The organism is Caproiciproducens sp. LBM24188 (assembly GCF_054130445.1).
On the sequence record NZ_CP196862.1, the window covers coordinates 2,595,219 to 2,992,167 of the forward strand.

A 396,949-nucleotide genomic window follows, 5' to 3' on the forward strand; every position below is an offset into this window, starting at 1 on the left:
TCCAAAGCAGGGTGCGCGGGTCATGTCGCTTCAGGACCCGTCTAAAAAGATGAGCAAATCCGATGAAAACACCAACGCTTATGTCGCCGTGCTGGATAAGCCGGAAGACATTCTACGTAAATTCAAACGTGCGGTAACGGACAGTGATTCCCACGTATGCCGTGCTGAAGGCAAGGACGGAATTAACAACCTGATCGGCATTTACTCCTGCATCACCGGCAAAACCGACGAGCAGATCGAAGCGGAATTCGAGGGCAAAGGCTACGGCGATTTCAAAACCGCCGTGGGCGAAGCGGTCATCGAGCATCTGCGCCCGATTCAGGAACGCTATGCAGACTACATTAAAAACAAAGATTTCCTTGAAAAGTGCTATACAGAAGGTGCGCAGAAAGCGCTTGCCATTTCCACAAGGACCCTGAACAAAGTTATGAAAAAAATCGGGTTCATTCCAAAGGCGTTTTAATTCAACCAGAACCACAAAAGGGAGTAAGGTCAAATGAATTTTCATTCATTTGACCTTACTCCCTTTATTTGTATCACCGCGTAGGGTGCGGCAGTGCTTTTTCGGTAACTTAAGGTTCTTCCCAGTGGATGTCGATGACATCGCCTTCCTGCAGCTTTTGCAGATAGGCGGCATCTGCTCCGTTAATCTGAATCACAATTCTTCGGCCCTCCGGTTTGGTCAAGTCCATGTGCACCAGGTTCAGCATATCCACCAGGTAATACGGAGTGCCCCCCTCCTTCTGCGGAAGGGACAGATACTCATTATTCAGCACCACATGTAGGACCGCCGTTTGGGGAACTTCCTCTTCCGGTTCCGCAGCAGCTTCCCCGGGAACGTCCTCCGGGGAAACCGACTCCAAGGAATGGGTTTCCATAGGGGCCGCCTCCTGCTGCACCGAAGGAACAGGCGCCGGCTGCACTTCTTCGGGCTTTTCTTCTTTTTCCGGTTCCGCGGTAATCACATCCCCGTCGGACAAAACCATGCCGGCCTGCGCAGACTTGCCGTTGATCCAGTATTCTGCATCCTCCGGAGCTTCCAGAGAACGAAGCAAATCCCCCAGCGTGACAATCTGGGTGTATTCGACTGTGTCATGATGCTGAAGAACCGTGTCCGGTGCGGACAGAACACCGTTGACGAGCGCCCGGGTTCCGATGGAATAGGACTTTCCAAGGAACGTGACGGTGCCCGGGTCGGTAAATGGCACCGCTTCGTACAGGAACGGGCGGGCATCCTTCCCCGGAACGGCAGCTTGAAAGGTAATGTCATCCCCGGCCTTTACCAGGGAAGAAACCGTTGCTTCCGCCCCGTTGATAAGGATTTTCGCCACTTCCGGCACACCGCCCCGGAAAACCCGTTTCTCCCCGTTTACTTCCACCAGCACGCTGCGGCCGGAACGGCTGATCAGCTGATTGTAGCCGTACCCGTTCATCATGAGCACATCCAGCACCGTCAGCTTTTTGCTGCGGAACAGCTTCGCCTTGTTCCCGTTCAGGGTTATGGAAAAGCTGTCGCTAATCAGGTTCAGCGCAGCGGAAACCGCAATGCCGAGCGGAGTGGCAAATTCCGGCCCGGAAACGTCATAATCCGGCGAATCCACATGCAGCATAAAATTGTTGCCGCCAATCGCAACACGATTCTGCGGCAAATCGAGGTATTCCGCCACGTAGCCGCACATTCCCGGCAGCTTGCTGCCGCCGCCCACCAGGAACACGGCAGAGGGCTTTCCCCCATTCACCTTTTCAATGTCTTCGCTGATTTCCTGACAGAGCGAGCGGATATCCGGTTCCAGTGTCTGCCGCAGCTCGTCGGCGGAAACGGTCTGCTCAAATCCGAGAATATCCGTATAAGTAAAGCTTTCACTGCTGCTGATTCGGTGCTTGATTTCCTCCGCGTGGTTAAACTCTACCAAATAGTGTTTCATGATGGCTTCCGTAATTTCATCCCCGGCCACCGTAGCCATAGTATACGCCACCACGCTGCCGTCTTTGGAAATGGCAATGTCGGAAGTGCCGGCGCCAATATCCACCAGTGCCAAATTCAGCAGACGCAGCTTTTCCGGAATTGCGGCGTTCATCGCTGCAATTGGTTCCAGCGTCAGGCTGGCAACATCCAGCCCGATTTTATGCATGGTGGTATAAAGGCTGTCCACCACTTCACGCGGCAGAAAAGTCGCGATGACGTCTACGGCAATACACTTTCCCCGGTGATCCAAAAGGGTGGAAATCGGGTAATCGTCCAGCCGGTATTCCATTACGGAGTATCCAACCAAATAAAAGACATGATCCGCTCCCACCTGCGGCTCAAACTGCCGTTCGGCGACTTCAATGGCGCCAGCTTCCAGCCGGCAAATCAAATCCTGCTGAATCGGCTGGTTGTCGTCAAGCTCCATTTCAAAAGTTGCTTTCTCGGTGCGCAGGGCACGCCCTGCCGCGGCGACACAAACATGCTTCAGCTGGTACCCCAGCCGTTTTTCCAGTCGTTCCTTTACATGGCCCGCCACGCGGCTGACCTGTTCAATATCTTCAATCTGCCCGTCAATCATGGCGCGCTTTTTATGTTCTTCCGATTCCACGGCGACAATGCGGAGCTTTTCCCCATCCGGTACGCCTACAATTCCAATTACACTGCGCGTGCCGATATCCAGGGCAAATATGTAGTCCTCCGGAGTTTGCGCCGTTCTGTTTTCCTGTTCCGTCTTTTGCTTCGTTTTCATAACCCGCAGCCTCCGCTTGGGCGGAATCCGTTCTCAGGCCTTGTTCCGCGGCCTGTTCCGCCAATTTCCGCTAATTTTAGTTTAATTCTACTATATATCGGCACAAATTGCAATCAATCCAGAAGCTGCGCATAGGCGAATTTGCAGGCAAAACCGCGTTTTTCTCCGGCAGAACAGGGCAAGTTTTCTATAGAAAACAGCCGCCCCGGAATCACCGGAACGGCTGTGAAACGCTCGGGCAGAAATGCCCGGTGGTATTGGAAATGTATTTCGATTGGTTTATTCGTAACGCAGGGCTTCGATCGGGTCCAGCTTTGCTGCCTTGTTCGCCGGGTAATAGCCAAAGAAAATACCAATGGCCATAGAAAATCCGACGCTAATAAAGATAATGGGAATCGAAACGGTGAGCTCCGCCCCGAGCAAATGCACCCCGATTGCCGCAAGCAATATGCCGAACAGAATTCCGATTGCCCCGCCGACCACGCAAATGATGATGGACTCCACGATAAACTGGGTACGGATAAAACTGTTGCGCGCTCCAAGCGCCTTTCGCGTGCCGATTTCGCGGGTTCGCTCCGTGACGGAAACCAACATGATATTCATAACGCCGATTCCGCCGACCAGCAGCGCGATAGCAGCAATGGCCGCAACGGCGATAGAGATAGTTCCCATCATCGAATTTACTTCGGTCATCATATCTTCCATATTCCGAACATCACACCGGTATCTTTCATTTCCCGCATAAAGCTTATCAAAGTATTTTTGAATCGTTTTGGTAAAAGCGGTGGAATCCACCGTAGACTTTGCTTTTACAGCAAAATCCGAATAGTTTTGATTGTCCAGATGTTCGGTTGCCACGGTAATGGGGACATACATTGCGGTGGAAATGTCCTCGTCCGCCGTTCCACCCATTCCCATCATGGCGGTCTGCTCATATTTATATACGCCGACCACCATGTAGGTGCTCACGTCGTCCCCGCTGTATAACGTAATTTCTTTTCCCAACGGGTCAACGCCGCTTTTAAACATCTTTCCGATTAGTTTATCGGAAACCACTGCAACACGACGGGATTGGTCGATGTCCCGGTCTTTCAGAAACCGGCCGCTGCTAATTTTAATATTTTTAAAAGCCTGGTAGCCTTCGTTCACACCCTGCACGGATACGTTTGCGTAAAGCCGGCCGTCCTTTACCTGCCCGCTTCCCCCGCCGGCGGCAAGGGTCACGTTTTCAATCTCATTCGCGTATTTCTGCTGGAATTTTTCGATTTGTTCACGGGAAAGCAGATCGCTGTCGTCGACTTTGTCCCAGCTACTCTGGCTGTCCCTGGGTACAACGGAAACAACAATGTTGTTGGCACCCAAAGAGGACATGGTGTCGTTCACTTTATTGGTCAGCGCGTCACCGATGGACACAATGGCGATGACCGATCCAATTCCGATGATAATCCCGAGCATGGTCAGCAGGGCACGCACCTTGTTGGATTTCAGCCCTGCGACTGCAAGCAGGACATTTTCTTTCAGGAACATAGCTGCGCCGCCTTTCCCGCTCCCGGCTCATCCGACACAATGCGTCCATCGCGAATCGTTACAATGCGGTCGGTTTCTGCAGCCAGCTCGTTGTTATGGGTAATCAGAACAATGGTTTTCCCATCCTCCCGGTGAACCTTGTGGAACAAATCCATCACCATGCGTCCGGTGGTGGAATCCAGCGCGCCGGTTGGTTCATCTGCCAAAATCATGGCCGGGTCGTTGGCCAGCGCGCGGGCAATAGCAACGCGCTGCTTCTGCCCGCCGGAAAGCTCGTTCGGCAGGTGATACATGCGGTCACCCATACCCACCATTTCCAGAAGCTCTTTGGCGCGCGCCACTCTTTTCCTTCCGTCCACACCGGCATACAGCATGGGCAGCTCCACATTCTTCAGCGCGCTGCTGCGCGGAATCAAGTTAAAGGTCTGGAACACGAACCCGATTTTCCGGTTGCGTACATCGGACATTTCGTTGTCACTCATTTTAGAAATCGGAATGCCGTCCAGAAGATATTCTCCCTCGGTGGGGCGGTCCAGCACGCCAATCATATTCATCAGCGTACTTTTGCCGGAGCCGGACGCGCCCACGATGGAAACAAAATCCCCTTCGTTCACCTGCAGGTTGATCCCCTTGATAATTTCCAGTTCGTTCGGAGTGCCGATATAAAAGCGTTTGTAAATATCGTGCATCTCAATAATCACTCTGCTCATAGCCGCCCCCGTTACATCTTCAGCTTAGAGCCGTCTGAGATATTCTCCGGGTTATTGACAATCTGAACGCCATCCTTGATGCCGCTGCCGGAAACTTCAATGGAAATATCGTTTTCCAGCCCGGTTTGAACCGGCAATTTCTTTGCCTTGTAGCCGTTCTGGTCCTTCACTGCCTCAAACACATAAGCGCTGCCGTCCGCGTCGTGCAGAACCGCGTCGTAGGGTACGGTGTAAATATCTGCTTTTTGGTTGAGGATGATATTCAGTCTGGCCTTCATGCCAATTCGGATTTGCGGATTATTCTGGGTGATTTTCACTTCCGCCGCAAACGTGACGGTGCCGTTGTCTTGCGAGGTTGTGGTCGTCTGCGTTCCCTGAACGGTATTTACGGTTGCCGCCGGTGCCACCTTTGTGACAACGCCCGCGATTTCCTTATCCCCGCTGGCATCGGTTTTAATCACCACTTTTTTGCCCACAGTAACCTGGTCAACATCGTATTCCTTAATCTGCGTTTTTACAATCAGATCGTTCGTGTCCTCCACGGTAAACAGAACACCGTTCGGCACAGCCCCCACCACTGCGTTGGAAACGGTAACCGTTCCGTCAATCGGCGCAGTAATGACACCGTCCCGCAGGTTTTCCTGCTGTTTTGCCAGCGTAACATCCTGGCTTTTGTCGTTCATCTTGGCCTGAGCCGCATCATAAGCGTTTTTCAGGGCTTTCAAATTCTGCTGTGCCTGATTCTGCGCAACGGTCAGCGAAGTGGACGCTTTATCATAGGCATTCTGCGCCGCCGTCAGTTTCGCCTTTGCCTGATCCAGCGCCAGCTTGGAAATCTCCCCGTTGTCATACTGGTATTTCGCATAGTTGTAATTGGATTTTTCCGTGTTTAAATCCTGCTGCGCCGCCGTTAGCGCCGCTTTGGCGGAAACGATATCCGCGTTTTGATTGTTATTGTACAGGGACAGCGCGTTTTCATAATCGGCTTTTGCCTTTTCCAACGCGAGTCTGGCGCTTTTCTGTGCATATTCGTTGCTGTACTTCGCGCTCTCTACGTCTTTGGAAAGGGAGTCCGTATCCAGAATTGCCAACGTCTGGCCGGCTTTTACCACGTCGCCGACCTTAGCGTACACTTCTTTCACCGGATATGTCAGTGTGGTGTAAACATTTTTGGAGTTGTTGCTCTGTACGGTACCCGTCACGCTGACACTATCCTGAATACTTGTTTTTTTCAGCGAAGTCGTTTGTACCTGTGGAATCAGGTTTTCTTTTGCAGCCGCCGCAGAACGAGAACACGCGTAAAACAGTACGGCGACAATCACCAACAGAACCGCGAAAATAATAATTTTCTTTTTGCTGAGGTGGAACCTGTGCGTTTTCATATTGTCTACTCCTAATAACAATTAATAATATTGAACTGCGTCGGGGCTTTCGCCATTATGGTCGCGTGCATAGTCATACTTAAGGTACGCCATATAAAGGCTGTTCTTATTCTGTGCCACGGTATTGGCCAGAACCTGAACCTCCTGATTCAAATCGTCCAGTTCCTTCTGGGAAGCATACCCTGCAGCCACTTTCTGCTTTGTTGTCTGCAAGTCGTTTTGTTTTTTCTGGTAAGTATCGTTATTCTGATGATATTGATCTCCTGCGGATTTCAGCGCATTGTACAGAGTGTGGAACGCTTCCACTCCGCCGGTCATCTCGGAATCCGACGCATCGGAACCGGACAAATCATTCCATCCTAATTTTTTAAGGTCCGATTTGTAATTAATATTGTTGATCTTCGCTTCCAAATCCAGTTTGCTGTAATCCATGGGCTTTACGACCAGCTTATCCACGTCGTCCAGTTCCAGCATATGCCGGAGCACCAAGGAGTCCTGGGAACGTTTCATGGAATGCTGCTGTTGGCTGTTCAGTTGGTCCGTCACTGCCTGAACCGCGTCGTCATAAGCCTTTTTCGAGCCGTACCCCTGCTCATACTTCTTTTTTGCGTTGTCCCGTTCCTGCACCTTGCTGTTGTAGGTGTAGGTGTCCGAGTCGGTTATCAGCATGTCGTTGCAGTATGTAAGATATTGAATCTGCGCGGAAAGCAGCTGCTGATCGTAGGTTCCGCTTTGTGAATTCCCCGGGAGCAGGTCTTCCAGGTTCTCCATGGAAAGCGTAACGGTATCGCCCTTCCGCGTCGCAGCAAAAGCAGGAATGCCCGCCGTTACCGTGATAAGAACTGCAAGGAACAGGCTAAAAATCTTTTTCAAAATGTATTCCTCCTTAGTGATGATGATAAGCGACTAATTTTAAATCTAATTAAATGTGATTATACCAACTTTTCCCTTGAAATTGTGAATAAAACGTGAAGATACGGTCAAACGAAAACGTTCATAAAACTTCTAGGGGACTGCTCATAAAGTCGGTAAAACAGCAATTCAAAGCCGCGAATATTCTGGCTGAAGCGGCTTTAGAATTGCTGTAACGAATCTGTTTCACCGTGCTCTTCTACGTTATAATCGGTTTCATTCGGGGTCGATGTGCTGCGTTTGGATTTACGCTTTCGAATACTGGCTGAAATTTTTCGATAAACCAGCAGCCCGGCAAGGCTGATCGCACCCGTCACAGCATAGACGATAATAGCGGTCTTATAATCCTGTGAACCCAATGCGTTCCCCGTAATTGTGGAAGTAAGAACGGACGGAATGCGAGCAATGCTGGTAAGAATCAGGAACGTTGTCAGCTTTACCGGTGTGAAGCCGATTACATAGGTAATGACATCTTTCGGTGTACCCGGTATAAAAAACAGGAGAAAGATCAGCAGATTCAGATTTCTGCTGTTTTTCAAAAATAGCATAGACCGAAGTTTTTGCCTGCCGACCAGTGCTTCTATCAGACGGATGCCAAGCAGTTTGGTAAACAGGAAGATCACGGACGTTCCAACGGCAGCTCCGGTCAGACACAGGATGGTTCCCTCGAAAGTGCCAAAGGCATAACCTGCTCCAAGTTCCACCGGTTCGCCTGGAATGATGGCAAAAATCACTTGCAGCACGACCATCCCGATAAAAGCCAATCGGCCCCATATTCCATTGGAATTGACCCACATGCGGAACTGCTCCGGCTTTTGAACGGTGCTAATCAGTGGGTTCCACAGGATTACGGTTGCTGCCGTGAAAAAAGCAATTAAAACGACTACGGAAAGTAAAGTTAAAATCTTTCTTCTTTGTTTGTATCCTAAATGTCGAATATTCCCATCTCCCTGTTCTATTTCCTTTGTTCCTATCCTTTCTTGTAAAGGATAAAGGTCACCAAAAGATCTCAATCGTACCATGAAACATCACAGTATTGAAACTTTTTAGGTAAGCACTGGTTTAATCGTAAGACTGAACCGCGAATATTCTGGCCTGAGTGGCTATCAAATTGCTTTCATCCTTGGTTACTTAGGAAATATAACCTATTTTAAGCAGGAAAATAAATATTAATTAGTATTATTGTATTAATGTAATAATACAATAAGATTATAGGATAAAAATTCACGCCTGTCAATAAAGAACGCAAAGATAAATTCGTTAAATTTTAGTGAACAAACGGTGATGCCATGCGTCTGTACTACATGCACCCAGCCCTTTCTGCAGGTAAAAATCCCCGTTTTCGCTGAAACAATGTGAACGCAAACTAGGAGTAATTGGACCGAAAATACCAAAAAGGACTCTGTACGGAAGTTCCGCCAGAGTCCTTTATTTTATTTCTTTTCAAACGATTCACAGTCCGTGCACTGCATAACAGTCGGGTCTGCTTCGTGGGTACCGACCTTAATTTTATTCAAAGCACAGTATTCCTGATCGGTGTTATGGTATTTGCACTGCCAAACAGAACACTCAATGCTGGGGTTGGTATTACTATTATCCATTATAAAAGCCTCCTTTCCGAAACCTATTTTGTCCACCGGGCGGAAAATTATCAAAATCAATTTCCGGTAAATTGAAAAAACGAAACCGAACCTTTGAATAAAATCAGAGGGTACGGCGACTATAAGAATTATAAAATAAAAAGCATTTTTTTGAAAAAGGAGCCGATGAGATGTACCCAAATTATCCTCCCCTTGGTACGGAGACCGTATGCAGCGAACGCGCGATTGCGTTTCCCCCGCAGCGCCAGAATGTGCAGCCCGGAGTAGAAGCGGAAATGACGCCGCGCCCGATTTTTGACAATCCGGACGTCCATGGTTCCGGTAAACTGAATGGGCGGGCGGCAATCATTACCGGAGGTGACAGCGGTATCGGCCGGGCGGTAGCGGTGGCGTTTGCCAAGGAAGGCGCTGACCTTGCCATCATTTACCGGAATGAAACGCAGGACGCGCAGGAAACACAGGCTTATCTGGCAAAGCTCGGCCGGAAATGCGTCCTTTTGGAAGGAGATATTACCGATCCCCAGTTCTGTAAACAATCCGTGGAAAATGCCGTTTCTTCCCTGGGGCATCTGGATATTCTGGTGAACAACGCGGCCGTACAGTACCCGCAGGACTGCCTGAGCAAAATCAGCGACGAACAGCTGGAACTGACGTTCCGCACAAATGTTTTTTCCATGTTTTATTTGACCCGGGCTGCTCTGCCGCATCTGCAGCAAGGAGCTTCCATTATTAATACCGCGTCTGTCACCGCCTATGAAGGCAACAAAACCCTGATTGACTACTCCGCCACCAAGGGAGCGATTGTGTCCTTTACACGCGCACTCGCGGCAAATCTGGCGGAGAAAAAAATACGGGTCAACGCGGTCGCGCCCGGCCCGGTTTGGACACCGCTGATTGTAGCAAGCTTTCCGCCGGAGCAAGTCAAATCATTTGGGTCGGATGTTCCGCTGAAGCGTGCTTCCCAGCCGTTTGAAATCGCACCGGCCTACGTTTACCTGGCTTCTGACGATTCGGTGTGCGTAACGGGCCAAGTGCTGCACGTCAACGGCGGCACACCGGTAGAATCCTGAATTTGCAGAAAGGGGTCTTCCATAGCATCCCTCATAAAAAATGCGCCCTGATGTATCAGGGCGCATTTTTGCTGTATGTTTGCCGTGGCACCGCAGCGGCCTCGTAATTCCTCCTCAGCAGATAAAAATCTGAAACAATTCCCCCGTTTCTAATATTATGGAAGTAAGAATACGGTTTCTTTCAGCCTTAAATATTCTCTTTTTTCATCGAGGAAACCGCGAAAAAGAAAAGGCGGAATTGGTATGAATTACAATTATTCCTGCCCGGTGAACGAGTTGGACTCCATTCGTCGGGCCAGGGGAACCCGAAGCTGCCGGTCGGCCTTTTACCGGCTGGCACAGAACCGCAGCGAAACCGCGCTGCGGCTCATCAACGACGACGCTCTTCAGTTTGCATCCCTTTACATTCTTTGGCCAGCGATAGAAGAACTGGGGTTCCGCGGCTCCCTGTGCGAGCGGAACCAAATCGCACTGCATCTTTGCGAGCGGATGACGCGCGAGAAAAAAGCGGGAAACGACCAAGAACCGGCTCTTTCCCTGGACAGTGAAGAGGTACACAACGTCCTGCTGTGGATGTTTGAAACAGGAACGGCGGACGATGGGCTAAACGAAGAATTTGACCTGATTTTAGACACCACCGCTTCTATATTAATTAAAACCCACCATGAAAAAAGAATTCTCCCACAAGTGGCAGACCTGATTTTTAGGCGAAACCGCAAAGATTCTTACCTGCACGACCTAACATGGGCTTACTTTCAGTCGCGGGAACCCGACTCCCTGCGCTACATTGCCAAACGCCTGCTGTCCCACGACCGCAGGGATGCCGAACTGGCTGCGACACTGCTGCACATAGAGCCGTCCGAACTGCGTACGGTGCGCGGATGCCACAACAAATATCGGGAACTGAACCGTTGGATTGATGAAAACAAACCCTATCTATATTTTACCGGCGAAAGCTTAAACCTGACCAACAGCCCCGCCGTGTGCCACGTGGACCTTGGAGCAAAATACCTGAATAAAGCGATTTCCCCGCGCAGCCGAAAACCGCTTTCCCCGCTTACCGAAGAGGAAGACAGTTGCCTGAAGCATTTCCGGGAAAGGCAGGACGACGAAAAAGAAGTGCTGGCCGATTATTCCCGCCGCCTGCATGAATCGGACCTAAACAGCTGGCAGCAGTGGCTTCATAACCCCGTTGGGGAGCAAATCCGTATTGCGAAAAACGGTGGGAGGGATGCGTCATGATTCGTGTTGCAGGGAAAACGCTCCAGGCGGAGGACGCTTCGGCCTACGCTTCGGGCGCACTGGAAAAGGCAATGTTCCACACGCTGCTGAACAGCAGAACACAATACCAATACGATTCCCCCGAACGCCTGAAATTTGAGCTGAGGCTGCGCAGGGAAATCATCAACGCAGCACGCGAACAATACCGCAGCGGGCTGAACTTCGCGGTTTTCCGCAAGTCCAAATGCAACCCAGCTTACTGGGAGCGCACGCGGGAGGGCGGCTTCCGGATGAAGCCAGGGGTGAAAGCCAGCGACGCCATCCGAGATATTTTTGAAAACGGCTCCCAGTATGCGACGGAATGTGCCACGGCACTTTTAATATTATATTATAAGGCGCTTCTCAACATGATGCCTGAAGACGCTTTCAACAAAACCTTTCCCAGCATATACCTGATGAACTGGCATCGAATCGACCGCATTCTTCAGGAAGTGGGCAACATTAACCGGGCTAGCGATTATCTTCCCGGTGACCGCAGATATTTTATGAACCCTGATGTGGACCCTCTTACTCCCGAATGGCAGGGGGAAAACGTCATTGACCTTGGGGATGGTACCTACTACGGCCATGGCATTGGAATTGGGTCAGCAGACAACATTATAAAAGTGCTGAATCAGAATCGGATGGAACGAGCCGATGATTCCGCCTACCTGATGGATTCAGCCGGCCGGCCGGATTTTGACAAACTTTACAATATCTACCGCCGCAGCGCGGCGTAACAATTTCAGCAATTCCATATTCCGTTTCTACACGGCAGTTTCAGCTGCCGTGTATTTTTGTGAAATTGATTCAAATACTAAACTGATTAATTTGCATTTTACTACTTGATTTTTCCAATCTTTAATGCTATAATAAGGCCAAAATTAAGAATAGTTATTATTATTTATATATTTTTAAGGAGGTTGAAAAACATGCCAGCTTTTGCGAATCCGTTTCAAGCAAATGTAGAGCGAAAATTAACAGATGAGGAACTGATTCAGGCAATTCGGTTGGATCTTGCGGGCGAATTGGAAGCAATCTATCTTTACGACGCGCATGTGCAGGCAACCGATAATGAAATCGCGAAAAAAGTCATTGCGGACATTCGCGACGAAGAAAAGGCGCATGTTGGGGAACTGATGGCCCTTCTGAAAAAGCTAGATCCTCAAGAGGCTGAATGGTTTGCCTCCGGGGAATCGGAGGTGCACGAAATGCTTGAGGACCAAGGTTTTCTCGAAGAAGACGAAGCGCTTCCCCCGTCGCCCAAAGCCACCGTCGGCAGCTTATTGGAAAGGAGCGGCAAAATATGAGTTATTTATCCCGTGAAAATTCGAATCTTTCCCAAGAATTCTGGAAAGAACTCGATTCGGTGGTGGTTTCCGCCGCCGCTGAAGCCTTGACCGGAAGAAGGTTTCTTCATCTTATGGGGCCGCTGGGACCCGGTGCGGAAAGCATTCCAGTGGATACGGCAAACCAGACACAAGAGGTATCGGAAGACGGACTGATTACAATTCAAGGCAGAAAATATGAGGAAATCCCCGGTATTTATGAAGACTTCACCATCATAGCAAGAGATTTGGAATACAGTAAGGATCAGGGGTTCCCATTTGATTTCTCCGCAGCAAAACGAGCCGCACAAGCCTGCGCCCTGAAGGAAGACCGTTTCATTTATTTCGGCGAGGAAGCGCACGGTTTCAAAGGAATGCTCACCGCCCCCGGGAGCCGTAAAATCAAGCGCAGCGACTGGTCCTCCGGTGAAAACGCTTTTTCCGACATTGCCGCCGGGGTAGCCACCTTGGTACAGAATGGAATTCACGGTTCTCTGGTGCTGATTGTCAGCCCAGACGTTTACTACCAGCTTCAGCGGATTCAGCCCGGAACCGGGCTGCTGGAACTGGACCGGATTGAAAAGCTGCTGGGCCGCAAGGTTTTGAACGCGCCGGCGCTGGGCAGCTCCAAAGCGATTCTGGCATGCCCCGAACCGGAAAATATGGATTTGGTAATCGGTCAGGATCTGGCTACGGCGTATCTGGAGCAAAAGGACCTGAACCACGTATTCCGGATTCTGGAAACCCTTCTTCTGCGCATCAAGCGGGAAGATGCCATCATCGTATTCGAATAATCGGTTCATTTTATCAATAGAGAAGAATATAAATTCAAGAAATAAAACACCGAAATGGTGTAATAAAGGAGTAATGTAAAATGCCAAATGTAACTTTTTATCGTTGTAAGATATGCGGCAATGTTGTTGCCCTGCTGAAAAACGGCGGCGGAACCCTGACCTGCTGCGGACAACCCATGACGAAGCTGGAAGCCAACACAACCGAAGCTGTTCAGGAAAAACATATTCCCGCAATTACAAGGGAAAACGGTAAGCTGAAGGTAACCATTGGTTCCATCCTGCATCCTATGGAGGTAGAACATCATATTGAATGGATCGCCCTTGTAACGGAAGACAAGGTACAGTTTGTTTTCCTGAAACCCGGTATGCAACCGATTGCCGAATTTGAAGACGTTCCTTCCGGTGCCGTCTATGAATATTGCAATCTGCACGGGCTGTGGAAAGCCGAGTTCTAATCCGCACCTTTTCCCTTCCTTTTACGCATTCTTCAGGTATTTCTATCAGTAATATAAATTATTAAATGTTTTAGGGGGTAATCAATATGGCAGTAAAAAATGCAATGACTTCCGATTTTCTTCATTCCGCTTACGGTGGAGAAAGCATGGCGCACATGCGTTACCTGATTTGGGCAGATATGGCCAAAAAAGAAGGCTTCCCCAATATTGCAAGACTGTTTGAGGCCATTTCCTTCGCGGAGCGCGTGCATGCCGGAAACCATTTCCGTGAAATCGGTGGTGATACAGCCGATGCCACCGTACCGGCGGGTGCTGTTTTCGGCGTTGGAAAAACCGTTGACAATCTGCAGGGTGCCATCAACGGGGAACTCCACGAAGTGGAGCAGATGTACCCAGTTTATCTGAACGCAGCGAAATTCCAGGAAGAAGCAGGTGCACAGCGTTCGTTCCACTTTGCCTTGGAAGCGGAAAAAACCCATGCCGCGTTATTCAAGATGGCTCAGGACGCCGCCCGGCAAGGAAAGGACATTGAACTGGAAGCCATTTATGTCTGCCCGGTCTGCGGCCACACCATTTTGAACCAGGCACCGGACAACTGCCCGATTTGCGGAGCAAAAAAGGAATTCTATGTTAAATTCTAAAGAATCTTTGATTCTATGGAATCCAGGATTCCTAGGGATCACTGACTCCGTCGTCCGGCAGCAATGAAAGCCGCTGCATTCCTGACCTGAGCGGCTTGCGAATTGCATTCATCCGTGGTTCCTGACGATTGCGAGAGGGAGGCTCTGCCCTGCGGCAGGCCTCCCTCCCGCGTTTGTTTGACATTTCAGTACGGATATCGTATGATTCATGTAAAGATTGGATTTTGGCAGGAAGGGCCATGAAAGGACTGGCGCAACATGGATCAGGAAATCATGCGAAAGCTTATGGAAATCACGGAGGAAGAACAGGGATACCTGCAAAAGCGGCGGGAAGTAGACAAAAGCATTTATTCCGAAGCAAAGGACTTTGTGGTGGACAGCCGAAAGCTGCTGCGCCGCGGCAAGCTGATTGACGTACGCCCGAACGCAAGGTTCGTCCATTTTCCAAAGCACCGGCACAATTATATTGAAATCGTTTACATGTGCTCCGGCAAAACGACCCACATCATCAATTCTACTTCCAAAGTGGAACTGCGGCAGGGTGATCTTCTGTTCTTCAACCAGCACACCTTTCATGAAATCCTGCCTGCTTCCCAAAACGATATTGCCATTAATTTTATTGTACTCCCCGAATTTTTCGACGTTGCGTTCCAGATGATTGAAAAGGACAACGTCATCGGAAAATTTTTGGTCAGCACCCTCTGTCAAGAGGAAAACGAAGGCCAGTATCTTTACTTCAGCGCAGCTTCTGTGATTCCGGTCCAAAATCTGGTGGAGAACTTGGTCTGGTCCATTCTAAACCGCCAGAACAACAACGACAAGGTCAACCAGTACACAATGGGGCTTTTGTTCATGCATCTGCTCAACCGCGCCGATTTGATCGACAGCGGCAGCATTGAGCATTACGAAAACCGTCTTGTTTTTACCGCGCTGAAATACATTGAGGACCATTACCGCAGCGGTACTTTGACCGACCTTGCAGCACAGGTGAACCAGTCGGTATATAAACTGAGCCGGCTGCTTCAAGCAGCAACCGGCAGCAGCTTTAAGGAGCTACTGCAGCAGAAACGCCTGAACAAGGCAGTACAGCTTTTAAACGACACCAACCTTTCCGTTTCGGACATCATCAACGCAGTGGGTTATGACAACACCAGTTATTTTTATCGGATTTTCCGCTCCACCTATGGGGTAAGCCCCAAAGAATACCGCAGACGTTAATTCAAAATATTGCAAATAAGGACGTAGTTTTTTTCAAACTACGTCCTTATTTTTTCCATTTCTCTTCGGTAAAATGAATGCAGAAAGCAGTTTTTGAGTGGAGGATGTATTATGAGCAAATATTATCTGGCGGTGGATATCGGCGCTTCCAGCGGCAGACATATTCTGGGCAGTCTGGAAAATGGAAAAATCGTTCTGGAAGAGGTATACCGCTTCGAAAATGGTCTTCATTCCAAGAACGGCCACCTTTGCTGGGATTTCGACCGTTTGTTTACGGAAATTAAAAACGGCCTGAAGCGCTGCAAAGAGCTTGGAAAAATCCCGTCCAGCACGGGAATCGACACTTGGGGTGTGGATTTTGTGCTACTGGATGAAAACGACCGCATCATCGGCGACACGGTAGCCTACCGCGATTTACGCACCAACGGCATGGATGAGGAAGTTGCAAAAATCGTCCCACCGGATGAACTGTACGCACGCACCGGAATTCAGAAGATGGCAATTAATACGATCTATCAGCTGATGGCCATCAAAAAGGAAACTCCGGAGTATCTGGAACGGGCCAAAAGCTTTTTGATGGTTCCGGAATATTTCAATTTTCTCCTGTCCGGCGTAAAGAAAAACGAGTATACCAACGCGACCACCACCCAGCTGGTCAACGCGAAGAACAAAACCTGGGACACTGAACTGCTGCAAAAGCTCGGCATCAACCCATCCATCTTCGGCGAAATTTTTATGCCGAAAACCGTGGTAGGGAACTTCCTGCCGGAAATTCAGAAGGAAGTCGGCTTCGACTGCGAAGTGGTTCTGCCTGCAACGCACGACACCGGTTCTGCCGTCATGGCAGTTCCTGCGAACGACGGCATTTACTTAAGCTCCGGCACCTGGTCGCTGATGGGTGTGGAGCGCATGGAACCCGACTGCAGCATGCGCAGCCAGCGCCTGAACTTCACCAACGAAGGCGGCTACAATTACCGCTTCCGCTTCTTGAAAAACATTATGGGGCTCTGGATTATTCAGTCTGCACGCCGTGAATTGGAACATAAACTCAGCTTTGACGAACTGTGCGACATGGCACGGCAAAACGAAACGTTCCCGTCCCGTATTAATGTAAACGACGCTTCGTTCCTGTCCCCCGCCAACATGACACAGGCCATTCGGGACTACTGCGTGCGCACCCATCAGCAGGTGCCGGAAAGCACTGGCCAGTTGTTCGCCTGTATTTATCACAGCCTTGCCAAAAGCTACGGCGACACCGTACGCGAAATTGAGGAAGTTTCGGGTGTGCAGTATCCGGCGGTCCACATTGTGGGCGGCGGCACCAAAGACGATTTTCTCAACGCATTAACCGCGCAGTACACACATAAAACGGTGCTGGCCGGCCCGGTAGAGGCCACGGCAATCGGCAATTTGCTGGCGCAGATGCTGAAGGACGGCGTGTTTGCCGACCTGACCGCTGCGCGCGCGGCAGTCGCCGAATCCTTCGAAATTAAAGAATTTCATTGAATATAGAAATAAGGAGATGTAAGCATGCCCAATCAGAGATATGAAGAAGCAAAAAAGGCTTATGCAAAAATCGGTGTGGATACCGACGCGGCCCTTGAAAAACTCGCTAACGTAAAAATTTCCATCCACTGCTGGCAGGGCGACGACGTGAACGGATTTGAGGATTTCGGCGGTGCGTCGGACGGCATTGCCACTACGGGCAACTACCCCGGAAAAGCACGCACCCCGGAAGAACTGATGGCAGACATCGACAAAGCACTCAGCCTGATTCCCGGTAAAAACAAAATCAACCTGCATGCAATTTACGCCATTACCAACGGCGAAAAAGTGGACCGCAGCGAATTAAAGCCCGAACACTTTGCCAAATGGGTGGAATTTGCTAAAGAACGTGGACTGGGCCTTGATTTTAATCCCACCCTATTTTCCAGCCCCATGGTCAAGAACGGCCTTACCCTTTCTTCCCCCGACCCCGTCGTGCGGAATTACTGGATTAAGCACTGCAAAGCCTGCCGCACCATTGCCGAATACTTTGGCAAAGAGCTTGGCCAGCCCTGCCTGTGCAACATCTGGATTCCGGACGGCATGAAGGACATTCCAGGGGACCGCCTCGGCCCCCGCATGCGCTTAAAGGAATCTCTGGATGAAATCTTCTCCCAGAAGGTTGACGAGCGCTATGTCATTGACACCATTGAATCCAAGGTATTCGCAATCGGCGTGGAATCTTACACCGTCGGTTCCAGCGAATTCTATATGAATTACGCAGCCAAAAACAACAAGCTCTGCTTGCTGGACACTGGTCACTACCACCCCACAGAAGTTGTTTCCGACAAAATTTCCTCCATGCTGGTGTTCGCTGATAAGGTAGCGCTCCACGTTTCCCGCCCGGTCCGCTGGGACAGCGACCATGTGGTAATTCTGGATGATGAGCTGAAGGAAATTGCGAAGGAAATTGTCCGCAATGATGCGCTGGACCGTGTGCTCATCGCACTGGACTTCTTCGATGCCAGCATTAACCGCGTTGCTGCCTGGGTTATTGGCACCCGCAATATGCAGAAAGCGCTTCTGTACGCCATGCTGATGCCGAACAAGGCCATGAAAGAGATGCAGGACAACGCGGACTTTACGCAGCTACTCGTGATGAACGAGGAAATGAAGACCTTCCCGTTTGGCGACGTATGGGATGCCTACTGTGAAAAGAGCGGCGTGCCGCAGGGCGACTGGTTCCAGTCAATCAAACAGTATGAAACCGACGTTCTTTCCAAGCGAAATTAAGTAAGCGTACAAAACTATTTTATTCAGAAAGTCCCCCTTTCTGGAAAAATTCCTTCTTGTTAGCAGGGGACCGCAACCGCGGTCCCCTGTATTTTTTATGGTTTCTCTTTTGATTATCAACGGCGGTCCGCATTTGCGGACCGCCGTTGCTTTTCTTTTTGTGTGTCCTCAGAAATTCTCTCGGTATTCGCTTGGCGTCATGCGGGTATATTTTTCAAAATTGCGGATAAAAGTGACCGGATTCTTAAATCCCACGGTCGCCCCTACGTCGTTGACGCTAAGCTTAGAATACGACAGCAGTTCCTTCGCTTTATTCACACGACACTGGTTAATGTACTGGTACAGCGAACTGCCGGTATGTTCCCTAAAAATTTTACAGAAGTAATATTTGGATAGGCAAACCTTATTGCAGATAATATCAACCGAAAGCGGCTCATGATAATGCGTATTAATATAGTTAATCGCGATGTTGACATCCGTATCCTGAGCTGGAATCATGTGTTTGCATGCCACAATGTCACAGGAAGCGCTGTACAGTTCGTAAAGCAGACTGTGAATCAGCATGCTCTGGTGCATACTGGAAAGAAGGGAACCATCGTATTTCACTTCCGTCAGATCAATAAACAAATCGATGATGCTCGAAAACGGATTAATTCTCATGATATTGTTCGTCGGACGAATCAGATTGTAAAAATATTTTGCCTGTGCCCCGTCAAAGATGACATAAAAGAAACTCCATTTTTCACGGCCAACCGCATTAAACCGGAGCGGTGCATGGCAGGCTGAAATCACAAGATCATACGGATTCAAATATCGGACGTCCCGATGGTGAAAAAATTCGACGACACTGGTCAATGAAAGCAAGATCAAAATATCATTGATATTTTCTTCGTCTCCCACAGAGAACTTTCGATCTAAGCAATAGCCGAAGCGTTTAATCGAAAAGGGAAATTTCTCCGAATGGTCTGGATTGAAGTTGTTGATTTCCATATACTTTGACTGTATTAATCTTTTTTTAACTTTCATATGTAACTCTCCCGTCTAAACTGACAAAAACATACACCTTATTTATCAAAAATGAGTAATCAAGCATCATAAAGCAATTATTGCATATCAAAAAGCAAGAATTGATATTGTTTTTGCAAAAAACTTTGCGTATGATTCTGGTACAAGGTCCGAAAAAACTGTGAAAATGTACTGAAATATTTAAACCGGAAAGGGGATTAATATGAATGATTACATACTTGAGTTAAAGGACATTGTAAAAACCTTTGACGGCGTTACTGCATTGAACGGAGTGCAGTTTCAGCTGAAAAAAGGAGAGGTTCACGCCCTAATGGGGGAAAACGGAGCCGGAAAATCAACCTTCATTAAGGTCATAACCGGCGTGCATCAGCCCGACAGCGGCATTATGATGCTGGATGGCGAAAAAGTTTCTTTTCATTCCACCGTTGATTCCCAAAATCTCGGCATTGCGGCAATTTACCAGCACGTCACTTCCTTTCCGGACCTTTCCGTTACGGAAAATATTTTTATGGGGCAGGAATTGAAAACCAAGCTTGGATTTTATCGCTGGGCGGATATGAGAAAAAAGGCAAAAGAAATCATTTCTAACCTCAGCGATGAAATCGACGTAACAAAACCGATGCGGTCCCTGAGCGTCGCACAGCAGCAGCTTGTTGAAATTGCCAAGGCCCTTTCCCGGGATGCGCGGATCCTCATTATGGATGAACCGACCGCCTCCCTGACCAAGCACGAATGCGAAGAGCTGTACAAAATTGTAGACCGGCTGCGTGATGACGGTGTTTCCATCATTCTCATTACCCACAAATTCGAGGATATGTACCGCTGTGCCAGCCGTGTTACCGTATTCCGCGACTCGGAATACATTGGCTCCTGGGATGTTGATAAAATATCCAACGCAAAACTGATTCAGGCCATGGTCGGTCGTGAATTGGATCAGCTGTATCCAAAGAAAACAGCCGTCATCGGCGACGTTGTGCTAAAGGTAGAGCATCTTTCCAAGGAAGGATATTTTAAAGATGTTTCGTTTGAAGCGCGCAAGGGGGAAATTCTGGCTCTGACCGGCTTAGTCGGCGCGGGCAGAACTGAAGTCTGCCAAACCATTTTCGGGATCATGCAGCCGGACAGCGGCAGCGTTTATCTGGATGGCCAAAAAGTCAATATCAAAAGCCCGATCGACGCGCTAAACCACGGGATTGGACTGCTTCCGGAGGACCGTCAGATTCAGGGTCTGGTTTACCAGCTGCCAATTTTTCAGAATGTTTCCGCAGCGGTACTAGACAATTTCGTACAAAAAGGGCTGCTGGATAATAATCAGGAGATGAATAAGGCAATTCAGCTTTGCGAAAAAATCCAGCTGAAAGCAAAGAATATCGCCGCTCCGCCTTCGGCTCTTTCCGGCGGCAACCAGCAGAAGGTCGTCTTTGCCAAACTGCTGAACTGCGATTTGAAAGTCTTGATTCTGGATGAACCGACAAAAGGAATCGACGTCGGTGCGAAAAACTCAATTTATGAAATCATGAACCAACTCGCCACCAGCGGCTACACCATCATTATGGTTTCTTCGGAAATGCCTGAAGTTCTTGGCATGGCTGACCGCATTGTCGTGATGAAGTCCGGTCGTGTATCCGGAGAATTCAATGTAAAGGATGCGACACAGGAAAGAATTATGGAAGCCATGGTAATGAAGCATGAAGAACAGGTAGAACTGAAAAAGGAGGCATAAAAGAATGGCCGCATTTCCAAAAACAAGAACTTCCGCACAGAAGCAAGAGTCCATATTTGAGCGGATTCTGAATTATAAGCAGTTCGGCCTAATTGTCGCACTGATCCTGCTCGGGCTCCTTGCAAAATTTATTACACCCGCAATGTATCAACCCGCGTCGCTGGTTGCAATGCTCCGCAACAACTCCATCTATGCAATTCTTGCGATTGGCGAAATGGTTGTTATTCTGACCGGCGGCATCGATATTTCAATTGCCTCCACATTGAGCCTGTCCGGCGTAATTTCTACCACGTTAATGACGAAAAACCCTTCGGTTCCCGCAATCGTATGGGTCATCGTATCGCTTGCCATAGGTGCGCTCTGCGGACTGTTCAACGGATTTCTGATCGGCAAATTAAAAATGACCCCCATGATTGCTACACTGGCTACCATGTACATATACCGCGGCCTTGCCTTCCTGATCAGCGGCGGCGTATGGCTGTTCCCGAATAAATTTACCGAAGACTTTACAGTAATGTCCCAAGGCAGTATCCTTGGCATTTACAACATTACCTGGATTACAATCATCCTGTTCCTCGTTGCCGGGGTCTTTCTGTCCTACACTCAGCCGGGCAGAAGAATTTATGCGGTTGGCACCAATGTGGAATCCGCCCATGTTTCGGGCATTAAAATTGGCAACGTCACCGTAATGTCCTATGTGCTGTGCGGCGCTCTGAGCGGCCTTGCAGGGGTTCTTTACACTGCCAACTATTCGATCTGCTACTACGGCATTGCAGACGGCTTTGAAATGCAGGCCATCGCAATCTGTGTGCTGGGCGGCGTCAGCCTGATCGGCGGCACCGGACGGATTGACGGCGTTGTAATCGGTGCCGTGTTGATGAGCGTGATTTCCTACTTTATCGGTTTGCTGCCTGGGCTCAGCGTATGGCAGGATGCGATTCAAGGCGCTATCATCATCGTCGCGGTCGCAATCAACATCTTTACGGAAAGAATGACCATTAAACGGATTCTGAAAGAAAGGGGCGCGATGATATGAGCTCTGTGAATACTCCCTCCCATAGCCTCACCGTAAAAAAAGAATTTAAGCTCAGCAGTTTTCTTGTGAAGTGGGAAATGATTCTGGTTTACATTTTAGTACTCATTAATGTCATTTTGATGATTGCAAAGCCAAATTACTATTTCGCGGCAAACACCATTCCGTCCATCATACAGTCCGGCATGGATTTGTCCTGTATGGTGCTGGGGATGATCTTCATCCTGCTGCTTGGCGATATTGACGTTTCCGTTGCTTCCATCATGGTGGTCTGCGGAATGGTCATGGGTCTTTTAAAAGACGCAGGCATGAATGACCTAATTGTCGTCTTGTGCGGGCTGCTGGCCGGCGTGCTCTGCGGGCTGTTTAACGGCGTACTGGTTGCTAAAATAGGGATGCCTGCCGTCATTGTGACCATCGCAACCTCTTCTCTGTTCCGCGGCATTGTCAAAATCCGGCTGGATGTAAATGTTCTGAAAAACTTTCCGAAATGGTTTCAGGATCTGGCCTGGGACAACATATTGGGAATTCCCGTCGCTTTGCTGATCTTTTTAGCCCTTGCTGCCGTGTTTGCGATTGTGCTCCATAAAGGGAAATTCGGGCGCACGCTCTATATGATCGGCAACAACCCGGTGGCCTCCCTGTATTCCGGAATCAATGTTACCCGTACCAAAATCCTGGTATTTGTAATCATGGGATTTATGGCCGGCGTTTCCTCCATCTTCTTTGTCGGCCGTATGGGCGGCGGCTTAAGTTCTACCATGGGAAAAGGCTATGAAATGAACGTTATTGCCATCGCCGTTTTGGGCGGTGTATCCACAAGCGGAGGCAAAGGCAAGGTTTACGGCCCGGTAATTGCAACCCTGATTATGGCCTTTCTTTCCTACACCATGGGTTTGCTCGGCGTGGATACAAACACCAGACAAATTTTTACCGGCATTATCCTGATTGTCGCGGTTTTGATTCCTTACTTTAACAAACAGCTGATTGATGAAATCAAATTAAAGCTCTTCTATGCGAACAATAAAAACATTGAAGCGGTGAATATCCGCTGCCACGAAGAAGTCACCGAAATCCGCCATAAGATGAAAGCGCTCAAACATGACACATCGCTTTCTGAAGCGGACAAAGCAGCGAAACGAAAGGCATATGAGGATAAAATTGCCGCGTTAACCAAAAAGTGCGCACAAACAACAAAAGCCATGAAGGATGAATTAAAGCAGCAGAATATGAAAACAAACAGAGCTTTTTCAAAATAATTGAAAATGCAGTAGTCCGGACTGAACCCACATTCTTCTTGCGATAAAATCCGAAGGATTATTGCATTTACAAAAACGTATCGGAAAGGAGGGAAAAACCGTTTCCAGCACTTTCCCTGTACCCCAGTTTACTTTGTCAAATTAAATGTGGCTCACCATCTTTCGCGCGGTATTTCACTTAAGATACCAGCCATGCCATTGCCGCATTTAAATTTTTAAAGGAGGATTTGAAAATGAAAAAAGGTTTAGCTCTCGTACTGTCGGCAACAATCGCCCTGTCATCCCTGTTCGGATGTACCAGCACTCAGCCCACCACCGGTCCGGCCGCGGACAACGGCGCCGCGCAGGGCGGCGGAGGAGACCTTCAAGGTGCCAACATATTCATGTTCAAGAGCACCGGCAACTCTTTCGGTGACAAGATGTACGAAGGGTTCCAGGAAGTAATTACAAAGAACGGCGGAAAGCCTGCTTACAAGAGCCCCGCTGAAACAACAGTTGCCGCTCAGGTAAAACTGATCGATGAACTGATTACACAAAAGGTTGCCAGCATTACCATCTCTACCAACGGCGATACCGGTTATGATGAGGTTTTCAAAAAGGCAAAGGACGCGGGAATCAAAATTATATCGGTTGACTCCAAGGCAAGCCCGGATTACCGCATTACGCATGTTGACCCGACCAGCCAAGAGGGAATTGGGCAGTCTTTGGTGCAAGCCGCTACCCTGATCGCCATGAAAAAGGATTATCCCTCCGACGGCGACCTAAAATCCGCTTGTGAAGAGGCCCTGAAGAGCTACTCCGGCAAAGAAATTAAGTTTGGCGTTCTGTCCGCCTCCATTGATACTCCGGTTCAAAATGGTTGGATTGCACGAATGGAAGAGGAACTGAAACGCGACGTGTACAAGGGCAAGGTCAGCGCAACACTAACCAAGAAGTATGGCAACGATGACCCGACTGCAAGCACTACCCAGGCGAACGCATTCATTTCTGAAAACAATGTGGACGTGATTATTTCCCCAACAACCGTCGGCATGGTCGCAGCCGGCCAGGCTCTGAAATCCAACCCGAGCTGCAAGATTAAACTGACCGGTCTTGGACTTCCAAGCGAAATGTCCAACTTTATGCCTGCGAAATCATCCGACAACGCATTTGACTTTATTTGCCCGTATATGTTCCTGTGGGATGTATATGACCTTGGCCGCGTTGCAGCTGGTGCAACATGGGCAGCTTTGAATGATGGTTATACCGGTGCAGTGGGTTCCACATTCAAACTAGCCGAATTCGGCAGTTACCCGTCGAGAACTTTTGAAACCATTCAGCATCCGGCGGACAAAGGCACGGAAGTTGTTGTGGGCAAACCGTATTCCTTCTATAAGGACAACATGGAAGAGTGGGTTAAGAAGCTGTAATATCTCGTTCCCTCTGAAGTCCTGATAATACATAAATCCTGGGGTTATTGCGAAATAAAAGTTTCGCAATAACCCTCTATTTTTGTCAAAAGCGGCAGCGCCTGTGAGTAGTATTACAAAGAAAGCAGGGACTTATCGGCAAGTTCCTGCTTTCTTTACGGTAAACGGATTCCAAACGGAAATAAAAGTCTGACACCGTATCGGATTGGAAGCCGTGCAATAAAAAATAAAATTTAACCCGTTAAATGAAATTCCACAGCTCCTCATGCGGCGAACCGATAACGGTGCTGGCCACAAATACCCCCTGCTCTTTGGCGTAGCGGGAACCGTTTTCCACGGCCGCCGTAACGTCGGCGATTTCACCGGACAGGAATACAATTCCCTTCCCGCCCACGCCGCGGGCGGTCCTCAATTCCACAATTTCCACATTGGAGGATTTTACAGCGGTATCTGCCGCCTGAATGGCGCTGGCTATCGAGTAGGTCTCGATGGTGCCGATTGCGCCCTTTTTCGATTCGGGCTGGGCACCCAGAAGCGCCCTAACCACACTGGGCTCAATACGGCCGATCAGCGTGGAATCCACCAGGTATGTTTCATAAGAAGTGCGGATTTTCTCCATTGCTGCGTTCACCTGCGCAAGCTCGCCGGTAATAATCAGCTCAAACTTGCCGGGGCAGATCGGCTGTGCGGATATCAGGCGTATGCCCGCCGCCTTCAGTGCGTCATCGGAAGCCTGAACACCCATGGCGATGCTTTTCAGTTCGAGTACCCCTACAGAATATTCCATCTTACTTCACTCCTTCCGATGCGATTTGAATTGCGGTTTCCGTTACGCTCCGCACGGTTCCGGCAACCGGGGTATGCAGCGCTGCGGAGATTCCTTCGTCCGCCCGTGCAATCATCTGCCCGGCCTGCACCGTATCCCCTGCCTTTACCACCGGCACAGACGGCCTGCCGACGTGCTGGGAAAGTGGAAGCGTAAACACATCCTGCGAAATTTTAAAATTCTCCCGGTACTGCGCGACCCGGTCAAATTCAGCCACGCCAATGCGGCTTTTAAAGCGGCTGACCGGAATCATGCGGTTATCACGGTTTGGATCGGGCGTCGTTGGCTCTGTACTCCGGTAGCCAATCCGGTTTTTGCCAAGGTTCTTTTTCACTTCAAACATGGTGACCGAAGGGGAAATTCCCTGGCAACAGGCCATCAGCGTGCAGACGCTGCAGCCGCAGCAAAGCGACGCGGTCAAAAGGTCATCCGGGTGGCTAATCACTTCAGAGCCGACGGCCCGGAGGGTTTTATGCGGCTGAATCGGGTAGCCGATCAGGTGGCGCGGGCACATATCCGTGCAGTAAGAACACTGGCAGCAGGCGGAAGATGTCCGCCTGACCGCGCGCTGCGCGGAAAGTGATTTAAAAGCAATCGCCGGAATCTCGCTTGGGAGAATCAGCAGCGATTTTGTTTTCTTCGTTATTCTTGCGGTGGCGGGGTTTATCGGCATGCCCATCGCAGGGCCTCCGTCGACTACGGTGCAGTCCTGCGGGACCGTAACCCCGGCCGCCTTCAGCACGGTTTTCACATCACAGTTAATGGGAACCTTTACCACCATCGGATTTGGAACCTTCCCGCCGATGGTAATCCACTTTTCCGTTACCGGAATTCCGCTGAGGCTATGGTATACGTTATAAGCGGTTTCCACATTAATGACGACAACCCCCACCTTGGACGGGAGCTGGCCGGGCGGCACAATTCTTCCCAGTGCCTGATAAATCAAAATAATTTCATCCCCGATGGGATAAACGTCCGGCAGAGTTTTTATCTTTGCGCTAACACCCGCGGTGTCGCCTTCCCGGCAGCCCAGCCGTGCGGCGGTGTGCGCTTTCATGGCAATCAGCACCTGCTTTGCGCCAAGCGCTTGTGCCATCGCCTCTGCACCAGCTGCCACACGGTCCATGTGCTGCTGCAAAATCACATAATCCGTGTAAAGCAGCGGTTCGCACTCCGACGCGTTGACCAGCACCGTATCGATACCGGGCGCAAGCTTCATATGGGTTGGGAACCCGGCTCCGCCTGCTCCGATTACGCCGGCCGCTTTAATCTTTTCCCTGAGTTCTTCTAAGTTCATCGGACGCTTCCCTTCCTGCATTCTATCGCGTTCTTTCCCAAGCGGGAAAACCAGAACGCATTTGCTCAGTCAATAATTCCTACAATCACCGCATCTGTCGGGGTATCCGGACGGTCCAGGGCAAGCCTTGCGCCGCTTCCGGTGGTAATTAAAACCTTTTCCCCGATTCCTGCGCCGACCGTATCAATGGCAATGATGTATTCGTTTGTGTCTTTCCCGTCCCGGAAAAGCTGTACTTCCAGAAATTTTGAGCCGACAAGAGATTCCACCTTACGGGTGGATACAATGGTACCAATCACTTTTCCGCTTAACATAAGCTACCGTTTCCTTTCATCGGATAAAGGCAGGAGTTCCTACCTTTTAAACATGGTTACTTCGGTTTTATCTTTAAACCCGATGGCGTTTGCGTCATCCGTGTCAATATGCATTTCAAGGGTATATTCCGGGCTGACGCGAATTTGAACCCCGTACAGCATGGTTCTGCGTTCGCCCTCCGCCAGCGTGTTCACATAATCCCCGTCCTTCACGCCAAAGCGTTTCGCATCTTCGGGGGACATGTGGATGTGCCGGTTCGCAATGATGCAGCCTTCCTCCAGCTTCACCACGCCTTTCGGGCCGACGATTGTAATTCCCGCAGAACCCTTCAGGTCGCCGGATGGCCGAACTGGAGGCTTCACCTTTAAAACAAAGCTATCGGTGGCGGAAATTTCCACCTGAGACTGTTTTCTGAGTGGGCCAAGCACGCGCACCCTTTCAATGGAACGCAGCGAGGGACCGATGATGGTTACCTGTTCTTTAGCGGCGTACTGCCCGCCCATCAGCGGTTTGATTGGCGTCAGCTCGCTGCCCGGCCCGAACAGGGTATCCATATCCTTTCTGGAAAGATGCACATGGCGTGCAGATACGCCCACCGGAATAATCGGAAATTCGTCAGATGCCTGCGGTGCTTCCTTCTTTGGCTCTGCCGGAGCGGACTGCAAACCTTTGGCAGCCAAAATCTGCCGGACAATTTCTTGAATTACTTTTTCGTCCACTGCCATAAAAATCCTCCTCCGCTGCCGCTACCAAAGCGTTCCGACGCTTGGGGCGTTTTCCCGCTTATAAATTGGTACCGGCATGATTTAAAAGGGCGGCGGAACCGTCGTCCCGCCGCCGAACGGTCAGGTGCTTTGCAAAAAACCTGTGGAACACAACAATCTTACTTTACACTGGGAAGGATTTTTTCAACGTCCGAATGCGGTCTCGGAATGACGTGAGTTGCAATGACTTCTCCCAGTCTTGCCGCGGCTGCGCCGCCCGCCTCAACGGCTGCTTTCACTGCGCCGACATCGCCGCGCACCATAACGGTTACCAAACCGGAACCGATTTTTTCCGTGCCGATGAGTGTAACGTTTGCAGCTTTCGTCATAGCATCTGCCGCCTCAATGGATGCGACCAAACCTCTGGTTTCCACCATGCCTAATGCTTCCATTTCATAACGCTCCTTTTTTGTATTTTGATGTGCCGTATTCGAAACGGCTCTCGTTTTTCTCTTCGCCGGTTCCGGTGCGGGCTGCTGTTTTGCGGCCAGCGATTTTTCCACCATGTTTAGAACCTGGGGGTCCGTTGCGGCGATGACAGATTGCTTTACCTGCGGGGTTTGCGGTTTCTTCCCCGTGCCTTCGTTTTTTTCTAGCGGTTCATTTTTTTCATTCTTGGCTGCCATAACGATGACCATCCTTTCGCTGAGAACGTTTGAAAATCCGGATCTTCACGCTTACAGTTTCGAGTCTGTGTAGATGAATTTCTGAATTTCAGGATGAGGACGGGCAATGACCTCACAGAGCTTTACCTTGCCGACTTTTTCGGCAGCTACTTTCCCCGCGAGGGCCGCCGCCTGAACATCCGAAACGCTGCCGTCCACGACGACGGTGACCAAACGGCCGCCAAGCCTGCGTTCAATATGTACCAGGCGAACATCCGCTGCTTTCAGCATGGCGTCCAGGCCGGTAATGGCCGCAACAAGCGCTTGCACCTCAAGCAGTGCGATTGCCTTTTCCAACAAAAATCACCCCACTATTATTTCAGGGAAGGAAGAATTTTCTCTACGTCGCTATGCGGTCTGGGGATGACGTGTGTGGCAACGACTTCGCCCAGTCTTGCCGCGGCTGCGCCGCCTGCTTCAACCGCTGCCTTTACTGCGCCGACATCGCCACGCACCATGACACTTACCAAACCGGAACCGATTTTTTCTGTGCCGATGAGGGTGACGTTTGCTGCCTTTACCATGGCATCCGCGGCTTCAACGGATGCGACCAAACCTCTGGTTTCCACCATACCTAATGCTTCCAACATAATTAAGCTCTCCTTTTCTTCATTTCAAAGTGAACGGAATTAAATGGACCTTTTTCCCGCCAGTCCGGCAATTATTTTACGGAAGGGAGAATCTTTTCTACATCGGTGTGCGGTCTCGGAATGACGTGTGTGGCAATGACTTCGCCCAGTCTTGCTGCGGCTGCACCGCCGGCCTCAACGGCTGCCTTCACTGCGCCGACATCGCCGCGCACCATAACGCTCACCAAACCGGAACCGATTTTTTCCGTGCCGATTAAAGTGACATTTGCTGCCTTTACCATAGCATCTGCTGCTTCAATGGATGCGACCAAACCTCTGGTTTCTACCATACCTAATGCTTCCAACATAACTGTAATCTCCTTTTTCTTCTTTTCAGTTAATATTCCAGGATATTGAATTTATCATGACCGACCGCGTTGATTTTCGCCATTTTCTTGGTGTCATCCGCTTCGTTGGAAATGATGTGGGACAAAATAAACTGACCTTTTTCCTTTGCAATCCGTTCCCCGGCCTCCACGGCCTGTTCCACGTCGGAAACAGCGCCCTGAATCTTTACGGACATAATCAGCGGAACTTCCGCCGCGTCACCTGCCGCGGGTTTGTTTTTATCCAGCGCGACTATGGTTACATTCCCGGCTTTTGCAGCCGCGTCCGCAACAACAATCGACGTGGCAAAGCCGAAAACTTCTATCATGCCTAACGCCATAATCTCACCTCATTCCGGATCCGGTTTTACTTCGCAATATAGCAGATTTTAATGCCCTTCTGAGAAATGTTGGTTTCCATCGCTTCGTTCATCTGGTCCAGCGGGTACCGATGGGTAATCAGTTCTTCCAGCGGCAGACCCAGTGCCTTCGCGCGCTTCATGAAGGCAATGGTGTTCGGGTATTCGTCCGCGCCGTAATCCCAGGAACCAACCAACATGATTTCTTTGTTGCAGATATCGAAATGCGGGTTGATGGTGCATTCGCCGTTATTGACGAAGAAGCCCATTTCGCACAGGCCGCCGCCGCGGCGGACATATTTGTAAGCGTCGGATGCAGCGTTCGGGTTGCCGGTGCACTGGTACACAAAGTCCGCACCGACGCCGTCCGTCATGGCCTTTACCGCTTCCACGCGCTGCTCCAGTGTGGTGAGCTCCTTAAAGTTGATGACTGCGTCCGCACCGAGCCTGCGGGCGAATTCCAAACGTTTTTCGTTGCCGTCCAACGCGATGATGTAGTTGACGCCCATGGTGCGCAGGGTGGCAATCATCATCAGGCCGATCGGGCCGCAGCCCTGCACCAGCACCTTGCTGTTAAACTTAAGGCGTCCGGTTTTCTTGCCCTGTTCCAGCGCGTGGGTAGTAACAGCAGCGGGTTCCAACAGCATTCTCTGGTCCAGAGAAAGCTCGTTGACCACAAAGAAGGTGGAACCTTTCTTAATGTGCAGGTGGGTGGCAAACCAGCCTGCCAGATGATGATCCGGGCTGTCGGGAATCAGGCCGTGAATGCCCTGATTTTCGCACAGATTCTGTGCTTCCGGGTGATTCAGGCAGTTCCAGCAGTGGTTGCAGCAAATCACGGAGGTCACGATTTTGTCGCCGATCTTTACCGGGTGGCCCTGCGTGTCGTGTGTTACATTCTTACCCAGCGCAATAATTTCACCGGTTCCTTCGTGGCCGAGCACCAGTGGAATATAGCCAAAGGGGTCGCCCTTCCATTCGTGCACGTCGGTGCCGCAAACGCCGCAGCCTTCTACCTTAACCAAAATTTCATCATCGCCGATTTCCGGAATGGGAAATTCTTTGACTTCGAAATGCTTTGCCGCAGTCAGCATAGCAACCCTTGCCATGCCGGACGGTGCAGCCGTAGTTACGTTACCCATGTTGGAAAGCACGGAACGGACAATGCTCTCAATCTGGCTTGCATTAATATCCATGATGATAACCTCCCATAAAAATGATTTATACGATATGAAGCGAATCGACCATAACGCATCTTCTGCGGCGGGTGAAGCTTCTGGCGGAGGTCAGGCCCTCGCCGGTCGGCCCCGCAATGGTGAACGTGCAGTGGCCCTCACCGCCCACGCCGATGCCTGCATAGGAAGGAGCGTTTTTCACGAAGATGGTGGTTTCCACTGCCTTGGCGAATTTCGTCAGGTTCTCAATATTCTTGGAATGCATATGCGCAGTATGACGGTTGCCGTGTTCAGCGCGAACCGCCATGTCAATTGCGGTGTCTACATCCGGCACGCGCACAATGGCCAAAATCGGCATCATCAGCTCAATTTGGACAAAGTGGTCTTGTTCCTGCGCTTCGCAGATGACGCAGCGGATTTCGTCGCCCACATCGATGCCAATCTGCTTCAGAATCAGCTTTGCGTCTTTGCCCACCCATGCTTTGTTGATGACCTTTTCGCCATTCTTGCCGTCCTTCAGTACAACCTTCTCCAACTGGAGCATCTGGTCACGGTTGATGAGGTAAGCACCGTTCTGCTGCATGTAGTAAATCAGCTCGTCGGCAATCGACTGCAGGGCAAATACTTCTTTTTCCGCGATGCAGGGTAGATTGTTATCGAATGTGCAGCCGTCGATAATGTCTTTGCCGGCCTTTGGAATATCGGCGGTATCATCCACAATCACCGGGGGATTGCCAGCGCCAGCGCCGATGGCCTTTTTGCCGGAGGACAAAAGCATTTTTACAACGCCCGGGCCGCCGGTGCAGCACAGCATCTTAATGTACGGGTGTTTTACCATGATGTCGCTGGTTGCCAGCGTCGGCTTCGCAACGGAAACCGCCAGATTCAGCGGAGCACCCGATTCCTTTGCCGCGCGGTTGACCAGGTCGACCGCGTAAAGGGAAGTTTTCACTGCGCCCGGATGAGGATTAAACACCACCGTATTGCCTGCAGCAATCATGCCGATGGAGTTGCACAGCACGGTTTCGCTCGGGTTGGTGCTGGGGGTAATGGCTCCAATGACACCATAAGGCGCCATTTCATGGAGCGTCAGGCCCTTGTCGCCCGAAATAGCTTCGGTGTGAAGGTCCTCCGTACCAGGGGTCTTCATCGCCACATAGCGGTGCTTCAGAATTTTGTGCTCCACGCGGCCCATGCCCGTTTCCTCCACGCCGAGCTTTGCCATAATGGGGGCTTCCTCCATAATGAGACGGCGAATGCAGGAAATCATTTTTTCCCTCTGTTCGTATGACATGTCGCGCAGTACCTTCTGCGCCTGATACGCCGCCTCGATGGCATCGTTCATATCGTTGAATACGCCGAGATACGTTTTGCCGTCAATCACAACACCCTGATCGGCCGGCGCAGCGGAAACGCCGCCCATGCCTTCCAGAACCTTGCGAACAATTTCCGCGATCTCTTTTTCCTGTATATTCAAGGCATATTCCTCCTTTTCCATGCGTTTTTACCGTTTTATCGTACAAACCTGTAAAAACACGGATAATTTAATTAATTGATGAAGACTTCATTTCATTTCGCCGTTCAAACTGTTCCTGCGCATAATGTGCCAGGGAAGTATCCTGCTCGGCTGAACCGCCGCTTACCCCGAATCCGCCCAGCAGACGGCCGTTTTCAAACAGCGGAATGCCGCCGCCGAAAATCACGATGCGTCCGCCGTTCGTATTCTGTATCCCGTAAAGCGGGCCGTTCGGCTGACTGAGCGTGCCGAGCTGTTCGGTGGACATTTTCAGCGAGCAGCTGGTAAACGCCTTGTTCTGCGCAATGTCTACGCTGGCGATGTATGCGCCGTCCGCGCGGAGCAGTACAACCGGATTTGCGCCTGCGTCGCAGACCGCCGTGACCACCGGAAGATTCCATTCCTTCGCTTTGTTCAGCACCTGCCGGCACAGCCAGAGTGCCAAATCTAGGAATTCTTCCCCTGCCGGGGCTGGAACGGAAGCCACTGCCTGCGGCGCTGCGGAAACTGGAACAGCCGCCGGAATGCCGGCCGCTTTCGCGTCCATCATACGCGCCAAGGCGTAAAGTAAATCGGATAAACGGTTGCCCCACATCATAGCCTCCCGCGTTACGCCGCCGGTCAGCTTGCTGGCGACCAGTTCACGTTCCGCGCGCCGCGCGATGGTGCGCGCAAGGTCCAGCGCCGCGCCGGCCGGACTATCGCCCGGCGTGATAAACGCCGTGATTTCCGGAACGGACTCCATAATCAGGTCGATGGATTTTTCCATAGCGGACACTTTTTCTTTGGTCGCAAACCGTTCCCCGCCCGCCAGTTCCGTACTGAAGGAAATTACGTCCTGCTGAATGGAGCGGACAATTTCACCGGGCTCGGGGGGCATTTTGCTGCGTGCCACGCCGAGCGCCGAATTCAGCTCGTCCAGCGTGCCCAGCAAGGAAAAAATCGGGCTGTTTTTCGGAATCATCCGGCGCGTAATCGTGCTGGCAAATCCGTTATCTCCGTTTTTGGTGTAAAGATTGCTCATGTTTGGGTTTTCCTCCTTTGGAGGTTGAATGCGTGAACGATGCAGCTCACTCCGAAAGCGCCAGACCCAGGGCTACTGCGCTGTGCGGCGGCAGGAATCCTAGAAGATTGGCACGCCCCGCCGCAATGCGGTAGGTGCTGAGATATTCAGAAAGAATATCCGCAATTTCAAAATCCTGCGAACTGCCGCCGACCAGAACTACAGAACCGATGCGCCGGATTTCCCCTTCGGGAGCGACCGCTTTTAGTGCGCGCTGCGCGTTGGTAAGGAACACCTTTTTCTTTGCCGCGCGGCGGACCGAAGCGATTTTATCCATAGTCAGCTTTTTGTCCGACCGGATAGGCACCAGCCCATCATCCGTAACAACCACCACCCGCGAAAAGTACTGCGGCGGCAGCGGCTCGGTTACAAACCGAACGCTGGAATCCTCGAACCGAAGGTACAAAAGCCCATCCACCTTGGCCAGCGGAAACTTTTTAATCAGCTCCGCTGTATCACGGTCATTGAGGTTTAATTCCAGATTAATCATCCGGGTGACCATTTCCCCCGCGCCCGCGTGATGGATGGAAACCACTTTTCCGGTTTCATCGATCAGCGCCGCGTCGGTGGAACCGCCGCCCAAGTCCAGGATAGCGAGCGGTGTTTCGCAGCCGGGCGTAGTCAGCGCGCCTTTCAGCGCCATTTCCGCTTCCTTGCCGGAAACGGTCACGCTTACACCGGTCTGCCGTTCCAACGCCTGCGCAATGCGGTTCATGTGCAGTGCGGAGGTCTGCACCATGGCGGCGAGCATCACCACGTTTTCCATGGCATGTTCTTCCGCCAACGCCCCGCCGACCTTAACAGCCGCAAAGGTATCCGCCGCCAGCAAGTCAGAGATTTTCATCTCTTGTACCGGCTGTTCCGTCAGCTCCGCCATGGTCTGCTTAATGCCGCGGATCAGCCCGCCGACGTTGGTGCCTTCCTCCCCGGAAGCATCTTTCAGGCGGCCCGCCTGTTCCAGCGCCGCCATAATCGCATCGGAACCTCGGTTCACGTCCAACTCCACGGTTTTGCGTTCACCCTCCATACGGAGTGTACCCGCCGGAATCCGGCGCGACTTTACCTGAGCGCCCTTTGCCCGGATGACCACGCCGGAACGGCAGCCGGTCAGACTGCGCGCCACCGGAATGCTGTCTTTGGTCTGCTGGGCGTCCAGATGGAACAGCCCCGCGATTCCGTAGGGGTTGGAAAGCGTTCGGATGCTTTCTCCGTTCCGGGCAACTTCGACGGCGGCCGGAACATGAAGCTCCACCTGATCGATGCGCTTCACTTCGTCCACAATGGGAATGGTCCGGGTCAGGCGGTTGGCAATCAGCACGCCGTCGTCCTGCCGCACAATCGCGGCCACCACATTGATTCCGCGCTCAAACGCCCGGTTCAGCAGATTGGCGGCTTCATAATAGGGGCAGTCATCCACAATGGCCACCAGATTTTCCTTTTGGCCAGCCTGTGCTTCCAGTTCACGAACCGGTGTCGTCAACCCCATAGCAAGACCTTCGCCGCCCGGGGTGTCCGGGTTATGGCCAATCATAGCCGAACCGATAACCACCGTTTCGCTGACGGTATCCATGGAAAGGTCGCTGATAACCGGAGCTGCCTGATTAATCCGGATGGAACACACGTCCCTGCGGTTCAATCCTGCCGCGGAAAGCGCTTCGTCCAAAGCGGCAATACAGCCCTCCACGTTGCGCAGCGTTCCTTTCACACCGGTGGTTGGCTTCATGGCAGAGGAAAGGTACACAGGCTTTTCCGCGGTTTTGTCCAGAACCACCGCTTCCGTGGTGGAATTTCCAATATCAATTCCAACCACAATTTTTTTATTTTCCCGGTAGGAAAACCGGTTTTCGGATGCTTCGCTCATAGTTCGCAGCCTCCTTTCGGTTACGGATGAAGGATGCCGCGTTTTTCGTAGACTTCCGCCGCCTCGTGCACCAGCTGCGCACACAGGGGAGCGTGGTAGCTGTTCTGTAAGGTTTGCTCCAGTTCCTGCAGCTGCGCTTTGGTGGAACGGTTCGGGCGGAGCATATCGTACATTTTAATAATGGTATCGTCCGGCACACGCGTCAGTTCCGCAGCACGCCGCAGGTTTTGTCCCAACTGGGCTTTGCCTGCGCTTTCTGCCACCTGCGCCTGTGCCAGAAGCATTTCGTCGGAAATTCTTACGTCCTTAATGTCGACCTTGCCGGAAAGAACATGGTCCAAGGTGATGTCCGAAATGCTTTTGCCGGTCGGTGTTTTGACGGAATCGGCGTGCTTTTGCAGAATGGGGTAATCCGCCGCCGTATATCCGGTTGTTTTTTTCGGAGAAGCGCTTGCTGCCGATTTTTCCGGCTTTGACTGCTGTGCTTCTCCTGCTTTCAGCTCCCGGGCAAGCAGCGCGACAAGATTTTCAACCGTATGCTCCGTTGCGTTATCCATTGCGCCACTTCACCTCCAGCTGCACCGGCTTTTGGCCGGGGCGAATCTGCTGTGTTTCCTTAATATGTAAAACAGCCGCCTTGGTTTGGTAAGTCGGACGAACCATGGGGTCATTTTCCGTTTCAATCGGAACCGGCGACTGGCCTTTTGCGTACCGCGCCGCGTTTTTGCCGATTTTACGGTAGATTTCCAGTGTAATCAGCGGCGCCTGCGGGAACAATTCCAGGTTGGACAGCGGGAACAAATCTTTCTGATGAATAACCGTCGTGCCCTTGGACTGAATGCCGATGCCGATGCCGGAGCCGCTGTAACCAGCGGCACGTCGGGCGATAAACGAAACGTCGGAAATATCCACCACGCGGATAAAGCGCGGCCGCAGCCCCTCTTCCTCAATTCCGGCGGCAATTTCGCGCAGAACCTCGGAATGCGGAATTCCGCAGATGGTTTTCGTCTGGGTATCACCGAATGCGGGGGCCAGACCGATGACCACCTCATCCGGGCTTGTGCCGACTTTGGCCTCGCCCACTTCGGTGATGGTAAAGTCGGAATCCGGCTCGGCACCTGCCGGAGCGGAAGCCGGCGATGCGGTGTACCGGGAGAGCTCTTCCATGACCTTGCGGGTCACTTCCGCAACAAGCTGTTCATCCAATGCCATGTTATCCTCTCTCCTTTACATTTCATCCGGGTCGAGCGCCTGCGGGATGTTTTTGACCTTTTCCCACTCGGCGCCCTCCAGGCGGTATCCGGTTCCGGGGCCCTGGTAAACGTTTTTATTATTAATCGAGCTGTGCACATTAAAATCGCGATCCAAAATTGCTGCGGTCTGAAGATAATCCCCCGAAACGCGCTGTTTGAGCATGTTCAAAATTGAACGCGCCACATCCTCGTGGCCGGTCTGCGACAGCGCGCAGACAATGTCCAGCCCGTTGACTTCGCCGTCCATTACGCGTTTTGCAGCTTTTAGGTCTTCTTCTACATTACGCTTCGCCGTAATATCCTTGCTGCCGTGTGCATAAACGCATTGTTCCACCTGTTCATCGGTCACGGGCGGAAAGCCCAGCCGGTCAAACAACGACTGCATGGCACGGGCGGCTTTATAGCGAACCGCCACGGTTTCTTCCTCCGTTACCGGACGAAGGCCGCCGTCCACCTTCAGGTCGCGCTGAAGCACGTTGTAATCGTCAAAATCGTCGGCGTCAAAATTGGAACCGGCGAACATGTTGTCATAGTTCGGTGTGCAGCTGTAGCCGGAAAAGATGAAGTCCGTCCCCGGAAGCATCTGCATCAGCATACGGGCTGTGCGGCGAATATCCGAATGAGAAAACGTCTGGTCATTACTGGAGGCACATTCCAGGCCGAGCATGGCGGCGATCAGGTTTTCGGAAAGCACCGCACGGATTCCGGAAGGAACCGAGCTGGCAAGTCCAATGCAGCTGACCGAACCGTTCTGCGTTCCCTGAACCCCCGCGCCCTTAATTAGGAGCAGGCAGCGGGCTTCCAAGTACAGCATGGATTTCTTTTCCGCGTTTCCCATCAGCGCCTCCGATGCGGTACCGGAGGTGCAGCGCACCTTGATTCCGCGGGAGGCATAAGCGGATGCGAGGAATGCCTTGGAATACGGCGTGTCGTCGCCGTCCACAAAGACCTTCTCCGTACCGTAAACGGAAAGCGTTTCCGCATACGTGGTAATGCCGAGCATTCCCAGCATCAATTCGGTTGCTTCTTCCACAGCGCACTGGGAAAGCACGCCGGGGCGGCCGCACTGGGAACCGACCAGAAGTCCGATGGCACAAAGCGGAGCGTAGCGGGCGACCCCGACCGTGGTTTCGGTCTCCGCAAAACCGCGCAGGGCAGCTTCCGCCGCGTCGCAGGCAATTTGAATCGGATTGTCATCCTTGTTGGTTACATGGGTCTGGTTAGCCGGGAACAGGCGTTCCCGCACCTTCTGCATAGCCATCATCATTTCCACCACGTTCAGGTGGCTCATCACCTCGCAGAGCTTTGCCGGGGTCATGCCGCCTGCAAGGCGGGTAATTTCCTCCTTGCTTATGGAAATATCCACCAGCATGCGGGCAAACTGAAGCGAGTCCATTGCCATCGCTTCCTCTGCGATGGAACGGTCAATTGCGTGGTCGGCAATGAAGCAGTCTTCAAAATCGAAATCTTCGCGGCGCTTCTGATCCATCTCGACAATCACGCCGTTTTCTATTCGAAGCGAAGGCTTTGGGTCATAGGGGGAATCCATCGCCACAAACCCAAATTCAGGGCACTCTTTAATAAAGCTGTCCTGATTTACCGGACGGTCATGCAGAACTTGAAATCGTTTGCTTTGCGGCATTGTTGCGACCATCCTTTCGTTGAGCACTTTTTTCTAAACCGGTACGGCACTGCTTATTTGCCCAGCTGTGCGAGAACCTTCTTGGTGATTTCACGAACAAGATCATCGGTGGAAGTAGAAGACGCTGCGGCCGGTTTTGCCTGAGCAGCGGCTTTCTGTTCGGGGGTCAGGCAGTGGCAGTTCGATGTGCCGCGGTTTGCGCATTTGCTGCAGCCCGGATGACGGCCCGGCAGGCCCATTCTTTTGCGGACTTCCAGCAGCTTCTCAATTTCCTCGCAGGTAAACTCTCTGCCGCCGCCAAGCTGGTTGGCATAGAAGCTGACCTTTGCGAAGAATTCCAGGGATTCCATCTTAAAGTAAGCAGTCATAAGGTCAGGTCCCATGGAAAGAGCACCGTGGTTTTCCAACAGAACTGCGTCATGTGTTTGAATTTCTTCTGAAATTGCGTCCGGAATTTCCATGGTGGAAGGAGTGCCATATTTGGTCAGAGGAACATTGCCGAGGGCGATGACAGCTTCCGGCATTATGTAGGAATCCAGACCGAGGCCCGCAACAGCGTGCGCGGTAGCAATCGGAGGATGTGCGTGAACAACCGCTCGAACGTCGGGGCGCTCCTGATACACTCTCAGATGCATTTTGAATTCGGAGGACGGACGGTACTTGGCGTTGGGTTCCAGCATATTTCCCTTTCCGTCTACCTTTAAGATCATATCCGGGGTCATAAAGCCCTTCGATACGCCGGTTGGTGTGCAATAGAACTCGTTGTCGTTTATTTTAACGGAAAAGTTGCCGTCGTTTGCAGCGACGAATCCGTTTTGATAAATTCTGCGGCCTATTTCGCACAATTCCTTTTTAATTTCGTAAGCTGAAGATGCCATACTGATTTCTCCTTTTCAATCATTTTTCACTATTGATTTTATTCCGGTTTCTTGGTATGATTTTATCACAAATAAGCAAATTGAACTATATTTGGCGTTATAATTGAGAAAAAGGCACCGAAAATTTAAATAATCGTCAGAAATAATCAAAATTAATCACAAAGAGAGGAACCCGAAAAATGATTGCTTACGAGCGCAAAAAACAGATTCTTGAGCTGATGCGGCAGAACAATCGGGTGGTAACGGTCGACCAGCTCTGCGAAAGCCTGTTTGCAAGCGGCGCGACCATCCGAAGGGATTTAAAGGACCTGGAGGAAAGCAAGCTCATCCACCGCACGCATGGCGGCGCAGTACTGGTGGAAGGAAGCACCAGTGAAGACCCGCTTGCCTTCCGAGAAACCCAGAACTCCGTAAAAAAGCAGGTGATTGCCGACCTTGCCATCCGCCATGTGCGCGACGGAATGACGATTTTTCTGGATTCCAGCAGCACGGTGAACACACTAGCAAAAGGGCTGGAAAAGTTCAATAACCTGAAAGTAATTACAAACGGCCTAAAATCCGCCCTGCTTCTTTCGGAATTCAAAAATGTAAAAGTCCTGTGCACGGGCGGTTCCCTTCGGGAAAACTCCAAATCGCTCGTCGGCCTGGCGGCAAAGGAGTTCATCAGCCGCTACAATGCCGACCTTGCGTTTCTTTCCTGCCGCGGGTTCAGCGTGGAAAACGGCGCCTCGGAAGCAAGTGAAGACGAATGCTATGTGAAAACGCAATATTTGGCGAACAGCAAAAAAGCGATTTTAATGTGCGACACATCCAAAATGAACCTGGACTTTATGTGTCGGCTTGCGCCGCTCAGCGAATTTTATGAAGTCATCACAGAGAAAAAGGAAATCAACGACCTGTGCAACCAGTACACGCATCTGCACACACGCCCGGGCATGAATTCCTGACGCTATGAAAAAAGAACACCATCAGAAAAACAGCACCCCATTTGTCAGGCCGTACCAAGGTACGGAACGACAAATGAGGTGCTGTTTCTTCCATTTCGATTGCGGCCCTGTAATCAAAATGACAGGAACCGGCAGTTTTATATTGGAAACTCTTAATAGGTAAAATGGAACAAATCGTTCAGCCAAGTTTCGCACAGGCGGAACCAGCTGGCGCAGTGGGGATTCGGAGTATTCACCTCGTCAGAGCACATGGAAAGGCCGTGCCCGCCGTTGGGATAAATATGGCATTCAAAGGGAACTTTATGCTTCTGCAGCGCCGAAATAAACAGCATGGTGTTTTCCACCGGCACCGTGCCGTCCTCCACGGTATGCCATAGAAAAGCCGGCGGAGTCTGGCTGCTGACCTGCTTTTCCAAAGAGAAAAGTTCCAGCAGTTCCGGGTCGTCTTTTCCTCCCGTAATCTGGCAAATGGAGCCCCGGTGGGCATACGGGCCGCTGGAAATGACCGGATAGCATAAAATCATGGCGTCCGGCCGGTTTGCCCCGTTGCCGGTGTCCGTTTTTTCCTTCAGCGCCGGATGGTTCCACAAAGTTCCCAGGGATGCCGCCAGATGCGCGCCCGCGGAAAAACCGCATACGGCAATCTGGTCTGCATTAATTCCCCATTCTGCGCTGTTGCGCCGAATCAGCCGCACGGAATCGGAAATTTCCACAAGCGGGCGCATCTGCGCGGCCTGCTCCTTAACAGAGTAATATAGGATAAACACATTGTACCCTCTGGCAAAAAAGGCAAACGCGGGCGGGTCCGATTCCCGCTCGGATAAAAATTCATATCCGCCGCCGGGGCAAATCAAAACGCAGGGCCGTGTTAGACGGGTTGGCATTTCATTTTCCACCCGGTCATGCAGGTATCCAATCAGTCTTGCCTTACTGTTTTCACTCGGCTTCATGTCCAGCTTAATCAATTCAATCACATCTCCTCATATTCAGGTGAACTGCCGTTACTATATCACTTTAACTGAATAAAAGCAACCGTTCCCTAAGCTGAAAAATCCAATTTTCCGGGGGCTGTTCTCCGCCTTTTCGCGGGTACATTCACATCGGAAATTGCTTAATAAACAGCTGTGTGCAAATTTAATAGGATCAGGTCGCGTTTTTTCTTGGCAACCAGTTCTTCAGCGAGCTGCGCTTAACAAATAGTACGGCGCATAACAAAGTTGCTGTGGTCACACCGCAGAACACGAATCCGCTTCCCCCGCCGAAGTATCCCATTCCCAGGCCGGAAAGGAAATTTCCGATTGGTGTTGAGCCCTGATTTAAAAAGGAGTACACGCTCATGACCCGCCCTCGGTAATCGTTGGAAGAGTTGATTTGGAAAATCGAATTGGCCATGTTCATAAAAACAAGATTGTTAAAGCCGATTCCGGCAATCAACACAGCACTCATCCAGTACTGATGGGAAAAGATCGTCAAAACCTGCAGCAAAGCGCTCACCGCCCCGCTGAAAATCAGCAAACTCTTCTTTACGCCGAATTTGCTGCGGTAAGCCATGGTAACCGCACCAACAAACGCACCGAACCCGGCCGCAGCCATCAGCGAAGAGTAGCCGTCCGCGCCCCGTCCAAGTACCTCACGCGCAAAAATGGGGATGATGACATCGTTATTCATGGCGAAAGTGCAGACCACGGCAGTAATCAACACGTTCAAAATTAGCGTGTCATTGCGGCCAATGTAACGGATTCCGTCCACGATTTCCGGCAGTATATGCGCATTTGCACGGTGCACCGGCGTTTTCTCCACGCGAATCAAAAGGATTCCGGCGATGACCGGAAGAAAACTGACCGCATTAATGAAAAAGCAGACGGTCATTCCGCACTGAACCATCACGAAACCGGAGACCGCCGGTCCCACAATTTTTGCGAGGTTAACAATGGTGGAATTCAGGGAAATGGCGTTGGTCAGGTTCTCGGGACCAACCAGTTCAATAAAAAAAGACTGCCGGGCGGGCATATCAAGGGTTTGCGTAAAACCAAACAGCATACTGAGCAAAAGGATGTGCCAGTATTGAATCCGGCCGCTGAAGGTCAGAAGCGTCATGATGACGGCCTGCAGCATGAAGACGGTCTGTGTTAAAATCAACAGCCTTTTCTTCGGAATCCGATCCGCCAAAACCCCCGCAAACAGGGAAAACAACAGCATGGGGGTAAATTGAAACACCCCAACCAGTCCAACCTTAATTGGCGAATTGGTTACGGTGTAAACCAGCCACGTCTGCGCCGTGCGCTGCATCCAGGTTCCAGTCAGGGAAATACACTGGCCGAACCAGAACAGCCTAAAATTCCGGTATTGCAGGGCGCGAAACGTCGTATGAAAAAAATCAGAAAATTTGGATAAAACGCGATTCAATCGAATCCCTTCCACATTAAAACGAGCATTATTGCACATCATCAATGCATTTAATTATAGCACAGACTGCCAAATGGATACCATCAATGTACTATATAATAAGAAAAAATCGACGGTTTGATTCCAATATTCAAACCATCGATTATTTCTTTGATCAGACTATTCTCATAAAAAGAAGCCACCAGCCGGGGGAAAAGCAGTCCCGACCGAATGAGGCAAACTGCTGTGATATGGAAAAAACCCACCCACGGCTGTCCGAAATATTTTACGTTATTTGCTGCTGACGGAAGCCTGTGAGCTTGTAGTACCCGAAGATGGATTGGAAGGACTTGCAGCACCGTTCGTATTGGCAGAGGAAACTGTAGAGGTCGTTGTCTTGGCCTTCGGTGTTTTATAAATCGTAATTTCCACGCGGCGGTTCTTGGCACGCCCTTCTTCTGTATTGTTATTGGCAACCGGAGAAAAATGGGCATAGCCTTCAATAGAAACTTTATCCTGATCCAACCCGTATTCAATCATCTTATTCAGCACCGTCACAGCACGCTCGGTAGAAAGCTTCCACGAAACCTGGTCGCCGGCCTGCGTATGGGGGCCAACGTCGGCGGTATGGCCGCTGAACGTAACATGATCCACTTGGTCGTAAACCTTGGAAATCGCGTCTTCAATTTCCTTCAAAACCGGCTCGCTGCCCGGCAGCATCGTCGCGCTGTCCGGCCTAAACATCAGTTGATCTTTCAAGTGAATTTTTACATAAGTATTGGTGTTCACCAGGCCAACCTGATTCTCCAGATGATTCTGGTCCACATACGACTGTAAAATATTATAAATCTGATCCAGTGCATCGACCTGAACGCCCGTGATGCCACTTCCCTTTCCGAGCCCGCCTGTGCCATTTCCGGTCCCATTTCCGGTCCCTGTACCTGTACCCGTTCCCGTTCCAGCAGAAATCGAAGTACTGGTACCAAGCGCTTCGCCCATGCTCTGCGCAATCTGAGCGAATTTTTTTGCATCAACATTGCTGGTCGCATACAAAATAATAAACAGCGCCAGCAACAGTGTGATCATATCGGAATAGGTAAGCAGCCATCTTTCACTGTTTTCGGGCGTTTCCGACATCTTTTTCTTCTTTTTAGCCATAATCTATAATCCCCGAATCTTCGAACGTTAGTTATTAATGCCATCCTTATATTTCTTCTCTCCACCCGGGAAAACATGATAATACAGGGAAAGCTGGTTCTCCACATCCCGCGAAGATTTTCCGCTGGCAATCAAGCAAATTCCTTCCACCATCATCTCACGGAATACGGTCTGCCGCTTCAATATCGTTTTCAGTCGGTTGGCCGCCGGGAAGTACAGCAAGTTAGCAAAACAAATACCGTACAGGGTGGCGATAAATGCCGACGAGATTGCCTTGGTCAATTCCGAAGCGTCCGTCATGTTGCCCAGGACCTGAACCAGGCCCATAACCGTACCAATAATGCCGAGCGTAGGGGAAAAGCCACCGGCGCTTTGGAAAATTTCAATTTCCATCTGCTTTTTCATGGTGTATGTATCCAGGTCGGACTGCATTGCCGCTTCAATTTCTTCTGCCGGCTTCATATCAAGTGTTAAAATCATACCTTCTTTCAGCGGAAGATAGTTATCATCGTTGATATCGGAGTCATTCAGCATTGTCTGCAGCTTCAAAAGACCTTCCTTACGGCAGGCGTCCGCCATTTCCGAAATCTTTTTCACCAGTTTTTCCGGGTCCGGCTGATTCTTGTTGAAATAACTGTTAAACAGCGCTTTGAATGCAGCAATCAAATCATGGAACCCGAAGGAAGCGATAATTGCGCCCCAAGTGCCACCGAACACAATAAAAAGGGAACTCAGGATAAATAACGAGGTAATTGTCCCTTTTTCCATAATGAAACCTGCAATTACACTACCGAAAGCAATAATAAGTCCAATTAAAGTTGAAAAGTCCACGCCATTTCCTCCTTGAATGGGATACCAGCCATTAAATATTGAAGTGCTACAATGATATATCGGCAGTTGTTGGATATAATTTGACAGGAAAATAAAAAATTTATTAAATTCTTCTATTTTTTTAATTTTCGCCATTTGTAAAATATTTAAGATTTATTCAAGTATTGAAAGCCGAATTTCGATACAATAGAGGAAATCAGAACAATGGAGGCGTATCGTGCAGAATTTTATTATCGATATAATGAATCAACATGGCTACTGGGGGATTGCTTTACTGATTGCCATTGAAAATATTTTTCCTCCCATTCCATCGGAAGTGATTCTGACCTTCGGCGGATTTATGACCACCTTTACGCAAATGTCGGTTTGGGGCGTGGTATTGGCCGCCACAATCGGTTCGGTTGCCGGGGCGGTAGTGCTGTACGGAATTGGCCGGTGGTTTAACAAGGAACGGCTGGAACGGATGATCACAGGGAAAATCGGTCATATGCTTCGTCTGAAGCCCGGGGACATCAGCCGTGCTGGAAAGTGGTTTGCCCGGCGTGGAAAATGGACGGTCTTTTTCTGCCGCTTTATTCCCGTTGTGCGCAGTCTGATTTCCATTCCCGCCGGGATGGCGCAGATGAACCTTGGCCTGTTTCTATTTTTAACGGTGCTCGGCACCACCATCTGGAATATCGTATTGGTCACCCTCGGCGCTTTCTTCGGTTCTTCGTGGCAGACGATTGCGGAATACGCAGGGATTTATTCCGCCGTTGGAATTACCGCTCTCGCCGTGCTGACCGTGGGCGCGGGGATTTGGTACTATAAAAAACGAATCAAGTCCAAAGCTGTTCCTGTGGACCGTTCGGAGAACAAAAGGGAAACAAAATAAGAACCATTTTGGGGGAGCAGGAATCAAAGAGGGCGCTGCAAAATGAGTGAAAACTCATTCGCAGCGCCCTCTTTTAACAGACTGATTCAGACGAAAGGGATGCTGATTTTTTGATTACGCGACAGTAACAATGCACTGACGAACCGCCTGCTGGCCCGGCAGCGTGGTGTAAACACCGGTGCAGCCGCTGCCAACGCCCTTCACTTTCACGAAGAAGCTGTTCCCGGACCGCACGCTCGACGAAACCTGCAGTACGGAACCGTTTCCTGTAGAAAATACCGGTGTCCCGCTGGTACCGCCTACCAAGGTGAACTTGAACTGATAGGTTCCGTCTTTCTGCATCGTGAACGGATCGGTGGTATCGGACGAAACGCTGGTCGCAGCAGGTCCGCTGTTCGAATTTGTACTGCTGCTGCCATCCACCGTTACCATACACTGGCGGATTGCGCTCTGCCCCGGCATTGTGGTGTAAACACTGGTGCAGCCTGCGCTGAGCGCTTGGATTTTTACATAAAAGCTGTTCCCGCTCTTCACAGTGGACAGCACTTTAAGGACTTGCCCGTTTCCGGTGGAAACATACGGCGTTGCGGTTGCGCCGCCAACCAGGGTCAGTTTCATTTGATAGGTTGCGCCCGGCTTCATGGTAAACGGCGCGGTCGTATCGCTGACTACGCCTTTCAGCCTTCCAATCGCTGTAAAGCTGGTGTAGCTGCCATCCGAACCGGTGGTCGTAATTTGCGCAACCCCCTGATTCACATTTGTTATTTTATAGAGATACCCGCCGCTAATTTTTTGGTAAAACGCTACGCTGACTGCATTTGGATTGCTGGAATAGGCTTTCGGTGGCGTCGTCAGCCGTGTTGTAATTTTATAAATATAGGTGCTGTTTGTTCCGAATGTATAAGTAGCCACCGTGTCGCTCTGCAGGGTGCTCGCGTAATTGACAAACGCATAGTTTCCATCCACGGCGCCGTTGATTCCAGGAACCGTAGTGGTGCTGCTGTACTGCCAGATATCCACACCGTCATAGCCCGGTTCATGGTTGTAGCGCGCGAACCAGAGCTCATAATCGCTCAGGCGGGACATATCAACATAGTTCCTCGCCCAGTTTAAATTCAGATAAATCATCGGACGGTACCCGGCGGCACGCACGGTTTCGCAGAACGCAATGACCATATCGGTGAGCTTGTCCTTGCCCATGGAGATCAGTTCATCCTTTTCGACGTCGCAGGCCAGCGGATAATCTACGGAATACGGTTTCACTGCGGCAATAAATTCCTTTGCCTGCTGCACCGCATCCCCTGCACGCAGAAAATGGTATGCGCCCACGTGAAGTCCCGCGGCGATCGCCCCCGAAACATTCTGTTTAAAGCCTGGGTCTACATAATTCACCCCTTCGGTCGCCTTGACAAAAACAAAATCAACGCCCGAAGATTTTACGCTGTTCCAATCGATTGCGCCTCTGTCACTTTGATAATGAGAAACATCGATTCCCTTGATTCCTACATAAATAGCACAGGTAGCAGTTAAGCCGTCCGCACTTGCGGTCAGCGTAGTAAGACCGATCTTTTTTCCGGTCACAACACCGTTTGCGTTCACCGTTGCCACGCTGGGGTCTGCAATAGACCAGTTGACCGGAGCCGGAGAAAAACCGTACAAGGTTGCCGTTACCTGAATGGTGCCCCCTACCTTGACAATCGCGGTGCTCTGATCCAGCGTCAAATCGGTTGAGGAAGCGCTGTCGGCAAAAGCCGTTGTGTATGTACATGATACTGCTATAATCAATACGAGAATTAGGGAGACTATTTTTTTAGTCAAACTTCTTCTACCTCCGTTTTTACTTCGTCCACATTTCACTCACGAAGGGCAAAATTCCGCCCCTGAAGTCTTGCTCGGTGCGAATTCCACCAGCCAAGGGGCAAGCAGATTCCGCGCTTCATTTCTGCATTCGTTTCCAAAATAAAGTTCTTCAAAATCTCCCCCTCTGTTCCGAACCAGTCACAATTACACAACGATTTCGGCAAAACTTACTCTCATTATATGGGTTCTACTGTTATGTGTCAAGATACATATTATAATAACAAAAAGTATAATTTTTTGCAAAAAAACAGGAAGGAAACGCCCCCTGAAAACCAGAAGCGTTTCCCTTTTTACAGTTTCCTACACTATTTTGCAATGTAATTCAATTCCGCAATTTCTTTGCCATTTTTAAAGTAAATACGCGGAACACGCTTGGAAATCATACTGACAATTTCATAGTTGATGGTGTTATTGTGTGCAGCTAGTTCGTCGGCCGTAATGCTGTTCTGTCCGTCGCGGCCGATTACCGTGACCGTGTCGCCTTCCTGCACACCTTTCACGGAAGAAACGTTCAGCATCAGCTGATCCATACAGACGCGCCCGATAATTTTAGCTTTCTGACCGCGCACCAGCATGCTTCCGCGCACATAAAGATGCCGCGGATAACCGTCCGCATAACCGATGGGAACCGTTGCAATTACAGTTTTGCGCTTGGTTACAAAGCGTCTGCCATAGCTGACGCTAGTTTGTGGCTCCACTGTTTTCACCATGGAAATGATGCTCTTCAGTTCCATAACCGGCACCAGCGCAATTTTATTGCTCACCTGCTGCGAGGGAAGAAGACCGTAAAGGATAATTCCCGGGCGGACCATATCCAGCTGCATTTCTGGATAATCCAGTATTGCGGCGGAATTGCAGCAATGCCGGATTCGGAACGTAATCCCCTGCTGCTCCAGCAGATGAATCGCTTTGGTAAAGTTTTCGTACTGTGAAAGGGTATACTCCTTTCCGTCCTCTCCTTCATCTGCCACGGAAAAATGAGTAAAGATCCCCTCCGGGTCCAAACCGGGCAGCGCACAGGCCGCAGCCACTTCGTCAATGACGCGGCTGTCGCGTTCCGGCTTCTGATAAAGGAACCCAATCCGGCCCATGCCGGTATCCAGCTTCATATGAACACGCACGGTAACCCCGGCTGCCACCGCTTCTTCCGACAGCTTACAGGCATACTCCGTAGAGAGAACCGCCTGGGCAATCCCCAGCTTGCTCAGCCTTTCCGCGCAACAGGGTGGGGTGTAACCCAAAATCAGAATCGGCAGGTGGATTCCAGCCGCGCGCAGCTGCTCCGCCTCCTCCAGATTAGACACAGCAAACCAATCCGCACCAAGCCGTTCGTATTCCTTTGCCAAAACTTCCGCGCCGTGGCCGTAAGCATCTGCTTTCACCACACAGCAAAAAAGCGTATTGGGATTCAACTGAGCCCGAATCATACGATAATTCTGTTCCACCGCATCAAGGTTAATTTCAGCCCAGGTCCGCTTTAAAAAATCATGCATTATTCTAATTCATCCTTTCGCTACGGCTGCCCGTACCGGGCTTTCGGAAAACGGAAAAACCAGATTAAACCGTACGTTTCGTTCTTCGGCCGTTATTTAAAATAGTTCACACCCGATTCAAAAATCTTCTGATCCTTTTCACCGGGAACATTTTTATAAAGATTTGAACCCATTCGCTCGGAATGGCCCATTTTACCCAGGATTCTTCCGTCGGGGCTGGTAATGCCCTCCACCGCACAGACGGAACCGTTGGGGTTCCACACAATGCTGCCGTCCGGTTTTCCGTCCGGTGTAACATACTGTGTGGCGATTTGTCCATTTTCCATCAGTTTGCGCAGCGTTTCATCCTCCGCTACAAACCGCCCTTCGCCGTGGGAAACGGGCACAGCAAACACATCGCCTGCGTTCACCCCGGCAAACCACGGTGATTTTACCGAAGTCACGCGCGTGTATACCATGCGCGAAACATGGCGGCCCAGGGTGTTAAAGGTCAGAGTTGGCGCGTTGGCGGACGGCTTGCGGATTTCCCCATAGGGAACCAGTCCCAGCTTAATCAGCGCCTGGAATCCGTTGCAGATGCCAAGCATCAGGCCGTCGCGGTGCTGCAGCAGGTCGGTAACCGCTTCCGCAATCTTGGGGTTGCGGAAGGTGGTTGCAATAAACTTGCCGGAACCGTCCGGCTCATCCCCGCCGGAAAAGCCGCCGGGAAGCATAATAATCTGCGCTCTGCGGATTGCCTTTTCCATGGCTTCAATGGTTTCCTCAATATCGGAGGAAGTCAGGTTTTTCACCACAAGAATTTCCGGCTCCGCACCTGCGCGTTCAAACGCCCGTGCACTGTCGTATTCACAGTTGGTACCGGGGAACACAGGGATAAACACGCGCGGCTTCGCCGTTTTGACTGCGGGAGCCATCCGGCTGTGCTCGGCACAGAGCGGGACATCATATTTTACCGGCTGCTCCGGCGCGCCGCTTGGGAAAACGGATTCCAGCGTGCCACTCCACACGGCTGCCAGCCGGTCGAGCGCAAGCCGGTCGCCGCCCAAATAAACAGCGTCCTCCGCAATGGTTTCTCCCAGTGCAATGTGCGCAATGCCGGGATTTGCAGAATCATTTAGTTCTACAAGGATTGCGCCGGAAACCGGAGCAAACAGAAGGCGGCTGTCCAACACACCCGGTTCAAACCGAAACCCGATTTGATTACCGAAACACATTTTGGCAACCGCGGCGGCCACACCGCCCTCCTTCACAACGGAAGCGGAACGGATCACACCGGAGCAGGCCATTTCATAAACTGATTGATAATACGCACGAAGTGCCGGCCAGTTGGGCAGCATAGCCGCAGAATCCTCCGGCAGAGGAAGCAGAACCACCTTGGAGCCCGCCTGACGGAACGCGGCGGAAATGGTTGCGCTTGCCTTCGTCATGGCAACCGCAAAGCTCACCAGGGTCGGCGGCACATCGAGCTGCTCGAAACTGCCGCTCATGCTGTCCTTTCCGCCGATGGCCGGGATGACCAGCCCCAGCTGCGCCGTCAGCGCACCCAAAAGTGCAGCCGTCGGTTTACCCCAGCGCTTCGGGTCGGTATTAAGCCGTTCAAAATATTCCTGAAAAGTCAGCCGCGCAGTCAGCGGATTTGCACCCACGGCGGCCAGTTTGGAAAGGCTTTCCACCACCGCGTAAGCAGCTCCGTGGAACGGGCTGAATTTTGAAATGCCCGGAATAAAGCCGTAGGCCATTGCCGTTGCGTCATCTGTTTCCCCGTGAATAACCGGGAGCTTGGCGACCATGGCTTCTTCCGGGGTCAGCTGATAAGTACCCGCGTAGGGCATTAGTACCGTCGCCGCGCCGATACTGCCATCAAACTGTTCGCCCAGCCCTTTCTGGGAGCAAACTTCCAGCCGGGCGAGGTTTTCCTCAAACGCCTGCGCCAGCGGTTTGCCCCGCAGGCATTCGGGAACCTGCACACGGTAATTTTCCTCCGGGTTTACGGCGCTGATGACAACGTCCGCATTCTGGGTCACGCCATTGGTATTTAAAAATGCGCGGCTGATATTGACAATGGTATCCCCGCGCCATTGCATTTTTAAGCGGGGCTCGCGGGTAACAACGGCAACCGCCTTCGCATTCAAGTTTTCCTGCTTTGCTGCCGCAAGAAAAGTTTCCACATCCTTCGGTGACAGAACAACCGCCATCCGTTCCTGCGATTCAGAAATAGCCAGCTCGGTGCCGTCCAGCCCTTCGTACTTTTTCGGAACCTGATTCAGGTCGATGTCCAGGCCGTCTGCCAGCTCGCCGATGGCCACGCAGACACCGCCTGCGCCGAAGTCGTTGCAGCGCTTAATCAGCCGCGCCACGCTCGGCTTGCGGAACAGCCGCTGGATTTTCCGTTCGGTGGGCGGATTGCCCTTCTGAACCTCCGCGCCGCACACTTCAATCGATTGCTCCGTGTGTGCCTTGCTGGAGCCGGTCGCACCACCGCAGCCGTCACGCCCGGTGCAGCCGCCCAAAAGCACAATTACGTCGCCTTCCTCCGGCACACCCCGCACCACGTTTTCCTTCGGGGAAGCGCCGATAACCGCACCGATTTCCATGCGTTTTGCCACATAACCGGCATCGTACAGTTCAGTCACCTGGCCGGTTGCCAGGCCGATTTGGTTGCCGTAAGAACTGTAACCGTGTGCTGCACCCGTTGTGATTTTCCGGGTGGGCAGCTTGCCGTGCAGCGTTTTTTCAAACGGGGTGCGCGGGTCACCCGAACCGGTTACGCGCATGGCCTGATAAACGTAAGCACGCCCGGAAAGCGGGTCCCGGATTGCGCCGCCCAGGCAGGTCGCTGCGCCGCCGAACGGTTCGATTTCCGTCGGATGATTGTGTGTTTCATTTTTAAACTGTACCAGCCACTGCTGCGTCACCCCGTCAATGGTAACGGGAACCTGAATGGAACAGGCGTTGATTTCTTCGCTCAGGTCAAGGTCCGGAATCATTCCGCGCTTGCGCAGAAGTTTCATTCCAATGACGGCCATATCCATCAGCGTAACCGGGCGATCGGTTTTTCCGTACACCTCATCCCGTGCCTCATAATACGCGCGCAGCGCATCCTCAATGACTCCGCTCACCGCGGACCGCTCAATGTCAATCCGGTTCAGCCGCGTGGAAAACGTGGTGTGGCGGCAGTGGTCACTCCAATAGGTATCAATGACCCGCAGCTCCGTTACCGTGGGGTCACGGTGTTCCTCATCGCGGAAATAAGTTTGGCAGAACGCGAGGTCTTCCAAGCTCATGGCAAAACCCATGGACTGATAATAAGCCTTCCGTTCTTCCGCATTCCAATGGATAAAGCCCGTGACACGCGCAACATCCGGCGGCACATCTGCAGTCAGGTCAAGCGTTTCGGGCTTTGAAAGAGAGGCCAGCCGGCTTTCCACCGGATTGACCAGATAGTTCTTAATTGCTTCCAACTGTTCATCGCTCACATTGCCTTTCAGTGCAATCATCCGGGCCGTTGCCACCTGCGGGCGTTCCCCCTGAGTAAGCAGCTGCACGCACTGGGCGGCGGAATCGGCACGCTGGTCGTACTGGCCGGGCAGGTACTCCATGGCAAAAGCAACGTACCCTTTCGGGAGCGGATAGGTTTCTTCATATACCTGGTCCACATTGGGTTCAGAGAAAACTGTATCCCGCGCGGCCACAAATTCCTCCCTAGTCAAACCGGAAATGTCGTACCGGTTAATTAACCGGAGGTCCTCAATTGTGCGAATTCCAAGGTTGCCGGTCAGGTCGGTTTTTATGTGCTGTGCTTCCACATCAAAGCCGGGCTTTTTTTCGACAAAAACTCTGATTACGTCAGACATATTTCCTCCGTTCCGCCGTTTAACGGCCGCTTCCTATTTCCTTGCTAATGAAGAGCCAACAAAATAATATTAGCACATGTAATATGCATTATAAAGGGCGGAACTCAACATTTCTGTTTTCCATAAAATTTTCGCCGGCAATCCTGCCCGGGCTATGAGTATTGCGGAATTTTTGTGCGCATATCTGTTCATATATTCAAATATAAACATAATTGTAAAATAATAAGTAGATCTCGCTTCCATATATTCATTTTAACGCACAGAATCAATCGTCATTTCATAAAAATCATTCATTCTCAATCATGCAAGTCGGGCGGTGAGTTTCCTCACCGCCCAGTTGTTTTTTATTTGATTTTCCGGCACTCCATGTAAAACCGTTTGTCACAGGCATGCCCCATGGAAAACGTCTTCCGGGGCAGGGCCCCGTCGAGGGCGACCGTTTCAAACAGGCTGCTTTTTTCCATATTCGGCAGAAGGAACCCGACCGCGTCGGAATTTTCGGCGCAAAGGCGTTCCACCACTTCTTCCCCGTGGATATAGTCTACCTTGCCGCCGACCGCGGAAAGCCGTTCATCCAAAAACCGCTGCAATGTTCCGACCGCAAGGTTGGACGGCGGATTTTTTACCCATACGGTTTTCTTTTGCTGCCCCACAACGCAGACCAGCGGATGCCCTTTACAGGGAGTATCTGATACGTCGTAATAATCCCGCAATTCCCGCAAAAGCTTTTCTGCATCGGTGTGGAACACAACGCGATGAATCGGCTCGAACTGCAGGGAATCGTCGTACAGGTTCACGACTTCCACCAGCGCCCAGCGGGCCGGGTGCATCGCCGCCTGTTCCGGGGAAAGCGTCTGCTTCAGCTCCTCGTAGCAGGCCTTCGCAGTTGCGAGGGAGTGATTCCCGTCGCCCACGGCAAACAGCAGATTGTCGCGAACCGGCAGTGCGTCTATCGCGCTTTCCAGCCGACGGGCCGCCGCGTTATTCAGGCTGAACCCGCGCAGATGCCCGCTTTCCTGCATTAAGTCCCCTTCATATTCCAGCGTAAGGTCACCGGATTCAATCGGCTCAATCACGGTACGTTGCGGGTCGTCAATCAAAATCATGATATGGGGCAGTTCCAGCGGCGCGCCGCGGCGGATTTTCACTCGCGGCGGGATGCGCTCCAACACCGTTCCCTCCGTAGCGCGAATCGGGGATTTGCTCCCTTTTTCGTAGCAGTAGGCTTCCAGGTCCAGCGCCATCATAATGCCGCGGCGCACCGCGCCATTTGCCAGCGTGCGCTCCACATAGAGATATGTTCCGTTCAGTTCACGGAATACGCCTTGCTCCAAATACCGCTCCATGGTTCGATTGATGTTCTGCGCATATTCTTCCGGATTGGTCTGCTCCAAATAGCATTCCGGGTAAATCATATGGTAGGTGGACGGGGAATCCCCCGCCGTTTTGCGGACTTTTTCCCAATACTCCGGTTCGGAAGTGTACTGGTCGCAGGCAACGGTGCACCAGCGGGAAACCGGCACCTCCTTCGGCAAAAGAAGGTCGGCTGCTTTATAAATACGCTTCATGGGGATTCCCTCCAAAAGTCGGAATAAACTACGCGGAATTTCATCCAGCGCTCAGCCTTTTCATCATACCACAGCGTTCCAACCCGCGCAATACTTTTACAATTTACAGCAAAAAATACCGCAAAATGAAGGATTTCTCATTCTGCAGTATTTTCATGATATCATTATATATAGGATATAGTAGGAACGTCAGCGGGGGACAACCCGTACGACAGCTCACAGGGAGTGGTTTTGCATCCCCCGGAAACGGTTGACAAAAAAGCTGAGGAAGAACAGTACCGCCGCCACCAACACAATGGTACCTCCCGCCGCAGTACCCCAATAGTAGGAAAAAATCAAGCCGCTCACACCAGAAAACAGGGAAATTAAAATGGCGGTAATGTGGTAAGAACGCATGCTTTTCGCCAAATTGCGTGCGGCTGCAGCGGGGAGTACCAGCAGCGAATTAATAATCAGAATTCCAACCCATTTAATCGTTACGGTAACGATGACCGCCACAATAACCACAAAAATCTTTTCCATCAGGCGCACCCGGATTCCCTTGCTGGCAGCGAGGTCGGCGTTGATGCTGGTCAAAAGGTAGCGGTTGAAAAACAGTACCCAAATGATGACGACAGCCGCCAGAATGATGAGGAGCAGGCCAATTTCTTCCGGCTGAACGGTCAGAATATCGCCGATTAAATAGCCGGAATATTTAGCGAATCCGCCCGAAGCGGACAGAAGAACCACCCCCAGCGCCAGCCCGGTGGAGGAAAACACGCCGATAATCGTATCGGCGGAGGAAGCACCCGAATCCATAACGGCGGAAATGCACAGCGCAAACAGCAGCGCAAATCCCATCATAGAGATTACGTAATTGTCAATTCCCATCAGCACGCCGATGGCAATGCCGGTCAGCGCAGAGTGACCCAGCGCGTCGGAAAAGAACGACATTTTATTATTCACAATCATGGTGCCGACCAGCCCGAACAAGGGGGTAATAATCAGAACCGCAATCAGCGCATTTTTCATATACCCGAATTCCGTCCATTCAAACGGCAGCAGGGTATCAATTAAGGAATAAACCGCGCTCATTCTTGGAACCATCCTTTCTGCGAAAGCCGTTTTTCAGGCTGCTCAAACTTTCCCGCCTCCGGTCAGCTTCAGCCCGAAGGCTTCCCGCACCTGCGGCGTTTTCATCACTTCCGCCACGCTGCCGCTGACCAAAACAGTGCGGTCCAACAGCACTGCGCGCGTCGCGTACTTTTCCACATGGGACAAATCGTGCGAAACCAGGATGATGGGCATCTGATGTTCCCTGCGCATTGAAGTGACCAGGTCGTAAAAAACCTCTATTCCCTTGCGGTCCACCGCGGAAACGGGCTCATCCAGCAGCAGCAAGTCCGGCTTTGGTTCCAAGGCAAACGCGAGCAGCACCCGCTGCATTTCGCCGCCGGAAAGGCTCCCGAGTTTTTTATTCAGCAGGGAAGCATTCGCGCCGACCATGGTCAACATTTTTTCGGCATGGGCCCGCTTTTCCTTTTTATGCCCCAGCCACACCGGAAAGTCGCTGGTGTTCGCGCACAGCATATCGGCCACGGTCACGGGGGTGGTGCGGTCAAACACCAGGTTCTGGGGCACATATCCAATGCGCGGTTGCTCCACCGGTTTCCCAGCGGAATCAATGAAGGTGACTGTTCCGGTGTAAGGAATCCGGCCCAGAAGCGCCTTGAGAAGCGTCGTCTTCCCTGCGCCGTTGCGCCCAATGAGCGCCAGAATCTCACCGTGGTGAACATCGAACGATACGTTATGCAGGAGAATGCCATCGTGTTTTTTCACGGTCAGATTTCGTATTTTTGTACTGCATTTACAGCTTTCCATAGAATCTCCTTCTGCCGGCAGGGTCTTCCCCGCCCAAAGCTTATGACAGCGCGCGTTTCAGCACGCTCAGATTCTGCTCCATTGCGTTCAAATACGCATTTTTGTCGTTTTCCCCGGTTACGCCCGGGTCAAGCGTATAAACGGTGGCGCCGCTTTCCTGCGCGACGATGTTTGCCGCGGACTTAGGATACTGCGGCTCCGCGAACACGGCGGAAATTCCTACGCTGCGAATCAGGCGGATGGTTTCCGCCAGTTCCTTTGCGCTAGGTTGGCTGTCCGGTTCCCGGTTCACCACCGCCGCAATATTCAGGCCGAATTCCTGCGCAAAATAAGGGAACGCCTCGTGGAACGTAATGATATTCTTCTGCGGAACATGGTCCAGTTCAGAATGCATTTTTTCGCTTAAGGCACTCAGCTTTTCCAGATACACCTGCGTATTTTTGCGGAACGCAGGGGCGTCCTGTGGGTCGGCTTCACATAAGCCCTCAGACATATTTTTCAGCTGTATCATATAATTGGAAATGGAGACCCACAGATGCGGATTCGGCGTGCCCTGCTCATCTTCCAGCAGTTCCACGCCGGCGCTGGTGTCCACCACCTTCAGCGATGGAAGCCGGGACGTCACCTTATCCATAAAGCTTTCCATGCCCGCCCCGTTAATGACAAACACATTTGCCTGCTCAATATTTTTCATATCCTTGGACTGCAGCTGATAATCGTGCAGGCAGCCTGCCTGCTGACCGGCCATGTTGTCTACCTGAACACCGGCCACGCCGTCGGTAATATTCAGGGCCATAATATAGAGCGGATAGAACGAAGTAACCACGCGGAACCGTACGACCGTTTCTGTTCTGCGCGTGCACCCCGCCGATGAAAGCGCTATAAGCGCCGCCAAAATTAAGGCGATCCACTTTTTCAAGGGCATCCCTTCTTTCTTTCCCCTGCAGTGGTTTCCTTTTCCGTAGTAAATGGAGGACACAAACCGCATGCAATCTTTCCGTAGGGACTTCGTAAATGCTAATGACTTGCAATTTAATATAATAAGGGCTTTTTTTACATCTGTCAAGAAAAAAATCAGGGCGGATTCCTCCGCCCTGTAAATAAGATTCCATCATTCAGTCTATTCTCAAGCTTTTTTCAGAACTTCCAAAACCTCCGGCAGCTGTTTCATCGCATCGGAAACACCCATTTCATAAATGGATTTCAGCCGTTCCGGATCCTTTTCGTAGCGCCCGGTCACAATCGGGCTGCTCGGCCGAATGACAACTGCCTTGCCATCCTTCTCCTGGCGGCGGCATACTTCCAGCTCACTGTTATAAATTTCCGAACGGTTCATCATGGTGTTGATAAAGTTCGGGTAATCGCCATATTTGGCACGAAGAACCGAACGTGGAAATTCCGGGCGGTTTTTCTTGCGGTAAGAACGGTCACGGGTCAGCACTACTACATTGTATTCGTTTCCGTCAAAAATAGAACGTTCCAGCGGAATTGGCATGGCGCAGCCGCCGTCCAGCAGTTCATATCCCTGGTAAATGACGATATTAGAAATAAACGGAAGCGAGCTGGAGGCCCGGACCGCTGTGAACGCTTCATCCATTTCAGACTTTTCAAAAAACACCGCTTTTCCGGTTTTTAAATCCGTGGCACCCACCTTTAAATTCGTCTCGGACTGAAAGAACGTATCGTAATCAAATGGTAAAAGCTCATGGGCGAGTTCCCCGAAAATAAAGTCAAAACCGAACAGGGAGCCGCTGTTCTGCAGATTTTCCACGCTGATGTAACGCTTGTCGGCAACATATTGATAAAAAATATCAAAATTGCGGTTTTTCTGTTTGGAAATATAGCTGAGCGCGTTGCACGCGCCTGCAGAAATGCCGTAAACACACGGAAATTCGACGCCGTTTTGCAAAAAAACATCCAAAACACCGCTTGTATAAGCACCGCGCATTCCTCCGCCTTCCAGAACAAGACCAACCGACATTGCCAGCACCTCGTTTTATTCTATAATCTTATTAAATATTATAGAAGATAGGTCGACAAAATACAAGCGTACAAATTAAATTCAAACTTTTTAAAATTTAATCTTGATTTTTTATGGAAGATACGATATAATAATCGAGCACTCCGAAAAATATGGACGTTTAGCTCAGCTGGCTAGAGCGTTCGCTTGACGTGCGAAAGGTCATAGGTTCGAGTCCTATAACGTCCACCACATAATAAGGGTAAGAGCATATGCTTTTACCCCTGTTATCAAATAATTATATATTTAGTTATTCTAAGTACATAATTATTTGATAACACAAGTGGAGGCTTGTGCTACCAAATAATTATTATGTTTCACAAAGGATTGTTGGCACAATCGCATAGGAATAAAGATTCCTCTTCCAGGTTCTCTGGAAGCTGCCCCCAATACAGTGACGTTGGCCGGACAGAAGTATCATTATAACTTTGCCGGGATTATCGCACATCCAATTGCCAGTTGGATATCAGCATGCAGATGATCGCAAATGCGGCTGTGCCGGCTTTGCGGTGTCCAATGTTTCCGCTCCGACAAAGAAAGTCTTTGTGTTACACTATGATTTCATCAATCGCTGGTACCGATTGATTGAAATATTTTTCAAAGTGCGCCAACCTCACGCCGCGAATAATATAATTCGCATATGAGGTACACAATGCACAAAGCATTATGGGCTTTTTGTGGAAAAACAAAAGTCTGCACCCTCACCAGCCAATAAGGGTACAGACCTTGACATGTATCCGAAATGCGTGTTAAAATAACAGCGCAAAAACGGCATTCACAAGTCATAACGGGTCTTGTCCACCCTTATGGCGGATGGGAATCAATCGTTTTGCACACGATTGATTCCCTGTGGATGCTTTTTGCTTTATCCACAAAGAGAATTATAATACAGAAAAACAAAAATTGCAAGAAAAATTTAGCAATATGTTGTTTTATATTCCGGCCTTTTTTATTTTATCAAGTGAAGAGCGAGAATACAGCAGTTAAAGGCAGAGAATCCAAACCACATGGTATTCCGGTAGAGATTTATGATCGAGAACATTACCCAAGGGAAAGCATGGTGCTTGCACAGTCCGAGAAGGCTAATTTTTGAAAAATTCATACGAAAATTATCGCGTGATCGAGACTAAGAAACAGGATAGTAACGCTTCTGCATTAGACACTTGTGATGCAATTCTACATAGTGATACCTGTTCCTTATGATAGTATTATAATCAGGAGAACAAAATGAAATTGAAACTTGCGGGGAGCGATCCAGCTAGATTGCCTTACGGCGAAAATAGGAGGTCATGCTACAACAGCATGACCTCCTATCTGTGTCTTCCAAACTTGTATGAATATATTAGTGTTTTAGACAAGTTAGGTTGGCCCAGTTTGGTCCGAAACCCATTTGATTCATCACTGCATCAATCGATATTGTATGCAATTGCTTCTGCAGCTTGCCAAATGCAACTTTCATTGAGCTAATAAACTCATTTAATTCTGTTTTACTTATAAATAGTGCAAAAATGATGGCAATGGCATATGCATCATTCGTACCATATGTGTATGACCCATCAGCTCCCCGCGTGATTCCCAAAGTGTTAAAGTTTTTAATGCTCTTTGTATGGAGACTACGCCGAAATGAAATATCAAAGAAACGTTCATCATGAGCACACTTATTTCGCGCTAAACCTAACATTTCCATGATTTTATGAAGTTCGTCTGGAGCAACATTAAATTGTTTGGCAACCACTGCTTTGTCCGCAGGCATCATATTGAAATAGAAATATGTAATTTTTCCAAACGTAAGAACATTTACAAGAACCCATAGCGGTATGTAACCGTGATGAGTCATGTAATGCGTAACCACTTGATGATACTTGCCCATCTGTCGAGCAATTTCCTGCTGAATATCACCGATTAACTTTATAACGGATTGTGTATTTTCCTCAGCACTAATTTGCTGCACCTTTGCCAAATCAGATGCTTGGCACTGGAAGTTATCTAACTTTAAATAATTATCATATCCGTACTTAGATGAGAATTCGTGCGAAATGACTGTTTTTAATCTGTTCTCAACTTTCAGTAGGTATTTAAGGTAAATACTTCTGACCTCTCGGTCAAAGGAATAGAGAGAATATATTTCATCAAAAGTTGTGCCTGTCTTATATGTTTCATCGGTTGTTGTAGTAGCATGGGTTGCCAAAAACAAATCTTTATAACCGTTAATGACATTATAGTAGTTTTCTTCTTCCAAAATCCGCATAACACGCGAACCTTGAGAGCCCTTTTCAATAATCATACCACGGCTGCGAAGGATGGTTAGTAATTGATGATATGTTTTATATTCTTTCTCTCTCATAATGCCTCCAACAAAAAAGCCCCCGGGCCCGAAGGACACCGGAGGACAAACTGGCAATATTTCTATATCTATTATAGCACATATGTGAGCTTTGTCAACACACCTTTTGTGGCAATAGGCTAGAATATGCCACTATTATCCTATGCAATAGGTGTACCGTTTATACCAATTAATTTTGATTATATATCAAAAAGATGTAATTGACAAGAGAAAAACACCTTTTCTTAAGGAGGTGAACCAATGCCATATAAACCAAAATCCAAAAGGAAACGGTGAGTACTTGTTTTTGTCCTGTACGGTTGAAGCATTTTCACATATTCTGACCTGAACCAGATAAATAACCCATAGGTAACGTGGAGCAGAAAAAACTGCTCCACGTTTTGGTTGTTCCCTATTTTGTAAGAACCAGTATTCCCTCTGTTGTTCCCAGCAAGAACAGGATATCCCCATGTTTCAGCCGGTGTTCTCTAACCCACGAAATAGGTAAAGTAACCAGTCCCCCAATAATGGAGCAAGACTTGTATGGATGTGCTTCTTTTCTGCAAAGATAAGATGGCTGATAAAACAGTTGTCGATCTGATGTTTTAAAGAACAACTCATCATTGATTTCCGATATTCCATAAAAGTGTAAATATTCTTTAGGAATGTAGATGCGGTTGTTAACGAACAACTTTGTTGGGTAGCCAATAATTTTGCCAATGTATTTCATGATTATCAAACCTCTCTATAAAAAGGCGGAGCAGGAAATCCTGCTCCGCTTCGTTCTGTTATTTTTATTCGATCTTCTGTGTAAAATTCTCAGTTTCCTCCTGCTCGAAGCCTTGTAAAAGATACTCATATTTCTTTTGCAACTCATCGCGTTCCATTTGGAGAATGAGGTAGTTATGCTCTAGATCTTTATGTTCTTTTAGAAGAGCTTCGTATTTTTCGGTAATCTGCTGCTTTTCAAGTTGCAGGATAGGTAATTGCTCATTTAATGCATAAATAGCGTTAATTTGATCATGCAGATTACGCTGGTTGGAAGTCATGGAATTTATTAGTTCCTCTCTTCTGGCTTCTTCTACAGCTAATTGTTTATCAATTGACGAAACTGCCGCATGTATTTCAGATGTTGTCTGCGAAATGCGTCCTTGTCCCTCTCTGATGAGAGTTTGGCTCGCGTCGATTTTATCACTTAGTCGCTCATGGTCCTTAATAAGCAGATCCCTATTCTTGTCGTCATTATCCTGAATCCTTGTGTGTTCTGACTGAGAATCATTTCTATCCTTAAAGGTTCTCCAGATCTCGAAACCCAATTCTAACGCTACAATAATTAGGGAGCCTAGTACTGCATAATCCAAAGAATTACCCCATTTTATGCCCTTGTTTTCATATTCTATTTTAGCAAAATAGAGTAGTAAAATCAACATGGTAATTATCCCACTATAATTCATAATTGGCCCTCCTGAGAAAAAGTTGAAAATTTGACGGACGGACAGATGAGAATACAATCCTCCGCTGCAATCAAAAAGACGTAGTCACCAACCTCTACTCCGTTTGCCCGAACCCACTCCATCGGCAGATTAAACCTGCCTGCACTAATATCTTTTCGGACTCCTCCCTTTAGTTCAACGACGTCGGGAAATACCTGCAAACGGTTCCGGTTAATGATAACCTGTACGGACCCGGTTTCTGGAATATTCAGCAAATCCCGAAAGCTCCGGTTGATCACAATCCGGTGCCGCTCCGAAACAAGAACCGGAAGTCCAATAATTTCGTTCATGTTGTCCTCTCCAATCTCATTTTTCGCAAAGATGTTCTAAAGCAGGGAAAAAAGAATTGCCCAGCTGTGATATTATCCGGAGTCACTGAATTTTCGTTGCCTTCCGGTTAACTGGCTTTTCCATGACGATTTCGGATAAATATTCGCTGTATAGCACTTAGCTAATAGAGAGATAAAATACTCTTTTCTCTGCTTTAACGTAACCTTTGTTCTGGATATAGTTCTATGGGGTGTCACCGGTGACATGGGGGAGGGTGTCAAACGGATGAAAAAAAGATAAAACAGCACTTTCCAAAGGCTTGGGAAGTGCTTTCTGGAATGTTTTTTCCGATCCGTTGAAGCATTTAGTATGTACAGATTTACACTGGTTCCATTGTTTCCATAACGTTCCATCCGCGTCTGCGGGACAATGGATATTAAGCCTGCGCTTTTCAGTTTCCGAATAGCCCTGGTAACCGTGGCCACACTCATACTGCAGTCGGAGGCGATCCGTTTCTTCGATGGTTTGCATTGACCGGACCGGCCGGCATGAAAAAACAGACAGGAATACACTTTCATTTCAGATGGCGATAGCTTTACCTGAAATCCGGCAGGGCTACATTTGAATAGGCAAAGTTTTGTCTGAACGCCGTTATGAGCCTTTTTTGTGTAATTATCGCAGTTAAATTTAGGCTGCGTTTGATTGGCCTGAGAAGCCACAATATCGTTTGTTGTGAGCTGGGGATTGTCGATCAGAATATAGTCATTGGAAGTCTGCTGACCTTTTTCTAAAAATCTGCGTTTCACTTCCAACAATCCTTTCCCACACAGTTCCCGAACCGCACGGTTCACCGTTGATACGCTCATATGGCAATGCATCGCGATGCTGCTCCGTTTGTAGAAGCTGGAACGGGTGCGATTGTTTGCACTCATGGCAAGAAAAGAGTAAACCTTAAACGCTGATTTTGAGAGGTTGGCCTGCAGGGCGGCACTGTTGCACAGGTAAAAGTTTTCCACGGCATATTCTCCTTATATAAAATTAGAGGGAACCGGTTCAGTCGGTTCCCTCTTTTATCAATTCAGGTTATATCAATTCATCCGAAATGTGCGTCTTCCGCACAACGGGAGGTTCCTCTGGAAGCGGAATTTCTTCCGGCTCCGGTTCTCGTTTCTGCGGATATTGGGCAAGTACTGCGGCCCATAGTTCATCTTTGCTGGCGTAGCGCACAGGGTGTGCCGCGAATTCCGGCATTTCATAGGGACAGTTTAGTTCAATTCCCCATTCGTTATAGCGCTTTAGAGTCGTTATAAACGGGTGGTTATGTGTTTTCATTAATACCCATTGATTTTTAGGCAGTGTTTTAAGTTTGTTTGCGCTAATCAATGGTTTTGATACCATATGATAATTTTGGGATGAACTTGTCTGAAGCAGCCCGTTTCCGTTGTAGGAAACGCCTCCCGCCTGAACCGTCATCTTTCCCAGCATATCGGAAAAATCGCTTGCACTTTTTGATAGTGGAGCCTGTCCGCCAACTAAGGCATTCTGGCAGGCTTCCAAAATGATGTTTGTTCCGTCGCGGCCGTATTTTTTATCAAACTGCGCGACCGATTGCAGCATAGGAAAGAAAAGAATGTTTCTGGACCGCCCGGCCGTAAACATCTGATCCAGATTATCAAATTTCGGCATGGTCCCAATTTCGTCCAGATAAAAAAGGATACGCCGGTCCAATTTATTTTTTCCATCCTGGTTCGCGATGGTCAGACATTCGTTGTAAAGTTCAGAAACAAACAAATTGACGAGAAAAAACTTCGTGGGGTCTTCTTCCGGAAATACAATGAAAACAGCCACTTTATCGTTGCAGAACTGCTCTGCATCCACGTAGGAATCAAAGCAAAGGATTTGCTCTAATTCGCTGTCAATGAAGGAAAGCAACCGACTCATTGCCGTACTCATGACACTATGCATACTGGATTCCGCGGTGTTCAGAGCAGCTCCGGCCAACCATTTTGCTTTATGCTCCGGAGGAAGCAGCTCCATGAGTTTTTGATACTCATTCTTGGGCTTAACACTTTTATCTGCCTTTGACTTTACTGCCTTCGTCTGCAGCAACTCCTGAATGATTTTGAATACGCTGACAATATGGCGCTCGCCTTTTGCACAAAATTCGGAAACGAGCAGTATGGTGGACGCAATCAGCCCTTCGGCGGCTTCGTAGAAAAAGGCATTCTGTCCGCCGCCGTCGAACCCGTCCATATGTACAATGGTGTGCGCGGTAATCTTCGCATAGCGCTCCGCGCGCGCCTTGTCTTTTAAAGAGCCGGATGCTTTGTATTTGTCCATGTACTTGTTGAGTAAATGCAGCAGATTAAAGCCGTTGCTGCGGGTTGGATTCCGCAGATCAATGACATAGGGGCGATAGTGATAATATTTCTGAGCGATTCCGGCGTAATCGCGAAAAGCGTCCCCTTTCGTATCCGTTACCAAAAAACTCATCCCGGAAGCACAAGCCAACTCCAAATTTGGATAAAGGATGCAGGTTGTTTTTCCTGCGCCCGGCGGACTGATAAGAATGGTGTTGCTGTCCGATGTATCTATTCTTGCACTGGTATGTTTTCTGGTTCCAAGATACCCCAAAACGGCACAAAACTCCACCGAAGTAGGAAGATTCATACCCATGCGCCACTTTTCCGGCTCGAATGGGATAACTCGGTAGGTGTCATTGATTTCTTTCTGTGTCGCTAGCCGCGCGTCACCATACTGGCCGTCGCCAACGGTCTTAGATTTGATATTTAGTGAACCTTGTTTCGCTTGCAAAATCATAATAATAACGATAAAAATTACCGCCACCATGGAAATAATGAAAGCGATGTTCCTTGGCATATCGATTCCTCCTCGATTTGATTCATATCTCACTGTTGACTCCTGCTTTTCTGGACTTCATTCCAATCTTTCAGATCTGGAACCATTACGCAGGTGTCATATCCTTTTTGTCCATAATCATGACAAAATTGCCTTGCAGCCACCTGTCCGTGATTTGGGGCAGGAGAACCGTCCTTGTTTTTCGCGTTTGCGTCGTTGTCCAAACAGAATACAATCTTTCGGATATTAGAATATTCAGACAAAAAGCGGGCCAGAGCACGGTCGCTCAGCCCGCCTAAAGCTAGGTAGTTGTGTTTTTTCCAGTTCTTATCCTTATGCAGACAGATAAAAGACATCAGATCAATCGGCGCTTCAAAAACGAACAGCCATTCCGAACCGCCGGAATAGTTGAAAAAATAGTCCTTCGATGAACCTGGTACGTCACGCCGATACGGTCGGTCAGAAAGTGTCCCCTTTTCGTGTGCCGACCGGGCCTTTCCAATCCTGTCATACCCGACGAATACGGCATTGTGAGTATTGCTGCTTTCATACAGGCTTCGCTGGTGGACAAAGAAGGAAATGATATCTGGGTCGATTTTTCGTTCCTGCATCAGATACGCATAGAGCCGTTTCATATTCCGGCTTTTCTGCGGCAGTTTGAACGGTTTCCGCTCCGGTGGCGGAGCCGTGTTTCGGCGTAACCTTACTCCGTTATAATCTTCCCCCAGCAGGGTTAGGACCGCGTCCGGAAACCGGCAGTTGTAGAAGGTACAGAGAAAATCAATGGCGGTTCCGCCTTCACCGGTGGCGTGTTCACAAAAAACATGGCCGCGAATCTTCACACTTGGATTCGCGGCCCACATCCACTCACTTCCGCTCCGCAGAACCTTTTCGCCCTTTGCTTCCAGAAATGACTTGATATCCGTGTGGGCAGCGCGGTCAATTTCCTCCTGGGTAAACTCCACATACTTTGACATTTCAATCCTCCTCTACATAGCCTGCTCCTGGTCATCGTATTTGTGTCCATGTTCTATCTTCCGCTCACGCTGTTTTTGCAGCAGCTTGCGGTCCTGCCGATACTTGTGTGTTGTGCTGTCTTTAATGCTGTCACCCATGCTTTGGCTGAGTGCCCGAAACAGACTCAGCACAGAGTTGACCGCCATGCCGGTTTCCATGGCATGGATCTGATTCAACCGCTCCGCTGCGGATTCATTTCCTGAATCCGCAGCCATTCGATACCACTCTTTGGCTGCGGTAACGTCGCGTTTTACACCCAGCCCGAATTCCAGCATGATTCCGATTTTATACTGTAACGCGTCATCCGGTTCTTCGTGATTAAGTTTTACAAAGGCTTGAAAAGCCTTAGTGTAAAATTCACCGGCTCGGTTTTCGTTCTTCATGACGCCATCGCCGGTTTGCAACATCCGAGCAAGCTGATACTGTGCGTGCGGGTCTTCCTTTTCCGCGCACAGCTCCAGCCATTTCGCCGCTTCCTTGGGATTAACATCTACACCTAACCCATGCAGATACATCCCAGCAATTTGTAATTCATCAGCGGCATTCGGCTGCCGCTTCTCCTGCTCTAAAAATTCTTCCAGTGCTTTGCGGTAGAGAATACCGGATAACTCCGTATCTTGTTCCATGCCCTGTCCGGCCGCACACATCTGCGCCAAACGGTAATCGGCATAGGGAACATTTTCTTTTGACGCCAATGTAAACCAGCTTGCAGCTGCAGAGCGGTTCTGTTCCACGCCGGTGCCGGTGTCAAACATTCTTCCGAGCGCATAATAGGCGTACCGGTCTTTACCTTCTGCGGCTGCTTTGTAGCAGTGCAGCGCTTCAGAGTAATCCTGTGGAACGCCCTCACCACCGTAATACATTTGTGCCATACAGTAATTGGAATGGATATGACCACCCTGTGCTGCCAACCGGTACCACCGGAATGCCTTCTCGTAATTCCGGTCGATACCCTCCCCGGAGTGTTCCATCCGACCCAAACAGTACAGAAGGTAGGCTGCGTCCTTACAACCGGAGTAACCTTCCTCAAACACTGTTCCATCTTCCACGTATTGTCCAATATCCAGCCCGTATGCCTTTTCCACGGAGTGCCGGAAATCCCAGTAAGCCTCCAGACAGTATTCCTTGCCGAGTTCCATGTCCATGTCAATACCGATTCCATAAAGATACATTTTCCCAAGCTCATATTTTGCAAAGGAATGACCGCTTTCGGCAGCAAGGCCGTACCACATCATGGCCTGTCCATAGTCCTGTTCTACGCCTTTTCCATAAAAGTACATCCGGGCCAGCTCATACCGGGCTTTCGCCAGTTCATATCCGGATTTTGCTGCACCATTCACTGCTTTGTTCCAACAATCGCGGAATCGTTGCTCGGCAGAGCTGCATTGTTCTACCGGTTCAAAGTCGTCCTGGACGTCCCAGTTTGCTGACTGTTCATAATCCGCCGGCAAACAATCCAGTTTTTCAGATGGCAGGGGGGCACAGAGAGATTCGTAAGAAAGCGGGGAAGAAAGGGACGATTCGTGCGCTCGGGCCAAGTTCACAGCTTCACGAATAATCTTGTTTCGAATAACCTGAAATTCGGATTGTCTTTCAAGAGGACCAATATCCTTTGGATTATTTCGATACATTCCCTGCAGCTCTTTGTGGTCCTCGCAGTAAAGACGGTAAAGTTCCTGAATCGCCGGTGTCTTTCCTAAATCAGCCATGATGTCATTAATCTGGCGGCGGAGCTGAAAATCTTTGATCCAGCCGTATTGTAGTTTCCCAGGGCGGTTCTTCAGAACATTCCCCAACTGCAACAGCTTATTACAGAGCGTGTCCATTTCTTTGTCACTGAACTGCCTTTCGGCATTTCGCGTAATCTCGGAAAGAATTTCATCCACTTGTTTTTTAATTCCCTCGCGCATTTCATCTTTATGTTCATAGATGTGATGGCGCTCATCCGCGAAGATCACTTCGGAAAATTCGGATTTCATTTGATTGATTCCCTCCCGGGTAAGTTTCCCGGATTTGGGATTGTCTGAAAATACAAGCAGATGAATGTGGGGATGGTGTGTAGTGTTGTGCATCCCGGCGTACCAGTGCAGTTCCGATACCGGAATGTTGGAAGCCTTTGCGATGATGTCAATCTTTTGCATTATGAGATCGCGCCACGGCTTCTGAGTATCATACCCAAGTGCATCTGCATCTTCTCGTCGCAGGGAAATGACATGCGTCCAGATGTTTCCCTTGCAGTTTGCAATTTCTTCTTGAGCCTTTTTAATATCCACTTCCGGAGCAGAAGAAAAAAGACCGTGTTCCCCAACACGGTCTACTCCGGGTCGCTTCCCGACATACTCAACTAAATTTTTTGCCCTGCCTAAATCCACTGCAAACCCCAATCCAAACTCTGCAGCGTGGGAGATTAGTTCCGTCGCGTTGCCGATGGTTGGGTTTGCTTTGAAGTCCTGATATTCCAAACTCTGTTTTGCTTCTGGAAACTCATGGAGAAGTTCAGCCAGCAATTTCATCTGCTTATGCGTAGCCGGTCGCGCAGCAACCTCAGTTTTCAGATTCAGCGGGTCCAAATTCAGAGCAGTAATATTTTCGTCATCCATAGAATGCTGCTTCGGCATGTTCAACACCACGCTTTCCCGCGTGCCAACATAATTGACCAGGCCCATCGCTGCGTCCTTTGTCATGACATGTTTTCCGTCTGCCTTTTCTCCCACTTTGGCAATATGGAAATACCGGGAATTTAGTACAATTCTTGCGCCAGGCAATTTGATTCCTCCTAACTATAAAATAGAGCACAAATGGAATCCATTTGTGCTCGGAATCATATTTACTCTTTTGCTTATTTTCAACAAGTTTCTTGCTCATTCTGTCTTAACTTCAAGTGAACCAATTGAAAAAGTTCGTACAAGAGACAACTTCTACTATTTATGATGCATCAATTGTTTTTTCCCAGGTTGAATTACCCTCAAGCTGATGAAACAAATCGGTGATTTTACTATAAAACGCTTTCGTCTTTTCGGTTCCAAATCGTCCGATTCCACTAGGGTGAAGATGTTCTCCAGAATCTGATGTTTGCATGTATCCATACTCATATATAAGATAGTTATATATTCCGGGCTTGCCGTTCCCGTTTTTATACCCCAATGAAATCCATATCATATGTGTGTCTGAATAATGGGAAGAATTTGATGGCGAAGTAGCGAAAAGTCTTCTGCTGTATGGATATTGATTCATTAAATTAATCACTTTTTTTATTTCGGTTACATTCTGTGTTTGAATAGTCGTTGCAGCAATTCCATCTTTTGTAATAGTTTTGTATGAAATTACGGCATTTGTTACTTTCCTGTCCTGCATTGCTCTGTCCACTGTTACTGGTTCTGTAAACCACGCCCATGCTGCTGTGACTATAGCCAAAATCAATGAAATACATAATATAATTATTTTTTTTCGTTTTATTCTCAATTGGTGATCATCCCCTCTTAAGTTGGCCATCAGCATTGAAAAGCTAAGAGAGCGCCATATTACTATAACGGCGCTCATGTATAACTTAGGAAGCCACTGAGTTAATTAAAATTGTCGCTTGGTGATATCAGGAGGAATATGCAGAGTTAAAAGTCGCTTGACCATACTGGTAAGATTCAATTCTTTCAACCCAACCACCGCTTACATAGCCATAATAGGCTCTTTTATCGGCAGATGAATAGTTTTGGGTTTGAATATTTGAAATTTTAGAGTCCGATCCTCGTTTGTTTCCACCGGACACACCCGGGATTGAAATAAAGTTTTCGAACTTTCCCGAAGCTTTTTCTGTCAATGATCCAAAATAGTATTGACCATCCTCCACAACATAAGTGTGCTTTGTGGTCTTTGTTTCAAATAGTTGAGCATAATGAGTTACTTCAGTAGTGCCTGATACCGAACTCGGTACAGCTGAAGCAAAAATACTCGCTATAGAATATGAGCCAAATGTCACTTTATCAGCTACCTCACCTACAATATATTCTGCGATTCCTTTAATGACACTATTTTTATAAGTACCCCAAGGGGATTGATTTACATCTGCTGGGTCGCTATGATAATTGGTTGTAACTGTTTCTTCAAAATACGTTTTATTTCCATATCCCTTATAAGTCCTTCTGGAACTTGTTGCTTGTGGCAAATATACCTGAATACTGTCTATATGAATTTGATTTTTTTTAGAGTTAGCTATAACATCAAGAATATAATTAGTAGTTTCCTTTTGAATGTTTTGTTGCTTAATCACAGCATTAGTGGTTTCGATATTTTCCAACGGAATATCTACCTTTTTCACAGGAATGAATAAATCATCTTTCACTTTAGAGAACAGCTTTCCATTCTCATCTTGATACATGCCATCCTTGTTTATCGTTACCTTGACTCCTTCCGAAGTTCCAAGATTATTTACCTTGTAATTACCGTCACTTTGCTTAATGATAATCCTTTCAGGATCATGTATAGTCGCGGCAAGCCCAGGCACAGAAATGGTGGTGGATATTCCAATCACAAGAACTAAACTGATAGCCTTTTTAATAGTATTTCTCATTTCACACACTCCTTTAGCATTTTTATAATTGTAATTACCGAAATGGAACAAACCTGATTTGCAATTAGTTCAATAGACTTACTCCTATTTAATTGTAATTTAGAATTATTTTGCTTTTACTATAATACCATTTTTTACCATTGTCAATATGTAAATTTTAATTGGAGCTTATATTTCACATTCTGATTCATTAGCCGCTTCTAAGATATCAATAGATCCGTTTGTTGCTTTTACATCATGAATGGACTTAGTACGTAGTTTCTCATAATCATCTTTACCAAGTTGTACCACGGTAGCCAACATACGTGTTAACATATCCATTTCAACTGCTGTTCGAAAATTCCCTTTTGAAATTCGCGTAGCTAGGTTATTAACCAGTCCTTCCATCTTTGAACCAAAAGCGCCGCATAAATAATCTTGATTTAGTTGAGAAGTGATGTATCCAAAATAAAAATCAACAGCTTTTTCGATTACATCATTTCTCGAAGTGCAGCCAGCAAGATTAATAAGGCTATCCACTTTTGCGTAGCATCCTCTTTTTAGATAGACTGTGCATTTAAACTTCTTATCTGAATCAATTGAACTGTCTTTTACAATCTCTGTATTTATAAAGTCAGGCATGATTTTCCTCCCAAATGTTGGTGGCAAAACTGGTGGTAATAAAAAAGTAAGTGCTTTAGCGCCTTTATAAACACAATTTCAATATTTTGATTCCTGTTTTGCCACCAAATAAAAAATTTTGCCACCAATGTCATATTTCTTAACGCCCAGCACCGCTGGGCGTTGCGTAACTAAGCGCCACCGTTTTGGTGGCGCTTCTTTATCCTGCAAAGTTGCTCCACAGGTTTTCCTTCCATAGATATCTCTTTGAGAAAACCTAAAAAAACCGCATAGCAGGGCCAAAAACAAGCAATTTAGCCATCGCAGGAGCGACTAGAACCCACATTACTTAAATCCATACCAAAATCCGGTTCTTCAGAACCGGATCCTGACGGCCCTGAGGGAGCAGAACGGGAAGATTTTTCAGCGTTGGTATGGGAGGCAGCAGTCGATTTTTCAATGTATTTTCGCACCGGAGAAGGCACGAATTTTTTGTAAAAAGTCTCTGCTGTTTTGCTCAACTCATCACTAATATCCAATCCTTTTTCTTCCATAAACTGCTGTGCGGCGTTGAATTTTTGCGGTTCAATTTTTAGTTTTACGGTGATTGTTTTCATCGAAATTACCTCTTTCCTCTTAATGTAAATTGTGTTCTGCCAGTGGTTTAGCGCGCCTAAAGCAGAGAAAAAACATTTGATTTTTATTCTGCTGGCATGAAAAAAGCCATCAGAGTTTTCCTTTCTGATGGCATTACTTGTGTATTGAGTTTTATTCAAGTGTCATTCCCGGTTCTTCTTCCAGTTCCTGTTCACATACCGAAATTTTCTGAAATAATTCAAGAAGTTTTCCACCTTTCGGATTGACAAGCCGGATGTATTGCTCCTGCTCTTCAAGAGAAATCGGTGTTGTAATCCTCTCAAAGGTTTCCGTCATTTTTCGATAATCGCAGCCAAAGGCAAGTGCGCTGGCTTCGATCATATCCGCTGCGGATACGTTCGAAAAATCGACTTTATAGCCGGCAACTTGAGCAAGACTTTCAATAAACACTCTCTGTGTACGTCCATTTCCTTCTCGAAACGGATGGATAACATTGATTTCCCCTAAATAATAGGCCAGCTTCTCACAAATATCATCCTGGGATGTGCCAATCAGATAATTCTCTTTTTTAAGCTTATCAAAGGTTAGCTTTGCCCGGACTCGATATATATGCAGTTGCAAAATTGATTGCCTTTTGCAATGTTAACTGTCCGAAGCTGCCCGGCCCAGGAATAAATATCGCGGAAAAAAAATCGATGAATCGCCTGCAAATGTTTCAGATCAAAGTTTCCTTTGATTGGATTTTCCGTGATTTGTGAAATGCGTATAGTTGTAATTTCACGTTCTGCCTCGTTCAGCGCCTTGCCATTTTTTATGCCTAGCTTATTGATCAGGATAAAAGAATTGGGATAACAATAATTGCTATCCCATTCTTAATCATATTGATATTCGTTTTTCATATAGTCATAATCACCTTTCAGACGGGATGGTGTGCTTCTTTACAAGCCTCTTGACCATTTCATCATATGAGGTTTTTCCTGTAAGACAATCGCGTAACCTCTCTTTGTCATCATCCGTTAAGGGCATACCTTCCATAGCCATGGTACCGTTAATTTCATCGATAATCTTTTCCACGTCTTTCATTGAATAGCCCCCTTTTGTATATCAATATTATACTCCTTCCAGAAGAAAATAACAAAGAATTTTGGCAGGCAGGCGTGCCTAAAGCAGAGAAAAACAATACTATTTTAGATATAGCATCGGGTCGACTGCTTTTCCATTCTTCCGAATTTCAAAGTGGCAGTGGTTGCCGGTAGAATCTCCGGTGCTGCCGACCAGCGCAATGGTTTGTCCCTTTTGTACTTTCTGACCATTGCTGACGAGCAGCTGCGCGCAGTGGCCATACATCGATACCAGATAGGATGAATGCTGAATTACTACCAAATTTCCGTACCCGGTGTAAGGGGTTGAACCGAACTGTGCATAAATCACGGTGCCTGATTCGCTGGCATGTATCGGTGTGCAGTAAGGTGCGGCGAAGTCGACGCCTTTGTGGAATTGTGTCCCTTTTCCGGTAGGATTAGAGCGGCTTCCAAACAGAGAAGTGATCGTATACTTACCAGTTTGAATTGGGTAAGCAAACAATCCGCCGTTAGGATTTTCCTCACCGGTTGTGCTGTAGTACCGCAGCACATGGCTCACGTAATTAATGTCGCCGTAGCTTTGCCACCCAAGTTTGGATGCTTCCATTTGGGAGAATTCTGCGGCATTTTCCTGTGTGTAACCGCCTTTTTTCAGCGCCCAAGTTATGTAACCGTTGCCAAAATTGTAGCCCTGCAGAGCAAGACTGATGCCTTGAATATCCTGGGGAGATTTGCATTTTGCTGCCTTCAGACAGCTTGCCAAGTACTGAACACCGATTTGGATGGAGTAGTCAGGATCGGTAATGCTGTTAGGACTGTGAGCATATTTGGTGTTGTATGGGCTTTCGGAGCATTGCATCGGGTCGGTTCCGGAGCCCCCGGATTCCTGCTGCATGACGGCCATCACCAGGGAAACATAATCCGGAATACCGTATTGTGAGCAGTATTTGCTGATCAGGGGAACAAAAGAGGATACACTGCTTGAAATCGAACCGCCGGAATAGGGTAGGAGCAATTCTGAAAGATTTTGAATATATGCACGTTCGTTGTCGTTAATCTGGATATGGAAAGAATCCTCTACTTCGTTAAATATTTTGGTTGTGTCACTAATCGGTAGTGCAATCATATGTATGAGGTACTTTGGTTTTCCTTGCTCATCCAGAACCGCATTCCCATTTTCATCAACAACTGCTACTTTTTTGCTGGATTCTGTATAAAAGCAGCGAAGCAGCTGTCCCCGAATGGTATCTTTGTCCGGGTATTTGGAATTGTCAAAAACCGTAATATAAACCGCGTAAAGAAGTGGCGTGTTCAGTTCTCCTTCCTCAATTTCCGCATTTACCTTGGCAATCAATGGCGCATAGTCCTTGGCAATTTGATCTGATGTGTAGACCTGAAGGTTATGTGCAGTACAGCTCGTTCCTACCGCAGTAACGATCAAGGCGATGATGATAAAAGCACTCCCGATGATCTTCCATGTGCGCTTATCGGAGGCCAGCTTTAAAAACACTTTAATAGCAGCGGCACTCATTATTGACCACCGGCATTCCCAAACAGCGCGCTTTTATAAGGTGGCGCAATGACATGAAGATGATACCGTTCATTTCCACATTTAAATAGGCAAAACCCTTGATTGGGTTCGCGAATCAAATCATACTCGCATTCCGGAAGAGACAGGAAACGTTGAAACTCCTTCTCATCGCAGTTATCACCGGGGTTAAACAGAAAGCTGTGCGTTGGAATACTAAGAAGCGGCTTGGTGTATTCCTTGATTCCTGGGAGCATTAAATCTTCTACATTCTGACTCGCAAGAATAACGTCGGAGTTTTTTTTGCGTCCTCGCTTTACAAAGCTGCGCAGATAGTTGACCGCGATTGGGTTTGATACAAACAAATAAAGCTCATCTACCGCCAGGACCGCATCGCCTTCGGTCAGGTATTTGTGGCTCATGTAAGAGAAAATATTCATAAACATGGCGTTCTTCAGGTTTTCGTTTGTTTCGAGCATTCCTTTTACGGAAAAATCAATAAAATCCGCATTTGTGATGTTTGTGTACCCATTAAAGAATGTACTCTCGGAACCGACACAAATAGAGCGAAGACCAAGCGTCAGGCTGCGTAAAACATTTTTGGTATAAAGCTGACCGCCTGCCTCATCGTATTCCTCCAGCTCTTTTTTGCACAACTCAAACAGATCGGACAAAATCGGATAGTCATTCGGCTGGAATTTATCAAAATCAGAATCGTCGGAAATGTCAAACTGCTGATACAGCTTTTCCAACAGGATTTCCAGCGTGTCCAGCTGCTCCATTGAAAATTCTTTGTAGCAACGGAACCAGTCCCGTAAATAAGCAATATGCTGGCTCAGTATGGTTCCTTTCTTAAAAGCCACCGGAATATAATCCTCATTATAGTCTTCATCCTGCTCATCGGTTATTGGATTATCCGTTAACCTATGGGGTTCCAGCACATTAATAAAGTACTTGCCCGCCATCATATTCAAATAGCATGCGCCTAGATTTATGGTCAATTCCCGATACTCATCTTCCGGGTCCAGAATAAAAATCCGCTTATGAGCCTGACGGAAATTTGTGGCCAGAAGCTTTATCAAATGAGATTTTCCCTGACCGGAATTTCCCAAAATCACAATGTGTCCATTCGTCTTATCTTGTGTTCGCCGGTCAAAGTTTACGATGATGTTGCTACCACGTACATTCTGCCCGATATACATCCCATTCGGGTCCGTTTTACCGGAATAAGAAAAGGGATATAGATTTGCAACGCTGCCGGCCGGTATGGCCCTCTGAAACTGCGATTTGAACTGGTCTTGCCCGGTCAGCATGACGGACAAAAATCCTTCTTTTTGAAGAAGCCAAAGGCTGTCGTAAACGATTTTTTGCTCTGAACAGAAAATCATTACTTTTTGCTGCAGGTCCTTCAGCTTTTGGAGGGATACGGCTACCATCTCGATAAAAACAGAGCAGTGCAGCAGCTTTTCTTTGGTGTTGTGCCTTTGTCGCAACATTTTATCAATGTCATTCAGATCTTCTTCTGCCTCAATTTTTTCATTTGCTTTTGTAGTGGTGTTTTTTCGATTGTTATTCCGCTTATTGGAATTGTCAATGATTTTATTTTCTTCCGCCGGGGAGAGAGGACTTATGAAAATTTTCAGCGTGACACCGTCCATCTCGCCTAACTCTTTTAATATTGCACACTGATCTGTTTTGGCTGGATACTCGCGTATCGCCCAAACGCACCGGAATGTGTTGCCGATCACATAATAATCTGGATGACCGAAATCAGCGGTCGACGGGGAAACCATGTCCATAAAACTTTTGAGCGAATCAGAAACTTGTGAATCCGCCGGTGTTTTGGTTACTTTCAGCGGCGTTTTCTCTTTTCTTTTTTTCTGCCGCACCGGTTTTGGTTTCGGTTCAGGTACATTTTGTCTTTCATCCGGAGCAACGCTGACCGGTTGCAAATCTGGTTCGGATTCCTGCTTTTCTTCCTGATGTTCTGCCGGAACAGGCGTTTCCTCCACCAACTCCTTATTACTACCGCTTGCTAAATTCCGCCAATACTGTGCCAGGCTCAAATCTGTTTCCCCCGCCAGACCGTTTTCATAAATTATGGCCAGCTTGTATTCAATATTTGAGTTGGGGCAGCGCTTCTCTTGTTTCACAAATTCCGTGAACGCTTTGATGTATAACTGATCGGCCGCGTCCTGGTCCTTATCCAACCCTTGACCGGCTGCGCACATTTTTGCCAGCTCGTAGTCAGCAAAGGAAATATCCGCACTGGAGGCTTTTGCGTACCACATGGCAGCCTTTGTATAATTCTGCTGCACAAGCACCCCCCAGTAATACATTTTCCCCAGCACATAGCATGCGTACTTATCGCCGCGGTTTGCCGCAGAAATATACCACTCCGGTTCGCCGTTGGGGTTATACAGTTTAAGCATGGATACCACACTGTCGTTTCCATCTGAGGTCGCTGCCAGCTCATACCAGGATTGGAGCTGCTCCTGTGGTGTCAGCTGCCGTTCCTCTGGCAGCTCGTCTGAAAGGACCTTCGATTGTTGCATAATTCGGTTCATAACTTCATCTCCAATAGCTTCACATACCTTTCTCCATCAAAATCCGGATAATCGGTATCAAAAATGTTTTGTTCCAGGTAAATTGCCAAAAGTCGTTTTATATCTGTTTCCTCGGCCTGACGCACAATCATTCCGTTATCCTTGAATACTCCATAAGCCGTGCGCAAAACCTCGTTTACATGTTCGAAAGATTCTTTTGCAGAAAAGCGAAATACTGCGACAAATTCACGGCTGGTTGCCATGGTTACTTGAATGCGGTCAAAAAAACGAATGTCCTCCTCATCCAACTTTCGCAGGGTGTCATTTGTTTCTTGTTCCTTGAGTTTTGACAAGTAGTGCTTGTTACTGTCATAACTCTGTGCAGAATTCAGACAGCAAAAAGTAATCGTGCCAAGTGTTTCCAGAACGGTTGTCAGCTTTGTAATACGGCTCTTGATATTCACTTTTGAGAGTACATTGAGATTTACCGGTGTTATCAGTAAGAATCCCAATTTCTCGCCTGTATTTAAAGAAAGACAGCTGCCCTCAAAGGCAGCTGTTCCTAACAAATCCTGAACACTGATTTTCTTTTTCCCAATAAGGTCAAAAAGACTTTTCATGCTTTGATTCCTCCCAGTAATAAATAAGCTGTGAAAATAGTACGTATCTGCAAACCTTTATGATGTATTGGTAAATATGTATTCTGCCAATGATCGCGGTCATAAAGGCATAGATAAAGAGAATCAGGAAGGGAATAAGTGAGCGAAGCACCGGGATGGAAAGTGTGGAAAATAGAAATATCAAGGAAATAATGATAAGATCGTGATGCGTCCACAAGCCTAACACCGGTGGCGCTTCCAAATCTTTCGGATAATAAAACATAACTTCTTGCCTCCTTAATGCATCAGGGTTTTCCCAAGAGAAATGAGAGAGCTTGTAGTATGAACGACACTGGTTAAATTACCCCTTACGGAGGTATCCAAACCAAACATCTGCGCGATGCGCGGAACCTCGGCACCGGCCAGCATTAAGCCGGTGCCGATCAACATCTGGTCCTTAAAAACATATAAACCGGCCACCAGCATGATATTTTGAAGAAACGCGGTAAAACAAAGGCCGATGACTTGTTTACACCAGGAAATAAATCCGTCGAGGTATCCGCGTGGAATACTGAACATATACAGAGAGCCAACACAAATCTGTATAAATAAGATTCCACCGCGCTTTAAGTTACCAAAGAGAATTTTTAAAAACGCATATGCAAACGCCAGAATAAAAAGCAGTTCCGTGATTTGAGGTACGTGCTGCTGCTGGCCGGAAATCGAACTGGCGGCACTGCCTGCAATGGAGCCAATGACATTAGCTAGTGGATTTCCAGACACCAAGTTCACAAAAAAGGCGATAGCACCCGCAATCATTTGACCGGAGGACATGGGAACATTTGCTTGCGTGTTTGTGGAGGCCGCAGTGGTGTTAACCACAGCAGCAATGGCAGACTCAACGTTCACGCTCAACTGAAACAGTTGAATTGGGACGGTCGTAAACAGCACGGAAGCGAACATTCCGATACCAATATTTTTCGCGGTATCCATGAAATCCGCTTTCCCATTATCAAAAGAGATAAAGAACTCCAAGATTGCCAGGACAATCCCAACTAGGACTAACGCATAACCAAATAGCTGAAACAGATAAATAATCGCTTTGATAAATTCATTGCTAAATAAATCTGCTCCCAAGTTGCCAATGTATTTGTTAAACTGGTTCATGAGATCTAAAGTCGTGTAATAGAGCCATGTTTCAAGCTGCTCAATGGAATTTCCAACAGTAAACATTGCTCAATCACCAGCCGATCGCGCTCCAAGCCCAAAATGGGGCAGATACGGCAAGAATCAGCCCTGCGCCTAATCCTGCCGGTTCGATCCATTCAATGCGCCCACCGTTTCTTTTGTACTCAGCAACTGCGGTCGCTAATTTGATGACAAAAAGGATTCCTAGGACTGCGTCGGCAAGCCCGAATACCGTTATATTTACAATCAGTTTGATCTGTGGTTTTAAGTATGAATTGTATGCGTTATTTACTGCATTAGCCACATTGGCCTCCCCAGCTGCGAACGCTGTTGCTGAAAAGAGAGTAATAAAGACAGTAACAAAAATAAAAATCAAAAGACTTTTACGCCAAGTTGTAAAATTTAATCGTTTCAAAATTTTTCACTCCTATTTATCAAGTTTTGGTTGCCTAAAGCAGAAAAAAATAATTACATACACAACTCCTGTTCTTCTTCCGGCTCGAAAATTTCCGGGTCCGGCTGGTCATCGTCAGATTCCTGTCTGAGAACCACTTCTTCGGCCAGTTCCAATTCCTCCGGGGTCAGATAGTCGTTCGCTTCTTCTGGAATACTGACCATTGCTGGAGTATTAGAATCCCCTCCGGAGAAGACAAACATCCGGGCACCGGTTTCCTGAAAAACCCTGTCCAGCTTTTGCATCACGATATGTTCCTGATATTCTTGAACGGCAACCGGTTCGATCTCTTTCAATAAATTGAGAGAATTTTGAACATCCAGCCTCGCATCTTGGAAAGGAAGCTCACGAAGCTCATCCGAATAAGTCCCGGAAAAGCGGTTATCGATATCGAAAAACGGCCGGCCGAAATCATTGAGAATCAACAGAGCAAATTTATCATGTTTCGCCACTGGGCAGTACGTGAATGTCACCAAATCATTCTGGTCAATCACCAAGTAAGGTAGGGCAGTGTCCTTCATTGGGAAAAGCTGACTGTATTTTTCTAAGCCTAATTGCTGAAATAATTTATTCCACTCTGATAAAATTAATGGTTTCAGAATGTCAGCAACCGCTTTTTGCAGTTCACCGGATTCCATTTTCAAAAAATCAAGAGCATGTTTCGCACCATCCACCGTCACTTTGTTCCCATTGTCAAAAAGGACTTGTGCAAAATTGCCAAGATTTTTGTCGACCGTAACAGTGTAGTAAGCCGTATAAATTGGCTGATACTGCTGCAGAATCATAGATTTTTGCGTATGAAGCTTTTTTAAATCCGGTTTCATATTCAATTCCAACACTTCTTTCATGTGTTTTATGGGAATCCCATGTGTTTTTGCATACTCAATCTCACCACGCATTCCGGGTGAGATTACATTACCGCAGACCCAAAGTTCGTCGCAGCGGGAAAGAAGAGCAAGGCCCATCGCAAGCGCACGCTCTCGTTGCTGTGGAACATTGTCATTGAGATACTTTGTGAAGATGGTATGCGGAGCCAGAGGAACAACGTCCATTCGTGCGGCTGATGCGCAATATTGATTCGCCATCTCAATGTTTTTTTCCATATCCCCGTGCAGGGGAGAACAGATATAGACCAGTTTCATGTCATCTCACTCCTTTCAGAATGGTAAATCTTCATCCGACACGTCCGGCGGGAAATCGTCAGAAGGCGGTGGAGCGTCATTTTGTGGCTCTGCTGCGTTATTGCGTTTTGATTCTGCAAAGTGTACGCTGTCTGCCACTACTTCAAATGCTTTGCGCTTGTGGCCATCTTTGTCCGTATAAGACCGTGTTTGGATGGAACCCTGTACCGCCACCAGTTGGCCTTTGTGGAAGTATTTGCATACAAAATCCGCCGTACTGCGCCAGGCAACCACATCGATGAAGTCTGACTGGCGTTCCGCGCCAGGCTTCACATACAAACGGTCGACCGCCAGCGTAAAGGTGGTAACAGCCAAATCATTTGCTGTGTGACGCAATTCCGGATCGGCAACCAGCCGACCCATTAGTACTGCAACATTTAGCAATATACTTACTCCTTTCTAAAAAATTAGGACAACCGGTCAATCCGGTTGTCCTAAAAGGCTGCTTTTACATTTCTAAGTCCATTTCATTATTGTGTTCCTCCTCGATTTCTTCTGTTTGAAATGAATTGCAATCGGAAGTAATAATTTGTTCATTATCATTATCTAAGTTAGACGAAAGTTCGATGTTGAGCTTATCCAGCCTTTTCGTCTTTTCATCTAACTCGGATTGATATTCCCACGGAATTTTTAATTGCTCGTTCAGCGCTGAAATTTTCTCTTTGGCATCCACAATTTCTTGTTGGCAGAAATGGAGACGCTCATCTAAGTCCTTTAAAACATTATCCAAACGCATTGTGCAGCCAACAGAGTCCTCTCCGAGTGCACATTCATACCTTCCAGAACCACATAACATGATTTTATGGATTCGTGAAAAAGAACTATACGTCAGCTCCATTCGGAATCCGCGGTATCTACCGATAGGCAAATACTCACCGTCTGTCCGGTACGCGTTTACTTTCTGGAGAATTACTTGTCCCGCAGCTTCACGCTTTTTATAGATTTTGCCGAATAACTCCATCTCAAAATCTGATTTTGCATTTTCCTTTAAAAGAGCAATATCCTTTTCAAGGTTTTGAATTGCCTGTTCGTTTCGGGCAATACGCTGAGGAAGGCGAGTCAAGCAATCATCCTCCATGTTATATCTTTCAAAATTGAATTGTGCTTTTAGTGCGTTAAGCTCTGCAACACGAACGCGCAGTTCTTCGCGCTCTTTGATGCGCGGGTCGTTGGTGGAAAGCATTTTTACGGTAGCATAATCCAATACGGTTTCGTCAATATCCTGCGCATGACGCTCTGCACATCTGCCGGAGGAAATTTGGCTGATGAAGCGCTGTTTTTGCTCAAGTATCTGCCAACTGTAGGCGTCAAATGTTCCTTCTGTGACGTACCGGTACTCGGTGACTTCAGAATTTTCATTTCCGCGGCGGAAGGCTCTGCCGTTTCGCTGCTCCAAATCACCCGGTCGCCAAGGGCAATCTAGATGATGAATTGCAACAATTTTATTCTGAGCATTTGTTCCGGCGCCCATTTTTGATGTGGATCCAAAGAGAATTCGTACTTTTCCGGAGCGCATGTCAGCAAAAAGCTGTTCTTTTTGCTTTTCACTGTTGGCATCATGAATGAATTTTATCTGTTCTTCAGGAATACCTAACTGAATCAGTTTCTGCTTCATGTCATCATATACATTGAATTTTCCATCATAGTGTGGGGTAGAAAGGTCGCAGAAAACCATTTGTGTACCGAGTTTCGGCGTGCTTTCCTGCCATTCCTTAAAAATCGTCTTGACAGCCAAATTCACCTTGCTGCCTTCAAAATCTTCATAGGAAGGGTCAAGGATACGCATATCCAACGCACCACATCGGCCTCTGTGAGTTTCTTTTAAGGCGTTGTCTTCCCACGGCTCCACAACCCCACTATGAATTCGTTCAAAACACTCAATAATGTCCTTAACTAAGTCCTTTTGATCCTGACTTGGTTTTGCCACAATTATCTGTGGTTTACCATATTTCATGGCAGGAACAGGAAGCTTCAGCTGGTCGGCTGTCTTGATATCTGCCACTAAAGAATAAAGATTCATAAGTTCCGGAAGATTTACAAATTCTGCGAACCGAGTCTTATAGCGGTATTGCGTACCATCCGGCGTGAGTTCCAACGAAGATACTTTTCGACCGTATTGAGCGGCCCAAGCATCAAAATGCTGGAATCCCATTTTGGAAAGCGTGTCGCTCTCCAGATACTTCATCATGACATACAGCTCGGACATACTGTTGGTGACCGGTGTGCCGGTAGCGAATACCACACCACGCTGGCCATGATTTATCTCTTGGATATAGTCGCATTTCATGAGCATATCAGTGGATTTTAACGCATGACTGGAGGAAATGCCCGCCACATTGGTCATTTTTGTTGGGATAAATAAGTTCTTATAGTAATGCGCTTCATCCACAAAGATTTGGTCTACACCGAGTTCTTCAAAGGTCAGAAGGTCGTCTTTGCGGGATTGATTTGAGAGTTTTTCCAACTGTTCCTCAAGCGACTTTTTCGTACGCTCCATCTGCTTGATTGTCCAATCCTCACCGTTTTCCTCTGCGGCCAGTTCCATAGCTTCTGTTACGGCTTTAATTTGCTGGCGAATAATTTTCTCACGACGTTCCGGGCTGATAGGGATTTTTTCAAAGCTGGTACTTGCAATGACGATAGCGTCATAATCGCCGGTTGCGATACGGCTGATAAGGCGCTGCCTTTTGGATTTCTCAAAATCGCTCTTTGTCGCCAACAGAACATTGGCTCCGGGATAGAGTTTGAGAATATCACTTCCCCATTGGTCAATAAGGTGTCCCGGAACGACATACATATTTTTGTTGCACAATCCAAGTCGCTTGGATTCCATCCCTGCGGCAATCATCTCATAGGTTTTTCCTGCGCCTACGCAGTGTGCCAGCAAAGTGTTTCCATTGCTTAATATTCTTGCCACCGCGTTTTTCTGGTGAGGTTGTAGAGTGATTTCAGGATTCATGCCGGGAAAAGTCAAATGACTTCCATCGTACTGCCGAAGCCGGATATTGTTGTAAATATCGTTGTATTTTCGAACTAGGCGTTGCCTGCGTTCAGGATCATTGAATACCCAGCTTTGGAATTTATTTTCGATTGCTTTTTGTTTTTCCCGTGCAGCTGCCGTTTCAGTTGGGTTTACCTCATAGGTGTCATCCGGCTTTCGGTCACGAATTGTCGGCGTCTTCTGATTTAGGGACAACTCCAGCAACGAATATGCATCAATCCGATGAGTACCAAAGGTTTTAGTGGCCGGAATGTCAGATTGAATCAAGGAATGAGGAATGCCATTGATTCTCCATAGCGCTTCAGACGGGAGATAGATCACCTTCAGTTTTTTCACATAATAAGGCGGATCGAACTGGTCGTAAATAAACTGCTCAATATCCTCCGGCTCCAATAGAGGGGAGCCTAATCGAATATCTATCTGAGATGCGTCCAAATCTTCCGGTTGAACCTGTTTCAGAGCTTCGACATTAATTTTATACTGCTCATCCTCTGCTGCGGCATTTTCTGCAATGGACAGTTTTTCTCGTACATTCCCGGATAAGTATTCTTCTGCGGTAAGATAAGTACCGTCGATAGGGTCTTTATAGATAATGCCGGACAAGTCTTTAACAATCTGTTCTTCAGATTTGTCTGTCAGTTGAGCTATGTACGAAATATCCACACGTCCTTTTTGATTCAGGCAGACAGGTAACGCTTCCATCGCTGTATCAACATGGGTGATTACCTGCGGCGGGCGAATAGTGCGCCTTGTAAAAATTGCAGCCTTGGTAACATTATTATCTTCATCGATGTTTTCAAGGCTACAGAGTAACGGATAATCGGAATCGGCCGAAAATGCTATGCGGTTGCCGGGCGAATTCAAATAACCGTATTTCTTTACATAGGCATCGTAAAGTTGATTCAGCTTTGCTTGTGCTTCATGAACAGCTTCATCCGGGCAATCATTGCTTTGCACTCGGATAACTTCGCGTGTGGCATCACGAATTTCAATCATTCCACGAATGCGGCGTTCCCGCATATCCGGGAAATTCTTTTGAGTCATCTGGCTGTTTTCACGGTAATATAGCTTACCGTCCTCTGCAACGGTGTAGCTGAAATTCTTAACATTTGGATCTGCTGGTATCGTTACGGTGCTTTCGTTTTCTTCTAAATCGAATTCAGGAACAGAATACTCTGCCTGTATCAGGGAGATTACTTTCGGAAGCTCCTCACGCCAATCAGAACCTTCGCGCGGAATGAGAGAGGTGTCTTTTGCACTGCCGTACATACTGTCGTCAAATACCATTTTGCCGAGCAGCATTTCGGGATGGTCGGCATAATACGCATTGATGGGAACACCATCGTCGATGTAAGTGAGATTTACCCATTCCGGCTCTACATCTACCATGCGTTCCCGTTTTTTCAGGAAGATAATATCCGCAGTAACTTGAGTGTTGGCTTCTGCTTTCATCATGGTGTTTGGCAGGCGTACTGCTCCAATAAGTTCCGCGCGCTGGGCTATGTATTTACGCACAGCGTTGTTGGATTTGTCCATTGTCCCCTTTGAGGTAACATAGATGATAAGTCCTCCGGGACGCACTTTATCCAGTGAACGGGCAAAGAAATAATCATGAATCAGAAAATTATGCTTTTCATAGCGTTTATCCGGAACCTTGAACTCGCCAAATGGGACATTGCCGATTGCCACATCGAAGAAATCGTCAGGAAAAGCTACTTTTTCAAAGCCTTTAATCTGAATGTTTGCTTTCGGGTACAGCTGCTTCGCAATCCGTCCGGTCAGGCTGTCCAACTCAACACCGAACAAGCGGCTTTTCTGTTCAATATCCGGCGGCAAATAACCAAAAAACCGCCCTGTGCCACAGGACGGTTCTAAAATGTTTCCTCCGGTAAAACCAAAATTTTGAAGAGCAGTATGTATAGCGTTGATTACTGCCGGAGGAGTGTAAAATGCCGTAAGAGTGGATGCTCTGGCTGCTTCATATTCCTCCGGAGTAAGCAGTTCTTTCAACTCCTGATATTCTTTCTGCCAGTTAGCGTTCGATTTGTCAAACGCCTGAGGGATACCGCCCCAGCCAACATATTTTGAGAGGATGAGTTGTTCTTCCGGGGTTGCAAGGCGATTCTCAGTTTCAATTTGTTTCAACAGGCGAATTGCTTCCACATTGAGCTTATAATGTGTTTTCTGGCCGCCTGTGCCTTCAGACATATCCGGGTAATGAAAGTTTATAAGACTCTCATTGGAAAGCCTTTGCTGTTTTATATTTTGCTTTGGTAGACTATCAGAATCCACAGACAGAGATGGTTCTGGAACTGCTTGTTCTTTTAACAGGCTTTCTACTGCTTCATCGGGCTGTCTTTCAACTTGCGGAGCTGACGATAGCTCACCAAATAAAGAGAGCTGCTCCGGTCGTCTGGCTGGTGTCTTTGAAAGAAAGCGCCCGTCTGCGACTAAATCCCGGATTTCTTTCTGAATCATAGTCCACGAAACCGACCGGGAATAATCGCCCTCGGAAAGCTTAACGGAAATACGAAGCCCTTTCCCGTCAAAATCGAAAAAGCCGCTCTTTCCGTTTTCAAAATTGATAGTGCCACCATAAATACCGTAATGATGCTTCAGAAACGCGATGGCATCCTTTGCAGACGGGTTTGTCTGATAAAAATTTGAAATGGCCTGTCGACTTTCATCGCTCAGGCGTACCAAAGCAGAGAAAAGATAGATATCGCGGAATTCGTCCTCGCTTATAAAGGCATTGTATGCCGGTTCACCGTTCAGGGTATCGGCATTATCATCGGAATATAAAAAGGCAGCTTCTTTTGAAGCTGTCTGAATGTCTATTTCTGATAAATCACGTCGTTCAGAACGATTTCCTCCGCCGTTTTTAGAAGCCAGTTGTTGTACTGAATCATTTCCATGGTGTCCTCCGTTTGCGGCGGCGGGTTCTTTTTGCGTAGCTGGTTCAGTATGGTCGTTTCGTACTGGTTCGCTTCGGCTTCCTTCTTGTGGCACACTTCCATCAGCTTCAGCGAGGACACCAGAATGGCGTACCTGCCCGGTTGTGTCTCCTCCAGATACTTTTTGTAAATCGTCCCGTATTTCGACAGGTCTTTGTCGTATTGCGGCTCGGTTACTGCCAGACTCGGATATTTCAGGCCGTCGCGTTCTTCGTACTTGATTGTCATGCTGTTGTCTCCTTTGTTCTATTTTCTGTTCATGCTCCATCTGCTTGACGGAGCTTTCAATTTGCCGCAATAACAGTCCTGCGTGTTTTATGCACGCAGTACCCAATATTATGGCATGATAGTAATCTGTAAAAAGGGGTAAATCGTTGAAAATCAGAGAATCCGGAATTTTACTTTCCGGAGCAATTCTATTATATACCATTTGTGTGATGCTGTCAGAGAAAATTTCTTGGATGATGGCATCAATCTCAGAAACATCAACGCTTGCCAGTTGAGTACCGTCTGCATTTTCAACAATCTCATAGCAGTATTGACCGTAACATTCCTGCACGACGGCCTCTATTACGTTCTGAATACGCCGGTCGAAACCAGCCCCACCTTGTGTAATTCCATACCGGTCTTCAAGGTCAATAAGGACGGCGTCCTGATATTCGGATTTCAGTTTCCATGGAACTGGAAAAGTGTTTGGCGCTCCGTTGGTATCACTGACGTCAAATACATAAGAAAGCTGAACACGGCTCTCAGTGTCCACAAGAATTGGAATCCCGTGCGCACCGGCGTTTACGCGCCGGCCGACACGGTTCCATGTTTCGAACGGTGCCAGCGCCGTTGCATCCGGGCGCTGGGCATAAATGAGAAGCGCAGAAGTAAAATCGTATTTATAGATTCGCGATGCAAACCTTAAAAACGCTTTCCACTCCTGCACAGAAGAAGTCACTTTTTGCAAAGTTTGATTTAATAACTTTTTGCATTCGCTAAGTTTGTCCATGAGTTTCCTCCATTCATAAATAAGCAGCCGGAGAACTCCGGTTGCCAGCTGATACTCCAATTAATCAAGTAATTCAAGAGCAAATACTTCCATGCGCTGTGTATGTCCCGAGAGTCATTGTATGCCCATCCTTATAGTAAATTGTGACAGGCACAGAAACGCTTTCATAATAATTAGTTACTCTAATTTGTAGATCCATTACATTATCCCAATCCTTAAAAATATTGCTTGAATTGAATGTTGCGCTTTCTGAACTGCTATGAGTTTTGACTTCTCCAAACGCTACGTCTGCGCTATGGATGTCTTGTATTCCCATATTGTATATGGATTCGTAAGAACTGGATTCCCCAACCACAATATGGTCAATAGCTTGAGGGTGTAAGAAATGGGCATATATATATCGAAATTTTGGTTTAGTAGCACAAATCTTAGAAAAGATTATTTGGTCTCCAAAATAAGATACATAAGTACTATTATCGTTATTGTTTGTCGGAACATCCATGTAATACCAACTTGTGCAATCCTGACCGGCCGATGTACCCGAGTTATTGAGCACAAATGTTTTTTCTCCGGGTGGTGTAATCCATAGTGCCGTATTTGCATAAGGTTTGCTGGTTGCGCTTGTTGACGTTTGAATTTCTATTGTTGTAACGTAGGTGTCTACAGGTAATACATATTGTCCTAGACGCGTTCCATGATCATGGCTTGGTGCTGAGTTTTCCAAAGTGTCTACAGACATAACGTCTACACCGTTTAAAAGGACCTTAGTATCAGTGACAAAATGAAATGACTGAATTGCTTTAAATATAGTTCCAGCTCGTAATAGTGTAGGCGAATTGAATGTATAAACTGCATGAGCCGTGCCGGAACCTGTAGCCTTACTGAAACTAGCTATACAACCATATAGCTCAGAATTTGAAATATAGGTTTCTTGTCGGTCAACGTTACTAACAGATAATGATGCAGTCCATTTGTAGTCTAAATCACAGAAGGATGCTGACAGCGCCATATTTCCTGTTACGGTTATTGACCGATTGGCCGTTGTAACTCCATCAGACCATGAAAGGAATTTATATTGATTATACGGAGTGGCCGAAAGAGTTACGACGGAGCCATAAGGATAAATACCGCCGCCGCTCACTGATCCGTGCTCTCCAGCACTGACAGATACAGTATAAGTATCAATGACGAAGTTAGCTATCAAACTGATATTTTGCGTCGCCGTCACAGTTCGACTTGCCGTTGTAACCCCATCATTCCATGAAACGAAATGAAAATGAGGGTTTGGAACAGCTGTCAAAGTAACGGATGTGCCATATGAATAGGTTCCTCCGCCAGTTATTGTTCCATTAGCACCACTAGCCATGACAGTGAACGTGTCCACCTCAAATTGGGCAGAAACCGATACATTCGAATTAAGCCGGTTGATGACATAGGTCGAATTTGTTCCTGCTGTCGACCCATCCTCGTTAATCCACTTGACAAAGTGATAGTGGGGTGACGGTGTAGCTGTCAAAGTAACCGAGCTGTTTTCATCATAAATTCCGGCTCCGGTTACGGATCCATTTGTAGTTGGCTTGACTGTTACCGTATATTGAATGGGGGTAACAGTAACCTGACATTCTGCTGAAATATTTCCATCATGAGTGATAGCGCGAATCGTTGCACAACCAGCACCAACACCCTTAACATTGCCGAAATTATCCACTGTGGCAATGGATTCATCGGAAGATTCCCAAATCACAGCCTGATCAGTGGCGTCGGCCGGAGTAATTGTCGGAGTCAGCTTATCTCCGGAAAGCCGAATAAGCGTGAGAGAAGTTTTGTCCAGTGATATTCCTGTAACAGGAATGATCACTGTAACTGTACAGAACGCGGTGAACCCACCGTCATGGGTAGTTGCCGTAATGATAGCGGTGCCAGGCTTGACTGCTAGTATTTTTCCGAAACTGTCTACCGTGGCCACTGATTCGTCCGATGAGGTCCACTGCACCGCCTTGTCGCTGGTATCCTCCGGGAACACGGTTGCAGTCAGGGCTTCATCCTTTCCCATTGCTAATGTAATGGCCGATTTATTTACGGCTATTCCAGTCGCAGGTACGGTAACCGTAACTTTGCATTCTGCAACATGGGAACCAGCCTTTGCCGTAATGGTGGTTACGCCGCCCTCCACGGCGGTAATGACTCCGGAATCGTCCACAGTCGCTACGACGGGGTTGCTCGAAGTCCATTCCATAGTTGGTTTCTCCGTGGTGTCCGGTGGATTAATCGTAGCTGTTAAGGCGGTCTGTGTACCCTTGATCATATTCAGTTCCGTCTGGTCAAGCGTAAGGGAAGAAATAGAGATAACCACTGTCACGTTACAGGATGACGTATACTTCTGATCTTCCGTGGTTGCGGTAATGACCGCTTTTCCTGGGCTTATGCCAGTAATTTTTCCGTTTGAATCGACGGAAACCACATCATTGTTGCTGGTTGCCCAAATCACTGTTTTATTTGTACAATCAGACGGAGTAACGGTTGCGGTCAAGGTTCGAGCCACGCCCTTGTCAAGGCTGAAATCCTCAGCGTTTATTTTAATGCCGTCCGGCGGCACTAAAACAGTAACGGTGCAGGATGCTGTTTTGCCGTTTGCCGTTGCCGCAACCACTTGGGTGGTTCCAGCACCTACAGCAGTAACCTTTCCGGATTGATCCACCGTGGCGATTTCCGGGTTATTGGTTTTCCATGTAATTGTCTTATTTCCAGTTGCGTTGGATGGGGAAATTGATGCTTTCAGTAGTTCTGAGGTTTCCCCCTTGTTTAGTGTAAGTGTTTCCTTATCCAAAGCAACTCCGGTAATCGCTTTAGACCTGTGCCCGCCGGAACCGGAATGTCCTAGCACTGGTGTGCTGGGAACCGTTTGTTTCGGGAAACTGGATGTTTGGGAACTAGAAGTCGGCTCACTAGGAGATGAGTTTGAAGAAGATGTTGACGATGGAGCCGGTTTAGAAGAGGTGGAAGAGGCCGACGATGCAATATCTGAAGATACTTTACCCGGCGTAACGGATATTGGACTTGGTGTTACATTTGGCTTTGAATGTTCACCCGATACTTCGTCCTCTTTTGCGTCAGGATCGGAGGATTCCGTCTGTGAAGATGTTTCGTGCGAAATAGAATTAGATGGATTAATTTTCTCCGGATTGATGTAGGAATTTTTAGGGACGTTGCTCGTTATCTGAAGTTGTGCGGTATGTGGATTTCCAGTCATACATGCAGAAGTATTGAATACTCCGGTCACGGCCTGCAGCACTGCGGGCATTTGACCGGTTGCTACGGCATAGCTGGACACCCCTGCGCCAGCGACCACAAATCCTATAAGCAGAGAAAAGAGGAACTTACGATGTTTCCTCTTGCTTTCATCTTTCATGTAAATACCTCCTTACAAACAAAAAAGCGGAACTAATTCCGCTTTTTTAGAACTTTGCGGTATAACCCGCTTTTACTTGCATAGGAATAACAAGCGGCGGCAGTTTCTGCCAGCCGAAGGATAAAGGCACTGTCAACGTATAGGTTGCCGTGCCGGTGAATTTAGGCTCATTTCCAAAGCTATCCGGTGCGAATGGAGTATTTGTCATCTGGATGGATAAATCTGAAATACGATATTCCATTGTGCTGCCGTTGTATTTTGCGTGTCCGGAGCCATCAGATTTTGTCCCCAGCTGCTTATCCATGATGGAGTAGGCAAAGTCGGCATTGATGTCCTCCGTCCACTTTCCGTTATTCAGTTTATATCCGCCGCTATACCCTTCGCGCAGACCATTGTATAGTCTGTCGTAGTTTTCTGTACAGGTCTGTGTAATGACGGTTTCCATACCGTTACGCGTACCTTGGACAATCACATTCAAACGCAGGTATTCCAGTCCACAGGCTACAAGGATGATTAAAAGCATGGCGACGACTACGGTGCTGATATTACTGCTGCCTTTACTGTTCCGTAAGACTCTTTTGAGCTTTTTTATCATCATTTCCAGTAAACCTCCGAACGCCCCGTTTGTTTTGAAGTTAAAGGCACTGGAAATGAGCCAAACCAGCCGAACCCAATGTCTTTGGTTATTCTGCAGGTCACGGTAAATTCATCGTCCAGCTGAATTTTACCGGTTTTTGACCAGCTGATATCGGGATGCAAACCAGTTTCTTCAGACAATTTTCGTGCTTTTTCCGTAGTCTGCGTGCCTACCATGCCGGTTAATTCAGCGGTGCGTTTCAGCTCTGTCGCGTAAGTGTCGAGCTGTTGTTTAGCGATAATGGCAGGAAAAGAGTATAGCGCGATGGCAATAATCATAACAGAGATAATCAGCATGACCGGAGCTTCAAATACAATGCTTCCGTTTCGTGATTTCAGAATCCTGTTTATTTTCTTCATGATGATGACCTCACATCAGTTGTCTTAGCAGGTTTACGAAATAAATTGCGATTGGCGTAAGAAACGTAAGAAAAAAAGCGGCCAGAATCAGGTAGTTGAATACTTTTACTTTGTCCGGCCGTTTCTGCGCAATCATTTTGAGTTGTTGCAGTTCCTGCTGTTTAAAGTCGTTAGCCAGCATGGCAAAATGCATGATGCCGTTATCACCGCGAATGACCGCCAGCAAACCGCGCACAGTCTGGCTCATCATGACGGTATTCACACGGGATTCCAGATGGATTAATGCCTGCTCCTGTGAGCCGGTTTTCATCTCAGCGATTGTTATTTCCAGCTCATACCGAAATGCATCGCCAGCGCTTGCTTTGTACCCCTCTAAAATTTCCAAGATATTAGAGGTACTGTTCAGCTCCTGCTCCACAGTGGAAACAAAACGCGGCAGTTCTCGGTTAATTTCTTCATGGCGCTGCTTTACCTTCGTCCGTGCTTCATTTATATCTCGAAATATACCCCATACTGACCATATGATGATGATAACATCCATCAACGGAGCCAATAGGGAAAACGGAATTAGGAATAGCAGCTTTAGCAGCGCCTTGACAATACAACGTGCGAAATATGTTTCCGGCTGCATTGGAATTTCCGCGACGGCCAGCGTTGACCTCCACTCTTTTTTTCGGGATTCGCTGAGTCGGATTATTTTGCTGAGTCTCGAAGCTAAAGATATTTCAATAGCTTCAATATTTAAAATGGGATGTTTTTTCGGCTGCGTTATGCTCATCACAGCCTTTGTCGCTGCAAGCGTAGGAATGTGACACAAGTCGCAGGAAATCAAGTATATACCAAACGACAGGAATAAAACAAATATTAATTCCATAATTACCTCCTGTATTCGACAGGCCGGGTATTCTGAACGACTGCGACCAGCGAAACAATTAATATCACCGCGTCAATCGTAATAATGATTTTTCCCGCCATCGAGTACATCAAGATGTTATACCAGTCTGCGTTCATCATCCGGAGCATGGGAATCTCACCAATCAGCAAAAGCGCCATAATGACAAACTCTTGCATTGGCTTGTACATCAGGTTGTTTAATTCTCCCGATACATAACGCATATCTGACAGCTTGTTTACAATAGGCAAGAGGGTGCTTTTTAAATTTCGATCATCCTGACATAGTTTCATGGCGTCGATCCACTCACAGAACACATCACTGTCAATTTGATCTTTCATTTGATCCAGCAAAGCCGGAATATCCGGGCTAATCATCTCAGCTTGCACCAAAAAGCGCTGAAACGTCGGTTTTATCTGAGGGTCAAGATACTGAATATTTTCCGCGACCGCCGTAATGATGGAATCTGTGCGAACATACGTCGACGTAATCGTGGATAAAGCGGTTTCCAGTGCGTTATTGAAGTTCTTTCGATTTTTAGCTGCCATCAGCAACACATATAAAAACGGAAGCAGAGCAAATCCAATCGCCAAAACTGGTGTAAGGAACAGATTGCTCACAGCGCTGGACAGTAAGATACCGACTATGGCAAGGATAAACGACATCATAACCAACTGTGAAAAACGGCCGATTTGATTCTCTTGCCGCAGGGTATCCTGTGTTTCTTTCACAATTCTCTGAGGACCGCGCAATTTTCGCGGTCTGGTGCTTTTTTGTATGGCATGTTTCAATTTTATTTTTCTGTTTGATTTAATCTGAGAAAGTTGGTTTATCAACTCGAGAGGGGAAATATCGAGTAAAATATACATACCGCCTATCATTAGGAAAAAGGCGGTGGTATAAAAAAAAGTCAAGCTGCTTCAACTCCAATCATCTTTTCAAGCGTCCGTTCGTCCAGTCCTTTTCTTCTCAGCTTTGCCTGAAGCTGAGAAGAAATCGGGTTGACTTTTTCGAAATTGCCTATTACTTCTGTTTTCCCGGTTCTAGAATTCTTTTGGTTATTGTAAACGTGGTACCGGTACAACGTGCGAACACGGTACTTTCCATTGCCTAGGATCTCACCTTCTGCAATTTCCACGATGCGGCGCACGCCATCTTCCATCTTATCTACGTAAAAAACGACCGGAAACGCTTTAATGATGAGATCCATCAGTTTGAGCTCACTCAGGTTGGTAGATTTCTGCACACATAGCGTCAGAATGCGGTCATAAATATCGTTACAAGAATCGGCGTGAATGGTACTCAGGTCAGCATGGCCGGTTAAAGATGCTTCCACCGTTTCATAGGCTTCGGAGCCTTTCATTTCCGCCATGCAAATGTATTTCGGGTGGAAGGTCAGCGCCTGTTCCAAAAGCATCTGCGCGGTCACAACCTGTTTCGGATCATTGGATTCTTTGGTAACCGTACTTATGACACTGTTTATAACCTGTCCTTGTTGATTTCTCATAACCAGATCAAATTCACGGTTACCAACTTCAATGGTAAACAACCGATTTCTTTTATTATTTGCAACCGCCCTTAATATGTAGCTCATAAGTGTAGTCTTTCCGACACCGGTCGGACCGGCAAGACACATAGAAACTCCATGACGGTACAATGTCACGAGAAAATCCAGCATTTCTTCCGTGGCAAGCCCATTTTCAAGAAATGCATCTTTGCCTAAATTCTGCGGATTCACGAACCGAATTGACGCCTGAACACCGATATCATCATCAATAACACCGGGTCCGTTTACAGTGATACGGATATTTTTATTCAAATGCCCACGGACACAAGGATGCGCACCGTCCAATACGATTCCTGATTTTGAAAGAATGCGTTTGACTACGTTAATTGCGTGGAGAGGAGAATAAAATTGACCGTCTGCCGGTTCCACTCTCCCATTGCTGAACCAAACCTCAACATCATCCCAGGCATTGATGTTGACTTCCTCCACACCGGGAACGCGCATATCAATGTACTGGGAAAGGAAAGAAAATCCGGCCATTTCGTAATACAGCTTGTTTACCAGCTGATCCGTTGTCATTCCTTCCACACCATACTCTTTTTCAGCTAGGTACTGTTCAATATACGACCGGAACTGCGTGCTGTTTTTGCTGTCTAGGTTGGACGTCAATTCTCGATATTTCTCGGACATATACTGTTGGATTTCATCAAGCAACACTGGAAAAGGCAGAGCCTTTTTTTGAGATGTAAACATTGCCGTGTTTCTAGCCATTCAAAAATACCTCTTTTACTAGTTGTTTCATGACCGGCTCAAAACGCCGCGCATCTTTTCCAAACATGGAATCAAGCAGCCTCTGTTCGTTGAATTCCTGTTCCAAAGATGGACAATGCGGAAATACATAGGGTACTCCTCCCAATGACTCCTGGAATGGATAGATATCCTCATCAGGAAGTACGTTATTCAGAACATTGATATGTCTATCATAATGAAACCGCTCTTCACGCAATAATCCTTTCTGCGACTCTAAATACGCAGAACTTCTCAGGTTCGCATTTGCAACCTTGATTACTGCATCTGCCGTTTCCAAAGCAACCGCAGTGAGCAAGTTATCCACCGTATGGCTGGAACAGTCCACTAAAATGTATTCCACATTGGCAAGGCGCCGACAAAGCTGGAAGAGATTCCGTACATCTTTTTCATCGTATTGCCGATAGGAAATCGCATTCTCGGCGTTCTGATAGCCTAACAGGCTAATACGATCACTGTATACGGTAAAGTGTTTCAAAACGTCAATTTGGGATGGGTTTGGCAGGGACAGCAAGTGCCCTAAAGATTGAGTACATTGTGCTGTGGGCATGAGCAACGGCAATACTGGCGTTTCGTCGTCACAGTGAATGACCAGCACATTCTTTTTATTTTCTTCCAAAACCTTTGCGATTTTTATGGACAAGGTTGTTTTTCCGCTTCCTCCACTGCCCCACAATGCTACAAACCGATTATTTTCCAACTTTGGTTCCTCCTTGTGCCTGTTGGTTCAGATATTGTGCCTGGATATCTAGAAACTTCTGTGCGTTTTCCTGCGTGCCACGGTAAACGAGCGCAGCATGAAGAACGCCATTATTTTCGTAATCCACCAGTTTCTGCATCTGCGCTGGTGTTGCCAACACGGTCAAAGTAGAAGGCATGTCTTCCTCTTTGGTGTCCTTTGTTCTTTCATCCTCAGAGTTATCCGTGCCAGTATCGTTGGTGGCTGCCAGCAGTTTAACATAGCGCAGTTCTTCTGGCGCAAGCGTTTGTTTCATGTCACCATAATTTGCAACATCAAAAGAGATAATATCGCCCGATTCCAGCTTTCCGGAAAGGCCAGCCGCAAAGTTCTTTATGCTGACAGAAACAGCGACTTGTTTCCCATCTAGCTGCGACAGATATGCATTCGGGGCCTGCGTTGAAATTTTTGTATCCAGTATGTTATCCCCCGGTTGCAGTGTTGCCGTCGCGTACTTTCCAATGACTTTGTCAGGGTCGGTAATAATATTGGCAGGCAGGTTATATCCACCTACTTTGACCGTCTGTACCATGTCCTTGGTAATCAAAGCACTTTCAGGTATCTTTTTGGTTACGCGCACGATAGAAACCTGCTTAGAGTTGGATGTACTCAAAGCCGGTGCAATTACAAGACAGATCAGGATAGCAATCACAATGCTGCCAATCCCCAAGAAAGTTCGGTTTCGAAATAACTTCTTCATGTGGTAATTCATTCCTCCTAAAGCAGCATGTATGCAAAAAAGCACCCAAGGCTTAAGCTGGGTGCTAACGCATACGTATCTTTCTTTCTCATTAAGCGCGGGTATAGGTATCTGACGATAAAAATGCAAGAGCCAAATAAAACACCCATAACCGCAGCACGACCTAATACAAAGCCATAGGCGGCAATGAGCTTAATATCCCCGCCGCCAATGACTTCCGTTTTTGCGATCAGCGCAACGATTAAGAACGGAACGGCGATGGCCGCACCGGCCAGTGATTCCCAACTGACTCGAATGAACCCAATTGGTATTAATGGAATAAGCAGCAAGTCGGGAATTGTTTTTGTTTTTGCATCACAGTAGCTGATTGCAAGCATAAAAAGAGTAAATAAAAAGCCTTTGATAATCATCAGTGGATCAACAAAAGCAGAGAAAAAGATGAAAAATGTGCTGAGCAGTATGAGCGACATTGCGATAAGCTCAGCAGGGCTTATGTTTTTAAAAATCTCCGTTAACTGTTTCATATCAAGACACAGAGAAGATGTTTTTTATCTTGTCCCTAATGCCAGGAATGACGGTATCGGAAAAAATTCCGGTAAAGGCATTTAAGATGATAAGCCCCAATACAACCGCAATAACGGCGGCGATAGCAATTTCTACCGCCGATGCACCGGAAGTATCCTCGAGTTTGATTTTTGCACGAATCAGTTTCTTCCTTAAAGCTTCTTTGAACATTTTCATTCCTCCTGATATTATTAATTTTGAGTAAGTGATGTTGAGTTCACAACTAGCTGGAATCCAACGTGACGTCAATCGGTTTATTTCGTGTCCTCATTTAATTTCACTCCTTAAAGAATCCGGTGAACTTTATTCACCGGCTTAAAAATTTATCATTGATATTGCGGAGAAACGACATGGAATTATCCTCGCGAAAAATCAGCTGGCCAAAAAATACAATATCAAAACCACCGAAGAGACTGTTTGGTTGGCACCAGATTTGGTCTGTACGGTAGAGTGGATGCCGCGGCAAAACGGTGCATTAAATCAACCGGTGTTCAAAGGGGTTGCGGGATGACAAGAGCCCGGAGGATTGCTTAGAAAACTGAGAAAGGGCCTTATAGAAAATAATCCGCATTTAACCGATAGGCTTTCAAAATCAGTCGCTGCATGTAATCTCTGGTATCCTGGTTAAGCGGAGCTACCAACGCTTTTCCATACTTGTCTTTGGGAAAATCCACACACATGCCATGCGGTGTTTGGATAATTTTAATATCATTCAGAGCAAGCCCGTTATCAAGAGCAACAGACGCAATTCCTTTCAACCGAGTGTATCCGTTAGTATTGCGAACTGTGATGTTTGTAATTTTCATAGATTCTGCCTCCTTTCTGATTACACTGTCATTTTTTGTGCTTCCCGGTCGCGCAAAAAGTTGATTAGACAGCTGCGCCAGTAGGCCGACACGTTTTTGACGTTCTTAAAACTTTTCCCACGCATGTGTTCCATAAATTCCATAATTGTCGTACTATCAACCCGTGCTATGTACGGTTCAAGAGCTTCGCGCGTCTGTGTTACCCCGTTGATTTTGGTTGCTCGAACAGTCTGCATCTCCACCAGATAGTCAATGATGGCATCCACTGTGGAAAGATCATCTGGTTTGTTCTCCTCAAAATAATCGTACTCAATTTGTATTTTTATTTTTTCGCGTAAAAAATCTGTCAATCCGTCTTCGTAAGACTGACTGACAGAAGTATTACTAGAGAGAGTATTATTCGATAGAGTATTACTGGATGGAGTATTATTTATATACCCTACATTTCGCATAGGATGCATGGAGCATGGTATGCATTCAGCATTGGGTGCAAAATGTAGGGTATGGTTATTTAAACTTCCTTGTTCCTGACCATACCCTACAAAATGTGGGGTATGGTCAACAGAAGAATCGGTCTGCTGATCTGAGCAGTCATCCGGTTTATCATTAGGGTCGGACGCTAAAGGCCCATTTGGTTCACCATTACCTACAAAATGTAGGGTATGGTCAGCTTCTTCATTGTCTTTTTGAGGTAAAATATCTTCACCGTATTTGTTCCGGTTGATAAGGGCGGGTTGAACAGTATCCGGAGTATCCAATAATTCATACTCATATTTGAACGCTCCATTTTTGCCGCCAGGCATCCGATACATTTTCAGATAACCAGCGTCCTTCAATTCTTTCCAAGCGCTGTCAAACGCACGATCTTTTTCCTTGCACATTTTTTTCAACCTATAAACTTTCAGGTTTATACCGGGAATAGTGATAAGACTTTGAATAACGGAATAGAGTCCTTTGGCCTTAAGAGACAGCTTTGCATCCTGCAAAGCAGCATTTGAGATTTGTGCGAACTTTGCTTTCTTTGGACGAAATTCACCAGATAAATTTTCAGACATAGTTGGACACTCCTTTATCATAATTGTTAGCTGTGCGTTGTACCGGGCTTACTACCGTTCGGCTTTGCACACCGAGCCGCAGTCACAGAGCTGATCAGCTCCACGTTTATATGTTGAAAAAGAATTTACCTTAATTTAGGCTATCTCGAAAAAAGACCGGCAGGCATGGATGAACCAGCTTGCCGTTGTCAATCAAACAAGAATGCAGGTAGTAGCTCATATACTTAGCATAATGCCTTTTCTTGATTTGTGCGAAACTGTAATTTTGTATAATTAGTCACCGCTCCGGTCAGGACGAAAAGTCAAGTCCGAAAAAACGGCAAATTTTTAATTTAGCTGTTTTTGGAACGGAAAATTGAATGTCATACAACCACAAAATATTGTGGTTGCATAAAACAAGAAAGAACTCACGTTTTCTCAAGTTTTCTCAGTTTTTCTCAGTAGGATTTCGAAGGCCTCAGATCAATACAAAGATCTGAAAAATAAGTAAGGAAACTTTACCTCCAATATAAAAGGCTTCCCTGACAATTAATAGGGAAGCCTTTTGTATTGTTTAATCCACCAGCTGCGGCCCAATATGCCAATCGTCGTAAACAGAGCCGTTGATTGTCACGTAGTCGTCAAGATTAAGGCAGAGCATTCCGGCTGGTGTCCAAGCATCTTCCAGATAGGTGTATGCGGTATACTTTCCATCAGGATACCACAAAGGCGTGAAATGAACCCGCCGGTTATAGGTGGAGTATTCATTGTTTTTAAACTGTAGCACCGCGGATTCGCCAGCCTGTGTCAAATCCAGCAGCCGCCAATAGTTTTTATATTGAAATTCCGGGAAATAGGTAATTGCCGTTTGTGCACCAGTAATGTGAGAAGATGGAGCTGACGACCGAATCTGAGCATTGACGGACTCCTTGACACCGTAACCGGAACGCATGCATTTTCCCCGCGCAGTCGGAACCTTATTATCCGGTAAAAGGGACATATTTGCCGTAAGGGTCGCGTGATAGCTGGTAAAGCTGTACTGCCAGTATCCGTTGTCGACCCATTTACCGTGATCTGCCCAATGACCGGTTTTGTCATCTCCAACCCATACCCAATTTTCTTTCCATTCCCATACGGGAATCCATGTGGCATTCCAAACTCCCCAGGAACTTGCTGATCGCTCGGTGTTCTTAGGTACGGTGGGTACTACAAAGTTATCGTTCCGATCTTTTGCGGTTGGATTTGGCGGATTGTGTTCGGCTAATGATTCAATCTTTGCGGTAATCCGATTGTTGTCTAATGAACCTTTTGAAGCAGATACCGTTATGTTTACAGTCTGTGGGGTGCTGGGCGTATGCCATTTTACCCAAACAAGCTGTGATTCACCCTGCGGAATTACAATGTTCTTCACGGTGTATGTTCCACCCAAAATGTGAAAAGTAACGGATGCAGGTTTGTCCGGATTAATTTCAGAACCGGCTGATAATGTGACGGAAGTTATAACATCTGTATTAACCCGGTAAGTGGCACTCTGGCTACCTGAGCCGCCACCGGTATTACCGCCACCGTTGTCATCGTCTCCTGGCTTAAACTTTACAATGCCTAGTCCCAGCGAAGAGATAATCGTATTATCGGATTGTGGTTTGGAAGTAGACCCCTTATATGCAGGATACCCTAAGTCTGACTTTTCAAGAAATAGCGAAAGCGGCAGGTTTTGATGCGTCAAAGAAACCATCTTTGAGCGTAACCCGCCGCTTATCTTTTGGTCATATAGTGCTGCTTCTGTAGCTGTCATCGCGTATTTGTATCCCTGAAAGGTAAAATAGGCTATTGGTTCAATGAGTAATTTATAATTACCGTTTATCAGAGTATCATAGGATGCACCAATTATAGAGCATATGTTGCGTAAAGTTCCTTCTGAACAGAAATAGTGTTTAATCGCTGTAATATTAGCATTTCCACTATCACTGATAATCTTAGGTAATAAGGCTGTGGGGTTTTTATATGTATATGGGCTTGTGGATGGGAATAAGACAACACCATTTCGATACTGCAATTTACACACTTTACCGAAATGATAACCAGGTAAGATTCCACTCTCATTTTTATTTGTTAGATCTATTGGTGTACTTACAGGCTTATTATCGCTGGCACGAACAACAGTAACCCTAACACCATCCTCCCCGTCGTGCCAAATGTTTTGTGATGTCCCATTACCCATACCGCCGCCGCCACCGTTCATATTTCCATCACCCGTGTCGGCAAAGGCATTACAAGGCGACAATCCAATAAATGTAATGCATAAGATAATGACTAAAATACGTTTCATGTTACCTCCGAAAAAAAGGAGCGTGGACAAAGCCACGCTCCAATAAACTGAGTATTCTCTTAGTCCATGATTCCAACTTGAGAACCGCCACCCCAATCACCTGAAACAACAGTACCTTGTCCCGGAGTTTTATCTGCATAGATCCATCCGAATCCGGGCACATATACTTGCCCCGGCTTCCCGCCAGAAGGTTTACTGCTTGTGGAAGTGGAAGGTTTGCTTGGCTTCTTCTGAGACGGCTGGCTGGAAGAGGTTTTGTCCGACTTCGATTTGCTCGGCACTGTTGGCGGAGTCTTGTAAGTTGGTTTGTGATTCTTATCTGTTAATGCCGGATTGGTCGTTTGCGTTTTCGTTCCGCTGCTAGTGGCATTACCATCGATCACCGGAGTTGGCGGCGCTGAAGGTTTTTCAATTTTGGTAAGTTCAGAGCTTTGACTGACCCCGCTCGAAGGGGTAAAAATCTCTTCAGCACTGCTTGTACTATCAATAGCCTTTATATCATTAACAGAAACTTCCGTGGATGTTGGAGCTACAGAGCTGGATGATTCAACCGAATTGCTTTCCGGTACTTTAGCCGCGGTGTTAAAGGCCAATACCGTAATAACTAAGGTGACACCAACCAGAACGGAACCACCGGCGATCAGCTTTCTTTTTGATATTGCGTTAAGATTAATCTTTTTCATATAAAAAACCTCCAATCTCGGGATGCTTATCTCAATTCAAGAGTTTCTTCCTCAGTTTCTTCTAACTCAGAAGTACTTTCCTGCATCAGAACTTCGAATTGTCCGATAATTTCGGAGCAATAGCTTTTCAGTTTTGGAATATCTTCTGTTATAGTTTCCCAAAGGCTCTGGCTATCAATTTTGCCGTAATTATGTGCGACCACGTTTCGTAGGGCTTTAATCTGTGTCCATGGCATTTCAGTGTACGTATTTTTAAAATCTTCGGTCAAGTGAGTGGTAAGTTCTCCAATTTGTAAGACACATAAAGCTGTGGCGTTTTTATATACCATATCATTTTCAAATGTCATGTAATTAGCTCCGAATCGCTTTATTGTTAAATCAATTTGATCACAATAGTTTATAATGTGCCTTAAAACATCCGCATTGCGGTTATTACTCTGCATAAAGAAGAACCTCCTCGTCCTTAATCTTATTAAGAAAATCCTCATCCAGACTTCCGGTTGTCAGCATATCAACTTTCATATTCAAAGCTTCTTCCAGCTCGGTATAAAGTCTGCATAGGGCAAACATGCCGCGGAGCTTACCTTTATCAATACGCAGATCAATATCACTGTCTTGATTTGCATCTCCACGGGCGTAAGAGCCAAACAAATAGACACGCTCCACACCATACTTTTTAGCAATTGGTTGAACTGTATTTTTAATTTCTTCAACGGTCATATTGTATTGGCCTCCTTACGCAATAAACAGCGTTATTTTTCTTAATTACAACATACTATTAAAAAGTTAAATCGTCAAGCCCCTACACGGTATACCGTCTTTTCCTCTGCTTCTTCACGATCTGCTTCGGCTTCGATTTCGTCTTGCATCATACCGCCGAAGAATGCCATGTCGGTCATAAAACAATTTTCCGGTTCCGGCACGTCAATACCATCCAAACCATTTTCGCCATAACAAAGTCTTTTCATACAAATCAAGTCCTTTCAAAGATATGTTTTACACCAGCTGTTTTCGATTGAAAACCTGCGTAGTTGTAAAATTAAATGGCTGATAGGGGAACCAGCAGCCACCTACCCATTCGTAAATTGTCCATCCGGCAATGTCACCGTGTGCTTCAGCATATGCTCTAGCTTCATGTATCTTTTGCTTAATGGAACCGTTTTGAAACGGTTCCATATCAAGAGTATACTTATTACTTTTATTGTAAAATCTAATCTTCAGCAAGGTAAAAACTCCCTTTCGCTCTAAGATTTCAACGACCCACGCTCCATTGTCTGAGTAAATCCAGTATAACGCTTTCCATCTGTGCTGGAGAGAATTCCGCAGGAAAGTATTGCTGAATCTTTTTTGCCGAAATGGTTAGGTTTTTCGGTTCGGGCTTTTCCTCTGTCATGATTGCAAGAATAGCTCCTCGGTTTAATTCACCGGATTGACTGAACTCTTTTAACCGCCGAGCTTGCTTGATGGATGGAGAAGATTCTTCCTGATTCATTACTTCCAGTAGCACGGTTTGCTCTTCAGGTTTAAGATAGGAAACCTCCACCGCAGGGTTTAAGGGTAACTTTTTATCATCTACCATTTGAAGAAGTGGAGAAATCAACTCGGTCAGGCGGACAAAGCGTTGGATTTGATTACGACTTTCTCCAACTTGTTCTGCGAGTATTTGATCTGCCCGTTGTTTGTTTAACTTTGTCCCAACTTGGGACGAAGTTAAATCGGTACGCTTTCCTTGCCGTTTCATGGCATCCAACTTCATCTTATAGGCAAAGGCCCTTTCGCTTGGCAACAGGGTTTCACGTTGCAAATTGCTGTCTACCATCAGGATGGTAGCTACATCATCATCCATTTCCCGTATGAGGACCGGCATGGTTTGCATACCAGCCAATTCGCTGGCGTGTTTGCGCCGGTGACCCGCAATCAGTTCGTATCCTCCTTCGGGGCGGGGGCGTGCGATGGCAGGATTTAGAACTCCGTACTGGCGGATGCTCTCCACTAGCTTTGTCATGTCTCCATCATCGCGTACTTGAAATGGATGATCCTTAAAAGGGAAAAGTTCAGAGAGACGAATCTCCTGAACTTTTTCTTTGGAATCCTCTGTTCGCTCATTACTTGTTTTAAACAAATCATCAAACGGGGTAAGCGTGATTTTACTTGCACTGTTACTCATCCGGCCGCAACCTCCAGTGTGAGGGATTCATACGCTTTGGCTACCTTGCCGTGCGGGTCGTGAGCATAAATGCTTTTGCCTTCCGCGCTGATTTCCGCCGCCCGAACGGAAAGGGGAATATTATTTTTGTAGATTTTCAGCTTACCGTCGTAGTTTTCATGAAGCTTATGTAGAAGCTCCTTTGTAAATTTCGGCCTCGTGTCAACCATGGTCATCAGAATGCCGTCAATCGACAATCCTGGATTAATTTGACGCTTTACTTTTGCAATGGTTTTGATTAGTTGCTCAAGTCCTTTAATTGGTAAGTACTGAGCCTGTACCGGGATAATCACGCTATCAGCAGCTGCCAAAGCATTGATGGTTAACATTCCAAGGGACGGCATACAGTCGATCAGGATGTAGTCGTACTGGCTGCGTACCGTGTCGATGTATTGCTTTAGAATGGCTTCCCGGCACATAGCGTTTACCAGGGTGTTTTCTACACTGGCCAGGACAATGTTGCCTGGAATCAGGTCAACACCTTCGGCGTGATGCAGAACTGCGAATCGGTCCGGGATGGCAACGTCGCTTAAAATCATACCCATAACAGTAGCGAGCGTGTCTTCAAGTTCGTCCGGTTGCTGCCATCCTAAGCTGGCAGTCAAGCTGCCCTGGGAATCAGCGTCAATTAGCAGCACTTTGTTCCCAAGATTAGCAAGGCCAATGCCTAAGTTTGCACATGTGGTCGTTTTTCCAACGCCACCCTTTTGGTTCACGATAGCGATCACTTTGCAGGAATTTTCATTCATACTCATAATTGTCAAGACCTTTCATTCAACATCATTACTTTTGGGCTTCTCAATGTCTGCGTATTTTCGGACAAATCGACTCCGACTGTTTTTATATTGCTTTGATTCGTCAGAAATAAGAAACAGCTCTCTGAGTTCATTCAGAAAGCTGTCAATTTCCTCCGGTAAGCCGGTTATTCTGATTTTAATCATCATATTACTCCTATAAATAAAGTGTTTCTTTCGGATTTTAATTTCTGATCACATAAACCTGCTTACTTATCCGTGTTTCATTCTGCGCATCTACCATAGGATGCTACAATGCGGACTCTGGGGATACTGGGCTGTCACAAGAGGGTAAGTCTTTTTTGTCATTGTTATATGCTCCTTTCGCAATAAAGTATATAAAAATGGCCAACTAATGTCGGCTCTAATTAAGCATTATTTTAATGATTTATTAAGTTTTCGGCACGAAGCTTATATTAAAATGTTGAATAGTAATTATTATTTGAAAACATTATCCATTTACGTAAACAAGTCACGGCTGTATAATTATGCCAAATTATAATTTTGTTCGCGAACGAATGGATTTGTGGAGGTTAAAATAATGAATACTCAATTCAATACTTTAACAGATCATGATACATTTCATCAGTGGGGCGAATTTTTTATTCAAAGAAAGAAAGGGAAAGTATCGCCCTCACAAATAAGAAGTCTTCAATGCTACCTAAAACATGCTTATAATTTTTTTGGCGATATGCCACTAAACAAAATAAAGACCGATCATATAGACTATATGCTCGATTCTCTCACTGAATGTAACCCAAATACTAAAAAGCCAGCTTCTCACCAATTATTGATCGATGTTCGTGGTGCAATATCCTCAGTTTTTGAACTTGCTATTGATAAGGATGCAGTTATTAAAAACCCTGCTAGAAAACGAGAGATTTCCAAGTTTGCACCAAAAAGTGAAAGACGTGCATTAACCTTAACAGAGCAAAAACTTATAGTAAGTACTCCTCATCGTGCGAGAATCGGAGCATTAATAATGATGTTGGCAGGTTTAAGAAAGGGTGAATTGATCCCCCTTACATGGGATGATATTAATTTAGACGACTTTTATATCAGCATTACTAAGAGTGTTGAGGAAAAAACCGCCAATCATTACATAGTCAAAAACGGAACTAAAAATGGCAAGTGGGGTAGAAATGTAGGTATCACTGTAGATCTTGCATTAGAAATACAAAAAGCGAAAGAAACCGCAAAAAGCAAATATGTTTGCTGTAAAACTGATGGAACTATGCATACTGCAACATCATGGCGACGTATGTGGTCAAATTACATAAAAACAATTATTGATCTTAATCCCTCTGCAAAGCAAACAGGAATTAATGAGATAACTGCCCATTATTTGAGACATACTTATGCAACTCTACTATATATTTCTGACGTAGATCTTGAAACAGCTTGTAAATTATTGGGGCACTCAAATATTAAAACCACTTTAGCAATTTATACACATTTACAAGAAACGATGGTTATAAAATCAGTTGATAAACTCGATTCATATATTTCTAAAACAATTTTTGATTCAAGCATATAATTTCCTTTTGGGGTCATTAAATTGACGTGCGAAAGATCATAGGTTCGAGTCCTATAACGTCCACCACATAATAAGGGTAAAAGCATTTGCTTTTACCCTTTCTTCTTTATTATGATTATCAACATTGAAAACCTTGTACGCCAGACCTTATTTTTATATTCCTACCGGTGCCCGGTGAAACGGAAGGCCGGGCTGAATTACGGTTTATTCCATAATGTACTCTTATTTTTGTCCAAAATTCTGAATAAACAAGCAAAATAAGTAGGAAGACAAGACAACAAGCGAAAGTGGGTTCTGGGTAATAATGGATGGCCACCGAGCGCAGTGGGTCCCGGATGTAGCGGAGCTCAACGTCTGACGGGAAAACAGCAAGCAGTTTGTTGAAACGCTGAAACGGAATTAACCGGCCGTTTTTTCAACCGTGAGTCTATACAAAGTGGATAAGTTTACAAAGCGGCAGGAGCCGGGGATGGGCAATCTCCCCGGCTCCTGCCGCTTTCGCGAAAGATTTTGTGACAGCACCGTTACTGCAGTTCTTTCGGAACAAACCACAGGCCTTTGTTGTTCTTTTTCATATAGTCCTTAAATTCATCGGAGTGATAAGCTGCAACAAGGTCCTTCGCCCACTGGGTGTCTTTATTTTCCGCCTTAACCACGACCTGAAGAATCAGGTGGTCCAGAATATCTTCGGTCAAAAGCGCGGTAGACGCGTCAATCTTCGCGTTGTAAACAATGCTGCCGGTGATCACCGCGTAATCAAAATCGCCCAACGAACGGGGAATGTTCAGGGATTTCATTTCCACAAAGGAAAGGTTGTATTTATTTTCGGCAATATCATTCTGCGTTACTTTGGAAAGGTCCACCGAATCCTTCAGCTTAATCCAGCCGGCTTTTTGAAGAAGCACATAAGCTCTGGCGGTATTGGAGGCATCGTTTGGAACGGCGATGACCGCGCCCTTTGCAATTTCATTTAGAGATTTATGTTTGGAAGAATAAATTCCCGCCGGTACTGTTGGAATCGGGCTGATCGGGGTCAAGTCTCCCTTCTGGGCGCTGTTGAAGCTCTGTACATAAGCGGTATGCTGCTCCACATTAAAATCAATTTCGCCGTTGTTCAGGGCGGTATCGTTTAACAGCAAGTCGGAAAATTCAACCGCCTGCAGCTGATACCCTTTTTTCTCCAAAATGGGCTTCACAGCGTCTTCAAACAAAACCGTGTATGGACCCTGCGATTTTCCATATTTCAAAACCTTTTTTTCGTTCGCATCCGACGACGCGGAACCGGAAACGGCAGACAGCTGGCCTGCACCCGAAGACGACTGGGCCGCGGTGTTTTCCCCGGGCGCGGCGCAGCCGGTAAATAGAATGGAAGCCGCCGCAAGCAGGCTGAATGTAAGTAATCTCTTTTTCATAAATAGAACCTCTTCTCTCTGCAAAATAATTGGTTGTATTAATTAACTGTGTGTACGCAGTTTTCTGGAAAGATAATTCCCAAGGGACTGAATCAGCTGAACAAACAAAATAAGAACAATGACCGTGGCCGTCATGAGCGGTGTATTGAAGCGTTCATAACCGTAGGTTAAAGCCAAATCGCCGACACCGCCGGCGCCAATTGCACCGGCCATGGCGGTTACGCCCAAAAGGCCGATGGTTCCCGTGGTGAGGGAAAGGATGAGGGAGGGCAGCGCTTCCGGCAGAAGAAAGTGCCAGATAATCTGCAGGGTGGAAGCCCCCATGGCCTCCGCCGCCTCCATAATACCCGAATCCACCTCCAGCATGGAGCTTTCCACCAGCCGCGCCAGATACGGGCTGATGTAAAACACCAGCGGAACCAGCGCCGCCCGGGTACCGATTGTCGAGCCCACCAATGCCTTTGTCACCGGCATCATAAAGACCAGCAGAATGATGAAGGGAACCGAGCGGATAATGTTAATAACATAATTTAAAATTTGAAACGCGGTCCGATTATGAAGAACGCCGTTTTTGCGCGTCAGCACCAGAAGAATGCCAAGTGGGATTCCAATCAGTGCGCCGACCAGCAGCGCCCAAAAGATCATGTAAAGCGTCTGTTCCGCGGCCAAAATCAGTTTTGCCGAAGGAACGTCTAAATACCTTTGAACCCATTCTTCCATTACTCCAAATTCACCCTTTCTGAATCCACACCGGACTCCCGGATGTGATTTTCCGCTTTTTGAATCTCGCTTTTCTGCCCGGTCAGCCGGACTACCAGCAAGCTGTACACGGTTCCCTGCAGTTCGCTGACAATCGCAAACAAAATCGTCGTATCGACGCTATAATTCTTACTGATGCGGGAAAGCAACGAATCCTGCGCGCTGTCCCCAACAAATTTCAGGCGCAGAATGTCACCCGCCCTGCCGTCGTTCCGAATAGCTTCCCGTATGCTCTGCGGAATCGTATCGTTAATCACCGTTTTTACAAAGTCCTTTGTAATTTCATGGCGTGGATTTCCGAAGACGTTCAGAACATTCCCCTGTTCCACAATCTCTCCGTTTTCCATTACGGCCACGCGATTACAAATATCCTTAATAACGTTCATCTGGTGGGTAATCAACAGAATGGTTACGCCCAATTCCCGGTTTACCTTTTTCAGCAGTTCCAAAATGGATTCCGTGGTTTTAGGGTCCAGCGCACTGGTTGCCTCGTCGCACAGCAGGATGGACGGATTTGTGGCAAGCGCCCTGGCAATGCCCACGCGCTGTTTCTGGCCGCCGGAAAGATTTTCAACGTATGTATCTTTTTTGTCCTCCAGTTCCACGAACTTCAGCAGTTCATCGACGCGCTTTTCAATTTCCGGGTTCTTCTTTTTTTCCAGAATCAGCGGAATCGCGATATTCTGGCGGACGGTCTTGGAATTCAGCAGATTGAACTGCTGGAACACCATGCCGATGTCCTTGCGAACCTCACGCAGCTTGCTTTTCCGAAGCGAGGTGACATCGGTGCCGTTGATGATCACCTTGCCGGAGTCCGGCCTTTCCAGCAGGTTAACTGTGCGGATCAGCGTGGACTTGCCCGCGCCGCTGAAGCCGATGACACCGAAAATATCGCCGTCATTAATTTCAAGGGATACGTTTTTCAGCGCCACCACGTTCCCGGATTTACCGGGAAAGGTTTTGCTCACATTTTGAATCTGAATCATACGTGTGCCCCGCTTTTCTGCTCGTTCAATCGGCCCAGCGCCTTTTCAGCCAGCGTTGCAAAATAAACGGACGCGGTCGGCAGTGCCGCGGGGTCCACACGGAACTTCGGATGATGGTTCGGCTCCGATTCGCCCGTTCCGATCTGAATATACACCCCGCGCAGGTCCTTCTGGTAAAATGCGAAGTCCTCCCCGCCGAGCGAAGGGATGGCGGAAACCACTTTCAGGCCGACCCGTTGCGCGACATTCGCGGCGAACTCCGTCCACGCAGGGTCGTTATCCGTGGCGGGCGGCCCTGCAATCCAGCGAAAATCCGCCCTGGCGCGGAAGGCCCCGGCGATTTGTTCCGCAAGCTCCTGCAGTCTTTGGGGAATCATTTTTCGGTCTTCCGGCTGCAGCGTGCGGACGGTGCCCTCCAAATAAGCCGTACTCGGAATCACGTTCCAGGTGCTGCCGGCAGAAATATGCGTAATGCTCACCAAACTTTGGTGGAACGGGTTGGCATTGCGGCTGACAACCGTCTGGGCGGCAGAAATAAACTGGGCGGCTGTCACCACCGGGTCGATGCCTTCATGCGGATGCGCAGCATGGCCGCCTTTCCCGGTAAACGTAATTTCAAACCGGTCTACCGCAGCGGTCACCGCTCCCGGAGAAACCACAGCCGACCCAACCGGAATATTGGGAATGACATGAATTCCGAAGATTGCCTCCACATCATCCAGAACGCCGCTTTCAGTCAGTTTCAGTGCGCCGAGTGAGGATTCTTCCCCGGGCTGAAACAGCAGCTTTACCGTGCCGTGCAGTTCGTTTTCCTTTTGCTTCAACAGAAAGGCAGCGCCTAAAATGGCGGCTATGTGAAAATCGTGCCCGCAGGCGTGCATAGCGCCGTCGTTTTCGGAACGGTAAGACAGGTCGGTTTGTTCCCGAACCGGCAGCGCGTCGATGTCGCACCGAAGTGCGACCACGGGGCCCGGCCGTGCACCGGTCACCTTTGCCACCAGTCCGGTTTCGAGCGGCAAATCCAGAATTTCAATTTTCGCTTCGGTTAACAGCTCCCGGATTTTCCGGGTGGTTTCAAATTCCTGGAACGAAACTTCCGGGTTCTTATGGAACCACTCAAATATTTGTCTTAATTTTTCTTCATCCACCGTCACATCTCTGGTACTCATAGATGATAATCCTCCAAAATAAAAAGTAAGAAAAGGAGCCGATGATACAGTACGGCCCTCACATTTTCTGAAAAAAGGGCATAAAAAGGACCGGCGGTCATGGAACCTGCCGGCTTACTGCTTTTTTCCGTAAACTTACAGAATTGCATCAGCAGAAAGGTTCGGCGCAAAGTTCCATTTTTGGGCATACAGCAGCACATGTTCTCTTTACAGGTCATGCAAATGGTGATGGTCATGGATGGCGCCCCTTTCTGTATCATATTAATTATATATGTTTTATTAATTATATACTATACTTATATTTTATGTATGTCAAGCGTTTTTGCTAAAATATTCATTTGAATCCTGTATTACAAGGTTGAATGCATTCTGGGAAAAGCAAAAGGGTTTGACGCCTGCCACGGCAGACGTCAAACCCTTTTGGTAAATCTATGATTTGTTGAGGTGCGTCCCAGCTATTCCAAACCTTTTCACACATTTGCTGGGGAATTATAGGTCCTTTCCCTGCGTTGCCCGAATCGCATTTAAAATCGCGATGATTGTAACGCCCACATCGCCGAAAACGGCTTCCCACATATTGGCGAGGCCGAACGCGGCCAGAACCAGAATGAGTACTTTCACGCCGAGTGCAAACACAATATTCTGCCAAACAATGGATTTGGTCTTCTTGGCAATTCGAATTGCCGAAACCAGCTTGGCAGGTTCATCCGTCATCAGCACAACATCTGCTGCTTCAATCGCCGCGTCCGAACCGACCCCACCCATCGCTACGCCGACATCCGCCCGGGCGAGAACGGGCGCGTCATTGATGCCATCCCCAACAAAGACCAATTTTCCTCCCTTGGCAATCTGCTTGCTCAACACTTCCATCTGCTCCACCTTTTGCTGCGGGAGCAATTCGGTATAAACCTCATCCAGGCCGAGCTCACCGGCAACCGCTTCGCCGGTCTTCCGGTTATCGCCCGTCAGCATTACGGTTTTTCGAACGCCGGCGGCCTTCAGGTCCCGAATGGCCTGTCGGCTGTCCGGTTTAATTTCATCCGAAATTACAATCGACCCGGCATAGACTCCGTCCACCGCCAGATAAACCGTGGTTCCCGAGGAAGAAGACGCCTGATACGAAATCTTTTCCGACTCCATCAGCTTTCCACTGCCCGCGAGCACCGTTCGGCCCTGTACTTTTACGCGAACCCCTTTTCCGGAAATCTCTTCATAATCCGCCACCTGTGCCGCATCCGGTTCACTTTTGTACGCTTCCCGGATGGATACCGCAATCGGATGGCTGGAGTACAGTTCCGCGTGCGCGGCATAGCGCAGGAGTGCTTCCTCACTCCATCCGTTTTCGGCAGCAATCCGAGTCACACGGAAGTTTCCCTTCGTCAGCGTACCGGTTTTGTCAAATACAATGGTATCCACGTTATTCAGCGCTTCCAGGTAATTACTGCCCTTGACCAAAATTCCTTTTTTAGAGGCTCCGCCGATTCCGCCGAAAAAGCTGAGCGGGATGGAAATAACCAGAGCGCAGGGGCAGGAAACAACCAAAAAGGTCAGCGCGCGGTTAATCCAGTCGACAAACGCCGCACCGGGAAGCAGCAGGGGCGGCAAAACCGCCAGCGCAAGGGCGGCAAACACCACGGTAGGGGTGTAATACCGTGCGAACTTCGTGATAAAGTTTTCCGTCGGTGCTTTCCGGCCGCTGGCATTCTGCACCAAATCCAGAATCTTTGTAACCGTGGAATCACCGAACTCCCTCGTGACCTCCACCGTTAAAAGTCCGTTGATGTTAACGGAGCCCGACAATAAACGGCTGCCCGGCTCAACATCACGGGGAAGGGATTCTCCGGTCAGGGCGGCGGTATCCACGGAAGAAACTCCTTCCACAACGGTTCCGTCCAGCGGCACCTTTTCCCCCGGACGAACCAGAATCAAATCCCCGATTCCGACTTCTTCCGGAGAAACCTTGGTCACGCTCTCCCCCACTTTCAGGTTGGCGTAATCCGGGCGGATATCCATCAGCGCGGATATGGACTTGCGGGAACGTTCAACAGCAAGGTCCTGAAAAAACTCCCCGACCTGATAGAACAGCATCACAGCGACGCCTTCCGCGTAATCCCCAATGCAGAACGCGCCGATGGTTGCAACGCCCATCAGGAAGTTTTCATCAAAGATCTGCCCCTTGGTGATGTTCCGGACCGCCCGCAGTATCACGTCCCCGCCGACCAGCAGATAGCTGACCAGGAACAGAATCAGATGATAAGGCTGTGGGAGTGGAAAGACCATGCCGGCCACAAACAATACGGCTCCGGCAATCAATTCAGCTCGGCGAAGCCAGCGTTTGTTCCCGTTTTCTTCCGCCTCCGCCGCGGCCTTCTGAGAATACGAAATTTCCACATCAGGCTCTATTTCGCGGATGATTTGCGCAGCTTGTCTGAGAACGGAAGGCATTTTCTGGGGGTCTAAAGTTTCGATGGTAAGCTTCTGCGCGACAAAATCGAGCCCGGCCGCATGGACACCATCCAGCCGGGCAACGGCGGCCTCGATTTTTTGGGCACAGTCCGCACAACCAAGGCCGCTTAGATACAGAACCTTTCTACCGATCTGGACCGCTTCCCGCTCCTTCAGCTGAATTCCGGAATCGTGCCGCCGGGCAATTTTTCCTGCCTGATCAGCAAATCTTTCCGCAAAGTCCGCACCCGTCAGTTCAACGGTCAGCAGTTTGGACGGAAAGTCCACGCTTGCCGAAAGAACGCCGTCCAAACCACCTACTTCGCGTTCAATATTTGCCGCGCAGTTGCCGCAGCAAAGGCCTTCGAGTTCATATTGCTTTTTAATCGACGCCATGTTGTCCCCAGCCTTTCGTTGTTAGTGTGATTAGTTGAGCAATCAATCAACTATATAGGTAAAAAATAGCGGTTGCTGCAAATAATTTATATCGACTATTCCGACACGTGCGCAAGACCTTGATCAAAGATGTTCTTTACATGTTCATCATCCAGCGAATAATAAACCACTTTCCCGTCCCGGCGGTTTTTCACCAGTTTGGACTGCTTTAAAACGCGCAGTTGATGAGAAATGGCCGATTTGGTCATACCCAGAAGGGCGGCAATGTCGCAAACACACATTTCGGATTGAAACAAAGCGCAAACAATCTTCACCCGGGTAGAATCCCCGAACACCTTGAATAAATCCGCAAGGTCCAGCAGATTTTCTTCCTCCGGCATATGCTGACGCACCTCTGCCACAATATCTTCGTGTATAATCGTGCAGTCGCATTTATCAATATCCGGTGTATTGGAATTCATTTTGGACCCTCCCTTACGGTTTTTTTATTGAACAGTTGATTACTTGTTCAACTGTATTATACCGCTTTCCCCGGCAAAGTCAAGTCCAGATTCTATCTTTTCCCCAAATTTATCCCGACACTTTCCCTTGCTGGGTAATACAAAATATGCCGCTGGTACCGAATTGGTTTTTCCAGAAGGAAAGTGCCGCAAAATGAGTTTTCACCCATTTTGCGGCGCTCCAACTGCTAATCTTCGTAAGAATTATTTAACCTCTTTCATCACTTTTTCTGCATAGGAGGTATTTACAATTTTATCATAAGGGGCCGTCTGCTTCAGTTCGCCGGCCTCTGTCATAACTTTCTGCAGCATATCGAAAGCAGAAGACTTCAGAATCGGATTCGGGCTCCACGCCTCAATATCCTTGTAACGCTGGGCGACCGTCGTCAAAATGGATACGTCGGTGTCCGGGAACGAGGTCGCCACGGCCTTTGCAATCTCCTCTGCACTGTGACTCGACACCCAGAGTTGGCCGCGGTAAATCGCACGCGTAAAGCGTTCGATGATATCCGAGTTCTTCTCCAAAAAACTCTTTTTTGCAAAATAAGCGGTATAGGGGATTTCTCCGCTTTCCTTGCCGATGGAAGCGACAATATAGCCTTTCTTCTGTGCCTCAATAATAGAAGCCGTTGGTTCGAAAATGGTGACATAATTGCCGGTCCCGTTGGTAAACGCGGTCGCCATTAAAGCATACTGGATGCTGTCATCCAACTTAGTATCTTTGTTTGGGTCAACCCCGTTTTTGCGCATGACATATTCCAGTGTCATATAAGGTACGCCGCCTTTGCGGCCGGGCAGAACCACTTTTCCCTTTACCTTATCCCAGGTGAAATTCGGGTCGGGCTGACGACCAACCAGGAAGGAGCCGTCCCGCTGTGTTAAAAGAGCAAAAACCTGTGTATAATCCGTTTTTCCTTCATTATAAACGTAAATGGAGGCTTCCGGCCCGGCGAATCCAATGTCTGCACTGTTCGACAGTACCGCCGTCATTACTTTATCCGCACCCTGTCCGTTGGTGAGCTCCAGCTCGATGCCCTCCTGTTTGAAATACCCCAGATTCATCGCCACATACTGCGGCGCGTAAAAAATAGAATGCGTCACTTCGCACAGACGCACTTTTACGGTTTCCTGTGATTGTTTCTTTCCGCACCCCGCAAACAGGGTCAAAACCGTCGCAAGGCACAGCGCAAGCGCTAAAAATCTTATCCGCTTCTTCATAAGCATACCTCCCTCATCAGATTCATCAGCCGCCCGGACAAAATTGTTTTACCTCAATGCCCATACCACTTCATGACCAGTTTTTGAAGCAGCACCACCGCTTCGTACATCAGCGCCGCGACCACTGCAAGAATAATCACACTTGTCATAACCAAATCGAGCTGGAATACCTGACCACCGTAAACAATCAAATACCCGAGCCCCGCTTTGGAAACCAAAAATTCCCCTGCAATCACGCCGACCAGCGACAGGCCGATATTGATTTTTAGGGAATTGAACAACGTTGCGATATTGTACGGAAACACAACTTTCGTAAAAATCTGCCTTTTGTTCGCACCAAACGACATTGCCATGCGGATATACTCCGGGTCGGTGCGGCGAAACCCGTTGAGCATTTCCAGCACCGTAACGACGAGTGAAATAGCCAGCGCCATAAAAATAATCGCCTGGGTGCCCGCCCCGGCAATCACAATAATGACAGGGCCCAGCGCAATTTTCGGCAGACTGTTCAACACAACCAGATAAGGTTCGCTAACCTTGGATATAAAGTCGCTCCACCACAGAATGATGGCAAGCAGGGTACCGAAAACCACCCCCAGCAGGAACCCGACCAACGTTTCGTAAACCGTCACGCCCAGATGCATCAGCAAATCGTTCTGCGCCATGTTCAGGAATGTGTTGCCGATTCGCGAAGGCTGGCTTAGAATGAAACTGTCAATCCAGCCCAGTCTGGCGGTAATTTCCCACTGCGCGAGAAACAGCAAAAGGATTCCCCACTGGCTGATGCGGATCCACATTTTTCTGCGCTGCTTTTTCTGCAGGTAAACCTCCCGCTCTTTTGAAATTTCCGGCGGAAATTTTTCCGTATTTCGAACTGATTGTTTATTCATTTGCCGACAGCTCCCTCCAAATGTGGTCAAAATAACGGCTGAATTTGGGATTGTTCCTGCAGCTAATCGGCGTACGGTCCGGGTCCTCAAAGTCAATTTCCAGCACTTCCTTGATTTCGGCCGGCCGCTGGCTGAAAATCAGGACTTTGTCGCCCATGCTGATGCTTTCCGGTATATCATGGGTAACCATAATGGTGGTTACCTGCTCCTGCTTTAAAATGCGGTATACGTCATCGGTTACCGTCAGCCTGGTCTGGTAATCCAGCGCGGAAAACGCTTCGTCCAGAAGCAGAATGTCCGGGTTGATTGCCAGCGTGCGGATGAGCGCCACCCTTTGGCGCATTCCGCCCGACAGCTGGGACGGATATTTATCCTTAAACTCATACAGTCCATACGTTTTCAGAAGCTTTTCCGCGCGCTCCCGGTACTCCGGCTGCATCATGCCCCGTACCTCCAGGCCGAACATTACATTTTTATAAATGTTGCGCCAGTCCAGCAGGCTGTCTTTCTGCATCATATAGCCGATATGGGGAGACACCCCGTTCACCTTTTCTCCTTTTACATAAACTTCTCCGCCGGTCGGCTTCAGCAGTCCGGCCAGAATGGAAAGCAAGGTGGATTTTCCGCAGCCACTTGGTCCAACGATGCTGATCAGTTCTCCTTTTTGTGCGGTAAAACTAATATTTTTCAGGGCGGAAATTTCTCCGTTTTCCGCCTGATAAATTTCCTGAATATTTTTTACGTTCAGTACTTCCATCGATCTCACCTCGTTTTTCCGATTGAATCTGAATTGTTTTTTACTTCGAAGGCCTCTGCAGCATTTCACTTTCGGCGGCACAGCCGGCAATCTTCTGTTTTCAGCCTGAAGTCCCGCCAAAAATTGCATTGCTGCGGCTTTACCGCTCCGGCTGCACGGCCATAGTGCGCTGCTATAAAATATGTTCCGTTTCTTCTTTTGGTGAGAAATGGGACGGGCAAATCCGAAGCTCCCGCTCAGTCAAATAGCGTTTTGGTATTAGCACTGCCTAGGTAACCGCTGAGAAAAGCAATTTGAAATCCGCTCAGGTCAGAATATTTGCAGCTTTAAACTTCTGTCCTGCACAGTGGTTAGATATCATCATTTGCTATTACACCAAAAGGGCCGGAACCGGGCAAAACCCGGTTCCGGCCCTTTTGGGAGAACCATTAAGGAAAAACAACGACCAAAAACATTTTAAAACGTTCTTTTGCATATACCGCATGAGGCGCATTGGCTGGCATGACAATGGTTTCGCCCTGCTTCAGTTCATGCTTTTCCCCATTGATAGTAATTTCTCCTTCTCCATCCAGCGCAAGCACAAGCGCATCGCCGGTAGAAGAGTGGGTACTAATCTCTTCCCCGCGGTCAAAAGCAAACAGGGTCAAGCTGACCGCGGGATTCTGAGCCAGTGTTTTACTGACTACCTGGCCGGGCTGGTACGAAACCAGATCGGCCATTTTGAGGGCGGTGGAAAAATCAATATTTTTAATATAGTTCTGGCCCATTGTTATCACTCCTGATGCATCATTTCAGCCAAATCCATTTCCGGCGTTGAAATCGGATGTACGTTAAACTTATCCACAAGGATTTTCAGCACATTCGGCGATACAAACGCCGGAAGGGTCGGGCCGAGGCGGATATTCTGAATCCCAAGCGCAAACAGCGTCAGCAAAATGCAGACAGCTTTCTGTTCGTACCACGAAAGCACAATGTGAAGCGGAAGATCGTTTACACCGCACCCAAACGCATCGGCAAGCGCAACCGCCACACGGATGGCGGAATAAGCATCGTTGCACTGCCCCATGTCCATCAGACGCGGCAGGCCGCCCAAGGTACCGAGATCAAGGTCGTTAAAGCGGTACTTGCCGCAGGCGACGGTCAACACAACGGAATCCGCCGGGGTCTGCTTTACAAACTCGGTGTAATAGTTGCGGCCCGGCTTTGCTCCGTCGCATCCGCCCACCAGGAAGATATGCTTCAGTGCGCCGGACTTTACGGCGTCCACCACCTTGTCAGCCACGCCCAACACGGTGCCGTGGGCAAATCCGGTCAGCAGTTTCTTTCCCCCGTTAATGCCCGGGAGTTCACGGTCTGCTTCATAGCCGCCCAACTCCAGTGCCTTTGCAATTACTTCGGAAAAGTCCTTTTTGCCATCCTGTTCTTCAATGTGGACCAGTTCCGGGTAGGCCACCACGCCAGTGGTGAAGACACGGTCCGCATAAGAAGCACGAGGACGCATCAGGCAATTCGTGGTAAACAAAATCGGAGCGGGAACCCCGTCAAACTCCTTCTGCTGATTTTGCCAGGCTGTTCCGAAGTTGCCCTTCAGGTGCGCATACTTTTTCAATTCCGGATAACCATGCGCGGGCAGCATTTCACCGTGGGTATAAATGTTCACGCCCTTGCCTTCTGTCTGCTCCAGAAGCTGCTTCAGGTCGTGAAGGTCATGGCCGGAAATAATGATGAACGGGCCTTTTTCAATCGTATTCGGCACTTCGGTCGGAACAGGGTCGCCGTAAGTTCCGGTGTTGGCACGATCCAGCAGCGCCATGCACTTCAGGTTGACCTGACCAAACTCCATCAGCAGGGAAAGCAGCGTATCCGCATCCAGGTCGGTTCCGATCGCCGCCAGCCCCTTGTAGAACCATTCGGTTACCTCGTCATCCTCATAGCCAAGCGCATGCGCGTGGTACGCATAGGCAGCCATGCCGCGCAAGCCAAGCAGCAGCAGGGATTTCAGGGAGCGAATATCTTCATCCGCGCTCCATAAGGCCGCCATATCCATATTATCTGCATTTCCGCAGCGGGAAATACACGCTGCACAGCCAGGAACAATCGAATTTTTCGCCTGATTGACTTCAGCAATCTTGCGCTGAATCGAAGCGTCATCAAAATTCACATTGGTAATGCAGGTAAAAAGGCCCTCCAGCATAAGGCGGTCGGTTTCTTTGGTACGTCCGCCGTTTCCTGCGGCTTTTGCAAGGCCAACCAACGCGCCGGTCAGCTCATCCTGTAAAATTGCGGTGTCCGCACTTTTTCCGCAAACACCAGCCTGAGTGCATCCGGTTCCATTTGCGGTCTGTTCGCACTGAAAACAAAACATTTTATCCATTTTACTTCCTCCAATCAAATCTCGTTCAATTTGTTGGTTTCAGTATAATAGAGAAAAGAGAGCCTGTAAGTAGCCACAGCTACAAAACCGACTCTCTTTTTATTTTCTATTGATTATTTTTATTCATTAATAATATAGGGAACGGAAATTACCGCAACATCGCGCCGCTTCAGCAGAGCGCTCTTCAAGCGAAGGGAAGTCTGGTTGTGCAGTAAATAGTGCCAGCTCTTTGGAATGATAAACTGCGGCAGAACCACCGTCAGCATTTGGTGCGGCTCCAGCCTTGCCAGCCTTGCATCCACATGGGCAATCAGCATTTCATTAACATTACGGTAAGGGGCTTCCTCAATCACCAGCGGAAAATCTACCTTCAGCTGCCGGTACTGGTTGATCAGCTTTTCCGTGGCAGCCTGATCGGTGCTGACATGATAAATCTCAATTTTTCCGCCAAGTGTCATCGCGTAGTTGAGCGCTTTGACAAAGGATTTATTCACCGACTGAATCGGCAGGATAATGCAATTTTCCGTGGGGACTTTATGAATCAGCTCGTTTCCGCTCTTTTCAATCACCAGATTATCGCGCACCTTGTCGTAATGGCGGCGAATCACCAGCATCAGACAGATCAGTGCAGGAATGCAGATTAAAACCACCCAAGCCCCCAGCAGGAACTTTGTGACGGACAGCACAATGCAGGTTATGGCAGAAACAATCGCTCCGCAGCCGTTAATCACTGCCTTGTGGCGCCATTTCCCTTCCTTGCGGGTAATCCATCTTCGAAACATTCCGGTCTGGGACAAAGTAAAGGACAGGAATACCCCGACTGCGTAAAGCGGAAGAAGATGATGCTGGTCTGCTTTGAAAACGATCACCAACGTGGAGGAAAGAATAAACAGCAGCATAATGCCGTTGGAAAAGCTTAATCTCGTGCCGCGGGTTGCAAAGCTTCTGGCGACAAAGCCGTCCTTTGCAAGAAGCGACAGCAGTAGAGGCAGATCGGCAAAAGCAGTATTGGCGGCCATGACCAGAATCAGCGCCGTTGTGGCCTGCACCAAATAGAACATCATGCTGTCACGCCCGAATACCCCGGTCGCAATCTGCGCAACCACCGTAATATCCGACTTTGGGGTAACATGATACATGGACGCAAGATAACAGACGCCGATAAAAATAACGAATACCAGCGAAGCCAGCATGACCAAAACGCGCTTGGCGTTTTTCTGGGACGGCGCCTTAAAATTCGGAACCCCGTCGCTGATTGCTTCTACGCCGGTCAAGGCTGTGCATCCCGACGCGAAAGCCCGCAGAATCAAAAATACGGAAATATCCTGTATTGACTGCTGCGGAACCGGCACATTCTGGGGAACCTGTCCCAAAACCAGCACGCGCACGATTCCGGTCACAATCATAGCGAGAATGGAAAATACAAACAGATACGTCGGAACGCCGAAAAGAATAGAGGACTCCCGAATTCCTCTCAGGTTCCCAAGGGTAAGAACCAGGATTAGGAACAGTGTAATACCTACTCGGTAGGGAAGCAGCTCAGGAAAAGCGGAGGTAATTGCCGCCGTACCCGCACAGGTGCTGACCGCAACCGTCAACACATAATCGGTAGACAGTGAAGCCGCCGCCACAAGGCCGGGAATCCTGCCGATGTTTTCGCTGGCGACCCGATAAGAGCCGCCGCCCTGCGGGTAACAGTCAATGGTCTGTCGGTAAGAAAACACCAGAATTACAAGCAGGCACACGATGGCAGCTGCAATGGCCATCATCGGTTTGTAGGAAGCCATTCCAATCACGGGGACGAGAACCATCAGGATTTCCTCAGAGGCATAGGAAACAGAAGAAATCGCGTCGCTGGACAAAATGGGAAGGCCCCAGATAACGCTGAATTTTTGATGTTCGCTTTCGGTCGATTTAATCGCCTTGCCGATAAGAATGGATTTTATTTTTTTGAACACACTAACACATCCTTAAGTTGTGCTAAATTTTTACTGCTGAGCGTTCCTCCGCTTATTTACAAAAGATTGCTGAATCACCTTGTAAATGAACTGAATACTGCAATCTGGTAAATTTACCTATTATTTAAAAGCAGTATGGCCAGAATAGCTTTTTATTAAAAGCATATTATACAATAGTTCATAAGAATAAGAAAGTAAATCGGCATAAAGAAAGTGATAAGAAATCGAGCTGTTATTTCTATATGAGAAATAAATTTCAATAAAAATTTGGGCTTATGACTGTGGTGCATAGAAAAAAGTGGTTGCATCTACGGCTTTACACCACGGCGCCTGCTCCAGAATTTTCAGCAGGTCTGAACGCTTTACTTTTCTGCCCAATGATTTTGAAATATCTGAAATCCGAACCAAACGGTCGGCGTTGCTTTGAAAATAAACCTCCAGCTCCGCCTCCAGTTCCGCCTGCGGGGTAGGGGAAGAAACCGGTTTGCGCACCGACGGCTTTTTGGCAGCCGAAAATTCCGAACTGTGCATTTTAGAATACATTACAAATATAGTTTTGATTTTGCTTAATAGTCTGGGGGGAATATCCGAGTCCCCTCTCAGTTCATGAAAGGGAAATTTCATCAGATCTGCCATTTCCTCGTACCCATGCTCCTCGCAGTAGGAAACAAAGGGATAGTACTCGTCGTTCGTGAAAACTTCTTTGATTTTTGCCATTTTGCAAGTCCTTTCGCTATAGAGATAAAATGCGCACGAATTATTATTATACCTGATTTACCCTAAGGTAACAAGCGTAACAAATATATTTTCCCCTAAAGCGACGGAAACCGACATTCCAAAACATAGCACAATAGGTGGCTGCCGCATAATAGCTTCTCCACCAAATAAGACATAAAAATGCACCGGAAGCGGGCGTTTAAAACCCATTTGCAGGTGCATTTTTTTGCGAGGAAAGCGGTGTCTTGCACCGCTCTCCTTTTATATAAATAAAATTTTCGGTGCACCGCCGGACGAAACAACTTCGAAACAACTTATTATTAATACACGGCTTCATCCAATCGGTTTGCTGATGGCTTTCCCCTGGTTGGCAACCTTTTGCATTTTTGCCTCAATCAGCTTGGGGTCGCCAAGATAGTAGTGCTTGATTGGCCGAAACGCTTCATCAAATTCATACACAAGCGGAACTCCGGTTGGAATGTTGACTTCCATAATCTCCTGCGGAGAAAGATGGTCAAAATATTGAACCAACGCACGGAGGGAATTGCCATGTGCGGCAATCAGCACCCTTCGGCCATTCTGCATGTCTTTTTTAATGACGGATTCAAAGTAGGGAATGACACGGTCAATCGTATCCTTCAGGCTTTCACAGAGCGGAAGCTCCGCCGGGTTTTCCATTCGATACTGCTCCTGCGTGCGGGGGCTGCGCGCGTCATCCTGCTCCAGTTCGGGGGGACGCACGTCAAACGACCGGCGCCAGATTTTCACCTGTTCTTCCCCGTATTTCTGCGCGGTTTCCGCCTTGTTCAGGCCCTGCAATGCCCCGTAGTGGCGTTCGTTCAGCTTCCATGTCTTCACAACCGGGAGCCATTCGCGGTCAAGCTGCTGCAAAACCAGGTTCAGCGTATGGATGGCGCGCTTCAAATAGGAGGTGTAACACACATCAAAATCATAGCCGCCTTCTTTCAACAAAAGACCGGCGTTTTTCGCTTCCTCCCGGCCCGTTTCCGAAAGGTCAACATCCGTCCAGCCGGTAAACAGATTTTCCCGATTCCATTCGCTTTCCCCATGCCGGATTAATACTAGCTTCATCAGACTTGCCTCCTTTATTTTTTCGTATTTTCCAAATTTGCAGAAATACGATGATGTGGTTCGGTTCTTTGTTCTGGCTATAGTATACGAAATCAGTATGGTTTTTTCAAGCGTAAAAATGCAAATAATTATCGTTTTTTAAAAATATATCTGTTTCAGTTTCCTACTATTTTTTTATCTAAATCCACCTTGTATTCTGATTCGCCGAGAATGGGAAAAAACGACAAATTCCAAGAAAAATTCCGCTCAATATTCTCATGGGACACCAGCTTCTTAAGATTGCAAATTATACAGAATCATGTTATATTATAGTTTCATGAGATAGAAAGCGGGTTGCCAGTGAAACTTAATTTTTTACACCAAAGCACAGAACAGCGACGTGATTTAATTTTACACAGCAGTATTCTAAAAACACTCATTCTGTTGTCCGTTCCGACTTTGATGATGAGCGTAATTCAGTCCCTAATGCCGCTGTCGGACGGTCTTTTTATCAATAACTCAGCAGGAACGCTTGTGGCCAGCGCCGTTACTTACAGCGAACCAATTGTAAACATGATGACCGCCCTAGCGCAGGGATTGAGCGTGGCCGCCATGGCGATTATTGGGCAGGCCAATGGGCAGGGTGACCTGATAAAGGTGAAACGGATTTCCACACAGGTGGTAGTATTCGCCTTTACCATGGGATTCTGTTTTGCGCCGCTGCTTGCGCTGCTTGCAATGCCAATTTCTCACAGCGTGGATGCGCAGATTTCGCACAATGTGTTTCTTTATATTAGTTTATATGCAACCGTACTTCCCTTTTCGTTTATGGAAAGCATTTACAACGCCATCAAAAACGCGACCGGCAAACCGGAAGCCTCGTTCATTCGAATGGTGCTGATGCTGTTTCTGAAAATCATTTTCAACTTTGTGTTCATCGTATGGCTGCGTTTAGAAGTTGTGGGGTGCGTGCTTTCTTCCCTGTGCGCCAACGTGTTAATCTGCATCTGGATGTTCTACGAATTGTTCGTGGCGAAAAGTGAAGACCAGCTGACCTTGAAGGGCTTCCGCTATGACAAGGGCCTGATTGCGCAGATGATCCGCGTAGGAATTCCCGCCATGATCACCAGCCTGCTGCTGAATTTCGGTTTCTTTTTAATTAACCATGAAACGCAGAAATACGGACCGGTCATTTTAAACGGACAGGGAATCGCAGGTAACATTACCGCAGTTTGTTTTAACCTGCCATCCTCCTTCGGCTCCGCCGTTACCACCATGGTCAGCCTGAACATCGGCGCCAATCAGCCGGAAAAGGCCAAGCGCTCCTGTTTGGTGGGCTGTCTTGCCAGCGCCATCACGGCGGTCGCGGTCATTGCCATTGTGGTACCGCTTTCCCCCTACCTCACTGTACTGTTTACCCATCAGCCGGACGTTTTATCGGTTGCAAACAACGCCCTGCATATCTACACGTATTCGGTTGTCGGCTTTGGTGTGTGCATGGCGGTTCAGGGAGCATTTATCGGCCTGGGGAAAACCGTTGTACCCATGATTCTCGGTCTGCTGCGCATCTGGCTGCTTCGTTTCATTTTTATTTTGATGACCGAGCCAATGCTGCAATACTATTCCGTTTTCTGGGGAAACCTTTTCTCCAACTACATGGCCGCCGTAATTTCCATTATTCTGATTCTTCGCGTGCGGTGGGTATCCTCACTCAATACATAACCTAATATAGTACTTTTGAAAAATCCCCCGGAAGGAAACTTCCGGGGGATTTTTACCGGATATCCGGCAGAATTAAAAATACTTGTCCAAAATGGATTTGAGCGACTGATTCCAAAAATGCCAGTCATGGCCGCCGCTCCAACTTTCAAAGGTAAAGTCCAGCGGCAGCTCCTTCAGGGAATCACTGAACTGTATGTTGGCTTCGTAGAGAAAGTCATTGGCGCCAATCGTCATATATATGGATGGATTTAAGGGGTTTTGCGCAGCCTTCTCCGCAAGCTTCAGCAGGTCGTCGCTGTCTTCACACGCCAGCTCAGGACCGAATACTGAGCGCATATTCGGGTTTTCAATGGCATCTTTCTGCTGCCTTAGTTCCGCCAAATACTCGCGGATTCCCACACACGCGGTGGAAAACGCCCCGCAGAGCCAGTACTGGTCCGGACGGGCAAGCGCGCATTTCAACGCACCGTAGGCGCCCATGGAGTTGCCCATGATGGCGACATTCTCCCGCTCCAGAGAAACGCGGAACATTTTGTAAACCAGCTCGGGCAGCTCGTCCGCAATATAGGTAAAATAGCTGCCGCGGTCCTTAATGTTCCGATACCAGGTGTTGCCTACCTCGGGCATAATGAATACTACGTTGTACTCCTGCGCATACAGCGGCAGAAGCGTGTTCTGCACCCAGTTCGTGCTGTTCCCTGTGGAACCGTGCAGCATATAGGCCACCTTAGGCGGGCCGCTTTTGTTGCTCCGGTCGGGATAAACCACGGAAAGCCAGGTGTCAACATCGATTGATTTGGAATAAACACTGCCAGTTAGTACCATGAATTACACATCCTTCCCCGCCACCCATCAGCTGATTTGCGAATGAGTGGGTAAGCAATACTACTGACAGATTTTACCATATGTTCATATAATTATCAATAAGAAAAATTGAGGGTTTCAACCATTGGTAACGGTGGCCAAACTATGTAAAACGGGCGTATCATACGCAGCCAGTCAGTCTGCAGCCTTGCGCCGGCTGCGCATTCACCCGAAAATTCAAGCCTCCACCATGATTTGTGCGGAAACGTCGGAACGAAGGGCGATAACCGCCCCGCGAATCAGATAAGCCACCGGATTCCCTGAGGGGCTTTTATAAAGCGGTTCGATTTTCGTACCGCCGACAACGCCGAGGTCAAGCATACGACGTCTAGTTGCTCCGTCCGCTGTCAATGATGAAACGCTTGCAACCTTACCAACCGGAATTTCATTCAATGGGATTTCCTTTCGCTGCAACTGCGTTCACCTCAACTTTTTCTAAATTTGTAGCTCTGTATGAAATGTTTTCCTGTGACTAATCTATGTTACTAAACGGAAAATGTTCCGAATATAATGTAATATCGCACAAGATTTGATGAAAAGCGATGGATATTCCATCGAAAGAGGGTCGGATTTTATGGATAACAACCGCCAGTTTCATACCGTAAGGGGATACCAAATGCTCAGCCAGCAGGGCGGACAGCTTACCCCAGCAATGGAGGATTACCTGGAAATGATTTACCGCCTGTGCAGTAAAGAGGGTTATACCCGGGTTGGGCGGCTGTCCGAAGTGCTGCATGTCAAGCCCTCTTCCACCTCAAAAATGATTTATAAGCTCTCCGAGCTTGGGTATGTTAAATACGACCGCTACGACATTATTTTTTTGACGGATAAGGGCAAAGACATCGGAGCATTTTTACTGCAGCGCCATAATATCATTGAGAATTTTCTTCACTTAATCGGCATTACCGACACGCTGAAGGAAACAGAGCTGATTGAACATTCCGTCAATCACGATACCGTCCTGCGGCTGGACGCGCTTCTCTCTTTCTTTCAGGAAGACAGCGAAGCCCGCAGCCGCTACCGAGATTTCCTTAAAGCACGGGAAAATCCGGCAGACGGTGCGGGCAATACATAGCAGGGGATTCATTCCGGCAAACCGGGGCGTGGACCGGCCCGGTTCACGCGATTATTTATTACGGATCGGAATCCAAATTTCGCTGTAATAGTTTTCATCCTCATTGCCTTTCGGATAATCCGCGACGTTGGTGTACCGTTCAATGTTGTACCCCGCCGCGATTTCATAATCTCTGCAGTTGGGCAGCCATTCCGAGTAAATTTTTTCATTTACCTCCTGCAGTGCCTTAGGCATTGGACCCTTGCAGGCAAAAACGGCCCAGGTGTGCTTTGGAATCACCTTTGTGATGAATCCGTCCGGCACTTCCTCGGACGGATTATAATCGTCTGCAATCAAATATTCAAACGTATCGGAGCCCTTGCTTTCCTCCATGCACACGCCGTACATGCCGCAAACAAATTTTCCTTTGCCTGTTTGATAATGTTCCGTCCAAAACTGCGGAATCTTCGTTTTTGCGTCGTCATACGAAAATGTTTTGGACACGCCCATAACCGTAAACGATTCTTTCTCCACAATCTTGTAATCCATGATATAACCGCCTTCCAAAGAAAATTTGATTTTGAGCGGGGCGAACGACCGGATCATTGCCCCGTCCTTTCGGACAGCCGTGGGGGTTACGCCATGGAATCGAGTAAACGCCTTAGTAAAGCTGTCCGGTGAATCGTAGCCGTACTTCAGCGCAATATCGATGATTTTTGCATCCGTGGACACCAGTTCACTGCCGGCAAGGGTGAGCCTGCGCCGCCGGATATATTCCGCGACCGTAAAGCCGCAGAGCATGGCAAAGCCTTTTTGAAAATAAAACGGAGACACCATCGCCCTTTTTGCAATCTCCTCTACGGTAAGGTCCTCCGTGATATTTTCTTCGATATAGCGGATTGCGTCGCCGATTCCTTCAATCCAACCCATAGCCACCACTCCTGTCGTGTCTTTATCTTATCTCTTTTCAAACGGTTCCGCCCGATTTTTTGTGTTCACTTTTGTCGGCATTCTATCCAAAGGACCTTCGGTTTTGTTCCTTTGAATGCCGCTGCCTTCCCTTTTTATTCTATCATGTTCGTTTGGAATCGTCGAACGGTGAAATTTACGGTGTGGATTAAGTAAAACAAATATCTTTCTGCTAAGAAAGCGCCGCGTCAATCCGCCTAATTCGGGGAACTGACGCGGCGCTTTTGCAGCCGCTTTTCTTCACATTGATTTAATCCGCATCCGGACTTCCGATGCGGCGAAAGCGCTCGTAACGCTTCTGCAGCAGCAGAGCAGGCTCCATTTCCTTTTCCCGCCGGAGCGTTTCCAACAGGTCGCTGCGAAGGCCGTCGCAGATTTGGCTGAAGCTGCGTTCGGCTTCGGGAATAATCCGTTCCACCACATTCATCTGCAGCAGGTCCTGCGCGGTCATTTTCAGGCAGCGTGCGGCTTCCCGCGCTTTGGATTTATCTTTCCAAAGGATGCTGGCACAGCCCTCTGGGGAAATCACCGAGTACACCGCGTTTTCCATCATCCAGACTTCGTCGGCCACCGCAAGTGCCAGCGCACCGCCGCTGCCGCCTTCCCCAATCAGGATAGAAATCACCGGGGTATTCAGGGTCATCATCTCCATCAGATTTTCCGCAATCGCCTGACCCTGCCCGCGTTCCTCCGCGCCGATGCCGCAGTAGGCGCCGGCAGTGTCTACAAAGCAGACCACCGGACGGCCGAATTTTTCCGCCAGCTTCATTTGGCGAAGTGCCTTGCGGTAGCCTTCCGGATGCGCCATGCCAAAATTGCGGCGCACCTTTTCCCTGGTGTCCCCTCCGCGTTCATGGGCAATCACCGTGACCGGCATTCCGCACAGCTGCGCCACACCGGCCACAATCGCCGGGTCATCGCCAAACCGGCGGTCCCCATGCAGCTCGATAAAATCCGAAAAAATCGTCTGAATATACTGCAAACCGGTGGGCCTGCCCTTGGCCCTGGCGGCCGTTACTCTGTCGTATGCTTCCATGGGTCCCCCTTCCCGTGAAGCGCGAGAAGCTTTGCGAGGTAAGCCTTCTGGTCGGGGCGCTTCACAATATCATCCAAAAATCCTTTTTCAAATACGAATTCTGCTCGCTGGAATCCCGCCGGAAGCCGCTGGCGAAGGGTCTGCTCAATGACGCGCGGGCCGGCAAACCCAATGAGCGCCTTGGGTTCGGACAGCGTAATATCCGCTTCCATCGCAAAGCTGGCGGTCACACCGCCGGTGGTCGGGTCGGTTAATACTGCTATATAAAGATTGCCCGCGTCGCTGTGGCGTTTGACAGCTCCGCTGGTTTTCGCCATCTGCATCAGAGATAAAATCCCCTCCTGCATGCGTGCCCCGCCGGATACCGTATACCCCACAACCGGGAGGCTGTGCTCGGTCGCATACTCAAACAGCCGTGTAATCTTTTCCCCCACCACGGTGCCCATGCTGCCCATCATGTAATATGGCTCCATCACAAACAGGCCGCACGGATTGCCGCCAATCTTCGCCGTACCGCATACCACGCCCTCGTTTTCCGCACTTTCCAGACGCGCGTGCCAGAGTTTTTTTTCATAATTCGGAAATCCCAGTAGATTCGAGGAACGCATCTGCGCATCCATTTCCTGAAAGGAACCGGCGTCCGCAATCAAATCAATGCGCTGCCGGGCATTCATGCGGAAATGATACCCGCACTTCGGGCAAACGCTGAAGTTCTCACTTAAATCCTCGGTCAGCAAAATAGATTTGCAGTCCGGGCAGGAAACGCACATCTGATCCGGCGCGTCCGGCGAAGGGATTTTCACATGACGGTCATAGGATTCCAAGGCGTTTTTCGGTTGTTTAAACAGATTGCGATTCAACATATTCAAGACCATCCTTTCGCAGAAAGCCGGAGGCTTCGGCCGGTTCGGCCGAACGCCGAAAGCGAAGCTTCCAGTTTAAAAAGTCTGTTTTGAAACTTTACCCGCCTTCTCCAGCTTTTCCAGAAAACCGGTGTCGTAATTTCCGGACTGAAAATCCGGTTCGCATAAAAGATTCCGATACAAATCGGCATTGTGGTCCACGCCCTCCACAACCAGTTCGCAGAGCGCCGCCTTCATTTTGCGAATCGCTTCTTCCCGGGTCTGCGCGTGAACAATCAGCTTGCCAATGAGGGAATCGTAAAAAGGAGGAACCATATAGTCCTGATACAGCGCGGTGTCGAACCGGACCCAGGGGCCGCCCGGCGTGTGCAGCAGCGTGATTTTCCCGCTGCTTGGCCGGAAGTTCAGCGCCGGATTTTCGGCATTGATGCGACATTCAATCGCGCAGCCCTCCACCTGGACGTCTTTCTGGTCGAAAGAGATGGGAACCCCCGCGGCAATACGGATCTGCCACTTTACAAGGTCAATGCCCGTTACCATTTCCGTAACGGGATGTTCCACCTGAATTCGGGTGTTCATCTCCATAAAATAAAAATTCTGATCCCGGTCCAGCAAAAATTCAATGGTCCCGGCGTTTACATAATGCGCTGCACGAGCCGCCTGTTCCGCTGCCCGCGCCATTTCCTCGCGCGTTTTTTCGCTCAGCAAGGCACAGGGGCTTTCTTCTATCAGCTTCTGATGTTTCCGCTGAACCGAACATTCGCGCTCCCCCAGAACAACGACCTTTCCCTGGTGGTCGCATAAAATCTGCATTTCAATATGTTTTGCGGGGAACAGGTATTTTTCCAGATAAACAGCACCGTCCCCAAAAGCGGTCTGCGCTTCGGAGGAAGCCAGACGAAACGCCTGTTCAAATTCTTCCGCGCAGTTTACCATGCGGATTCCGCGACCGCCGCCGCCGCTGCGGGCCTTAATTAACAGCGGGTAGCCGATGCGTTCCGCTTCCTGTGCAGCCTGGGCCGCGTCGGTTACCATGGCGCTGCCCGGAATGACGGGCACGCCGGCGGCCTGCATGGTTTTACGCGCCATATCCTTGTCGCCCATTTTCGAGATGACTTCCGCAGGCGGGCCGATAAAGGCAATATGACACTGCGCACAAAGCTCGGCAAATTTCGCGTTTTCCGAAAGCAGGCCGTACCCCGGGTGAATCGCCTCGGCACCGGTCGCTATAGCGGCGGAAAGAATCGCCGTGCAGTTCAAATAGCTGTCCTTTACCGGTGCAGGCCCAATGCAGACGCTTTCATCCGCCAGGCAGACGTGCAGCGCTTCCCGGTCCGCTTCGGAAAACACGGCAACTGTGGAAATTCCCATTTCTTTGCAGGCGCGGATGACGCGCACGGCAATTTCCCCGCGGTTGGCTATCAGAATTTTTGAAAACAAGGTTTCCACCCCTTTTCTCTCACTGTGATGTAAGGGCAAAGGAAAGTTCCGCGCTGACCGCCAGTTTTCCATTCACCGTCCCCTTCGCCTGGATAAAATAAAAGGGTGGCCGGCTTCTAAGCAGGCTGCATTCCACCATCAGCGTGTCGCCCGGAACCACCGGGTGCTTAAAACGCACTTTATCCAAACCGGTAAAAAGCGGAAGTTTGCCGCGTACCTGCTCTGCAAGCAGCACGCTGGAAATCTGCCCCATCATTTCGCACAGAACCACGCCGGGCACAATGGGCCGCTGGGGGAAATGCCCCTGCAGGAACCATTCGTCCCCCTTTACGGTATAGCTTCCAACCGCTAAATTTTCCTCTTTTAATTCCGCTTCATCTACAAGCAGCATCGGCTCGCGGTGCGGAAGGATCGTTTTCAGTTCTTCCCGGTTCATAAAAAATCCTCCGTATCTCCGCGCATTTATTTATGTAAGCAAAGGTCGTTCCGCGCGGAAAAACGCCCACAGCCTTTCAGCGCAATTTAAATAAGGTCTGACCGTATTCCACAACCTGCCCGTTTTGCGCACAGATTTCTACAATTTCGCCGTCCGTGTCTGCATTCAGCTCGTTCAACAGTTTCATAGCTTCAATCACGCAAAGAACGTCGCCCTTGCTCACTTTAGAGCCCACCTGCACATAGGGTTCACTTTCCGGAGACGGCGCGGCGTAGAACACGCCGACCATCGGGCTTTTCACTTCCCGGTAAGCGGAAACGGGCGCCGCCGGCTGATCCACACACTCTGAAATCGCGGTCGGAACCGCAGCCGGCACGGCAGAAACCGCAGCTGCCGCTGCGGTTTGCTTTTCCAATCGTATTTTGGTTTCTCCCTCGGTGACTTCCACACAGGTCAAGCCGCCTTCGTTCATAACCTGAATCAGAGAGCGAACGGTTTTCAGGTTCATAAAGCGGCGCCCCCTTCCAGCTTTTTAAAGATCAGGCAGGCATTATGGCCGCCAAAACCCAGATTGGTGGAAAGCGCATAATCCAACTCTGCTTTACGCGCCGTATTCGGCACGTAATCCAGGTCGCAGTCCGGGTCGGGCTCCTGATAATTAATAGTAGGCGGCACGATGCTGTCTTTCATGGCAAGCACACAGGCAATGCATTCTACTGCGCCCGTTGCGCCCAGCATATGCCCCGTCATCGATTTCGTGGAGCTGATCAGTGCATGTTTCGCCTGTTCGCCCAGCGCGTTCTTGAACGCCAGCGTTTCCGTTTTGTCATTCAGCGGCGTACCCGTGCCGTGTGCGTTAATATACAGCCGTGCGTCGCGCGGCATCCCGGCTTCCTGCACGGCCAGCTCAATGGCTTTGGTCGCACCGATGGCATCCGGCTGGGGCGCAGTCATATGGTATGCGTCGTTGGTGTTGCCGTAACCCACCAGTTCTGCGTAAATTTTCGCGCCGCGTTTCACCGCGTGCTCATATTCTTCCAGAATTAGAATACCACCGCCTTCTCCCAGAACAAATCCGGCACGGCGTTTATCAAACGGAAGCGAAGCACAGGACGGGTCGTTCACAGTGGTCAGGGCCATACAGTTGGCAAATCCGCCGATGGTCAGCGCATTGACGGTTGCTTCCGAGCCGCCCGCAATCATGGCATCGGCATAGCCGTGGCGAATCGCGCGGTACGCTTCTCCAATCGCGTTTGCGGAAGTGGCGCACGCTGTGGTAACACACATGGACGGACCCTGCGCGTGAAAGCGGATGGCCACATTTCCCGCCGCGATATTCGCAATCATCTTCGGAATGAAAAACGGAGAAATGTGCTTTGGTCCTTTTTCGAGCAGAGTAGTGCATTCCTCAATAAAAGTTTTCATTCCGCCGACACCCGAGCCAATATAAACACCCAGGCGTTCCGGGGCAACCTTGCCGTCAAGCCCGCTGTCTTCCATGGCCTGCACGGCGGCGGCCATCGCATACTGCGCGTAAAGGTCGGTTTTCCGCACAGAGGCTTTTTCCATATAATCCGCCGGGTTGAAATCCTTCACTTCGGCGGCAATCGTCACTTTACTGTCAGAGGGGTCGAACTTGGTAATATAGTCGATGCCGTTGGTCCCAGCCAACAGGTTTTTCCAGAACGATTTCACGTCATTGCCGACGGGGGTAACGGCACCCAAACCGGTTACAACTACTCGCTTCATTTTAAGCCTCCCTGTAAATACCTATTCATTAAATGCAAAGACCGCCATCCACACGGATGACTTCCCCTGTAATATACTGCGCACCGTCCCCGGCAAGAAAAGCTACCAGTTCCGCAACTTCCTCCGGCTTTCCGGCGCGTTTCATCGGCACAGCGGTAAGAATGGCCTCCCGCGCCTTCTCGTTTACCGCTGCAGTCATATCCGTTTCAATAAATCCCGGCGCAATGGCATTGCAGGTAACACCGCGCCCGGCCAGTTCCTTCGCCACGGTTTTGGTCAAGCCAATCAGGCCCGCCTTCGCCGCGGAATAGTTTGCCTGCCCTGCGTTGCCGGTCAGCCCCGCAACGGAGCTGATATTAATAATCCGCCCGGAGCGCTTGCGCATGAAGTGGGAATAGCAGTGCTTAATCATGTGGAACGCGCCTTTCAGGTTTGTTGCCACCACTGCATCAAAATCCTCTTCTTTCATGGAAAGAACCAGTCCGTCGCGTGTAATGCCTGCATTATTTACCAAAATGTCGATTCTTCCGAAATCGGCAAGAATTTGTTCCACCAAATTTTTGGTCGCGTCAAAATCGGAAACATCACAGCGGTATGCCCGCGCCGTAACGGAGCCGGACGATGCCTGCGCGCAAACCTCCTGCGCCGCCTGCTCGTTTCCCGCGTAAACAACCGCCACATTCGCGCCGTTTTCCGCCAGCTTTAATGCAGTCGCCCGGCCGATTCCGCGGGAACCTCCGGTAACCACTGCCACCTGACCCTGCAGCAAAATGAATTCCTCCTTTATCGTGGCCAGCTTCTTCCGGATCTTTACCGAATCCGATTGGAAGCACCTTTTAAAATTTGTTCCGCTTCTAGGAACATCTCTTGAATCATTTCTTTTGCCGTTTGCTCTTTATTCACTAACCCGGAACATTCCCCTGCGAGAAAGCATCCGTTGGCCTCGTCCCCCTCCCGCGCGGCAAGGCGCAGCGCGCCGGTTCCAAGGCGTTCCAGCTCTTCTTTGGTAATGGAAGGATCGTTTTCCTTCTTCGCAAATGTACGGGAAAAATTGCTTTTCAGGGAACGCACGGTATCACCCGTGCGAATTCCGGTTACAATGGTATCAATGTCCTTTGCCTTCAGCACCTTGTCTTTGTACACCTGACTGATGGTGCATTCCTTTGCCACCAGAAAGCGCGTGCCTACCTGAACGCCATCCGCGCCGAGCATCAGCGCCGCAGCAATTCCTCTGCCGTCGGCAATGCCGCCCGCGGCCAGCACAGGAATCTTCACGGAGTCGCATACCTGAGGCACCAGCGCCATGGTATGCAGTTCGCCGATATGCCCGCCGCTTTCCGCACCTTCCGCAATAACCGCGCAGGCGCCGCGTTTTTCCACCAGGCGTGCAAAGCCAGTGGAAGCGACCACCGGAAGTACCTTTATCCCTGCTTCCAGCCAGGCCGCCATATATTTTCCAGGGTTTCCGGCGCCGGTCGTCAGCACGGGGACATGCTCCTCAATTACCGTGCGCGCCACTTCCTCCACAAAGGGGCTCATCAGCATCACGTTCACGCCGAAGGGACGGTCTGTCATTTCCCTGCATTTGCGGATTTCCGCACGGAGCTGTTCCGCGTTGGAATTCATTCCCGCAATTACGCCGAGCCCGCCCGCGTTGGAAACCGCAGACGCGAGGGAAGCGTCTGCCACCCATGCCATTCCACCCTGTATAATCGGGTATTCAATGCCCAGCAGTTCACAGATTGGTGTACGAATCATTTTCGCATCCTCTTTTCCAGTTTCTTGGTGGGTTAACCCCAACGAATCACGCATGCCCCGGTGGTCAGTCCGCCGCCGAACGCGGAAAGCGCCAGGTATTCCCCGCTGTGGAACACGCCTGCGCGGTTCAGTTCGTCCATCAGGGTTGGTATTGCGGCGGAAGATATGTTCCCGTGTGTTTCAATATTGGTATGATAGCGGTCTTCCGGAATATTCAGATGTTTGATTGCCGTATTGATGATCCGGATATTGGCCTGATGCGGCAGAACATGGTGAATGTCCTTTTGTTCCAGACCGGCTTCCTCAATAACCAGTTTCAGGTCATGGGCCATCGCGTTCACTGCGAATTTATAGACGTCCTGGCCGTGCATGGTCAGTGCAATCGCAGGTTTTGGCGTACGGTTGAACGGGGAATTTCCGCTGACATTCGGAATAAACATCACGTCCGGATCGCCCTGCGCAGAAAGATGAATGGAAAGAAGGTTGTCGCCCTCCCCCAGCACTACCGCGCCGGCCCCGTCGCCGAACAGCACGCAGGTGCTCCGGTCCGTCCAGTCCAGCAGCTTCGACATGTTGCAACTGGAAACCACCAAAACCTTTTTAACACGTTTGCGCGCAAAAAAGCCCGCTGCCACGTCCAGCGCATAAATAAAGCCGGAACAGGCGCCGTTCAGGTCGAAAGCAGGGCAGTGCGCACCCAGTCTTTTTTGCAGCACGCAGGCCATGGAAGGCGTAATGTAGTCCCCGCGGACGGTGGTGCAGATGATCAAATCCAGATCATCTCCCGTAATTCCGGCATTTTCAAGGGCGGCCTGTCCGGCCTGCTCCGCAATATCCAGAATCGTTTCCGTCGTGCAGATATAACGGCTTTTGATTCCCGAGCGGGAATAAATCCACTCGTCGGACGTATCCAGAAAGACGGCCAGTTCGTCGTTTGTAACGGAACGGGCCGGGTGGGCACTTCCGGTGCCGATAATTTTAAAGCTCATTTCTACCTCCGTAATTGTTTTTTCACGCAGTTCAGTGACTATAGACTTTTCCGGTTTAAACCGTCAAAACGGGACGGCTTTATTATATCACTTTTTTATTCTGCTTTTTAGAGAATTTTTAAGCTTTACAGCAGGTGCCTTTGTGGAAAACGCATTAGAACGACAAGATTTTACCTTTTTTCGTATTTCTTTTTCGACATTTTCCAAAATCTCGGAGCGTTTCAAAATTTCCTGCTTCGCCATTTCACGAAGCTTGTATTTCTGCACCTTACCGCTCGCAGTAACCGGAAATTCTTTCATAAACCACACATAAGCCGGCACTTTATGGCGTGCCATGTGGGTGCGAACATAATCCCGGATTTCCTCATCCGTCAAGCTGGCACCCTTTTTTACGATGATGCAGGCCATGATTTCTTCCCCGTACTGTTCACTAGGCACGCCAATGACCTGTACATCCTCCACCGACGGGTGAGTATAAATAAATTCTTCAATTTCTTTTGGATAAATATTTTCTCCCCCGCGGATAATCATATCTTTAATCCTTCCGGTAATCCGGAAGTACCCGTGTTCGTCCACCGTGGCAAGGTCCCCGGAATGCAGCCACCCATCCTCATCCACTGCCTGCTTGGTTTCCTCCGGCATTTTATAGTAGCCCTTCATGGTGTTGTAGCCGCGCGAACAAAACTCGCCCGGAACGTTAGGCGGCTGAATTTTGCCGGTGGCGGGGTCAATAATCTTCGCCTCCACTCCCGGCAGGACCCGGCCGACGGTGCAGACGCGCGCTTCCAGGGAATCGTCGGTCGTCGTCATGGTGCAGGCCGGGGATGCTTCCGTTTCCCCGTAAGTGATCGTAATTTCCTTCATGCCCATTTCCTCAATGACCTGGCGCATTACCTTTTCCGGGCAGGGCGAACCGGCCATGATGCCGGTACGGAGCCTTGGAAAATGGAATTTTTTGAAGTCCGGGTGGCCAAGCTCGGCAATGAACATGGTGGGAACCCCATGCACCGCAGTACATTCCTCATTCTGCAGGGCCTGAAGCACCCAAATGGGGCGGAAATATTCAAGCGGAACCATGGAGGCAGCATGCGTCAGGCAGGCCATAACGCCCAGCACCAGCCCGAAGCAGTGAAACAGCGGTACGGGGATGCAGAGCTTATCCTCGTGCGTAAACTTTAGGCAGTCGCCGATTCCCTTTCCGTTGTTGACAATATTGTAATGCGTCAGCATGACGCCCTTGGGGAACCCGGTCGTACCGGAGGTGTACTGCATATTCACAATATCGTGCGGGTCAAGGGAAGCGCGCACTTTGTCGTATTCCGAATCGCTGACCTGATCCGCAAATTGGTATAATTCCTTGAAATTATAGGTTCCCGGAACCTGTTTTTCGCCCACGTAAATCACAGACTTTAAAAATGGAAGTTTGGGTTCCTTCAGTTCACCAGGTTTGCTGTTCTTCAGTGTGGGGCAAAGCTGGTTGAGCGTTGCAATGTAGTCCGCGTCCTTAAAGCCATCCATATAAACCAACGCTTTGGCGTCCGACTGCCTCATCAGGTATTCCAGTTCATAAATTTTATAATTGGTGTTGACCGTAACCAGCACGGCGCCGATTTTCGCTGTGGCAAACAGAGTAATCAGCCATTCTGGAATATTTGTTGCCCACACGGCAACATGGTCCCCCTTGCCAATTCCGATGGCCAGGAAGCCTTTGGCGACACGGTCGCACTCCTCGCGGAATTCTTTCCAGGTTCTGCGGTAAGGGCGGTCAATGTACTTAATCGCTTCGCGGTCCGGATAGGTGGCGGCGACGCGGTCTAAAAGCCCTCCCACGGTGTCGTCCAGTGCATTCTCTAGTATTTTCTGCATGTCGGTTCCCTCTCTTCCAGATGATTTATGATAGGCGGATAATCCGTCGCATAAAAAAACCTGCGCCCTGAATGGGATGCTGGAATCAACCAATCGTTTTTATATTAAACGATATTATATTACGTAGTTTTAATTATTATATTATATCATTGATGTTTTTAAATAACAAGTTTTGTTAGAATACCTGTAAATAAAATCGTCTAATTTCGTATAAATCAATAAATACTTATTGTATTTTAGGCACTTTTCATGTCAGTTTTACAAATGTAACATTTTTACAGAACGATTCGCCCAAACAGAACCGTAACAGAAAATTTTCATTTTTTACCTTACTTCTCTACGCAAATGTTGTATAATAGGCAATAGCTTAAAATGACAATAAATAAATTGCATAGGGAAATCAGCTGCGCAGTTTTTTACCAAGGCGGTGCCCGCCCATCCGGGCAAGCCTGCGCCGTGCCGCCGCGCGGAGAAATAAAATTACCTCAGCTGTTCTCTTATGAGGATGTTTATGCAAACAAAGAAATCAAACCGTGGAAAAAATATTTTCGCGGCTATTACTATTGCGTTTTCCATAGGGTTTCTAACTTTTCTGTTGCAAACGGAAAGCGGCATAAAAAGCCTTCGTCATATTTTCTTTCACCTAAAACCGGTCTGGCTTTGCTGGATTGCTGCCGGCGTTCTGGCGGGGTGGTTTTTGGAAGTCTATGTGATTCACCTGTTCTGCAAGCATTTAAAAGCGGATTGGACGTTCCGCCAGTCTTTTTACATTGCCATGGTTGGATTTTTTTACAGTTCCATCACCCCCTTTTCTGCAGGGGAACCCATGGAAGTATACTGCATGGTCAAGCAGGGTATGGATACCGGAACTGCGTCTTCGGTCATCGCTGTAAAGTCTCTGGTTCACCATGCAGTCACTTTTGTTTATGCCTTTGTGCTGGTGGCGTTTGAACTGAGCTACTTCCAGACAAGAGTTTCCAACTTCTCGTTTGTTGCGCTGTTCGGGCTGTTTACCAACAGCATTTTTATTTTCTCTGTCATCTTGTTCCTTATCAATGAAAGGCTCACCAATTCCATTTTAAATGCGCTTGTCCGCCTGCTGAAACGGTTGAAGATGAACAAGTGGGCAGAAAAATGCTATACCATCGTACACAGTGATTTGGAAAACTTCCACGGCAGTTTTAAAAAAATGGGGAAAAGCCTTCCGCTCTACACCTTCGCCATTTCTCTGACTCTGGTGCAGATTACGATTGCGAGCCTGATTTCCTATTTTGTATACCGCAGTTTTAACCTGCGCGGCGAACCCGTTTATATCATGGTTGCGGCGGATACGTTTGTTACCATGGCCGCTTCGTTCATCCCCCTGCCTGGTTCCACCGGGGGTGCGGAAGGCGGATTCTACCTCTTCTTCCGGGAGTTTTTCGGGAACACCATCGTTCCCGCCATCGCGCTGTGGCGCATTGCAACATTTTATGTGAATATTCTCTTCGGCGCAATCATAACCTTCGTCGGGGCAAAAAAACTGAAACCGCGGGAGGCGGAAAACCCGGAAACGGAAAACATCGATTGAATTAACAAAGAACTGTGAGGGATCAGCTTGGTAATTATTGAATTTTTAAAGGCTGTTGTACTGGGCATTATTGAAGGGTTGACGGAATGGCTTCCCATCAGCAGCACAGGGCACATGATTCTGGCGGATGAATTCATCAAATTGGACCTGTCGCCTGCGTTTAAGGAAATGTTTTTGGTGGTCATCCAACTTGGCGCAATTATGGCCGTTGTGGTATTATATTTCCACAAACTCAACCCGTTTTCCTCCCGCAAGACGGCAATTCAAAAAAAAGAAACCTTTACCCTTTGGGGTAAGGTTCTGGTGGCCTGCATTCCGGCCGGAATCATCGGTGTTTTGTTTGATGATGAAATTGACCGGCTGTTTTATAATTACGTTACCGTTGCCATCACACTGATTGTCTACGGCATTCTGTTCCTGTGGATTGAAAACCGCAACCGGGGAAAATCCCCACTCATCCGAAGCGAATCCGCCCTTTCGTACCGCACTGCGGCGCTGATCGGCGTGTTCCAGGTTCTTGCGCTGATTCCGGGCACCTCACGTTCCGGCGCAACAATCATCGGTGCAATGCTGCTGGGTACCTCCCGAAGTGTTGCCGCAGAATTTACCTTTTTCCTGGCGATTCCGGTCATGTTCGGTGCCAGCCTGGTTAAGCTGCTTAAATTCGGCTTTGCGTTCAGTTCCTTAGAGCTTGGCGTTCTGCTGACCGGTTCGGTGGTAGCCTTTGTAGTTTCTATTTTTGCCATCCGCTTCCTGATGGGCTATATTAAAAAGCACAACTTCAAAGTGTTTGGGTATTACCGAATCGTACTCGGCGCGATTGTGCTGCTGTACTTTATGCTTCGCACGCCGGCATAATACGAACGACTCAGCTGTCATGCAGGCTCGCGAAAAACTTCTTAGTAAAAAGGGTATTGCAAAATGAATTTACATTCATTTTGCAATACCCTTTCATTGTTGACGCGGCACAAGCAGCATTTCATCGTAGGCGCTTCTTTATTCGTCCCGCCAGATTTCTTCGCCGAATGAACGGATAAATTCGCTGAGTTCGTCGGACATTTCCTCTGCTTCCGAAATCCGAATATGGCCCGGCGTTCCGCAGCCGTTTTTACGGTACAAAAAGTGCACGATTTTCGGATCGTTCAGGCTTCGGCAGACCTCCTCAATGGAACGGTCCCAGCTTTCGTCATGGCTTAGGATGGTGGTGGAAAGGATAATTAGTGCGCGGGGGTAAAGCTCTCTCAGCCGGCGGACAAAGGCTGCATAGTGTGCCCGCCAGTTCTGCGACCGTGCGGAAGAATAATCTTCCTTCATATAATCCTCCGGATGGCTGTCGTTCTGCCCCAAAGCCACAATCACAACATGCGGCGTATAGCGGCGGAAATTCCATGGCTTCAGCGTGCCAAGTTCCGGATTATATTCGATTTTATCGTAGGTTTCCTCCATGCCCACATAATCCGGGCCACAAAACCACCCGGTTCCGTGCAGCAGAGCGATTCCACCCTGGGCGATGTCGTGCAGCTGAGCATTCAGCTTGCGCGCCGTCATGGCAGAATAGGAATACCAAGCATTGGAGTACTCGCCGTGATGTTCGGGGTCCGGCTGCCCGGTGTACTGCACTGCTTCGGACAGTTCCCCTGCGGAAACGGAATCGCCATACACCTCAATTCTTCGCTGTGGCAGCGGAGCGGGGGCGGAAATCAGCGCCCCTTTGTCCACAACAAATCCCTGAAGCGTAAAGATATGGCAGGAATCCATACATTTAAAGAAGAAAATTTCATGTTCTTCGTCTTTCAGGTTCTCCCCCAGTGTAAGGCATACGGTCGTGCCGTGCTCGGGTATCTGCAGCTTTATCAGCTTGCCGTCCAAAAGGGCCCCTACGTAGTTGTCCCAGCACTGCCTGCGGTTCAGCAGCAGAACTTTGACCCGTGTTCCGGTAAAGCGGAATTTTACCGACGTATAGGGGTAAACAAACACCGGGGCGTCAGGAACATCGAAATCGATGCGCCCGCAGTACTGCAGCGCAGGGTGATTGGGAAAAACAATTTGTTCTTTTTCGGTAATGAATTTTGTAAGCTGCAAGAATAGCACCCTCTTTTAACGTTTTCGAAACGCCTGAATCCAGTCGCGGTAGGCATAAAAGCTGTCTTTCGGGATGCGCTTCAGTGTTTTGTAATCCACATAAACTAAACCGAACCGTTTGGAATACCCATTGGCCCATTCAAAGTTATCCAGAAACGACCAGCTGAAATAGCCCTGAATTCCAAGCCCCATCTGATTCAGGTGATCCACTTCTTCCAAATGGCGGCGCAGGTAATCCACCCGCTCCTGGTCGTGCACGCACCCGTTTTCCACTCGGTCATCCCACGCGGAACCGTTTTCTGTAATATAAATTGGTATAGAGGTATATTCACGCGTGTCGCGCACCAATCTTTCCAGCGCCTCCGGATGGATATCCCAGCCAATGTCGGTCTTCGGATAGTCCGTTTCCGGGTGCCCGATGAGAATCGGAGAGGCCGGGTCATAATTCACATAGCAGTGGGAATAAAAATTCAGCCCGATAAAATCAATCGGTTCGGCAATGCATTCCAAATCCCCGGGTTGAAGAAAAGCAAACCGAGTCCCGCACTGCGCCGCGAACAGTGCCGCCATATCAGTGGGATAGCTTTTGCGGAACAGCGGGTCAAGGAACCAGCGGTTCTGGTAGCCTTCCTGCATGGAACGAGCCAACTGGTCAGGAAAAGTGTCGGTTGCGGCGTAAACCGGGGTAGAATTCAGCGTGATTCCGATGGGATGTTTCCCGCCCATCGCGCGGTACACCCGCACCGCACGTCCATGCGAAAGCATCATGTGGTGCGCGGCAATCATCGCCTGTTCCAGGCCATGCTTTCCGGGCGCATGTGCCCCAATATAATAGGAGAGGAACGAGGCACACCACGGCTCATTGTGGGTAATCCACATGGAAACGTCCGCGTCCAGCTTTTCAAAGCATTTACGAGCAAATTCTTCGAACCAGTCCACGCATTCCCGGTTCAGCCAGCCTCCCAAATCCTCCGCCCACTGTGGAAGATCCCAGTGGTAAAGCGTAACGGCGGCGGTTATTCCGTATTTCTTCAGTTCTGCAATGACATTCTGATAAAACCGCATTCCGTCAGGGTTGTAGCGCCCTTTTTCCGGAAAAATGCGCGGCCAGGAAATCGAAAACCGGTAGCTGTCGATTCCCAGTTCACTCATCAGCCGGATATCTTCCTTGTAATGGTGGTAATGGTCACAGGCAATTTCCCCGGTGTCCCCGTGGTCAATTTTGCCCGGTTGTGCGCAGAATGTATCCCAAATACTCGGTGTTCTTCCGTCTTCGCGGACGGCTCCTTCCACCTGATACGCCGATGTGGCGACGCCCCATACAAACTTTTTCTTCATAAAGGCCTTGAACCCCTCTTTCCGTTCCCTCAAATTGCACAAATTAAGCTCATTATAGCACGACGAAAAAGTGGTGTAAATAATGCAAAAAAGAATTTTGCCGTTGGAAAAAACCAAAAATTCGATTGAAAAATCGTGAATTTTAACCGATTTCGCATCTAACCATCACAAAGCGAAAATTCCTAGGACGGATGAATTTTCAAAGTTGAACATTTTCAAATATAAAAAATATCCCGCGGAATTTCATCACGCGGGGTATCTTTTGCAAAGCATTTCTATTGTTCAGGAAAGACAATGTTCCGGTCGAAATTTTTCGGTGGACAAAGCTTGATTTTGCTGCGCCGATGCGTTAAGTTAAAGAAGGTAAAAAAAGCCGGCCCGCCGGTTTTGGCTACACGAGGTACTTGCAACATGAATGGAATATGCGGGGAGATATAGAATGGACAAAAATGAAGTGTTAAAACGCATTCAGCATGGTTTGATTGTGTCCTGTCAGGCGCTGGAAAACGAACCGCTTCACAGCTCATTTATTATGAGCAGAATGGCGCTCGCGGCATTTCAGGGTGGGGCCGTTGGAATCCGTGCAAACACGCCATCTGATATTATCGAAATCAAAAAGACAGTAAACCTGCCGGTCATTGGCCTGTACAAGGTAAACTATAATGACAGTGAGGTTTACATTACGCCTACCATGCAGGAAATCGATGCCCTTGTGCAAGCCGGTCCGGAAATTATCGCGATGGACGCAACCAAAAGAATGCGCCCCGGCCACCGCACGTTATCCGAATTTTTTAAAGAGGTCCGTCAAAAGTACCCTGACCAGCTTTTCATGGCAGATACCTCCTGCTATGAGGAAGGGGTTCAGGCACAAGAGCTGGGCTTTGATTTGGTCGGCACGACCCTGTGCAGCTATACCGAATATACCAAAGGCACAAAAATCCCGGACTATACACTGATGAAGCAATACGTGGATACGCTGAGCATTCCGATAATCGCCGAGGGCGGCATATGGACCCCGGAACAGCTGAAAAGCGCACTGGATACCGGCGTTTGGGCTGCCGTGGTCGGTACCGCCATTACAAGGCCCCAAAGCATTACGGAGCGCTTTGTAAATTACATTCAATGCGGTTAAGTAAAATTCCCAGCCAGCAAGTGGAAAGGAAAGAAATCACAAATATCAATCTTAGTCAGCCAGATAACTCCAAACAATAAACTAAGGGCAGTCTATAATTCCAAGTGGTAATTATAGGCTGCCCTGTTTGATTGGGTAAAAATAATCGGCTTACGCCATTTCGCGGTACTTTTTCAGCAGATAGTCGGCAAGTTGTTCTGCGCCCGTTGCCGGAGCGCCTTTTTTCAGGCTCACTTCAAATACCGGTGCCTGAGAAACCGCGTGAAGTCCCTTTAAGAAGTTCTCACTGTCAAATCCGACCGCATCTTTCAGGTCGCATTTTGTAAGCGCGACCGCGTCCACATAGCTGAACATAGGAACGTACTTAAACGGCTTGTCGTCGCCTTCCGGCACGCTGGCCGCAAGCAGGCGAACCGCCTCGCCAAGGTCGAACTCGGCAGGGCAAATCAGGTTGCCAACGTTTTCAATAAAAACGACTGCGTCCTTTAAATCGATCTGCTCCGCACCATCGCGGATAACGCGTGCGTCCAAATGGCATTCCCCGCAGGTATTAATCTGGGACGAACGAATGCCCTGTTTTTCCAGGTTGTCCGCGTCAATGGAGGACGCGATGTCGCCTTCGATGACACCCACCTGCACACCGGCTTTGCGCAGCTCCTGCGCAACCGCGGAGATAAGCGTCGTTTTTCCCGCGCCGGGGGCACCCATCAAATTGACTGCCAGAATATGCCGGGAAGCAAAATAAGAGCGGTTTTCCTCTGCCAGCTTGTCGTTTGCTTCCAGCAGCTCTTTCATAATAATAACTTCCATACCTTAATCCCCTTAACTTTTTAACCTTTTCTGTTTTTCCCGAACCGATTCCTTCCCACCGGGCTGCACAAAACATTGCAAATGCCGCGGTTTTAATGGATGGCCGGGCCTTTAAGTTCCGTCAAATGACCGGATGTAGAATTCGCGTCCGGTATCTCTCATCAGCACGGAATCCCCGCCGCAGTCGGGGCATTGAAAGCTGCTTCCCTTGTGCGGGAATACCTTGCCGCAGGTTCCGCATTTCAGCGAAGCGGGCACGTACTCAAACACCAGTTTCGCATCGGAGCAAACCGTATCTTTTGAAACAATCTCAAAATACATCTGCACCGATTCGTCCACGACGGAGGAAAGCTCGCCAAGCACCAGGTAAATCTTCGTTACCCGGCTGAGGCCGCGCGCTTTCGCTTCTTCTTCCACGACACGCACGACATCCAGAACAATCGGCAGTTCATGCACGTTTTTTCACCCCATGTCCGATTTCGTACCGGAAATCAAATAGAATTCATCGTTATCTGCAAGCAGGTCGATGGAAAACCACCGCTTCCAAACCGCCGCTTCTTCCCGTGCCGGGCGCAGCGGCCAGGAAAGTCCGCTTACTTCTCTGCCTTGATGGCGAAGATTGATGCGTTCTCGGCTTTCACTGTGGGCAATCAGGAACCTTCCCCTGGGTTTCAGCATCTGGGAAACCTGCTGCGCAAGCGCAGGCTTGTCCGGAAAATGCGGATATGCGCTGTACAAAAAAGCCGCGTCAAAACCGGTTTCCGCAACGTCGAAAAGGTCGCCCGCATAAAGCCGGATGTTTGGCTGCGCAAATTTTTCGCGCGCCTTTTTCAGCATTTCATCAGAAAGGTCGATTCCCAGAAGAAGCTCCGGCTCCCGTTTCAAAATCTCCGGAAACAGTACCCCCGTGCCACAGGCAATATCCGCCACACGAAAGCCCTTCCGAATTCCCGCCAGCGTAACGATGGCCGCAAGTTTGTCACTGTTATGGCTGCACTTATTATCCCAGTTTTCTGCGCAATTGTCAAAAAATTGTTTCATTTTTCGATTGTGTTCCCGACCGTTTTCCATCTCAGACCCTTTCTCCCGCAAAAATTTTAGCTTTTTCCAAAGACAGCACGATAATTGGAATCAGGATAATCTGAATCACAATGCCGGGAAGCGCCGTAACAAATGCAGCGGCAAGAAATGCGGCAAATCCGTAGGGCTTTTGCGCCATGCTGAAAAAGACCGCATTGGCAAGCCCGGAAACAATCCGCCCGCCCACCATGGCGGCCAGCAGCGCCGGATACACATTCCAGCGCAGTCTGCGGTAAAAGAAGCCGGTCAGGGCACCGTATGCACAAAGCTCCAGCATCATAGCGGGGGCAACCGGGAACAGCGCCGGCATGCCGGTCAGCACGGAAGACAACAGCGGAACGATAAATCCGCAGACTGCGCCGTACTGCCAGCCAAACAGCAGGCCGCAAAGCAGAACCGGAATATGCATGGGTAAAAACGTGGAACCGGCTCCCACCAAATGGAACAACGGCGGCAGGATAAGGCCCAGCGCCAGACAAAGCGCCGTACCGGTCAGGTTGACGGTGAAAGATTTTTTCATCATTATAGTTACCTCATTCGTATTCAAATATAGAATCAAAAAATGTAAAAAACCACGAAATGATCCGTATTCATACGGTTCCCTTCGTGGTTAAGTTGGTATTATTAAAATGGAGTAAAAACAAAAGAAAAAGCCTTCATGGCTTTGTTTACATTTATTTTAGCTCATTCGCCGCGTCTTGTCAAGCGCCGTTCCCGCCAGTTCATTGCGCGGACGAGTCCTCGTCCTCCATTAAGCCATATTTCACCCGGATGCGGATCAGCTTTTCGGTCATCGGCTTGGCAATAAAAAACAGGAAAATGACGGTGGAAGCGGCGTGAACCAGGTCGAACGGAATCCCCGCCAAAAAGGTTGCCAGAACCACATCGCGGCCGAATCCGGACGATACCGTCAGCGCGGAACTAAGGTTCATCAGCCCGCCGTAAATCACAAAGGTGGAAAATCCGCCGAAAATGCATAAAACGGCACGGTTTTCGTTCAAAATTCCCTTTTGGCGCAAAAAGCCCGCCAAAAAGCCAATGACCCCAAAGCTGAACATCTGCCACGGTGTCCATGCGCCCTGCCCGAAAAAGAAATTGGAAACAAACCCGGACAGCGCCCCCACCAGGAATCCCGACTCCGGCCCAAGGCAGATGCCCGCGATAATCACAATGGCGGCCACCGGCTTAAACTCGGGAATCATAAAAAATGCGGCTCGCCCGATGACCGCGATGGCGGACAGGGAACAAATCAGAATGACTTCCCGCGCCTTCGGCCTGCGGTGTTCAAACGACAGAAGAAAGGGCAGCATGGTGTAAATCAGAATCGCCACACTGACAAAGTAATACCGACGGTCGTGCAGAACCGACATGCCGAACGCAATGGTCAGCGGAATGGCAAGAAAAATCAGCACGACAGAAAAAATCAGCCGCCGATCCGGTTTTTTCGACATTGCTCAATCACATCCTCGCTGGTCAGCCCGCCCGGAAAAATTCCGCGGGCAATTCGGTTTGCAGCAGTCGTATAAAAACTGTTTCCCATAAAGAATTTACGGGTCTCGTTTTCCGATATAATCTCCCCGTTGAACATCAGCGCACAAAAGTCCATGTAATGCGCGCAGAAGTCAATATCGTGGGATACCAGAATCACCGTTTTTCCCTGCTCTTTCAGCGTATAAAACAGCTTGGAAAGGCGTTTTTTGAAAACGGCGTCAATTCCTTTGGTGGGCTCGTCCAAAAGAATGATTCGGGGATCGGTCAGCAGCACCTTCGCAAGCGCCGCACACTGCTGTTCCCCGCCGCTCAGGTCGTACGGGTGGCGGCCCAGCAACGGCTTCAGATGAAAGAAATCGATGACGCGCTCCATGCGCTTTTGGGCAGTCTGCCGGTCGGAAAAGGCAGCGTACGCCATGTCCTCCAGGTCCCTCCCCACGGTATTGCGCACAAACAGGCTGCATGGGTCCTGCGGCAGGTAGCCTATCAGCCCGCGGTAGCGTTCCCCATTCGGTATTTTCGGCAAGGCAACGCCCATCAGTTTCACTTTTCCACGGTACGGTTGGTTTACGCCGCCAATCACGGACAGCAGCGTGGATTTTCCTACGCCGTTCCCGCCCACAATGCCGTAAAGGCACCCCTGCGGAATCTCCATCGAGACCCCTTTTACAATATCTTCCGCTTTTTTTTCGTAGCGGTACCAGATTTCTTCCAGTCGGACCGCCGGCTCCTGCACATTTCGCCGTGGGAATAATGGCTTGTCTTCCGGCGAGGCCGGGCTTTCCGGTGCAGGGGAAATCTGTGTGCTGAGCCACTGCTTCGCTTCGCGCACGGTAATGGGGGTTTCCCCCTCGCTAAACGCCGCATAGATTTTCACGCAGGCCGGAAGCGCCTCTGTCATTTCACTTTTCAGCCGTTTCATACAGCTGCCCAGTTCGCGCGGCGTTACGTCCAGCAGCAGCCGACCGCCTTCCATGAACAGCACTCTGCTGCATATGGGCAGAACCTCTTCCAAATGGTGTTCGGAAAGCAAAATGGTAACGCCAAGCTCCTCGTTAATTCTTCGCAGCATGGCCAGAAAGCCCGAAACCGCAATCGGGTCCAATTGAGAGGTCGGCTCGTCCAACAAAAGGACTTCCGGCTGCATCACCATGACGGACGCCAGATTCAGAATCTGCCGCTGCCCGCCGGAAAGCTCGTTCACAGGTTTTAAGAACCAGTCCTGTATTCCGAAAAAGGAAGCCATTTCCGCCACCCGCAGCCGGATAGTCCGGTTGTCATACCCCAGGCTTTCCAGTCCGAAGGCCAGTTCGTGCCAAACCTTATCGGTGACAATCTGATTTTCCGGGTTTTGCGAAACAAACCCGATTTTGGAGCTTTGGTCCCGTTCGGACAGTTCGGTGATCTCCGTGCCGTCGTATTCAATACGGCCGCTGCGCCTCCCATAGGGTGCAATGGCTGGTTTCAGCTGTTTTAAAAAGGTGCTTTTTCCACAGCCTGACCTGCCGAACAGCAGAATAAAATCGCCTTTCTGAACCGTCAGGCTAATGTCGGACAAATCCTTGCCGTCTCTGCCGGGGTAGGTAAAATTCAACCCGCTGATTTTAAGCTGTTCCATACGAAGTACTCCTTCCCATCCACAATAGCCGGCAGCAGGCAGAACAAGGCGTACGCGGCAAAAAATGCCACGGATTTCCCGCTCAGTCCCGCAATCCGAACAAAGGGAAAACAGGCCGTTTCGAAAGCGCCCATTCCCATTCCGGCAAAAACCACAGCCAGCAGTGCCAGCTGCACCGCAAGCAGCGTTTTATCCCGTCTTTTCCAGGAGTAAATGGAAAAGGTGGTCCGACCCTTTAGACCGAACCCGCGCGCTTTCATGGAATCAGCGGTTTCCACCGCGTTTTCCAACGCCCAGGTAATTAGGATCGAAACAATGTGAACCCCGTTGCGAATGCGCTGAAAAATTCCGCCCTGCGAAACATCGCATCCGATGCATTTCTGTGCTTCCGAAATCTTGCGGATTTGAGCCTTATACCTTGGTACCAGCCGCAGGGTCATAGAAAACATCAGGGATAAAACCGGGATCATCCGTCCGAACAGATACATCAGCTTATCGCTTGTCATAACCACATTGAAACAGGAAAACCCTATCACGACCGAAACAAAGGCCGCCGCAGACAGCAGCCCGAACACTGTGGATTCCAGCGTAATCGGGTTGTCGTTCACATAAAGCAGTATGGTTGCGCCCGAATGATTGAGCAGCGGGTTGACCAGCGCAATCAGCAGTGTTACCGGCAGCATCCAGAGCAAATTGAACCGGACCGCCTTCCTGCCGCTGAGCAGCACGGAATAGAGAAAAACAGAAGCAAGGGAAATGGCGAGCAGAACCGGGTGCAAAAAAAACATGCTGAAAAACAGCACAGTGCAGAAATAAAGGAATAATGTCACGGGATGATACGCGGAAAACGCATCCCGTCCGTTGTTCTCTGTCGTCATATTCTCACCTCTGCTTCCGTAAAACCGCATAAACAGAACCGGTGCTTTTACAAAGCACCGGTTTTAAAACCGATACTATCTTCCCGGGTAGTCCATACTCCGGTTTTTAATATCTTAATCGTTGAATGGCGTTTTATAATGATATTTTAGAATATTACTGTGAAATCCACGGAATCAGATTACCCGATCGTCCGGATTTGGAAAGTCAGTTCCAACGGTTTCTCGGACGGAATCCGGAATTCTTCGTGAACCGGAGCGCCCCAGCTGTCGTCCCCGCCGACCCCCATTTGTTTGGCGAGGATGCGGACCGACGTCAACGCTGGTTCCGGCAGTTCCTGCAGGTGGGCAGCATGTTCCAGCTCATACGCGGTATAGGGGAGCACCCCCAATTCAAACGGAGCGCCGACGGATTCAAACAAAAGGCCTTTGCCGCTGTCCGACGTTATTTCCGCCCAGCGCACACCAGTGCGGTTCCCACATTCCTGCGGCACAAGGTACTGGGACAAATTACCCTCCGCCGTACCTTCAAAAATTCCCAGGTGGGCACCGTACATACGGTCTATATAATTTTCCTCTGGCCCCATGCCGTAATAGCGGAAGCGGTGATAAGCTTTCCTAAGCTGGAAGCCCAGCCCGAACAGCGGCAGCTCCGGCAGGTTTTTGGCACCCGGGTAAACCACGTGAACCAAAATCGTCCCATCCGGGCTCACTGTATAAGCAGTCGTAACCTTTACCGTTCCCGGAACCGGCAGCTCATACTCATAGGTTACCGTTGCAGTTCCGTTTTGCTCGGTAACATGCACGCCCGCGCAGCGCTGGCCCTGCCCCGCCGCATACCACGGTGCGCAGCGGAACGGGTAGCCGTTCCCCCGGTCGTTGTCCGTTGCAGCGCGCCAGTAGACCGGCCGCGGCGGCAGGTTGACATACTCTTCTCCGTTTCGGCGCAGGGAAACAATGCCGCCGTAAGGAATCGAGAAAAGTACAGATAAGTTCTGCCCATGCACGCCGATATTTTCATCGCCGGACACCACGGTCAGCGGACGGAAGGCTTCTGTGTTCCGTTTCTGCTCTGGTTCTTCGCATTGCCAGATAAATTGGCCGAACGCCTGCTCATCGCCCGCCTGTGCCCACCGGCAGGGGGATTTATGAACAAGCGAGCAGTTCAGGGCATATTCCCCGCTTTGATGCGGCCGCGGATACGTGAGGGGAAAATACCGTTCTTCCCCTGCCGGTACGGAACATTTCGTAACGGCGGAAAACACCGGTTCGCCGTTATGAAGCAGCCGGTATTCCAGTACATAATCATCGGTGGAAACAAACAGATTTTCGTTTTTCACCAAAACTCCGCCGCGGTCCGGAATCAGCTTTATATTTTGATACAAAAACCGCACTTCCTGCACCTTGGGGGAAGATTCCCTGTTCGCATACACAATTCCGTTAGTGCAAAAATTAAAGTTTGTAGCGCGATCCTGAAAATCCCCGCCATAAGCCATAACTTCCCGGCCGGAAGCATCCTTTGTCAGAATCGCCTGATCAATATAATCCCAGATAAAGCCGCCCTGATATTTCGGATATTGTTCCAGTTCCGTATAAAGATGCATTCCGCCGCAGGAGTTGCCCATGGCGTGCATATATTCGCAGCTGATATAAGGCTTTTCCGGGTTGGACTCCAGGTATTCCCTGATTTCTGCCGGCTTCGCGTACATGCGGCTCTCCATGTCGCTCGTTTCGTTGTACCGGCGGTCTTGGAACACTCCCTCATAGTGCACCAGACGGGTCGGGTCATTCTTGTGGAAATAGCGCGACATTTCATAAATATCCCGGCCGCCGTAGCTTTCGTTGCCGCAGGACCAGATTAAAACAGAGGGATGGTTTTTGTCGCGCTGCAACATGGAGTTCGCACGGTCCAGCACCGCATCAAGCCACTCCTCCCGGTCACCGGGCACCACATAATCGTATCCTCTCTTTTTCAGGTACTGCCAAGTGCCGTGGCTTTCCAGATTGGTTTCGTCAATCAAGTAGATTCCGTATTCGTCACAAAGGCGGTACCATTCGCTCTGGTTGGGGTAATGGCAGGTGCGCACCGCGTTGATATTGTTCTGCTTCAAGAAACGGATATCCCAGAGCATATCCTCTTTTGTAATGGCACGCCCGCGGCGGCAGTTGAACTCGTGCCGGTTTACGCCTTTGAACACGATTCGTTTCCCGTTCAGGCACATAATCCCGTCCTTCATGCAGAACTCGCGCACGCCGACGCGCTGCGGAACCGCTTCCAGCGTATTCCCCTGCTCGTCATGCAGATGTATCAGCAACCGGTAAAGATAGGGATCCTCTGCGCTCCAAAGGTGCGGGGCGGAAACGGACAGCGTAAATTCCGTAACGACTTTGCAGGGAATATCCGAACGGGATGCGACAACCTCCCCGCGGTCATTTTGAAGAACGGCATCGGCGAACACCGCACCCGATTCCAACTGCAATTTCATCTTCGCACGAATTTCCGCAGAAGCACCGCCGTCGCGCAAGGCCGTGGTCACAAACAGGTCTCGCACATGCGCGCGCGGCACGGCATACAGGAAAACGTCACGGAAAATGCCGGAAAAGCGCCAGAAATCCTGATCCTGTATCCAGCTTGCGGTGCTGAACCGATACACCTCAACGGCAATCCGGTTCGTGCCCTCCCGCAGGTACGGTGTAATTTCAAACTCCGCCGGTGTAAACGAATCCTCGCTGTACCCGACAAACGCACCGTTCAGCCAGACGTAGAACGCGGTTTCTACGCCCTGAAAGGAAAGATATACCTTTTTTCCGTGCAAATCCGGATCCAAGGAAAATTCTCTGGTGTAACTTCCTACCGGGTTGTATTCCTTCGGAATTTGCGGCGGGTAAAGGTCTTCCCGCCCGTCCCACGGATAAATGGTATTGACATACTGGGGCTTTCCCCAGCCCTGCAGCTGAATGTGGCCTGGGATCTCAATGCTCGGCCAACTGCTGCAGTCGTAGCCTTCCTGATAAAAATCGGACGGCCGAAGCGCCGGATTTTCGGTGTAACAGAATTTCCACCGCCCATTTAGGCTTTGCCGCAGCGGCATTTCCCGCTCCTGCTCTGCCTGCTCCAAACTGGTATAAAACAGATGATCAGAATGGGATTCTTCCCGGTTCACCGCAAATACGCGCGGGTCGCACAGCCAGTCCAACTCCGGATGATCGCTTTTCATATATACAGTCCTCCCTGCTGCTTTCAAGTATCATCTTTTTCCTTACGTAAAAATCCAATCCTCTTTTTTCTTTATCATATACTGGAAAATCAATTTGAGCAAGTCCCGCAAGGCATTTGTGTTCTATTTCTCATACAAACCAATCGTTACACGCCCCACGGCAGTAAAAAAGTGCAAATGCGCCCGCACTTGCACTTTTGCAAGAAACAACAGATTAAGCACGCGCCGCGCTGCGGTATTCTTTGGGCAGCATGCCGGTGCATTTTTTAAAGGTTTGTGAAAAATAAGAAGGATTGTTGCTGAAGCCGGTCATCGCGGCAATTTTTTGAATCGTATCGTCCGTATCCCGCAATAGCTGCTTCGCCCGGTCCATCCGCATGGTCAGCAGATAGCTGGAAAACTTAATGCCGCATTCCTTTTTAAATAGCTTGCCAAGGTAATCCGCGTTGATAAACAAAACATTTCCGGCTACCTGACTGAGCGAAAGTTCCCCGTCATCCAGATGGCTTTGAATATAGTCCATCGTAATCTGAACCGGTTTGCTCAAAGCCGAATACATGCCCTGGCGCCGCAAAACCGCCACCTGGTTAATTTCCTGCGTCAAAATATCGTACAGGCTCTGAACATTTTCTGCAAAACTGATGAGGGAGATGTTTTTGAAAGAATCCTGCTCACAGGATTCTTTTTCCCGCGCGGTAATTAGGGAAAGGCGCAGGCAGATTTTCTGAACAGCGGCAAATCCGTACCGTTCCCGGCGGAACAGCTGGAACAGTTCGTTCACCAGCTCCGTTGCCTGTTCCGGCCGAGCCTTTTTCATGGCTTCCGTAAAGGGCGGGAAGAACCCTTGCACCGAATTCATGTCCGGATTTTCCTGTATGTCAACACTATCCATATAAATTAGATTGTTGTTGTCAAAGTAGAAAAAGAGGTGCGAAAGAGCGGCTGCTTTCTGGTAGCATTGATAAAGCTGTGAAAGCTTTCGTGGCGTGGAAAGCAGGACCGTTTGGCCGGTAAAGCCGTTTTCCCGCGCGGTTTGCCGCAGAAATCCCGCCAATTTTAAGCTGTTTTCTTTACTAGTTTCTCCCGATACCACCATCAGGTTGTTTTTTTCCACACAGCACACCGTATCGGGGAACGTACGCTCCACCGCTTCCATCATCGAATTCGTTCCAGGCATTTTTTCCCCGTGCCATTCCAACGGATAAAAGAGGAAGCAGTACCGTTCGGATTTCAGGTGCAGCAGCTTTTGCAGCGATTGAGCCCTGAGTTCATCCGGCTGCTGTGCATGCAGCAGTTCCTCTAGAATCTGAACCTTCGCATGGGGCAGCATGGTTTTCACATCATTAAGCGCTTTTTCCGAGGTTTTCATCTGCTGCTCGGAACTGTCGATTTTTTCAAGCAAGCGAACCAGCGTTTTTTTCAGTTCAATCGGATTGCACGGCTTAAGGACATATTCACAGACACCGCTGCGGATGGCTTCCTGCGCATACTGAAAATCATCGTAACTGGAAAGAATGACAAACTGTACGGGAAGGCCCTCCTGCGCACAGCGTTTAATCAGGCTGATTCCGTCCATTTCCGGCATGACAATGTCCGTAACCACAATGTCCACTGGGGTTTTCCGAATAATATCATACGCTTTCTGCCCGTCGGAAGCGGTTTCCACCGAACCGATGCCAATGCTGTGCCAGTCCAGCGACCTTGCCAGACCATCCCGAATAATTCTCTCATCATCTACAATCAGCAGTCTTCTCATAAGCTCGTCATCTCCTTACAATTTGCAGTTATGGCCGCCGTTTCTGATCTGGTTCTCCTTCCCGGTCATTCGAATTCAGACTGATATTGTCCGCAAGGCAGTAAGGAAGGCGAACCTCTACGCAGGTTCCGTTTTCGTCTCCCGTAATATTCAGCCCATACTGCTCCCCAAAACAGATTTGCAGCCGTTCCTCAATGTTTTTCAGTCCCAGGCCATGGCTGCCGGAGGATTCCTCTCCATTCATGACCCTCTCCAGATGCTCAGCGTCAAAATGCGTTCCATTGTCCCACACTGTAATGGAAAAGTCCTTCTCACGACCCTCAAACGCCACCTGAATGACGCAAACCCCGGCGTATTTTTCCAAATTATGGCGGATGCAGTTTTCTACAATGGGCTGGAGCGTCATTTTCGGAATTTTATACTTCCCGAATTCCTGTGGCGATTCCAGGTACACCTCCAGCCGTTCCTCAAACCGGATTTTCTGGATTGCCACATAATCCGAAACCAGTTTCATATCCTCTTTTACCGAAATCACGTCGGGCTTTTTAAGGGTGGCTCGCAACAGCTCACTCAGGGTAAGCGCCATGGTAGAGCTGTCATGGTCGCCGGACTCCACCGCCTTCCAGTGGATGGTTTCCAGCGTGTTGTACAGAAAATGGGGATTAATCTGCTGCTGGAGCATTTTATAGCGCATGTCGGAAATTGTTAGCTGCCTGCGGTAAACCTCGTTAATCAGGTAATCGATTTTTTGAATCATCTTATTATAGCTGTGAACCAGCTCCATGCCCTCTTTGATTTTCAGAACACCCGATATTTCCGGCGAGATCTTTTCAAATTTTTCATCCTTTACACGACCCATGGACTCCGTTACCTGTGCCAATGGCCTGCAGATTCTTCTGGCCAGCATATATAACAGGAAAAGGACCCCTATCGCCAAAATCAGGAAAGAAATCAGGTAAGTTTCCCGCGATTTTTCCACCCCGGACAGCACACTGTCAAACCGCATCACATTAACAAACTGCCAGCCCTTGGTTGCACCGGTAGAAGAATTCTTAATGATGTAAAAATAATTCGTTCCGTTCAGGTTCACGGTTCCGCTGCCGGATTTCTTCCTGAAAAACTGTTCAATGCTCTGCAGCGGAATACGGCTGTTCGGGGAAGACAACATGCTGCCGTTCACCGAACAAAACAGATTAGATTCGTATTTCTGCTGGGCGGAAGAAGTATAATTCAAAAGCTTCGGAGTGTTCAGCACCAGAATCAGCACGCCGCGTTCCTTAAACTTGTCGTTGGTGCTAATCGCGTTAATCTGGCGGGCGGAAACGAGCATCGACGGGTTGGAGGGGTCGGTCATCCAGATATTGGAGCCCTGCGCTTGCACCGCCGCGGAACGGACAGACTCGATAAATTTCTTATTTAGTGCGGTGCCGGTCTGCACCCGAAAGGAAATCTGATAATTATTGCTGAAAATAAAATAACCGCAATCGATAAAAGGCTCGTCCAATATATCTGCAAAAAGCTGGTTATAAATAGATGTCAAAGCAGCGTAACCGTCCCCGCTGTTGGGATTGTTGGTATAAACCGACAGGTTGTTCTGAAAGGCCTGGTCGCTCAGAATTTCGTACGAAACTTTAGAAATTTGATCGAGATTATTTTCCACACGCTCCGTATACAGGGACAAAATATCGGAAGTTTCGGCCGCCATAAAATCCGTATAGCTTTTGGTCAAGCCCGTAAAAATCAAAATGGCCACCAGGCTCAGACTGATGGTCTGAATTAAAATTATAACAAAAATCCCCTTGGTCAGCGGCACATAAATTCCATGTTTCCTCAGCCTGTTCATTTTCGATTCCTCATGATGTAAAATAATTCGGTTGGTTTTTCCAAAGAATCCGTACTATGTTCCCTACAAGAACCATGTTAAAAATGCACAAAATCATCTTTATATGTAAGGATTATACGCCACATTTATGAAAAATCAAGTCTTGGGCAAAAAAGCAGGCCGGTAGAAACAACCTTTAAAAATTGGAGCTTCTGTTATAAAAATCACTGATAATTAACATTATATGTCGGAAATTTCTATATAATTAAGCCTTTCAATCGTGTATATTAAATACAAATTTAGAAATGAAAAGGAGTATGTTGTATGAAAAGACTAGTCGCAGGAATTCTTGCAGCGACCATGCTCGCTTCCACAGCTGCGTGCTCTTCCGGTAACACCAACACCGAAAGCACCGCGCCTGCCAGCAGCACCGCCGCAGCAACATCTGATGTAACGCTGCGTATCGCTTGGTGGGGTTCCCAAACACGCCACGATGCAACCCTGAAGGTTCTGGATATGTACACGAAAAAAACCGGTGTAAAATTCCAGACGGAATACATGCCTTTTGACGGTTATTTTACAAAACTGAACACATTGGTTGCGTCCAACGATATGTATGACATTTTCCAACTGGGCGGAAACTTCCCGACCTACATCGATCAAATTGAACCTTTGGACAGCTACGTGGCGGACGGTACCATTGATACCACTGACACGAACAAAGGCTATCTGGAATCCACCCAGTACAACGGCAAGCAGTACGGCATTTCCCTTGGCATCAACTCCTACGGCATTGCCTACGACCCGGAAATGTTCCAGAAAGCCGGCCTGAAAGAGCCAAGCACCAACTGGACTTGGGAAGAGTTTGAAAAAGACTGCATGACCATTCACGAGAAACTGAACATCTACGGCAGCTCTAAGATAGAAGATTTCTTCGCAGGCGGCACCATGGCAGCTCCCCAGTTCAACCTGAAAGAAACCTTCTTCAAGGCGGACGGCACCGGCCTGAATTACACTGACGATTCACCGATTGCCAGCTACCTTGCCATGAAGCAGCGCTTGGTAAAAGCGGGCGCTTACCCCGACCCGGGCGCAATTTCCGAAATCAAAGATATTGAGGGCGATTACCTTGCCACCGGCGACGCCGCCATGACCTGGGTCGCCAGCAACCAGTTTGTTGCCTTGAGCAAAGCAGCAGGCCGTCCCCTGAAGCTTGCGACCGTTCCGAGAATCAAAGCAGACGGTCCTTCCGGCATTTCCCTGCAGTCCTCTCAGATGTTTGCCATTTCTAAGAGCTGCAAAGAGAAAACGGAAGCAGCAAAATTCCTGAACTACTTTGTCAATGATATTCAGGCCAACGAAGTTCTGTTGGGCGAACGTGGAATCCCGATTATGTCCAAAGTACGTGACGATGTAAAATCCAAGATTTCCGATAATGACAAGCAGGTTTATGACTTTATCGACACCGTAGGCGAAATTGCTGACTCCCCGGTGATTCTGGACCCGAAAGCCCAGCCCGAAATCAAAGACCTTTATATGAGACTGGAAAATCAGGTTGTCAGCGGAAAGCTTTCCCCGGAAGACGCTGCGAAACAGCTGCGCAGTGGCGCTGAGGATATCTTCAAAAAGGGTGCTTCCGCATCTTCTTCAAACTAATTTGAGGGAATCGGGGTTCCTCCCGATTCCCTCCCGTTTATCCCCGGAATACGCGGATGAAGCCCCGCACGGCAAGGCACAGTCTGAAACGTTTGCATTTTCTTCATCCGCGCTGCTTTAGTAAATTAAGGAGTGAAGCACATGGCAAAAAACACAGGCGGAAATTCGCTGAAGCTCAAAAAGTTTCTGAACCGTGACAACACAGTAGGGTATGTGTTTGCCCTTCCCTTTATCATAGGGTTTTTAGGATTCACAATTGTCCCAATGATTGTATCCCTCTATTTTTCCTTTACAAATTATAATATGATCTCCGCCCCGCAATGGGTTGGTTTAAAAAACTACGTCCGTATGTTTACGGAGGATAACCGGTTCGTAAACTCTGTGGGTGTCACACTGAAATATGTCTTTATTTCCGTGCCTCTGAAGCTGATTTTTGCCCTCATTGTGGCTTTTCTCCTGACCAGAAAAAGCAAAGCAGTCAGCGTTTACCGTTCCGTTTACTACATTCCTTCCCTCATCGGTGGAAGCGTGGCTGTTTCCCTCGTTTGGAAGCAGCTATTCTCTACCAAGGGCTTAATCAACAATATCCTGCACAGCCTTGGCATGGCGCGCATTTCCTGGTTTGGCGATGAACATGCAGCTGTTTGGCCGTTAATCCTGATGGCTATCTGGCAGTTCGGCTCCTCCATGATTATCTTCGCGGCGGGCCTGACACAGATTCCCGCTTCCTACTACGAAGCGGCAAGAATCGACGGTGCGGGAATCGTGAAGCAGTTCTTTTTCATAACACTGCCTTCACTGTCCCCGGTTATCCTGTTCAACCTGGTGATGCAGATGATCACCGGATTCATGTCCTTTACCCAAACCTATGTTATTTCCAACGGCACAGGCGACCCGAACGACGCCACAAACTTCTTTGCACTCTATATTTACAATCAGGCGTTCAAATATTTTGATATGGGTTACGCCAGCGCTATGGCATGGATTCTGCTGATTTTGATTTCCTTGATTACCTTTATTATCTTTAAGACCTCGAGCACCTGGGTGTTCTATGAAAATGAATAAGGAAGGAGATGCATTTCATGGCCAAATCAAAAAAAATTGTAACAAAAACGTTGTTTCACGTTCTGATCATTCTGTTCGGATTAGTTATGATCTATCCGGTTCTGTGGATGATTTTCGGTTCGTTTAAAAACAATCGTGAAATTCTCAACAATTCCATGCAGCTTCTTCCGAACATCTGGCGGCCGGAAAACTATTCAACCGGCTGGAAGGGCTTTGGCGAGATTACCTTCAGCACATTTTTTGCAAATTCCTTTTTTGTAACCGCAATCGCCACACTGGCCTGCACCATTTCTTCCGCCCTGATTGCCTACGCGCTGGCGCGCGTTAAATTCAAGGGGCGCAAGTTCTGGTTTGTATGCATGATCAGCACCCTGATGCTTCCCTCCCAGGTTGTGATGATTCCCCAATACATCATCTTCCAGAAGCTGAACCTAGTAAACACCTATGTTCCGCTGATTCTTCCATTTTTCTTCGGCCAGGCGTTCTTTATTTACATGATGATGCAGTTTATCGCCGGCCTGCCAAAAGAGCTGGATGAGGCGGCCATTATTGACGGCTGCTCAAAATATACCATTTTTACCCGTATTATCTTCCCACTGATCAGCCCCGCGCTCATAACGACCGTCATCATCCAGTTCTATTGGAAATGGGACGACTTCCTTGGGCCGCTGATTTACCTCAGCCGACCGGAAAAATATACGGCTTCCCTGGCAATCAAGATGTTTGCCGATGCCTCTTCCACAACGGACTATGGCGCCATGTTCGCTATGTCCACCCTTTCCCTGGTTCCGGTATTCCTGATTTTCCTCTTCTTTAACCGGTACCTCATGGAAGGCATCAGCACAACCGGAATGAAAGACTAAAAACTGAATTTGGAGAGCAATTCTGCGAAAGGATGGTCATACCCATGAAAATTGACCGAAAGAAACTGGTTGCTCGCCATAACCCTGTGCTGAAAGCGGTGGAGTTATCTTCACCGCTTTCGGTGGGTAATGGTGAATTTGCGTTTACCGCGGACCCAACCGGCCTGCAGACTCTGTATGAGAAGTATTGCGAGGCAAAGGTGCCGCTGTGTACCATGGCCCAATGGGGCTGGCACCGTACCCCTGCAGATGGAAAAAACAAATACTACCGGCCGGAAGACGTGACTATGACGGAATATGACTTTGAAGGCCGCACCGTTACTTACGCGGTGGAGAAAAAGCCGGGGAACGAAGCGGTTTACGACTGGCTGCGTCAAAACCCCCACCGGCTGAATCTGGCACGCATCGGCTTTCAGCTCTATGAGCAAAATATTTTGCCTTCCGAATTGAGCGGGATTCATCAGGAGCTGAAGCTTTACGACGGATTTCTGGACAGCCGCTTTCTTTTGGCGGGGGAATCCTGCCGCGTGAAAACGGCCTGCGACCCAAAAGAGGACACGCTTGCGGTTTCGGCTGCCGGAATGCAGATTGCGAACGGAAGCCTGACCGTGGTGTTTGAGTTTCCCTATGGGGACCCCGGCATCTCCGCATCCAACTGGGACTACCCGGAACGCCACACTACCCGCGTAGTCGAACAGAATGTACACAGCATCGTGCTCCAGCGCACGCTGGACCGGACCGTTTATTATGTTAAAATCAACGCGCAGACCCCAGTTCGATTTTCCATGGAGGAGCCTCATCGTGTGCGCCTGACGGCGGAATCCGGATGCGATACACTGGAATTTACCGCACAGTTTTCTGCCGAGCTGCCTGCCGGTGAAACGGCGGCTTCCACGGTCTTTACCCGGTCTTCCGAGTGGTGGAATGCCTTCTGGGAACAAGGCGGCGCCGTGGACTTTTCCGGCAGCACCGACCCGCGCGCCAATGAATTGGAACGGCGGGTCGTGCTCTCCCAGTATCTTCTGGCCATCCACTGCAGCGGTTCCATGCCGCCGCAGGAAACCGGGCTTTTCTGCAACAGCTGGTATGGAAAATTCCATTTAGAAATGACCTTCTGGCACTGTGCAAATTTTGCCCTTTGGAACCGCACCGAGCTGCTGGAACGCTGTCTGCCCTGGTACCTCGAACACCTGGACGACGCCCGGCGCAACGCGGCGCGCAACGGCTACCCTGGCGCACGCTGGCCGAAAATGGTCGCTTACGATGCTATTGACAGCCCCTCCCCCATTGCAACGCTCCTCATCTGGCAGCAGCCGCACATTCTGTTTCTGCTGGAGCTTGTGTACCGCAGTAAAAAGAGTGAACAACTGTTGAAACAGTATTGGGACGTAGTGCGCGAAACCGCCGACTTTATGGCCGGATTTGCAGTACGGCACGAAAACGGCGCAGCAGGTGAACAATACGACCTAATGGCACCGGTCATCCCCGTACAGGAGGAATATGACCCCCACACCGTGAAAAACCCTGCATTTGAAACGGAATATTGGGGATATGGTCTGAACATCGCACTTCAGTGGGCAAAACGGCTTGGAAAGCCCGCCCCGGAAAACTGGGCAAAAGTTGCGAAAGCCATGGCGCCTGTCCCGCAGTACGGCGGTCTCTACCTTGCGCATGACAATTGCCCGGATACTTTTGAGCATTTTCACCGCGACCACCCGTCCATGCTGGGCGCCTTCGGCTTGCTGCCGGGCAAACGGCTGAACCAGGAAACCATGCTGCACACGTTGGATAAAGTAACTGCCTGTTGGGACTACAACACCCTTTGGGGCTGGGATTTCGCCATGATGGCGATGACCGCCGTACGGCTGGGCGACCCCGAAAAAGCGGTGGAACTGCTGCTGTGCGACACGGCGAAAAATCAGTATGAAGTGAATGGACACAATTTCCAAATGCTGCGGGACGATCTGCCTGCCTATCTGCCCGGCAACGGTGGTCTGCTGCTAGCCATTGCCATGATGACCGCCGGATACGACGGCTGCAAAAAGCAGCTGCCTGGTTTCCCCGAAGACGGCAAATGGGTGGTTCGCTACGAGTCCATTGCCCCGCTTCCATAAAGGGAGGAACTGAAATGATACAAAATCCGATTTTAAGGGGCTTTTGCCCGGACCCCAGTATTATCCGTGTTAACAATGATTATTATATTGCCACTTCCACCTTCGAATGGTGGCCCGGCGTGCGGCTCTGGCATTCCAGGGATCTGAAGCATTGGGAACAGCTTCCATCCCCCCTGCGCCGCCAAAGCCAGCTGAACATGATCGGCAACCCCGTGAACGGAGGTATCTGGGCGCCGTGCCTTTCCTACTGCGACGGCAGGTTTTACCTGGTTTATACCGATGTAAAAACGCAGAAGCGGCCATATTACAATACACACAATTATTTGGTTTGGTCGGATAACATTACCGGCGAATGGTCCGACCCGGTATACTTGAACAGCACCGGGTTTGACCCCTCCCTGTTTCACGTAAAGAACGGAAAGAAATATATCATCAATATGCGCAACGGGTTTAAAGGGATTTTGCTGCAGGAATACGACCCGGAAAAACAAAAGCTGGTGGGACCGGTCTTCAACATCTTCCCCGGCACCGATTTGGGGTATACGGAAGGCCCGCGCCTGTATGAGCATAACGGATGGTATTACCTGATTACGGCGGAGGGCGGCACCAGCTACAACCACTGCGTCACCGTGGCCCGCTCAAAAAATCTTACCGGCCCCTACGAAGTAGACCCCGCCAACCCCATTCTAACCTCTATGGATACTCCGGACGCCTACCTTCAGCGCGCGGGCCATGCCGATCTTGTAGAAACGCAGAACGGAGAATGGTACATGGTCCATCTGTGCGGGCGTCCGCTGCAGGAAATGCGAGCCTGCATTTTAGGGCGTGAAACTGCCATTCAGAAGATGGAATGGACCGAAGACGGCTGGATTCGCCCCGTGGACGGACGGGTTCCAGCACGGAGCGTGGCAGAGCCCGCCGGCATTCCGGATTACCCTCTTTCAACGGAACCGGAGCGCGATGATTTCAGCTCGGTGGAGCTGCCCGTTTGGTATAGCACGCTGCGCGCCTACCCGGAAGGATGTCTGTCCCTGACGGAACGCCCCGGCTGGCTGCGTCTGCGCGGGCAGGATTCCATCACATCGCTCCACCACGTCAGCCTTGTGGCCAGACGGCAGACTGCCTCCTCCTGCACCGTAGAAACCGGCATGGAGTTCCACGCCGATGTTCCTGAGCAGGTGGCAGGGCTTGCCTACATATATAATAATGAAAATTTTTACATGCTTTTGCAGACGACAAATGAAGCCGGCAAACCGATGCTGACCTTCCTGAAAAGCGACCGGAACGTCATTACCGAAACCGATTCTCCCATTGCGCTTGTAACCCCCGGGATGCTGCGTATTCGGTTGGAAGTCAATGGAAAGGACGCTCAATTCTTCTACGCCTGCGGAAAAGAGGACTGGAAGCCTGCGTTTGAGCCGTTTGACTGCTCCATTCTTTCGGATGAGCACTGCCCCGGCTTTACCGGCGCGCAGTTCGCCTTGTATTGCCACGACATGACCGGTTCCCGAAAAAACGCGGATTTCGACTATTTTTCCGTGCAGCAGCGGACGCATTGATTTTATTTATATTCCTGAAAAAAGTAAAAGGCAACGGGAAGCAAATGGCTGCCCGCTGCCTTTTTTGTGTCCATCAAACGTCGGGGATGCACGACAATGAATTAATAATCTGAGTTGATTGTGTGGCATGGGGCAAACTTTTCAGAGGAGAAAACGGCAATCTGCAGCCTCGGTTAGATGATCGGAAAAAGCTGAAGTTTGCAATAAAGTGTCGTTGCATTCAGCAACATATAATGATATAATCGAAATAACAAAAAGGAAATCAAGGGTTCCTTTTAAGCAAATCAAAGCAGGACAGATAAAAGTGTTGTAGAAGAGCTCTACAGTCAATACAGTAACGCCATAATACACACAGTAAAATGGGAAGGAATTAAAAAAATGAGATTTGAAAAAAGGAACAGGCGAATTTACCCTATCCGTTTCAGCAGGGTTGCTGCAGTGGCGGGCATATTTGCAGTGGTGGTATTGGTTCTAAATGTTATGAGTCTTTTTCGGGAACCAAGTTTCCGCGCAAACAGGGGCCCTTTTGCAATAAGTCAGGCAAAAGCCGATGCCAATGATACTGTCTCCACGGAAACCATACAATCATTAGAGGCTATGGCGTTAACAACCCCAAAAGTAAAACCAATTTTACAAAACCCCAGTCAATATCCCGCACGGCTTCTGGAATCGTTGGCACGAAATCCGGAGCTTCTTGATTTTGCACTGGATTACCCTGATAAAAAAGGGACTTCGAACAATAGCATCGATCTTTCCGATCAATATAAGGCCGGCCAAATTCCGTTGCTGATGCAATGGGATAAGAATTGGGGGTATGCACCTTACGGAAACGGCTGCATTGCGCTGGATGGCTGCGGGCCTACTTGCCTTTCGATGGTCGCCGTGGGACTAACGGGAAATACTGCATTAAACCCGAAAGCAGTTGCGGAGTTCAGCGAAAAGAACGGTTATTTGGACACGAAAACAAACAGTACGCTTTGGACATTGATGTCCGAAGGGGCACAAAAGCTCGGCTTAAATTCATATGAACTTCCATTAGTTGAAAACCGAATGATCCAGGAACTTTCCCTGGGACATCCGATCATATGCAGCCTGCGCCCGGGCGATTTTACAACAGTGGGACATTTTATTGTCGTGTATCATTACCAAAACGGGAAATTTCTAGTCAGGGACCCAAACAGCAGAATTCGGAGTGAAAAGGCTTGGAGCTACAAAAAGCTGGAACCGCAAATCAGGAATCTTTGGGCTTTTTCTGCATAGTCAGGAAAAAGGCATACATAGTACGAGACTCCCTTTCTGACTTTCCGTGAAAAACAAAGGCACACTGCCGAATCTGCCGGATCAGCCGTTCCAGCTGTTTATCCTGCTTGGCACAATGGATAATGATTTCCGTTTCCGTCAGCGCCGGGTCAGTTTCCACCGTCAGCTTCACGGGCCTGCCTCCTTTCTCCGCATTTTCTGTGCTCTTGCTACGATTATATGCCGAAGCATTTGGCAGCACAAGGCAAAACCCTTAAGCTGCATTTTTCATGCGGCAAGATGCACTGGAAAGGTGGTTCTAGGGGGCCTCCATTGGTACTCGCCGGATTTTTCTCATAAAAAATGCCGAAATAGGCAACAAAAATCCTCCGCCGGTTTCATACAATCGCCGCGGAGGATTTTGTTCTGTTGTTTACCTTATGTTTATACTCTCAGTAATATTTGGTCTAGCTTTCCTTTTCGGTTTCCTGCATCAGCTGCTTTCCCTTTGAAATCCGGACCACCTCACCCTCAAACTTATGGATGGTATAGACATTTGTGGTGATAACGATTACCGAAATGCCTCTTTCCAAATACATTTGGATCATTTCCATCGTTTTTTCCCTCATGTAGATATCTATATCCAGAAATGGGTTAATGCAGACAACGACCTTCGGAAAATATAAAAGCCACTTGTAATAGATCGTCTGCTGCAGCAGAGAGGATTTCAGGTTTTTCGTCGAGCCTTTCAAGGTTTTTTTGCCGAATTTACTTTTCAGCTGCTTAATAATGCTGTCGGAATACCGTGGAAACAGCCAAAAATGTTTGATCTTTTCATTACAGGGAATACTCAAGTTTTCGACTATGCTCATATTGTGGAACAGCATGCTGTCATAAGCAGATTGCTCAATAAAACAGACACCTTGATGAATGGCCGAATAAACATCCCTGACTTTATAACTAGCACCCTGGTATAATATTTCGCCGGAAACCGGCTTTAACTCGCCTTTCAGCAAAGCCACCATTTGGGTGCAGCTTAAATCATCGAAGCAGTGAATTTTTAAAAGGGTCCCCTTTCTGGCCGAAAAACTGATATGCTCCAGATAGGAAGTGGACACGTCTTCAAAGCGCAGAATGGTCTCCCGCTTGAATTTTGGGCTGACCTTACTTTTCTTCCAATCCAGCCTTACCGTGTTTTCATCGAAAAACAGCCGCTTTGTAAACGCCGGAACATCCTGTGTTGCCGGGTTTAACTCCGCCATAGTTTTATTTCCCTTAATTGCCGTCACCCGGTTGATTTCCTGCAGGTGTCCATCCTCAAAGCCAATGCGAACCAAAAAGGTCATATCAAGTTTCTGAAGTCGGTGCAGCAGGGAAAAGATCTGCTCTACCTCTTCTTTCTGCAGGTACTCCGACAAATCATCCAAAACAATTAACTTTTTCTGTTCAACAAATGCCTTCATTAATTCCACAACAATTCGGTCTTTTGTGGAAAGATCGAACAGGCGCTGGTTTGCCGGGAAAGAGATTCCAAATTTGTTCTGCAGCGCGGAAAACTGCTCTTTATATCTGTGCTGATTGACAAACAGGGAGGAATCCGTAAACAGGAATATATTGTCCTCTATGGTAATGGTTTCAATCAACTTGCTCTTTTTATCAATCAAAGCCGCCTGGCCGGACAGAAACCTTTGGACCTCCAAACTGGCGGCGCGCATTTCATTCAGATAGGCACGGCCGGATTCCAGCTTAAGTTCTCCCTTTAAAAATTCATTCAGGTATTTTTGAGTTTGTATGTCATCGCAGATGACTCCCGCAATTTCATCCATATAAATATGGATGTTCAGCCCATTGAAAATTACGTTTCCGTTTTTAATAATGACTCCGTCCTCGACAGCAAGCAATTCTTTCTTCATGGCAGCCTCACAATGCGTTGTTGCAATTTTCGGGGTTAGTCAATAATCGGAATTTTAATCTTCACATCCGTACCCAGTCCACTGATGCTGTAAAGATAGAACCCATAGTCTTCCCCGAAAAGCAACTTGATTCTTCTGGCCACGTTCAAAAGGGCAATCCCTCCCTTTTTTTCCGAGGGCTCGTTGGTTCGATGCAAAGAAACATGTTTTACCTTATAATTGATTTCTTCCAGTTTATCTTCAGGAATTCCAATCCCATTATCCTGAATGCTGATCAGCAGATTCTGGCTGGCCAGGTCAAAACTGATGTGAATGCTGCCCCCCTGCGTTTTCGACTCCAGACCATGGAAAATGGCATTTTCAATAAACGGCTGAAGCGTTAATTTGGGAAGTTTTAAGGAAAGCAGCCGGTTCACGTCCTCATTGTCCGCAAAGTCCACATTCATGGTAAATTTCTCGCCGAATCGATACTGCTGAATTTTAAAGTAATTTTCAATATTATTCAGTTCGTCCTGTATGGTCACAAGATTTCCAGTTTCGGTAATGGTGTAACGAAAAAAGGTGGCAAGCGCTTCCGTCGCGTTGGCAACACTGTCCAGCCCGGCACACAGCGCGTCGCCGCGAATAGCCTCCAGCGTATTGTACAGAAAATGCGGATTAATCTGGTTTTGGAGCGCCAAAAGCTCCGCCTGTTTGGTAGAAAGCTGAATCATATTTTTCTGATCCAGCAGGGAATCAAAATGCCTCAGCACCATGTGCTGCTCTTCAAAAATCCGGTAAGGATCATTCAGCAGCTCCTGATAAATTTCGTCCTGGGCAAATTTGCGAAAAAGGGATCTGCTTTTTTCATAAGGAAAAATCAGATATTTCCGGACCAAAAAGACGGCCGCATAAACCACCGCCGCGTCACACAGCAAAAGGACCAGCAAAATTTCGCCTGTAATGTCGCGCTGCAAATGCTCCAACACTGCAACCCCGCCGATAACCGCGGCAAGCACGGCAATCAGAATCCAGATGATGCGGATCGCCAGTGTTCCGAACACCTTTTGTTCCTCTTTTAATTGTTTCATCTTTTTATCCATACAATTTCCGGTACTCGGTCGGGTTGATTCCGGTCGATTTTTTAAACAGCTTCGAAAAATACTTCAGGTCGTTATATCCTACCTCCGCCGCAATATCTGCAATGTCCATATCCGTTGAAACAATATAGTTTTTCGCATTTTTCATTCTCAGCTCCGTAAGATATTCGGAGAAGTTTTTCCCGGTTTCTTTTTTAAAGAATACGGAAAAATAGGTTGGATTAAAGCCCGTATACTCACTAACGCTTTCCAGGGTCAGGTTCCGGTTGTAATTGTCGTAGATATATTGTTTTGCCACGCGGATCGGCTTCTTTTCTGCAACCTTTTTTTGGTTGGTAAAGTCACGGTATTTGGCGACAAGGTCACTGCAAATCCAATCGAACAGCTCGTCAAAGGTCAAAATTGATTTGTATTTTCTTTTATACTCATCCAAATCATACTGCCGGAAAAAGACGCCGTAATTTTTGGAACCGAACTGCAGCGTTTCAATCAGTTCCAAAAAGCACTGGTAAACCAGCATGGAATCCGTTTTATACGCAGCCAGCTGCTGCCGGAGCGCATCAATGTAGCGAAGAATGGCGTTGACATCCATCCGTTCCTGAGCGGCAATGATATCGTTCCGAACCTTCATATCAATAAAGTCCGAAACCGTTTTGTTAAAGGTATTTAGCTGGGAATATTCTATGACATATTCGTTCGAATAACCAATCCGGTTCAGCAGGGAGATTTCCGCTTCCTGATAGCTTTGGACCGCTTCGGCCAGATTGGAATAACTGTTGCCAACCCCAACAATCAGAACCGTATTAGCATATATTTCATTTGAGATATTGTATTTGATTTTGTGAAACTGTTTTTTGACTTTGGAAAAACCGTCCCCCACCGTGTTGGCCAGACAGACAACCGTTCCATCCAACGAAACAGAGAGGAACTCCGCGCAGAGCCCTTTCAGCTCCTCTTCCACGGTTTTCTGCAGTTTGCCGGCTAAAAAATCCAGCGACTCCTTCAGAATCGCTTCCTTTTTCTGATAAAGGCGAAAAAGAATTACGGTAAAAAGACCCGGCTGAAACCATGTCTGATAGCGGCCGTTAAGCTCCTCCAGCGTGCCGCGAAACTCCTGATTCGCTTCGCCGGCCCGAATCAGATTGGTCAGCAGGCTTTGATGGACCTTTTCCCGCGCTGTGCTTGCAAGGGTGCGCAGCTGACTTTTCTCCTGTTCCTCCGAAAATTCCGCCGCATACTTTTCCCTAATTTTGAGCAACGTGTCTTCCAGTTCTTTTTTCTTAATCGGCTTCAGAAGGTAATCCTCTACACCGTATTTAATAGCATTTTTTGCGTAATTAAATTCCCCATAACCGCTGATAATAATAAAATAAATATCCGGAAACTGCTCCTTGCAAAGACGGATCAGTTCCAGTCCATCAAAATTCGGCATCCGAATATCGGTTATTACAATATTCGGATGATTTGTACAAATGGATTCAAACGCTGTTTTTCCATCGTTTACGATATCCACAACATCCATATCCATCGCTTTCCAATCGATCAGGTGGCTGATTAACTGGCAGATTTTCATCTCGTCATCTGCTATTAGAACCTTCATCCTATAACCATCCTTTCCTGAGTTCTCCCGCCAAACAAAATGGTGGTCTTTGAAGTAACGACGTATTTTCTCCATAATTTCAATAATGGAAGTATTTTGGACAGATTGTAATATATTTTAATTTTTTTATTGAATTTTTTATATATTTCATCAATATTTTAACATACGCATCGAATAAGGTCAACAAACAAATTTTTGCCTGCAATTGAGCAAAACATTCGTGCCTGATTCCGCCGGAACCAAGCACGAATGTCTTAATGTTTTCTAAGGTGAAAATTAAAATGATTTCTTCCAAATTAAAACCGCTACATCATACGGCTTTAATGTAACTGTGTCCTTTTCCTCGTCGTTTGTCAGAGCGTTTTCATAAATGCGGTCCAGCGGTACGACCGCCGGATAGGGGTTGTGGTTCATAACAAAAAGTGCGGTATGTTCGCCATCTTGTGCCTCCACCTGTTCTACCCCTTCAATCGGGTAAGTAACAGGGGAAAGGCCATGGCGCGTGCAGAGGTATTTCATTAACCGGTTCATGGCATCCCCGTCCAGGTCGCATCCAAGGTAATAAACCGTTCCCTTTCCGAACGCATTCACCGTCAGGCAGGATTCTCCGGAATAGTAATCCTGCGTGTAAACACCCAGCGTTTCGGCAGAAACCGGCTCCACCACGTCGCACCACAGTTTGGACTGCGCCTTGCCGAACACGCCGGACGAGCCGGTTTCCTTTTGGAACTGCGGGTCATACTCTTTTACCCGCACACCCGCCAGTTCGGAAAATGCGCCGGGAACCGTTTCTTTGCGCATGTTGTTGTCCTCATCCCGGATTCCGCTGCGGAAAGTCAGCAGCAGGGTACCGCCGCCGCGGACATAGCGTTCCAGATTTTCTTTCTCTTCTTCGGTCACTATCAAAAGCGCCGGGGCAAGAACCAGAGCATACGAGGAAATGTCATCGTGCGGGGTGACAAAATCAACGGACAGGCCCATTTGATAAAACGGCCGGTAAAAATCAAGGAGGAACGAATCGTACTGGAAGTTTTCGACATGCTTATGAATCGAATGGCTCCACTCACTGTCGAACGATTTTACAATGGCGATTTTGGCCTGCGGCTTTAACGTGCCGAACACCCGGTTCAAACGCTCCATTTCCGAACCGACCTGAGCAATTTCCTCATAACGGCGGTTCGGCTTTCCGTCGTGGTCCAAAATGCCGTGCCAATACTGCTCCGTTCCAAACGGGCAGGCGCGCCAGCGGAAATACACCACCGTGTCCGCTCCGTTTGCCACCGCCTGGTACGTCCACAGCCGCAGCTTGCCCGGCGTGGGTGCTGGCCCCATTTTGCTCCATCCGCACGGGCCGCTTTGCTGTTCCATAACCCAGAACGGCTGCTTTTTGTAGCTTCTCAGCAGGGCATGGTCGCGCGACACGGTGGCGGCCTGTGCAATTCCCCACTGGAATTCAATATAGTTGTCCCATGAAACAAAATCCAGCTGTTCGGAAAGTTTGAAATAATCAATTCCCGTACCGGAATTGACTGCAGCGTCCAGCAGGTTGCTGGTCACCGGACGGTCGCTGTACCGCCGGATAATTTCTGCGGACTCCTTTGCGAAACGGATGACCGAGTCACTGGAAAAGCGGTAGTAATCCAGCAGAAGCGCGGGATTCTGCCCCTGTGTGTCGTGGCAGGTGTCGTAGCAGGCGCCCGCGCGGGGAATGATGACCTCTTCAAAGCTGTTGTAAATTTGGCTCCAGAACACCGTTCCGTACCGCCGGTTCAGTTCCTCAATGGTCCCATATTTTTTCTTCAGCCACTGCTGAAACTCCGCGCGGCACTTTTCGCAGTAACACCGGGTGGTGTTGGCCCAGCCCAGCTCATTGTCAATCTGCCAGGCCTCCACAGCAGGGTGCCTGCCATAGCGCTCTGCAATTTTTGTCACCAGTTCCCGGGTAAACGCGCGGTAGGTCTTGCTGTTAAAACAGTAATGCTTTCGGGTTCCGAATATTTTAGGATTGCCATGAATATCGTCCTGAAAGATATCCGGATATTTGTCCGTCATCCACTTTGGCGGGGTGGCGGAGGGTGTGCATAGCACTACGCTGATCTGATGATCCCGGAAAAAGTCCAGAATTTCATCCATCCATTCGAAGCAAAAGCGATTTTCTTCCGGCTGGTACAGGCTCCATGCAAACTCCCCAATTCGCACCACTTTAATATTTGCTTTCGCCATTAATTCGGCGTCCGTTTTCCAGCGCTCTTTCTCCCAGTGCTCCGGGTAATAGTCAACTCCGATTCTCATGTCGGCTAACCTCCTGTTCTACTGTAACGCAATAAGGGGGAGGTCGTTTCTTTTACGGGCATCCCCGGCAAAAGCGGCCTTTTGCCGCTTTGCCGGAAAACCACCCAAAGTTAGGAACGTGCTGTCATTTTCTTAAAAGGTAAATTTCACCGTGTTCCGGGAGGCGTCTGCACTGCTGTTCCCGACATACGCAATGTAGGGGATATCTTCCGTTACAAACTCGTTTTTCTCTTCGTTGAAATAGGCCATATCTTCTTGTGAAACGGTCAGGCAGACCTCTTTTTCCTCGCCGGGCTCCAGTTCCACGCGCACAAAGTCCTTCAGCAGCTTCACCGGGCGGTCTACCGCGCTGTTTTCGCAGCCCACGTAAAGCTGAACTACCTCAGCGCCCTTCCGGTCACCGGTATTTTTAACCGATACGGTAAGCTTCGCCGTTCCGTCGAAGACCTGGACACGCGGGCTGCCAATTTGGAAAGAAGTGTAGGAAAGGCCGTATCCAAACGGATACAGGACTGGAATCTGCTCTTTTTCCATCTTGCAGTAGCCGTGGTAATATTCGTATTCCACATAGGTGCAGTCGGGGTCGAAGTCCGGGTAACTGTCTTCCGAAAGCGCCACGGTGTACGGCAGCTTGCCGCTCGGGCAAACGTCGCCGAATAGGATATCCGCTAGCGCGTTTCCACCCTCCATACCGCTGTAGAAAGAGAACAACACCGCAGGGACGTCGTCCACCCATTCATCAATTAAGATAGCGCTGCTTCCCACCAGAGAAACAACCGTGTTTTTGTTAACGCCCTTCAGTCCGTGAATCAGTTCAATGTCGCGCGGGTGCAGGCGCATGGAGGCGCGGTCGCCGCCCATATCGGGAATATCACTCCGGTCGGCGAGGAACTCGCCTTCGTCACTATGAATATAACCGGCCACAATCACCACGGCGTCCGCATCAGCCGCCAATTCACGGGCTTTGGCCAAATCGGAACCGTCATTGTAAAGAACCTGCGCACCGGGCATTTTTTTCATCAGGCCGCGCAGCGGGGTTACGGTATAGTACGGATGCACTTTGCTGGAACCGTGGTCGCCGATGTTTTCGGTATCCCCCAGAACGCCGAGAACGACGATTTTCTCCGTCTTTTCCTTGCTGAACGGGAGCACATTCCCCTCGTTTTTCAGCAAAACCATGGACTCTTCCGCCGCTCTTCTGGCTACCGCAATATGCTCCGGGCAGGCCACTACACTCAGCGGGTAATCCTGCGGGTCCTTTCTGGTTTCGAAATAGAGGATAGTTCTTAAAATATAACCGACCGCCTCGTCGAATGACTCCATGTCGATTGCTCCGCTTTCCACCGCTTCGGGCAATTCCCTGTTGTAGTGGCAGAAGCAGGGCATTTCGATGTTCATACCGTTCTTTACTGCCTTGACGGCATCCTTAACCGCCCACAGGAAGTCCGAAAGGGTAAAGCCCTCAAATTTCCACTGGTCGCGAAGGATGTCCTTCAGCAGATATTTGCTTTCCGAAGCCTGCTCACCCAGGACCTTATTGTAAGCGCCCATGACTGACGCGGCGCCTTCCTCAATGCACTTTTTGAAGTGGGGCAGATAAACTTCGTGCAGGGTTCTTTTGTCGATATGTACGTCTGCCTTGAAGCGCGCATTTTCAATGCTGTTCAAAGCAAAGTGCTTAATGCAGGCCATTACGTTCTGGCTCTGCACACCGCGGGTCAGCGCTGCGCCCATTTCGCCCAGCAGGTACTGGTCTTCGCCGTAGCACTCCTGTGCGCGCCCCCAGCGCGGGTTGCGCGGCAGGTTGATGCACACCCCGCCGAAATAATTGCCGCCCTGCGCCCGGACCTCTGCACCGATGACTCTTCCGATTTCCTCTTCCAGTTCGCGGTCAAAGGTGGCGCCGCGCGCCATAGATACCGGGAAACAGGTGGAGGAGCCTGCCACAACACCGCGCGGGCCGTCGACAAAACGGACATTTGGAAGTCCCAGCCGTTTTACCTCCATTGTGGGATACGGCTTCACATTGTAATGCCCGATAACAAATAAATCATCCAGCAGTTTTTCTTCGGTAATCTGTCCGGACATAATGCCGATTTTTTCTTCCAAAGTCAGCTGAGGAATTACTTCCTCGACAAACGCCCGAATGGTTTCTTTGGAACAATTCTCCGTCAGCTTTGTTTCCTGTACCACTTTTCTCATTACAACTACCTCCAATGTTTTTGCGCTTATTTGCGTTTTATATTCTTTCTCATATCAATGATAACCGCCAGCATAATAATCAAGCCTTTTACTACATACTGCCAGTACATGTTGACTCCGATAAAAGCCAGGCCATAGTTGATAACCGTAAAGATCAGAACGCCAATGACAATTCCGCCAACGCTGCCGGTGCCGCCGGAAAGGGAAACCCCGCCGACCACACAGGCCGCAACCGCGTCCATTTCGTATCCGTTGCCGGTTGTGTTGGAAGCGCTTCCGATGCGCGCCACTTCCAAAACGGCGGCCAGCGCGTACAGAACAGCAGCCAGCGCATAAATCTTAATTTGTGTGCTCACCACGTTTACACCGGACACCTTTGCCGCTTCCGGATTGCCGCCGACTGCAAACATATATTTGCCGAATTTGGTTTTGTTCCAGATAACCCACATAATCACGCAGACTGCAAGCGCAATCAAAATCAGGTAAGGAATCTGGAAGCTACCGATTCCAATGGACCCGGTGGCAATGCTTGTCACACTTCTTTTGATTCCGCCGATCGGCTGCGCACCGTAGGGAGGACGGTCAAAGTAAATGGAAGACATACCATATAGAATCAGCGACATACCCAGCGTGGCAATAAATGGGGGCACCTTAAAAATAGAGACCACAATGCCGCTGATTACGCCCAGAATTCCGCAAAGAAGCATAACGACCAGAATGGGGACAATAATGGGAAGGTCCACCAAATTGGGGTACATGCGGTATGCGTAGTCTACCTGCTGCATCAGGGAGGCGCTGACCACCGCGGCCAGGCCGATCATACGTCCGGTTGAAAGGTCGACACCCTGAATCACCAGAATCATGCCTGCCGCCAGCGCGATGATAATTCGGGTTGCAGACTGTGCGAATATGTTCTTAAAGTTGCCGAACGAAAGGAACTTCGGCTGGATGACGACGATTACAACCAGCAGTGCGAACAGCACAACGTAAATTGCCTTGTCGACCATCAGGGTCTTCAGGGATATTTTTTTGAAACGATTTAAAACTTTATCCACCTTGTTTTCCTCCATTTTTAAACGCATTTGGCCGACGCCTGCATGATTTGCTCCTGTGTTACATCCTTCGCGTCAAAGATTCCGGTCTGATGACCGTTGCTCATAACCAGGATTCGGTCGCAGATTCCGAGCAGCTCCGGCATTTCAGAGCTGACAATGATGATTCCTTTTCCTTCCGCCACCAGTTGGTTGATTAACTGATAAATTTCGTATTTGGCGCCAACGTCGATTCCTCGGGTCGGCTCGTCCAACAGAAGAATCGTCGGCCGTGTCAAAAGCCACCGGCCCAGGATCACCTTTTGCTGGTTGCCGCCGGAAAGATTGCCGATTTTCTGGCTGCCGGACGGAGTTTTAATTTTGAACTCCTGAATCATTTTATCCACGTCCGCCTTCATCAGCTTATCGTTGAGCAGCCCGTGCCTGGTGTAGCAGTCCAGATTATCAATCGCCATATTAAAGGACACGCTCAGCCCGGCAAAGATGCCGTCTTTGCGGCGTTCCTCCGTCAACATGGCAAACCCGTTTTTCATCGCCTCCCGCGGCGACTTGTTGTGTATTTCCTTTCCTTCGACTAAAATCTGGCCGCTGCCCTTCGCGCGAAGGCCGAATATGGTTTCCAGCAATTCCGTACGTTTGGAACCGACCAGACCAGCTACGCCGAGAATTTCACCCTTGTGCAGTTCAAAGTTGACCCCGGAAAAGTCCTTCGATGCGGATGACAGATCCCGTACCTCCATTAAAACTTCACCCGGTTTTGTTTCCTTCTGCGGGTAGCGTTCCGTCATTTCGCGCCCAACCATCATTTTAATAATTTCGTCAATGGTCAGTTCGCTGGCGGGCCGGGTGGAAATCCACTTTCCGTCGCGCATGACGGTTACATCGTCGGAAATTCTTAATATTTCCTCCATTTTATGCGAGATGTAAATCACGCTGGATTTTTTCTCAATCAGCTTATGTATAATTCGGAAAAGATGCTCTACCTCTTTTTCCGTTAAGGAAGAAGTCGGTTCGTCCATGACGATGATTTTGGCATTGTAGGAAACTGCCTTCCCGATTTCGATCATCTGCTTCTGGGAAACAGACAGCGACCCCACCTTGGCCCGTGGATCCACGTCGATATCCAGATCACGGAAGATCTTCATCGTATCCTCATACATTTTCTTATTATCTATCAGGCCGCCCTTCATTGGGTAACGGCCCAGCCATAAATTTTCCATGACATTCTGCTCCGGAACCTGGTTCAGTTCCTGGTGTACCATGGAAACATAATTTTCCAAAGCTTCTGCAGGGCTTGAAAACAGGACCTTGCGGCCGTCCAAAATAATTTCGCCCTCATCAATGGAATAGATACCGAACAGGCATTTCATCAGCGTTGACTTTCCCGCACCGTTTTCCCCCATTAGGGAGTGAACCGTGCCGGGCCTGACCTGCAGCTTTACATCATCCAACGCTTTCACGCCGGGAAACACCTTCGAAATGTGCTTCATTTCCAGAATATATTCCTTCTCCATATCTCAACCTCTTCTCTGCCTTCATCACTGGAATATCCTTTCAGAAGAGCTTTATCTGCATTTATCACAAGCGACCGAAAGCGTTAAAAACCATCATTCTGACTGATTCTATAGATTGCTATCCGTGCGTCACTTAGACGCACGGACAGCCTGAAAGGGATTTGCGCTTCGGATATTCTGCGGCTTTTTATAAAAGCCTGCTGCTATGGTCAGTTGCCATAAGCTGCTTTTGCCTCATCCAGATTCTCCAGAGTAATCGCTTTGTAAGGAATGCGCAGTGCTTTCGAACCATCTTCCAGTTCATAGCTGATTCCATCCAGAACGTCTTTTCCGTTTACAAGATTACTTGCCATTTTTACAATGCACTCGCCCTGTGTTTTCGAGTCCTGCAGAACCGAACCGGCAATTTCGCCACTCTCTATCTTGCTCAGGATTTCCGGCAATGCGTCAATGCCGAAAATGGGGATGTACTGCTTGGATTTAGCGCCTTCCTTGTTGAAGCCGGCTGCTTCAACGGAGCTTAACGCGCCCAGCGCCATTGCATCGTTTGCGCCGACAATGCATTCAATCTGGTCGCCAAATTTGGAAACAAAGGCGTCCATCTTGTCTTTTGCTGTTGCAGTTACCCACATGCCGGTATCTTCGGCCAGAAGGTCTACCTTGATTCCCGCATCTTCAATGGTCTTTTTCACTGCGTCGGATCTCGGCTTGGTTGCCGTATGGCCCGGGTCACCGATCAGGTTGACCAGCTGCAGTTTGCCATCCTTGTTCTTATCCATTTCAGGGTGGGCTTTCCAGTATTTTATAATTTCTTCACCCTGAACGTTTGCGCCGTAATCTCCGCCCGTTGAAGTAACCTGATAAACCTTGTCGTAGGAAGCCAGAAGCTGCTTGTCCAGAATTTCCTTGTTGAAGAAAATAATCGGAATGTTTCCGGCGCTCTTGCACTTTTCAATCAGCGTCGGCGCTGCGGTGACATCCACGACGGACAGTGCGATGGCGGAAGCACCCTTTGCAATCATGGTATCCACCTGATTGTTCTGTGTGGACTGATCATTCTGGCCATCCTCAATGTTGGTCTGGAAAACCCCGTTGCTTGCGTTGCTAATTGCCTTGCCGATATAGGAGTTGAAGTTATCCGATGCAGAATAAATTCCAGCTCCCAAAATCGGAATGTCTTTTTTGTCGTTGTTTGCGGGCTCAGATGCGCTGGCTTCACCGGAACTGCCGGAAGCTGGGGCGGAACCGGAATCCGACGAGGTGCAGCCGGTAAACGCGGCCGTAATCATTGCCATGCATAAAACCATGCTGATTAACTTTCTTTTCATACTTTTCTCCTCCTGTTTAATACAGTTTGTACAAATTATTATACTGATAAAAGGTTTTTTTACAACATTTGATATTTTGATTAGGGGGTAATATCTTTTGAAGTTGCGAAATTTATCATAATTTATAAAATTGTGTGGCATGATTGTGTATGGTTTTTCTACCCCGTTCGGCCATTCTCCTGACCCTGCAATTACACAAAGGCTGTCAAACGGGCGGTTGAAGAACCAGGGGAAGCTTTGTATAATAAAGATAATAAATAATATAATCAAAAAACAGAAGTGAGGATTGAAATGCTGGAATCATACCATTTGTCAACGAACCGAGAGGGATTTACCAATATTACCAGTACCGTGGAACAAGTGCTGGAAAAGAGCGGTGTTTCCGACGGCCTCTGCGTAGTATTCTGCCCGCACACCACCGCTGGGATTACCATTAATGAAAACGCTGACCCGGATGTGGTCCGGGATATGCTGCTCGGCCTTGCAAAGGCGTTTCCGGACCGCGCGGAGTTCCGGCACGTCGAAGGGAACTCCACCGCCCACCTGAAAGCGAGTTGCGTAGGTTCCAGCGTGACGGTTCCTGTACAGGGCGGGCGTTTGGTACTCGGAACCTGGCAGGGAATCTATTTCTGCGAATTTGACGGGCCAAGAAACCGAACCTTTTATGTAAAGGTCATCAATGGATGATATTCCTCAAATCAGGGCTGGGCAAGATTGAACTTTTCCTGGTAATTTGATACAATGATGGGAAGGAACTTTAATTTGTGCTATGCAGGGAATTCTATCTTTCAGAAAGAAAATCCTGCACAGAAATAGGTGAAAATTATGAATGAAAAATTTATTACGTTTACCATTGGAAAACAAAAGACGATTGCATTGATTGCTCATGATGGAAAAAAGCAGGAATTGATTGACTGGTGTGCTGAAAATCAGGATATCCTGAAAAATCATTTTCTGTGTGGAACCGGCACCACGGCGCGCCTTGTCGCGGAAAAAACCGGGCTCCCGGTAAAGGGTTACAACAGCGGCCCCTTGGGCGGCGACCAGCAAATCGGCGCGAAAATCGTGGAAGGCAACATCAACTTTGTCATTTTCTTTTCCGACCCGCTGGAGGCCCAGCCGCACGACCCCGATGTAAAGGCTCTGCTGCGAATTGCCCAGGTGTACGACATTCCGATCGCGAACAACAAGGCAACCGCTGACTTTATGATTCATTCCACGCTGATGAATCAGGAGTATGAGCACCAGGTGATTAACTTTAAGCAGCAGGTCATTGACCGGGTACACGACAAAAGCCAGCAAATGAAATAAACCGTATGCTTTACGATCGGTGAAAGGACGGGTGCAAGTATGATTACGGTAAAGGTACTGATTGACAGCGTTGAAAAGGTAAAAAAGTTTTCCTCCATTATTTCTCAGCAGGGGGCAGACTGCGAACTGATTGAAGGCGTGCATATTATGGATGCAAAATCCATTATGGGTATTTTCAGTCTGGACATAAAACAGCCGATCCGGCTGGACATTCATTCCGACAATCGGGAGATTTTGGATAAGCTGAAGGAATTCATTGTAGAAGAATCCTGAGGAAACCAAAAAAATCCGCCCTGACTGCGGTGAACGGAATCCGTTCATCCGTCGGGGCGGATTTTTTATTTCATCGTAGAATCGGCCATCGTCAGTCCGTGTTTCACGCGGTCACGCTCTTCCGCGCGCTTCGCGTCGTTCCACCGGTCAATCGTTCCGACCAGATATCCGGTAATCCGGCGTATCCGCTCAAACGGCACAGGCGTCAGCTCATAGGTAAGGTTGACATAGTCACCATCCACTTCAATATTGACATACTGTAATGCTCTGCCCGCATTTTTATCCTGCAGGTACTCTACGTAGCGGTCAATCTCAGCCTGCGGCAATTCTCCGCCGGTAACGTTTATTGGACACATGGTATCAGCTCCCAACTTTTTCAATTCACGTCCAATATACAATATATTGTAGGTAAAGTCAATATGTTGAACAATCTGTTGAAAAGGTGGAAAACTAGAGCAGGTTCTTCTTGCGTACTATTCTGAACGCCGGTGCTTCGCTTTTTGATGGTCTGATTCTCACCAGAATGCCCGATGCTGCGGTGCAGAAGAAACCTCTCGGTCGCTGAGCATTTTTCCGCTAAGCAGAATACTTGCATTGAATTGACAAAAGGAAACGGCCGCGTTATGCTTGGTTGAGGAACCCAGTCTCCTCCGATTCTCCGAAGCGGAGGAAATTTTCGTACCATCGCAGCCCGAGTGGAAAAACAGGATTTCAGCCAGATGCTATAAGGAGAATGTTGCATGTTTGATGTTGTTGCTTTAGGGGAATCGCTCATTGATTTTACCCCTTGCGGAAAAAACGATATGGGAATGCAGCTGTTTGCCTGCAATCCCGGAGGCGCACCGGCTAACGTACTGGCCATGGTATCCAAACTGGGTGGAAAAACTGCATTTATCGGCAAAGTCGGAAAAGACGATTTCGGTGTGTTCTTAAAGAATACCATGGAGAACACCGGGATTGACGTTTCCGGTTTAGCCATGACGGAGGATGTTCATACGACGCTTGCCTTTGTCCAGTTGAATGAACACGGGGAACGTTCTTTCAGCTTTTATCGGAAACCAGGTGCCGATATTACTTTAACCGTTGAGGAAGTGGACGAATCCCTATTACGGAACTGCAAAATCTTCCACTTCGGTTCCGTTTCCCTGACGGATGAACCATGCCGAAGCGCGACGCTGCAGGCGGTAGAAAAAGCAAAGTCCGCTGGTGCCATCATCAGCTATGACCCAAATTACCGCCCGCTTTTGTGGGACAGCCCGGAACATGCGAAATCAGAAATTCGAAGCGCTCTTTCAGAGGCCGATCTGGTAAAAGTATCGGAGGAGGAAATGACCCTAATCACCGGGGAAACCGATTATTTGGCAGGCGCAAAAAAGCTGGCTCAGTACGGGGCGACCTTAATCATGATTACCCTTGGGCCAAAAGGCGCTTTTTACTTCACCCACCGTGCGAATGGGAAATTGCCGACCTATCCGGTAAAAACCGTGGACACTACCGGAGCGGGCGACACCTTTTGGGGTGCGCTGCTTCACTGTGTATGTAAAAAATCACTGGAAGAACTTCGTTTGCTGTCTGACCGGGAATGGCAGCACATCACCGCATTTGGCAACGCCGCAGGAAGCCTGACCACCACGCGGAAAGGCGCGATTCCCGCCATGCCTTCCCTGGAACAAATTCAGGATTGTATGGCAAAATCAAAACTTTTAGAAAGGCCATAAAAACCTTGCATAGACATAAACCGCCGCGGCAGGTAAACGGTTCGGGTTACCTGCCGCGGCGGTTTTGGTTATGTTGGTTCTTCTACCGTGATTTATTTTTTGAAAATTGCAAAAGACTGTCCACGCATCAGCAGGCGGCCGTTTTCCAGGGAACTCTTCCCAATCTGAAATACCGGTTCGCCGGTCTCGTCCAGCGGAATATTCGTTTCCCTGCAAGACGGGTTGACCGCTATCACAAAGCTGCCGCGCCGGAACACAAAGGGATATTGGTCCTTTTCTGCATAAACGACCTCAAAGTTCGGCACGGCCTGCAAATCCGAATTTGCATGGCGCAGAGCCAGCACTTTACGAATGGTATTCAGCAAGGAAGAGTCGTCCTTTTCCTGCTGTTCCACTGTTGGGGCAACGTCCCTTTCGTCCACCGGCAGATACAGTTTTTCTTTTTCGGCGGTGGAAAAACCGAGATTTTTCCCATGGTTCCATTGCATGGGAGTACGCGACCCGGTGCGGTTGTAACCGCCTTCCACGCTGGTAAGGTTGAAATACTGCATGCCAATCTCATCACCATAGTAAATAAAGGGAACGCCCGGCATGGTCAGTAAGAACGAATAGGCAATCTTGCGTTCCAGCTCGTCATAGCCCAGCGTCATGCGGGGCGTGTCGTGATTGCAGGTAATCAGGCTGATATAGCCGTAATCTTTCGAAGCTTCGTATTGCGGCAGGTAGTCATCCAAAAACTTCATGATATTGCCCCTGCCCTGTTTGCTGAAAAAGCTGCGCTGGCTTCCGTCCGGCCCCGTTTCCCGGAACAGAGAATAGTAGCCCTTGCCCAGATGATTGAGCAAAAAGTCCATATGAAAGCCTGCCTTGGTAATTGCCCGGCGGGGGTCGGACCATTCGGATACCATTGCGGCCTCCGGGTATTCCTGGTCGAGCATTTTGCGTACGTTTCTCCAGATTTCCGCGGTTGCAGAACGATCGTCGTCATTTTTGACCAGAGAATCCGCCATATCCACGCGGAATCCGTCGCAGCCCATATCGAGCCAAAAGCGCATCACGTCTTTCATCGCCTCGCGTGTCGCAACACAATCCGGGTCCGTGTAATGCTTCTGCCACGGGGCGGTAATCCGGTTAAACCCGTAATTCAAAGCCGGCTGGGAAGAGAAAAAGTTCAGTAAATAGCAGCCATCGCGTTCACTAACGCCGCACATGCACCCAAACCCGTCCGGCCGGTTCCAGACGGAATCCGTCCAGATATAGCGGCCGCTGTATTCATTCTTCTGGGCTTTCTGGCTTTCCCGGAACCACGCGTGCTGGTCGGAAGTATGACCCGGCACAAGGTCCAGTAGAATATGCATTCCTCTTTTATGGGCCTCGGCAAAGCACCGTTTCAGGTCCTCGTTCGTACCGTAACGCGCAGCAACCTTTTTGTAGTCGCGCACATCGTAACCTGCATCCATAAAAGGAGAATCGTAGCAGGGATTCAGCCAAATCGCGTTGCAGCCGATGGATTTAACATAATCCAGCTTTTCTGTAATCCCGTTGATGTCCCCGATTCCGTCGCCATTGGAATCATAAAAACTTTGTGGATAGATTTCATAAAATACTGCGTCGTTTAACCAACTGGGCATAAAATTCCTCCATGATATTTTAATATTTTTTGAACCGGCGAGATGGAAAGACGCCGATTTTGAACTGAACCTATGAACATTCTTACCGGTCCGCTTTTCGTAACCGGATGACGTAGATTTGATACAAACAAGCTGATACCCTGGCTGGACGGAAAGCCTGTATTTGGAATCGATTTCGCCATAGTTACCGATAGGTAAACTTATTAGGTAATCGTTTATGTAACGGGCAAAAGTAGACCTTTTCCCTTTTTAAACTTGCCGGACTGATTTCCGCTCCACAATTTCGAACGGCATAATTTCCGATTCCGGCCGGATTCCATTTTCCAGTAACCCGGTAAGCATTTGGAACGCCCGTTTCCCCATCTCATACAGGGGCTGGGAAACAGTGGTCAAAGGAGGAATTGCCATCTCTGCCGTTCTGGTGTTGTCATAACCGATAATCGAAAAGTCCTCCGGCACGGAAAGCCCGGACTCATATGCGGCCATAATAGCGGCCACCGCAACCTCATCGCAGCAAGCCACAATTCCAGTAAATTTCTTCTGTGATTTCAGCAGTTTTCTTGCCGCCTGCAAGCCCGTTTCGTAGCTGAATCCTGTGTATTCAATTAACTCCTCATCCATCGGAAGTCGATGATCCGCAAGCGCTTTTTGATATCCTTCCAGGCGCAGCTTGCCCGCCACTACATCATCCTTGGTACCCGCCAGCATGGCAATGCTTTTATGACCCTTTGCAATTAAATAGGACGTCGCGGCGTAGGCTGCCTCACAATCATCTACTCGGATATAAGGGATGGAATAGCGGGTCGAAAGGGTAGAAACCAACACGCAGGGGACTCCGGATTCCGCTATCAGCTTGTCAATTCCTTCATCCGGCGGCAAACTGCATCCGATAATTCCGTCGACCTGCCTTTCCGTCAGCATTTTAATATACTCCCGCGTTCTGCCTCCGGAAATTCCCACATGGCACACCATCATGCTGTAATTCTGATCATTCGCGGCGTCTTCAATGCCATTTAAAATATTCAAATAGAACGTTGTTTCAACCCGCGGAATCAGAACCGCGATAGTGTTCGTCTTTTTCATTTTCAAGTTTCTGGCAATGGCATTGTATTGATAGCCCAGCGAGGCCATTGCCTCCCGAACCTTTTTCTCTGTTTCAACCGAAAAGCCGGATAAACCATTGAGTACCCGCGATACGGTTGCCACGGAAACGTTCGCCTTTGCAGCAACATCCTTAATGGTAGGACTGTTTGACATTCGTTTGAATCTCCCTGCAACGTAATCGTTTACTGTAATTAATAATAATTATTTATGATAGAAAAGTCAAATACAAAACACAAAATGCTGTACAAATTTTATATCAATTATTTGGAGCTATTGCAGTACAGGCCTCGGCCGTCAAAAGAAGAGAACAGTTGTCGGATGGCGTCCGATGCTTTGCCAGGCGTTTCCTGCTTTCGATTTTGATTACAGGCAGCAGGAATCGCGGATATGCGGATATATTGTTATATTCCGATTATAAGTTTTATGCAACATCAGTACCCTGCAACATACAATGAAGTTGAGAAGTTATAACAGAATGGGTGATTTTCCTATGTCTAACAGCAACTACGACGCACAGGACGTTGACGAACAAAACCCAATTAATCCTGAAATGAGACTTTATCACTGCCAGAATCAGCAAATATGCTGTTGCTGCCAGAACTGCTGTCCGAGCTGTATCATTGGTCCTACCGGACCGACTGGGCCCACAGGACCCACCGGAGCGACAGGCGCAACGGGGCCAACCGGACCTACTGGAGCGACAGGCGCAACGGGGCCGACCGGGCCCACTGGAGCAACCGGTCCCACCGGAGCGACAGGCGCAACGGGGCCGACTGGGCCCACGGGAGCAACTGGTGCAACGGGGCCGACCGGACCCACGGGAGCAACGGGCGCGACCGGGCCGACTGGGCCCACAGGAGCAACGGGTGCAACGGGGCCGACTGGGCCCACGGGAGCAACGGGCGCAACGGGGCCGACCGGGCCCACTGGAGCAACAGGTGCAACGGGGCCGACCGGACCCACAGGAGCAACGGGGCCAACCGGACCCACCGGAGCAACGGGTGCGACCGGGCCGACTGGACCCACGGGAGCAACAGGTGCAACGGGGCCAACCGGACCCACCGGAGCGACGGGTGCTACCGGGCCTACCGGGCCCACTGGAGCAACAGGCGTAACGGGGCCAACCGGGCCCACCGGAGCAACGGGTGCGACCGGGCCGACTGGACCAACAGGACCCACAGGCGCGACCGGAACATTGATATTAGGAAAACCAACAGCCTTTTAAAATGCGGTCCTGCTAAACCGCGTCTTCCTGGGTGCTGCCTTCTTGGTACTGTGCCGCTCTGCGATACTCGTTGGCAAATTTGAATTTAATGCTGATATTGCCGTTCTCATACACTTGGATTGTGTCAACCAGCTCAATCATAATATCCCTTGTCAGTCTGTTAATGTTTTCATACTTTTGAAAGGCAGTTAAAAATGGATTTTCACTCCCCACACCATGTTCCAGTTCTGCCTTTTCTGCTTGCAGATTTCCAATAATTTTACGGAGCGCTTCTATTTGCCGCTCGTAATCTTCTTTCATTCGGCGGTAATCCGTGTAGGTTATTTCCCCATCCTTCCAGTCCTGATAGAGGCTTTGTTTATAGCGTGATATTCTGGAAAGCTCTTTTTCCTTGGACGCAATGAATGCATTCAGCCGGACGGACCGGCTCTTTTGAAGCGGAGCGGTGTGAATGCGTGCAGCCATTTCCGAATAGCAAACCGCAAGATAAATCTGTTCTTGAATGGCATATAATACTGCTTGTTCTAACGGATGATGTTTTATTGTATGTTTGGTACAAGCTATTTTGGATTGGTCTTTGTAAGTACGGCAATAGTAATATACATTTCCTCTGACCTGACTTCTTGTCATGGCCTTGCCGCAATCCGCACAACGCAAGAAGCCGCTGAACAGGTATAAGCTTTTTTGCTTTGGTGCGGTGCGGGTATCCCTTTGCAAAAGCTCCTGAACCTTTGCAAAGTCCTCCCGGCTAATAATCGGCGCATGGGTATTTTCAACGACAAACCATTCCTCCTCGGGGACTGCTTCCTGTACATGGATTTTATAGCTCTTCATCCGGTAACGCCCCTGCACCATGTCGCCCACATAAATACGGTTTTTCAGAATATTCGTGACGCTCATGGCACACCAAAGAGGGGGTGTATCGGTCACATTCGGATTTTTGTACTTCATTCCCTTGCTCTTTTTATAGGCTGTCGGGCATAAAATTCCGCTTTCATTCAATTTGCGGACAATGGCATTTTTACTCATACCCTCTAAATACCAGGCGAAAATGCTTTTGACATTTTCGGCGGCCTCTTCATCAATGATAAGAGCGTTTTTATTCTTCGGGTCTTTCTGATAACCATACGCGGCAAAAGAGCCGATATGCAAGCCTTTTTCCCGCTTTTTGTCAAAGGTTCTGCGGACACTTTCGGAGGTTCCCCTTGCATGTTCCTCATTCAGAACGCCCTGAACCGGAACCGCTATGTTCTGCGCATTCTGCGGGTCTTTATACGTATCGACCGGCTGTTGGTACAGCGAAATAAACCGCACATTGTGTCGTGGAAACCAATCGCCAAGATAATAGCTTTGGTCGCCGTTGTTGCGAAAACTTCGGGCAAGGTTCTTGACGATAACACAGTTGATTTTCCCTTTTTCAATATCGGCTAGCAGCCTTTGAAAGTTTTCCCGCTCTTCGTCTGTCGTACCGCTCACGCCGTCATCTACATATTCGTCAACGAAAATGTACTCGTCGCCATCGTCCTGTTGTTCCAAAAAATCGGTCAAAATTAGTCTTTGGTTGGTAATGCTTTCCGATTCCTCCTTTCCACGCTTATCTTCACGGGAAAGCCGGATATAAAAAGCTACATACCATACCTTATTCTTTGCTTCTGCCTTAGTGATGCTCTGCCGATTGGCTGTTCTCGCCATATGTCCTTCTTCCCATCCCAATAATCATCATGCAAAGGCACAAATCCGGTTTATAAGCCGCTTTTCTTGCGGATCAAAAAGTTAGTAAGCACGTCTTGAAGCGGCGGTGCAGAATCGTCAAATTCCAGTTTAATGCCCACTTCACCGCAGCGAAAGCAAAATGGATTTTGTAATTTTTCCAAAACATAAACAGGACGTTTTTCTTTCGGCAGGGTATTGTCAAATTCGAGTGTACGAATATCGATTAGCTTTGACCGATCCACAGTGTTCATGTTCACGTTCATAAAACGGTCAATCCATGCGGAAGTTGTCATGCATCATGCCTCCTTACTCTGCATAATGCAATATATGCATTTTTCCGTTTGTCCTATGAGGAAACACAAAACTGCTCATCGCCACCCTGCACAAAGGAAAAAACGATTGTTGGAACATTTGAACAAGAAAACGCGCATAGAAAATCCCCCCAAAACTCGCAAGTCTGGAGGGAAGAAAAATCAATTCTCTTAACAGAGGAATATTATCTTACGATTATAAAAGTCTTGAATGACATGCTGTTGCAGGGACCCAATGGTTTCAGAAATCCCTTTGGATTGTATTTTTTTCAGTGGACCGATTACGGAGAGCAGAACAAACAAAATCAGTATAAAGATGAGAATGGCCTGCATCGTTGGGATCTGCCACGTCATATGCGCGCCGGCGAGCAGCTTTGTAATCAAGAATCGCTGCAAGGCAACCCCCAACAGCACCCCGGCAAAGCCACCGGTCACCCCATAGGTTCCTGCTTCCGAAAGAATCATTTTATGAAGCTGTTTGTCCAACATACCGACTGCGCGCATCACACCGATATACCTCGTTTTGGCGGACACGCTCGTCTGCATGGTATTGATAATGTTTAAAATACTGATGAGCGCAATAACCAGGACAAAGCCGTACACAAAGACGGCCACGGTCAGGAAAGCCTGTGTGGTTTGGGCAATCATTTGGCGGGAGTCAAAAAAGGTGACGTCATTCCCTGCCAAGCGGAGTGCCGTCTTTCAGCACCCGATTTTCCTCCAGCTTTACCGTAATCCCGTTTGACTGAAGCTCCGCAGGCGGTGTTTTGGCCATCCCCGCACGGCGCAGCAGCGCGTTGATTCTGGAAATCAGTTCATTGAGTTTGAACGGCTTGGTAATATAGTCATCCCCGCCCATGTCAAGCCCCATCACAACGTTTACTTCTTCATCGGAAGCGGTCAAAAAGAGGATCGGTACATTGGAGGTTAATCGGGCCTTTTTACAAACCTCAAAGCCGCTGCCATCCGAAAGCGTCAGGTCCAGCAGAAGCAAGTCGAACGTCTGCTCCGAAAGCGCGGTTATGGCGTCCCGAGCCGTACGCGCTACAACAATTTCAAAATTATTTTTGTGAAGCGTAAAGGCAAGCCCGTCAATCAGGCTGATATCATCTTCCAGCAGTAAAATTCGGTTCATTCCTATTCGGCCCCCTTGTTTCGCCCATCTGCAACCTTTTTGTTGGAAAAATCCCCCAACCATTTTCACAATTATATACGCATCTCCGCATCTTATCAACTCTGCTGTGTTCACGTGATGACTATTTTTGCTTTTGCCCGTATGCAGGAACGTCTTGGAATGAAACCCAAATTTTATTCGATTTCTGCTGATAGAAACAGCGGAGCTACCTTTTCAAGTTGCCCCGCTGTTCGTTTTATATTACGCAAAGACAATTTCCCTGACTGACGTTTTCTGCGTGTTCATTCAGCCAACCAATTTTATAGAATTGCTAACCTTTGGCCGTCCGGTTCCGCCCATGGATTTCACCAGTTTCGTTTGCGTTGAAAATTGCAGTAACATTCAATCTGCTATTTGTCCCGCAGATGCAATACGAATTCTTTCAGTTCCTTTGCTTCTTTGGTAATATCTTTTGCCGAAATCAGGGCCGACACAACCGCAATGCCGTCAATCCCCATGCCATCAAACAGGGGTATGGTCTTTCGATTAATGCCGCCAATCACGACGATTGGCAATGTTACGGCTTCTCGTATTTTTTTCAGCTCTTCCATCGGAACAAGCTTCGCGTCGGTTTTTGTTCCCGTGGCGAACATGGCTCCAACGCCGAGGTAATCCGCCCCATCCTCCTGTGCCCGGATTGCTTCCTCCCGTGTGGAAGCAGAAACGCCCAGAACTTTATCCTTGCCGAGAATTGCCCGCACCCGTTGCACGGGCAGATCGCTCTGACCGATATGTACGCCCGCAGCGTCAACTGCCAGCGCGATGTCCACACGGTCGTTGATGATGAGAGGAACATGATACTGGTCGGTAACCTGCTTGATTTTTACCGCTGTGCGATAAAATTCAAGGGTCGATACGTCCTTTTCCCGGAGCTGCACAAGTGTTGTGCCGCCGAGGATTGCCTGCTCCACTGCCTCCTCGAGCGTGGCGGTGGACATCAGCTCACGATCTGTTACAAGATAAAGGCTGTAATCCAGTTCAGACTTCTTCAATTTTCGCCCTTCTTTCCATCGTCGCAGCAGTCATTTTGCTTACGGCATCGAAGATTGCCATATGAAAACTGCCGTTGCCTGTTTCCCCTGCTTGTTCCGCCGCAAGTTCCCCTGCAAGGCTCATACAGAGTACCCCGCCAGCTGCCGCGGCCAGGAAATCCTTCGATGCGCCGCAAAAAGAGCCAACCAGTGAAGTGCACATACACCCCGTACCCGTTACATTGGAAAGCAGTTTCGTGCCGTTCTGGAGCAAGATGGTCCGCCGTCCATCCGACAGAATATCCGTGGGACCTGTAATAGCAACCACACAGCCGTATTTTTTCGCAGTCGTTTCGGCAATGGAACGGCCGATTTCCAGCCCACCCTGTAAATCCGCGTCTGAAGCGTCAACCCCTTTGGTCGTGGCATGAAGCCCCGCCAGAAAGCGGATTTCCGACATATTGCCCCGCAGCACGCTGACCTTTACCTCACGCAAAATTCGCTCCACCGTTTTGTTGCGCAGTTCCGAGGCGCCTGCCCCCACGGGGTCGAATACCACAGGAATCTTAATTGCATTGGCCTGTTTCCCTGCGGCGAGCATGGATTCGATGGTCCTTTCATTCAAGGTTCCCATATTCAGTACCAGCGCGGAGGAAATTGAAGTGATGTCTGCCGCTTCCCCAAGGTCATCTGCCATGATGGGGGACGCCCCAACGGCAAGCGTGATGTTGGCACAATCGTTGACCGTAACATAATTCGTAATGTGATAAATCAACGGCTTAGTGGCGCGGATGGATTTCAGAATATCGCCGATTTGTTTCACCAATTCCTGTTTCATTTCTTTTCACTCCTTGTTACTTAGCGTTCAGGGTGACATCCAGCCCATCCAGAATCCGGTTCATGGTGCGTACCGCACACATTTTGCCGCACATGGAACAGCTGTGCCGGTCTTCCGGGGGAACGCTTTCGTAATATGCCCTTGCTTTTTCCCCATCCAGGGAAAGCCGGAAGGTTTCCTCCCAATCGAGCTTTCTGCGGGCTTTGCTGATCTGGTAATCCGGCTTGCGGGCTCCTTTCACCCCTTTCGCAATATCCGCCGCGTGCGCCGCAATTTTGGAGGCAATAATTCCTTCCTTGACGTCCTCCAAATTCGGCAGCCGTAAATGTTCAGCCGGTGTTACATAGCAGAGAAAGTCCGCACCGTGGGCCGCCGCGATGGCCCCGCCAATGGCGGCCGTAATATGGTCGTAACCGGGCGCAATGTCCGTAACAAGCGGTCCCAGCACATAAAACGGCGCATTATGGCACAGCTTTTTTTCCAGCTTCATGTTCGCTGCAATTTCATCCATCGCCATGTGGCCTGGACCTTCCACCAGTACCTGCACGCCCCGTTCCCAAGCCCGTTTTGTCAAATTCCCGATTTCCATAAGCTCGGCGATCTGCGAAGCATCCGTGGAATCCGCAATGCTGCCCGGGCGAAGCGCATCCCCCAGGCTGATGGTCACATCGTATTCCCGCAGAATATCAAGCAACTCGTCATAATGTTCATAAAAGGGATTTTCGTTGCCCGTCATTTTCATCCACGCAAATAACAGGGAACCACCGCGCGACACAATATTCATCTGCCGCTTTTCCCGCAGGAAAACCTCCACCGCTCTGCGGTTAAGGCCGGCATGAATCGTCATAAAATCTACGCCTTCTTCGGCGTGGGAACGCACCACCTGCAAAAAATCCTGTGCGGTAATCTCTTTTAAATCTTTTTCCAGATATCCGATCGCGTCATATACCGGAACGGTGCCAATCATGGCCGGGGAGGTTTCAATGAGCTTCTGGCGGAACTCCCGTGTCTTCCCGTAGTTACTCAAATCCATAATTGCTTCTGCGCCGAACTTTTCCGCCAACCGGACCTTTTCCATCTCGGAATGGTAGTCGATACAATCGCCGGAAACACCCAGGTTAACATTGATTTTTGTCCGCAGTCCGCCGCCGATTCCATAAGGATGCAGCGATTTGTGGCGGGTATTTGCCGGGATGGCAACCTGGCCTGACGCCACAAGCGCCATCAGTTCAGGCTCTGCCAGTTCTTCCTCCTTGGCAACCTGGGCCAATTCTTTGGTTACGATGCCGCTCCGGGCAGCCTCCATCTGTGTCATATCATTCATTTTGCAGAACCTCCTTTGGTAATCCATTTCGATAAAGGTCATAAAAATGGTTGGTTGGGCCGCAGCCTTTCCCTAGGGGCAGTGAATGCCGAATTGCCGTGGTAACATAGTTCTTCGCTCTTCGGACCGCTTCCTCCAAATCAAAGCCCAAAGCAAGGTTGGAAGCGATTGCAGAGGAATAGGTACATCCTGTACCATGCGTGTTTTTGGTATCAATTCGCTCCGCGCTGAAACGGTAAAACTTTGCTCCGTCAAAGAGAATATCCACAGCATCTCCTACCGCATGGCCGCCCTTCACCAGCACATTTTTGGCTCCCAGCTCGGTAATCTTCCTTGCAGCGTGTTCCATATCGGCAGTTGAGTGGATGGATATTCCAGCTATCTTTTCCGCTTCCGGTATGTTCGGAGTAAGCAGGTCGGCAAGCGGAAGAATCTCCCGGATTAAAGTATCCATGGCATCAGGCTGCATCAGGGGGCAGCCGTTTTTTGCCACCATAACCGGGTCGATTACAACATTTTTGGGTTTGTATTCCTTGAGCTTACGCGCAACTGCCAGCATGCAGGTGGATTGCGACAACATACCGATTTTAACGGCATCTGTTCCAATGTCCTCAAAAACGGCATCAATTTGTTTTTCAATTAATTCAGGCGCAATGTCCTGCACGTCAATCACACGGAATGTATTTTCCGCGACCACAGAAACAATCACGCTCATACCGTAGACTCCGTGTGCGGCAAAGGCTTTTAGGTCGGCCTGAATGCCCGCCCCGCCGCTGCAATCGGACCCGGCAATGGATAACACTTTTTTCATGTTTCTCACCTTTCTTCCAAATAACAAAAAAGACGCTCGCTGAACCCGGCAAGCATCTTTTTCCTCTAGTTTTGCTTCCCTACACCAGTGTTAGCTGACAGGTTCTAAGGGTCAGGTTTTACCTTCTCAACTCATATGAGTCCCCCCGCAACATATTCAGTTTCATAACAAAAAAGTGCTTTCTTTGGATAAAGAAAGCACTTCCTCACGATTTGTGATAATGGATTGCTTCCCTACGCCAGTATTAACTGACAGGTTCTAAGGGTCAGGTTTTACCTTCTCAACTCACAAGAGTTCCCCCGCAACATATTCAGTTTCATAACAAAAAAGTGCTTTCTTCGGATAAAGAAAGCACTTCCTCACGATTTGTGATAATGGATTGCTTCCCTACGCCAGTGTTAACTGACAGGTTCTAAGGGTCAGGTTTTACCTTCTCAACTCACAAGAGTTCCCCCGCAAATTATTTCATTAGAAATACCGTATCATTTAATTAACATTCTGTCAATATCGAAAACCGTTTTTTTGAACAATACCATATGTCCTGGACCGGTTCATCCGGTAAAATAGAACCATGCTGGCCCGAAAGACATAAAAGGGCCAAACGTGTAATGGAAAGCTCATCCCTTACCTGCAGACCTTTTATCGGCCTACTATGCAGTTTCCTATTATAAAAGGCGCCACCGGACCTACCGGGCCTACGGGACCCACGGGTGCTACCGGTCCCACCGGGCCGACAGGACCCACAGGCGCCACCGGTCCCACTGGGCCGACAGGACCCACGGGCGCTACCGGTCCCACCGGGCCGACAGGACCCACAGGCGCCACCGGTCCCACCGGGCCGACAGGACCCACGGGCGCTACCGGTCCCACCGGGCCGACAGGACCCACAGGCGCCACCGGTCCCACCGGGCCGACAGGACCTACGGGCACGACCGGTCCCACCGGACCAACAGGACCCACAGGCGCCACCGGTCCCACCGGACCAACCGGCTCCGGAAGCATCATCCCCTTTGCATCAGGCAGTACAGTTGCACCCACAACCCTGGCTCTTGGCCTGGTTGGCCTGCCGGCACTCATTGGCTTCGGCAATTCTGCAACCGGTCTTACCGCCCTTAGTGGAACCATCGACCTAACCGGTGCAAGCGGCCAGCTGCTGAATTTCGCATTCTCTGTCCCACGTGATGGCATCATAACATCCATCTCGGCTTTTTACAGTGTGACAGAAGCACTCTCTTTAACCGGCTCCTCCATTACACTGACCGCTCAGCTTTACGGTTCGGCCACTCCAGACAACGTATTCGTACCCATTCCAGGTGTTCTGGTCACATTACCCGCGTTGTCAGGGAACGTTAGTGTTGGAACCTCTGTCAATGGAATCACGACTGGTCTGGCAATTCCGGTTACGGCGCAAACCCGCCTGCTCATGGTCTTCTCTGCCTCGGCTACCGGTTCATCCCTAATTAATACCGTCACAGGCTATGCAAGCGCGGGTATTACCATCGTATAATTGTCTTAATTCTGCAGGCGGATGTTGTCATACAACAGACAGCACCCGCCTTTCAAAATTATTTTTATAAGCGGGTGCTAGCTTGAACAAATATAAAGTATGTGTTTATGCCATTTGTAAAAACGAGGAAGCCTTTGTGGACCGATGGATGGATGCGGTGAGTGAAGCGGATCTGGTTGTGGTAACAGACACCGGCTCATCGGATAAAACGGTAGAAAAACTGCGGGCACGGGGCGCGACGGTATATGAGGAAACAATTCATCCATGGCGCTTTGACACGGCAAGGAATATTGCAATGAACCATATTCCCGAAGATGTGGACATTTGCGTGTCAAATGACCTGGATGAAATCTTTGAACCCGGATGGCGCCAGAAGCTGGAAAACGCATGGCAGCCGTTTTATACCCGCGCCCGATATCTTTTCACATGGAGCCGCAACAGCGACGGAACATACGAAAAACAATTTCCCATGGAGAAGATACATCGTCGTCATGGATTTCGTTGGGTGCATCCCGTACATGAAATATTGGAATATTACGGTGAAGACCCCGACCGTACTGTTTGGGTAGAGGGCCTTGTGCTAAACCATTTTCCGGATACGTCAAAACCCCGAAGCCAGTATCTTCCCCTGCTGGAACTGTCCGCAAAAGAAAACCCGGCGGATAACCGGGTCATTTTCTGGCTTGGGCGGGAGTATATGTATTACTCCCGGTTTGATGAGTGTATTCATACACTCACTCGTTATCTTAACATGCCGACCGCCCTTTGGGACGAAGAACGATGCGCGGCCATGCGTTTTATTTCGCATTGCTATTTTGAGAAAGGCGACCATTCCAACGCGAAAAGCTGGCTGTTCCGGGCCATCGCGGAATGCCCCACGATACGGGAACCCTATTTGCAGTTTGCGCGCATCGGATATTTGGAAAACGACTGGCCGCTGGTGTACTTCATGGTCACCAAGGGCCTGAACATCACACAAAAATCCGGCAGTTACCTGCTGGAACCGGAAGCCTGGGGATACGCCTTGTACGATTACGGAGCAATCAGCTGCTACCATCTAGGGCTTTACCAAACCTCGCTGGAATACGCCCGCAAGGCCTGCACCATGCAGCCGAATGACCCCCGGCTCAAGCGGAATTTGGAATTAATCCAGCAAAAAGCCGCGGAATCCACGGTCAGCAAAGAGGGCAGCCGTACCTGAATCGCTGAAAGCCGGGAGCACAATTATATCCGGCTCTTTTTAAGAGTCCACTTGCAGTTTTTTATGAGAGAAGGACAGCTTCAACAACAGCGGCGTTACCACGGTGGTAAGCAGAACGACCAGTATGGTCGGAATAAAAACTTCCTGCGTGATAATGCCGTTCTGTAGCCCGATATTGGCTGTAATAATCGCCACCTCGCCGCGTGAAATCATTCCGACGCCAATTTGCAGCGACTCTCTCCGGCTCATTTTGAACAGACGTGCGGCTACCCCGCATCCAACAACCTTTCCGATGACCGCAACCACAAACATAACCATTGTGATTGCAATGACCCTGATGCTAATGCCATCAAGTTTTGCTTCCAACCCAACGCTTGCAAAAAAAATGGGAGAAAGAAATCCGGATGAAATTGCCTTCACATTTTTTTCAATGTATTCCTTGTGCTGGAACTGTGAAAACAGCAGGCCGCAAAGATAGGCACCGGTAATTGCCGCAATACCCAGGTTTTCTGCAGCAAATGCAACCAACAAAGCAGCAGCCAGCGAAAAGGTAAGCATTGTCCGGCTCGGTTCCAGTTTTTGTGTCATTCGGTTGATAGGCTTAGGCAAAAACAAAATCGCCAGCACCCCCAACAGGCAGAAGAGCACAATTTTGAGCATTACCCAAACCAGAGAGGCGTTTCCGGTATCGCTGTTCACTGTAAGAAGCACCGAAATCAAGATGAGTCCTAATATGTCGTCCACCACAGCAGCCCCAAGGATGTTAATTCCTGCCTTTGTGCGGAGCTTTCCAAGTTCAATCAGCGTTTCAACGGTAATACTGACACTGGTTGCGGTTAAAATTACGCCGATAAAAATGTTTTCGATTGTATTCTGATAGAAAAGGAAAGCACACAGCGAACCGAAAACAAGCGGCAGCACAATGCCAAGTGACCCAATGACAAGGGATGATTTCCCCGCCTGTTTCAGCTGCTCCAAATCGGTTTCCAATCCCGCCAAAAACATGAGCAAAATTACGCCCAGGTTGGAAAGCAGTTTTATGTTGCTATCATAATGCACAACATTGAGTATAATCGGCCCAAGGATAATTCCGGCAAATAGTGCTCCCAGCACTTCCGGCATTTTAAGTTTGCGGCTGACAAGGCCGCCAATTTTTGTAGAGGCTAAGATCAATGCAATGTCAAGCAGCGTTTTATCCACGTGTACCACTCCAATCATCCGCTTGCAAAATAAAAATGAGAAGCCCTAATAAGGACTTCCCACCCAAGAAGCTCATTCTTGAAAACGGCATAAGCCGTCCAACCGAAAAATATGCTGAATTTTGTTTATTATAACAGATCAGGGACAAGGTGTCAAACCATCAACGGGCTTCGGGTTAAGTTGTCCGTAAATGCTCAAAAGGTGCTCGGGCTCCATTCGTCACTTCCATGGTAGGTTACCCAAAACAATGAATATTGAGTCATAAAAATAAATTTAAGCCCTGTAAAAAAGCACAAACAGAGAAACTTCAGCAACTCTTCGCCATGAATGTATTGCAGCAAACGAGTTTTTGGCACACGTTGAAAATGGCAGTTGCAAACTGCCGTAAAGATAAAATAACAAGCCATGATGTTCGGGGGACATCATGGCTTGTTATTCATTTACTATTAATTAAAATGTTTCAATGATTGGTTTTTCTGTGAAAGATGAAATCGTTGATGTAGCGTCTTTTAAGTACCAGACTTCCGTATTGCCATCTCCCGCCTGGTACATTCCTTGAAGTGACGGATACGCGTCTAACATACTCTGTTGAGCCTCAATTCGAGGGTCTTCTACCACAGTGGCGGAAACTCGAATCCATTTTCCGTCCATAAATGCACAGATTTCAACTTTTGGATTTCTGTGCATTTGCTTTGATACGTCTTTTAATTTGCCAGTTTGAATATAGAGTTTTCCATCAAAAAGATGTATCGTGCCGAAAGGACGTACTCTTGGCTGATCCCCATCCATGGTTGCAAGATAGTAAGTACCGCATTTCTTTAAGAATTCAAAAGTCTTATCCATGATAACTTCCTCCTAATAAATAATTTATTCATACGGTTTATGTACCGCACAATCGACATTTGTATCCGAATCGGCTAAACTGCCTCGAACTGAAAGTGCAGTCCATTTTGGCTTAGTTGTTATTTGTAATTGTACTCTGACACTTTTTTGATTTTATATGTTCCCTGAACATGAGGAAAGCAGCCACCCACAAAATCATACACGAACCAATAAATACATAGCGTAGTCCGTAAATAAAGAAAGCCGGCTGGTCATTCGGAAAACTTTTCACTGGGAAGCTTGCTTTATAGGACATCATGGCATAAAGAATACAAGTAGAAAGCGTCAGCCCAATCGATACGCCCAGATAACGCACCAGCGACCCCAGACTTCCTGCAAACCCATAATCTTCAGGAGACACACTGGACATGAGCAGCGCATTATTGGGTGCTTGAGAAAGAGCATTGCCTGCTGCAAAAATTACAATACCTAATAAAATAAAGAAAAGACCGGTATCCAGATGATACAGCAGGCCTTGAAACAAAGCACCTGCACCAAAGAGAAACATACCGAAAGCAGAAACCGGACGGTATCCATATTTATCCGCAAGAGTCCCGGCGATTGGTGCGACAAGTGCAATAATAATCGGCTGCGTAATCATAATAAGACTTGCTTTTGCCGGTGTATACCCAAGTGCATCCTGCAGGTAAAACGGCATCATGATACCGTAGGTTCCAATACTGATAAAAGTCATTGTAATCGCCAAAAGATTAATAACAAATGCCTTATTGGTAAACAGAGAAATCTTAATCAGCGGAACATCTGATTTGTTTTCAAAACAAACAAAGAAAAAAAGAAATACAAATCCTAAGAGCAAAAGCAGATATAGATAAATATTATTGTAGGTCTGCAGCATAGTCAAAGACGAAATCACCGTGGTAATCGCCAATACAATAAAAATACTGCCGCCAATATCAAAATGATTCACTGCTTTTCTGCCTTTGTTTTTGGGAAGGAAAACAAAACCAAGAATAAAAGCAGCCACACCAACCGGCAGGTTAATCAGGAAGATGACTGGCCAGCTGAAATAATTTAAAATAACACCGCCTGCAATAGGCCCGACCAACGTTCCCAGTGCAACCGCCGAAGAAACGCCGCTGAGCGCTTTTGCCCGATTCTCAGCAGAATAAGTCTCCGTGATGATGCCAAGATTGCTGCTCATCGCTGCGCTGGCGCCAATGCCCTGAATGAGCCTGCTGATAATTAGAAAAACAAAGCTTCCGGATATGCTGCACAGCATGGACCCAACTGTAAAGATAACCGTTCCTGCTTGAAAAACCCTCGTTTTTCCGATGATATCGGCAATTTTTCCAAAAATAAGTGCAAACGCACACATACTAATCAAGTATGCAGTGCAGGCCCAGTCAATCAGACTGGTTGGCACATTCAGGGCTTTTGCCAATGTCGGCAGGGCAACATTCAAAATGCTGCTGTCAACTGTCATCATAAAAGTCATAATCAATACAGAAATCAAGATCATCCTTAATCTTGTGCTGCTCATGGTACGATTCTCTGTATTTTCTATTTCCTTGCTTTCTACATCATTTGTTATACTATCCATATGTAACCCAAGCTTCCTATTTTTGTTTTAATACAAAATTTTTGTTATCCTTTACACGCTGTCTAACTTTAGAGTTTATAAATCACCTTACTTACGCTGCACCATTTAAACAAGCTGCGAAGATTGATCATCAAGCAGTGCTGCCAGTAAAAAACAGCTTAATTGCCTATAATCTGATATTACACGTCGTCATTATTGCGATTACACATACTTCCTCAGCTTTTTATTATAGTCCCAATTGTACAAAAATGAAAACCTAGTTTTTGGATTCCCTTCTTAGAACAAATTCTGCAAAAGAGTATTTCAATATTTTCTTTATAATAATACAAAGAAATTAAAAGTTCTATATAAAATCGGTCTGAATCCATATAATTCAGACCGACTTCTTTATATTCTCGACTTATAGCCGTTATATTCTTTTCGCTTTCATGGGTTTTTAACCGTGAGATTTACGACGATTCATTCGGTTTAAATCATTTTAAGAAGATAATATTGCTACGCCGTTGCTGCAACCATACAAAAAAATATCCGCATGAATCCTGAAGCTCAGTGTTCATGCGGATTTTTGGTGAACCATCGGGGATTCGAACCCCGGACACCTTGATTAAAAGTCAAGTGCTCTACCGACTGAGCTAATGATTCACAACAACCTTTATATTATAGCAGCTTTTGCTGCGCTTGTCAACTAAAAAAGTGCCTGTCCGCGAACGGAGCCCGAAGACAGGCTCTGGCTGGGCTGGCAGGATTTGAACCTACGGAATGACGGAGTCAAAGTCCGTTGCCTTACCCCTTGGCTACAGCCCAATATCAAGCACGAAACAAAACGCTCTGCTTCGTGCCGGTTTTTTAAGTGGGGTGGAAGATGGGACTCGAACCCACGGTCTCCAGTGCCACAAACTGGCGCTTTAACCAGCTAAGCTACATCCACCATATATATGGCGCGCCAAAAGGGATTCGAACCCCTGACCTACTGCTTAGAAGGCAGTTGCTCTATCCAGCTGAGCTATTGGCGCATTCCATGGAGCGAGTGATGGGAATCGAACCCACACGACCAGCTTGGAAGGCTGGAGTTCTACCACTGAACTACACTCGCATTTTAGCGACGGCTATCATTATAGCATAGTCCAGTGGCAGATGTCAATCATAAATCCAGCGATTTTTTAAATTATTTTAGAATGTCCAACCGAATCCCGCTGTCATCGGCGGTAACGGCAATACCAGTAATAACTTCCTCATTATTGTCCACAATGGCGGATGCAATTTTATCCTCCACCTGGCGGCGAATCAGGTTGCGCAGGTCGCGCGCACCGCTCTTTCCGCCAATGGCGTGCTGCGCCAGCCAATGGGTTGCTTTTTCGTCGTATTTCAGCTGAATTCCGCGTTCCTTCAGCGAATCAACATACTCATCCAGCATCAGGTGCGAAATTGCCTCAAAATCGTCTGCATTCAGCGGGCGGAATACGATCACCTCATCTACACGGCTGAGAAATTCGGGGCGCAGAAAGTCCGACAGAGCCTTCATGGCCTTTTCACGGGACATATCTGTTTCGGTCTTAGCAAAGCCAAGCGCGCCTTCCTTTTTCTCGCTTCCCGCGTTGGAAGTCATGACAATCACGGTATTTTCAAAATTCACCGTGCGGCCGTGCGCGTCGGTAATCCGGCCCTCATCCAGAATCTGAAGCAGAATGTTCATCACATCCGGGTGCGCTTTTTCAATCTCATCAAACAGAAGGACCGAATACGGGCGGCGGCGAACCTTTTCCGTCACTTGGCCGGCTTCATCGTAACCCACATAGCCCGGAGGAGAACCGATAATGCGGGAAACCGAATGCTTCTCCATAAATTCGGACATATCCAGCCGAATCAATGTTTCGGGCGTGTCAAACAGTTCGCGCGACAGAACTTTGACCAGTTCGGTCTTTCCTACGCCCGTGGGGCCAACAAAGATAAAGGAAGCGGGTCTGCGGCGGGGGCTGATCTGCACCCTGCTGCGGCGAATGGCCGATGCGATAGCCGCGACCGCTTCTTTCTGTCCAATAATTTTTCGGTTGAGCGTATTTTCCAGGTCTGCCAGCTTTTTCAGCTCATTTTCCTGAATTCGGCTGGCGGGGATTCCGGTCCACAGTTCAATCACGCGAGCCAAATCCTTTTCCTCGACTTCAGAACCCAGGGCAGCCGGAGCCAAGGCTTTCGCCTTTTCCTCCAAGCGGGAAATTTCCGTTCGAACCTCGGCAAGCTTCTCGTAATCCGGTTCAATTCCGTCCGCGGTCAGTTCTTCCTCCTGTGCGCGGAGGGTTTCCAGCTGCGCGTTGGCGGCATCGTAATCGGCCATGGAGCCGTTACGCAGAGCGGCGCAGGCGCACGCTTCATCCAGAAGGTCAATGGCCTTATCCGGCAGAAAACGGTCGGTAATATAACGCTCGGCAAGCACAACTGCCCTGCGGATCACCGGCTCCGGCACACGAACACGGTGGTAGGTCTCGTAATAGGACTTAATGCCCATCAGGACATCCGTGGTTTCCTGCACCGAAGGCTCCGCAATGGTTACGGGCTGGAAGCGGCGCTCCAGTGCGGCATCCTTTTCAATATACTTGCGGTATTCGGAGAATGTGGTTGCGCCGATTACCTGAATCTCCCCACGGGACAGGGCAGGCTTCAAAATATTGGCGGCGTTCATGGAACCCTCTGCATCGCCGGTACCAACCAGATTATGCACTTCGTCGATGAACAGGATGATATTGCCTTCCGCCTTCACCTCGTCCACAAGGCCCTTAATGCGGCTTTCAAACTGCCCGCGGAACTGCGTTCCGGCGACCAGGGCCGTAAGGTCCAGCAGATGGATTTCTTTCTTTTTCAGCCTTGCAGGGACCGTCCCTGCAGCAATGCGAAGGGCAAGGCCTTCCGCGACTGCAGTTTTGCCCACGCCCGGTTCACCGATTAGGCATGGATTATTTTTCGTACGGCGGCTCAGAATTTGAACCACGCGGGAAATTTCTTTTTCCCTGCCGATGATGGCGTCGATTTCACCTTTCTTTGCCTTGGCAGTCAGGTTGGTACAATACGAATCCAGATGTTTGCGTTTGGTTTTATGTTTTTCTTTTTTCTCTTTTTCCGCATTTTTCCCGTTCTGCACCTGTTCGGCGCTGTTGCTGGGACCGGAAAAAATATTCTGAAGAAACGGAAACGTGGCGGCACCGCCGGGAATAAAGCCGTCTTCACTGTCCGAATCCCCGTCGTCATCCGAATTCGGGGCCATCAGTTCATTCAGCTCCGCTTCCATCGCTTCCATTTGTTCTTCTGTTATCCCCATCTTCTCCATCAGGTCATTGACGGGTTTTATACCCAACTCTTTTGCACAAGCCAGGCAAAGCCCACGGCTTTCTTTCGAATCAACCGTCGGGGAAATAAATACGACCGCCGGTCTTTTATGGCATCTTGAACATAGCATTGGTAAAACTCACTTCTTCTCTTCTTGAAATATCTATCCAAAACAAAGGCATTGTCGCAGATAAATTCATATGCCGCCTCCGGCCGGTCCTATGCGGGGCCGGAACGCGTTAGCTTATCTTAACTTGAATATATGAATGGAATCGACGCAAAGTGTAAAATTATTATGAATTTCGAGCGTTCCCCTCATTGGCATAGCTCAAAATCCTCATTCATCTGATTTATCCCTTTTATCCATAACCTCATGAATATCAATTCGATAGCTCGGGTCGTCCGAGTGCAGAATAACAAAGTAAATTTTCGCGTATTGTACAAACGCGTAGATCATAAATGCTGCCGTAATGGAAAGAAGGGTAATGGTCAGCACCATATTTTCAATATTCCAGATTCCTTTCAGAACAACAATAATTCCAAAGGAAATATAAAACAAGGTTGTCGCGACTTTGCCATACCATTTGGAACCACCCGGGCGTTTCCCCGTTTTGAGCAAAAAGCAGCCGGCGACCAGCATTAAGGCTTCCTTCACGATAAAAATGGCAAGCAGCGGAATTAGAATTGGCTGCTCGACTGCAAGACAAACCGCGACCGCGCCCTGGGTCAGTTTATCGGAAACCGGGTCAAGCATCTGCCCCAACTCGGTGAACTGGTTAAACTTGCGTGCGATCATACCGTCCAGCATATCGGAAAGACCCGATACCGCCAAGACAATGCCCGCTTCTAAAATGCGGTTGTGAATGAAATAGTAAACAAACGGAACAATTAGAATGATGCGCAACACGGAAAGAGAATTCGGCACATTAATGTTCTTGTTTCTTTGCTTCATATTTGACAATCCATCCTTACTCCATTCTAAATTTCCGTTTCATACAGGCTGCAAATAGGATTATTTGCATTCGTAAACTGATAAATGCATGACTGGGCAATTTCCTTCTGTGTAAATTCAGGATATTTTTGCACCAGCAGCGGCAGCGCCAATTGCAGCACTGCGCAAAACAGAAAAATAACCAAAATGCCTTTCAACAAACCGAACACGCCGCCAAGCAGCGCGTTAACCTGATGCAGAACTGGCAACCGGAACACGGTGTCGACCGCACCGATTATCATACGGAGCAATAATTGGAGAAGCGCGAAAAAAATAACTGTCGCAGCAATTTTTGTTAGCGCGATCTGCAGCACGTTATCCGTGCGTCCATGAAAAAACCACGCTCCAATCAGGCCAGAAAAGCGGTTTACAAGAGCCACGGAAGCAACAATCGCAAAAAGATAGCCGACCAAACCAAGCAGCGAGCGTACCAGACCGGCCTTTAAACCGGTAATTATAAACCCAAGCAGGACCACAAGCAGGATAATATCCAGTATCGTTGCCATGTTCATGACCATCCTTTCGCCGCAGTAGGAAGCCTTCCCGATTCCGTCTCAGCCTGATTCTGGTGAAAACTTTGGAAACCTTCTCCTGCCGTTTCAGACTATCATTATAATATATCATAAAAGAACGATTTACACAAGAGTTCACTGTGCTGAGGCGCAGCGCACCTCCGACACGCCCAGTATGTAAACGGTGTTTTCGCTGTCAAGCGCAATTGCTTTGGCATCGCTGCCGGCGTCGCAGGTTCCCTGTGCCGCGCCCGTGTCCGCGGAGTAAAAATAAACCTTCCCGTTTGCCAGCGCCGCAACCGTATTCCCGTACAGGGAAACGGACTTTACGCTTTGTTTCAGCGTAATCGTCACATCCGATGCGCCCATGCTGTTCAATACCACCAGTTTGGAATCCGCCGCGTTCTGGTAGGGGGATAGGCTCAGCACTGTTTTTCCGCTATTGATATCATATGCAGTTAACTGCCGTCCTTCATAATTATAATCTACTTTTTTCCCAATATCGGTCTGAATGACCGCCGTCAACCGGTCGCCGACGGCAACCACCGTCCCGTTGCCAAAATAGGCGGCGTCCAGCATCATATTTTCCTCATACTGGGCCACCGGGGTTGCCGGCTTGCTGTCACTGAAATTGAGAAGATATACGGCGGAAGTCAGCGCACCGTTTTTGGAGGAAACTCCGGTCACAACCGCCTTTGTTCCACTGTCGTTCAGCGCCGCTGCGGACGGGTAATATTCGGAAAACCAGTAGTGGAACAGTTCCTGCTGCTCCGTATTATAAGCGGTCAGACGGCCGCAGTAACCGTCCTGCTCGGTGATTAGGGCATAACGCCCATTGGCTGCAAGCGCACCGCATAGAATATTGTTGTCCGTATTATTCCGCACAATGGTACGACTCGGACCTTCCAACTGATATCCCTTTCCGCCGAGATTATAAATCAGCGTTCGCGTACCATTCAGGCGCATAATTGGCTTGGAAAAGCTGTGCTGGCGGCTTAGAACCTCTTTCGCAGTACCGTTCAGAACGGTAAGCTCCGTATCGCGCACCATTACAAGCTCATGGTTCACCGATTTGAAGTTTCCAGGCGATACCACATTTCCGGTGATTTTGTAGGGGTATCCGTCCCCCACCCCCATACCGATAAACTGCGTCTGCACCCAATCCAGCACATTTTCCGGCGTCAGGTTGGTACGGTTGAACCACAGCAGCATTCCGACAAAGGTAAGAAGCAAAATCAGAATCACGCGGTACATCCAACGTGGAATCCGGCGCGGCCGCGGTTCTTTTCTTCTTCGGGAGGAACGCTCCTGCCGGGCATGATGTTTGCCCAGTTCGATTTCGGTGGTGTTGTAACGCTCGCCTCTGCCCATGGCTGTCACCATCCTTTCGCCGCATGTTCCGCGGTTTTAATCATCCGAATGCTTGCTTTCCAGATTCTCGTAAAAGACACGGTTCAAATACAACCCGCAAGGCGGCGCAGTCGGCCCCGCTTCCTTGCGGTCTTTCGCTTCGAGGATGCGAGGAATATCCTCCGGCTCCAGCTTTCCCTGCGCTACACGCAGCAGGGTGCCGACCATAATCCTTACCATATTATAAAGAAATCCGTCGGCCGCCACCGTGTAAAGTACCAAATTCCCCTCGCGCCGCAGTTCCGCTTTCGTTACGGTGCGGGTCATGTCCCCCCGGTCACGCGCGTCCAGCGTGCAGAACGAAGTAAAGTCGTGCGCACCCATAAACCCGGCTGCCGCCCGATTCATTCGTTCCAAGTCCAGTGGATACCAGTAGTGCAGCGCGCGCCGGTTTAAAAAGGGGTCGCGCACCGGGTGGTTCCAAATTTGGTAAACATATTCCTTTCCCGTGCAGGAATATCGTGCATGAAAATCCAACGGCACTTCCCGGCAGCTTTGCACGGCAATATCTTCCGGCAAAAAATGATTCAGAGCACCCACAAGCCGTTCACACGGGATTGTGTGCTCTGTTTTCAAACTGATGCAGAACTGCCGCGCATGAACAAACGAATCCGTGCGGCTGCAGCCTTTAATATCGGGCCGCTCCCCAAGGACTCGGAACAGCGATTCCTGAAAAACCTGCTGCACAGAAATGGCATTCTGCTGTATCTGCCAGCCGTGGTAATTCGCACCGTCATAACAAATTGTCAAGAGCAAATTGCGCATGTTTCGTCTCCTTGCAGAGCATTCCTATAAAATCGGATTAAAACGCAGGAGGAAAATAAATGCCGCACAGCACCACGCCGATGCAGAACACGGCGGAAAAGGCCACCGCCGCCACATCGCGCGGGCCCGCGTGCAGCACCTTCATCTTCGTGCGTCCTTCGCCGCCGTGGTAGCAGCGGCATTCCATCGCCATGGCTAAGTCGTAGGCGCGGCGGAAGGACGAAACAAAAAGCGGAATCAGAATGGGAATCAGCGCCTTTACCCGCTGGGTCAAGCCGCCGCTTTCCATGTCGGCGCCGCGTGCTTTCTGTGCGCTCATGATTTTATCCGTTTCCTCCAGCAAAGTGGGAACAAAACGCAGCGCAATGGTCATCATCATTGCAATTTCATGCACCTTCACATGGAGCACCTTCAACGGCTTCATTAGGCGTTCCAGTGCATCGGTCAGTTCGGTGGGCGATGTGGTGAACGTCAATACAGAGCTGAATAAAATCAGGCTGATAATACGAATTGTAATAAAAATAGCATTGGAAATACCGCCGGTTGTAATCTGCATAAAGCCAAAGCCCTTCCAGACCACTTCGCCGGTACCATAAAATAAATTTAAGATTGATGTGAACAGCACGACAAACAAAATTGCTTTCAGACTTTTAAAATACTGCTTCAGCGGAACACCAGACAGCAGAAGAACGGCAAGAATCATCACCGCCATCAACAGCAAGCTTTCAAAATTGGAAGCAACAAATATAAAGATAATATAGACAAACGTCAGCGCAATTTTTATGCGGGGGTCCAATCGATGAATCAGAGAATTCCCCGGAAAGTACTGCCCGAGCGTAATATCCCGAACCATGGCTCAGCCTCCCTTCCGTAACAGCGGCAGCAGCTGCCGCACCGCCTGTTCCACTGTGAGCACGGTGGTAACGGGGTAGCCTTTGCTTTGCAGAATTGCCATAATCTTGGTGATTTCCGGCACGCGCAGGCCGATTTCTTCCAATTCCGCGCTGCGGGCAAACACCGCGCCCGTAGCATCGAACATCGCTTTCCGGCTGGAGTTCATAACCAGCACCCGGTCCGCCGTGCGGGCAATATCCTCCATGCTGTGGGAAACCAAAATGACCGTATTGCCACGCTTCCGATGGTAAGTCATAATCTGGCTGAGCAACACGTCCCTGCCGTGCGGGTCAAGCCCCGCCGTGGGTTCGTCCAGAATCAGCACATCCGGGTCCATGGCGATAACGCCCGCAATTGCCGCGCGGCGCTTTTCCCCACCGGAAAGCTCAAACGGGCTTTTTTCCAGCAGCTCCGGCTTCAAGCCGACAAACTCCGCCGCCTGGCGTGCACGTGCTTCCGTTTCTTCCGCGCTCAGGCCCATATTGGTTGGGCCAAACTCAATATCCTTCAGAACGGTTTCCTCGAACAGCTGATGCTCCGGGTACTGGAACACCATTCCCACCTGAAAACGCACCGAACGGATTTTTTTCGGTTCCGCCCAAATATCCTTGCCGTTCAGCAGCACGGTTCCGCTTGTGGGGCGCAAAAGCCCGTTCAGCATTTGAATCAGCGTGGATTTTCCCGAACCGGTATGGCCGATTAGGCCGATGAACTCCCCTGGTTCAATGGAAAAGCTCACATGATCCACGGCGGTTTTTTCAAACGGAGTTCCCGCGCCGTAAGTATAAGTCAAATCTTTTGTTTCAATTACAGGTATTACAGGCATAAGTTTCTCCCAAATTAAATGCGGAGGAACCACATTCCGCCGCTCCGCGCTTATTGTTGGTTTCCGGTTCGCCGTACGTGTTTTTGCAGCAGCGGTTCCAGTGCTGCAACGCACTCCTCAATGTTCAGCACACCGTCCGGCAGGTCGCAGCCGCTGGATTTCAGCTGGTCGATCAGGTCGGTGGACTGGGGCACGTCGAGCGCGTGCTTTTTCAGCAGTTCCACCTGCGAAAATACCTCGTGCGGCGTTCCCTGCGTCAGAATTTTCCCGCTGTCCATCACAATCACACGGTCGGCCTGCACGGCCTCGTCCATATAGTGCGTAATCAGAACAATGGTAATGCCCTTCTCACGGTTCAGCTTATGAATGGTATTCATAACCTCGGTGCGCCCACGCGGGTCCAGCATAGCGGTGGGTTCGTCCAGCACGATGCAGTCCGGCTGCATGGCGATAATGCCCGCAATAGCGATGCGCTGCTTCTGCCCGCCGGACAGTTTGTACGGCGCATTCAGGCGGAAATCGTACATTTCCACGGCTTTCAGCGCGTCGTCCACCCGTTTCCGGATTTCTTCGGGTGGTACACCCAAATTTTCGGGCCCAAACGCAACGTCCTCTTCCACGATGCTGGCGACCAATTGGTTGTCCGGATTCTGAAGAACCAGCCCAACCCGTCGGCGGATTTCGTAAAGCACGCTTTCGTCCACCGTATCCATGCCGTCTACAAACACTTTGCCGCCACCCGGTAGAAGCATGGCGTTGAACAGCTTGGCCATGGTGGACTTACCGGAGCCGTTGTGGCCCAACAAAGCCACGAACTCTCCCTTTTGAATTCCGAGCGAAACGCCGTGAAGCACTTCCCTCACATCGCCTGTTTCCTCATCGCCGTAAGAAAATGCGACGTTTTCCGCTGTGATGTAATCCATTCTAAAACTGCCCTTTCACCGCCCGTTTTTCCTGCCCGGCCGCCCGTGCAAGGAAAAATCGGAGCAACTATATGTGTCAATACACGTATCTATACACATACTTATAATAATACCATAGCGCATTGGAAGATGCAAACGGAATTCCTCCCACGCTTAATCCGTGGCTTCCCAAATGGCGGTGCTGCCGCAGGGGAGAACCAGCCCGGTTTCGGTGACCGGCAGGCCGATTTCATCTGAAGAAACCCGGCCGCCGAATTTTTTGCCGAGCAGCACGCCCAGCAGGTATTCCATCACCGCCGGGGACAACCCGGTGGTATAAGAGTTCAGAATAAAAAACAGAGGATTTTCCGAAAGGACGGGAAGGCACAGCTCTACCAGCGAGTACAGCTGCTCTTCCAGCTTCCAGACCTCGCCGTTTGGCCCGCGCCCGTAGGACGGCGGGTCCATAATGATGCCGTCATAGGTGTTGCCGCGCCGCTGTTCCCGCTGCACAAATTTTACGCAATCGTCCACCAGCCACCGTACCGGCCGGTCGGCCAGCCCGGAAGCCGCGGCATTTTCCCTTGCCCACGTAACCATGCCTTTGGAGGCATCCACATGGCACACCTGCGCACCCGCCTTCATGCAGGCCAAAGTAGCCGCACCAGTGTAACCGAACAGGTTCAGCACCTTCACCGGGCGGTTCGCACGGCGAATCTTCTCCATGGCAAAGTCCCAGTTGACCGCCTGTTCGGGGAAAATTCCGGTGTGCTTAAAGCCCATGGTTTTCAGCTGGAACGTCAGCCCGTGATAACCGATTTTCCACACGGACGGAACCCCTTTCAGCTCTTCCCATCGACCGCCGCCCGTCTGCGAGCGGTGGTAGCGCGCGTTCGCCCGGTGCCAAAGCGGGTTTGTTTTCGGCGTGTTCCAGATAATCTGCGGGTCGGGCCGGATGAGGATTACGTTCCCCCACCGTTCCAGCCGCTCCCCGCTGCTTGTATCAATTAATTCGTAGTCCTTCCAGTTTGCAGCTCTCAATTCGGTTCCTCTTTATCGGTCAAAATTTATGAAAAACAGTTACGCCAAACGTTCCCGCAGCACATCCGCAACAGAATTCGCCAGTACGTTGATGTATTCGGGATCCTCGCCCTCAATCATCACACGCAGCAAAGGCTCCGTGCCGGAGGGGCGCACCACAATGCGGCCGTTTGAACCCAACTTTTCCTTTGCACGTTCCACCGCTTCCTTTACCTCGGAATCGGTGTAGAAGCGGAGCTTGCCCTCCGGCCCAACCTGCACATTCACCATCACCTGCGGGTAACGGGTCATCAGGGTGGCAAGGCTGGAAAGCTTCGCGTTGCGGCGGTGCACAATGCTCAAAAGCTGCGCGGCGGTCAGCTGGCCATCACCGGTTGTTGCAAAATCGTGGAAAATAATATGTCCGCTCTGCTCGCCGCCGAAGTTATAGCCCTCCTGCAGCATTTCCTCCAGAACATAACGGTCGCCTACCTTCGTTGCGGCGAATTTCATGCCGTTTTCGTCGCAGAAGCGGGTAAAGCCCATATTGGTCATAATGGTGCCGACCACTGCGTTCTTTTCCAGCTTGCCGCGGCTTTTCAAATCCGCCGCGCAAATTGCCATCAGATAGTCGCCGTCCACCAACTGACCCTTTTCGTCCACCGCAAGGCAGCGGTCTGCGTCGCCGTCAAATGCCACACCTGCATCCAGATGGTTTTCACGGACGAAAGCCATCAGGTTTTCAATATGGGTGGAACCGCAGTTGTCGTTCACATTCACGCCGTTCGGCTGGTTGGAAAGCATATGGCATTCAGCGCCAAGTTCGGTAAATAGAAGCTCCGCTGTGCGGGAAGCCGAACCGTTTGCGCAGTCGATCCCGATCCGCATGCCATCCAGTGAAAAAGCGACCGTACTTTTAATATGATCTACGTAATCGCGTACCACGTTCGGCATGGTGGAAACGCTGCCCACGTCGCCGGCAATGGGGCACGCCGGTTTTTCTGCGTGGTCCAGCACAATTGCCTCAATTTGTTCTTCCAGCGCATCGGGCAGTTTGTAGCCGTCGCCGCTGAAAATTTTAATGCCGTTAAATTCACAGGGGTTGTGGCTTGCAGTCAGCATTACGCCCGCGTCTGCCTTGTATTTGCCCACCAGAAACGCGACGGCCGGGGTTGGGACAACGCCCAGCTGCACCACGTTCGCACCGACGGAGCAAAGCCCGGCGGTAATTGCGTTTTCCAACATATCGGAGGAAATACGCGTATCTTTGCCGATCAGAAATTTGGGGTGGCGGTGATTCGCGTCCGTCAGCACCATAGCCGCAGCACGGCCGATATTCATTGCCATTTCGCAGGTCAGTTCGCTGTTTGCGACGCCTCTCACGCCGTCGGTACCAAATAATCTGCCCATAATATTCCACAACTCCTAAATGATATGATTAAGATGATTCAACTCATGGTGACCAAAGTGATTCAAGGCCTTTTCCCAGAAGACTTGTGACAGCCTCAGGAAAAAACACAACCTTATTATGTGCGGTTTGTACCCGGTTTCTACTCGGTTTTCTGAATTCCGGCTGAAACAACCAGGCAACGCCGCAAAAAATGCAGTTAGTGAACGCCAAAAAGATGATTTGCCAGCGGTACAATATTGATGACCGGTTCCTCATAAGGATGAATTTTACGAATCACCCTTACGGCCTCCGGGATCAATTCCCTGCGGCATCGGACTTCTACTTTGCACTCTGTGCCCTCGCAGACCTGCCCCAATTCGCCAAGGAACGGTTTTGCGTCTTCCAACGGGCGCCAGTAGCCGCTCACCTGCGTGATAGACACGCAGTGGTCATACGCTCCAATGTGCCCCGCACCGACTTCGCTGAGCGCGTCGCGCAGCGGGACAACATAATCCGGAGGAATGTAAATTTCAATTTTTGCCTGTTCAAATTCCATCATGACACACTCCTTTGTCTGCACCTAAAACAGCCGCTGCTGGCCGCTGTCCACCGCGTCCGGCGGGGTCAGGCCCAAATGCAGGTAAGCGTTGCGGGTCGCGCAGCGGCCCCGCGGGGTCCGACTTAAAAAGCCAATCTGCATCAGGTAGGGTTCGTAAACGTCCTCGATCGTAACCGCTTCCTCCCCGATGGCGGCGGCCAGCGTTTCCAGCCCAACCGGCCCGCCGTTGTAATACTGAATCAGGGTGGAAAGCATTCTGCGGTCGTTCGCATCCAGTCCGATTTCATCAATTTCCAGCCGGTCCAGTCCGATTTTCGCTGCCTGATAATTGATGACACCCTCGCTGATGACCTGCGCAAAATCGCGCACCCGCTTTAAAAGGCGGTTGGCAATACGCGGCGTACCGCGCGAACGGGAAGCGATTTCCAGCGCGCCGTCCACTTCAATGGGGATATCCAAAATCTTCGCGCTTCGCGTGACGATGCGGGCCAGCTCCTGCGGGGTGTAAAGTTCCAGCCGGAGCACCACGCCGAAACGATCGCGCAGCGGTGCGCTGAGCTGCCCCGCGCGGGTGGTGGCGCCCACCAGCGTAAACCGGGGCAACGGAAGGTGGTACGAAGCCGCCATCTGCCCCTTGCCGGTGATAATATCGAGCGCAAAGTCCTCCATCGCAGGGTAAAGGATTTCCTCCACACTGCGGGAAAGGCGGTGCACTTCATCGATAAACAGCACGTCGCCCGGGTTTAGGTTCGTCAGCAACGCGGCAAGATCGCCGGGCTTTTCAATCGCAGGGCCTGACGTAATGCGGATGTTGACATTCAGCTCGTTCGCAATAATTCCGGCCAATGTGGTTTTGCCCAGACCCGGCGGTCCGTAAAGCAGTACGTGGTCCAGCGACTCGCGGCGCTGCTTTGCCGCCTCAATAAAAACAGAAAGATTTTCCTTCACCTTTTCCTGGCCGATATATTCTGAAAGCGCCTTTGGACGAAGGGGATTTTCTACCTCCGCATCCTCCGGAACATACTCGGGCGCAACCATGCGGTTTTCAAAATCATATTCGTTTTCGCCGGTATAATCCATTCGCTCCACCGTCCTTTCCGGTTTGAAACATCCGTTTTCATACCGTTAATTTATTTTTCAAACAGTTTTATATAATTCTTTTGATCTTTTCGGCTGATATAGCCCTGTGCTTCGTAAAACCGGTGCGCACCCGTACGTTGACACCCGGAAACGAGCCTTACCCCGCTCGCTCCGGTCCGCCTTGCCCAATCCTCAACCGCGCAGAGGAGCCGGCCGCCGATTCCCTGCCGCCGGGCATCCTCCGCCACGGCAATTCCCAGGATATTCTTCAGCGGTTCACTGTAAATCAGTTCGTAATCCTCCGCGTGAACATAGCCGACCACCGTACCGTTTTGTTCCGCTACAAAAATTTTGTGGCCGTTTTTTTGCAGGACAAAATCAAGGCGCCTGCGGGTGCGGTCCAAATCGAAGTCATACCCCATGGCGTCGCGGTTCAGGCGAAAAAACGCCTCTGCATCCCTGCTTTCGGCTTCCCGAATCAGAATGGAATCCATCTTCGTTTCCTCCCGGTGGAAGCGGCGTACGGCACCGTGTTTCGGTTATTTTATCCCGCTGGCCATCGCTTTCAGGGAAAGGCGAATCAGTTCCTCCACGGTCAGTGAGGAGTCAAACTGCGCGACCACCGCCGAAGCTTCCGATGGCGAATAGCCGAGCACGGTCAGCGCACTGACCGCCGAAGCCGCATTGGACGAGGCGGAAACCACGCCCGCGAAGGGAACCGGCTGGCCGCCCGTCTGCATTCCCTTTACTTTATCCTTCAACTCCAGCGTAATGCGCTGGGCTAGTTTAGCACCCACGCCGCTGGCGCGGGTCAGCGTTTTGCTGTCGCCCGTGGCAACCGCCATGGCAACCTGCTCCGGGGCAAGCTCCGAAAGAATGGCAAGGCCCACCTTCGGGCCAACCCCGCTGACACCGGTCAACATCTTAAAGCAGTTCAACTCGCTCAACGTAGCAAAGCCGAACAAATCCAGTGCGTCCTCACGCACATTCAGGTGCGTGTAAAGCGTCACCTGCTCGCCCAGCTTTGGCAGCGCGCGCTGCGTGCTGAGCGTGGTCAGGCATTTAAAGCCGACGCCGCCGCATTCCACCACGGCAAACCCCGGTTCCACATGGGTTAACGTTCCTTTCACATGATAAAACATGGCTTCTCCTGCTTTTTCATTCTTTTCTATTATCTATTCCATTCTATATAACCCGCGATTTATTCTGCGTGGAGCGCAGCATGGTCCGGCGCAGGCCGGAGCCCGCCGCCTGCCCATGGCAGATCGCCATGGCCAGTGCGTCGGCGGTATCGTCGGGCTTGGGGACTTCTTTCAGACAGAGCAGCCGCCGCGTCATTTCCATAACCTGCGGCTTTTGCGCCTGCCCGTAGCCGGTCACTGCCAGCTTCACCTGAAGGGGCGTGTACTCAAACACTTCCAGACCGTGCTTCTGCGCCGCCAGAAGGATGACCCCGCGCGCTTCTGCAACGCCAATGGCCGTTTTCTGGTTGTTCTGGAAATACAGCTTTTCAATGGCCACTGCCTCCGGCTTCCAGTGCTCCATCACCTTGGAAAGCGAGTCGTAAATCACTTCCAAACGACGGTTAAACTCCTGCCCCGCCTGTGTGACCACCGCGCCGTGTTCCAGTGGCTGATACCGCCCGCTGCTTGCGCGGATTACCCCGTAGCCAACAATGGCGTAGCCAGGGTCGATTCCCAGAATGATCATATCGTTTCTTATGCTCCTGTCGCGCCGCATGAATTTTAAGCCAAAATAATATTCGTTTTATTATAGCACAAACCGCCCGAATAGGGAATAGCGAACCGAACCACACTGCGCCCCCGCAGCGGGGCAGTTTTTAAACCGTATTTTTCTATCAAAATAAAATGGGAATTACAAAACCGGATATGATAGAAACAAAATCAGCGGCTCATACAGGGCAAGTAAACCGTGGAAAACACACCGCTCCATACATCCTTATAAAATACACGCTTCTCTTTTTCCTGTCAACGTTCTCGTATGATATGGGACAAAGCCATACTGAAAATGAAAATGGAGGAATTGCATGAATTTAATACAATGCAACACACTGAACCAGGAGCAGGAACAAGCCGTACGCGCTTTGGAGCAGGCCTGCCAGGCACACGACGGACTCAAAGGAACCGTCTTTTTGTCCAATGAGCTGAATTTCAATCCCAACCTGAATTGCTATTATTTTCTTTACGAAGACGGGCAGGCAGCTGCCTTTCTGTCCCTGTTCATGCCCATGCAGAAGGAAGCGGAGGTTTCCGCATTTACCCTGCCGGGCTTGCGCAGGAAAGGCTGTTTCCGCGCCCTGCTTCAGCAGGCCCAGGCCGAGCTTTTGCCGCACGGCATAGAGCGGTTTCTGTTTGTCACTGAACCGCAAAGTGCGGCGGCAGAAGTTCTGCACCATTACGGGGCAAAGTACGAATATTCGGAATACCTGATGTCCTATGACCGCAGTGCAAATCCACAAAATCGCTCCCCCAAACCCCCGCTTCGGTTGGAACCCGCCAGCGTAAAAGTTCTGGATGACATGGTCGAGCTAAACGTTCTGGCCTTTCATGACGAGGAAAAGGAAGCACGCTCCCTGGTGGAAAAGTCACTGCAGTCGCCGGAGCGGGAATGCTGGTGCGCATATTTGGAAGACCGGATGGTAGGCGTGTGCAGCATCAATCTGGAAGAAGGATCCATCTCCATTTACGGGCTCGCAATCCGCCCCCAAGAACAGGGGAAGGGGTACGGCAGGCAGCTGCTCCGCCTGCTGCTCGACCGCCTGACCGCACGGGAAAACAGAGAAATCACGTTGGAGGTCAGCAGCACCAACGCACCCGCGTATCACCTGTATCTGACCTCGGGCTTCCGGCTTAAAACACAGTTTGACTATTCCTCCCGCCCGCTTTCAGAACCGCTGGATTCACGCGGCACAAAGGGCTCCGGCTGCATATTATAATACAGGATGGCAAGTCTTGTTTTCGCTTTCACCATTGTCGACATTGTCACCGCGCACCATTCCTTGTGATCATACCGCCGAAAATCAGCCGTAATCGACTTTACAGAAGAGGGAATCTATATGAAATGCAAACAAGCCGACGCGCTGATGGATGTCATCTGCTGGGATGAGTATCGACCTTTCCCGGGGTGCCGCATTACCCTGATCGACCGCTGTGGAAAAGAACTGTGCTGCGCACTTACCAACTGCCGCGGCCGCGCCAGACTGCCGGTTTACGACCCGGGAGAATACCAGCTGCGTGTCGAGTCCAGCCCATGCCATTCCCCGAAGGCGCAAAATAGATGGTTCCACATCTCCTGCCCGGAAAGGCTCTGCTTCAGTTTTATTTTTCATCGTACACTGTGTTACTGAAGAAATATCCGCCACACCTTCCTTTGCGAGCCTTCCACTGAAAATCAACCGGCTATAACAAGAATGCCTCCGTAACGGGCGAAAAGCCACGGTTCCCACCTAGGGTGGGGACCGTGGCTTTGATTATGCCTTGTCTTCGGTTGTGGTAATAATATGCCAAAGGCGGACGAACGAAGACACCAGCAGAATTCCCATTGCCAGCGCGCCCGCAATTCCGAGCGTGTGCAGGCCGGTTTCCAGGAACTGGTCGGTATTTCCGATGATGCAGTACTCCATCGTGTAATAAATTCCACCGCCGGGCACCATGGGCAGAAGGGCCACCAGCAAATAGCCGGTTACCGGGGTTTTCCGCAGGCGCGCCATAATTTCGGAATAAATCGATATGACGATGGTTGCGATAAAAAACTGGAAGATGTCATTGCCGAGCGGATTGCACAGCAAATAAACCATCCAGCCCAGCGCACCGCCCAATGAAGTGAGGATTAGTTCTTTCCCGCGCAGGTTAAACCCGATGGAAAACGCAGCGCAGGAGGCAAACGCATAAATGCACGGCATAATATACTGCATCCTTCGTTCCTTCCTTTCATCCTTTTTTTGCTCCAACCCGACGGAGGCATTTTCATACCCCCCACAGCAGGCGCGTCGCGGTCAGCACAAGGCCGGAGCCAATGGCAATGGCGGCAGCCACCAACAGGCTTTCCGTCAGGCGGATTAGCCCCGCGACCAGGTCGCCCGCCATCAGGTCGCGCATAAAGCTAGTAATGGCTATGCCGGGCACCATGTTCATCAGCGCGCCAATAATGATTTTATCGGGATTCAGGTAAACGTTGTAATGCGCCGCCGTCAGGGCAATTGCCGCAGAAACGGCGCTGGCCAGAATATTCACGAAAAAGCTGTTCGCGTGAAACCGCTCCATCTGCTCGCTGACAATTTTAATTGCAGCGCCGCAAAAAACCGCGACAAACGCATCCGCAAAGGTTCCCCCGTAAAAAAGGGTGAACGCAAACGCCACCATAGAAAACGCCAACACCTGCTGTGTTCCCGTATAATTGGGGCGCGCATCAATGCCGCGCAGCTCGCGGCGGATCGTTTTAAAATCCGGGGTATCGCGGCAGATACGACGGCACAGGTCATTCACCCGGTCGACCTTATCCAGATTGGTCGTGCGGGAATAACACCGGCGGATTTTCGTCACGGGGCGGTCGTCTCCCGTATGGATGGTAACAAAAATACAGGTTGGTATGGCGAAGATTTCACCGTCCACCGAGTAAGCACGAAAAATCCGCTGCATGGATTCTTCCACGCGGTATATTTCGGCGCCGTTGGACAGCAGCATATAGCCAACATCCGTCGCCGTATTAATCAGCTCTTCGTAATTGATCATGATTTCGCCGCAACACCTTTTCAGGAAGTTCATTCAAGCTTGTAATCGTATGCCGGCCGCCGGGCATCGTTTCCGATTCCGGCCCCGATTCGGTATGTAAGCACTTGCTATTATACTATATTTTCATTCGTTCAACATCCAAAAAATTCAAATTTTTCTGTACGCCGCGCGCTTTTTTACGCAGGTATATTTTGGTTCTCAGTGCAAACAATGAAGCTGACGACTGAGGGATTGGTAGAATTCGATTTCGCTTAAGAAAATTCTTGATTCCGAACTACTTTTTCGGTATAATCGTCTTAATAAATATACGGATTGAATCATTGCTTCATACCGTTTTCAAGCAAACCAAGGCGAAAGGATGGTATTAAACATGGGAAAAGCGTTAATTATCGGTGCCGGCGGAGTAGCCAGCGTGGTCGTTCATAAATGCTGCCAAAACCCCGAGGTGTTCGAGGAAATCTGCATTGCCAGCCGCACACTTTCCAAATGCGACGCACTGAAGGCCAAGCTGGAGGGCGGCCGCACCAAAATTCAAACCGCGCAGGTCGACGCCGACCATACGGATGAACTGATTGCACTCATCCGAAAATTCCAGCCGGACATCGTCATCAACGTGGCACTTCCGTATCAGGACCTTACCATTATGGACGCCTGCCTGGCAACCCGCGTGGACTATGTGGATACCGCCAATTACGAACCGAAGGACACCGCAAAATTCGAATATAAATGGCAGTGGGCATACCGCGAAAAATACCGCGAAGCGGGCATCACGGCGCTGCTGGGCAGCGGCTTTGACCCCGGCGTAACCGGCGTTTTTTCCGCTTACGCGCAGAAGCATTATTTTGATGAAATCCATTACATTGATATTCTGGATGCGAACGCGGGCGACCATGGCTATCCGTTCGCCACAAACTTTAATCCGGAAATCAACATTCGTGAAGTCACCGCAAAAGGCAGCTATATTGAAAACGGAAAATGGGTGGAAACCGAACCGATGGAAATTAAGCGGGTTTACAATTTTCCGGAACTGGGTAAAAAAGACATGTACCTGCTGCACCATGAAGAGTTGGAGTCCCTCGCCCTCAACATCAAAGGCGTCAAGCGTATCCGCTTTTTCATGACCTTCTCCCAGAGCTACCTGACACACCTGAAGGTACTGGAAGACGTCGGCATGACCTCCATTCACCCGATTAATTATGAAGGAAAACAGATTGTGCCGCTCCAATTTTTAAAGGCGGTTCTGCCGGACCCGGCCTCCCTTGGCCCGCGCACCAAAGGAAAAACGAACATTGGCTGCATCTTTCAGGGCATAAAAGACGGCAAGCCGCGCAATTATTATCTTTATAATGTCTGCGACCATCAGGAATGCTACCGGGAAGTCGGTTCCCAAGCGATTTCGTACACCACCGGCGTACCGGCCATGATCGGCGCGATGCTGGTGATGACCGGCAAATGGAAACGTCCCGGCGTGTTCAACGTGGAGGAATTCGACCCCGACCCGTTTATGGAGGCGCTCAACAAATTCGGCCTACCGTGGCAGGAAAGCTTCTCCCCCGAGCTGGTGGACTGAGGGCACGAAATGGAACTGGATTTTCGTAGAACCCCCTCCCCTTGCTATGTGGTGGATGAACGGCTTCTAATCAAAAATCTGGAACTTCTCCGTTCCATACAGGAACGGACAGGCTGTCACATTCTTCTGGCACAGAAAGGCTTTTCCATGTTTGCCGTTTACCCGCTGATTGGCCGGTACCTGAGCGGCACAACCGCCAGCTCGCTGTTTGAAGCGCGGCTTGGCCGGGAGGAAATGGGCAAAGAAGTTCACATTTATTCGCCTGCTTATTCAGACCGGGAATTCGAGGAAATTCTGGGGTACTGCGACCATATTGTATTCAATTCGTTCGCTCAGTGGAAACGGTTCCGCGGGCGGGCGCTGGGCGCCGGAAAAAGCTGCGGCATCCGCATTAACCCGGAATATTCCGAAATTGAAACCGACCTTTACAACCCGTGTTTCCAGTATTCCCGGCTTGGGGTAACACAGCAAAATTTTGAGCCGAATGAACTGGATGGGTTGGAGGGAATCCACTTTCACACCCTGTGCGAACAGAACTCCGATACGCTGGAGCGCACGGTAAAGGTCGTGGATGAAAAATTTGGGCCGTACCTAAAAAAAATGAAATGGGTTAATTTCGGCGGCGGCCACCATATTACCCGCCCCGATTACGATTTGGAAACGTTGATTCGTTCTATTTTATTCATCCAAGACAAATACGGTGTGGATGTTTACCTGGAACCGGGCGAAGCGGTCGCACTGAATACCGGGTATTTGGTCGCGACAGTGCTAGACACCCTGGAAAACGGAATGCCCATCGCAATTCTGGATGCCTCTGCCGCATGCCACATGCCGGATGTGCTGGAAATGCCCTACCGTCCCAATATTTTAGGTGCGGGTGAGCCTGGGGAATTCCCGTACACCTTCCGTCTTGGCGGCCCGACCTGCCTGGCGGGGGATGTAATTGGGGATTACTCCTTTCCAGCTCCGCTTCAGCCCGGCGACCGGCTGGTATTTACGGACATGGCGCATTACACCATGGTGAAAAACAATACCTTCAACGGAATAGGTCTGCCTGCCATCGCGCTTTACAACGACACCGAAGGGCTGCGGGTTCTGCACCGGTTCGGCTATGAAGATTTTAAAAATCGTCTTTCCTAAAAGACAAAAAAGGGGCGCCGCAGCGCCCCCTTTTTTATTATGTAACTTACCAGTCACGGGCCGCCCGGCAAATGCCGGGCGCCGAACGCATAAGCAGTCAAATTACTGCTGCTGGCCCTTGTTTTGTCTTGACTGGGCGTTCAGCTTCTTGGCTTCTTCAAGGTCGTCCTGATAAGAACTGGACGAACTTCCGCTGGAAGACGAAGAAGTAGAGTTCGAATATTTCTGGTTCAGTTCACGGGCTTCTTTTACAGATTCACTGTTGGCACTTGTCGTATCAATTGAACCGGAGCCGCCCTGACGGGACTGCTGATTCAGTTTTTTCGCTTCTTCCAAATTCTGATCCATGGTTTCTTACTCCCTTTCATACATGAACTGTCAAATCATTTCGATTTGACAATTTTATTCTGCCACGCATCTCGGAACTTATAACAAGAAATCATTTCAAAATATCATGACAGGATATTGCACGATTTTTTAAATCCATTTAAAATAATCATTTTTACTTTTTCGCTGTCTTCCGTAGTTTGGCGTATCCTCGGGAGCACATAGATACAAGTTTACATCTTGGGAAACACAGGAACAAGAACTTCGTCTGCGAAACATAGCTTGTAATATATGGTTTTGATGGATGCGATTATTTTGCTCGTCTGCGGGTAGCAAAGAAGTACACCGGAAATGCCACAAAGGAAAGTGCCGCGGCCACGTAATACATTGTGTGATAGCCCGAAGCGGTAATAATCGCGCCAAGCAGCACCGGTCCAACCCCTACGCCGAAATCGCAGCAGGCCCAGTAAGTGGTGGTTGCAAACGGTCTTCTTTCGTTCGTGATGCTGCGATTTAAAATTGCATTCAGACACGAATTCATGGTTCCATACCCCAGCGCACCCGCCGCTGCGCAGATAATCACCGTTGCAAGGCACGGCTTAAATGCCAGCAGGATCAACCCGATTGTTTGGATGACGAAGCTGGGATAACAAACCACATCATCGCCGAATTTATCCTGAATTTTCCCGGATACCAGCCGTGAAGCCAGCAGCACAGCCGCATAAATTAAGAAGAAAGGCGAAAACTCTTTCGTCAGATTCTCCGAAGCTGCGTACAGCCGATAGAACGACAACAGCGATGCATACCCAAACGACAGAAATAATATGCAAAGCGAGAGCGGCACAGCCTTGGGCTCAATCACAGCATAAATTCCATGCGGAGCGCTGTGCGGGTTTTCCTCTGAAACCTCTTCTGCTGATTGCGGATTTGTCTTTTGCTGCTCAACTTCTTTCGTGTCTGCAAACGCCATAAATACTAGGCAAAGCAGGGAAAGGATACAGGCAGAGATGAAACTGCCCGTTCCACCGAAGTGATCGTAGACAAGTCCCCCCAAAAAAGGTCCAAGGGCAACTTCCAGAGAAGTGGACAGCATGAAGTACCCCGTTGCTTCCCCGTATCTGCTCTTAGGCAAGGATGACATGCCCACCACCATAATGGCGTTCGCTGCCGCGCCAAATCCAAGGCCATGCACGAATCGAATGATGATTAAAAGCACGATATTCTTTGCCAAAAAATATCCACAGGCTGCAACAAAGTGCAAGCCAAGAAATGCCAGTGCTACCTTTTTCCAGCTAAAGCGGTTCAGCAGCTTTCCCGAACAGATTCTGGAAATCAGGCCGCCAAATACATAAATACCAGAAACAACACCGGCAATGGTTGTCGTCGCGCCGAACGCTGTCACGTATTCGCCAATTGTTGTAATAAGCATATACATGACAAGTGCGCAGCAAAGCTGCGCCCAGCCTGTCGAAAAAGTTCAGCGAAAGCTGGGCTTTTTGGTTGTAAAATGGTAAAATAGAAGCAGGTGATGAAAGATGTTGGAACGAGAAAAACTGCGCAGAGATGCAGTTGAATTTGTGAATACAGATCTATTGGTGCCACAGGATCATCTGCTGCGAAAGATTGACGGAGCAGTAGATTTTAACCATATTTATGACTTTGTAGAAGCATTGTATTGTGAGTGCAACGGCCGTCCCAGTGTGGACCCGGTTGTCCTGTTTAAGATTGTTCTGATCCAGCATCTGTACGGAATTCCCTCTTTACGCCGGACAATGCAGGAAATCAATATGAATATCGCTTACCGGTGGTTTCTAGGATATACACTGAACGAGGAACTGCCGCATTTCTCCACTGTGAGTTACAATTTTAAGCACCGGTTCACAGAGGAAACTGTGGAACAGGTATTTTCGTGGATTTTGCAGGAGGCAAACTGCGCCGGATATTTGGAGCCGGAAGCAGTATTTGTAGATGGAACACATATCAAAGCAAACGCCAACATCAATAAGAAGATCAAAAAGGCAGTCCCTCAGGCTGCAAAGCGATATGCCTCAGAATTAATGGAAGAGGTTAACGCTGATCGGGAAGATCATGGGAAGAAGCCATTCGACAGTACTCCGAAACCGCCGAAGGAAAAAGAAATCACGGAGTCCAAAACAGACCCGGAAAGCGGGCTGTTTCAAAAGGGCGAACACAAGAAGTGCTTTGCCTACGAAGCGCATACTGCCTGCGACAAACATAATTTTATCCTTGGCGTTGAGGTGACTCCGGGAAACGTACACGACAGCGTGGCGTTTGATGCGGTCTATGACAAAGTGACGGAACGGTTTCCTGAAATTGAAACAGTGGTGGCGGACGCCGCATACAAAACGCCGCATATCTGCAAACGGGTGTTTGACGACGGGCGAGTACTTTCCACAGCATACAAGCGGCCAATGACCAAAGCGGGAAATCTGGAATGGTGGAAGTATGTATACGACGAATATTATGACTGTGTGATCTGCCCTGAATATCAGGTTCTGCATTATGCAACAACCAACCGTGAGGGATACCGGGAATACAAAAGCCGGAGTTACATCTGCGAAAAATGTCCATTCCGTTCTCGCTGCACCGAAAGTAAAAGCTGTACGAAAACCGTAACGCGGCATGTGTGGCAGGATTATGTGGAGCTTGCGGAAGATATCAGGCACACACCGAAATACAAAGAGCTTTACAAAAAACGAAAAGAAACCATTGAGCGTGTCTTCGCCGATGCAAAAGTGAAATATGGGATGCGGTACACGCTCTACCGGGGCTTAACTCAAGTGACGAATTGGGTTAAGCTTAAGTTTGCTGCCATGAATCTCAAAAAGCTGGCAATGTGGAAATGGAGGGATGGCCATCCCTCCGGGTTTTTATTGATTTTACTTTGCTTATTTTCCTATCCTGCATATTATCAAGAGAACCCATCCTTCGTTTAACCGCGTTGGATGGGTTCTTCGACAATCTGAGCCGATAAGTTTATAAACTTATCGGCTATTTGCTTCTTTAATCAGGTCAATCGGTGAAAGAGCATGTACAACCGTAATTCCCGCAAGTATTTCGGTAATCCGCGGTGTATCTTTGCTTTCTAAGCTTAGATACAGTGTAGGAATATCTGATTTCAGTTGTTTGGCTCTTTCCTTTAAATTCATTTTTAAACCTCAATCCATTACAATGTGCACCTTACTTTTTAAATGAAACAGTTATTGTCGTTCCTCGGCTTTCTTTACTTTCAAGAGCAATTTCAGCATTATGGAGCATAGCGGCATGCTTTACTATTGCAAGGCCCAACCCCGTACCACCGGTATCTTTTGAATGACTTTTATCAACTCGGTAAAACCGTTCAAATATGCGATCACGGTGTTCGGGTGCAATACCTATCCCTGTGTCAGCAACCGACAGGATGATTTTCTCGCTTTCATTCTGCAGCTTTACAGTGACGCTGCCGTTATGTTTATTATAGTTAATGGCATTATCGCAAAGATTATAAACCATCTCATACAGGATTGGTTTTATACCGTAAACCAATGACGTATCGCCACGGTAGTCTATCTTTATGTTTTTGGATTGTGCTTTATCAGATAAGGTATTTATAACAGATACACACAGCTCGGATAGGTCTACTTCTGCAAATTCTTGATTGATATCTCCCTCGTCCATTCTGGACAATTTGATAATATCCTCAATCAAAGCGAGCAAGCGGGCGGCCTCGGTATGAATATCATGGGCAAAGCGCGGAATATCCTCTTTCTTAGCTATCCCGTTTTCTATGATTTCGGCACAACCCATGATGGAGGTGAGCGGTGTTTTAAGCTCGTGGGACACATTGGCTGAAAACTCACGGCGCATTTTCTCCGCTTGTTCCTTATCAGTAATATCAACGACAAATAAAATTGCGGCATAGGAATTAGAGTTGCTTTCAACGGGATTTGCAGAAAGCTGATAGATTTTCCCATGTTTATTTAGCTTAACACTTAAGGGTTTTCCGGAAATAGCGGAATCAATGGCTTTTATATAATCAACATCCCTACAAAGTTCGAGATATGACTTTCCTACGGCATCACCTAAGATCCGTTTTGCACTGTTGTTTTCAAAAAGGATATTGCCTTTTTCTCCGTATATCACAAGACCTTCATCCATAGCACCTGTGATGTCTTCAAATTCCTTTTGTCTTGCGGTCAGCTCTTTAATCTGACTGGATATCTTTTGGTTTTGCTTTGCGAGTCTTGTTAAAAGAGGTGACAGCTCCTCATAGGTGCTGTTTGAAAGGGGCTCTTCTAAATTGAGATTGTTTATTGGCTTTATGATCAGAACAGTAAGAAATCTGGCACTGATCACAGCCAAAACAAGAATAACTACTGCGATTAACACAATCCAAATCATAGCGCCGCTTATAATGCCAAAAGCGCTTTTGCTGGTTGCGGCAACCCTTAGAATATCGCCATTATTCAGCTTAACAGCATAGTAATATGTTTTTTCACCTAAAGTATCAGATAAGCGAGTTGCATCACCACTGCCGTTTGAAATTGCAGATTTGATTTCAGGCCTGTCTAAATGGTTTTCCAGGGTGTCGGCCTGTACGAAGCTGTCGTATATGACAGTGCCATCGGGTGCGATCAGGGAGATACGGTTTTTGCTCTCTTTCCCGATTGCAGCGATATACGCCATATCAGCATCTGCATCAGACTCTATGGCTTTGCTGATAAAAATAGATTGGTTTACAACTTCTTTTCTCAGCTCTTCCGCCGAGTTGTTGTAAATTACACTGATAACCAATGTTGCTGTTAACAGGAGGGTAATAAAACAGGCAAGACATATGCTTCGAAAAACTCTTTTCCGCATGTTTATCCCCCTCCTATTCTGTAACCAACTCCGCGTATGGTTTCAATGAAGTCTCCTGCCTCACCGAGTTTTTGCCTTAAGGTGCGTATGTGTACATCGACCGTTCTGGTTTCACCATCAAAATCATATCCCCATATTTTCTCAAGCAGCACGTCTCTGGTTAAAACAATCCCCACATTTTTCATTAAGAGCTTAAGTAATTCGAACTCTTTGTATGTCAAATCAACAGGCGCACCATTCACAAGCACGCTGTGTTTACTCGTATTGAGCACAATAGAGTTGTAGATGTATTCTTCGGAATCCTCGATATTTTCGGTGCGACGAAGCACTGCTTTGATTCGGGAGACAAGCTCCATCATACCAAAGGGCTTTGAGATATAGTCGTCTGCCCCCGAATCGAGCCCGATTACTTTATCATATTCGGAGCCTTTGGCTGTTACCATGATGATGGGTATCTTTCTTGTAGAAATGTCTGAACGCAAACGTTTCATAATTTTCATGCCATCCTCTCCGGGCAGCATGATATCAAGCAAAATCAGATTTGGCTTTGTGTTTTGTAAAGCGTTAAAAAACTTCTCGCCGTTTTCAAATCCAAGTGCCTCAAAGCCGGTATTCTGCAAGGTATAAACAACCAGTTCACGAATACTCCTGTCGTCTTCAACATAATAAATCATAACCTTACTCCCTGTGCTTGCCGTTTATGGAAAACACCACCCACTCGGCAATATTGGTTGCATGATCTCCTATCCGCTCAAGATATTTTGCAATCATAATAATATCTACAAACTGCTCGCCGTTTTGTGGATTGCTCGTTATAAGGGATACAACATCCGTCTTTATTTTGCAAAACAGCTCATCCACAACATCATCATATTGAACGACTTGTTCAGCAAGCTTTAAATCATGTTTCACAAACGCGTCTATGCTGTCGGTTACCATTTTTATTGTAGCTTCTGCCATATCGGAAATATGCACTTTGTGTATGCTGGATGAGAGGTCGATGTAGGAAACGATTTCAGCAATATCCGCTGCCTGGTCTCCGATTCGCTCCATATCGGTAATCATTTTCAAAGCGGCTGAGATAAGGCGCAAATCTTTCGCCACCGGCTGCTGCTGCAAAATCAGATTCAAACAAAGGTTTTCTATCTCTTTTTCCTTCTGGTCGATTTCAATCTCAACGGTTTTTACAGATTTCGCTAATACAATATCGTTATTCATCAAAGCCTTGACTGCAATCGCAATGGCGTTTTCACAAAGTGCGCCCATTGAAATCAACTGATTATTTAATTGATCAAGCAGGGTATCCAGTCTGTTTCTCATTATCCAAACCTCCCCGTAATATAATCCTCTGTGCGTTTATCACCCGGATATGAAAAGAGTTTCTCCGTCTCATCCATTTCTACGACTTCGCCGAGAAGAAAAAAGGCTGTTTTATCAGAAATACGGGTGGCTTGCTGCATATTATGTGTCACGATAACTATAGTATATTTCTTTTTGAGCTCCAGTGCAAGGTCTTCTATCTTGCTCGTCGAAATCGGATCAAGTGCGCTTGTGGGTTCATCCATCAATAAAACCTCAGGTTCCACGGCCAATGCCCTGGCGATACAAAGTCTTTGCTGCTGCCCGCCCGAAAGACTGAGCGCACTTTTCTTTAATCTGTCTTTCAGTTCATCCCAAATGGCGGCGTCTGTCAGGGAGCGCTCAACAATATCATCAAGCTTGGCTTTTGACTTTATCCCGTGTGTTCTGGGTCCATACGCTATATTATCATAAACACTCATCGGAAAAGGATTTGGCTTTTGAAATACCATACCCACGCGTTTACGGAGTGAATTCACATCCATGTTTTCGTATATATTCGTGTTGTCGAGAAGAACAGTTCCTTCAATCCTGCACCCTTCCACAAGGTCATTCATTCTGTTTAGCGTTTTCAGCAGTGTAGACTTGCCGCAGCCTGACGGCCCGATAAATGCAGTAATTTCATTTGACGGTATGTTTAAATTAATACTTTTCAGTGCGTGGAAGTTGCCATAAAACAAGTTCAGATCCTGTATCTCAAATTTATTCATTAAGCTTTTCCTCTCCCTAATCGTTTCGCAACAAAAGCCGAAAGCGTATTTAGCCCAATTACCATGATAAGCAACACAACCGCCGTAGCATAGGACTGCTCGGTATTTAACCCTTCTGTCCACAGCGCATATAAATGCACCGACAGCGTTCTGCCTGAGCCCATCAGATTATCCGGTATTTGAGCGACCGATCCGGCTGTATATATCAGTGCAGCCGTTTCGCCGACAATTCTTCCTACCGACAATATCACGCCTGCAAGAATGCCGGGAATAGCTGACGGCAAAATAATTTTAAATATTGTACGCAGTTTTCCGGCCCCCAAACCTAAGCTGCCCTCCCGGTATGAATCGGGAACGCTGATGAGTGCTTCCTCCGTCGTTCGCATAATTACCGGCAATATCATAATTGACAGAGTCAATGCGCCCGCAAGCAGTGAATAGCCAAAGCCGAGCGTCGTAACAAAGAGCAGAAATCCAAATAATCCATACACAATGGACGGTATGCCGGATAATGTTTCAGCCGTTATTCTCACTACCGAGACCAGCTTATTTCCGCGCTTTGCATATTCCACAAGATAGATAGCCGAAAATATCCCGAGCGGAACTGCAATCAGCAGGGATAAAAGCGTCATAGTTACTGTATTGATAAGTGCCGGAAACAGGGATACATTTTCAGAAGTATACTTGAGGCTGAACAAATCAAGAGACAGGTGCGGAACGCCTTTTATCAATATGTAAACGACAAGACAGAGCAGTACTCCTACAGTTAATAACCCCGAAGCGTATACGGCAATTCTTAGCGCAATTGACTGAATTTTTGATTTACTAAAAGTTCTCAAGATTTCGACCTCCTTTTGATGAAGGAGAAGGTAAGGTTGATAATCAAAATGAATACAAATAATACAGCTGCGGTTGCAATCAGAGCCCCTCTGTGCAGATCGGCGGCATATCCCATTTCAAGTACGATGTTTGCAGTCAGCGTTCTAAGTCCTTTTAATACCCCTGACGGAATGACAGCTTGATTGCCGGCAACCATCACCACCGCCATCGTTTCTCCAATGGCGCGGCCAACCCCTAAAATAACTCCCGCCATGATTCCGGATTTTGCCGCAGGTACCACTGTAAAAAACACGCTTCTTTCATGTGTGGCACCTAAAGCAAGAGAACCTTCATAATAGCTTTCAGGAACTGCCCGTATTGCTGCTTCGGAAACGTTCACTATTGTAGGCAGTATCATGATCCCGAGAATGACAGAAGCGGCCAACATACTTGATCCGCTGCCTCCAAGAAAGTCACGGATAAAAGGAACAATCACCATCAACCCGAAAAAACCGTATACAACAGATGGAATCCCTGCGAGTAAATCAACTGCCGGCTTAATAATCCTATATAATTTTTTGGGGCAGAAACGGGCCATAAATACCGCTGTAAGTATTCCTATAGGCACTCCGATTATAATAGCACCGGCTGTAACGTACAGGCTGCCGAGTATCATGGGAAATATGCCGTAAATATCGTTTGACGGTTCCCACTGGGAGCCTGATAAAAACCGAAATACACCCACTTCAGCCATTGCCGGAATTCCGTTAATAAATATGAATATACAGATAAGAGCAACAGCAAGTATGGAAATGCAGGCTGAAATTAAGAATACAATTTGCATCATTTGCTCTTTTAACTTTGCCTTTTTCATTTGTAGACCTCCGTTATGCCGGGTCCGTATTGTAAAGTTAAATGAAAGTTGAGGACTCGTCAGCCCTTCTGGTACAATGGTTTTGACACAAAACAATGTACTCCCGAAAGGAGACGAGTCCTCATGACAAAATCATACCAGATTTGCTGTCCGAAATGCAACAACCATCAAAACTTTTATCGTTATGGCAAAGATAAATATGGAAACCAGAAATATCTTTGCCGTGTATGCGGGCATCAATTTGCGCCGGATGCCCATGCGGCTGACAAACCCGGAAGGCCGCGCGTGCGTCCTTATCCGACTTGCCCTGTCTGCGGAAAAGCCATGTTCCTTCACCATGACCACAAATACTACTCAAACTACCAATGCTGCGACAAGAAGTGCGGCCATTCCATTTTTGTGCCGAAACCGGCTGCCGTTACGGCACCTTCCATGTCGAAGCTGTCGGGGAAAACAGATTTCAAGCGGATGCGTTATCCAGTGCATGTTATCCTGACGGCACTGTCGATGTTTTATCTGGGAAAAAACTCTTTCCGTAATATTGCTTTGATTCTGCGTACTGTCATGAATATTCAGGTTTCCCACACTACTATCAGTAACTGGTGTACGAAATTCGCGCCTTTGTTTCAAAACATCGCGCTTGAACTGATGCCAACGCTCAATTTCAACTCCGACGAATGGCACGCGGACGAAACTGTAGTAAAAATCCGAGGCATGAAGTATTACCTCTGGTTAATTGTGGACAGCGAAACCCGCTTTGTTCTCAGCTTCCACCTTTCCAGGCACAGGGACAGCCCTCAGGCGTTTTCCTTACTAAATTCCGTTAAACATCTCGGTAAACCCGGAGCCATCGTCACCGACCGCTACAGTGCTTACAAAGTTCCTGTAAAAGCAGTGCTTGGCGTGAAACATATCCGGGTCCAGAGCTTCAGCGATGATATTACCAACAACCTGATCGAATGCTTTAACAAGCAATTCAAGGCGTGGTACAAAACCAAACAGGGATTTGCCTCGTTCGATTCCGCCAACAATCTTATCGCGGTTTTTCTCTTCTTTTACAATTTTGTCCGCCCTCATTCCGCTCTTGACGGTCTGACCCCGGCACAAGTTGCGGGCCTAAACCTTTCTGCCAGAAGCAAACGCAAGCTTTTCCTCGTCGCTTGAAGCAATTGGCTGATTTCCCTTCTTAATCTTTCATGTTTACTTTACAAAGCCGCCGGGTCGGTTCACTGCTTGCTTTACTGGGCAACATCAGACCACCTTACGGCTTCACCGGTATATATCTTCTTTACTTGCTCGGCTGAGAGACTATCTACAGTATTCTTTTTATTCACGATTACCGCAATCCCATCAATTGCAATTGTGGTGGAGGTAATACCGTTTGCGATTTCGCTTTCTTTCAGTTCACGGCTTGACATTCCGATATCACAAATATTGTTAATAACACTGTTTACGCCGGTGGTGGAGTCACTTTGATTGATTTCAATGTTAGCGTTTGTGTTGATAGCCAGATACGCTTCCTTCAGCTTTTCCATCACGGGGGTAACCGATGACGAGCCTGCAATTGTTATTTTACCCGACGGTTTCTTTCCGCTAAAAGCTGCTGCATCCGATGCGGCGATATATCCGTTTTGTTCCACAATTTTTTGTCCATCTTCGGATAATATAAAGTCAACAAAATCCTTTGCTACTTCGGATAAGTTCTCTTTTGTGACAATGTTGAAGGGGCGAGAAATTTTATAACTGCCATTTTTGATGTTTTCGACAGTTGCCTTGGCGCCATCGATTTTTAGCGCCTTAACACTATCATTTAACGAACCGAGCGAAATATATCCGATTGCATGAGCGTTTTGCGAGACACTTGTAATCATAACTCCGGTGCTTTGTGTGATGTCTGCGGTCGAAACGGTATGATCCACTTTTTCACCATTTGCATTCTTTTGTTCAATGCCGAACAATTCAACAAACGCTCCTCGTGTTCCCGAACCGTCTTCACGAGATATGACGGTTATTTTACTGCTCATATCAAATCCGCTTTTTGTGGCACAACCCGCAAAGGAAGTGAAAACTGTCATGCAGGTTAGAATGGCTGCTAATAATTTCATATACCTCATCTAAATAATCTCCTTTTTCATTTATTTGATTACATATTAAAAGATTATTGTAAAGTGGATACTTATTTTATTGTAAAATCGAGGTTAAATTTATACAAATGCATGTGCGCTTTTGGGGGTATATGGTGAAACTATTTTTAATTGTAACTTCTAATATTAGAAAAAGGGGATGTTATCAGTTTGAAACATCCCCAAACAGTTATTTGGCTATTGATACTTTTTTCATTAGTCTATATATTAACTGACAAACCAGACGATAGAGTACAATAAAGTTCGCAATTTCGAGAAGGTATAGAAAAGCCATTGGGACTCCTTTAAAATGAATGGTGTCAAGACATTCAAAAAGGAGTTGGTCCCAATGACTCAAGGAAAGAATAACACAGATCTTACGGAATTGCTACTGAAATGTATGGCGGAGCCCGACCCGATGCTCAGTATGCTGGAATGGCTCTGCGCTCAACTGATGGAGGCGGAGGTTTCCGGCCTTGTGGGGGCGGAAAAGAATGCGCACAATCCGTCTCGAAGTGACTACCGCTGCGGATATCGTCCCCGGCGGCTGGATACTCGCGTAGGGACGATGTATCTCATGGTGCCAAAGCTGCGCAGTCAGGGATACATCCCTTTCTTTGTCACGGAACGCAAACGCAGCGAGGCGGCGCTGATACAGGTTATTCAGGAGGCGTTCGTGCAGGGCGTGTCTACACGGAAGATGGAAAAGCTGGCTCACAGTCTGGGGATAGAGAACCTCTCTCGCAGTCAGGTCAGTGAGATGACAAAAGGACTCAATGAACAGGTACAGGAATTTCGCAACCGTTCTCTGACGGATACTCGTTATCCTGTCATTTGGACGGATGCCCTGTACGAAAAAGTCCGTATGGATGGCCGTGTCGTCAGCATGGCGGTGATGGTTGTCTGCGGCGTCAACGAGCAAGGGCACAGGGACATTCTCGCCGTGGAGCCGATGCTGGACGAATCCAAAGAGAGCTATTCCCAGTTGTTTCAAAGTCTTTTGGATCGCGGCTTGAAAACACCGCTGCTGGTGGTTTCCGATGCGAACAAAGGGCTGATTGCCGCCATCCGAGAAAGTTTTCCCGGCGCATCCTGGCAGCGCTGCAAAGTGCATTTCATGCGAAATATTCTGGCTCATATACCGCAGAAAGAAAAAGAATCCTTTGCAGCCCAACTAAAAGAAATCTGGCTGGCACCTTCTCTCCAATTAGCCCAACAGCGCGCAAAGCAGTTGTCGGAGCAATATGGGAAGCGGTTTCCCAAGGCAATCGAGCTTCTGGAAGATGGGCTGGAGGACTCACTGGCTTTCTATGCATTCCCCGAGCTTGATGCCCGTAAAATCTCATCGACCAATATGCTGGAACGGCTGAACAAGGAAATCCGGCGCAGAACCAACGTCGTTGGGATATTTCCAAACAACGATTCCTACTTGCGGCTGGTAACAACATATCTCATGGAATACGCTGAAGATTGGTCTGTTTCCAGAGCATATTTGAATCCTAAATCGATTCAGACACTTCTGCTAAGCGCAGCTTAATTTATTTCGTGGAGCCCCTAAATTGCGAACTTCTCTTGACACAGCCCCGCCGAGCAGGTGTCCAACGCAATTCTCTGCGTGACGGCTGCCTGCGACGAGCCGGCGATTGCTGCGCCGAAGAACGGCGCTTCCACCTACAACCCGAATCCCCGCGTGCTGATGACCACCGGCGCGCAGCCGGACGAGCAGGTGGCGCAGGTGAAAATCGGCGTGGGAGACTGGCAGGACGGCGTAAACAATCCGTCTCTGTTCTCTCCCAGCGGCACGGTCGGGGGCAGTGCGGCGGTAATGTTCAAGGCAGAAACGCAGACGGCGGGAGCAAAGACACTCACGGTACAGTGCGTCAATTCTGATTTTGAAGCGCCCAGCGCGGAGATTCCCCGCTCGTTTACGGTGCTGGCGTCTCCGTTTGAGGAGATTGCGGCCAATGAAACCAAGGTCAAAGCATGCCATATCTCGGCGCTTCGCATCGCCGTCAACACTGTGCGAAACTACTATGGCCTTGCGCCTGTTTCGTGGAGCGAGGAAATCACGGCGGGAAAAACGGAAGTGAAGAACTGGCCGCTTCACATTCTGGAAATCCGCGCCGCCGTGGAGCCGGTCATTACACTCATCAATCAGTACAGCACCGATTCCGGTTTTGCCGTGCCGGAACCGGACTGGGAGGAACTCGGCACGGGCAGACCCCGTGCGGCGGTGATGAACCAGCTTGCCGAACTGATTCTGTCGCTGTAAAGAGCAAAAATTCAAGCGTTTCCGCTTTGCGCGGGAGCGCTTTTTTCATACAAAAAAATGAAACAGGAGGTATCGATATGAAGGAAATCTGGGTCTGGATTCAAGCCGCGCTGGCGGCTGTGGGCGGTTTTCTCGGCTGGTTCCTCGGCGGGTGGGACGGCTTTCTCTACGCGCTGCTGGCGTTTGTCGTTCTCGACTATCTGACAGGCGTGCTGTGCGCGGTTGCCGATAAAAAGCTCTCCAGCGAAATCGGCTTTAAGGGCATCTCCCGCAAGGTGCTGATCTTTGCGCTGGTGGGCGTTGGAAACATCATCGACAGCCAGGTGCTGGGAGACGGCGGCGCGGTGCGCACGGCAGTCATCTTTTTCTATCTTTCCAACGAAGGTGTGTCCATTCTGGAAAACGCGGGGCGTCTGGGGCTTCCCATCCCCGAAAAACTGAAGGCGGTTCTGGAACAGCTCCATGACCGCAATGATGAGGAGGAACAATAACTATGGCAGGAATCAAAGGAATTGACGTATCCCACTGGCAGGGAACGATTGACTGGGACAAGGTCAAAGCGGCAGGCATCAAGTTTGCCATCATCAAAGCCGGAGGCTCTGACGCAGGCTTCTACACCGACAGCAAATGGGAAGCGAACTATACGGGAGCCAAGGCAGCCGGTATTCCTATCGGCGCATACTACTTCGTCGGCAAGGACTGCGTTGCTGCCGCTGCAGGAAAAGCTGATGCAGAACGGTTCATTAAAATCCTGAAAGGCAAACAGCTGGAGTATCCTGTCTACATGGATAACGAAGCGCAGCCTGCTTCTGCCAAAGCCGGTATTACGGAAGCCGCCATCGCTTTCTGTGAGACAATGGAGGCCGCCGGATACTTTGTCGGTATCTACGGCTCTGTTGTCTCCGGTTTTCAGGAGCGCATGGACGACAGCAAGCTCAAGGCCTATTCCCACTGGGTGGCGCAGTATGCCAGTAAATGCACCTACTCCGGCGAATACGGTATCTGGCAGTATTCTTCCACTGGCAAGGTTGATGGCATCAAGGGTAATGTGGATATGGACTATGGATATATCGATTATCCGTCTATCATCAAGAACGGCGGCTTTAACGGCTATGAAAAGACTACTGCAGATAAGAATAAATCTGGTGAAGACAAACGCACTTCAAAGAAAAGCGTTGATGAACTTGCCGCTGAGGTCATCCGCGGTAAGTGGGGCAACGGCACTGATCGTAAAAACCGCCTGACCGCCGCCGGATATGACTACGCCGCCGTGCAGGCACGAGTCAATGAGATTCTCTCTGGCAAAAGCACTTCAACCACGGTAACCTATGAAACCTACACCGTGATCAATGGCGACACGCTCTGGGGCATCGCAGCCAAAAAGCTTGGAAGCGGCACGAGGTACAAGGAAATTAAGACGCTGAACGGGCTGAACTCGGACACGATTTATGCCGGGCAGAAGCTGAAGATTCCAAAAAAGTGAATATGTCTACAATATGGCCCCTCGCTGTCCGCTTTCGGACGGTGAGGGGCTGTTTTTTTGTCTAAGTTCTCGGCCAAACTCAGTCCTTTTGTCCAGATGGGTTATTGAGGAAATTCCTCGGATGGGAGGTAAGCGTATATGGCTGCTATTACTGGCGTAATACCAGAAATCAATGATGAAAAGGAACCTGTTCCGCAGGAACAATTGCAGCGCGAAGCGGATTATACAAGGGCGCAGAAAATACTCGAATTCATGCTGAATCAAGGGCTGATTTCCTTGTCGGAATTCAACAAGATCACCGCCCTAAACCGCGAATCTTTCTCTCCAGCGCTGGCGGAGATTATGCGTTGAAACCGTTGATATAACTCGGATTCAGAGGTAATATGTCACACTGACCAAGGAGGTGAAAACGTGAAGAAGGTCACGAAAATTGATTCCCGTGCTGTCAACCCGATTGGGGAAAATGAAGCGCCGAAGCTGCGTGTCGCGGCCTACTGCCGTGTTTCCACCGACAGCGACGAGCAGAATGAAAGTCTGGAAACGCAGATTCGGCACTATGAATCCTACATCAAGGCGAATCCTGCGTGGACGTTTGCCGGCGTGTATTTTGACAAAGGCATTACCGGCACCAAGAAGGAAAAGCGTCCGGAGCTTCTCCGGATGATTGCTGACTGCGAGGACGGGCGGATTGACTACATCGTCACCAAGTCCATCAGCCGGTTTGCGAGAAACACCGCCGACTGTCTGGAACTGGTGCGGAAGCTGCAGAAACGCGGCATTTTTATCTATTTCGAGAAGGAAAATCTGGACACCGGCACTATGGAAAGCGAATTCATGCTGTCCATCCTGAGCGGCCTTGCCGCGGAGGAGTCGGCTTCCATTTCTCAGAATAATAAATGGTCGATTCAGCGCCGGTTCCAAAACGGCACCTATAAAATCACCTGCCCGCCCTACGGCTACGATTCCGTTGACGGAATGCTGGTCATAAACGAGCGGGAGGCGAAAGTCGTTCGCTTTATCTTTTCGGAAATTCTGTCCGGAAAAGGAACGCCCCAAATAGCCAAAGAATTAAACCGCCGCGGACAAAAGGGAAAGACGGGCGGGCAGTGGACATCAACGACCATTCGCGGAATGGTGATGAACGAAAAATATACCGGCGACGCCGTTTTTCAAAAAACCTATACCGACTCGAATTTCAACCACCGCCGCAACGATGGGGAAAAAGAGAAATATCTGATTTCTAACCATCACGAACCAATTGTCAGCCGCGAGGACTTTGAAGCCGCGCAGGCCGTTATCGCTCAGCACCGCAGGGAAAAAGGCATAAAACCGAAGCAGCCGAAGTATGTGAACCGATACCCGTTTTCGGGGAAAATTGTGTGCGGACACTGCGGCGGCACGTTCAAGCGCCGTACCCACGCATACGGACGGCACAAAATCGCGTGGTGCTGCGGTACGCATATTACGGATATCGCCAAATGCCCAGTGAAATACATCCCCGAGTCCACCCTCGAATGCGCCTTCGTTACAATGATGAACAAGCTCATCTTTGCCAATCAGACCGTTCTCAAGCCCCTGCTGTTCAGTCTGCGTGGGGTAAACGCCGATGACGGCATGGAGCGCATCGGACAGCTCGAAACAAGTCTGGAGGAAAACCGGCGACAGCAGGAGATGCTGGTCAGTTTGCTGAGCAAGGGGTATCTGGAACCCGCCGTCTACAAGAAAAGCAATAACGAGCTGCTTCGGGAAGCCGAGCGGATTCAGCATCAAAAGGATTCCTTTTCCCGTCTTTTGAACTGTGACAGTCAATATCTGACGGAGGTCAGCGAGCTTCTGCAGTACTGCACGAAAGCAAAAATGATGAGGGCGTTTGACGGAGAACTGTTCTCCCGCTTTGTGGAGCGGATTCACGTGTATGAACGCGAGAAAATCGGCTTTGAAATGAAATGCGGCATAACGCTGAAAGAAAGGCTGGTGATTTGAATGAGCCACATCCCCTACGGATACCGGATTGAAAACGGGAAAGCCGTCATTGATGAGAAAGCCGCCGAACAGGTGAGGACGCTCTTTGAGTCCTACCTGTCCGGTGATTCGATGAGTACCGCCGCAGGCAAGGCGGGAATTAAAAGTTTCCACGCCGGAATCGGCAGGATGCTTACAAATGCCCGCTACCTGGGCGACGGGTTTTATCCTGCCATTATCGACATGGAGATCTTTGCGGCTGCAGAAGCGGAGCGCGCGAATCGGGCGGAAAAGCTGGGCCGTATTCAGAAGCCGGAAGAACCGGAAAAGGCGGTCTTTCCCACATCTTTTTGCATACGCGAAAGAACGGAGCAGTTAGACGACCCGTTCGAGCAGGCGGAATACGCCTACAGTCTGATAGAAATGGAGGTAAAAACAGATGGAAGTCAGTAAAAATATCACGGTCATTCCGGCGCGAAAACACAGGCGCACCGAACCCGGCGAGGAGAAGCCGAAGCTGCGTGTCGCCGCCTACTGCCGGGTTTCCACCGATACGGAGGAGCAGGCCACAAGCTATGAAACGCAGATTGACCATTACACCGCCTACATCAACGGTCACCCAGACTGGACGCTGGCGGGCGTTTTCGCGGATGACGGAATCAGTGGGACCAACACCAAAAAGCGCGACGAGTTCAACCGCATGGTTGACGAGTGCATGGCGGGTAAAATCGACATGATTGTCACCAAGTCCATCAGCCGATTTGCACGCAACACGCTGGACTGCCTGAAATACATCCGTCAGCTGAAAGAGAAAAATATTCCCGTTTATTTTGAAAAAGAGAACATCAACACGATGGATTCCAAGGGCGAAGTGCTCTTAACAATCATGGCGTCCCTCGCCCAGCAGGAAAGCCAGAGCCTTTCTCAGAACGTGAAGCTGGGTCTGCAGTATCGCTACCAGCAGGGACAAATTCAAGTCAACTGCACCCGCTTCCTCGGTTATACCAAGGACGAGAACAAGCATCTGGTGGTCGTTCCGGAGGAAGCAGAAATCGTCAAGCGCATCTACCGGGAATACCTTGAGGGTGCCAGTATGCTAAAAATCGCCCGCGGGCTGGAAGCTGACGGCATTTTAAACGGCGCGGGCAATGTACACTGGCACACCAGCAACATCAGCCAGATTTTACGAAACGAAAAATACATCGGCGACGCCCTTCTGCAGAAAACCTATACCACGGATTTTCTCACGAAAACGCGCGTCAAAAACCAAGGCATCGTCCCGCAATATTACGTAGAAAACAGCCACGAAGCCATTATCCCGCGTGAGATTTTCATGCAGGTGCAGGAGGAGCTTGTGCGCCGGCGGCTGGTGCATAAAAGCCCGAACGGGAAAAACCGGGTGTTCAGCAGCTGCCACTGCCTGTCGAACATCGTCTACTGCGGCGGCTGCGGGGAGTTTTACCGCCGGATTCACTGGTACAACCGGGGCAAAAAATCGATTGTCTGGCGGTGCATCAGCCGGCTGGAGAACACCGGCCTGTACTGCGACGCCCGCACCGTGCCGGAGAGCCAGCTGGAGCAGGTGCTGGTCAAAGCCATCAATCGGACGCTCTGCGACAAGGACGATTTTCTCGAAATCCTGCAGAAAAACATTGAAACCGTCCTTAGCCAAGGGAACGACCAGGCGCTCGCCGACATCGAAAAGCGCTTGAAGGAACTTCAGGCGGAGCTTTTGAAGCTGGCCGCGTCCAACGCGGATTACGAGAAAGTGGGCAATGAAATCTACCGTCTGCGTGACGAAAAGCAGAAAGCCCTGATGGAAAGCGCCAACCGCGACGAGGTCAAGAAACGTATCGCCGACATGGGCGTTTTCCTGCGGGAACAGCCTACAAAAATCACGGAATACGATGAATCGCTGGTGCGTCGTCTGATTGAAAAAGTCACAGTCTACGAAGGTAAATTCACTGTGGAATTTAAGTCCGGCGTGACGGTGGATGTGGATGAATAAGGACACAAATGAGCATGCCCGCCAATCTGTCAGCAAACTTTTGACCAAAACCAATTTATTTTGAAATATGCTGCAGCATGTTATTGAATATCTCGATGTGTCGTTCTTCATCCATAACAATGCGTCTTAAGATGCTTGCAATGTTGGAATTCTGTATCGTGTTGGCTTGCCGGTTATACTTTTGAATGGCCGCTTCCTCTCCTTTGATGGAGTTAATGATGACATCGCGAACATTTCTCGGGTATTGATTGTATGCCGGCGTCCAATAGGATTTTCTTCGATTTTGTACCGTCCACAAGCGTGGGTCGGCCCCCATCTTGTAGGCAAGCTCTGCGAATATATCCAAGTGATGCATTTCCACGATGCTGATTTCATGAAAGCACTTGGCAAAACCAGTGTAGCTTGGTTCGAGTATGACGCTGTTATAAAAGTACAGGCTTACAGCGGTCATTTCAGAGTTGCTACTGCCTATATTACTTAACATAGCGAGAGCATATTCGGGGTTTTGGCTTTCGGGCTGGGTCGGGGGGTATGGCAGATTGACAGAGACATCGCAGGTAAAATCATTATTCATCATCATAAGCCTCCATTGAAAATACTTAGCATTATGATATATATATATGAAACGCCCGGCAGCAAAAGACCTGTAAAACAAAAAATCGAAAAATAAGAGAAACGGTCTTTGTCATCCTGAAATTTTTTAAGGAAATGCCCTCCCTGATTACAGTATTTTCAGTTTGCATCATATATCCAAACTTTCAAAAAAGGTCTGGCCGTAATGGAGGCGTAGGTTTCAAAGAAAAGCACATTGCTTTGCCCCGTCCGTCGTTCCAATTCCGCTACAAGAAGGGGGGATTGATAAACAAATCCACGTTTTTCAAATGATCTCTATGTTATCATCACCCATCGATGGCTGATTAACAGCAAAATGACGAGTAATATTGCCAATATGGTGAATACCGCGGCAAGTACATTGATCACCTTATTTGTCCTGCCTTTCAGGGCCTTGGCGAGCAAGGCGTAAATGCCAATTCCGATAATTCCTCCGAGCGTGTTGCTAAGCACGTCGGTAATATCAGCTCTGCCGATCGCGAAAATAAACTGTATGATTTCAAAGGCAAAAGCCAAGCCGGCAATCGCGAGAAGCTTTTTCACAAAAGGCCACGGGGTTTTCAACATACAAAGATAGATTCCAAAAGGGATGAAAACGAGAATGTTATTTCTGATTTCGCTGAACTGAATCATGCCGCTGTCACAGAAAGACCCCAGAAACGGAATCGGGTTAATGACTCGCTCCCCATGCATATCCGGGATGGAAAACTGCAATTTGAAGAGAATCAGCCATGTTAATGCCAGTAAATAAATTGCGAACAACACGAGTGTAAGCGTGTTTTGTTTTTTTGATTTTAAATTTTTCATAGAGTGATCTCTTCTCCGTTTCAGACGGTATTAATTCCCCGAGGCCGTCTTTGCCATTCTGAAATTTGTCAGGGAAACGCCTCCTCTGATTACGATGTTTTCGGCTTGCACAGTGTATCCAAGCTTTTCAAAAAAGGGCCTGGCCGTAATGGATGCGTACGTTTCAAAACAAACGACATTTTCATCTATGGCGCGGCGCTCCAATTCTTTTACCAGCGCTGTTGCAAGCCCTTCACCTTGATAATCTTTGTGGACATAGAGCCTGTCCAGATAGCCATTCCTGTCCATATCGGCAAAACCCGCAATCACACCGCTTTGCACAGCCACCAAAGTGGTGTGCTCTAAGAAGGAGCGATTCCATTCGTCCAAATCGACATCCCCAGTGGCCCAAGCGTCAAGCTGCTCTTTTGTGTAGTCCTTCGTATTGACTGTATGAACGGTATCGTAAAATAATTGTGCCAGCAAAGGGCAATCGTCAGGCTTGTATTCTCTGATTATCATAGTACCCGCCTCATGATCCGAAATCTCCTTTAACTTTAATAGCCATAATTTCCATCAATGAATATGACCTTAATTCGTTCCTTCTCAAATTGACCGGTTATCAGTACGAAATCATTGCAAATCCGCTGGGAATGATGACAATCAATACACCGGCCCAATGTTGTACACGGTGTTTCTTTTCCAAGCCGTTTTGCATCCAGCGGTGCGGCAATCTGGCGGGTACGCAGAATGGCATCATCTACTGATTTTACGATCTTATTCGTTCCTATAACAGCAATCACCTGTCTTGGCCCATAGATAATCGGCGCAACACGACTGCCGTTTCCATCAATATTAAACAGTTTGCCGTCCGCTGTTACTGCATTGATTCCCGTTAGAAAGGTATCCGCGCGGAAGTTCTTAAGATAAAGCTCCCGTTTTTCCTCGTGGCCCAAACCTTCCTGGTGCTTATCTAGAAAATTGTAATAATGATTCCTGACATATTCGTACACGCCGGTCTGCTCCAGCGTGACGGAATCACCGCAGCCCACGGTCTGCCCTTCGGGCATCAATTTCCGAATCAACTCATGTAACTGAAAGATGGATTCCACATAGTATCCGGCTATGTGATTTTTTCCTAAATTGTCTATTGTCTCTTTGATGGTATCCTGCATATTTCTCTCCCCAAGCGCTTATCGACACACGAATATCCCGACCTGTTCCCATGTACACGCCAAAACTCAAAAAACATCAATCCTGTACTCTCGCCAAGTCCCAAAAACGCGAAACATCTATCCTGTCCTATCACGAAAGCCCAGTATCAATCCTGTTCTCTCGCGAACGGAATCCGACCCGATAGACTGATTCCCATGAACGGGTAAAATCACGTTCTGAGTGTACAGTATAAAAACGCAAAATCACAGAAATGGCTTATATACTGGGGTTTCTGTACACTCAGTCTTTTACCCTTGACATCAATACCACGCACTCAACATGGCTCGTACGGGGGAACATGTCAACCGGGGTCAGTTCTTTTGGAACATAGCCTTGCTGGGCAAAAATTTTCAGGTCACGGGCAAGGGTGGCGGGGTCGCAGGAAACATAAACCACGCGCTCCGGTCCCATCTTCACAACGGTTTCAATCAGGGAAGAATCGCAACCCTTGCGGGGCGGGTCCAGCACCACCACATCCGGGCGGACGCCGCGGTTTTTCAGCATGTCGGCCGCTTTTGCCGCATCGGCACAAAGGAATTCCGCATTGGCAATCCCGTTTCGCTCCGCATTGCGTTTGGCGTCCTCCACCGCCTGCTCCACGATTTCCACACCAATGACTTTTCCCGCCTTTTTTGCCATGGAAAGGCCGATGGTTCCCGTGCCGCAGTACAAATCGAGCAGGGTTTCTCCTCCGGTAAGCCCCGCGTATTCGCCGGCAATGGTATAAAGGCGTTCCGCCTGATCACGGTTCACCTGATAAAACGACAGGGGAGAAATGTGGAACTTCAGGCCGCACAGCATGTCCGTAATCGTGTCCTCTCCCCAAACGGTGCGGCACTTTTTCCCCAGAACGACGTTGGTCCTTTCCCGGTTTACATTGATGATAACGCTTTTCAGGCCGGGCACATTCTTCCGCAGAAGCTCCACCAGTTCCGGTTCCTGATGCACCCCGTTGCCGTTGACCACAACGCAAACCATAATTTCCCCGGTTGCCCCGGCTTGTCTTAAATAAAGATGGCGCAGCCGCCCTTTTCCGGTGGCTTCGTTGTAAACATCTTCTCCTGTTTTTAATGCCCATTCCTGAAATGCACGCATTGCTGCCGTAAAGGCTGCCGGCTGCAAAAAACATTCCTCACAGGGAATCAGCCGGTGGCTGTGAGAGGCGTAAAAACCAAGGGTAATCCCTTTTCCCGCTGCTTTCCCGATTGGAAGCTGTGCCTTGTTCCGGTAATGGTCCGGGTTTGCCGAACCGACAATCGACCGTATGGGAAGATCCCGGAATCCCCCGATGCGTTCAACGGCATCGCGAACCCTCTGCTCTTTGGCGCGGAGCTCCGCCGCATAATCAATATGCCGGTAAACACATCCCCCGCACTTTGCAAACTGACTGCAGTCCTGACGTACGCGGTCGGGCGAAGGGGAAAGAATCTGCTCCAGTTTTCCAAAGGCATAGGTTTTTGCGGTTTTCAGAATTTTAACCCGAAGCCGGTCCCCCACCGCCGCAAGCGGCACAAAAACCGCGATATTTTCATAGCGGCCTACACCGCTGCCCTCTGCGGTATATCCTGTAATTTCCAGTTCGATGCTGTCATTCTTTTTTAGCTGCATAATATCCTCTTTTGGGGCGGACCTGTGCCCGGCACCCTGTTACTTTCCAGTTTATCTTATAAATATTGTTCCAAGTAAAGGCGGATTTCTTCGATCATTCTAACATTCCGCGGAAAATAATACAAGCAAGCAAAGGTCCATTTTCAAATACCTAGAAACCGGCTGTCTTATGGCTCGTGATTCTGTGCCGTAACCAACAAGAGAAAATTAGCCCCGCAGAGTGTTCTTTAGAATACTTGTGGTTTTTTCATATTTTTTAGCCAAGTCGGAATATTTTTCCAAATTTGTGGCAGAATGATATTGACACCGAAATGTACAGACAGCCTTTTAGCAGTTTAAATAGTATGCTGTACAGAGCAAAATTTCAAAAAATATATGACAGACAGCCTACGATTTTTTTTGAAAATATGTAGTCAATAATGACTAAATGATTCAAACAAAAAACTGCGTTTTATACAAAAAAGAGATTGTTTCGCAATTGCTTTGGAAAGCGTTGACACTGCGGAATGCGGGTATTATAATGGAGTCACAAGATCAGATAAAGTAAAATTAAAGCTCATAAAACTTATGATTACAAGACGCGTGGCAAGGATTTGTCACAACCTTTTCAATACAACTCCTCCCCATAAAGCAAAAACCGGCAAATGCCGGTTTTTGCTTTTTTGCGCACTTGTACACATCTTTTCCGAAAATTTCTCTTTTGAAATATTTTCACCTGTTTGGAAAGAAAAGAATTTTATGTGCTAATATCGAAGTATAATGTTGTGGAGTGTCGAATTATGGTTAAAGGCAGAAAACTTATACTTCTTTTGTCTGCACTAATCTTTACAGCCGCTGTGGTAGGGGTGGCTTCCCTTTATGGGCATGCCCAAACCACACCAGACCTGTCGCATCTGGACAGCGACCATCTGCTAAACGACAACCGGCAGGTGTTCCCGGTGCCAAACGGAAACTACGCCGTTTTAAGCACCGATTCCGAGAATCTTACTTATCTTGTTTTTGTGGATACAAACGGAAATCTTCTGGATGATTCCAACCCGAAAACATTTTTGTTTGTGTACCAAACGGCCTGCGTCTGCGGAAACAATTTATATCTTTGCGGACCTTCGGTATTCAGCGGAAATACGCTGGAAATTTACCGCGTCCGTCTGGACAACCGCGCTTCCGTAAAAAATCTGATTTCCGACGCTGGGTGTGATTTCTCCCGCGGACTATACGCAAAGCCGGAAGGCGATGTTTATCTTGTCACCGGAGCGCCCGGCAGTACGTTTTCTTCGGATGCACCCTTTTCCTGTTACCGCTTTTCGGATACTCCAAACGCGGTGCTGACGGGTTCCCCTGCGCCCGGCTTTTCCCCGAACTCTCCCGAAACTTCCGAAAGCTCGGAAAGTTCCGAAAGTTTCATTTCCTCGGAGCCGTCCTCTTCGGAAAGCATTTCCTCCTCGGAAGCGCCACAACCGTCTTCTTCCGGTAGTTCTTCTTCCTCCATCGAACCATTTGCACCGGCGGAATACCGTTTTGCGTCGCCCATTACGGTCACTGCTCTGCAGGAACAGCTGAAGGCGGAGGGGCGCGGTGCCATGGTGCGCGTGACCTCCATGGACGGAAAGCCGGTCACGTCCGGTCCGGTGGGCACAGGCTGCCTGGTCGAGGTACTGCTGAACGGACAGGTTGACAGCCGGATTACCGCCATTATTCCGGGAGATTTAACCGGCTCCGGCGATGTTACACTGCAGGACGCCGCCATGCTCTGGGAATACTGCGTGGGGCGGCGCAGTCTGAGCGGACTTTATTTGAAAGCCGCGGATTTGAATGGGGACGGAGCTGTAAACACCAGCGACATTCTGAAACTGAGAAATCTGATTTCCGACCAGGAAAGTTCCTGATTTCGTCGGAAAAGAACATGCAAACCGAGTCATGGCTTGTTTGCACCACGTTTTCAGTTTAGACCAGAACTTTTCAAAATTTGTGATTGACCTTCCTTTGAAATCAAAATATAATGGGGAGGTACGAGAAAGGAAGGATCCTGTCATGACAACTAAAAATGAGGAATTACTGATTCAAAATCTTTTTGATTTATCCCATTCCGCGGCCGCACCGCTGCTGGAAACGCTGGATTATCCGTGGGAAGCACTTCCTCTGATCAAAGACTTTATTTTAAAGCTGGGGCAAACGCTTTCCCCGGAAGAATATGAACGCCGCGGAGAAGCCGTGTGGGTAGCAAAATCCGCTAAGGTGTTTGACACCGCCTACCTTGGCGGGCCGACCATTATCGGGCCGGAATCCGAAGTACGCCACTGCGCGTTCATCCGTGGAAGTGCACTGGTTGGCGCGGGATGCGTGGTAGGCAATTCCACGGAGTTGAAAAACGTAATTCTGTTTGACAACGTTCAGGTGCCGCACTACAACTATGTGGGCGATTCCATCCTTGGTTACAAATCCCACATGGGTGCGGGCTCCATTACGTCCAATGTGAAATCCGATAAAACCCTTGTCGTGGTCCACACACCGGAAAACGACGTAGAAACCGGATTAAAGAAATTTGGTGCCATGCTGGGTGACCATGTTGAAGTAGGGTGCAATTCCGTTTTGAACCCCGGAACCATCATCGGCCGCAACAGCAATATTTACCCGCTTAGCAGAGTGCGCGGATATGTTCCCGCCGGCAGTATCTACAAGGCGCACGGCGAAGTGGTTGCAAAACGCTGAAACACCAAGAGCGGATTTTACATTTTTCGCCTTGACCGGATCCTCCGAAATGCGTATCATGAGAATTTGCCGAGGCTGAAACCCGGCGTATTTTACGCCTGAGCGTATGTCCGCTGCGCGGACCTGGAGGTTAAAATGATGCGACAAAAACGAGTTGCCGCCATTCACGACCTTTCCGGATTCGGAAAGTGCTCGCTTACGGTGGCGCTTCCAATTTTATCCGCAGCGGGAATTGAAACCTGCGCGGTTCCCACCGCTGTGCTTTCATCCCACACCGGCGGGCTGGCCGGCTACACATACCGCGACCTAACGGAAGACCTTCCTGGTTTTCAAAAACAATGGAAGCAACTGGGGCTGCGGTTCGACGCGCTGTACAGTGGTTTTTTAGGTTCCTATGAGCAAATTGCAATGGTGTCTGAGCTGATTGAAGCGTTCCGCACAGACGATACGCTGGTTCTGGTTGACCCAGTCTTTGCCGACAACGGCAAACTCTACTCCACCATTACGCCTGCAATGGCATCCGATATGAAAAAGCTCTGCGAAAAGGCCGACATTATTGTGCCAAACTTGACGGAGGCTGCCTTTCTTCTGGGCGAGGAATTTTATGACGGGCCCTATGACCGCGTATACATAGAAGGGATTCTCCGGCGGCTGAGCGACCTGGGCCCAAGCCGAGTGATTTTGACCGGCGTGTGGTTCCGTTCCGAGCTGCTGGGCGCTGCCGGTTATGACCGGGAATCCGACTTTGTCAGCTACGCCTTTTCCCCGCGCATAAGCGGGGTTTACCACGGAACGGGGGATATTTTTGCCAGCGCACTGCTGGCGGGGCTGCTGAATGGAATGAAGCTTGCGAATGCTATGCAGCTGGCGGTTGATTTTACAGTGGGCAGCATTCAGCGCACGAAAGAAGCAGGAACCGACCCCCGCTATGGAGTGAATTTTGAAGCGGGAATTCCACAATTCATTCGGGAGCTCGGGATTAGCGAATGACCGAAAAACGCGGAGGTTTTTCCTCCGCGTTTTTGCGTATTTTTGCCTGCCCCCCGCCTTCTTCCAACAGCCTTCGCGTTTACTTCAAGAAAAAATGTTGATATAATAGTTTTATATTCGTTTTCATAATCAAGTTCCATCCGGCGGTGCAAAGCGCAAAGTTGCCGCAGGACGGACAAGCTTATGACCGAAAGGGGGGGCGCATTTTGCCGTCTTTGGACTTACTGTTCCATAGCGGAATCACTTTTATTTTTTTCCTTTTCCGCATCATGATACCGCTCATTTCGATACTCATCGTTATCAAATGTGCGCTGTCCCTAAAGCGTGGGCGCCGCCGGGAAGATCCGGTTGTTCTGTTGTATAACCGTACCACGCACCAAAGCATTCCCGTTCTGTACTGGGAAAATTCGCTTGGCCGCAGCAGGAGCTGCGACATTGTGCTGCATGACCCGACCGTAAGCCGCAGCCACGCTGTGCTGATGCGCCGGGAAAGCGGCTGGCTGATTACGGACACCGGCTCCAAATCCGGAACGTACCTGAACGGAACTAAACTAAAGGCGCCTAAGCAGATTTTACCCGGCGACAGCATCGCGATTGGGTCTACCGTGCTACAATTTCGCCGGGTCGCAGACCCAACCCAAAGCCGCAGCGTGCGGCGCGTTCACCGGGCACCCTCGCCATTCCGGCTGCTGGTTGCCGTTACCCTGGTTCAGCTTCTGCTGTGTGTGCAGTCCGCTTTCGTGGGCGGCACCTTTCATCTGGAACCGTGGATTCCTATGGGGGTTCTGTTCGTGCTGGAATGGGCCCTGTACGCCTTTGCCTTAAAAGGGCTGGGGCACGTCAGCTTTGAACTAGAGACCGTCGGGTTTCTGCTCAGTGGAATCGGTATCATGCTGCTTTCCGGTGTGGGCGGAAAAACCGTTTATGTACAGACCGGGGCGCTGGCGCTCGGCGTTGTTTTGTTCTGCGTAATGATCTGGTTTTTGGGCGACCTGGACCGGGTAATGCGCTTTCGTCTGGCGATTGGCGGGCTCGCCGTTCTGCTGTTCGCGGCCAATCTGGTGCTGGCCCGCTCCACCAATGGAGCGCGCAACTGGATTAGCATCGGCGGTATCAGCATACAGCCTTCTGAGTTTATTAAAATTGCGTTTGTATTCGTCGGTGCTTCCACCCTGGACCGACTGCAGACGGCGAAAAACCTGACAGGGTTCATCGCCTTTTCGGCCGCCTGCATGGGCGCACTGTTTTTAATGCGCGACTTCGGCACCGCAAGCATCTTTTTTGTCGCTTTCCTGATTATCGCGTTCATGCGCTCCGGCAGCGTGCGCACCATCGCGTTGGCCTGCGCGGTGGCGGTGTTCGGCGCGTTCTTAATTCTGAAAATCAAGCCCTACATTGCGCAGCGGTTCGAGTCCTGGCGGCATGTTTGGGAAAACGTGAACAACTCCGGGGGATACCAGCAGACGCGCGTGATGACCTATACGGCCAGCGGGGGATGCTTTGGAACCGGCATTGGAAACGGAAAACTAAAGGATGTTTTTGCTTCCACCAGCGACCTGGTTTTCGGTATGCTCTGCGAAGAGCTCGGATTGGTTCTTGCCATTGTGGTTGTCATTTCGATTGCGCTCCTGATGTTCTTCGCGCGCTCCGATGTGACGCGCAGCCGCTCCACCTTTTATTCCATATCCGCGTGCGCTGCGGCAGGCATGATGCTGTTTCAGGCCAGCCTGAACGTGTTTGGCGCAACGGACGTGCTTCCGCTGACCGGCGTTACCCTGCCGTTCATCAGCGCGGGCGGTTCCAGCATGGTTGCCGTCTGGGGCCTTCTGGCATTTATTAAGGCCAGCGACGAGCGTACTTACGCGGCAAGGAGGAAAAGCCGTTGAAAACAACCGGAACACGTTCTTTGATTCTCTATATTCTCGGCCTTGGTTTCCTGTTCGGACTAGGCGTTTTTCTTTACGGATTCGTCACCGACGGAGGCACCTGGGCCATGCAGCCCTATAATAAGCATTTAACCAGCGGGAACCAACGTTCCAACGGTGGAACCATTCTTGACCGCAACGGTGATATTCTGGCGCAAAGCAAGGATGGTAAGCGCGTGTACAACAGCGATGCCCTGGTGCGTCGCGCCATGCTGCACACCGTTGGCGACACAAAAGGCTATATTTCCACTGGAATCCAGTACAACTATCGTTCGGAGCTTTCCGGGTACAACCCCATCACCGGTCTGACTTCGCCGACCGGAAAAAGCTACGGGTGCAGCATCAAACTGACGCTGGACAGCAGCCTGAGCAAACTTGCGCTGCAAAAACTCGGCAGCCGCAGCGGCGCAGCCATCGTCTGCAATTACAAAACCGGCGAAATCCTCTGCATGGTAAGTGCACCCGGATTTGACCCGCAAAACCCGCCCGCCGATTTGGATTCGGATAAAACCGGCAAGTACGAAGGCGTTTATTTAAACCGGGTGCTGTCCTCTTCCTACACACCGGGATCCATTTTCAAGCTGGTCACCTCCGCGGCCGCCATTGAGTCAATTCCAGACCTGGACAGCCGCACATGGGATACCAAAGGCAGCATCATTATCAGCGGAAACCGGATTACCGATGTGGCATCTTTCGGGAAACTCAGCTTTAAAAACGCACTGGCCAAATCCTCCAACGTGGTGTTTGCGCAGATTGCCATTGAACTCGGTGCAGACAAAATGACCGCTATGGCAAATCAAATGGGCTTTAACCGCAGCTTTGATTTGGACGGGATTGCCACCAGCAAGAGCATTTACAACGTACAGGGCACACAGCCCAACGAGCTTGGCTGGTCGGGCGTGGGGCAGTACAAAGACTTAACCAACCCGTACCACATGCTTCTGCTGATGAATGCCATTGCAAACGGCGGAACACCCACCCAGCCCTATGTCATCCAGCAAATTACCACCAGCTACGGAATGCCTTCCCGCATCGGGCAGACCAAGAACGCAGAACAGCTGCTGAGCGCCGCCACCGCCGAACGGCTGAAAACCTATATGCGGTACAACGTGACAAATGAATACGGCGACGGCATGTTTCCCGGCCTTGCGGTCTGCGCCAAAACCGGTACCGCCGAAGTTGGGGGCGGGAAAAATCCGAACGGTTGGATGGTAGGCTTTTCCTCCAACCCGGATACGCCGCTTGCGTTCGCGGTCGTGGTGGAAAATTCCAAAAGCGGAATCGGTTCTGCCGGCCAGGTTGCTTCTGCCCTAATGAACGCCGCGGCAAAGATTGTAAAATAAGAAAACCCGGAATCACTTCGATTCCGGGTTTGTTTTTGGATCAACCGCAGCATTAGGGTCCGCAATGCTTTCAAACAGCTTTCGCATCCGCCCCATATGGTAACGGTACACGGCTTCCATCTCCGGGGAAAGCTCCCCATCCTTCTTTTCCAGCTCCATAACCTGTACCGCCTTCAGTTCATCCAGAACCATTTGATAGGTGGATATCTGGCAGGAAATCTGGAATACCTCTTGATCGTTCCAGCGGAGGAATTTTGCCTCTGCAACATACAGGCTGACATTGTAGTTCAGCCGTTCAATGGCTGCTTTCGCGCCGCGGATATCCAGCGGCCGGCGCTCCGCCGCGTCTTCCATTGCATTCTGGATTTGGCAGCGCAGCTGGGCGGACGCCTTTTTCACCTCTTCTACATAATTCGGAGGCATAATCAATAGATTTACCAGAACGGCAATCACTATGCCGATGACGCTGCCTTCCACACAGGTGAGCGCAAATCTCCATGTAACCGGATGCACGGTGAAGCTGGAGGGGAGCATCATCGCCGCAAAGGCAAAACAGGAAAGCGTTGCCGCGCCGTTCAGCTTGAGCAGATGGCAGAGGTAAAGCGTAAGCATCACCCCGATGCCAAGCAGCCCCGCGTTTGCGGGCGCCAAAAGTGCAAATCCATACCCGATGGCGGTCCCAATGAGGACACCGAAAATTTTGTTTCTTCCCGCTTTCACGGAAATATCAATCGATTTTCCAAGCGACATAACCGTTGCCACAACGGCGAAAAAAGGATGATCGATTTTTAGTAAAACCGTAATTACAACGCATACTGTAACCGCAATCCCCGTTTTGACAATCCTGAGACCCATTCGGTGCTTGGCGAATAAAGCTTTCAGCCAGTTCATAATTCACCTCTTACTGTTATCAACCAGTTTCAGTATTTCCTGCGGGTGCTGCGCAATATACTTCGCGTGGTTTTCTTCCAGCTCCCTGCGGGTGCGAAATCCCCACAGAACGCCTACTGTGTCCATTCCTGCGGCGTTTCCGGTCTGCATATCCGTATCGGTGTCCCCAATATACAAGCATTCCCGGGGCGCCGCGCCGAGCTTGTCCGCAATCAGGAGCGCGCCATCCGGCGCGGGCTTGCGCGGAATTTCCGGCATCTGGCCGTAGCATAGATCAAAAAGGCCCGGAAAACCGGAATTTATAATAGCAGAAGTGCAAAAATGCGGTTTATTGGAAAGTACCGCCAGCTTGGTTCCCTGCCGGTGAAGTGTTTCCACCGTTTCTTTCATGCCATCAATCGGTTGGATTCCATAAGTTGGGTTTGCATCATAAAGCGCGTTGTACCGGTCCTTCAGCCGGTCCACATCTGCTTCACTGTAACGGCCCGCGCCAAGAACACGTTCCATCATTCGGTGCGTCAGCCGGTTCACACCGTTCCCCACAAGGTAGCGGTAATCATCAACCGGAATGGTTTCATAGCCGCACTGTTTGAGCGCTTCATTCGCAAAATGGGCAATCGAATCCAACGTGTTTAGCAGCGTACCATCTAAATCAAAAATGCAAATTTTGTACAAAATATCACCTTGTCTGTTAAAACTGCCAAATTACATACAGTATGATAATAATCACTTTCTCCTTAATTTGCAAGCTTTTCCCGGAAAAACAGGACATTGCACTGTGACTATATTTCCTTTATGTATATAATGCCTAATTTTTCTTCGATTTTTGAAAAATAAAACACTGTGGTTTTCGTTAGAATTCATATGAAAAACGGCGCCGAACACCTTGCCCGACGCCGTATTTTTATGTATCTGTACTGCAGTGCGCATTTGTTTTCTGTTTTTTAGGAACGACCGGGCAGATATTATATACCACCCCGTCCTTTGCTACCATCGAAATTGGTATTTCAGGTAAAAGTTTATGCATTATTTCAACAAATCCGTTCACCGGAGCTTCCGCCATTCCTGTTACAATATGCGTAGCACCGATCTGTTTTGCGAAGCCAACCGCAATCAACGTTGTTTCATTTTCAAAATAAATGGTCATTTCCGCCTTGGCATCACGCGCTGTCTGCCGAAGATACTCCAACTCCTCGCAGTTTGTTTCATACCCAGAGGAAGTCGGCTGCACACACAGCACATGCAAAGGAATTGAACGCTCCTGCGCGATTTTCTTTCCCGCATGAATTAAACGGTCACAGTCATGCTGCCCTGTGACACAAACAAGGACTGCTGCCTTCTTTGTCACTTCTCTACCTCCCTTCATGCAAAGGCCAAATTTAGTGTACCGAATTTATGGTAACAAGAATTGTATAAATTATGAACATATTGTAAAATAAAACTCTTTTAATTTTTGTGTGATATATCTTAACGCCTCGTTCAGTATAACATACTTTCGCTTTCATTTCAAACCGCAGTATTTACAATATATGAGAAAACCGCAGGACGTATGCCGTCCTGCGGAGAAAATTTTTGCCCCTAAGCGAAAATTTGCCGGGGGCAGGTATCGACTGTGCCACGCAAAATTATTTTTTCAGCATCGTTGCAGGGTCGATATATTTTCCATTGCGCTTCATAGCGAGATGAAGATGCGGTTCGTCCTGGCTTTCGCAGGGAACTACCCCAAGTGTTCCAATTTCTTGTCCCTGCTTGACCGTTTCGCCTTTTTTTACGGTGGTTTGTCCCATACCGCAGTAATAAGTTTCCACATCGCCGTGCATAATAACAACCATGTTGCCCAGCGTATCATCGGCAATTACGTCTTTTACCGTACCGTAAGCAGCTGCCTTAATGGTGTCGCCCTCTTTTGCGGCAATATCAACACCAGTATGCGCGCGCCAGTCCTTCATGGTTTTGTTATAAACCGGGTTTTCCCCACTGAACGGCTGGGTAACCGCATTGCCTACGGGATACTGGAACGACGTAACCGACGCGTTGGCAGGCTTCGCCGTTGGCTTGGAAGACTTCGGCTTTGGAGAAGAAACCGCAGGCTTAGAAGGTACCGGTTCGGAAGACGGAGTGGAAGAAGACGGTTCCGGTTCCGAAGAAACAACGGAAGACGGCTCTGGCTCCTTAACGGTGACCCCGCTCAGGGTCTGGTTGGTCTTCTGCGCTTCGCTGCTGGATGACACCGTGTTTGGGGATGCATAATTGACCACACTGTCGTAAGTGGTCCACGCCGCCACACCTATGGCTATCAGGCATACACCAAGGGCAATATAAAATCCTTTGGAGTTATTTTTCTTGGGTTTGTTGCTGAGCAGATGTAAATTACTCAATCGTGCCACCTCCAAGCATATTTTGACCACTCTGGAGCGCGTATATGCGGAGGTTGGGAAATTTTATCTGATTTTTTCACTGCTTTTTTATGGATGAAAAAAGCGTTCCCTAAAAACAGGAGAAAAATCGCTTTCATTCTGAACGGCCCTGCCGCAGAATGCCCACAACACAGAAAAAGAGCCTGATCCCGATGACCAGGCTCTTTTTCATTAGCTTGAGGGGTATATTGAGGAGGGTAGAACATGTATCAAGCGGTGGTGCGGCTCCATCTTCTTGATTACAACCATATTATATCCGCTTTACATAATCCAGTTGTTACACAGCTATGAATTTCTTATGAATTTTTCGATATTTTCAAACATTTGTTTGTTATTTCGGCAAAATTATGTTATAATAGAGTCATCCAATAGACGGATGACCCCTTAAAAAATTGCTGTGCAGCACACAGTGCCTCCCCGCCTTGCCGCGGCCGCAATTTTTTGCACCTAGGTCACTTTATTCGTTCCATCTACTATAGCTGAGAACTCTATTTCTGTCAACTAAGACTGATAATCTTTTTAATATATTTATATTGAAATCCAGCGCCGGTCATTAAGCTAAACCCGGCAAGCAATATGAAAACAGGGGGCTTGGGCTATGTTAACCGAAAGCCAACAAAAAGTATACGATTATTTGAAGAGCAGAACTCAAAACGGACTTCCGCCGACCGTACGGGAAATTTGTGCGGCAACGGGGCTTCGTTCCACTTCCAGCGTTCACGCGCATCTGCGCACTCTGGAGCGGGAAGGATATATTAAGCGCGACGCCGGGCTGAACCGTGCGATCCATCTGGTTGGGGAACAACCGACCGTGCAGGTTCCCGTTGTGGGGCAGGTCGCGGCCGGCCAGCCGATTCTTGCAGTGGAAAATATTGAAGGCTATGTTCCGTTTTGCCCACCGCGTCAGAACGGAGACGAATACTTTGCCCTGAATGTGCACGGCGACAGCATGAAAGACGCTGGGATTCTGAACGGCGATATTGTCATTGCCGTAAAAACGCCAACCGCGCTGGACGGGGAAATCGTGGTTGCCATGATTGAGGAAGAAGCGACGGTAAAGCGCCTGTATCGTGAACCGGACCGCATTCGCCTGCAACCGGAAAACGACGCCTATCAGCCGATTTATGCAACAGATGTTACGATTTTAGGCAGAGTTGTCGCGGTTTTCCGCTATTACCGGTAATGTTTCGCAGGGAACCGAAAACGTAGTGGCCATTCCAGTGAATGGACTGTTGCAAAAGAGCTTTATAAAATATGTATACGCAAAAATGCGTCTTGATTGGGCTTTGCAGCCGTTTCAAGACGCATTTCTTTTTTGGGGGGATTTTTTGTGCGCTATCTGCTCTCACAAATTTATTACAACAGCCCTTTTATACCTCATCCAAATACTTCTGGAGCAGCTCCACGTAACGCCCGACATGATATCCATCCATTAGCGCATGATTCGCCTGAATGGAAAACGGAAGCAACACCTTGTCATCCTGGGTGTAATATTTTCCCCATGAAATCCGGGGAATGGAATCATCGCGGTTTATAGAAACCGGATGCATAATCTGGGTAAATGAAATCCACGGCACACAGGTAATATAAATCAGGTCATCGCGCTGCTGCTCCGTCCGATCCAGAAAGCAGGTCTGTGCGGCGGAACGTTTTGCTGCATCCTGGACAAATTCCTTCAAATCACCCCCAATGTCCATTGTAATAATGCGAAACAACTCGTCCCCCTTTTTCAGATCGGTAAAAGAGGGATGCACCCGGTCATACAGAACCACCTTGTCCCCTTGAATGCGCAGGCGGAACGCTTCCATCCGGTTCGCCACCGAAACCGAAGCAAAACACATGGCATAGTAAAAGGAAAGCTTTTGTTCCCGCACAAAAGCAAGAAAATGTGTCACATCGATCGGAAAGCTCACATTAAACTGCGGGCAATCCATCCCGTGGTACAGCATGAAATGCTCTTTTCGCGGCCATGTATTCAGATTAATTTCTTTCATGTTCACTTGCTAACTCAATCCTTCGATAATAAAATTGCCCTTACCGGCGAAGCCTCTGCACCACCTATACAAAGCGGAAGCGCGATGAGGTCATAATTTCCCGGCTCTGCTTCGGACAGATCAATTCCTTCCAGAATGACAATTTCCGCACCGAGCAGCTGCTTATGCGCAGGGAAAGTATCATCCCCGGTTTCAATGGACGGTGCATCCGTCCCCACTAGACGGATTCCTGCTTCGGAAACAGCAAACGCAGCGCTTTCGGAAAAGAAAGCTTCTCCGTTGCCCTTAAACAGGATCATTTTCTCACAATCCGGAAGAATGCGGTCCATATCGGCTCCGGTTATGATTCCTTTTGCCTCCACAACCGTGCACCGCCCCATAAAAGCAGACAAATCCATCTGGTCGATACTTTTCCCGTCCTCAAAAAAATGGAGCGGAGCGTCCACGTGGGTTGCCTGATGGCAGCCGGTGTAAAACCCAGAAAGGTTATAGGCATCGCCGGCGCTGATTCTGCGAACGATATCCCTTTTGGGCACCGGGTCACCCGGGTAGGTAGGCGCAGAAAACAGTTCCCTTGAAATATCAATGATCCTCATATCTTTCGCTTCCTCCAATCAGGAAAGCTTCTGAACCAGTTGGTCGATCAGTTCCGCGGTTTTGTGCGCGGATTCCACGGAAAAGGTGGCATAATCCACACTGGCGTCTTCATTGGCATTGTCCGATATGGCACGGATGACGACAAACTCAACCTGATTCATATAACAGACCTGGGCAATGCTTCCGCCTTCCATTTCACAGGCCTTTGCCTCATAATCCCGCGCCAGCTGGTTCAGTTTTTCCTTCCCGCTGATAAACTGGTCGCCGGAAGCAATCACACCAATATGCACGCCGCCGTCATAAGACTCCGCCCCCACCTGCTCTACCAAACGCACCAAACGCTCTGAAGCGGGGATAGTCACAAGATTCAACCCGCTGATCAACGCCATCGGATCACCCAGTGCGGTCGTGTCGATGTCGTGCTGCACGAGTCCACTGGAAACCACCAGATCACCAATATGAATTCCTTCTCCGATTCCCCCCGCGACTCCAACATTAATGACCGCAACGGGGCTATACTTTAAAATCATCGTCTGTGCGCAAACCGCTGCGGCGACCTTGCCGATTCCGCACTGCGCCACCACACAGTCGCGGTTCTCAATTTTTCCCATATAATAGGTAATTCCGCTAATTTTTTCCTGTTTTGTCCCCGTCATTTTCTTTAGGATATTCTCCACTTCGACCGCCATGGCCCCAATTATTCCAACCATTCCGCGCACTCCAATCATTTCTTATCAAGATAATTAAATTATAATTCATTCCCCTTGTGAAATCAATGTTTTCCACAAGAACGCGCATTTTGGTGGAAAACAAACGCAGCGGAACAAAAAATTCCGCTGCGTTTTGTAAATGTTCGTATGAAAATCTTTTGATTAAGCAGAAACCGGAAGAATCTTTTCCGTTTCTCCTTCGGTCAATACCAGAATGGCAAGGCTGACAGACAGCACCAACTCCGCGCAGGCACGAATCGCACAGAACAGTTCTGCCGAGTAATCCCCCTGTTCACTGGGGCGTTCCTGTATCCGTAGCCGCATAAGCCGGTTAATCTCCCCGGCGCCATGAGGCACACTGACTTCCGGAATATAATCAATTCCGAGATAAAACTCCATATTTTGCTCCATAAAGCAGAGAAGTTCGTCCTCATAACGGATATGGTCTTTTAGGTTTCCCCCGAAATGCGGATTGTGCGCGCGACAGAAGAAGTCGGAATAATAATGACACAAAATTCCGATTTTTTTGGAGGCCTTTCGCCCAACAAGCCCCCAGTTTCCCCGGCACAGGCGGATGGTTTTCTTTCGGACCGCACGGCTGCAGAAAAACAGCCGGTGGGGACGCAAAAAAGCAATGGAGTGATCCGGGCAGGTATTGCCCTTCAAAAAGCTTTCCCGGTCCAGCTCGATTCCATATTTCTCTTTTATGTACTCATAAACGACCGTTCCAATCAGAACGTGGTTGAAACTATTCATCATGCCCTCCCTAAGAAGAACCTTGAGTAAAAATTAATAGCTTTACTATATCATGTAACGTCGCTGTTTTAATCAGCTAAAAGGATAACCATTAATTTCTTAGAATAGTTTCGAGTACTTAAAATGGATATGAATAGTTGGGACTTTCGCCTTTTTTCTCTGCTCCTTATTCACCATACCCTGCTTTTCAAATCGGAAGTCATTCAGATTTATTTTTCACTTTTCGAAGACGAACCACCATAATAACTGGGATTTCCGCATCCTCAAATTCTTCCTCGCAGCTTTCTTCTGTCGTTTCCCGACACATGCTGTTGCCCCTCTTTTGTTTTAGCATATTAGCATAGGTACAAAATAACCGCTTGCCCAAAGCAAGCGGTTATTTTAACTCCCCATTTTTCAATCCGACCGAAGAAACAAAACGGCTGCTTATCTTGCGATAAGCAGCTTATTTTGGCTCCCCAAGTTGGACTCGAACCAACGACCCTGCGGTTAACAGCCGCATGCTCTACCGACTGAGCTATTGAGGAATATTTGTGTTGGCACCTTCCTATTGTCCCGGGCCGTCGCCAGCCAAGTATCTTCGGCATCGATGAGCTTAACTTCCGTGTTCGGAATGGGAACGGGTGGACCCTCATCATCATCAGCACCAACTCTATATTTATCACATTGCTGTGTAAATACCTTGGTTATTCTTTTTTAAAATTTGGTGACCCGTGGGAGAATCGAACTCCCGTTATCGGCGTGAGAGGCCGGTGTCTTAACCGCTTGACCAACGGGCCACATATCGCACTTTTTAGCCAGATTCAGAGGTCAGAGGTGCCTGGCCCCTGTTCCGACTTCCTTTGGTGCACCATCAGGGACTCGAACCCGGGACACCCTGATTAAGAGTCAGGTGCTCTACCAACTGAGCTAATGGTGCAGCTCCGCGGTCTTTTCCCGCCGTTACCATCAGTGTTGTGCTTCGTCAGAAGCTCATTGTGTACACTGAAAACTGAATAAAGATGCGAAACAGAAAGCGTCATGCAGTGTGCACTGCATATTGGGCAAACCAAAAAATATGGTCAAGCCCTCGGCCTATTAGTACTGCCAAGCTGAACACGTTACCGTGCTTACACACGCAGCCTATCAACCTTGTAGTCTTCAAGGGGCCTTACCAGCTTACGCTGTGGGATATCTTATCTTGGAGCCGGCTTCACGCTTAGATGCTTTCAGCGTTTATCCGATCCGCACATAGTTGCCCAGCTGTGCCATTGGCATGACAACTGGTGCGCCAGAGGTGCGTCCATCCCGGTCCTCTCGTACTAAGGACAGTTCTCCGCAAATATCCTGCGCCCACGACAGATAGGGACCGAACTGTCTCACGACGTTCTGAACCCAGCTCGCGTACCACTTTAATCGGCGAACAGCCGAACCCTTGGGACCGAATACAGCCCCAGGATGTGATGAGCCGACATCGAGGTGCCAAACCTCCCCGTCGATGTGGACTCTTGGGGGAGATCAGCCTGTTATCCCCAGGGTAGCTTTTATCCGTTGAGCGACGGCAATTCCACTCTCATACCGCCGGATCACTAACTCCAACTTTCGTTACTGCTCGGGCCGTCACCCTCGCAGTTAGGCCAGCTTGTGCGTTTACACTCTAAGGCACGGTTTCCGTCCGTGCTGAGCTGACCTTTGAGCGCCTCCGTTACTCTTTTGGAGGCGACCGCCCCAGTCAAACTGCCCGTCTAACAATGTCCCCCGGCCGGATTCACGGCCGCAGGTTAGAATTTCAGCAACTTAAGAGTGGTATCCCAAGGACGACTCCGCCGCGGCTGGCGCCACGGTTTCCCAGTCTCCCACCTATCCTGTACATAAGCTACCGAAACCCAATATTAAACTGCAGTAAAGCTCCATGGGGTCTTTCCGTCTTGTCGCGGGTAACCGGCATCTTCACCGGTACTACAATTTCGCCGGGCGGGTAGTTGAGACAGTGCCCAGATCATTACACCATTCGTGCGGGTCGGAACTTACCCGACAAGGAATTTCGCTACCTTAGGACCGTTATAGTTACGGCCGCCGTTTACTGGGGCTTCAATTCGATGCTTGCACATCTCCTCTTAACCTTCCAGCACCGGGCAGGTGTCAGCCCCTATACGTCATCTTACGATTTGGCAGAGACCTGTGTTTTTGCTAAACAGTTGCCTGGGCCTATTCTCTGCGGCCACATTGCTGTGGCACCCCTTATCCCGAAGTTACGGGGTCAATTTGCCGAGTTCCTTAACTACCCTTCTCCCGTTGGCCTTAGAATTCTCTTCCTGTCTACCTGTGTCGGTTTGCGGTACGGGCGCCTCAGATATACATAAGACTTTTCTCGCCCTGATTCATGCATACTTCCCTACTCTAATTTCGGTCCCTTACGCCCGGGGCAACCATCGCCCGGGTTATGCACTTCTCAGGTGTCCTCTTACTTAAATCTTTTGGCGGCTACGGAATTTCAACCGTATGTGCATCGGCTACGCTTCTCAGCCTCACCTTAGCTCCCGGCTTACTTGGAGCGGACGAACCTTCCTCCAAAAACCTTAGACTTTCGGCCAATATGATTCTCACACATTTCGCGCTACTCATTCCGGCATTCTCACTTGAATAAAGTCCACCAGCGCTTCCGCTCTGACTTCACCCCTTATTCAACGCTCTCCTACCATTCCTTACGGAATCCCAAGCTTCGGTATATGATTTAGCCCCGTTAAATTTTCGGCGCAGGGTCACTCGACCAGTGAGCTATTACGCACTCTTTTAATGAGTGGCTGCTTCTAAGCCAACATCCTGGTTGTCTGTGCAACCCCACATCCTTTTCCACTTAACCATATTTTGGGACCTTAGCTGTGGGTCTGGGCTGTTTCCCTTTTGACAACGAAACTTATCTCACGCTGTCTGACTCCTGTACATCAATTCTCCGGCATTCTTAGTTTGATAGGCTTCAGTAACCTTTCGGCCCCTAGACCATTCAGTGCTTTACCTCCGGGAATCTAATACAAGGCTAGCCCTAAAGCTATTTCGGAGAGAACCAGCTATCTCCGGGTTCGATTGGAATTTCTCCGCTACCCACACCTCATCCGCTACCATTTCAACGGGAGTCGGTTCGGTCCTCCATGGGGTTTTACCCCCACTTCAACCTGGACATGGGTAGGTCACCCGGTTTCGGGTCGAATACATCTGACTTCATACGCCCTATTCAGACTTGGTTTCCCTGCGGCTCCAGACCTGAAGTCCTTAACCTTGCCAGATACATTCACTCGCCGGACCATTCTACAAAAGGTACCCGATCACCCTTTGACGGGCTCTCGGTGCTTGTAAGCACAAGGTTTCAGGTTCTTTTTCACTCCCCTTCCGGGGTCCTTTTCACCTTTCCTTCACAGTACTCTTCTCTATCGGTCACTGGGTAGTATTTAGGCTTGGAGGGTGGTCCCCCCATCTTCCCACCGGGTTTCACGTGTCCGGCGGTACTTTGGATACGGCTAGGCGCTTTCCTTTTTCGCATACGTGACTCTCACACTGTTTCGTTGGCCTTCCCATGCCATTCTGCTAAATTCCAGCATCCACATTGCCGTCCGAACCCCGGGGATATTGCTATCCCCGGTTTAGCCTCTTCCGCTTTCGCTCGCCACTACTCGCAGAATCTCGTTTGATTTCTCTTCCTCGCCCTACTTAGATGTTTCAGTTCAGGCGGTTCCCTCCGTATACCTATGAATTCAGTATACGGTGACTGGACATGACTCCAGCCGGATTGCTCCATTCGGATATCTATGGATCAATGCCCACTTACGGCTCCCCATAGCTTTTCGCAGTTTGTCGCGTCCTTCATCGGCTCCCAGTGCCAAGGCATTCCCCTTGCGCTCTTTGTAGCTTGACCATGTGTTTTCTTGGTTCTTTGAAATTGTAGATTTAATTATTTCTAATTAAAAATAACATCTTTCTCGCTTTATCTGCTTCTTCTTTATTCAGTTTTCAATGTACACGTGCAAACAACATCGTTGTTTGCTTTGGTGGGCTTAAGTGGACTCGAACCACCGACCTCACGCTTATCAGGCGTGCGCTCTAACCGGCTGAGCTATAAGCCCATATTTCTGGCTAGAGGCTATCCGGTTTAATTCTTGTGCCCATATAGCCACATTTGTCTTTCGGGCTGTGCCCGTGGTGGAGATTAACGGGATCGAACCGTTGACCTCCTGCTTGCAAAGCAGGCGCTCTCCCAGCTGAGCTAAACCCCCATTATGAAAGGCAGCGTCACTCAGGTTGTTCTACCCTTGTTTCCACTTCTTGAAAGCTCTTTTCAGGGCCTTCAAAATTAAACAACGTTTTCAAATTAGGCTTCCGTAACCGACCTTGGATGTTAGACCAGTTTCTTTCAACTGGTCAGTTCTCCATAGAAAGGAGGTGATCCAGCCGCACCTTCCGATACGGCTACCTTGTTACGACTTCACCCCAGTCGCCAATCCTACCTTCGGCAGCGTCCCCCTTGCGGTTAGACTACTGACTTCGGGTATTACCGGCTCCCATGGTGTGACGGGCGGTGTGTACAAGGCCCGGGAACGTATTCACCGCGGCATTCTGATCCGCGATTACTAGCAATTCCAACTTCACGCAGGCGGGTTGCAGCCTGCGATCCGAACTGGGACCATTTTTAGGGTTTTGCTCCACCTCGCGGTCTTGCTTCCCTCTGTTAATGGCCATTGTAGTACGTGTGTGGCCCAGGTCATAAAGGGCATGATGATTTGACGTCGTCCCCACCTTCCTCCGTTTTGTCAACGGCAGTCTGATTAGAGTGCTCTTGCGTAGCAACTAATCACAAGGGTTGCGCTCGTTGCGGGACTTAACCCAACATCTCACGACACGAGCTGACGACAACCATGCACCACCTGTCTCAACTTTCCCCGAAGGGCACCTAACGCATCTCTGCCTCGTTAGTTGGATGTCAAGACCTGGTAAGGTTCTTCGCGTTGCTTCGAATTAAACCACATACTCCACTGCTTGTGCGGGCCCCCGTCAATTCCTTTGAGTTTCAACCTTGCGGCCGTACTCCCCAGGTGGATTACTTATTGTGTTAACTCCGGCACGGATGGGGTCAGACCACCCACACCTAGTAATCATCGTTTACGGCATGGACTACCAGGGTATCTAATCCTGTTTGCTACCCATGCTTTCGTGCTTCAGCGTCAGTTAAAGCCCAGTAGGCCGCCTTCGCCACTGGTGTTCCTCCCGATCTCTACGCATTTCACCGCTACACCGGGAATTCCGCCTACCTCTACTTCACTCAAGCCCCACAGTTTCAAACGCAGTCTATGGGTTAAGCCCATAGTTTTCACGCCTGACTTGCAGAGCCGCCTACGCACCCTTTACACCCAGTAAATCCGGACAACGCTTGCTCCCTACGTATTACCGCGGCTGCTGGCACGTAGTTAGCCGGAGCTTCCTCCTTGGCTACCGTCATTTGTTTCGTCACCAAGGACAAAGGTTTACAATCCGAAGACCTTCTTCCCTCACGCGGCGTTGCTGCATCAGAGTTTCCTCCATTGTGCAATATCCCCCACTGCTGCCTCCCGTAGGAGTCTGGGCCGTGTCTCAGTCCCAATGTGGCCGTTCAACCTCTCAGTCCGGCTACCGATCGTCGCTTTGGTGGGCCGTTACCCCGCCAACTGGCTAATCGGACGCGAGTCCATCTCTCAGCGGATTGCTCCTTTGATACCAAGACCATGCGGCCTCGATATGTTATGCGGTATTAGCATCCTTTTCAGGATGTTATCCCCCTCTGAAAGGCAGGTTACTCACGCGTTACTCACCCGTCCGCCACTAAGTGATTCAAAAGCAAGCTTTCGAATCACTCCGTTCGACTTGCATGTGTTAGGCACGCCGCCAGCGTTCGTCCTGAGCCAGGATCAAACTCTCTAAAATATTGTATATAAATCACTCTTTCGAGTGTTTACATCGAATATTCAGAGCTTGAATCGCTCGAAATACGATACACTAACGTGTATTCTGCTGTCTTTTTTCTTAAGTGACAGCCAACTTCGTAAATCCTCAAAGTCTTTCAACTTTTCCGGAATCTTTACGGGTTCCTAATTCGTTACGTTGTTTAATTTTCAAGGTCCTGCCCGGCTTCGCTTAACTTCCGTTTCGCTCTTGCCGTTCGCCTTTCGTAAGGCGCTTGACTATAATACCAAATACACCCCCATAAGTCAACCCCTTTTTTTAATTTTTTTTAGATTTTTTTTAAAAAACCTTGATTTTGGACCGATCGACCCGCTTTAAAGCGGCTGAAAAGTCCAGTCCCAGTGCGTTCCCGGAAGGATAAAGATCACTGAGCGGCAACAGCACAAACGGGCGTTTCAGAATGCCGGGGTGCGGCAAGGTAAGCTCCGCATCTTTGCTGGTCGCATTTTCGTAAATCAGCAGGTCGATGTCAATCACCCGCGATCCATGGCGCTTTTCCCGCACACGGCCCAAGGCTGCCTCAATCCCGAGGCAGGCACCCAGAAGCGCACGCGGCGACAACGCGGTTAAAATCACAATACATTCATTTAAGTAATCATTCTGTTCGTCCGGAACGTTATATGGTTTTGTTTCGTACCGGCTGGATTCCGCCAAAACGGTCGTTTCCGGAAGCTGTTCAATCGCCCGCACGGCGCTGCTTAAAAAAGCGGTGCGGTTGCCAAGGTTGGAACCAATGCCGAGTATCGCTTTATTCATAGAAGTCGCTCCTTTTCCGGGTAATCATTGCCGCCCTATCATCAAAGTCGGCATGTACCGGAGCATGGGGCTTTTTTAAAGCACCTCAACCTGCTCCACTTTATGATATTCCGCAAGCGGCTGTTCTGCGACACGCCGCGCGGCTTTTTCTAAAAGATGATAGCTTGATAGCTTGCCACCATAGAGCCCAAAGCGCCGTCTTCACCGCCCCGGCATAGGGGACGGTATTGTTCCGGGCATCGGTCGCACCGGTGCAACCAATCTCCTCTATTTTATGAAAAAAATAAAGCATAATATCCATTATTATATTCGATTCGGAGTTCTGTTGCGTAGCATCCCGTGATTATCAGTTCAGTCGTCCACCAATCCGAAGAAAACACCTTCATACTTATTGGCTCCGTGATCCAGCATTTCCAAAGGTCTTCCCCAGCCTGGAACCGGAGCCCCCGCACGGAAGCTTCCACGCTCCTTTTATCCACCGCTTCGGTCCTCAGGAATCTCGTACTCTGTTGTCCGTTTCATATAATATATAACATAACCAATTCCGCATGAGACATTCCATAGAAAAAGGGACACAGCTAAATGAAAATGTTCATTTTACCGTGTCCCATTGTATTGTGTTTCCTTTTTCTCGTTTAGGAATAAGTTAGAAAGACCGTCAGCCCGCGGTTGTCCGGGTCCTGCAGGTAGCGGATGCTTCTCAGCGAAATTTTGTTCTTCAAGCTTTTCGAAGCGTTCGCCTGATTTAGGTAATCCGACAGCCGGTACGGTGACGTTTTCAGCATTCCGTTCATCACCTGAGTATAATCCGCATCGTCGGTGACATAAAACGAAATGGATTCCTTCTTCGCGTTCGCCGCAGAAATAATGGCGCTGACCACCGCGCTGCTGTCAGTGTTGCTTTCCGTGCTCACCGGAATGCCTTTTGCCCTGAAATAATTCGCCGCTGTGGCCGTACAGGTGGGAATGACCAGGTTAAACCCTGCGGGGGTACCTGTTGCGGTACCGTTAATCTGCGCTTCCGACAAAGAATAGGCGCTTGGGAAAATAGAATGCGTTTTCCGAATCACCGCATCCGTTACATTAAAATAATTGTATATCGTCGGGTTGTTGTCGTCCCAGGTATTGTCCAAGTGATACCAGCTGCCGTTAATGCGCATGACATTCCACATATGGTTAACGCCGTCGCTCTGACCGGTTATTAAAATGCACGTAAGCCCCGCATAGCTGCTTAGCAGCTGCATGGAGCGGGAATATCCTTCGCAGACCACACTGCCTTCCACCAACGCACCGTAGGCGTTAAACGCCTTCCAAAGGCTGGTATCCGCGGCAGCCGCCGTGTTGTAGGTAAGATGCTGTTCCAAATAATCGGAAAGATAAAGCTCGCGGTCAAGTTCGTTCAAGCCGGAAGGCATCGAGTTGATAATGGAGGACACCTTTTGGTTCAACTGACTAATCATCGTATTGCAAGCGGACGGGGATACCATCGAGTAAAGCTGCACAAAGGTATCGGAGCCGCCGTAACCGTAGGAATAGGCGTTTGCCAGCCAGAACACCTGCGGGTTGTCGTTCAGGGCCGCCATTAGCGCAATGCGGATCTGCGTTTCTGACAGATGTACCTTTCCAAGCTGAATGCGCGCAGTCGGGTAATACCCCTGTTCGTTGGCCTGTGTGGAAATTTCATAGGCACTCGCCAAAATCATTTTATACAGGTTCTGGCTTGGAGTATCTTTCAGGGCATTGTAGCCGCTGCGCTGGTCCACATACGAATAGGAGGATACCGAAGGCTTGCTCTGCGAAATCGACAGCTGCTTGCCGGTTTGGGCGTTCGGGTCAATGGCAATTTTTTTCAGGTTCTGATTGCCCGTTTCCACCTTCGTGGAAGAGGATTTTTTAACCGGTGTTTTCGGCTTCTGCTGTACCGTAGCAACGGAAGAAGCCTTGGACGCCGCGGACTTCAGTGTGGATGCCGCGGACACCGCTTTCGACGCGGCCGATACGGCGGCGCTTGCGGCGGAGGTTACCTTAGAAGCTGCCTGACTGGCCACCGCCTGCCCAATGGAGGAGGTTGCCCCCGAAGACGGCATAGCGGAAGAAATCAACCCGGAAAGAGGATTGCCTTGGCAGCCGGACAGCGGAAGCGAAACCACCACCGCGGCCAGCAGGCCGACCGCTGTTGTACGCATCGATTTTTTATGATAAAACAATTTCATTTTCATTCCCCTTTTTTATGTAAGGTTGAATGCACGCATTGCCCTTATGATACAATGGATATTGTTATGATAGGGCATTCGTGTGAAGAAAGTATGAATAAGCGCAGCTTCAACAGCAACTTCCACAGTTTGACTAGGGACATAGGTACTTGTCTTGTAAATTTCCGCCGCACATGATAAAATATTTTTATACTATAATACGAATGATATTTTGTATGTTTGAACCCGCGGCTTTCCGCGTGAAGCCGGCGGCGGTATGAATTTGCGCGCGGAGAACTGGTGACGACATGAAACGAAATGCCTTCGCGGGGATTGTTCTCTCCGTTTTCATAATCGGTTCGTTTTCCGGCTGCGGAAAACAGACGGACCCCGACGTACTGATGCGGGAAGCCAAGGCAAACGCCGGGGAACTGACCAGCTGCACGGCTTCCATTGAAAATACGCTGGAATTTACGGTAGATGGGCAGCAAAAGCACTATCAGACGGAAAACAACGTTACATACCAGGCAAAGCCCTTTGCCTTGAAATCCGTTCAGGCCGCAAAACTGGATCAGACGGATTCCAACAGCACGACCTATAACCTGTCCGATACGCAGGGAATCTGGTTTTATTCCCAGTCCGACGGCGTGTGGCAGAAAACCTCTGCCGGCAGCATAGACACCACCCCGTTCCACCAGATTGATATTCTGCGGCTGCTGGAGCACGTAAAAGGCCAGAAATATGTACGGGAAGTAAATCTGGGTGCCGGAAAAGCACACAAGCTGGAGTTAACATTCAAAAGCGAAGTCCTTCGGAGCACCGTGGAGAATATTGTAACCGCAACCGGAATTGGAAATGGCTCCTCCACCATCGTCCAGGCACTTCTGGACAGTGCGGACGATATTTACGGCTATTGCTACATTGATGAAAAAACCGGTCAAATCGCACAGCTGGAACTGGATGCCACCCAGGCACTCAACAAGGTGTTTCAGAACATTGACGGAAGCAGCGTAAAAATCATTGTTACCAAATGCATGATCAGCGGAAAGATTGACAATATCGGCATGGCGCCTGCGGTGAAGCTTCCTGCGGAAGCCGCCAACGCCCAGACCGTTGAAGCACATGGATAAATTCAAACATTTTATCTCGGCTTCGTAAGACTGCCGCGATTGATACAGTAAAGGGACTTTCCGAACTGGAAAGTCCCTTCAGCCTGTCGAAAAAGTCCAGTGAAAGCTGGGCTTTTTCGTTGTAAAATGGTAAAATATAGACAGGTGATGAAAGATGCTGGAACGGGAAAAACTACGCAGAGATGCAGTGGAATTTGTGAATACAGACCTATTGGTGCCGGGAAATCATCTGCTGCGAAAGATTGACGGAGCAGTAGATTTTAGCCATATTTATGATTTTGTAGAAGATTTGTATTGTGAGGGCAACGGTCGTCCCAGTGTGGACCCGGTCGTCCTGTTTAAGATTGTTCTGATCCAGCATCTGTACGGAATTCCCTCTTTACGCCGGACAATGCAGGAAATCAATATGAATATCGCTTACCGGTGGTTTCTAGGATATACACTGAACGAGGAACTGCCGCATTTCTCCACTGTGAGTTACAATTTTAAGCACCGGTTCACAGAGGAAACTGTGGAACAGGTATTTTCGTGGATTTTGCAGGAGGCAAACTGCGCCGGATATTTGGAGCCGGAAGCAGTATTTGTAGATGGAACACATATCAAAGCAAACGCCAACATCAATAAGAAGATCAAAAAGGCAGTCCCTCAGGCTGCAAAGCGGTATGCCTCAGAATTAATGGAAGAGGTTAACGCTGATCGGGAAGATCATGGGAAGAAGCCATTCGACAGTACGCCGAAACCGCCGAAGGAAAAAGAAATCACGGAGTCCAAAACAGACCCGGAAAGCGGGCTGTTTCAAAAGGGCGAACACAAGAAGTGCTTTGCCTACGAAGCGCATACTGCCTGCGACAAACATAATTTTATCCTTGGCGTTGAGGTGACTCCGGGAAACGTACACGACAGCGTGGCGTTTGATGCGGTCTATGACAAAGTGACGGAACGGTTTCCTGAAATTGAAACAGTGGTGGCGGACGCCGCATACAAAACGCCGCATATCTGCAAACGGGTGTTTGACAACGGGCGAGTACTTTCCACAGCATACAAGCGGCCAATGACCAAAGCGGGAAATCTGGAATGGTGGAAGTATGTATACGACGAATATTATGACTGTGTGATCTGCCCTGAATATCAGGTTCTGCATTATGCAACAACCAACCGTGAGGGATACCGGGAATACAAAAGCCGGAGTTACATCTGCGAAAAATGTCCATTCCGTTCTCGCTGCACCGAGAGTAAAAGCTGTACGAAAACCGTAACGCGGCATGTGTGGCAGGATTATGTGGAGCTTGCGGAAGATATCCGACACACACCGAAATACAAAGAGCTTTACAAAAAACGAAAAGAAACCATTGAGCGTGTCTTCGCCGATGCAAAAGTGAAATATGGGATGCGGTACACGCTCTACCGGGGCTTAACTCAAGTGACGAATTGGGTTAAGCTTAAGTTTGCTGCCATGAATCTCAAAAAGCTGGCAATGTGGAAATGGAGGGATGGCCATCCCTCCGGGTTTTTATTGATTTTACTTTGCTTATTTTCCTATCCTGCATATTATCAAGAGAACCCATCCTTCGTTTAACCGCGTTGGATGGGTTCTTCGACAATCTGAAGGGACTTTCCGAACTGGAAAGTCCCTTTTTGATTACGCGGTATTTGATTTGCACATCAATAATAAAATTGAACAAACTTAATATTGTAGAAGTCGCAGGCTACAATGTCGTCGGTTTCCGCTTCGTTAATCAAAATATAGTTTGCTCCAACGCCCAGCAGGATGCCGGTGCGGTCTACCAGGGTATTGGTTCCAATCAGGAATTCCACCTTGACCGCGCGGCCGATTTGGGTCCGCAGAAATCCGTTCAAATATTGCAGGCTTTCCCCAGTAATAGGGGCCGGCTGTGTAAGGGGAGTAATGGGAGCAGGCTGGCCAGGTATCATCGGTGCGGAGGTCGTTCCCTCTATGGTCTGGGTCTGCGCTGCCGGAGCAGTCTGCATTCCCTGCGCCCCCGCAGTACCTCCGGAAGTGGTCTGCATTCCCGGACTTGTGCCTGGACTGGTTCCCAAAGTGCCGGGAACTGCCGGTGTGCCGGGAACTGCCTGCTTTTTCGAGGGAGAAGCCGCCGAAAGCAGCCCGGCCTGCTGTGCGTTGCTGTTGTTTGCAGCCCGATAAGACGCGGACCATGGCATTCCGGAAAATGCCTCCTGGTTTGTTTGATACAGCTGCTGCCTTATCTGGTCCTTTTGCTGCTGTGTCATTGTGTTGTAGCCTGCAATTTCTTCCAGGGTCGGTACGCTCCCTGCCGCTGGGGAATCATAACCTCCAACACAGCCGCCCATGCAGGAATGCTGTGTATATCCGGCTGTTGGAGTGGTGTTGGTATCCATCCTTGTTCCTCCTTTATGTGTTATGTGGACGCATATTTTTCCGTGGGGCCATAAAAGCAATGCTGATGAATTCGATTATAAAAGAGCCCCATTTGATTCGCCGGAAAATAATCCGGGCACTGCGGTTTAAACGGATTAAAATAGAACAGCGCGTCGCCTACCGCGCCCAGCGTATTGTTGGCGATCGCCCAATCCGCAATCGCATAATGAATTTCTTCCGGATCCATATTATAAATATTTTGCGAGTTGTACTGGCCGGCAACCGTTTCCATCAGGCAGGTGAACTGCCCCGGCTGCTCCATAATGGCGCGCATATTCCCGCCTTGACTGATGCGTGCAAATTCCCCATAAGGAACATTGGTGCGGTTGGTAATCACCGAGGAAACGGCGCGCATTCCGGTGTCGCCCTCTCCCCCGGCTTCGCACTTAATCAGCCGGGCAAGCATTTCCCTTGTTGTCATTGGCATTGTTATCACCTTTTAAAGTGTTTTCTTCCAGCATAATATGTTTCTTTCCAATGCGGCGGCACAAAAATTAGCGTTTTCTGAAATATTTCTAACGCAAATCCCGCACCCAAACAAAAAGCTTGACATTTTCGTGTTTACTCATTACAATAATTAAGCATGTATGGAGGCGTATCGAAGTGGTCATAACGAGCCTGACTCGAAATCCACTCGGTCAGTTGCCTTGAAAATGCGGGAAACCCTTGAGTTTCTGCGGGTTTGCGGGATTTTGAAAATTTAGCTTTTTACCGATTTCTACGGTTTTTCTACACTTTGCCTTGACTTCTACGAAAGGCTCGGTGTATTAAAATAGAATATGGAGGCGTATCGAAGTGGTCATAACGAGCCTGACTCGAAATCCACTCGGTCAGTTACTTTGAAAATGCGGGAAACCCTTGAGTTTTCGCGGGTTTGCGGGATTTTGAAAATTTAGCTTTTTACCGATTTCTACGGTTTTTCTACACTTTGCCTTGACTTTTTCGAAAGGCTCGGTGTATTAAAATAGAATATGGAGGCGTATCGAAGTGGTCATAACGAGCCTGACTCGAAATCAGGTTGTCGAGCAATCGGCACGTGAGTTCGAATCTCACCGCCTCCGCCATGAGCCTGTTTGCGGTCAATGCCCGCAACAGGCTCTTCCTTTTTTGGTTCTTTTCTACGCCCTCTTTCGAGGGCATTTTTTCTGCTTTTGTAGAAAACGGATGCTTATAAAATCCTTATTTTACAAGGCTTTGCCGTGTTCCGACTCAGCAGTCCGTAGAAAATCACTCAGCCATTTCAAGTCCGATAGGTTCTTCCCGCTTGGATTTTTCAAACATGCCATCCATGACAAGCCCGGATTCGATCTGCGCATGGAAGTCCAGATGCGAGTAAATATCCGCCGTGGTCGAGAACGTGCTGTGCCCAAGCCATATCTGGATTTGCTTCATGGATATCCCGTTTGCGAGCAGTAAGCTGGCGCATGAATGCCTTAAATCGTGGAACCTGATTTTCTTCAGGTTGTTTTTTTCGAGTATCCAGCTAAAATGCTCCGTTACATAGTTGGGACGCATCAGCTTTCCGGTTTGGTCGATGCAGATATAATCCAGATAGTCCCGGCAGTAAGAACGCTTGAACATTCTGCGGTACATTTCCTGCTTCTCTTTTTCCGCCCACAGAATTTTTTCAACGGATGGCAGCAGCGGAAGGGTTCGGAAGCTGGATTTGGTTTTGAGCACATCCTCGCCGACAGCCACTGCTTTGCCATCGACCGTGTCCTCAATGACCTTGTGCTTGATGGAGATGGTCTTTTGTTCAAGGTTGATCGCATCCCATTTCAAACCAAGGACTTCACTTCTCCGTAGCCCATAGTAAGCGGCCAGTTTTACACAGACTTCCAAGGGATCATCCGCTACCGCATCGAACAAAGCCATCATTTCTTCCGCCGAATAAAACTGTGCCTGATACACATTCTTTTTCGGCCTGTCCACCCTGTCGGCAGGATTGCTGCTGATAATTCCCTTTTTGACAGCGTTCTGCAGCGCCCTGCGAAGCACCGCATGATAGTGAATCACCGTATTTGCCGTATACCCTTCATCAAAAATGGATTGATGAAAATCCTGAATATGCTGCGGCGTAACTTCCGCTAAGGTGATGTTCAGTTCTTTAAAGTACCGGCTGATTCGGCCGTCCAGCATGGTGCGGTAGCCTTTAAACGTGGTCTTGGATATGGTGGGTTTTGCCTGAATCAGCCATTTTTGAAGGTAATCCATAAAGGGAACATCCGCCTGCGGGTTCCTTTTTCCTTCAATCAGTTCCCTGGCCCGTTCTTCCGCTGCCCGACGCTCCTTTTCCTCCTGCTCCCGTTCATATTCCAAACGGATTTGGTCAAAGGCTTTTTTTGCTTTTCTTTCACTGGTTTGGACTTGTCAATATTCATTGACTCAATAAATTGGTGGAAATTTAAAATTGATATCACAATCGATATTTCAAGATTCTCCGAGCCGGAGGCAATTAAGGCAGCAACCGCCGGGACGGCGGCTTGATCTTGACTGCGTTAGCGATTAAAAGTGCTATAATTTTTTGTCCGGCAGCTGTGCAGAGCGCGATATTTCTGAGTTCCCCTTCGCCGTCGGCAATGCTTTGCGAGCGCTTTTAATTGCGCAGTCAAGATTTGCGGACGGGTTTATGCCGCCTGCCTTGAGGCGTAATACATTTGCCTTTTAACGCAGGGCGGATATCCTCCCTCGTTGCCGGTATAAACCCTTTTCCGGTTATAATAGGCGAATATCCAACGGAAAATAATGCTCTTGACGGTTTCCATCGGCAGCAGCTCGGTCTTGATTTTGTACAGCTTTTCCTTCTTCAATGTCGCGAAAAAGCTTTCCATCCTCGCGTTGTCATAGCATCTGCCGGTGCCGGACATGCTTTGCGACGCTCCATATTCCCGAAGGGTTTCACGGAATTTACGGCTGGTATACTGGGAGCCGCGGTCGGAATGAATTATCATACCTTTTGCGCTATGCCGCCTGCAAGCCTGCTCAAATGCGTTGATGCACAGCTCTTTTTTCATGCTGTTATCCACAGCAAGACCCACGATCTGTCCGTCGAAGCAATCCAGAACCGGAGAAACATAAAGCTTTCCGTCTGCGGTCGGCACCTCGGTAATGTCCGTAAGCCATTTTGTATTAGGGATATCGGCTGAAAAGTCCTGCTTTATCAGATTCTCGCTCTTCTGCGCTTCGGCATCCTCTTTTGTCAGGCTGTTCGGATTTTTCTTCGGCTTATGCAGCATATTATTTGCTTTCATTACACGATAAACTGTCGAATAGCTTCCGGTATAGTTATATGCAGTCTGGGATAGTCTCAGGTATACCCGGCTTGCACCGTAGTTCTCTTTGTTTTCCGGATCTTCATCAAGCACGGCCTTTATCTGAACCAAAAGATCGGCGTGCCTGTACGGTTTATTCATGTTTTGCTTCCATTTGTAATAGCCCTGCTTGCAAACTCCCAGAGCTCTGCACTTTTCGGATATTTTGCATCCCTTAAGCCGGGTGTGAACAAATCCGTACAGCTTTACTGGTTCTACTTCTTTTGGCTCTTTGCGAAAAAACCGAGAGCCTCCCTCAATATTTCATTGGCGCGCTTCAATTCCCGGCATTCCTTGAGCAAGGCGCTTTCTCAGCGTCCTGCGGCGATACATATTTATGTCCGCTGCCGATAAACGGATTGTCCGGTCTTTCGACCGTCCGTTTTACCCAGTTGCGGACTGTGTTCTCCGGTATCCCCAGATTCCGCGCCGCTCTGCTCACGTTTGTTTCCATAGCCATTTTTACCGCTTCTTCCTTGAAGCTTCTGTCGTACACCGTTTTGTTTCCCATTTTTTTCGACTCCTTTGCGTTTTTATTTTACTTCCACCTATTTCAGGAGTCAATGAAAATTGTAGCAGACCATCCCTTTTTGCCTTTAAAGCTTGACACAGATGATTCAGTAAAATTCTCTATATCATTATTTATTGCTTCAAAATAGCGGACTAATTGATCATTTTCGTCTGTTCCACTTTTCCCTGATTTGAATTTAGCTTCAACAATAAGAAGCAAATCATCAAAACCATGTACATGGTCTCTAAATATAAGGATTAAGTCCGGCTCTCCATAATTCTGATTCCAAGTCCAGAATACATACTCTACTTCCCGGTAACATCTCAGCTCAATTCCTTCTGAATTTAGCTTTTCCCAAAAAGTTGTTCTTTCCTCGTTATATAAAAACGCAGACTCAATAAAAGGAATCAATATCATGTCTGGCCTTAGATATTTTAGAGTGCCAAAAACTGTTGAAGTAAGGATATCCTCCGTATACTCATAACCTAACGATTTGCCTTCAAGTACGGCTTGTATCAAATAATCACCCCCAATGGATACTCAGATATGCAAAAGAAAAAGCTCAAAATAGGTTTTATTATTTAAAAAACTTAAAAATATCAAATATACTAAATGTGGTTTTACGGTAGACCTTGTTATATAGGGCTTTTTTAGGGTTTGAAATCCAACCCCATCCTCTTGGAGCTTTCACCCCTAAGCTGTGGCGTATATATCTTTTTACACTCGTTCTTGCCGCAATACTCTTTTTAATACTTGGTTTTCTCATACCGAACTTCATTATTATCACCCTCTTTTTTCACTGTCAGGAGTTTTCAAAAATTCTTAAATTTTTTTCTTAAAAACTCTTGACTTTTATTAGCTGGTCTTTTATTTCTCAATTACAAACCCACTCCAGCTATCGGCATACTGCAAAAGCAGCGTGAGCCGTTCCTCATGGGTAGCGCAGGAACGGTTATCCTCCACATATTGTCCATCGTGATAGACAATTGCCTGCACTTCTTCCTCTGTAAGGTTGATGTGCTGAAGCGCCAAATATATACTTCTAACCGGTACACTCAAATATGTAAGTTCAGAATTAAAACGGTATGGATAATCCGGTTTGTATCCATGCTTCTGTTGTTTTTCCGATGGCTCATTAACAAGATACTGTGGATTCCCCGGCATACCCACTTTACCTAAATCATGTAATAACGCTACTATAACGCAGCTCTCATCACTTATTTCCGGTGCAATTGCAGATTTGATCTTTAGCATAGTTTCAGCAACATTGACCGAGTGCTCCAAAAGTCCGCCCTCTTTGCATAGATGATATTTTGTGCTTGCAGGTGCAGTTAGCCAGGCAGTTTCTTTTTCCATAAAACTAATCAATCTGTCAAATTGCTCCTTACGGTCCTTTACTAGAGATTTAAGAAAACTATATCTTTCAAAAATACTTTTATTCATCTCAATTATCCTTTTATTAAATTTTGTATTTGTTTTCATCAATTCTGATTTTATATAAAATCTTTACATATAAATGCGCTTTGCCTGTAAAGCCAACTCAAATACATCTAATATCAGACTTTCTTTTATACTGTTTGATGGATGTGGAACAGCTATAACTTTAAGCGGCTTTTTAAAATGCTTAGTATAATACAGCTTCGCATCCGAATTTACATTAATTTCAGAAATATCTCCATCCAAAACATTGTTTTTAAGATAATTGATATTATCCCCTACTCCTAATACCAACAAGTAATCTGGTGTCAGCAATTCAATCTCATGTTTTAAAACATGTGCACCGCAATTCTTCCACATTGATGTTGTAGGATTACTCCGATCTCGCTTTGGAGAGCATTTAACATGATTTAAAAATGAATTATTTTCGTACTCTGCAGCAATTTTTCTGTTATCCTTAATCTTATCTTCCAGGTTCAAGACTCCATAAATATCATCCGAATCACAGTATATAGCTTCTCGTATAGCCATAGTATAGCAAGCTATACGGTGCCAAAGAAAAGTACCAGCATACTTTTTACCGTCAGGGAAAACATATCCAAAGTTAATACGTTTTTTTCCCTCTTCAAGTTCAGCTCTTGCTTCCGTTATAATTTGTGTGTTGTATTCAAATCCTCCACCCTCATATGTGTTTATTCCCAGTATTAAAATCTTGTTTTTGTAGTATTTTTCACCTATCCAAGGAAATGACAGATATGACCATTTTACTTCCTCATTATCAGGCTTTCTCTCATCTATTCCCGCCCAACATTTATCTGCAAATTTACATCCTTTATATAAAGATACAGGTTCACCAGTATCAGTAATGAAGCCGGATTCATAATACATTTTTTCAAGCAAGAAAGGCAAATTTATGGAACTTTGGTATTTTGCCAAATCAATTTCCCATTGTTTATGCCCGGATTCCACCCCATGCGGTTGGATTACTCTATATGTTTCACTTAGTTCAAAATCAATAACATTTTGTCTATTAAAGCTCCATCCCTGTTTTTTCATATATTCGATAAAATGATTAAGTCCAAAAGCAAATTTTTTTGGCACTTCAAGGTTTATCCCTGTTTGGCTTAATGTAAAAAATATTGGGAACTCATCTATCTCTGTTTCAGGAAACAGCTTATAGTAATTCTGACGCGCTTCAAACGTTGAATTAATTGCATTCTCATAAATAATGCTTTTTATGACTTTTTGAAAATTTTCTTTTACATCTGACATGTTTTACTCCCCATATCAAGTAATACTATTTACTCTTAACAACAACCTCTGTTCGCCGGTCAATTTTATATTCAAATTCTACCTTTATCTCACTGTCAGCCGCTACATTAACAGAAAATTCAATAAGCCCTGATGTTTTCTTTGAGTACTCATGTGTTGCTGAAACCATTTCCCATATACCCCAGGCATAATGTTCAAAATGTACTTCTGCAACTTCTTCCTTATGGTTCTTGATAATGCACTCATTTGTAATGCTCAAACCCATTTATTTTCTTTCTATCAACCTCTGTAAAATCGTAACCGTCAAACCACCCCCACACAGCAAAAGAGCCGCCAAACGGCGGCAAAGTCGGTTTTATGTTTTGATACGGCAAAAGTCTGGGATATTATCAGACCAGGGAAGCAGATTATCGATGCTTTCTGTTCCCTGCAATTGTATCTGTTCAAAGATAAAATTCAAATAGGAATACGGATTCAGGCCGTTTTCCTTAGCGGTTTCAATAATGCTGTAAATTACAGCGGAGGATTTCGCGCCGGATGGCGTATTGCAGAACAGCCAGTTTTTCCTGCCGATTACAAACGGCTTTATGGAACGCTCAGCTCTATTATTGGACAGCTTGATACGCCCGTCCTCTAAAGCTTTCAATATTGGTGTTTGTATGCTGCTTTTTTCGCAGTTGCGGCAGGCATAGATAAAGCTCATATGTTGAAATGCCCACGTTCAAGCCTTTTGAAATGCAGCCAGAAGCCGTTATCCTCCCATGTCAGAATTTTCAGTCGGTTGCGCTGCCTGTTGCAGAACACAAACAATGCTTCTTTAAACGGGTCAAGCTTAAAGCTGTTTTCCACAAGCGATACAAGACCGTTGATTGATTTGCGCATATCCGTATCTCCGCAGGCAAGATATATTGCAATATCCATATTATCCGTCAGCATACCGTCATCAGCACCTCAACGATCTCTTTAAACAGTGCTTTTGAAAAGCCCTCATCAACCTTTATTTTGCATCCGCCGACTTCTATGACGATTGATGCCTGACATACCGGACTTTTTATCTGAACCGGTATCCAGTTTTGCTGAATCACAGGTTTGGCTTCTTCATTTTTCAGCCATTTGCCAAGTGTGGATCTACAGACTCCGTTTTCCCTGCACCACTTATTTTGTGTCTGCCCGCTCATGCGGTATGCCGATACCAAGCTCTCACGCTGTTCTGATGTGTATTTTTCTGCCATAATGTACCTCTTTCTTTTTTATACATTATGACATCTCGCTTTGCTTTTTTACAGGTGGGTACGGTTTGACGGTTACAGAATTGGCGAGCAACCTGCCTGAGTATCCTGTTTGCCCGGGAAAGGGAGGGGGGTTCGGTTTTCGCTCCAAGGCTAATTGTAGAAATCGGAGACATTCGCCGATTCCATATCAGGAAAGCATTGATTGCTTTTACGAGTATGGATGCTCTGCCTTACCCAATCCGGGCAATTTACCGGAGTGAACCGGAACATCTCGTTATTTTTTTATACGGGCAGAGATTAAGGTGGTTACAGAACCTTTTATTGTTTATATAGCCTTACATCATCAATATGAACGATTGTCCCACCAGGCGAGTCGCAGTAGAAACCAACATCTACATGCCCATTGGTAACTTGCACATTTGATACAATAATTTTTTTCCATCCGCTTCCGGATGAAGGGAGATTAGTAAAAATATTATTCCCTCCATAGTCAGTTATTTCCATACGGCATGTTGTAGGCGCAGTATTTATAACTTTTGCCCATGCTTCCACCGTATAGGTGCCGTTTGCTACGGATACATTTTGATGTATGCTTTGCTTAAAATTGATTCCGCTGTAAAAATATGCTCTCTTATCACCTTCATGCGGTGAAGCAGGTGGATTAGAATCTGAACCGGAGTTGATGCCATAAGCAACGGACTGTCCATCTGGATGCCATTCGGTCCATTTGCTGCTGTACCCAGTCGGCCTTTCAAAATTGCCATTATCCAGTAAATTGATTGGTGCAGTAACTTCGGAAGATAACGGAAGTGTTAGTTTATCCAAATTTACATTACCGGAATTACCACTGTCAAATTTTAACTTAATAGTGTTTTTTCCTGATATCAACGGCAGTGTAACCTTGACATCCTGCCATAGATTCCAATTGCCCCCATTGCTCGGTAAATCAACTGCAGAAACAAAGTTGTCATTAACATACAAGTTTAGATTTTTTGCAGTTTGTGTGCCATTGCAGAAACGCAGAATCGCGTTATAGGTACCCGATTGCGGCAATACAGCGGTAAATTCCGCTGCGTTACCTACAGATGTTAAAGTATCCACAAAACCTGTTCCACTATAGAAATGATGATCATAATTGACTTTAGCCGACCCATAAAGCGCGGCAGACTCTGCTTCCATTTGAATATGGGTGGGATAAAATGGTACTTTAATATAGTCTAAGCTGATATTTCCACTATCCCCGTCAGCATAATCATTTTCTATGGAAATGCTGTTATTGCCTGCAGCAAGAGGTATTGAAACATTAAGGTCTGACCAAGTATCCCAGTTTAAAGTCGAAGGCAAAACCGCTTTGCAGGCATATTTCCCATTTACATAAATCGACTTGCTTTTCGAAGAAGAATTTCCATTGGAATAGCGAAGTGAAACCTTGTATTCCCCAGGATTGGTTACTTTCGTGTAAAATGTAACGGCAGCTTGATCGGAGTCAAACTGATCCACAAAACCTGTTCCGGAAAACCCGCCATGATTATTATTTACAGAAGTTTTTGTCTTTGTTGAGTTCCCTGAAAGGGAAGCGTCTTCCGCTTCATATTTTTGACTTGTGTCAGATACAGTTGTAATTCCGTTTAATACGATACTCTTTGCAACATCGGAGCCAGCAGAAGTTTTTATATAGGTTACATCACCATAAACATCTTTTCCAACAGTATATGCGGAGCCATTTGTTGCCAAGAGTGTATTGTAGTCTGTGCATTTAGGTAGAGCTGTTTCGTTTTCCGTTACAGAAGATGCAGGTGTTCCATGAACCGCTAAATAGTAGTATTGAACTCCATTGCTATATGTACCTGCTTTAGATGAAATGTTTATTGTTACATTTTCTGCTCCTTTTTGAGCAGAAACAGTTTGTCGAAAATATTTGTTTCCTTCGTATTGATATGTCTCCCCATCATCGTCATAATAATTAAAATTGGTCGTTTGGGAGGATGGGAAAATATCAAATTTGACTTTACTAATTGTTTTTTGACCAATATAATCAACGACATCCTGTGAAGGAATAATAGCACCTTCTTTAATAAACATCGGCAAATCTGTCCATGAATCGTTGTTGAGCATATACGGGATATAGTGCCCACCGGTATAACTTACGCCTCGATTATAATCAATCCATGTTCCTTTCGGAAGATAAATCCATTTACAGGCCTGGTTCCGTTCAGTGACGGGTGCTGTCAAGAGCCAGTCGCCCAACATCCATGCGTCAGAGTAATTTGCTACATTCGTATCAGTCGGGTAATCAAACAAAAGCGGGCGTACAATTCCTAAACCTGTATCATAAGCTTCTCTTTCATAAGAATAAAGATATGGCAATAATGAGTAGCGAAGCTGGATAGCGGCTTTTGTTACTTCTTCAGCTGTCTTGCCGAAATACCATGGCTGGCGTTGGTGATTGTATGTTCCGTGTACACGGAATTTAGGTGCTACAGAAGCAAGCTGAAGCCAACGAGTATAAAGTTCTGGGCTTGGGTTTTCAATCGTACCCGAATTTTGATTAAAACCACCGCCATCACAGCCCCACTTGGGCTGGCCGTTGTTGATTGTTGACAGTAAACTTGCCTTTTGCTCATTCAGACCTGCAGCCCAGTTAACACGTTCCCCTTTGTAAAACTGTGTGGCAACATCACCCGACCAAAGGCTGGTGCTATAACGTTGTGTACCCGGGTAGTAGTTTCTTGCGGTTTGCCAGACACGCATTTGACCATTCATATATGATCGTTGTCCTTCATACATTCCCTGTGAAAGATGTAAGGTAGTGAAATTGCCAAACCAGTAGGATGCTGTGTCAGTCGACACTTTATCGGTCTCATCGTTCCACCAGCCAACAATTCCTTTGTTAAAAACATCAATGGAATGCTGCCAATACCATGCACGTTCATTTGGGTTATATGGATCAATGCTTTGGACGGTCACCGGATAAAAATAATCTGTATATTCATTTTGACCAGGGTAAAAATAGCCGCCCTCTTTCGCCGCTTTTCCTTGTGCTGTTTGTGTACCATTTGAAAGTTTTGTTACAATACGTGGTTTTGTAATTCCTATTAATTTTATGCCTTTTGAATTCATGGTATTTTTTAGCGATGTTGTAGCAGCGGAAGGAAAATTTGCTGTATTCCATGTAAATTCACCGTAATTGTCAGAGCCATACTTTTTCCAGTCATAGTCAAGGCCATACGAGTCCAAAGGAATATTCTTTGCCCGGTAAGTATCTACCATGTCATTTAGCTCAGTTTCATTTATCCCCCATTCGAAATTTGAAAACCCCAGAGACCATTTTGGCATCATCGGTGATGTACCTGTTATCTTTGAATAGTCTTTCATGATTTGTTTGGGTTCTCCAAACATTATATAGTACTCTACATCGGTTTTATTATATCGGCGGCCTTCTCTCGGAGTATTACCATAATAGAATTCCATTTTTTTGTTTGTAGAGTTGATGTAAGGATACCCGCCGTCCGAATCAATCAAAAGCCCATATCCCGCTGTGGACCACATAAAAGGTCCACCGGAATCACCTTGTTGCCCAGCAGTGGCTTCACCGCTGGTATCATTTCTCAAGAGTTGACCATTTTCAGAAAAGCAATCATATCCATGAATGCCATACATGTTTGTTGCAGCAGCACGTACAAAGCGAATACCGCCATTAAAGACGCCTCCGGAAGAAGGTTCCCAGAACAATGTGGTACCATCGGCCTTTTTAACTGTCATACGGCAGGGCCTTTTTGCTATTTCAATAACCATTGCATCCGTTTTTATGGTAATAGGATCATTTGCTGTGTTGATTGTTGCTGTGGTTGCATTCCATGAAAGATTTGGATCTATCATTGGCGTATCAGGACTAGGCTCTTGGGAGTTTGGCTGATAGTCTACACGCAAGATATTTGATTTACAGACTTCCAATGTCAACTTATCGTCGGAAGGTTCTGAACCGTTATCAATTGTCAGAACGACCTTGTTATCCTGTGTCGTAGCACTGATTACATTTCCTAAAGCGGATGCGTAGGCATAGGCTGTTATTCGTAAATTTCCTGAAGATGCTGTGAAAGATATGACGAATGCCATGAATACTGCGGCTGATTTAATATATAACTTTTTATATGAAGCCTTTAACATTTGATTTCCTCCCATAAATTAAGATTGGTGTAGCAGTGCGAGAATCTCATACTCGCATTGCTACACTTTTTTATAAAATTAGCTAATCTAGGCGAAGACAATCAAGATTAATACTAGCATAGTCAGAAGCGGTATATGCGACGCGGATGGTATTTTTCCCGGAATTAAGATTTACTGTAATCGGCACTTCGGCCCAGGAATTCCAGCCTGATGTTTTTAGGAACAGCACAGTGCGGTTTGCTCCTCCGTTTACAGAGTAACTTCTTTGTGCAGATTCAGCTCCTGCTGAATACCTCAGCTTAAGCGTTGCTGTACCTGATTTAGAAGCGTATACTGTAAATTCTACAGAATCTCCGTTTTTGTTAAAATGATCTACAAATCCATCACCATAGTACCCTGTATGATTTGTATTGGTGCTTACATTGTTAAGAGCAGCGTGCTCAGCCTCATAGGGAGCTTTTTTGATACCATTTAAAACAATTGTATGTTCTGTAGATGCCGCGGCCGTTTTCACATAAGTAAGTTTTTCAGATATACTATAATAGTAACCATTGGTAGCATGAGAAAGCGACGTTAATGAATCATATTTAGTCAACGCAGTTCCATCTAACGTAACACTTGACGGCTGTGTGCCAAATACTTGTGTTGTAACCGGAATATTGGTTGCAGGCAAATATACCTTTACCATGCCATTTGAATAATTTTCAGACGCCCGTACCGTCATTGTCGTTTTGTCATTATTCGTTAAGGTATAGCTTGATTCGCCTGACGGATAGACTCGGAAGGTAAGATGATCATAAGTGTCAACATTGTTGCCAATATTTCCGCCTAGCTCATAATTGCTGTTGAAATTCATTGGGATAATACTTCCATTTTTAACATAAACAGGTATTGAGTCAACATCCGCATAATACGATTTGTAACCACCGCCGCACGTAAGTGCATTGTGAAAGAAATCGACCCATTCACCTTGGGGAAGATATACATCTTTTGTTGTTTTGCCTTGGTCCAAGACAGGAGCTACCAAGATATTTCTTCCGAACATGTATTGTTCATCAAGGGAATATGTGTTTGCGTCGTCAGAAAAGTCAAGCATCATAGCTCTCATCATTGGCGTACCATTAGCTGCGCTGTTTTGTGCTTCACTATAGATATATGGGAGTAAGTTCATGCGTGTGTTTATATACTTTCGAAATGTTGGGATTATAGTAGTATCCCCCGTGCGGCTTTGTACGTTCCAAGGTGTTCTTTCTTCACTTGGTGTTGGATTTGACTTTTCAGAATGGAATTGCATGATAGGACAAAAGGCAGCCATTTCTGTACTGCGTTTATATAATTCCGCCGTAGGAAAGTCGCCAGTAAATCCAGCAAGATCCCAACTCCAAAACGGAACCCCTGAGATTCCTGCGCTAAGACCGGCGCGAACAGCATCTTTGAATGCCGAAAAACTTGACGCCTGGTCCCCTGACCAATAGATGCCCTTAGTTTGCGAACCGGCAGTTCCAGAGCGGCCAAAGGTAATTCCATTTCCCGTTTTCTGTTTTATAAAATCGTTATAACCTTTGATATAATACAATGGATATTCATTGCGCATTTCCGATTCGGTTTTACCGTTATAGAAAGAAGTGTGTTTGCCCCAAACCATTTCACCGCCGTCTGTTTTGAAACCATCAATTCCAATATCGTCGATGAGGTATGACCGTTTGGACATCCACCAGTTTACCGCTAGAGGATTTGTGAAATCAAGGAGCAGGCTGTTTCCAAACCAGCCGGATGAAGAAATGCGATAAAGGCCGCCCTTTCCATCTCGAACTGCATACCCCTCTTTGATCATATATTGCTCATCATTATCCTTTTGCTGGTAAGCATAAGAAGTGTATTTTTGAACCGGAATCTGCCAAAGAACCACTTTCAATCCGTTATTATGTAGCGTGTTAACCATTTCTTTTGGATTGGGCCACTTAGCGCCATAAGTAAAATCAGAATTTGAAAAAACTTTATCACCGGATTTTGGCGTATAGGTGGAATCATTCCAGATATAGAAAGTGTTTTCATCACTCCACTGCTCCAAGACCATAACTGTTGCTGGAATGTTATTATTATTTGCTTGTGCCATCGCATTCATTACTTCCGACTGTCTGTCCCATTCATTTGCAGACATCCATAGCCCGAATGCCCATTTAGGTAATTCTTGAGGAAGCCCTGACAATTTGCTATATTCACTAATTACATCTAAAGGATTGCCAGCTATAAAGTAATAATCAAGAAATGCATTTGGTTTTCCATCGGTGTCTACCGTAAATGAATATTGGCTTGTATTGCTTGATGCCATATCGAATTTTGAATAAGCGGTTGAATTGAGGTACAGTCCATAGCCATTATTGGAACAAAAGAAAGGAACCGCATAATATGTTTTGTCGCCTTGGTTTAGGTATTGGTTATAAACATACGTGTCAATCGTTTTTCCTCTCTGCTGATAGGTGCTGTAATGTTCACCAAAACCATAGAATTGTTCCGTCGACGGTGAATTATAGCCGTCCTGTACTTTCTCAATGATACTTGAACCATCCGTCAACCAGGACATCTCATTACCCAAACCACCGCTTGTCGAAAGGACTTTGGCCTTTTTTATATCATAAATTTGCATAGAATACGGCTGTTTTGTTACTGTGACCCTTAACTTTGTGGTGGTAATTATAATGGAAGACGAGTTTTCGGTTACCTGAAAATCAGTTATTCCGGAATTAAACGTAGCGTTCCCCTTAGGAGAAAGTTGAAACTCGACGGTGGATTCTGTAGGAAAACTTAAACACATTTTGGGGGAGAATGACCCTGTATTCGGTGTGGCATTCAAAATGATTTTGCCATTCGTCTGAGATGCCAAAGAAACAGATTTAACATGTTCCCAATCTGTTACGTGGAATTCAAACGAACCAATGGTTTTTTCGTTTTGTCCGTCTTTATTTGCATGAACAGTATATTCAACTACATCGCCTTTTCGAAAACTACCCAAATTAGCTTCCCAATAAGAATTGTTTCCGTTGTTATATTTCCATGTCGCACCAATTGCCTGCTGTTGTACCCCGTTTTTTTTGTAGGTAATCCATACTGTTTGTCCAAATTCAATAGGCCATGTCGTACTGCGTACCAAGACATTTTCCCCTGCGACCGGATTTCGTGGCAACCTTTCATCTGGTTGAATATCATAGATGCAGTTTAAACCATAGGGGTCATGCCAAACACCATCCAATGCATACGCAGGAGTTGATATCGCTGTAAAACATACAATTACTGCTATAAAAACGCTGAAAAACCTTTTCATAAATACACCTCCCTTAATAAAGTCTCTCATACTTAATTTGTCTTCATTTTTCATAGATTTTCATGTTAATCTGGTTGAGCCTTTACTCCAGATACTGCGATTTAGCTGGTAGTTTTGTGGTTTCAGGCAGAGCAAATAAAACCGCATATGTTTTATCTGTCTCGGCCATCGGGATCCCACATCAACTCCAAGCAGCAAACCTCCCATGTCTTCCGGCATCGAATGTGCCTAATTCCTTCGTCCTGCTTATCCTGGAGGTGGAACGTCAATCATGCTCCTAAACTGGGTCTATGCCCTAAAGGTGAAATTCAACTTGACTGCCCCGGCTCTTCCTTTTCAAAGTGCAATTTGGTGCCCACTATTGCTGTAATCGTTGTACCTGATTCCACTTGCTGCGGCCGGCAAGTTTCCTCAAATACCGCTGCCTTGCTTGTCTCAGGAGGCTTATGCCGCCTTCATCGACCGGTTCATATCGTTCATCATTTTCTTTGCGTCATAATCGTTACCTTTTGTAAGTATTGCAAATATAACTCGAATTAACTTCCCGCACAGGGCTATGACCGATTCCATCTTGGTCAACGGGTTGTTTTCCCGCGTCAGGTTCCTCCTGTGGATCGCCCGGAATTCCTGATTCGTTGCCAACATGGTAATGATCGCTCGGAACAACCCTTCACGGAGTCGCTTCCTTCCTCTCTTACTGATAGTGGTTTTCCCCTTGTGCTTACCAGAACTGTTCTCTCTCAGGCTCAAGCCCGCCATTTTCTGTATCTGTCGAGGATCATGGAATCGGTGGATGTCTCCGATCTCGCTGACGATGACTGCCGCCGTCACCATCCCGATTCCTTTTATGTCCAAAAGTTTTGATGCATTTGGCACCCTTAACAACAGCTCCTGCATAAGCATTTCAGTTTCTTGCTTCTGCCGGTCGATCAACTCATATTGTGTCAAAATATTTTGCAATGCTGCTTCTGCCGCCTCTGAGCCAGCGGTCCTGCCGATAGACTCCGAAGCTGCCTTTACCAATCTTTCAGCCCTTTTCAAGCTTGGCCGTTTCATCTCCTGCCGCCAGGTCTTCATTAGACCTGCCACCCCGGCTGTTACCACTTTTTGGGGTGTCGAATGATGTCTCAATGTCAGCCAGGCAGCGTCTCTGTTCCAATCCTTGAACACTTCACTGAATTCCGGAAAGCGGATGTCCAGCCAGCGTAATACCTGATTACTTAATATGGTCAGCTGCTCCAACAGCCGTTCCCTCTCAGCTACTGCTTCCCTGAGTTCCTGGAACAAATCTTCCGGTATGTATACCTCCCGAAATCTCCCGTCCTTCACCAGCATGGCTATGGTTTTCGGATCCTTCCGATCATTCTTGGTTGGGCTGTTATCATCCAACTCTTTTGTACACTTTACGTGAAACGGATTCACTATCCCGAGCCGATGGCCTTGTCTTTGCAGGTGATCCCCCAGCGTGAACCAGTAGTGCCCTGTAGGCTCAAAACCTACAATCGCCTCGGTTTTTCCATGCTCCCTCATAATTTCCTGCATCCAGTTTTCAAGAGACTCATAACCTTGTCTGGTGTTACTGAACCTGAGGAGCTTTGCTAGTTCTAATCCTCTGAAATCAAAAGCTCTGGCATAGTGTGCTTCCTTTCCTACGTCTATTCCGACGATAAGGGTTTCAAATTTGATTTGCAAAATCTTCTCGTTTTGTGTACGCTTCATATTAGATGCCTCCTGTATTTTTTGATTGTGGTTACCGTCACGCAACTCACATATCAAATTCTACAGGTTGGCATCTTCTTTTTCAAAGTTCATTTTTATTCCTTACAGGAATGCTCCTAATCAAAAATAAAAATTCGTTCGTATAACAGTTGGAATAATATTACACCTCCAATTTTTCCGTGATTAACTGTATATAAACGAACAATTCCTTACAAGTCAGGGGTAATAACCAAACTCTGGTTCCTTTGCAAGGCCTGTTACAATTCATAAATTATTGGAAGGCGTTTGTACTGTCTTGCTAACTTATTTACTATTTCCGGTAATTATATCAATTAATACATCAAATTGAATCAGGTGATATTTGGCGAATGGGGATACCAGTGCATCGCCCAGGCCAGCAGCATCAAAACCGCCGCGCACCGCCGCATCAATTCCTGCCACTGCGTCTTCCACCACAAGGCAGGAGCTTGGAACAATTCCTAATCGTTGTGCCGCAAGTAGAAAAACTTCCGGATTCGGCTTCGAATGTTGAATTTCATTACCGTCTACAACGGCGTCAAAGTAATAACCGAGGCCAATTCGTTCTAATATGTACCTGGCGTTTTTACTAGACGAACCGATTGCAAGTTTACAGCCAACTTTCCGTAGAACGTCCAGCGTGTTCTTTACATCGGCAGAAAGGTCAGCAGGTGACATCTGCACCAGTAACTGACGGTAATATTCATTCTTTTCCTCTGCTAATTCGTATTTTTCAGCATCGGTATAAATATTTTTGCTGTTTTCCAGTATGATATCCAGACTTTCCATGCGGCTTATCCCACGTAGACGGTTATTGATCTGTTTGTCAAAATAAATGCCAAGACGATCCGCAAGCTTTTTCCAAGCAAAATAGTGATAAGCGTCCGTATGGCAAATGACACCGTCCAAGTCAAAAATAATACCCTGATAGTTCAAGTTACCCCACCACTTCTGAAATGCGACTACGGATTTGTACCGTATTCGCGATCTGATAAGTTTTCTATTCAAATCGGATGCAGTTGCAATGAACATTCCAAGAACTGTTAATGAATTATCCGAACGGTAAATGGGCAAATGCTGCACCCGGATTTTTTCCAGCCTGTTTCGTTCCATGTTAGTGTAAAATCATTGCCAAGATTGTCATGAAAATGATAAGAACCGGTATCGCCCGCAAGGAGAAAATTCAAATGGTGATAAGAATCTACTCCATTCCCGATGCTGCTTCCCAACTTTTGTGAATCATCCAGATTCAATGCAATGCCATGTCCTGCTCGTAAATAGACCGGAAACGAGTGCAGAGTACAGATAGACTCAACTACTTGCCCTCCTAATTTTTTTTCACCCGTAAATAGGTTATACCATACACCGTTCGGCAAATAAACAGAGCGACATCGTGCGTTTTCTTCCAATATGGGGGCTATTAAAAGGCTTTTTCCCAGAAGAAATTCATCATCAATACTCAACGCTGTCTGTTCATTGGGAAAAGCATAGGCCAACGGACGAATCATAGGGCGGTACTGCTGGACACAGTCAAGTGCCGTGCTATATAGGTATGGCAGCAGGTTCATCCGTAAGTTATACCAAAACCGCATTTCATTGATAAAATCCGGTGTTCTGTGTACATCTGCCAAATTCCATGGGCTGCGCTCATTATTATTACCAGATTCCGTTGGCATCAGGTCTCGAAATTGTCCACCATCCGGTTCGGAATGCCACTGCATCACCGGGCAGAAACAGGCGAGCTGTGTAGCACGGCGGTAAAGGTCAAGTGTGGGTAGGGGGCCTGAAAAGCCTGCAATGTCGAATCCCCAAAATGGGATCCCCGTCATGGCTGCGGACAGCCCTGCGCGCAAAACACTTTTCAGTTCATTGTTTTCGCTTTGCTGGTCGCCTGCCCAAAGTATAGGAGTGGTATGCTGTCCCGCATACCCAGCACGGCTAAACAGCACATGATCTTCCCCGATGAATTCTGTATATGCGCTTGTATAACTTTGAGAATACCGGTTTTTCATTTGTTCGCCGGTGGACCCATCTTTGAAATTTAAATCGGTGCGGTATATAAATTCGCCGCCATCTGTTTTAAATCCATCCACACCGATATCAAGCAGATACTGGCGCTTTGAAAACCAAATGCGCCTTGTTTCCGGATTTGTAAAGTCGGGAATCATAGAGCCCGAGAACCAGTGGCCTTCGGGAATCTCATAAGGCAGTCCTTTGTCTGTTTGCACACATAACCGATTTTCCACAGCAAAGGCACGGTCGTTCTCGTTTTGCGTATTGAGCGGTTCATCCAGGCCCTGCTTTTTATAGACCGGAATTTGCCATAGGATCAGATGGATCCCCCTGTTATGAAGATTCTCAATCATGCTGCGGGGATCAGGCCATGGGCTGTCAGAAAAATCAAAATCAAAATAACTGAACGCTTTGTTTCCGCTGACAGGAGTATATTTTGCGCCATTAAAAATATAAAAAGTAGATTCGTCGCTCCAAGCTTCCAATACCAGTACAGTGGTAGGAAAATGATGACGGTCAAGTTCTGCAATCTGTTTTTCCACTTTTTTCTGCGTATCCCAGTGATTGGCGGAAATCCAAGGCCCAAAAGCCCATTTTGGCGGTAGTTTGGCAGTACCGAAGAGAGACATATACTCTGAAATAATCGTTTCCGGCATACCAGAGAAAAGTATGACAGAAGCGTTGGTGGGCATGGAAATTACAATTTCCTCACCAAAATCGAATATTGTTTTACAATCTGTTTCGATATATAGGCCAAATCCTGTGTTTGTCAAGAAAAACGGAGCGGAACAGTATGTTTTATCTTCTTGGTGGCAAAACTGCTCTTCTACACAGTTAACCACATGGCGACCTTTTTGATTGAGAAAATTGTATTTTTCTCCCATTCCGTAGGCGGCATCATATGGGAGAGAAATGACTAGAATACCCATTTCGTTTTCTGCACTCCACTGGAGTTGAGCACTGTGGTCACAGAATGGAAAAGACAGAAAGGTCTTTTGTTTAGAAAATGTGATTCTTTCCATTGCAGGTTTTCCAGGTCAGCCTTTTACACCGCCGACCGTCAATCCTTCCTTAAAGTATTTTTGCGCGCAGATATACACGATTAAAATCGGAATGATCGAAATAAGGCTTCCCGCCATCATCAGATTAAACTGGTTACTGTACTGACCCTGCATGGAATTTAAAATAAGAGGTAGTGTATATTTTGTACGGTCAGTGAGGAGAACCAGAGGCAGTAAATAATCATTCCATAAATCCATAAATGACAAAATTGTTAGTACGGCCAGGGTACCGGAACAAAAGGGAAGAATGATCTGAAAAAATACGCGCCACATACTCGCACCGTCAATCGTTGCCGCTTCAATATAAGCATCGTTGATGGTCAACATCTTTTGTCGCAACATGAAAATCGCAAATGCGTTAAACAGTTGTAAAAACAAAAACGCATTGAGGTTATTCAATAGATTCAGTTTATTCATTACAATAAATAACGGAATAAACGTGGTTTGCGCAGGAATCATCAAGGCGGTGATATACAGACCAAAAATAACTCCTCTTCCATGAAACTTGATTTTTGTCAGAGCAAAAGCCGCCATGGCTGCGCATAGCAATCGAAACGCAGTACAAACTATCGCGATATAAAAGCTGTTTATGATGGAAGTCCCGAAATTTGGAATCGTAAATAATTTATAGTATGCATCAAGTGTGGGATTTTGAGGGATCCATTCCACTGGCAAAAGCATCAAAGCTCCTCTGCTTTTTAACGAAGTCACGATCATCCAAAAGAATGGGATGCATACCATAACAGCAATCAATGATGCAAATATATAATAAAATATTCTAAAGACTATCCGTTTTTTACTTGTTGAATTAATCATCATAGTTCACCCACTTGTTTTGTAATTTCATTTGTACGAAAGTCAAAACCATAACGATAACAAACAAGATCCAGCTTAAGGCGGACGCGATACCCATTTCGTAATATGTAAAACCATGCTTGTAAATACGTTCTACCATAACCATCGTAGAACCGCCCGGTCCACCGTCCGGCGTCATAATCATGACTTGAGGGAAAATCTGAAAAGAATTAATTAGGCTAATAATTAGCACAAAGAAAATTGTTGGCGTTAAAAGCGGTAATGTAATTTTAAAAAATCGTATAACATTATTGGCGCCATCAATTGCTGCCGCTTCGTAATATTCGTGATTAATTCCCTGTAGGCCAGATAATAGCATTAAGCCAAAATAGCCCATGTCTTTCCATATGGAAGCCAATACAATCGCCGGCATGGCCCAATGAGGACTTTGTAACCATTGAGGGCCGTTTATACCCAAGAATGACAACATTGAATTTAAAATACCGTATTGTGGGTTCAGTACCCATTTCCAAATTAAAGAACCAGCCACCCATGAAGTAATCACGGGAATATAATAGACCACACGGAAAAAGCCTACCCCATGTGCTTTGCTGTTCAAAATACCGGCGACGCAGAGTGATACCAGAAGCATGAGCGGAATATAAAGTACCACAAACTTTAGAGTGTTTGACAACACCTGATAAAGCTCAGTGTTACTGAAAATTTCCTTATAATTTTGCAAACCAACAAAATATTGTTTCATGAAACCCTGAAAATCACTTGCTAATGTCAACTGGCTTAGACCATCCCAGTTTGTCAAGCTGATAAACAAAGTGGCGATTACCGGTAGAACGCTGAAACCCAAAAATCCTACGAGGCTAGGAAGCAGAAACGGCAGTGCCACGCGAAATCCTGATGTATGCGAATGCTTCATATCAATTCTCCTAAGTCTTTTGAATTATGTAGTACTTTCTTTATTGTACTGAACTTCCCGAAGCGAACTGTTATCTTGACTAAGATTAGCTTCATACTGCTTACCACGGTAAAAAAAGCGAAACTTCATATTTTTCCAGTCTGAAGGTAAGTGAGGCTTTAATTCGGGAACCCCGTTTTGAAAAGACAAACCGCCAAATCCAATGACCGCCGCTTGCCAAGTTTCCCCAAGGCAGGCAAGATGCAGCCCCTCTGTCCCTGTATTTCCCATTACATTACGAAGATCCAGAAAAGCGGCTTTCCTGAAGTAAGACTGTGCTGCGTCCATAAGGCCGTTCTGCGCCGCAAACAGCGCGTGCGAGGCAAAGCTTAGAGTTGAGTCATGGAGGCACAACGGTTCAAAGTCCTTCCACGCGGCCAGCTTTTCTTCAGATGTAAACATGTTTGGCAGACGGGTCATCAACAGCAACACATCGGCCTGCTTAATGACCCGGTATCGTTGTAGGCGATCATAGCAAACACGGTTGTAAGTGGCTGTATCCCCTTGCTTTAAATCGGAAAGCCGAATTGGCTCCAGCAGATGGAAAGTGTCGTCCTGCCGCCAATGTCCTGAAATCGGGTCTTTGGGTAACTTGATGGAATGTTCCAGCGTGTTCCAACATTTTACTTCTTCCGCCGTGATTCCAAGGCGAAGATAGGCAGGTCTGTCATATTGGTACAGATAATCCGCCGCATCCTGGGCAAGTTTCAAATTTTCTTTTACCAGCACATTGGTATACAGATTGTTGCTGGTGATGCCGCAGTACTCATCTGGCCCTTTACAGAACAGCAAGTTGACTTTTCTGGTTCCGAGTTCCGGCGAATAACGACTCTGCCAGAATCGCGCCGTCTCAATATATACCTTTGCCGCTTCATGTAGATAAAATTTCTCATCGCCTGTCGCCTGCACATATTGGTTGAGCGCATGTACGACATCTGCCGTCACATGAAGTTCCGAAGCGCCAATATCCCAACTTTCGCATTGTTCGCTTCCATCATAAGAGGCCATCCAAGGGTAACGTGCTCCAAGGCAGTTCATCTCTTGAGCGTGCTTTTTTGCCTGTGGCAATGCATCTGTGCGGTACTGCATTAGATTTCGTGCCGCTTCCGGAGCCGTATAAAGGTAGAACGGCATCATAAATATATCGGTATCCCAAAAATAGCATCCCTTGTATCGGGTATGGGTCAGGCCGCGGGCGCCGATACTTACCGAAGAGTCTTTTGCTGAATTGTTGGCAATCAATTCAAAGACCACATAACGCAAAGCGGCATCTGCTTGTTTATCACCCTCAATTTCAATATTTGCTGATTGCCAGCGCTGCGACCATGCCGATTCACTCTCCTGTAAAAGCGTATCAAAATTCCAATCTGAGCCTACTTCATGTATACGAGGGTCTTTGTCACGACTGGTAGGTAAAAATACGCATTGCTCTATCACAAAAGGTACTTTTGCGGATCCCGATCCGGCAAAAACGAATCCTGTACCTTTATCATTTTCAAAAGTACTGCGACACCGTAGATTCTCCAAATGATATGTAATGTTTTCGCTGATTTTAATTTCGGTACCTTTGGTAAGCAAATGTAACAAAAAGCCATTATTAGAAAAACTCTTTTGTCTTACTTCAGTTAACTGTACGGTTTGCGTGTTTTCTTGCGTCTGATCATCTGGAACTGGAAGGTTGCGGCAATCAGTATGAACTCCGCAGAAAAGTTCCAAATCCATTTTTTCACCTGGCGTCAATGTGATCCTCTGTACCAGTAATCCTGTATTGGATAGCGAAAAAAAACGTTCTTCGCGTATTTGAAGAGATTTTCCGGCACAATTGAGCATGTATTCCGCCGTAAACAGTCCATTATGTAAATTGAGCGTACGATAGACATACACATCATCCTCGCATATTCTGTGGCCATCTATGTTTACCCATGCGTAAAGCGGTGTAGGCAAATTCACAAAATCAGTAATCCCTAATTTCAATTCACCAAATATTCCCGCAATAAACAGTCCGGTTTTCTCCGGCCTCGCATAAGGTTCAAAGGTAAGATAGCCGCGTGCACCCATGCGGCCGTTTCCGGTAAAAAAAACGCTTTCCAGAAAATCATCGGTCCAGCCTTTGCTTTCCGCTGATATGCACCATTTATCAAGTTTCACATTATTCCTCATAGATCTGATCCAATCCTTCCTTACTTTCCTTCATCGCATGGCATAAAAATCCCGCACATGTTGCAAAAGCTGCGCCAGTAGTGCATTCGCCGGTATTTTCATCCACACTCTCACAAGCTATCAAATCGTCCATTTTGACATCGTGCAGAAATTTCGCGCAGTGTGCTACACGTCCACATAGAAGACTGTTCGCGACGCTGAGAATCCACGGGTGTGGTGCATGAGGACATCCTATTTCCGCAAACCGGCTTTCAGAAAAGCTATACGGATATTGGGGAGAGCGTATCATGTTGATGGTATTCCGATAAACTTCATCGTTTGCCGAACAGAATCCGATATAAGGAAGAAGTTGCAAACTGCCTGGCGGTTCATCATAGATGTCATAATTACCGTTTAGATCTACCGACCACGCATAAAAGCGTTTTCCATTTTCCTCTTTGACACAGTACATCTCAATTGCCGATTTGATTTCCTGAGCAGTTTGTTCCAACTTGCTATAATCGGAATACAAGTGTGCTAACGCGCGTAATCCTTTCCAAACCAAAACATTGTCATATGTGAGATATGGATAGACATGTTCGTCATCCGTAGGTTGCAGAAACGTATTGTACAAAGCCACGGCTGTATGCCGGTGCTTTTTCAGACAATTTAGAATTCTACTGACTCCATCTCTTACATCGGGTTCGTTCAATATGTTCCTGTCGCCTGTCGAATCCACATACCGTTCGAGCGCAAGTACTGGTGCCATCAGCTCATCGAGTTCAAAGCCGGGTTCCAGCATAGTGCCGTCTATGTATCGTGAATGGATCCCAAAATTTTTTCGCTGGCGGCCAAAAACATATAATAGCATGTCGTGCGCCAGGTTGTGGTCGGCGTCCAAAATTGCGGGAAAACTCCACAATAGGCTGTCGCGATCCCAATAGGCCGCACTTACGTAATAGCGTGGGCTACGGCTAGTGACAAGCACCAATTCTTCTGTATCTAACGTAATGCCTGTAGAAAAGAAAATACAAAAAAACAAGTTTATGTTGTATAGTCTGGTAAGTTTTTCGTCTTTAAACTTCAATGCGCGTTCATCAAGCCAGTTTAGAGTCCGGCTTAATTCGTAATCATAGCCCTGACGCAACATTTCTTTCGCGCTGGTTACAGCGGCCACTTCCTCAAAGCCGAGTCCCCAATATACTGTCAATGAACAATTTTGCCCCGGCGCTAGTGATTCCGATCGAGCCAAACGGTAATCGACGATGTCTTTCGTTGTTTCAAAGGTTAATCTGCACTTTTTATCCGCCATAGGCGCAAAAGCAAACATTGGCGTTCCACAACGCATATCAAATACAATGCCATTATTCCACTTGCTTTGATAACAATGTTTTTCTCCGCTAAGCATTTTGTCCTCATTAACGCAGTGCCAGCTTGACGCCCATCGCCCGCATAAACCATATGTAAAATTTACTGATTCTGACGAACAATTGGTAATTTCAAGCCTTACTAAAAAGCCGCGCTCTTCCACGGGCGTGAGAATAATTCCGCGTAAAGTCAACCCCTTTGTCTGGAAAGTAAAACATGGAATCCAATTTCCCAACCGGTTCCACACAAGGGACGTAAATGGAATTTGCGTATTGCCTATCTGTAAAAAAGGATGGATAAGTGGCTCGTTTTCATCCCCTCGAATATCAATCAAGCCCTTGTATCCCATGTGTAAAAAGGTCAAATCCTGTATTCCGGCTGTTGTTCCCTGAATCTGTGGTAGAGAAACCATTTGATTCCCGACGGTCATATTCCTTTCATGCATCAGATCGAATCCTTTCTTATTTGTTTAATCGTTTCAAATGGATTGCACATAAAATATATCTCTAAAATAATAATATGTCAATAGTTTTTACGTGTGTTGAATTTTTTTATAATAAATTACTTGACTTTGCCTGTTTTAGCGACTATTATAGAATTATTAAATGTTTAATCGATTAAACGGAGCGAATGAATTTATGAAAAAAAAAGTAACAATTAAAGAAGTGGCCCGAAAAGCGGGGGTCTCTCCCGCGACAGTATCCTATGTACTTAACAATAAAAAATCCATTTCCGAGGACACAAAACAACGTGTTTGGAGTGTAATCTCCGAACTTGACTATGTGCCTGATTTATCCGCTCGCAGCCTGATTGCCGGTGATTCGAAACTGATTGGTGTGGTAGTACCACAGACGGAAAAAGGCGACCGTCTGATGTTTGAGAATAATTTTTATAGTGAAATTTTAGGCAGTATCGAGTACCGTGCGCGATTGCAGGGCTATCATGTCTTGATTTCAGCGTCAGATACCAACGAAAACTATTTGACGCTTGCCAAAGAACGCAATCTTGATGGTATCATCGTAATTGGGATATATCCTAACAGTTTTTATCAGGAAATGAAGAAGTCCCAAATTCCAATTGTGTTGGTCGATAGTTACTGCAATGACCATTATTACCACAGTATTCGTATTGACGATGCCTATGGCAGTTATCTCGCTACAAAATATATGATTGACCATGGTCACCGCAATATTGCATTTTTTTGCGGTGAGATAAAAGAAAACGGTGTTATGAAGCAGCGCTTGCAAGGTTATCGTGAGGCGTTAGAGGAGTATGGGCTTACCTTTAGCGACCGAAATGTATTTGAAGGAAAAATCGACTATGAAGATGGTGTTAAGCTTGCGGAAGCATTATGCAAGTCGAATATAAAAGCTACGGCTGTGGTAGCGACAGCTGATATTCTCGCAATTAGTGCAATGAAAGCATTTTATGAACATGGGATTCATGTACCAGACGATATTTCTATTATAGGTTTCGATGATCTGCAAATTACAAAGTATTTGACGCCTGGGTTAACCACCGTACATCAAGATATATCCCGTAAGGGTGAGCGGGCTATGGAGTTGCTGTTTAACAGTATTCAAAATCCAAAACTTACCAAGCAAGAGGAAATCATGCCGGTGAACATCGTAGAACGTGGTTCCGTAAAGTTTTTGAACAGCCCTGCGGAGAAGGAGGCAATATAAAAAGGTTACACCGCCGGCAAAGCATGTGTAACCTTTTTGAAAGCGCAAACAGCGATTGCCGCCCCTTTCAATTATTATATATTGCAAATTAAGGCACCTAAAAATTAACATAAATAAGATTGGGAGGAATTACCATGAAAAAACGATTATCCATTGTGAGCCTTATTTTGATCATGATGCTTACTGTTAGTGCTTGCTCTACCACGCCCGCTTCCAATACGACGGCGCAGTCAGGTACCGCACCAAACAGCGCAGATTCCGCATCCACCAAACCGGTTCTCATTACATTTGACCAATTTTCCGGATCTGGTGACAATGAAAAGTATCTGCAAAAAATGATTGACGCCTACAAAAAGATACATCCGAATGTCACCATCAAAATGCAGTCCTATGGCTATAATGACTATTTCACCCAACTGACAACCAAGGTGGCAGGCGGAAAGGCTGCGGATGTGTTTGAACTGAATTATGAAAATTTTGTTCCCTATGCGAAAAAAGGCGCTTTGATGCCGCTTGACGACATCATTAAGTCACAGGGCATTGATACTTCCGCATATAACCAGACAGCCCTGAAAGCATTCAACGCTGACGGTAAACAATACGGCGTTCCGGACAGCTTTTCCACCGTGTTGCTGATCTATAATAAGGATTTGTTTGACAAAGCGAAAGTAGCCTATCCAACCGATGATTGGACATGGGAAGATGCCATGAATGCCGCAAAAAAAATACGCGCGCTTGGGAAAGATATTTATGGCTATTATCATCCGCTTTCCTACAACGAATTTTACAAAGTTTCCAAACAAAACGGCGGGAGCTTGATCAGCGCTGACGGAAAATCGTTCACAATGGATACTCCGGCTAATGTGGAAGCTTTGCAGTATATGATAGATATGCAGAACAAAAGTAACGTAATGCCTACTCCTACACAACTTGAGCGCGTGCCTAACGCTGATTGGGATCTTTTCAAATCCGGACGACTGGGTATGATTGTTACCGGCTGTTGGGCCTTCCCGGATTTTGTACGAGATTGTAAGTTTAATTGGGATGTTGCCGTAGAACCGGGCCATAAACAAAAAGCCACACACTTTTTTTCGAACGGTTATGCTATTAAGAAAGACAGTAAGGTGGCCAATGAGGCTGCAAAATTTATTGTCTTTATTTCATCAAGCAAAGAGGCTACTCAGATACGCTTAGATGCAGGATGGGAATTGCCACCCATCAATGACAAATCCATTATTGCACAATATACATCCAAAACACCTCCGGCAAATCGTCAAGCTGTTTTTAAAAGCCTTGATTATCTTGTAACTCCTCCAGTTGTTTCGCAATATGCTGAACTTCAGGATATTGTCGCAAAACATTTAAATGCTGCCGCAGCGGGCACCGTAACGCCGGCACAGGCACTGAAAGATATGCAGGCTGAGTGTCAAAATACGATTAATTTATCTAAATAAGTTTTCATCCACTTTTGAGAAAAATGATAGCGCATTCTGTCACTTGAATCTGCTGTTACATTTCTTTAATCAGGAAGAATTGAAGCGAGTCTTTCATTCTCAAAAATTCTCATTACATATGGAAGTCCCCTCCGTATTTTTCACAAGTGTGTAACTCGTTTACGTAGCCTCGGTAATCAGTTGCCTTTTGACGGGTTTTAAAAAACAAAAGAAGCCCATTATTTTGCTTTCTACTTTCCAATCACTGCATGGAGTGGTTCAAGTTCTGTCACCCGCATCAATGTTATCAGGCTGAAATATATGCGAATTTGCATTTATTTCAGCCTGATTATTTGTGTTATGCCTTTGGTCTGCTACAATTTTCATTGACTCAATAAATTGGTGGAAATTTAAAATTGATATCACAATCGATATTTCAAGATTCTCCGAGCCGGAGGCAATTAAGGCAGCAACCGCCGGGACGGCGGCTTGATCTTGACTGCGTTAGCGATTAAAAGTGCTATAATTTTTTGTCCGGCAGCTGTGCAGAGCGCGATATTTCTGAGTTCCCCTTCGCCGTCGGCAATGCTTTGCGAGCGCTTTTAATTGCGCAGTCAAGATTTGCGGACGGTTTTATGCCGCCTGCCTTGAGGCGTAATACATTTGCCTTTTAACGCAGGGCGGATATCCTCCCTCGTTGCCGGTATAAACCCTTTTCCGGTTATAATAGGCGAATATCCAACGGAAAATAATGCTCTTGACGGTTTCCATCGGCAGCAGCTCGGTCTTGATTTTGTACAGCTTTTCCTTCTTCAATGTCGCGAAAAAGCTTTCCATCCTCGCGTTGTCATAGCATCTGCCGGTGCCGGACATGCTTTGCGACGCTCCATATTCCCGAAGGGTTTCACGGAATTTACGGCTGGTATACTGGGAGCCGCGGTCGGAATGAATTATCGTACCTTTTGCGCTATGCCGCCTGCAAGCCTGCTCAAATGCGGGTAATCCCTAACATCTTCCCACCTCCCAGATAATGTCTTAAAGAATGAGGGCAGGTTATTTGCCATAGATGATGCTTTCCTGCATGATCAATTCATCCAATGCTGCAAGGCAGATACCGTTTTGCGCCAGCACCGAAAGAATGCAGGCCGGTACATCGCGAATATCTTGCTGGATATCTGCCTTTACGACTGTAAATTCGCCGCTGTCCTCATCGGTATAGCCTTCTAACCGGGTACCCTTGGGGATACCCGCTTCCTCCAGCAGATAGTCTGGAATGCGGATGTCCTGGTTTTCGTCCAGCAGATCACGGCAAAGGGAGCAGTCTGCTACCCATTCAGCGGGGTTGTGATTGCAGCCGCCTTTTTCACTTGCTTCCGGATTTTCATCCTCGCAGTTGTTGCAGAGACCGCAAGCTCCGGCAAGGTGAACCGTCATATCGCTTGCCAGCTCGCTGAGTGCGGCAATAACGCGAATAAGCTCCAGCGCCGTCATTTCACCCTTGTGGATGACGCATACGCATTCGGCGGCTGTCACCACAAGGGTTTCCGCATCGGCAAAGCTGCAACGCTGCTGAACATCTATGGGGATTTGCAGGGTCTGCTCATTTTTCTTCTGATTGTTTTTCATGGGGTCTGTCCTCCTTTAAATATTTGCCCCGATAGGGACGGTGTTCCTTTTTGGTTTTTCGGTCAGAGCTCAATCCCGCCGTTGTCAAATAAATTGAGTTGCGCCGGGGCCTCCCTCGTCCGTTCCCCCATATCGTAATTGGCAATGAGGATTTCGGGGAACTGCGCCCCATTGTCATACCGCTGCTTGATGTTATTGATGCGGGTATAGGAATCAATTTGGATACCCGGCGCATCATACAAATTGCGGATAAAATCGCAGTCATTGTAGGACAGCAGGAATTTGCCCTCAATTCGCAGCAGAGCATCCCGCAGGCGGATGTGATCTTTTTCTGTAAAGCCGTCCTCACCCACGTTTTTGTAGTAGCCCTCGGTTTCAAAGTACGGCGGGTCACAGTAGAAAAAGCTGACGGGGCGGTCGTATTGCCCAATCAACTTCTCGAAATCCTTGTTTTCGATCACCACTTTGGCAAGCCGTCTGTGAGCCTGTTCAATCAGTGGAAAATTGGACCACATATCATGGGGCTGACTGCCATAGCTGGTAAGTCCCGATGCGTAGCTGTAGCGGATAAGCTGGTAAAACCAGGCTGCCTTCTGTACATCGGAAGCAGGACTGTCACGGGCGAGGGTATTTTTAACAGGTCAAAGTCTGCGCGGGCATTGAGGACATAACGCAGTGCGTCTATAAGTTCCTCCGGCTTTTCCCGCACACAGCGGTACAGGTTGACCAGCAGTCCGTTGAAATCGTTATACACCTCAAAGTCGTTACCGGGCGGCTTGTGAAACAGTATCCAGCCGCCTCCGCCGAACACTTCAATGTATCTTTCGTAGTAGAGGGGAAACAGTGTGACGATCAGCTCACGCAGGGATTTCTTGCCGCCGATCCATGACATAAAGCTGTTCAGAAATCATCACCTCCCTCCAGCGGCAGGCGTATCTGCGTATCGTCAAATGCCGTGAGGGAATGCCTGAGCCCTCCGATGGCAGCTCTGATTCCGCTGACGCGGCTTCTCATATGACGGATGGTCAGCCGGACTTCCGCTTCGGTTCTTGCGTAAAAATATCCGCTTTGATCGCTGGCGATAGGGATGCCTTCGCGACGCAGGCTGTTGACAATGTCGCGCAGTTCCTTACCGGAAACACAAAAGGTGTGTTCCAGTTCTTTGCTGGTGACGGCATTTTCCGCACCGTGATGATAGCGGTGCAGATATTCCGCAAGCTGTTTTTTCAACATGTTTACCTCCTTTCCGACCGCTTCCCCGGAAAGAAAGGCAGGACAAATGATAAAAAACAGGGCCGCCTCCTGTTTGGGGAAACGGCCCTGTTTTGATTTTGAATCTAAAAAAGCACAGGCATCATTGCCTGCGCTACTTGATTACGCCAAGCTCTCTCAAAACCGCCACACAGTCTTTAGTACAGATGTCGGCTGTATTCACCGAGCAAAAGCTGCATAGCTTCAAAATATGAGTCCACTATCTGTTTCAATTCGTTATCGTATTTCGGATGATCCTTTACCAGCACCGATGCATCCCGCTGCTGTTTGACAGCCTCCCTGACAGCAGGGTTGGATTCTGCCAATTCCGCAAACGCTGCGTCAAGACGTTCGTCCAATGCAGTTTGTAAGGACTCTTTCCATAACTCCATTCTGTCCACCTCCTTCAATTACAACACAATGCCACACTTTTCATAGGAAAGCTATACCAAATACCAAAAGAAATTCTGCTATTCATCTCCGGTCAGAACGGTCAAGATATTATCCAAGCTGCATTCCTCCCATCTGCTGGCTTTGCGCCAACTCATCCGGCGTCATGATGCTCCAGTCTTTATCACTGCTCCATAGGCTGACATAGATTTCGCCATTGCCTGTTTTTAAGGGATGCTGCTCAAAGCCTTCACCAAAGCCGTCCGATGCCTGACCGGAAACATAATCCTTAAGCTGCTCAAGCTCTGCCTCACTCAAGCTCCCTTGTATGCGGCATTCGGCCACACCCATCAGCTTGGCGCCAATCTGTTCCACTGTGAAAAAGAAGGAATGAACCTTCTGATTGACGCTGTCATTTTTAGGATAGTATTTCATGAGTCCTCGTTCCGTTTCTTCCGGCCTTCGCTCTTTCACAATGGCTGCAAGGATAGAATCGTGATAGGAGAGGATAGTATCTTGATCCAGCTCCGAGGGATAATCCTCCCAATCGCCCCATTCGTTGCGCTCGTATTTCTTAACGGTAAGCGGCATATATAGCTTGAGAGTCTGGAGCGGAGGAGATATTTTTGAGAACGAGTCCTCCCCAGGAATGAGGGCAAGGGAGCGCCCGTTGTCCCATTGCATGTGAATTCCGCACGCATCGTCAATAAAATCCACCGTACCTTCTGTACCGGGTGGTACGGGGGCATAGGGATCGTTCATTTTTGTGAGACGGATTCGTGTACCGGGCGGATACTTCTCCTTGAGCAATCTCAGAAATTCACTGTCATATCTCATATTTGTTCCTCCTTCATATGGGCTTTTGTTTTGCATTGGGTTTTTTGTTTATTTTCTGCATATCGGTTCTAAGGCAATCTCCCTCGGAACTGTAGCAGATAAAACCATGAGAGGGGTAGGGGCAGTTTCCGCAGCTTTTAAATGGTCCCTTAGGCTGTTCAGCTGCCGGTATCGGACCTGTTGTTACAAGGACATCAGAATCATAACAGGCAGGTTTCTTGTTTTTCTTATAGCGTACCAACATATTTTTCCTCCCTTCCAAAAAAGAAAAGCCGGGGAATCGAAGTGCATTTCTGCACTTCGATTCCCCGGCCAATAAATAAGGCTCCAATTTGCAATATTGGAGTCTTTAGTTCTAATTTTGCGTTATAAATTATGAAATGAGCGATAGGCGTTTTTATTTTTGCTTTGCCTGTATGTAAGCAGTAAAGTTTGCCGCCCCCAGTTTTCTTCGTTTAGATAGCATTTTAGTCCAAATAGTATTTCCCTGTGCTTCGGTGATGTATCCTCTTTCCAGTGCCGCAAGTAATATATCGCCAGTTGTTAGATGCTTAAGATCCATTTGAGCGATATATAAAGAAATATCCTTCAGATTATTACTTGCTACAATGCCGTCATACTGTTTTGCTAATGCGATGGATGCGGCTTCTCCTTTGCCGATAACCATATGCCCGGCTTTTGGTTTTTCGGTAAGCTGATAATATATATCATAGGCTTCCGTAGCCACATCAATGGATATTACCTGTGCTTGTCCCACCGAAAGGAGTGCATCTACTCTTGCCTTTAGGTGCGCAATCCCATGATAGGACAGTTCATCATAAACAGTTTTAGGAATAACGATCCTACCGGGATATAACTTAACCAATAAATTTTCATTCCCAACCCACAAAAAAGCCGAGATACAGTCGCTATCAAAAAAGAGCGAATCAGTCAAGCAATTCGCCCCCTTCGGTTTCCTCCCCATAGACGAGGTCGGAACGGAAAGCAGATAGCAGCAATTCATCATATTTGCCGCTGGATATCAGCCCTTGTTCCAAAGCTTTTTCCGCCTGCTGAATATAGTAGCCGTATGTCCTGTATCGCTTATCTTCGGGTGTCGGTCTATAGAGTGTATCATCGTAGCCAAGATTAAGAGCAGATAAAATTACGTTTTGGCGCATTGAATCAGCTTCTTCACGGGTTAATTCATTTTCGCTGAGCAGCCGGTAAAGGATAGCTTGGCGGCTAACACGAAAGTATTGCTCCAAACGCACAACATCATGAATGGAAAGCTTGGCGGAGCTCGACTTTTTCAGCTGGTCAATTTTATCCGAAAGGGCATCCGGGGGCATAAGTAGGTACGATGCAAACTGATCTGCTTGCTTTTCCTTTTCATTTCCCTCGCCGATTGTTTTTGCACACACCGCAGTGAGTTCGTCATCATCAAAATACAGGTGATATAGTTCATGAGCCATGGAAAAGCGCTGCCTTCCAAGGGTCATGGCTGAATTAATGGCGATGACATTGCTACCGGTTCCCTTAATACAAATACCGCTAATGTGATTCCCCATCGGATAGTATACGATGGATAATTTATCGATTGTATGAACCAATGCCAATATATCGATCGGAGAAGTCGCATCTTCTCCAAGCTCTTTCCGTAAACTGAGAGCTTTTTTCCATAACTCTATTCTATCCATTGGCACGCTCACCCTCAAGCAATTGTGTCATAAAGTGGCTATTTAAAGCAATCCTGTTTATGGCGCTAATTGCGTCCAAGTCATCTTCTCCGATTTCGCTTGCACGAAGCGCAAAGGACAGCGGTTTAACCTTCATTTCCGGCTCCATGAGTGCAGATACCCGCGTACCAAACAAGGCTGCAAGCTTATCCAGCATATCCGCCGTCAGTGCCCGTTTGCCTTTCTCGACCATAGACACAAGGCTTTGATCGACATGAAGATAATTAGCCACATTGCTTTGTGTAAGGCCGCTATTTTCGCGCAGAGATTTTATCCTTGCTCCGATGATCTCCAGAGAGTTATTCATGATAATGCCTCCCTTCTATATTTATAGTATATGCCGCATTTGTCATATTGTCAATCAAATTTAAAACTTATTTTATGACAGTGCTTAGGCATTTATTATTCTCTGATTATTCTGCTTCTATACATTGATACTGAATTTAATGGGATTTTGTTTGAAACAACAAGTTCAATGTGTTCAATTTTTATAAGATATATCTTTGATGTTGTATTGTTATGGAAAGAGATAAAGAGGTGTTTTGTTTATGATTAAACGAGAGTTACATATGAGTCATATTCGTCCCTTCATAGGAAACGATCTCATTAAGATTTTAACCGGCATCCGGTGTCTTATTTTCGATGCCAGTTGCAGTCAGCGAAATTCAATTGATATTCTAAAGAAATTCGTGTATAATATCTTTAGAATTGTGTAAGGAGGTAAACGCTATGCCAAATATAAAGTCCAGCACTGACCTGCGGAATAACTATAATGAGATATCCACCTTCTGTCATGAAAGCCGTGAACCTGTTTTTATCACAAAAAACGGGCAGGGAGATTTGGCGGTTATGAGCATTGAAACCTATGAGGCACTCAGCGGCAAGCTTGAACTGTATCACCTGCTTGACGAAGGACGATCGGCCGTTAAAGCGGGTAAAAAGCGTCCGTTTCAAGATGTCATGAAGGATATTAAGCGAGGCATCGCCGATGGCGAAATATAGGGTAGATGTATCTGAACCAGCCGAAAACGATCTTAGGGACATTGTTCGGTATATTGCTTCTCAGCTGTCAGCTCCCATATCGGCAACTCGTATGATGGAGCTTTTTGAAGAGGCAATGCTAAGTCTGTCCGATATGCCGCAGCGCTGTCCGCTTGTTTCAGACGATCGTCTATCTCAAATGGGATACAGGAAACTAATTGTAAAAAATTACGTTGTGTTTTTTTCCATAGACGAGAAGAACAAGGTGGTTGACGTTGAAAGAATTCTGTACGGCAGACGCGACTGGATCAGATTTTTATAATCGATACAAGAACAGGGTGACACTATGCAAAGTAGTCACCCTGTTTTCATGTAAATGGATGCGCCGAGCATTTAGGGATTTCGATACTGCTCCAGCAGCTCTATATGCTTTTTGGACTTCTGATGGATGCGGCAAGCTTCTGTTGCCATATAGTTTATCAAGCTGTCCTTTGGCACTAAATACTTGGTATAATACCATACCCCCGTTATCTTTTCTGCCTTGATCCATTCAGATACTGTGGTTTGGCAGTATCCCGTTAGCTTTGTGACATCATTTACCGTGAGGGCATCCGGAAAGGTGTGCCACTTGTTCTTAAGCATTGCCATAAACTTCTCGGAGTTGATTGCCTTCGCCGTTTGGCGCTTCGGTTTATATTTTATTCCGCTTGAAAATATCCCCGGTGGTGTCAGCAGAGTTTCAGGAGATTCTTCCAAGCGAGTAAGGTATGCAATAACGTCGGTTATTTGGATTTTAAACCTGCGGGTCTTTTTGTCGGTATCCTCGCAGGGGATATATCCGTTCTCCAAAAGCCATGTGGCTTTTCGTTTGCTTATGCGGCAAATTCTGTAAAGCTGGTCTTGACTTATCTTCTCCGGATATTCAGCCAGAAGGTAAGAGTAGTCGGTTGCCATCATCGTTCCTCCCATCACATTGATCCTTAGGACAGAGAATTATGCTCTGTCTGCTGCAGGATGTTCTGTTAAAAATCAATGTCAATGGTAGTATACGCTTGGTTTTGATTTTTCAAATTGCCGGGAAACTAAAGTATCTTAAGGTTATTTCGCCGGTTGTTTTTCTACGGTTTTTCTACACTTTTTCTACACTTTGCCCTGAAAACCGCTAAATCAGGGCGGTGTGTTCATGCGCGGAAATATCAGCGTTTGTGCCTGAAAAGCCTTTATTTATGCGGGTCTGCGGGATTTTATCTTCTCCTAAAGTTACTCTCGTAAACTCATAAGAACTTGCCTTCAAATAACTCGGATTCAATCACATCATCCGCGGAACCGCAGCAGACCTCCACAAGAATTTTTTCCACTTCAATATCCTCATACAGCAATGAAAATTCCACAATCTTCTGCGTTAATTTTACCATATCCGCAAAAAATCCAAGCGGGGGCACTGTGAAGTACAGTGCCCCCGTCCGCTATATTTATGTATTTGCGCGTCTTTCTATTAGGTAAATCAGCCTATTTTGTCCTTTGTAAGGACGGAAACGCCGGTATCCACGTTTGTCTTATCGATTTTTTCACCCTTAACTGCCTTGACTGCGGCTTTCATGCCTTCGGAGCCCATGACTTCCGGATTCTGAGCCATTGTGCAGAGCAAGGAACCGTCTTTAATCAGGGAGAAAATGGCGTCGGATTTATCAAAACCAACGCCGACAATATCTTTTTTGCCGGAACCCTTAATTGCGTTTCCTGCGCCAACCGTGCTGCCTTCATTTACCCCGAAGATGCCAACAACGCCTTCTGTGATGTAGTTATCGGCGATATCCTGAGATTTTGTAGCGTCACCTTCGCCGTATTGCGTTTGGAGAAGGGTATAGCCCTTGCCGTCAAATGCTGCACGGAAGCCCTTTTCGCGAGCCACGGTAGATGCGGTTGCGGAGTTTACGTTGATAATACCAATTTTTCCATCTTTCTTTCCGGCTGCCTGTAATGCTTTCAGCATTTCTTCACCGGCGGTTTTGCCTGCGGCTTCGTTATCCGTTGCAAAGGTCGCAACACCTTCTGTTTTTGCCGGGGAGTCAACATAGATTATCTTAATTCCCTTTGCCTTTGCATCCTCCAGCGATGCGGAAACTGCATCCGGGCCGTTCGCCGCAATCATGATGGCATTCGCGCCGTCCGCAATTGCGTTGTTTACACGTTCAATCTGCTGTGCATCGTCCTTCTTGTCAGGAGCCATCCATTTGTACTCAACATTTCCAAGCTCTTCGGCTGCTTTTTTGGCGCCCTTGTCGACGGACACCCAGTGCTGATCAATACTGTCCATGGTGATCAGGATAACTTTCACTTTTTTGTCGGAAGCCTGAGGTGTTGCGGATGCCCCGGTGTTGGTAGTCTGGCTGCAGCCGACCATTGTGGCTGCTACCATTGCTGCACATAGTAAAATAGACAACAATTTCTTTTTCATTACAATAAGCCTCCCAATTTTTTATCCATTAAAGCTGACGCTTTAACTTACCTTTTGTGCCTGAACTGTCTTTTTGTTGTTTCTTGACTTTCTCGGTTTTCCGGTACGAATGATCACATCAAGCAATACGGAAATAACGACGATGGTTCCGATTACGATATTACGCATGGCAACCGGTGCTCCGGCAAACTGTAAGCCGTTCTGCAAAACACCCCAGATTGCCGCACCGACCACAGTGCCGATTAAAAGTCCCTGGCCGCCGAGTGTGGAAACGCCGCCGATTACGGAAGCAGCTACTGCGTACATTTCGTACATGTTGCCCGCGTCCATGGTTCCCATTCCTGCGGTTGCGCTTGTAATGAGGCCCACCACACCTGCGCAGAAGGCACTTACGATATAAACCTTGATGGTTATGCTGTTTGTATTGATGCCAGACAGCTTGGAAGCCTCTATGTTACTGCCTACCGCGTAGATGTGGCGCCCTGTGCGTGTCTTGCTCAGAAGGAAGTCAAATCCTATGAAAAGGACGATAGCAATCCAAATCGTATTGTAAAGTCCGAAGGTGTTTCCATAGTAAAATAAGTTCCGGTATCCCAGTGCAGCATCGCCGATGGCGTCGGTGTTGTAATTGTTGTTGACAATCTGAGCTACGCCTCTGGCTACCGTCATGGTACCCAGTGTGGCGATAAAGGGCGGCAGCTTGCACTGTGCTACCAGCGCTCCGTTCAAAACGCCAACCCCAAGGCATACCAGCATCGTGATAAGGGTTGCAACCCAAGGATTTACACCTTTTGTCATCAGTGTTGCGGAAATCATGCAGCTCATGCCGACGACGGAACCGATTGACAGGTCAATGTTGCCGGTGATCAAAACATAGGACTGACCGATACCGATGATCAGAATCGGCGCTACCTGACGAAGCAGGTTGCCGACATTTCGTGTGGAGTAGAACGACGGGCTTAAAACCGCAAAGACGATGCACAGCGCAAAAAGCCCGACCGTAACCGTAAGAACCTGGCTCATTCCCCGAATGGCCATCAACCTTTTCCAAGCATTCCGCTTCTCTTTTTCCATTTTAAACGCTCCCGAAAACAGATTATTTATTATTATTTAAGCTGTGATAGCCTGCTCGAACTTCGAGTCAAAGCTGGTTGCGTATTGTAAAATAAGGTCCTGTGTTGCCTCCGCCGTTTCCAGTTCGCCGGTTATTTTTCCGTCGCACATAACAATGATGCGGTCGCTGATTCCCATAATCTCCGGCATTTCGGAGGAAACGAAGAGCACTCCGATTCCCTCTTTTTTCAGTTCGTTCATCAGGTTGTAAATTTCAACCTTTGCCGCAACGTCAATTCCTCTTGTCGGTTCATCAAATATAACGACGCGTGAATTGCGCGCCAGCCATTTTGCAACAACCACTTTCTGTTGATTGCCGCCCGAAAGCGTTCCGGCGTCCACTTCGGCGCTGGGCAGTTTGATGGATAGGCTTTTAACTGCTTTATCCGTCATTTCCGTTTCTTTTTTCCGGTTGACCACGCCAAACCGGCTGCAGAGCAGATCCAGATTTGGAAGTGCAATATTATCCTGCACGCTGAGTTTGACACACAGCCCGTCTTTTTTCCGATCCTCCGGTACAAGCACGATTCCCGCGCGGATTGCATCGATCGGTCTGTTTATCGTAATTTCTCTGCCGTCCACAATGATTTCTCCCGACTCTTTCGGGTCGACGCCGAAAATGGCCCTTGTGGTTTCTGTCCGTCCGGCGCCCATCAGCCCCGCAATGCCCACGATTTCACCTTCGTACAGGTTAAAGCTGACGTCATGCACCATCTTCCCGGCATTTAAATGTTTCACTTCAAAGATTTTCTTGCCCCGTTCACAGGTAACGCGCGGGAACTTTTCCTTAATTTCGTGGCCGACCATGTTGGAGATAATCTCCGCCATATTGGTGTCCTCAAAATTCATAGAGGTAATAAACCTGCCGTCGCGCATGATTGTCACACGGTCAACGATGTACTGCAATTCCTCCAGCCGATGCGATATGTAGACAATGCCGCACCCTTCCGCCTTCAGCTTACGGATGATTGTAAACAGGTCGTCAATTTCGTTCGAAGTCAGCGCCGACGTCGGTTCATCCATAATAAGGATTTTCGCGTTCGTGGAAAGTGCTTTTGCAATTTCCACCATCTGCTGCTTAGAAACCGCCAGATCGCCTACAATGGCGGTCGGGTCGAGATCGATGTTCAGCCGTTTCAGTATTTCTTTCGCTTCCTTGTTCATTTCCCTGTTGGAAAGAACACCAGAATGTGTTTTCTCGCGTGCCAGAAAGATGTTTTCCGCGACAGAAAGATGCGCGCACATATTCAGTTCCTGATGAATAATTGCAACGCCCAGTTCCTGTGCCTTTTTCGGCGTCAAATCCTCAATGACCTGGTCGAAAATTCTGATTTCGCCCTCGTCTTTTGTATAAACGCCGCTCAGTACCTTTACAAGGGTGGACTTTCCGGCGCCGTTCTCTCCCAACAGAGCCAAAACTTCTCCGGCCTTCAGATTAAACGATACATCGTCCAATGCCTTGACGCCCGGGAAACTCTTACTGATATGACGCAGTTCCGCTATGTATTCCCCCATAAAAAATTCACCTGTCCTTATTTCTCTGGAAACCGTTTCAACGCCATAAGTATAGCATTGAAAATAAGTTTCCATAAGGGGGGCAGGTTTTGAATTATGGGGTATTTTTTCAGTTCTTATTTAGGGCCAATTATCCAGAAACATTTTAACTTACAAAATGATTCCCTGGTCGCTGAACAAGTGGAATTCCGAGCTGTCGTATTCGCTGTTGAACCGGCCTTTTCCAAGCAAGATCAGTTTGTCCGCAATCACAAGGGAATCCGCAATATTAACCGCCAATAAGATGACCGTAACCCCGCTTTTCTTCAGTTTATTGATCAGTTCAATCAGGTGCCGTCTCAGATACATATCTGCTCCGGCAAAAGGCTGCATACAAAAAACAATCTTCGGACGGCTGAGCTCAATCCGATAATAAATCAAATCATAAAGCGCCTGCGGTTTCAGATTCATAATATCCTTTTCAAAAATCTCCTGTCCGGCGTCACTTGCGTACTCGCGGATTACATGGTTCACAATTTTTTTATTCAAGTGCACAGCGTTCTGCTTTTTGTCTAGCAAGAAACACAGGTTCCCAATATAGTCCATATCCTGAAACAGCATCGACTGAATGGGGTCCTCGCCGATAAAAGCAACTCCATTTGCCAGAGCATGGCGTGCCTTACGGTGAGAATAAACGGTGTCTTCCAGTAGGATTGTTCCGCTGTCCTGCCGCAGTTCCCCATTCATCAGTTTTAAAATATCCGACAGTACGGTATTGTCCAGATCAAACAGCACCGTGCATTCACCTTTTGCAATCTGAAACGTCATATGGTTCAGATTTTCCGTACTGACATCCCGAAAAGACAGAACTGTCTCCTCACTCCGGCGGTTTACGATTTCCTTCCGGACACTGGCGAATTCGCCGATATAATAGGGAAGCAGATTATCATTCCTGAACTGGCTTTGGTCAAACACCCTCAGAATTTTGCCGTCCCGCATCAGGGATACTCTTGTACAGATTTTGAACGCCTCTTCATGGTGATTGCAGATATATAAAAATGAAAAACCCTTTTTGCAGTAAAAACGCAGCAGGCTATGAAATCTGGCAAGGTCGGCTGCACTGATGCAGTTGCTGATATCCCTGATTACGATCAGCTTTGCGCCGATTATCACGGCGCGCAGCAGCTCAGCCACACATTTTTCGTACGGGCTTAGGTTCGCCGCCAGTTCATTTCCGTCCATCTGAATTCCCGCTTCCGAAGTGAACCGCTGCAGCTGTTCATTCAGAACACGCGGGTTGATAAAAAACTTTTTAAATCCTCTGCGCAGCACAAACACATTGTCCGCAACACTCAGGTCTTCAATCAGCCTGCTTTTCTGCTCAATTACGGCAACTTTATTCATCGTCAGCGGGCTGTGCTGATAGTTATTTACAAGCGTCTCATTAAAATAAACGCGTCCGTAGTGAATCGGCAGATTCTGCCGGATCAGCTCGATCAGCGACTCCTTACCGTTAGCATTTACGCATACGAGGCCCATGATTTCACGCTGAAAAATATGAAGATTAAAATTATCCAGCTGAGTTACCTCATCCTGTATGGTGGTAACACGCTCCATCCTTAAAATCTCAGTTTTCATTTTTTTCCTTGCCGTCCTTTTTAATCAGCGGTAGTGTAATTTCTACATCCGTGCCTACGTTTGCCGTGCTGTACATACAGATTCCATACTCTTCCCCAAAAAGGAGCTTGATTCTGTTGTTGACGTTTACGGCGGCGATTCCGCTGTGAGCTTCGCTGTCCGGTTTGATGTATTCGAGCGTCATACGGTTCAGCTTGTCGTTAATTTCCCTGAGCCGCTCCTCCGTCATACCGACTCCGTTGTCGGATATAGTTATAATCAGTCTTGTTGCGGTTGTTTCGATTTTGATATGAACATTGCCGTTTCCGATTTTCCGCTCGATTCCGTGGTAAATCGAATTTTCCACAATCGGCTGAAGAGTTAACTTCGGCAGCTTATACGAAAGAATCTCCATTTCGTTTTCGGCGTCATATTCCACACTGAGGCTCAGCCGCTCTCCGAAACGGTACCGCTGGATAATGTAATAGTTATTGACGTTGGTAAGCTCGTCTTCCAGTGTCACCAGATTTTCCACATTGGAGATGGTATAGCGAAAGAATGTTGCCAATGCTTCCGCCATTTTTGCCACATTCTCCAGACCGGCGTTCAGCGTTTCCCCACGGATGCCCTCGAGTGTATTGTACAGAAAATGCGGATTGATCTGGTTTTGCAGGGCAAGGTACTGCGCCTGCTTTTTGGTTGCATTAAAAAGCTCGTCCGTATTCATGATCTCCTGAAACTTTTTCGTGACCTCTTCAATTTCCGGGCTCAGAAACACGCTCTGGTTAAAAAGTCCGTTGATTGTGTAGCCTGTGACAAAAAGCTGCAGTACCTTAGCGCTTTCGTGATACGGCTTATAGATCAACCGGTAGAACGCATAAATGATAACGCCGAGAACCGCGTACCCGGTCAATACCGCAAATATATACCGTGGGTCCTGTACCGCCACAAACGTAAGAACAATCAGCAGAATCAGGATCACAGCAAATAGGAAAAAGAACAGCCGAGTGACACGGTCAGAAAGATACACCGTTTTTTTGCTTTTCATTCGACCATCTCCCAGTTAAGAGTATAACTTTCGGTATTCATTGGGCTTCAGGCCGACGATCTTTTTAAAGTTCTTCGTAAAGTTTTTTAGGTCGTTATACCCTACCTTTTCGCAGACGGAAGCCACACTCAGATTTGTTTCACGGAGCAGTTCTTTGGCGCTGTTCATTCGAACCTCCGAAAGATAATCGACGAAATTGCTCCCGCTCTCCTTCTTGAAAAGCGTACTGAAGTAGGTCGGGTTAAACCCGACGATGCCGCTGACTTCCTCCAGACTGATCGGCTTGCTGTAATTCTGCTGTATGTACTGCTTGGCAAGCCGGATTGGCTTGGTGTCTTCCTGCTTTTTATCTTCAATGATCACTTCAAGGGACTCGCCAACCATGAGGGATAAATATTGAAAAAGCTGGTGAATAGAACCGCAGCGGTCTGCGTGGACACAAAACTTTTCATAAAACTCATCCGCGTAATGTACCTGAATTTGATTATTGCGAAGGTGGGTCAGGTACATTTCGCACACATGATGCGCGACCGAGATGATTTCCTGACCGCTCAGTACATTCTCCGCGATGATCTGCTGTTTTAGGCTGTCAATGCGGCTCAGTACGGCATCCCTGTCAAGTACCTCAAGGGCAGCCCCCATCGTTCGGTTCATCTCGGCGAGCATGGCTCCCTCCTGCTGCGGATGAAGCTGCACGGCATACTCTTCGATGAACCTACCCGTTCCAAGCAGAAGCCTCTGGTTAACCGCATACCTTGCGGAACGGAACGATTCCTTCAAAAGGCTGACGTCTTCCACCGTCATTCCGGCTCCTATCGTAAATTCGTGCTGTTCAAACGCAGCTTTCTGCACCATGAATTCGTCAAAAACCGTTTTGACCTGTTTCCGTATGGATTTCTTATGGTTTGCATCGTAGTTGAAGATGCAGTATGTCGTACTGTCGTCGCAATAAAGCTCCATGTCAAAGCACTGCTCTTTGATCAGCCGGTTAATAATACCGTTGATTTTATCCTCTAAAATCGGGATGGTATTGTTATACTGATCTTCAAACCCGCAATCGATTTTCACCGCGCAAACTTGGAAGAGCCCGGGTTGAAAAGCAAAATGGTAATTTTCATTTATCGATTCTAAAGTCAGGTCTTCGGTCGTCATGCCCTTTTTCAGCAGACGCTCTGTAAATAAATTTGAACGCATTTTAACAGCGTAGCTTTTCAGACGGTTTTTTAAGCGTTCCTCGTTGCTGAGCTGTTCCGTTCGCTGCAGATACCGCTCGCGCATTTTATTCAGAGCGATTAAAAAATCTTCTTTTTTAATTGGCTTTAATAAGTAATCCGACACGCCGTATTTAATTGCGTTTTGAGCATATTCAAAATGACTGTAGCCGCTGATGATAATAAAATCCAAATCTTCTTTTATCAACTTAGCCCGCTGAATCATCTCCAAGCCGTCATAGCCCGGCATACGGATATCCGTAATCATCAGGTCGGGAGAGAGAATTTTTATCATGTCCAGCGCCTCTACTCCGTTATGCGCGACACCGACAATCTCCATATCAAGCGACTTCCAATCTATTAAGCCGCGAATTAACTGACATACGTTTTCTTCGTCGTCTGCAATAATAACCTTTATCATATCTTCCTCCTTACCGCCGTTGAAGTATTCTGACGCAGCGGAATTAACACGAAAACAACTCCGACTCTATTACTGCGCAAATCAGGTGATACAGAGCCAGATGATATTCCTGAATGCGGTAGGTCTCATTGTGAGGAGCAATCAAGCAGTAATCCGCAAGCTTACCGATTTTTCCACCGTCACGGCCGGTCAGGGCGATGGACAGTGCCCCCGCCGCTTTCGCAGCCATCAGCGCGGCCGCAACATTTCCCGCGTTTCCGGAAGTACTGATGCCGATTACCGCGTCGCCCTGCTTTGCGTAGCCCATTACCTGCTGGGCATAGACAAGTTCGGAGTCGACGTCGTTGCTGAAAGCGGACATCAAAGCGGCATGCGCGTTCAGTGAAATGGCCGGCAGGCCGCACTGCAGCTTTTCCGCCAGGGCCGTTCCTTCCGAACCGTACAGTTGCTGAAATTTATCTCTGGCATCCTGCGGCAGAGGCCTTTTCAGAAGGAAGCCCTTCATCAGCTCCCCGACAATATGATCGCCGTCCGCGCAGCTGCCGCCGTTTCCGCAAATTAGCACCTTTCCGCCGCTTTGATACACGCGCAAAAGGGTTTCGCATACTGTATGAACGTTCTGTTCCATCGGCCGCATATCCTGATGCAGTTTAAAAAAGTCATTCCAGTGCTGAAGTGTTCTCTCTTTCATTTTGATGCTCCAATCCAATGTTATACCCGGCTACCATCAGGCCGGCAAAGTCCCCGACCGATTCCGTCAATTCGCTCGGCAGTATTTTGCAGGATTTCTGAACCGCCGGAAGGGTCTCCCTCTCGATCACCTGCTCCGCGTAAGGCCAGATTTCATTATAGTTCCGCACGAAAATACTTCCGATTACAATGCGCTCCGGATTTAAAAGATCCATTAAAACGGACAGGCCCTTTCCAAGCTGATACCCGACAATCCGCAGAATTCTGCACGCCAGCTCATCGCCGTTTTTTGCCGCAATGCCGACCTGTGCCGCAGTCAAATTCTCCAGTTCCTCTGTAGTTTTGCAAAATGCAACCGTATGCCCCATTTGCAGTTCTTCGCTGACCATTGAGCGCGCAAGCTGCGCAATTCCTCCGCCGCTGCAAAAGCCTTCGAACGAACCCATCTTGCCATAGCCGGTCGGCCCGAAATCAGACAAACGGATATGACCAAGCTCCCCGGCCATGTCGCAGGCTCCGCTATACAGGCGGTTATTCAGAATCATACCGGCGCCAAGCCCCGTGCCGAACGTCATAAAAATCATACTGGAGCAGCCCTTCCCCGCCCCCAGTTTCCACTCCGCTAGGGCACAGGCGTTGGCATCGTTGCATAAAAAGGCCGGCAGCCCCGTCTGTTCCGTAAAGTAATCTGTGACGGCGATCTTATCCCAGCCCGGAAGATTCGGAGGAGAAAGAATCAGACCCTGCCTGCTGTCAAGCGGCCCTCCGCAGCTGATTCCGATTCCCAGTACCTTACTTCCCTCATCCGTGGTTTTCAGGCACGACAAAATATCCTGAGTAAGCACTTCCAGCATTGCCTGCGGTGTATATTCCTTTGTTTTCCTGATTTCGCATTTATGTAGAATTGCTGCGCGATCCTCGTAAACTTCTCCCAGGCAAACCGCGCATTTGGTTCCCCCAATATCAACCCCGATGAGCAGCATAAATAATATCTCCGTTTCAAAAAGCGATAAGTTATATGGTAATTTATTCCGTAATCAATTTCTACTATAATAAAATAAATTGAATAATTCAAGAGAAAAACATATTATCGCAAATATTAAAGCAAATTTTGGCTAAATTCTACAATATTGTATCATGTGCAGTGCTGAATGGGTGTTGCAAAGAAAAGCGGCAGAAACTCAATGAGTTCCTGCCGCCTCAAGCTAACAGTTCATTATTTCATGAGTAATAACGTAGTTCAACTTAACCATCCCCCAATCAGATTATTGGCAATAGACAGTCTCATTTTCCCACATTGCTCAATTTCCTTAAAGCCTGTGCTTGAACCTGGATACAATCTAATGTATCCGTTCATTATTATAAACACACAGCCTGCTGATATTCGAAACGTCGGCAGGGAATGTTATCCTGTTACTTCTGTTTCTTTTTTCGGTTCGGTGTTCTTCTGCTGTTCCCGTGCAATTTCACAGGCTTTTATCGTGTCCTCCAGCGTATCCGCAGAAATAATAAAGCGCCCTTTATGGCAGAAAGTCAGCGTTTCAACGCCTGAAATTTTTGGCAGGTCTTCCGCCGGCTTTCCCGCCCACTCCTCCGGAAAATTGCATTTTACGTCTTTCGTGTCAAAGTCAATCGGAATGACCTGCGCGTTATAACCGCCGCGCTGAGACGGGTATATCACGAATTCCGCGTCGGACGGAACAAGTACCATTTTCCATGGGGCGAATCTGGGCAGAATAACAATATTGTCCCTGGAATTGGCAAGAGCCGCTTCCACAAGTTTTTTAGCTCTTTGCACACTGATAATGCTTTCCATTTTTTTGCCGAGAATCACCCGGGCAAATTCAACTGCTTCGCCAAAGCACTGATCGGCGGATTCGTCAGAATCCCAGCTTGGGTTGAACGAGCCGATTGCGCCGGCCAGCTGATTTCCCCCGCCCAGATTATCATCGCTGTCCAATGGCTGAATAAAAACCTCGTCGAAGCGTTCCGCTTCCGACTTCGCTTCCTCCTGTGTACAGCCTTCCCGATGCAGCAGTTCTTCTCCGTATTCACGCCAAAGCAGTACGAAGGCTGCGTAGGGAATGCCGTTTTCGCGAACCTCGGCGTCCTCCTGATGGTGGTCGAACCTGCCCCGACCGATGTCAAACACAATTCCGGTGAAGTCCTCCGGAACCTCATATTCCCGTAAAATTTCAATATCCGGGCGAATTACTTTCAAAAGCGCCGCCGAGAAAACGTCGTCGGCATGGAACTTGCCCCCGTGCGTCAGGGCGGTATCTGGTAGCTCTGTCATCTATTTCATTTCTTTCCTGTTTATTTCTGTATTGTTGTCGGAAAAATTGGCATCCTCATTTTGAGGATGCCACAGATTGTCGAAGAACCCATCCAAGGCGTTAAGCGAAGGATGGGTTCTTTTGATAATATGCAGGATAAGAAAATAAGTGATGTAAAATGATTACATATCCGGACGGATGACCATCTCTCCATTTCCACATTGCCAGCTTTTTGAGATTCATGGCAGCAAACTTAAGCTTAACCCAATTCGTCACTTGAGTTAAGCCCCGGTAGAGCGTGTAACGCATCCCATATTTTACTTTTGCGTCGGCGAAGACACGCTCAATTGTTTCTTTTCGCTTTTGGTAAAGCTTTTTGTATTTCGGTGTGTGTCGGATATCTTCCGCAAGTTCTACATAATCCTGCCACACATGCCGCGTTACGGTTTTCGTACAGCTTTTACTTTCGGTGCAGCGAGGACGGAATGGACATTTTTCGCAGATGTAACTCCGGCTTTTGTATTCCCGGTATCCCTCACGGTTGGTTGTTGCATAATGCAGAACCTGATATTCAGGGCAGATCACACAGTCATAATATTCGTCGTATACATACTTCCACCATTCCAGATTTCCCGCTTTGGTCATTGGCCGCTTGTATGCTGTGGAAAGTACTCGCCCGTCGTCAAACACCCGTTTGCAGATATGCGGCGTTTTGTATGCGGCGTCCGCCACCACTGTTTCAATTTCAGGAAACCGTTCCGTCACTTTGTCATAGACCGCATCAAACGCCACGCTGTCGTGTACGTTTCCCGGAGTCACCTCAACGCCAAGGATAAAATTATGTTTGTCGCAGGCAGTATGCGCTTCGTAGGCAAAGCACTTCTTGTGTTCGCCCTTTTGAAACAGCCCGCTTTCCGGGTCTGTTTTGGACTCCGTGATTTCTTTTTCCTTCGGCGGTTTCGGCGTACTGTCGAATGGCTTCTTCCCATGATCTTTCCGATCAGCGTTAACCTCTTCCATTAATTCTGAGGCATACCGCTTTGCAGCCTGAGGGACTGCCTTTTTGATCTTCTTATTGATGTTGGCGTTTGCTTTGATATGTGTTCCATCTACAAATACTGCTTCCGGCTCCAAATATCCGGCGCAGTTTGCCTCCTGCAAAATCCACGAAAATACCTGTTCCACGGTTTCCTCTGTGAACCGGTGCTTAAAATTGTAACTCACAGTGGAGAAATGCGGCAATTCCTCGTTCAGTGTATATCCTAGAAACCACCGGTAAGCGATATTCATATTGATTTCCTGCATTGTCCGGCGTAAAGAGGGAATTCCGTACAGATGCTGGATCAGAACAATCTTAAACAGGACAACCGGGTCCACACTGGGACGGCCGTTGCACTCACAATACAATGCTTCTACAAAGTCATAAATATGGTTAAAATCTACTGCTCCGTCAATCTTTCGCAGCAGATGATCCTGTGGCACCAATAGATCTGTATTCACAAATTCAACTGCATCTCTGCGCAGTTTTTCTCGTTCCAACATCTTTCATCACCTGCTTCTATTTTACCATTTTACAACCAAAAAGCCCAGCTTTCGCTGAACTTTTTCGACAGGCTGAAGCCCCTGTTTTTCAACAGGGGCTGGAAATTTTTATACTGATTACTCCGTCCGCAAAATCTGGTCGCCGCGTGATTTGGCATCCGCAAGGCCCTGCTTCACGCTCTTCTGCCCGGTATAAATCTGTTCGAATTCATCCGCGAGAATTTCATTAATCTCAGACAGATTCGTATTGATGGAAGGAATGGCATAATTGCTTTTCGGCAGGATCAGAACATTTTTTGCCGTTTCAGCGTCAATCAGATTTTCACCGCCCTTTAAGAGCAGGTTCGTTACAGTCTGTGTATCAAATCCTTTATAGGCGGGAATACGCCCGCCCTCCACCATATAGATCATACCTTTTGTCGCATACCATTTCAGGAATTCCCACGTTTCGCTCGGATACCGTGTATTCGGGCTGATTGAAAGGAAATCGCCCAACCCGCCCTGCGTATAGTTTTTCGAATTTTTATTTTCCACAGGATAAGGCACAAACGCGGTTGTAAACGTATGCGGATAGGTCTTCTGATCCTTCACACTGCGAATGATCCACGGCCCGATGGTCATAGCGCATTTTCCTGTTAAAAACATGGATTCCTGCGTCAGCTTTTGGGTTACGCTTTCAATATGAGTCGGTGCGGAGTGATCCACATTCATCATATCATTTACCAGGCTTACCATATCATAAACAACAGGACTGTCAAAATTGGTGGACTTTCCCCCGTTCTTATAAAGAGCGTCTCCGCCAAGGGAACGTGGCAGAATATAGGTAATCGGATACGTGATATCCTGCTGGGTACAAAAAAACATTCCGTAAGTCCTGTCTTTTCCGGTTCCTTTAGAAAGTTTTTTTGCGATTTCACGAAACTCCTGATACGTCCATTCCTTTGGAATGGGAATACCCGCCTCGTCAAATTTGTCCTTATTAATTGTAATCCCGTATTGATCGAGTTTAGTCGGTATACTGTATGGTTTGCCGTTGACGTAATAGGAGTTTACACTGCCGCCGAAATAGCCTCGCATATCAACATGGTCACGGTTGATAAACGGCGTCAGATCAAGCGCCATATTGCTCATAGAACGTTTTTCCAGCAAACTGGTTGTATAAGTGAAATAGGCGTCAATGTTGTCACCGGAAAGCAGGATGGTCTCCATTCTTTGATTTCCGGCCTGATTATTCACAAAATAATTATACTCTACGGATATTCCTTTATCTTTGTACTCTTTGTTAAATTCATCAGCCATGCGGGACGGCCCGGCATCCGGAGGAACGCCGCCCCAGATACGGAGCGTCTTCATCTCGGACGGATTGGAGCTTTTATCGCCTTTTTCGGACAGGCTGTACGAGCACCCTGACGCCGCCAGCAAAGCGACAGCTAGCAGCAGAGACAGCAATCTTTTAGACCACTTCACGAAATTATCTTCCTTTCAACCGGCTCCTCCCCAGACCTTACTGCCTGGACCGGATATCATTCGGGCTTTTCCCTGTGATCTTTTTAAACAGGATACTGAAATAATTCGGGCTGTCGATTCCCACCATCGCGGAGATTTCGTAAACTCTGTAATCTGTCGTGGCCAAAAGCTCCTTGGCTTTATTGATTCTCGTTTCGTTTACATAGTCAATAAAGCTTTTTCCTGTTTCTTTTTTAAACAAGTGAGAAAAATAGCTGGCATTCATGTTCAAAAATTCCGAAACCGTGGCTACTGTGAGATGTTCGGACAAATTGTTTCGGACAAAATCCTTTGCCATCAGGATGTCCTTTCTTGCGGACTGCTTTTTCGAAGGGCCAAGACTCTCCGCAAAGCGGCTTGCCGCCGCAAGGAAACCCGAACGGATCAACGTGGAAGTGTCGCCCTTTAGGATAATATCATAAAGGGATACCCCCTGTTCGTCGGTCAGCGCGTCGATGTTGACCCCGTAATTCCGTGCATTATCACTCAGGCTGTGGTACATTTCAAAATAAGACTTCCGAACTTCGCTTTCCTCAACGTTGTCCAGTGCGCTGACTGCATCAAAGAAACGGTTGAAATACTGAATCAGCTGCTCCCCGCTGGCGTCAATTTTCTTTTCCATATCCCGGTCAATACCGTCCGGGGATATTTTCAGCACCTTTTTCGTATTATTGCCTTTCCTCGGAAGGTTCAGATAACCACAGCCTTTATAAAGCCGGTTTTTAACGCCTTCCATAGCCTCCGAGTAAGCAGCGGAAATGTCCGTGAGATCAGAATAAGAGTGGCTCAGCGCAGCGGAGACCGATATTGCGAGATACCGCTTCATGTATTCCTGTATTTTAGAAAACACGTCGCGTACCTCGGCAGCCATGTCCGCATCGCTCCGGTTCTTCTGCAGTAAGGCAATCAGGTTTCCCTCCGCGTAGTCGTACACGTCGCAGAGAAAGGACTTTGCCAGAACCTCTTCCACAATGTTCGCCATGGAGTACTTGAGAAGCTGCTCTCCCTGAATTTCGCCCTCCAGTACCTTCACAGCAAAATCATCAATGCTGATGTAGAGCATGACAAAGCTTTCGGAGAAGTTGACGTTCAGCTCCAGCTCCTGAATCTGCTTTTCAATCTCTTTTCTGCTGATATAACTTTTATCTATGATGGTATGGAGAAGCCTTGATTTGATTGCCGGAATGTTCCTCACACTGACTGGCTGGTCTGCTGCAAACGGCCTTGCAGCGCTGTCAATTTCCTTACTTGCTTCAGAAAGAGTGGAAAGAATGCTGTCAGCTGTTACCTTTAGTTTAAATACATAATCCGTCGCTCCTAGCTTCATCGCCCTTTTCACATTGTCCATATCGTTGTAGCTGCTCAGCACAATGAATTTGATTTCGGGAAATCGCCTGCCGCATTCCTCAATCAGCTCGAACCCGTCAACCGGAGCCATGACAAGGTCAGTCATAACAATATCCGGCCTGTACTTTTCTATCAGCTCCAGTGCTTCCTTTCCGTTAGAAGCCTCCGCGACCATCTGATAGCCGTGCTCATCCCACTCAACAATGGATTTGATTCCTACGCGAACCAGCAATTCATCGTCAACAATCATGATCTTTTTCATTGCAGTCTTCAATCCCCCCGTGAAGCCGATACGGCAGAGTATAACAAACGACCGTCCTGTCGCCGCGTACCTGCACGTCCAGCCCGTACTCTTCCCCATACGTAATGCGAATAATTTCATCTACGTTTGCCATACCGATACCGGTAACCTTTTTTTCGTCCCGATGCTTTGTTCCCTTATTCTCTTGAAATTCGCGGATTGCATCCTCCGAAATCGGCTTCCCGTTGTCCTCCACGTACAGGTGCAGAACGTCTTCCTCCTGGTTGCCGTGTATCTCGATGACGGCCTGCCCGCTGAAATCCCGGAACCCATGTATAATACAGTTTTCAACAATAGGCTGCAGTGAAAATTTAATGACCTCGCACCGATAAAGTTCCTCCGGTATATCGATTTCCGTACGGTAATGCTCCCCGTAACGCATATTCTGAATCGAAATATAGCTGTCGATATTCTTCAGTTCCTGTCCGAGCGACACAAATTCGCTTCCTTTGTTCATGCTGTACTCAAGCATGCCGGTCAGTGCGTCGATGCTGCCAACAATATTATCCTGCTTTTTAATTATCGCCATCCACCGTATGCTGTTTAGCGTATTAAATAAAAAATGAGGATTGATTTGTGCACGAAGAGAGTCAAACCGGTACCGTTCCTTAACCGCATACTCGTCTTTTAACTTTTCGAACAGGTCCCGGATGTTTTGATCCATTTTGGAAAACGCGCCGTAAAGCTGACCGATTTCATCGTTATACCGGTAGCCGTAAACAAGAGTATCGCCGACCTGATACCCCGAAAGCCGCCTGGAAATGTCACGGATTGGCTTTACAATCGCGCGGGAAATGAAGAATACCACGATCACCATAACTGCCATAAAGAGAATGAAGAACAGCATGGTCTGCATCATGTATTCCTGCGTCTTTTCCGCAACGCTCTGATAATCGGTCATTGCAACGACCGTCAGCTCGTTATTTTTATAGTTCCACGGCTTGGAAAGCGTGTAATAACTGATAATGTACTTATTCGAATGAACGGTGTCCGTAATACTGCCGTTCTTCCCCGTCAGTTTCTGCAGCACACGCTTCATATCCGGGTCCGCGGTCGAGATTGGCTTTGCAGAAAACACCTGATCAAAACCCCTGGAATAAATAAAAATATTATCGTTGGCCCCGTACCGGTACTTTTCCAGCAGATCCATAATAACCTGATCCTTCATACTGATAATCAGGGAACCCGTTGTAATCTGGGAGTTTGACTTCGGGCTGAACGACCGCGTCAGGGAAATATAGCGAATATTTTTGTTCTTCTCCTCCTGTATCTGAGAATTTTCAAACATATTCCAGGTTAAGTATCCTTTTGCGTTGATGCTTTCCTTCACCCAATCCTCATTCAGCATAAAAGAATAATCGTGGTAATTGACGCCCCAGTTTGTGTACAGGTTTTTCTTTGAATCAAAAAAGGATATCCTCAGCTCGTCCAGATTAAAAACGTTACTGCTCATCATCCGGTTCACACTAGAATCAAAATACTTGCATTTTTCGTAGTAACTCCTATCACCGGACATTACCTTTTCAAATTCCGTATCTGAAATGAAAAGATTGGATACGTTAATCAGATTTTCAAGCTTACCATAAATTTCTTCTTCGCTTTTTGCAATATTCTGAACCGTCTTTGTGCTGATTTCCTGGTCTAGATAGGATGTAAAGCTGTTGTTAATGTAAACAAACATGCAGTAAACAGGCAAAATGAGCAAAAGGGTAATCATTAAAAATACTCTTACCGCAAATGGGAACGGTTTTTTCTGTTTCTGGTTTTCTTTTTTCACTGTTTTACCCTCCGCCGAAAAGACTGTTACTATTTTACCATATCCGATTAGAACCTATAAAATATTTAAGAAATAAATTCCTATAACAGGAAATATCCCATGCGGAAAACCGCACAGGATACCCCTTTCTGCTATTTAGGTTTAGGATAAGGAACCGGACAGACGGGTGTCTGCCGACTTCAAAGCATCCGGGATTTTCTTCTCACCAAGGAGAATTCCCTGAAGCTCTTCAACAAGAATATTGTTGAGTTCGCCGCTGTTGCTCATCTTTGCAAATTCAAGCGTTTTGCCGGACTGGGTCAGCTGCACCCAGGTGTTTGCCCACAGGTCACCCTTTACGGCATCGCTTGCAAGTGCGCTTTTCAGAACCGGAAGCATACCGTTGCTGTTGAAATATTTCAGGGACTGTTCCTGACTTACAATGTGCTTAATAAAGTCGGCGGCCTGCTCCTGATGCTGAGACTTTTTAAAGACTACAAGCAGGTGGCCCCACATGGATGACTGCGGTGTATCGCCGTCTTTCAGTACGGGTCTGGCCATTGGCTTGATCTTATTGTTCAGGTCAGCTTTGCTGATTCCGTTGGAGATTGCGACACCCTTTGCGGAAATCGCGTCGTCATAGAATGCGATCTTGCCTTGTGCGAACAGCTGGCGTGCATCGGCGCGGGTGATGTTCATCTGAATATAGCCCTTGTCAAGCAGGGATTTGTACCACTCCGCTACCTTTTGACCTGCGTCGCTGCTGAGTGTGGGCTGGCCGTCCTTCAGCACGCTTCCGCCAAATGTCCACAGCCAGGGCTGGAAGTCGGTTGCCATGGTGGCATCTTTGGTAGCAAGGCCATAAGGAATGATATTCTTATCTTTTTCTTTCAGTTTCTTCATGCAGTCTTCAAACTGTGTGATTGTCTTCGGCGGTTCGCTGTAGCCGACAGACTTCAAAAGGGTCGGATTGTAAACCATGTTAATGGATGCGATCGACCACGGCATGGCAAGCTGTTTTCCGTCAACCTGACCAACCTTCAGCGCGGCTTCGTTATAGTTCTGCTCCAGATAATCTTTACCCATAAGGTCGTTCATGTCTGCGAGCACACCCATTTCGGACAGTGCGCCGAACATACCGATATCTACCTGTGCAACATCGAGTGCTTCGGAGCCCTGATTACGGATAATCAGCTGCTGCTGCGTATTTGCCCAAGGCCAGCCTACCCAGGTGACCTGAGAGCCTCCCTTTGCATTGTAGGAAGAAATCATTTCATTGATAATATCTTTTGTGCTCTTTTCTTCACCGGACCAGCCAGCCCAAACCAGGTTAGCCGATTCAAGCGCCTTGCTGGAAGCCGGCGCGGAGGAGGCAGCAGCTGCGCTGCCGGTGCTGCTCGCGGTGCCGGTGGAACCGCAGCCGCTGGCCGCAAGCGCGATGCTGCATGCCATGCAGAGTGCCAGAATTCTTTTTGCTTTCATAAAATACCTTACCTTTCTTTCCCATAAAATTCGCAGTGTTATACTGCATTTATCCATATTCCTTGCTCGAAATCAAACAGCCGTCAGCCCTTTACGGCTCCTGAAGTCAGGCCGCTGATGAAATATTTCTGCAGGAATATAAAGATCAGAGTAACCGGGATTGATACAAAAATAGATGCTGCCATCATCTGAGACCAGTTGTTTGTGAATTCGCCCATGTACTTCATAACCAGTCCCGGCGCAAGCGTTCTTCTCGAAGCGTCGGTAACAAGGGTCAGGGAATACAGCAGGTCGTTCCAGCTCCATACGAAACCGTAAATCGCGGTCGAAATGGCACCCGGAATCGCAAGCGGAAAAATAATCTGGAAGGTGATGCGAATCCAGCCTGCCCCGTCGATTTTTGCGGATTCAATAAGCGCGTCGGGCAGTTGGTCGAAATAGGCTTTCAGCGACCATGTGCCGACCGGCAGGATAAACGCTATGTAGGAAAGAATCAGCGCAAAATAGCTGCCGTCCATTTTCATCTGCTGCATCATGATGTAAAGGGTAAGCAGCAGAATCGCCTGCGGGAAGGCCTGCGCCATCATAATGATGGACATTGAAATGTTTTTGCCCTTGTAGCGGAACTTGGAAAAGCTGAACCCCGCGAACATGGAAACCAGTGTTCCCGCAAAGCTGCTGACAAACGAAACAAACAAGCTGTTCCCCAAGTTTGTCAGGATGTCCTTATCAAACAGAACGCTCTGGAAATTCTTCAGCGTTGGGGTTGCAAAGAACAAAGATAGCTTAAAAGTTTCGGTTGAGGGCTTTAAGGCGGTGTTAAACATCCAAAGAAGCGGGAAGATAACAAATATTCCAATCGTTATGCTAGAGAACGCAATGACAAATTTATAACCTCGTGTTTTTTGAAACATGATGTCCTCCTTAATTCTTCGATGTGCTGCGTGAGTAGAAAAAGCTGAAAACTGCCAGCAAAACCGCCCAGATGGTGCCGATTGTCGCGGCCATGCCGACCTTGTAGCCGACGAAAGCTTTGTTGTAAACCAGGATAGAGAACAGTGTGGTTGCGCCCGCCGGGCCGCCGGAGGTCATAACCTGAGGAATGTCGAAATGCTGCAGGTTTCCGATGATGCCAAGCACCAGGACGATGGTAATCATGGATTTCATACCGGGAATCACGACATGGCGCAGAACCTTTAGGTTGTTGGCTCCGTCGATTCTGGCAGCCTCAATCTGGTCAAACGGAACGCCCTGCAGTCCTCCGGTCAGAAACGCCATATACCATGGAAGCATCTGCCAGGTTCTGGCAACGATCACAACGACCATTGCCGTTGAGCTTTCGCCCAGCCAGTTGACATTCTGAGTGATAATACCAAGTGAGCGAAGCAGTTCGTTCATAATACCGTGGTTGTAATCGAAAATGAACGACCATAAGAAGCTGATTGAAGCTCCGGGAACAATCCAGTTAATCAGCGTAATGCCGCGCAGCACGCCCGCACCCCTGAATTTGTTGTTCAGTATAACCGCCCAGATAAAGCCGAGCACGAACGGACAAAGAGTGGAGAAAAAAACAAAGATGCCCGTGTTGCCAAGGGTTTTCAAAAAGGTGGGGTCAGCAAACACCTTCGCGTAGTTATTTAGGCCAACCATTTTAAAGCTGGGGCTCATAAGCGTCTTGTTCGTGAAGCTCATAAAGATGGAGTTCAGGAACGGATAAAGGATGACGGCAATAAATATTGCCAATGCAGGCGCCGCCAGAATAAAGCCTACCGCTCCGTCGGACAGACGAATCCCGCGGTGTTTTCGTTTTGTCATTCTGCTGTTCTTTCCTTTCGTATCAAGTGATATGTTAATAGATTCTGACTTCAAACACTTCAGCATAGGGAGAGCCGTACGTCCTGTCAAAACAAATCCGAATCTTTTCGGACTTTTGAACCGGCATATTTACAATACAGAGTCTTTCCGTATTGGCATTTACCGCGGCGACTTTTTGCCACTGACCGTCTTGATAAATGTCCACATGGAATGCTTTCACCAGCGAAGCGGTTGGATTTTTGCCACGTACAAATCCGTGGTGGTCATTCGAAACCTTGGAAATGGAACTCGGTATTTCGCTGGACAAATCCGGGTTAAACGTCATGCGGATCTGTGAAAATTCTTTCGGCTGCTCCCACGTGAACTCAAGCCATTGCGGCTTCTCCAAGCTGCCTGAACTCCAGAGGTTCGTGCCGTACTCAATACGGTTATAACCGTTCACCACGTTTTCACACCCGTAATCCATACAGTCAACCGCCGAAACACAGGGACTTTCAAAGGATGAGCGTTCTTTACGCCCGAGTAATAATCCCGTCAGACCGTCGGAAGTGGTTTTTATCTTAACGTCCGAATTATCCTGAAATACAATTTTTACATAAATCGGGTTTGCCGCGGCTGACAAATCGAGTTCAATGGTTTCCTGTCCTTTACGAACCGGCACAGTGTAAGTACCGACTAAGGAACCGTGAATCAGTCTGGAAGGAAGGCGGGACTCATAAACGGCGTATTCCAGTTCCGTATCCTTTTCACACTCGACCGCAACCGTAAGTCGGGCATTTTCTTTCGTAACCGGACAGACAAGGAAGGTGCCACCGGAAATATCAGCGAGCCCATCGCCCCGTAAACTTTCCGGGGTTCTGACTTCGGAGCAGGTTACGGCTGCCGAGCGTGCCAGATCTGATTCATCGGTGTTTTTCAAGTCCCAGACGGTCATATCACTTTTCAGCAGCTTCTGCTGAAGTTCTGTGATATATTTCTGATTTGCTTCGTGCGGAGTGCAGTTTTGAAGTGCACAGAAGGCTGCGATTGTACCGGACGCCTGACCGACCAGCCCGCAGGTATCCATAATCCGCGTCGAGGAAAATGCCGCGTGACTGACACTGATATTCCGGCCGGCGAACAGCAAATTATCCATTTTTGAAGTGTAAAGGCTTCGCATCGGAATGTTATACGCGTGTACCGGAACCTGAAGGCAAAAACTTTCTTCCGAATAAATTCCGTCGCTCGGATGAAAGTCCATATACCATCCACCGTAACACACAGCGTCAGGAAAAGACCTGCCCTGTTCCACATCGTTCTGCGTCAGCGTATATTCCCCGACAAAACGCCGGGATTCCCGTTTTCCGGGCATCTGGCCGATCCACTCGAGCGTGAGTGTATCCGCATTGAATTTACCGGAATTCTTTATGTAATTCCAAATACCCATGACGAGCTTTTTCAGTTCAATTCCGATTTCCTGATTTTCCAAAATTGTGTCGTGCGTACCGCCAAATTCCACCCACCAGTAATCGCAGCCGTTCATCTTTTCATTTACCACACGGCCGCCTTTGTTAAGCAGCGCTTCGATATAAGGAATGTCATAAGCATAATCGGGCTTTTCAAAGCGAATCGGCTTTCCTTCATCTTTATACTGGAACATGATGGAACTGCCAAGAACGTTGCTGTCTTTCACTTTTGGGGTCAGGCTTTCCCCGTATTCTGCCTTGTCTTCACGCCCGAAACGGTAGTTTACTCCGGCAAGGAATCCCACTGTACCGTCTCCGGTTGCGTCGATAAACATGGAGCTTTCAAAGCGAATCGTTCTTCCGGAACCAAGCTGATAGCCAACCACCGAACCGATTTTTCCGGAATCCTGCATGGAAACATCCGTTATATTGGTATTGAGGAAAAGCTGTATGTTCTTCTCCAAATAAACTTTATCAAACAGGGCTTCGTCCCATAAAACCGGATTAAAATCCGGATTGATTTTAAAATTGTGCAGCTTAAGTTCGCCGAGAATGCCCATTTCCTCTGCGAAAATGGTGCCGCCGCCTACGGAGCCTCTTGTCCAAACCCTGATCTCGCTGCTGGAGTTGCCGCCCAGAACCGGCCTGTTTTGAATCAGCGCAGTCTTCGCACCCGCTCTCGCGGAAGCAATTGCCGCACATACGCCGGAAACCCCGCCACCGGCGACCACCACGTCAAATCTGTACGTTTCCATTCTCTCTTCCCCCTCTGCATCCCGATACGGTTAGAATCGAAATATCGACTGCTTTTCGTACCTTACGACTTGATTATATCGATTTGAGGAATAGATTCAATGGAATGTAAAAATCACAAAGAATGTTCAAAAGAATTTGTATAAATCTTTAATTCCAGTACATCTTCTGTCTTCTTGTATTAATATTTTTAGATTATCAAGCGGCATTTAAGGATTTTTAGATTTGATATCACTATTTTTATAAAAATTATTAAGTATTTTGTATACGGTTGATAGCGATAAAAGGTTTATATATAATACCACTGCAAATGTTGGAAATATCTAGTCAATTCACCGACGAATTGATACAAAAAGCCAGAGATAAAAACGGAAATTTACTGGCTCAAGAAATGGGAGGAAATTATGAAAAAATGCATTAAGTCAACTTTTGCACTGGTTCTCTCTCTGCTCATTATCCTGAGCAGCATCAGCCTGCAGGCATTCGCAGAATCCAAATTTACTGCGACAGACGGCGACACGGTAGTAATTCAAACGCCAAACTACACCGTAAAAGTAGCAAAAAAAGGATTCCGCTACGGGTTCTACCGACCCGATAACGGAACGGCATACGCCGACATGCACTCGTCCTCCGGTATATGTTTTGGAAAGGCAGGCGGCACCGTTTATGAAGTGAGTTCCAGCATATTTATGGGTCTGGACGGTGACACTGCAAATTTTGAAGTAACAAATACAAACAATGACAAAGCAAATGTCAGTATTAAGCTTTTTGACCATTATGTAAAGTTCTCTATTATTCCAAAGACGGGAAGCGAGGCAAAAAGCCTTGTCAGCAATCTTCCTGAAATTCAGGCTGCCAGTTACAAGGACTCTGCAACTCAAACCGCAATGCTTACTTCCTCTGAGTCCAGCTGTTACCTGCATGTTCTGGGTACAAATGATAAAGTGAATGCGACAGTAGAACGGCTGGTAACTCCAAATTTGCCAAGTGATTATACAATTGAATCCGACGTTAAGTTGGATTCAGGAAGTACCACCTCGGTCGGAGTATTTTCGCATTATAATGCAAACAATGCCTTTCACCTTTTCTTTATTAAACCTGGGGCAATCGGTTTAAAACGTCTAGGATCTCCAACAGTTGATCTCTCTAGCTCAATCACAAGCGAAGGAAAAGCAATTACTATTGCGGTCAACACATGGTATCATTTAAAAATGGTTGTAGAAGGAAAAACAATAAAATGCTATATCAATGATACACTCGTTTTTAATGCAACAGATAGCTCGGCGACCAGCGCACAGCTTCAAGGAGGCTGTGGGTTAAGAGCCGATAAGGCGAATGCCAGCTTCGATAACATTATCGTCTCCAGTAATGACGGAGCAACAAATTATGCTAATCTGGATTTTGAGAATACAGATGGAATCACCGGCTGGCAGCATACAAAATGGGAAACCATGCTGGGAAGCAGCGGAGCCGAGCATATCGCTGCAGACGGCACAATCACTCCAATTCCGGCATATGATCCAAATATCAATACATATCTGTATATAAAGCCGTCCAGCCTTACTGCTGTATCAGTTAAAAAACTGACAAGTATAGATATTCCGGATGATAACTACACGTTTGAGTCCCGGGTGAGATTCGAAAATAAAACGGATACAAAAAGCAGCAGCGGGATTTTTTCACACTTTCAAGCCAAAAACGCCTACCACCTTTTTTATTTAAAAAACGGTGATACCGCCCTGAAAAGATTAGACGCAGCTGGTACGTCTGCCTCTCTGGGGGATAAGACAATCTCTGGTATTAAGCCAAACAACTGGTACCGCATGAAAATGGTGGTTTCCGGAAAAAGCGTCAAAGGTTATTTAAATGACCAGCTGATGTTTGATGCCAATGATGCCACAGCACCGGCCGCCTCTCTGCTTGGCGGATGTGGGTTCCGAATTTATGACGACTATGCTTGCATCGACGACATTAAAGTCTACGATAACATTGACCCTTCGAAAATCTACTACCAAAATGATTTTGACTCCAAAACTCTGGCGGAGATATCGGGGGATTTTGTTGAAGAATCGGATTTATTAAATTCCAAAGACAATACTTCCATGGAGCTTAAAACGGAAAACCGCTCCGAAAATCCTGATGGACAGCTGACGGACAAATATCTTCTTCTCAATGCCAGTCCGGCTTCATCTGCCATTGTAACACAAGGCACTCAGTGGGCCGATTATACCGTCAGCGCTGACACAAGTTTTAAAATGAACGACGAACAGACCTCCGATTCACTGGTTATGCGCTACACGGACAGCAACAATTATTACCGTTTTGGATTTTTAAAACTTGGGTATGTCTCACTGATAAAAAAACAAAACGGGACGGAGACCGTTCTTCAGGAAGTTTCATTTAATTATTCTTACGATAAATTCTATAACTTAAAAGCCGAGTTAACCGGCAACAGCATAAACTGTTTTGTGGACGGCGTTCCGGTAATTCAAGCCACCGACAGTTCTCTTCCAAAGGGAACCGCCGGTGTACTGGCAAGCACCACTGTTGCGAAAGTAAACAACTTTTCCGTTACAGGCAGCGCTTCCTTCAGTGACACCTTTGACGGAGACTTAACAAAATGGACCATAACAGGAAGCGGGATTATCTCTTATGACGGCGATCCTGCCCAGAATCCGGTTACCCCTCCAGCATCATCAAATAAATATACCATTGATGCAAGAGTGGAAGGGAATATCAATCCCATGTACGGCCTTGGAGACTACGGCGCCGTAACCGACACCGGTGCTAACGTGCGTCCCAGCACCAACGTTTTCGGTGTCAACCGCACAACTGCAGGCAGCTTTACGAATCAGGACGGAGGCCCGATACGCTTTATCTCTAATTTCTCCGTTGCACCGCAGCGCGGGTTCGCACAGGTTTTATTCGAAGAAGCGGACAAGCGTGTAGTGATTAACGCAACCGAGACCAAACTTGGCGTTCTTGAGACAGACAAAGTGACCACACTGTATTACTTTTTCGGTGACATGAAACAAATCTATCAAGATTACCGCAATGTCCGTAACCAGGAAGGTTATGAAGATACAAAACCTCATTATGAAATGTTCGGGCTCGGCTGGGAAGCTTTCGGCGCACTGGGATGGAACGCTTATCAGTCCAATGTAATGAGCACCGTTCAGGATTACCTGAATGAAGGTTACAATATTACCTGGGCAGTGATCGGTTCCGGTTTCTGGAAAGGTGACCGCTCTGGTATGGAAGGAACCACTACGAGTTTCGGCATGTGGGACGATACCGCAGATCCGGCAGGCAGAAACGACACTGCTCAGGGAATGCCAAACCCCAGATTCCCCGACCCGGCAGGAATCAAATCGTTTTTCAAAGACAAGAACATAAAACTCATGCTTGGTCTACGTGTCCACCTTAAGCTTCCTCAATCCCTCGGTGGAGACTGGCATCCTGAGGTAGACGGAAATTTCGTCAACGAAGGACTTGCAAATGGTTATTTCCTAAAAAATGAAGACGGAAGTCTCATGACAATCCATGCAAAATATCCATGCGGAAATCGTACCAGAGGCTTAACGGCTTATATTGACGGCGAAAATCCAAACGCATTGGAATGGTACCGCAAGAATGCCAACCTTTGGGGCGTAGACGGCTTTAAAGAAGATACGATGGTACTGAATAACGACAGAACCTATCACGATGGCAACTGGAACCGCGTACTGTCCTATATGATCAACAAGGACAACGATGTCATGATCATGAGAAACGGCGCTTATTCCCTGTCGGGAGATATTTTAAGAATCAACGATGCTAATTACGGTACAAGCAACAATAGCTTCAACTCTTCCCCTGACAGAATGCCGATCAACACGTTCGCCTATGCTGCAAGCGGTATTTCCAATGTATATCCTGACATCATAGGCGGAACAGGCGGAACAATTTCAAATCCGAGTTACCAGAAATATTTAGTTCGCAACGCGCAGTTTGCTGCTTTAAATCCCAGTGCATCCGTCGGCATCAACGCCTTAAAAATGGATAATCAGGCTTATAAGCAGGCAACGTTTAACGCCATTAACTGGCACAGCACTTATGCACCATATATTTATGACGCAGCTTTAAAGAGTTGGCAAACGGGTTACCCGTATTCCCTTACCCCCCTATATATAGCCTATCCTAATGACAGTTACGTCGGCAAAATGGCGAACACAACAGATCGCCAGTACGAATGGCTGCTTGGCGAAAGCCTTCTGGCAGCACCACAGTTCGGAACGGATTTTCTGACTGCTGATTCGCGCGACGTCTATTTGCCTGAAGGAAAGTGGATTGACTACTCTACCGGCGAGACATTCGATGGCCCGAAACTTCTGAAAAACCGTGCTCATCCAATTGACAACATTCCGGCTTTCGTGGGCGGCAAAGGCGTTTTAGTCGGTGAAGACATGCAAAAGAAGGGGAATTATTTTGTGGAGGTATTTCCCATTGCCAACAACGGCTCCACATATGATTATACTTACATTGATGGAAAAACAACTTCAAAGATTGTAAACAACAATACAGGATGGTCCGCAGAAACACTGAAAGTCAGAGATACAACCATCAATAAACCAGTCAGCTTCACCTGTAATACAGTAAACCATAGCATCAAATTCGCATATCAGGCCGGCCATAACTATGAATTGACCGGTGGATCTGAGCCAGGTTCTTTAGCGTCTGTGACGGCTCAGTGCAGCAATACTCAGCTTAGTGTAGGACAAACAGATTCTATTGTATTAGCAAATGCGCTTAACAACGATGGAACACCCGCTTCTCTGTCAAATGCAACGATTCAATACTTGTCCAGTGACAGCAATACGGTAAGTGTAACTGGCAACGGAAAGATTTCTGCGATAAAAGAGGGTTCTGCGGATGTATGGGCATCGGTAACTCTGAATAACAAATCAGGTAATCCGGTAACTGTGGAAACCAATAAAATTCACATAACGGTATCCCAAATACCATCAAACCATTCTGGAGGCGGAGGTTTCCTCGAACCGTTGCCGATTGATAAGACCAAGTTTGAAAATGCCATTAACTCCACAATAAAATCGATTCCACAAGCTGGTCAAATCGGCCAATATGACGGCCAGTATCCTCCTGCTGCCATTGCTGCGCTTCAGAAGGCCATCGTTGCTGCCCAGCAGGCTCTGAATACTGCTACTACTCAGGAGGAAGTCGAAGCGGCATTATCTCAGCTGCAAGCAGCAAAGGCAGCATTCGAAAGCAGTAAGATCAGTGTAAACCGCACTTCTCTCACCCAAACTGTTAAAGCCGCGCAGAATATGAAAGGAAACTATACTGTGGATTCCTTAAAGGCATTTCACGATGCTCTAAATAAGGCACTGTCCATCCAGTCATCCAGAAAAGCTACACAGAAGCAAATTGATGATGCAAAAGCTGCATTAGCAACAGCCCTCAAACAGCTGGTTCCATTAACACCTGCGGCAACTGCATCAAGCAACTCGGATAAGACCCAACCGCCTCAAAACCCAACCGATAATGAGTCAAAAACCATACTTCCGGTTGAAGAAATTAACCGGATTACGAATTCGCGCAATAGCGATATTGTATCTGTTAGTGTTGCTGATCGGTTCAATATCGGCAAGGATTTATTCGCGAGCTTACATCAAACTAAAAAGTCAGTAGTGCTAGACGGCGGCTGGTACAAATGGCAGTTTAACGGCTCCGGCATTACCAGTACATCTTTAAACGGTAATTACCTTGACACCAGAATAAGCCAGACTTCACCAAATACAGATGCAATCCGTAAACTGACAAAATATACTAAATTTACCAACCTCCACTTCAGTTATGAAGGAAAGCTCCCAGGCAATGCCACTATACAGGTAAAGATTCCAAGCTATGCGGGCAAAAATGTATTTGTGTACTACTATAATCCAAAGCTAAACAGATTGGAAACAGTAAAATCCGATATTGCTGTCGATAACAGCGGGTGGCTAAAATTTGATATTGTTCACTGCTCGGATTATATTGTCAGCGAGTCGAAAATTTACGGCGCGACTGCAGAAAGCGAAAGCAGTAAACCTACATCCAGTACATCAGGAAACCCAAATTCCAAACCATCTTTCTCTTCTCAGAGCAGTACGTCTTCTTCTTCAATCAGCACAGAATTACAGAACAGCACAAATTCTGCAATTTTTATTGGCTGCATACTGATCGTAATCGCAGCCGCAGGAGTTATTTTATGGCGTCGCAAGAAGCAGCCGTAATCGTAAAAGCAGCCGGTTCTGGTTGATGTCTGAACCGGCTGCTCTATCTGTGAATTATTTTCAAATCTACATAAAAACTCCATAATTATGCTGTATTCTAATTGCATTCCCATCATCTTTCGTCTAGTCAAACACAATCAGCCTGAAGTACTGCTTGGACACAGTTCTTCAGGCTGATGAATTATCATTGTTGTTTTAAAAAGCCGGCACAGGGATTGTATCCCTGTGCCGGCTCAGATTGTCGAAGAACCCATCCAACGCGGTTAAACGAAGGATGGGTTCTCTTGATAATATGCAGGATAGGAAAATAAGCAAAGTAAAATCAATAAAAACCCGGAGGGATGGCCATCCCTCCATTTCCACATTGCCAGCTTTTTGAGATTCATGGCAGCAAACTTAAGCTTAACCCAATTCGTCACTTGAGTTAAGCCCCGGTAGAGCGTGTACCGCATCCCATATTTCACTTTTGCATCGGCGAAGACACGCTCAATGGTTTCTTTTCGTTTTTTGTAAAGCTCTTTGTATTTCGGTGTGTGTCGGATATCTTCCGCAAGCTCCACATAATCCTGCCACACATGCCGCGTTACGGTTTTCGTACAGCTTTTACTCTCGGTGCAGCGAGAACGGAATGGACATTTTTCGCAGATGTAACTCCGGCTTTTGTATTCCCGGTATCCCTCACGGTTGGTTGTTGCATAATGCAGAACCTGATATTCCGGGCAGATCACACAGTCATAATATTCGTCGTATACATACTTCCACCATTCCAGATTTCCTGCTTTGGTCATTGGCCGCTTGTATGCTGTGGAAAGTACCCGCCCGTCGTCAAACACCCGTTTACAGATATGCGGCGTTTTGTATGCGGCGTCCGCCACCACCGTTTCAATTTCAGGAAACCGTTGAGTCACTTTGCCATAGACCGCGTCAAATGCTACACTGTCATGTACGTTTCCCGGAGTCACCTCAACGTCAAGGACAAAATTGTGTTTGTCGCAGGCCGTATGTGCTTCGTAGGCAAAGCACTTCTTGTGTTCTCCCTTTTGGAACAACCCGCTTTCCGGGTCTGTTTTGGACACCATGATTTCTTTTTCCTTCGGCGGTTTCGGAGTACTGTCGAATGGCTTCTTCCCATGATCTTCCCGGTCAGCGTTAACCTCTTCCATTAATTCTGAGGCATATCGCTTTGCCGCCTGAGGAACTGCCTTTTTGATCTTTTTGTTGATGTTGGCGTTTGCTTTGATATGCGTCCCATCCACAAATACTGCTTCCGGCTCCAAATATCCGGCGTAATTTGCCTCCTGCAAAATCCACGAAAACACCTGCTCCACGGTTTCCTCTGTGAACCGGTGCTTAAAATTGTAACTCACAGTGGAGAAATGCGGCAGCTCCTCGTTCAGTGTATATCCCAGAAACCACCGATACGCGATATTCATATTGATTTCCTGCATCGTCCGGCGTAAAGAGGGAATTCCGTACAGATGCTGGATCAGAACAATCTTAAACAGGACGACCGGGTCCACACTGGGACGACCGTTGCCCTCACAATACAAATCTTCTACAAAATCATAAATATGGCTAAAATCTACCGCGCTGTCAATCTTTCGCAGCAGATGATTTCCCGGCACCAATAGGTCTGTATTCACAAATTCCACTGCATCTCTGCGTAGTTTTTCCCGTTCCAGCATCTTTCATCACCTGTCTATATTTTACCATTTTACAACGAAAAAGCCCAGCTTTCACTGGACTTTTTCGACAGGCTGAGCCGGCACAGGGATTGTATCCCTGTGCCGGCTGCTTTTTTATAAATTATCGGGCATGGTTACGTTTGTAATATGCGAAGGAAATCAAAACCACAATGATGCAGAACGCAGCATAGAAAACGAACAGCCGGCTCTGCAGACCGCCGGAAAGAATAAACAATGAACCTAAGGTTGCCATAATCGGAACAAATACCCCACGGACTGCGCTTTGTATTTTCCCTTTGCGGTAAAGTACAAATACCTGGCTGTGTCAAGAGAAGTTCGCAATTTAGGGGCTCCACGAAATAAATTAAGCTGCGTTTAGCAGAAGTGTCTGAATCGATTTAGGATTCAAATATGCTCTGGAAACAGACCAATCTTCAGCGTATTCCATGAGATATGTTGTTACCAGCCGCAAGTAGGAATCGTTGTTTGGAAATATCCCAACGACGTTGGTTCTGCGCCGGATTTCCTTGTTCAGCCGTTCCAGCATATTGGTCGATGAAATTTTACGGGCATCAAGCTCGGGGAATGCATAGAAAGCCAGTGAGTCCTCCAGCCCATCTTCCAGAAGCTCGATTGCCTTGGGAAACCGCTTCCCATATTGCTCCGACAACTGCTTTGCGCGCTGTTGGGCTAATTGGAGAGAAGGTGCCAGCCAGATTTCTTTTAGTTGGGCTGCAAAGGATTCTTTTTCTTTCTGCGGTATATGAGCCAGAATATTTCGCATGAAATGCACTTTGCAGCGCTGCCAGGATGCGCCGGGAAAACTTTCTCGGATGGCGGCAATCAGCCCTTTGTTCGCATCGGAAACCACCAGCAGCGGCGTTTTCAAACCGCGATCCAAAAGACTTTGAAACAACTGGGAATAGCTCTCTTTGGATTCATCCAGCATCGGTTCTACGGCGAGAATGTCCCTGTGTCCTTGCTCGTTTACGCCACAGACAACCATCACCGCCATGCTGACGACACGGCCATCCATACGGACTTTTTCGTACAGGGCATCCGTCCAAATGACAGGATAACGGGTATCCGTCAGAGAATGGTTGCGAAATTCCTGTACCTGTTCATTGAGTCCTTTTGTCATCTCACTGACCTGACTGCGGGAGAGGTTCTCTATCCCCAGACTGTGAGCCAGCTTTTCCATCTTCCGTGTAGACACGCCCTGCACGAACGCCTCCTGAATAACCTGTATCAGCGCCGCCTCGCTGCGTTTGCGTTCCGTGACAAAGAAAGGGATGTATCCCTGACTGCGCAGCTTTGGCACCATGAGATACATCGTCCCTACGCGAGTATCCAGCCGCCGGGGGCGATATCCGCAGCGGTAGTCGCTTCGAGACGGATTATGCGCATTCTTTTCCGCTCCCACAAGGCCGGAAACCTCCGCCTCCATCAGTTGAGCGCAGAGCCATTCCAGCATACTGAGCATCGGGTCGGGCTCCGCCATACATTTCAGTAGCAATTCCGTAAGATCTGTGTTATTCTTTCCTTGAGTCATTGGGACCAACTCCTTTTTGAATGTCTCGACACCATTCATTTTAAAGGAGTCCCAATGGCTTTTCTATACCTTCTCGAAATTGCGAACTTTATTGTACTCTATCGAGAAGTAGAAGTTATGAATCAAAAAGAACTATTTGCGGATTTAGAAAACGTACCGGTAATCCCTGCGATTAAAAATGACAGCGGTCTTCATCAATGCCTGCACTGCGACAGCAAAGTAGTTTTTGTTCTGTACGGCAATATCAACACCATCACAGAAATTGTATCTCTTTTAAAAGAAGCGGGAAAATCGGTCTTTGTGCATATTGATTTGCTGGATGGACTGTCTGCACGCGAGGCCGCCGTTGAATACCTTGCCCGAAATACAAAAACCGACGGGATAATTTCAACGAAGCCTTCCCTCATCCGTTCCGCGCATTCACACGGACTGCTGACGGTTCAGCGCTTTTTCGTGCTGGACTCCCTTGCTCTGGAGAACATTCGTAAAGCCGACCAGCCTGACAGCGCCGATTTAGTCGAGATTCTTCCGGGCCTGATGCCGAAAATAATCAAGAAACTGAACTCGGAGATTAAAAAGCCTATTATTGCAGGCGGACTCATCAGTGACAAAGAAGATATCTTAACCGCTTTGAACGCGGGTGCAATTGCAATTTCATCCACTAATCAAGACGTTTGGTTCATGTAATACCGAATAATTAACAATTGCAGACAGCAAAAAAGACATCCAAACGGATGTCTTTTTTAATGTGTTGGCACCTTCCTATTGTCCCGGGCCGTCGCCAGCCAAGTATCTTCGGCATCGATGAGCTTAACTTCCGTGTTCGGAATGGGAACGGGTGGACCCTCATCATCATCAGCACCAACTCTATATTTATCACATTGCTGTGTAAATACCTTGGTTATTCTTTTTTAAAATTTGGTGACCCGTGGGAGAATCGAACTCCCGTTATCGGCGTGAGAGGCCGGTGTCTTAACCGCTTGACCAACGGGCCACATATCGCACTTTTTAGCCAGATTCAGAGGTCAGAGGTGCCTGGCCCCTGTTCCGACTTCCTTTGGTGCACCATCAGGGACTCGAACCCGGGACACCCTGATTAAGAGTCAGGTGCTCTACCAACTGAGCTAATGGTGCAGCTCCGCGGTCTTTTCCCGCCGTTACCATCAGTGTTGTGCTTCGTCAGAAGCTCATTGTGTACACTGAAAACTGAATAAAGATGCGAAACAGAAAGCGTCATGCAGTGTGCACTGCATATTGGGCAAACCAAAAAATATGGTCAAGCCCTCGGCCTATTAGTACTGCCAAGCTGAACACGTTACCGTGCTTACACACGCAGCCTATCAACCTTGTAGTCTTCAAGGGGCCTTACCAGCTTACGCTGTGGGATATCTTATCTTGGAGCCGGCTTCACGCTTAGATGCTTTCAGCGTTTATCCGATCCGCACATAGTTGCCCAGCTGTGCCATTGGCATGACAACTGGTGCGCCAGAGGTGCGTCCATCCCGGTCCTCTCGTACTAAGGACAGTTCTCCGCAAATATCCTGCGCCCACGACAGATAGGGACCGAACTGTCTCACGACGTTCTGAACCCAGCTCGCGTACCACTTTAATCGGCGAACAGCCGAACCCTTGGGACCGAATACAGCCCCAGGATGTGATGAGCCGACATCGAGGTGCCAAACCTCCCCGTCGATGTGGACTCTTGGGGGAGATCAGCCTGTTATCCCCAGGGTAGCTTTTATCCGTTGAGCGACGGCAATTCCACTCTCATACCGCCGGATCACTAACTCCAACTTTCGTTACTGCTCGGGCCGTCACCCTCGCAGTTAGGCCAGCTTGTGCGTTTACACTCTAAGGCACGGTTTCCGTCCGTGCTGAGCTGACCTTTGAGCGCCTCCGTTACTCTTTTGGAGGCGACCGCCCCAGTCAAACTGCCCGTCTAACAATGTCCCCCGGCCGGATTCACGGCCGCAGGTTAGAATTTCAGCAACTTAAGAGTGGTATCCCAAGGACGACTCCGCCGCGGCTGGCGCCACGGTTTCCCAGTCTCCCACCTATCCTGTACATAAGCTACCGAAACCCAATATTAAACTGCAGTAAAGCTCCATGGGGTCTTTCCGTCTTGTCGCGGGTAACCGGCATCTTCACCGGTACTACAATTTCGCCGGGCGGGTAGTTGAGACAGTGCCCAGATCATTACACCATTCGTGCGGGTCGGAACTTACCCGACAAGGAATTTCGCTACCTTAGGACCGTTATAGTTACGGCCGCCGTTTACTGGGGCTTCAATTCGATGCTTGCACATCTCCTCTTAACCTTCCAGCACCGGGCAGGTGTCAGCCCCTATACGTCATCTTACGATTTGGCAGAGACCTGTGTTTTTGCTAAACAGTTGCCTGGGCCTATTCTCTGCGGCCACATTGCTGTGGCACCCCTTATCCCGAAGTTACGGGGTCAATTTGCCGAGTTCCTTAACTACCCTTCTCCCGTTGGCCTTAGAATTCTCTTCCTGTCTACCTGTGTCGGTTTGCGGTACGGGCGCCTCAGATATACATAAGACTTTTCTCGCCCTGATTCATGCATACTTCCCTACTCTAATTTCGGTCCCTTACGCCCGGGGCAACCATCGCCCGGGTTATGCACTTCTCAGGTGTCCTCTTACTTAAATCTTTTGGCGGCTACGGAATTTCAACCGTATGTGCATCGGCTACGCTTCTCAGCCTCACCTTAGCTCCCGGCTTACTTGGAGCGGACGAACCTTCCTCCAAAAACCTTAGACTTTCGGCCAATATGATTCTCACACATTTCGCGCTACTCATTCCGGCATTCTCACTTGAATAAAGTCCACCAGCGCTTCCGCTCTGACTTCACCCCTTATTCAACGCTCTCCTACCATTCCTTACGGAATCCCAAGCTTCGGTATATGATTTAGCCCCGTTAAATTTTCGGCGCAGGGTCACTCGACCAGTGAGCTATTACGCACTCTTTTAATGAGTGGCTGCTTCTAAGCCAACATCCTGGTTGTCTGTGCAACCCCACATCCTTTTCCACTTAACCATATTTTGGGACCTTAGCTGTGGGTCTGGGCTGTTTCCCTTTTGACAACGAAACTTATCTCACGCTGTCTGACTCCTGTACATCAATTCTCCGGCATTCTTAGTTTGATAGGCTTCAGTAACCTTTCGGCCCCTAGACCATTCAGTGCTTTACCTCCGGGAATCTAATACAAGGCTAGCCCTAAAGCTATTTCGGAGAGAACCAGCTATCTCCGGGTTCGATTGGAATTTCTCCGCTACCCACACCTCATCCGCTACCATTTCAACGGGAGTCGGTTCGGTCCTCCATGGGGTTTTACCCCCACTTCAACCTGGACATGGGTAGGTCACCCGGTTTCGGGTCGAATACATCTGACTTCATACGCCCTATTCAGACTTGGTTTCCCTGCGGCTCCAGACCTGAAGTCCTTAACCTTGCCAGATACATTCACTCGCCGGACCATTCTACAAAAGGTACCCGATCACCCTTTGACGGGCTCTCGGTGCTTGTAAGCACAAGGTTTCAGGTTCTTTTTCACTCCCCTTCCGGGGTCCTTTTCACCTTTCCTTCACAGTACTCTTCTCTATCGGTCACTGGGTAGTATTTAGGCTTGGAGGGTGGTCCCCCCATCTTCCCACCGGGTTTCACGTGTCCGGCGGTACTTTGGATACAGCTAGGCGCTTTCCTTTTTCGCATACGTGACTCTCACACTGTTTCGTTGGCCTTCCCATGCCATTCTGCTAAATTCCAGCATCCACATTGCCGTCCGAACCCCGGGGATATTGCTATCCCCGGTTTAGCCTCTTCCGCTTTCGCTCGCCACTACTCGCAGAATCTCGTTTGATTTCTCTTCCTCGCCCTACTTAGATGTTTCAGTTCAGGCGGTTCCCTCCGTATACCTATGAATTCAGTATACGGTGACTGGACATGACTCCAGCCGGATTGCTCCATTCGGATATCTATGGATCAATGCCCACTTACGGCTCCCCATAGCTTTTCGCAGTTTGTCGCGTCCTTCATCGGCTCCCAGTGCCAAGGCATTCCCCTTGCGCTCTTTGTAGCTTGACCATGTGTTTTCTTGGTTCTTTGAAATTGTAGATTTAATTATTTCTAATTAAAAATAACATCTTTCTCGCTTTATCTGCTTCTTCTTTATTCAGTTTTCAATGTACACGTGCAAACAACATCGTTGTTTGCTTTGGTGGGCTTAAGTGGACTCGAACCACCGACCTCACGCTTATCAGGCGTGCGCTCTAACCGGCTGAGCTATAAGCCCATATTTCTGGCTAGAGGCTATCCGGTTTAATTCTTGTGCCCATATAGCCACATTTGTCTTTCGGGCTGTGCCCGTGGTGGAGATTAACGGGATCGAACCGTTGACCTCCTGCTTGCAAAGCAGGCGCTCTCCCAGCTGAGCTAAACCCCCATTATGAAAGGCAGCGTCACTCAGGTTGTTCTACCCTTGTTTCCACTTCTTGAAAGCTCTTTTCAGGGCCTTCAAAATTAAACAACGTTTTCAAATTAGGCTTCCGTAACCGACCTTGGATGTTAGACCAGTTTCTTTCAACTGGTCAGTTCTCCATAGAAAGGAGGTGATCCAGCCGCACCTTCCGATACGGCTACCTTGTTACGACTTCACCCCAGTCGCCAATCCTACCTTCGGCAGCGTCCCCCTTGCGGTTAGACTACTGACTTCGGGTATTACCGGCTCCCATGGTGTGACGGGCGGTGTGTACAAGGCCCGGGAACGTATTCACCGCGGCATTCTGATCCGCGATTACTAGCAATTCCAACTTCACGCAGGCGGGTTGCAGCCTGCGATCCGAACTGGGACCATTTTTAGGGTTTTGCTCCACCTCGCGGTCTTGCTTCCCTCTGTTAATGGCCATTGTAGTACGTGTGTGGCCCAGGTCATAAAGGGCATGATGATTTGACGTCGTCCCCACCTTCCTCCGTTTTGTCAACGGCAGTCTGATTAGAGTGCTCTTGCGTAGCAACTAATCACAAGGGTTGCGCTCGTTGCGGGACTTAACCCAACATCTCACGACACGAGCTGACGACAACCATGCACCACCTGTCTCAACTTTCCCCGAAGGGCACCTAACGCATCTCTGCCTCGTTAGTTGGATGTCAAGACCTGGTAAGGTTCTTCGCGTTGCTTCGAATTAAACCACATACTCCACTGCTTGTGCGGGCCCCCGTCAATTCCTTTGAGTTTCAACCTTGCGGCCGTACTCCCCAGGTGGATTACTTATTGTGTTAACTCCGGCACGGATGGGGTCAGACCACCCACACCTAGTAATCATCGTTTACGGCATGGACTACCAGGGTATCTAATCCTGTTTGCTACCCATGCTTTCGTGCTTCAGCGTCAGTTAAAGCCCAGTAGGCCGCCTTCGCCACTGGTGTTCCTCCCGATCTCTACGCATTTCACCGCTACACCGGGAATTCCGCCTACCTCTACTTCACTCAAGCCCCACAGTTTCAAACGCAGTCTATGGGTTAAGCCCATAGTTTTCACGCCTGACTTGCAGAGCCGCCTACGCACCCTTTACACCCAGTAAATCCGGACAACGCTTGCTCCCTACGTATTACCGCGGCTGCTGGCACGTAGTTAGCCGGAGCTTCCTCCTTGGCTACCGTCATTTGTTTCGTCACCAAGGACAAAGGTTTACAATCCGAAGACCTTCTTCCCTCACGCGGCGTTGCTGCATCAGAGTTTCCTCCATTGTGCAATATCCCCCACTGCTGCCTCCCGTAGGAGTCTGGGCCGTGTCTCAGTCCCAATGTGGCCGTTCAACCTCTCAGTCCGGCTACCAGGCGATTGAGAACATTAAGCAAAGCATTCGGTACATGCAGAATCATTACGGCGAAAAAATCACCGTTGCGGCACTGGCCCGGTTTTGCCATATGAGCGAGGGAAATTACAGCCGCATGTTCCATCGGTATACCCTGAAAAGCCCGATTTGTTACCTGAACCGCATGCGCCTGCTGCAGGCCGCCGAAATGCTGAAAAATACAGACAATAAAATTCTGGAAGTCGCTTTGGATAGAGTACAATAAAGTTCGCAATTTCGAGAAGGTATAGAAAAGCCATTGGGACTCCTTTAAAATGAATGGTGTCAAGACATTCAAAAAGGAGTTGGTCCCAATGACTCAAGGAAAGAATAACACAGATCTTACGGAATTGCTACTGAAATGTATGGCGGAGCCCGACCCGATGCTCAGTATGCTGGAATGGCTCTGCGCTCAACTGATGGAGGCGGAGGTTTCCGGCCTTGTGGGGGCGGAAAAGAATGCGCACAATCCGTCTCGAAGTGACTACCGCTGCGGATATCGTCCCCGGAGGCTGGATACTCGCGTAGGGACGATGTATCTCATGGTGCCAAAGCTGCGCAGCCATGGATATATCCCGTTCTTTGTCACTGAACGCAAACGCAGCGAGGCGGCGCTGGTACAGGTTATTCAGGAGGCATTCGTGCAGGGCGTGTCCACACGGAAGATGGAAAAGTTGGCTCACAGTCTGGGGATAGAGAACCTCTCCCGCAGTCAGGTCAGTGAGATGACAAAAGGGCTCAATGAACAGGTACAGGAATTTCGCAACCGTTCTCTGACGGATACTCGTTATCCTGTCATTTGGACGGATGCCCTGTACGAAAAAGTCCGTATGGATGGCCGTGTCGTCAGCATGGCGGTGATGGTTGTCTGCGGCGTCAACGAGCAAGGGCACAGGGACATTCTCGCCGTGGAGCCGATGCTGGACGAATCCAAAGAGAGCTATTCCCAGTTGTTTCAAAGTCTTTTGGATCGCGGCTTGAAAACACCGCTGCTGGTGGTTTCCGATGCGAACAAAGGGCTGATTGCCGCCATCCGAGAAAGTTTTCCCGGCGCATCCTGGCAACGCTGCAAAGTGCATTTCATGCGAAATATTCTGGCCCATATACCGCAGAAAGAAAAAGAATCCTTTGCGGTCCAACTGAAAGAAATCTGGCTGGCGCCTTCCGTCCAATTAGCGCGACAGCGCGCAAAACAGTTGTCGGAGCAATATGGGAAGCGGTTTCCCAAAGCAATCGAGCTTCTGGAAGACGGGCTGGAGGACTCACTGGCTTTCTATGCATTCCCCGAGCTTGATGCCCGTAAAATCTCATCGACCAATATGCTGGAACGGCTGAACAAGGAAATCCGGCGCAGAACCAACGTCGTCGGGATATTCCCAAACAAAGATTCCTATCTGCGGTTGGTTACAACATATCTCATGGAATACGCTGAAGACTGGTCCGTTTCCAGAGCATATTTGAATCCCAAATCGATTCAGACACTTCTGCTAAGCGCAGCTTAATTCATTTCGTGGAGTCCCCAAATTGCGAACTTCTCTTGACATAGCCTCGCTTTGGACTGCGGCTTTGGAAGTTTAAGTTATTTTATCAATGTATTCCGGGAAAACATGGGGGTTTCCCCCTCCGAATACCGCCGTAGATGGAAAGAAAACGCCCTTGGTCACGAAACCCTTTAAATGTACGCTGCTGCAGCACCCGGAATGAACCCGCCATCCCGCGGGAGCCGAAACTATTATCCCGGCGTAGTTTTGCGAATGCCGGTGCCATGGCATTTTCGGTACTCAGTAGGAGACATTTGATAAAACTTATAAAACAGCTTTGAAAAATAGTTCTGGTCTTCAAAGCCGCATTCTGCGGAAATTTGCTTAATACACTTTCCGGAACAGAGCAAGCTTTCCGCCGCCTTTTTCATTTTAACCGAATTGCAGTACTGGTTAATGGTACCGCAGTTATTTTTTTTAAACGTATTAATCAAAGTGGAACGGCTGCAGAAAAAATGCTTGCAGAGCAGGTCAATTGTGATTTTTTGATTGTAATTCTGGTAAATGTACTGCCTGATTTCCGCCGCCAAATCCTTTTTCGAGGGAAGCACCCGGTTGCTCAGGGTGATGTATTTTGCACAGATATCCATAATGGTGATGCAGGACAGCATCATTTCCTTCGTGTTAATTGGTATTTGGTCCACCGCGCGGCGAAGGGCATCCTTGTCCACTACATAGGGAAGCGCTGCCTGATACACATGCTCGCGGCTCGCGGCGAAGGTATCGAGCAGCTGCCCCATCATCATGTAACCCATCAGCTCACCCATGCTGTAAAGCGGCGCAACCGCCTCAAACAGGCCGAAATGGCATTGGTAAATATATACCTTCTGACTTTTTCGGACAAGTTCAAAGGTGGCAATGTCGTTGCTCACACAGAGCTGGTGGGCTTTTTCATTTTTCTGCACCAAGCCGCAAAAACAGCCCGGTTCCTGCGGGTAGGCCGCAATTTCCCGAAAGGCTGTGTCGTGCACACTAATGCGGAATCCGGAAATATGATGCAGCTCTTTTAATACCGTCAATAATTCAACATGGTCTTCCATACGCACTCCATTAGGATAAAAAGTGATTTTAAGACGATTTTACTAATAATTGTACGATATTTTCTGGCGGTTTTGAATCCTTTCGGCCATAATGATCTTGTATAAATGGCAGTTTTCTCGCATAGAGAAACCTTGGAGGAGGAGATTCTATGAAAAAACCTGTATTAGTAATTATGGCCGCCGGAATGGGAAGCCGGTACGGCGGGCCGAAACAGATTGACCCGGTCGACGAATACGGCAACCTGCTGATTGATTTTTCGATTTACGATGCGCTGAAAGCAGGATTTGAAAAAATCGTCTTCATTATAACCCGCGCCATGGAAAAAGACTTTATGGAGGTCATTGGAAAACGAATAGCGCAGCGTGCAGAAATTCAACTGGTGTATCAGGATATGGATGCGCTGCCGGAGGGCTTTTCCCTTCCCGCTGGCAGAAAAAAGCCGTGGGGCACCGGCCATGCCATCTTATGCTGCGCCGATGTAATTGACAGCCCCTTCGCCGTCATTAATGCGGACGATTACTACGGCAGCCATGCGTTCCAAATGATTTACGATTCCCTGCTTACGCAGTGCGATGGTGCCAAATACAGTTATTCCATGGTTGGATATATCTTGGGAAACACCCTGACAGAAAACGGTCATGTGGCGCGGGGAGTCTGCAGCATAAACGATCAAAACCTTCTCACGTCCGTCACGGAGCGAACCCGGATTGAAAAGCGCAGCGGTGGTGCCGCCTACACCGAGGACGGAGAAACCTGGATTCCGATTTCCGAAAACAGCATTGTTTCCATGAATCTGTGGGGATTTACGCCCAGCATTTTAACAGAACTGAAGCTGCGATTTCCGCCGTTCCTGGAATACGCCCTCCGCGAAAACCCGGAAAAAGCCGAGTATTTTCTGCCGAGCGTTGTGAACGAGCTGGTGTCGGAAGGAAAGGCCGATGTGAAGGTTCTGTGTTCCCCCGACCAGTGGTACGGGGTAACCTACCGCCCCGACCATGAAACGGTTGTGGCAGCCATTCGCGGGCTGAAGGAGCGGAAGATTTACCCACCGAAGCTGTGGGAGGAATCCAAATGACACAGGAAGAGGCCTATTCCAAAATTCACGAGGTGAGCACCCATTTTCCGGCCCCCGGAAAGCTGATCAAAGTGGAGCCTTACGGCAATGGGCACATTAACGACACCTACCGGCTGACCTATTCCTGTGAACCCGCAAAGCGTGTGATTTTGCAGCGAATGAACGCCGACGTTTTCCGCAGCCCTGAACAGCTGATGGAAAATATCGGCGGCGTAACCGCTCACTTGCGGGAACAGATTTTAAAATGCGGCGGAAACCCGGACCGGGAAACGCTCCATTTTAAAATTTCGGATTCCGGAAAGAACTATTATGTGGACGACCGCCATAATTACTGGCGTATGTGTGATTTTATCGAAAATTCCATTTGCCTGGAATCCATTTCCTCCCCGGATGATTTTTACCAGAGTGCAAGGGGATTTGGCCGCTTTCAGCAATTATTAAGCACCTATCCGGCGCAGACGCTGCACGAAACCATTCCCCATTTTCATGACACGGTCCGCCGCTTTCAAGCGCTGAAACAAGCCGTGGAGGCGGACCCTTGCGGCCGCGTAAAATCGGCGGTGCGTGAAATTGATTTCGCCTTTAAACGGGAAGAAGACGCCGGTTCGCTGGTTCATCTGCAGAAAAGCGGACAGCTGCCCCTTCGGGTAACCCATAACGACACCAAGCTAAACAATGTTCTGCTGGACAAAACCACACGAAAAGCACTTTGCGTGATTGACCTTGACACTGTTATGCCCGGTCTTGCCGCAAACGACTTTGGCGATTCCATCCGCTTTGGCGCCAGCACCGGCAGCGAGGACGAGCCGGATCTTTCTAAAGTCAATCTGGATTTAACGCTGTATGAACAATATGTAAAAGGCTTTTTGGAAACGTGCGGCGGGAACCTGACGGAGCTGGAAATCGAAACTCTTCCGCTCGGCGCCAAAATGATGACCTATGAATGCGGAATCCGCTTTCTGACCGACTATCTGCAGGGCGATACTTACTTTAAAATCAGCCGGGCCGGCCAGAACCTGGACCGCTGCCGCACCCAGTTGAAACTGGTCGCCGATATGGAGCAGAAAATGGACGCAATGAACGCAATGATTCAAAAGTATAAGAAGCTCTTTTGGCAAAAGCCTTCCGGCAGATAAACGGCCAAAAACGCAGGCTTTCCATGCTAAAGCAAAAGAAACCGATATAAAGTAAATAAATTCCACACCCTGGTGCGCCCATGTACAAATACATGGGCGCACCGCTGTATAGAGTGAACCCTCTGCTTTGAAACGGAAAGGGACCATTCAGGAAATTTCTTTCATCAGAACATGACAGATCATATCGGAGGCCTCATCAATCCGATCGGCGCAGTTACTGAGATGCCGATAAAGCTCACGCATTTTGAGGATATATTTGATGTCATCCCCTTTTAATAGTTCTGCCACAGCTTGACGGTACAAGGCTTCCACTTTATTTTCGCATTTTTTCGCCTTAACCGCATACTGAATGGCTTCTTTCGGCTTTTTTTGCATGCTGCACACAGCGTCGTAAATATTTTCGCTCGCGGTTTTCAGCACCGCCATAAATTCCGCCAGCTCCGGACACTGGCCGATTTGATAGACCTCCATCTCTTTGACGGTTGTTTTATAATAATCCAGAATGTCGTCCAGCGACTTGGAAAGCATATAAATATCTTCCCTGTCGTACGGAGTAATAAAGGTTTTATCCAAATCTTGAATGAGCTCGAACCTTTTTTGGTCCGCCTGCTTTTCCAAAGATTTCACCTGTTCTGCGTCGGAAGAATTTAGACTTTCAGTATATGAAGTAAGAAATTCAACGGATTGTACAATATATTCCGCCTGTTCGCGAAGCAGCTGAAAAAAATCGATCCGGTTCCTGAAGAGTTTGCTGAACCTCATTTAGAACATCCCTCCAATTCTTTGAAAAATCCAATAAAAGGCCGAGGAAATCAAAAAAGAAGCCGGGATGGTAACCAGCCAGGCGGTCAGCATATCCCGGGCATACAACCAGCCCACCGCGTTCGGCCGGTCGGCTGCACCTACTCCAAAAATCGACGAATTCACAATCTGTGTTCCGCTGACCGGGACCCCCAGCAGGGACGCTGCAGCAACTACCAGCAGAGAAGACACTTGGGCGCTCATGGAATGCAGCGACTTCACATTGAAAATTTTGGATCCGACACTTCGAATCATTTTCATTCCACCTAGCAGAAGCCCAAAGGAAATAGTCGCGGCGGAAAGAAAAACAACCGTTTGAGAAACCCGAAAATCCGAGGATCCGCTTCCCACCATAACCAAAAGCGCCAGAATCCCCATGCCTTTCTGCGCGTCGTTGGAACCCTGAAACGCGTTAATCAGCACACAGGTGCTAATCTGCATACCCTGAAAGAGCTTTTTCACGCGGATACTTTGCTGCCCAAAGATCGCTTCGTTCAGTTTAAAAATCAGGAATCCAAAGAAAAAACCGATTACCGGGGAGGTAAACAACGGCAGAAGAATGCTGACCAGCATTCCTTTCAGATTAATAATGGAAAAGCCAAACTCCATCACAAATGGCCCCATCAATCCACCCACCACCGCGTGGGAGGAACTGGAGGGGATGCTACCGAACCATGTGATAAGATTCCATAGAATTGCGCCAAGGACGTCGGCGCAAATCATCCCAGAAACATTTCCGGGATCTCGACGAATCAGCTCCATTTGAAACAGCCCGTAAACGGTGCTTTCCGCAACCTTCGTGCCTAAAAGCACCGTTCCGAAAAACTGTGAAAAAAGCGCAAGGAAAAAAATTAATAACGCATTCAGGGACCGGGATGCAACAATCGTCGCAATGAGGTTTCCTTCGTCATGAAATCCGGTAATAAAAATGAATAGAAAAATCAGTAGAATGGAAACAGAAAAAAATCCAATTCCTATCACCTTCTAAAAACGAATTGAAGTGGTTCGGGGGCTTAGCCGAGCATACCGTACCCCTTACTATGCAGCATCGATTTTTCATGCTTTTTATAATATCACAAAAAGAACATTATTGTGCCAGAAAAGATTATATTTCTCGTTCAGCGAAACGGAATAGCATCGCTGTCCGGTGAAAAAATTCCAACATAAAAAGCGGTGTCTACTAAAGTGACTGTGTCACAAGGGAAAACTAAGAAACGCAAACTGAATACGGAAGATCCCCACCAAGTTATAATGGACTGGTGGGGATCTTTTTATATCATGGTATGGCTTAGACGGAAATAACTGTTTGCCCTAAAGATCTGAGCACTTCAATAATGACAGGGTTATCCTCATAAAAAAGCAGTTGCTGAGAAGTACAAGAAAAACTTTGGCATATTTTTTCAATGTCTCGCCGTACATTGTCTTTACTGCTGTAAATTATTTTTGCAAATGCACATTGTAACTGATAATGCTCTAAAAGAGGTAAAACTCGCTCTTTTTCTGCACTTGTCCATAAAACACAAAATTCTGAACTGTGAGAGTGCACCACACCATGCAAATGTAAATTGAGCTCTGTTTCATTAATGTGTTTAATGAAATATGCTTGCTTTAACTGAATCAGTTTATCTTGCTGATGTTTATCCAAAAAAGGATAGTGGTTAAGCACAATCTTTCTTGTTACACGTGAGCAACTAACAATCGGTACCAATCCCAGTTTTGTAAGCGCATAATTATACGAATCATTATTTAATTGATTCGTATATATGAGTGTATTGTCTAAATCGAAAATGTGTATATTTAACATATCAAAAAAGTGTCATTTGTGTTGAATGAAAGAAGGGTGAATTCTTTTCTAACACTGGAATGTTTGTTGATTTAATTTCCTGTATAGAGCTAAGCTGAAGAACTTTTACATTAGTGCTTGTTAAATTAAGCAAATCTTTGTTTAGACCGAATTGCTTATCATCAATATCAGTGGTTGTATTATACATTGCATACCTTGGAATTTCAAAGTTCTTTGCCGATTCCATTGCATGCCGAGAGCCACTATCGCCCTCACCTTTTCGGTAACTCGCTATCAGCACAATTGCTTTTGCAAACATTGCTTGAAGCCTATCTCTTTCAATATAGCGATTTATAGTTTCCTGTTTGCTCAAGCTTTCTTTATAATACTCTGTTAATAACAAGCCACCATTTGCTACAATATTGTTCGCCAGCCCCCTGTTTGTCGCCGGAGATATTTTGTGAAGTGTCGTTGGCAAAATCGCTATCGTTTTTCCGCCTGTTTCTAAACATACTCTATGAGCTATTGCATCACAGCCTTTTGCTAATCCACTTACAATAATCAAATCACTTTTGACAAGCTGCTCAACTACTGCTGTTTCCCTTTTTTCTATTTCTTGGGTTGGATCAATAAGGCCGATTACGGCAACATTTTTATTCAAATCACTTAATAATGACATATCTCCTTTATAAAATAATAAATATGGCTTATCACTATTCTTAGCATTTTGATTAATGACAGGAAAATGCTCATCATATGCACAAATAAAACCTTCATCTTCATCGTATAAAGGATATTGTTGCGATAATTGCTCTGCAAAATTTAAAATATCGTTATTGGTTGAAATCAAAGTTTCAAACATCTGTATACTGGGGTAATCTCTCCAAAATTGTGCATTAGTCTTTATGAGGCCACATTCCTTTGCAGCTAATAATTGAAGCGCGGTATTTGAATATTTCATTAGTTTCCTCCTGTGCGGCCAATTGCGTAAAAAATAACTTCTTGAGCACCATTGTCTAATAATGCTTGAATACAATCCTCATCAATATTAACGCCTTTGGTATATATATCATCAATAAGGATAATTCTTCGGCCGATAATTTTATCTTTTTTAATATAACTGGTTGCTTTGGTGATGCCGGGATAAGGCTTGTCACCATCATTATTCTGAATTCGACCATCAGCTGTTGCTTTTTCCAAATGGGTTGTAAATGTATTTGTATGTCTAATAATAACATCAGTACCATCAACAATGCCATTTATTTTATTTGATGCATTTCTAATTGCATCTCTAAGAAACAGTTGATTATCAGTATATGTATTTAAGGCCTTTGCTCTTGGAATACACACACAAACACAATTTTGGAAATTATGTTGATTAATTATCTTTGGGAGATCAACCAATAAAATATTTTCAACCTCTTGCCTTGCACTATTTAACTGAGATAGAGATTCCTTATTAAAGGTATTTTTTAACGTGTTAAGGAAATTTGGATTATCTTGATGTCCATACCCCGTGTATGGACGATTATAGTATGCTACAATATTTTTTGTTAAAAACCCATTTTCAGTAATTCTAAATCTGATGGGCGGCTGATCGGTTACAAAGCCATGATAAAAATATTCGAATAAAGAACTCATACTTCATTTCCCCCTACTAATCGGTTATTTGCAAATATACCACTTTCATTAAAAGCCTTAAACACTTCTACAAAATCCGGTGACTCAACCAATTCTGCAATTAGCTCTGATTTTGATTTTTTATTAATATTGATTAACTTCTTGGCTCCATAAAAAACTCCGAAAGTAGCAGCATGAAACAAACCTGCTCTAAAAGTATCAACACCATTAGAAACTTTAAAGGCGGTTCGAGCCTTGTCAAATCTACGTCTATTTTCATCTGATAGGTTGTCTATAAAGACCTTATACTCTTCACAATGTGCGTAGGCATAAGCATAAACGTCTGGATTTATCACATAAGCTTCTATTATTTTTTGTAAATTCTTTTCAAAAGACATTTTAAATCTCCTTTTCTTTCGTATAATTTTCTATTACTTTCTCCATCTGATAGGCATATTTGCATTCCCTTAAATCAGATAAAAATGATGATTGCGTTGTCTCTGTAAGCTTGTCCACTAACCCATGAGCGGCGTTTAGCACTTCAATTTTTCGTATTTCCTCATTAATTGAGCTTTCAAGCTGTCCAACAATGGCAAGCCGTATCAATCGATTTTCTGTAGAGTAAACCTTTGATGCTATCTTTTTCTTAATATCTGGATCGTCGATAATCTCTAAGATAGCATCTAAATGAGTTTTGATGTAATTATCGTTTTCTTCTATTGACCAAAGTCCTGTGTTCTCTTTTAGCTCAATTCGGTAGTTGTAATATTTAAAAATAGCAAAGCAACATAATGCCGGAATGCCTATCAGTAAATATTCATTGAGTTTGTCTTGATAATACATCCGTGCATCTTCAAGGTATACGTAGTTAAAAAACCAAGATAAAAGCCCTGAACCCGCCAGCAATCCGCTAATAATCATGGGAACCTTTGCCCAGTTATCGTAATACTTAAATCTCATTGGTAGTTTCATTGCTTACTCCTCCTAAAATGGGGCGGTCTCATCGAAAACCTCAGGTTCTGAGACCTTTTCACCTCGTGCAATTCTCTCTTTTATAGAAATTTGATCAAAATTGACTGCAAACTGATCATCAAAGATATCCTTTATTACATATTCTTTAGAATTTAACCAATCTTCTTTACTGCCATAAAAAACATTATCTGTCTTCACCATAATAGCCCTCCTCATCCCAATCTTCGGCATACTCGCTATATTCGTCTAAAATATCACCAGCGTATTCTTTGTATGTTTCCGTCAATTCTTCTACGCACTCGTTCTCATAAGCTTCGTATTCTTCATCATATTCAAAAGAATCATCAATAATAAAATCCGAATCCTCATAAGCAGAATAATCATCATAGCATCTAATTTTTCGATCTGCCTTATATTTTTCAAATTCTTCCTTAGTCAAAAACTTGCCAATTAGTCGCTGTGCTGAAAACCGAAGCTCATCATTGGCGTCTACGTCACATTGTAAAACTGTCCAACCGTGATAATACTTATCCCCATTCTGCTTGGAATCAAATTTTACATCCCTAATATCCACAAAATATTTATCCATCTTTAACTGGTATCTATCTTTATGTGGTTGAATCTGCGTGCCAGTAAAATTCACCATAAAGTAGCTCCGTGAATTTTTATGCTCAGAACAAAACGCAAACACCTCAGCAAAGTTATGAATGAAGTTTGGTATCTTAGGATAATGCTGTTCATATTTTTCTTTTAACTTTGGAACATTGCCTTTTCCTAAAATATGGATCGGACTAACAATTCGCAGAGTATTAAGGTGAAATTCGCTTTTAATTGTTTTGAATTCAGCTTGAATAACCGTTTGCTCTTTGAGTTGTGCAAAATCATTATGATAACTGTGTAAACCGTATTCGCTACCGTTGGTGTCAACAACATTTACAACCTTACCAGTAAAAACATCAATGCCAATTATCCGTAAAAATGTCTTATTTCCTCTTTTGGCTTTCTGGCAGAGTACAATAACAATATTTCTTTTCATGACCCCATCAAAGCTGTCAAACAACATTCTTTCGTCAATTGTAGGATAATTAATAGCATCAATACAATCTTCGTTAGTCGAAATGGCTTCTACGATGGCGTCTTTAGACTCTACAGTTATTGGCTCTGGTAGATACTTGCTGTATTTTTCTTTAATCTTTTGCTTGTCAGGATCTTTAAAATCTTCGATTGACAAAAACAATATAGTTCCCCACACAGAATTAGAAATTTTCTTTTCACCAACAGTATGAAAATTGGCTAAGACATAATCATCGAATTCGTCAGTAACCGAACCAATTCCAAACACTTTATGCCATACATCTTTTATAGTCATTATTACATTCTCCTCACTTACATCTTAGCGTCCAAACCACAAGCCATCATTAGGATGTTCATTTCTTACATCTGCTGGCATGCCAAAAATTCTTATATGATCCCCAAAGCTGTTTCGTTTCAGCCCAAGCTTATTAGTATCTAAATCATCACATGTATGTGCTTGTCTACACATTTTACAACGTTTGGGAGGGGCAAATCTTTTTTTCTTATAAAACTCAACTTCATGTTCAGTCATCTCAAATTTATTTCCACATTCTATGCAAGTTATTTTTATAGTACACATATTCATTATCCTCCCTATTGCAAAATTAGACTGGTAACACCTTGGTTTAAACTTAAGAATTTACGCTTAACTCTTGGATTGTAAAATTCTTTCCTCACCATATTCATCAAAGCAGTTCCACTATGGTATCCATGAATTACTATAATTTCTTTAATATCCCGAGGGGCGGTGGCTACTTTATTATTCAAATAAATCGCAGCCTCCCAAACTTTCATTTTGTGTAAGTCGATTTTCATAATTTCAGTTTCTTTAAAGCTATAATCTAACATTTTCATTCTCCTTTAATTTTAAAATGGATAAAATTAAAGGACACCTATAAAAAAAGATCTAATCCTTGAGAACACAACCAACTAAAGCTTATAGAAATATCCTATAAACTAAAGTGCTTTGCTGCGCTAACAACAAAAGCAGAGTTGTGTCAATCAAAATTAAATCACTTTTTATAAGTGTCCACTATCATAATAATCCAATATGAAAATTTTGTCAATACTTTTATATTAAATATTTGGTAGCTATTTATAGCTGCCTGTGGTATCCTTTGAAACTAATAAAGGAGGTGCTACAATGCAAAAAAGATTGGATGACCTATACCACGGTTTCTGTAACAAGCAAGACTTTACAAATCGTATGCTTTCCGTTGAAGAAAGCAATAAGGATTTGATCAGCAAACTTTCAGAAGCAGACGGAAAAGCTTTACTACGGATCATTGATACCTTACAAATGATTTGCAATTATCAAAGCAAGGCAAGTTTTATCCAAGGCTTCAAATTAGGCTTTGAGCTAACAACTGAATTACAAACTTACGATTCCCGCAGTGCTGAGATAGACTCTCAAAACTGCGGGAATTCTTTTATGCCCCAGGAGGTGCAGAAAGATGAAGAAGAAAACTAAAATCGTATTAACAGCAGCCACACTTGCAACTTTTTCTCTGACGATAACAGCGTATCAACAGAAGTCTCAGATGCCACCCAGTCAGCCCGACGTTCGCCCCATGTCAGCACTTACAGAGAGCAGTAGGGATAACACCCCACCCGCAGAAAATAAAACCGTTGTTGCGGACGAAAGCCCAGTAATCAGCACCCAAAACCCATCACATGACAGCACCCTTACAGAAACCGATTTTGAGCCACCAACTACAGCTGACAGCAAGGGAATTTTGACGGAGAGCAGTCCCCAAAGGGATAACCCTACCCCCACACATGCACCATCAAAAAACACCATCACAACCAAGGCCTGTGAGCCCCAGATGGGAGATACCCGTATCGTAAATGGTCAAAAGCAAAGCTACTTCTTAGGCTTCGGCTGGGTAGACGATATGGGCGAGAATGAGGTTATCTACTGCGAGGGAATGTACGAGAACGGCAACAAAATTGGCAGCATGGGTGGTGGCACCTTTGTAGACGGCGATGGGGACATCAATAAAATGATCGGTATCATGGATTAAATATTAAAACAAGAACAAGGTGACGGTATCAGCCATACCGTCACCTTGTTCTATTTCTTAATCTCCGACAAATATTCCTCAATGTTAATTTCATCATTTTCGGCTTTTGTACGCCACTGGATTGCCCAGCTCGCCCACTGCTCAAATTCAGAAACTGTCATTTTCTTTTTCATATATCTTGCATAATGCGCCTTGTATGCACGGTTATAGCCTTGCCATACAGGGTCATTTTTGCATTTATCATCATATCGCTTTCTTGCCCCAACCTCTCGACAAGTCTTGGTGTTGTCCTGTGGTGCAGTGCGTTCGCAGTAGTCGGTATACTTTCCGGATTGAATGAGGAAATACTGACCGCAGTTCTCGCATTTTTTTGGCAGGTAGTTGGTTTCGATGCCGCTGAATAAATCGTAATATAAAAATGCGCCCAGCGACTTGAACTTATATGTTTTGCAAAGAATTGATTTCCCTTTCTCATCTGTCAAAACAGAATGAGAAAACATACCGTATCCCGAAGTGAAGTTTAAATATGGTGTTGTTTTTAAGCTCTCATATTTTTTTAGAAAAGAGGTAAAGCGTTCTGCCAAAACACTATTATCCAAAAACTTATGCTCTGCATTTAAGTAGTTGTCTATAAAATCAACATACACTTCCTTTACACGCAAAATATCGTCAATGAAAGTGATATATCTCTCAAATAGATTTTTGATATCTGTGCTCAGTGTCTCTAAATCAGCAGACATTTCATAATCAAAAAGCTCCTCTTTTAAATCCCACGGTTCAAATTTTGTAATATAAAAATGATGTCTGTCCTCTCCGCAGTAGGTATCAACATAATGATTAAATCCATATTCGTTGGAAAAATCATCGCTGTATAAAAGCTCGTCCTCCACTTCATCTGTATCGCCTGTTTCCCATATCCAAGGCTTTGTGTTTAATACATCAACTAATTTTTCAGCGTGTAGCTCACTACTGCTTGCAATATGGTTGGCAATGGATAGCTGATTAAAATATTGATCTATAAGGCGCATTGCTCCCTGTGCTTTCTGCACATGGGAGTTGTATTGTTCTATTCTGAAAATTTCCATATTCCCAAACAGATCAAGCTGAGGCAGTTCTCTTACTAAGGTTTCTCTGCAGCCTTTCAAATTAGGTACTATGGAGTTCAGTATTTCTATTAAAACTTCATTGGTTACAAATGCTTTTTTACCTTCTAAATAGATATCGTTGTCCTTAAAATTTGCTGTAAAAGTAAACATACGAGCTCACCCCTTTAAACATGAAATAGATGATGCAAAACACAAAAATAGAAAGTGCTTTGTAATAGACAATAGCATCACAGAAAATAGAGAGTTTACTAAAATAGATAATGCAAACTCTCGAAATAGAGAATGTATAATTTATTGTACCACATCTATTTACAACCTGCAATAGTTGCTGTATGCTTTTGGTAGATGATAGCTGTCAATCTTACAACATCTATTTTGAAAGGAGAGCAAATGAAAAAGTTTAATACCATTACCGGCGAAGAACTACTATCGAAAGAAGTTAGGGAGATTCCGTTCATCGTTAAAGATTTAATTCCTATCGGGCTTACACTTCTTGCAGGCTCGGCAAAGGTGGGCAAGAGCTGGCTTGCACTTTGGCTTAGTATTGCTGTTGCTAAGGGTGAAACTGTTTGGGGATATGAAACCACACGGTGCACTACGCTCTATCTCTGTTATGAAGATAATGAGATTCGTATTCAAAACAGGCTACTGGAGATTACAGACGAAGCTCCAAGCAATGTTCATTTCTGTACGGAGGTTTCAAAATTAGGTGGCGAGCTTGAAACACGTATTCGAAATTTTATTTCAGAACATCAAGACACAAAACTGATTATCATTGATACCCTGCAAACAATTCGCAGTCCCAATACCGAAAGCACCTACTCCAATGATTATTCTGATTTGACAATTCTCAAAAATCTTGCTGATGACTACAAGATTGCTATTTTACTCATTCACCATTTTAGAAAACAAAAAGACGGTGATGTGTTTAATCAGATAACAGGCTCAACAGGTTTGCAGGGTGCAGTGGATACCATGTTTACGCTAAGCCAAAGTAAGCGTGGTGAAAAAACAGCAACCCTTTCTTGTGTTGGTAGGGATATCGAAAGTCGAGAATTGGAACTGGAACGCAGCGAGGATAATATCTGGATTAAGGCATCAGACAGTCTTTCAGAAAGCAATCTAAAGGATTTAAGTTTTATCAAAGCAATAGAAATTTTTATGTGTGATAAGGATATCTACATTGGAAATGCAACGGAATTATCGACCCTGCTTAATCAAATAAGTGACGATACTTTTTCAAACAAATCCATCTCTAAAAATATCAAGAGCATTCCTGTAAGGAATAAAAATGAACTTTGAAAAAGAAGATGCCAACCTGTAGAATTTGATATGTGAGTTGCGTGACGGTAACCACAATCAAAAAATACAGGAGGCATCTAATATGAAGCGTACACAAAACGAGAAGATTTTGCAAATCAAATTTGAAACCCTTATCGTCGGAATAGACGTAGGAAAGGAAGCACACTATGCCAGAGCTTTTGATTTCAGAGGATTAGAACTAGCAAAGCTCCTCAGGTTCAGTAACACCAGACAAGGTTATGAGTCTCTTGAAAACTGGATGCAGGAAATTATGAGGGAGCATGGAAAAACCGAGGCGATTGTAGGTTTTGAGCCTACAGGGCACTACTGGTTCACGCTGGGGGATCACCTGCAAAGACAAGGCCATCGGCTCGGGATAGTGAATCCGTTTCACGTAAAGTGTACAAAAGAGTTGGATGATAACAGCCCAACCAAGAATGATCGGAAGGATCCGAAAACCATAGCCATGCTGGTGAAGGACGGGAGATTTCGGGAGGTATACATACCGGAAGATTTGTTCCAGGAACTCAGGGAAGCAGTAGCTGAGAGGGAACGGCTGTTGGAGCAGCTGACCATATTAAGTAATCAGGTATTACGCTGGCTGGACATCCGCTTTCCGGAATTCAGTGAAGTGTTCAAGGATTGGAACAGAGACGCTGCCTGGCTGACATTGAGACATCATTCGACACCCCAAAAAGTGGTAACAGCCGGGGTGGCAGGTCTAATGAAGACCTGGCGGCAGGAGATGAAACGGCCAAGCTTGAAAAGGGCTGAAAGATTGGTAAAGGCAGCTTCGGAGTCTATCGGCAGGACCGCTGGCTCAGAGGCGGCAGAAGCAGCATTGCAAAATATTTTGACACAATATGAGTTGATCGACCGGCAGAAGCAAGAAACTGAAATGCTTATGCAGGAGCTGTTGTTAAGGGTGCCAAATGCATCAAAACTTTTGGACATAAAAGGAATCGGGATGGTGACGGCGGCAGTCATCGTCAGCGAGATCGGAGACATCCACCGATTCCATGATCCTCGACAGATACAGAAAATGGCGGGCTTGAGCCTGAGAGAGAACAGTTCTGGTAAGCACAAGGGGAAAACCACTATCAGTAAGAGAGGAAGGAAGCGACTCCGTGAAGGGTTGTTCCGAGCGATCATTACCATGTTGGCAACGAATCAGGAATTCCGGGCGATCCACAGGAGGAACCTGACGCGGGAAAACAACCCGTTGACCAAGATGGAATCGGTCATAGCCCTGTGCGGGAAGTTAATTCGAGTTATATTTGCAATACTTACAAAAGGTAACGATTATGACGCAAAGAAAATGATGAACGATATGAACCGGTCGATGAAGGCGGCATAAGCCTCCTGAGACAAGCAAGGCAGCGGTATTTGAGGAAACTTGCCGGCCGCAGCAAGTGGAATCAGGTACAACGATTACAGCAATAGTGGGCACCAAATTGCACTTTGAAAAGGAAGAGCCGGGGCAGTCAAGTTGAATTTCACCTTTAGGGCATAGACCCAGTTTAGGAGCATGATTGACGTTCCACCTCCAGGATAAGCAGGACGAAGGAATTAGGCACATTCGATGCCGGAAGACATGGGAGGTTTGCTGCTTGGAGTTGATGTGGGATCCCGATGGCCGAGACAGATAAAACATATGCGGTTTTATTTGCTCTGCCTGAAACCACAAAACTACCAGCTAAATCGCAGTATCTGGAGTAAAGGCTCAACCAGATTAACATGAAAATCTATGAAAAATGAAGACAAATTAAGTATGAGAGACTTTATTAAGGGAGGTTATCCAAAAGCCTTGAAAAGCTTGGAATACTGGGCTCTGCACGACGTAGCAACGGCAAAAGAATTGTTGAATTAGTTAAGGCAGGTGACGATAGTGCCGACCAAAAGCGTGTCTCATAAGTCTCGACCCTATCGGCACTTCATGGGAACAAACCATTCGCACCGTTGCCCCCTGTTTGCCCCTGTGTGGCGAGATTCACGATGGGATGGCATAACACCACCATATCTTCAAAAACAGCCACCAAGCGAGCAAGTGCCGACATTTTTCTTCTCTGTCGGTTATGCCTTTAACCGCAAAGATTACCGCTACCACTTTCTCTCCTCGGAGAGAGCCAGCATCGCAAACGGCTTGTCGGTGGCGTTGCCCCCGACCGCCGATGCAGCTGGCTGGGCAGAAGCCCAGACCCACTTTAAGAACGGAGGTACATCGCATATGGATACAAAAAAGCGAAGATTAAGCATTAAACTGACCCAAAAGGATTTTGATAAAATCCACCGAAAAGCCGAACAAGCCAACAAGAATATTACCGACTATGTTACCACCACCTGTCTCGGCAAGGAAATTGTCATCATCACCGACCTTGCCGAGGTGTTAAGAGAGCTAAAAGCTGTGGGCAGAAACCTCAATCAGATTGCCACACTCGCCAATATGGGCAGAGTGCAAGCCGTAAATTTAACGGAAACACTGGAGTGTTTTACTAAAATCAATCAGAGCCTGCAAGAGATTTTAGAGCGTAGGAGGTGGTCAGCATAGCCATTGTAAGCTTCGCAAAGTTTAAGAAAAAGCAGTCACGACCCAGTATGTCTGCGGTGATGAACTACGCTATGAAAACCGAAAAGACCCTGTTTAAGAGAGAGCGTTTGGTGTCGGGGTTGAACTGTTCTCCCGAAACGGTCTACCATGAATTTATCAATACCAAGTTGTACCACGGCAAGGACAGTGGTCGAATGTACTATCACATGGTGCAGTCCTTTCCCAAGGGCGAGGATGTGCCGCCTAAAATTGCACACGAAATGGCGGTCAAGCTGGCGGAGCATTTCAAGGATTACGAGGTGTTAATCTGCACCCACACCGACCGTGACCACATTCATTCTCACTTCATCATCAACTCCGTTGCCTTGGAAACAGGCAGAAAATTTCATATTAGCACTCCGGAGATTGAACCCATAAGGCAGCTCAATGACAGGCTGTGCATGGAATATGGCTTCGAGGTTTGCAAACCGAAGCCTAAGCATGAGCGTAGCAAGTCCATGAGTGTTTCGGAATATCACGCAGCAGCCAAGGGTGACAGCTGGAAAATGCGACTGGTGAATACCATCGATGAGTGCATGAAATATGCTGTCAGCAAGGAGCAGTTTATCGAGCTGATGGAGTTTGAGGGCTATGGTGTGAAGTGGACGGACAGCCGAAAAAGCATCACCTATACCACACCAAAGGGTATGAAATGCCGAGATGACCGCCTGCACGAATCAAAATATTTAAAGGAGAGGATGGAGCTTGAGCTACGAATCAGACAGGAAATTATCACTGGAAGAACTCAAACAGCGGAACAAACCGCAGCCACCACCACAGCCGATGCCCAGTCCCTGTCCTCTGACACAGCAGGATTTGGACGAGCTGTTCGAGATTTTACTCACGATGCAGGAGCAACTGAAAGCCTTACAACAGCAGAACCACAGCCTAAAAGCACAGATGAACAATCTGCTCACGAGGACGGAGCTGGAGCGAATCAGCAAGATACTCTCGCAGATACAGCAGAGCTTATCACAGGCTGGGAAACCGAGAGAGCGTTCCTTTTCTCTGCCCAAGCTGAGATTGCCCGAGCTGGAATGGACACCTCTGTGGGTGGTAATTCCCTTGACATTGCTGGCATTGGCAATAGCGTGGTTCAGCTTGGACGCTCTTTGGAACGGCTTGACGCCCCTGCTCCGGTGAGAGATAGCACCACTCAAAGGGTCATTCACGAACGCAAAAAGGGTGTCGGTCAAAAGCAGGATGACCACAGCGGATATGATTTTGAAATGAAAATGTAGGAACCTCACCCCTTTACAAAATTATAGATTTTGAATGGGTTAAGAGAACCTTGATGCTTCGTATGATGGAGGGATTAAATGAACAAAAACACTGGATTTTATGGGGAAACCTTGCCTTTAACAAGGCAGCAGGACGGAAAAGTAATGCCTATTTATCGTGATGCCGGAGTATATTTTGACGACACTGGTATGCGTACCGAACGGCAGATGAAGATAAACGGTCAAACCTTCTTTGTCACTTCTGTATTTCCTTCTATTGCTACAGCTACACCCACAGAAAAAATCATTAAGCTGATTGACTTGGATGTAATGAAAAAAGCAGAGTAGTTTCAGATATTCAGTAGACTTTGGCAAATCATTTGGGTATGATGTGGTTGCGGTTCTACCGCACACATCGTATTCAGTTTGCCAAGAGAAAGGAGCCGTAAAAATGGCAAACGATAAGTACACAATTTTATATGCAAGGTTAAGTCAAGATGATGGCAGTCAAGGCGAGTCTAACAGCATTCAAAACCAAAGGCTGATTTTAGAAAAATACGCAAAGGAAAATGGTTTTGAAAATCTAAAATTCATGGCAGATGACGGTTACTCGGGTACGAATTTCAACAGACCATCATTTAAAGAACTAATGTCGCTGGTGGAAAATGGCGAAGTCGAAACCATAATTGTAAAAGATATGAGCCGATTTGGGCGTGAGTATTTAGAGGTGGGGAGATACACTGAAATCGTATTCCCCAACTATGACGTGCGATTTATAGCTATCGGAGATGGCATTGACAGTCTGTATGGAAACGATGATTTTACCCCTTTTAAAAATATAATCAACGAGCTTTATGCAAAAGACTGTAGCCGTAAAATCCGTGCAGCTAAGCGTGCCAAAGCTGAAACAGGTGCTTGGCTTGGTGGCAAGCCTCCCTATGGGTACATGCGTGACCCGGAAAATCCAAAGAGCCATCTTGTTCCCGATGAAGAATCTGCCGAGGTTGTAAAGCTGATATTTTCTCTCTGTGTTGGTGGTAAAGGTCCCAATCAGATTGCACGAGAGCTAAAAAAGCGTGAGATACTCACCCCGGCACATTACTATTATCGCAAAGAGGGGAAGAAGAATGCCAAGCTGAATTTGGAGCAGCCATACAAGTGGCACTCTGAAAATGTAATACGAGTTTTGGAAAATGAGGTTTATCTTGGGCACACCATCAGCCTTGTCAACACCACCAAGTCCTATAAAAATAAGAAGCGTGTGGTGCGTCCAACCGATGAGCAAGTGCGTTTTGAAAATACCCATGAAGCTCTTGTGGACAAAGAAACTTGGGATATCGTCCAAAAGTTAAGAGAGAGTAAAATCAGACCGACACCTATGGACAACCCTAACATTTTCTCAGGACTGTTATACTGTCAGGACTGTGGGGACAAGCTTGATCTCTATCGCACCCACACCAAAGGCGAGAATTACAATAATTTCAAATGCCGAACTTACAACAAAAACGGCAAAGACTTTTGTACATCTCACTACATCCGAGAGGATGCCATTAAAGCAATTGTGCTGGATGATTTAAGGCGTGTCACTCACCTTGCCCGGACACATGAAAGCTTATTTGGAAAGTATCTTAATAAGAAAAACACCTCACAGGTGCAAAGTGATATTTCAAATTTGCATCAAAAAATAGTAAAGCTCAAGCATCGTGAGGAAGAACTTAAGGCACTTTTCAAACGTCTCTATGAGGATAATGTGTTGGGAAAAATTCCAAATGAAGTATTTCGTGCCCTAAGCCAAGACTACCTTGATGAGCAAAAAGAAGTAGCAGCTGCTATTCCAGAGAAAGAAAAAGAGCTGGAAAAGCTTAAAAGAAGCATTGCCAATGTAGATTTATTTATAGCCAAAGCCAAGCAATACCCTGAAGTCCCAGAGTTGACCTCCGAAATACTACACCTGTTCATTGATAAGATTGTGGTTGGTGAAAAATCCGAACGATACTCAAGAACAGCATTTCAGCAGGTAACAATTTATTATCGTGATGTTGGAATGCTGGATTTAGCAGATACACAGGCGCTTCAAAGGGAATTAGGTGTGGCATAAGAATAGCAAAAGGCAGACAGCTGGGTAAAAGCTGTCTGCCTTAATGCAATAAAACTATTGAATTGAAAATCTTTCCCTACAACACGGTGGTTAATGCAGACACCGCTTTTTATATAACTTTCTTTATGTTGCAAAAACTTACTTGTAGAGGGGGCCGTACTGTCTGCAGGCAGCATAATCTGCCGCTTGTTGGTCCTGCGTGCCGAACGAGGCCCATGCATGCGGGCGGTACACCTTCTCCGCCGGAACGTTGTGCATGGTGACCGGAATACGCAGCATGGAAGCCAGCGTAATCAGGTCCGCACCAGCGTGGCCGTAAACCGTTACGCCGTGGTTGGCGCCCCAGTTCGCCATAACGCTGTAAACATCGGTAAATGCGCCGGTTCCGGTCAGGCGGGGGCTGAACCATGTGGTCGGCCAGGTGGGATCGGTGCGCTTGTCAATCGTATTGTGGACTTCGTCGGGCAGGTTGACCGTCCAGCCTTCGGCGATTTGAAGCACCGGGCCGATGCCATCCACAATATTAAAGCGCAGCATGGTAACCGGCATTTCCGCCTTGCAGCGGAAGTGGCTGCTGAATCCGCCGCCACGGAAGTACTCGTAATCTGCGCGGCACCAATCGGTCGCTTCCAGGCAGGCCTTGATATCGGATTCTTTCATCTCCCAGAACGGTTTCATGACCGGTTCACCCTGCTCGTTTCTGCAGGCACCGCTGCCGTCCAGCGCCGTCGCGCCGGAGTTGATCAGGTGAATAAATCCGTTTGCGGCCTTCCCGGTAGGCTTCCATCCGGTTACGCGCTGGCAAGCCTCCGGGCTCCAGTAGGTGCGCACATCGTGGAAGCAGGGGGCGGTATGGGTAACCAACGTGCCCAGCAGCATGGAAATGCCGTTGCAGGTATCGTTTTCCGTGGCAAACGCGGTCGGCTGCTTCGGGCCGTTCCAGTCGAACGTACTAGCCATCAGGGATTCTGTAAAGTCTGCGTTCGGCAGCCAGTCCGTCCAGTTACGCTGCCCCTGGAAGCCGCCCAGCACGGCGTTCTTTCCGAGCGCTTCTTCGTGCCAGCCCATTTCCTCCAGCTTTTTGTTGCCGTAAAGAATGTCGCGCATGACAATCGTCATCTTGGTAATGAATTCCCAATCCTTGTCCGGAGGAACCACCTTGGACTTTGTGATCACCTCGGGCAGGTTCTTCGCGGCGTTCTTGTCAAAGCCTTCCCGGCAATTTTCCTGAACCCACTTCAACGCTTTTTCAAATTCCTGCGGATCGTAAATATTCAGGGTAATGCGGCGGAGAATCTCCGTCAAATCCACCCATTCCGCACGAATTCCAAAATACTTCTGCATAACGGAAGCGTCGCAGTAGCTGCCTGCAATCCCCATAGCAACTCCGCCGAAGTTTACATAAGCCTTGTTCTTCATCCAGCCGACGGCAACTGCGCAGCGGGCGAAGCGAAGGATCTTTTCCGCAACGTCCTCCGGAATGGTGGAGTCCGTCGCGTCCTGAACATCATGGCCGTAAATGGAAAACGCCGGCAGTCCGCGCTGTGCGTGTGCCGCCATAACCGCCGCAAGATACACTGCGCCGGGGCGTTCGGTTCCGTTAAAGCCCCACACCGCTTTAATGGTTTTGGGGTCCATGTCGAACGTTTCTGTACCGTAGCACCAGCAGGGTGTTACGGAAAGCGTGGCGACTACATTTTCCGTAGCAAACTGATCCGCGACCGCTGCCGCTTCTGCGCCGCCGCCGATGGTTGTGCAGCCTACCACACACTGAACCGGCGTACCATCCGGGTATTTCAGATTCTCCTCAATCAGTTTTGCGGCTCCTTGAGCCATTCCCATTGTTTGTTTTTCCAGACTTTCACGAACGCCGCCCCAGCGCCCATCGATGATCGGGCGGATTCCGATTTTAGGATACAGCATTGTTTATCACTCCTTTATTCAATATCGTTTGAAAAGTCTCATACGCAAGGTTCCACTGCTGCGTTTCCGCAGGGGTATAATGCTTTAAAGTCTCTGTTGCGGCAATCAGGTCGCGTCCTGCGTCAATATTGCCCAACTTGCCAAGCGCAACCAGCTGGATAATGATATTGCCCAGCGCGGTGGCCTCCACCGGCCCTGCAACTACCGGCAGGCCGGTGCTGTTTGCGCTCATCTGGCAAAGCAGGCGGTCCTTGGTGCCACCGCCCAGAATATGAAGGGCGGAAAAACGCTTTCCGGTCGCATCCCGCAGCTGTTCCACCGCATAGCGGTATTTCAGTGCCAAACTTTCATAAATACACCGCATCACCTCGCCGACCGTTTGCGGCGGGGTCTGCCCAGTTCTGCGGCAAAACTCCCGCACGCGCTCCGGAATGTCCCCCGGGGGCGCAAACTCCGGCGCATCCGGGTCGATAAAGCAGCGGAACGGTTCCGCCTGCAGTGCCAAACGTTCCAGATCGGCGTAAGAATATTCTTCGCCTTTCTGGCGCAGGGCACGGCGGCTTTCCTGAATCAGCCACAGGCCGATAATGTTTTTCAGATAATTGACCCGCCCGTTTGCACCCAGCTCGTTCGACAGCCCCAGCTTCATGCTGGCCTGGCTTAGAATAGGGCGGTCCAGTTCGGTACCGAGCAGGCTCCATGTGCCGCAGGAAAGGAACGCAACGTTCGGGTCGTGGGTGGGCACTGCAGCAGAAGCGCACTGCGTATCATGCCCTGCCACGGCGATTACCTTTGCCCCGTTATGCATCACGCCGGTAATGCTCCCGCTTTTGACCGGCGGAAGCAGGATCCTTTCCGGCAGGCCAAACGCTTCCAGAATATCGTGGCACCAATCGCCGGTTTCGGTGTCCAGCAGCTGGCTGGTGGAAGCGATGCTGCGTTCGCAGGCAGGCACCCCGCTCAGGGTGTAGGCAAACAGATCCGGCATAAACAACAGGGTTTTTGCCTTTTCCAGCAGCTCGGGCTGTTGTTCCTTCAGCGCCATCAGCTGAAACAGAGTGTTGAAAAAGATCAGCTGCGTTCCTGTCTTACCGTACAGTTCCGAGGCACGCATGGTCTTTAACGCTTTTTCAATCATGCCGTCCGTACGGCGGTCGCGGTAATGCACCGGGTCCGCCAAAAGCGCACCGTTCTCATCCAAAAGCCCAAAGTCCACACCCCATGTGTCGAAACCGATGCTGTCGAACGCGCCGGCCTTATCGATACCCTTTTGCACTTCCGACCGCAGCACGTCGAAGTTCCAGCACAGATGCCCGTTGACTTCATGAGGGACATTCTCAAAACGGTGAATTTCTTCATAGGAAAAGTTTTCCCCGTCATAGGTTGCAAGGATTGCACGGCCCGAGGATGCGCCGAAGTCAAAGGCTAATACTCTGGTGGCCCCGTTCATTTCACCACACCTTTTTTCAGCAGGATGTTTGCATAAATAGCCGTTTCGCCCGTTGCAACAATGGCATACGCTTTTTTCGCACGTTCGTAAAACGCAAAGCGTTCCGTCATTTCAATGGCTTCCGGGTTTTCACCGTGCTGTTTCAACATTTGTTTGTAAATGTCCCAGATGACCGGCTTTACCGGGTCACCGGGAGTCACCTCCATCAGCGCCGCCGGCTTTGGTGTATACTGATCCAGAGGAATCAAAGATAAAACGGCATCCAGAATTTCCGGAACACCGTGACCATCCGCACGAATGACAATCGCGTTTTTCCCCACGCTTTCCGCAGGGAAATTTCCATCGGCGATGACAATTTCATCGCCATGTCCCATTTCACAAAGTACTTTCAGCAATTCCGGCGACAGGATTGGATTGATATTTTTCAGCATAGTGGGGTCTCCTTAAAAAAAGTTTGATTATCGGGAATGTCCTTCCCAGGATGATATGATCATTTTAGTGCCGGACTGGTTGTTGCAAAAAAGATTTTATGATTCCGTGTTTTTTGTGTGCAGTTTGCGGGTTTTTCTTATCGAATCCCGAAACGAATTGCACGCATCGGTTCGGGAAAACCTGCGGCAAAGCACCTGTGCGCCCAAACCGGACACACAGGTGCTGGTTGTTCAGCCGCAGTGCTTTACGAAATTAATCGTAAAGGTTCTGAGCAATTTCCTGACTGGAGATGTTGTCTTTTGTATAGAACTGGCATCCGGTATCGGTATCTTTTACAGCCTTTCCTTCCGCAGAATCCGCAAGCAGATCGATCAGGACCTTACCGATTTGTACAGGAGCCTGGGTAACAGCGCCGTACATGGTGCCATCCGTTACAGCAGCTTTGATGACCTTGCCGGAGTCAAAGCCAATGGCAATGATTTTTCCGTCTTCCGAACCGCAGACATTCAGAGTTTCATTTGCGGTGATAATACCTTCGGCGGCAACCTGGTTGGAACCGAAGATCGCGATGGTGTCTTTCTTGTTCAGGATAACGCCGGCCTCAGTTGCGCACAGTTCGGTTGTGGTCTGGGAAGGTACGCGGACTTCAATAATCACATCAGCGTCTGCCTCTTTGCCGGTGCTGCCCTTGCAGGAACCCACATATTTGTCGTTACCGGTTACAAACACGGTGTGGTTGTCGGCTTTCAGCAGTTCGATCATTCGATCGATAAAGCCGAGGCCGCGGTTGGTGATGGATTCGGAGGTCGCATCTTGGTTTACTTCGCCGATACGAACCTGTTTTTGGCCGATGGAGCCCTTAATTTTCTCGTACAGGCCGTCCGCCGCTGCTTTACCGGCTGCATAGTTATCGGTGGAAGCGTTGGCAAGAACCGAACCTTCCGGAGCCTTCGGAACACCGGAGTCAAAACCGATGATCGGGATCTTGGAGCTCTGGGCGGTCTTAATGGAATCGAGCAGTGCGTTAACGTCCAGTGCGGCCAGACCAATTGCGTCCGGTTTCGCATTCAGCGCGGAAGTGAATTCCTGCACCTGAACTGCAATGTCGGATTCGGAATCCGGTCCCACAAAGTTCATGGAATACTTCTGATACTTCGCGTCTGAATTCAGCTTTTCCAGTTCTGCCTCAGCGCCCTTATAAACTGCCTGCCAGTAGGTAGACTGGAACCCCTTCGAAACAATCTCGAAGTGGTAGGTTTTGCCGCCGCCCGCAGCTTCGGATGAAGCTGCGCTGTTCGCGCTTGCGGCTGCCGGTTCTGCCGCGGAAGAGGTGGAACCGCCGTTGCTGCATCCTGCAGTAACCATTGTCATTGTCATAGTGGCTGCCATTATAAGTGCCGTGACCTTTTTCATACAGATATCCTCCTAATTTTAAAATATCGATATACGCCTATGGCGTATTTCTGATGTGTCAGGCGGCCTTTTTCCGTTTGGCCATATCGGCTGTGATGGCGGCAAGCAGAACCAGTCCGGTAATAATCTGCTGCCAGTTTGCCTGCAGGCCGATGTACGGAAGACCTGTTTTCAACAGGGAAATGACAAGCACGCCGAGCAGTGTCCCCACAATAGAACCGGAACCGCCCGTCATGGAAGTGCCGCCGATGATGGCACCGCCGATGGCGTCCAGCTCGAGGCCGGCGCCCGTGCCAGGGGTGATGTTGGAGAAGGTGCACGCATAGGCAATTGCCGCCAGCCCGGCAAAGAATCCGGAAATGATGTACGCGATAACCTGCCATTTCACAACATTTACACCGGAAAGGCGGAGCGCCTCTTTATTGCTTCCAATTGCCAGAATGTAACGGCCGATCTTTGTTTTCCTCAGAATAATGGACATGATGGCGATCAGAATCAGCATCCAAATAATTCCGATTGGAATAATGGTCTTACCGACGGTAATCTTAAAGATACTGCGGCACCATCCGCCGGCGGAGCCTGCCATCGGCCACACGCCGCTAAGTCCGCCCGTCAAGATCGAACCCAGCCCGCGCACAATCATCATGGTGCACAGGGTGGTAATGAACGGGGGCAAATCCAGCTTGGCAATGATGATTCCGTTGATAAAACCGATGATCAGTGACATGATCATGACAACCAGCATTCCGACGCCAACCGGCATGTGACCGTTTGAAATGACGTAGCTGCCGACAATCGCGTAACAGATGAGCCCGGTGCCGATGGAAAGGTCAACGCCGCCCGTCAGCAGGGGGAAAGTAACGCCGATGGCCATGAGCAAGATATAATACATGTAGTTGCATAAGGTTACGACGGTTGTGTATTTACGGAACGATACGCTTGCCAAACTGAAAAAGATAAATAATACGATGATTACGCCAACAATAATAGCCTGCTGTGTTCCAAGACTTTTCAGAAACGGGTTTGCGGCAAGGCCGCTTTTCCTTTTTTCATTCATTGTCCGACCCTCCCGCGCGCAGTGTAGCATAATGCATAATTTGTTCCTGCGAAGTTTCCTTAATATCCAGCTCTCCGGTAATGCGGCCTTCGCACATTACAATAATGCGGTCGCTCATGCGCGTAATTTCGGCCATTTCAGAAGAGATCATGATGATGGATTTTCCTTCGTCCACAAGACGGTTCATCAGTTCATAAATTTCCTGTTTTGCGCCGACATCAATTCCTCGGGTTGGTTCGTCAAAAATCAGGATATCGGAATCGCCAATTAACCATTTTTCAATAACGACCTTCTGCTGGTTGCCGCCGGAAAGATTCATGACAAGCTGGTCGATGCCCGGTGTTTTGATTCGCAGCGTATCCACGTACTGCTTTGTCACCTGTTTTTCCTTGTTCTTGTCAATAAACACGCCCTTGCAATACCTTGGCAGGCAGGTCAGCGTCGCATTTTCCGTAATGCTCTTCTTCAATACGATGCCAAACCGCTTGCGATCCTCTGAAAGGTAACCGATGCCATGCCTTACGGCGTCCTCCGGCGTGTGGATCTCCACTTTCTCGCCTTTTATGTAAATATCACCGCTGTCCTTCGGGTCCGCACCGAACAGAGCTCTTGCCATTTCTGTTCGGCCTGCGCCCATCAGGCCGGAAAATCCGAGAATCTCGCCCTTGTGCAGTTCAAAGCTCACATCCTGCACCATGCGGCCTGCATTCAGGTGCTCCACCTTCAACACAACCGGAGCGTCCGGCGGAACATGGCTTTCCGTTTTCGGAGTTTCGTAAATGACGCGCCCGACCATCATGTTGATGATGTCGTCCTTCGTGCAGTCCTTCGTAATGAGTGTGCCTACATAGCAACCGTCGCGCATAACCGTAACGCGGTCGGTGATTTTCTTAATTTCGTCCATGCGGTGGGAAATATATACGATGCCAAGCTGCTGGTCCCGGAGGTTCCGGATGATTTTAAACAGCTGCTCAATTTCCGATTCGGTAAGCGCCGCGCTGGGTTCGTCGAAAATAATGACTTTGGCTTTATGCGAAATGGCCTTGGCAATTTCACACATCTGCTGTTTGCCAACCGTCAGTTTGCTCATGGTTTCCTTTGGATTGATGTCGATGTTCAGCTGTTGGAAAAGCTTTCTGGTGTCGCTGTTCATTTTGGCGTCATCAATCAGGAAGCCGTTTTTCGGTTCGCGCCCGATAAAGATATTCTGCGCCACGGTAAGATGCCCCATCATGTTCAGTTCCTGGTGGACAATCACGATTCCGTCTTCCTGCGCTTCCCGCGGGTTGTTATATTCCACCTCGCGGCCTTCGTATGTAATGGTTCCGGCATCCTTTTTGTAAATACCGGTAAGCACTTTCATCAGCGTGGATTTTCCGGCGCCGTTCTCCCCCATCAGGGCCAGAACCTCGCCTTTGCGGATTTCCAGGTTCACTCCGCTGAGCGCCTGCACGCCGGGGAACCTTTTGTCGATTCCCTTCATGGTTAAAATAACGTCACCCATTGCTCACGCCTCCATTAATTCTTTCTTTTTCTGCTGAGCGTATCCGCGGTGACAGCAATCAGCACAATAATGCCCGTAATGACATACTGATAAGAAATGGTGAAGCCCATTGCAAGGATGCCTTCCTGCATCAGCGCGATAATTAATGCACCGATGACCGTGCCCAGCATAGAGGCAAGGCCGCCCGCCATGGAAGTGCCGCCCATTACGCATGCGGCGATGGCTTCGTTGTTGAACGTATCACCCAGACCCGGCTGAACGGTGGTATAAGCGCCCACATAGAAGATTGCCGCAACGCCGGCAAGAAGCCCGCAGATAATATAAGCCAGCATTTCCCACTTCTTAGTATTTACACCGGAAAGGCGCACCGCTTCTTTGTTGCTGCCGATGCAAAGTATGTATCTGCCCGCCTTTGTTTTATTCAGCACCACCGCACATATGGCAGCGACAAGGCAAAGCAGGATAAACCCGACGGGAACGTCGCCCCAGCGCACCAGATAATGGAACCATGCGTTTTCGTTCCCTTCCGTAGGCCAGGTGACGGACTGTGTTTTTGTAAATACGCTTCCTACGCCTTTCGCAATCTGCATGCACGCCAAAGACGTAATGAACGAAGGCAAAAAGCGGTAGGCGACAAAGTACCCGTTGATGATTCCGAACAAAACCCCGATGACGATGCTGAGAATCAGGCACAGCCACAGCGGAACGTGGTACTGTGTGAGGCAGTAGCCGGAAACCAACGCCGCCGTAAACATAACGGGACCAATGGAAAAATCGATTCCGCCCGTAGCGATAACAAAAGTAACCCCAAGCCCCAGAAATCCAATGAAGTATGCATAGTTGAGCGCGCTGAGAATGCGGTCGTACTTTAGAAAAGTTGCGCCGGAATGCAGCACCGGGGTAAGCAGTGCAAAGACTAGGTACATCAGCAGGATGACGCCAATCAAAACCACCCGGTTAAAGCCAATTGCCCTAACAACCGGCAAATTCTTAAATTTATTCACGTTGACTGTTCCTCCCTGTTAAGAATTGCTTGTTTCAGAACATAAAACCCTAATTGCGGTCCATTAAGCAATCCGTTTTTTTGTGCGGCGTTTTTCCTGCCGTTCCAATCGTTCCTCTCCATCCGGGTACTGCACAATAAATTCGTCGCGTACCGCCTTGCGGAACAGCGCCATGTCTTCATCCGTTTCAAAACGCCGCGAAAGGCCCTCCGTTAACTGCCATACCTCGCGGGCCAGCTTATCCCTGCGCTCACTCTCATTCATCGTGACAATTCCCATCAGTTTTTTGCCGTATGATTTGCTTTCGCAGGTGCTGAAATACCGCCGCGCCGCGTTTCGAAGTTCCAGGTAAAGGATTTCGCGCCCTTTGTCGCCGTATTTTGCTACGGCGGAGAATCCAAGTGCATCCATGGCGGCCCTGATTTCCTTTTCCGTTCCTCCGCTGAAAAAGCCTGGAACACGGTACAGGGAGATTAAGTTTACGATTTGCCACAGAAACATATCCACCGGATGCTCGTCGTTTTTGGGATCAACGTGCCTTAAGGACCAAAGTGTTTGAAACAAAGGAACCTCCGCGTCCTGCGGATGATCCCGGCTGAACCGTTCGAGCAGCTCTTTGCGCCGCCCAGGGTCAAGCTCGGCAAAATAAGTTTCGCGCAAAGCTTCTTCCTCCTCCATGAAGCCGTCTCCTTTTCTAAATATAAAACGTTTCATTTTCTGCATTATAGCAAAGGATACTTTTTTATACAATAGATTTCCGGTAAAGTCATCGATATTTTAACCCGATCAGCGATTTTTCACCCCACCCGCTTTCCCGGTGGTATAATTTTCGATTTTTTCCTTCTTTCACCTCAATAATGCACATATTTAAATATTTTTTTTATTAAAGATAGGTCATCCTATAAAAATTTCCCACTTTTCCTATGGAAGTTCTTTTTTGCATAAAAAAAGCCCTTCTTTCCGAAAAAACGAAAAGAAGGGCTTTTTAAAAGTGAAACGTTTTATTTATCAACTTGGTTTTGTGGTGATTTAGGGGTTGCTTTACTTCTCATTTCCGCAGGAGTCACCCCGAAATAACGTTTGAAGCAATAGCTGAAATAATGGGGATCAGAATAACCGGTCAGTTCCGCAATCTTATAATTCTTGAGGCCCTGTTCCAGCAGGAGGGCTTTCGCCCGTTCCATGCGTGCCTTCGTGATGTACCCGATGATGGATAGCCCCGTCTGCTGCTTAAAAAGCGCCCTCAGGTAACTGGGGCTGACATGCAGATGCTCGCACACAGAGTCCGCCGAAAGGTTCGGGTCAGCATAAGTGCTTTCAATGTAGTTGACAGCGTTCCAAACAGCCGTGTGACCGCAATGGGTCTGCTGCAGGTCCTGTTCGGTATAAAGCCGGTTTCCACCGTGGCGCACACTTAGCTCCATCGCCTTTTCCGCTTCCGCAAAGCTTCCCGCAACCCCGGCGCAGCCGCGGCAGACGCTGCCCAGTCCGGCGGTTACGGTGAAATGGAGCTTGGTACTCACAATCTGCAGAATCGATTCGGCGAAATCCTGCATTACGCATTCAATGGAATCGGCGGGCGCGGTGCCGACCAAAGCCACCACATCGCCATGAATCTGAACGCAGCCAAGCTGTTTGTCTTCCGCCAGCTCTGTGGTCACATTGCAAAGTGCAAAAAGCAACGTGCGCTCATCCACATTGTCCCAGTAGGTTCCACGGCCGGCGCGGTCCGGGCGAAACGCTGCAGCCTGAAAGACGGTGTCCGCGTTCCAGTGGAACCCGCAGCTTTGCGCGCGCTCATAGATGGTGTCACTTTTCGCCATATCGCTGAGAATATCCTGCATCAGCATCTGGTTGCTGCAGCGGTAGGCATGTTCCAGGTCCGCCATTCTATGCACACGCTGTTTTTCGGCGTCCAGCGCGTCGCGCGCTTCCGTAAGAACTTTCAAAAGCTCCTGCGCCGTTGCGGGTTTAATGATGTATTTCATCGCGTTGAGTTCCACCGCCTGCCGCGCGTAATCAAAATCGGCATAGCTGGTGAGGAAGGCAATCTTCACCTGCGGGTAGCTGTGGCGAATCTGCCGAGCGGCTTCCAACCCATTGATAAACGGCATGTTAATATCAAGAATGACCAAATCGGGAATCTCTTTTTCCATCTGCTCCATGAGCTCGTACCCGTTGGTACAGCACGCGACTAAGGAAAATCCCACGCTGTTCCAATCCACCATGGTACTGATTCGGTCGCGCACCAGGGTCTCGTCATCTGCAAAAACAACCTTATACAAAACAACACCCCCCAACCTTAATTTGAAAACGGAAAGATCAGCTGCTGATACAGTTTATCGAACAGATTGCTTTTGTCCACCGTATAAATATCGGTATAAACGTCCTCGACCCGCTGTCCGTTCAACGCCTTTACCGCGGTTTCCACGCTGTAATATCCCATTTGATACGGGTTTTGCAGCAGGGCGATGTCCACAACACCCTGCTCCATATACATAGCCTCCGTCGGCATACAGTCCACTGCAAAAACACGCACGTTTTTCCGGCCGGATTTGCTTAGCGCCTGCGCTGCGCCGGCCGCGGACGGTTCGTTCAACGCTGCAATGGCCACCAGGTCGGGCTCGGATTTCAGCAGCGCCGCCGTCAGCTTTTCCGAAATGGCATTATCGGAACCGCCGTACTGTGTTTTGAGCAGTTGGAACCGGCTGTACCTCGCCATCGTATCCCGAAAGCCTTTCTCCCGCTGCACGGCCGGGTAACTGTCCTGCACAAAGCTGATAACCGCCACCTTGCCCCCGGTTTTTACGCGGCTTTCCAGGCTCTGCGCCAGCTTACTGCCCAGCATGATGTTGTCGGTGCCAACATAAGCAAGCGTTTTTTTGCTGTTCACGTCCGAATCCACCATAATCACCGGAATACCCGCATTCACGGCGTTCTCCACGGGTTTTACCATGCGATTGTAATCGGACGCGGCAAGAATAATCGCGTCGGGCTTTTCCTGAATCGCCTTTTCAATGTAGCGCAGCTGGTCGGCCGGGTCCTTTTCCTCCTCCGGCCCATCCATTTGAATTTCAGCATGGTTCGCCAGAGCGGCGGACTGCGCCCCTTTGCTCAAGTTTTTCCAGAACTCCATGCTGCTTCCCTTAACAATGAGCTCAATTTTATAGGTTTTCATGGCAAAGCTGCAGGAGGTCAATGAGAAAATCATGACAGAGGTAAACATCAATATGAGAAAACGCTTCATGATTCCACCTCTTTCTGCGCCTCCGGAAACTGGAGTGGAAGCTTTACCCAAACCGTGGTGCCCTCATCGGGCTCGCTTTCCAGTGTAAGGCCGTACTCCGGCCCGCAGCCCAGCCGGATTCTTTCGTGTACGTTCTTTAACCCAAACCCGTTACGGGATTTTGGGGAAGTCTCCAGAATATGCTCCAGTTTTTCGGGCGGGATACCGCATCCGTTGTCGCGCACCTCAAACAGAAGCATATTATCCCGCTTTTGCGCCTTCACGGTAATGACGCCCGATTCGCCTAAGGTTCCCAGCCCGTGCACAATGGCGTTTTCCACCAGCGGCTGAAGAACCAGCTTTGGCGTAATCGCTCTTTTGATTTCATCTTCGCAGGAGATTTCGTATGTAAAGGTATTGTAGAACCGCAGCTGCTGAATAATCAGATAGTTTTCTACCTGCTGCAGTTCCTCTTCCACCGTAATGGACTCTCTTCCGCCGGACAGCGACATGCGGAAAAACTTCGCCAGCGCCATCACCATGTGAACCACATTTTTCTGGTCGCCGCTCTGCGCCAGCCAGACCACAGAGTCGAGCGTATTATACAGGAAATGCGGATTAATCTGGGAATACAGAGCTTTGAGCTCGCTTCGTCGCAGCTGCTCCTGCTCCTCCTTCACCTGATTCATCAGCTGTCGGATTCGCCGAACCATCCGATTAAACGAAGCGCTTAGCGTGCGAATCTCGAACACTCCCTTTTCCGGCGCACAAATGTCTTCGCCGTCCCCGGAGATACGCCCCATCAGAAAGACTAACTGGCGCAGCGGGCTTACAATCCCGCGGCTGACGACGATGCTTGCGCAAAACAGCGCCAAGGAAAGCAGAAAAACCGCTGTCATAATGTAGTTTTTCAGGCCGTTTCCATATGCGTCCAGCCCCTGAAGCGTGGACACCCCGATGACCTTCCAGGATGCGCCGGAAAGCGTCTTCACGGCGACAGACAGCTTCTGCCCGTCATTTGTCACCTGCGAACTGCCGTCCCGAAGGTGGGATGTAGCCTGAAATTCCTTGGGCTGAATTCCTGCATAAATCATCTGCTGCATTGGATGATAGATAATACTGCCGTCCGTGCCCATAATATAGAGGTAGCCGTGGTTTTCCAGGTCGCGCGTACAAAGGTCGCGGATGCGGTTAAAATTCATATCCACCATGACCACGCCGTTGTGCACCACACCGCCCTGCTTCCACGTGACCCCGCGCGTCAGCGTAATCACCCACGGATAGTCGCCCCAGAAAAGCCTTTGCACATGCGGCACCGAAATCAAATAGTTGGAATGCTGAGCAATTACTCCGGTAAACCAGCTCTGCCTTGTCAGATCAATATCGCCCCGGAGCGTTCTGCTGTCGGTACAGAAAACCGCGTTCTGTGTTTCATCAAACACGGCGATGGTTTCGATGTCGTCACGCAGAAAGACGACTGTGCTCCGGTTTAGGTTTTCGACCGGTTCCTTGGCAAGCAGATTGGTAATGGTGTCCGATATGGATTCCATTTCGTCAATATAGCTGTCAATCGACTTTGCGACATCACTGACAATCTGAATGTTGTTTTGACTGACCGAATAATTGATGGTCGCGCTGGCATGGCTGTAAATCAGCTGAGAAATCACCATTACCGCCGTCAGGGAAAGTCCTAGCATGACAATGGACAAAACAACCTGAAGACTGTTCCACCGAAACTTTCTGCCCAAACGAATACTCGTCCGGGTTCTTTTTTCGCCTATGCTGCGTCTATCCTTCAAAGCACGAACTCCTCTTTTTGAAAAGGCTTCGCCGATTTACCGGCGAAAAGCGCTATAAACCACAAAAACGCCGGTCAGAGCAGCCTTGCGATTGCTTCCATCAGCGTTTCCTAAGTTTCAAGTTGTACCTATCGTAGCATATTGACTATAATCTGTCAACAAATCGCGTCTGTGTCAGTTTTTTTCACCAACATTGGTAAAATATATAAATTTGGATTCAATTCAAGAAGGGTGCTGCCAAGGAATCCATCCATTCGGCAGCACCCACACATATTTTTTGAATTACTTAATTACGCCCTTTTTCAAGATGACGTTTGCATACAACGCGGTTTCCCCAGTTGCGACCACGGCATACGCCTTTTTGGCGCGGTCATAGAATTCAAATTTGTCGATACAAATTTCCCGCAGGCCCTGCTCCTCGTACTTTCTTCCAATTTCACGGTATGTATCCCAAATCACCGGCTTATAGGGGTCATCCGGCAACACTGCCATGAACACCGTGGGATGTTCCACATAAGGGTCAAGCGGCATCAGCTTCAGTATAGCTTCCATCAGTTCGGGGATTCCGTGCCCGTCACAGCGTATCACGTTTTCCGCATGGGCAAATTTTGGGAAGTTTCCGTCTGCCAGCACAATTTCATCACCGTGCCCCATTTCCATCAGTATTTTCAGAAGCTCCGGCGGAAGAATGCTGGGAATACCTTTCAACATAATTGGTCGCGCTCCTTATTTTGTAATTTCGCCGTTTTCATCCCAAAGGGCATGCCAGTCGTTTGCGCCCGGCCATAAGAACACCTGGCCCTTGATTAAGCGGCAGTTTTTGTCGGCGCGCCTTAGTTTCTCCATTTCCTCGTCCGTAAGCGGGTCCTCGATGGTGCATTTCAGATTGCTGACATACTCGTTTTCATGAATGGAGAACGGAATCGGAATCTGCCCGCGCTGAACAGCCCACTTCAGGCAGATAACGGCGGGATGCACATGATGTGCCTGCGCGATTTCCATAACCTCCGGCATCTGGATATCGGCAATATCCTCCGGGGTTTTGTCGCGGTCGGGGCGTGTGGGGCTGCCGATGGGGCAGAAGCCGATGGGCTGGATGCCGTGGGCAACCACGTAATCGTAAAGCTCCGGCTGCTGGAAGCTTGGGTGCAGCTCCATTTCAATAACAGTTGGCTTAATGCGGCACAGCGGAAGTACCGCCTCCAACTTCGGGATGGTCATGCTGGACATACCAAGATTCCGGACCAGGCCCATATCGTAAAGCCGTTCCATCTGGCGCCAGGTTGCCATAAAATCCTCCACCAGGAACGGTTTGGAGTTCGGGTCCCTGGAATCGACGGAGCAGCCGGGTCTGTGGTAATTCGGGAAGGGCCAGTGCATAAAGTAAGCGTCGATATAGTCCAGCTGCAGGTCGCGCAGGGATTTCGCACAGGCGAGAAGCACATCGCCCTTGCCGTGCTGGTCGTTCCAGACCTTACTGGTAATAAACAGTTCTTCGCGCTTTACAACACCCTGCTGGATAGCATCCGCAAAGACCTTGCCAATCAGGTCTTCATTGCCGTAGACGGACGCGCAGTCAAACATACGGTAGCCGCAGCGAATCGCGCCCGCGACCGCATTGGAAACCTGCTCCGGGGTGAAACGGTCGGAGCCAAAGGTTCCCATGCCGATACAGGGAATCTGCTCGCCGGTGGAAAGGGTGCGCTTTGGTACCAGTTTCGGATCAATAAATTCTGCCATAGTACATGTCTCCTTATCACAAATATTATAAAATGAAGGAAATGAATGGACAAAGACTGCGGGTTTCATCCCGCGAATTTGCTTTTTACAGGTCGGACCGAATCACCTTGACCTGCGGAAGAATCCGGTTGAAGTCCTCCATACGGAAGCTTCCCGTTTCCTTGGTGAGCGCATTGGCGGTAGAAACTGCAACGGCAATTCGTATGGTTTCTTCTACGGAACAGCCGCGCACTGTTCCAACGGCGAATCCCGCCACCATGCTGTCGCCGCAGCCAACCGTATTCACCACCGGAATATCCGGCGTAATACCGCGATAAACTCCGCTTTCGCATACGACGGCCACACCGTCTTTGCCAAGTGAAACCGCCACATGCGCGATTCCGCCCTGATGCAGCTCTTTGGCCGCCGCAATTACGCCCTCCAGTGTGGTTGTATCACCCTGCGCGATCTGCCGGATTTCGTCTGCGTTTGGTTTAATCCATTCCGGCCCAGCGGCAATGGCTGCGCGGAGCGCGTCGCCGTTGGTGTCCAGAATAACTGGTTTACCCAAACGGTGTGCCGCTTCAATCAGCCGGGCGTAAAAGTCCGACGGAAGCCCTTTCGGCATACTGCCGGACAGCGTGACAACATCCGCACCCGGCAGCTGCCGGTTGTATTCTTCCAGAAAGCGGGCAGTTTCTTCGGGTGTCACCGGGTTTCCGGGTTCCAGAAATTCCGTGCTTTTTTTCCGCTCCATGTCGAATACGTTCACGCAGCAGCGTGTTTCCGCCTGGGTCTGCGTAAACGCCCTGCGAATGTTCGGCTGCGAAATCAGGCTTTCGAACAGCGCGCCGTTGTGGCCACCCACAAAGCCCATTGCGGTAACGGCTTCGCCGGAAAGTGCGGCCACACGCGAAACATTCAGTCCTTTGCCGCCTGCTGTGTTGTTGACCTCCCCTACGCGCTGAACTTCGTATGGGCGCAGGCGGTCAATTTGATAGAATTTGTCGATCGAAGGATTCAGTGTTACCGTAAGAATCATGTTTCCGCCGCCTTATTCGTTGATGAGCATGATTTTTCCATGCACCTGTTCCGGGTGATGGAACAAGTCGAACGCTTCCTTGACCTGGCTCATCGGGAACTTTTTATAAATGAAATCCGGGTCAAACCGAAGCTGCTTGGTGGCAAAATAATGGGCGGTAAGCTCCCACTCCTTGCCCGGGAACGGCGCGGAATAGCTCATCCAGCTGCCCGTCAGGGCAAATTCCTTGCGGTTCATAGCTTCCCATTCCTTCGGGGTAAACTGCAGTTCTACATGCGGTGTACCAATAAAGCAGACGTGCGCCTTGTTCGCGGCGGCTTCAAACGCCATATGCATGGTTGCGGGGTTGCCCGCCGTTTCAAACACATAATCGAACCCTTTGCCGCCGGTCAGGCTCATCGCCTTTTCCAGGAAGCCCTCCGTCTTTGTATTGATTACTTCGTCGGCACCCATGCGCTTTGCCAGCGCAAGGCGGCTTTCGTCCAGATCAAACGCTACTACTTTTTTACTGCCGAAAATTTTCGCCCACTGCAGCGTAAAAATTCCGATGGTTCCGCAGCCCAGTACCGCAACGCAGCCCCCACCCCGGTACTGGTTGCAGAAAATCCCGTGCAGCGCCACGGTGGAAGGTTCGAACATGGCGGCCTGCTCATAGGGAATGGACGGGTCATATTTGACAGCGTTTTTTGCGGGGATAACCACATAATCTGCAAAGCTGCCTTGCTGCCGGCTGCCGATGAAGGTGTAATGCCGGCACAGGGAAAAGTTCCCGTTCTGGCAGTCGTCACACTCCATGCAGGGAACAAGCGGCGCACCTGAAACCGTATCCCCCACCTGCAGGCCGGTAACGCCTTCTCCTACTTCGACAATGTCGCCGGAAAACTCATGCCCCAGCACCACGGGGTAAAAATGGGCACCGTGATTCAGCACACGCGGAACGTCACTTCCGCAGATTCCGGTTGCCCTCACATGAATTTTTACCGTGCCGGGCCGGGTTTGGGGCGTCTCATAATCATCGTAACGGATATCTTCATTTCCATACAGCACTGCTGCTTTCATTCTGCTTCCCCTTCGTTCATCAGATTTTTTAGGTTTTCATACAGTTGCCGGTAAATCCGGTAGCCGTTCGCATAACACGCTTCTGCTTCCGGGTTGGGATAATACTCGCTTTTCGTTCGGACAGTCCGCGCGGCCGCATCCTCAAACCCGGAATACACGCCCGTGCCCACGCCTGCAAGCATTGCCGCGCCAAGCGCCGTGGCGGTGTCGGAGGAAGAAACCGCAAACCGCTTTCCGGTCACATCCGCCTTAATCTGCATCCATAAGCGGCTGTTGGCGGCGCCCCCTATGGAGCGGAGCAGCTGTGCCTGCGCGCCGGCTTCCTCGGCCACCTCCAGATTATGCTTCAGGGAATAGGCAACTCCCTCCATCACTGCGCGTGCAAAGTGCGCCCGAGTTTTGGAAAAGTCGATGCCATAAAACACGCCTTTTGCATGGGGGTTCCAGATGGGACTGCGCTCCCCTGCAAGATATGGCAGAAAAACAAGTCCTTCGCTGCCAGCGGGCACCCCGGCAGCGCCCCGGTCCAGCTCGGCAAACGAGCTGGTCCCGTTCGCTTTGGCGGCGGTGCGTTCCGCGGCGCCAAATTCCTTTTCAAACCAGTTCATGGCTCCGCCGCCGCCCACCGTGCCGCCCTGAAGTAGCCACCGGTTTTCAACGACATGCGCGCCTAAAATTAGTCTGGAATCTGCCGTACAGCGGTCCACACAAATGCTCATTCCACCAGCCTGGCCGCCCTGTTCCTGCGTTTCGCCGGGGCGGATAACCCCCGCGCCCAGCGTTCCGCATGCCGCATCCAGCCCACCGGCAACCACCGGGGTTCCTTCCGCCAGTCCGGTAAGGCGCGCCGCCTCTGCCGTGACTTTGCCAATTACGGCGTGGCAAGGAACAATGTCGGGAAGAAGCTGTGGGCCAACCCCCAGCTCTTTGCAAAGCTCCCGGTCCCACTCGCCGCGCTCCATCCGGTAACAGTTCCAACCGTAGCCTTGGCTGGGCTCCTGGGTCATGACCCCGGTCAGGCGGTACGCAATAAAGCTGTTGGACTGCAGGATTTTGCACGCGTTCCGGTACACCTGCGGTGCATGTTCCTTGTACCACAGAACCTTGGGCATGGTATACATGGGCTGCACGGGGTTTCCGCTTGTTTCAAACAGCCGCTGTTCCCCACAGCGGGCTTTCATCTGCCCGCAGATTTCCTCCGCGCGGGTGTCCATCCAGATGGGGGTATTGCAAAGGACGGTTTCGTCCCCACCGACCGCGATTGCGCTCCAGCTCTGCCCATCAATTCCGATTCCCGCAATGTCCGAAGCGCGGATGCCCTGCTCTAAAACCCGCTGCACAGCTTTGCAAACGGCCTCCCACCAATCGTTCGGGTCCTGCTCCGCCCAGCCAGGCTTGGGGTAATAAACGGGATAGGCTTCGTTCACCTGAGCCAGGACCGTTCCGTCGCGGTCAAACGCCGCAGCCTTACAGGCCGAAGTGCCAATATCAATGCCCAGCAGTACCTCGCTCACTGCAATCCCCCCTACGCTTTTCCGTCGCAGCCGCAGGTAAGGATGCGGTACTTCACAGCCTCCCGAACTCGTTCGCGGCCGACTCGGCCAAATGCCTTCGGGTCAAAAACGGACGAATCCGTCAGAACTTCCCGGACACCTTTGGTGTAGGCAATGCGCAGCTCAGTGGCAAAATTGACTTTGCAGATGCCGTTGTGGATGCATTCCCGGATTGCCTCATCCGAAAGGCCGGAGGCACCGTGCAGCACCATCGGCACGGTAAGCATTCCTCTGAGTTGCTGAATTAAGTGTGTATTGAGCACCGGCTTGGTTTTATAAACGCCGTGCGCCGTTCCAACGCCGACCGCCATGCTGGAAAGGCCCGTTTCCCGTTCAAAACGCACCGCTTCCTCCGGGATAGTGTACCCTGCTTCCTCGCACTCCGTATCGTCTTCCTTGCCGCCGACGCGGCCAATCTCCCCTTCCACCGGAATTCCGGCCGGTTCGCACATTTCCACAACCTTTCGGGTCAGTGCGATGTTTTCCTCCAGCGGCAGCTTGCTGCCGTCAATCATAATACTGGTGTAGCCTGCCCGCAGCGCCTGTGCGCACAGGGCGAAGCTGGAACCATGGTCCAGGTGCAGTGCAACGGGCACTTTTGCTTTTGCCGCCTGTGTCGCGACCATGGAATAGTACAGGTCAAGCCCTGCGTATTTTACGGTGGACGGCGTGGTCTGCAGCAGAATGGGGGCGTTCAGTTCCTCCGCAGCCTCAATCGCGGACTGAACCATCTCCATGTTTTCCACGTTAAACGCGCCGACGGCATAGCCGCCTTCCCGCGCTTTATTCAGCATCTCTGAAGAAGTTACTAGCATCCTTCATCCTCCCTTAAAAGTGAAACGTTTCGTTTTTTAAGGAAAATAGAAAGCACCAATATAGCGATTCCTTCAACCGCAGTACCGTGCTTGTCTAAATAAAGTGAAACGTTTTGTTTTTATAAACATAGCACATTTGCCCCGAATTGTCAATTAAAACTTTGCCTGTTGACACTTTTTTATGACTGTGATAAGTTAGGTATAAATTGTAACGTTTTACAGGAGGCTCCTCATGGCCGCAACAATAAAAGACATCGCCCGGGAAACCGGACTCAGCATTGCAACAATTTCGAAATACGTTAACGGAGGAACACTGAAGGAAAAGAACCGCATCGCTGTGGAACGCGCCATTAAAAAGCTGGATTACCACGTGAACGAATACGCGCGCGGTCTGAAAAGCAACCGCAGCCGGACGGTAGGCGTTATTATTCCGGAGCTTTCCAACCTTTTTGTCACGCAGATTATTACGGCGATGGAGGACATCCTGAGGCAGCACGGATACAGCGTAATTATCTGCGACTGCCATACGGATGAAAAGCTTGAATGCGACGCCGCAAAATTCCTGATTGGAAAGCGGGTGGACGGAATCATCAACATGCCCGTGTGCCGCGACGGCCGCCATCTGCGCCCGGCAAAGGAGCAGAAAATTCCCGTTGTGCTCATCGACCGGAGTGTCCCGGAGCTTTCCAGCTACGCGGACAGCGTATTGATTGACAACGCCGCAGCAGCGCGCAGCGCGGTGGAACATCTTTTAGACAACGGCCACCGCCGAATCGGAATTATTGTGGGGCCGAAGGATGTTTTCACGTCCCAGCAGCGCCTTGCCGGATTTGTAGATGCATTAAAGTCCCACTCCGTGGAATATGATGAACAGTTAGTAATCAACAGCGACTACACCCTTCACGGCGGGTACGAAAGCATGCGCGCCATGCTGAAAACACACCCGGATCTTACGGCGATTTTTGTCACCAACTATGAAATGACGCTCGGCGCCGTGATTGCGGCAAACGAGATGGGTATAAAAATTCCGCAAGAGCTTTCGCTGATTGGGTTCGACAACATGGATTTGTCCCGTATTGCCCACCCAAGGCTGACCATTGTTACGCAGCCACTGGAGGAAATCGGCTCCCAGGTCGCGCGCATTCTGCTGGATCGGCTGGAAAATGGGTACACCGGCGTACCAATGAAAATCACGCTTTCCACCACCCTGCAAATCGGCGCGTCCGTGCGGCAGCTTTAAAATACGGAAGGAAGCGAATTGTTATGCGTCTGATTCAGGTAAATGCAAACCAGGTTGACCGGGAAAGTTCCGACCGTTTCCAAAGTTGTAACCTTTGCGTTGGCGGCGGCCGAGCCTATGAAACGCTGCTGAACGAAAACCAGCGGCAGCTGCGCACGGTACACGAAGAATGCGGCTTCCGCTACCTGCGTTTTCATGGCTTGTTCCACGACGACATGGGGGTTTACCAGGAAACCCGAGAGGGAACTCCCTTTTACAACTGGCAGTACATCGACCTGCTGTACGACACCATGCTGCGCCTTGGGGTGCGCCCGTTTGTGGAGCTTTCCTTCACCCCTTCCAAATTGGCAAGCGGGAACAAAACCATTTTTTTCTGGCGCGGCAACGTAACCATGCCGAAAAGCTTGGAAAAATGGGAAGATCTGATTCGGGCGTTTACACAGCACGTAACGGAGCGCTACGGGCAGGAAGAAGTGAAAAAGTGGTTTTTCGAGGTATGGAACGAACCGAATCTGTACGGGTTCTTTGCTTCCGATACCCCATTTGAGGATTATCTACGCCTATATGAAGCTTCCGCCCGCGCGATTAAAAGCGTTTGCCCCCAGTACCGGGTGGGCGGCCCCGCTACGGCAGGCTGCGCCTGGGTGCCGGAGTTTATCTGCGCGTGTGCAAACGCGCACCTGCCGCTTGATTTTATCACCACCCACACCTACGGTGTGGAAGGCTTTGTGGATGAATTCGGCGAAAATCTGCAGCGGCTGATTCCCGATGAAACCTCCGTTTCGGGCGACATGCGCAGGGTACGGCAGCAAATTGACCAGTCCTGTATGCCGCAGCTGCCGCTTTACTTTACAGAGTGGAGCTCCAGCTATTCCTCCCGCGACAACGCGCACGATTCCTACCACGAGGCCGCTTTTGTGCTGACGCGCATCAAAGACGCGTTCCGGTATGTGGACGGCATGTCCTACTGGACATTTTCCGATATTTTTGAAGAGGCCGGTCCCGGCCCCGCGCCGTTCCATGGCGGATTCGGCCTGATGAACGTGAAAGGGCTAAAAAAGCCTGCCTTTTTCGCTTACCAGTTTCTTCACCGGCTGGGGGATTCCCTGCTTTCGTGCGACGACCGCCACAGCCTGTGCGCCCGCGATGACTGCGGCGTTCAGGTGCTGTTCTGGGACTACACCATCCCGCAACAAAGCGAGGCAGAGGCAAACCAGCATTACTTTGTCCGGGACCTTCCCGCAAAGCCGGTATCGGACGCATGTATCCAGGTGGAGGGGCTGGAACCCGGCACCTACCTGTTGGAGTTATTTGGCGTAGGTTACCGGATGAACGACGTTTACACCCTGTACCACGATTTGGGCTGCCCGGCAGATTTAACCCCAGTGCAGGAACAATATCTGCGTGAAAGCTGCGAAGGTGCCCCGTTGCTGCGGCAAACAGTGAAAATTGACGGCACATTTTCCTTTCAGCGGGAAATGCACGAAAATGACGTATATTTTCTGAAACTGACCAAGTTCTAAATAGTGGAAGCTTGTTATGAAAAAAGCAGTAAAGGGGGACTTTTAAAACAACGGACTGCGAAATTACAGATGCGGAAAGCCGGAGCCGGATTCAAAGGAAACTGTATGAGGAGGATGAAAAAGGAACGGCAAACCGATACGCTTTTTTCTGCATCACAAATTTGGGAATAACTACCGATTTCTTTTCGGAACGTTAACCAAATCGCGGCGTTGTGCTGATTTTTTGATTTCAGAATAATTTTCTATAAATTCAATCCATGTGTAACCGATAAAATAGCTGGGTTTGCTGAAAAAGCATTAAAATAACCCATCGGATATTTGCGGTAGAAGACCCCCTTATGAGGGTGAAAAATATTTTGGAGGGTTACCATGGCTTATGTAAACTTGAAATCCCTAGCGCAGGAAATGGGAATGACGTTTGACCAAAAAAGGATGGCAGTCTACGGATATTACCAGGGGTATCATATGGTCATTCGCCACGTTCCCAACCAGCGGCTTTTTTCACTGTGCTCCATATAAACGGTGGCACTCCGGAGCAAGCACAAGTGGTGGCACAACACCTGGGTGCCATGCCACAGACAAATCCGCTTGTGAAATCCGCCGTTTTTGACGGCAATACCATTACGATTCAAACGAATGCCAAAGGCAAAAACTGCATGGAAGCGCTGAAAGAGGCCGTGAACGCCTGTGTAAGCGTCTGCCGCGCGAACTCCATGGTGAACTGCTGTGAATTCTGCGGAAGTCATGATGACCTTGGAATTTACAGCCTGGCGGGCCGATGCACTTCCATATGCTCCACCTGCTTTGGAAAAGCGCAGACCGATTTGTCCATAGCGCAGCAGGAAATAAAGGAAACAAAAAGCAACGTTGCAGCCGGTATTGTGGGTGCCCTGCTTGGTTCCTTAATTGGCGTGGTCCTTTGGGTAATTGTGTACCAGCTTGGCTACATTGCCGGTATTGTCGGTTTTGTCATGGCGATCTGCTGTATGAAGGGATATGAAAAATTCGGCGGCAAGCTGAATCTTCCCGGAATGATTATTTCCCTTGTAATGCAGTGGGAATGCTGTATTTTGCGGAAAATATCTCCCTCGCGCTGGAAATTTACAACCAGTTCAAGGCGGAATTCGATATTACTTTCTTCGACGCGTTTCAGTCCATTCCGCAATTTATGGAGGAACCGCAAATTTCCCGTGCAGTGTTCACCGACCTTGCCGCCGGGTATCTGCTCATGCTGGTGGCAAGCACCTCCTCGATTGTCACAACCTATCAAAATGCCAACCTGAAGCACGAAATGAAAAAAATCGGCTGATTCAAACAACCCATGCCATAATAAAAGCCCCAGTGCACACCGGAAATTCCGGGGGTACACTAGGGCTTTCGTTATAGATTTTTATCGGAAGGCTTTTCTTCCGTTTGATTTGATTTTTCCAGATGCTCAGGCTCCACCGGCTGCGGGGATTTTTGCCGCCTGCGGCGGTTCTTTCTGCCCCAGGCAAACCAGTAGATCACCGCCACAATCAGAATAATAAAGATGAGCACCGGGGAACAACCAAGCAGAAAAACAAGAAGTCCCTCCCCAAAGGACGCCAAGCCATGAACGGACTGGCGGAACGTGTGGCTGATTTTATCCCCGAGCGTGACCGGCTCGCGTTCTACTTGCGTGGGCTGAATCACTTCGTTCAGCCGAATCGTAACCGTGCTGTACTGAATTAGGGAATCGTACTGTTTCAACGTTCCAGTCAGTTCCTCAATCTGGTAATTCACATCGGCAAGCGCCTTTTCCAGCGCGATAATATCCGTGAGCGACCCAGATTTCTGCAGCAGCGCGAGCAGACGCTCCTGTTGGGTTCTCAGGCTTTTTAGGCGTGCCTCGGTGTCGTAATACTGTTCGCTTACGTTTTCACTGCTGCTGCTAAAGCTTAAAACCGTGCCGATGGTGTTGGCCTTTTCCTTAAGCTGCGGTAGGTTTTCCTGCGGAATGCGCAGCGTGTAGATGGCGTGCCGCAGTGTGCCCTTTTCCAAAATTCCGCTCCCGGTCACGTTGGAATCCTGTATGTAACCGTTTAAACTGGTACACAGGTTCTGCACCTGTACAACCGCCTCGTCAAATTTCAAGGTTTCAATTACATAATTCAGGCGTTCAATAATTTTCCTTTTTGCCTGTACAGCAGCCGCGGCGCTGTTGGAAGAAGGGCTTTCTGCCCCGGAGCTCGTGCTGCCAGAAGTCGTCCCCAGCGCAAGGGAACCTTTTTCCGCAGCCGCACCGCTCGAAACCACTCCGTTCTGATCATCCTCGGCCGCAGCCATGCTGCTGGCCGCCTGTGGCGCACCGGAACCGCCGGCACTGCACGCGGTGAAAGACGCCGCAAGCAGTACGACGCTCATCAAAAAAGCGATTCCTGCAAGTCTTTTTTTCATTATGTTTCTTCCTTTCCGTTCCAACAAATTCTGGTCACTGCTTGCGGTTCCAAACTGAAACAGCAAAATGCTCCGTATGGGAATCGTGGGAATTGCAGAAAAGCATGGGAAAGGGAAAACTTCGGTTTTCCGGTTATCAAGTTTTCATACGGCGGCCGCATTGGAAAAGCGGGAGATATTTGGACCGGGAAAAATAAGCATGGCGTTCTTTTTAGAAGATGTTGCGGGAATCTTGGACGAATCCGCCGAACCGCCGCCAACGCCCATGGGGACAAAGTTCGGTGTTTTGGGGAAAATCCGCAGCGCAGAATCGTCGTAAAATACGAGTTCCCCAAGCGTCTGCGTAAAAAAGGTCAGCGGCGCATACGCAACACCGTCCACCATTTCCACTTGGGCGGGCTGACCGTTCACAAAGTAGTTGTCCTGCTGCACTTCCACGCTTTTCCCTAGCAGGGCAACGGTTTCTTCCAGCGGCAGGAATACGCCGTCGTCATTGGAAACCACCGGATGCTTCAGGGAAATATCTTCTCCGTTCAGCCGTACCGCGCCGCGCCGCTGCGTATTAGTAAGCTTTTCCTTCAGCGGTACGCCGTTTTCCGCCAGTTCCTTAGCAGGGAACTCGAAAGTTGGAATTCCCGCCGCGTAAGGCTGCAGCTCATACAGGTCAAAATAGACCACCATCGTGTCGCCGTCCAAATAGAAAGAGTATTTACCGTTTTTGTCCGTTAAGGTCTTCTGTGCTTCTGGAAAATAAACGTCCTTCTGTTCGCTGATTTTCTTCGAAATCTGCGCAGTAATCCACTTTGATCCCGCTTCTTCCTCCTGGAACAGGGCGCTGGGCGTGGAATAGAATTTCCCAGTTTTGGTATTCACGGTAAAGGAATTCATCCAGTGCATTCCGTGAGCACCACCGGTATAGTTTGCACTGCTGACCCAAACGGAAAGCAGATCACCACTGCGGGAATAGTCGAAAAAACTGGAATAATAAAGTGAGTCCGCCCCGGCTGTTTCCCCCAGATCCTTCGTTTCTTCCTTCATCTGGGCAATGCCTTCCTGTGACAAATTGGCAATCTTCTCATTCAACTCCGCGGCCGCCGAAAATCCCGAAAAAACAGGAGTCGCGGTCCGAACCATAATTTTTCCATCCTGCTGATCGGTCATCTTTACCTGAACCGAAAACGGATCTGACTGCACCGGCTGACCGGCCGTTGCAGAAGCCGGCGCGGCGCATCCGGGCAAAAGCAGTAACATGGCAAACACCAAAGCCACAAGGGAAAGAACACACTTTTTCATACCAAAAATCTCCTGTTATTCCTGAAATAGGTCTTAAAATATCTCCGGGCAATATTATAGTATGGAATAATGAGGAAAGTCTACAATTTTGACAGCACTGTAATCAATATGAAAAAATGTCATTTTTATGATGCGATTATATAATCATTCCGCCGTTCACGCCAAACACCTGACCCGTAATAAAATCACTTTCCTTTCCGGCAAGAAAGCTAATCATCGCGGCAACATCCTCCGGCGTACCGAGCGTTTCCAGCGGGGTTTCCTCCCGCAGTTCTTCCATCGTTTCCGGACTTAGATGCGCGTTCATTTCTGTCTGAATCACGCCCGGCGCGATGCAGTTGACCTGAATTCCGGAAGGGCCCACCTCTTTTGCGAGCGCCTTCGTTAGGCCAATCACCGCCGCTTTTGCGGCAGAGTAGTGCACCTCACAGGAAGCGCCCACCTGCCCCCACATAGAGGAAATATTGATGATTTTTCCGCGTTTATTCGCAATCATGCGTGGGAGCGCCAACTGGCAGCAGTGGAACACTCCCTTTACGTCCACGTTAAACATGCGGTCCCAATCCTGTTCCGTCAGGTCGGTGAACAGCTTTTGCTGCGCGATTCCAGCGTTGTTTACCAGCACGTCCACGGTGCCAATTTCCTCAAACAGGCGCGCAACCTGATCGCGGTCGGCTACGTCCGCTTTGGCCAGCCGAACCGCGTCGGCTCCGTGCGCGGCGATCAGCTCATCCGCCAACTGCTGCGCCTCCTGCGCGGAGCGGTTATAATGGATGACCACGCGAAAGCCGTCCTGCGCAAGGCGGCGGGCTGCAGCCCTCCCGATTCCGCGTGAGGCCCCAGTAATCAATGCGGTTTGCATCAAGATTTCCCCTCCGTTTCAAAGTGCCGGTTCTGCAGCTCTACGGCAAACACGGCATCTTTACGTTCAGCGGAGGGCAGATGGATGCCGATTTGTTCCTTTTGCGGCGACAATAAATATTCAAATTCAATTTCATGTCGCAGCGGAATCCCATGGTCGCCAATAAGCGGGATTTCCGGCTTCAGCTTGCGGGCCGACTCCAGGGCGTTTCGGTAAAGACGGGCCATATCGAATCCGCGTTTCTGGTAAAACCGCATGGCATTCAAATTGTCGTTCGTTGTAATCAGCTTTACCTTTTCACAGTGAAGTTCCCGCGCGGTGCGGATAACCATAGCCATCAGCGCAGAGCCGATTCCGCGCTTTTCCTTCAAACTGTCCAACGACATAATCTCGCAGTCCTTGCCATCCAAACGGTAAGTAATCAACCCAATCATTCTTGCGTTTTCGTACGCCACAAAGCCATCCAAACCGGTCATGTCCACCAGCTCGCCGCGCACTGCCATTTCCGTTGTAAACCAGTGCTCCCGAATAAAGTTATTCACTTCAAAGCGATTTTGTTTGGTAATCGGCCTGATTTCCATGCGAACGCCTTCCTTTTTTGAAATTCTTTGCCGCGCAACACGCGGTCACATATTTCCGCTTGCCAACATAATCGCGGCCAATGCCGCAATCGGCGCTGTTTCCGTACGCAGAATCCGGGGGCCGAGTGTGCCGATCTGTCCCCCGTTTTGCAGGACAAAATCCACTTCGCTTTTCTCAAATCCGCCCTCCGGCCCGATAAACACCGCAAGGTTTCCGCTTTCGCGGTTAACCAGCTGGGCTATACTGCTGCCGCCGCCTTCGTAGAACAGCAGGATGGAACCGTTTTGTGCGGCTTCTTCCACCGCCGCACGGAACGGCATCAGCGGAGAAACCTGTGGAATCACACCGCGGCCGCTCTGCTTAGCCGCTTCCTCCGCAATCTTCTGCCAGCGTGCCACCTTTTTGGCAGCGGACTTTTCATCCGGGCGGGAAACGCAGCGGCCGGACAGCACGGGCACCACCCGCACTGCGCCGGTTTCCACAGATTTCTGCACGATTCCGTCCATTTTATCGGCCTTGGGCAGCCCCTGGTATATCGTCACCTTTACCGTGGGCTCCGCCACCGTTTTACAGAAGTTTAACACCCGCACCACAACACCTTCGTCGGAAATGCGTGTAATTTCACAATTGTAATCCGTGCCGATGCTGTCGCACAGAACTAAGCGCTCTCCCGGCTTCATCCGCAGGGAACGCGAAATATGCCGGGCGTCGTCCCCCACAATCGTGGTTTGCTCTTCCGGAACATAGTCGATAAAAAATCTTGGCATGCCTGCACCTCATTTAACCTGTTATGGTATTTGGTTCTTGTATCCTCATTGTGTAAAAATTATTCTGCCATCCGGACGAAGCATTGCTCAGTGCCGCGCGGCAAATTATTTCCATTTCTTTTAGTATATTATATCATATGGACCGAAAAATAGGAAAGACCGTGAAATAAAAGTAAATAGGTCGACGTTGCTTCCATTTACGCCAAAAAAGCGGCCCCGCGCTTACGCACGGAGCCGCTTTTCAAGTGGGACAAACGGATGCTTTAGGCCGGGATAACGGCAAGAATGATAAAGTTAAGAATAAACAAGCCGGTCGCAACCCACAAAATCGGGTGAATTTCTTTTGCTTTTCCACGGAAGGTCTTGATGATGCAGTACACAATAAAGCCCGCCGCAATGCCATAGGAAATGCTGTAGAAGAATGCCATGAACACGCTGGCGAAGAATGCCGGGATGGCTTCTTCCAGGTCGGCCCAGTTGATTTCCGTAAAGGAGCTGAGCATCATAACGCCGACAATAATCAGTGCAGGAGCAGTTGCGACGGAAGGAACTGCGCTGACAACCGGAGCAAAGAACGCACTAAGGATAAAGAGGATTGCCGTCACAAGGCTGGTCAAGCCGGTACGGCCGCCTGCGCCGATACCTGCAGCGCTTTCCACATAAGTGGTGGTGTTGGAAGTACCAAAAATCGCACCGATGGAAGTTGCGGTTGCGTCCGCAAACAGAGCGCGGTCCATCTTGGACTTGAAGCCGTTGCCGCCGGCTTCCAGCGCCTTCTGGTCGTCCTCGCTAAAGATTCCGGTCTTACGGCCTGTGCCGATGAAGGTACCAATGGTATCAAACGTATCGGAAAGGCTGAATGCGAAAATCGTCATTAACACAAGCGGAATTTGGGATGGATTTGAGAACAGAGAGACCATGCCGGGGTCGCCGAACGCAGCGCCGAAGGTCTGGGGAAGCTGGCTGATCGCATCGCCAATGCTCAGGCTGCTGCCCAGCTGGGTCACACCGAAGGGAATACCCAAAACAGTGGTCACAGCAATGCTGATCAGGATTGCGCCCTTAACATTGTTCACCAGGAGGATGACGGTAAGCGCAAGGCCAAAAAGAGCAAGCAGCACGCTGGGGGTGTTCAGCTTTACAATCGCCGGAACAGCCGCGCTGCTGGCAATAACGGTTTTGCTGTCCAAAAGGGTGTAGGTGCCCGGGTCGCTGGTAAAGTTGATCAGGCCCGCATTTTTAACGCCGATGTAGGCAATAAAAAGGCCAATACCGCCGCCGATAGCGTTCTGGAGTGTTTCCGGAATCGACTTGATGATCAGCTTGCGAATCTTTGTTACGGTAATCAGAATATTGATCAGGCCGCAGATGAAAACCATGGCGAGCGCTTCCTGCCATTTAAAATTAAGGCCGAAGCACACAGTGAAGACAAAGAAAGCGTTCAGGCCCATGCCCGGAGCCTGTGCATACGGTACATTTGCAAACAGCGCCATAACCAGCGTTCCGACAGCGGAAGCAATAATCGTTGCCAGAAATACTGCTCCAAACGGCATGCCGGACTGTTTCAGCATGTTCGGATTTACAATGATGATATACGCCATTGCAAAGAAAGTAGTAACGCCCGCGGCAATTTCCGTACGGACGTTGGTATTGTTTCCTTTTAAATTAAAGAAATCGCCCTTTGGATGATACGCTTTTTCTTCCATTTTAACATCCTCCTAAAATCGAAGCACTCCAAATCTTGTTTGGCAATGATTTAATGTGATTATTATTATACAAATTGTGTTCATCTTTTTCAATGTTATATTTACACAAACTTTTCATTAATGAAACACTTTATTCATACTTTTTGAGGGAATTTTGCAAAATACGCGCATTATATGATAATATCAATCAATATTATTCACAATATGAACATAATCACTTTTCTTTTGTAAATTATTACGTCCCATTAAAAATTTATTTAAATTTATTTTCCAGTGGAAAATCGGCGAGTTTAAGGGAGCAACCAGTCAATTCATTTCGAATATGATTGATTATTGCAAATTCAATCAAGCATTTCAGAAATAGAACAATAGGAAACAAAAAAAG

General features: G+C 48.1%; 350 protein-coding genes, 16 tRNA genes, 6 rRNA genes, 4 pseudogenes, 3 riboswitches and 1 other annotated feature (1 of these 380 running past the window's edge). Of the genes and pseudogenes, 81 read left to right on the top strand and 295 right to left on the bottom strand.

Features of this window, described 5'->3' with window-relative positions; genetic code table 11:
- Positions 1-463, top strand: partial view of a tryptophan--tRNA ligase gene (trpS, locus tag ACSVDI_RS12220; RefSeq protein ID WP_457943271.1) — the 3' portion only. The gene continues 554 nt to the left of window position 1, outside the view; only the last 463 of its 1,017 coding nucleotides appear in the window; the start codon falls outside the window, past its left edge; its stop codon occupies positions 461-463.
- Positions 464-572: 109 nt separating this feature from the next.
- Here trpS and ACSVDI_RS12225 read toward each other — a convergent pair whose 3' ends face one another.
- From ACSVDI_RS12225 to ACSVDI_RS12255, 7 genes are all read right to left on the bottom strand, one after another.
- A complete protein-coding gene (locus tag ACSVDI_RS12225; protein WP_457943273.1) occupies positions 573-2,717 on the bottom strand; it encodes a cell division protein FtsA in 2,145 nt (714 codons plus the stop codon).
- A 279-nt stretch (positions 2,718-2,996) separates the two neighbouring features.
- Positions 2,997-4,244: an ABC transporter permease gene (locus tag ACSVDI_RS12230; protein WP_457943275.1), complete on the bottom strand. Its 1,248-nt coding sequence runs from the start codon at positions 4,242-4,244 to the stop codon at positions 2,997-2,999.
- Positions 4,235-4,954, bottom strand: a complete 720-nt coding sequence (locus ACSVDI_RS12235; protein ID WP_457943277.1) for an ABC transporter ATP-binding protein — start codon at positions 4,952-4,954, stop codon at positions 4,235-4,237. Before ACSVDI_RS12235 ends, ACSVDI_RS12230 begins: the two co-directional genes overlap by 10 nt.
- 11 nt (positions 4,955-4,965) lie before the next feature.
- The gene (locus tag ACSVDI_RS12240) at positions 4,966-6,336 is read right to left on the bottom strand and encodes an efflux RND transporter periplasmic adaptor subunit (protein ID WP_457943278.1); all 1,371 of its coding nucleotides are present in this window, start codon (positions 6,334-6,336) and stop codon (positions 4,966-4,968) included.
- Positions 6,337-6,357: 21 nt separating this feature from the next.
- The gene (locus ACSVDI_RS12245) at positions 6,358-7,209 is read right to left on the bottom strand and encodes a hypothetical protein (RefSeq protein ID WP_457943279.1); all 852 of its coding nucleotides are present in this window, start codon (positions 7,207-7,209) and stop codon (positions 6,358-6,360) included.
- A 200-nt stretch (positions 7,210-7,409) separates the two neighbouring features.
- Complete coding sequence (locus ACSVDI_RS12250) at positions 7,410-8,012, bottom strand: TVP38/TMEM64 family protein (protein ID WP_457943280.1); 603 nt, start codon at positions 8,010-8,012, stop codon at positions 7,410-7,412.
- 669 nt (positions 8,013-8,681) lie between these two features.
- Positions 8,682-8,849, bottom strand: coding sequence for a DUF1540 domain-containing protein (locus ACSVDI_RS12255; RefSeq protein WP_457943281.1), 168 nt, complete (start codon positions 8,847-8,849; stop codon positions 8,682-8,684).
- Positions 8,850-9,019: 170 nt separating this feature from the next.
- Here ACSVDI_RS12255 and ACSVDI_RS12260 point away from each other — a divergent pair, with 170 nt between their 5' ends.
- From ACSVDI_RS12260 to rhaA, 10 genes are all read left to right on the top strand, one after another.
- Entirely contained in the window at positions 9,020-9,919 is a 900-nt protein-coding gene (locus ACSVDI_RS12260; RefSeq protein WP_457943282.1) for an SDR family oxidoreductase, read from the top strand.
- Between the two features lie 243 nt (positions 9,920-10,162).
- Entirely contained in the window at positions 10,163-11,161 is a 999-nt protein-coding gene (locus ACSVDI_RS12265; protein ID WP_457943283.1) for a hypothetical protein, read from the top strand.
- The gene (locus ACSVDI_RS12270) at positions 11,158-11,919 is read left to right on the top strand and encodes a protein-glutamine gamma-glutamyltransferase (RefSeq protein WP_457943284.1); all 762 of its coding nucleotides are present in this window, start codon (positions 11,158-11,160) and stop codon (positions 11,917-11,919) included. Before ACSVDI_RS12265 ends, ACSVDI_RS12270 begins: the two co-directional genes overlap by 4 nt.
- A gap of 192 nt (positions 11,920-12,111) precedes the next feature.
- Complete coding sequence (locus ACSVDI_RS12275; protein ID WP_457943285.1) at positions 12,112-12,489, top strand: demethoxyubiquinone hydroxylase family protein; 378 nt, start codon at positions 12,112-12,114, stop codon at positions 12,487-12,489.
- Positions 12,486-13,301, top strand: a complete 816-nt coding sequence (locus ACSVDI_RS12280; protein WP_457943286.1) for a family 1 encapsulin nanocompartment shell protein — start codon at positions 12,486-12,488, stop codon at positions 13,299-13,301. The genes ACSVDI_RS12275 and ACSVDI_RS12280 overlap by 4 nt, the downstream gene beginning before the upstream one ends.
- Positions 13,302-13,381: 80 nt before the next feature.
- Positions 13,382-13,756 carry a desulfoferrodoxin family protein gene (locus ACSVDI_RS12285; protein ID WP_457943287.1) on the top strand — a complete coding sequence of 125 codons (375 nt, stop codon included), beginning with the start codon at positions 13,382-13,384 and terminating at the stop codon, positions 13,754-13,756.
- A gap of 86 nt (positions 13,757-13,842) precedes the next feature.
- On the top strand, positions 13,843-14,397 hold the full coding sequence (locus ACSVDI_RS12290) for a rubrerythrin family protein (RefSeq protein ID WP_457943288.1): 555 nt from the start codon (positions 13,843-13,845) through the stop codon (positions 14,395-14,397).
- Between the two features lie 258 nt (positions 14,398-14,655).
- Entirely contained in the window at positions 14,656-15,615 is a 960-nt protein-coding gene (locus ACSVDI_RS12295; RefSeq protein WP_457943289.1) for an AraC family transcriptional regulator, read from the top strand.
- 111 nt (positions 15,616-15,726) lie between these two features.
- Positions 15,727-17,121, top strand: coding sequence for a rhamnulokinase (rhaB, locus tag ACSVDI_RS12300; protein WP_457943291.1), 1,395 nt, complete (start codon positions 15,727-15,729; stop codon positions 17,119-17,121).
- 24 nt (positions 17,122-17,145) lie between these two features.
- The gene (rhaA, locus tag ACSVDI_RS12305) at positions 17,146-18,393 is read left to right on the top strand and encodes an L-rhamnose isomerase (protein WP_457943293.1); all 1,248 of its coding nucleotides are present in this window, start codon (positions 17,146-17,148) and stop codon (positions 18,391-18,393) included.
- 168 nt (positions 18,394-18,561) lie between these two features.
- On the opposite strand, the gene ACSVDI_RS12310 is transcribed toward rhaA, so the two are convergent.
- A complete protein-coding gene (locus ACSVDI_RS12310) occupies positions 18,562-19,203 on the bottom strand; it encodes a helix-turn-helix transcriptional regulator (protein ID WP_457943294.1) in 642 nt (213 codons plus the stop codon).
- Positions 19,204-19,621: 418 nt separating this feature from the next.
- Here ACSVDI_RS12310 and ACSVDI_RS12315 point away from each other — a divergent pair, with 418 nt between their 5' ends.
- The 4 genes from ACSVDI_RS12315 (at position 19,622) to ACSVDI_RS12330 (ending at position 24,843) form a co-directional block, all read left to right on the top strand.
- The gene (locus ACSVDI_RS12315; protein WP_457943295.1) at positions 19,622-21,142 is read left to right on the top strand and encodes a sugar ABC transporter ATP-binding protein; all 1,521 of its coding nucleotides are present in this window, start codon (positions 19,622-19,624) and stop codon (positions 21,140-21,142) included.
- Positions 21,143-21,146: 4 nt separating this feature from the next.
- On the top strand, positions 21,147-22,178 hold the full coding sequence (locus ACSVDI_RS12320; protein WP_457943297.1) for an ABC transporter permease: 1,032 nt from the start codon (positions 21,147-21,149) through the stop codon (positions 22,176-22,178).
- Positions 22,175-23,434, top strand: coding sequence for an ABC transporter permease (locus ACSVDI_RS12325; protein WP_457943299.1), 1,260 nt, complete (start codon positions 22,175-22,177; stop codon positions 23,432-23,434). The genes ACSVDI_RS12320 and ACSVDI_RS12325 overlap by 4 nt, the downstream gene beginning before the upstream one ends.
- A 233-nt stretch (positions 23,435-23,667) precedes the next feature.
- Positions 23,668-24,843 carry a substrate-binding domain-containing protein gene (locus tag ACSVDI_RS12330; protein WP_457943301.1) on the top strand — a complete coding sequence of 392 codons (1,176 nt, stop codon included), beginning with the start codon at positions 23,668-23,670 and terminating at the stop codon, positions 24,841-24,843.
- 241 nt (positions 24,844-25,084) lie between these two features.
- Here the strand turns inward: ACSVDI_RS12330 and ACSVDI_RS12335 are convergent, their stop codons facing one another.
- The 17 genes from ACSVDI_RS12335 to ACSVDI_RS12415 form a co-directional block, all read right to left on the bottom strand.
- A complete protein-coding gene (locus ACSVDI_RS12335; RefSeq protein ID WP_457943302.1) occupies positions 25,085-25,630 on the bottom strand; it encodes a BMC domain-containing protein in 546 nt (181 codons plus the stop codon).
- A 1-nt stretch (position 25,631) separates the two neighbouring features.
- The gene (locus tag ACSVDI_RS12340) at positions 25,632-26,966 is read right to left on the bottom strand and encodes a 4Fe-4S dicluster domain-containing protein (protein ID WP_457943304.1); all 1,335 of its coding nucleotides are present in this window, start codon (positions 26,964-26,966) and stop codon (positions 25,632-25,634) included.
- Between the two features lie 65 nt (positions 26,967-27,031).
- Complete coding sequence (locus ACSVDI_RS12345; RefSeq protein WP_457943305.1) at positions 27,032-27,280, bottom strand: EutN/CcmL family microcompartment protein; 249 nt, start codon at positions 27,278-27,280, stop codon at positions 27,032-27,034.
- A gap of 39 nt (positions 27,281-27,319) precedes the next feature.
- Positions 27,320-28,006 (bottom strand): phosphate propanoyltransferase, encoded by a 687-nt coding sequence (gene pduL, locus ACSVDI_RS12350; protein WP_457943306.1) that lies wholly within the window; start codon positions 28,004-28,006, stop codon positions 27,320-27,322.
- 158 nt (positions 28,007-28,164) lie between these two features.
- Entirely contained in the window at positions 28,165-28,437 is a 273-nt protein-coding gene (locus tag ACSVDI_RS12355; RefSeq protein ID WP_457945644.1) for a BMC domain-containing protein, read from the bottom strand.
- Between the two features lie 285 nt (positions 28,438-28,722).
- Complete coding sequence (locus ACSVDI_RS12360) at positions 28,723-29,007, bottom strand: BMC domain-containing protein (RefSeq protein WP_457943308.1); 285 nt, start codon at positions 29,005-29,007, stop codon at positions 28,723-28,725.
- A 17-nt stretch (positions 29,008-29,024) separates the two neighbouring features.
- The gene (locus tag ACSVDI_RS12365) at positions 29,025-29,303 is read right to left on the bottom strand and encodes a BMC domain-containing protein (RefSeq protein ID WP_457945645.1); all 279 of its coding nucleotides are present in this window, start codon (positions 29,301-29,303) and stop codon (positions 29,025-29,027) included.
- Positions 29,304-29,371: 68 nt separating this feature from the next.
- On the bottom strand, positions 29,372-29,647 hold the full coding sequence (gene pduA, locus ACSVDI_RS12370; protein ID WP_457943310.1) for a propanediol utilization microcompartment protein PduA: 276 nt from the start codon (positions 29,645-29,647) through the stop codon (positions 29,372-29,374).
- Between the two features lie 29 nt (positions 29,648-29,676).
- Entirely contained in the window at positions 29,677-30,006 is a 330-nt protein-coding gene (locus tag ACSVDI_RS12375; RefSeq protein WP_457943311.1) for a BMC domain-containing protein, read from the bottom strand.
- 26 nt (positions 30,007-30,032) lie between these two features.
- The gene (locus tag ACSVDI_RS12380; RefSeq protein ID WP_457943313.1) at positions 30,033-31,220 is read right to left on the bottom strand and encodes a zinc-dependent alcohol dehydrogenase; all 1,188 of its coding nucleotides are present in this window, start codon (positions 31,218-31,220) and stop codon (positions 30,033-30,035) included.
- 25 nt (positions 31,221-31,245) lie between these two features.
- Positions 31,246-32,676, bottom strand: a complete 1,431-nt coding sequence (locus ACSVDI_RS12385; protein ID WP_457943315.1) for an aldehyde dehydrogenase family protein — start codon at positions 32,674-32,676, stop codon at positions 31,246-31,248.
- Positions 32,677-32,743: 67 nt separating this feature from the next.
- Positions 32,744-33,739 (bottom strand): cob(I)yrinic acid a,c-diamide adenosyltransferase, encoded by a 996-nt coding sequence (locus ACSVDI_RS12390; protein WP_457943316.1) that lies wholly within the window; start codon positions 33,737-33,739, stop codon positions 32,744-32,746.
- Between the two features lie 46 nt (positions 33,740-33,785).
- The gene (locus ACSVDI_RS12395) at positions 33,786-35,639 is read right to left on the bottom strand and encodes a diol dehydratase reactivase subunit alpha (protein ID WP_457943317.1); all 1,854 of its coding nucleotides are present in this window, start codon (positions 35,637-35,639) and stop codon (positions 33,786-33,788) included.
- A 20-nt stretch (positions 35,640-35,659) separates the two neighbouring features.
- The gene (locus ACSVDI_RS12400; protein ID WP_457943319.1) at positions 35,660-36,196 is read right to left on the bottom strand and encodes a diol dehydratase small subunit; all 537 of its coding nucleotides are present in this window, start codon (positions 36,194-36,196) and stop codon (positions 35,660-35,662) included.
- Positions 36,189-36,851 (bottom strand): propanediol/glycerol family dehydratase medium subunit, encoded by a 663-nt coding sequence (locus ACSVDI_RS12405; RefSeq protein WP_457943321.1) that lies wholly within the window; start codon positions 36,849-36,851, stop codon positions 36,189-36,191. Before ACSVDI_RS12405 ends, ACSVDI_RS12400 begins: the two co-directional genes overlap by 8 nt.
- Positions 36,852-36,866: 15 nt before the next feature.
- Positions 36,867-38,534 (bottom strand): propanediol/glycerol family dehydratase large subunit, encoded by a 1,668-nt coding sequence (locus tag ACSVDI_RS12410; RefSeq protein WP_457943323.1) that lies wholly within the window; start codon positions 38,532-38,534, stop codon positions 36,867-36,869.
- A 53-nt stretch (positions 38,535-38,587) separates the two neighbouring features.
- Positions 38,588-39,412 (bottom strand): class II aldolase/adducin family protein, encoded by an 825-nt coding sequence (locus tag ACSVDI_RS12415; RefSeq protein WP_457943325.1) that lies wholly within the window; start codon positions 39,410-39,412, stop codon positions 38,588-38,590.
- A 179-nt stretch (positions 39,413-39,591) separates the two neighbouring features.
- On the opposite strand from ACSVDI_RS12415, the gene ACSVDI_RS12420 reads away from it, so the two are divergent.
- Positions 39,592-40,359, top strand: a complete 768-nt coding sequence (locus ACSVDI_RS12420) for a DeoR/GlpR family DNA-binding transcription regulator (protein ID WP_457943327.1) — start codon at positions 39,592-39,594, stop codon at positions 40,357-40,359.
- A 152-nt stretch (positions 40,360-40,511) separates the two neighbouring features.
- On the opposite strand, the gene ACSVDI_RS12425 is transcribed toward ACSVDI_RS12420, so the two are convergent.
- The 4 genes from ACSVDI_RS12425 to ACSVDI_RS12440 all read right to left on the bottom strand — a co-directional run bounded on the left by ACSVDI_RS12425 (position 40,512) and on the right by ACSVDI_RS12440 (position 44,733).
- On the bottom strand, positions 40,512-41,333 hold the full coding sequence (locus ACSVDI_RS12425) for an alpha/beta hydrolase (RefSeq protein WP_457943329.1): 822 nt from the start codon (positions 41,331-41,333) through the stop codon (positions 40,512-40,514).
- Between the two features lie 169 nt (positions 41,334-41,502).
- Entirely contained in the window at positions 41,503-42,765 is a 1,263-nt protein-coding gene (locus tag ACSVDI_RS12430) for an MFS transporter (protein WP_457943331.1), read from the bottom strand.
- Positions 42,766-43,035: 270 nt separating this feature from the next.
- On the bottom strand, positions 43,036-43,902 hold the full coding sequence (locus ACSVDI_RS12435; protein ID WP_457943333.1) for an OmpA/MotB family protein: 867 nt from the start codon (positions 43,900-43,902) through the stop codon (positions 43,036-43,038).
- A 27-nt stretch (positions 43,903-43,929) separates the two neighbouring features.
- On the bottom strand, positions 43,930-44,733 hold the full coding sequence (locus tag ACSVDI_RS12440; RefSeq protein ID WP_457943335.1) for a motility protein A: 804 nt from the start codon (positions 44,731-44,733) through the stop codon (positions 43,930-43,932).
- 217 nt (positions 44,734-44,950) lie between these two features.
- Here ACSVDI_RS12440 and ACSVDI_RS12445 point away from each other — a divergent pair, with 217 nt between their 5' ends.
- Complete coding sequence (locus tag ACSVDI_RS12445) at positions 44,951-45,607, top strand: DedA family protein (protein ID WP_457943337.1); 657 nt, start codon at positions 44,951-44,953, stop codon at positions 45,605-45,607.
- A 114-nt stretch (positions 45,608-45,721) separates the two neighbouring features.
- Here ACSVDI_RS12445 and ACSVDI_RS12450 read toward each other — a convergent pair whose 3' ends face one another.
- The 8 genes from ACSVDI_RS12450 to ACSVDI_RS12485 all read right to left on the bottom strand — a co-directional run bounded on the left by ACSVDI_RS12450 (position 45,722) and on the right by ACSVDI_RS12485 (position 58,223).
- The gene (locus tag ACSVDI_RS12450) at positions 45,722-47,425 is read right to left on the bottom strand and encodes a GH25 family lysozyme (RefSeq protein WP_457943339.1); all 1,704 of its coding nucleotides are present in this window, start codon (positions 47,423-47,425) and stop codon (positions 45,722-45,724) included.
- A 347-nt stretch (positions 47,426-47,772) separates the two neighbouring features.
- A complete protein-coding gene (gene alr, locus ACSVDI_RS12455) occupies positions 47,773-48,960 on the bottom strand; it encodes an alanine racemase (protein WP_457943341.1) in 1,188 nt (395 codons plus the stop codon).
- 92 nt (positions 48,961-49,052) lie between these two features.
- A complete protein-coding gene (locus tag ACSVDI_RS12460; protein ID WP_457943343.1) occupies positions 49,053-52,814 on the bottom strand; it encodes a phosphoribosylformylglycinamidine synthase in 3,762 nt (1,253 codons plus the stop codon).
- Between the two features lie 344 nt (positions 52,815-53,158).
- Complete coding sequence (locus ACSVDI_RS12465) at positions 53,159-54,382, bottom strand: DUF1015 domain-containing protein (protein ID WP_457943345.1); 1,224 nt, start codon at positions 54,380-54,382, stop codon at positions 53,159-53,161.
- Between the two features lie 216 nt (positions 54,383-54,598).
- A complete protein-coding gene (locus ACSVDI_RS12470; RefSeq protein WP_457943347.1) occupies positions 54,599-55,456 on the bottom strand; it encodes a metal ABC transporter permease in 858 nt (285 codons plus the stop codon).
- Between the two features lie 42 nt (positions 55,457-55,498).
- A complete protein-coding gene (locus tag ACSVDI_RS12475; protein ID WP_457943349.1) occupies positions 55,499-56,242 on the bottom strand; it encodes a metal ABC transporter ATP-binding protein in 744 nt (247 codons plus the stop codon).
- Positions 56,243-56,282: 40 nt separating this feature from the next.
- Positions 56,283-57,167 (bottom strand): metal ABC transporter substrate-binding protein, encoded by an 885-nt coding sequence (locus ACSVDI_RS12480; RefSeq protein WP_457945646.1) that lies wholly within the window; start codon positions 57,165-57,167, stop codon positions 56,283-56,285.
- Positions 57,168-57,368: 201 nt separating this feature from the next.
- A complete protein-coding gene (locus tag ACSVDI_RS12485; protein WP_457943351.1) occupies positions 57,369-58,223 on the bottom strand; it encodes a patatin-like phospholipase family protein in 855 nt (284 codons plus the stop codon).
- Positions 58,224-58,377: 154 nt separating this feature from the next.
- Between ACSVDI_RS12485 and ACSVDI_RS12490 the strand changes: the two genes are divergently transcribed.
- A tRNA-Val gene (locus ACSVDI_RS12490) sits at positions 58,378-58,454 on the top strand.
- Positions 58,455-59,604: 1,150 nt separating this feature from the next.
- Here ACSVDI_RS12490 and ACSVDI_RS12495 read toward each other — a convergent pair.
- The 44 genes from ACSVDI_RS12495 to ACSVDI_RS12710 all read right to left on the bottom strand — a co-directional run bounded on the left by ACSVDI_RS12495 (position 59,605) and on the right by ACSVDI_RS12710 (position 105,131).
- A complete protein-coding gene (locus tag ACSVDI_RS12495; RefSeq protein ID WP_457943352.1) occupies positions 59,605-60,606 on the bottom strand; it encodes an Abi family protein in 1,002 nt (333 codons plus the stop codon).
- 391 nt (positions 60,607-60,997) lie between these two features.
- Positions 60,998-61,315, bottom strand: coding sequence for a hypothetical protein (locus tag ACSVDI_RS12500; protein WP_457943353.1), 318 nt, complete (start codon positions 61,313-61,315; stop codon positions 60,998-61,000).
- Between the two features lie 64 nt (positions 61,316-61,379).
- Positions 61,380-62,039 (bottom strand): hypothetical protein, encoded by a 660-nt coding sequence (locus tag ACSVDI_RS12505; RefSeq protein ID WP_457943355.1) that lies wholly within the window; start codon positions 62,037-62,039, stop codon positions 61,380-61,382.
- Complete coding sequence (locus tag ACSVDI_RS12510; RefSeq protein WP_457943357.1) at positions 62,036-62,368, bottom strand: AbrB/MazE/SpoVT family DNA-binding domain-containing protein; 333 nt, start codon at positions 62,366-62,368, stop codon at positions 62,036-62,038. The genes ACSVDI_RS12505 and ACSVDI_RS12510 overlap by 4 nt, the downstream gene beginning before the upstream one ends.
- 72 nt (positions 62,369-62,440) lie before the next feature.
- On the bottom strand, positions 62,441-63,364 hold the full coding sequence (locus ACSVDI_RS12515) for a helix-turn-helix domain-containing protein (RefSeq protein ID WP_457943358.1): 924 nt from the start codon (positions 63,362-63,364) through the stop codon (positions 62,441-62,443).
- 67 nt (positions 63,365-63,431) lie between these two features.
- The gene (locus tag ACSVDI_RS12520) at positions 63,432-65,228 is read right to left on the bottom strand and encodes a type IV secretory system conjugative DNA transfer family protein (protein ID WP_457943359.1); all 1,797 of its coding nucleotides are present in this window, start codon (positions 65,226-65,228) and stop codon (positions 63,432-63,434) included.
- Between the two features lie 29 nt (positions 65,229-65,257).
- Positions 65,258-66,184 (bottom strand): DUF3991 domain-containing protein, encoded by a 927-nt coding sequence (locus ACSVDI_RS12525; protein WP_457943360.1) that lies wholly within the window; start codon positions 66,182-66,184, stop codon positions 65,258-65,260.
- Between the two features lie 12 nt (positions 66,185-66,196).
- Positions 66,197-68,989, bottom strand: coding sequence for a MobP3 family relaxase (mobP3, locus tag ACSVDI_RS12530; protein ID WP_457943361.1), 2,793 nt, complete (start codon positions 68,987-68,989; stop codon positions 66,197-66,199).
- A 160-nt stretch (positions 68,990-69,149) separates the two neighbouring features.
- Positions 69,150-69,686 carry a hypothetical protein gene (locus ACSVDI_RS12535; protein WP_277668388.1) on the bottom strand — a complete coding sequence of 179 codons (537 nt, stop codon included), beginning with the start codon at positions 69,684-69,686 and terminating at the stop codon, positions 69,150-69,152.
- 127 nt (positions 69,687-69,813) lie between these two features.
- The gene (locus ACSVDI_RS12540; protein WP_457943362.1) at positions 69,814-70,788 is read right to left on the bottom strand and encodes a hypothetical protein; all 975 of its coding nucleotides are present in this window, start codon (positions 70,786-70,788) and stop codon (positions 69,814-69,816) included.
- Between the two features lie 168 nt (positions 70,789-70,956).
- Complete coding sequence (locus ACSVDI_RS12545) at positions 70,957-71,409, bottom strand: hypothetical protein (RefSeq protein ID WP_457943363.1); 453 nt, start codon at positions 71,407-71,409, stop codon at positions 70,957-70,959.
- A gap of 78 nt (positions 71,410-71,487) precedes the next feature.
- Positions 71,488-71,619 carry a hypothetical protein gene (locus tag ACSVDI_RS12550; RefSeq protein WP_457943364.1) on the bottom strand — a complete coding sequence of 44 codons (132 nt, stop codon included), beginning with the start codon at positions 71,617-71,619 and terminating at the stop codon, positions 71,488-71,490.
- Between the two features lie 83 nt (positions 71,620-71,702).
- Positions 71,703-72,164: a hypothetical protein gene (locus tag ACSVDI_RS12555; RefSeq protein ID WP_457943365.1), complete on the bottom strand. Its 462-nt coding sequence runs from the start codon at positions 72,162-72,164 to the stop codon at positions 71,703-71,705.
- On the bottom strand, positions 72,157-72,606 hold the full coding sequence (locus tag ACSVDI_RS12560; RefSeq protein WP_457943366.1) for a Fic/DOC family protein: 450 nt from the start codon (positions 72,604-72,606) through the stop codon (positions 72,157-72,159). Before ACSVDI_RS12560 ends, ACSVDI_RS12555 begins: the two co-directional genes overlap by 8 nt.
- Positions 72,607-72,894: 288 nt before the next feature.
- A complete protein-coding gene (locus ACSVDI_RS12565; protein WP_457943367.1) occupies positions 72,895-73,068 on the bottom strand; it encodes an antitoxin VbhA family protein in 174 nt (57 codons plus the stop codon).
- Positions 73,069-73,167: 99 nt separating this feature from the next.
- Positions 73,168-74,598 carry a lysozyme family protein gene (locus ACSVDI_RS12570; protein ID WP_457943368.1) on the bottom strand — a complete coding sequence of 477 codons (1,431 nt, stop codon included), beginning with the start codon at positions 74,596-74,598 and terminating at the stop codon, positions 73,168-73,170.
- Positions 74,598-77,162 (bottom strand): ATP-binding protein, encoded by a 2,565-nt coding sequence (locus tag ACSVDI_RS12575; RefSeq protein WP_457943369.1) that lies wholly within the window; start codon positions 77,160-77,162, stop codon positions 74,598-74,600. The genes ACSVDI_RS12570 and ACSVDI_RS12575 overlap by 1 nt, the downstream gene beginning before the upstream one ends.
- The gene (locus ACSVDI_RS12580; RefSeq protein ID WP_457943370.1) at positions 77,159-77,761 is read right to left on the bottom strand and encodes a hypothetical protein; all 603 of its coding nucleotides are present in this window, start codon (positions 77,759-77,761) and stop codon (positions 77,159-77,161) included. Before ACSVDI_RS12580 ends, ACSVDI_RS12575 begins: the two co-directional genes overlap by 4 nt.
- Positions 77,762-78,037: 276 nt before the next feature.
- Positions 78,038-78,973, bottom strand: coding sequence for a conjugal transfer protein TrbL family protein (locus tag ACSVDI_RS12585; RefSeq protein ID WP_457943372.1), 936 nt, complete (start codon positions 78,971-78,973; stop codon positions 78,038-78,040).
- Between the two features lie 7 nt (positions 78,974-78,980).
- Positions 78,981-79,343 carry a DUF3852 family protein gene (locus ACSVDI_RS12590; protein ID WP_457943374.1) on the bottom strand — a complete coding sequence of 121 codons (363 nt, stop codon included), beginning with the start codon at positions 79,341-79,343 and terminating at the stop codon, positions 78,981-78,983.
- A 53-nt stretch (positions 79,344-79,396) separates the two neighbouring features.
- A complete protein-coding gene (locus ACSVDI_RS12595; protein WP_457943375.1) occupies positions 79,397-80,524 on the bottom strand; it encodes a DUF7768 domain-containing protein in 1,128 nt (375 codons plus the stop codon).
- A 15-nt stretch (positions 80,525-80,539) separates the two neighbouring features.
- Complete coding sequence (locus ACSVDI_RS12600) at positions 80,540-80,947, bottom strand: single-stranded DNA-binding protein (RefSeq protein WP_457943376.1); 408 nt, start codon at positions 80,945-80,947, stop codon at positions 80,540-80,542.
- 64 nt (positions 80,948-81,011) lie between these two features.
- Positions 81,012-87,515, bottom strand: coding sequence for a helicase-related protein (locus ACSVDI_RS12605; protein ID WP_457943377.1), 6,504 nt, complete (start codon positions 87,513-87,515; stop codon positions 81,012-81,014).
- 73 nt (positions 87,516-87,588) lie between these two features.
- Positions 87,589-90,924 (bottom strand): Ig-like domain-containing protein, encoded by a 3,336-nt coding sequence (locus ACSVDI_RS12610; protein WP_457943379.1) that lies wholly within the window; start codon positions 90,922-90,924, stop codon positions 87,589-87,591.
- 46 nt (positions 90,925-90,970) lie between these two features.
- Positions 90,971-91,522 carry a hypothetical protein gene (locus ACSVDI_RS12615; protein WP_457943381.1) on the bottom strand — a complete coding sequence of 184 codons (552 nt, stop codon included), beginning with the start codon at positions 91,520-91,522 and terminating at the stop codon, positions 90,971-90,973.
- The gene (locus ACSVDI_RS12620; RefSeq protein ID WP_457943383.1) at positions 91,519-91,920 is read right to left on the bottom strand and encodes a DUF4320 family protein; all 402 of its coding nucleotides are present in this window, start codon (positions 91,918-91,920) and stop codon (positions 91,519-91,521) included. Before ACSVDI_RS12620 ends, ACSVDI_RS12615 begins: the two co-directional genes overlap by 4 nt.
- A 10-nt stretch (positions 91,921-91,930) precedes the next feature.
- Positions 91,931-92,794, bottom strand: a complete 864-nt coding sequence (locus ACSVDI_RS12625) for a secretion protein F (protein ID WP_457943385.1) — start codon at positions 92,792-92,794, stop codon at positions 91,931-91,933.
- Positions 92,795-92,796: 2 nt separating this feature from the next.
- The gene (locus ACSVDI_RS12630; protein WP_457943387.1) at positions 92,797-93,543 is read right to left on the bottom strand and encodes a type II secretion system F family protein; all 747 of its coding nucleotides are present in this window, start codon (positions 93,541-93,543) and stop codon (positions 92,797-92,799) included.
- Positions 93,544-93,722: 179 nt separating this feature from the next.
- Entirely contained in the window at positions 93,723-95,090 is a 1,368-nt protein-coding gene (locus tag ACSVDI_RS12635; RefSeq protein WP_457943389.1) for an ATPase, T2SS/T4P/T4SS family, read from the bottom strand.
- Positions 95,083-95,826 carry an AAA family ATPase gene (locus tag ACSVDI_RS12640; protein WP_457943390.1) on the bottom strand — a complete coding sequence of 248 codons (744 nt, stop codon included), beginning with the start codon at positions 95,824-95,826 and terminating at the stop codon, positions 95,083-95,085. Before ACSVDI_RS12640 ends, ACSVDI_RS12635 begins: the two co-directional genes overlap by 8 nt.
- Positions 95,816-96,565: a Flp pilus assembly protein CpaB gene (gene cpaB / locus ACSVDI_RS12645; RefSeq protein ID WP_457943392.1), complete on the bottom strand. Its 750-nt coding sequence runs from the start codon at positions 96,563-96,565 to the stop codon at positions 95,816-95,818. Before cpaB ends, ACSVDI_RS12640 begins: the two co-directional genes overlap by 11 nt.
- 17 nt (positions 96,566-96,582) lie before the next feature.
- Entirely contained in the window at positions 96,583-97,089 is a 507-nt protein-coding gene (locus tag ACSVDI_RS12650) for a prepilin peptidase (protein WP_457943393.1), read from the bottom strand.
- Position 97,090: 1 nt separating this feature from the next.
- Complete coding sequence (locus ACSVDI_RS12655; RefSeq protein ID WP_457943394.1) at positions 97,091-97,300, bottom strand: DUF6133 family protein; 210 nt, start codon at positions 97,298-97,300, stop codon at positions 97,091-97,093.
- 380 nt (positions 97,301-97,680) lie between these two features.
- Positions 97,681-97,935 carry a septation protein SpoVG family protein gene (locus tag ACSVDI_RS12660; RefSeq protein WP_457943396.1) on the bottom strand — a complete coding sequence of 85 codons (255 nt, stop codon included), beginning with the start codon at positions 97,933-97,935 and terminating at the stop codon, positions 97,681-97,683.
- A gap of 20 nt (positions 97,936-97,955) precedes the next feature.
- Positions 97,956-98,990 (bottom strand): hypothetical protein, encoded by a 1,035-nt coding sequence (locus ACSVDI_RS12665; protein WP_457943397.1) that lies wholly within the window; start codon positions 98,988-98,990, stop codon positions 97,956-97,958.
- Between the two features lie 553 nt (positions 98,991-99,543).
- Positions 99,544-101,298, bottom strand: a complete 1,755-nt coding sequence (locus tag ACSVDI_RS12670; protein ID WP_457943399.1) for a hypothetical protein — start codon at positions 101,296-101,298, stop codon at positions 99,544-99,546.
- Positions 101,299-101,357: 59 nt separating this feature from the next.
- Positions 101,358-101,981 carry a DUF6550 family protein gene (locus tag ACSVDI_RS12675; protein ID WP_457943401.1) on the bottom strand — a complete coding sequence of 208 codons (624 nt, stop codon included), beginning with the start codon at positions 101,979-101,981 and terminating at the stop codon, positions 101,358-101,360.
- 26 nt (positions 101,982-102,007) lie between these two features.
- Positions 102,008-102,424, bottom strand: coding sequence for a HepT-like ribonuclease domain-containing protein (locus ACSVDI_RS12680; RefSeq protein WP_457943403.1), 417 nt, complete (start codon positions 102,422-102,424; stop codon positions 102,008-102,010).
- Positions 102,414-102,701: a nucleotidyltransferase family protein gene (locus tag ACSVDI_RS12685; RefSeq protein WP_457943405.1), complete on the bottom strand. Its 288-nt coding sequence runs from the start codon at positions 102,699-102,701 to the stop codon at positions 102,414-102,416. The genes ACSVDI_RS12680 and ACSVDI_RS12685 overlap by 11 nt, the downstream gene beginning before the upstream one ends.
- 74 nt (positions 102,702-102,775) lie before the next feature.
- A complete protein-coding gene (locus ACSVDI_RS12690) occupies positions 102,776-102,949 on the bottom strand; it encodes a hypothetical protein (RefSeq protein ID WP_457943407.1) in 174 nt (57 codons plus the stop codon).
- Positions 102,950-102,977: 28 nt separating this feature from the next.
- Positions 102,978-103,205: a hypothetical protein gene (locus ACSVDI_RS12695; protein ID WP_457943408.1), complete on the bottom strand. Its 228-nt coding sequence runs from the start codon at positions 103,203-103,205 to the stop codon at positions 102,978-102,980.
- 28 nt (positions 103,206-103,233) lie between these two features.
- The gene (locus ACSVDI_RS12700; protein WP_457943409.1) at positions 103,234-104,148 is read right to left on the bottom strand and encodes a ParB/RepB/Spo0J family partition protein; all 915 of its coding nucleotides are present in this window, start codon (positions 104,146-104,148) and stop codon (positions 103,234-103,236) included.
- Positions 104,145-104,936 (bottom strand): ParA family protein, encoded by a 792-nt coding sequence (locus ACSVDI_RS12705; protein ID WP_457945647.1) that lies wholly within the window; start codon positions 104,934-104,936, stop codon positions 104,145-104,147. Before ACSVDI_RS12705 ends, ACSVDI_RS12700 begins: the two co-directional genes overlap by 4 nt.
- A 21-nt stretch (positions 104,937-104,957) precedes the next feature.
- Positions 104,958-105,131, bottom strand: a complete 174-nt coding sequence (locus tag ACSVDI_RS12710) for a DUF3970 family protein (protein WP_457943410.1) — start codon at positions 105,129-105,131, stop codon at positions 104,958-104,960.
- A 391-nt stretch (positions 105,132-105,522) separates the two neighbouring features.
- Here ACSVDI_RS12710 and ACSVDI_RS12715 point away from each other — a divergent pair, with 391 nt between their 5' ends.
- Entirely contained in the window at positions 105,523-106,518 is a 996-nt protein-coding gene (locus ACSVDI_RS12715) for a tyrosine-type recombinase/integrase (protein ID WP_457943412.1), read from the top strand.
- A 524-nt stretch (positions 106,519-107,042) separates the two neighbouring features.
- Here ACSVDI_RS12715 and ACSVDI_RS12720 read toward each other — a convergent pair.
- The 14 genes from ACSVDI_RS12720 to gpmA form a co-directional block, all read right to left on the bottom strand.
- Positions 107,043-107,930, bottom strand: a complete 888-nt coding sequence (locus ACSVDI_RS12720; protein ID WP_457943413.1) for a MetQ/NlpA family ABC transporter substrate-binding protein — start codon at positions 107,928-107,930, stop codon at positions 107,043-107,045.
- Positions 107,931-107,972: 42 nt separating this feature from the next.
- Positions 107,973-108,650, bottom strand: coding sequence for a methionine ABC transporter permease (locus tag ACSVDI_RS12725; RefSeq protein ID WP_457943415.1), 678 nt, complete (start codon positions 108,648-108,650; stop codon positions 107,973-107,975).
- Positions 108,650-109,675 (bottom strand): methionine ABC transporter ATP-binding protein, encoded by a 1,026-nt coding sequence (locus ACSVDI_RS12730; protein WP_457943416.1) that lies wholly within the window; start codon positions 109,673-109,675, stop codon positions 108,650-108,652. The genes ACSVDI_RS12725 and ACSVDI_RS12730 overlap by 1 nt, the downstream gene beginning before the upstream one ends.
- Positions 109,672-110,844 carry an amidohydrolase gene (locus tag ACSVDI_RS12735; RefSeq protein ID WP_457943418.1) on the bottom strand — a complete coding sequence of 391 codons (1,173 nt, stop codon included), beginning with the start codon at positions 110,842-110,844 and terminating at the stop codon, positions 109,672-109,674. The genes ACSVDI_RS12730 and ACSVDI_RS12735 overlap by 4 nt, the downstream gene beginning before the upstream one ends.
- Positions 110,845-111,333: 489 nt before the next feature.
- A complete protein-coding gene (locus tag ACSVDI_RS12740; protein WP_457943420.1) occupies positions 111,334-113,685 on the bottom strand; it encodes a heavy metal translocating P-type ATPase in 2,352 nt (783 codons plus the stop codon).
- 95 nt (positions 113,686-113,780) lie between these two features.
- Positions 113,781-114,146, bottom strand: coding sequence for an ArsR/SmtB family transcription factor (locus ACSVDI_RS12745; RefSeq protein WP_457943422.1), 366 nt, complete (start codon positions 114,144-114,146; stop codon positions 113,781-113,783).
- Between the two features lie 243 nt (positions 114,147-114,389).
- Positions 114,390-115,403: an ABC transporter substrate-binding protein gene (locus ACSVDI_RS12750; RefSeq protein ID WP_457943424.1), complete on the bottom strand. Its 1,014-nt coding sequence runs from the start codon at positions 115,401-115,403 to the stop codon at positions 114,390-114,392.
- A gap of 53 nt (positions 115,404-115,456) precedes the next feature.
- The gene (locus tag ACSVDI_RS12755) at positions 115,457-116,293 is read right to left on the bottom strand and encodes an ABC transporter permease (RefSeq protein ID WP_457943426.1); all 837 of its coding nucleotides are present in this window, start codon (positions 116,291-116,293) and stop codon (positions 115,457-115,459) included.
- Positions 116,286-117,050: an ABC transporter ATP-binding protein gene (locus tag ACSVDI_RS12760; RefSeq protein ID WP_457943428.1), complete on the bottom strand. Its 765-nt coding sequence runs from the start codon at positions 117,048-117,050 to the stop codon at positions 116,286-116,288. The genes ACSVDI_RS12755 and ACSVDI_RS12760 overlap by 8 nt, the downstream gene beginning before the upstream one ends.
- A 428-nt stretch (positions 117,051-117,478) precedes the next feature.
- Positions 117,479-117,817, bottom strand: a complete 339-nt coding sequence (locus ACSVDI_RS12765) for a cupin domain-containing protein (protein ID WP_457943430.1) — start codon at positions 117,815-117,817, stop codon at positions 117,479-117,481.
- Between the two features lie 5 nt (positions 117,818-117,822).
- Positions 117,823-119,424: a hydroxylamine reductase gene (gene hcp / locus ACSVDI_RS12770; RefSeq protein ID WP_457943431.1), complete on the bottom strand. Its 1,602-nt coding sequence runs from the start codon at positions 119,422-119,424 to the stop codon at positions 117,823-117,825.
- A 119-nt stretch (positions 119,425-119,543) separates the two neighbouring features.
- A complete protein-coding gene (locus ACSVDI_RS12775; protein WP_457943432.1) occupies positions 119,544-121,382 on the bottom strand; it encodes an APC family permease in 1,839 nt (612 codons plus the stop codon).
- A gap of 273 nt (positions 121,383-121,655) precedes the next feature.
- Positions 121,656-122,099 (bottom strand): hypothetical protein, encoded by a 444-nt coding sequence (locus ACSVDI_RS12780; RefSeq protein WP_457943434.1) that lies wholly within the window; start codon positions 122,097-122,099, stop codon positions 121,656-121,658.
- Positions 122,100-122,432: 333 nt separating this feature from the next.
- Positions 122,433-123,194: a 2,3-diphosphoglycerate-dependent phosphoglycerate mutase gene (gene gpmA, locus ACSVDI_RS12785; RefSeq protein ID WP_457945648.1), complete on the bottom strand. Its 762-nt coding sequence runs from the start codon at positions 123,192-123,194 to the stop codon at positions 122,433-122,435.
- A gap of 336 nt (positions 123,195-123,530) precedes the next feature.
- On the opposite strand from gpmA, the gene ACSVDI_RS12790 reads away from it, so the two are divergent.
- A complete protein-coding gene (locus ACSVDI_RS12790; RefSeq protein ID WP_457943436.1) occupies positions 123,531-124,892 on the top strand; it encodes an MATE family efflux transporter in 1,362 nt (453 codons plus the stop codon).
- A gap of 72 nt (positions 124,893-124,964) precedes the next feature.
- Here ACSVDI_RS12790 and ACSVDI_RS12795 read toward each other — a convergent pair whose 3' ends face one another.
- Together ACSVDI_RS12795 and ACSVDI_RS12800 are read right to left on the bottom strand one after the other, a co-directional pair.
- On the bottom strand, positions 124,965-125,717 hold the full coding sequence (locus tag ACSVDI_RS12795) for an alpha/beta hydrolase (RefSeq protein ID WP_457943437.1): 753 nt from the start codon (positions 125,715-125,717) through the stop codon (positions 124,965-124,967).
- A gap of 216 nt (positions 125,718-125,933) precedes the next feature.
- Positions 125,934-126,170, bottom strand: a complete 237-nt coding sequence (locus ACSVDI_RS12800) for a FeoA family protein (RefSeq protein ID WP_457943439.1) — start codon at positions 126,168-126,170, stop codon at positions 125,934-125,936.
- A gap of 160 nt (positions 126,171-126,330) precedes the next feature.
- Between ACSVDI_RS12800 and ACSVDI_RS12805 the strand changes: the two genes are divergently transcribed.
- On the top strand, positions 126,331-126,831 hold the full coding sequence (locus ACSVDI_RS12805) for a metal-dependent transcriptional regulator (RefSeq protein WP_457943440.1): 501 nt from the start codon (positions 126,331-126,333) through the stop codon (positions 126,829-126,831).
- Between the two features lie 51 nt (positions 126,832-126,882).
- Here ACSVDI_RS12805 and ACSVDI_RS12810 read toward each other — a convergent pair whose 3' ends face one another.
- The 11 genes from ACSVDI_RS12810 to ACSVDI_RS12860 all read right to left on the bottom strand — a co-directional run bounded on the left by ACSVDI_RS12810 (position 126,883) and on the right by ACSVDI_RS12860 (position 137,916).
- Positions 126,883-127,740: an AraC family transcriptional regulator gene (locus ACSVDI_RS12810; RefSeq protein WP_457943441.1), complete on the bottom strand. Its 858-nt coding sequence runs from the start codon at positions 127,738-127,740 to the stop codon at positions 126,883-126,885.
- 289 nt (positions 127,741-128,029) lie between these two features.
- On the bottom strand, positions 128,030-128,815 hold the full coding sequence (locus ACSVDI_RS12815) for an acetyl-CoA carboxylase carboxyltransferase subunit alpha (RefSeq protein WP_457943443.1): 786 nt from the start codon (positions 128,813-128,815) through the stop codon (positions 128,030-128,032).
- The gene (gene accD / locus ACSVDI_RS12820) at positions 128,794-129,678 is read right to left on the bottom strand and encodes an acetyl-CoA carboxylase, carboxyltransferase subunit beta (protein WP_457943444.1); all 885 of its coding nucleotides are present in this window, start codon (positions 129,676-129,678) and stop codon (positions 128,794-128,796) included. Before accD ends, ACSVDI_RS12815 begins: the two co-directional genes overlap by 22 nt.
- 75 nt (positions 129,679-129,753) lie before the next feature.
- On the bottom strand, positions 129,754-131,118 hold the full coding sequence (gene accC / locus ACSVDI_RS12825) for an acetyl-CoA carboxylase biotin carboxylase subunit (RefSeq protein WP_457943445.1): 1,365 nt from the start codon (positions 131,116-131,118) through the stop codon (positions 129,754-129,756).
- 19 nt (positions 131,119-131,137) lie between these two features.
- Positions 131,138-131,554 (bottom strand): 3-hydroxyacyl-ACP dehydratase FabZ, encoded by a 417-nt coding sequence (fabZ, locus tag ACSVDI_RS12830; protein ID WP_457943447.1) that lies wholly within the window; start codon positions 131,552-131,554, stop codon positions 131,138-131,140.
- Between the two features lie 76 nt (positions 131,555-131,630).
- Complete coding sequence (accB, locus tag ACSVDI_RS12835) at positions 131,631-132,062, bottom strand: acetyl-CoA carboxylase biotin carboxyl carrier protein (protein ID WP_457943449.1); 432 nt, start codon at positions 132,060-132,062, stop codon at positions 131,631-131,633.
- Positions 132,059-133,303 carry a beta-ketoacyl-ACP synthase II gene (gene fabF, locus ACSVDI_RS12840; protein ID WP_457943451.1) on the bottom strand — a complete coding sequence of 415 codons (1,245 nt, stop codon included), beginning with the start codon at positions 133,301-133,303 and terminating at the stop codon, positions 132,059-132,061. The genes accB and fabF overlap by 4 nt, the downstream gene beginning before the upstream one ends.
- Before the next feature lie 28 nt (positions 133,304-133,331).
- Positions 133,332-134,072, bottom strand: coding sequence for a 3-oxoacyl-[acyl-carrier-protein] reductase (gene fabG, locus ACSVDI_RS12845; protein ID WP_457943453.1), 741 nt, complete (start codon positions 134,070-134,072; stop codon positions 133,332-133,334).
- A gap of 41 nt (positions 134,073-134,113) precedes the next feature.
- A complete protein-coding gene (locus ACSVDI_RS12850) occupies positions 134,114-135,061 on the bottom strand; it encodes a nitronate monooxygenase (protein WP_457943454.1) in 948 nt (315 codons plus the stop codon).
- Positions 135,062-135,093: 32 nt separating this feature from the next.
- Positions 135,094-136,050 carry a beta-ketoacyl-ACP synthase III gene (locus tag ACSVDI_RS12855; RefSeq protein WP_457943455.1) on the bottom strand — a complete coding sequence of 319 codons (957 nt, stop codon included), beginning with the start codon at positions 136,048-136,050 and terminating at the stop codon, positions 135,094-135,096.
- An 87-nt stretch (positions 136,051-136,137) separates the two neighbouring features.
- Positions 136,138-137,916 (bottom strand): AMP-binding protein, encoded by a 1,779-nt coding sequence (locus tag ACSVDI_RS12860; RefSeq protein WP_457943457.1) that lies wholly within the window; start codon positions 137,914-137,916, stop codon positions 136,138-136,140.
- A 511-nt stretch (positions 137,917-138,427) separates the two neighbouring features.
- Here ACSVDI_RS12860 and ACSVDI_RS12865 point away from each other — a divergent pair.
- Together ACSVDI_RS12865 and ACSVDI_RS12870 are read left to right on the top strand one after the other, a co-directional pair.
- Entirely contained in the window at positions 138,428-139,486 is a 1,059-nt protein-coding gene (locus tag ACSVDI_RS12865) for a lysylphosphatidylglycerol synthase transmembrane domain-containing protein (RefSeq protein WP_457943458.1), read from the top strand.
- 27 nt (positions 139,487-139,513) lie between these two features.
- Positions 139,514-140,344 carry an undecaprenyl-diphosphate phosphatase gene (locus tag ACSVDI_RS12870; protein ID WP_457943459.1) on the top strand — a complete coding sequence of 277 codons (831 nt, stop codon included), beginning with the start codon at positions 139,514-139,516 and terminating at the stop codon, positions 140,342-140,344.
- 138 nt (positions 140,345-140,482) lie between these two features.
- Here the strand turns inward: ACSVDI_RS12870 and ACSVDI_RS12875 are convergent, their stop codons facing one another.
- Both ACSVDI_RS12875 and ACSVDI_RS12880 read right to left on the bottom strand, forming a co-directional pair.
- Positions 140,483-141,568, bottom strand: a complete 1,086-nt coding sequence (locus ACSVDI_RS12875) for an electron transporter RnfD (protein WP_457943461.1) — start codon at positions 141,566-141,568, stop codon at positions 140,483-140,485.
- 15 nt (positions 141,569-141,583) lie between these two features.
- Entirely contained in the window at positions 141,584-142,906 is a 1,323-nt protein-coding gene (locus ACSVDI_RS12880; RefSeq protein WP_457943462.1) for a GH1 family beta-glucosidase, read from the bottom strand.
- Positions 142,907-143,345: 439 nt separating this feature from the next.
- Here ACSVDI_RS12880 and ACSVDI_RS12885 point away from each other — a divergent pair, with 439 nt between their 5' ends.
- On the top strand, positions 143,346-144,038 hold the full coding sequence (locus tag ACSVDI_RS12885) for an N-acetylmannosamine-6-phosphate 2-epimerase (protein ID WP_457943464.1): 693 nt from the start codon (positions 143,346-143,348) through the stop codon (positions 144,036-144,038).
- Positions 144,039-144,188: 150 nt separating this feature from the next.
- Here the strand turns inward: ACSVDI_RS12885 and hypB are convergent, their stop codons facing one another.
- The 10 genes from hypB to ACSVDI_RS12935 form a co-directional block, all read right to left on the bottom strand.
- A complete protein-coding gene (hypB, locus tag ACSVDI_RS12890; RefSeq protein WP_457943465.1) occupies positions 144,189-144,848 on the bottom strand; it encodes a hydrogenase nickel incorporation protein HypB in 660 nt (219 codons plus the stop codon).
- 111 nt (positions 144,849-144,959) lie between these two features.
- Positions 144,960-145,304 (bottom strand): hydrogenase maturation nickel metallochaperone HypA/HybF, encoded by a 345-nt coding sequence (locus ACSVDI_RS12895; protein WP_457943467.1) that lies wholly within the window; start codon positions 145,302-145,304, stop codon positions 144,960-144,962.
- Positions 145,305-145,310: 6 nt separating this feature from the next.
- Complete coding sequence (locus tag ACSVDI_RS12900) at positions 145,311-145,919, bottom strand: class I SAM-dependent methyltransferase (protein ID WP_457943469.1); 609 nt, start codon at positions 145,917-145,919, stop codon at positions 145,311-145,313.
- 1 nt (position 145,920) lies between these two features.
- Complete coding sequence (locus ACSVDI_RS12905; protein WP_457943471.1) at positions 145,921-146,451, bottom strand: ECF transporter S component; 531 nt, start codon at positions 146,449-146,451, stop codon at positions 145,921-145,923.
- A 199-nt stretch (positions 146,452-146,650) separates the two neighbouring features.
- Positions 146,651-147,379 carry an ECF transporter S component gene (locus ACSVDI_RS12910; protein WP_457943473.1) on the bottom strand — a complete coding sequence of 243 codons (729 nt, stop codon included), beginning with the start codon at positions 147,377-147,379 and terminating at the stop codon, positions 146,651-146,653.
- A complete protein-coding gene (locus tag ACSVDI_RS12915; RefSeq protein ID WP_457943475.1) occupies positions 147,352-149,037 on the bottom strand; it encodes an ABC transporter ATP-binding protein in 1,686 nt (561 codons plus the stop codon). Before ACSVDI_RS12915 ends, ACSVDI_RS12910 begins: the two co-directional genes overlap by 28 nt.
- Complete coding sequence (locus tag ACSVDI_RS12920) at positions 149,010-149,915, bottom strand: energy-coupling factor transporter transmembrane component T (protein WP_457943477.1); 906 nt, start codon at positions 149,913-149,915, stop codon at positions 149,010-149,012. The genes ACSVDI_RS12915 and ACSVDI_RS12920 overlap by 28 nt, the downstream gene beginning before the upstream one ends.
- A 179-nt stretch (positions 149,916-150,094) precedes the next feature.
- A complete protein-coding gene (locus tag ACSVDI_RS12925; protein WP_457943478.1) occupies positions 150,095-153,130 on the bottom strand; it encodes a glycoside hydrolase family 2 TIM barrel-domain containing protein in 3,036 nt (1,011 codons plus the stop codon).
- Between the two features lie 214 nt (positions 153,131-153,344).
- Complete coding sequence (locus tag ACSVDI_RS12930; RefSeq protein ID WP_457943480.1) at positions 153,345-154,886, bottom strand: response regulator transcription factor; 1,542 nt, start codon at positions 154,884-154,886, stop codon at positions 153,345-153,347.
- A gap of 28 nt (positions 154,887-154,914) precedes the next feature.
- Complete coding sequence (locus ACSVDI_RS12935; protein WP_457943482.1) at positions 154,915-156,729, bottom strand: sensor histidine kinase; 1,815 nt, start codon at positions 156,727-156,729, stop codon at positions 154,915-154,917.
- A gap of 303 nt (positions 156,730-157,032) precedes the next feature.
- Here ACSVDI_RS12935 and ACSVDI_RS12940 point away from each other — a divergent pair, with 303 nt between their 5' ends.
- The 6 genes from ACSVDI_RS12940 to ACSVDI_RS12965 all read left to right on the top strand — a co-directional run bounded on the left by ACSVDI_RS12940 (position 157,033) and on the right by ACSVDI_RS12965 (position 165,225).
- Positions 157,033-158,364 (top strand): ABC transporter substrate-binding protein, encoded by a 1,332-nt coding sequence (locus tag ACSVDI_RS12940; protein ID WP_457943484.1) that lies wholly within the window; start codon positions 157,033-157,035, stop codon positions 158,362-158,364.
- Positions 158,365-158,505: 141 nt separating this feature from the next.
- Positions 158,506-159,429: a carbohydrate ABC transporter permease gene (locus ACSVDI_RS12945; RefSeq protein ID WP_457943485.1), complete on the top strand. Its 924-nt coding sequence runs from the start codon at positions 158,506-158,508 to the stop codon at positions 159,427-159,429.
- A 17-nt stretch (positions 159,430-159,446) separates the two neighbouring features.
- Entirely contained in the window at positions 159,447-160,292 is an 846-nt protein-coding gene (locus ACSVDI_RS12950) for a carbohydrate ABC transporter permease (RefSeq protein ID WP_457943487.1), read from the top strand.
- A 44-nt stretch (positions 160,293-160,336) separates the two neighbouring features.
- Positions 160,337-162,406, top strand: coding sequence for a glycoside hydrolase family 65 (locus tag ACSVDI_RS12955; protein WP_457943488.1), 2,070 nt, complete (start codon positions 160,337-160,339; stop codon positions 162,404-162,406).
- A gap of 14 nt (positions 162,407-162,420) precedes the next feature.
- Positions 162,421-163,965 carry a glycoside hydrolase family 43 protein gene (locus ACSVDI_RS12960; RefSeq protein ID WP_457943490.1) on the top strand — a complete coding sequence of 515 codons (1,545 nt, stop codon included), beginning with the start codon at positions 162,421-162,423 and terminating at the stop codon, positions 163,963-163,965.
- 597 nt (positions 163,966-164,562) lie between these two features.
- The gene (locus tag ACSVDI_RS12965; RefSeq protein WP_457943492.1) at positions 164,563-165,225 is read left to right on the top strand and encodes a C39 family peptidase; all 663 of its coding nucleotides are present in this window, start codon (positions 164,563-164,565) and stop codon (positions 165,223-165,225) included.
- Here the strand turns inward: ACSVDI_RS12965 and ACSVDI_RS12970 are convergent.
- From ACSVDI_RS12970 to ACSVDI_RS13010, 9 genes are all read right to left on the bottom strand, one after another.
- Complete coding sequence (locus ACSVDI_RS12970; protein WP_457943493.1) at positions 165,197-165,397, bottom strand: hypothetical protein; 201 nt, start codon at positions 165,395-165,397, stop codon at positions 165,197-165,199. The genes ACSVDI_RS12965 and ACSVDI_RS12970 overlap by 29 nt on opposite strands.
- A 274-nt stretch (positions 165,398-165,671) precedes the next feature.
- The gene (locus tag ACSVDI_RS12975; RefSeq protein ID WP_457943494.1) at positions 165,672-167,117 is read right to left on the bottom strand and encodes an ATP-binding cassette domain-containing protein; all 1,446 of its coding nucleotides are present in this window, start codon (positions 167,115-167,117) and stop codon (positions 165,672-165,674) included.
- Positions 167,118-167,152: 35 nt separating this feature from the next.
- Positions 167,153-168,187 (bottom strand): sensor histidine kinase, encoded by a 1,035-nt coding sequence (locus tag ACSVDI_RS12980; protein WP_457943495.1) that lies wholly within the window; start codon positions 168,185-168,187, stop codon positions 167,153-167,155.
- Between the two features lie 4 nt (positions 168,188-168,191).
- Positions 168,192-169,796 (bottom strand): response regulator, encoded by a 1,605-nt coding sequence (locus ACSVDI_RS12985; protein WP_457943497.1) that lies wholly within the window; start codon positions 169,794-169,796, stop codon positions 168,192-168,194.
- A 276-nt stretch (positions 169,797-170,072) separates the two neighbouring features.
- Positions 170,073-172,088: a beta-galactosidase gene (locus tag ACSVDI_RS12990; RefSeq protein WP_457943498.1), complete on the bottom strand. Its 2,016-nt coding sequence runs from the start codon at positions 172,086-172,088 to the stop codon at positions 170,073-170,075.
- A gap of 132 nt (positions 172,089-172,220) precedes the next feature.
- Positions 172,221-174,290, bottom strand: a complete 2,070-nt coding sequence (locus tag ACSVDI_RS12995; RefSeq protein WP_457943500.1) for a beta-glucosidase — start codon at positions 174,288-174,290, stop codon at positions 172,221-172,223.
- 26 nt (positions 174,291-174,316) lie between these two features.
- Positions 174,317-175,345, bottom strand: a complete 1,029-nt coding sequence (mglC, locus tag ACSVDI_RS13000) for a galactose/methyl galactoside ABC transporter permease MglC (RefSeq protein WP_457943501.1) — start codon at positions 175,343-175,345, stop codon at positions 174,317-174,319.
- A gap of 17 nt (positions 175,346-175,362) precedes the next feature.
- Entirely contained in the window at positions 175,363-176,856 is a 1,494-nt protein-coding gene (locus tag ACSVDI_RS13005) for a sugar ABC transporter ATP-binding protein (RefSeq protein ID WP_457943503.1), read from the bottom strand.
- 209 nt (positions 176,857-177,065) lie between these two features.
- Positions 177,066-178,184, bottom strand: coding sequence for a galactose ABC transporter substrate-binding protein (locus ACSVDI_RS13010; protein ID WP_457943505.1), 1,119 nt, complete (start codon positions 178,182-178,184; stop codon positions 177,066-177,068).
- A gap of 291 nt (positions 178,185-178,475) precedes the next feature.
- On the opposite strand from ACSVDI_RS13010, the gene ACSVDI_RS13015 reads away from it, so the two are divergent.
- The 3 genes from ACSVDI_RS13015 (at position 178,476) to ACSVDI_RS13025 (ending at position 179,768) form a co-directional block, all read left to right on the top strand.
- The gene (locus ACSVDI_RS13015; protein WP_457943506.1) at positions 178,476-178,871 is read left to right on the top strand and encodes a secondary thiamine-phosphate synthase enzyme YjbQ; all 396 of its coding nucleotides are present in this window, start codon (positions 178,476-178,478) and stop codon (positions 178,869-178,871) included.
- Between the two features lie 138 nt (positions 178,872-179,009).
- On the top strand, positions 179,010-179,495 hold the full coding sequence (locus ACSVDI_RS13020) for a methylglyoxal synthase (protein WP_457943507.1): 486 nt from the start codon (positions 179,010-179,012) through the stop codon (positions 179,493-179,495).
- A 39-nt stretch (positions 179,496-179,534) separates the two neighbouring features.
- Positions 179,535-179,768: an HPr family phosphocarrier protein gene (locus ACSVDI_RS13025; protein ID WP_457943508.1), complete on the top strand. Its 234-nt coding sequence runs from the start codon at positions 179,535-179,537 to the stop codon at positions 179,766-179,768.
- A 65-nt stretch (positions 179,769-179,833) separates the two neighbouring features.
- Here ACSVDI_RS13025 and nrdD read toward each other — a convergent pair whose 3' ends face one another.
- Positions 179,834-180,124: an anaerobic ribonucleoside-triphosphate reductase gene (gene nrdD, locus ACSVDI_RS13030; protein WP_457943509.1), complete on the bottom strand. Its 291-nt coding sequence runs from the start codon at positions 180,122-180,124 to the stop codon at positions 179,834-179,836.
- A 384-nt stretch (positions 180,125-180,508) separates the two neighbouring features.
- Between nrdD and ACSVDI_RS13035 the strand changes: the two genes are divergently transcribed.
- Positions 180,509-181,486, top strand: a complete 978-nt coding sequence (locus ACSVDI_RS13035) for a carbohydrate kinase family protein (RefSeq protein WP_457943510.1) — start codon at positions 180,509-180,511, stop codon at positions 181,484-181,486.
- Positions 181,487-181,578: 92 nt separating this feature from the next.
- Here the strand turns inward: ACSVDI_RS13035 and ACSVDI_RS13040 are convergent, their stop codons facing one another.
- The 11 genes from ACSVDI_RS13040 to thiD form a co-directional block, all read right to left on the bottom strand.
- Positions 181,579-183,117, bottom strand: a complete 1,539-nt coding sequence (locus tag ACSVDI_RS13040; protein ID WP_457943511.1) for an alpha-amylase family glycosyl hydrolase — start codon at positions 183,115-183,117, stop codon at positions 181,579-181,581.
- A 249-nt stretch (positions 183,118-183,366) separates the two neighbouring features.
- Positions 183,367-184,374 (bottom strand): LacI family DNA-binding transcriptional regulator, encoded by a 1,008-nt coding sequence (locus ACSVDI_RS13045; RefSeq protein WP_457943512.1) that lies wholly within the window; start codon positions 184,372-184,374, stop codon positions 183,367-183,369.
- 420 nt (positions 184,375-184,794) lie between these two features.
- Positions 184,795-185,400: a hypothetical protein gene (locus ACSVDI_RS13050; protein WP_457943513.1), complete on the bottom strand. Its 606-nt coding sequence runs from the start codon at positions 185,398-185,400 to the stop codon at positions 184,795-184,797.
- A gap of 58 nt (positions 185,401-185,458) precedes the next feature.
- The gene (locus ACSVDI_RS13055; protein WP_457943514.1) at positions 185,459-187,138 is read right to left on the bottom strand and encodes a recombinase family protein; all 1,680 of its coding nucleotides are present in this window, start codon (positions 187,136-187,138) and stop codon (positions 185,459-185,461) included.
- Between the two features lie 50 nt (positions 187,139-187,188).
- A complete protein-coding gene (locus tag ACSVDI_RS13060; RefSeq protein WP_457943515.1) occupies positions 187,189-187,452 on the bottom strand; it encodes a DUF6870 family protein in 264 nt (87 codons plus the stop codon).
- A 189-nt stretch (positions 187,453-187,641) separates the two neighbouring features.
- A complete protein-coding gene (locus ACSVDI_RS13065) occupies positions 187,642-188,157 on the bottom strand; it encodes an ABC transporter permease (RefSeq protein WP_457943516.1) in 516 nt (171 codons plus the stop codon).
- Entirely contained in the window at positions 188,144-188,605 is a 462-nt protein-coding gene (locus ACSVDI_RS13070) for a response regulator transcription factor (protein WP_457943517.1), read from the bottom strand. The genes ACSVDI_RS13065 and ACSVDI_RS13070 overlap by 14 nt, the downstream gene beginning before the upstream one ends.
- 389 nt (positions 188,606-188,994) lie before the next feature.
- A complete protein-coding gene (gene thiE / locus ACSVDI_RS13075) occupies positions 188,995-189,636 on the bottom strand; it encodes a thiamine phosphate synthase (protein ID WP_457943518.1) in 642 nt (213 codons plus the stop codon).
- Entirely contained in the window at positions 189,623-190,453 is an 831-nt protein-coding gene (gene thiM, locus ACSVDI_RS13080; protein WP_457943519.1) for a hydroxyethylthiazole kinase, read from the bottom strand. Before thiM ends, thiE begins: the two co-directional genes overlap by 14 nt.
- 16 nt (positions 190,454-190,469) lie before the next feature.
- Positions 190,470-191,777 (bottom strand): phosphomethylpyrimidine synthase ThiC, encoded by a 1,308-nt coding sequence (thiC, locus tag ACSVDI_RS13085; protein WP_457943520.1) that lies wholly within the window; start codon positions 191,775-191,777, stop codon positions 190,470-190,472.
- Positions 191,770-192,588 carry a bifunctional hydroxymethylpyrimidine kinase/phosphomethylpyrimidine kinase gene (thiD, locus tag ACSVDI_RS13090; RefSeq protein WP_457943521.1) on the bottom strand — a complete coding sequence of 273 codons (819 nt, stop codon included), beginning with the start codon at positions 192,586-192,588 and terminating at the stop codon, positions 191,770-191,772. The genes thiC and thiD overlap by 8 nt, the downstream gene beginning before the upstream one ends.
- Before the next feature lie 58 nt (positions 192,589-192,646).
- A riboswitch (TPP riboswitch) is annotated at positions 192,647-192,745 on the bottom strand.
- A gap of 55 nt (positions 192,746-192,800) precedes the next feature.
- A riboswitch (TPP riboswitch) is annotated at positions 192,801-192,899 on the bottom strand.
- A 55-nt stretch (positions 192,900-192,954) separates the two neighbouring features.
- Positions 192,955-193,053, bottom strand: a riboswitch (TPP riboswitch).
- Positions 193,054-193,240: 187 nt separating this feature from the next.
- Here thiD and ACSVDI_RS13095 point away from each other — a divergent pair.
- Both ACSVDI_RS13095 and ACSVDI_RS13100 read left to right on the top strand, forming a co-directional pair.
- Positions 193,241-194,095, top strand: a complete 855-nt coding sequence (locus ACSVDI_RS13095) for an exosporium glycoprotein BclB-related protein (protein ID WP_457943522.1) — start codon at positions 193,241-193,243, stop codon at positions 194,093-194,095.
- A gap of 82 nt (positions 194,096-194,177) precedes the next feature.
- Complete coding sequence (locus tag ACSVDI_RS13100; protein WP_457943523.1) at positions 194,178-195,296, top strand: tetratricopeptide repeat-containing glycosyltransferase; 1,119 nt, start codon at positions 194,178-194,180, stop codon at positions 195,294-195,296.
- Between the two features lie 39 nt (positions 195,297-195,335).
- On the opposite strand, the gene ACSVDI_RS13105 is transcribed toward ACSVDI_RS13100, so the two are convergent.
- The 23 genes from ACSVDI_RS13105 to ruvC all read right to left on the bottom strand — a co-directional run bounded on the left by ACSVDI_RS13105 (position 195,336) and on the right by ruvC (position 214,316).
- Positions 195,336-196,496, bottom strand: coding sequence for a cation:proton antiporter (locus tag ACSVDI_RS13105; RefSeq protein WP_457943524.1), 1,161 nt, complete (start codon positions 196,494-196,496; stop codon positions 195,336-195,338).
- 53 nt (positions 196,497-196,549) lie between these two features.
- Positions 196,550-196,600, bottom strand: a sequence feature (sodium ion sensor (DUF1646 type); this cis-regulatory element may regulate processes involved in with the transportation of sodium ions).
- A 346-nt stretch (positions 196,601-196,946) separates the two neighbouring features.
- Complete coding sequence (locus tag ACSVDI_RS13110; protein ID WP_457943526.1) at positions 196,947-197,339, bottom strand: pyridoxamine 5'-phosphate oxidase family protein; 393 nt, start codon at positions 197,337-197,339, stop codon at positions 196,947-196,949.
- Between the two features lie 112 nt (positions 197,340-197,451).
- Complete coding sequence (locus tag ACSVDI_RS13115) at positions 197,452-198,939, bottom strand: MFS transporter (protein WP_457943528.1); 1,488 nt, start codon at positions 198,937-198,939, stop codon at positions 197,452-197,454.
- A gap of 566 nt (positions 198,940-199,505) precedes the next feature.
- Positions 199,506-199,581 (bottom strand) — tRNA-Lys (locus ACSVDI_RS13120).
- A gap of 86 nt (positions 199,582-199,667) precedes the next feature.
- Positions 199,668-199,743 (bottom strand) — tRNA-Gln (locus ACSVDI_RS13125).
- Positions 199,744-199,790: 47 nt separating this feature from the next.
- Positions 199,791-199,867 (bottom strand) — tRNA-His (locus ACSVDI_RS13130).
- A gap of 8 nt (positions 199,868-199,875) precedes the next feature.
- A tRNA-Arg gene (locus ACSVDI_RS13135) sits at positions 199,876-199,952 on the bottom strand.
- A 6-nt stretch (positions 199,953-199,958) separates the two neighbouring features.
- Positions 199,959-200,032: transfer RNA gene (locus ACSVDI_RS13140), tRNA-Gly, on the bottom strand.
- Positions 200,033-200,104: 72 nt separating this feature from the next.
- Complete coding sequence (locus ACSVDI_RS13145) at positions 200,105-202,387, bottom strand: AAA family ATPase (protein WP_457943529.1); 2,283 nt, start codon at positions 202,385-202,387, stop codon at positions 200,105-200,107.
- Positions 202,388-202,594: 207 nt separating this feature from the next.
- Positions 202,595-203,209 (bottom strand): CDP-alcohol phosphatidyltransferase family protein, encoded by a 615-nt coding sequence (locus ACSVDI_RS13150; protein ID WP_457943531.1) that lies wholly within the window; start codon positions 203,207-203,209, stop codon positions 202,595-202,597.
- A gap of 26 nt (positions 203,210-203,235) precedes the next feature.
- On the bottom strand, positions 203,236-203,754 hold the full coding sequence (locus tag ACSVDI_RS13155) for a CvpA family protein (protein WP_457943533.1): 519 nt from the start codon (positions 203,752-203,754) through the stop codon (positions 203,236-203,238).
- Positions 203,755-203,895: 141 nt separating this feature from the next.
- Complete coding sequence (locus ACSVDI_RS13160; RefSeq protein ID WP_457943534.1) at positions 203,896-205,131, bottom strand: DUF5711 family protein; 1,236 nt, start codon at positions 205,129-205,131, stop codon at positions 203,896-203,898.
- Positions 205,132-205,167: 36 nt separating this feature from the next.
- On the bottom strand, positions 205,168-205,935 hold the full coding sequence (gene truA / locus ACSVDI_RS13165; RefSeq protein WP_457943535.1) for a tRNA pseudouridine(38-40) synthase TruA: 768 nt from the start codon (positions 205,933-205,935) through the stop codon (positions 205,168-205,170).
- 37 nt (positions 205,936-205,972) lie between these two features.
- A complete protein-coding gene (locus tag ACSVDI_RS13170; protein ID WP_457943537.1) occupies positions 205,973-206,788 on the bottom strand; it encodes an energy-coupling factor transporter transmembrane component T family protein in 816 nt (271 codons plus the stop codon).
- 3 nt (positions 206,789-206,791) lie between these two features.
- Entirely contained in the window at positions 206,792-207,646 is an 855-nt protein-coding gene (locus ACSVDI_RS13175; RefSeq protein WP_457945649.1) for an energy-coupling factor transporter ATPase, read from the bottom strand.
- Between the two features lie 59 nt (positions 207,647-207,705).
- Entirely contained in the window at positions 207,706-208,578 is an 873-nt protein-coding gene (locus ACSVDI_RS13180) for an energy-coupling factor transporter ATPase (RefSeq protein ID WP_457943539.1), read from the bottom strand.
- Between the two features lie 153 nt (positions 208,579-208,731).
- Entirely contained in the window at positions 208,732-209,598 is an 867-nt protein-coding gene (locus ACSVDI_RS13185) for a class I SAM-dependent methyltransferase (protein ID WP_457943541.1), read from the bottom strand.
- A 39-nt stretch (positions 209,599-209,637) separates the two neighbouring features.
- On the bottom strand, positions 209,638-210,987 hold the full coding sequence (gene glmM / locus ACSVDI_RS13190; protein ID WP_457943543.1) for a phosphoglucosamine mutase: 1,350 nt from the start codon (positions 210,985-210,987) through the stop codon (positions 209,638-209,640).
- A 197-nt stretch (positions 210,988-211,184) separates the two neighbouring features.
- Positions 211,185-211,526, bottom strand: a complete 342-nt coding sequence (cutA, locus tag ACSVDI_RS13195; RefSeq protein WP_457943545.1) for a divalent cation tolerance protein CutA — start codon at positions 211,524-211,526, stop codon at positions 211,185-211,187.
- Positions 211,527-211,547: 21 nt separating this feature from the next.
- Positions 211,548-212,606, bottom strand: a complete 1,059-nt coding sequence (gene ruvB / locus ACSVDI_RS13200; protein WP_457943547.1) for a Holliday junction branch migration DNA helicase RuvB — start codon at positions 212,604-212,606, stop codon at positions 211,548-211,550.
- Positions 212,607-212,656: 50 nt separating this feature from the next.
- Positions 212,657-213,100 carry a GNAT family N-acetyltransferase gene (locus tag ACSVDI_RS13205; RefSeq protein ID WP_457943549.1) on the bottom strand — a complete coding sequence of 148 codons (444 nt, stop codon included), beginning with the start codon at positions 213,098-213,100 and terminating at the stop codon, positions 212,657-212,659.
- A gap of 45 nt (positions 213,101-213,145) precedes the next feature.
- Positions 213,146-213,748 (bottom strand): Holliday junction branch migration protein RuvA, encoded by a 603-nt coding sequence (ruvA, locus tag ACSVDI_RS13210; RefSeq protein ID WP_457943551.1) that lies wholly within the window; start codon positions 213,746-213,748, stop codon positions 213,146-213,148.
- Positions 213,749-213,791: 43 nt separating this feature from the next.
- The gene (gene ruvC / locus ACSVDI_RS13215) at positions 213,792-214,316 is read right to left on the bottom strand and encodes a crossover junction endodeoxyribonuclease RuvC (RefSeq protein ID WP_457943553.1); all 525 of its coding nucleotides are present in this window, start codon (positions 214,314-214,316) and stop codon (positions 213,792-213,794) included.
- A gap of 337 nt (positions 214,317-214,653) precedes the next feature.
- Here ruvC and ACSVDI_RS13220 point away from each other — a divergent pair, with 337 nt between their 5' ends.
- Positions 214,654-215,562 (top strand): GNAT family N-acetyltransferase, encoded by a 909-nt coding sequence (locus ACSVDI_RS13220; RefSeq protein ID WP_457943554.1) that lies wholly within the window; start codon positions 214,654-214,656, stop codon positions 215,560-215,562.
- Between the two features lie 120 nt (positions 215,563-215,682).
- Positions 215,683-215,973: a hypothetical protein gene (locus tag ACSVDI_RS13225; RefSeq protein WP_457943556.1), complete on the top strand. Its 291-nt coding sequence runs from the start codon at positions 215,683-215,685 to the stop codon at positions 215,971-215,973.
- 123 nt (positions 215,974-216,096) lie between these two features.
- Here ACSVDI_RS13225 and ACSVDI_RS13230 read toward each other — a convergent pair whose 3' ends face one another.
- Both ACSVDI_RS13230 and ACSVDI_RS13235 read right to left on the bottom strand, forming a co-directional pair.
- Complete coding sequence (locus ACSVDI_RS13230; RefSeq protein WP_457943557.1) at positions 216,097-216,528, bottom strand: threonine/serine exporter family protein; 432 nt, start codon at positions 216,526-216,528, stop codon at positions 216,097-216,099.
- Between the two features lie 64 nt (positions 216,529-216,592).
- Positions 216,593-217,357 carry a threonine/serine exporter family protein gene (locus tag ACSVDI_RS13235; RefSeq protein ID WP_457943559.1) on the bottom strand — a complete coding sequence of 255 codons (765 nt, stop codon included), beginning with the start codon at positions 217,355-217,357 and terminating at the stop codon, positions 216,593-216,595.
- A 370-nt stretch (positions 217,358-217,727) separates the two neighbouring features.
- Here ACSVDI_RS13235 and ACSVDI_RS13240 point away from each other — a divergent pair, with 370 nt between their 5' ends.
- The gene (locus ACSVDI_RS13240) at positions 217,728-218,927 is read left to right on the top strand and encodes a saccharopine dehydrogenase family protein (RefSeq protein ID WP_457943560.1); all 1,200 of its coding nucleotides are present in this window, start codon (positions 217,728-217,730) and stop codon (positions 218,925-218,927) included.
- 9 nt (positions 218,928-218,936) lie between these two features.
- Entirely contained in the window at positions 218,937-220,067 is a 1,131-nt protein-coding gene (nspC, locus tag ACSVDI_RS13245; protein ID WP_457943561.1) for a carboxynorspermidine decarboxylase, read from the top strand.
- Between the two features lie 102 nt (positions 220,068-220,169).
- Here nspC and ACSVDI_RS13250 read toward each other — a convergent pair whose 3' ends face one another.
- Positions 220,170-220,415 (bottom strand): hypothetical protein, encoded by a 246-nt coding sequence (locus ACSVDI_RS13250; RefSeq protein WP_457943563.1) that lies wholly within the window; start codon positions 220,413-220,415, stop codon positions 220,170-220,172.
- A 289-nt stretch (positions 220,416-220,704) separates the two neighbouring features.
- Positions 220,705-221,841, bottom strand: a pseudogene (locus tag ACSVDI_RS13255) (MFS transporter); the annotation flags it as partial.
- 88 nt (positions 221,842-221,929) lie between these two features.
- On the opposite strand from ACSVDI_RS13255, the gene ACSVDI_RS13260 reads away from it, so the two are divergent.
- Positions 221,930-223,351, top strand: coding sequence for an IS1182 family transposase (locus ACSVDI_RS13260; RefSeq protein WP_457941925.1), 1,422 nt, complete (start codon positions 221,930-221,932; stop codon positions 223,349-223,351).
- A gap of 48 nt (positions 223,352-223,399) precedes the next feature.
- Here ACSVDI_RS13260 and ACSVDI_RS13265 read toward each other — a convergent pair whose 3' ends face one another.
- The 7 genes from ACSVDI_RS13265 to pstC are packed head-to-tail and all read right to left on the bottom strand — an operon-like array spanning position 223,400 to position 229,016.
- Positions 223,400-223,564: a hypothetical protein gene (locus ACSVDI_RS13265; protein WP_457943565.1), complete on the bottom strand. Its 165-nt coding sequence runs from the start codon at positions 223,562-223,564 to the stop codon at positions 223,400-223,402.
- Between the two features lie 31 nt (positions 223,565-223,595).
- A complete protein-coding gene (locus ACSVDI_RS13270; protein ID WP_457943566.1) occupies positions 223,596-225,254 on the bottom strand; it encodes an ATP-binding protein in 1,659 nt (552 codons plus the stop codon).
- A 2-nt stretch (positions 225,255-225,256) separates the two neighbouring features.
- Positions 225,257-225,928 (bottom strand): winged helix-turn-helix domain-containing protein, encoded by a 672-nt coding sequence (locus tag ACSVDI_RS13275; protein WP_457943568.1) that lies wholly within the window; start codon positions 225,926-225,928, stop codon positions 225,257-225,259.
- 4 nt (positions 225,929-225,932) lie between these two features.
- Complete coding sequence (phoU, locus tag ACSVDI_RS13280) at positions 225,933-226,574, bottom strand: phosphate signaling complex protein PhoU (RefSeq protein WP_457943570.1); 642 nt, start codon at positions 226,572-226,574, stop codon at positions 225,933-225,935.
- Positions 226,574-227,323, bottom strand: coding sequence for a phosphate ABC transporter ATP-binding protein PstB (gene pstB / locus ACSVDI_RS13285; protein WP_457943571.1), 750 nt, complete (start codon positions 227,321-227,323; stop codon positions 226,574-226,576). Before pstB ends, phoU begins: the two co-directional genes overlap by 1 nt.
- Complete coding sequence (gene pstA / locus ACSVDI_RS13290) at positions 227,323-228,129, bottom strand: phosphate ABC transporter permease PstA (protein ID WP_457945650.1); 807 nt, start codon at positions 228,127-228,129, stop codon at positions 227,323-227,325. The genes pstB and pstA overlap by 1 nt, the downstream gene beginning before the upstream one ends.
- 29 nt (positions 228,130-228,158) lie before the next feature.
- Entirely contained in the window at positions 228,159-229,016 is an 858-nt protein-coding gene (gene pstC, locus ACSVDI_RS13295) for a phosphate ABC transporter permease subunit PstC (RefSeq protein ID WP_457943573.1), read from the bottom strand.
- A 123-nt stretch (positions 229,017-229,139) separates the two neighbouring features.
- Between pstC and ACSVDI_RS13300 the strand changes: the two genes are divergently transcribed.
- Positions 229,140-230,180 (top strand): IS6 family transposase, encoded by a 1,041-nt coding sequence (locus tag ACSVDI_RS13300; RefSeq protein ID WP_059031389.1) that lies wholly within the window; start codon positions 229,140-229,142, stop codon positions 230,178-230,180.
- Between the two features lie 74 nt (positions 230,181-230,254).
- On the opposite strand, the gene ACSVDI_RS13305 is transcribed toward ACSVDI_RS13300, so the two are convergent.
- A complete protein-coding gene (locus ACSVDI_RS13305) occupies positions 230,255-231,130 on the bottom strand; it encodes a substrate-binding domain-containing protein (RefSeq protein WP_457943575.1) in 876 nt (291 codons plus the stop codon).
- A 358-nt stretch (positions 231,131-231,488) separates the two neighbouring features.
- Between ACSVDI_RS13305 and ACSVDI_RS13310 the strand changes: the two genes are divergently transcribed.
- The 8 genes from ACSVDI_RS13310 to ACSVDI_RS13345 all read left to right on the top strand — a co-directional run bounded on the left by ACSVDI_RS13310 (position 231,489) and on the right by ACSVDI_RS13345 (position 238,864).
- Positions 231,489-232,676, top strand: coding sequence for an IS256 family transposase (locus ACSVDI_RS13310; protein WP_457943577.1), 1,188 nt, complete (start codon positions 231,489-231,491; stop codon positions 232,674-232,676).
- A 57-nt stretch (positions 232,677-232,733) separates the two neighbouring features.
- Positions 232,734-233,411 (top strand): hypothetical protein, encoded by a 678-nt coding sequence (locus ACSVDI_RS13315; RefSeq protein ID WP_457943579.1) that lies wholly within the window; start codon positions 232,734-232,736, stop codon positions 233,409-233,411.
- 77 nt (positions 233,412-233,488) lie between these two features.
- Positions 233,489-233,902 carry a phage holin family protein gene (locus tag ACSVDI_RS13320; RefSeq protein WP_457943580.1) on the top strand — a complete coding sequence of 138 codons (414 nt, stop codon included), beginning with the start codon at positions 233,489-233,491 and terminating at the stop codon, positions 233,900-233,902.
- Positions 233,903-233,904: 2 nt separating this feature from the next.
- Positions 233,905-234,894, top strand: coding sequence for a GH25 family lysozyme (locus ACSVDI_RS13325; protein WP_457943582.1), 990 nt, complete (start codon positions 233,905-233,907; stop codon positions 234,892-234,894).
- Between the two features lie 138 nt (positions 234,895-235,032).
- Complete coding sequence (locus ACSVDI_RS13330; protein ID WP_457943584.1) at positions 235,033-235,245, top strand: SHOCT domain-containing protein; 213 nt, start codon at positions 235,033-235,035, stop codon at positions 235,243-235,245.
- 60 nt (positions 235,246-235,305) lie between these two features.
- Positions 235,306-236,877, top strand: a complete 1,572-nt coding sequence (locus ACSVDI_RS13335; RefSeq protein ID WP_457943586.1) for a recombinase family protein — start codon at positions 235,306-235,308, stop codon at positions 236,875-236,877.
- Positions 236,878-237,309 (top strand): recombinase, encoded by a 432-nt coding sequence (locus ACSVDI_RS13340; protein ID WP_457943587.1) that lies wholly within the window; start codon positions 236,878-236,880, stop codon positions 237,307-237,309. It abuts the gene before it with no gap.
- Positions 237,296-238,864 (top strand): recombinase family protein, encoded by a 1,569-nt coding sequence (locus tag ACSVDI_RS13345; RefSeq protein WP_457943589.1) that lies wholly within the window; start codon positions 237,296-237,298, stop codon positions 238,862-238,864. Before ACSVDI_RS13340 ends, ACSVDI_RS13345 begins: the two co-directional genes overlap by 14 nt.
- Positions 238,865-238,919: 55 nt before the next feature.
- On the opposite strand, the gene ACSVDI_RS13350 is transcribed toward ACSVDI_RS13345, so the two are convergent.
- The 5 genes from ACSVDI_RS13350 to rlmD form a co-directional block, all read right to left on the bottom strand.
- Positions 238,920-239,441, bottom strand: a complete 522-nt coding sequence (locus tag ACSVDI_RS13350; protein ID WP_412317289.1) for a ferritin-like domain-containing protein — start codon at positions 239,439-239,441, stop codon at positions 238,920-238,922.
- A 311-nt stretch (positions 239,442-239,752) separates the two neighbouring features.
- Positions 239,753-240,283 carry a VanZ family protein gene (locus tag ACSVDI_RS13355; protein ID WP_266161492.1) on the bottom strand — a complete coding sequence of 177 codons (531 nt, stop codon included), beginning with the start codon at positions 240,281-240,283 and terminating at the stop codon, positions 239,753-239,755.
- A gap of 30 nt (positions 240,284-240,313) precedes the next feature.
- Positions 240,314-240,784, bottom strand: coding sequence for a GNAT family N-acetyltransferase (locus ACSVDI_RS13360; RefSeq protein WP_266161493.1), 471 nt, complete (start codon positions 240,782-240,784; stop codon positions 240,314-240,316).
- A 35-nt stretch (positions 240,785-240,819) separates the two neighbouring features.
- A complete protein-coding gene (locus ACSVDI_RS13365; protein ID WP_266161494.1) occupies positions 240,820-241,437 on the bottom strand; it encodes a lactate utilization protein in 618 nt (205 codons plus the stop codon).
- Positions 241,438-241,717: 280 nt separating this feature from the next.
- Positions 241,718-243,085: a 23S rRNA (uracil(1939)-C(5))-methyltransferase RlmD gene (gene rlmD, locus ACSVDI_RS13370; RefSeq protein ID WP_457943591.1), complete on the bottom strand. Its 1,368-nt coding sequence runs from the start codon at positions 243,083-243,085 to the stop codon at positions 241,718-241,720.
- 779 nt (positions 243,086-243,864) lie between these two features.
- Between rlmD and ACSVDI_RS13375 the strand changes: the two genes are divergently transcribed.
- The 5 genes from ACSVDI_RS13375 to ACSVDI_RS13395 all read left to right on the top strand — a co-directional run bounded on the left by ACSVDI_RS13375 (position 243,865) and on the right by ACSVDI_RS13395 (position 250,052).
- Complete coding sequence (locus tag ACSVDI_RS13375) at positions 243,865-244,971, top strand: dockerin type I repeat-containing protein (RefSeq protein WP_457943592.1); 1,107 nt, start codon at positions 243,865-243,867, stop codon at positions 244,969-244,971.
- A 145-nt stretch (positions 244,972-245,116) separates the two neighbouring features.
- Complete coding sequence (locus tag ACSVDI_RS13380) at positions 245,117-245,794, top strand: acyltransferase (RefSeq protein WP_457943594.1); 678 nt, start codon at positions 245,117-245,119, stop codon at positions 245,792-245,794.
- A 135-nt stretch (positions 245,795-245,929) separates the two neighbouring features.
- A complete protein-coding gene (locus ACSVDI_RS13385; RefSeq protein ID WP_457943596.1) occupies positions 245,930-246,784 on the top strand; it encodes a pyridoxamine kinase in 855 nt (284 codons plus the stop codon).
- 206 nt (positions 246,785-246,990) lie between these two features.
- Positions 246,991-248,670, top strand: a complete 1,680-nt coding sequence (locus tag ACSVDI_RS13390; protein ID WP_457943598.1) for an FtsW/RodA/SpoVE family cell cycle protein — start codon at positions 246,991-246,993, stop codon at positions 248,668-248,670.
- A complete protein-coding gene (locus ACSVDI_RS13395) occupies positions 248,667-250,052 on the top strand; it encodes a penicillin-binding transpeptidase domain-containing protein (protein ID WP_457943600.1) in 1,386 nt (461 codons plus the stop codon). Before ACSVDI_RS13390 ends, ACSVDI_RS13395 begins: the two co-directional genes overlap by 4 nt.
- A 12-nt stretch (positions 250,053-250,064) precedes the next feature.
- Here the strand turns inward: ACSVDI_RS13395 and ACSVDI_RS13400 are convergent, their stop codons facing one another.
- The 4 genes from ACSVDI_RS13400 to ACSVDI_RS13415 form a co-directional block, all read right to left on the bottom strand.
- The gene (locus ACSVDI_RS13400; RefSeq protein ID WP_457943602.1) at positions 250,065-250,943 is read right to left on the bottom strand and encodes an FUSC family protein; all 879 of its coding nucleotides are present in this window, start codon (positions 250,941-250,943) and stop codon (positions 250,065-250,067) included.
- A 3-nt stretch (positions 250,944-250,946) separates the two neighbouring features.
- Positions 250,947-251,618, bottom strand: coding sequence for an HAD family hydrolase (locus ACSVDI_RS13405; protein WP_457943604.1), 672 nt, complete (start codon positions 251,616-251,618; stop codon positions 250,947-250,949).
- Between the two features lie 229 nt (positions 251,619-251,847).
- Positions 251,848-252,291, bottom strand: a complete 444-nt coding sequence (locus ACSVDI_RS13410) for a hypothetical protein (protein ID WP_457943606.1) — start codon at positions 252,289-252,291, stop codon at positions 251,848-251,850.
- A gap of 277 nt (positions 252,292-252,568) precedes the next feature.
- Positions 252,569-253,321: a peptidoglycan DD-metalloendopeptidase family protein gene (locus ACSVDI_RS13415; protein ID WP_457943608.1), complete on the bottom strand. Its 753-nt coding sequence runs from the start codon at positions 253,319-253,321 to the stop codon at positions 252,569-252,571.
- A gap of 637 nt (positions 253,322-253,958) precedes the next feature.
- Between ACSVDI_RS13415 and lexA the strand changes: the two genes are divergently transcribed.
- Entirely contained in the window at positions 253,959-254,543 is a 585-nt protein-coding gene (gene lexA / locus ACSVDI_RS13420) for a transcriptional repressor LexA (protein ID WP_457943610.1), read from the top strand.
- A gap of 187 nt (positions 254,544-254,730) precedes the next feature.
- Here the strand turns inward: lexA and ACSVDI_RS13425 are convergent, their stop codons facing one another.
- From ACSVDI_RS13425 to ACSVDI_RS13490, 14 genes are all read right to left on the bottom strand, one after another.
- Complete coding sequence (locus tag ACSVDI_RS13425) at positions 254,731-255,354, bottom strand: CatA-like O-acetyltransferase (RefSeq protein ID WP_457943611.1); 624 nt, start codon at positions 255,352-255,354, stop codon at positions 254,731-254,733.
- Positions 255,355-255,368: 14 nt separating this feature from the next.
- Positions 255,369-255,950, bottom strand: a complete 582-nt coding sequence (locus tag ACSVDI_RS13430) for a cyclase family protein (protein WP_457943612.1) — start codon at positions 255,948-255,950, stop codon at positions 255,369-255,371.
- 18 nt (positions 255,951-255,968) lie between these two features.
- A complete protein-coding gene (locus tag ACSVDI_RS13435; RefSeq protein ID WP_457943613.1) occupies positions 255,969-256,661 on the bottom strand; it encodes a 5'-methylthioadenosine/adenosylhomocysteine nucleosidase in 693 nt (230 codons plus the stop codon).
- Positions 256,662-256,823: 162 nt separating this feature from the next.
- Complete coding sequence (locus ACSVDI_RS13440; RefSeq protein WP_457943615.1) at positions 256,824-257,417, bottom strand: zinc dependent phospholipase C family protein; 594 nt, start codon at positions 257,415-257,417, stop codon at positions 256,824-256,826.
- Positions 257,418-257,868: 451 nt separating this feature from the next.
- A tRNA-Asn gene (locus ACSVDI_RS13445) sits at positions 257,869-257,944 on the bottom strand.
- Positions 257,945-257,951: 7 nt separating this feature from the next.
- Positions 257,952-258,068 (bottom strand): 5S ribosomal RNA (gene rrf / locus ACSVDI_RS13450).
- A 53-nt stretch (positions 258,069-258,121) separates the two neighbouring features.
- Positions 258,122-258,196, bottom strand: a tRNA-Glu gene (locus ACSVDI_RS13455).
- A gap of 64 nt (positions 258,197-258,260) precedes the next feature.
- A tRNA-Lys gene (locus ACSVDI_RS13460) sits at positions 258,261-258,336 on the bottom strand.
- A gap of 138 nt (positions 258,337-258,474) precedes the next feature.
- A 23S ribosomal RNA gene (locus ACSVDI_RS13465) occupies positions 258,475-261,306 on the bottom strand.
- A 131-nt stretch (positions 261,307-261,437) separates the two neighbouring features.
- A tRNA-Ile gene (locus tag ACSVDI_RS13470) sits at positions 261,438-261,514 on the bottom strand.
- Between the two features lie 74 nt (positions 261,515-261,588).
- Positions 261,589-261,664, bottom strand: a tRNA-Ala gene (locus ACSVDI_RS13475).
- 159 nt (positions 261,665-261,823) lie between these two features.
- A 16S ribosomal RNA gene (locus ACSVDI_RS13480) occupies positions 261,824-263,345 on the bottom strand.
- Together the 16S, 23S and 5S rRNA genes with 5 tRNA genes alongside form the textbook arrangement of a ribosomal RNA operon.
- Positions 263,346-263,663: 318 nt before the next feature.
- On the bottom strand, positions 263,664-264,140 hold the full coding sequence (gene folK / locus ACSVDI_RS13485) for a 2-amino-4-hydroxy-6-hydroxymethyldihydropteridine diphosphokinase (RefSeq protein WP_457943616.1): 477 nt from the start codon (positions 264,138-264,140) through the stop codon (positions 263,664-263,666).
- Positions 264,141-264,775: 635 nt separating this feature from the next.
- Positions 264,776-266,353 (bottom strand): transglutaminase domain-containing protein, encoded by a 1,578-nt coding sequence (locus ACSVDI_RS13490; protein ID WP_457943618.1) that lies wholly within the window; start codon positions 266,351-266,353, stop codon positions 264,776-264,778.
- Positions 266,354-266,640: 287 nt separating this feature from the next.
- On the opposite strand from ACSVDI_RS13490, the gene ACSVDI_RS13495 reads away from it, so the two are divergent.
- Both ACSVDI_RS13495 and ACSVDI_RS13500 read left to right on the top strand, forming a co-directional pair.
- Positions 266,641-267,462 carry a hypothetical protein gene (locus ACSVDI_RS13495; protein ID WP_457943620.1) on the top strand — a complete coding sequence of 274 codons (822 nt, stop codon included), beginning with the start codon at positions 266,641-266,643 and terminating at the stop codon, positions 267,460-267,462.
- Positions 267,463-267,616: 154 nt separating this feature from the next.
- Positions 267,617-269,038: an IS1182 family transposase gene (locus tag ACSVDI_RS13500; protein WP_457943622.1), complete on the top strand. Its 1,422-nt coding sequence runs from the start codon at positions 267,617-267,619 to the stop codon at positions 269,036-269,038.
- Positions 269,039-269,124: 86 nt separating this feature from the next.
- On the opposite strand, the gene ACSVDI_RS13505 is transcribed toward ACSVDI_RS13500, so the two are convergent.
- The gene (locus ACSVDI_RS13505; RefSeq protein ID WP_457943623.1) at positions 269,125-269,841 is read right to left on the bottom strand and encodes a hypothetical protein; all 717 of its coding nucleotides are present in this window, start codon (positions 269,839-269,841) and stop codon (positions 269,125-269,127) included.
- A 20-nt stretch (positions 269,842-269,861) separates the two neighbouring features.
- Entirely contained in the window at positions 269,862-270,308 is a 447-nt protein-coding gene (locus tag ACSVDI_RS13510) for a cell wall hydrolase (RefSeq protein WP_457943624.1), read from the bottom strand.
- 546 nt (positions 270,309-270,854) lie between these two features.
- Between ACSVDI_RS13510 and ACSVDI_RS13515 the strand changes: the two genes are divergently transcribed.
- Positions 270,855-270,945 (top strand) — tRNA-Ser (locus ACSVDI_RS13515).
- Positions 270,946-271,108: 163 nt separating this feature from the next.
- Here ACSVDI_RS13515 and ACSVDI_RS13520 read toward each other — a convergent pair.
- The 20 genes and pseudogenes from ACSVDI_RS13520 to ACSVDI_RS13615 form a co-directional block, all read right to left on the bottom strand.
- On the bottom strand, positions 271,109-272,200 hold the full coding sequence (locus tag ACSVDI_RS13520; protein ID WP_457943625.1) for a tyrosine-type recombinase/integrase: 1,092 nt from the start codon (positions 272,198-272,200) through the stop codon (positions 271,109-271,111).
- A gap of 308 nt (positions 272,201-272,508) precedes the next feature.
- Positions 272,509-273,453 (bottom strand): IS3 family transposase, encoded by a 945-nt coding sequence (locus ACSVDI_RS13525; RefSeq protein ID WP_457945651.1) that lies wholly within the window; start codon positions 273,451-273,453, stop codon positions 272,509-272,511.
- Between the two features lie 16 nt (positions 273,454-273,469).
- Positions 273,470-273,703, bottom strand: coding sequence for a transposase (locus ACSVDI_RS13530; protein WP_457943627.1), 234 nt, complete (start codon positions 273,701-273,703; stop codon positions 273,470-273,472).
- Between the two features lie 42 nt (positions 273,704-273,745).
- Positions 273,746-274,222: a hypothetical protein gene (locus ACSVDI_RS13535; RefSeq protein ID WP_457943628.1), complete on the bottom strand. Its 477-nt coding sequence runs from the start codon at positions 274,220-274,222 to the stop codon at positions 273,746-273,748.
- A gap of 58 nt (positions 274,223-274,280) precedes the next feature.
- Positions 274,281-274,481, bottom strand: a complete 201-nt coding sequence (locus tag ACSVDI_RS13540) for a hypothetical protein (RefSeq protein ID WP_028308450.1) — start codon at positions 274,479-274,481, stop codon at positions 274,281-274,283.
- Positions 274,482-274,570: 89 nt separating this feature from the next.
- On the bottom strand, positions 274,571-275,146 hold the full coding sequence (locus ACSVDI_RS13545; RefSeq protein WP_457943630.1) for an HD domain-containing protein: 576 nt from the start codon (positions 275,144-275,146) through the stop codon (positions 274,571-274,573).
- A gap of 63 nt (positions 275,147-275,209) precedes the next feature.
- Positions 275,210-276,412: a uracil-DNA glycosylase family protein gene (locus ACSVDI_RS13550; protein ID WP_457943632.1), complete on the bottom strand. Its 1,203-nt coding sequence runs from the start codon at positions 276,410-276,412 to the stop codon at positions 275,210-275,212.
- A gap of 25 nt (positions 276,413-276,437) precedes the next feature.
- On the bottom strand, positions 276,438-276,677 hold the full coding sequence (locus tag ACSVDI_RS13555) for a hypothetical protein (protein ID WP_457943634.1): 240 nt from the start codon (positions 276,675-276,677) through the stop codon (positions 276,438-276,440).
- A gap of 90 nt (positions 276,678-276,767) precedes the next feature.
- Positions 276,768-277,049 (bottom strand): annotated as a pseudogene (locus ACSVDI_RS13560) (transposase domain-containing protein); the annotation flags it as partial.
- Between the two features lie 62 nt (positions 277,050-277,111).
- A complete protein-coding gene (tnpB, locus tag ACSVDI_RS13565; protein WP_457943636.1) occupies positions 277,112-277,348 on the bottom strand; it encodes an IS66 family insertion sequence element accessory protein TnpB in 237 nt (78 codons plus the stop codon).
- A complete protein-coding gene (gene tnpA, locus ACSVDI_RS13570) occupies positions 277,342-277,644 on the bottom strand; it encodes an IS66 family insertion sequence element accessory protein TnpA (RefSeq protein WP_457943637.1) in 303 nt (100 codons plus the stop codon). The genes tnpB and tnpA overlap by 7 nt, the downstream gene beginning before the upstream one ends.
- Before the next feature lie 318 nt (positions 277,645-277,962).
- Positions 277,963-281,811 (bottom strand): TIM-barrel domain-containing protein, encoded by a 3,849-nt coding sequence (locus tag ACSVDI_RS13575; RefSeq protein ID WP_457943638.1) that lies wholly within the window; start codon positions 281,809-281,811, stop codon positions 277,963-277,965.
- 82 nt (positions 281,812-281,893) lie between these two features.
- Positions 281,894-285,187: a TIM-barrel domain-containing protein gene (locus ACSVDI_RS13580; protein WP_457943639.1), complete on the bottom strand. Its 3,294-nt coding sequence runs from the start codon at positions 285,185-285,187 to the stop codon at positions 281,894-281,896.
- Between the two features lie 390 nt (positions 285,188-285,577).
- Entirely contained in the window at positions 285,578-286,852 is a 1,275-nt protein-coding gene (locus ACSVDI_RS13585) for an IS110 family RNA-guided transposase (protein WP_457942479.1), read from the bottom strand.
- 303 nt (positions 286,853-287,155) lie between these two features.
- Positions 287,156-287,806, bottom strand: a complete 651-nt coding sequence (gene pgmB, locus ACSVDI_RS13590) for a beta-phosphoglucomutase (protein ID WP_457943640.1) — start codon at positions 287,804-287,806, stop codon at positions 287,156-287,158.
- Between the two features lie 107 nt (positions 287,807-287,913).
- Positions 287,914-289,905 carry a glycoside hydrolase family 31 protein gene (locus ACSVDI_RS13595; protein WP_457943642.1) on the bottom strand — a complete coding sequence of 664 codons (1,992 nt, stop codon included), beginning with the start codon at positions 289,903-289,905 and terminating at the stop codon, positions 287,914-287,916.
- Positions 289,906-289,920: 15 nt separating this feature from the next.
- Positions 289,921-290,763, bottom strand: a complete 843-nt coding sequence (locus ACSVDI_RS13600; protein ID WP_457943643.1) for a carbohydrate ABC transporter permease — start codon at positions 290,761-290,763, stop codon at positions 289,921-289,923.
- Positions 290,753-291,673: a carbohydrate ABC transporter permease gene (locus ACSVDI_RS13605; RefSeq protein ID WP_457943644.1), complete on the bottom strand. Its 921-nt coding sequence runs from the start codon at positions 291,671-291,673 to the stop codon at positions 290,753-290,755. The genes ACSVDI_RS13600 and ACSVDI_RS13605 overlap by 11 nt, the downstream gene beginning before the upstream one ends.
- Before the next feature lie 24 nt (positions 291,674-291,697).
- On the bottom strand, positions 291,698-293,860 hold the full coding sequence (locus ACSVDI_RS13610; protein ID WP_457943646.1) for a glycosyl hydrolase family 65 protein: 2,163 nt from the start codon (positions 293,858-293,860) through the stop codon (positions 291,698-291,700).
- A gap of 1 nt (position 293,861) precedes the next feature.
- Positions 293,862-295,664 (bottom strand): glycoside hydrolase family 125 protein, encoded by a 1,803-nt coding sequence (locus ACSVDI_RS13615; protein ID WP_457943648.1) that lies wholly within the window; start codon positions 295,662-295,664, stop codon positions 293,862-293,864.
- A 193-nt stretch (positions 295,665-295,857) separates the two neighbouring features.
- Between ACSVDI_RS13615 and ACSVDI_RS13620 the strand changes: the two genes are divergently transcribed.
- Positions 295,858-296,904 (top strand): LacI family DNA-binding transcriptional regulator, encoded by a 1,047-nt coding sequence (locus ACSVDI_RS13620; RefSeq protein WP_135659530.1) that lies wholly within the window; start codon positions 295,858-295,860, stop codon positions 296,902-296,904.
- Positions 296,905-297,038: 134 nt separating this feature from the next.
- Positions 297,039-298,358: an ABC transporter substrate-binding protein gene (locus tag ACSVDI_RS13625; protein WP_457943650.1), complete on the top strand. Its 1,320-nt coding sequence runs from the start codon at positions 297,039-297,041 to the stop codon at positions 298,356-298,358.
- Positions 298,359-298,970: 612 nt separating this feature from the next.
- Here ACSVDI_RS13625 and ACSVDI_RS13630 read toward each other — a convergent pair.
- The 10 genes and pseudogenes from ACSVDI_RS13630 to ACSVDI_RS13675 all read right to left on the bottom strand — a co-directional run.
- Positions 298,971-299,315 (bottom strand): annotated as a pseudogene (locus ACSVDI_RS13630) (transposase); the annotation flags it as partial.
- A gap of 75 nt (positions 299,316-299,390) precedes the next feature.
- Positions 299,391-299,963 carry a hypothetical protein gene (locus ACSVDI_RS13635; RefSeq protein WP_020072898.1) on the bottom strand — a complete coding sequence of 191 codons (573 nt, stop codon included), beginning with the start codon at positions 299,961-299,963 and terminating at the stop codon, positions 299,391-299,393.
- Positions 299,964-300,025: 62 nt separating this feature from the next.
- Positions 300,026-300,855 (bottom strand): annotated as a pseudogene (locus tag ACSVDI_RS13640) (DNA adenine methylase).
- A gap of 8 nt (positions 300,856-300,863) precedes the next feature.
- Positions 300,864-301,196: a hypothetical protein gene (locus ACSVDI_RS13645; protein ID WP_020072900.1), complete on the bottom strand. Its 333-nt coding sequence runs from the start codon at positions 301,194-301,196 to the stop codon at positions 300,864-300,866.
- Positions 301,197-301,372: 176 nt separating this feature from the next.
- Entirely contained in the window at positions 301,373-301,606 is a 234-nt protein-coding gene (locus ACSVDI_RS13650) for a hypothetical protein (protein WP_457943652.1), read from the bottom strand.
- Positions 301,607-301,715: 109 nt separating this feature from the next.
- Complete coding sequence (locus ACSVDI_RS13655) at positions 301,716-302,441, bottom strand: DUF4314 domain-containing protein (protein WP_020072902.1); 726 nt, start codon at positions 302,439-302,441, stop codon at positions 301,716-301,718.
- Positions 302,442-302,454: 13 nt separating this feature from the next.
- On the bottom strand, positions 302,455-302,685 hold the full coding sequence (locus tag ACSVDI_RS13660; RefSeq protein WP_066644873.1) for a hypothetical protein: 231 nt from the start codon (positions 302,683-302,685) through the stop codon (positions 302,455-302,457).
- 153 nt (positions 302,686-302,838) lie between these two features.
- Positions 302,839-303,375 (bottom strand): hypothetical protein, encoded by a 537-nt coding sequence (locus ACSVDI_RS13665; RefSeq protein WP_457943654.1) that lies wholly within the window; start codon positions 303,373-303,375, stop codon positions 302,839-302,841.
- Positions 303,368-304,120, bottom strand: coding sequence for an ImmA/IrrE family metallo-endopeptidase (locus ACSVDI_RS13670; protein ID WP_457943656.1), 753 nt, complete (start codon positions 304,118-304,120; stop codon positions 303,368-303,370). Before ACSVDI_RS13670 ends, ACSVDI_RS13665 begins: the two co-directional genes overlap by 8 nt.
- Positions 304,113-304,466 carry a helix-turn-helix domain-containing protein gene (locus tag ACSVDI_RS13675; RefSeq protein WP_457943657.1) on the bottom strand — a complete coding sequence of 118 codons (354 nt, stop codon included), beginning with the start codon at positions 304,464-304,466 and terminating at the stop codon, positions 304,113-304,115. Before ACSVDI_RS13675 ends, ACSVDI_RS13670 begins: the two co-directional genes overlap by 8 nt.
- Before the next feature lie 422 nt (positions 304,467-304,888).
- Between ACSVDI_RS13675 and ACSVDI_RS13680 the strand changes: the two genes are divergently transcribed.
- Positions 304,889-305,161 carry a type II toxin-antitoxin system Phd/YefM family antitoxin gene (locus tag ACSVDI_RS13680; RefSeq protein ID WP_020072906.1) on the top strand — a complete coding sequence of 91 codons (273 nt, stop codon included), beginning with the start codon at positions 304,889-304,891 and terminating at the stop codon, positions 305,159-305,161.
- Positions 305,148-305,462, top strand: a complete 315-nt coding sequence (locus tag ACSVDI_RS13685; protein ID WP_066644868.1) for a type II toxin-antitoxin system RelE/ParE family toxin — start codon at positions 305,148-305,150, stop codon at positions 305,460-305,462. Before ACSVDI_RS13680 ends, ACSVDI_RS13685 begins: the two co-directional genes overlap by 14 nt.
- Before the next feature lie 71 nt (positions 305,463-305,533).
- On the opposite strand, the gene ACSVDI_RS13690 is transcribed toward ACSVDI_RS13685, so the two are convergent.
- The 19 genes from ACSVDI_RS13690 to ACSVDI_RS13780 form a co-directional block, all read right to left on the bottom strand.
- Entirely contained in the window at positions 305,534-306,094 is a 561-nt protein-coding gene (locus tag ACSVDI_RS13690) for a helix-turn-helix domain-containing protein (RefSeq protein ID WP_020072908.1), read from the bottom strand.
- Positions 306,095-306,414: 320 nt separating this feature from the next.
- Positions 306,415-306,555, bottom strand: a complete 141-nt coding sequence (locus ACSVDI_RS13695) for a hypothetical protein (RefSeq protein WP_457943658.1) — start codon at positions 306,553-306,555, stop codon at positions 306,415-306,417.
- Positions 306,556-306,644: 89 nt separating this feature from the next.
- Positions 306,645-307,598: a substrate-binding domain-containing protein gene (locus tag ACSVDI_RS13700; RefSeq protein WP_457943660.1), complete on the bottom strand. Its 954-nt coding sequence runs from the start codon at positions 307,596-307,598 to the stop codon at positions 306,645-306,647.
- 42 nt (positions 307,599-307,640) lie between these two features.
- Positions 307,641-308,672, bottom strand: a complete 1,032-nt coding sequence (locus ACSVDI_RS13705) for an ABC transporter permease (protein ID WP_457943661.1) — start codon at positions 308,670-308,672, stop codon at positions 307,641-307,643.
- Between the two features lie 36 nt (positions 308,673-308,708).
- Positions 308,709-310,226, bottom strand: a complete 1,518-nt coding sequence (locus ACSVDI_RS13710; RefSeq protein WP_457943662.1) for a sugar ABC transporter ATP-binding protein — start codon at positions 310,224-310,226, stop codon at positions 308,709-308,711.
- Positions 310,227-310,376: 150 nt separating this feature from the next.
- Complete coding sequence (locus ACSVDI_RS13715) at positions 310,377-311,843, bottom strand: ATP-binding cassette domain-containing protein (protein ID WP_457943664.1); 1,467 nt, start codon at positions 311,841-311,843, stop codon at positions 310,377-310,379.
- The gene (locus tag ACSVDI_RS13720) at positions 311,833-312,870 is read right to left on the bottom strand and encodes a sensor histidine kinase (RefSeq protein WP_457943665.1); all 1,038 of its coding nucleotides are present in this window, start codon (positions 312,868-312,870) and stop codon (positions 311,833-311,835) included. The genes ACSVDI_RS13715 and ACSVDI_RS13720 overlap by 11 nt, the downstream gene beginning before the upstream one ends.
- A gap of 15 nt (positions 312,871-312,885) precedes the next feature.
- Positions 312,886-314,502, bottom strand: coding sequence for a response regulator transcription factor (locus ACSVDI_RS13725; RefSeq protein WP_457943667.1), 1,617 nt, complete (start codon positions 314,500-314,502; stop codon positions 312,886-312,888).
- Positions 314,503-314,545: 43 nt separating this feature from the next.
- Positions 314,546-315,193, bottom strand: a complete 648-nt coding sequence (locus tag ACSVDI_RS13730) for a D-sedoheptulose-7-phosphate isomerase (RefSeq protein ID WP_457943668.1) — start codon at positions 315,191-315,193, stop codon at positions 314,546-314,548.
- Positions 315,162-316,175 (bottom strand): ROK family protein, encoded by a 1,014-nt coding sequence (locus ACSVDI_RS13735; RefSeq protein ID WP_457943669.1) that lies wholly within the window; start codon positions 316,173-316,175, stop codon positions 315,162-315,164. The genes ACSVDI_RS13730 and ACSVDI_RS13735 overlap by 32 nt, the downstream gene beginning before the upstream one ends.
- Positions 316,176-316,597: 422 nt before the next feature.
- Positions 316,598-317,488, bottom strand: coding sequence for an MYG1 family protein (locus ACSVDI_RS13740; RefSeq protein WP_457943671.1), 891 nt, complete (start codon positions 317,486-317,488; stop codon positions 316,598-316,600).
- Positions 317,489-317,588: 100 nt separating this feature from the next.
- Positions 317,589-319,010: an IS1182 family transposase gene (locus ACSVDI_RS13745; RefSeq protein WP_457943673.1), complete on the bottom strand. Its 1,422-nt coding sequence runs from the start codon at positions 319,008-319,010 to the stop codon at positions 317,589-317,591.
- Between the two features lie 117 nt (positions 319,011-319,127).
- Positions 319,128-320,477, bottom strand: a complete 1,350-nt coding sequence (locus ACSVDI_RS13750; RefSeq protein ID WP_457943675.1) for an ABC transporter substrate-binding protein — start codon at positions 320,475-320,477, stop codon at positions 319,128-319,130.
- Positions 320,478-320,514: 37 nt separating this feature from the next.
- A complete protein-coding gene (locus ACSVDI_RS13755; RefSeq protein ID WP_457943677.1) occupies positions 320,515-322,125 on the bottom strand; it encodes a response regulator in 1,611 nt (536 codons plus the stop codon).
- Positions 322,103-323,941 carry a sensor histidine kinase gene (locus ACSVDI_RS13760; RefSeq protein ID WP_457943679.1) on the bottom strand — a complete coding sequence of 613 codons (1,839 nt, stop codon included), beginning with the start codon at positions 323,939-323,941 and terminating at the stop codon, positions 322,103-322,105. Before ACSVDI_RS13760 ends, ACSVDI_RS13755 begins: the two co-directional genes overlap by 23 nt.
- A 141-nt stretch (positions 323,942-324,082) precedes the next feature.
- On the bottom strand, positions 324,083-325,402 hold the full coding sequence (locus tag ACSVDI_RS13765) for an ABC transporter substrate-binding protein (RefSeq protein WP_457943681.1): 1,320 nt from the start codon (positions 325,400-325,402) through the stop codon (positions 324,083-324,085).
- 83 nt (positions 325,403-325,485) lie between these two features.
- Entirely contained in the window at positions 325,486-326,316 is an 831-nt protein-coding gene (locus tag ACSVDI_RS13770) for a carbohydrate ABC transporter permease (protein ID WP_457943683.1), read from the bottom strand.
- A 10-nt stretch (positions 326,317-326,326) separates the two neighbouring features.
- Entirely contained in the window at positions 326,327-327,217 is an 891-nt protein-coding gene (locus tag ACSVDI_RS13775; RefSeq protein WP_457943685.1) for a carbohydrate ABC transporter permease, read from the bottom strand.
- 34 nt (positions 327,218-327,251) lie between these two features.
- Complete coding sequence (locus ACSVDI_RS13780) at positions 327,252-329,417, bottom strand: FAD-dependent oxidoreductase (RefSeq protein ID WP_457943687.1); 2,166 nt, start codon at positions 329,415-329,417, stop codon at positions 327,252-327,254.
- A 402-nt stretch (positions 329,418-329,819) separates the two neighbouring features.
- Here ACSVDI_RS13780 and ACSVDI_RS13785 point away from each other — a divergent pair, with 402 nt between their 5' ends.
- Positions 329,820-335,687, top strand: a complete 5,868-nt coding sequence (locus ACSVDI_RS13785) for a family 16 glycoside hydrolase (protein WP_457943688.1) — start codon at positions 329,820-329,822, stop codon at positions 335,685-335,687.
- A gap of 263 nt (positions 335,688-335,950) precedes the next feature.
- Here the strand turns inward: ACSVDI_RS13785 and ACSVDI_RS13790 are convergent, their stop codons facing one another.
- Both ACSVDI_RS13790 and ACSVDI_RS13795 read right to left on the bottom strand, forming a co-directional pair.
- The gene (locus tag ACSVDI_RS13790; protein ID WP_283109454.1) at positions 335,951-337,372 is read right to left on the bottom strand and encodes an IS1182 family transposase; all 1,422 of its coding nucleotides are present in this window, start codon (positions 337,370-337,372) and stop codon (positions 335,951-335,953) included.
- Between the two features lie 364 nt (positions 337,373-337,736).
- The gene (locus ACSVDI_RS13795; RefSeq protein ID WP_457942554.1) at positions 337,737-338,924 is read right to left on the bottom strand and encodes an IS256 family transposase; all 1,188 of its coding nucleotides are present in this window, start codon (positions 338,922-338,924) and stop codon (positions 337,737-337,739) included.
- Between the two features lie 54 nt (positions 338,925-338,978).
- Between ACSVDI_RS13795 and ACSVDI_RS13800 the strand changes: the two genes are divergently transcribed.
- Positions 338,979-339,611, top strand: coding sequence for a glycerol-3-phosphate responsive antiterminator (locus ACSVDI_RS13800; protein ID WP_457943690.1), 633 nt, complete (start codon positions 338,979-338,981; stop codon positions 339,609-339,611).
- Positions 339,612-339,673: 62 nt separating this feature from the next.
- On the opposite strand, the gene rrf (ACSVDI_RS13805) is transcribed toward ACSVDI_RS13800, so the two are convergent.
- The 7 genes from rrf (ACSVDI_RS13805) to ACSVDI_RS13835 form a co-directional block, all read right to left on the bottom strand.
- Positions 339,674-339,790, bottom strand: a 5S ribosomal RNA gene (rrf, locus tag ACSVDI_RS13805).
- 53 nt (positions 339,791-339,843) lie between these two features.
- Positions 339,844-339,918: transfer RNA gene (locus ACSVDI_RS13810), tRNA-Glu, on the bottom strand.
- 64 nt (positions 339,919-339,982) lie between these two features.
- Positions 339,983-340,058: transfer RNA gene (locus tag ACSVDI_RS13815), tRNA-Lys, on the bottom strand.
- A 138-nt stretch (positions 340,059-340,196) separates the two neighbouring features.
- A 23S ribosomal RNA gene (locus tag ACSVDI_RS13820) occupies positions 340,197-343,028 on the bottom strand.
- Between the two features lie 131 nt (positions 343,029-343,159).
- Positions 343,160-343,236 (bottom strand) — tRNA-Ile (locus ACSVDI_RS13825).
- Positions 343,237-343,310: 74 nt separating this feature from the next.
- Positions 343,311-343,386 (bottom strand) — tRNA-Ala (locus ACSVDI_RS13830).
- A gap of 159 nt (positions 343,387-343,545) precedes the next feature.
- Positions 343,546-344,992 (bottom strand): 16S ribosomal RNA (locus tag ACSVDI_RS13835).
- 119 nt (positions 344,993-345,111) lie between these two features.
- On the opposite strand from ACSVDI_RS13835, the gene ACSVDI_RS13840 reads away from it, so the two are divergent.
- Both ACSVDI_RS13840 and ACSVDI_RS13845 read left to right on the top strand, forming a co-directional pair.
- Positions 345,112-346,299, top strand: coding sequence for an IS256 family transposase (locus ACSVDI_RS13840; RefSeq protein ID WP_135661204.1), 1,188 nt, complete (start codon positions 345,112-345,114; stop codon positions 346,297-346,299).
- A gap of 51 nt (positions 346,300-346,350) precedes the next feature.
- Positions 346,351-346,473 carry an AraC family transcriptional regulator gene (locus ACSVDI_RS13845; RefSeq protein ID WP_457943691.1) on the top strand — a complete coding sequence of 41 codons (123 nt, stop codon included), beginning with the start codon at positions 346,351-346,353 and terminating at the stop codon, positions 346,471-346,473.
- 56 nt (positions 346,474-346,529) lie between these two features.
- On the opposite strand, the gene ACSVDI_RS13850 is transcribed toward ACSVDI_RS13845, so the two are convergent.
- Positions 346,530-347,378 (bottom strand): PocR ligand-binding domain-containing protein, encoded by an 849-nt coding sequence (locus ACSVDI_RS13850; protein WP_457943693.1) that lies wholly within the window; start codon positions 347,376-347,378, stop codon positions 346,530-346,532.
- A gap of 149 nt (positions 347,379-347,527) precedes the next feature.
- On the opposite strand from ACSVDI_RS13850, the gene ACSVDI_RS13855 reads away from it, so the two are divergent.
- Positions 347,528-348,454, top strand: a complete 927-nt coding sequence (locus ACSVDI_RS13855; protein WP_457943695.1) for a sugar phosphate nucleotidyltransferase — start codon at positions 347,528-347,530, stop codon at positions 348,452-348,454.
- Positions 348,451-349,590, top strand: a complete 1,140-nt coding sequence (locus ACSVDI_RS13860) for a phosphotransferase enzyme family protein (protein ID WP_457943696.1) — start codon at positions 348,451-348,453, stop codon at positions 349,588-349,590. Before ACSVDI_RS13855 ends, ACSVDI_RS13860 begins: the two co-directional genes overlap by 4 nt.
- A 147-nt stretch (positions 349,591-349,737) precedes the next feature.
- On the opposite strand, the gene ACSVDI_RS13865 is transcribed toward ACSVDI_RS13860, so the two are convergent.
- From ACSVDI_RS13865 to ACSVDI_RS13915, 11 genes are all read right to left on the bottom strand, one after another.
- Entirely contained in the window at positions 349,738-350,352 is a 615-nt protein-coding gene (locus ACSVDI_RS13865) for a DUF47 domain-containing protein (protein WP_457943698.1), read from the bottom strand.
- Positions 350,353-351,372, bottom strand: coding sequence for an anion permease (locus ACSVDI_RS13870; protein ID WP_457943700.1), 1,020 nt, complete (start codon positions 351,370-351,372; stop codon positions 350,353-350,355). It lies immediately after the preceding gene.
- A 307-nt stretch (positions 351,373-351,679) separates the two neighbouring features.
- Positions 351,680-352,195, bottom strand: coding sequence for an HAD family hydrolase (locus ACSVDI_RS13875; protein WP_457943702.1), 516 nt, complete (start codon positions 352,193-352,195; stop codon positions 351,680-351,682).
- Position 352,196: 1 nt separating this feature from the next.
- Positions 352,197-353,135 carry a DNA-processing protein DprA gene (locus ACSVDI_RS13880; RefSeq protein WP_457943703.1) on the bottom strand — a complete coding sequence of 313 codons (939 nt, stop codon included), beginning with the start codon at positions 353,133-353,135 and terminating at the stop codon, positions 352,197-352,199.
- Positions 353,135-353,815, bottom strand: a complete 681-nt coding sequence (locus ACSVDI_RS13885) for a hypothetical protein (protein WP_457943705.1) — start codon at positions 353,813-353,815, stop codon at positions 353,135-353,137. Before ACSVDI_RS13885 ends, ACSVDI_RS13880 begins: the two co-directional genes overlap by 1 nt.
- Positions 353,812-354,192, bottom strand: coding sequence for a hypothetical protein (locus ACSVDI_RS13890; RefSeq protein ID WP_457943706.1), 381 nt, complete (start codon positions 354,190-354,192; stop codon positions 353,812-353,814). The genes ACSVDI_RS13885 and ACSVDI_RS13890 overlap by 4 nt, the downstream gene beginning before the upstream one ends.
- Position 354,193: 1 nt before the next feature.
- Entirely contained in the window at positions 354,194-354,766 is a 573-nt protein-coding gene (locus ACSVDI_RS13895; protein WP_457943708.1) for a hypothetical protein, read from the bottom strand.
- A 12-nt stretch (positions 354,767-354,778) separates the two neighbouring features.
- Entirely contained in the window at positions 354,779-354,967 is a 189-nt protein-coding gene (locus ACSVDI_RS13900; protein WP_457943710.1) for a hypothetical protein, read from the bottom strand.
- On the bottom strand, positions 354,951-356,135 hold the full coding sequence (locus ACSVDI_RS13905; protein WP_457943712.1) for a hypothetical protein: 1,185 nt from the start codon (positions 356,133-356,135) through the stop codon (positions 354,951-354,953). The genes ACSVDI_RS13900 and ACSVDI_RS13905 overlap by 17 nt, the downstream gene beginning before the upstream one ends.
- Before the next feature lie 24 nt (positions 356,136-356,159).
- Complete coding sequence (locus ACSVDI_RS13910) at positions 356,160-356,420, bottom strand: zinc-ribbon domain containing protein (RefSeq protein WP_457943714.1); 261 nt, start codon at positions 356,418-356,420, stop codon at positions 356,160-356,162.
- Between the two features lie 14 nt (positions 356,421-356,434).
- On the bottom strand, positions 356,435-356,689 hold the full coding sequence (locus ACSVDI_RS13915) for a Smr/MutS family protein (RefSeq protein ID WP_457943716.1): 255 nt from the start codon (positions 356,687-356,689) through the stop codon (positions 356,435-356,437).
- Positions 356,690-356,984: 295 nt separating this feature from the next.
- On the opposite strand from ACSVDI_RS13915, the gene ACSVDI_RS13920 reads away from it, so the two are divergent.
- Together ACSVDI_RS13920 and ACSVDI_RS13925 are read left to right on the top strand one after the other, a co-directional pair.
- A complete protein-coding gene (locus tag ACSVDI_RS13920; protein WP_457943718.1) occupies positions 356,985-357,311 on the top strand; it encodes a DUF6809 family protein in 327 nt (108 codons plus the stop codon).
- Positions 357,295-357,864, top strand: a complete 570-nt coding sequence (locus ACSVDI_RS13925) for a DUF6550 family protein (RefSeq protein WP_457943720.1) — start codon at positions 357,295-357,297, stop codon at positions 357,862-357,864. The genes ACSVDI_RS13920 and ACSVDI_RS13925 overlap by 17 nt, the downstream gene beginning before the upstream one ends.
- A gap of 50 nt (positions 357,865-357,914) precedes the next feature.
- On the opposite strand, the gene ACSVDI_RS13930 is transcribed toward ACSVDI_RS13925, so the two are convergent.
- Complete coding sequence (locus ACSVDI_RS13930; RefSeq protein WP_457943722.1) at positions 357,915-359,120, bottom strand: DUF6076 domain-containing protein; 1,206 nt, start codon at positions 359,118-359,120, stop codon at positions 357,915-357,917.
- Between the two features lie 240 nt (positions 359,121-359,360).
- On the opposite strand from ACSVDI_RS13930, the gene ACSVDI_RS13935 reads away from it, so the two are divergent.
- The 6 genes from ACSVDI_RS13935 (at position 359,361) to ACSVDI_RS13960 (ending at position 366,177) form a co-directional block, all read left to right on the top strand.
- Positions 359,361-360,272: an AAA family ATPase gene (locus ACSVDI_RS13935; RefSeq protein WP_457943724.1), complete on the top strand. Its 912-nt coding sequence runs from the start codon at positions 359,361-359,363 to the stop codon at positions 360,270-360,272.
- Positions 360,273-360,354: 82 nt separating this feature from the next.
- Positions 360,355-361,629, top strand: a complete 1,275-nt coding sequence (locus ACSVDI_RS13940; protein WP_457942479.1) for an IS110 family RNA-guided transposase — start codon at positions 360,355-360,357, stop codon at positions 361,627-361,629.
- 531 nt (positions 361,630-362,160) lie between these two features.
- Positions 362,161-362,820 carry a MobC family plasmid mobilization relaxosome protein gene (locus ACSVDI_RS13945; RefSeq protein WP_457943726.1) on the top strand — a complete coding sequence of 220 codons (660 nt, stop codon included), beginning with the start codon at positions 362,161-362,163 and terminating at the stop codon, positions 362,818-362,820.
- 71 nt (positions 362,821-362,891) lie between these two features.
- Complete coding sequence (locus ACSVDI_RS13950) at positions 362,892-364,100, top strand: relaxase/mobilization nuclease domain-containing protein (RefSeq protein ID WP_457943728.1); 1,209 nt, start codon at positions 362,892-362,894, stop codon at positions 364,098-364,100.
- A 78-nt stretch (positions 364,101-364,178) separates the two neighbouring features.
- Positions 364,179-364,427, top strand: coding sequence for a hypothetical protein (locus ACSVDI_RS13955; protein WP_457943730.1), 249 nt, complete (start codon positions 364,179-364,181; stop codon positions 364,425-364,427).
- A gap of 103 nt (positions 364,428-364,530) precedes the next feature.
- Positions 364,531-366,177, top strand: a complete 1,647-nt coding sequence (locus ACSVDI_RS13960) for a recombinase family protein (RefSeq protein WP_457943732.1) — start codon at positions 364,531-364,533, stop codon at positions 366,175-366,177.
- Between the two features lie 138 nt (positions 366,178-366,315).
- On the opposite strand, the gene ACSVDI_RS13965 is transcribed toward ACSVDI_RS13960, so the two are convergent.
- The 17 genes from ACSVDI_RS13965 to ACSVDI_RS14045 all read right to left on the bottom strand — a co-directional run bounded on the left by ACSVDI_RS13965 (position 366,316) and on the right by ACSVDI_RS14045 (position 386,173).
- Complete coding sequence (locus tag ACSVDI_RS13965) at positions 366,316-368,100, bottom strand: L-fucose isomerase (protein WP_457943734.1); 1,785 nt, start codon at positions 368,098-368,100, stop codon at positions 366,316-366,318.
- Positions 368,087-369,550 (bottom strand): rhamnulokinase, encoded by a 1,464-nt coding sequence (locus tag ACSVDI_RS13970; RefSeq protein WP_457943736.1) that lies wholly within the window; start codon positions 369,548-369,550, stop codon positions 368,087-368,089. The genes ACSVDI_RS13965 and ACSVDI_RS13970 overlap by 14 nt, the downstream gene beginning before the upstream one ends.
- Positions 369,547-369,981, bottom strand: coding sequence for an L-fucose mutarotase (gene fucU / locus ACSVDI_RS13975; RefSeq protein WP_457943738.1), 435 nt, complete (start codon positions 369,979-369,981; stop codon positions 369,547-369,549). Before fucU ends, ACSVDI_RS13970 begins: the two co-directional genes overlap by 4 nt.
- Positions 369,982-370,234: 253 nt before the next feature.
- Complete coding sequence (locus tag ACSVDI_RS13980) at positions 370,235-371,395, bottom strand: substrate-binding domain-containing protein (protein ID WP_457943739.1); 1,161 nt, start codon at positions 371,393-371,395, stop codon at positions 370,235-370,237.
- A gap of 58 nt (positions 371,396-371,453) precedes the next feature.
- Entirely contained in the window at positions 371,454-372,452 is a 999-nt protein-coding gene (locus ACSVDI_RS13985) for an ABC transporter permease (RefSeq protein ID WP_457943741.1), read from the bottom strand.
- Positions 372,445-373,956, bottom strand: a complete 1,512-nt coding sequence (locus ACSVDI_RS13990; RefSeq protein WP_457943743.1) for a sugar ABC transporter ATP-binding protein — start codon at positions 373,954-373,956, stop codon at positions 372,445-372,447. The genes ACSVDI_RS13985 and ACSVDI_RS13990 overlap by 8 nt, the downstream gene beginning before the upstream one ends.
- 14 nt (positions 373,957-373,970) lie before the next feature.
- Positions 373,971-374,960 (bottom strand): ABC transporter permease, encoded by a 990-nt coding sequence (locus ACSVDI_RS13995; RefSeq protein ID WP_457943744.1) that lies wholly within the window; start codon positions 374,958-374,960, stop codon positions 373,971-373,973.
- Positions 374,961-375,023: 63 nt separating this feature from the next.
- Positions 375,024-375,638: a DUF6553 family protein gene (locus tag ACSVDI_RS14000; RefSeq protein ID WP_457943746.1), complete on the bottom strand. Its 615-nt coding sequence runs from the start codon at positions 375,636-375,638 to the stop codon at positions 375,024-375,026.
- A 323-nt stretch (positions 375,639-375,961) separates the two neighbouring features.
- Positions 375,962-377,245 (bottom strand): response regulator, encoded by a 1,284-nt coding sequence (locus ACSVDI_RS14005; RefSeq protein WP_457943748.1) that lies wholly within the window; start codon positions 377,243-377,245, stop codon positions 375,962-375,964.
- 17 nt (positions 377,246-377,262) lie between these two features.
- Entirely contained in the window at positions 377,263-378,207 is a 945-nt protein-coding gene (locus ACSVDI_RS14010) for a substrate-binding domain-containing protein (protein ID WP_457943750.1), read from the bottom strand.
- The gene (locus tag ACSVDI_RS14015; RefSeq protein ID WP_457943751.1) at positions 378,204-379,934 is read right to left on the bottom strand and encodes a sensor histidine kinase; all 1,731 of its coding nucleotides are present in this window, start codon (positions 379,932-379,934) and stop codon (positions 378,204-378,206) included. Before ACSVDI_RS14015 ends, ACSVDI_RS14010 begins: the two co-directional genes overlap by 4 nt.
- Before the next feature lie 333 nt (positions 379,935-380,267).
- Positions 380,268-380,696 carry an RbsD/FucU family protein gene (locus ACSVDI_RS14020; protein ID WP_457943753.1) on the bottom strand — a complete coding sequence of 143 codons (429 nt, stop codon included), beginning with the start codon at positions 380,694-380,696 and terminating at the stop codon, positions 380,268-380,270.
- A gap of 15 nt (positions 380,697-380,711) precedes the next feature.
- On the bottom strand, positions 380,712-381,725 hold the full coding sequence (locus tag ACSVDI_RS14025) for an aldo/keto reductase family protein (protein ID WP_457943755.1): 1,014 nt from the start codon (positions 381,723-381,725) through the stop codon (positions 380,712-380,714).
- Between the two features lie 85 nt (positions 381,726-381,810).
- Complete coding sequence (gene pfkB / locus ACSVDI_RS14030) at positions 381,811-382,746, bottom strand: 1-phosphofructokinase (protein ID WP_457943757.1); 936 nt, start codon at positions 382,744-382,746, stop codon at positions 381,811-381,813.
- A gap of 12 nt (positions 382,747-382,758) precedes the next feature.
- Positions 382,759-383,805, bottom strand: coding sequence for a galactitol-1-phosphate 5-dehydrogenase (locus ACSVDI_RS14035; protein ID WP_457943759.1), 1,047 nt, complete (start codon positions 383,803-383,805; stop codon positions 382,759-382,761).
- The gene (gene xylB / locus ACSVDI_RS14040) at positions 383,802-385,319 is read right to left on the bottom strand and encodes a xylulokinase (RefSeq protein WP_457943760.1); all 1,518 of its coding nucleotides are present in this window, start codon (positions 385,317-385,319) and stop codon (positions 383,802-383,804) included. The genes ACSVDI_RS14035 and xylB overlap by 4 nt, the downstream gene beginning before the upstream one ends.
- A gap of 11 nt (positions 385,320-385,330) precedes the next feature.
- A complete protein-coding gene (locus ACSVDI_RS14045; RefSeq protein WP_457943761.1) occupies positions 385,331-386,173 on the bottom strand; it encodes a class II fructose-bisphosphate aldolase in 843 nt (280 codons plus the stop codon).
- A gap of 232 nt (positions 386,174-386,405) precedes the next feature.
- On the opposite strand from ACSVDI_RS14045, the gene ACSVDI_RS14050 reads away from it, so the two are divergent.
- From ACSVDI_RS14050 to ACSVDI_RS14065, 4 genes are all read left to right on the top strand, one after another.
- Positions 386,406-387,413, top strand: coding sequence for a LacI family DNA-binding transcriptional regulator (locus ACSVDI_RS14050; protein ID WP_457943763.1), 1,008 nt, complete (start codon positions 386,406-386,408; stop codon positions 387,411-387,413).
- A gap of 23 nt (positions 387,414-387,436) precedes the next feature.
- A complete protein-coding gene (locus ACSVDI_RS14055) occupies positions 387,437-388,936 on the top strand; it encodes a GH39 family glycosyl hydrolase (protein ID WP_457943765.1) in 1,500 nt (499 codons plus the stop codon).
- 369 nt (positions 388,937-389,305) lie between these two features.
- Positions 389,306-389,455: a hypothetical protein gene (locus ACSVDI_RS14060; RefSeq protein WP_457943767.1), complete on the top strand. Its 150-nt coding sequence runs from the start codon at positions 389,306-389,308 to the stop codon at positions 389,453-389,455.
- A gap of 26 nt (positions 389,456-389,481) precedes the next feature.
- Positions 389,482-390,219: a hypothetical protein gene (locus tag ACSVDI_RS14065; protein WP_457943768.1), complete on the top strand. Its 738-nt coding sequence runs from the start codon at positions 389,482-389,484 to the stop codon at positions 390,217-390,219.
- A 97-nt stretch (positions 390,220-390,316) separates the two neighbouring features.
- Here ACSVDI_RS14065 and ACSVDI_RS14070 read toward each other — a convergent pair whose 3' ends face one another.
- From ACSVDI_RS14070 to ACSVDI_RS14095, 6 genes are all read right to left on the bottom strand, one after another.
- Positions 390,317-391,354, bottom strand: coding sequence for a DUF4349 domain-containing protein (locus ACSVDI_RS14070; RefSeq protein ID WP_457943770.1), 1,038 nt, complete (start codon positions 391,352-391,354; stop codon positions 390,317-390,319).
- Between the two features lie 144 nt (positions 391,355-391,498).
- Positions 391,499-392,647: a DUF3298 domain-containing protein gene (locus ACSVDI_RS14075; RefSeq protein WP_457943771.1), complete on the bottom strand. Its 1,149-nt coding sequence runs from the start codon at positions 392,645-392,647 to the stop codon at positions 391,499-391,501.
- 136 nt (positions 392,648-392,783) lie between these two features.
- Positions 392,784-393,509, bottom strand: coding sequence for an elongation factor P 5-aminopentanone reductase (gene ymfI / locus ACSVDI_RS14080; RefSeq protein ID WP_457945652.1), 726 nt, complete (start codon positions 393,507-393,509; stop codon positions 392,784-392,786).
- Positions 393,509-394,090, bottom strand: a complete 582-nt coding sequence (locus tag ACSVDI_RS14085) for a GNAT family N-acetyltransferase (protein ID WP_457943772.1) — start codon at positions 394,088-394,090, stop codon at positions 393,509-393,511. Before ACSVDI_RS14085 ends, ymfI begins: the two co-directional genes overlap by 1 nt.
- Positions 394,091-394,135: 45 nt before the next feature.
- A complete protein-coding gene (locus ACSVDI_RS14090; RefSeq protein WP_457943774.1) occupies positions 394,136-394,858 on the bottom strand; it encodes a 16S rRNA (uracil(1498)-N(3))-methyltransferase in 723 nt (240 codons plus the stop codon).
- 263 nt (positions 394,859-395,121) lie between these two features.
- The gene (locus ACSVDI_RS14095; RefSeq protein ID WP_457943776.1) at positions 395,122-396,564 is read right to left on the bottom strand and encodes an NCS2 family permease; all 1,443 of its coding nucleotides are present in this window, start codon (positions 396,562-396,564) and stop codon (positions 395,122-395,124) included.
- Between the last annotated feature and the right edge of the window lie 385 nt (positions 396,565-396,949).

What these genes read in the sequence shown, in the direction of transcription:
- ruvC (WP_457943553.1), bottom strand. Translation starts at nt 214,316, where the DNA reads ATGATCATTCTGGGAATCGACCCTGGCTACGCCATTGTTGGCTACGGG.
- ACSVDI_RS12950 (WP_457943487.1), top strand. Translation starts at nt 159,447, where the DNA reads ATGGCCAAATCAAAAAAAATTGTAACAAAAACGTTGTTTCACGTTCTG.
- ACSVDI_RS12780 (WP_457943434.1), bottom strand. Translation starts at nt 122,099, where the DNA reads ATGGCAAAAATCAAAGAAGTTTTCACGAACGACGAGTACTATCCCTTT.
- ACSVDI_RS13925 (WP_457943720.1), top strand. Translation starts at nt 357,295, where the DNA reads ATGAAGAAGAAAACTAAAATCGTATTAACAGCAGCCACACTTGCAACT.
- ACSVDI_RS12650 (WP_457943393.1), bottom strand. Translation starts at nt 97,089, where the DNA reads ATGAAACAGTTAACGGAGATTTTTAAAAACATAAGCCCTGCTGAGCTT.
- rhaA (WP_457943293.1), top strand. Translation starts at nt 17,146, where the DNA reads ATGCCCAATCAGAGATATGAAGAAGCAAAAAAGGCTTATGCAAAAATC.
- ACSVDI_RS12270 (WP_457943284.1), top strand. Translation starts at nt 11,158, where the DNA reads ATGATTCGTGTTGCAGGGAAAACGCTCCAGGCGGAGGACGCTTCGGCC.
- ACSVDI_RS13780 (WP_457943687.1), bottom strand. Translation starts at nt 329,417, where the DNA reads ATGGAAACGTACAGATTTGACGTGGTGGTCGCCGGTGGCGGGGTTTCC.
- ACSVDI_RS13880 (WP_457943703.1), bottom strand. Translation starts at nt 353,135, where the DNA reads ATGAAATATTCAAATACCGCGCTTCAATTATTAGCTGCAAAGGAATGT.
- ACSVDI_RS13600 (WP_457943643.1), bottom strand. Translation starts at nt 290,763, where the DNA reads ATGATGATTAATTCAACAAGTAAAAAACGGATAGTCTTTAGAATATTT.
- ACSVDI_RS13555 (WP_457943634.1), bottom strand. Translation starts at nt 276,677, where the DNA reads ATGGGTTTGAGCATTACAAATGAGTGCATTATCAAGAACCATAAGGAA.
- ACSVDI_RS13605 (WP_457943644.1), bottom strand. Translation starts at nt 291,673, where the DNA reads ATGAAGCATTCGCATACATCAGGATTTCGCGTGGCACTGCCGTTTCTG.
- ACSVDI_RS13055 (WP_457943514.1), bottom strand. Translation starts at nt 187,138, where the DNA reads ATGGCGAGAACAGCCAATCGGCAGAGCATCACTAAGGCAGAAGCAAAG.
- ACSVDI_RS13795 (WP_457942554.1), bottom strand. Translation starts at nt 338,924, where the DNA reads ATGACTCAAGGAAAGAATAACACAGATCTTACGGAATTGCTACTGAAA.
- ACSVDI_RS12655 (WP_457943394.1), bottom strand. Translation starts at nt 97,300, where the DNA reads ATGTTCAAAGAAGCTTTAAGGAAGAAACTGATTCGTGCAAAAATCAAA.
- ACSVDI_RS13770 (WP_457943683.1), bottom strand. Translation starts at nt 326,316, where the DNA reads ATGTTTCAAAAAACACGAGGTTATAAATTTGTCATTGCGTTCTCTAGC.
- ACSVDI_RS13585 (WP_457942479.1), bottom strand. Translation starts at nt 286,852, where the DNA reads ATGAAGCGTACACAAAACGAGAAGATTTTGCAAATCAAATTTGAAACC.
- ACSVDI_RS12260 (WP_457943282.1), top strand. Translation starts at nt 9,020, where the DNA reads ATGTACCCAAATTATCCTCCCCTTGGTACGGAGACCGTATGCAGCGAA.
- ACSVDI_RS12405 (WP_457943321.1), bottom strand. Translation starts at nt 36,851, where the DNA reads ATGGCATTGGATGAACAGCTTGTTGCGGAAGTGACCCGCAAGGTCATG.
- thiC (WP_457943520.1), bottom strand. Translation starts at nt 191,777, where the DNA reads ATGAATGATATGACACAGATGGAGGCTGCCCGGAGCGGCATCGTAACC.
- ACSVDI_RS12680 (WP_457943403.1), bottom strand. Translation starts at nt 102,424, where the DNA reads ATGCAGAGTAATAACCGCAATGCGGATGTTTTAAGGCACATTATAAAC.
- ACSVDI_RS13715 (WP_457943664.1), bottom strand. Translation starts at nt 311,843, where the DNA reads ATGAAAACTGAGATTTTAAGGATGGAGCGTGTTACCACCATACAGGAT.
- ACSVDI_RS13705 (WP_457943661.1), bottom strand. Translation starts at nt 308,672, where the DNA reads ATGGAAAAAGAGAAGCGGAATGCTTGGAAAAGGTTGATGGCCATTCGG.
- ACSVDI_RS13955 (WP_457943730.1), top strand. Translation starts at nt 364,179, where the DNA reads ATGAACAAAAACACTGGATTTTATGGGGAAACCTTGCCTTTAACAAGG.
- ACSVDI_RS12940 (WP_457943484.1), top strand. Translation starts at nt 157,033, where the DNA reads ATGAAAAGACTAGTCGCAGGAATTCTTGCAGCGACCATGCTCGCTTCC.
- ACSVDI_RS14095 (WP_457943776.1), bottom strand. Translation starts at nt 396,564, where the DNA reads ATGGAAGAAAAAGCGTATCATCCAAAGGGCGATTTCTTTAATTTAAAA.
- ACSVDI_RS12415 (WP_457943325.1), bottom strand. Translation starts at nt 39,412, where the DNA reads ATGGCATCTTCAGCTTACGAAATTAAAAAGGAATTGTGCGAAATAGGC.
- ACSVDI_RS13680 (WP_020072906.1), top strand. Translation starts at nt 304,889, where the DNA reads ATGCCAAATATAAAGTCCAGCACTGACCTGCGGAATAACTATAATGAG.
- ACSVDI_RS13380 (WP_457943594.1), top strand. Translation starts at nt 245,117, where the DNA reads ATGACAACTAAAAATGAGGAATTACTGATTCAAAATCTTTTTGATTTA.
- ACSVDI_RS13850 (WP_457943693.1), bottom strand. Translation starts at nt 347,378, where the DNA reads ATGGAAGACCATGTTGAATTATTGACGGTATTAAAAGAGCTGCATCAT.
- nrdD (WP_457943509.1), bottom strand. Translation starts at nt 180,124, where the DNA reads ATGTGTCCAATAAACGTTACCGGCGGAGAATTGCCGCAGGCTGAGATT.
- ACSVDI_RS12745 (WP_457943422.1), bottom strand. Translation starts at nt 114,146, where the DNA reads ATGAATTCCAATACACCGGATATTGATAAATGCGACTGCACGATTATA.
- ACSVDI_RS13755 (WP_457943677.1), bottom strand. Translation starts at nt 322,125, where the DNA reads ATGAAAAAGATCATGATTGTTGACGATGAATTGCTGGTTCGCGTAGGA.
- ACSVDI_RS12720 (WP_457943413.1), bottom strand. Translation starts at nt 107,930, where the DNA reads ATGAAAAAGAGATTACTTACATTCAGCCTGCTTGCGGCGGCTTCCATT.
- ACSVDI_RS12725 (WP_457943415.1), bottom strand. Translation starts at nt 108,650, where the DNA reads ATGGAAGAATGGGTTCAAAGGTATTTAGACGTTCCTTCGGCAAAACTG.
- ACSVDI_RS12900 (WP_457943469.1), bottom strand. Translation starts at nt 145,919, where the DNA reads ATGGAAAACGGTCGGGAACACAATCGAAAAATGAAACAATTTTTTGAC.
- ACSVDI_RS12575 (WP_457943369.1), bottom strand. Translation starts at nt 77,162, where the DNA reads ATGAACCGAATTATGCAACAATCGAAGGTCCTTTCAGACGAGCTGCCA.
- ACSVDI_RS12520 (WP_457943359.1), bottom strand. Translation starts at nt 65,228, where the DNA reads ATGCCAAGGAACATCGCTTTCATTATTTCCATGGTGGCGGTAATTTTT.
- ACSVDI_RS13860 (WP_457943696.1), top strand. Translation starts at nt 348,451, where the DNA reads ATGACACAGGAAGAGGCCTATTCCAAAATTCACGAGGTGAGCACCCAT.
- ACSVDI_RS12510 (WP_457943357.1), bottom strand. Translation starts at nt 62,368, where the DNA reads ATGAACGAAATTATTGGACTTCCGGTTCTTGTTTCGGAGCGGCACCGG.
- ACSVDI_RS13785 (WP_457943688.1), top strand. Translation starts at nt 329,820, where the DNA reads ATGAAAAAATGCATTAAGTCAACTTTTGCACTGGTTCTCTCTCTGCTC.
- ACSVDI_RS12995 (WP_457943500.1), bottom strand. Translation starts at nt 174,290, where the DNA reads ATGAGAAAAGTGGTACAGGAAACAAAGCTGACGGAGAATTGTTCCAAA.
- ACSVDI_RS12400 (WP_457943319.1), bottom strand. Translation starts at nt 36,196, where the DNA reads ATGGATAACGCAACGGAGCATACGGTTGAAAATCTTGTCGCGCTGCTT.
- lexA (WP_457943610.1), top strand. Translation starts at nt 253,959, where the DNA reads ATGTTAACCGAAAGCCAACAAAAAGTATACGATTATTTGAAGAGCAGA.
- ACSVDI_RS12315 (WP_457943295.1), top strand. Translation starts at nt 19,622, where the DNA reads ATGAATGATTACATACTTGAGTTAAAGGACATTGTAAAAACCTTTGAC.
- ACSVDI_RS12320 (WP_457943297.1), top strand. Translation starts at nt 21,147, where the DNA reads ATGGCCGCATTTCCAAAAACAAGAACTTCCGCACAGAAGCAAGAGTCC.
- ACSVDI_RS12965 (WP_457943492.1), top strand. Translation starts at nt 164,563, where the DNA reads ATGGCGTTAACAACCCCAAAAGTAAAACCAATTTTACAAAACCCCAGT.
- ACSVDI_RS13275 (WP_457943568.1), bottom strand. Translation starts at nt 225,928, where the DNA reads ATGATTTATTATGTTGAAGACGACAGGAGTATTCGTGAACTGGTTGTT.
- ACSVDI_RS13550 (WP_457943632.1), bottom strand. Translation starts at nt 276,412, where the DNA reads ATGTCAGATGTAAAAGAAAATTTTCAAAAAGTCATAAAAAGCATTATT.
- ACSVDI_RS12705 (WP_457945647.1), bottom strand. Translation starts at nt 104,936, where the DNA reads ATGAATGAAAATTCCTGCAAAGTGATCGCTATCGTGAACCAAAAGGGT.
- ACSVDI_RS12735 (WP_457943418.1), bottom strand. Translation starts at nt 110,844, where the DNA reads ATGAGTACCAGAGATGTGACGGTGGATGAAGAAAAATTAAGACAAATA.
- ACSVDI_RS12960 (WP_457943490.1), top strand. Translation starts at nt 162,421, where the DNA reads ATGATACAAAATCCGATTTTAAGGGGCTTTTGCCCGGACCCCAGTATT.
- ACSVDI_RS12495 (WP_457943352.1), bottom strand. Translation starts at nt 60,606, where the DNA reads ATGAGAGAGAAAGAATATAAAACATATCATCAATTACTAACCATCCTT.
- ACSVDI_RS13145 (WP_457943529.1), bottom strand. Translation starts at nt 202,387, where the DNA reads ATGCTATGTTCAAGATGCCATAAAAGACCGGCGGTCGTATTTATTTCC.
- fabZ (WP_457943447.1), bottom strand. Translation starts at nt 131,554, where the DNA reads ATGAACCGGGAAGAACTGAAAACGATCCTTCCGCACCGCGAGCCGATG.
- ACSVDI_RS13940 (WP_457942479.1), top strand. Translation starts at nt 360,355, where the DNA reads ATGAAGCGTACACAAAACGAGAAGATTTTGCAAATCAAATTTGAAACC.
- ACSVDI_RS13700 (WP_457943660.1), bottom strand. Translation starts at nt 307,598, where the DNA reads ATGAAAAAGAAATTGTTGTCTATTTTACTATGTGCAGCAATGGTAGCA.
- ACSVDI_RS12275 (WP_457943285.1), top strand. Translation starts at nt 12,112, where the DNA reads ATGCCAGCTTTTGCGAATCCGTTTCAAGCAAATGTAGAGCGAAAATTA.
- ACSVDI_RS14025 (WP_457943755.1), bottom strand. Translation starts at nt 381,725, where the DNA reads ATGGCAGAATTTATTGATCCGAAACTGGTACCAAAGCGCACCCTTTCC.
- ACSVDI_RS14020 (WP_457943753.1), bottom strand. Translation starts at nt 380,696, where the DNA reads ATGTTGAAAGGTATTCCCAGCATTCTTCCGCCGGAGCTTCTGAAAATA.
- ACSVDI_RS12930 (WP_457943480.1), bottom strand. Translation starts at nt 154,886, where the DNA reads ATGAGAAGACTGCTGATTGTAGATGATGAGAGAATTATTCGGGATGGT.
- ACSVDI_RS14085 (WP_457943772.1), bottom strand. Translation starts at nt 394,090, where the DNA reads ATGGAAATCAGGCCGATTACCAAACAAAATCGCTTTGAAGTGAATAAC.
- ACSVDI_RS12635 (WP_457943389.1), bottom strand. Translation starts at nt 95,090, where the DNA reads ATGGCTAGAAACACGGCAATGTTTACATCTCAAAAAAAGGCTCTGCCT.
- ACSVDI_RS12230 (WP_457943275.1), bottom strand. Translation starts at nt 4,244, where the DNA reads ATGTTCCTGAAAGAAAATGTCCTGCTTGCAGTCGCAGGGCTGAAATCC.
- ACSVDI_RS13960 (WP_457943732.1), top strand. Translation starts at nt 364,531, where the DNA reads ATGGCAAACGATAAGTACACAATTTTATATGCAAGGTTAAGTCAAGAT.
- ACSVDI_RS12755 (WP_457943426.1), bottom strand. Translation starts at nt 116,293, where the DNA reads ATGAATAAACAATCAGTTCGAAATACGGAAAAATTTCCGCCGGAAATT.
- ACSVDI_RS13910 (WP_457943714.1), bottom strand. Translation starts at nt 356,420, where the DNA reads ATGTGTACTATAAAAATAACTTGCATAGAATGTGGAAATAAATTTGAG.
- ACSVDI_RS12740 (WP_457943420.1), bottom strand. Translation starts at nt 113,685, where the DNA reads ATGGCGTCGATTAAAAAGCAATATGAACTCGAAGGCCTTTGCTGCGGC.
- ACSVDI_RS12265 (WP_457943283.1), top strand. Translation starts at nt 10,163, where the DNA reads ATGAATTACAATTATTCCTGCCCGGTGAACGAGTTGGACTCCATTCGT.
- cutA (WP_457943545.1), bottom strand. Translation starts at nt 211,526, where the DNA reads ATGATGGAATTTGAACAGGCAAAAATTGAAATTTACATTCCTCCGGAT.
- ACSVDI_RS13230 (WP_457943557.1), bottom strand. Translation starts at nt 216,528, where the DNA reads ATGCCGTGCATTTATGCGTTTGCCTCCTGCGCTGCGTTTTCCATCGGG.
- ACSVDI_RS14075 (WP_457943771.1), bottom strand. Translation starts at nt 392,647, where the DNA reads ATGAAAAAGTGTGTTCTTTCCCTTGTGGCTTTGGTGTTTGCCATGTTA.
- ACSVDI_RS13675 (WP_457943657.1), bottom strand. Translation starts at nt 304,466, where the DNA reads ATGAATAACTCTCTGGAGATCATCGGAGCAAGGATAAAATCTCTGCGC.
- ACSVDI_RS12340 (WP_457943304.1), bottom strand. Translation starts at nt 26,966, where the DNA reads ATGAACTTAGAAGAACTCAGGGAAAAGATTAAAGCGGCCGGCGTAATC.
- ACSVDI_RS13900 (WP_457943710.1), bottom strand. Translation starts at nt 354,967, where the DNA reads ATGGTGAAGACAGATAATGTTTTTTATGGCAGTAAAGAAGATTGGTTA.
- ACSVDI_RS13670 (WP_457943656.1), bottom strand. Translation starts at nt 304,120, where the DNA reads ATGGATAGAATAGAGTTATGGAAAAAAGCTCTCAGTTTACGGAAAGAG.
- ACSVDI_RS13305 (WP_457943575.1), bottom strand. Translation starts at nt 231,130, where the DNA reads ATGAGGTATATGAAATTATTAGCAGCCATTCTAACCTGCATGACAGTT.
- ACSVDI_RS13935 (WP_457943724.1), top strand. Translation starts at nt 359,361, where the DNA reads ATGAAAAAGTTTAATACCATTACCGGCGAAGAACTACTATCGAAAGAA.
- ACSVDI_RS13725 (WP_457943667.1), bottom strand. Translation starts at nt 314,502, where the DNA reads ATGATAAAGGTTATTATTGCAGACGACGAAGAAAACGTATGTCAGTTA.
- ACSVDI_RS12715 (WP_457943412.1), top strand. Translation starts at nt 105,523, where the DNA reads ATGAATACTCAATTCAATACTTTAACAGATCATGATACATTTCATCAG.
- ACSVDI_RS13160 (WP_457943534.1), bottom strand. Translation starts at nt 205,131, where the DNA reads ATGGGCAGAGGCGAGCGTTACAACACCACCGAAATCGAACTGGGCAAA.
- ACSVDI_RS13150 (WP_457943531.1), bottom strand. Translation starts at nt 203,209, where the DNA reads ATGAAGCAAAGAAACAAGAACATTAATGTGCCGAATTCTCTTTCCGTG.
- ACSVDI_RS13115 (WP_457943528.1), bottom strand. Translation starts at nt 198,939, where the DNA reads ATGGATAGTATAACAAATGATGTAGAAAGCAAGGAAATAGAAAATACA.
- ACSVDI_RS12375 (WP_457943311.1), bottom strand. Translation starts at nt 30,006, where the DNA reads ATGGCGTTAGGCATGATAGAAGTTTTCGGCTTTGCCACGTCGATTGTT.
- ACSVDI_RS14090 (WP_457943774.1), bottom strand. Translation starts at nt 394,858, where the DNA reads ATGCCAAGATTTTTTATCGACTATGTTCCGGAAGAGCAAACCACGATT.
- ACSVDI_RS13530 (WP_457943627.1), bottom strand. Translation starts at nt 273,703, where the DNA reads ATGGGAAACAAAACGGTGTACGACAGAAGCTTCAAGGAAGAAGCGGTA.
- hypB (WP_457943465.1), bottom strand. Translation starts at nt 144,848, where the DNA reads ATGGAAGTTATTATTATGAAAGAGCTGCTGGAAGCAAACGACAAGCTG.
- ACSVDI_RS12690 (WP_457943407.1), bottom strand. Translation starts at nt 102,949, where the DNA reads ATGAAAAGACTTTGTTATGGCGAAAATGGTTTGGATGGTATTGACGTG.
- ACSVDI_RS12280 (WP_457943286.1), top strand. Translation starts at nt 12,486, where the DNA reads ATGAGTTATTTATCCCGTGAAAATTCGAATCTTTCCCAAGAATTCTGG.
- cpaB (WP_457943392.1), bottom strand. Translation starts at nt 96,565, where the DNA reads ATGAAGAAGTTATTTCGAAACCGAACTTTCTTGGGGATTGGCAGCATT.
- ACSVDI_RS12910 (WP_457943473.1), bottom strand. Translation starts at nt 147,379, where the DNA reads ATGTCGAAAAAACCGGATCGGCGGCTGATTTTTTCTGTCGTGCTGATT.
- ACSVDI_RS13915 (WP_457943716.1), bottom strand. Translation starts at nt 356,689, where the DNA reads ATGTTAGATTATAGCTTTAAAGAAACTGAAATTATGAAAATCGACTTA.
- ACSVDI_RS12685 (WP_457943405.1), bottom strand. Translation starts at nt 102,701, where the DNA reads ATGACCGTTGAAGAAATTAAAAATACAGTTCAACCAATTGCTAAAAAG.
- ACSVDI_RS13625 (WP_457943650.1), top strand. Translation starts at nt 297,039, where the DNA reads ATGAAAAAACGATTATCCATTGTGAGCCTTATTTTGATCATGATGCTT.
- fabF (WP_457943451.1), bottom strand. Translation starts at nt 133,303, where the DNA reads ATGAAGCGAGTAGTTGTAACCGGTTTGGGTGCCGTTACCCCCGTCGGC.
- hcp (WP_457943431.1), bottom strand. Translation starts at nt 119,424, where the DNA reads ATGGATAAAATGTTTTGTTTTCAGTGCGAACAGACCGCAAATGGAACC.
- ACSVDI_RS12850 (WP_457943454.1), bottom strand. Translation starts at nt 135,061, where the DNA reads ATGATTCGTACACCAATCTGTGAACTGCTGGGCATTGAATACCCGATT.
- ACSVDI_RS13620 (WP_135659530.1), top strand. Translation starts at nt 295,858, where the DNA reads ATGAAAAAAAAAGTAACAATTAAAGAAGTGGCCCGAAAAGCGGGGGTC.
- ACSVDI_RS12660 (WP_457943396.1), bottom strand. Translation starts at nt 97,935, where the DNA reads ATGAAAATTACAAACATCACAGTTCGCAATACTAACGGATACACTCGG.
- ACSVDI_RS12880 (WP_457943462.1), bottom strand. Translation starts at nt 142,906, where the DNA reads ATGAAGAAAAAGTTTGTATGGGGCGTCGCCACATCGGCGTATCAGGTG.
- ACSVDI_RS13155 (WP_457943533.1), bottom strand. Translation starts at nt 203,754, where the DNA reads ATGGCAACGATACTGGATATTATCCTGCTTGTGGTCCTGCTTGGGTTT.
- ACSVDI_RS12290 (WP_457943288.1), top strand. Translation starts at nt 13,843, where the DNA reads ATGGCAGTAAAAAATGCAATGACTTCCGATTTTCTTCATTCCGCTTAC.
- ACSVDI_RS13400 (WP_457943602.1), bottom strand. Translation starts at nt 250,943, where the DNA reads ATGAACTGGCTGAAAGCTTTATTCGCCAAGCACCGAATGGGTCTCAGG.
- ACSVDI_RS12625 (WP_457943385.1), bottom strand. Translation starts at nt 92,794, where the DNA reads ATGGAATTAATATTTGTTTTATTCCTGTCGTTTGGTATATACTTGATT.
- ymfI (WP_457945652.1), bottom strand. Translation starts at nt 393,509, where the DNA reads ATGCAAACCGCATTGATTACTGGGGCCTCACGCGGAATCGGGAGGGCT.
- ACSVDI_RS12255 (WP_457943281.1), bottom strand. Translation starts at nt 8,849, where the DNA reads ATGGATAATAGTAATACCAACCCCAGCATTGAGTGTTCTGTTTGGCAG.
- ACSVDI_RS13730 (WP_457943668.1), bottom strand. Translation starts at nt 315,193, where the DNA reads ATGAAAGAGAGAACACTTCAGCACTGGAATGACTTTTTTAAACTGCAT.
- ACSVDI_RS12855 (WP_457943455.1), bottom strand. Translation starts at nt 136,050, where the DNA reads ATGAGCTTTAAAATTATCGGCACCGGAAGTGCCCACCCGGCCCGTTCC.
- ACSVDI_RS13575 (WP_457943638.1), bottom strand. Translation starts at nt 281,811, where the DNA reads ATGTTAAAGGCTTCATATAAAAAGTTATATATTAAATCAGCCGCAGTA.
- ACSVDI_RS12570 (WP_457943368.1), bottom strand. Translation starts at nt 74,598, where the DNA reads ATGAGTGCCGCTGCTATTAAAGTGTTTTTAAAGCTGGCCTCCGATAAG.
- glmM (WP_457943543.1), bottom strand. Translation starts at nt 210,987, where the DNA reads ATGGGCAGATTATTTGGTACCGACGGCGTGAGAGGCGTCGCAAACAGC.
- ACSVDI_RS12420 (WP_457943327.1), top strand. Translation starts at nt 39,592, where the DNA reads ATGATTGCTTACGAGCGCAAAAAACAGATTCTTGAGCTGATGCGGCAG.
- ACSVDI_RS13595 (WP_457943642.1), bottom strand. Translation starts at nt 289,905, where the DNA reads ATGGAAAGAATCACATTTTCTAAACAAAAGACCTTTCTGTCTTTTCCA.
- ACSVDI_RS13540 (WP_028308450.1), bottom strand. Translation starts at nt 274,481, where the DNA reads ATGAAGTTCGGTATGAGAAAACCAAGTATTAAAAAGAGTATTGCGGCA.
- ACSVDI_RS12525 (WP_457943360.1), bottom strand. Translation starts at nt 66,184, where the DNA reads ATGTCAAAGTATGTGGAGTTTACCCAGGAGGAAATTGACCGCGCTGCC.
- ACSVDI_RS13265 (WP_457943565.1), bottom strand. Translation starts at nt 223,564, where the DNA reads ATGAATTTAAAGGAAAGAGCCAAACAACTGAAATCAGATATTCCTACA.
- accD (WP_457943444.1), bottom strand. Translation starts at nt 129,678, where the DNA reads ATGTTGAATCGCAATCTGTTTAAACAACCGAAAAACGCCTTGGAATCC.
- ACSVDI_RS13300 (WP_059031389.1), top strand. Translation starts at nt 229,140, where the DNA reads ATGACAAAATCATACCAGATTTGCTGTCCGAAATGCAACAACCATCAA.
- ACSVDI_RS12465 (WP_457943345.1), bottom strand. Translation starts at nt 54,382, where the DNA reads ATGAAGCGTATTTATAAAGCAGCCGACCTTCTTTTGCCGAAGGAGGTG.
- ACSVDI_RS13005 (WP_457943503.1), bottom strand. Translation starts at nt 176,856, where the DNA reads ATGGAGAAGGAATATATTCTGGAAATGAAGCACATTTCGAAGGTGTTT.
- ACSVDI_RS13220 (WP_457943554.1), top strand. Translation starts at nt 214,654, where the DNA reads ATGAATTTAATACAATGCAACACACTGAACCAGGAGCAGGAACAAGCC.
- ACSVDI_RS13615 (WP_457943648.1), bottom strand. Translation starts at nt 295,664, where the DNA reads ATGCATGAAAGGAATATGACCGTCGGGAATCAAATGGTTTCTCTACCA.
- ACSVDI_RS13855 (WP_457943695.1), top strand. Translation starts at nt 347,528, where the DNA reads ATGAAAAAACCTGTATTAGTAATTATGGCCGCCGGAATGGGAAGCCGG.
- ACSVDI_RS12505 (WP_457943355.1), bottom strand. Translation starts at nt 62,039, where the DNA reads ATGAATTATAGTGGGATAATTACCATGTTGATTTTACTACTCTATTTT.
- ACSVDI_RS13710 (WP_457943662.1), bottom strand. Translation starts at nt 310,226, where the DNA reads ATGGGGGAATACATAGCGGAACTGCGTCATATCAGTAAGAGTTTCCCG.
- ACSVDI_RS12475 (WP_457943349.1), bottom strand. Translation starts at nt 56,242, where the DNA reads ATGGAAAGCTGTAAATGCAGTACAAAAATACGAAATCTGACCGTGAAA.
- ACSVDI_RS12945 (WP_457943485.1), top strand. Translation starts at nt 158,506, where the DNA reads ATGGCAAAAAACACAGGCGGAAATTCGCTGAAGCTCAAAAAGTTTCTG.
- alr (WP_457943341.1), bottom strand. Translation starts at nt 48,960, where the DNA reads ATGCATGATTTTTTAAAGCGGACCTGGGCTGAAATTAACCTTGATGCG.
- ACSVDI_RS13510 (WP_457943624.1), bottom strand. Translation starts at nt 270,308, where the DNA reads ATGCCAATGACAACAAGGGAAATGCTTGCCCGGCTGATTAAGTGCGAA.
- ACSVDI_RS13950 (WP_457943728.1), top strand. Translation starts at nt 362,892, where the DNA reads ATGAAAACCGAAAAGACCCTGTTTAAGAGAGAGCGTTTGGTGTCGGGG.
- ACSVDI_RS12435 (WP_457943333.1), bottom strand. Translation starts at nt 43,902, where the DNA reads ATGGCTAAAAAGAAGAAAAAGATGTCGGAAACGCCCGAAAACAGTGAA.
- ACSVDI_RS12615 (WP_457943381.1), bottom strand. Translation starts at nt 91,522, where the DNA reads ATGATGATAAAAAAGCTCAAAAGAGTCTTACGGAACAGTAAAGGCAGC.
- ACSVDI_RS13350 (WP_412317289.1), bottom strand. Translation starts at nt 239,441, where the DNA reads ATGATGAATAATGATTTTACCTGCGATGTCTCTGTCAATCTGCCATAC.
- ACSVDI_RS13095 (WP_457943522.1), top strand. Translation starts at nt 193,241, where the DNA reads ATGCAGTTTCCTATTATAAAAGGCGCCACCGGACCTACCGGGCCTACG.
- ACSVDI_RS13905 (WP_457943712.1), bottom strand. Translation starts at nt 356,135, where the DNA reads ATGACTATAAAAGATGTATGGCATAAAGTGTTTGGAATTGGTTCGGTT.
- ACSVDI_RS13250 (WP_457943563.1), bottom strand. Translation starts at nt 220,415, where the DNA reads ATGGATCAGAATTTGGAAGAAGCGAAAAAACTGAATCAGCAGTCCCGT.
- ACSVDI_RS13235 (WP_457943559.1), bottom strand. Translation starts at nt 217,357, where the DNA reads ATGATCAATTACGAAGAGCTGATTAATACGGCGACGGATGTTGGCTAT.
- thiM (WP_457943519.1), bottom strand. Translation starts at nt 190,453, where the DNA reads ATGAAACAGGAATTGGTGAAACAAATCGGCGATATTCTGAAATCCATC.
- ACSVDI_RS14045 (WP_457943761.1), bottom strand. Translation starts at nt 386,173, where the DNA reads ATGCTAGTAACTTCTTCAGAGATGCTGAATAAAGCGCGGGAAGGCGGC.
- ACSVDI_RS13060 (WP_457943515.1), bottom strand. Translation starts at nt 187,452, where the DNA reads ATGACAACTTCCGCATGGATTGACCGTTTTATGAACGTGAACATGAAC.
- pduL (WP_457943306.1), bottom strand. Translation starts at nt 28,006, where the DNA reads ATGGCAGTGGACGAAAAAGTAATTCAAGAAATTGTCCGGCAGATTTTG.
- ACSVDI_RS12295 (WP_457943289.1), top strand. Translation starts at nt 14,656, where the DNA reads ATGGATCAGGAAATCATGCGAAAGCTTATGGAAATCACGGAGGAAGAA.
- ACSVDI_RS13765 (WP_457943681.1), bottom strand. Translation starts at nt 325,402, where the DNA reads ATGAAAGCAAAAAGAATTCTGGCACTCTGCATGGCATGCAGCATCGCG.
- rlmD (WP_457943591.1), bottom strand. Translation starts at nt 243,085, where the DNA reads ATGCAGCTAAAAAAGAATGACAGCATCGAACTGGAAATTACAGGATAT.
- ACSVDI_RS12585 (WP_457943372.1), bottom strand. Translation starts at nt 78,973, where the DNA reads ATGTTTACTGTTGGAAATTCCATTGAGCAGCTTGAAACATGGCTCTAT.
- ACSVDI_RS12235 (WP_457943277.1), bottom strand. Translation starts at nt 4,954, where the DNA reads ATGAGCAGAGTGATTATTGAGATGCACGATATTTACAAACGCTTTTAT.
- ACSVDI_RS13020 (WP_457943507.1), top strand. Translation starts at nt 179,010, where the DNA reads ATGAATGAAAAATTTATTACGTTTACCATTGGAAAACAAAAGACGATT.
- pstC (WP_457943573.1), bottom strand. Translation starts at nt 229,016, where the DNA reads ATGAAAAAGGCAAAGTTAAAAGAGCAAATGATGCAAATTGTATTCTTA.
- ACSVDI_RS13655 (WP_020072902.1), bottom strand. Translation starts at nt 302,441, where the DNA reads ATGAGATATGACAGTGAATTTCTGAGATTGCTCAAGGAGAAGTATCCG.
- ACSVDI_RS13435 (WP_457943613.1), bottom strand. Translation starts at nt 256,661, where the DNA reads ATGGTTGGAATAATTGGGGCCATGGCGGTCGAAGTGGAGAATATCCTA.
- ACSVDI_RS12345 (WP_457943305.1), bottom strand. Translation starts at nt 27,280, where the DNA reads ATGTTAAGCGGAAAAGTGATTGGTACCATTGTATCCACCCGTAAGGTG.
- ACSVDI_RS13040 (WP_457943511.1), bottom strand. Translation starts at nt 183,117, where the DNA reads ATGCCCAGTTGGTTAAACGACGCAGTATTTTATGAAATCTATCCACAA.
- ACSVDI_RS14000 (WP_457943746.1), bottom strand. Translation starts at nt 375,638, where the DNA reads ATGGAGGAGGAAGAAGCTTTGCGCGAAACTTATTTTGCCGAGCTTGAC.
- rhaB (WP_457943291.1), top strand. Translation starts at nt 15,727, where the DNA reads ATGAGCAAATATTATCTGGCGGTGGATATCGGCGCTTCCAGCGGCAGA.
- ACSVDI_RS12540 (WP_457943362.1), bottom strand. Translation starts at nt 70,788, where the DNA reads ATGAGAAATACTATTAAAAAGGCTATCAGTTTAGTTCTTGTGATTGGA.
- ACSVDI_RS12410 (WP_457943323.1), bottom strand. Translation starts at nt 38,534, where the DNA reads ATGCCGCAAAGCAAACGATTTCAAGTTCTGCATGACCGTCCGGTAAAT.
- ACSVDI_RS12915 (WP_457943475.1), bottom strand. Translation starts at nt 149,037, where the DNA reads ATGGAACAGCTTAAAATCAGCGGGTTGAATTTTACCTACCCCGGCAGA.
- ACSVDI_RS13690 (WP_020072908.1), bottom strand. Translation starts at nt 306,094, where the DNA reads ATGGCAACCGACTACTCTTACCTTCTGGCTGAATATCCGGAGAAGATA.
- ACSVDI_RS12710 (WP_457943410.1), bottom strand. Translation starts at nt 105,131, where the DNA reads ATGATGATTAAAATCAGAATAACCGGCTTACCGGAGGAAATTGACAGC.
- ACSVDI_RS12470 (WP_457943347.1), bottom strand. Translation starts at nt 55,456, where the DNA reads ATGAGCGCGGTTTATTCCTTAATTGATACCCTGCTGCCGTTTGAATGG.
- ruvA (WP_457943551.1), bottom strand. Translation starts at nt 213,748, where the DNA reads ATGTTTTATCATGTGAAAGGAACGTTAACCCATGTGGAACCGGGGTTT.
- ACSVDI_RS12750 (WP_457943424.1), bottom strand. Translation starts at nt 115,403, where the DNA reads ATGAAGAAGCGGATAAGATTTTTAGCGCTTGCGCTGTGCCTTGCGACG.
- ACSVDI_RS13365 (WP_266161494.1), bottom strand. Translation starts at nt 241,437, where the DNA reads ATGCAGGATACCATCAAAGAGACAATAGACAATTTAGGAAAAAATCAC.
- ACSVDI_RS12865 (WP_457943458.1), top strand. Translation starts at nt 138,428, where the DNA reads ATGCAAACAAAGAAATCAAACCGTGGAAAAAATATTTTCGCGGCTATT.
- ACSVDI_RS12985 (WP_457943497.1), bottom strand. Translation starts at nt 169,796, where the DNA reads ATGAAGGTTCTAATAGCAGATGACGAGATGAAAATCTGCCAGTTAATC.
- ACSVDI_RS12355 (WP_457945644.1), bottom strand. Translation starts at nt 28,437, where the DNA reads ATGGAAGCATTAGGCATGGTGGAAACCAGAGGTTTGGTCGCATCCATT.
- ACSVDI_RS12805 (WP_457943440.1), top strand. Translation starts at nt 126,331, where the DNA reads ATGGATAACAACCGCCAGTTTCATACCGTAAGGGGATACCAAATGCTC.
- ACSVDI_RS13500 (WP_457943622.1), top strand. Translation starts at nt 267,617, where the DNA reads ATGCTGGAACGGGAAAAACTACGCAGAGATGCAGTGGAATTTGTGAAT.
- ACSVDI_RS12565 (WP_457943367.1), bottom strand. Translation starts at nt 73,068, where the DNA reads ATGAAAGACGTGGAAAAGATTATCGATGAAATTAACGGTACCATGGCT.
- ACSVDI_RS12795 (WP_457943437.1), bottom strand. Translation starts at nt 125,717, where the DNA reads ATGGTACTAACTGGCAGTGTTTATTCCAAATCAATCGATGTTGACACC.
- ACSVDI_RS12545 (WP_457943363.1), bottom strand. Translation starts at nt 71,409, where the DNA reads ATGCCTGACTTTATAAATACAGAGATTGTAAAAGACAGTTCAATTGAT.
- ACSVDI_RS13790 (WP_283109454.1), bottom strand. Translation starts at nt 337,372, where the DNA reads ATGCTGGAACGGGAAAAACTACGCAGAGATGCAGTGGAATTTGTGAAT.
- ACSVDI_RS12665 (WP_457943397.1), bottom strand. Translation starts at nt 98,990, where the DNA reads ATGTCTGAAAATTTATCTGGTGAATTTCGTCCAAAGAAAGCAAAGTTC.
- ACSVDI_RS13375 (WP_457943592.1), top strand. Translation starts at nt 243,865, where the DNA reads ATGGTTAAAGGCAGAAAACTTATACTTCTTTTGTCTGCACTAATCTTT.
- ACSVDI_RS12885 (WP_457943464.1), top strand. Translation starts at nt 143,346, where the DNA reads ATGGACAAAAATGAAGTGTTAAAACGCATTCAGCATGGTTTGATTGTG.
- ACSVDI_RS12675 (WP_457943401.1), bottom strand. Translation starts at nt 101,981, where the DNA reads ATGAAAAAGATTAATCTTAACGCAATATCAAAAAGAAAGCTGATCGCC.
- ACSVDI_RS13340 (WP_457943587.1), top strand. Translation starts at nt 236,878, where the DNA reads ATGAGCCACATCCCCTACGGATACCGGATTGAAAACGGGAAAGCCGTC.
- ACSVDI_RS12730 (WP_457943416.1), bottom strand. Translation starts at nt 109,675, where the DNA reads ATGATTCAGATTCAAAATGTGAGCAAAACCTTTCCCGGTAAATCCGGG.
- ACSVDI_RS12620 (WP_457943383.1), bottom strand. Translation starts at nt 91,920, where the DNA reads ATGAAGAAAATAAACAGGATTCTGAAATCACGAAACGGAAGCATTGTA.
- ACSVDI_RS12990 (WP_457943498.1), bottom strand. Translation starts at nt 172,088, where the DNA reads ATGAGAATCGGAGTTGACTATTACCCGGAGCACTGGGAGAAAGAGCGC.
- ACSVDI_RS13010 (WP_457943505.1), bottom strand. Translation starts at nt 178,184, where the DNA reads ATGAAAAGAAAGTTAATCAGCATGGTTTTATGCATGGCAATGATTACG.
- ACSVDI_RS14035 (WP_457943759.1), bottom strand. Translation starts at nt 383,805, where the DNA reads ATGAAAGCAGCAGTGCTGTATGGAAATGAAGATATCCGTTACGATGAT.
- ACSVDI_RS12460 (WP_457943343.1), bottom strand. Translation starts at nt 52,814, where the DNA reads ATGTCTGACGTAATCAGAGTTTTTGTCGAAAAAAAGCCCGGCTTTGAT.
- ACSVDI_RS12700 (WP_457943409.1), bottom strand. Translation starts at nt 104,148, where the DNA reads ATGAGTAACAGTGCAAGTAAAATCACGCTTACCCCGTTTGATGATTTG.
- ACSVDI_RS12905 (WP_457943471.1), bottom strand. Translation starts at nt 146,451, where the DNA reads ATGATGAAAAAATCTTTCACCGTCAACCTGACCGGTACGGCGCTTTGT.
- ACSVDI_RS13360 (WP_266161493.1), bottom strand. Translation starts at nt 240,784, where the DNA reads ATGATAATCAGAGAATACAAGCCTGACGATTGCCCTTTGCTGGCACAA.
- ACSVDI_RS13865 (WP_457943698.1), bottom strand. Translation starts at nt 350,352, where the DNA reads ATGAGGTTCAGCAAACTCTTCAGGAACCGGATCGATTTTTTTCAGCTG.
- ACSVDI_RS13205 (WP_457943549.1), bottom strand. Translation starts at nt 213,100, where the DNA reads ATGGATTCCATTCTGATTCGGGAAGCCGAAAGCAGGGATGCAGAGGCG.
- ACSVDI_RS12480 (WP_457945646.1), bottom strand. Translation starts at nt 57,167, where the DNA reads ATGCCCTTGAAAAAGTGGATCGCCTTAATTTTGGCGGCGCTTATAGCG.
- fucU (WP_457943738.1), bottom strand. Translation starts at nt 369,981, where the DNA reads ATGCTGAAAAATATCAATCCAATCCTGTCGCCGGAATTGCTGAAAGTA.
- ACSVDI_RS12330 (WP_457943301.1), top strand. Translation starts at nt 23,668, where the DNA reads ATGAAAAAAGGTTTAGCTCTCGTACTGTCGGCAACAATCGCCCTGTCA.
- ACSVDI_RS13745 (WP_457943673.1), bottom strand. Translation starts at nt 319,010, where the DNA reads ATGTTGGAACGAGAAAAACTGCGCAGAGATGCAGTTGAATTTGTGAAT.
- ACSVDI_RS12325 (WP_457943299.1), top strand. Translation starts at nt 22,175, where the DNA reads ATGAGCTCTGTGAATACTCCCTCCCATAGCCTCACCGTAAAAAAAGAA.
- ACSVDI_RS14055 (WP_457943765.1), top strand. Translation starts at nt 387,437, where the DNA reads ATGCGTCTGATTCAGGTAAATGCAAACCAGGTTGACCGGGAAAGTTCC.
- pstB (WP_457943571.1), bottom strand. Translation starts at nt 227,323, where the DNA reads ATGAATAAATTTGAGATACAGGATCTGAACTTGTTTTATGGCAACTTC.
- ACSVDI_RS12240 (WP_457943278.1), bottom strand. Translation starts at nt 6,336, where the DNA reads ATGAAAACGCACAGGTTCCACCTCAGCAAAAAGAAAATTATTATTTTC.
- ACSVDI_RS12925 (WP_457943478.1), bottom strand. Translation starts at nt 153,130, where the DNA reads ATGAAAAGCGATCATCCGGAGTTGGACTGGCTGTGCGACCCGCGCGTA.
- ACSVDI_RS12810 (WP_457943441.1), bottom strand. Translation starts at nt 127,740, where the DNA reads ATGGGTTGGATTGAAGGAATCGGCGACGCAATCCGCTATATCGAAGAA.
- accB (WP_457943449.1), bottom strand. Translation starts at nt 132,062, where the DNA reads ATGAACCTGAAAACCGTTCGCTCTCTGATTCAGGTTATGAACGAAGGC.
- pfkB (WP_457943757.1), bottom strand. Translation starts at nt 382,746, where the DNA reads ATGATTCTTACGGTAACACTGAATCCTTCGATCGACAAATTCTATCAA.
- truA (WP_457943535.1), bottom strand. Translation starts at nt 205,935, where the DNA reads ATGCGCAATTTGCTCTTGACAATTTGTTATGACGGTGCGAATTACCAC.
- ACSVDI_RS13695 (WP_457943658.1), bottom strand. Translation starts at nt 306,555, where the DNA reads ATGGTAAAATTAACGCAGAAGATTGTGGAATTTTCATTGCTGTATGAG.
- ACSVDI_RS13170 (WP_457943537.1), bottom strand. Translation starts at nt 206,788, where the DNA reads ATGGTTCGGGATATTACGCTCGGGCAGTACTTTCCGGGGAATTCTCTG.
- folK (WP_457943616.1), bottom strand. Translation starts at nt 264,140, where the DNA reads ATGAATAAAGCGATACTCGGCATTGGTTCCAACCTTGGCAACCGCACC.
- ACSVDI_RS13965 (WP_457943734.1), bottom strand. Translation starts at nt 368,100, where the DNA reads ATGCTGTATCCTAAAATCGGAATCCGCCCGATCATCGATGGGCGCTGG.
- ACSVDI_RS13660 (WP_066644873.1), bottom strand. Translation starts at nt 302,685, where the DNA reads ATGTTGGTACGCTATAAGAAAAACAAGAAACCTGCCTGTTATGATTCT.
- ACSVDI_RS12670 (WP_457943399.1), bottom strand. Translation starts at nt 101,298, where the DNA reads ATGAAACGTATTTTAGTCATTATCTTATGCATTACATTTATTGGATTG.
- ACSVDI_RS13895 (WP_457943708.1), bottom strand. Translation starts at nt 354,766, where the DNA reads ATGAAACTACCAATGAGATTTAAGTATTACGATAACTGGGCAAAGGTT.
- ACSVDI_RS13225 (WP_457943556.1), top strand. Translation starts at nt 215,683, where the DNA reads ATGAAATGCAAACAAGCCGACGCGCTGATGGATGTCATCTGCTGGGAT.
- ACSVDI_RS12610 (WP_457943379.1), bottom strand. Translation starts at nt 90,924, where the DNA reads ATGAAAGATGAAAGCAAGAGGAAACATCGTAAGTTCCTCTTTTCTCTG.
- ACSVDI_RS13920 (WP_457943718.1), top strand. Translation starts at nt 356,985, where the DNA reads ATGCAAAAAAGATTGGATGACCTATACCACGGTTTCTGTAACAAGCAA.
- ACSVDI_RS13890 (WP_457943706.1), bottom strand. Translation starts at nt 354,192, where the DNA reads ATGTCTTTTGAAAAGAATTTACAAAAAATAATAGAAGCTTATGTGATA.
- ruvB (WP_457943547.1), bottom strand. Translation starts at nt 212,606, where the DNA reads ATGGATTATACCGGCGAAAACGAATATGATTTTGAAAACCGCATGGTT.
- ACSVDI_RS12225 (WP_457943273.1), bottom strand. Translation starts at nt 2,717, where the DNA reads ATGAAAACGAAGCAAAAGACGGAACAGGAAAACAGAACGGCGCAAACT.
- ACSVDI_RS13490 (WP_457943618.1), bottom strand. Translation starts at nt 266,353, where the DNA reads ATGAAATTGTTTTATCATAAAAAATCGATGCGTACAACAGCGGTCGGC.
- ACSVDI_RS13110 (WP_457943526.1), bottom strand. Translation starts at nt 197,339, where the DNA reads ATGGATAAGACTTTTGAATTCTTAAAGAAATGCGGTACTTACTATCTT.
- ACSVDI_RS13260 (WP_457941925.1), top strand. Translation starts at nt 221,930, where the DNA reads ATGTTGGAACGAGAAAAACTGCGCAGAGATGCAGTTGAATTTGTGAAT.
- ACSVDI_RS13885 (WP_457943705.1), bottom strand. Translation starts at nt 353,815, where the DNA reads ATGAGTTCTTTATTCGAATATTTTTATCATGGCTTTGTAACCGATCAG.
- ACSVDI_RS13735 (WP_457943669.1), bottom strand. Translation starts at nt 316,175, where the DNA reads ATGCTGCTCATCGGGGTTGATATTGGGGGAACCAAATGCGCGGTTTGC.
- ACSVDI_RS12605 (WP_457943377.1), bottom strand. Translation starts at nt 87,515, where the DNA reads ATGGACAAACTTAGCGAATGCAAAAAGTTATTAAATCAAACTTTGCAA.
- ACSVDI_RS13385 (WP_457943596.1), top strand. Translation starts at nt 245,930, where the DNA reads ATGATGCGACAAAAACGAGTTGCCGCCATTCACGACCTTTCCGGATTC.
- pduA (WP_457943310.1), bottom strand. Translation starts at nt 29,647, where the DNA reads ATGTTGGAAGCATTAGGTATGGTAGAAACCAGAGGTTTGGTCGCATCC.
- tnpB (WP_457943636.1), bottom strand. Translation starts at nt 277,348, where the DNA reads ATGCTGACGGATAATATGGATATTGCAATATATCTTGCCTGCGGAGAT.
- nspC (WP_457943561.1), top strand. Translation starts at nt 218,937, where the DNA reads ATGGAACTGGATTTTCGTAGAACCCCCTCCCCTTGCTATGTGGTGGAT.
- thiD (WP_457943521.1), bottom strand. Translation starts at nt 192,588, where the DNA reads ATGAAAAAAGTGTTATCCATTGCCGGGTCCGATTGCAGCGGCGGGGCG.
- ACSVDI_RS13330 (WP_457943584.1), top strand. Translation starts at nt 235,033, where the DNA reads ATGGCTGCTATTACTGGCGTAATACCAGAAATCAATGATGAAAAGGAA.
- ACSVDI_RS12980 (WP_457943495.1), bottom strand. Translation starts at nt 168,187, where the DNA reads ATGAAACAATTAAAAGAGGAACAAAAGGTGTTCGGAACACTGGCGATC.
- ACSVDI_RS12935 (WP_457943482.1), bottom strand. Translation starts at nt 156,729, where the DNA reads ATGAACAGGCTGAGGAAACATGGAATTTATGTGCCGCTGACCAAGGGG.
- ACSVDI_RS12500 (WP_457943353.1), bottom strand. Translation starts at nt 61,315, where the DNA reads ATGAAATACATTGGCAAAATTATTGGCTACCCAACAAAGTTGTTCGTT.
- ACSVDI_RS13740 (WP_457943671.1), bottom strand. Translation starts at nt 317,488, where the DNA reads ATGACAGAGCTACCAGATACCGCCCTGACGCACGGGGGCAAGTTCCAT.
- ACSVDI_RS13270 (WP_457943566.1), bottom strand. Translation starts at nt 225,254, where the DNA reads ATGCGGAAAAGAGTTTTTCGAAGCATATGTCTTGCCTGTTTTATTACC.
- ACSVDI_RS13505 (WP_457943623.1), bottom strand. Translation starts at nt 269,841, where the DNA reads ATGGATACCAACACCACTCCAACAGCCGGATATACACAGCATTCCTGC.
- ACSVDI_RS13840 (WP_135661204.1), top strand. Translation starts at nt 345,112, where the DNA reads ATGACTCAAGGAAAGAATAACACAGATCTTACGGAATTGCTACTGAAA.
- ACSVDI_RS13035 (WP_457943510.1), top strand. Translation starts at nt 180,509, where the DNA reads ATGTTTGATGTTGTTGCTTTAGGGGAATCGCTCATTGATTTTACCCCT.
- ACSVDI_RS13430 (WP_457943612.1), bottom strand. Translation starts at nt 255,950, where the DNA reads ATGAGGATCATTGATATTTCAAGGGAACTGTTTTCTGCGCCTACCTAC.
- ACSVDI_RS12860 (WP_457943457.1), bottom strand. Translation starts at nt 137,916, where the DNA reads ATGCAGAAAATACTAGAGAATGCACTGGACGACACCGTGGGAGGGCTT.
- ACSVDI_RS12485 (WP_457943351.1), bottom strand. Translation starts at nt 58,223, where the DNA reads ATGTCGGTTGGTCTTGTTCTGGAAGGCGGAGGAATGCGCGGTGCTTAT.
- ACSVDI_RS13495 (WP_457943620.1), top strand. Translation starts at nt 266,641, where the DNA reads ATGAAACGAAATGCCTTCGCGGGGATTGTTCTCTCCGTTTTCATAATC.
- ACSVDI_RS12760 (WP_457943428.1), bottom strand. Translation starts at nt 117,050, where the DNA reads ATGGAAGTACTGAACGTAAAAAATATTCAGGAAATTTATCAGGCGGAA.
- ACSVDI_RS13045 (WP_457943512.1), bottom strand. Translation starts at nt 184,374, where the DNA reads ATGTCAAACAGTCCTACCATTAAGGATGTTGCTGCAAAGGCGAACGTT.
- ACSVDI_RS13070 (WP_457943517.1), bottom strand. Translation starts at nt 188,605, where the DNA reads ATGAACCGAATTTTACTGCTGGAAGATGATATCAGCCTGATTGACGGG.
- ACSVDI_RS13310 (WP_457943577.1), top strand. Translation starts at nt 231,489, where the DNA reads ATGACTCAAGGAAAGAATAACACAGATCTTACGGAATTGCTACTGAAA.
- ACSVDI_RS13875 (WP_457943702.1), bottom strand. Translation starts at nt 352,195, where the DNA reads ATGTTAAATATACACATTTTCGATTTAGACAATACACTCATATATACG.
- ACSVDI_RS13025 (WP_457943508.1), top strand. Translation starts at nt 179,535, where the DNA reads ATGATTACGGTAAAGGTACTGATTGACAGCGTTGAAAAGGTAAAAAAG.
- phoU (WP_457943570.1), bottom strand. Translation starts at nt 226,574, where the DNA reads ATGAGAAACAGACTGGATACCCTGCTTGATCAATTAAATAATCAGTTG.
- ACSVDI_RS14060 (WP_457943767.1), top strand. Translation starts at nt 389,306, where the DNA reads ATGGCTTATGTAAACTTGAAATCCCTAGCGCAGGAAATGGGAATGACG.
- ACSVDI_RS13180 (WP_457943539.1), bottom strand. Translation starts at nt 208,578, where the DNA reads ATGGATTACATCACAGCGGAAAACGTCGCATTTTCTTACGGCGATGAG.
- ACSVDI_RS13355 (WP_266161492.1), bottom strand. Translation starts at nt 240,283, where the DNA reads ATGAAAAATTTAAAATCAAAAAAACAAAACACGCTTACACTCGTGTTG.
- ACSVDI_RS13980 (WP_457943739.1), bottom strand. Translation starts at nt 371,395, where the DNA reads ATGAAAAAGGTCACGGCACTTATAATGGCAGCCACTATGACAATGACA.
- ACSVDI_RS13545 (WP_457943630.1), bottom strand. Translation starts at nt 275,146, where the DNA reads ATGAATAAAAGTATTTTTGAAAGATATAGTTTTCTTAAATCTCTAGTA.
- ACSVDI_RS13930 (WP_457943722.1), bottom strand. Translation starts at nt 359,120, where the DNA reads ATGTTTACTTTTACAGCAAATTTTAAGGACAACGATATCTATTTAGAA.
- ACSVDI_RS12390 (WP_457943316.1), bottom strand. Translation starts at nt 33,739, where the DNA reads ATGAGCAATCTTTACACCAAAAACGGAGATAACGGATTTGCCAGCACG.
- ACSVDI_RS13240 (WP_457943560.1), top strand. Translation starts at nt 217,728, where the DNA reads ATGGGAAAAGCGTTAATTATCGGTGCCGGCGGAGTAGCCAGCGTGGTC.
- ACSVDI_RS13650 (WP_457943652.1), bottom strand. Translation starts at nt 301,606, where the DNA reads ATGGAGTTATGGAAAGAGTCCTTACAAACTGCATTGGACGAACGTCTT.
- ACSVDI_RS14050 (WP_457943763.1), top strand. Translation starts at nt 386,406, where the DNA reads ATGGCCGCAACAATAAAAGACATCGCCCGGGAAACCGGACTCAGCATT.
- ACSVDI_RS13325 (WP_457943582.1), top strand. Translation starts at nt 233,905, where the DNA reads ATGGCAGGAATCAAAGGAATTGACGTATCCCACTGGCAGGGAACGATT.
- ACSVDI_RS13970 (WP_457943736.1), bottom strand. Translation starts at nt 369,550, where the DNA reads ATGAACGGGGCCACCAGAGTATTAGCCTTTGACTTCGGCGCATCCTCG.
- ACSVDI_RS14070 (WP_457943770.1), bottom strand. Translation starts at nt 391,354, where the DNA reads ATGAAAAAAAGACTTGCAGGAATCGCTTTTTTGATGAGCGTCGTACTG.
- ACSVDI_RS13320 (WP_457943580.1), top strand. Translation starts at nt 233,489, where the DNA reads ATGAAGGAAATCTGGGTCTGGATTCAAGCCGCGCTGGCGGCTGTGGGC.
- ACSVDI_RS13345 (WP_457943589.1), top strand. Translation starts at nt 237,296, where the DNA reads ATGGAAGTCAGTAAAAATATCACGGTCATTCCGGCGCGAAAACACAGG.
- ACSVDI_RS12955 (WP_457943488.1), top strand. Translation starts at nt 160,337, where the DNA reads ATGAAAATTGACCGAAAGAAACTGGTTGCTCGCCATAACCCTGTGCTG.
- ACSVDI_RS13580 (WP_457943639.1), bottom strand. Translation starts at nt 285,187, where the DNA reads ATGAAAAATGAAGACAAATTAAGTATGAGAGACTTTATTAAGGGAGGT.
- ACSVDI_RS13635 (WP_020072898.1), bottom strand. Translation starts at nt 299,963, where the DNA reads ATGAAAAACAATCAGAAGAAAAATGAGCAGACCCTGCAAATCCCCATA.
- ACSVDI_RS12815 (WP_457943443.1), bottom strand. Translation starts at nt 128,815, where the DNA reads ATGGAAGCATACGACAGAGTAACGGCCGCCAGGGCCAAGGGCAGGCCC.
- ACSVDI_RS13645 (WP_020072900.1), bottom strand. Translation starts at nt 301,196, where the DNA reads ATGTTGAAAAAACAGCTTGCGGAATATCTGCACCGCTATCATCACGGT.
- tnpA (WP_457943637.1), bottom strand. Translation starts at nt 277,644, where the DNA reads ATGGCAGAAAAATACACATCAGAACAGCGTGAGAGCTTGGTATCGGCA.
- ACSVDI_RS12285 (WP_457943287.1), top strand. Translation starts at nt 13,382, where the DNA reads ATGCCAAATGTAACTTTTTATCGTTGTAAGATATGCGGCAATGTTGTT.
- ACSVDI_RS12920 (WP_457943477.1), bottom strand. Translation starts at nt 149,915, where the DNA reads ATGACGACAGAGAACAACGGACGGGATGCGTTTTCCGCGTATCATCCC.
- ACSVDI_RS14010 (WP_457943750.1), bottom strand. Translation starts at nt 378,207, where the DNA reads ATGAAGCGTTTTCTCATATTGATGTTTACCTCTGTCATGATTTTCTCA.
- ACSVDI_RS12580 (WP_457943370.1), bottom strand. Translation starts at nt 77,761, where the DNA reads ATGAAAAGTCTTTTTGACCTTATTGGGAAAAAGAAAATCAGTGTTCAG.
- ACSVDI_RS12765 (WP_457943430.1), bottom strand. Translation starts at nt 117,817, where the DNA reads ATGGGCCAGAACTATATTAAAAATATTGATTTTTCCACCGCCCTCAAA.
- ACSVDI_RS12335 (WP_457943302.1), bottom strand. Translation starts at nt 25,630, where the DNA reads ATGGAATATTCTGTAGGGGTACTCGAACTGAAAAGCATCGCCATGGGT.
- ACSVDI_RS13800 (WP_457943690.1), top strand. Translation starts at nt 338,979, where the DNA reads ATGGCTTTTCTATACCTTCTCGAAATTGCGAACTTTATTGTACTCTAT.
- ACSVDI_RS13425 (WP_457943611.1), bottom strand. Translation starts at nt 255,354, where the DNA reads ATGAAAGAAATTAATCTGAATACATGGCCGCGAAAAGAGCATTTCATG.
- ACSVDI_RS13985 (WP_457943741.1), bottom strand. Translation starts at nt 372,452, where the DNA reads ATGAATGAAAAAAGGAAAAGCGGCCTTGCCGCAAACCCGTTTCTGAAA.
- ACSVDI_RS12975 (WP_457943494.1), bottom strand. Translation starts at nt 167,117, where the DNA reads ATGAAGAAAGAATTGCTTGCTGTCGAGGACGGAGTCATTATTAAAAAC.
- ACSVDI_RS12595 (WP_457943375.1), bottom strand. Translation starts at nt 80,524, where the DNA reads ATGAAACTGGTCTATATCTGTTCTCCCCTGCACGGGGATATGGAAAAA.
- ACSVDI_RS13685 (WP_066644868.1), top strand. Translation starts at nt 305,148, where the DNA reads ATGGCGAAATATAGGGTAGATGTATCTGAACCAGCCGAAAACGATCTT.
- ACSVDI_RS13990 (WP_457943743.1), bottom strand. Translation starts at nt 373,956, where the DNA reads ATGGGTGACGTTATTTTAACCATGAAGGGAATCGACAAAAGGTTCCCC.
- ACSVDI_RS12395 (WP_457943317.1), bottom strand. Translation starts at nt 35,639, where the DNA reads ATGAGCGAAGCATCCGAAAACCGGTTTTCCTACCGGGAAAATAAAAAA.
- ACSVDI_RS13015 (WP_457943506.1), top strand. Translation starts at nt 178,476, where the DNA reads ATGCTGGAATCATACCATTTGTCAACGAACCGAGAGGGATTTACCAAT.
- ACSVDI_RS13775 (WP_457943685.1), bottom strand. Translation starts at nt 327,217, where the DNA reads ATGACAAAACGAAAACACCGCGGGATTCGTCTGTCCGACGGAGCGGTA.
- ACSVDI_RS13440 (WP_457943615.1), bottom strand. Translation starts at nt 257,417, where the DNA reads ATGAATAGTTTCAACCACGTTCTGATTGGAACGGTCGTTTATGAGTAC.
- ACSVDI_RS13720 (WP_457943665.1), bottom strand. Translation starts at nt 312,870, where the DNA reads ATGAAAAGCAAAAAAACGGTGTATCTTTCTGACCGTGTCACTCGGCTG.
- ACSVDI_RS12380 (WP_457943313.1), bottom strand. Translation starts at nt 31,220, where the DNA reads ATGGATATTAATGCAAGCCAGATTGAGAGCATTGTCCGTTCCGTGCTT.